The 461,373-nt window shown below is 29.9% G+C and carries 441 protein-coding genes, 3 tRNA genes, 3 pseudogenes, 2 CRISPR repeat arrays, 2 riboswitches and 8 other annotated features (1 of these 459 cut by a window edge); of the genes and pseudogenes, 75 read left to right on the top strand and 372 right to left on the bottom strand.

Annotated elements, in window-relative coordinates:
- Positions 1-280 precede the first annotated feature (280 nt).
- Positions 281-1,894, top strand: coding sequence for a hypothetical protein (locus BN1865_RS07415; protein WP_050636607.1), 1,614 nt, complete (start codon positions 281-283; stop codon positions 1,892-1,894).
- Positions 1,895-1,897: 3 nt separating this feature from the next.
- On the opposite strand, the gene BN1865_RS07410 is transcribed toward BN1865_RS07415, so the two are convergent.
- Genes BN1865_RS07410 through BN1865_RS07395 form a run of 4 tightly spaced genes read right to left on the bottom strand, consistent with a single transcriptional unit; the run spans position 1,898 to position 7,004 of the window.
- Positions 1,898-3,169 (bottom strand): HAMP domain-containing sensor histidine kinase, encoded by a 1,272-nt coding sequence (locus BN1865_RS07410; protein WP_050636606.1) that lies wholly within the window; start codon positions 3,167-3,169, stop codon positions 1,898-1,900.
- Positions 3,156-3,836 (bottom strand): response regulator transcription factor, encoded by a 681-nt coding sequence (locus tag BN1865_RS07405; RefSeq protein ID WP_050636605.1) that lies wholly within the window; start codon positions 3,834-3,836, stop codon positions 3,156-3,158. The genes BN1865_RS07410 and BN1865_RS07405 overlap by 14 nt, the downstream gene beginning before the upstream one ends.
- A 3-nt stretch (positions 3,837-3,839) precedes the next feature.
- Positions 3,840-4,610, bottom strand: a complete 771-nt coding sequence (locus BN1865_RS07400) for an ABC transporter ATP-binding protein (protein WP_050636604.1) — start codon at positions 4,608-4,610, stop codon at positions 3,840-3,842.
- A gap of 12 nt (positions 4,611-4,622) precedes the next feature.
- Positions 4,623-7,004: an ABC transporter permease gene (locus BN1865_RS07395; RefSeq protein ID WP_050636603.1), complete on the bottom strand. Its 2,382-nt coding sequence runs from the start codon at positions 7,002-7,004 to the stop codon at positions 4,623-4,625.
- A 273-nt stretch (positions 7,005-7,277) separates the two neighbouring features.
- Here BN1865_RS07395 and BN1865_RS07390 point away from each other — a divergent pair, with 273 nt between their 5' ends.
- Entirely contained in the window at positions 7,278-7,898 is a 621-nt protein-coding gene (locus BN1865_RS07390) for a C39 family peptidase (protein WP_050636602.1), read from the top strand.
- 222 nt (positions 7,899-8,120) lie between these two features.
- On the opposite strand, the gene BN1865_RS07385 is transcribed toward BN1865_RS07390, so the two are convergent.
- Genes BN1865_RS07385 through BN1865_RS07375 form a run of 3 tightly spaced genes read right to left on the bottom strand, consistent with a single transcriptional unit; the run spans position 8,121 to position 10,831 of the window.
- A complete protein-coding gene (locus tag BN1865_RS07385) occupies positions 8,121-8,936 on the bottom strand; it encodes a Cof-type HAD-IIB family hydrolase (RefSeq protein ID WP_050636601.1) in 816 nt (271 codons plus the stop codon).
- 12 nt (positions 8,937-8,948) lie between these two features.
- Positions 8,949-9,839 carry a PHP domain-containing protein gene (locus BN1865_RS07380; RefSeq protein WP_050636600.1) on the bottom strand — a complete coding sequence of 297 codons (891 nt, stop codon included), beginning with the start codon at positions 9,837-9,839 and terminating at the stop codon, positions 8,949-8,951.
- Positions 9,840-9,853: 14 nt separating this feature from the next.
- The gene (locus BN1865_RS07375; RefSeq protein WP_050636599.1) at positions 9,854-10,831 is read right to left on the bottom strand and encodes an ROK family transcriptional regulator; all 978 of its coding nucleotides are present in this window, start codon (positions 10,829-10,831) and stop codon (positions 9,854-9,856) included.
- A gap of 252 nt (positions 10,832-11,083) precedes the next feature.
- On the opposite strand from BN1865_RS07375, the gene BN1865_RS07370 reads away from it, so the two are divergent.
- The 4 genes from BN1865_RS07370 (at position 11,084) to BN1865_RS07355 (ending at position 13,986) form a co-directional block, all read left to right on the top strand.
- The gene (locus tag BN1865_RS07370) at positions 11,084-11,614 is read left to right on the top strand and encodes a helix-turn-helix domain-containing protein (protein ID WP_050636598.1); all 531 of its coding nucleotides are present in this window, start codon (positions 11,084-11,086) and stop codon (positions 11,612-11,614) included.
- A 253-nt stretch (positions 11,615-11,867) separates the two neighbouring features.
- Positions 11,868-12,275, top strand: a complete 408-nt coding sequence (locus BN1865_RS07365) for a VOC family protein (RefSeq protein ID WP_050636597.1) — start codon at positions 11,868-11,870, stop codon at positions 12,273-12,275.
- 52 nt (positions 12,276-12,327) lie between these two features.
- Positions 12,328-12,879 carry a DUF5131 family protein gene (locus BN1865_RS07360; protein WP_232780350.1) on the top strand — a complete coding sequence of 184 codons (552 nt, stop codon included), beginning with the start codon at positions 12,328-12,330 and terminating at the stop codon, positions 12,877-12,879.
- Positions 12,880-13,080: 201 nt separating this feature from the next.
- Entirely contained in the window at positions 13,081-13,986 is a 906-nt protein-coding gene (locus tag BN1865_RS07355; protein WP_050636596.1) for a hypothetical protein, read from the top strand.
- A gap of 77 nt (positions 13,987-14,063) precedes the next feature.
- Here BN1865_RS07355 and BN1865_RS07350 read toward each other — a convergent pair whose 3' ends face one another.
- From BN1865_RS07350 to BN1865_RS07315, 8 genes are all read right to left on the bottom strand, one after another.
- Complete coding sequence (locus BN1865_RS07350) at positions 14,064-14,555, bottom strand: GyrI-like domain-containing protein (protein WP_050636595.1); 492 nt, start codon at positions 14,553-14,555, stop codon at positions 14,064-14,066.
- Between the two features lie 151 nt (positions 14,556-14,706).
- A complete protein-coding gene (locus BN1865_RS07345) occupies positions 14,707-16,959 on the bottom strand; it encodes an ATP-binding cassette domain-containing protein (protein ID WP_050636767.1) in 2,253 nt (750 codons plus the stop codon).
- A gap of 131 nt (positions 16,960-17,090) precedes the next feature.
- Positions 17,091-17,966, bottom strand: a complete 876-nt coding sequence (locus BN1865_RS07340; RefSeq protein ID WP_050636594.1) for an AraC family transcriptional regulator — start codon at positions 17,964-17,966, stop codon at positions 17,091-17,093.
- An 18-nt stretch (positions 17,967-17,984) separates the two neighbouring features.
- Positions 17,985-19,097 (bottom strand): C45 family autoproteolytic acyltransferase/hydolase, encoded by a 1,113-nt coding sequence (locus BN1865_RS07335; protein ID WP_050636593.1) that lies wholly within the window; start codon positions 19,095-19,097, stop codon positions 17,985-17,987.
- A gap of 625 nt (positions 19,098-19,722) precedes the next feature.
- Positions 19,723-20,715, bottom strand: coding sequence for a Fic family protein (locus BN1865_RS18720; protein ID WP_050636592.1), 993 nt, complete (start codon positions 20,713-20,715; stop codon positions 19,723-19,725).
- A gap of 337 nt (positions 20,716-21,052) precedes the next feature.
- Positions 21,053-21,544 (bottom strand): cysteine hydrolase family protein, encoded by a 492-nt coding sequence (locus BN1865_RS07325; RefSeq protein ID WP_050636591.1) that lies wholly within the window; start codon positions 21,542-21,544, stop codon positions 21,053-21,055.
- Positions 21,545-21,812: 268 nt separating this feature from the next.
- Positions 21,813-22,715, bottom strand: coding sequence for a helix-turn-helix transcriptional regulator (locus tag BN1865_RS07320; protein ID WP_050636590.1), 903 nt, complete (start codon positions 22,713-22,715; stop codon positions 21,813-21,815).
- 507 nt (positions 22,716-23,222) lie between these two features.
- Positions 23,223-24,218, bottom strand: a complete 996-nt coding sequence (locus BN1865_RS07315) for a hypothetical protein (protein WP_050636589.1) — start codon at positions 24,216-24,218, stop codon at positions 23,223-23,225.
- A gap of 242 nt (positions 24,219-24,460) precedes the next feature.
- On the opposite strand from BN1865_RS07315, the gene BN1865_RS19095 reads away from it, so the two are divergent.
- Complete coding sequence (locus BN1865_RS19095) at positions 24,461-24,778, top strand: helix-turn-helix domain-containing protein (protein WP_082189926.1); 318 nt, start codon at positions 24,461-24,463, stop codon at positions 24,776-24,778.
- Positions 24,739-25,177: pseudogene (locus BN1865_RS07310) on the top strand (transposase); the annotation flags it as partial. The gene BN1865_RS19095 and the pseudogene BN1865_RS07310, both read left to right, overlap by 40 nt.
- Before the next feature lie 88 nt (positions 25,178-25,265).
- On the opposite strand, the gene guaA (BN1865_RS07305) reads toward BN1865_RS07310, so the two are convergent.
- From guaA (BN1865_RS07305) to BN1865_RS07295, 3 genes are all read right to left on the bottom strand, one after another.
- Positions 25,266-26,567 (bottom strand): glutamine-hydrolyzing GMP synthase, encoded by a 1,302-nt coding sequence (guaA, locus tag BN1865_RS07305; protein ID WP_050636588.1) that lies wholly within the window; start codon positions 26,565-26,567, stop codon positions 25,266-25,268.
- A 12-nt stretch (positions 26,568-26,579) separates the two neighbouring features.
- Entirely contained in the window at positions 26,580-27,770 is a 1,191-nt protein-coding gene (locus BN1865_RS07300; protein ID WP_050636587.1) for a coenzyme F420-0:L-glutamate ligase, read from the bottom strand.
- A 190-nt stretch (positions 27,771-27,960) separates the two neighbouring features.
- On the bottom strand, positions 27,961-28,524 hold the full coding sequence (locus BN1865_RS07295) for a YdeI/OmpD-associated family protein (RefSeq protein ID WP_050636586.1): 564 nt from the start codon (positions 28,522-28,524) through the stop codon (positions 27,961-27,963).
- Positions 28,525-28,686: 162 nt separating this feature from the next.
- On the opposite strand from BN1865_RS07295, the gene BN1865_RS07290 reads away from it, so the two are divergent.
- Positions 28,687-29,319, top strand: a complete 633-nt coding sequence (locus BN1865_RS07290; RefSeq protein ID WP_050636585.1) for a DUF3298 and DUF4163 domain-containing protein — start codon at positions 28,687-28,689, stop codon at positions 29,317-29,319.
- Positions 29,320-29,403: 84 nt separating this feature from the next.
- Here BN1865_RS07290 and BN1865_RS07285 read toward each other — a convergent pair whose 3' ends face one another.
- The 7 genes from BN1865_RS07285 to BN1865_RS07255 form a co-directional block, all read right to left on the bottom strand.
- The gene (locus tag BN1865_RS07285) at positions 29,404-30,384 is read right to left on the bottom strand and encodes a diaminopimelate dehydrogenase (RefSeq protein WP_050636584.1); all 981 of its coding nucleotides are present in this window, start codon (positions 30,382-30,384) and stop codon (positions 29,404-29,406) included.
- A gap of 135 nt (positions 30,385-30,519) precedes the next feature.
- The gene (locus tag BN1865_RS07280; protein WP_050636583.1) at positions 30,520-30,954 is read right to left on the bottom strand and encodes a DUF6773 family protein; all 435 of its coding nucleotides are present in this window, start codon (positions 30,952-30,954) and stop codon (positions 30,520-30,522) included.
- On the bottom strand, positions 30,954-31,154 hold the full coding sequence (locus BN1865_RS07275; protein WP_050636582.1) for a helix-turn-helix transcriptional regulator: 201 nt from the start codon (positions 31,152-31,154) through the stop codon (positions 30,954-30,956). The genes BN1865_RS07280 and BN1865_RS07275 overlap by 1 nt, the downstream gene beginning before the upstream one ends.
- 193 nt (positions 31,155-31,347) lie before the next feature.
- Complete coding sequence (locus tag BN1865_RS07270; RefSeq protein WP_050636581.1) at positions 31,348-32,049, bottom strand: ABC transporter permease; 702 nt, start codon at positions 32,047-32,049, stop codon at positions 31,348-31,350.
- Positions 32,050-32,895 (bottom strand): ABC transporter ATP-binding protein, encoded by an 846-nt coding sequence (locus BN1865_RS07265; protein WP_050636580.1) that lies wholly within the window; start codon positions 32,893-32,895, stop codon positions 32,050-32,052.
- On the bottom strand, positions 32,882-33,367 hold the full coding sequence (locus BN1865_RS07260) for a hypothetical protein (RefSeq protein WP_050636579.1): 486 nt from the start codon (positions 33,365-33,367) through the stop codon (positions 32,882-32,884). The genes BN1865_RS07265 and BN1865_RS07260 overlap by 14 nt, the downstream gene beginning before the upstream one ends.
- Positions 33,351-33,794, bottom strand: coding sequence for a LytTR family DNA-binding domain-containing protein (locus BN1865_RS07255; protein ID WP_050636578.1), 444 nt, complete (start codon positions 33,792-33,794; stop codon positions 33,351-33,353). The genes BN1865_RS07260 and BN1865_RS07255 overlap by 17 nt, the downstream gene beginning before the upstream one ends.
- A 159-nt stretch (positions 33,795-33,953) precedes the next feature.
- Between BN1865_RS07255 and BN1865_RS07250 the strand changes: the two genes are divergently transcribed.
- Positions 33,954-34,259, top strand: a complete 306-nt coding sequence (locus BN1865_RS07250) for a hypothetical protein (protein WP_050636577.1) — start codon at positions 33,954-33,956, stop codon at positions 34,257-34,259.
- Between the two features lie 43 nt (positions 34,260-34,302).
- Here BN1865_RS07250 and BN1865_RS07245 read toward each other — a convergent pair whose 3' ends face one another.
- The 4 genes from BN1865_RS07245 to tig all read right to left on the bottom strand — a co-directional run bounded on the left by BN1865_RS07245 (position 34,303) and on the right by tig (position 39,242).
- A complete protein-coding gene (locus tag BN1865_RS07245; protein ID WP_050636576.1) occupies positions 34,303-35,061 on the bottom strand; it encodes a MurR/RpiR family transcriptional regulator in 759 nt (252 codons plus the stop codon).
- Positions 35,062-35,143: 82 nt separating this feature from the next.
- Positions 35,144-36,628, bottom strand: a complete 1,485-nt coding sequence (locus BN1865_RS07240; RefSeq protein WP_050636575.1) for a glycoside hydrolase family 1 protein — start codon at positions 36,626-36,628, stop codon at positions 35,144-35,146.
- A gap of 3 nt (positions 36,629-36,631) precedes the next feature.
- Positions 36,632-37,945 (bottom strand): PTS sugar transporter subunit IIC, encoded by a 1,314-nt coding sequence (locus BN1865_RS07235; RefSeq protein WP_050636574.1) that lies wholly within the window; start codon positions 37,943-37,945, stop codon positions 36,632-36,634.
- A 346-nt stretch (positions 37,946-38,291) separates the two neighbouring features.
- The gene (gene tig / locus BN1865_RS07230; RefSeq protein WP_050636573.1) at positions 38,292-39,242 is read right to left on the bottom strand and encodes a trigger factor; all 951 of its coding nucleotides are present in this window, start codon (positions 39,240-39,242) and stop codon (positions 38,292-38,294) included.
- Between the two features lie 251 nt (positions 39,243-39,493).
- Between tig and rsmH (BN1865_RS07225) the strand changes: the two genes are divergently transcribed.
- A complete protein-coding gene (rsmH, locus tag BN1865_RS07225; RefSeq protein ID WP_050636572.1) occupies positions 39,494-40,534 on the top strand; it encodes a 16S rRNA (cytosine(1402)-N(4))-methyltransferase RsmH in 1,041 nt (346 codons plus the stop codon).
- A 156-nt stretch (positions 40,535-40,690) separates the two neighbouring features.
- A CRISPR array of direct repeats spans positions 40,691-41,112; the repeat unit is 30 nt; unit sequence ATTTCAAAACATCATATGTTGGTATTAAAC.
- 175 nt (positions 41,113-41,287) lie between these two features.
- On the opposite strand, the gene cas2 is transcribed toward rsmH (BN1865_RS07225), so the two are convergent.
- The 22 genes and pseudogenes from cas2 to BN1865_RS19080 all read right to left on the bottom strand — a co-directional run bounded on the left by cas2 (position 41,288) and on the right by BN1865_RS19080 (position 62,470).
- Positions 41,288-41,575, bottom strand: coding sequence for a CRISPR-associated endonuclease Cas2 (gene cas2, locus BN1865_RS07220; protein ID WP_050636571.1), 288 nt, complete (start codon positions 41,573-41,575; stop codon positions 41,288-41,290).
- Positions 41,575-42,576, bottom strand: a complete 1,002-nt coding sequence (gene cas1b, locus BN1865_RS07215; RefSeq protein ID WP_050636570.1) for a type I-B CRISPR-associated endonuclease Cas1b — start codon at positions 42,574-42,576, stop codon at positions 41,575-41,577. The genes cas2 and cas1b overlap by 1 nt, the downstream gene beginning before the upstream one ends.
- Before the next feature lie 10 nt (positions 42,577-42,586).
- Positions 42,587-43,078, bottom strand: a complete 492-nt coding sequence (locus tag BN1865_RS07210) for a CRISPR-associated protein Cas4 (protein WP_050636569.1) — start codon at positions 43,076-43,078, stop codon at positions 42,587-42,589.
- A 17-nt stretch (positions 43,079-43,095) separates the two neighbouring features.
- Positions 43,096-45,630 (bottom strand): CRISPR-associated helicase/endonuclease Cas3, encoded by a 2,535-nt coding sequence (locus BN1865_RS07205; RefSeq protein WP_050636568.1) that lies wholly within the window; start codon positions 45,628-45,630, stop codon positions 43,096-43,098.
- Positions 45,614-46,318: a type I-B CRISPR-associated protein Cas5b gene (gene cas5b, locus BN1865_RS07200; RefSeq protein WP_050636567.1), complete on the bottom strand. Its 705-nt coding sequence runs from the start codon at positions 46,316-46,318 to the stop codon at positions 45,614-45,616. Before cas5b ends, BN1865_RS07205 begins: the two co-directional genes overlap by 17 nt.
- 3 nt (positions 46,319-46,321) lie before the next feature.
- Positions 46,322-47,251 (bottom strand): type I CRISPR-associated protein Cas7, encoded by a 930-nt coding sequence (locus tag BN1865_RS07195; RefSeq protein WP_050636566.1) that lies wholly within the window; start codon positions 47,249-47,251, stop codon positions 46,322-46,324.
- Positions 47,244-49,031: a hypothetical protein gene (locus BN1865_RS07190; protein ID WP_050636565.1), complete on the bottom strand. Its 1,788-nt coding sequence runs from the start codon at positions 49,029-49,031 to the stop codon at positions 47,244-47,246. Before BN1865_RS07190 ends, BN1865_RS07195 begins: the two co-directional genes overlap by 8 nt.
- Positions 49,032-49,045: 14 nt before the next feature.
- A complete protein-coding gene (gene cas6, locus BN1865_RS07185) occupies positions 49,046-49,741 on the bottom strand; it encodes a CRISPR-associated endoribonuclease Cas6 (protein WP_050636564.1) in 696 nt (231 codons plus the stop codon).
- Positions 49,742-50,007: 266 nt separating this feature from the next.
- A CRISPR array of direct repeats spans positions 50,008-50,947; the repeat unit is 30 nt; unit sequence ATTTCAAAACATTATATGTTGATATTAAAC.
- Between the two features lie 260 nt (positions 50,948-51,207).
- A complete protein-coding gene (locus tag BN1865_RS07180) occupies positions 51,208-51,558 on the bottom strand; it encodes a hypothetical protein (RefSeq protein WP_198527251.1) in 351 nt (116 codons plus the stop codon).
- A 203-nt stretch (positions 51,559-51,761) separates the two neighbouring features.
- Positions 51,762-51,899, bottom strand: a complete 138-nt coding sequence (locus tag BN1865_RS19090) for a DUF3990 domain-containing protein (protein WP_198527250.1) — start codon at positions 51,897-51,899, stop codon at positions 51,762-51,764.
- A 1,625-nt stretch (positions 51,900-53,524) separates the two neighbouring features.
- Complete coding sequence (locus BN1865_RS07175) at positions 53,525-54,334, bottom strand: DNA adenine methylase (RefSeq protein WP_050636562.1); 810 nt, start codon at positions 54,332-54,334, stop codon at positions 53,525-53,527.
- A 138-nt stretch (positions 54,335-54,472) separates the two neighbouring features.
- A complete protein-coding gene (locus BN1865_RS07170) occupies positions 54,473-55,432 on the bottom strand; it encodes a DUF6339 family protein (protein ID WP_050636561.1) in 960 nt (319 codons plus the stop codon).
- Positions 55,425-56,360 carry a hypothetical protein gene (locus tag BN1865_RS07165; RefSeq protein WP_050636560.1) on the bottom strand — a complete coding sequence of 312 codons (936 nt, stop codon included), beginning with the start codon at positions 56,358-56,360 and terminating at the stop codon, positions 55,425-55,427. Before BN1865_RS07165 ends, BN1865_RS07170 begins: the two co-directional genes overlap by 8 nt.
- A complete protein-coding gene (locus BN1865_RS07160) occupies positions 56,347-58,278 on the bottom strand; it encodes a hypothetical protein (RefSeq protein WP_050636559.1) in 1,932 nt (643 codons plus the stop codon). The genes BN1865_RS07165 and BN1865_RS07160 overlap by 14 nt, the downstream gene beginning before the upstream one ends.
- 18 nt (positions 58,279-58,296) lie before the next feature.
- Entirely contained in the window at positions 58,297-58,521 is a 225-nt protein-coding gene (locus tag BN1865_RS07155; RefSeq protein WP_050636558.1) for a hypothetical protein, read from the bottom strand.
- 122 nt (positions 58,522-58,643) lie between these two features.
- Positions 58,644-58,871, bottom strand: coding sequence for a hypothetical protein (locus BN1865_RS07150; RefSeq protein ID WP_157844104.1), 228 nt, complete (start codon positions 58,869-58,871; stop codon positions 58,644-58,646).
- Positions 58,872-58,949: 78 nt separating this feature from the next.
- Positions 58,950-59,114, bottom strand: a complete 165-nt coding sequence (locus BN1865_RS18365; protein WP_157844103.1) for a hypothetical protein — start codon at positions 59,112-59,114, stop codon at positions 58,950-58,952.
- 160 nt (positions 59,115-59,274) lie between these two features.
- Positions 59,275-59,556 carry a hypothetical protein gene (locus BN1865_RS07145; protein WP_050636556.1) on the bottom strand — a complete coding sequence of 94 codons (282 nt, stop codon included), beginning with the start codon at positions 59,554-59,556 and terminating at the stop codon, positions 59,275-59,277.
- Between the two features lie 957 nt (positions 59,557-60,513).
- A complete protein-coding gene (locus BN1865_RS07140) occupies positions 60,514-61,287 on the bottom strand; it encodes an IS3 family transposase (protein ID WP_255351757.1) in 774 nt (257 codons plus the stop codon).
- A gap of 233 nt (positions 61,288-61,520) precedes the next feature.
- Positions 61,521-61,649, bottom strand: coding sequence for a hypothetical protein (locus BN1865_RS18935; protein ID WP_255351753.1), 129 nt, complete (start codon positions 61,647-61,649; stop codon positions 61,521-61,523).
- Positions 61,650-61,724: 75 nt separating this feature from the next.
- Positions 61,725-61,871 (bottom strand): annotated as a pseudogene (locus BN1865_RS19085) (transposase); the annotation flags it as partial.
- Between the two features lie 485 nt (positions 61,872-62,356).
- A complete protein-coding gene (locus tag BN1865_RS19080) occupies positions 62,357-62,470 on the bottom strand; it encodes a DUF4062 domain-containing protein (protein ID WP_082189935.1) in 114 nt (37 codons plus the stop codon).
- A 646-nt stretch (positions 62,471-63,116) separates the two neighbouring features.
- Here BN1865_RS19080 and BN1865_RS07130 point away from each other — a divergent pair.
- On the top strand, positions 63,117-64,376 hold the full coding sequence (locus BN1865_RS07130) for a methionine gamma-lyase family protein (protein ID WP_050636555.1): 1,260 nt from the start codon (positions 63,117-63,119) through the stop codon (positions 64,374-64,376).
- On the opposite strand, the gene BN1865_RS07125 is transcribed toward BN1865_RS07130, so the two are convergent.
- The 14 genes from BN1865_RS07125 to BN1865_RS07065 all read right to left on the bottom strand — a co-directional run bounded on the left by BN1865_RS07125 (position 64,373) and on the right by BN1865_RS07065 (position 85,569).
- Positions 64,373-65,119: an SDR family NAD(P)-dependent oxidoreductase gene (locus BN1865_RS07125; protein ID WP_050636554.1), complete on the bottom strand. Its 747-nt coding sequence runs from the start codon at positions 65,117-65,119 to the stop codon at positions 64,373-64,375. The genes BN1865_RS07130 and BN1865_RS07125 overlap by 4 nt on opposite strands.
- A gap of 18 nt (positions 65,120-65,137) precedes the next feature.
- Positions 65,138-65,695, bottom strand: a complete 558-nt coding sequence (gene efp, locus BN1865_RS07120; protein WP_050636553.1) for an elongation factor P — start codon at positions 65,693-65,695, stop codon at positions 65,138-65,140.
- A gap of 74 nt (positions 65,696-65,769) precedes the next feature.
- Positions 65,770-66,996, bottom strand: a complete 1,227-nt coding sequence (pnuC, locus tag BN1865_RS07115; protein ID WP_050636552.1) for a nicotinamide riboside transporter PnuC — start codon at positions 66,994-66,996, stop codon at positions 65,770-65,772.
- Positions 66,997-68,404: 1,408 nt separating this feature from the next.
- Positions 68,405-70,351: a UvrD-helicase domain-containing protein gene (locus tag BN1865_RS07110; protein WP_050636551.1), complete on the bottom strand. Its 1,947-nt coding sequence runs from the start codon at positions 70,349-70,351 to the stop codon at positions 68,405-68,407.
- Positions 70,336-72,483, bottom strand: a complete 2,148-nt coding sequence (locus BN1865_RS07105) for an AAA family ATPase (RefSeq protein WP_050636550.1) — start codon at positions 72,481-72,483, stop codon at positions 70,336-70,338. Before BN1865_RS07105 ends, BN1865_RS07110 begins: the two co-directional genes overlap by 16 nt.
- Before the next feature lie 133 nt (positions 72,484-72,616).
- Positions 72,617-73,057, bottom strand: a complete 441-nt coding sequence (locus BN1865_RS07100; RefSeq protein ID WP_050636549.1) for a type I restriction enzyme endonuclease domain-containing protein — start codon at positions 73,055-73,057, stop codon at positions 72,617-72,619.
- 25 nt (positions 73,058-73,082) lie between these two features.
- Positions 73,083-73,295, bottom strand: coding sequence for a hypothetical protein (locus tag BN1865_RS07095; RefSeq protein WP_050636548.1), 213 nt, complete (start codon positions 73,293-73,295; stop codon positions 73,083-73,085).
- A gap of 339 nt (positions 73,296-73,634) precedes the next feature.
- Positions 73,635-73,724: a TnpV protein gene (locus tag BN1865_RS18715; protein WP_232780357.1), complete on the bottom strand. Its 90-nt coding sequence runs from the start codon at positions 73,722-73,724 to the stop codon at positions 73,635-73,637.
- A gap of 85 nt (positions 73,725-73,809) precedes the next feature.
- Entirely contained in the window at positions 73,810-75,576 is a 1,767-nt protein-coding gene (locus tag BN1865_RS07090) for a hypothetical protein (RefSeq protein WP_157844102.1), read from the bottom strand.
- A gap of 155 nt (positions 75,577-75,731) precedes the next feature.
- Entirely contained in the window at positions 75,732-79,292 is a 3,561-nt protein-coding gene (locus BN1865_RS07085) for a hypothetical protein (RefSeq protein ID WP_050636546.1), read from the bottom strand.
- Between the two features lie 390 nt (positions 79,293-79,682).
- On the bottom strand, positions 79,683-80,000 hold the full coding sequence (locus tag BN1865_RS07080; protein ID WP_050636545.1) for a hypothetical protein: 318 nt from the start codon (positions 79,998-80,000) through the stop codon (positions 79,683-79,685).
- 193 nt (positions 80,001-80,193) lie between these two features.
- Positions 80,194-83,664 carry an SIR2 family protein gene (locus tag BN1865_RS07075; RefSeq protein WP_050636544.1) on the bottom strand — a complete coding sequence of 1,157 codons (3,471 nt, stop codon included), beginning with the start codon at positions 83,662-83,664 and terminating at the stop codon, positions 80,194-80,196.
- A gap of 548 nt (positions 83,665-84,212) precedes the next feature.
- Entirely contained in the window at positions 84,213-84,578 is a 366-nt protein-coding gene (locus BN1865_RS07070; RefSeq protein WP_050636543.1) for a helix-turn-helix domain-containing protein, read from the bottom strand.
- A 217-nt stretch (positions 84,579-84,795) separates the two neighbouring features.
- Positions 84,796-85,569, bottom strand: coding sequence for a hypothetical protein (locus BN1865_RS07065; RefSeq protein ID WP_050636542.1), 774 nt, complete (start codon positions 85,567-85,569; stop codon positions 84,796-84,798).
- 309 nt (positions 85,570-85,878) lie between these two features.
- Here BN1865_RS07065 and BN1865_RS07060 point away from each other — a divergent pair, with 309 nt between their 5' ends.
- Complete coding sequence (locus tag BN1865_RS07060) at positions 85,879-86,088, top strand: helix-turn-helix domain-containing protein (RefSeq protein WP_050636541.1); 210 nt, start codon at positions 85,879-85,881, stop codon at positions 86,086-86,088.
- A 141-nt stretch (positions 86,089-86,229) separates the two neighbouring features.
- On the opposite strand, the gene BN1865_RS07055 is transcribed toward BN1865_RS07060, so the two are convergent.
- The 10 genes from BN1865_RS07055 to BN1865_RS07005 form a co-directional block, all read right to left on the bottom strand.
- Positions 86,230-86,616: a hypothetical protein gene (locus BN1865_RS07055; RefSeq protein WP_050636540.1), complete on the bottom strand. Its 387-nt coding sequence runs from the start codon at positions 86,614-86,616 to the stop codon at positions 86,230-86,232.
- 92 nt (positions 86,617-86,708) lie between these two features.
- The gene (locus BN1865_RS07050) at positions 86,709-87,677 is read right to left on the bottom strand and encodes a caspase family protein (protein WP_050636539.1); all 969 of its coding nucleotides are present in this window, start codon (positions 87,675-87,677) and stop codon (positions 86,709-86,711) included.
- Entirely contained in the window at positions 87,674-88,246 is a 573-nt protein-coding gene (locus BN1865_RS07045) for a restriction endonuclease (protein WP_050636538.1), read from the bottom strand. Before BN1865_RS07045 ends, BN1865_RS07050 begins: the two co-directional genes overlap by 4 nt.
- Before the next feature lie 156 nt (positions 88,247-88,402).
- Positions 88,403-88,765, bottom strand: a complete 363-nt coding sequence (locus tag BN1865_RS07040) for a TnpV protein (RefSeq protein ID WP_050636537.1) — start codon at positions 88,763-88,765, stop codon at positions 88,403-88,405.
- Entirely contained in the window at positions 88,752-90,038 is a 1,287-nt protein-coding gene (locus BN1865_RS07035) for a relaxase/mobilization nuclease domain-containing protein (RefSeq protein WP_050636536.1), read from the bottom strand. Before BN1865_RS07035 ends, BN1865_RS07040 begins: the two co-directional genes overlap by 14 nt.
- Positions 90,038-90,355 carry a plasmid mobilization protein gene (locus BN1865_RS07030; RefSeq protein ID WP_050636535.1) on the bottom strand — a complete coding sequence of 106 codons (318 nt, stop codon included), beginning with the start codon at positions 90,353-90,355 and terminating at the stop codon, positions 90,038-90,040. Before BN1865_RS07030 ends, BN1865_RS07035 begins: the two co-directional genes overlap by 1 nt.
- Positions 90,356-90,532: 177 nt before the next feature.
- The gene (locus BN1865_RS07020) at positions 90,533-91,534 is read right to left on the bottom strand and encodes an AAA family ATPase (protein ID WP_157844101.1); all 1,002 of its coding nucleotides are present in this window, start codon (positions 91,532-91,534) and stop codon (positions 90,533-90,535) included.
- Positions 91,535-91,646: 112 nt separating this feature from the next.
- On the bottom strand, positions 91,647-92,012 hold the full coding sequence (locus BN1865_RS07015; protein ID WP_050636532.1) for a plasmid mobilization protein: 366 nt from the start codon (positions 92,010-92,012) through the stop codon (positions 91,647-91,649).
- The gene (locus BN1865_RS07010) at positions 91,993-93,087 is read right to left on the bottom strand and encodes a site-specific integrase (RefSeq protein WP_050636531.1); all 1,095 of its coding nucleotides are present in this window, start codon (positions 93,085-93,087) and stop codon (positions 91,993-91,995) included. Before BN1865_RS07010 ends, BN1865_RS07015 begins: the two co-directional genes overlap by 20 nt.
- Positions 93,074-93,277 (bottom strand): hypothetical protein, encoded by a 204-nt coding sequence (locus BN1865_RS07005; protein ID WP_050636530.1) that lies wholly within the window; start codon positions 93,275-93,277, stop codon positions 93,074-93,076. The genes BN1865_RS07010 and BN1865_RS07005 overlap by 14 nt, the downstream gene beginning before the upstream one ends.
- A gap of 188 nt (positions 93,278-93,465) precedes the next feature.
- Between BN1865_RS07005 and BN1865_RS07000 the strand changes: the two genes are divergently transcribed.
- Positions 93,466-94,041, top strand: coding sequence for a helix-turn-helix domain-containing protein (locus BN1865_RS07000; protein WP_050636529.1), 576 nt, complete (start codon positions 93,466-93,468; stop codon positions 94,039-94,041).
- A gap of 183 nt (positions 94,042-94,224) precedes the next feature.
- On the opposite strand, the gene guaA (BN1865_RS06995) is transcribed toward BN1865_RS07000, so the two are convergent.
- Entirely contained in the window at positions 94,225-95,769 is a 1,545-nt protein-coding gene (gene guaA, locus BN1865_RS06995; RefSeq protein WP_050636528.1) for a glutamine-hydrolyzing GMP synthase, read from the bottom strand.
- A gap of 13 nt (positions 95,770-95,782) precedes the next feature.
- Positions 95,783-97,051, bottom strand: coding sequence for an adenylosuccinate synthase (locus BN1865_RS06990; RefSeq protein ID WP_050636527.1), 1,269 nt, complete (start codon positions 97,049-97,051; stop codon positions 95,783-95,785).
- A 149-nt stretch (positions 97,052-97,200) separates the two neighbouring features.
- Here BN1865_RS06990 and BN1865_RS06985 point away from each other — a divergent pair, with 149 nt between their 5' ends.
- Positions 97,201-98,070, top strand: coding sequence for a LysR family transcriptional regulator (locus BN1865_RS06985; protein WP_050636526.1), 870 nt, complete (start codon positions 97,201-97,203; stop codon positions 98,068-98,070).
- Between the two features lie 433 nt (positions 98,071-98,503).
- On the opposite strand, the gene BN1865_RS06980 is transcribed toward BN1865_RS06985, so the two are convergent.
- The 7 genes from BN1865_RS06980 to BN1865_RS06950 form a co-directional block, all read right to left on the bottom strand.
- Positions 98,504-98,710, bottom strand: a complete 207-nt coding sequence (locus tag BN1865_RS06980; RefSeq protein WP_050636525.1) for a hypothetical protein — start codon at positions 98,708-98,710, stop codon at positions 98,504-98,506.
- Between the two features lie 151 nt (positions 98,711-98,861).
- Positions 98,862-99,911, bottom strand: a complete 1,050-nt coding sequence (locus BN1865_RS06975; protein ID WP_050636524.1) for a molybdopterin-binding protein — start codon at positions 99,909-99,911, stop codon at positions 98,862-98,864.
- A gap of 168 nt (positions 99,912-100,079) precedes the next feature.
- Positions 100,080-100,919: a DUF368 domain-containing protein gene (locus tag BN1865_RS06970; RefSeq protein WP_050636523.1), complete on the bottom strand. Its 840-nt coding sequence runs from the start codon at positions 100,917-100,919 to the stop codon at positions 100,080-100,082.
- Positions 100,920-100,982: 63 nt separating this feature from the next.
- Positions 100,983-101,414 (bottom strand): MG284/MPN403 family protein, encoded by a 432-nt coding sequence (locus BN1865_RS06965; protein WP_050636522.1) that lies wholly within the window; start codon positions 101,412-101,414, stop codon positions 100,983-100,985.
- Positions 101,415-101,465: 51 nt separating this feature from the next.
- Positions 101,466-102,203, bottom strand: coding sequence for a tyrosine-protein phosphatase (locus tag BN1865_RS06960; protein WP_050636521.1), 738 nt, complete (start codon positions 102,201-102,203; stop codon positions 101,466-101,468).
- A 12-nt stretch (positions 102,204-102,215) separates the two neighbouring features.
- Entirely contained in the window at positions 102,216-102,857 is a 642-nt protein-coding gene (locus tag BN1865_RS06955) for a TIGR04100 family radical SAM protein (protein ID WP_050636520.1), read from the bottom strand.
- Positions 102,854-103,693 carry a pyridoxamine kinase gene (locus tag BN1865_RS06950; RefSeq protein WP_050636519.1) on the bottom strand — a complete coding sequence of 280 codons (840 nt, stop codon included), beginning with the start codon at positions 103,691-103,693 and terminating at the stop codon, positions 102,854-102,856. Before BN1865_RS06950 ends, BN1865_RS06955 begins: the two co-directional genes overlap by 4 nt.
- Positions 103,694-103,778: 85 nt before the next feature.
- Between BN1865_RS06950 and BN1865_RS06945 the strand changes: the two genes are divergently transcribed.
- A complete protein-coding gene (locus BN1865_RS06945) occupies positions 103,779-104,399 on the top strand; it encodes a pentapeptide repeat-containing protein (RefSeq protein ID WP_050636518.1) in 621 nt (206 codons plus the stop codon).
- A gap of 63 nt (positions 104,400-104,462) precedes the next feature.
- Here the strand turns inward: BN1865_RS06945 and proS are convergent, their stop codons facing one another.
- From proS to BN1865_RS06925, 4 genes are all read right to left on the bottom strand, one after another.
- Positions 104,463-105,902, bottom strand: coding sequence for a proline--tRNA ligase (proS, locus tag BN1865_RS06940; protein WP_050636517.1), 1,440 nt, complete (start codon positions 105,900-105,902; stop codon positions 104,463-104,465).
- Positions 105,903-105,996: 94 nt separating this feature from the next.
- Positions 105,997-109,071: an AAA family ATPase gene (locus BN1865_RS06935; protein WP_050636516.1), complete on the bottom strand. Its 3,075-nt coding sequence runs from the start codon at positions 109,069-109,071 to the stop codon at positions 105,997-105,999.
- Complete coding sequence (locus BN1865_RS06930) at positions 109,058-110,185, bottom strand: exonuclease SbcCD subunit D (protein WP_050636515.1); 1,128 nt, start codon at positions 110,183-110,185, stop codon at positions 109,058-109,060. The genes BN1865_RS06935 and BN1865_RS06930 overlap by 14 nt, the downstream gene beginning before the upstream one ends.
- A 100-nt stretch (positions 110,186-110,285) precedes the next feature.
- Positions 110,286-110,678 carry a GNAT family N-acetyltransferase gene (locus tag BN1865_RS06925; protein WP_050636514.1) on the bottom strand — a complete coding sequence of 131 codons (393 nt, stop codon included), beginning with the start codon at positions 110,676-110,678 and terminating at the stop codon, positions 110,286-110,288.
- 239 nt (positions 110,679-110,917) lie between these two features.
- Here BN1865_RS06925 and BN1865_RS06920 point away from each other — a divergent pair, with 239 nt between their 5' ends.
- Positions 110,918-112,243, top strand: coding sequence for a hemolysin family protein (locus tag BN1865_RS06920; protein ID WP_050636513.1), 1,326 nt, complete (start codon positions 110,918-110,920; stop codon positions 112,241-112,243).
- A 16-nt stretch (positions 112,244-112,259) separates the two neighbouring features.
- Here the strand turns inward: BN1865_RS06920 and BN1865_RS06915 are convergent, their stop codons facing one another.
- Positions 112,260-112,685 (bottom strand): hypothetical protein, encoded by a 426-nt coding sequence (locus tag BN1865_RS06915; RefSeq protein WP_232780348.1) that lies wholly within the window; start codon positions 112,683-112,685, stop codon positions 112,260-112,262.
- Positions 112,686-112,868: 183 nt separating this feature from the next.
- On the opposite strand from BN1865_RS06915, the gene BN1865_RS06910 reads away from it, so the two are divergent.
- Positions 112,869-113,579, top strand: a complete 711-nt coding sequence (locus BN1865_RS06910) for a LytR/AlgR family response regulator transcription factor (RefSeq protein ID WP_050636511.1) — start codon at positions 112,869-112,871, stop codon at positions 113,577-113,579.
- A gap of 691 nt (positions 113,580-114,270) precedes the next feature.
- Positions 114,271-114,879, top strand: a complete 609-nt coding sequence (locus tag BN1865_RS18360) for a GHKL domain-containing protein (protein ID WP_050636510.1) — start codon at positions 114,271-114,273, stop codon at positions 114,877-114,879.
- 14 nt (positions 114,880-114,893) lie between these two features.
- Here the strand turns inward: BN1865_RS18360 and BN1865_RS06900 are convergent, their stop codons facing one another.
- Positions 114,894-115,607 carry a LytR/AlgR family response regulator transcription factor gene (locus tag BN1865_RS06900; RefSeq protein WP_050636509.1) on the bottom strand — a complete coding sequence of 238 codons (714 nt, stop codon included), beginning with the start codon at positions 115,605-115,607 and terminating at the stop codon, positions 114,894-114,896.
- A gap of 13 nt (positions 115,608-115,620) precedes the next feature.
- Entirely contained in the window at positions 115,621-116,355 is a 735-nt protein-coding gene (locus BN1865_RS06895; RefSeq protein WP_232780347.1) for a LytR/AlgR family response regulator transcription factor, read from the bottom strand.
- Between the two features lie 220 nt (positions 116,356-116,575).
- Between BN1865_RS06895 and BN1865_RS06890 the strand changes: the two genes are divergently transcribed.
- Positions 116,576-116,833, top strand: a complete 258-nt coding sequence (locus BN1865_RS06890; protein WP_050636507.1) for a helix-turn-helix domain-containing protein — start codon at positions 116,576-116,578, stop codon at positions 116,831-116,833.
- Positions 116,834-117,419: 586 nt separating this feature from the next.
- On the opposite strand, the gene BN1865_RS06885 is transcribed toward BN1865_RS06890, so the two are convergent.
- Positions 117,420-118,319, bottom strand: coding sequence for a nucleotidyltransferase family protein (locus tag BN1865_RS06885; protein WP_082189921.1), 900 nt, complete (start codon positions 118,317-118,319; stop codon positions 117,420-117,422).
- A 122-nt stretch (positions 118,320-118,441) separates the two neighbouring features.
- A complete protein-coding gene (locus BN1865_RS06880; RefSeq protein WP_050636505.1) occupies positions 118,442-119,881 on the bottom strand; it encodes an LCP family glycopolymer transferase in 1,440 nt (479 codons plus the stop codon).
- Between the two features lie 2,167 nt (positions 119,882-122,048).
- Between BN1865_RS06880 and BN1865_RS18355 the strand changes: the two genes are divergently transcribed.
- Together BN1865_RS18355 and BN1865_RS19075 are read left to right on the top strand one after the other, a co-directional pair.
- Positions 122,049-122,279: a hypothetical protein gene (locus tag BN1865_RS18355; RefSeq protein WP_157844100.1), complete on the top strand. Its 231-nt coding sequence runs from the start codon at positions 122,049-122,051 to the stop codon at positions 122,277-122,279.
- Positions 122,280-122,282: 3 nt separating this feature from the next.
- On the top strand, positions 122,283-122,510 hold the full coding sequence (locus BN1865_RS19075) for a transposase (protein WP_445082206.1): 228 nt from the start codon (positions 122,283-122,285) through the stop codon (positions 122,508-122,510).
- A 373-nt stretch (positions 122,511-122,883) separates the two neighbouring features.
- Here the strand turns inward: BN1865_RS19075 and BN1865_RS06875 are convergent, their stop codons facing one another.
- Together BN1865_RS06875 and BN1865_RS06870 are read right to left on the bottom strand one after the other, a co-directional pair.
- The gene (locus tag BN1865_RS06875) at positions 122,884-124,344 is read right to left on the bottom strand and encodes an LCP family protein (protein ID WP_050636504.1); all 1,461 of its coding nucleotides are present in this window, start codon (positions 124,342-124,344) and stop codon (positions 122,884-122,886) included.
- A 340-nt stretch (positions 124,345-124,684) separates the two neighbouring features.
- Positions 124,685-125,851, bottom strand: coding sequence for a sugar transferase (locus BN1865_RS06870; RefSeq protein WP_157844098.1), 1,167 nt, complete (start codon positions 125,849-125,851; stop codon positions 124,685-124,687).
- 1,117 nt (positions 125,852-126,968) lie between these two features.
- Here BN1865_RS06870 and BN1865_RS06865 point away from each other — a divergent pair.
- Positions 126,969-127,523, top strand: coding sequence for an acyltransferase (locus BN1865_RS06865; protein ID WP_050636502.1), 555 nt, complete (start codon positions 126,969-126,971; stop codon positions 127,521-127,523).
- Positions 127,524-128,458: 935 nt separating this feature from the next.
- Here BN1865_RS06865 and BN1865_RS06860 read toward each other — a convergent pair.
- From BN1865_RS06860 to BN1865_RS06795, 15 genes are all read right to left on the bottom strand, one after another.
- A complete protein-coding gene (locus BN1865_RS06860) occupies positions 128,459-129,568 on the bottom strand; it encodes a DegT/DnrJ/EryC1/StrS family aminotransferase (RefSeq protein WP_050636501.1) in 1,110 nt (369 codons plus the stop codon).
- Positions 129,569-130,172: 604 nt separating this feature from the next.
- Complete coding sequence (locus tag BN1865_RS06855) at positions 130,173-131,615, bottom strand: lipopolysaccharide biosynthesis protein (protein WP_050636500.1); 1,443 nt, start codon at positions 131,613-131,615, stop codon at positions 130,173-130,175.
- Entirely contained in the window at positions 131,602-132,558 is a 957-nt protein-coding gene (locus BN1865_RS06850) for a glycosyltransferase (protein WP_050636499.1), read from the bottom strand. The genes BN1865_RS06855 and BN1865_RS06850 overlap by 14 nt, the downstream gene beginning before the upstream one ends.
- A gap of 32 nt (positions 132,559-132,590) precedes the next feature.
- The gene (locus BN1865_RS06845; protein ID WP_050636498.1) at positions 132,591-133,544 is read right to left on the bottom strand and encodes a glycosyltransferase family 2 protein; all 954 of its coding nucleotides are present in this window, start codon (positions 133,542-133,544) and stop codon (positions 132,591-132,593) included.
- The gene (locus tag BN1865_RS06840; protein ID WP_050636497.1) at positions 133,537-134,979 is read right to left on the bottom strand and encodes an O-antigen ligase family protein; all 1,443 of its coding nucleotides are present in this window, start codon (positions 134,977-134,979) and stop codon (positions 133,537-133,539) included. The genes BN1865_RS06845 and BN1865_RS06840 overlap by 8 nt, the downstream gene beginning before the upstream one ends.
- A gap of 3 nt (positions 134,980-134,982) precedes the next feature.
- Positions 134,983-136,038 (bottom strand): glycosyltransferase family 2 protein, encoded by a 1,056-nt coding sequence (locus BN1865_RS06835; RefSeq protein WP_050636496.1) that lies wholly within the window; start codon positions 136,036-136,038, stop codon positions 134,983-134,985.
- A complete protein-coding gene (locus BN1865_RS06830) occupies positions 136,035-136,859 on the bottom strand; it encodes a glycosyltransferase (protein WP_050636495.1) in 825 nt (274 codons plus the stop codon). The genes BN1865_RS06835 and BN1865_RS06830 overlap by 4 nt, the downstream gene beginning before the upstream one ends.
- Positions 136,860-136,890: 31 nt before the next feature.
- Positions 136,891-137,811, bottom strand: a complete 921-nt coding sequence (locus BN1865_RS06825) for a glycosyltransferase (protein WP_050636494.1) — start codon at positions 137,809-137,811, stop codon at positions 136,891-136,893.
- Positions 137,812-139,159: 1,348 nt separating this feature from the next.
- A complete protein-coding gene (locus tag BN1865_RS06820; RefSeq protein ID WP_198527260.1) occupies positions 139,160-140,089 on the bottom strand; it encodes a tyrosine-type recombinase/integrase in 930 nt (309 codons plus the stop codon).
- 69 nt (positions 140,090-140,158) lie between these two features.
- The gene (locus tag BN1865_RS06815; RefSeq protein WP_050636493.1) at positions 140,159-141,142 is read right to left on the bottom strand and encodes a tyrosine-type recombinase/integrase; all 984 of its coding nucleotides are present in this window, start codon (positions 141,140-141,142) and stop codon (positions 140,159-140,161) included.
- Complete coding sequence (locus BN1865_RS18590; protein ID WP_198527249.1) at positions 141,120-141,749, bottom strand: site-specific integrase; 630 nt, start codon at positions 141,747-141,749, stop codon at positions 141,120-141,122. The genes BN1865_RS06815 and BN1865_RS18590 overlap by 23 nt, the downstream gene beginning before the upstream one ends.
- Positions 141,750-141,814: 65 nt before the next feature.
- Positions 141,815-142,111: a hypothetical protein gene (locus tag BN1865_RS18585; RefSeq protein WP_198527248.1), complete on the bottom strand. Its 297-nt coding sequence runs from the start codon at positions 142,109-142,111 to the stop codon at positions 141,815-141,817.
- Between the two features lie 499 nt (positions 142,112-142,610).
- Positions 142,611-143,570: an IS3 family transposase gene (locus BN1865_RS06805; protein WP_304438552.1), complete on the bottom strand. Its 960-nt coding sequence runs from the start codon at positions 143,568-143,570 to the stop codon at positions 142,611-142,613.
- Between the two features lie 2 nt (positions 143,571-143,572).
- Positions 143,573-144,289: a helix-turn-helix domain-containing protein gene (locus BN1865_RS06800; protein WP_050636491.1), complete on the bottom strand. Its 717-nt coding sequence runs from the start codon at positions 144,287-144,289 to the stop codon at positions 143,573-143,575.
- Between the two features lie 427 nt (positions 144,290-144,716).
- Positions 144,717-145,742: an acyltransferase family protein gene (locus BN1865_RS06795; RefSeq protein ID WP_050636490.1), complete on the bottom strand. Its 1,026-nt coding sequence runs from the start codon at positions 145,740-145,742 to the stop codon at positions 144,717-144,719.
- Positions 145,743-146,108: 366 nt separating this feature from the next.
- On the opposite strand from BN1865_RS06795, the gene BN1865_RS06790 reads away from it, so the two are divergent.
- Positions 146,109-146,432 carry an IS110 family transposase gene (locus BN1865_RS06790; RefSeq protein ID WP_050636489.1) on the top strand — a complete coding sequence of 108 codons (324 nt, stop codon included), beginning with the start codon at positions 146,109-146,111 and terminating at the stop codon, positions 146,430-146,432.
- A 305-nt stretch (positions 146,433-146,737) separates the two neighbouring features.
- Here BN1865_RS06790 and rfbD read toward each other — a convergent pair whose 3' ends face one another.
- The 25 genes from rfbD to BN1865_RS06670 form a co-directional block, all read right to left on the bottom strand.
- Positions 146,738-147,577 (bottom strand): dTDP-4-dehydrorhamnose reductase, encoded by an 840-nt coding sequence (gene rfbD / locus BN1865_RS06785; protein ID WP_050636488.1) that lies wholly within the window; start codon positions 147,575-147,577, stop codon positions 146,738-146,740.
- A gap of 36 nt (positions 147,578-147,613) precedes the next feature.
- Complete coding sequence (gene rfbB, locus BN1865_RS06780; protein ID WP_050636487.1) at positions 147,614-148,642, bottom strand: dTDP-glucose 4,6-dehydratase; 1,029 nt, start codon at positions 148,640-148,642, stop codon at positions 147,614-147,616.
- A 3-nt stretch (positions 148,643-148,645) separates the two neighbouring features.
- Complete coding sequence (rfbC, locus tag BN1865_RS06775; RefSeq protein ID WP_050636486.1) at positions 148,646-149,218, bottom strand: dTDP-4-dehydrorhamnose 3,5-epimerase; 573 nt, start codon at positions 149,216-149,218, stop codon at positions 148,646-148,648.
- Positions 149,218-150,096 (bottom strand): glucose-1-phosphate thymidylyltransferase RfbA, encoded by an 879-nt coding sequence (gene rfbA, locus BN1865_RS06770; RefSeq protein ID WP_050636485.1) that lies wholly within the window; start codon positions 150,094-150,096, stop codon positions 149,218-149,220. Before rfbA ends, rfbC begins: the two co-directional genes overlap by 1 nt.
- Before the next feature lie 70 nt (positions 150,097-150,166).
- Positions 150,167-154,969, bottom strand: coding sequence for a GBS Bsp-like repeat-containing protein (locus tag BN1865_RS06765; protein ID WP_050636484.1), 4,803 nt, complete (start codon positions 154,967-154,969; stop codon positions 150,167-150,169).
- Positions 154,970-155,191: 222 nt separating this feature from the next.
- A complete protein-coding gene (locus BN1865_RS19070) occupies positions 155,192-155,413 on the bottom strand; it encodes a LytTR family transcriptional regulator DNA-binding domain-containing protein (RefSeq protein WP_082189918.1) in 222 nt (73 codons plus the stop codon).
- A 3-nt stretch (positions 155,414-155,416) separates the two neighbouring features.
- A complete protein-coding gene (locus BN1865_RS06760) occupies positions 155,417-155,743 on the bottom strand; it encodes a response regulator (protein ID WP_050636483.1) in 327 nt (108 codons plus the stop codon).
- Between the two features lie 14 nt (positions 155,744-155,757).
- Positions 155,758-156,600: a GHKL domain-containing protein gene (locus BN1865_RS06755; protein ID WP_157844096.1), complete on the bottom strand. Its 843-nt coding sequence runs from the start codon at positions 156,598-156,600 to the stop codon at positions 155,758-155,760.
- 543 nt (positions 156,601-157,143) lie between these two features.
- Positions 157,144-158,310 (bottom strand): MerR family transcriptional regulator, encoded by a 1,167-nt coding sequence (locus BN1865_RS06750; RefSeq protein ID WP_050636481.1) that lies wholly within the window; start codon positions 158,308-158,310, stop codon positions 157,144-157,146.
- Positions 158,311-158,385: 75 nt separating this feature from the next.
- On the bottom strand, positions 158,386-158,919 hold the full coding sequence (locus BN1865_RS06745; RefSeq protein WP_050636480.1) for a VanZ family protein: 534 nt from the start codon (positions 158,917-158,919) through the stop codon (positions 158,386-158,388).
- A 181-nt stretch (positions 158,920-159,100) separates the two neighbouring features.
- Complete coding sequence (locus BN1865_RS06740) at positions 159,101-160,525, bottom strand: LCP family glycopolymer transferase (protein WP_050636479.1); 1,425 nt, start codon at positions 160,523-160,525, stop codon at positions 159,101-159,103.
- Between the two features lie 153 nt (positions 160,526-160,678).
- Entirely contained in the window at positions 160,679-161,572 is an 894-nt protein-coding gene (locus BN1865_RS06735) for an Rpn family recombination-promoting nuclease/putative transposase (protein ID WP_050636478.1), read from the bottom strand.
- 149 nt (positions 161,573-161,721) lie between these two features.
- Complete coding sequence (locus BN1865_RS06730) at positions 161,722-162,807, bottom strand: GDP-mannose 4,6-dehydratase (RefSeq protein ID WP_050636477.1); 1,086 nt, start codon at positions 162,805-162,807, stop codon at positions 161,722-161,724.
- A gap of 5 nt (positions 162,808-162,812) precedes the next feature.
- Positions 162,813-164,045 (bottom strand): nucleotide sugar dehydrogenase, encoded by a 1,233-nt coding sequence (locus BN1865_RS06725; RefSeq protein WP_050636476.1) that lies wholly within the window; start codon positions 164,043-164,045, stop codon positions 162,813-162,815.
- Positions 164,046-164,314: 269 nt separating this feature from the next.
- Entirely contained in the window at positions 164,315-164,602 is a 288-nt protein-coding gene (locus BN1865_RS18580) for an LbetaH domain-containing protein (RefSeq protein ID WP_198527247.1), read from the bottom strand.
- 187 nt (positions 164,603-164,789) lie between these two features.
- Positions 164,790-166,334, bottom strand: a complete 1,545-nt coding sequence (gene murJ, locus BN1865_RS06715) for a murein biosynthesis integral membrane protein MurJ (protein WP_050636474.1) — start codon at positions 166,332-166,334, stop codon at positions 164,790-164,792.
- Entirely contained in the window at positions 166,331-167,632 is a 1,302-nt protein-coding gene (locus BN1865_RS06710; RefSeq protein WP_050636473.1) for an O-antigen polymerase, read from the bottom strand. The genes murJ and BN1865_RS06710 overlap by 4 nt, the downstream gene beginning before the upstream one ends.
- A gap of 12 nt (positions 167,633-167,644) precedes the next feature.
- Positions 167,645-168,328: an AAA family ATPase gene (locus BN1865_RS06705; protein ID WP_050636472.1), complete on the bottom strand. Its 684-nt coding sequence runs from the start codon at positions 168,326-168,328 to the stop codon at positions 167,645-167,647.
- 24 nt (positions 168,329-168,352) lie between these two features.
- Positions 168,353-169,819, bottom strand: coding sequence for a nucleoside/nucleotide kinase family protein (locus BN1865_RS06700; protein WP_050636471.1), 1,467 nt, complete (start codon positions 169,817-169,819; stop codon positions 168,353-168,355).
- Between the two features lie 10 nt (positions 169,820-169,829).
- The gene (locus BN1865_RS06695) at positions 169,830-170,930 is read right to left on the bottom strand and encodes a glycosyltransferase family 4 protein (protein WP_050636470.1); all 1,101 of its coding nucleotides are present in this window, start codon (positions 170,928-170,930) and stop codon (positions 169,830-169,832) included.
- Positions 170,927-172,015: a glycosyltransferase family 4 protein gene (locus tag BN1865_RS06690; RefSeq protein ID WP_050636469.1), complete on the bottom strand. Its 1,089-nt coding sequence runs from the start codon at positions 172,013-172,015 to the stop codon at positions 170,927-170,929. The genes BN1865_RS06695 and BN1865_RS06690 overlap by 4 nt, the downstream gene beginning before the upstream one ends.
- Positions 172,016-172,024: 9 nt before the next feature.
- Entirely contained in the window at positions 172,025-172,717 is a 693-nt protein-coding gene (locus tag BN1865_RS06685) for a sugar transferase (protein WP_050636468.1), read from the bottom strand.
- The gene (locus BN1865_RS06680) at positions 172,708-173,916 is read right to left on the bottom strand and encodes a DegT/DnrJ/EryC1/StrS family aminotransferase (RefSeq protein WP_050636467.1); all 1,209 of its coding nucleotides are present in this window, start codon (positions 173,914-173,916) and stop codon (positions 172,708-172,710) included. The genes BN1865_RS06685 and BN1865_RS06680 overlap by 10 nt, the downstream gene beginning before the upstream one ends.
- A 78-nt stretch (positions 173,917-173,994) precedes the next feature.
- The gene (gene loaP, locus BN1865_RS06675) at positions 173,995-174,519 is read right to left on the bottom strand and encodes an antiterminator LoaP (RefSeq protein ID WP_050636765.1); all 525 of its coding nucleotides are present in this window, start codon (positions 174,517-174,519) and stop codon (positions 173,995-173,997) included.
- Positions 174,520-174,651: 132 nt separating this feature from the next.
- Positions 174,652-176,565 carry a polysaccharide biosynthesis protein gene (locus BN1865_RS06670; protein WP_050636466.1) on the bottom strand — a complete coding sequence of 638 codons (1,914 nt, stop codon included), beginning with the start codon at positions 176,563-176,565 and terminating at the stop codon, positions 174,652-174,654.
- Positions 176,566-176,813: 248 nt separating this feature from the next.
- Between BN1865_RS06670 and BN1865_RS06665 the strand changes: the two genes are divergently transcribed.
- From BN1865_RS06665 to BN1865_RS06650, 4 genes are read left to right on the top strand one after another with little or no spacing between them, the layout of a single operon-like run.
- Positions 176,814-177,506: a YveK family protein gene (locus BN1865_RS06665; RefSeq protein WP_050636465.1), complete on the top strand. Its 693-nt coding sequence runs from the start codon at positions 176,814-176,816 to the stop codon at positions 177,504-177,506.
- Positions 177,507-177,510: 4 nt separating this feature from the next.
- Entirely contained in the window at positions 177,511-178,293 is a 783-nt protein-coding gene (locus BN1865_RS06660; protein WP_050636464.1) for a tyrosine-protein phosphatase, read from the top strand.
- Positions 178,294-178,296: 3 nt separating this feature from the next.
- Positions 178,297-179,013, top strand: coding sequence for a CpsD/CapB family tyrosine-protein kinase (locus BN1865_RS06655; protein ID WP_050636463.1), 717 nt, complete (start codon positions 178,297-178,299; stop codon positions 179,011-179,013).
- Between the two features lies 1 nt (position 179,014).
- Entirely contained in the window at positions 179,015-180,016 is a 1,002-nt protein-coding gene (locus tag BN1865_RS06650) for a hypothetical protein (RefSeq protein ID WP_050636462.1), read from the top strand.
- A gap of 65 nt (positions 180,017-180,081) precedes the next feature.
- Here BN1865_RS06650 and BN1865_RS06645 read toward each other — a convergent pair whose 3' ends face one another.
- The 11 genes from BN1865_RS06645 to BN1865_RS06595 form a co-directional block, all read right to left on the bottom strand.
- The gene (locus BN1865_RS06645; RefSeq protein ID WP_050636461.1) at positions 180,082-180,294 is read right to left on the bottom strand and encodes a helix-turn-helix domain-containing protein; all 213 of its coding nucleotides are present in this window, start codon (positions 180,292-180,294) and stop codon (positions 180,082-180,084) included.
- Between the two features lie 90 nt (positions 180,295-180,384).
- Positions 180,385-180,873: a LytTR family DNA-binding domain-containing protein gene (locus tag BN1865_RS06640; RefSeq protein ID WP_050636460.1), complete on the bottom strand. Its 489-nt coding sequence runs from the start codon at positions 180,871-180,873 to the stop codon at positions 180,385-180,387.
- 194 nt (positions 180,874-181,067) lie between these two features.
- Positions 181,068-184,277: a DEAD/DEAH box helicase gene (locus BN1865_RS06635; protein ID WP_050636459.1), complete on the bottom strand. Its 3,210-nt coding sequence runs from the start codon at positions 184,275-184,277 to the stop codon at positions 181,068-181,070.
- Positions 184,278-184,366: 89 nt separating this feature from the next.
- Positions 184,367-186,286: a penicillin-binding transpeptidase domain-containing protein gene (locus BN1865_RS06630; protein WP_050636458.1), complete on the bottom strand. Its 1,920-nt coding sequence runs from the start codon at positions 186,284-186,286 to the stop codon at positions 184,367-184,369.
- 67 nt (positions 186,287-186,353) lie between these two features.
- Complete coding sequence (locus BN1865_RS06625) at positions 186,354-188,510, bottom strand: penicillin-binding protein (RefSeq protein ID WP_050636457.1); 2,157 nt, start codon at positions 188,508-188,510, stop codon at positions 186,354-186,356.
- On the bottom strand, positions 188,510-188,812 hold the full coding sequence (locus BN1865_RS06620) for a hypothetical protein (RefSeq protein WP_050636456.1): 303 nt from the start codon (positions 188,810-188,812) through the stop codon (positions 188,510-188,512). Before BN1865_RS06620 ends, BN1865_RS06625 begins: the two co-directional genes overlap by 1 nt.
- On the bottom strand, positions 188,799-189,746 hold the full coding sequence (gene rsmH, locus BN1865_RS06615; RefSeq protein ID WP_050636455.1) for a 16S rRNA (cytosine(1402)-N(4))-methyltransferase RsmH: 948 nt from the start codon (positions 189,744-189,746) through the stop codon (positions 188,799-188,801). The genes BN1865_RS06620 and rsmH (BN1865_RS06615) overlap by 14 nt, the downstream gene beginning before the upstream one ends.
- An 11-nt stretch (positions 189,747-189,757) precedes the next feature.
- Positions 189,758-190,189 carry a division/cell wall cluster transcriptional repressor MraZ gene (gene mraZ / locus BN1865_RS06610; protein ID WP_050636454.1) on the bottom strand — a complete coding sequence of 144 codons (432 nt, stop codon included), beginning with the start codon at positions 190,187-190,189 and terminating at the stop codon, positions 189,758-189,760.
- Between the two features lie 172 nt (positions 190,190-190,361).
- On the bottom strand, positions 190,362-191,492 hold the full coding sequence (locus tag BN1865_RS06605; RefSeq protein WP_050636453.1) for a transglutaminase domain-containing protein: 1,131 nt from the start codon (positions 191,490-191,492) through the stop codon (positions 190,362-190,364).
- 291 nt (positions 191,493-191,783) lie between these two features.
- Positions 191,784-191,951, bottom strand: coding sequence for a 50S ribosomal protein L32 (gene rpmF, locus BN1865_RS06600; protein WP_008790438.1), 168 nt, complete (start codon positions 191,949-191,951; stop codon positions 191,784-191,786).
- 12 nt (positions 191,952-191,963) lie between these two features.
- The gene (locus tag BN1865_RS06595; RefSeq protein WP_232780346.1) at positions 191,964-192,485 is read right to left on the bottom strand and encodes a YceD family protein; all 522 of its coding nucleotides are present in this window, start codon (positions 192,483-192,485) and stop codon (positions 191,964-191,966) included.
- A gap of 146 nt (positions 192,486-192,631) precedes the next feature.
- Between BN1865_RS06595 and BN1865_RS06590 the strand changes: the two genes are divergently transcribed.
- From BN1865_RS06590 to BN1865_RS06580, 3 genes are all read left to right on the top strand, one after another.
- Positions 192,632-193,792: a nucleotidyltransferase gene (locus tag BN1865_RS06590; RefSeq protein WP_050636451.1), complete on the top strand. Its 1,161-nt coding sequence runs from the start codon at positions 192,632-192,634 to the stop codon at positions 193,790-193,792.
- A gap of 75 nt (positions 193,793-193,867) precedes the next feature.
- The gene (locus tag BN1865_RS06585) at positions 193,868-194,620 is read left to right on the top strand and encodes a threonine/serine exporter family protein (RefSeq protein ID WP_050636450.1); all 753 of its coding nucleotides are present in this window, start codon (positions 193,868-193,870) and stop codon (positions 194,618-194,620) included.
- Position 194,621: 1 nt separating this feature from the next.
- Positions 194,622-195,077: a threonine/serine exporter family protein gene (locus BN1865_RS06580; protein ID WP_050636449.1), complete on the top strand. Its 456-nt coding sequence runs from the start codon at positions 194,622-194,624 to the stop codon at positions 195,075-195,077.
- 23 nt (positions 195,078-195,100) lie between these two features.
- On the opposite strand, the gene BN1865_RS06575 is transcribed toward BN1865_RS06580, so the two are convergent.
- The 6 genes from BN1865_RS06575 to BN1865_RS06550 form a co-directional block, all read right to left on the bottom strand.
- Positions 195,101-196,519: an immunoglobulin-like domain-containing protein gene (locus tag BN1865_RS06575; protein WP_082189915.1), complete on the bottom strand. Its 1,419-nt coding sequence runs from the start codon at positions 196,517-196,519 to the stop codon at positions 195,101-195,103.
- 49 nt (positions 196,520-196,568) lie between these two features.
- Entirely contained in the window at positions 196,569-198,959 is a 2,391-nt protein-coding gene (gene pheT, locus BN1865_RS06570) for a phenylalanine--tRNA ligase subunit beta (protein ID WP_050636447.1), read from the bottom strand.
- 3 nt (positions 198,960-198,962) lie between these two features.
- Positions 198,963-199,997 (bottom strand): phenylalanine--tRNA ligase subunit alpha, encoded by a 1,035-nt coding sequence (gene pheS / locus BN1865_RS06565; RefSeq protein WP_050636446.1) that lies wholly within the window; start codon positions 199,995-199,997, stop codon positions 198,963-198,965.
- 32 nt (positions 199,998-200,029) lie between these two features.
- Positions 200,030-200,233: a binding site (T-box leader), on the bottom strand.
- 43 nt (positions 200,234-200,276) lie between these two features.
- A complete protein-coding gene (locus tag BN1865_RS06560; protein ID WP_050636445.1) occupies positions 200,277-201,167 on the bottom strand; it encodes a DUF4299 family protein in 891 nt (296 codons plus the stop codon).
- 18 nt (positions 201,168-201,185) lie between these two features.
- Complete coding sequence (locus BN1865_RS06555; RefSeq protein WP_050636444.1) at positions 201,186-201,911, bottom strand: TrmH family RNA methyltransferase; 726 nt, start codon at positions 201,909-201,911, stop codon at positions 201,186-201,188.
- The gene (locus BN1865_RS06550; RefSeq protein WP_050636443.1) at positions 201,908-202,573 is read right to left on the bottom strand and encodes a M48 family metallopeptidase; all 666 of its coding nucleotides are present in this window, start codon (positions 202,571-202,573) and stop codon (positions 201,908-201,910) included. Before BN1865_RS06550 ends, BN1865_RS06555 begins: the two co-directional genes overlap by 4 nt.
- Before the next feature lie 59 nt (positions 202,574-202,632).
- Here BN1865_RS06550 and sspI point away from each other — a divergent pair, with 59 nt between their 5' ends.
- Positions 202,633-202,830 carry a small acid-soluble spore protein SspI gene (sspI, locus tag BN1865_RS06545; RefSeq protein WP_232780345.1) on the top strand — a complete coding sequence of 66 codons (198 nt, stop codon included), beginning with the start codon at positions 202,633-202,635 and terminating at the stop codon, positions 202,828-202,830.
- Here sspI and BN1865_RS06540 read toward each other — a convergent pair.
- The 14 genes from BN1865_RS06540 to BN1865_RS06475 form a co-directional block, all read right to left on the bottom strand.
- Positions 202,825-203,280 (bottom strand): hypothetical protein, encoded by a 456-nt coding sequence (locus tag BN1865_RS06540; RefSeq protein ID WP_050636442.1) that lies wholly within the window; start codon positions 203,278-203,280, stop codon positions 202,825-202,827. The genes sspI and BN1865_RS06540 overlap by 6 nt on opposite strands.
- On the bottom strand, positions 203,281-204,135 hold the full coding sequence (locus tag BN1865_RS06535; RefSeq protein WP_050636441.1) for a hypothetical protein: 855 nt from the start codon (positions 204,133-204,135) through the stop codon (positions 203,281-203,283).
- 64 nt (positions 204,136-204,199) lie between these two features.
- Positions 204,200-205,393: a S1C family serine protease gene (locus BN1865_RS06530; RefSeq protein ID WP_232780344.1), complete on the bottom strand. Its 1,194-nt coding sequence runs from the start codon at positions 205,391-205,393 to the stop codon at positions 204,200-204,202.
- Between the two features lie 112 nt (positions 205,394-205,505).
- Positions 205,506-206,348, bottom strand: coding sequence for a patatin-like phospholipase family protein (locus BN1865_RS06525; protein ID WP_050636439.1), 843 nt, complete (start codon positions 206,346-206,348; stop codon positions 205,506-205,508).
- The gene (locus tag BN1865_RS06520; RefSeq protein WP_050636438.1) at positions 206,348-207,418 is read right to left on the bottom strand and encodes a M42 family metallopeptidase; all 1,071 of its coding nucleotides are present in this window, start codon (positions 207,416-207,418) and stop codon (positions 206,348-206,350) included. Before BN1865_RS06520 ends, BN1865_RS06525 begins: the two co-directional genes overlap by 1 nt.
- 128 nt (positions 207,419-207,546) lie before the next feature.
- Positions 207,547-208,317, bottom strand: coding sequence for an ABC transporter ATP-binding protein (locus tag BN1865_RS06515; protein WP_050636437.1), 771 nt, complete (start codon positions 208,315-208,317; stop codon positions 207,547-207,549).
- Positions 208,310-209,611, bottom strand: coding sequence for an FtsX-like permease family protein (locus tag BN1865_RS06510; protein ID WP_050636436.1), 1,302 nt, complete (start codon positions 209,609-209,611; stop codon positions 208,310-208,312). The genes BN1865_RS06515 and BN1865_RS06510 overlap by 8 nt, the downstream gene beginning before the upstream one ends.
- 18 nt (positions 209,612-209,629) lie before the next feature.
- Positions 209,630-210,043, bottom strand: a complete 414-nt coding sequence (locus BN1865_RS06505) for a MarR family winged helix-turn-helix transcriptional regulator (protein ID WP_050636435.1) — start codon at positions 210,041-210,043, stop codon at positions 209,630-209,632.
- A gap of 120 nt (positions 210,044-210,163) precedes the next feature.
- Positions 210,164-210,523, bottom strand: coding sequence for a 50S ribosomal protein L20 (gene rplT, locus BN1865_RS06500; RefSeq protein ID WP_050636434.1), 360 nt, complete (start codon positions 210,521-210,523; stop codon positions 210,164-210,166).
- Between the two features lie 19 nt (positions 210,524-210,542).
- Positions 210,543-210,737 (bottom strand): 50S ribosomal protein L35, encoded by a 195-nt coding sequence (gene rpmI, locus BN1865_RS06495; protein WP_028043954.1) that lies wholly within the window; start codon positions 210,735-210,737, stop codon positions 210,543-210,545.
- A 16-nt stretch (positions 210,738-210,753) separates the two neighbouring features.
- Entirely contained in the window at positions 210,754-211,296 is a 543-nt protein-coding gene (gene infC / locus BN1865_RS06490) for a translation initiation factor IF-3 (RefSeq protein WP_082189914.1), read from the bottom strand.
- Between the two features lie 16 nt (positions 211,297-211,312).
- Positions 211,313-211,434: a sequence feature (ribosomal protein L20 leader region), on the bottom strand.
- 44 nt (positions 211,435-211,478) lie between these two features.
- On the bottom strand, positions 211,479-212,321 hold the full coding sequence (locus BN1865_RS06485; protein WP_050636432.1) for an RluA family pseudouridine synthase: 843 nt from the start codon (positions 212,319-212,321) through the stop codon (positions 211,479-211,481).
- A gap of 55 nt (positions 212,322-212,376) precedes the next feature.
- Positions 212,377-214,332: a P-type ATPase actuator domain-containing protein gene (locus BN1865_RS06480; protein WP_445082205.1), complete on the bottom strand. Its 1,956-nt coding sequence runs from the start codon at positions 214,330-214,332 to the stop codon at positions 212,377-212,379.
- A 57-nt stretch (positions 214,333-214,389) separates the two neighbouring features.
- The gene (locus tag BN1865_RS06475) at positions 214,390-214,623 is read right to left on the bottom strand and encodes a hypothetical protein (protein WP_050636431.1); all 234 of its coding nucleotides are present in this window, start codon (positions 214,621-214,623) and stop codon (positions 214,390-214,392) included.
- Between the two features lie 237 nt (positions 214,624-214,860).
- On the opposite strand from BN1865_RS06475, the gene BN1865_RS17925 reads away from it, so the two are divergent.
- Positions 214,861-216,303: an ISL3 family transposase gene (locus tag BN1865_RS17925; RefSeq protein ID WP_050636206.1), complete on the top strand. Its 1,443-nt coding sequence runs from the start codon at positions 214,861-214,863 to the stop codon at positions 216,301-216,303.
- Positions 216,304-216,350: 47 nt separating this feature from the next.
- Here BN1865_RS17925 and BN1865_RS06460 read toward each other — a convergent pair whose 3' ends face one another.
- The gene (locus tag BN1865_RS06460) at positions 216,351-217,940 is read right to left on the bottom strand and encodes a peptide chain release factor 3 (RefSeq protein ID WP_050636430.1); all 1,590 of its coding nucleotides are present in this window, start codon (positions 217,938-217,940) and stop codon (positions 216,351-216,353) included.
- A 63-nt stretch (positions 217,941-218,003) separates the two neighbouring features.
- On the bottom strand, positions 218,004-219,221 hold the full coding sequence (locus BN1865_RS06455) for an aminopeptidase (protein ID WP_050636429.1): 1,218 nt from the start codon (positions 219,219-219,221) through the stop codon (positions 218,004-218,006).
- 218 nt (positions 219,222-219,439) lie between these two features.
- Here BN1865_RS06455 and BN1865_RS06450 point away from each other — a divergent pair, with 218 nt between their 5' ends.
- Positions 219,440-219,643 (top strand): cold-shock protein, encoded by a 204-nt coding sequence (locus BN1865_RS06450; RefSeq protein WP_050636428.1) that lies wholly within the window; start codon positions 219,440-219,442, stop codon positions 219,641-219,643.
- Positions 219,644-219,705: 62 nt separating this feature from the next.
- On the opposite strand, the gene BN1865_RS06445 is transcribed toward BN1865_RS06450, so the two are convergent.
- The 8 genes from BN1865_RS06445 to BN1865_RS06415 all read right to left on the bottom strand — a co-directional run bounded on the left by BN1865_RS06445 (position 219,706) and on the right by BN1865_RS06415 (position 227,074).
- Complete coding sequence (locus BN1865_RS06445; RefSeq protein WP_050636427.1) at positions 219,706-220,080, bottom strand: YbaN family protein; 375 nt, start codon at positions 220,078-220,080, stop codon at positions 219,706-219,708.
- A 99-nt stretch (positions 220,081-220,179) separates the two neighbouring features.
- Positions 220,180-220,476, bottom strand: a complete 297-nt coding sequence (locus tag BN1865_RS06440; RefSeq protein ID WP_050636426.1) for a nitrous oxide-stimulated promoter family protein — start codon at positions 220,474-220,476, stop codon at positions 220,180-220,182.
- Positions 220,476-222,137, bottom strand: a complete 1,662-nt coding sequence (locus BN1865_RS06435) for an amino acid ABC transporter ATP-binding/permease protein (RefSeq protein WP_050636425.1) — start codon at positions 222,135-222,137, stop codon at positions 220,476-220,478. Before BN1865_RS06435 ends, BN1865_RS06440 begins: the two co-directional genes overlap by 1 nt.
- Entirely contained in the window at positions 222,134-223,852 is a 1,719-nt protein-coding gene (locus BN1865_RS06430; protein ID WP_050636424.1) for an ABC transporter ATP-binding protein/permease, read from the bottom strand. The genes BN1865_RS06435 and BN1865_RS06430 overlap by 4 nt, the downstream gene beginning before the upstream one ends.
- A gap of 270 nt (positions 223,853-224,122) precedes the next feature.
- Entirely contained in the window at positions 224,123-224,287 is a 165-nt protein-coding gene (locus BN1865_RS18345) for a hypothetical protein (RefSeq protein WP_157844095.1), read from the bottom strand.
- 297 nt (positions 224,288-224,584) lie between these two features.
- Positions 224,585-225,478: a hypothetical protein gene (locus BN1865_RS06425; RefSeq protein WP_050636423.1), complete on the bottom strand. Its 894-nt coding sequence runs from the start codon at positions 225,476-225,478 to the stop codon at positions 224,585-224,587.
- Between the two features lie 286 nt (positions 225,479-225,764).
- Positions 225,765-226,346, bottom strand: a complete 582-nt coding sequence (gene scpB / locus BN1865_RS06420) for an SMC-Scp complex subunit ScpB (protein WP_050636422.1) — start codon at positions 226,344-226,346, stop codon at positions 225,765-225,767.
- Positions 226,346-227,074 (bottom strand): segregation/condensation protein A, encoded by a 729-nt coding sequence (locus tag BN1865_RS06415; protein WP_050636421.1) that lies wholly within the window; start codon positions 227,072-227,074, stop codon positions 226,346-226,348. The genes scpB and BN1865_RS06415 overlap by 1 nt, the downstream gene beginning before the upstream one ends.
- 107 nt (positions 227,075-227,181) lie before the next feature.
- On the opposite strand from BN1865_RS06415, the gene BN1865_RS06410 reads away from it, so the two are divergent.
- A complete protein-coding gene (locus tag BN1865_RS06410; protein WP_050636420.1) occupies positions 227,182-227,727 on the top strand; it encodes a beta-class carbonic anhydrase in 546 nt (181 codons plus the stop codon).
- Between the two features lie 71 nt (positions 227,728-227,798).
- Here BN1865_RS06410 and BN1865_RS06405 read toward each other — a convergent pair whose 3' ends face one another.
- From BN1865_RS06405 to BN1865_RS06330, 16 genes are all read right to left on the bottom strand, one after another.
- Positions 227,799-229,067: an L-cysteine desulfidase family protein gene (locus BN1865_RS06405; protein ID WP_050636419.1), complete on the bottom strand. Its 1,269-nt coding sequence runs from the start codon at positions 229,065-229,067 to the stop codon at positions 227,799-227,801.
- 135 nt (positions 229,068-229,202) lie between these two features.
- On the bottom strand, positions 229,203-230,477 hold the full coding sequence (locus BN1865_RS06400; protein WP_050636418.1) for a spore germination protein: 1,275 nt from the start codon (positions 230,475-230,477) through the stop codon (positions 229,203-229,205).
- Complete coding sequence (spoVAE, locus tag BN1865_RS06395; protein ID WP_050636417.1) at positions 230,474-230,824, bottom strand: stage V sporulation protein AE; 351 nt, start codon at positions 230,822-230,824, stop codon at positions 230,474-230,476. Before spoVAE ends, BN1865_RS06400 begins: the two co-directional genes overlap by 4 nt.
- On the bottom strand, positions 230,821-231,828 hold the full coding sequence (spoVAD, locus tag BN1865_RS06390; RefSeq protein WP_050636416.1) for a stage V sporulation protein AD: 1,008 nt from the start codon (positions 231,826-231,828) through the stop codon (positions 230,821-230,823). Before spoVAD ends, spoVAE begins: the two co-directional genes overlap by 4 nt.
- Positions 231,806-232,249: a stage V sporulation protein AC gene (gene spoVAC, locus BN1865_RS06385; protein ID WP_050636415.1), complete on the bottom strand. Its 444-nt coding sequence runs from the start codon at positions 232,247-232,249 to the stop codon at positions 231,806-231,808. The genes spoVAD and spoVAC overlap by 23 nt, the downstream gene beginning before the upstream one ends.
- A gap of 283 nt (positions 232,250-232,532) precedes the next feature.
- A complete protein-coding gene (locus tag BN1865_RS06380; protein WP_050636414.1) occupies positions 232,533-233,351 on the bottom strand; it encodes a folate family ECF transporter S component in 819 nt (272 codons plus the stop codon).
- A 239-nt stretch (positions 233,352-233,590) separates the two neighbouring features.
- Positions 233,591-234,982 (bottom strand): D-2-hydroxyacid dehydrogenase, encoded by a 1,392-nt coding sequence (locus tag BN1865_RS06375; protein WP_082189933.1) that lies wholly within the window; start codon positions 234,980-234,982, stop codon positions 233,591-233,593.
- Positions 234,969-236,435: a metallophosphoesterase family protein gene (locus tag BN1865_RS06370; protein ID WP_050636413.1), complete on the bottom strand. Its 1,467-nt coding sequence runs from the start codon at positions 236,433-236,435 to the stop codon at positions 234,969-234,971. Before BN1865_RS06370 ends, BN1865_RS06375 begins: the two co-directional genes overlap by 14 nt.
- 99 nt (positions 236,436-236,534) lie before the next feature.
- Positions 236,535-237,920, bottom strand: coding sequence for an asparagine--tRNA ligase (gene asnS, locus BN1865_RS06365; RefSeq protein ID WP_050636412.1), 1,386 nt, complete (start codon positions 237,918-237,920; stop codon positions 236,535-236,537).
- 39 nt (positions 237,921-237,959) lie between these two features.
- Positions 237,960-238,171 (bottom strand) — a binding site (T-box leader).
- Positions 238,172-238,218: 47 nt separating this feature from the next.
- Positions 238,219-238,866: a redox-sensing transcriptional repressor Rex gene (locus BN1865_RS06360; protein WP_050636411.1), complete on the bottom strand. Its 648-nt coding sequence runs from the start codon at positions 238,864-238,866 to the stop codon at positions 238,219-238,221.
- Entirely contained in the window at positions 238,853-239,866 is a 1,014-nt protein-coding gene (gene tsaD / locus BN1865_RS06355; protein ID WP_050636410.1) for a tRNA (adenosine(37)-N6)-threonylcarbamoyltransferase complex transferase subunit TsaD, read from the bottom strand. The genes BN1865_RS06360 and tsaD overlap by 14 nt, the downstream gene beginning before the upstream one ends.
- Positions 239,863-240,312, bottom strand: coding sequence for a ribosomal protein S18-alanine N-acetyltransferase (rimI, locus tag BN1865_RS06350; RefSeq protein ID WP_050636409.1), 450 nt, complete (start codon positions 240,310-240,312; stop codon positions 239,863-239,865). The genes tsaD and rimI overlap by 4 nt, the downstream gene beginning before the upstream one ends.
- The gene (gene tsaB / locus BN1865_RS06345; RefSeq protein WP_050636408.1) at positions 240,303-240,908 is read right to left on the bottom strand and encodes a tRNA (adenosine(37)-N6)-threonylcarbamoyltransferase complex dimerization subunit type 1 TsaB; all 606 of its coding nucleotides are present in this window, start codon (positions 240,906-240,908) and stop codon (positions 240,303-240,305) included. The genes rimI and tsaB overlap by 10 nt, the downstream gene beginning before the upstream one ends.
- The gene (tsaE, locus tag BN1865_RS06340; protein ID WP_050636407.1) at positions 240,905-241,348 is read right to left on the bottom strand and encodes a tRNA (adenosine(37)-N6)-threonylcarbamoyltransferase complex ATPase subunit type 1 TsaE; all 444 of its coding nucleotides are present in this window, start codon (positions 241,346-241,348) and stop codon (positions 240,905-240,907) included. The genes tsaB and tsaE overlap by 4 nt, the downstream gene beginning before the upstream one ends.
- Positions 241,349-241,360: 12 nt before the next feature.
- Positions 241,361-241,897 carry a DUF402 domain-containing protein gene (locus tag BN1865_RS06335; RefSeq protein ID WP_050636406.1) on the bottom strand — a complete coding sequence of 179 codons (537 nt, stop codon included), beginning with the start codon at positions 241,895-241,897 and terminating at the stop codon, positions 241,361-241,363.
- 248 nt (positions 241,898-242,145) lie between these two features.
- Positions 242,146-242,697 (bottom strand): energy-coupled thiamine transporter ThiT, encoded by a 552-nt coding sequence (locus tag BN1865_RS06330; RefSeq protein WP_050636405.1) that lies wholly within the window; start codon positions 242,695-242,697, stop codon positions 242,146-242,148.
- A 70-nt stretch (positions 242,698-242,767) separates the two neighbouring features.
- Positions 242,768-242,867, bottom strand: a riboswitch (TPP riboswitch).
- 193 nt (positions 242,868-243,060) lie between these two features.
- On the opposite strand from BN1865_RS06330, the gene BN1865_RS06325 reads away from it, so the two are divergent.
- A complete protein-coding gene (locus BN1865_RS06325) occupies positions 243,061-244,251 on the top strand; it encodes an acetate/propionate family kinase (RefSeq protein ID WP_050636404.1) in 1,191 nt (396 codons plus the stop codon).
- Positions 244,252-244,297: 46 nt separating this feature from the next.
- On the opposite strand, the gene BN1865_RS06320 is transcribed toward BN1865_RS06325, so the two are convergent.
- The 4 genes from BN1865_RS06320 to BN1865_RS06305 all read right to left on the bottom strand — a co-directional run bounded on the left by BN1865_RS06320 (position 244,298) and on the right by BN1865_RS06305 (position 249,573).
- On the bottom strand, positions 244,298-247,906 hold the full coding sequence (locus BN1865_RS06320) for a SpaA isopeptide-forming pilin-related protein (protein WP_050636762.1): 3,609 nt from the start codon (positions 247,904-247,906) through the stop codon (positions 244,298-244,300).
- 85 nt (positions 247,907-247,991) lie between these two features.
- On the bottom strand, positions 247,992-248,309 hold the full coding sequence (locus BN1865_RS06315; RefSeq protein ID WP_050636403.1) for an AzlD domain-containing protein: 318 nt from the start codon (positions 248,307-248,309) through the stop codon (positions 247,992-247,994).
- Entirely contained in the window at positions 248,302-249,006 is a 705-nt protein-coding gene (locus BN1865_RS06310; RefSeq protein WP_050636402.1) for an AzlC family ABC transporter permease, read from the bottom strand. Before BN1865_RS06310 ends, BN1865_RS06315 begins: the two co-directional genes overlap by 8 nt.
- Before the next feature lie 45 nt (positions 249,007-249,051).
- Positions 249,052-249,573 carry a hypothetical protein gene (locus BN1865_RS06305; RefSeq protein ID WP_050636401.1) on the bottom strand — a complete coding sequence of 174 codons (522 nt, stop codon included), beginning with the start codon at positions 249,571-249,573 and terminating at the stop codon, positions 249,052-249,054.
- A 381-nt stretch (positions 249,574-249,954) separates the two neighbouring features.
- Here BN1865_RS06305 and glmS point away from each other — a divergent pair, with 381 nt between their 5' ends.
- Positions 249,955-251,757: a glutamine--fructose-6-phosphate transaminase (isomerizing) gene (gene glmS / locus BN1865_RS06300; protein ID WP_050636400.1), complete on the top strand. Its 1,803-nt coding sequence runs from the start codon at positions 249,955-249,957 to the stop codon at positions 251,755-251,757.
- 112 nt (positions 251,758-251,869) lie between these two features.
- Here glmS and BN1865_RS06295 read toward each other — a convergent pair whose 3' ends face one another.
- From BN1865_RS06295 to BN1865_RS06240, 13 genes are all read right to left on the bottom strand, one after another.
- The gene (locus BN1865_RS06295) at positions 251,870-252,292 is read right to left on the bottom strand and encodes a phage tail protein (protein ID WP_050636399.1); all 423 of its coding nucleotides are present in this window, start codon (positions 252,290-252,292) and stop codon (positions 251,870-251,872) included.
- 15 nt (positions 252,293-252,307) lie between these two features.
- Positions 252,308-254,017 carry a phage tail sheath family protein gene (locus BN1865_RS06290; protein WP_050636398.1) on the bottom strand — a complete coding sequence of 570 codons (1,710 nt, stop codon included), beginning with the start codon at positions 254,015-254,017 and terminating at the stop codon, positions 252,308-252,310.
- A gap of 32 nt (positions 254,018-254,049) precedes the next feature.
- A complete protein-coding gene (locus tag BN1865_RS06285) occupies positions 254,050-254,802 on the bottom strand; it encodes a MurR/RpiR family transcriptional regulator (RefSeq protein ID WP_050636397.1) in 753 nt (250 codons plus the stop codon).
- Between the two features lie 159 nt (positions 254,803-254,961).
- Positions 254,962-255,789 (bottom strand): rhamnulose-1-phosphate aldolase, encoded by an 828-nt coding sequence (rhaD, locus tag BN1865_RS06280; protein WP_050636396.1) that lies wholly within the window; start codon positions 255,787-255,789, stop codon positions 254,962-254,964.
- Between the two features lie 4 nt (positions 255,790-255,793).
- A complete protein-coding gene (locus BN1865_RS06275; protein ID WP_050636395.1) occupies positions 255,794-257,041 on the bottom strand; it encodes an L-rhamnose isomerase in 1,248 nt (415 codons plus the stop codon).
- On the bottom strand, positions 257,004-258,416 hold the full coding sequence (locus tag BN1865_RS06270) for a rhamnulokinase (RefSeq protein WP_050636394.1): 1,413 nt from the start codon (positions 258,414-258,416) through the stop codon (positions 257,004-257,006). Before BN1865_RS06270 ends, BN1865_RS06275 begins: the two co-directional genes overlap by 38 nt.
- A gap of 155 nt (positions 258,417-258,571) precedes the next feature.
- Positions 258,572-258,844, bottom strand: a complete 273-nt coding sequence (locus tag BN1865_RS18340) for a hypothetical protein (protein ID WP_157844094.1) — start codon at positions 258,842-258,844, stop codon at positions 258,572-258,574.
- Positions 258,845-258,906: 62 nt separating this feature from the next.
- Positions 258,907-260,250, bottom strand: coding sequence for an MATE family efflux transporter (locus tag BN1865_RS06265; RefSeq protein ID WP_050636393.1), 1,344 nt, complete (start codon positions 260,248-260,250; stop codon positions 258,907-258,909).
- 168 nt (positions 260,251-260,418) lie between these two features.
- Positions 260,419-260,670 (bottom strand): hypothetical protein, encoded by a 252-nt coding sequence (locus tag BN1865_RS06260; protein ID WP_050636392.1) that lies wholly within the window; start codon positions 260,668-260,670, stop codon positions 260,419-260,421.
- Between the two features lie 69 nt (positions 260,671-260,739).
- Positions 260,740-261,738, bottom strand: coding sequence for an Rpn family recombination-promoting nuclease/putative transposase (locus tag BN1865_RS06255; protein ID WP_050636391.1), 999 nt, complete (start codon positions 261,736-261,738; stop codon positions 260,740-260,742).
- 158 nt (positions 261,739-261,896) lie between these two features.
- Positions 261,897-262,868 carry an AraC family transcriptional regulator gene (locus tag BN1865_RS06250; protein WP_050636390.1) on the bottom strand — a complete coding sequence of 324 codons (972 nt, stop codon included), beginning with the start codon at positions 262,866-262,868 and terminating at the stop codon, positions 261,897-261,899.
- Between the two features lie 30 nt (positions 262,869-262,898).
- Complete coding sequence (locus BN1865_RS06245) at positions 262,899-265,145, bottom strand: family 78 glycoside hydrolase catalytic domain (RefSeq protein ID WP_198527245.1); 2,247 nt, start codon at positions 265,143-265,145, stop codon at positions 262,899-262,901.
- A 40-nt stretch (positions 265,146-265,185) separates the two neighbouring features.
- Positions 265,186-266,529 (bottom strand): PTS sugar transporter subunit IIC, encoded by a 1,344-nt coding sequence (locus tag BN1865_RS06240; protein ID WP_050636389.1) that lies wholly within the window; start codon positions 266,527-266,529, stop codon positions 265,186-265,188.
- A gap of 170 nt (positions 266,530-266,699) precedes the next feature.
- Between BN1865_RS06240 and BN1865_RS06235 the strand changes: the two genes are divergently transcribed.
- The 7 genes from BN1865_RS06235 (at position 266,700) to BN1865_RS06205 (ending at position 274,646) form a co-directional block, all read left to right on the top strand.
- Positions 266,700-267,686, top strand: a complete 987-nt coding sequence (locus BN1865_RS06235) for an AraC family transcriptional regulator (protein WP_050636388.1) — start codon at positions 266,700-266,702, stop codon at positions 267,684-267,686.
- A gap of 82 nt (positions 267,687-267,768) precedes the next feature.
- Positions 267,769-269,016, top strand: coding sequence for a hypothetical protein (locus BN1865_RS06230; RefSeq protein ID WP_050636387.1), 1,248 nt, complete (start codon positions 267,769-267,771; stop codon positions 269,014-269,016).
- 82 nt (positions 269,017-269,098) lie between these two features.
- Complete coding sequence (locus BN1865_RS06225) at positions 269,099-270,697, top strand: potassium/proton antiporter (RefSeq protein ID WP_082189913.1); 1,599 nt, start codon at positions 269,099-269,101, stop codon at positions 270,695-270,697.
- A 42-nt stretch (positions 270,698-270,739) separates the two neighbouring features.
- On the top strand, positions 270,740-271,528 hold the full coding sequence (locus BN1865_RS06220) for a ZIP family metal transporter (protein WP_050636386.1): 789 nt from the start codon (positions 270,740-270,742) through the stop codon (positions 271,526-271,528).
- 145 nt (positions 271,529-271,673) lie between these two features.
- Positions 271,674-271,895: a binding site (T-box leader), on the top strand.
- A 44-nt stretch (positions 271,896-271,939) separates the two neighbouring features.
- Positions 271,940-272,923, top strand: coding sequence for an ABC transporter substrate-binding protein (locus tag BN1865_RS06215; protein WP_050636385.1), 984 nt, complete (start codon positions 271,940-271,942; stop codon positions 272,921-272,923).
- 9 nt (positions 272,924-272,932) lie between these two features.
- On the top strand, positions 272,933-273,859 hold the full coding sequence (locus BN1865_RS06210) for an ABC transporter permease (protein WP_082189912.1): 927 nt from the start codon (positions 272,933-272,935) through the stop codon (positions 273,857-273,859).
- Positions 273,852-274,646 carry an ABC transporter ATP-binding protein gene (locus BN1865_RS06205; RefSeq protein ID WP_050636384.1) on the top strand — a complete coding sequence of 265 codons (795 nt, stop codon included), beginning with the start codon at positions 273,852-273,854 and terminating at the stop codon, positions 274,644-274,646. The genes BN1865_RS06210 and BN1865_RS06205 overlap by 8 nt, the downstream gene beginning before the upstream one ends.
- An 11-nt stretch (positions 274,647-274,657) precedes the next feature.
- Here BN1865_RS06205 and BN1865_RS06200 read toward each other — a convergent pair whose 3' ends face one another.
- Positions 274,658-275,290, bottom strand: coding sequence for a DUF421 domain-containing protein (locus tag BN1865_RS06200; protein WP_050636383.1), 633 nt, complete (start codon positions 275,288-275,290; stop codon positions 274,658-274,660).
- Positions 275,291-275,330: 40 nt separating this feature from the next.
- Here BN1865_RS06200 and BN1865_RS06195 point away from each other — a divergent pair, with 40 nt between their 5' ends.
- Entirely contained in the window at positions 275,331-275,684 is a 354-nt protein-coding gene (locus BN1865_RS06195) for a DUF3792 family protein (protein WP_050636382.1), read from the top strand.
- Between the two features lie 11 nt (positions 275,685-275,695).
- On the opposite strand, the gene BN1865_RS06190 is transcribed toward BN1865_RS06195, so the two are convergent.
- The 18 genes from BN1865_RS06190 to mnmA form a co-directional block, all read right to left on the bottom strand.
- On the bottom strand, positions 275,696-276,358 hold the full coding sequence (locus BN1865_RS06190) for a YoaK family protein (RefSeq protein WP_050636381.1): 663 nt from the start codon (positions 276,356-276,358) through the stop codon (positions 275,696-275,698).
- Positions 276,359-276,402: 44 nt separating this feature from the next.
- Positions 276,403-276,888: a transcription elongation factor GreA gene (greA, locus tag BN1865_RS06185; protein ID WP_050636380.1), complete on the bottom strand. Its 486-nt coding sequence runs from the start codon at positions 276,886-276,888 to the stop codon at positions 276,403-276,405.
- Between the two features lie 72 nt (positions 276,889-276,960).
- Complete coding sequence (udk, locus tag BN1865_RS06180) at positions 276,961-277,584, bottom strand: uridine kinase (RefSeq protein WP_050636379.1); 624 nt, start codon at positions 277,582-277,584, stop codon at positions 276,961-276,963.
- A complete protein-coding gene (locus BN1865_RS06175) occupies positions 277,581-278,828 on the bottom strand; it encodes a peptidase U32 family protein (protein ID WP_050636378.1) in 1,248 nt (415 codons plus the stop codon). Before BN1865_RS06175 ends, udk begins: the two co-directional genes overlap by 4 nt.
- Positions 278,803-279,735 (bottom strand): peptidase U32 family protein, encoded by a 933-nt coding sequence (locus BN1865_RS06170; RefSeq protein ID WP_050636377.1) that lies wholly within the window; start codon positions 279,733-279,735, stop codon positions 278,803-278,805. The genes BN1865_RS06175 and BN1865_RS06170 overlap by 26 nt, the downstream gene beginning before the upstream one ends.
- The gene (locus BN1865_RS06165; protein WP_050636376.1) at positions 279,732-280,340 is read right to left on the bottom strand and encodes an O-methyltransferase; all 609 of its coding nucleotides are present in this window, start codon (positions 280,338-280,340) and stop codon (positions 279,732-279,734) included. Before BN1865_RS06165 ends, BN1865_RS06170 begins: the two co-directional genes overlap by 4 nt.
- Entirely contained in the window at positions 280,328-281,407 is a 1,080-nt protein-coding gene (gene mltG / locus BN1865_RS06160; protein ID WP_050636375.1) for an endolytic transglycosylase MltG, read from the bottom strand. The genes BN1865_RS06165 and mltG overlap by 13 nt, the downstream gene beginning before the upstream one ends.
- Before the next feature lie 143 nt (positions 281,408-281,550).
- Positions 281,551-282,636 carry a lactonase family protein gene (locus tag BN1865_RS06155; RefSeq protein WP_050636374.1) on the bottom strand — a complete coding sequence of 362 codons (1,086 nt, stop codon included), beginning with the start codon at positions 282,634-282,636 and terminating at the stop codon, positions 281,551-281,553.
- Between the two features lie 79 nt (positions 282,637-282,715).
- Complete coding sequence (locus BN1865_RS06150; protein WP_050636373.1) at positions 282,716-283,111, bottom strand: DUF1292 domain-containing protein; 396 nt, start codon at positions 283,109-283,111, stop codon at positions 282,716-282,718.
- Position 283,112: 1 nt separating this feature from the next.
- Positions 283,113-283,535 (bottom strand): Holliday junction resolvase RuvX, encoded by a 423-nt coding sequence (gene ruvX / locus BN1865_RS06145; protein ID WP_050636372.1) that lies wholly within the window; start codon positions 283,533-283,535, stop codon positions 283,113-283,115.
- Positions 283,535-283,792 (bottom strand): IreB family regulatory phosphoprotein, encoded by a 258-nt coding sequence (locus tag BN1865_RS06140; protein ID WP_028044021.1) that lies wholly within the window; start codon positions 283,790-283,792, stop codon positions 283,535-283,537. Before BN1865_RS06140 ends, ruvX begins: the two co-directional genes overlap by 1 nt.
- A 66-nt stretch (positions 283,793-283,858) precedes the next feature.
- Positions 283,859-286,468, bottom strand: coding sequence for an alanine--tRNA ligase (alaS, locus tag BN1865_RS06135; RefSeq protein ID WP_050636371.1), 2,610 nt, complete (start codon positions 286,466-286,468; stop codon positions 283,859-283,861).
- Between the two features lie 37 nt (positions 286,469-286,505).
- Positions 286,506-286,703, bottom strand: a binding site (T-box leader).
- Positions 286,704-286,765: 62 nt separating this feature from the next.
- Entirely contained in the window at positions 286,766-287,719 is a 954-nt protein-coding gene (locus BN1865_RS06130) for a Na/Pi cotransporter family protein (protein WP_050636370.1), read from the bottom strand.
- A gap of 97 nt (positions 287,720-287,816) precedes the next feature.
- On the bottom strand, positions 287,817-288,683 hold the full coding sequence (locus BN1865_RS06125; protein ID WP_232780342.1) for an AI-2E family transporter: 867 nt from the start codon (positions 288,681-288,683) through the stop codon (positions 287,817-287,819).
- Positions 288,684-288,718: 35 nt separating this feature from the next.
- Complete coding sequence (locus BN1865_RS18930; RefSeq protein ID WP_255351752.1) at positions 288,719-288,847, bottom strand: hypothetical protein; 129 nt, start codon at positions 288,845-288,847, stop codon at positions 288,719-288,721.
- A gap of 51 nt (positions 288,848-288,898) precedes the next feature.
- Positions 288,899-289,036, bottom strand: coding sequence for a hypothetical protein (locus BN1865_RS18335; RefSeq protein WP_155849107.1), 138 nt, complete (start codon positions 289,034-289,036; stop codon positions 288,899-288,901).
- A gap of 39 nt (positions 289,037-289,075) precedes the next feature.
- Positions 289,076-291,271, bottom strand: coding sequence for an SF1B family DNA helicase RecD2 (gene recD2 / locus BN1865_RS06120; protein WP_050636369.1), 2,196 nt, complete (start codon positions 291,269-291,271; stop codon positions 289,076-289,078).
- The gene (mnmA, locus tag BN1865_RS06115) at positions 291,271-292,404 is read right to left on the bottom strand and encodes a tRNA 2-thiouridine(34) synthase MnmA (protein ID WP_050636368.1); all 1,134 of its coding nucleotides are present in this window, start codon (positions 292,402-292,404) and stop codon (positions 291,271-291,273) included. The genes recD2 and mnmA overlap by 1 nt, the downstream gene beginning before the upstream one ends.
- Before the next feature lie 132 nt (positions 292,405-292,536).
- Between mnmA and BN1865_RS06110 the strand changes: the two genes are divergently transcribed.
- A complete protein-coding gene (locus BN1865_RS06110) occupies positions 292,537-293,013 on the top strand; it encodes a hypothetical protein (RefSeq protein ID WP_050636367.1) in 477 nt (158 codons plus the stop codon).
- A gap of 69 nt (positions 293,014-293,082) precedes the next feature.
- On the opposite strand, the gene BN1865_RS06105 is transcribed toward BN1865_RS06110, so the two are convergent.
- Positions 293,083-294,003, bottom strand: coding sequence for an ROK family protein (locus BN1865_RS06105; RefSeq protein ID WP_050636366.1), 921 nt, complete (start codon positions 294,001-294,003; stop codon positions 293,083-293,085).
- Between the two features lie 60 nt (positions 294,004-294,063).
- A complete protein-coding gene (locus BN1865_RS06100) occupies positions 294,064-295,038 on the bottom strand; it encodes an RluA family pseudouridine synthase (RefSeq protein ID WP_050636365.1) in 975 nt (324 codons plus the stop codon).
- 235 nt (positions 295,039-295,273) lie between these two features.
- Here BN1865_RS06100 and BN1865_RS06095 point away from each other — a divergent pair, with 235 nt between their 5' ends.
- Complete coding sequence (locus tag BN1865_RS06095; protein WP_050636364.1) at positions 295,274-295,801, top strand: NUDIX hydrolase; 528 nt, start codon at positions 295,274-295,276, stop codon at positions 295,799-295,801.
- A 61-nt stretch (positions 295,802-295,862) separates the two neighbouring features.
- Here the strand turns inward: BN1865_RS06095 and BN1865_RS06090 are convergent.
- The 3 genes from BN1865_RS06090 to BN1865_RS06080 all read right to left on the bottom strand — a co-directional run bounded on the left by BN1865_RS06090 (position 295,863) and on the right by BN1865_RS06080 (position 297,472).
- Positions 295,863-295,939 (bottom strand) — tRNA-Asp (locus tag BN1865_RS06090).
- A 27-nt stretch (positions 295,940-295,966) separates the two neighbouring features.
- A tRNA-Ser gene (locus tag BN1865_RS06085) sits at positions 295,967-296,057 on the bottom strand.
- An 89-nt stretch (positions 296,058-296,146) separates the two neighbouring features.
- On the bottom strand, positions 296,147-297,472 hold the full coding sequence (locus tag BN1865_RS06080; protein WP_050636363.1) for a 6-phospho-beta-glucosidase: 1,326 nt from the start codon (positions 297,470-297,472) through the stop codon (positions 296,147-296,149).
- 139 nt (positions 297,473-297,611) lie between these two features.
- Here BN1865_RS06080 and BN1865_RS06075 point away from each other — a divergent pair, with 139 nt between their 5' ends.
- Positions 297,612-298,973, top strand: coding sequence for an aminotransferase-like domain-containing protein (locus tag BN1865_RS06075; protein WP_050636362.1), 1,362 nt, complete (start codon positions 297,612-297,614; stop codon positions 298,971-298,973).
- 82 nt (positions 298,974-299,055) lie between these two features.
- Here the strand turns inward: BN1865_RS06075 and BN1865_RS06070 are convergent.
- A tRNA-Lys gene (locus tag BN1865_RS06070) sits at positions 299,056-299,131 on the bottom strand.
- Between the two features lie 107 nt (positions 299,132-299,238).
- On the opposite strand from BN1865_RS06070, the gene BN1865_RS06065 reads away from it, so the two are divergent.
- A complete protein-coding gene (locus BN1865_RS06065) occupies positions 299,239-300,810 on the top strand; it encodes an HAD family hydrolase (protein WP_050636361.1) in 1,572 nt (523 codons plus the stop codon).
- On the top strand, positions 300,791-301,312 hold the full coding sequence (locus tag BN1865_RS06060) for a phosphatase PAP2 family protein (RefSeq protein ID WP_050636360.1): 522 nt from the start codon (positions 300,791-300,793) through the stop codon (positions 301,310-301,312). The genes BN1865_RS06065 and BN1865_RS06060 overlap by 20 nt, the downstream gene beginning before the upstream one ends.
- 210 nt (positions 301,313-301,522) lie before the next feature.
- On the opposite strand, the gene BN1865_RS18330 is transcribed toward BN1865_RS06060, so the two are convergent.
- Complete coding sequence (locus tag BN1865_RS18330) at positions 301,523-301,756, bottom strand: hypothetical protein (RefSeq protein WP_157844080.1); 234 nt, start codon at positions 301,754-301,756, stop codon at positions 301,523-301,525.
- 269 nt (positions 301,757-302,025) lie between these two features.
- Here BN1865_RS18330 and BN1865_RS06055 point away from each other — a divergent pair, with 269 nt between their 5' ends.
- Together BN1865_RS06055 and BN1865_RS18325 are read left to right on the top strand one after the other, a co-directional pair.
- Complete coding sequence (locus BN1865_RS06055; protein WP_232780323.1) at positions 302,026-303,477, top strand: ISL3 family transposase; 1,452 nt, start codon at positions 302,026-302,028, stop codon at positions 303,475-303,477.
- 2 nt (positions 303,478-303,479) lie between these two features.
- On the top strand, positions 303,480-303,647 hold the full coding sequence (locus BN1865_RS18325; RefSeq protein ID WP_157844079.1) for a hypothetical protein: 168 nt from the start codon (positions 303,480-303,482) through the stop codon (positions 303,645-303,647).
- A gap of 124 nt (positions 303,648-303,771) precedes the next feature.
- Here BN1865_RS18325 and BN1865_RS06050 read toward each other — a convergent pair whose 3' ends face one another.
- The 22 genes from BN1865_RS06050 to BN1865_RS05950 all read right to left on the bottom strand — a co-directional run bounded on the left by BN1865_RS06050 (position 303,772) and on the right by BN1865_RS05950 (position 328,783).
- Positions 303,772-304,497: a CPBP family intramembrane glutamic endopeptidase gene (locus tag BN1865_RS06050; protein WP_050636359.1), complete on the bottom strand. Its 726-nt coding sequence runs from the start codon at positions 304,495-304,497 to the stop codon at positions 303,772-303,774.
- Entirely contained in the window at positions 304,490-305,374 is an 885-nt protein-coding gene (locus tag BN1865_RS06045; RefSeq protein WP_050636358.1) for a DUF975 family protein, read from the bottom strand. Before BN1865_RS06045 ends, BN1865_RS06050 begins: the two co-directional genes overlap by 8 nt.
- A gap of 38 nt (positions 305,375-305,412) precedes the next feature.
- Positions 305,413-305,745 carry a type II toxin-antitoxin system PemK/MazF family toxin gene (locus tag BN1865_RS06040; RefSeq protein ID WP_050636357.1) on the bottom strand — a complete coding sequence of 111 codons (333 nt, stop codon included), beginning with the start codon at positions 305,743-305,745 and terminating at the stop codon, positions 305,413-305,415.
- Between the two features lie 68 nt (positions 305,746-305,813).
- A complete protein-coding gene (locus tag BN1865_RS06035; protein ID WP_050636356.1) occupies positions 305,814-307,103 on the bottom strand; it encodes a cadherin-like beta sandwich domain-containing protein in 1,290 nt (429 codons plus the stop codon).
- A gap of 12 nt (positions 307,104-307,115) precedes the next feature.
- Positions 307,116-308,366 (bottom strand): dockerin type I domain-containing protein, encoded by a 1,251-nt coding sequence (locus tag BN1865_RS06030; RefSeq protein WP_050636355.1) that lies wholly within the window; start codon positions 308,364-308,366, stop codon positions 307,116-307,118.
- Complete coding sequence (locus BN1865_RS06025; protein WP_050636354.1) at positions 308,350-309,453, bottom strand: CDP-glycerol glycerophosphotransferase family protein; 1,104 nt, start codon at positions 309,451-309,453, stop codon at positions 308,350-308,352. The genes BN1865_RS06030 and BN1865_RS06025 overlap by 17 nt, the downstream gene beginning before the upstream one ends.
- 89 nt (positions 309,454-309,542) lie before the next feature.
- Positions 309,543-310,742, bottom strand: a complete 1,200-nt coding sequence (locus BN1865_RS06020) for a CDP-glycerol glycerophosphotransferase family protein (RefSeq protein ID WP_050636353.1) — start codon at positions 310,740-310,742, stop codon at positions 309,543-309,545.
- A gap of 55 nt (positions 310,743-310,797) precedes the next feature.
- On the bottom strand, positions 310,798-313,518 hold the full coding sequence (locus BN1865_RS06015) for a YfhO family protein (RefSeq protein ID WP_050636352.1): 2,721 nt from the start codon (positions 313,516-313,518) through the stop codon (positions 310,798-310,800).
- Positions 313,499-314,458, bottom strand: a complete 960-nt coding sequence (locus BN1865_RS06010) for a glycosyltransferase family 2 protein (RefSeq protein ID WP_050636351.1) — start codon at positions 314,456-314,458, stop codon at positions 313,499-313,501. The genes BN1865_RS06015 and BN1865_RS06010 overlap by 20 nt, the downstream gene beginning before the upstream one ends.
- Positions 314,459-314,481: 23 nt before the next feature.
- Complete coding sequence (locus BN1865_RS06005) at positions 314,482-314,898, bottom strand: GtrA family protein (RefSeq protein ID WP_050636350.1); 417 nt, start codon at positions 314,896-314,898, stop codon at positions 314,482-314,484.
- 45 nt (positions 314,899-314,943) lie between these two features.
- A complete protein-coding gene (locus BN1865_RS06000; protein WP_050636349.1) occupies positions 314,944-316,464 on the bottom strand; it encodes an Ig-like domain-containing protein in 1,521 nt (506 codons plus the stop codon).
- Positions 316,465-316,559: 95 nt separating this feature from the next.
- Complete coding sequence (locus BN1865_RS05995; RefSeq protein WP_050636348.1) at positions 316,560-317,573, bottom strand: acyltransferase family protein; 1,014 nt, start codon at positions 317,571-317,573, stop codon at positions 316,560-316,562.
- Positions 317,570-319,183 carry a hypothetical protein gene (locus BN1865_RS05990; RefSeq protein ID WP_050636347.1) on the bottom strand — a complete coding sequence of 538 codons (1,614 nt, stop codon included), beginning with the start codon at positions 319,181-319,183 and terminating at the stop codon, positions 317,570-317,572. Before BN1865_RS05990 ends, BN1865_RS05995 begins: the two co-directional genes overlap by 4 nt.
- A gap of 47 nt (positions 319,184-319,230) precedes the next feature.
- Positions 319,231-322,614 (bottom strand): bifunctional glycosyltransferase/CDP-glycerol:glycerophosphate glycerophosphotransferase, encoded by a 3,384-nt coding sequence (locus tag BN1865_RS05985; protein ID WP_198527244.1) that lies wholly within the window; start codon positions 322,612-322,614, stop codon positions 319,231-319,233.
- A 48-nt stretch (positions 322,615-322,662) separates the two neighbouring features.
- Positions 322,663-323,052 (bottom strand): glycerol-3-phosphate cytidylyltransferase, encoded by a 390-nt coding sequence (gene tagD, locus BN1865_RS05980; RefSeq protein WP_050636345.1) that lies wholly within the window; start codon positions 323,050-323,052, stop codon positions 322,663-322,665.
- Positions 323,053-323,067: 15 nt separating this feature from the next.
- On the bottom strand, positions 323,068-323,883 hold the full coding sequence (locus tag BN1865_RS05975) for an ABC transporter ATP-binding protein (protein ID WP_050636344.1): 816 nt from the start codon (positions 323,881-323,883) through the stop codon (positions 323,068-323,070).
- A gap of 10 nt (positions 323,884-323,893) precedes the next feature.
- Positions 323,894-324,700: an ABC transporter permease gene (locus BN1865_RS05970; protein ID WP_050636343.1), complete on the bottom strand. Its 807-nt coding sequence runs from the start codon at positions 324,698-324,700 to the stop codon at positions 323,894-323,896.
- A gap of 117 nt (positions 324,701-324,817) precedes the next feature.
- A complete protein-coding gene (gene pyrE / locus BN1865_RS05965; RefSeq protein WP_050636342.1) occupies positions 324,818-325,450 on the bottom strand; it encodes an orotate phosphoribosyltransferase in 633 nt (210 codons plus the stop codon).
- 4 nt (positions 325,451-325,454) lie between these two features.
- Complete coding sequence (gene pyrF, locus BN1865_RS05960) at positions 325,455-326,165, bottom strand: orotidine-5'-phosphate decarboxylase (protein WP_050636341.1); 711 nt, start codon at positions 326,163-326,165, stop codon at positions 325,455-325,457.
- Between the two features lie 82 nt (positions 326,166-326,247).
- On the bottom strand, positions 326,248-326,409 hold the full coding sequence (locus BN1865_RS17920; protein WP_255351756.1) for a GtrA family protein: 162 nt from the start codon (positions 326,407-326,409) through the stop codon (positions 326,248-326,250).
- A 142-nt stretch (positions 326,410-326,551) separates the two neighbouring features.
- Positions 326,552-327,526, bottom strand: a complete 975-nt coding sequence (locus tag BN1865_RS05955; RefSeq protein ID WP_050636340.1) for a glycosyltransferase family 2 protein — start codon at positions 327,524-327,526, stop codon at positions 326,552-326,554.
- A 237-nt stretch (positions 327,527-327,763) separates the two neighbouring features.
- A complete protein-coding gene (locus tag BN1865_RS05950; RefSeq protein ID WP_050636339.1) occupies positions 327,764-328,783 on the bottom strand; it encodes an SGNH/GDSL hydrolase family protein in 1,020 nt (339 codons plus the stop codon).
- Positions 328,784-328,920: 137 nt separating this feature from the next.
- On the opposite strand from BN1865_RS05950, the gene BN1865_RS05945 reads away from it, so the two are divergent.
- On the top strand, positions 328,921-330,510 hold the full coding sequence (locus tag BN1865_RS05945) for a putative polysaccharide biosynthesis protein (protein ID WP_050636338.1): 1,590 nt from the start codon (positions 328,921-328,923) through the stop codon (positions 330,508-330,510).
- Positions 330,511-330,548: 38 nt separating this feature from the next.
- On the top strand, positions 330,549-331,232 hold the full coding sequence (locus tag BN1865_RS05940; RefSeq protein WP_050636337.1) for a dihydrofolate reductase family protein: 684 nt from the start codon (positions 330,549-330,551) through the stop codon (positions 331,230-331,232).
- A gap of 135 nt (positions 331,233-331,367) precedes the next feature.
- On the opposite strand, the gene BN1865_RS05935 is transcribed toward BN1865_RS05940, so the two are convergent.
- Genes BN1865_RS05935 through BN1865_RS05925 form a run of 3 tightly spaced genes read right to left on the bottom strand, consistent with a single transcriptional unit; the run spans position 331,368 to position 333,112 of the window.
- A complete protein-coding gene (locus tag BN1865_RS05935) occupies positions 331,368-332,300 on the bottom strand; it encodes a magnesium transporter CorA family protein (RefSeq protein WP_050636336.1) in 933 nt (310 codons plus the stop codon).
- A gap of 36 nt (positions 332,301-332,336) precedes the next feature.
- Positions 332,337-332,558 carry an acyl carrier protein gene (locus BN1865_RS05930; protein WP_050636335.1) on the bottom strand — a complete coding sequence of 74 codons (222 nt, stop codon included), beginning with the start codon at positions 332,556-332,558 and terminating at the stop codon, positions 332,337-332,339.
- A 53-nt stretch (positions 332,559-332,611) separates the two neighbouring features.
- Positions 332,612-333,112 carry a DMP19 family protein gene (locus tag BN1865_RS05925; RefSeq protein ID WP_050636334.1) on the bottom strand — a complete coding sequence of 167 codons (501 nt, stop codon included), beginning with the start codon at positions 333,110-333,112 and terminating at the stop codon, positions 332,612-332,614.
- 347 nt (positions 333,113-333,459) lie between these two features.
- Here BN1865_RS05925 and BN1865_RS05920 point away from each other — a divergent pair, with 347 nt between their 5' ends.
- Both BN1865_RS05920 and BN1865_RS05915 read left to right on the top strand, forming a co-directional pair.
- Entirely contained in the window at positions 333,460-335,016 is a 1,557-nt protein-coding gene (locus BN1865_RS05920) for an MBOAT family O-acyltransferase (protein WP_232780341.1), read from the top strand.
- A 9-nt stretch (positions 335,017-335,025) separates the two neighbouring features.
- Positions 335,026-336,090, top strand: a complete 1,065-nt coding sequence (locus BN1865_RS05915) for a hypothetical protein (RefSeq protein ID WP_050636333.1) — start codon at positions 335,026-335,028, stop codon at positions 336,088-336,090.
- Positions 336,091-336,243: 153 nt separating this feature from the next.
- Here BN1865_RS05915 and BN1865_RS05910 read toward each other — a convergent pair whose 3' ends face one another.
- On the bottom strand, positions 336,244-337,011 hold the full coding sequence (locus BN1865_RS05910; protein ID WP_050636332.1) for a GNAT family N-acetyltransferase: 768 nt from the start codon (positions 337,009-337,011) through the stop codon (positions 336,244-336,246).
- Between the two features lie 138 nt (positions 337,012-337,149).
- On the opposite strand from BN1865_RS05910, the gene BN1865_RS05905 reads away from it, so the two are divergent.
- Positions 337,150-338,115 carry a biotin--[acetyl-CoA-carboxylase] ligase gene (locus tag BN1865_RS05905; RefSeq protein ID WP_050636331.1) on the top strand — a complete coding sequence of 322 codons (966 nt, stop codon included), beginning with the start codon at positions 337,150-337,152 and terminating at the stop codon, positions 338,113-338,115.
- Here BN1865_RS05905 and fabZ read toward each other — a convergent pair.
- The 16 genes from fabZ to BN1865_RS05825 all read right to left on the bottom strand — a co-directional run bounded on the left by fabZ (position 338,093) and on the right by BN1865_RS05825 (position 351,767).
- Positions 338,093-338,524, bottom strand: a complete 432-nt coding sequence (gene fabZ / locus BN1865_RS05900) for a 3-hydroxyacyl-ACP dehydratase FabZ (RefSeq protein ID WP_050636330.1) — start codon at positions 338,522-338,524, stop codon at positions 338,093-338,095. The genes BN1865_RS05905 and fabZ overlap by 23 nt on opposite strands.
- 2 nt (positions 338,525-338,526) lie before the next feature.
- On the bottom strand, positions 338,527-339,768 hold the full coding sequence (fabF, locus tag BN1865_RS05895) for a beta-ketoacyl-ACP synthase II (RefSeq protein WP_445082204.1): 1,242 nt from the start codon (positions 339,766-339,768) through the stop codon (positions 338,527-338,529).
- Between the two features lie 11 nt (positions 339,769-339,779).
- On the bottom strand, positions 339,780-340,514 hold the full coding sequence (gene fabG / locus BN1865_RS05890; protein ID WP_050636328.1) for a 3-oxoacyl-[acyl-carrier-protein] reductase: 735 nt from the start codon (positions 340,512-340,514) through the stop codon (positions 339,780-339,782).
- Complete coding sequence (fabD, locus tag BN1865_RS05885) at positions 340,507-341,421, bottom strand: ACP S-malonyltransferase (RefSeq protein ID WP_050636327.1); 915 nt, start codon at positions 341,419-341,421, stop codon at positions 340,507-340,509. The genes fabG and fabD overlap by 8 nt, the downstream gene beginning before the upstream one ends.
- On the bottom strand, positions 341,418-342,482 hold the full coding sequence (locus BN1865_RS05880) for an NAD(P)H-dependent flavin oxidoreductase (RefSeq protein WP_050636326.1): 1,065 nt from the start codon (positions 342,480-342,482) through the stop codon (positions 341,418-341,420). Before BN1865_RS05880 ends, fabD begins: the two co-directional genes overlap by 4 nt.
- Complete coding sequence (gene fabK, locus BN1865_RS05875; RefSeq protein WP_050636757.1) at positions 342,479-343,423, bottom strand: enoyl-[acyl-carrier-protein] reductase FabK; 945 nt, start codon at positions 343,421-343,423, stop codon at positions 342,479-342,481. Before fabK ends, BN1865_RS05880 begins: the two co-directional genes overlap by 4 nt.
- Complete coding sequence (locus BN1865_RS05870; protein WP_050636325.1) at positions 343,410-344,399, bottom strand: beta-ketoacyl-ACP synthase III; 990 nt, start codon at positions 344,397-344,399, stop codon at positions 343,410-343,412. The genes fabK and BN1865_RS05870 overlap by 14 nt, the downstream gene beginning before the upstream one ends.
- Before the next feature lie 2 nt (positions 344,400-344,401).
- A complete protein-coding gene (locus BN1865_RS05865) occupies positions 344,402-345,319 on the bottom strand; it encodes an acetyl-CoA carboxylase carboxyltransferase subunit alpha (RefSeq protein WP_050636324.1) in 918 nt (305 codons plus the stop codon).
- Positions 345,316-346,185, bottom strand: a complete 870-nt coding sequence (gene accD, locus BN1865_RS05860) for an acetyl-CoA carboxylase, carboxyltransferase subunit beta (RefSeq protein WP_050636323.1) — start codon at positions 346,183-346,185, stop codon at positions 345,316-345,318. The genes BN1865_RS05865 and accD overlap by 4 nt, the downstream gene beginning before the upstream one ends.
- Positions 346,169-347,536: an acetyl-CoA carboxylase biotin carboxylase subunit gene (gene accC, locus BN1865_RS05855; RefSeq protein WP_050636322.1), complete on the bottom strand. Its 1,368-nt coding sequence runs from the start codon at positions 347,534-347,536 to the stop codon at positions 346,169-346,171. The genes accD and accC overlap by 17 nt, the downstream gene beginning before the upstream one ends.
- A gap of 9 nt (positions 347,537-347,545) precedes the next feature.
- Positions 347,546-347,956 (bottom strand): acetyl-CoA carboxylase biotin carboxyl carrier protein, encoded by a 411-nt coding sequence (locus BN1865_RS05850; protein WP_050636321.1) that lies wholly within the window; start codon positions 347,954-347,956, stop codon positions 347,546-347,548.
- 42 nt (positions 347,957-347,998) lie between these two features.
- Entirely contained in the window at positions 347,999-348,223 is a 225-nt protein-coding gene (locus BN1865_RS05845) for an acyl carrier protein (protein WP_050636320.1), read from the bottom strand.
- A 435-nt stretch (positions 348,224-348,658) separates the two neighbouring features.
- Entirely contained in the window at positions 348,659-349,204 is a 546-nt protein-coding gene (locus BN1865_RS05840; RefSeq protein WP_050636319.1) for a biotin transporter BioY, read from the bottom strand.
- A gap of 218 nt (positions 349,205-349,422) precedes the next feature.
- Positions 349,423-350,268 carry an aldo/keto reductase gene (locus tag BN1865_RS05835; protein ID WP_050636318.1) on the bottom strand — a complete coding sequence of 282 codons (846 nt, stop codon included), beginning with the start codon at positions 350,266-350,268 and terminating at the stop codon, positions 349,423-349,425.
- Between the two features lie 147 nt (positions 350,269-350,415).
- A complete protein-coding gene (locus tag BN1865_RS05830; RefSeq protein WP_050636317.1) occupies positions 350,416-350,997 on the bottom strand; it encodes a histidine phosphatase family protein in 582 nt (193 codons plus the stop codon).
- Entirely contained in the window at positions 350,994-351,767 is a 774-nt protein-coding gene (locus tag BN1865_RS05825) for an EFR1 family ferrodoxin (RefSeq protein WP_050636316.1), read from the bottom strand. Before BN1865_RS05825 ends, BN1865_RS05830 begins: the two co-directional genes overlap by 4 nt.
- A gap of 105 nt (positions 351,768-351,872) precedes the next feature.
- On the opposite strand from BN1865_RS05825, the gene BN1865_RS05820 reads away from it, so the two are divergent.
- Positions 351,873-352,715: a LysR family transcriptional regulator gene (locus tag BN1865_RS05820; protein WP_050636315.1), complete on the top strand. Its 843-nt coding sequence runs from the start codon at positions 351,873-351,875 to the stop codon at positions 352,713-352,715.
- A gap of 70 nt (positions 352,716-352,785) precedes the next feature.
- Here the strand turns inward: BN1865_RS05820 and BN1865_RS05815 are convergent, their stop codons facing one another.
- The 3 genes from BN1865_RS05815 to BN1865_RS05805 are packed head-to-tail and all read right to left on the bottom strand — an operon-like array spanning position 352,786 to position 357,252.
- On the bottom strand, positions 352,786-354,612 hold the full coding sequence (locus BN1865_RS05815; protein ID WP_050636314.1) for an ABC transporter ATP-binding protein: 1,827 nt from the start codon (positions 354,610-354,612) through the stop codon (positions 352,786-352,788).
- A complete protein-coding gene (locus BN1865_RS05810) occupies positions 354,605-356,827 on the bottom strand; it encodes an ABC transporter ATP-binding protein (protein WP_050636313.1) in 2,223 nt (740 codons plus the stop codon). Before BN1865_RS05810 ends, BN1865_RS05815 begins: the two co-directional genes overlap by 8 nt.
- Entirely contained in the window at positions 356,821-357,252 is a 432-nt protein-coding gene (locus tag BN1865_RS05805; RefSeq protein WP_050636312.1) for a MarR family winged helix-turn-helix transcriptional regulator, read from the bottom strand. The genes BN1865_RS05810 and BN1865_RS05805 overlap by 7 nt, the downstream gene beginning before the upstream one ends.
- Positions 357,253-357,428: 176 nt before the next feature.
- Here BN1865_RS05805 and BN1865_RS05800 point away from each other — a divergent pair, with 176 nt between their 5' ends.
- Positions 357,429-358,073: a helix-turn-helix transcriptional regulator gene (locus BN1865_RS05800; RefSeq protein WP_050636311.1), complete on the top strand. Its 645-nt coding sequence runs from the start codon at positions 357,429-357,431 to the stop codon at positions 358,071-358,073.
- Between the two features lie 13 nt (positions 358,074-358,086).
- On the opposite strand, the gene BN1865_RS05795 is transcribed toward BN1865_RS05800, so the two are convergent.
- The 26 genes from BN1865_RS05795 to BN1865_RS05670 all read right to left on the bottom strand — a co-directional run bounded on the left by BN1865_RS05795 (position 358,087) and on the right by BN1865_RS05670 (position 387,294).
- Positions 358,087-359,328, bottom strand: coding sequence for a glutamate-5-semialdehyde dehydrogenase (locus tag BN1865_RS05795; RefSeq protein ID WP_050636310.1), 1,242 nt, complete (start codon positions 359,326-359,328; stop codon positions 358,087-358,089).
- The gene (gene proB / locus BN1865_RS05790) at positions 359,321-360,454 is read right to left on the bottom strand and encodes a glutamate 5-kinase (RefSeq protein WP_050636309.1); all 1,134 of its coding nucleotides are present in this window, start codon (positions 360,452-360,454) and stop codon (positions 359,321-359,323) included. The genes BN1865_RS05795 and proB overlap by 8 nt, the downstream gene beginning before the upstream one ends.
- Positions 360,432-361,271 (bottom strand): hypothetical protein, encoded by an 840-nt coding sequence (locus BN1865_RS05785; RefSeq protein WP_050636308.1) that lies wholly within the window; start codon positions 361,269-361,271, stop codon positions 360,432-360,434. The genes proB and BN1865_RS05785 overlap by 23 nt, the downstream gene beginning before the upstream one ends.
- A 101-nt stretch (positions 361,272-361,372) precedes the next feature.
- Entirely contained in the window at positions 361,373-362,188 is an 816-nt protein-coding gene (locus BN1865_RS05780; protein ID WP_050636307.1) for an MBL fold metallo-hydrolase, read from the bottom strand.
- An 8-nt stretch (positions 362,189-362,196) separates the two neighbouring features.
- Complete coding sequence (locus tag BN1865_RS05775; protein WP_050636306.1) at positions 362,197-363,585, bottom strand: PTS transporter subunit EIIC; 1,389 nt, start codon at positions 363,583-363,585, stop codon at positions 362,197-362,199.
- Positions 363,586-363,695: 110 nt separating this feature from the next.
- A complete protein-coding gene (licT, locus tag BN1865_RS05770; protein WP_050636305.1) occupies positions 363,696-364,523 on the bottom strand; it encodes a BglG family transcription antiterminator LicT in 828 nt (275 codons plus the stop codon).
- An 8-nt stretch (positions 364,524-364,531) separates the two neighbouring features.
- On the bottom strand, positions 364,532-364,978 hold the full coding sequence (locus BN1865_RS05765; protein WP_050636304.1) for a PTS sugar transporter subunit IIA: 447 nt from the start codon (positions 364,976-364,978) through the stop codon (positions 364,532-364,534).
- Positions 364,979-365,139: 161 nt separating this feature from the next.
- The gene (locus BN1865_RS05760) at positions 365,140-366,933 is read right to left on the bottom strand and encodes an ABC transporter ATP-binding protein (protein ID WP_050636303.1); all 1,794 of its coding nucleotides are present in this window, start codon (positions 366,931-366,933) and stop codon (positions 365,140-365,142) included.
- Positions 366,926-368,659: an ABC transporter ATP-binding protein gene (locus BN1865_RS05755; protein ID WP_050636302.1), complete on the bottom strand. Its 1,734-nt coding sequence runs from the start codon at positions 368,657-368,659 to the stop codon at positions 366,926-366,928. The genes BN1865_RS05760 and BN1865_RS05755 overlap by 8 nt, the downstream gene beginning before the upstream one ends.
- A gap of 102 nt (positions 368,660-368,761) precedes the next feature.
- Positions 368,762-370,495, bottom strand: a complete 1,734-nt coding sequence (gene thrS / locus BN1865_RS05750; protein ID WP_050636301.1) for a threonine--tRNA ligase — start codon at positions 370,493-370,495, stop codon at positions 368,762-368,764.
- Positions 370,496-370,551: 56 nt separating this feature from the next.
- The gene (locus tag BN1865_RS05745) at positions 370,552-370,731 is read right to left on the bottom strand and encodes a hypothetical protein (protein WP_050636300.1); all 180 of its coding nucleotides are present in this window, start codon (positions 370,729-370,731) and stop codon (positions 370,552-370,554) included.
- 34 nt (positions 370,732-370,765) lie between these two features.
- Positions 370,766-370,961, bottom strand: a binding site (T-box leader).
- 2 nt (positions 370,962-370,963) lie between these two features.
- Complete coding sequence (locus tag BN1865_RS05740) at positions 370,964-371,242, bottom strand: hypothetical protein (RefSeq protein WP_050636299.1); 279 nt, start codon at positions 371,240-371,242, stop codon at positions 370,964-370,966.
- Between the two features lie 49 nt (positions 371,243-371,291).
- On the bottom strand, positions 371,292-371,555 hold the full coding sequence (locus tag BN1865_RS05735) for a hypothetical protein (protein WP_050636298.1): 264 nt from the start codon (positions 371,553-371,555) through the stop codon (positions 371,292-371,294).
- A gap of 147 nt (positions 371,556-371,702) precedes the next feature.
- Positions 371,703-373,127 carry a pyruvate kinase gene (gene pyk / locus BN1865_RS05730; protein WP_050636297.1) on the bottom strand — a complete coding sequence of 475 codons (1,425 nt, stop codon included), beginning with the start codon at positions 373,125-373,127 and terminating at the stop codon, positions 371,703-371,705.
- 34 nt (positions 373,128-373,161) lie between these two features.
- Positions 373,162-374,121: a 6-phosphofructokinase gene (gene pfkA, locus BN1865_RS05725; protein WP_050636296.1), complete on the bottom strand. Its 960-nt coding sequence runs from the start codon at positions 374,119-374,121 to the stop codon at positions 373,162-373,164.
- Positions 374,122-374,200: 79 nt separating this feature from the next.
- Positions 374,201-375,109 (bottom strand): ATP-binding protein, encoded by a 909-nt coding sequence (locus BN1865_RS05720; protein WP_050636295.1) that lies wholly within the window; start codon positions 375,107-375,109, stop codon positions 374,201-374,203.
- Positions 375,106-376,329, bottom strand: coding sequence for a DnaD domain protein (locus tag BN1865_RS05715; RefSeq protein ID WP_232780340.1), 1,224 nt, complete (start codon positions 376,327-376,329; stop codon positions 375,106-375,108). The genes BN1865_RS05720 and BN1865_RS05715 overlap by 4 nt, the downstream gene beginning before the upstream one ends.
- Positions 376,322-376,918 (bottom strand): dephospho-CoA kinase, encoded by a 597-nt coding sequence (gene coaE / locus BN1865_RS05710; RefSeq protein WP_050636293.1) that lies wholly within the window; start codon positions 376,916-376,918, stop codon positions 376,322-376,324. Before coaE ends, BN1865_RS05715 begins: the two co-directional genes overlap by 8 nt.
- Positions 376,911-377,864: a Gfo/Idh/MocA family protein gene (locus BN1865_RS05705; protein WP_050636292.1), complete on the bottom strand. Its 954-nt coding sequence runs from the start codon at positions 377,862-377,864 to the stop codon at positions 376,911-376,913. The genes coaE and BN1865_RS05705 overlap by 8 nt, the downstream gene beginning before the upstream one ends.
- A gap of 1 nt (position 377,865) precedes the next feature.
- The gene (mutM, locus tag BN1865_RS05700) at positions 377,866-378,678 is read right to left on the bottom strand and encodes a DNA-formamidopyrimidine glycosylase (protein ID WP_050636291.1); all 813 of its coding nucleotides are present in this window, start codon (positions 378,676-378,678) and stop codon (positions 377,866-377,868) included.
- A gap of 8 nt (positions 378,679-378,686) precedes the next feature.
- Complete coding sequence (polA, locus tag BN1865_RS05695) at positions 378,687-381,296, bottom strand: DNA polymerase I (protein WP_050636290.1); 2,610 nt, start codon at positions 381,294-381,296, stop codon at positions 378,687-378,689.
- 2 nt (positions 381,297-381,298) lie between these two features.
- On the bottom strand, positions 381,299-384,355 hold the full coding sequence (gene dnaE, locus BN1865_RS05690; RefSeq protein WP_050636289.1) for a DNA polymerase III subunit alpha: 3,057 nt from the start codon (positions 384,353-384,355) through the stop codon (positions 381,299-381,301).
- A gap of 149 nt (positions 384,356-384,504) precedes the next feature.
- Positions 384,505-384,810 (bottom strand): hypothetical protein, encoded by a 306-nt coding sequence (locus BN1865_RS05685; protein WP_232780339.1) that lies wholly within the window; start codon positions 384,808-384,810, stop codon positions 384,505-384,507.
- Between the two features lie 90 nt (positions 384,811-384,900).
- On the bottom strand, positions 384,901-385,143 hold the full coding sequence (locus tag BN1865_RS05680) for a TIGR03905 family TSCPD domain-containing protein (RefSeq protein WP_050636287.1): 243 nt from the start codon (positions 385,141-385,143) through the stop codon (positions 384,901-384,903).
- 11 nt (positions 385,144-385,154) lie between these two features.
- Entirely contained in the window at positions 385,155-386,249 is a 1,095-nt protein-coding gene (locus tag BN1865_RS05675; protein ID WP_232780338.1) for an FAD:protein FMN transferase, read from the bottom strand.
- A gap of 106 nt (positions 386,250-386,355) precedes the next feature.
- Entirely contained in the window at positions 386,356-387,294 is a 939-nt protein-coding gene (locus BN1865_RS05670; protein ID WP_050636286.1) for a hypothetical protein, read from the bottom strand.
- A 305-nt stretch (positions 387,295-387,599) separates the two neighbouring features.
- Between BN1865_RS05670 and BN1865_RS05665 the strand changes: the two genes are divergently transcribed.
- Positions 387,600-389,354, top strand: a complete 1,755-nt coding sequence (locus BN1865_RS05665; RefSeq protein WP_050636285.1) for a glycoside hydrolase family 2 protein — start codon at positions 387,600-387,602, stop codon at positions 389,352-389,354.
- A 32-nt stretch (positions 389,355-389,386) separates the two neighbouring features.
- Here BN1865_RS05665 and BN1865_RS05660 read toward each other — a convergent pair whose 3' ends face one another.
- Both BN1865_RS05660 and BN1865_RS05655 read right to left on the bottom strand, forming a co-directional pair.
- On the bottom strand, positions 389,387-390,616 hold the full coding sequence (locus BN1865_RS05660; RefSeq protein ID WP_050636284.1) for an ABC transporter permease: 1,230 nt from the start codon (positions 390,614-390,616) through the stop codon (positions 389,387-389,389).
- Positions 390,613-391,530: an ABC transporter ATP-binding protein gene (locus BN1865_RS05655; RefSeq protein ID WP_050636283.1), complete on the bottom strand. Its 918-nt coding sequence runs from the start codon at positions 391,528-391,530 to the stop codon at positions 390,613-390,615. The genes BN1865_RS05660 and BN1865_RS05655 overlap by 4 nt, the downstream gene beginning before the upstream one ends.
- Positions 391,531-391,679: 149 nt before the next feature.
- Here BN1865_RS05655 and BN1865_RS05650 point away from each other — a divergent pair, with 149 nt between their 5' ends.
- Positions 391,680-391,895, top strand: a complete 216-nt coding sequence (locus BN1865_RS05650; RefSeq protein ID WP_050636282.1) for a helix-turn-helix transcriptional regulator — start codon at positions 391,680-391,682, stop codon at positions 391,893-391,895.
- On the top strand, positions 391,896-392,789 hold the full coding sequence (locus BN1865_RS05645) for a PH domain-containing protein (protein ID WP_050636281.1): 894 nt from the start codon (positions 391,896-391,898) through the stop codon (positions 392,787-392,789).
- A gap of 54 nt (positions 392,790-392,843) precedes the next feature.
- Here the strand turns inward: BN1865_RS05645 and BN1865_RS05640 are convergent, their stop codons facing one another.
- The 23 genes from BN1865_RS05640 to BN1865_RS05530 all read right to left on the bottom strand — a co-directional run bounded on the left by BN1865_RS05640 (position 392,844) and on the right by BN1865_RS05530 (position 415,192).
- Positions 392,844-394,046, bottom strand: coding sequence for an MFS transporter (locus BN1865_RS05640; protein WP_050636280.1), 1,203 nt, complete (start codon positions 394,044-394,046; stop codon positions 392,844-392,846).
- A gap of 120 nt (positions 394,047-394,166) precedes the next feature.
- Positions 394,167-394,892, bottom strand: a complete 726-nt coding sequence (locus tag BN1865_RS05635; protein ID WP_050636279.1) for a lysophospholipid acyltransferase family protein — start codon at positions 394,890-394,892, stop codon at positions 394,167-394,169.
- Positions 394,889-395,365, bottom strand: a complete 477-nt coding sequence (locus BN1865_RS05630; protein ID WP_050636278.1) for a dihydrofolate reductase — start codon at positions 395,363-395,365, stop codon at positions 394,889-394,891. The genes BN1865_RS05635 and BN1865_RS05630 overlap by 4 nt, the downstream gene beginning before the upstream one ends.
- The gene (thyA, locus tag BN1865_RS05625) at positions 395,365-396,252 is read right to left on the bottom strand and encodes a thymidylate synthase (RefSeq protein WP_050636277.1); all 888 of its coding nucleotides are present in this window, start codon (positions 396,250-396,252) and stop codon (positions 395,365-395,367) included. The genes BN1865_RS05630 and thyA overlap by 1 nt, the downstream gene beginning before the upstream one ends.
- Positions 396,253-396,367: 115 nt before the next feature.
- Complete coding sequence (locus BN1865_RS05620) at positions 396,368-397,036, bottom strand: response regulator (protein ID WP_232780337.1); 669 nt, start codon at positions 397,034-397,036, stop codon at positions 396,368-396,370.
- Positions 397,037-397,081: 45 nt separating this feature from the next.
- Complete coding sequence (locus BN1865_RS05615) at positions 397,082-397,969, bottom strand: ROK family protein (protein ID WP_050636275.1); 888 nt, start codon at positions 397,967-397,969, stop codon at positions 397,082-397,084.
- Positions 397,970-398,036: 67 nt separating this feature from the next.
- On the bottom strand, positions 398,037-398,564 hold the full coding sequence (locus tag BN1865_RS05610) for a GNAT family N-acetyltransferase (RefSeq protein ID WP_050636274.1): 528 nt from the start codon (positions 398,562-398,564) through the stop codon (positions 398,037-398,039).
- A gap of 176 nt (positions 398,565-398,740) precedes the next feature.
- Positions 398,741-399,229, bottom strand: a complete 489-nt coding sequence (locus BN1865_RS05605) for a shikimate kinase (RefSeq protein WP_050636273.1) — start codon at positions 399,227-399,229, stop codon at positions 398,741-398,743.
- A gap of 8 nt (positions 399,230-399,237) precedes the next feature.
- Positions 399,238-400,359 (bottom strand): prephenate dehydratase, encoded by a 1,122-nt coding sequence (pheA, locus tag BN1865_RS05600; protein WP_050636272.1) that lies wholly within the window; start codon positions 400,357-400,359, stop codon positions 399,238-399,240.
- Positions 400,356-401,432, bottom strand: coding sequence for a chorismate synthase (aroC, locus tag BN1865_RS05595; protein WP_050636271.1), 1,077 nt, complete (start codon positions 401,430-401,432; stop codon positions 400,356-400,358). Before aroC ends, pheA begins: the two co-directional genes overlap by 4 nt.
- Entirely contained in the window at positions 401,410-402,687 is a 1,278-nt protein-coding gene (aroA, locus tag BN1865_RS05590; RefSeq protein ID WP_050636270.1) for a 3-phosphoshikimate 1-carboxyvinyltransferase, read from the bottom strand. The genes aroC and aroA overlap by 23 nt, the downstream gene beginning before the upstream one ends.
- Position 402,688: 1 nt before the next feature.
- The gene (aroB, locus tag BN1865_RS05585; protein WP_050636269.1) at positions 402,689-403,747 is read right to left on the bottom strand and encodes a 3-dehydroquinate synthase; all 1,059 of its coding nucleotides are present in this window, start codon (positions 403,745-403,747) and stop codon (positions 402,689-402,691) included.
- A 10-nt stretch (positions 403,748-403,757) separates the two neighbouring features.
- Positions 403,758-404,774 (bottom strand): 3-deoxy-7-phosphoheptulonate synthase, encoded by a 1,017-nt coding sequence (gene aroF, locus BN1865_RS05580; protein ID WP_050636755.1) that lies wholly within the window; start codon positions 404,772-404,774, stop codon positions 403,758-403,760.
- A 54-nt stretch (positions 404,775-404,828) separates the two neighbouring features.
- Positions 404,829-405,079, bottom strand: a binding site (T-box leader).
- Positions 405,080-405,203: 124 nt separating this feature from the next.
- A complete protein-coding gene (locus tag BN1865_RS05575) occupies positions 405,204-406,028 on the bottom strand; it encodes an MBL fold metallo-hydrolase (protein ID WP_050636268.1) in 825 nt (274 codons plus the stop codon).
- Positions 406,015-406,326 carry a DUF1330 domain-containing protein gene (locus BN1865_RS05570; protein WP_050636267.1) on the bottom strand — a complete coding sequence of 104 codons (312 nt, stop codon included), beginning with the start codon at positions 406,324-406,326 and terminating at the stop codon, positions 406,015-406,017. The genes BN1865_RS05575 and BN1865_RS05570 overlap by 14 nt, the downstream gene beginning before the upstream one ends.
- 64 nt (positions 406,327-406,390) lie before the next feature.
- Positions 406,391-406,966 (bottom strand): TetR/AcrR family transcriptional regulator, encoded by a 576-nt coding sequence (locus tag BN1865_RS05565; RefSeq protein ID WP_050636266.1) that lies wholly within the window; start codon positions 406,964-406,966, stop codon positions 406,391-406,393.
- A 135-nt stretch (positions 406,967-407,101) separates the two neighbouring features.
- Positions 407,102-407,566, bottom strand: coding sequence for a hypothetical protein (locus BN1865_RS05560; protein ID WP_050636265.1), 465 nt, complete (start codon positions 407,564-407,566; stop codon positions 407,102-407,104).
- 35 nt (positions 407,567-407,601) lie between these two features.
- Complete coding sequence (gene aroF / locus BN1865_RS05555) at positions 407,602-408,618, bottom strand: 3-deoxy-7-phosphoheptulonate synthase (RefSeq protein WP_050636264.1); 1,017 nt, start codon at positions 408,616-408,618, stop codon at positions 407,602-407,604.
- A gap of 40 nt (positions 408,619-408,658) precedes the next feature.
- Positions 408,659-408,892 (bottom strand) — a binding site (T-box leader).
- Between the two features lie 82 nt (positions 408,893-408,974).
- Positions 408,975-410,489: an LCP family protein gene (locus BN1865_RS05550; protein WP_232780336.1), complete on the bottom strand. Its 1,515-nt coding sequence runs from the start codon at positions 410,487-410,489 to the stop codon at positions 408,975-408,977.
- 400 nt (positions 410,490-410,889) lie between these two features.
- On the bottom strand, positions 410,890-412,341 hold the full coding sequence (locus tag BN1865_RS05545) for an IS200/IS605 family accessory protein TnpB-related protein (protein ID WP_050636263.1): 1,452 nt from the start codon (positions 412,339-412,341) through the stop codon (positions 410,890-410,892).
- Between the two features lie 282 nt (positions 412,342-412,623).
- Complete coding sequence (locus BN1865_RS05540; RefSeq protein ID WP_050636262.1) at positions 412,624-413,946, bottom strand: NCS2 family permease; 1,323 nt, start codon at positions 413,944-413,946, stop codon at positions 412,624-412,626.
- Between the two features lie 126 nt (positions 413,947-414,072).
- Complete coding sequence (locus tag BN1865_RS05535) at positions 414,073-414,531, bottom strand: pyridoxamine 5'-phosphate oxidase family protein (protein WP_050636261.1); 459 nt, start codon at positions 414,529-414,531, stop codon at positions 414,073-414,075.
- Between the two features lie 13 nt (positions 414,532-414,544).
- Positions 414,545-415,192 carry an ECF transporter S component gene (locus tag BN1865_RS05530; RefSeq protein ID WP_050636260.1) on the bottom strand — a complete coding sequence of 216 codons (648 nt, stop codon included), beginning with the start codon at positions 415,190-415,192 and terminating at the stop codon, positions 414,545-414,547.
- Between the two features lie 64 nt (positions 415,193-415,256).
- A riboswitch (FMN riboswitch) is annotated at positions 415,257-415,374 on the bottom strand.
- A gap of 117 nt (positions 415,375-415,491) precedes the next feature.
- On the opposite strand from BN1865_RS05530, the gene BN1865_RS05525 reads away from it, so the two are divergent.
- Both BN1865_RS05525 and BN1865_RS05520 read left to right on the top strand, forming a co-directional pair.
- On the top strand, positions 415,492-415,995 hold the full coding sequence (locus tag BN1865_RS05525) for a DNA-deoxyinosine glycosylase (protein WP_050636259.1): 504 nt from the start codon (positions 415,492-415,494) through the stop codon (positions 415,993-415,995).
- A gap of 40 nt (positions 415,996-416,035) precedes the next feature.
- Complete coding sequence (locus BN1865_RS05520) at positions 416,036-416,740, top strand: hypothetical protein (protein ID WP_050636258.1); 705 nt, start codon at positions 416,036-416,038, stop codon at positions 416,738-416,740.
- Here BN1865_RS05520 and BN1865_RS05515 read toward each other — a convergent pair.
- The 4 genes from BN1865_RS05515 to BN1865_RS05500 all read right to left on the bottom strand — a co-directional run bounded on the left by BN1865_RS05515 (position 416,730) and on the right by BN1865_RS05500 (position 420,288).
- Positions 416,730-417,095 (bottom strand): hypothetical protein, encoded by a 366-nt coding sequence (locus BN1865_RS05515; protein ID WP_050636257.1) that lies wholly within the window; start codon positions 417,093-417,095, stop codon positions 416,730-416,732. The genes BN1865_RS05520 and BN1865_RS05515 overlap by 11 nt on opposite strands.
- A gap of 43 nt (positions 417,096-417,138) precedes the next feature.
- Positions 417,139-418,740, bottom strand: a complete 1,602-nt coding sequence (locus tag BN1865_RS05510; RefSeq protein ID WP_050636256.1) for an FAD-dependent oxidoreductase — start codon at positions 418,738-418,740, stop codon at positions 417,139-417,141.
- Positions 418,740-419,303: an alkyl hydroperoxide reductase subunit C gene (gene ahpC, locus BN1865_RS05505; protein WP_050636255.1), complete on the bottom strand. Its 564-nt coding sequence runs from the start codon at positions 419,301-419,303 to the stop codon at positions 418,740-418,742. The genes BN1865_RS05510 and ahpC overlap by 1 nt, the downstream gene beginning before the upstream one ends.
- A 139-nt stretch (positions 419,304-419,442) precedes the next feature.
- On the bottom strand, positions 419,443-420,288 hold the full coding sequence (locus BN1865_RS05500) for a YitT family protein (protein WP_050636254.1): 846 nt from the start codon (positions 420,286-420,288) through the stop codon (positions 419,443-419,445).
- A gap of 86 nt (positions 420,289-420,374) precedes the next feature.
- Between BN1865_RS05500 and BN1865_RS05495 the strand changes: the two genes are divergently transcribed.
- Complete coding sequence (locus tag BN1865_RS05495) at positions 420,375-421,019, top strand: Crp/Fnr family transcriptional regulator (RefSeq protein ID WP_050636253.1); 645 nt, start codon at positions 420,375-420,377, stop codon at positions 421,017-421,019.
- Positions 421,020-421,022: 3 nt separating this feature from the next.
- Here the strand turns inward: BN1865_RS05495 and BN1865_RS05490 are convergent, their stop codons facing one another.
- From BN1865_RS05490 to BN1865_RS05475, 4 genes are all read right to left on the bottom strand, one after another.
- The gene (locus BN1865_RS05490; RefSeq protein WP_050636252.1) at positions 421,023-421,274 is read right to left on the bottom strand and encodes a hypothetical protein; all 252 of its coding nucleotides are present in this window, start codon (positions 421,272-421,274) and stop codon (positions 421,023-421,025) included.
- A 242-nt stretch (positions 421,275-421,516) separates the two neighbouring features.
- A complete protein-coding gene (locus BN1865_RS05485; protein ID WP_050636251.1) occupies positions 421,517-424,387 on the bottom strand; it encodes an EAL domain-containing protein in 2,871 nt (956 codons plus the stop codon).
- Between the two features lie 447 nt (positions 424,388-424,834).
- Positions 424,835-426,433, bottom strand: coding sequence for an ABC1 kinase family protein (locus tag BN1865_RS05480; RefSeq protein ID WP_050636250.1), 1,599 nt, complete (start codon positions 426,431-426,433; stop codon positions 424,835-424,837).
- On the bottom strand, positions 426,423-426,716 hold the full coding sequence (locus BN1865_RS05475; protein ID WP_050636249.1) for an aspartyl beta-hydroxylase: 294 nt from the start codon (positions 426,714-426,716) through the stop codon (positions 426,423-426,425). The genes BN1865_RS05480 and BN1865_RS05475 overlap by 11 nt, the downstream gene beginning before the upstream one ends.
- A gap of 156 nt (positions 426,717-426,872) precedes the next feature.
- On the opposite strand from BN1865_RS05475, the gene BN1865_RS05470 reads away from it, so the two are divergent.
- The 3 genes from BN1865_RS05470 to BN1865_RS05460 all read left to right on the top strand — a co-directional run bounded on the left by BN1865_RS05470 (position 426,873) and on the right by BN1865_RS05460 (position 427,928).
- Complete coding sequence (locus BN1865_RS05470; protein ID WP_050636248.1) at positions 426,873-427,370, top strand: L-2-amino-thiazoline-4-carboxylic acid hydrolase; 498 nt, start codon at positions 426,873-426,875, stop codon at positions 427,368-427,370.
- Positions 427,371-427,478: 108 nt separating this feature from the next.
- Positions 427,479-427,652, top strand: a complete 174-nt coding sequence (locus tag BN1865_RS18575) for a hypothetical protein (protein WP_198527242.1) — start codon at positions 427,479-427,481, stop codon at positions 427,650-427,652.
- A 24-nt stretch (positions 427,653-427,676) separates the two neighbouring features.
- Positions 427,677-427,928, top strand: a complete 252-nt coding sequence (locus BN1865_RS05460; RefSeq protein WP_050636246.1) for a spore coat protein — start codon at positions 427,677-427,679, stop codon at positions 427,926-427,928.
- Between the two features lie 33 nt (positions 427,929-427,961).
- On the opposite strand, the gene BN1865_RS05455 is transcribed toward BN1865_RS05460, so the two are convergent.
- The 5 genes from BN1865_RS05455 to BN1865_RS05435 all read right to left on the bottom strand — a co-directional run bounded on the left by BN1865_RS05455 (position 427,962) and on the right by BN1865_RS05435 (position 431,188).
- Positions 427,962-428,252: a hypothetical protein gene (locus tag BN1865_RS05455; RefSeq protein WP_050636245.1), complete on the bottom strand. Its 291-nt coding sequence runs from the start codon at positions 428,250-428,252 to the stop codon at positions 427,962-427,964.
- Positions 428,253-428,282: 30 nt separating this feature from the next.
- Positions 428,283-429,449, bottom strand: coding sequence for a MalY/PatB family protein (locus BN1865_RS05450; RefSeq protein WP_050636244.1), 1,167 nt, complete (start codon positions 429,447-429,449; stop codon positions 428,283-428,285).
- A gap of 10 nt (positions 429,450-429,459) precedes the next feature.
- Positions 429,460-430,344: a DUF3737 family protein gene (locus BN1865_RS05445; protein ID WP_050636243.1), complete on the bottom strand. Its 885-nt coding sequence runs from the start codon at positions 430,342-430,344 to the stop codon at positions 429,460-429,462.
- 63 nt (positions 430,345-430,407) lie between these two features.
- Positions 430,408-430,956, bottom strand: a complete 549-nt coding sequence (locus BN1865_RS05440; RefSeq protein ID WP_050636242.1) for a flavodoxin family protein — start codon at positions 430,954-430,956, stop codon at positions 430,408-430,410.
- A complete protein-coding gene (locus BN1865_RS05435) occupies positions 430,946-431,188 on the bottom strand; it encodes a hypothetical protein (protein ID WP_050636241.1) in 243 nt (80 codons plus the stop codon). Before BN1865_RS05435 ends, BN1865_RS05440 begins: the two co-directional genes overlap by 11 nt.
- 127 nt (positions 431,189-431,315) lie before the next feature.
- Here BN1865_RS05435 and BN1865_RS05430 point away from each other — a divergent pair, with 127 nt between their 5' ends.
- Entirely contained in the window at positions 431,316-432,203 is an 888-nt protein-coding gene (locus BN1865_RS05430; protein ID WP_050636240.1) for a LysR family transcriptional regulator, read from the top strand.
- A gap of 38 nt (positions 432,204-432,241) precedes the next feature.
- On the opposite strand, the gene BN1865_RS05425 is transcribed toward BN1865_RS05430, so the two are convergent.
- The 13 genes from BN1865_RS05425 to BN1865_RS05370 form a co-directional block, all read right to left on the bottom strand.
- Positions 432,242-432,664, bottom strand: a complete 423-nt coding sequence (locus tag BN1865_RS05425) for a VOC family protein (RefSeq protein WP_050636239.1) — start codon at positions 432,662-432,664, stop codon at positions 432,242-432,244.
- A 21-nt stretch (positions 432,665-432,685) separates the two neighbouring features.
- Complete coding sequence (locus BN1865_RS05420) at positions 432,686-433,336, bottom strand: CatA-like O-acetyltransferase (protein WP_050636238.1); 651 nt, start codon at positions 433,334-433,336, stop codon at positions 432,686-432,688.
- A 196-nt stretch (positions 433,337-433,532) separates the two neighbouring features.
- Entirely contained in the window at positions 433,533-433,793 is a 261-nt protein-coding gene (locus BN1865_RS05415; protein ID WP_232780335.1) for a VOC family protein, read from the bottom strand.
- A gap of 124 nt (positions 433,794-433,917) precedes the next feature.
- Positions 433,918-434,265: a hypothetical protein gene (locus tag BN1865_RS05410; RefSeq protein ID WP_050636237.1), complete on the bottom strand. Its 348-nt coding sequence runs from the start codon at positions 434,263-434,265 to the stop codon at positions 433,918-433,920.
- 776 nt (positions 434,266-435,041) lie between these two features.
- Positions 435,042-435,830: a phosphonoacetaldehyde hydrolase gene (gene phnX / locus BN1865_RS05405; protein ID WP_050636236.1), complete on the bottom strand. Its 789-nt coding sequence runs from the start codon at positions 435,828-435,830 to the stop codon at positions 435,042-435,044.
- Positions 435,831-436,922 (bottom strand): 2-aminoethylphosphonate--pyruvate transaminase, encoded by a 1,092-nt coding sequence (locus tag BN1865_RS05400; protein WP_050636235.1) that lies wholly within the window; start codon positions 436,920-436,922, stop codon positions 435,831-435,833.
- A gap of 10 nt (positions 436,923-436,932) precedes the next feature.
- Positions 436,933-437,916, bottom strand: coding sequence for an extracellular solute-binding protein (locus BN1865_RS05395; protein ID WP_050636234.1), 984 nt, complete (start codon positions 437,914-437,916; stop codon positions 436,933-436,935).
- Complete coding sequence (locus BN1865_RS05390; protein WP_050636233.1) at positions 437,906-439,537, bottom strand: ABC transporter permease subunit; 1,632 nt, start codon at positions 439,535-439,537, stop codon at positions 437,906-437,908. The genes BN1865_RS05395 and BN1865_RS05390 overlap by 11 nt, the downstream gene beginning before the upstream one ends.
- Positions 439,538-439,539: 2 nt before the next feature.
- The gene (locus BN1865_RS05385; protein ID WP_050636232.1) at positions 439,540-440,301 is read right to left on the bottom strand and encodes an ABC transporter ATP-binding protein; all 762 of its coding nucleotides are present in this window, start codon (positions 440,299-440,301) and stop codon (positions 439,540-439,542) included.
- 271 nt (positions 440,302-440,572) lie between these two features.
- Positions 440,573-440,839: a hypothetical protein gene (locus BN1865_RS05380; RefSeq protein ID WP_157844093.1), complete on the bottom strand. Its 267-nt coding sequence runs from the start codon at positions 440,837-440,839 to the stop codon at positions 440,573-440,575.
- Positions 440,840-440,855: 16 nt separating this feature from the next.
- Entirely contained in the window at positions 440,856-441,053 is a 198-nt protein-coding gene (locus tag BN1865_RS18320) for a hypothetical protein (RefSeq protein WP_157844092.1), read from the bottom strand.
- A gap of 470 nt (positions 441,054-441,523) precedes the next feature.
- Positions 441,524-441,727: a hypothetical protein gene (locus BN1865_RS05375; RefSeq protein ID WP_050636230.1), complete on the bottom strand. Its 204-nt coding sequence runs from the start codon at positions 441,725-441,727 to the stop codon at positions 441,524-441,526.
- Positions 441,728-442,040: 313 nt separating this feature from the next.
- Positions 442,041-442,373 carry a winged helix-turn-helix transcriptional regulator gene (locus BN1865_RS05370; protein ID WP_050636229.1) on the bottom strand — a complete coding sequence of 111 codons (333 nt, stop codon included), beginning with the start codon at positions 442,371-442,373 and terminating at the stop codon, positions 442,041-442,043.
- Between the two features lie 126 nt (positions 442,374-442,499).
- On the opposite strand from BN1865_RS05370, the gene BN1865_RS05365 reads away from it, so the two are divergent.
- Positions 442,500-443,066 carry a flavin reductase family protein gene (locus tag BN1865_RS05365; protein WP_050636228.1) on the top strand — a complete coding sequence of 189 codons (567 nt, stop codon included), beginning with the start codon at positions 442,500-442,502 and terminating at the stop codon, positions 443,064-443,066.
- A gap of 76 nt (positions 443,067-443,142) precedes the next feature.
- Here BN1865_RS05365 and BN1865_RS05360 read toward each other — a convergent pair whose 3' ends face one another.
- From BN1865_RS05360 to BN1865_RS05325, 8 genes are all read right to left on the bottom strand, one after another.
- Entirely contained in the window at positions 443,143-443,487 is a 345-nt protein-coding gene (locus BN1865_RS05360; protein WP_050636227.1) for a hypothetical protein, read from the bottom strand.
- An 89-nt stretch (positions 443,488-443,576) separates the two neighbouring features.
- Positions 443,577-444,032: a hypothetical protein gene (locus tag BN1865_RS05355; protein ID WP_050636226.1), complete on the bottom strand. Its 456-nt coding sequence runs from the start codon at positions 444,030-444,032 to the stop codon at positions 443,577-443,579.
- A gap of 26 nt (positions 444,033-444,058) precedes the next feature.
- Complete coding sequence (locus BN1865_RS05350) at positions 444,059-444,325, bottom strand: hypothetical protein (protein ID WP_232780334.1); 267 nt, start codon at positions 444,323-444,325, stop codon at positions 444,059-444,061.
- Between the two features lie 15 nt (positions 444,326-444,340).
- Positions 444,341-444,700 (bottom strand): hypothetical protein, encoded by a 360-nt coding sequence (locus BN1865_RS18315; protein WP_198527241.1) that lies wholly within the window; start codon positions 444,698-444,700, stop codon positions 444,341-444,343.
- An 896-nt stretch (positions 444,701-445,596) separates the two neighbouring features.
- The gene (locus BN1865_RS18570; RefSeq protein ID WP_082189908.1) at positions 445,597-446,316 is read right to left on the bottom strand and encodes a DUF1905 domain-containing protein; all 720 of its coding nucleotides are present in this window, start codon (positions 446,314-446,316) and stop codon (positions 445,597-445,599) included.
- Between the two features lie 252 nt (positions 446,317-446,568).
- Positions 446,569-446,715 (bottom strand): hypothetical protein, encoded by a 147-nt coding sequence (locus BN1865_RS18310; RefSeq protein WP_157844090.1) that lies wholly within the window; start codon positions 446,713-446,715, stop codon positions 446,569-446,571.
- Positions 446,716-447,380: 665 nt separating this feature from the next.
- Positions 447,381-447,830 carry a hypothetical protein gene (locus BN1865_RS05330; protein ID WP_050636224.1) on the bottom strand — a complete coding sequence of 150 codons (450 nt, stop codon included), beginning with the start codon at positions 447,828-447,830 and terminating at the stop codon, positions 447,381-447,383.
- 142 nt (positions 447,831-447,972) lie between these two features.
- Complete coding sequence (locus BN1865_RS05325; RefSeq protein WP_050636223.1) at positions 447,973-449,070, bottom strand: AraC family transcriptional regulator; 1,098 nt, start codon at positions 449,068-449,070, stop codon at positions 447,973-447,975.
- Positions 449,071-449,195: 125 nt separating this feature from the next.
- Between BN1865_RS05325 and BN1865_RS05320 the strand changes: the two genes are divergently transcribed.
- From BN1865_RS05320 to BN1865_RS05305, 4 genes are read left to right on the top strand one after another with little or no spacing between them, the layout of a single operon-like run.
- A complete protein-coding gene (locus BN1865_RS05320; protein WP_050636222.1) occupies positions 449,196-450,614 on the top strand; it encodes a 6-phospho-beta-glucosidase in 1,419 nt (472 codons plus the stop codon).
- Between the two features lie 3 nt (positions 450,615-450,617).
- Positions 450,618-451,370, top strand: coding sequence for a ChbG/HpnK family deacetylase (locus tag BN1865_RS05315; protein ID WP_050636221.1), 753 nt, complete (start codon positions 450,618-450,620; stop codon positions 451,368-451,370).
- Between the two features lie 3 nt (positions 451,371-451,373).
- Positions 451,374-452,627 carry a PTS sugar transporter subunit IIC gene (locus BN1865_RS05310; RefSeq protein WP_050636220.1) on the top strand — a complete coding sequence of 418 codons (1,254 nt, stop codon included), beginning with the start codon at positions 451,374-451,376 and terminating at the stop codon, positions 452,625-452,627.
- Between the two features lie 3 nt (positions 452,628-452,630).
- Positions 452,631-453,893: a glycoside hydrolase family 1 protein gene (locus BN1865_RS05305; RefSeq protein ID WP_050636219.1), complete on the top strand. Its 1,263-nt coding sequence runs from the start codon at positions 452,631-452,633 to the stop codon at positions 453,891-453,893.
- A gap of 149 nt (positions 453,894-454,042) precedes the next feature.
- Here BN1865_RS05305 and BN1865_RS05300 read toward each other — a convergent pair whose 3' ends face one another.
- Positions 454,043-454,438 carry a pyridoxamine 5'-phosphate oxidase family protein gene (locus tag BN1865_RS05300; protein WP_050636218.1) on the bottom strand — a complete coding sequence of 132 codons (396 nt, stop codon included), beginning with the start codon at positions 454,436-454,438 and terminating at the stop codon, positions 454,043-454,045.
- A gap of 124 nt (positions 454,439-454,562) precedes the next feature.
- Between BN1865_RS05300 and BN1865_RS05295 the strand changes: the two genes are divergently transcribed.
- A complete protein-coding gene (locus BN1865_RS05295) occupies positions 454,563-454,901 on the top strand; it encodes a winged helix-turn-helix transcriptional regulator (protein ID WP_050636217.1) in 339 nt (112 codons plus the stop codon).
- A gap of 111 nt (positions 454,902-455,012) precedes the next feature.
- Here the strand turns inward: BN1865_RS05295 and BN1865_RS05290 are convergent.
- The 6 genes and pseudogenes from BN1865_RS05290 to BN1865_RS05265 all read right to left on the bottom strand — a co-directional run.
- A pseudogene (locus BN1865_RS05290) lies at positions 455,013-455,615 on the bottom strand (DUF1349 domain-containing protein).
- 289 nt (positions 455,616-455,904) lie between these two features.
- Positions 455,905-456,705, bottom strand: coding sequence for a hypothetical protein (locus BN1865_RS05285; RefSeq protein WP_050636216.1), 801 nt, complete (start codon positions 456,703-456,705; stop codon positions 455,905-455,907).
- 304 nt (positions 456,706-457,009) lie between these two features.
- Positions 457,010-458,005, bottom strand: a complete 996-nt coding sequence (locus BN1865_RS05280; protein ID WP_050636215.1) for a DUF6625 family protein — start codon at positions 458,003-458,005, stop codon at positions 457,010-457,012.
- A 17-nt stretch (positions 458,006-458,022) separates the two neighbouring features.
- A complete protein-coding gene (gene wzx, locus BN1865_RS05275; protein WP_050636214.1) occupies positions 458,023-459,453 on the bottom strand; it encodes an O-unit flippase-like protein in 1,431 nt (476 codons plus the stop codon).
- Position 459,454: 1 nt separating this feature from the next.
- Positions 459,455-460,732, bottom strand: coding sequence for an O-antigen polymerase (locus BN1865_RS05270; RefSeq protein ID WP_050636213.1), 1,278 nt, complete (start codon positions 460,730-460,732; stop codon positions 459,455-459,457).
- 38 nt (positions 460,733-460,770) lie between these two features.
- Positions 460,771-461,373 carry the 3' portion of a glycosyltransferase family 4 protein gene (locus BN1865_RS05265; protein WP_050636212.1) on the bottom strand. 468 nt of this gene lie beyond the right edge of the window, so only the last 603 of its 1,071 coding nucleotides appear in the window; the start codon falls outside the window, past its right edge; its stop codon occupies positions 460,771-460,773.

The following is a 461,373-nucleotide window of genomic DNA, read 5'->3' as shown; positions in this document are numbered from 1 at the left end:
TCTTTATTTATATATTATTTGTTAAGTTAATAATATTTCTAATAATTAGATATAATAAATTTATATTTAGATTGGAAAATAGAGCTTATATAAAATGATTTTTAACATTTATAAATGTCTATGAAACTTATAAATAAGAATTTTCATACTAAAAAGAGACTATTCATGCAAACAAAGAGTTAAATTAATATTGAATTTTATAATTATTATATTTCACACTTTAAAAAGAAGATGTTATTCAATAACTATTTTGATATAATCTATTAGGAGGGAATTTAAAATGAACGATAAATTTTCTAATTATTTCAACCAGAATAATAAAATGAAGAAGAATATAATTTGTATTTTATGTGGTATAATAATGTTTCTTAGTGGAACATTTATTTTTAATAGAATTTATTCTCCAAAAGAAATAGAAACTTTATTTATGACATATTCATATTTATCAATTGTAAGTTATTTTGGTATTCTATTAATAGTTTTCTCGCTAAATCTCAAATTAATTCAATCAAAAATATTTTTTACGATAATTTGTATATTAATATTTATTACTGTAGTTTATAGTAATACACCTATGATGCAGTTATTATTTGCTATTTGCACAGTGATGGCGATTGTTTTTACAATTATATTAAAGAAAGGTTTTTTAATATTTGTATTAGCATGCATTTATACTTTAATGGCCTTAATAGTAACTATAAATCTATTTAATAGTACATTATTTAATGTACTATTAAATAATAATTTGTACATAGTTTTATATATAAACATTGTTCTTTTTATGGCAATATACTATTTAACTGGTGTGCAAGCATGTGATAAAATTAGTAAATATTTTTTTAGTTTAGATACAATATCAATGGAAAAAAAGATAGATAAAAATGATTTAAAAAATTATGTATATTTTCTTTATTTCTTACTATATTTTAGTTATTATGTATATATTTTTTGGACAAATGCATCTCTATCAGAAGAAAATTCAATACTAATTAACGCTTTATTAATAACCATTATTGCCATGTATCAAATAGAGTGGAATAACATATATAACGATATAAAAGATGGGTGCACCAATGTAAAAAGACTAACTAGAAATCAGACTATCATACAACACAAGAAAACGCCAAGTCTATATGAATTTAAACAAAACTATTTACTTACTAAATATTTTTTAATCATTATTATATCCCTCATTATTCTTTCTTTTATTTGTGCTTTTTTAGAACTTAAAAATCAAATTATAATGTCGATTTTTTTAAGTATAGCCAGTGGACTATTAACTGGTTTGATTATTTTAATTTATCAAATTTATAGTAATAAGAAAAAAGAAAATATGAAAAAATTATATAATTCAATATTAAATTTAAAAGAAATTTATCAAAAAAAATTAGATATATCTGACTATATAAATTTTGATATCCTTGAATATGATATGATTGAAAGAACTGAGTTGTACTATTGCCTTCCTAAAGCACCAGATATAATGTTATATGACTGTAACAATATTCTAAAAAAAAGTAAAAATGACTTAGAATTTTTAAAATCATATATCAATAATATATACAATTTAAAAATAGATTTAACTGATTTAGAAAACAAAATAAATAAAGCAATTAAAGCCTTAGAATATTATAGGATAGTTGATAATTATTATCCTATAATAGAAGATATTGATGAATTTGGACATCAAGTTCTTTCTGAAACTCAGTATACTAAAAGCGAGTTATATTATAAGGAGAAAAAAATAACAGACAAAATATTTGACAAATATCTAAGTCAAAAGTGGTTAAATCTGTTAAATGAAATATATGATGAGAGTTATAAAATTAATGCCTTAATAAAGTTACAAAAAGAACAGATAAAAGAATATTATAACAACACAAAACTATTTTAAATCCTATCTTAAAACCATGATAAATGCCATTCCATCTTCACACTTTTCAGCAAAAATAGCACCATCCATCTTTTGCATTAATTCTTTACAAATATATAACCCAAGTCCACTCCCTTTTATTCCTTGAGCATTTGAACCTCTAAAGAAACTTTCAAAAATATGATTAAATTCATTATCAGTAACGGTTGAACCAGAACTAAACAAGCGAATCAATTGACAATAATCTTCTTCGTAAAAAGATATTTCAATGCGACCTCCATCACCATACTTAAAAGCATTTTCAAATAGATTTTCTAAGACTTCTTGACATCTTTCAATATCACCTTTTAACAGACGATTTTCAAAATCACCAATCTTTAAATCAATATGTCTGAGTGCACATTGTTCAGCATACACATGAATCACTTTGTATAAAAGATCTTGAAGATAAAATTCAGAATTATGAACAGGTAAATCAAGAATGTCTTCTCGAGAAGATTGAATAATTTCTTCAACGTATTTTTCTATTTCATGACTCTTTTCACCTATTTGATGCATAGCGTTTCTTTTATCTTGTTCCTGAGTATAAATATCTTCTTCCAATGCTTTACTGTAAAGTTTTATAAGATTCAAAGGAGTCTTAATATCATGAGAAAGTGATAATAACATTGTCTTTTGTTCTTTCATAAGTTCAATCTGTCTTTGTCGAGAAGTGTCAAGCGAATCTTTTAACTGTCCCATTCCCCACATAAATTTTCCTAGATATCGGCTCTTTTCTTCTTTGACAGGACCTTTTAAATGCCCTTTAGCAAGTTGAACTGGTAATTCACTTAAACGTTGAAATGGCTCAACGACTTTTTTCTTCATATATATCAAAATAATCATAATAAAGATTTCTAAAACCAATAAACATATCTCTGAAAGCACAAATATATTTTGCACATTAAAACCTGGTATTTGATAGATAAACTTGATATATCCCTTTAAATCGTTATTGATATAAAAAGGTTGGATGTAAATGTTATTGGTATTGTCTTCTTGAAAAAAACTTTTGATAGTTTCCTGATTATGAACTTCTTTACTTAAAAAATCAAGTTTCCAAATTGTCTCGTATTCTGCAAGATTTATCTTATCAATTGATTCATCATTTTCTAGTTTTGTCAAAATACGATTTGCCTCTACACGATAAGAATGATCCTTTTGGTTTTCAGCATGAAAAAGAAAGCTCGCTAAACCAGCAGCAACCAAAAGATAAAGCAAAATTGAACAAAGAATGATACGATTATACTTCTTCATAACGATACCCTATACCCCAAACCGTTTGAATACGCTTGGGATGACGTGAATCTTCTTCAATTTTAGAACGTAACATTTTGATATGCACTGTCAAAGTTTGATTCTCACTCTCACTATGCATACCCCATATTTGGTTAAAAAGATAATCTTTATGCAATGTCTTTCCAGTATTTTCTATAAACAACATCAATAACTCATACTCTTTCACATTTAAATCAAGCAATTTATTTTTAAGAAAAACTTTATGCGCAGCGGCATCTATACAAAGAGAACCTGAACGAACGATGGAATCTTTTGTTTTCTCTTTTGCATGTCTTGAAAGGATAGCACGTATTTTTGCACATAAAATATCTGGATCAATTGGTTTTTCCATATAATCATCTGCCCCTAATTCAAAGCCCATTAATTTATCTGATTTCGCTGATTTCGCACTCATCATCAAAATTGGAACATCACTTGTTTGACGTACAGATTGACATAATGCATATCCATCTTGACCAGGCAACATAATATCTAAAACAATCACTTGAGGATGATGTGATTTCAACCAAACAAAGGCCTTTTCAGAGGATAATGCATGATAGTAGGAAAAGCCTTCCTTACGTAGAAAGGCTTGGATTAATTCTGCTAATTCTTGATTGTCTTCGACAAGTAAAATGTCTTTCATGTTTTACCACCCCAACTTAATTAACCAGTCATTGAGTTTTCTTTCTCTTGTACGCATATCATCAGTGACTTGATACTTTCCTAAAGAGATTTCATCTCTAATGTCTCCATCTTCAATATATAATACTCGCTCACACTGTGAAGCCACTTTCATATCATGGGTTACAAGCATAATACTTGTTCCTTCAGCATTAATATTTGTTAATTCACGCATCACATCAATTGAATTTTGTTTATTTAAAGCACCTGTTGGTTCATCAGCAAAGATAATTTTAGGTTGATTGATTAAACTTCTACAAATACAAGCACGTTGTAATTGACCACCAGAGACTTCGGTAACCGCATTATCCGCAACATCACTGATACCTAGTTTTTGCATTAACATTTTCGCACGCTCTTTGATTTCATGACGTGAAGATGTCTTATGATCATGAGACGCCTGATATGCTGGTAATATAATATTATCATAAACTGATAAATTTTTCAGCATATACATTTGCTGGAAAACAAATCCCATCTCTTGTAAACGCAAATCACTCATTTCATTGGCTTTTAAGTTGGTTAATTCTTTCCCAAAGAAATCGACTTTACCTGCACTTGCTTCATCCATTCCGCTCACTGTATATAATAATGTGGTTTTTCCAGAGCCTGATGGCCCCATGACCGCCACCATTTCACCACTTTTAATTTCTAAATTGACATTTCTTAAAACATTATTTTGACGTTTATTCACGATATATGTTTTACATAAGTTTGAAACTTTTAAACTTTCCATTCTGATTCTCTCCTATTCTAAATTATTCATTTCACGAATATTTATTTTTTTAACTCCAAAGGTTGCGATTGCAGTTGCAACCATAATACCAATCAATAAGATACCAGGATAAATCAAATAAGCTTGTAATGGATTCACTTGAATCGCAACATCGGCACCCATAATCGCAAAGATTGGCTTTAGTAAATACTGATTACTGATTAATGACAATGGAATAGATATAATCATTGAAACAAAAGCAACAAAGATCATACGCATCAACTGCCAATGACGAATTGTTGCTTGTCTAAAGCCAACACTTTTCATCATTGCAATCTCACCTTTTTCACGTGTGATAAACAATTTTTCCATCAATAATGTTATTAACATAATCACCGCACACAAAAGACCTGTCATTGGTAATAAGAATTGCGATAACATATCTTGAATACCACCAACATTTTGATTAACCATGTCTTGAACTGTACGCCATTCATAATTTGGAAATTCTGTTTGCATCATTTTGGCAACTTCACTTTGTGACTTATCTATATCAAGATCAACCATAATGGCCCAATAGTCAAACATCATTTCTTTTTCGCAATTCACTAATGGATTTAAACGAGCACTTTTCCCTAACTGCATATAGTCACTATATGCTCCTGTAATCACAAAATCTTTCTTTTCGCCATTAATTGTCGCACTCACATAGTCTCCAATAACCCATGAATTTTCTTTCATAATTGTTTGAGAAAAAGCAATTTCATTTTCCAGCATCGGTGCTTTTCCTTCACTATATTCAGCATATGAGCGTTCTTTTCCCAAAACCTGAATAGACATAATATTGTTTTTCGTTGTTGAATCCTTTGTTTCATAACTGATAAAGTAAATAGGTAAAGCTGTCATTTGAGCTTCATACCCTTTCTCTTTCATCTCATGTTGAAGTCTTTTGACACCTTCCATTAATGTTTTAGAATTATTATATTTTTCTGATTCTCCTTCTTCTATTTTACGAACACAGACTGATGTGTCAGGATCAAGTTGAAACTTCCTAACCATTTCAGAACTATTCATTGTATTAATTGTATTTAAAGGAATCGTAATTAAAATAAAACTGATACAGAAAGTAATAATTAAGACAATATAGCGTGTTACATGACTTGTGATATCATTCAAACCAAGATAGAGTGAAACTGGTAAATGAGAAAAACGTGATAAACTTATCCCTCTTCCATTATGGAATCGTTCGCCCGTATAACCTCCACGTATAGCTGTAATTGCTGAAACTTTATTTAGCTTTCTTGTACACAAATAACAAAATGCCAACACTAACCCAATAATAAATAAAGCACATAAGATATTGATACCAATATTCAATTCACTGCTTGCCATAATCATATTTTTATTAACACTCTCAATCATCATTTGACTGACAGGGACACTGATAAAAGCCCCTATTGTTGATCCCACAATAACAATTGCTAGATATTTAACCAAATATATTTTCTTAATCGCATAATTTCGTAAACCAATCGCCTTTAATATGCCTATTTCCTGATATTGTTCTTCTAATGAGAAGACAAGTGTAAATCTTAATACAAGTAAAGCAATTAAAATCAAACATACACCAATTAAGATAAGCAATCCTGCCATAATCATATCAAAAGAATAAACCAGTTTATACGTATCAATCGTAATCGTATTCATAATCCCTTGAAAACCTTCATTATTCATTTGATCAGCAATCTTTGAACCTAAATCAGAATTGATATAATATAGCCCAAGCTGAGATGAGACTTTTTCATAATCATTATAGTCTTCTTGACTTAACATAAATCGAATCATGCCAACCATATCACTACCATAAGCAGCATCTTTAACAATGGCTTTTATCATTAATTCTTTTTCAATACCATTTTGATGAATAATCAAATAATCACCAACTTGTAAATTGGTTTTATCTTGAATATTGACAGAAATTGCAATTTCTCCTTTTTGAAGATGAATATTTTTTCCCTCTGTATCAAACACCTTACAATAATCAACATTATCTGTTGATAGGAATAGACTCGCACCTTTATTATCAAAAGCAGAAGTTTTTCCATCTTTTTTCATAGTAACTGATTTATCTGATATTTCAAGAATCTTATTATATTGATAATCATCAATATCTCCTTTATCCTTTTTTTGATCTAGCCAATCATTAATCTTATGAATATCCTCTTTTGAATTCATAATGATATTAACATCTGGCACATGAGCATAATCCATATAATAATCAACTGCTGAACTGATGACCATAATATTATTGATACTGCTTGCTAAAAAAACTGTTGATAATGTGATAAAGAGAAATAGGATCATATTGACACCTTTTCTTTTCATCATATCTTTTTTGAGTATTTGTAATAACATAATCTCTCTCCTTTATCCAACTTCATTATAAAGAATCAATTATTAAAAAATCCTTAAATTAAAATCTTTTTAAAAGTTTATTTCAATTCATTATAACTGTAATTAATAAATTAAAAAATATTTTTATATACTTGTTTCTATTTATTAAAAATATCCTGTTGGTTTATTGCTCATTTATACTATCTATATTATGTTATTGCTGCTTATTCTAAATAACATATCTTTAAATGATTTATGTTATAATAATGATGAAAATAATATGGAGGATATTCTATGAAGAAAAGAATAGCAATTCTAGGTACTATTATTATATTTATTGTTTCTATTTGTTTACTTCTTTTACCAAAGACACATTCTGAGAACTCATCTCAAATATCAAACTATCCAGACTCATATATGATAAAGACAGACAATTATTTTGATTATCAACCTGGTTTAGAATGTGCAGCTTTTTCATCTGCATACCTTTTGCGTTACTACGGCCAGGAAGCAGAAGGATTAAAACTATTTGAAACTTTTCCTGGTAAACTCTCGAGTGGTGGAGTCCGACCAGCTGGTGTGACTGAATTCTTTAAAAGTCAAGGGTATCAAGCAGAATATGTTGTAAATGGTACGATTGATGGTCTTAAATCTGAAATTGCCAAAGGTGCACCAGTGATTGTTTTTATCCATGTCGAAGAACCTTATGATAATCCTCATGCTACGCATTATGTTCCTATTGTCGGTTATGATAAAGATTATTTCTATTTTGCTGAAAGTCTCGATTATTTAGCAAATTGTAAAGATCAATCAGGTTTAATATATAACCGTAAAACTGAAATAACAAAGTTTAAGAAACTTTGGAATCATATTGATAGTATCTGGGATTTTCCTTATTTTATAATTACACCGTAAAAATATCTTTTTATAAAAGTGATATTCATCTTACTTTTGATGATGAGTGTTAATGATTTAGAAATCAAAAAACATCCTAATGATATTGATCTTATTCATGAATATAAAAAGTAAGATGAAATTTTTTTAATTATCCAATTTATATGTTACTTATGTTAACACAATTAGTACAATAAAAAAGACTTATAAGTTTTCAATCTCATAAGTCAAATTTAATATTGATTAGTCTTGAAACATCTGCTCTTTATTGATAAGCCAATCAATAGCCTCTAAAACACCACCATCATTATTTGATGAAATCGTATACTTAGAAACAGCTTTGACTGAGTCTTTAGCATTAGCCATTGCAAAACTATATGTTGCATGTTCTAGCATCTCTATATCATTTCCGCTATCTCCAAAAGCCATAACATCTTCATCAGCAATATTCCACTTTTCCATTAACAGTTGAATACCATGCGCTTTATTAATTCCTGGGATAATCAAATCAATTCCAAAATGACCACAATCCACAGGTGTCATAATATGTCCAATTTTTTCTTTTAATTCATTTAAAATCATTTCAAAATTATCCTCATTACAACTCAAGAAAACTTTAAAAATAGAATCATTTAAATCTTTAAAATGAGCTACACGTTTCATTCTTGGATAATAGAAATTTAAACGATGAAAATAATCGTCATCTACTGACTCATTGATATATGCACTGTTTTTCCCACAAACAATTTTCTTGATTTCAGGATATTGTTCAATTGCATCTAGAACTTGTTCTAATTCTCCTGCTTTTAATTGAGCTACAAAGATATCTTCATCTTGATCAACGATATAACCCCCATTTTCAGCAATAAAAGTGATTTCTTTTTGAATTTCTGGAAAGAAAGAACGAAGCTGATAATATTGATTTCCACTTGCAACAACAAAATGTATATCATTTTCTTTCATATATGCATATTGTTGCATAAACTTTTCTTTATTATACTGGTTGTCACTTGTTAAGAAAGTTCCATCCATATCTACTGCAATGACTTTAACACTCATATTCTTGTCTCCTTATAATAAACCATTTTGTTTGAGTTGTTCTTCAATCAAAGACTGATCAATTGAACATTGTGACCCACCTAAGTGAATAGATGGCTTTGTTTTCCCATGATAATCACTCCCACAAGTCACTAAAAGATTATATTCTTTGCTTTTGTTATAGAAGTATTCAATTGCTTCTAGACTATGATAACTGCTAAATGCTTCCACTCCATCAAGCCCGATTTTCACCATTTCATCAAACAATTCATATTTATCTTTTAAGTTATTACCGGGATGAGCCAAAACAGCTTTTCCACCAAATTTATGAATCAGATCAATTGTTTCTTGAAGCGTTGGAAAAACAATTTCAGTATAACAAGGCTTTCCTTGAGCATAGAAATCCCAATAGAAATTAACAAATGGATTATCACTTCTTTCTCCACCTTCTCGATATGGTTTTAACAACTCATGGTCTTTATATTCTTCTTTTGCTAAAAGGACTTCTCCAAACATTTCTCCTGTCCAAACACCATTATCACTCACTGCATCTAAATCTTCTTTCTTTAAATCAAACCCTAAAGCATTTGTTAATTCTAATTTTTGATTTGAGCAACTTAATTCTTGTTTAAGAACATTTTCTTCTAATGCTTTGATCTCTTCTTGATGATAATCCATACCATATCCTACAACATGTAAATTAACACCTTGAAATGTACAATCAATTTCTACGGCTGGAATGCACTTGATACCTAATTCTTGACAACATTTAATTTCTTCATCAATGGCTTTTACACTATTGTGATCAGCAATAGCCATAATCTTAATTCCTGCTTCTACACATTGATGAACCAACTCTGATGGTGTAAACTGTCCATCATCTGAATATTTTGAATGCATGTGTAAATCGATATAATTTTTCATTTTCTTCTCTCCTTTTATTTTCTTTGATATCTTGAACTTTCTATACATAAAGATGATAATCCTTCAAAAACATAACTCTCCATTTCATTGATAAACTGAAACTCTGGAAGATGCTGAATAGGAATACATTTTTGAATAGCCTCTAAAAAAGCAGTCTTTTCTACACAAGGTGTATAGAGAATTAATAACGAAGGATTGATAATTGCAATAATACTTGCAACTTGTTTCACAAGTAATGATAATGGTTCATTTTTTAATAACTTTTCCTGTTCCTCTAATGTTCCATTAGGTAAATAAGCCAGTTCACCAGCAAAATGTGTTGCTCCATAGAGAATTGAATTATTGATATATAACCCACAGCCACTATGATGGTTATCAGGCTGATAAACAAAAGCGATTGACTGACTTTCTATAACATGGGTATGAATGTACCCAAGCATAACTGTATTGACATCATTTTCAATTCTTGTATGAATCCCACAAACTGATTCTATATGTTTTTGTAATTCTACACCATCAAGTGATTCTATATCAGATTTCTCAATTTTTCCATTGGCGACAATTGCTGGCAAAGACATTCCAAGATATTGAATATGATGCTTTTCATTAATCTCCTGAATCAAGTGTGTCAACATATTCAGATCTAAAGTATCAAACTGATATTTCAGTCTTTCTATGATGACAAAGTCTAAATCTACAATTTGACATTCAACATGGATCATTTGATTTTGTACTCTTAAATCAATAAGACCAAATGACATAAATGAACCACAGATTTTATATTGCTTTGCTTTTCTGCCACCCGTTGATTCACAATCTTCAACTCTCACAATAAATTGATTTTCTAAAAGTTCTTTAAGAATATTGGTAATTGTTGCATGTGACAGATGTGTTTCTTCAGCAATTTGATTTTTGGTAGCATATTTGTTTTCAATAAAATAATCTTTTACTTTTTGAATACTAATATTTTTTAATCCTTTTGACTTATACATAGTTCACCACCTTTCATCAACACTTGACGAATCTTTATATACATAGTATACATTGTTTATAAAAGAATGCATATATAATTTCATAAAATGAAAAAGATTATGATTTCATCTTCAGCATATTGAAGTATATATGATAAAAGGATAACAATGTCCCACTACAACTTCAAGTTGCGTCAATGCAATTTCAAGTTGGTAGATAGATTGTCTCTTTTCAGTTATAATGAGATATGAAAAAGGATGGAGGAATGAAATATGGCATTCGCAGATAATTTAAAAGAGATGAGAAAGAAAAAAGGTCTTTCTCAAGAAGAACTGGCTGATTTATTAAATGTAAGTCGTCAGGCAGTTTCTAAGTGGGAACAAGGTATTGGCTATCCAGAAGTAGAAAAATTATTAGTTTTATCAAGTCAATTGAATATTTCTTTGGACAGCTTAATGGCAGATGAGATTATCAATAATAGTCAGCATCAAGAGAATGATTGTTCAGGTAGGATTTTAATTTCTTCTTATGATGGAAAGTCTATTGTCAATTGTTATAAAATATTATCTTCACATATGTTTAAAACCAAAGACAATGAACCTAAATATGCTTTATTTGGTGTTGATGGCAATTCATTTTGGGGTGAACATACGACAGTTTTAGGCTGGTATGATAATGAAGAGAATATCAAAAAAGAAATCCAAGACATCATGACTGCTATGAAAAAAGGTGAGAGTTCATATGAACTCAAATATGCAGTGAAAACCAAAAGACGTTTATGGAAAATAAAGATAGATGAATAGTGATTTTATAGAAACATTCAGTTGATGGCATGATATATAATTGGATAATCATCGCTTTCATATTGTTTAATATCAACATATGATGTTTTGAAATCAGTTTGATTTTATGCGAATATGTTGCTTCTACTTTCTGATATTAGGATAAAGGTTGGTAATTGTATTTTAGAATAATATGTCCAATTTTTACAATAAATCAAAGAATTGATTACGTTATAATATTTCTATAAGCTAAAAAGAAAGAGAGATTATAGAGATGAAATTTAATGAAACAACTGTTCGTATTCTAGTTAGAAAAAATTATGGTGAGTGTTATGATTTTTATACTGAGAAAATGGGTTTGATACCTGTTTGGGGCGATAGAAATGGACCTTATACTTCATTTGCAGTGAGTCCTGATACACCACCATGTTTTGCTATATTTTTAGGTGATGCCATGCCGATGTTTCAAGGTTATCAGCAACCAGATGGTGATAGACCTACAGACACTCTTGTGGCAGTGATTCCATCACATGATTTAGATGGAGATTATTTGCGTTTAAAAGAAGCGGGTGTTCCATTTATAGGTGAACCTCAATATATTGAAGATTGGGGTATGCGTTGTACTTATTTTAGAGATCCTGAGGGGAATTTATTTGAATTAAATGATGCATCAGGAGTATAGTCAATTATCCTTATCATCATGAAAATGCAATTAATCAAAAAGGAGGCTATCTATGAATTGGGAACCATGGAGTGGATGTCATCAAATCAGTGATGGATGTACAAATTGTTATTACTATGGACCGCATGCTAAGCGTTATGGTCAAAATACTATAACAAAGACAGATAAATTTGATTGGCCTATAAGAATGAATGCAAAAGGTGAATATAATATTAAGGGAAATAAGATTCTTGCAACATGTTTTGCAACTGACTTTTTTCTTCCTGAAGCAGATGAATGGCGTAAAGAAGTTTGGCAAATCATTAAACAAAGACAAGATATAGAATTTTTAATTTTAACAAAAAGAATTGATCGTTTTCTTGTCTCACTGCCATCAGATTGGGGTGAAGGATATGATAATGTCAATATTGGATGTACTGTTGAAAATCAGGAAATTGCTGATTATAGACTGCCATTGTTTTTATCTTATCCTATAAAAAGACGTTTTATTGCCTGTGCACCACTTTTAGAAGCCATTGATTTAATACCCTATCTTGAAGGTGTAGAACATGTGACAGTTGGTGGTGAAACAGCAAAAGAAGCACGCATTTGTGATTATGATTGAATTCTTGATATTCGTGAACAATGTATCCAAGCAAATGTAACTTTTTGGTTTAAGAACACTGGTTCACTTTTTAAACAAAATGATATAATCAAAAAAATCAATCCATTTCAACAAACAACTGTTGCAAAAGAATTTGGTATCAATATTCTAAATGGAAAAAGATTATTTTAATGCTATAATGAATCAATGGAGGTTATAAACATGTACTATGAAAAAGCAAGAGATTTTATTTATAAAAATGCAAGACCTATTGATATAGCAAGATGGAAATATTTATTTGAAAATGGCTCAAAAGAAGCGGTTTTAGAAGCGTTGTCTACATATCAAAATGAGGATGGTGGGTTTGCTCATGCATTAGAACCTGATTGCTGGAATCCTCATTCTGCACCAGTTCAAACATGGGTAGCTACAGAAATCATTAAAGAAATTCAGTTAGAGGATAAAAATCACCCTATTGTTTTAGGCATTCTTAAATATCTGTCATCTGGGAAAGATTTTAATGGACATACTTGGGCTAATACTGTTGTGAGTAACAATGACTATCCTCATGCTCCATGGTGGGATTATGACTCGCAGCAAGAGCTTTCATATAATCCAACTGCATGTCTTATTGGATTTATTCTTAAATATGCAAATGAAGACAGTCAGATTTATATCTTGGCTTGCCAATTAGCTCAAGAAGCATTCAGTTATTTTAAAGACCATTTCCCATTAGAATCTATGCACACTGTTTCATGTTTCGTAGAATTATATGAATATCTGCAAGAGTGTCAACTTACTGAACTTTTAGACATGAAAGAATTGAAAACATTATTAACACAACAAATTCAACATATTATCACTTATGATACTTCAAAATGGGCAATTGAATATGTCTGTAAACCATCCCTATTTATAAGTTCTCAAACAAGTGATTTCTATGAATATAATCAAAAGATATGTCAGTTTGAATGTGAGTTTATTTTAGATACTCAAGAAGCTGATGGAACTTGGGCAATTACATGGTCATGGGATGATTATCCTGAACAATGGGCTATCACTAAGAACTGGTGGAAATCAGATTGGATAATTAAATATATGAAATTCTTAAAAGCGTTTTATCAATAAATTTCAATTGACAATAAGTATATATCTTGAGGTATATACTTTTATTTTGTCAAAAAAACTAACCCTTAAGTTAGTTCTTATTTCAATATATTATCAATGTTTTTATCTTGTACTGGTATCCATATTTCAATAACTGAATCATTTCTGTTCCAATGAAAACGATAATCATATTTTTCAAAGTGGATAAAATCATTTTTGATAGGTATATACTGACTTTCAGGCAGTATCTTTTCATATATTTTACCATATGTTTGATAAATTTGATTCATAGGACCAATATGTTCAACGATCATATATTGATGTGATTGTATGCGTCTTGATACAAATCCATGAGGAATATATGACGTTTGTGGAATTGCACAAAAATAGTATAATCTTCCTTGTCGTCTTTCCATTAATGCATACTTGATCCAATGCCCAGATTGTGACAAATGAAATGTCTTTAAATTTGTATTAAATCGTCTCCAAAATGAGGTGCTTATTTGTATGTTTTGTCTTTGTGAATTTGTCAATTCTATCTCTTGACCAATGATTAAAAACTCATCCAATGTTTGTATTCTATAATTCATTATTCTACTCACTTTCTTAAACTTCATCATGATTGCTTACTTAATATATCTTATGAGATTATAACACAATTCACTCTCCTATTTTCAAATGAATATTCAAACATATGGATTTTTACTAAATAACTTATGATTGATGATATAAATGAGTACTTTATTGCAAAGATCTTCTAAGATATTTAGCAGTGATTGTTTGAGCAGTTTCAACCATTTCCTGTGGTGTTCCAGTGAAAACGACTTCTCCCCCTGCTGTTCCTCCATCTGGTCCTACATCAATAATATAATCTGCTAATTTCATAACATCAAGATTATGTTCAATCACAATGACTGTATTTCCTTGAACAACAAATTGATCTAAAAGTTTCATAATATTTTTAACGTCAGAAGCATGTAATCCTGTGGTTGGTTCATCTAACAAGTAAATATTTCCTTTTTGATTAAGATGTTTAGCTAACTTGATTCTTTGCAGTTCACCTCCAGAAAGCGTTGAAAGAGGTTGACCAAGAGAGAGATAAGATAATCCAACTTCCATCATGGCATTGATTTTCTTTGCAATCTTTTGATGTTCCAAGAAGAATTCTGCTGCTTCTTCGACTGTCATCTTTAAAATTTCCATAATATTTTTTCCATGATATTGGTATGACAAAGCTTCCTCACTATAACGATTTCCGTTGCATGCTTCACAAGTTGTTGTGACTGGATCCATATAAACAAGTTCAACAGTGATTTTACCTTTTCCTTTACACACTGGGCATGCTCCTTTACTATTAAACGAAAAGAGCGAAGCTGATACTTGATTCTCTTGTGCCATGAGTTTTCTAATATCATCAAAAAAGCCCATGAAAGAAACAGGTGTTGAACGATTGGTTGCTGTGACTGAAGATTGATCAACAATGATAACACGTTCTTCATATTCCTTAGCAAACACATTTCTAAACAGACTGGATTTACCAGAACCAGCAACGCCTGTTACAACACATAATACATTTTCAGGAATATCTACAGATACATTTTTAAGATTATGCAATTGAGCATTGCGGATAGGGAGATATGAGTGTACAGGTCTTGGATTTTCTTTAATACCGATATGTTCACGCATAGCATTTCCTGTTAATGTATTTGATTCTAAAAGTTGATGATAACTTCCCTGATATAAGATTTCTCCACCGTATCGACCAGCATGAGGTCCAACATCAATAATTTCATCTGCGATAGAAATCACATCTTTATCATGTTCTACAACCAGAACAGTATTTCCTTTGTTTCTTAAACTTTGCAGAAGTTTTGTCATGCGATATACATCACGTGGATGCATTCCAGTGCTAGGTTCATCAAATATATAAATAAGACCAGTTAATGAACTACCCATATATCTTACTAATTTTAATCGTTGTGCTTCACCACCTGAAAGGGTTGTTGTCTCACGATTAAGGCTTAAATAAGGTAATCCAATATCAATCATTCTTGTCAATGTTGCAATTAATGTTTGGATAATTGTTTCAGCACGTGGATCTGTTATATCTTTTAAAACATCTCGCAGTTTGGTAAATTCCATATCACACATATCCATGATATGATAACCTTGAATTTGACATGTAAGTGATAAGGAATTCAAACGTTTCCCATGACAATCTGGACATTCATATTCTTTGACAATTCTTTTTAATTTTAAGAGTGTTGTGTCACTAGAATGTGATAAATCTCTTTTGATTAATAAACGATTGAAATGATTATAGATTCCTTCTATCTTTTTATTTACACGCTCACCGTTTTTTTCATAAGAACCATAAAGGAGTAAGTTTTTTTCCTGTTGAGTATAATCTTTCCATTTTTTATCAAGATCAAATAAACCACTTTCAGCATATTGTTTCCAATACCAATTTCCAACATGATAAGCGGGTAAATCTAACATGTCTTCATTTAAACTCTTTTCTAAGTCAATGACTTCATTAATATCAATATCTAATACTTTTCCGATTCCCGAACATGTTGGACACATGCCATTAGGATTGTTAAATGAAAAATGTGATGCACTTCCTACATGTGGGACGCCAATACGTGAAAAAAGCAAACGTAGTGCAGAATACATATCACTAATTGTTCCAACAGTTGAACGTGCATTTCCACCTAAACGTGCCTGATCGATAATCACTGATGGAGATAAGTTATCAATCAACTCAACTTTTGGTTTTCTATATTTTGGTAATCTTCCTCGAATAAATGCTGTATATGTTTCATTCATTTGTCGCTGACTTTCTGCTGCGATTGTATCAAAAACGATACTTGATTTTCCTGATCCTGAGACCCCTGTAAAAACAACAATTTTCTCTTTAGGTATTTTTAAAGATACATTTTTTAAGTTGTTTTGAGTTAATCCTTGAATTGTTATGTAATCTTTATGAGACATAAAAAAACTCCTCTCTTTATTCATAATATTTTTGATACCAGTCTGTATCATATTCATCATAAACCTTCCTGTTAGGGAAGAGTCAAGGAGTCATTTTATCTTTTTTTATTATAACAATATTTATTACATATTTATCGAATAGGAATATATATGTCCATTTCAGATTCAGGATGATGATATCCTAAGAACCGTTCATCTTGCAGTTCAAACGTTTCTCTAAAATCAATTTCTTCTTTCGTAGTGAGAAGCCATGTTCCCCAAATATAGTCAATTGTTTGGGAGAGTGTTTCTAAGCTTCCATGATGTGTAAAAACAGCATACTTTCCTCCTGGTATTACTTTTCTTACAAAAGGAGGTTTTACATTATCAAAGAATTCAACTTCTATACCAACGACTTCATAACATTTCATATCTTCATTAGCGATATAATGGATATCTTCCTGATAAGACTCATAAATGCCAAATTGACGGTGATGTGAAGGTAAACTCGGAAACTCCTTTTTCATAATAGCTAACTTTTCCCATAATTCTTTAATTCTTTCAGGTTTTAATTCTGTCTCTTCTCGTAATCCCATGACTTTTATTTCTGGTATTTCTACAATTCGAGGATGAACTGTTACATGATTGAGTAAGTGATTCATGAAATAATGATTTAAACATTCTTTACTTGATACAAAAGTATGTATGCGATTTTTACGATAGTTAAGAGGACTGACTTTATATGCAAATTTAAAAGCACGGCTAAATGCTTCAGCAGATTCAAAGTTATTTTCCATTGCAATATCAATGATTTTGTTATCTGTATAGAGCAGTTGATGGGCAGCATTTGCTAAACGACGTTTCTTAATATAGTTACCAACACTTTCACCAATAATAGCATTGAACTGTCTATTTAAGTGAAAGTAAGAATAACCGACAAAGTGAGCAACGTCTTCTACTTTTATGTCTTCTTGTAAATGATTTTCAATATAAAGAATAGCTTGTTCTAATGCTTTTTGATAATTCATTGTTTTTATTTTTCCTCTCTATCGTGATTGCCAATCAAACAATCCTTTTTCTATCTGATCAAATTCAATTTGAATCTCCTTGGTACCAGAAGGAATAGGCTGAAAAATATTATATATATTCCAAGTGTTTTCTGCTCGTCCTCCCCAACATATTTCAATAGTCCCATTACGTGGAGAGATAATCATACTTTTGGTTGTTCCAAAACTTTCAGCATAATTATGAAAACAAAGACCTTGAGGATATTTTGTGAGTAACATATCTTTTAATTGAGATTTTGTGATATGTGTCTTATCCCCTAATTCGTTTTTTATATACTGATATCGTCCTATACTGTGCGAAAAAGCTTGTTTTTCTAAATGCACAAATTCTGGTAATACTGTATGATTTGTTGCATGTAGCATTTGTTCATGACTTCCAGAATCAATTTGGCGAAAAGCAATATGTCCATTCATCGTTTGGACAAGTGCTCCATGATCTGTTTTATCTAATAAAATCATATTCATATTAAAGACAATAGGCATATCTTTTAAATAAGCCAATGCTTCTTCAACATTTTTACAATTTTCTAAAAGTGCTCGTACAACAATCCAGTACTGTAATCCATTAAACTGAGGTTTTTGCATATGTGGCAAATTGGCAACTGGTAAACCACATGAACTGATTGTCACTGCAAGTCCATGTTCATTAAAGCCATCATCACGTCCAAATTGTAACATAGATGTCCCTATATGTGTATACTTCCCTTCAACTTCAGTTCTCATCAGACAAAAATCTTCTAATTCATTAGAGAATTCATAGTTACGTGCAAGTATGGGTTGATTTTCATCAGTCTTATGTGAAAGGAGTGCAATGTGACTGCAATGTGGGACATAACATGTCATATTATAGAAAAATAAAGATTCTAATTTCACTCCTAATGCCATAGCAAATCCTTGTAATTCTTCAGTAAGACCTGGACACCATTGATCCAGTAAATCATTGGTCTCTTTCATCTGCTTCCTATCGACAGTTGTTTTGACTACATATTTTGCTTTTAAATGTTCATTATCAGCAACCATCTTTCCTAATTGATAACCAATTTCATAGTGACTTCCACTTAAATTTAATGTACGTGTTTGTATTGTTAACATCATTCCATCCTCCCATTGTTTTATAAATTTGTATGTCATTACTAAAAACTACAATATCTGCATAATTGCCTACTTTCAATTCTTCACGTTTCTCTTCACCAATACTTTGTGCTAGATTCTAATTTGTTAAATTCATTGCTTCATTTAAAGTTAAATCAAAATGTTTATATACATTTTTAACACATTAGTTTAAATCAACATGGCTTCCAGCTAAAGTTCTATCTTCTCATCTAGCTTGATAATCTTTGACATAGGCAGTTCCCATTGATAAATTATGAACATCATCATATAAACCTTCTGTTTGTACAAAATCAGTAATGAGAACGATTTTCTTTTTCAATAATATTTGAGTAGCAAGATAAGAAATATGTATTCTGTCTCAAATTAATTCAGCATATACATGATGATTTAGCATAATAGCACCAGTAACTCTAACTTGGCTGTATGTTAATGAAGTCATTGTGCATTGTAGAGTTTTCATTCACTTTGTATTTCCTTTCTTTTAGGTCTTTGCTGTATTCATCTTATCAAATGAGAGAAAGTTCTTCATGATATTTTCTGCTATTTCATAGAAAAAAAGTTCTTAAAAATATTCCTCTTTAAGAACAATTTGAAAATATAAAACTTATTTTTTAATATATCTCTGGTTTTTACTATTTGGTTTATCTGGAATTGTTCGTATAACCATTTCCAATTTCAGTGCAGGGTCAAGATAGTTTTTACGAAAAGTCTCTCTAGATTTAATACCTAATAATTTCATAAGTGCAATTGTACTGTATGGTACTCCAAAATCCATAACATCAAGTAACTTTTTTGTATATTCAGATAATATATCATCTGGTTTACGAATCTGAATAATAATTTCATCTAAGATTATATTAATTTGTTTTAACATAAATTCAATGAATAGATTGGACTGACCATTTACATGACACTCTGCAATAACTTTATAATATTCACTTTGAAATTTCTCAATTTGACTCTCAATTGGTATATATTCAAATAGTGAATTCCATTGAGCTAAAATAGCTGTATGCCATAATCTCGCTGTTCTTCCATTTCCGTCTGAAAAAGGATGAATAAATACAAATTCATAGTGAAACACTGCACTCATAATCAGAGGATGAACTTTCTTTTTATTTTTTTTCATCCATGAAAATAAATCTGTCATAAGTCCTGGGACAAGATGAGGTGGTGGTGCTACAAAAATGCATTCATCTCCATTAAATACTCCTTCTTCTCCATGTCGAAATTCACCAGCTTTTTCTTCTAAGAATTTTTCCATTATCCCATGAATTCTTTTCAAATCTTTTAAACTGAATGGATCTAACTTTCGTATCATATTATAAGCTTCGTATGCATTTTTTACTTCCTGAATTTCTCGCTTTGCCCCAAAAACAATTCTACCATCAATAACATCTTTTACTTCACCTATTGATAATGAATTTGCTTCTATTTTTAAGGATGAATGGATTGACTTAATTCGGTTGTTTCTTCTTAAATGTGGCTTTGCATCTAAATTATGATATACATCAATTTTACCCATTTTTTCAGATATAGAAGAAACTAAGTTTAGCATATCTTCTGTTATTGAATAGGGTGGTTTATATTCTTTCATCTTTTGACCTCAACTTGCTTATTATCTTACTTATTATGTTACCATATTTATCTAGAAATATACACATTATTTTATATAACTTTCATTTATAGTTTTTGTGATAATATCTCTATTGAATCTATTAAAAAATAGAAAAACTTAATATTTAACTTTGATTATTTCATCATCTTCAAAACTATATAGATACTAATTAGAATCAATGATAGCATCTATTGTGTTATTCTTATTATGGAAATTTACTAAGTATATAATTTTTGGTATCAATGACTTTAAACCATTTTAATGTATACAAATTAATATTTATATTCTAAACCTTTCCTTTCAGAATTACATCAAATTATAAATTTATCAAATCATTTAAACTCATAAGTTTACATCCTTTACTTTCATAATAGTGAAGCATTTCATTAATCTTCTTTTTATCATAACTTGTAATACAATCAGATAAGACGTTCACTTTATAATCTGCCTTACGTAAATTATAAGTCGTTGATTTCACACAAGCAACAGCATCTGCTCCTGTAATATAAAATTCACATATTTGATTTTTAGTTATAAATCCTTTAAACTCCTCACTCGTTAATGCATTTCCTTTAGATTTTATAAAAATATTATCTGATACTATTTTTAAATCAGAAACCAATTCAGATCCAAATGTATTAGGTTTAAAAGTTCTTGTTCCTGCTGATAAATTATAATGTCTTATGTAAACAACATGAATATTATTTTTAACTGCCCAATCTATTGATTTATTAATATTATCAATAATTTCCTTATAATTCTTTGTGATATCATTTTGAATATCTATGACTACTAATGCTTTTTCCATTGCATGCTCTCTCTTTCTTATAAATAGATATTATCAGCACACCATTATGAATGTGTTGACTTTGTCAATAATCAACATATTTAATACTTTAATGCTTTTTTAACTCTGATATCTCTATTTTCACAAAACAATGGAAAATTGATAAATTTTTCAATCCCTACTTTCTTTCCTATACTTTATTTTTACTTAAATAGTCCATTTATTAATAAAAGCATTTTACATTAAATATGTTAAAACTATCATATCATTTATAACTTGCAACAGCGTGTCATGTTCTATATTTTTCTTGGATTTTCTTAGCTCTTTCAGATATAATATTACGAACACTTTGTGGGGAAATGACTTCTACGTTATCACCACAAGAAAGAATATAACTAAATAACAGTTCATTATTGGGCATAAGTGTTTCCACTAATAAACTTCCGTCTTGATTTTTAGTGACTTCATCATCAAACTTCTCGTAAACCTGAACTGACATACTTTTATCAAATAAAAGTGTAACTTGAATCATTTCCATTTCAAATTTTTCTGTTCTTATAAAAATCTCATTTGGTATATTACGTATAAATTCATCATCTGTCATCTCTAAATCGCGAATACGGATTAACTTGAAAAAACGATAGTCATTTCGTATAGAACAATATCCATACAAATACCAATCATAAGACTTGAAAACAAGTTTAAGCGGTTCAACCACACGCTTAATACATTCTCCTTTCCCATTATAATATTGAAATGATACTTTTTTATTTTTAAAGATTGCACTTTGTAATATATGAAAAACTTCTTTTCTTGCACCACTTTTTGTCCAACTTGAAAAATCAAATTCAAACCAATTTGTATTTTGTTTTTGAAACACACTACTAAGTTTTGCTAAAAGAGCATCTGTATCCCCTTCTTCTATAATTCTGATTCCTTGTAAAGCCATCAAGATTTGTTTCTGTTCTTCTTCACTTAGAATAGATTTATTAAGTACAAAATTTTCTTGAATAAATATTCCACCACCTTTGCCTTGTGCAGCATATACTGGTATTCCTGCTAAACTTAATATATCAATGTCTCTATAAATAGTTCTCACGGATACCTCAAAATGTTCAGCCAATTCTGGTGCAGTCATATGACCTTTTTGTAGCAAAAGATAAATCATTTGAAAATATCTATTATCTTTCATAAAATTTCACCTCTTATTCATTACACTCAACTTAGTATTGATATTCATATTTCAATTGTGCTTTCTTAAGTTTAAAAAATAATATTAATATGCTCTGTTTATATTCAAATTTTCCATTAATCAGTATCCCAAAAAAATATTTATAACTTTCATTACTCATAGACATGACAAAATATTAGATATGTTGATATTAAATTCAGTTTGCTTGAAGTAGGTACTGTGAATTTGCTGGGATTTCAAAACATCATATGTTGATATTAAATCGAGACTAAGTTTCATAGAACAATTAGGGTCTTGAAATTTCAAAACATCATATTGTAATTTAGATGACTATAAGCATATGGAAAAGTATTAAGCAATTCTTTAGATTTTATTGATAAACTAAAAAATTAGTATATTAAAACATAATGAGTAAGTAAAAACAAAAAATCCACAACCTTATATAAATATCTTCAATCTTAACTGTATAATTTACACTCATTTTAATAACCATTATTTAAAACAAAACTATTCTTGACTTCTAATAAACACATACATTTTAGCACCATCAAAAGAAAAATTGTTATTTTCAATATTTTGGAAATTATCTATTCTATGATAATCAGTTTTATCCAAAGTACTATAAATTTTATTATAAAGGTCTACTTGATCAAGAACTTTTAAATTCTCTAAAAGTTGTAAAATTGTTGATTTATTTAATAATGTTCCAATATGAAACTTTATAAGATTATCTCCAAATTGTTGTAAGTTATATGCATATAAACAATCTTTATATGTTGGACTCTTATAATATCGGTAATTACCTTTAATTGGTGTTCCTTTGGCAACATTTTTATCTGAATATTTAACAATCTTTGAACTTACCTTTTTATATCTCGTCCCCGCAGAATTCAATTTTCTTGTCAATTTCATATTAGTATATGATAGTAAATCAGCAGGGCAATAATACATATCATAAGATGATTTACATTTATAAAAAACTCCATATGAGGATACTGACTCTATATCTGCATTATATAAAATATCATTAACTGTCCACTTCCCAACCATTTTATCTTTACATTTAACCTTAAAAATTGGGCGTCCTTTTAATAAAGCAAATTGATCAACATCTACATGAAATTTCCCAAGATGAGGATCGAATGCTTTTTGAAATTTATTCTGCATATATGTTATTTTAATACCTTTTTTTGAATATATAATAAAAGCTAAATCAGATAATTCACATTGAAAGTTTATTGATGATGGACTGACATTAAGAATTTCTGAAGTTCTACCCGCTACTGTAAAGATTCCAGTCATACGTTTTCTAAGTATACCTTTACTTGAATTTTCATAAATAATTTGTCCTTCATCTTTATGAAGAATAGTAATATCATATAATGTGGAATATTTTTTCAAATTCACAAAACAGTGTTTTAAAGCATAGAATAATCCAACTTCATCTGATACGCCTTTACTCATATCTTTAAATTCATCACTTAAATCTTTACCAAATCCCATTTTTAACACCTCACAAGTTTTTGTTTATTAATAATAATTATATCATTCATATAACAATAAATATATACAAATAATACTCACATGAATATTTAATACTACAACTCAATTGAAAAACTAAATTCCACCCCTAAGCTGATTTGAGTGGAATTTAATTCTTCAAATATTTATATGGATTTTAATCCTACAAAGCTTTATCATATTATTGGATATCCTTTGTTTGTTATCTTTGGAGCGTGAAATCTATGAAAAACAAACATTTAAACCAGCATGATAGAATTATCATTGAAAACAGCTTAAACATTAACCTTTCCTTTAAGGCTATTGCCCTAAAAGTCGATAAGGACTGTACTACCATATCCAAAGAAATTCGTCATAATATGGTTCTGCGTGATATTTCCTGTTACGGTCGTATCTTCAACAACTGCATCCATCGTGGTACCTGTCAAAAAAATTTGTCTGTGATTCCTGCAAACTCAAAAAGCCTAAGCTATGCAGATCATGCAAATTCTGCAGAAATGACTGTGATAATAATACTATGTTCGATTCTCTTGTCATTTTAGAAATGCTTGATAACTATGAAATCTATCAGAATCTATTGAAACTTATACATGAAAAACATAATGACTACAAAAAAGAATTAAACAGATGGCTTGATTATATCTTTGATACTCAAAATAGTTATTATCAGATAACTGCTAAAAACTTTAGAAAGAGATGGTTTATTCCTCTTTTATGTTCATTATCCTATACAACCATATACAAAAAAAGAAACAAATCATATAGAACGAGCTTTAATAATGGATTCATTGAAGGAATGAATAATAAAATCAAACTTGTCAAAAGGAATCCATATGGTTTTTAGATATTTCTACAATTTAAGAAAACGCATATTTTTACATCTTGGATATAGTTATACTTTTACTTATAAAGACAAAAAAGGAATCCCTATTTTTCAATAGTTATTCCTCTACCCTCCACTCTTGACACGGAACTACAACATACATCATTACGTCTTGTTTTTTTGTGAATTTTTAGTAAATTTATATACTATTCCCATTCAATTGTCGCACATGGTTTAGGTGACATGTCATAACATACACGATTGACATTAGGCACTTCAGCCAAAATACGATTAGTAATCTTCATTAAGATAGGCCAATCAATTTGTTCAACAGTTGCAGTCATTGCATCCACAGTATTAACTGCACGAATAATAACTGGATAATCATAACTACGGGCATTATTTTTTACACCAACTGATTTAAAATCAGGGACAACTGTGAAATATTGCCATACTTTTTTATCTAAACCTGCTTTCGCAAATTCATCTCTTAAAATAGCATCACTTTCTCTTACTGCTTCTAAACGATCCCTTGTGATTGCACCTAAGCAACGTACACCAAGTCCTGGACCTGGGAATGGTTGTCTATAAACCATTTCATATGGTAAACCAAGTTCAACACCACAAGCACGAACTTCATCTTTGAATAATTGGAATAAAGGTTCAACCAATTCAAATTGTAAATCTTCTGGTAGTCCACCAACATTGTGATGTGATTTTACCATCTTAGCAGTCTTTGTTCCAGATTCAATGATATCAGGATAGATAGTTCCTTGAGCTAAGAACTCAATACCATCTAATTTTCTCGCTTCTTCTTCAAAAACACGAATAAATTCAGCACCAATAATCTTACGTTTTTGTTCAGGATCATCAACATTTTCTAACTTTGTTAAGAAACGTTCTGTTGCATCAACATATACCAAGTTTGCATCTAATTGATTTTGGAAAACTTCCACAACATCTTCAGATTCACCCTTACGCATTAAACCATGATTCACATGTACACAATATAATTGTTTACCAATTGCTTTCACTAATAAAGCAGCAACAACTGATGAATCAACTCCACCTGATAAAGCAAGTAAAACTTTTTTATCACCAACTTGATTTCTAATAATCTCAACTTGATCATTAATAAAGTTTTTCATATTCCAATTCTTTTGAGCATGGCATTCATTGAAAACAAAATCAGATAAAATATCTTTTAACTCATCTTCATTAGCAGGATATGTTCTATTATCGACTTGAGCCAACTTATGTTCAAATGCAAGAATTGGATATCCAGCAGTATATAATTCACTAACCACATCAATTTCTTGTCCATCAATAACATTATTTGGACCACCATTAATAATAACACCTTTTACATTTGCTAAAGCATTTAATTCATCAACAGTGATATCATGTGGTTTAATTTCACTATAAACACCTAAATCTCTAATACAACGTGCAACTGTTGTATTTTCGTGACTACCTAAATCTAAAATGACAATCATATCTTGTTTCATTTCTTCTTCTCCTTAATCTGTGAAATTATCAAAATAACCTTGAACCAATACAATTGGCGTTCCTTTATCACCAGAACCACTTGTCAAATCACATAATGAACCAATCAAATCAGTTAATTGTCTTGGTGTTGTTCCTTGAGAGGCCATATTTCCAACCAAATTATCTTCTTTTTCTTTAATACTCTTTGCAATAGCATCTCTTAATTCTTTACCACTTAAATCCTTAAAATCATTATCAGCTAAATATTTTAATTTTAATTCATTAGGTGTTCCAATTAATCCTTTTGTATAAGCAGGTGAAACAACAGGATCAGCTAATTCCCAAATCTTTCCTTGAGGATCTTTAAAAGCCCCGTCACCATAGACCATAACTTCAACATGTTTATCCGTTAATTGTAAAATTTCTTTTTGAATATTTTCAACCAAGTCCTGACATTCTCTTGGGAATAATTTAATCTTATCTTCAGTAGATTTATTAGAACCTAATAAACCATATTTTTCATTATATCCACTTCCATTAACAGATGCAGTTAAGATATCATCTAAACCACATACAGCTTTTGCTCCTGCTTCTTTTAATAGACGTTTTGTTCTTGCACGTGTATGTATATCACAAGTTAAGACACAATCAGTATATTTGACAATTTCTTGTGCACGATTAGCAAAAATAATTTCTACTTCTGCACCGGCTTCAGTAATAATATCTGAATAATATTGTACATAGTCAACACCTGTAAATTCATGTTTGTTTTCGCCAAACAATTCACGATATTTCTCTAATGTTAAAACATCACTATAAGGATTGATTCCAGCATCATCTAATTGATCATAAGTTAATAATGCATTTCCTACTTCATCGCTAGGATAACTTAACATCAATACAACTTTTTTAGCCCCCATAGCAATTCCTTTTAAGCAAATCGCAAAACGGTTACGTGACATAATTGGGAAAATAACCCCTATTGTTTCTCCACCTAATTTTGCTTTCACATCATCAGCAATATCTTGAATTGATGCATAATTTCCTTGTGCTCTTGCAACAATTGATTCTGTTAAAGAAATAACATCTTGATCTCTTAAACCAAAACCTTCACTATATGCTGCTTCCATAACACTGTCTACAACAATTTTACATAAGTCGTCTCCTTCTCTAATGATTGGACAACGAATTCCTCTTGAAATAGTTCCTACTCTTCTATCCATATAAGTACCTTCCTGACTTTCATATTAATATACAGTGCTATTATAATATAATTCACCCCATTACGCTATTATTTTTTATCATAATCACCAGAATTTGTCTATAAATCGACAATTTTTCATTTTCAAATTGCTTCATATAAAAAAAGAAGTTCATAAAAATATCAACTCCTTCTTTTGAAATCATTCTCTTTTACATAGGTTTTAAGTTCTTTTCTAAACGTTCTAGCATCCAAGTTAAACGCTTAGCACGACCAGCATCAGTTTTTGCATCAAAGTATGCTCTTGTATAAGTCTTTTGAACAGATAAAGACATGTTTAAAAAATTGGTATATGCCAATTGACTTTTCTTAAGTAATTCTACGACTTCATTTATTTGTTTTTCTGTAACAGCTGATGGTCTTGTTGCAAGATTCCACTGACCATTTTTCTTTGCTTCCTCAATTTTTATTCTTCCAAAATCAGTCATGATTCCTTTTTGTTCTAAACTCTCAGCAAGTTCCTTATTTTTTAAAGACCACTTGCTGTGAGGTTGACGTGCTGCAAAATATTTTTTATAAGAATCATCATCAATTTTCTTCATTAATCCATCAATCCAGCCATAACAGAGGGCTTCTTCCAAAGCCTCACTAGCTTTTAATGTTTGTTGTTCTTTGGTTTTAAAAAACAATAACCATACCCCTTCATGTGATTGGCAATTCTGAGATAACCACTTTCTAAAATCTTCACGTGTTTGAAAATATAATGGTTTACTCATAGTTTATCCTCCAAATGATGATTGGTAATAAAATTATATCATACTTATGATTTCACTCAAATCAATTTCATCATTGTTTATAAACAATTTATCTCATATTCAAATGATAATCATGCTATATTGAAGACCTTTATCATATGTATATGTATTGGAGGGATTAATATGGATGGATTAACTTGTATGAAACGATTTGAAATTCATGAAGATTATTATTATGCAGGAATTAAGGTGGTATCATGTTCTCTTTTTTATCCTCAATTGACTGGACATAATCCGGCACTAGATACTCTTAATAATCAATATTATTTACAAGCAATCAAGAAAAAAGACTATTGTACGCATGTCTTATACCCTAATGCAGTTCAAGCTTTTTTACAAGGTTCAAAAGCATTTCCTTATGAGATGATAGTGACAATAACATTGACATTGCAAACAAATGAAATTTTAAGTTTTTATCAACAGGAATATCTATATACAGGCGGTGCTAATGGTCAAACAACAAGAATTGGTCAAACAATCAATACATTCACTGGTCAAATCAAACATTTATGTGACTTTCTGATGGATAAAAAGAATTGTGAAACTTGTGTTAAAAATAACATCATTAAACAAATAAAAACAAGTGATGATCCAAGTCTCTATTTTGATAATTATCCTAGTTTGATTGAAGAGACTTTTCACCCACAGAACTTTTATTTAACAAGTGAAGGAGTCGTTGTTTTCTTTGCCTTATATGATATTGCCCCACATTCTACAGGCATCCCAACATTTCTTATACCTTACTCACAATGTTAAAGCAATGAAAATGAATATGTTTGTTCATAAAGAAAAGGATCTCTAAAACAAAGATCCTCTTTTTTCATAATCATTCTTCATTCATTATAATAACTTTTTACGTAATTCTTCGCCAGATTCAACATGCAAATAAGCAGGTGCAATATCAAAGACTGTCTTGCAGCCACATTGTCCTTCTTGATGCAGGTGATAAGCAGCTCTTGCATAAGCAACCAACACACTAGATGTAAATTCTGGATTTGAATCTAATGTTAATTTATATTCAATAACATGTTTGTTTTCATAATCAAATCCTGTTGTTCCACTTCTTAAAACAACACCACCATGAGGAATTCCTTGATGATCTCTCATTAATTCTTCTTCACTAATAAAATGAACTGTTGTGTCATAATCAGCAAAATAGTTTGGCATTGTTTTAATAGTTTCTTCAATGACTTTTAAATCTGCCCCTTCTTCTGCCACAACAAAACATTCACGTGTATGTTTTTCTCGTGTTGTTAAAGTTGGATTTTCACCATTACGAACACTTTCCAATGCTGCATCGACAGGAATGGTATATTGTCTTGCATCTTTAACACCTTCAATTCTTCTTATCGCATCAGAATGTCCTTGACTAACACCTTTTCCCCAGAATGTATAATCGTTACCATGTGGTAAAATCGCTTGTCCATATAAACGATTTAATGAAAATAAACCTGGATCCCAACCAACAGAAATAATACTAATATGTTTTCCTTTTTCACTTGACTGATTGACATTTGAAAAATGTTCAGGGATTTTCGCATGGGTATCAAAACTATCTACAACATTAAAATATTGAGCTAATTCCACTGTTTGTTTAGGTAAATCATTTGCACTTCCACCACATAATACAAGAACATCAATCTCCCCTTGCATATCATAAAGTTTTTCCATATCATAAACTGGCACATCTGTATGTGTCTTGACTGTTTCAGGATTTCTTCTTGTAAAAACACCTGCTAGTTCCATATCTTGACTATGGTGAACTGCACATTCCACACCACGTCCAAGGTTACCATAACCTACAATTCCAATTTTAATCATACTTTCACTCCTCACATATGTGCATATTCTACCACTTTTTAACAAAAAAATCACCTATAAAAAGAATGTAATGATTATCTTTTTATACATATCCAAATAAAAACACCAAGACTTATTCTTGATGTTTTTAAAATATTATTCTTTTTCTTCATCCTTCTTTATTTTTTCACCTAACATAAATGAAACACTATAAGCCACAATTGCACCAAACAAACCACATCCCAAATCAACCATAATTGTAAACAGATCAAATGCTTCACCTCGAAATGCTTGGATAAATAATAACAAACATACAACTGCACCAAAAACAATAATAGCAGTTTTTATATACTCCTTTTGGCTCGGTTTTGCTTTCGGACTCCAAATTCCTTTTTTAGCACAACCTACAGTCATACTTACTGCTAAAATCATAAATAATAACCATTCATAAATAAAACTTTCTGATGGTTTTCCCAAAATGAGTTGAATTAAAATCATAGCAAGTAAGCCCCAAAAAGCCATCCAAAAACCATAGTGTTCAATCACATACATATCATGTTCTTGTCTTTCATCAATTATTTGTTTTTTCATTACCTTTCCTCCTCCCAAAACAAATCATTTAGTGTTACATCCAATGCTTTACATATAGCAATACATAATTGAATACTTGGATTATAATCACCTTTTTCAATAAGATTAATTGTCTGACGTGAAACACCTATGAACTCTGCTAACTCTTTCTGACTTAAATCTTTACTCACACGAGCAGATTTCATTTTAAGATTTTTCATATCCTACCTCCACCTATATAGTATAATAAAAATGTCATTATGTCAAATATATATTACTTTTTAGACATTTTCTTATATAGCAATAAATCAACTTATCATCAAAACATAATCAAACTGGCATGCTTGTATTGACTTTTGAAATATGTTTAAGCAAAAACTAACTAAAAAAAGTAGCCTTATGAAGACTACTCAATCATGATAAAAATTTTCTTTTTTGAAATAAATAGATATAAATAACAAGTAATACAAATAAATTAACAAGAATAATTAAAATGGCCTGAAATGGAAAATTTGTTAATGGGAGTTGTGTTAATAATTCATTAATTTGCTGTGTATAAAGAAATCCACACCATTTTTTAATGCTTTCATTAAACATCGACAACATTGGTACAAATGAGCAGATAAGCATGGCTGGTACAGACAATGAACTCGCTGCCATCTGATTTTTAGAAATCATACCAATAACACTTCCAATAAAAATAGAAATGACCATTCCTAAACTACAAATTGCAACAAAATAAATAAGTTGCATGCCTTGATACCCACCAACAAATCCCATGATAAGTAAGCCAATAATACAACAAACAATCACATAAATACTAATACCTAAGATATATTCAATAGGCTTAACATTAGACATAATCAACATACTTAAACTACCCGTTTCTTTTTCTTCACTCATAATACTAGATAAAACAATAATTGGTGTCATACCAACATACATACTGGCAAAAAGAATGACAAAATATTCTGCTGGAACCATATTATTGTTAACAGAACTTGTCAATACAACTGCAATTACAGGGAACATTACAAATTGAATCAAAACACTTTTATTTTTAAAAGTTTCTTTTAATTGTTTGACAAGTATTGCTGCTATGATGTGTAAACTCATTTAATCCAACTCCTTTCCTGTTAAAGCTATAAAGACATTGCCAAGCGTTGGTTCAGAAGAATGAATAGACTGAATATTTTCTGACTGAAATAATTGATAAATTCGCTCAGCATCCTTTTTATTATTATTAAAAATATATTTTTGATGATCTTTTGTTGTAATTGTTACTTTATTTAAATCATTATGCTTTTCACAAATTGCTGTAGGTGTATCACATTCAATGATTTTCCCTTCATTTAATAAAGCAACACGATGACATAATTTCGCTGCTTCTTCCATATTATGAGTTGTTAAAAAAATGGCTGTCCCTCGATCTCTTAATTCTAATAATAAAGTATGAATTTTCAATGTTGTTGCTGGATCTAATCCAGAAGTTGGTTCATCTAAAAAAAGAATTTGCGGCTCATGCATGATAGCACGGGCTAATACTAATCGCTGCTTCATCCCTTTTGACAATTGATTAACTGCTTTTTTTCTATCATCATAAAGTTGAACTTGTTTTAAAACAGATTCAATTTTCTGGCTATCTAACTGATAAATCGAGGCATACAACTGTAAATTGTCATAACAGCTTAATCGATCATATAACCCATCTTTATCTAAAACCAATCCAATTTGCGTATAATCTTCTTTCGCTAATTTTAATGAATCCTTTCCTAAAATAAAAGTATGTCCACTATCTGGAATATATTGTCCTATTAGAATTTGAATCAATGTTGTTTTACCCGCACCAGATGGCCCAAGTAACCCAAAAATCTCTCCTTTTTCAATATCAATACAAATATCATTTAAGACTTGTTTTTGATGAAATGTTTTATGAACATTTTCAATTTTAATGGCGTTCATCTAATTGTCCTCTTTTCTTAAAATCTTTTAATAATTCCTGATATTCTCGGTTTTTTCTTCTTGTTGTATAAACACTAATTGAGACTGCAGTTGTAAAACAAATCCCAAAAGTCACAAAAAATCCAATCCAAGCTTCTAAATTTGAAAATGGGAACCAATTAAAAACATAAATATAAACAATAGTTATTAAAATAACAATAATTAAACGTAATATAATTTTATAAAGCAATAACATCTTTTTCATAAATTGAGGATAATCAAAAACCGTATTAATAATTCCAATAATGAAACTTAAAGAAAAGACTTCAAACAGTGTTGAATAACGAATACTCCCTTCTTGAAAAAGCGATGATATAGGAGTAAGTTGTTCACCCATAATACTCCCTATAATACAAATAAACATAATGCATACAAGAAATGAAATTGCTGTTTTCTTCATAAGTCCAACAATTGTATTAATCACTGTTTCCATATGTTTCTCCTTTCAATTTTTTCTTAAACTCTTTTGAGTATGTTCTTGAAACTAAAATTTGATCACCATTATCTAAGTAAACCATAATTCGCGAACCAATATCTGCTTTTAAACTTTCAATATGATTCATATTAAAAATAGTAGATTTATTGGCTCTGACAAAATAATGATTTAATTTTTCTTCAAGCTGATACAACCATAATGATGATTCATAACAATCATCATAAGTATAAATGAATGTTTGTTTATCAATTAAATCAATATAATAAATAGAATCAATGTCTAATAAATATTGCTTACCACGCTTATAACCAACAATTTTTGTACCTATATTATTCAGTAATGATATAATCTTTTGTTTTTCATTGCCATCATCAAATTGAATGATGATTGATAAATCATGGGGGTTCGTATCTTTAAATTCCATCTCTATACACTCCTTATTTGCATTATAATCATAATCACATTTAAAATCCACAAAAGAAAACTCACTTACATGAAATATCAACTAAGTGACATCTTAAGAAATCTATTTTTTATTTTCATATGTTTATGTTATAATAAATCAAGTGAGGTGGATAATTTTATGTTAGCTAGATTACATGTTATTTTAGCAAGTGAAGATGAAGCAGATTATCAAAAAGTTAGAGATGAATTGTATAATATTAATTCCGATTTTTCAATTTCTCCTAGTCGTGAATACATGGGATTAAAAGGTCATAGTGAATTTTATATCACTTGTGACTTACAAAAGAATCAAGTTCAACCTTTGCTTGACCAATTGAATAATGATTGGGATGGTGAGATTGATGATTGCATATGTTATGGTTTTAATACCAAGATGTTTGATTCGCTTGTCTATTATTTAGGGTTTACACTATTTGATGAATAAGAAAACGTATATACACATAATTTACAAATATGTATATATACGTTTATTTTTTTGCCTTTGAAATCATTTGCATACTTGCAATAAGAATATCAACAATATATCGAATGGCAAACTTATTATATCTTAAATCATATGAAGGAACGATAAGTCGATTTTTAGAAAAAGGCATTCTAGCATTACAAGTGATTAGCCATGTTTTGACATCAGCTTTTAAAAGACGAGAAATAATTCTTTTATTGAGTTGAAATATTGTGCCATTGGTACTTAAAATTAATAAAAGATGTCCTTTTTCAAAGCGGTATTCTTTCATAAAATCAGCATCACAAATAATAACTGGAATATACAAAGCACTTAATTCAACTTGAATGACATTACAAAGAGAGCGATTATCACCTTGTGCATAGAGATAAACCTTTTGACTACAAAAAATATCATTAATAAGACGATTGAGATCGGAATAATTTATCGTTTCTCCAACATGAATAATTGCATGTGAAATACCATCAGCAAACTGCTTTGCATTTTGTGGCAAATCATATTCTTGATGAAAGAAGATAGGTTTATCTCGATATGATTGACTATAATCAATACAAGCATCTTTAAATTCTATATATGAATGGAAGCCAAGATGTTTTGCACATTTTGATATTTGACCTTTAGATGTATAACAATTTTGTGCGACTTCATCAATTGTCATATGAGCAACTTCATTCATATGAGATTTAATATAGTAACAAAAGACGTACATTGTTGTATGGGTATCAACACTATTAAGCACTTCATTTAATTTATCAATAATCATATTGCTATCCTCTCCCTCTTTTCATTTATTATACAGGAAAAACTCTTGTAGATATACACAAGAGTTTTCATTATCTGTTTTTTTAATCTAAATCTTCTCCTTGAGATGCAATGACTTTTTGATACCAATAAAATGAATCTTTTTTATAGCGTTGCATTGTTCCATGTCCATAATCATCACAATCAACATAAATATAACCATAGCGCTTTGTACGTTCAGAAGTGCCGGCACTGACAATATCAATACATCCCCATGATGTATATCCAATGACCGGAATTCCCTCTTCGATACATAATTTCATTTGCTGAATATGTTCTCTAAGATATTGAATACGATAATCATCATGGATTTTTTTATCTGTTGTAAGTGTATCATATGTTCCTAATCCATTTTCTGAAATAATAATTGGTTTTTGATAACGGTCCCATATCTCATTAATTGCTATTCTTAATCCTATTGGATCTATTTGAAATCCCCAATCAGTCACTTGTAAATTTTTGTTTCTTACCTTTCTCGGATGGAATTCATCAATAACTTCACTTTCTGGGATAAAAGCAACTAAAGAATCTTCATTTTTTGGATTTGCACTTGTACATAATGAGTAGTAATAACTAAACGAATTAAAATCAACAGTATTTTCTTTGATGATTTTTAGATCATTTTCTTCTATATGAATCTGGATTTGATTCTTTTTTAAGTATGCATAAAAATATGTTGGATATTTTCCTTTTGACAAAACATCTAGGAAGAAATAATTAATACGATTAGCCGTTTGTGCAGCAATGATATCTTCAGGTGCATTTGATTTTGGATAATATAATGATAAGCCTAACATTGATCCCATTTGAAATTGAGGATTGATTTGCTTTGCAAGTTGTGTTGTTAAAGCACTCGCTATAAACTGATGGTGTAAAGCTTGAAAGATTGTTTGAAGTTCATTATTTGATTTTTCAACGAAAATCCCACCACCAGTATAAGGGAGATGTAGTGACATATTAATTTCATTAAATGGAATCCAATATTTAACCTTTTTTTGATAACGTTTAAAAACAGTCTTAGCATAGTTAACAAAGAAATCGATACATTTCCTATTCTCCCAGCCATTATATTCTAGTGAAAGATGTAAAGGCATTTCATAATGGGATAATGTAACTAATGGTTCTATACCGTATTTTAAACATTCATCAAAAACATCATCATAAAATTTTAGTCCTTCTTCGTTAGGTTCTAGATCATCACCATGGGGAAAGATTCTTGGCCAGCTAATGGACATTCTAAAACATTTAAATCCCATTTCTGCCATTAAAGCAATATCTTCTTTGAAGTGATGATAAAAATCAACTCCCCATCTTTTAGGATAATATTCATCATCATGCTGGTGATGAATAATTTCAAGTGCTTCTTCATATGTGACTGTTTCAGTATTTCGACCTTGACTCACTTCTCTGGGTACAAACTTAACCATATCAGCAGTACTCCAACCTTTCCCGCCTTCATTATATGCACCTTCTAATTGATTAGCAGCAGTGGCTCCACCCCATAAAAAATCTTTTGGAAATTGACTCATACATTATTCTCCTTCATAACTTTCAACATTTTGTTTATTTGCCATTTTAACAAATGGAAGATAAATGAGTACACATATTACAAAAACAATACAAACTGATACTGCAGTTTCCCAAGAACCTGACGCAGATAAAAAGGCTTTAATAGGCTGTGGTGTTGTCCATCCTACATCCAATGTACCTGGTAAAACAAATCCTGTAGAAATCATTAATGCTCCTAATCCCATTGATACAATCGGACTGAGAATAAATGGAATAACAAGAATTGGATTTAAGACAATTGGTAAGCCAAAGATAATTGGTTCATTAATACAGAATAATCCTGGAATGAGTCCGATTTTTGCTGTCTTAGTATAATCATCTCGTTTCCAATCTTTTTTTCTAGATAAAATGAGAATGGCAACAATTAATGCTAGGGTATTCCCTGTTCCTCCAATACATCCATAATTTTCAAACAATGCAAACCATGTATACGGATATGGTGAACCAGCAGTTGTACCTGCAGTTGCTGCATAAGATATATTTGCAATATTCATAGATGCATAGAGTGTTAAATAAATAGGTGAAACTGTAAATGTTCCATGAATTCCTACTGACCATAAAATCATTGCCATGAGAATCAGTAATAACGGTGTAAATGGTGTTGCTCCTAATGATTGAATTGGTGCCTGTAATAATGAATATATGAGAGCATTTAATCCTAATGGTTCAATAAATGATACACAATATGATAAAACAGATGCTAAAATAATGAGAATTGCCGAAGGAACAGCTACCATAAACGATTTTGCAACTTCTGGTGGAACTTGTTCTGGCATTTTGATTTGTAATTGATCAACCTTAACCAATCGAGCAAATCCATACCCAATTAACAAGCCAACAATAATTGCAACAAATATACCATTAGCTCCTAAATAAGAATCTGTTAACATTCCTTCTACCTTCGGCGGATATAAAACAAAGAATGCTGCCAAAGCTGTCAAACCTGCCTTTAAGCCATCTTCATGATATTGATTAGCCATATTTCGAGCAATTAAGAAAACAATAAAGACAGCCATTAAATTAATAGTGCCATTCCCAACAGGTGAAAGAATAGCTTGAAAATCATCTAAGTGAGGAATAATCTTCACTAAAAATTGACCAATAAATCCTGTTGAACTCAGTAAGACAACATTAATACAAACAACTATCGATCCTACAAATGTAAGTGGAAAGATTTGTATAAAGGCATCACGAATAGCAATCAATCCTTTGATACTGTTGAGTTTTGTTGCAAAAGGCATAAAATACTTTTCAAAAAAACGATTCAAACCTTGCATATCTATTTCCTCCTATAATTTTGATTTGAAAAGAGTTTATATTGACATGTCATTATTGTATTTATTTTATTTCTTATCATAAGAGTGATCAGTTCTTATAAAATGTATTTCCCCTCTCTTTTCACCTTTATTATAGAAAAAAGAGAGATTGAAAGCAAAAAAGTTTCCAATAATGGAAACCCTTACATTTATGGCTGCATCTATTTTATCATTGTTAATAAGTCATAAGATAAATGATAGATTTCAAATATTGTATGATATTATCTAATATATTTTCCTTTAAAGAAAACCTTTTTTAAAAGAAAAAGACTCACTTCCTTAGAAATGAATCTTTCGTTATATATATTTAATTGCTAATTTGAGCACTTTGAATAACCAGTTGACTTGCTTTCATACGGTTGTAATCACGTTTTAAATCATCAGGTTGAATTCTTGCTAAAACATCTTCCTTAGTCATTTGATTTTGTTGAGCTATCATTTCAATTTGTTGATCAACTTCTTCATCAGTTGTTGTTAAATTTTCAACTGTTACAATTTCATCAATAATAGCTTCAAAAATAGCTTGTTGTTTAGCTGATGGTTCTAATTGTTGGCGTAAGGCTTCTTCATTAGCACCTGTCATTTGTAAATATTGTTCTAATTGCATACCTTGTTGAGCTAACTCCATACGGATATGTTGGATATGTTGTTCCATTGCTCTTTGAATATCTTCATCACTCACTTCTACTTCACTATCTTGAATCAATTTATCAAAAATAGCATTTTCTACATCAGTTCTATATTTTTGATCATGTTGTGATTGTAATTGAACTTTCATTTGATTTTGTAAATCTTCAACTGTTTGCATATCTGGTACATTTAAAGATGCAACAAACTCATCATTTAATTCAGATTCTTGTTTATTTTCTACTTTATGTAATTTCACTTTGAAGACAACATCAGCACCAGCTAAATCTTCCATACCATAATCCTCTGGGAATGTAAGATTTAAATCTTTTGTTTCACCTTTTTTCATTCCAATCATTTGTTCTTCAAATCCTGGTATAAATTGACCTGAACCAATTTCTAATTGATGTCCTTCTGCTTTACCACCTTCAAAAGCAACACCATCTTTGAATCCTTCAAAATCAATTGTTGTCATATCTCCATGAGCAACTTCTCCATCTTTTTCTACAAAAGTTGGATTTTGTGCAACCATTGCTTCAATTTGTTGATTAACTTCTTCATCAGTCGCAATATGTTTTTCTACTTTTACTTCAATTCCTTTGTATTGACCTAATTTATTAACTTTTCCCATACCTATTTCCTTTCAATTTGAGATGTGCCCATTGTAACACAAATGATATATAGAAATCAAATTTGTTTCATATATAAACAAATTATTTATATCATCAGATTGAAAATGGTTGGACCCAATTTAATGAAACAAAATATATCCTACATTATAATTGTATTATGAATAAACTTTAAAATGACTATAGACATATGAGATTCTAAAATGATAATATATCTCTTGTAATTATAACAAATAAAGAGAGGCATACTATTATGGAACCTAAACACAAAAGAAGAGTAAGATATAGTGGAACACATCCAAAAAAATTTAATGAGAAATATAAAGAATTAAACCCTGATTTATATCCTGAAACAATTGAAAAAGTTATAAAAAAAGGGAGTACACCTGTCGGTATGCATTTATCTATCATGGTTAATGAGATTTTGGAATTTTTAGATATAAAAGAAGGTCAAATTGGATTGGATTGTACTTTAGGATATGGAGGACATACTTTAAAGATACTTGAATGTTTGAATCATACTGGTCATATGTATGCTTTAGATATAGATCCAATAGAAAGCGTTAAAACAAAAGAAAGACTTTTTAATAAAGGATACGGTGAAGATGTTCTTACAATCAAACAATGCAACTTTAAAGATATAGATTATGTATCAAGAGAAGTGGGTTTATTTGATTTTGTGTTAGCTGATCTGGGCGTCTCTTCTATGCAAATAGATAATCCCGTAAGAGGATTTTCTTATAAAAAAGAAGGTCCATTAGATTTAAGATTGAATCCTCAAAAAGGTATTCCCGCATCACAAAGATTACAGGAATTATCAAGAGACCAATTAGAACAACTTTTTATTGAAAATTCAGATGAACCTTATGCAAAAGAAATAGCAAAAAATATTGACTCTTTCTTAAAATCTGGTCATCCAATTCAAACAACGACTGACTTATATAAAATTATAGAAAAAAGTCTTTCTTTTATTTCTATAAACGACAGAAAAGAAGCTGTCAAAAAATCTGCTGCAAGAGTTTTTCAAGCATTACGTATTGATGTTAATAATGAATTTGATGTCCTTATCGAATTTATGGAAAAACTTCCTTCTATTCTTAAACCAGGTGGAAGAGTCGCAATACTTACTTTTCATTCTGGTGAAGATAGAATTGTTAAAAAAGCTTTCAAAGAAATGAAAAATCTTGGTATTTATAGTGATGTTGCTAGAAATGTTATAAGACCTAGCAAAGAAGAATGTCATATTAATAGTCGTGCGAAATCGACAAAAATGAGATGGGCAATAAAGGCATAAAAAATATTAAGTAGATAAAACCATAAAGTATTTTATAGAGTAATTTCAAATAGCAATAAAATATGAGAATTCAAAGCTATTGTGTTTATCAATAGAATTTGTATTCTCTCTTTATTATTCTACGAATCAGGTTAATAACTTTTTAAAATTAAACTTGATTCAAAGCATCATATGTTGGTATTAAACGTGGAAAAGTACAGGAAGAAGAAATCGTCAAAGGAAATTTCAAAACATCATATGTTGGTATTAAACATGTTGGACTCATACAATAATCAGAAATTTAATTTATTTCAAAACATCATATGTTGGTATTAAACCTTATATATACCAATTGAAGAAATAGACTCAACTGGATTTCAAAACATCATATGTTGGTATTAAACCTTGTTAAACCTAATATTTACAAATTATTACAAAATTTCAAAACATCATATGTTGGTATTAAACTTATCTTCCTTGAATTTATGATTATAAAAATATGCTATTTCAAAACATCATATGTTGGTATTAAACGCAGCGGCATCAAACGAAGAACTTGGGCTGACCAGATTTCAAAACATCATATGTTGGTATTAAACCTAGATAAATCAATAACTTTACAATTAACACAAATCAAATAACACCGATATAATCAGCGCTTTTCAGATATTTTACCAGGTAAAAATGGCTATCACGTCAGCAACCACTAAAAAACTAAATTTATTTGATATATTCAGCGCTTTTTCAATTATAAAACTAATTTCGCCTGGTAAATTATATGATTAATTCATCACTCTCACTCTTTTTATTTCCTAAAATTTCTTCATCAAAGACATTTTCATTAAATGTTTTTATAATACATATAAAATCTTCATCCTTATCAATAACATTGTTCAGTTCAGTTTTTAAAGAAATCAAATTTGATGGAGTAATATCACCTCTAAAGACAGAATATTGAAAATGTGATAAATATTTTTTACATATTTTAAAGACCTTCTGTACACGTTTTTCTCCAATATCATAAAATACTATTGCATAATTATAATTATACTTTTTCTTCATTATTGACCTTCTTTCAATGAAAAGAATTCAAAATCTCTATCTTCTAATAAGTATTTAATTAATTTATAACAATCCATTTTAATAGCAGTTTTATAAGTCATTTTACGATTTAGTTTCTTATTTACAAAAGTTTTATCTAATCTTTCTTCAAAAGCCTGAATAAATATTTGTCTTCCTGACTCATTAAGAATACAATAATTAACTTTCTTTTCAAAATGATCTTTTACTCTTAACTTTTTATTATTAACTAGATCAAATATTGTTTTAAAAACAATAATAGGTTTAAACATTTCGCTGATATCTAAGCTTAATGAAAATCTACTTTCACTTGGTTCATGAAGATAACTAATTGTTTGATTCAAATGTGTCTGATATATAACAGAAATACACTTTGTATACAATAAAGAATTTCCAAATGAAATAAGAGCATTAATTGGATTATCTGGTGGTCTTCTTACACGCTTATTAAGCATGAAATCATCAGGTAAAATAAATTGGAAAGTTGAATAGAATCGTTGCCATAACTCTCCTTCTAATAGCATAATGGATTGAATATCTGTTTGTTCAAACAATAATTTCTTAAAGTCTTTACGAATCCAATCTATAGTTTGTTTCACCTCCTTGACATCATGTTTATAATAATGATATAAAACTTCATCAATATTGACAGCAATAGCCTTTACAATTTTCTGTGCAATAATAATTCTTTTTTCTGAATGATAAGATTCAACTTCTTTAACCAATAATCTTCCACTGTTATACTGTTCTCTTGGATAAAACGTTCCAGAATAAAATCCGTAATAATTGAAAAAATGAATCACTATATTTTTACTAGAAAGATAATCAAGTAGCTTTGTATTTATTGAAATCTCATTCATACAATAAATTTCTTTGATGTTTTCTATTGGCAAATAAACATTCTTCTGATTTTTTCTAAAACATAACGAATTATCTTTACGACTCAATTCACCCATACTTGTAATATACTTTGTTGATCCCATTTTCTTTCTCCTAGATATAACAATATTCGTAATAAGCACATTTTTTACAATGTTTCTTTTCTACGACATCAGGAACTTGTTCACTCTCTAACAAACTTTCAATTTCATTCATTTTTATGAACAATTCTTTTTCTAATTGAGCATTTAATTCAATAATTACAGTTTTCTTTTCTTTATTTTTCTGAACAAATTCCAACTTACCTTTTCTTTCTATTCCCTTTTCTTTGAGTTTATATAGATAAAAAATTAATTGCCAACGACTTGCTTCTACATCTGCATCACTTTTTTTAGTTTCTGTAAGATATTCTTTTGTCAACTTATCCAATCTAATATTCTCAATAGCAATTTCAGCATTCTCATCATTTAAATACTTACTTTCATGCAATGCTTTTCCTATTTTGACATCTTCACTATTATTCTCTAAATTAAGCCTATGAGCATGTAAATAACATTGTCTTGGACAGTGAATATAATAATTCATTAATGTTCCATTCACCTTCATATTCAGACTTCCTTTCATTAAATAAAAGCATAATTTAATTTCCCTATTTTATCCCTATCTAACTTTCCATCAATAAAAAATTCACTTGCATCTTCAATACAACGTAATTCACCAATAATATCATTATAATGAAGATCAACATTGTTCTTTAATCGATATGTGAAATAATTTAATTGACTTCTAATTTCAATCAATTTCACTTGTTTCTCAGAATAATCCATTTCACAATTAAATAATAAATCTTTGTAACGATTCCAAACATCCCAACCATCTAGAATTTCACCATCTTCTAATTCTAGTTTTCTACATAAAACAACATCTATAGACCAATAATTATCGTCAATCAATTTCATTCTTTCAGATATCAGTGGGAAATTTAACTTATACACAAATTCATTAAAAAAACAATCAAGTCCATTTTCATCAGTACTTTCATTTCTATTATTCTTCATAGTTTTCATAACTCTATGATAATATTGAGGAAAATCTTTATGTGAAAGAATCATTCTCATCTCATCACTTTTTAAAGTCAGAGATTCACTATTTCTGAAATCTTCACGATAAAGCAACTTATAGGAATCTAAATCAAAAAAATAGACATCACCACTATTATTACAAGAGCGATTAATTCGTCCAAGAAATTGCTCTTCACTATCAAGTAATGAAATATTTTTATATCCGATATCCATATCAATATCAACACCTGCTTCAATAACTTGCGTTGCAACAAGAATAAGACCAGATGTTTTACCTAATTTAATCGGTTTTAAAATTTTTTCACGTTCTATAAGAGAATCATCTCCTGTTAAGCATTTTACATCCACAGTGATATCCTTAGATTCTAATAACATTTTATAGAACTTATATGCTGTCTCTTTTAATATAAATTCAACTAATATTTTCTTATCCTTATTTTGATGGCTTAATATATGATTTTTTAGTTTTTCTAAGTCTATTTTTTCATCTAATAATTCATAATGAAGCTTTACTCTATTTTTAAATAAAGTATGCTGATAATATAATTGGCAATTAGGTAATAAGTGTTTTATAACATGACTTTGTCCAGATAATTCTTCTAAATTGGGAAGTGTAGCAGACATAATAATAATTTTCATATCCATTAAATCTGCACATGCTTTTAACATAATAATCATCTCTGACCAGATTTTATTTTTATAACTCTGTATTTCATCTAATACAATCACTGATTCAGACAATTGATGAAATCCAATAACATCTTCTTTTTGAAATCCAAAAAGCAAGTTAAAAAAACTGACATGTGTCGATAAAATGAAAGGATAATTTAAAAACTGTCTATCCAACAATAATTTTTGATAGAAATCTGATGAATCATCAATATCCAAACATTGGATATTACTTTGAGGAAGTGGTGTCAATGAATTCACAACAACAATTTGATTCTGATATTTTTTATCAGGAAAAAGTTTCTTCAATTCTTGTCTGTTTTGTTCTACAAGTGTATTGAAAGGGTAAATATAGAACATTTTCCTTCTACCTTCCATTAGATGAAAACTAAGATTAACTGCTGTGTTGCTTTTACCACTACCAGTAGGTGCCTCTAAAAAATATATAGATGCATCTAAATTATCCAATAAACTTTTTTCTGCATCTAAAAACAATTCACTTCTTAAATGATTCATCTCTGTAATATCATCTAAATGTTTAATTGTTCCTTGATAATCTTTTTTTTCATATTCTCTTATTGATTTCATTAAATTACAATTATCATACTCTTTTTGAAAGTCTTGAATAGAGAGCACATCCCCTATAATGTTATAATCATATCCATTCATAAACTCACTCGTTGCATAGTAATCACTTGCGACTAAAAGTGAATAAGATAAACGATAGTAGAAATAATGCACAGCTGATTCTTCAAAAGAATATTTTGGTTGATCATCATAAAGATGATTTGCCAGTAATAAAAGCTTTCTTTCATTTATATACTTTAGCCCACTATAACCATTTAACGGATTTGATAATAAGTTCTTAATGAAATATTGTGTTTGTTTATCTTTTAAACGTTGTTTAAACTGTAATAAATTTTCTAAGTGGCTATGATGTCTAGCAATAATATATGCATGTTCAAAAATAATTCTTTCCATTATATATTTATCATTCTGTACTAATTGACTATTCAATGATAGTTTATCAAGAAAATAATCCAAATAAATAATAGCTGAAAAAAATGAATGCTCTGACTTTGTCAATCCGCTATATGCTTTACCAACACGATTATGCATCTTTATTCTTTGAAATTCAGGATTGATTTTTCCAAAATCATGAAAAGATACAAGTTGAATCATTAATTCTTTTAAAAAGTCAAAACTTGCATTCTCATTTTGAAAATGCAAATTTTGCTGAAATCTTTGAATAATTTTTTCTACATTTTTTTCATCATATAGTTTTTGAAAATAATTTTGACATTTCTCAATATGCTCTTTTAATAATTCTTTTTTATCATCATGAGTATGTGCATAGAATAGGGAATGTTCATCGATAATTTCATTATAATCAATAAAATGTAACATTTTCTTCTCCATCAGAAAATATAGGAACATGACTATTTTTGACTACAGCATCAGTTAATAACATTTTTTCTAGCTGATAATGATTTGTACTTTCTTTTAAACTCATTGGCAAGTATTCTTCATATTTAAACATTGCTGTTCGCCAATTATATTCTATCATTGAAGCCAAAGATAAACTATGTATCTGTATGTCTTTTAAATCTTGTTCATGAAGGTCAACTAATTTTGCATCTTCTATAATCGCAAGATGATCATTTTTACCAAGATATGGTGTATAAATACATTGCTTATTCAAAATCATTTCTGCTAAGTTTTGACTCTCTTCATTATTTATTTGAACATAGATATGCCATTCTGGATTTTCTAACCATTGTTCTTTCACAACAAGGTTACCCCCTTGTTCTTGAGATGCATATCCTACAGAATTATTAAAATATTGTATTTTGCGATAAAAGTGTCCATTTTCCTTACTTGGAACTATTGAAATAGAGAGATCTTTTAGTTTATTGTAGTATTGAGGATAAGTATCGAATTCACTTTCATAACCTTGATAACCAAGTATAGCTCCAAAAAGTCCTAACAAGGCTGGTTTATGTATATTGCCATATGTAAAATAGTAATAAGTATTTACTTCTGGATTTTTAAAGAAAGCTGTTTTCCCTTTTAAAGTAAATTTCAAAGCTTTCATAAATTATACCTCTTTTCTAGTCACAATATTAAAATATTTAACTCCTTCAAGATCACAATTTATGACTGTTGTTACGGGATTATAATAAACTTCTATTGTTTGAATTTGAGATTCTACTCCACTCAAGATTTCTTTTAAGTTTATATTGATAATATTTTGCTTATCACCTTTTTCAAAATCAATATATTCTGTTAAATTTGGTAAATAAAGATGACTATCAGTTTCTACAAATAATCCAAATTCATTATCACAGCCTTCTTTTGAATTTGTTGCAAAAGCAGTCGCTGAAACAAGTGATGTTTCTTTGAACTTCAAATAATCATCATCAGTATAACCATCTGTGACTTTTAATCTTGCAAATTCATTATAGGCGTCTGGATTGACAACAAATGGATAAAAATAATGAGCTTCATCACTAACAATTTTTGTTCCTAAAGTTGAGTTCTTTGCCTCCATATCATTAGCATCGCGGAAAGGAGAAAGAATCTGTTGTTCTAGAGGTTCTGTATCGCTATATTTATTAAATCCTTGTCCGAATTGCACAGCACCTGGTATAGAAATATTCATTCCGGCTTCAGCAAAGGTAGCACCAAAATTTTTAACATCGATGGCACTAAATAAATTTTTCAAAACTTCTGAAGCATCTTTACAATCTTTTAAATTATTAACATTAAATAAATACTCGTATCTTTCTTTTAAACTAAGGGGAGATAAATATGTCTCTCCATTTTTATCTGATAAAAGTTGCATTGATTTAATATAAAGGACTTTTTCACCCTGATTTTCCCACATTTTTTTCATAGGATATTTGAAAGCTTTATCACTACCATAAGTATCTCCATTACTTGTACTTTTTGGATATCCTGTAAAATCAGCATTCCAATTTGCCATAATAGAACTGACTCCTAAAACTCCATATACTCTTTTATTCATTATTATCTTCCTCCTTGTTCTTTTCATAAACTAACATTGCAGCACAAAAACCAGCTAAAATATATTCAGTATATATTTTGTGTGGCTTATACATCATAATATGATCTACCAATTGTTGCACTCTACTACTCTTAAAAGGATAAATTGAATAACTATATTTCTTATATGCATTCTCTACCTTTTTTTTCACTAAAGCAGCATTCTTTGCGTTTAAAAACGTATTAATATATGCAGCTGACTTGTTATTAGATTTATTGAGTGATAAGAAATATTCAGCAATCTGTCCCACTGCATAAGAAAATTCTTCGTCACTATCAAATGTCCATTCTTCATCTTTTCCTGAATTTATGTGTTGTCTAAGTTTTTCTCGTATATCTTCCATATTTTCGCCTATTCTCCTCTCATCTTTAAAATATGATAATAAAGACCATCTTAAATTAAATTGTCTTTGTGCTTTAAAAGTTTCGTCATTAATAATGGCATTTCTAATAAGTTGCATTGAGAGCTTATCTACTGATGATTTGACTAAGTTATCTTTGCTTTCATAAAACCAAGCAGATAAAACACCACGATTTTCTAATAAACAACTTTTTAATACTGCATCATCGATTTGCATATCCTCTATTCTGCTATAAAAATTAAACTGTAATCTTCCTTCAAAAAATACACTATCAATCAAATGGCGAATCTGCCATAAATTATCTATCATAGTATCATAAGGAAGTGTAGATTTGTCTATATCTTTTTGTGATATACCTATATAATTTTTAAGAATAAACGGTTCATTTAAAGTCTTTGAATAATTTGTTATACTATCTGCATGAACGATTTCAACTTCATTTTTTTCTTTACGACATCTCAAATAATATCCACTCAATATATCATCAGGTTCTTCTAAATCCGTATAGGCTTTTATATCTTCATTACCTTCAAAATTATTAATATAAAAATTATACTTACCTTTAGATACTTCACCTAATAAATAATCAAAGAATTGTGATTGGAGTAATGCTTTCTGTTGATTCAATAAATAAGGGACTTTAACCTTACGCGTTTTATTTTCTAAATAAGGTTTTTTGGAATTCATTCCCATATTATTATTTGGTAATCCTAAAATAACCCCATCATCGTTATAGTTATAATCGTTGCTATTGTATAAATTAGGAAGTAAATAACGTTCACTTTCTTGTTTATAATAAGCAATTGTTTTATCTCTATCTGTAAAAATAAAAAATACTTTGACATAGTTTTTCTTAGTCATATCAATGTCTTCAAAGATATCATGATTAAAAACATAATTTTCTATCTTATCAATTAAATCAATATCTACTTGTCTAAGTTTCTCTTCTATGTTCTTGTATAGTTCTCTTGATTTGGCTTTTTTTTCATACTTCACAATAGGATTTCTAAGTATATTAAAAAAGTTTTTCATGACTTCAGGAGTGAGTTTATCATTGATAATACTTTCTTTTTTTACAGCAATAGTGAGATAGTTATTTGTATGTATAATCTTTTTAGAATCAATTGGCTTATTCATTTCTAAAAGTTTACTGTAATAATCTAGTTCTTGAATAAATAAATAATCTTCATCTGTACTGCCAACAATCTCTTTAGATTTTTTATCAAAATAAATATCTAAAGTTTTTGTGATTTTCCAATCATCATTATCTCCTATTTCAATCAATCTATATGTTCCATCTTTTAATGTATGTGAATCAATAATGATTCTACCATTATTTCTCAATTTTTTTTCAAAGACTTCTACTGCCTCTTGTAGCATATCTTCACCCCTTTCTATAAATATTTAAAATTAACAAATCCAAATCCTCTACTGTTATTCTCTAACAAACCAACGCCTAATGCTAAATAAGCCAACTCTTGTGCTTGATGATTTTGAGCAACTTCCAAAACTATTTTATCACCTAATAAATTAATATTTTTATAAGGCATTTTCACTGGAACTTTATTTTTAAACTCTATCAGATCATATAATGGCAAACTCTCATCTACATCTTTACCAGTAAAGAATTTATATTTTTTGATTAAATTTTCTTTTAATCTTTTTTCAAACTCTTCTAATGTCATATGACCTCTCCAATACCCAAGACCAGGACTCTTTAAAATAATTGGTGTTATAGAATATATTCTTTGGATATCTCTTTTGGGGATTATTTTAATTTCTCCTCCTACACCTTGTATTTCTTTTGTTTCATGAAAAGATAATTTTCCTATTATGTAATTAACTATTTTTTCTTCAATCATACGAATTCGCATAGTATATACTCTATTCTTCTTGTATATCCCCGTTTCTTCAATTGGATATAATAAATCATGGACATATCCTTTATATTGTGTACTTGTATGATATGATAAAAATTCATTATTCTCAGTTAATACACTATCAATAAAATAGCTTGTTTTTTCAGCAAGCTGACAGTATTCTAAATCTTCCTTTAATTTTATTTTTACCTTATATTCATATACTTTCATCATCACTCCTCATTTCTTTAAACCTTTTTTTACTCTGTCTAAATTATATCATATTTTTCAACCCACCTAAATCTTTTTTAAGTGTTCATCAAAAATATATATTTAACATATCACCAATGTGAATCACCTCCTTTCTGATTTAATATTTTTTAACTACATTTCTAAATATTATTAAATAATCACTTATACAACGAACTATATTATTTCAAAACATTATGTTGATATTAAAATAAAGAGATTATTGATAAAATTTATGCTAGTGGCATATTTCAAAACATTATATGTTGATATTAAACAGTTAAATCTTCTTGTAATCGTTACGTTGACTATTATTTCAAAACATTATATGTTGATATTAAACAGAATTAATAAAAATTATAAATTGGTATTTCAAAACATTATATGTTGATATTAAACAGGCATCTAACACAACCTTAACAACATTGTCTACGTCATTTCAAAACATTATATGTTGATATTAAACCTTAGCTAGTGGAGAATATGTTTCAAAAGCTAAGTAATTTCAAAACATTATATGTTGATATTAAACAAAATTATAGTAATGGTGAGTTCGGCGTTCTTTATCATTTCAAAACATTATATGTTGATATTAAACCTAATACTGTTCCTGCAGCTACTTTCAGCTTTCCAGATTTCAAAACATTATATGTTGATATTAAACCTTTTATTGGAGCAATTAAAATATGATGAAGAATTAATTTCAAAACATTATATGTTGATATTAAACATGCTGATTGCAGGCATGAGTTTATCAATGTCATTCATTTCAAAACATTATATGTTGATATTAAACCATTGGTTTTCTTCATGCGTTCCTTTGTCATTTTCAATTTCAAAACATTATATGTTGATATTAAACATATTCGGGTATTGAAGGTAAAAAAACATATACAATATTTCAAAACATTATATGTTGATATTAAACGTCTTCAGAAAGATTCATTCCTCTGGTATACAGGTATTTCAAAACATTATATGTTGATATTAAACAAATATTATCAGATTTATGACACTTACAATAAATTATTTCAAAACATTATATGTTGATATTAAACTGTTACGCTCATTTTAGATATTACACCTAATTTTAATTTCAAAACATTATATGTTGATATTAAACATGATGGAATTTTTCCTTGATCAACATATTTTTTGATTTCAAAACATTATATGTTGATATTAAACCCTAGAAAAAACGTACTATCTCAAAATACAAACATATAAATTATCTTAATAAATTCAATGTTTTCCCACTTTTTTACCAAGTGTCTTTGCTAATTGCTAAATAGGCAATAAAATTTAAAATTATATTGATATAATCAACGCTTTTTTTATTTATATAAAATCATCACCTGGTAAAATAAAATATCAAATAAGCGTTTTAATATTTTAAATAACAAAAATCAGCATTCTTCAGGATATTTCTATAAAGTTAATTTTTCATGTTAACTAATTGACACTAAAGAATTTCTCCTGCAAGATAACATTGATATATATTCTCTTGATTGATAATAAAAATCAGAATTATAATTTGAAATAACATCACTAATCCATGAATTATAAACTTCTATCAAAATACCAATAATATCATTTCCATCAATATCTTCAATCAATCTTTCGTATACCTCTCCGATTGTCCAATAATCAAGAACTTTGTATTTTGATTGAGAAATATTATCATAATCTCCCATATCAATTTGACACAATAAGATAAACTCTTCCGCAACCTTCTCTATTGGTTCACAATGTAAAACATCAGCATGATTATATATTCTTTTAAGAGTTTCCTTTTTCATACAAGTAAAAATTTCTGATCTTTTTCTTTTCTGTACTCTTCCAATATATTTGATAAGGCTGCAAACATAAAAAAGTTGAATGTTATTTTTCATCTGTAACCACGTACCCTTCTTTAAACTTTAATGTTTTTAAAGCACTAATCGTATGAAAACTTATTTGATGAGTAGGATTTATATTATATACATATTCGTTTATATAACCCTTACCTATTCGCAGCCCATCTTTTTGCTTGTTTTACGTAAGAAGTGCAGTAGAATCCAAAATAAAAACCTTTATTATATTTTGTAATTCTTATCTCAGGGTATTCAACTATTTGCTTACTTCTATGATATAAAATCATTTCATTATTATTTGTCGTATATTACTCCTTTAAACTTCAATTGTTTTCTTAGTTATATTTAATTACTGATTAAATATATTTTTTTATACCAGTATACAAAAAAAGATTCTACAATTTTCAAGCTAATCCCAAACTTAAATTTATCTCGTACATTTAGTTAGGAAAACTTGTTTCCTTATTAAAAAAGCAATTAGTACTTGCCTTATCTTCATCCGAAGGACTATCAATTTATCTTTGCATTCCATAATAATGCTATCAAACATCTTCCTTACACACTGATGTAATTTCTGTAAAATAATTTTCTCTTTATCTTTCATAAAGATAGATTTTACTCTATATAAGTTTTAACAATATTAAATTTTATGCTTTCAAATATTTTTGATTATTAGAACTAATTTTCACCCTTTTCTCCTGCATTTCCAATAAATAATCATCAATACATCATCATGTTACTATTAATTTTCATTTCACTTTATTACAATATAATCTATATTTCAAAACATCATATGTTGATATTAAATTATACAAAAACATTTAATAAGGACTACATAAAAACCAAGTTTCAAAATTTTTTACTTACTTTCTACATCTTACACCTAACTATTTATATAAGTCAATATAATTTCAAATACATTCTATTGGTAGATATTATCAAAATTTATAAGTTATTCATGACTATTATACTAAAAATTCTTAATTTGAATGTGGACAAAAAATCATTATTAAAACAACAAATATGAAAAAAAATATAACTCTTAGATATAATCTTTTAATAACTTCAGAAACAACTATACATAAAAAATAATCAGTAATGTTTATTATAATCTATGACCTATTGAATACTCATTTAAAATTATAAAACCAAAATTAGAAATATGAGTTATTTTTTTGGAAACAGAAATTGTGAAAAAATTTTTTTAATTTTCTATCCAACAATAATATTAAGATTAAGATATTAACTTAAAATTCAAAGTATTAATCAATGAAATATCTTCATTCAAACTTTATGAATCTATGGGCGTGTATAACATTGTCAAAGAAAGACATAACAAATAAATTAATATTATCTTATTATTAAATATAATATAAATATTGATGAATTAAGTTAATTACTCTCACTTTCGTTTCTTCGATTTATTCCGATCTACTTAATTATTATTACAATATATTCTATTGACATTAATTTTCAATAATGATATCATATGTATTAAATACAAATGACAAACTAAACTAAGGAGAATTTATTATGAATAAATTAACAAAATTAAAAATTAATCACTTAAAAACATTCTTAAAGATTTATGGATTATTTTCAAGAAAGGACTGATGTCTACGCCATTAAATATTATCAAAAAACAAATGTTTTCAGTGCTCAATAAAATGTGAAAATAAGTATGATAAAAAAATATGTCAACTCATAAAGGTTAAATTCCCACTATTCCAAACAACTAAATAAATCAAAATGTTTTTGAGTCCGCTATACAATTATTTAAATAACCTTCTATTTTTAAAATACTTATCAATACTTTAAATTCTTTCTAATGCATTTATCTATAGATACAACAAATTGTAACAATAAATCCATTCATTAGTTTCGTTATTATGAAATTAGTTGATTATTAAAATCAATAATTAGTTACAATAATTTCATTTTCTTTTTTTCTCTCTTTTCTAAAACCTATCATTCTAGTAACGGTTACAACATCAATATTATATTCCTTATATAAATTTTTAATAAAGTCTTTATCACTATTAGTTAACATACATTTTACTCCTCTTTGCGTTAAAATTCTATATACATTAGCCAATCGCCTATGATCATCTTCACTAAAGCCTCCAGCTTGATAAGTATCAAATGTATCATAGTATGGACTATCAATAAAAACAAAGTCCCCTTCTTTAGCCATTAAACAAACTTGTTCAAAATCGCCTTGAAAAATTCGAGCTTTCTTTAATTGTTTTGAACATTCAATCAAATTATCTTTTACATATAAAGTGACGAACTCCTTTTTGCCTGAAGGTATATTAAATAAACCTTTCTTATTTTCTCTATACATCCCATTAAATCCCGCTTTATTTAAATATATCATCATTGCCGCATCTTCGTAATTAAGTTCTACGGAAAAACGACGTTTATTAAATAAATCTCTAATTGAATAATAATACTCATCATGATCAGAGACCAAATTATGCTCACTTTGTATTTTATCAAGTTCCTTAATTACTAGATCAAGATTGTTTTTAACTTGATTATAGCAGTTTATTAATTCTACATTCATATCATTAATTATAGCATGTGATGGACATAATTTAAAAAAAACTGCGCCCCCACCAAAAAATGGTTCAATATAATTATTATATTCATCAGGAAGTCTATTTTCAATTTCTTTAAACAATTGTTTTTTCCCTCCTGCCCATTTTAATAATGTATTCAAAACACAATCAACTCCAATCTTAACTAAGGTTACATTATAAAGGTAACTTGAGTAAATTGAAACAAAAAACTGATAAAAATATCAGTTTTTTTATAATTTAGATATTTAGAACTTATTATAATTGATTTATATCAACATTTAATTCCTTAATCTTGAAAACAACTTTCTTTTTTTTGGTTTAGATAATTCCTTTATTATTTTATTACAAATATTCAATTGTTCTTGACTATCCTCATAATTTTCTAACGATTGAAATATATCTGTTGCTTTTTGTAGATTACTTAACGTCCTTTTTTCCATAAAGTTTAATGCTTTAATGTATTTTCTTTTATTTTCATCTTCTATAAGAATATCAAGTCTTTCACAATATTTCTTATATACAAATTCCTGTATTTCTTGTTCACTCATTGCATCTATTAATTTTACACTTCCAAGTTTAGAAATATCTTTGACCAATTCCTTATAAATTGATCTTACTTCTCTTTCTTCTCCATATTTATCTACAACCGCCTTCTCTGCTTTCAAAATGCCTAACATAATATGTTTTTGACTAGAAATTGCCCTCCATGAATAGACTCTAAATCTTTCAGGAAATTTAATAACAAATTTACTTAATTCATAAGGATCTGCTAAAGTTTCATCCACAGTCATTGCAACTCTAAAATAACATCTAGATAAAACCCCAAAAAATATACCTCGCCTATTTCCTCCACTAAATAACCAGTGATCTTTAAACACAGAAGATTCAGCATCTTTAATAGGCATTAGTATTTGACAAGTTTTATATGTTTTATCAAACATTAGCCATAACCAAAATCTCTCATCTGCCAAAACATAGTTAGGTAAATGTTTTAAAGATTCATATAATTTGATTGAGTTTTTTATATCTGTTTCTTTATCATTTTCATCATTTGGAATTTCCAAATCGAAATCTTCAATCTTATATTTTTTTGTTACGTAAGTATCATTAACAGTTTCATTATTTATCCAATCAGAATCATCTGGATTATCAATAATCTTTTGGGTAGTACTTCTGATATTTGCTCTCAATGTTTCTAGAGTGTCATCTGCCATAAATTTTATATTTATTTCACTCATTATTGTCACCTCTATCTCCTTTTAACATAAGCATACTAAAATCTTCCATCCCTTTTAAAGAAGCATTATTTAAAACTAATTGAGCTAATTTCAAAGGTGAATAATCTTTAAAATCATCTAAAGAGAGCTTTGTTTTTGTTTCTCTTTCATACGCCAAACAGATTGAACTAAACCATTTTTTATTATCTATAATATCCGAAATATCAGTGTAACTTTCATTTAATTTTGTTTCAACTTGAATTTCAAACAAGCAACTTATCAATACAGGTATAAGCAACATAGAAAAAAACTCATTATTATACATAGATTGCATTTTTAAACTTTCATAATTTCTAAAATGCTTATATGGCAAATATATTTTAATCCTCTCTGACGAATTTTCATAATCCATTATATCACTTTTTTCATCTTTTCTTATAATCATAAAAATTGATGATACCTTATTATCGTCTTTTTCATTCACAGAAACCTTAAATTTAAATCCATCATCTGCAGCCATAATCGAATATTTTTCAATGTCAATTTTATAGTCCTTATAATCATCTTCAAATCCCTGACTATAATATCCTTCAATATTTTCGTTAGCATATATATATGAAGAAACATAAACATCTCCTTTTAATAAATGAATCGGAACAGTGATATCAGTTGGTTTATCTGTAAGCTCAAACATTTCTCTATATACAGATGCCGAAGCTTCTACAATTAAACAGGCTTTTATTTTACCTTCTTCATACAATTTAATTAATTCTTTATCTTCAAGATAAAAATGAATATCTTTAAAAACAATACTGTTTTTTGTTCTATACACATCAAAATTATCCACAAAAGTATTTTTCAATTCATATTTAGAACTGTTTTTAAAATCTGATGCATATTCAAAATTATTTAATATTGGATATGGAAAAACTCTACTACCTATACGCATTTAAATTCACCTCACCCGCAAACATTTCATCTATTTCAACTACATAAGAAATCTTGTATTTTTTACCTTTCTTTATTTCAAAATGTTTAATAATACCATTTTCTACCGTACAATCTTGACCATTTATTTTTGCACTTATAATATTAAGATGATATTTATCTCCTGATTCACCAACTTGTTTAATTTCTAATTCACAATCTATTTCATTATGAGTTGATTCAAAAATTATATCATATTTCCCAGATTTACTGTCTAAGGCAATATTTCTATATCTCATTCCACTTAATAAAACTTTTTTCAATAGTGATTCATCTCCATCTTCTGCTCTATAACCACTTTCATTTGGTTCATGATCTGAATTAGGATTTGGATTTGGAGGAGTCTCTGTATCATGAGGTTCAGTATAATCTCCATCATTTTCTAAATCAATTTCAGCTTTATCAAATATATTGCTTTCTGCTTCTTCTCCTATTTTGTCAGATTTAGGTTGTGTAATATTGACTTTTCTCACTGGTGAAACATCCATTGTTTCAGATGTTATTATCATTTTGTTATTCACTCCTTTGTCTTCAAACGATGGAAGAAAATCACCTGCTCCCTCTACATCTGTTTGTTCTCCAACATTAGAACTCAAAACTTTCTGTATGAACTCACGAATAAATCCATCCATTGTTTTCATCATGGCTTTGGTTATTCTTTTTTCTTCAGGATAGTTATTCAATCTTTTTATAAACCATCCTGTGTGTTGAGGATTTTCTATTTCTCTTAATCGTTGATTAATTTCATTATCTCCAATAACAATCATTGCTGAATAAGGCAAATATGAATAACCAGTATCATACATTATTTTCATATATGGATATCTAACTTTTATACATTGCTTACTTGCATCTTTCTCATTATTTGAATTATATTGCTTAACAAAAACTTTAAACGTTCCTTGTTCTATCTCAAACTCTTTCACACTAACACCTGTTTGTTCATCACCGACATATAATTCATATTGAGATTTTATACTTTTTTTAAGTTTCAAATTAATCACATCTAAAATATCTGTCGAATAAATAATATTAGAAATTGTATTTTTATTTATTACTATATCATCTACCACGACATTCAATTTTTCTTCTAAAATTGCAATCATAAAACTATCCAAAATTTCACAAGTTATTATTTCTTTCCAATCATCACTATTGTTGTATCCTATAATAAATAAATCTGTACCATATTGATGTTCACTTCTCTTGAAAGTAGGATCAAGCATAAATTCTTCATGAATTGGTGCGTTCACATCACCCATTCCATAATATCCAATACCCTGAGTCAATAATCTTGGATTATCCTTCTTATAAGGAGCAGACCTCAACTTGCTAATTCCAATACCTCCTGTTTCACCATCAATAGTTTTCGTAGAATAGAACACAGTATTTGTCAAACTAGCCTCAAAAGATGCAAACTTCCCAATACCTTTTGAGCCACCAGCAGAACCATTTTTATCACTTGTTCCTGATCCCTTAGTCAAATTATAAAATGGTTTATCTATCTCATCATTAGCAACTCCCAAAAGACCAGTAGTATTAAAATCACTGATTCTCAAGCAAGTAATTTCTTCCTGCATTATACAATCAAGCATACTTTTCAATTGTTTTTCTTCAGGTTGTTTACCCTTTCTAAATTCATAACAATTAGTAATTTGTTCAGTAAGTTCATCAACCCCAAAAATATTTTGTCTATTTATTATAAAAGTTTTAAATTCGACAAGAGCCGGCTTACCTTCTAATCGTGCATCAATTGAATTTTGGCAAATTTCCCTTGCCAAAGAAGCGTCTGGATTATCTTTAAAAGTTTCAACTCCACCTTCATTTAAACCTACACCTTGCCCATAACCATTATGATGAAATCTCCAAGCTACATTCATTTTTATTCCTCCTAATTATCACAATCTAAATTTTTTCTTTTTTGGCTTTACTTCTTTAATAAACTTTGCTTTTTGTTTTTTCAATTCTTCTTCTAAGGTATTAAAAATCATATTTACTTGTTCTTCTGAATAACTATAATTAGATTTATTGGATAAATTCCCCAACAAGTTCATCATATCAATTATTTTATTAGTACGATTTTCAGCAAGTCTTTTGAAATTCTCTGATTTTTTTTCTTTCATAAACCTTCCACACCTTTCACAACAATTATATTATATAGTACAATATTTGTCAAATATTGTACTATATAATATTTTTAGGTTTTAAACTGTATTTTGATTCTATTGTCAACTTCCACTCAAAATTATACATCTATACGAAAACCCCACTGCCAATCATCTAATAACAGTGGTGTTACATTGTTTGTAAATTCTAAATAATCTTTCTCATTTATATCTAATTGTTTTAATATTTTCTTCTGCTTATTTGTCAACTTATATCTTATATGATATTTATGATCAGATAATTTTATGATTTCTAATCTTTCATATTCTTTTAGTGTCTTTAATGCAATATATTCTTTTCGATTCATTAAATATACTGGTTTTAATGATTTATGTATTTCATTTCTTATTGTCAAAGCTATAAACGATACAAATCCTTTACTTTCCTAATATTCATCTGAATGTATTCTAAACACATCATTTCCTAAATATAACTTTTCCATCCTAAATACTTTTTCTACCGTATCTCTATCTCGATATATTTCTAATGCTTTATTTGCTGCCATTTCTGTTGTAGTAATAATTGTAAAGAATCCCACCCTATCTATCAATTTCTTTATTTATTTTTCTTTCATAATTCATAAAATAGTCATTATTATCAAATTTCAGTTTATAAATTTTTTATATGGAGCTACATCTTCCTGCCTTTTTATTATCTAATTCTTTTTTCTTCTAACTGCTGATTCATCTTTTCAAATCTTTAATTAATGACTAGTTTTTTTGTACTGATATCATTATAATAAACATGAATATACTACTCACGATCTGTATTAAACAGTTATTTATAATTGTCTTTTTATATAATTCATATTCGCTCAAATAATAATATCCATCTTTCAATATGGGTATACACTCTTTAATCGCTTCTCTAATAAATACTGTATTGCCCTTTGGCATCAGAAGATAGTCATAATCATTTCCTTCAAAACATTTAATAATATTAATTGAAAAATATCCCCCTATCCAATATAAAATTAATAACTTTATATCCATTCCTCATAGTTCGCTCAACCATTTTTTAACATTCAGCATTACCAATGATACTCCCAGATAAAACTCATAAAATAATAGAACCTTATCAGTTTGGTAATAACCTACAGATAAATTCATTTGTGATAAATCCGAATTATCCTTTGTATGACCATATTTAGTTAAAGTCAGCGTTTCTGAACCAGTGTTTATATTAGGGAAATCATAATCTATATAAATACTCTCACTATTATCTATCGTTACCTATGATTTAATAAATAAATCCATTTATGATACTGTTAGGCTTTCAACATTTTATCGATACTACTATTAGTAAAATTTACCCCATTAAACAAAGAATGATTAAAGCCGTAATCCTTAAAATAATACATTATGTCATTCTCACTCATAATCATATAAGTTGCATATCCAGAATTTTATGAGTCTTGTCAGAGAATATCGATTCAAGAGCTTCATATAAGCATAAAGCACAAATATTTTTTCTAAAAATTTTTTGATTATATTGATGATTATAAAATATTTGAAATGTTAACAAATCCTGTGAATTACCATAATAATCTGTATAATTCTCTTAACCTATCACAACTTTCTAAAACATTAGAAAATGAATTATTTACACTTTTGGATTCGTTTTAAAATCATTTTTATATTATTTATTAATTTTATTATAAGTAATTCTAAAGTATAAAAACCAATGCTTTTTGAACCGCCCTGTCTAGTAGACAGTCTAAATAATTAAAATTGTTGTTGATGGAGTTGTCGAACAGACAACTTCATTTTTCTTTATGCAGCTGATGTTGTGCTGCTTATGTAATGTTCTAATTTATATTTTTTTATTCTGTTATTTTCAGGTATTGGATATTGATTTAGTGTTTGTAAAGATAATGCTTCTCTTCTGACTTCATAGGGTGTCTTAACTCCAAATCTTCTCTAATATCTTTCATACATGTAATAGTCAATCTAGTCATCTATAGCCTTAATAAGTTCTTCTTTTGTATTGTAATGTTTTCCGTAATGATACATCTCACATTTCATGATTCTCCAGAATCTTTCCATTGGTTCATTATCTATGCAGCAGTGAATTCTTGACATGCTTTGTATCATTCCATGTGCCTTAATCATATTTATAAAAACTGAACTTGTATATTGAAAACCGCCATCACTGTGGAATAAAGGCTGTGGATTGTCTTTAACTGTCTTATCAAATGTGTTGAAGACATGTGTGTTATTATTGCGATCACCAACTTCATAGTTGACAACTGTTCTGTCATAAAACTCAATAAAGGCACTTAGATATAACTTATATTCATTATGTGGTCCATATTTGAATTCCGTGACATCCGTCACCCATTTTTCATTTGGCCTAGATGCATTGAAATCTCTTTTGAGATTATTCCTGGCTGTGTTGTTGTATTTTCTGACTATGCAGCTTCTTCGTTCAGGACGAATAATACTATGAATACCTAATATTCTCATAATCTTATAGATACGTTTATCACTGTAATTCTTATTATAATCTCTATTGATTCTGTCAGCCATCATACGGCAGCCTAGTAATCCGTTATATTTTTTATGATATTCTCTGATACATTCAGCTATTTCTTCATTTTCTTTATCTACTGCACTTTTTTCATGTTGTAGCCATTTATAGTAGTTTGCGCGTTTTACACCTAGTATTCTGCACATAAGTGATATATTTAGTGTGTTCTCTTTATCTGTCGCTTCTTCGCTAATTGTTTTGATTGTTTCATATTCTGCTTCTTGTTTGCTTGTTCGATAGACCTCCTCCTTTCGATCTCGTCCAACCTTTTTAGAAGTCTAAGCTTCAGTTGTGCCATTCCAAGTTCATGTTCCTTCTGTTTAAGCTGACGCTTTAATAATGTCACTTCATCAACTTCTTCATCCGTTTTATGTCGTCCACGTTTGTCGCCTAGACCTTCTTCTCCTTTTTCCTTGTAATTCTTAACCTAGTTAAAGACATTAGCGTAAGTTGTTTCGAATACCTTAGCTGTTGTCTTATAATCCATATCATGTTCAAGACAGTACTTTACAATTTCAATACGTTCTCCCTTATTGACTTTTCCGCTTTTAGCCATATAGATATTTTCTCCTCCATGAATATAATATTTTAGTTCTATATGACTATTATACAATTTTTTATGTCGATGTATTCAATGCATTTTCACCAAATGCCTGATATTTTTTATCCAATTGCTCACAACATTCTTTTTTATACTTATCTTTTTGGCTAAAGAAATAGTTGATTCTTCACCATTTAAATATCTTTTTACAATGCTTAATTTCAGTTCTTTTGAATATTTACTTTTTTCTTCCCAATATAAAAACCTCCTGTATCAGCGCTTAATTATTTACGCTGTCTACTTGGAGGGCATCATATCATTTATCAACGTTTTTTCTTTCTGTTATTCAAACTCCATGAACTCATATAATTTTGCTAATCTATTTAAATTAGTATTTATCATATCTATTAAACTATTTTTTATAATATTCTTGTTATTTTTAATGTAATAAGGTCATTCTAAGATCATAACATTTAAAACTTCAATAAAATAATTATATTAAATAATTCATTGTAGTTTTATTTTCTAACTAATAACGTATTCTCATTTATTTTCAATTTTTTCAAATAAGTGATTATATCGTTTTTAATAAATCTAGTCCTATAATATTTTCTGTCAACCACTCTATATGTTTCTAATAGTCCTTAAGATATATATTTAGGATTATCTCTTTCGAAGTATTTACTAATTTTGGAATCATCTATATTATTCAAATAAAAATCTTACAATACAATTGATATAATCGGTTTATTTATAGTTACAGCATAATCATATTCCATTTCAATATAACTAATTTCTGTTTGATTATTTATCGTTCCATATCTACCGCCTAAAATTAATAAATATCAGAATTATTAATCTATTCTTTTACAAATTCTATTGTTCTTCGCTGTTTGCTGCAAATAATTCCATGCCAACTGGAATATTGATTGACTCCAAAATACTTTTTAAAGGAACTTGTCTTTCCTCTTTTTAATCATCATAAGTTGAGGATATAAAAATTTGCAACTTTTTATCCAATTTATATTCATCTTTCTTTTGTACCTTTATTCCCATAATTAGTATATTTTTTCCAGTAAAATAGATTAAATTTTTAACACTTTACCTTAAAAATTTCTTGTGGTGTTCCAAAATTCACTAAGCCGTATATATGGTGCAAATCATCTTAGCAATATTAATTATGTACAAAACATTAATGACAACTGCTATTTTCTTAAAAGTATATTCATTTTATAATAACGATAATGAAGTTAAATTTTCAATCTAGTTGTGTCAAACTTTTGATAAATCATCTTACAATCATGGTACCAAGAATAATTTAACAAGAAAATGATTTAATATCACACATTTTAATTCTTAGTCATTGATTTATACTGATGTTTTTTATTTCCTTAATATATTTATATTTCTTCAATAGATATCAATACAAACAATCAAAAAATGTGTATAATAAACAATGTATTATGAATAGGAGGTTTTTTTATGATACTTGAACAAATAAATCCAGATCTACTTACTTTAGCTAAAGAATCTGATACAGTTTTACATGATATATACGAAAAGATTGACTCTATTTGTCTAACAAATTCTAATCGAATCTTATCCGCTTTCATTGAAAATAAAGTTTCTTACTCAGATTTTAGTGATATTAATGGTTATGGAAACTATGATGAAGGAAGAAATAAAATTGAAAAGATCTTTGCAACTGTCCTTGGCTGTAAGGATGCATTAGTACGACCTCAAATCATGAGTGGAACAAATGCTTTATACCTAACTCTTTCAGCATTATTAAAAAATGGTGATACAATGATTTCATTATCTGGTGCTCCTTACGATTCACTTCAAGAAATGATTGGGATAAGCGGAGATTCAACTCAGTCGCTAAAAGCTGCTGGAGTTAAGTATGAACAAATTGAATTAATTAATGATGATTTTGATGATCAAGTGATTGTTCAACGCTTAAAAGAAAAAAATGTTAAATTAGTTGAAATTCAAAGATCTAGAGGTTATTCGCATCGTAAATCGTTATCGATAGCAAAGATTGAACGAATCATTAAAAAGATTCGTGAAGTCAATGATGAAGTCATTATTATGGTAGATAATTGTTATGGCGAATTGGTAGAAGCCAAAGAACCAGGGCATGTTGGTGCTGATATTGTTGTTGGATCTTTAATGAAGAATCTCGGTGGTGGGATTGCACCAACTGGCGGATATGTAGCCGGTAATCAGGACTTAGTTTATATGGTTGCTGAAAGATTAACAGCTCCAGGAATCGGAAAAGATTTAGGGGCTAATTTCAATTTAAACAATGCTTTTTTTAAAGGAATCTTTATAGCTCCTAATGCTGTAAAAAACGCATTAAAGACAGCAATATTTACAGCTTATATGTTGGAAAAACTAGAATATTCAAACGTATCTCCCCACTATGATGAACCACGAACTGACATTATTCAAACATTAGAACTTAAATCTAAGGAGAATTTAGTAAGCTTTACTCAAGGCATTCAACAAACCAGTCCAATTGATTCATTTGTCCATGTTTTACCGGCTCCAATGCCAGGATATCCTTTTGATGAAGTTATGGCTGCTGGCAGCTTTACTCAAGGCAGCACAATCGAATTAAGTGCTGATGCGCCAGTTATTGAACCATATACCTTATACATGCAAGGTGGTTTAACCTTTGAGTATGGAAAATTATCTATTTTATTAGCATTATCAAACATGAAAGGGAAGTTGGATTAGCAACTTCCTTTTTGTCCACCATCAATTCGAATGACGGTATTATTAATAAAATCAGCTTCTTTGCTTACTAAAAACTTCACTAAATAAGCGACTTCTTGAGGATCACCATAGCGATTGACCATGATTTTTTCAACTTCGTCTTTTAAAAATTGCTCATCATAACCATCCAATTCATTTTCCGTCCCAATGAAACCTGGAGCAATGCAATTGACATTAACAAAAGGTGCAAATTCAAAGGCTAGATTATGTGTCATAGAAATCAATGCTGCTTTAGATGCATCATAATCAATACACATCGGATAATAGGTATTGATGCCATTGGTCGAAGCGATATTAATGATTCTTCCATATTCTTGATCAATCATATGACGATAAACACGTTTACTGCAATTAAATGCTCCTACTACATTGATATCTAATGTTTTTCTGAATTCTTCAGCATTTTTTAAATGAAATAAATTTGATAAATCTATGGCCGCGTTATTGATCAAAATATCAACACCACCAAGTTCTGATTCAATCAAAGATACCATTTCATCTACTTGTTCTTCCTTAGAAACATCTCCTGCAATAGCCAAGCAACGTACTCCATAATGATCAATAATTATATTTTTTAATTCCTCAGCTTCTTTTTGAGATGTTAAATAATTAATGACAATATCATATCCTTGTTTTGCTAGTTCTAAAGCAATTGCTTTACCAATTCCTTTCGCTCCCCCTGTAATCAATACAATTTTATTCATCATTTTAAAAAGAGCTTATTAAGCTCTTCCCGCATACTTTCCATCAGTTGTAAACACAACGATTTTTTCTCCAGTATCAATAAACTGAGGAACTCGTAATGTTAACCCTGTATCAGTAACTGCATCTTTTGTTTGGTTAGATGGTGCACCTTTGATGGCAGGATCCGTTTCAACCACTGTTAATTCTACTTTTTCAGGAACAGATACTGATAACAATAACTCATCAAAGAACATTAATGAAACAATTGAACCTTCAATAATATAATATTTATTGTCCCCTACTTGATCCTCTGCTAATTCATATGTTTCATATGTTTCTAGATCCATAAAATAAAAAGTAGAATCTGCTTTATATGAATATTGCGCATCTTTTCTTGAAATATTTGCTGCTTCAAACTTAGTTGAAGCATTAAAGTTTCTTTCTTGAATTGATCCAGTTTTTAAGTTTCTCATCTTTGTTTTTAAGATGGCTGCTCCTTTACCTGGTTTTACATGTTGAAAATCCATAACTTGACAAGGATCACCATCAACAATCAAAGTTAATCCTGTTTTAAAATCACCTGCTAATATAGCCATATTTTCACTCCTCATCTTGCACATATTAATACATACTTTATTCTATCAATTTTAACATCATTCCACAAGACACATTACGATATTTGTGCTTGTTTTTTTGTTGTATGTTCCTTAATATACCTACTCCACTTGATATAACCATATGTTGTATTCGTAAAATAGCCTAATTTTAGAACTAATAAAACATATTGTCCTGAAATAATATTGATAATGGCTTCAAGAAAGGCACAAATATACCATGCAATCCACTGTTCTTGCAACCTAAAGAAAATAAATAAACCATTGGCAATGCCTACTGCCGAGGCACAAGCATCAATATAGATAATGAATGTTTCCAATAATTCATTATTGTAGAAATCTGTAGCAATATTTAAACCACTAATAAGATATCCAATGACAAATGTCCAAACAATGATTCCAATAATCACTAAAACTTCCTGGTAACCTTTTAGTTTTCTGACTACTGTTAATTCATCTTCTTCATCATCTTTATGTTTTGACCAATTGATATAACTCATAATATCAATTGGCAGCCAGAAAAACAATGTCGTTGCCATTGTAGCAAATCGATACATTAGTACTATACATGTAACAATTTCAACAATTTCAACTAGTATTGAAACAAGGAAATTATATCGTGATTGTTTAGAAATCAATAATTCACAAAGAATATTTAAGAATGTATCCAATAAATAAAGTAACATAATGATAATTCCATTTACCCCATTAGCACTTTCTTCTGGGAAAACTACGGAAAAAATTGTTGCTAGAACCATGATTGAAATAAACCATGATTTTTCATATGTCGTAAATTGTTTCGCAAATAACATCATGATTAAAATGGATAACATCAAGATTGAAGAAGCTATCCCAAAGTTAAATAATGGTGCTAATTCATTAGCTCTTACTTGCTTGTAGGAATACTGTACTTCCTGATTGTTTATATTTTGGTGATCAAAATATAATTTTGTCCCGTTTTTTGTTTCGTATTCATATGCTGTGATTGTCTTATCTTCTAATTTAACATAGTCTTCATATGAATAAGATACAACTAGTTTTTTATCACCATTTATATAGGTAACATCACAGATTGTGTTATCTTCACTATAGTCTTCTAAATCATTATCTCTTGTCATTTGAATACTTTGTATAAACTGCGCATTTTCAACGTTAGTATTTATATCAAACAAACCATAGCCAATTGATATAATTGAAGCAATACATAATCCAATTGAAAATATGACTTCTATCATTCTTAACCTTTTTTTAGGTTCCATGTTTCCTTTAAAAAATTTAATCATATCAAACCTTCTTCCCTATATATTTACATTTTTATTGCTTTTACATTATAATACATTTTTATAAATATGAAATAACTTTTTTATAAATGGCAAGTACAAAATGATATAGTATATTAAAAAAGCCCTTTTTTGTACTCCATCATCCCAGAGCATGAATATGTCATTATTATTCCTAAAATCTGTAAGCAAAACGCCCATAAAACGACTATTTATAAGGATTTAAACCCAGTTTTTAATTATTCAAATTCGCTTAACACTTTATTTTTGCTACCTATACAGGTTAGTTTTTTAAATAATCATTACTTCATATTGTTGTATTTTATGCAATCTTTTCTTTTGACAAAAAAATATCAATGCTGTTTTGCAATCTCTCCATGTCAAATAACCATCCAACCAATGTATAGCTTCTGTTATTTCTTTTTGTCCATCTCACATTTTACATTTCGCAACAAATGCAGTAAGGTTTTCACACTCTATCAAGATATCTGTTTTATTATTATTTCGAAAACCTTCTCCTATTGCGTCACTTTGGTATATTGTACTATGCTTAGCCAAAAAAATATTTCGAAGATCTTCTTCGTGTATTTCCTTATATGAAGATAACGTTTTTTCGTAAGTGCTCCAACTTGTTTTATTACATTCAAAATACCTTCACAATCTGTGTCGGAAAGGCAGTAATAATCTTACTAATTATAACTATAAGATACTGATGTAATCATTCATTTTCTTAATGGACACATGCGTTGCTGAGAATTCATTACTTGTTATAGGTATTTCAAACATAGATGTAATCGTACAAAATGATTTAACTTTTTTTCTTTAAGGACAATAATAATCGGATTCTTAAAAAAACATTAAAATTATTAACATCCCTATCACAATATGAAATTTTGCTCTTAATATTGTCGATATCTCGATTTAAACTATTGAGTACTATTTCTTTTGAATTTTCCACTTCATTTCTCTTAATGTTTTATCTATTGTAATAATAATTTCCGTATTACTAAGTTCCATTTCTTGATAATTACTCGACGAAAAGATAGAAACTTGATATTTAAATAGAGATTCATCTCCAGAATATGGAAAATAAAATTTAAATAGCATTCCATCTACTTTAATTGTGTTATCCCCATATGAATCTCTAAAAGAATAATCTACGTATCGTGTTATTTTACTTTACTTAATTGTTCTTTTTAACACATTTTCATCAACAATTATGATAGGAACTATATAATGTTCCTGAAAAAGATTTTCTGCCAAAATCTCTATATCATTGGCAAGGATCTAATTATCTGTAATATATCTTGTATTCTTTTATTATAACCATCTAATATCATTCCTAGCCTATTATCCTTAAAAGGTTTCATTTGTAAATATTATCCTCTTTCTTGTCACTTTTAAAAATTTCTTATTCTACACTAAATCCACAGTTTTCTAATTTAACACGAAGTTTATCTTCAAATTCTGAAACATCTGTTTTATTTATCACTATGATAAGGTTTCTTCTTGCACGAGAACAACCTACATAGAATAATCTATATGCACAAAGTGGTCCTAATACTGTCCCCTCTTTTAAACAATTTTTCACATTAGTAACATTCTTTCTACCATTATACTTATCCATTTTTTCTTTAAGTAGATAATTATAATAAGGATTAGTGCTGTTTGCTAATATAAACGACTGCAAGAAATCATCTATAATATTTGCTACAGAAGTATAATTGACTGCCTTTAATTCTGAGCATTTCATTCCAATCCCCACCTCAATCATATGTATCAATTTGCTATAAGAATAATAAAAAGCATCAAACTTAGATAATGTAACATCTATATTGCTCCAAAGTTCAAAAAACTTTGACATATGTACAGGTAGATTTCCATTTTTACTATTTTCTGCAACAAATACAACGGTATCATGGCTTTCACCCTTTACACCATGCTGAGTAGATATTTTTGGATTGTTTAAATAATTTGTAAGTAATTCTATTTCCTGAACTCTTACATCCTTTACAAACTGATAATCTGAATCTTCAACAATAGCAAAATATATCTCTTCTCTAATAAACTCATCCTGACAACATATTTCCAAAAACTGATTAATTGTCATTTCTGCATTATTATATGCACTAGTAATTATCTCTATTTGAGTTTTTAGTTTTTTCTTATCCGAATGCACTTTAATTACAAATTTTTCAGAATTTAAATAAATGTGCTGTTTGCGAACAATTCTAAGAACTTCACCATAATATCCCTGATTATAGTATCTAACTAATTGATCTGTAATAAATAAAAATGTAAGCAATACATCATTAATTCTTGCATCATCTTTTGTTAATACATCAACAGCAGAATATTTTCTTCCATATCGATACTTTTCCATATTATCATAAGCGTCATACAATTTTTCAACTCCAATATTTTGAAATTTAGATTTGTTAGATAAATACAATATCAACGCATCTCCAAATTGTTTTCTAAACTCTAGAACACTTTTCTCTGGATCTGAGGAAAACAGCACCTTAGGTAAAAATGCCATAACATCATCACTATTTTTTTCATACGGATTTTGTTTCAAAAACTCATCATTATAGATTGCATTCAAAATAGAGACTATCTTAGGAGTGGTTCTATAGTTTGTAGAAAGATTTATAGATTTATTAAGTCTTTTAAATTCTTCTTCAAATTCACCGTTATAATTCCTATATATTTGTTGCATCTTGTCACCAAGTAAATATAACTTAGACTTTTTACCTGCAACAGATGTATAAAAAATATGGAGAACATCTGATGCCGTATCTTGATATTCGTCAATAAATATCATTTGATACTTATCAACTATTTTCTTTTTTATTACTGGAAATCTATCAACAGCCAATCTTGTGAAAGATATCAAGTCATCATGACCTAAAGTTCCTCTATACAAAGATGTAAATGGTGCCTCACTATAAGAAATATATTCAATATTTGAACGAATTGTTTCTAAGTCAATGCTACCATATTTTTCTTTATATCTTTCATTACTTTCTTCCCAATTGCTATTTTGTATAATATTTTCTATTTGCTCTGCAATCTTATCACTATAAATTTCCCAGTAGAGATCAATAATTGCTGAATGAGCAAAAAAACTACTGATAAAATCATTAATAAAACTATGAATTGTGCCAAAGTATACTCTTTTTCTATCCAAATCTCTCCCTAATTCTTCTGCTGCACGATTGGTATATGTAATACACAAAACATTATCATAAGGATTTTGTAAAAGATACTGCTCAACTTGTTGTCTAATCCATGTTGTTTTACCACTTCCAGCAGGAGCATTTACAAGAAAAATATTATCTACTACTTCATCAACCATGTTAAACCCCCATCAATATATTCCGGTATCATCGTTTCTACATAACCATTCATTATTACAGAATACATAAAATCTATCTTATTTTGCGATGTTGAATTTAAAACATCACGTATTGATACAATATCGTTATCTGAAACGGACTTCGTATTTTTCTTACTTGGAATAGAAAATTTGAGTTTTGAATTCTTTCTTTTCTTCTTCCACTCTTTTTTCTTAAATGTATTACTTACATCTATAGAAAAATATTTATTAAGCAACGCTTCTTCCAGTGTTCTAGCATACCCATCTTTATCTGTCTGAAAACATATATAAATAAGATTATCAATTATATTACCTTTCTTTTCTTTCCAATCATACAGATTTTTTGCAGTAGGAGATTCTGTCGGATGATAAATAGAATAGAAATGTTTTAATGTATCATTTGTTGATTCAGAATTACAAATATTCGTTATAATAATTTCTTCTTTTCCATAATCTATATCAGTAATGATTAAAGATTTTATTCCTAATATTCTAATCAATTTCTCATAATTTTTTGCATATGCACCACCAACTTGTATAAACGCAACATATTGCTGACCTAATTTTTTAAATTTATCTAATGTCATTAATTTTCGAATAAACAATCTTTCGGTATCTCCTTCATAAAAAATTGCTTTATCAGCAAATACTATTTCTGAATAACCGATTTCAAAGAACCAGTCAAAGAAATCAGCTAATTCATTGTCTGATAACTCTTCTGATTCTTTTAGTTCACTCAGAAGCAAGGACAAATCATATAAATTACTTTTAAAATCTTCTGCATGGCGTATAACACGTAAATGAGAAATGCCCGTAACACGAACCATCTCATTGGAATGAGTTGTAATCAATCCCTGCATTTTTGATTGATAATAATCCAACAAGTATTTAATAAAGACTTGTTGCATCTGAGGATGCATATGGGATTCCGGTTCCTCCAAGAAAAACATATTAACTTTAAGAGGATCAACATTTTTTTCATATTCCTTCAATTGGAGATGAATATAAATCATATTGCTATATCCTAGTCCCTGAGATGATTCACCTAAATAATATCCATCCACATTATAAGTGGCAGTAGTAATCCTCTGAAGCAAATCACTAATATCCTCCTCAGTAACTTGCATATCTAACATAAGTTCACCAGATTTTCCACCATTTGTCTTCTCTAAAGCAACAATTGTATCTTTTAGAGATTTTAGTGATGTATCTCGTACTGTTTTATCGATTTCTTTTTCTTGAATCGGTTTAAGTAATTCATCAGGAAGTCTTTCAACCAATTCATTCCAACTGTCATCAAGCTTTGCCATTTTTATCATCTGCTTACTAAGCATATGAGAATGATCTGATTCATCATCATCTAATGGCCTACTTGCTTTAATAAAACAAAAATAAAATAACTGCCTAAATTCTTTCAGTTCATCAAATTTACAATTACTGCTATAATCTCTATTACAATAATATCCAACTGCTATTGTTGACTGGACATAAAGACCGGCAATCAATTGTTTCAAATAACGTTCCTTTACCACAATATTGCTCGTAGCTTTTTCATCAAATGGATCTGTAAGAGCATTCTTATCTTCTTCGATTTCATCAAATCTACGCTTTATTTTGACAAAATCATTTATTATTGCTCGAACAAACTTTGAACGATTTATTTCATAATTGTACTGAAAATAGAAATCATGCTTTGTTTCATCCAAATCCATGATATAGTCTGCAAATAATTTAATATCATCTATCTCTGGATTATATGATACATGAATTTTAATATGGGTTGTTTTCATCAAGTGTGGTTGAATAGATTCATCTTTTGAAATAATAGTATCTACAAGTTTTCCATCTACCTCTGCTATAGTTTTTCCATCTATAAAGAAATCATGAAATATGGGATATGCCCAATCCACCCATTCTTGTATATTTTTTGCAGGAATATCCGAAACATTATATTCAAGTTTCTCACTCACAAATATATTTTTCATCAAATTAACCAATGATGTTTTCCCACTATTGTTGGCTCCTGCCAAAATAGTGACCCCTTTATCAAAAATTAATTTTGCTTTTTCAAACTGTCTATAGTTTTCAATTGTAATACTTTCTAATTTCATTATACTAACTCCTTTATACTATATCTTTCTATCAATAAAATTTATAAAAGTACCTGCTTACATAAGAAAATTAATATTAGTATTCAATAATAAGTAATTTATAATTTCATCTTTATTCATCGTAAGATTCTTTCTATGCATATTTAATCCATCCATATCTTTGAATCCCCATATCAATAAAGTAATTCAATAACAAGTCAATCTTAGCATTAAAAGATTCTTTACCATAACACCTAGCTAAATCATCATTTAAAGCAACTTCAATAGTGTGCCTTACTTTTGGTTGCTCATCTTTATAGCAATCAACTACAAGCAATTTTAATCTCTTATTTATAATTGTTGTATATAGATGTTTTGCTGCTAATTTAACTTGTTGTTCTTTTTTTATGTTAATTTTTTTACCACGAATCAGCAAATCATACAATTCAAGTTCTTCTGTTAAAACTTTAAATACAAATCTTTCAGATTCTTGTTTTAATTCTTCCATCAATTGAATCAATTGCTTATAATAATCTTTATTTTCAATGCCTCCTGCATTATATCTATCAATAATGTCCTTATCGCGTTCTGACATTTGATTCTTGTACAATTTTCATTAATCATTTGCTGAAGAGTATTTCGATAAAGTCTTTCATATCATCAATTTCAATTGCTTTATACGGAGACCTTCTAATTTCTTGACACAGTTGATCAAAATCCATCTTTGATAAGTCAATTACTTTTGTACCTTTAATAGCATAATTATATCGCTTCTCATTCTCCTTAACCATGAATTGATTTGCCATAACACTACCATCTAACACTTGCTGCATTCTTCTACAAGCTCTATCAATTTTTTTATCATCAATTATTGGTACTATATCAAGATTTCGGACAACTTAAATGTAAGAATTTAAGTTAGTGTTTTCTAACATGTAATTGTCTTCATATTTGTTTGGACTCTGATAGTTACAGTGTAAATCTATTCTTACTGTATTGTAGAACCCTTCCAAGTTTTCAAATACTAATTTATACTACATATCAAATTATATAGTATATTATTCATTTGTTGAACTCGTTTTAGTTGATTTTCTTCTTTCAATTCTCAGTTATATTTCTTCTCTTCTTATGATCATCAATGAGTTTGTCATATAATTAATTAGCGTCAACATTTATATTTTGTAAAGTTCATTTATCGTATTAATAATTAACATATTAGTATAGATAATTTTATGATGCTCTTTGAGAAAATTCAATCTCATTCTTCTAAATTTTGTTAAATTCAATGATTTTATGGTAAACGTCAAATAGCAATTTTTATTCTATATTCCTTATATAATTAAACATTTATCGTTGCATACTAGAATACTCTCTTAAATATTTAAACACAAAAGGAATAGCAGTTAGCTGATTCACTCTTACAAAATCCACACATAACATACGGCTATAAACTTCAAAATCTGACGGGCTACAATTCACCAGTTTTTTAATTTGATTCGTTGTACTCATATTATTTCTAAAATCTTTTTCGCTGATTTTTCCCACTGTATAATACATATTTTTATACTCTTGTTTGTAATTTATATATATGTGTCCACCCATATAAGTAACTACAACATCTGGTTTCTCTAATTCCGCATCCACTCTTTTTCCTGTTTGCTCATATATGAACTGATACACCTTTCTTTTTATATAAGGTTTTTTTCTATCAGATGGAAAAATTTTTTTTATTTGATCTCGATCTATTTCTTTTTCAGGCAACTGCTTTAAATTATTTAATAAATCCTTAATCTTATTAGTAAATATGTTCAATAATTCTCCTTCATAGCAATCCCTGTTATTTTTTTCAAAAGACTCTATCATTCTAATTAACTCTGATTTATCTATAAAATCAAATTGGCTACATTCATATAAGCGATTTTCGATAATCTTAAAATCTGGTAATGGATGATATTTTAAATTTTCCTCTATTTTCAAAAATGTATGATCAGATGTTTCTATTGCATAAAAATCTTTTCTATTATTTTTACTTAATTCATCAGGTATTTCATGTGCATTGATACGTTGATACTCAGGACTATGATCTTTGAATTGAAGCAAGTAAAATTGATCATTTTCTTTCATATAATATTTCCACTCTTCTTGTATAAATGCATTTTCAATTGTTGCTAAATGAAATGTTTTGTGTATAATTTCATATTTTATCAAACCCTCAAAAAGAATTTTTTGACCTATATTACTGCGTTTTTTATTCTTTATAGTGAAATCATTATATTCTAGTGTCAATTCTTCCAAAGTAATATGTTGTATCGCAAAATTAATTGAAGCAATATGATCATCTTGTAATTTATTATTTTTATAATAATCGCTATTGTGAATGATTCTGATATTTATTTTATTTTTATCTAATCCTTGCCCTACAGAGATGTCATTTTCATTTATATTCTTCTTATCAAACGCATGCATCATCAAATATATCAGTTGATCGGTACATTGTTTATCTTCACACAGATTAACAATATGAAAACCTATATGACTCAATAAGGCTAGCATGTTTTTGTGAATCCCTTTAGGCTTCTCCCACCTTATGACATTGTATTCTTCCTTTAAACTATCAATTACAAGAATGTCATTTAAATATGTTTCAATCAATTTTATGACTTGCGAAAAGAGATATACTTTTGTATTCTGGTATTTTCCAATATTCTCAACATTAATGAATCTAATCCTATTTTTGTGATTTCTATCGCCTTTCTTTATATACAAAGCATCATAGGCATCTAAAGGATCCTCACATAAATCATTACCCTTTGCATAATACACCTGATACTGAACTTCATCTACTTGCGTATACGTTACAACTGATTGTTGCAAGATGCCTTGATAGAACCTGTATTCCAAATATACTCTTTTATTTTTCGTATTTTTTACCCATTGTAAAAAGTGTCCTGATATATTAAAAATTGCATCATTTTTATATTTAGTAAGAGAATTTAATAAAAGATTCAACTTCACATCTTGATAGATCTTATTATCTTTGCATATTTCGAGTTCCTTAGGAAGATCATGAAATTGTTGCAAATCAATTTCATCTTTATGAAACAATAAATACATACATTTTCCACTATAATTATATACAGATAACAGTTCAGCACTAAGTTCACGAGGAATTATCTTTGATCTTTTTGGCAAATATTTTATTTCTGAATCATTTCTTACAGTGATTTTGAATACATCATATTTTAATTCAAAATCTTTGATATTGAACTTTATCTTATTGGTATTAATGAACATTTTATAATCTCCTCTTTTATTATACATAGTGCTTCCTCGTTATAAACTTTTTTATTTACATCATAAAGCCAAGGAATTATTATAATTTTTACATTTATCGCATTTTCTTCATGAATTTCCATACGCTGATATCCTTCGTATAATATGTTGATGACAAATACTGTAAGATAACCTGATTTCTCTGCTTTACGTTTGATCCATGGCAATTGTTTATAGGAATCTTTCCTAAAGCCTTTATACCAATTTTTAAAATCAAAACTTATGTTATCTCCATAGCAGAAATCAAAACATTCAAAGAATTCAATATCTTCTATCTCTTGTATATCAATTTGATACTGCTCTAATATAAATCTTCCTGCTACTTCACCTAAAGCCCCCTTATATATACGCTGAAACAAATGTGTACACATCACGTATTTGCCAAGTTCAAAATCGATTGCATATTGACGTTCAGCATGAGCAAAATAGCTTTGTAATCCAGGAATTTGCATCATTCTCTGTAACCTTGCAGATTTTGCAGAAACAGAGTAGCGATATTCACACATATCATTTCCATATTTAGTCCAATAATATCCATCATAACTATACTCGTTGATCTCTTCATTAAATTCAATATAATGGTCCTTGATAATCTGTGAATTATCAGTATTGCTTGTAGGATATCTTAATACAAACTCTCTTAGTTCTTTCCATTCCTTTACACTTTCTAAAGTCCACTTACGGTAAATATACGAGTTGATTTTATAACCCGTACTCTTTTCTATTCTATTTGCTTCATTAGATGATTTCACAAAACTAGCAAAATCTATATCAAAACGCATACATGCTTGCTTTGAGAATTCCAAAAATTCAATATTTAAATTCATTTCTTTTTGGTGTCTTACCGTTTTCCATACCAATTTCGCATTATCAAAACATGATAAAATTAAGATTTTTGATCCTTTTGTTTTTGTTCTACAAATCCGTCCTATTGCTTGAATGAGATATTTCAAATGGCCATAGGTAATATCTAAAATATCTTCTTGCTGAAAGATTACTTTATCTGATATTCCCATATAAGTAATCCTAAACGCCTTCTTGATATAGTCTAACACTTTGTCTTTTTTTAAACCGCCTACTGTATTCAAATATTCTAAAGCATATATTACTTGCATGAAATTATGGTATGTATTATTCTCACTCGTCAAAAAAGGAAAGATATTGCTAGGTTTTGATAAATATAGTCCATCAAAATCTTTTTCAATGATTTTTTGTTGATCTAATTTTAGATTATCATAATATTTCAAATTATCTTTTGTAACTTTATACTTTAAATTAACTCCAGTACCTAAAGTGTGGTACGTTGTTACAATAAATACCTTCTCTCCTTTCTCTAATGATGGGATTACTTCGGGGTCATACCTTTTATTAAATTCTTCGCTATCCAAAAAATAATATTTTATAGAAGGACTATACTTCTTTATCATTAAATCTAGCACTTTTATGCATGCTGTTTTAAATATCTCATGTTTATTTACTGAAAAGTTAACAAAATGAATAAAAGATTGAACTTTGGCTTCATTGCAAAATCGATCAAAAGAACGATACAAATCAGCAGCATCTTTCAGCCTATATGACTCATTTTGATCTACCATATTATCATGTGAACTATAAAGATCATTATTTCCGAAAATGTCGATTAATGTTTCTTTTAAATAAATTTTCTCATCTTTGCTACATTTAAATTTTCTATCAATATCAAAATCAATTACAATTTCAGATTTTTCATATGCATTTGACAAGAAATATTGATAGTTTTCCATAATCCTATTGTGCTCTTCCTTTGAACAAAAAGAAACTCGACTACCCAAAACTTTTTGGAAATAAGTTAGATCATAATTTGTTAATATAGAAGGTATGGTCGCAGTTGCTGAAACTCCAATCAGTTTATAATTCACGCAAAGATTAACAATCATTTTCTCTGGAACCATATCATAACTGTAAGAATAAACTTTAGATTCCAGATTATGTTGATCAAATGAATCTATAACTTCCATATAAGAGAAACCATTTTTATAAAAATCATATTTTTTCCTTCGTTTATCATTATCAAACTTTTCGATACTTCTCTGTACATCATTTTCTATTTCTACTTGATGAACCTCGAATTTATCCCTTGCTTTTCGGCTTCTAATACCTTGCATAATTTTCGCTGTAAGGAATCTCTCATTTTCTTCACTTAAATTTAAAATTTCAATCATTCCATTACAAGCTGAAGAAAAATCCATTTTTTCATCATTGATAGTTTTATTGGCATTAAAGAAATTCATATATTTCTCAATTACTTTGGTATATGAAAATATAAAATTTGCTATTGTCTTATTTACTTTTTGATATAAATAGTTCAGACTTTCATGAGATTTGAGAAACAAATCTTTTTCGCTGCTCCGTGTATAAGAAATCGAATTGATAATGTTAACTTTTTTATCATCAATATCCTCAACATAATAAATCAGTTGTCTAGCATCATTAGCATTTGTAATAGTATGAGCATCACTGTCACTAAAAATAAAATTATGTTTACTTTCGATATTCCTTGTTTTAAATGTATTATCTAGAATATGCTTTGTTTCCTTATCCAGTTTTTCAAAGTCATGCTGAATTTTCTCAACTTCATTTTTTATTTCATCTAATAAATTCAATTGATTATATCCCTCTTTAGGTTTAGCTACATGAAAATATTTAGGTATGTTCCATTTCGATAATTCATCATAAAGTCTTCTAAACAGACGAAAACATTCCGTTTTATAATTATTTGCATTTTCATCTATAATCAAATCCATTAATATGCGTTTTGAAGCATCAAATTCATCAAAAAAAATTATTGCATTTTCATATCGCTTACTAGACAATTCATATGCCTTTTCATATAGAGGATCAATTGGGTAATAAAATTTTTGCACTGTCATCAATATGATATTTTTATCATCAATATCAATTACTGGGTATAGAGAACGAATCCATTCTTGAGTTTGAACAAATTCTTTTCGTTTTTTCTTTGTTTTTGCACAATTTTCATAGATATATCCCTTTATTGCTTCCCTGAATTTTCTTTCTTGTTCATGAAATATTTTACAATAATACTTCTCTTGATTGACTGATATTGGTTTATCATTCAATATTGATAGTGTAATAGACAAGTCTTCAATGATTTCTTTATTTTTAACTAAAAATCCAGATAGTTGAATATCATCTTTGTTACTGATAATATCTTTGTAATGTGATTTAAAGTTTTCAAGTATTGAATTCAGCCTAAGTATTTGAAGTTTTATTTTTTCTTTTTCATTGTCATCTAAATCTCTAGTCAACTCTTCTTGATCTGGAATCTGATTATGTAAATTAGCTATGAAAAAAATTTTCTTTTTCTGATAATTATCCTGAATATATTTCACTATCTGATATGTCTTTCCTGATCCTGTGGGTGCATCAAAGATAAACATTGATATATTTTCATCATCTATTCTTTTCTTTATGATAGATTGAAAAACTTGTTCCATGATCATATCCCCCTTATGTTATAATTTTCACTCTATATTATAATAACAAACAAACTATGAAAACGCTACCACAAAAGATAATTTGTGTAATAAAACAAATAATCTACTGCGTAAAAATACAATTAAAAAGAGTGCTCTTTTCAGAGCACTCACAAATTACATATTACTATTCAAACTCAACATGATGAGTTCTGTTTTGAACTTGTTTTAGTTCAATTTACAATAAATATACTAAAGATAAAGTTCAATATTACTTATTTTCTACTCTTTTGACAAATAAAGTGTATCAAAATTGTATCACTTTTTCAAGAGTTGTGTATCATTTTTATATCAAAAGCAACTACTCCCCTACCATTATTATTCTGCATAATTAGGAATTTATCTATTTATTTACTTATATTTCTTATTAATATCAAAATCCAAAATAATACCACAGTGATTAGTAAAGGCTAAAGTTCTAAAATCGGTTCTGATTTCTTTCAAATTTAAAGATTCTTTCTTTGCCAACACATAATCAATATGTCTATTTCCAACAAACGTTCTAATCTTAAAATGTTCTTTACTATCAGCTTTTATTTTTCTTCCAGAAAAATCTATATAATATGCTTTTCCTTGATTTATACCTTCTTGCCATAGATTAATGTAATCATTAAAACTGTTATCTATTACAAAATTAAACATATTCATATTAAGTGTTAATAATAGCATTTATCTCCCTCACAAATTTCAATTTATCTTTTACTTTATAATATTATTATCACACTTTGTATAATTCTCCACAATGTGTTTTACGCAGCAGAATTTTTATAAGCTAGTAAAAGAATTTAACAAAGAATAAACCTCTTAAAAATAATTCAATAGTAGTTATTTCTTTATAAGAATATCCTTTATTTGAACTTAATTAATTACATGTTAAAGTAATATGTCGCAATAATAAAGCCTCATTCAATTTAGTTTTTAGTCTTTCATCAGTACAATTAATTTTTTCTACTACTTCTTGAATTGTAAATTCAATCCTTTCAATGTGTGCTCCAGAATTAAGAATATAAATTAATAATTTAGCAACTTCGTCTGGATACTTATATACCAATTCAGAATTCTTTAAACGATAAAAAAATGAAGTGCTGATCTTATTAAATTTTACTCCCGACTCGATAATTGCAACAGCATCAGAAAAAATATTTTTTAACTTAAAACACCAATTTAACATTTCTGTATTTTCCACATATTCCAATGGTTTTGGAATGTTTTGCACTCTATTTTTCCAATACTCTTTTAGCCATGAATTCCAGAGAGCATTTCTCTCTTCTTCATTCAATCTAACTAAACAATCTCTAATAGTATTAATAAAAAGTAATTTATCTGATGTTTCAGCAACATCAAAAAATTTTGGAATAAATATTTCAAGTGGATTTTCTACAACATAAACAAGCAGTAATGTAAAGTGTGACACCAAAACTTTTCTTCCATGTCCTTCTAATTCATTTATTCCTGAAATCGCTTCAAGATAATTTTGCTGAAGATCAATTCCTAATTCATTATAAAGTTGACTAGAAAAATAAGCAATCCCCTCCCAAGATATTAAAAAATCATTTTTATCAGAAGTAGTTAAATATGGAATAATAAGTTTTTTGCACCAATCTTTGTTACGATAATAAAAGAAACGTACATTTCCTATCAATATACATAATATTTGATCATGATATGGTAATTCTTCAGTTAATAATTTTTCAAAAAAGTTAAAATACTTTTTTTCATTTGATGAATCTTCTTCAAAAGATAACATCTTTATTAGAAATGTTATAATTACGCCAACCGAACAATTTAAACATTTAGTCATTACATCAGATTCGCAATTTATTTTCTTTTCTCCTAATTCATAAACTTTCAAAGAAAAACAAAATAATTGATTTGATATTTGATTAAACACTAGTTGTATTTCCTTTTTCTTTAGCAAATCATCAAGATACCAACCAAGACTCAAATCATTAAATTTTATTAATTCATCATTCTCGAAAAATAATTTAATCAACGTCATATGTTGTTCAACTGTATAATCTGATTCTGAAATTTTTGATATTATTTTATTCCAAATTGGATGGTCACTTTCAAAACTTTCTTTGATATATTTAAGTATTTCAAGTGCCCATTCATAATCTTCTTTTAAACAATTTCCAAAAGCATTATACAAACCCGCTTTAGTAATACCAGCAAACTTATCTTCTACAAAACATTTCAATAAAGTGACTAATTCTTCTTTTCCCATCTCTTTTATTTCTAATTCTGATTTAGGACTTTTATCAGCGTCCCAACTAATTGTTGGACCTGTCGTAATCAACTCAGGATGTTTACGGTCTTTAAAATAAGGATACTCATGCAATATACTTTCATTTATTTTATCAATTTCAGAATCATTAATATTATTCTTTCTAAACCATGCACACCAATTAAACTTTTTATAAGCAATATTTTTTAAATTTTCTTCAGTTGCCTCAAATTTAGTATCTCCTTTTTTGATTTCATCTAATAGTTGTTCTTTCATATCACTAGATAAATCATAAAAAATTGCTGCTACTAATAGAAAAACTTGCTCTTTACTGTACAATGTATACATACCTATATGCTCAAAAATCAATTTGCATTTTTCATCATTTGAGTATAATGGATTTACTCTTAATAATTTTATTCCCAAATTGTTTAATAAAAATGAATTAGACTTAAGACATTCAGCAATATAAGCTTTCACAAAAGTTTTGTTATCTATATTATTAATAACTTTACAAACTTTATCGCAAAAGCAAAATAAAACTTTCTCCAAATCCGTATAATAATGTTTGCGTTCCAATGAAAAAAATATTCCATTTAATGGATCAATGTCATCACTTGCCATTCTTAGCAATTGATATTGATTATATATTGAATTTATTTTATCTTTAACAAAAAGTAAAAAATCTATAGGAAATTTTTCAATCAATTGCATCCCAACTGTGTCAAAAGCAATATCAATGTAACTAGACGACCCTAAAAATCTACATTCATAAACAACTTCATCATTTGGACTAAATGACTTATACATTAACTCCATATTAAAATCAAACATTTTTTTGAACAATAAAAACGAAATCTGATAAATTTCTTTTATATAAGAAGTTTCTAATAATCTAAATAATGTAAATCCGTCATGAATTTTATTAATAAGTAATACAGTATATTCACAATAATTTTGATCTGAAATTTCAATTTTATCATTGTCTAAATAATTGATTATTTTATTAACTAACTTGCTGTTTATGTTATTGTTATTTTTCAATATTGCTCTTTTAATTACATTATCATTATTTCCAATAAATTCACTAACAAACCAATCTAGCCATAGCTCATCAACTTCATTCAAAGAGGAATTCTCATTAAAAAATGAATCAAAAACGCCTCTTTGATCAAGCCATTCATACCATTTTTCACCATGAATACTTTTTGTAAGAATAAATGTTTTATTCTCATCATGTAAACAATATTCAATTTCGCTCTCTAATGAAATATCTTGAGGTGGAATTAATTCAAATTGCTTAATAGTATTTTGCCAATCCAGTAACCCTCTTTGATTAATTTCTCCCAAATGATTAACAATTTGATACAAGATATCATATTTATCTTTTCCATAACAAATTGATTGAATTCCAAGTAATTCAAATTCTTTTGATTCAGAACCAATCATGATAAAACGTTTATAATTACCATAAGAAGTGAGTGCCCTTGTCAAATATTTAACAATAGTATCTTCATAACTATATCCAATAAAAAGAATATTATATGACTCAAATAATTTAATAAGAAATCTTGATACATATCCATCAGTAATATAAGCTTTACCGAAATCCTCATCTGTAAGTATCATTGATTGTGGTTCATTAACATTGCCATGAATATGCACAATTCCCTTAAACTCATTGCCTAGTGGTAATGCTGGAGCATTATATGTATTAACAGTAGTTATTTTTTTCGATTCTAACACTTGTTCAAACATTGTATCATAATTTGTTGTAACAATTTTAATGCTCTCTGGATCTCTAAATAAGTTAATAATATGTTTATGTAAATCGTTATATTCTAGCTCATTTTTTGATAATAGTTCGGCTGTTCGTTGATGAACATCTATTTTTTTATGCTTCAGCATACCTAAAAATTTTTCACATGGTTCATTTCCATCGTAATGTTCACCAGTTCCAGACTCGATAAATTTAACTAGCTCATAAAAACTTGGCAAATTGGTGGGGGCTCCCATAGAAACGCCCGCACCAACAAACACAACTAAACTATTATCTTCAATTGCTTTTTGTAAATCCTTAGATACACTCACACCATTAATAATCATCTTATATTATCTCCTTTTGAACTAAAATTCTAATTATAATATAGCATAAATAATTCAATGAATTCTGCTGAATACTTAAAATTCCTATTAAATTTAATTTTTTTAGAATGATTCTAAAAGTTGTACTCAAAGATATCATCAAATACTAAAAAAGTACCTATTTAAGTGCACTTTTAACATTTAACTTCTATTCAAACTCTTTATGTCAATTATTACATTGACCTTTATTTAGTTCAAATAATTATTTTTTTAATGTAATAAAAATTCAATTTTCTATCATTTATACTCTTTTGATAAAAATAGTGTATCATAAATGTATCAATACCTCAAGTTTCATGTATCATCCTTATTTAATCAATATCAGTTTAAATTTATAAATAAGCAACCTAACTTATAAAATCATTTCCACTTCAATTAGTCGCTTATATAATCTACAAAGATTACTATTTTATAAAAAATTTACAATGATATAATTGGATATCATTTATCGAATTACTCTTAACAAAATTATCAATAAATTGAATATAAAAATATTATTTACTTAAATTTTAATTTTCTAATAATCTCTTTCTAATATCAATTTCTTGTCTTAATGATTCTTTAGTCGCTAAGATAATATTCATGATTATTCTCATTTCATAATCATCACAATCCGAAAATAATTTGTTTGCTTCCTCTTTAAACACATATCCTGACTTGACAACATTATCACACAAGAAATAATCTACTGATGTATCTAATGCATTTGCAATAGCAATTAATGTTGGTAAACTTGGCTTAGTTCTACCTGTCTCTATATTACTCATATGTCTTGATGAAATACTACTTAATTCAGCAGTTTCTTCCTGACTAATCCCCTTACGAATTCTTGCTATTTTAATTCTTTTACCTATTGCCTTATAATCAACGATCATATATATATTCTCCTCTACTTTGTTGAATATATTTTATATGAAAACAAAGCAATTGAGAACGAATTACAAAATGTTTTCCTTTATATAAATAGAATAAACATTATAAAATATACATAATCAATTATATAAATAGAAAACACTAATTATTTCAATGATTGTGCCAATATAATCTATAATATCTTGAAAACAATTCATAAACATATGGTTAATTTAGTCCTCAGAAACAATTGCTGAAAACTTTTCTAATTACTGGATAGCTATACCCCTTTTCCTCATCTTGCTTTTCTAGTTTCAATGCATCTGAAATCTTTAACATTAATTTTTGATCTTTGAATATAGTCATTTTATCAAACTCTAACAAAAGATATAGATAATGTAATGGTAAACTTAATTTAGCTAGATCAATAGATTTTAAGTACCCATATATTTCTTTAGGAGATTTACATCTATGTAGGTAATTCATATCTACATATTCATCAAATGACAAAGTAATTGGATTATTATTCAAACTCATATTATCAATTATATTTTTGACCACTCCATCCATAAGTTTCTTAGAAAAATGATATATCATTTCTTCTAAATTATTTGTATAATACCACTTTTTATTTTCATCATCAAAATTTTCAATTGGTGTATCTCTTGAAAAATGATATTTAAATAAGTGTGTATCATCACCAATAGAAAAAGCAATATTATAAAAAGATATAAAATCTTCAAATAATTCTAGTGGTGATACTTGTTCATATGTTAACCCTAATATTGCATATTCTGACTCAGTATATTTTTCAGGTAAATCATTACCTAATATATCATCTTTTGTAATTTGAATATCTTCTATATTTTTATTAATGAAGTCTATTCTCTCTTTTAATCTTTTTTCCAATAAAGGTTCAGCAAGTTGCTCTAATGCTTCAGCGCAAATTAACCTAGTAACTGAATATGCAATATCTCTGTTTTTAATATATTCCTCCAATTCTAAGACTTTCAAAAATGTTGATACTCTATACTCTAATTCAACTATACTAAATGTACTACTTCATGAAATATAATCTTGAGCATCTGGTTTTGTTTTTAGTTTCTCAACATACTGATTTAGCTTATTAAGAATACTTTTATAATACTTTTCATCAGCATATAATTCTTTCTTTTTCATTTATTTTAGCTATGCAATACACATAACTATCCTCCCTTCTCATAATACAGTCATTTACTATGTCTGATTAAAGACATATCTACAATCTAATTTTACTGTAATAATAAAGAAAAGACAAGAATTATATTACAGGAGAGTATCAATATGATTATTTACGATCGTTTATGGAAGTATTTAAAAAGCAAGAACATTTCCCAAAATTCTTTAATAAGAGAATATGGAATTAGCACATCACAGTTACATCGTCTAAGAAAAAATCAAGTTGTATATACATCTACATTAGATAGATTGTGCAATATTTTAGAATGTGATTTATTTGATATTGTAGAATATATTCCAGACAATAGAAAATAAACTATTTTAACTATATTCATTTTTCTTTTTGTCGTTCTAAAATATCAAAAAAAGAAGAAATCAATTACTTAAATTCATAAGTGATTGATTTCTTCTTTCTTTTTTTACTTAATTATTGTCCATTATAGAGTACAAATTCTTTTATCCTATTGCGTTTTCTATACTATCTTTTCTACATGCAACAACTTTAATATCATTATCAGCCCAAAAAGATGCTACACTAGTTGTTGTTCCAGTGTCCACTGCTATAATCTTTTTTCCTTTACTTGTTGCATATTTAATTTCTTTAAGTCCCATGCTACCTACTGTAACTGCTGCTGGACGTGCTGGGGCAAGAATCACACTAGCACTATCAATCTTTCCTTTTATCGCATCAGTCACTTCTTTTTTCGTTCCAACTAAAGGATCAGAACTTTCAACCGAACGATCAGATACATCATATTTCGATCTGTCTAATACAGCACTAATCTTTTCATAATCCTCCTTGTAGTCCCAACGATGACTTATGAATACATTCTTTTTTTCCATATTTATACCTCTTCCTTTTTAAATTTTTTATGTTTAAATAGCTATAATTTGTATGCATATCATATATAGCAATATAACATCATAAATATCTTTTAAATATTACCTTTATGTACTAGATTCCAATAATGCTGTCCTTGAGCTGTTAATTTACATGATTTATGATTTATTGCTGCATAATACATGTGATCAGCATTTACTGGTATTACTAAATTTAACTTCACATATTTTTGCAAAATAGAAAATATTTTTTCATGTTCCAAATTTACATCCTTAATATCAGCTTCATGTTTATCATGTTCATACGTGGGATCCAATTCATATTCATTATATGGTGTTTTAAAAAATTCCGTAATGCGACGCAACTCATCAATTGCAATTGGTGGATTATTTTTTCTAAGTGAAACAAACTGCTTTATATTTGCCTTAAACACAGGTCGTTGTTCCCATCCTCCCAAAGAACTATCTATATAAGAATAAATACTACCAGGAGAAACCTCGCCAAGCAGATTCATTGCTCCACCATATAATGCCTCAATCAACAATGATGTAAAAACACCATGCCCATTTTCTTCTGACGAATACTGATTTTCATCACATGCTGCTAAAATAGTTGTTCCATTATGTAGCACCGAATAATTTTGCATTTCTTTCAAATTTGCAACTCGCCCACTAAAACAACTATCAAGTATTACAATTTTGTTATGTGCAGGTGAGTCGGATACTATCCCCATAAGATCGTTTAATGATAATCCTTGATCCTCTCTTTCCACTTCACTAGTGCATAGATATCCACCAAGTGCATCATAAGAACCATGCCCAGCATAATAAAAAACAGCTACTTCAGATTCATCTCTAAAAAGATTTTGAACTGCATCTTTCAAATCCTCTCTAGTAATATAAGATGCTTCACTTGTTGCACATAGAAGCTTTGTAGAAAAATTTAGTGTTCCATCACCATTCCTTTCTAATGCTGCTTTCACCCCATTCGCATCATTAACACATCCATGTAAATCGTTGATTTTCTTATAGTTATCAATTCCAACACATAATGCCTTTCTCATTTAATCCTCCTTATATCTTCAATTAAAAAATTTCTTATCCCTAATTCTGTATCATTTAAATACAAACATTTTACATTATATTCATCTCCTATTTGCATTACCCCTATATAAGAATTTGCTTTTTCCCCTCGCTCAGTAAATTTACTACTCATTTGTGTGATACGTGATCGTGTTACATATATACTATCAGTATTAGTTAACTGTATTAGAGCAATCCCGTGTTTTGTTGCATATTGTACTGCCCCACTTTGGAAATTAGATGATGACACCAATATGCCCTTATTTGCTCCGCAAGCACGTATTTTATCATAAAGTACTGCAACTTTTTCTCTAGATATACTACTTTTATAATGCTTGCATTCTACTAATGTTTTATAATTAATACCCATGAGTTCAAATTCTATATATCCATCAATTTGATATTTTCCATCATCAACCTTAATAATTTTATTATGCTGAAAGATACAGTTTTCAATATTTTGTAACTGTTCAGTTAATATACGCAATGATTGCTTTTCAAATTCAATAGGAGTCATTTTAAGAATAGATTCTTTACAAGGCACAAACATTCTTTCATCTCCTTATCTTTTTTTATTATACCACTATTTTCTAATATTTCCATTACAAACATTATCAAGTTCTAAATTAGATTTTTTATCAAAGAATATAACACATTATTCATATTAACAATTTATTTTAATTTAGTAAAAATTTTTTATCATGCATTAGAAATCACAAGGATAAATAATACTTTTTAATATGATTTCCAATACACAATTTTCAATATTATTCATTTCACGAATCCATTCTAATTGATTTTTTTCTTTCAGTTCTTCAGTAATATTTCTTTTCTTCTTATAATCATCAATCAGTTTGTCATATAATTGATTTGCCTCATCATCTATACTTTGTAAATGTTTATTTAACGTATTACTAGTTAACATATTAGTATAAATGATTTTATGATGTTCTTTAAGAAAATTCAATCTTATTCTACCGAATCTTGTTAAATTTAATTGCTTTACAGGTTCTACCTTTAAAATGGGATATAATAATCCATCAACTTCAATATATTCAATTTCTTTCATGATTTCTTACCCTCTTTCTTTCAACTGATTCTATAAATCTTGATATATTTAATAATCTATCTTCAATTTTTTGACACAATGCTAAATTTTTTCTAAGTTTAGATATTTGTGGTGTCAACTCTTTAGCCTTTTCTTTAAGTTCATTTTCCATAGATATATCATTATATCTTCGTATATCATTTCGATACTTGGTTCGTTGTTTTTCTAATAAATTTATTCGTGCTTGCAAATCATTCATATAAATATTAAGTTCATCAATTGTGCTTATATTATGAGTACATAAAATAATAGTTTGCTGGGATAGTTCATCTAGTTTCTTCACTGCCTCTCTTAATTCTTTTGTATATTCAGGACTTAAATGGGTTCGATTATCTCTAGGAATAATTTTTAAGACGTATTGATAATGAAGAAACAATCTTTGTAATCCAGTTAATTTTCGTTGCTTATACTTTATAAAATAAGGCTCGATATTAAAATTATATCTTGAATAACATGACCTATTTATCTCCTTAGATTTGTTGAGATCTAATATACGTTCAAACACTTTTTCCTTTTCATACTCATGACCTAATGATTTTAATCGAACAAATCTTTGATGCATTGGATGTTTCAACGAAATATTTTTTTCACTAATTTTAATTTCATATCCTTGTAATTCTAGTTCTCTATAAAATTGTCTATCAGTGTAACTTACATTGATTGCACTATCAACATCTTCACGTATCATTTCTCTTAATGTTTTAGCTTGAAAATACTGTTGTCTTGACCTTCCTATATTTTTCTTTTCTTCAACAATTGATAATCCATGTTGTAAACATAACTCATCAGATATTTTTCTCATGTTATAAATATCTTTATACGTATTACAATAACGTTTGCCATCTTTAAAAGAAGTCGAATTAACCAAAAAGTGATTATGAATATTATCAGTATCTAAATGAGTGGATACAATAACTTCAAATCGATCACCCCATATTTTTTGAGCAAGTAACACACCTAACTGATGTGCTAAATCTGCATCAATTTCATCTTCCTCAAAAGATTGGTAACCATGAAATGCAAGGATTTCACTTTCATCATGATAATGTTTCTTTGTATTTTCCATGCTTTCTTTTGGATTGTCAAAAGAACAATTCATATAAGTCACATATCTTTTCTCCATCGTTTTATCTTCATTTATCACATATTGCATAACTGTTTTTAATGGATTGGATACATAATTGACTAAATGATCTAATCGGCTTTTGACTGACCACATTCCAGTTGTTGCCATCAACTTACACCTCTTACTGCTAATTCAGTTGAAGATATAAGCGATTTTAATTGTGCTAACACTAATAGAGTTTCTTGCTCTATTAGAGGCTGATAATAAGATAATTTGACTAACTGATTTAAATTATTACCAATTGAATTAAATTCATTAATAAGTTTTTGATAATCAATACTTGGCTGTTCTTTAGGAACACTATCTAATAAAACAGTTCTTATATATTTTTCTCGGCTGGTATATCCTGCCTTAGAAACATAACTATTTAATGACGATAATTCATCATTGGTAAAACGAATCTTGATTTCTTTGTTACGTTTCATAATTGTGTCACTCTCCTCTCGTTGGGTCTTAGGGGAACCCTAAAATTTATATTTTGCCCCCAAAATACGTTGCTTGCTAATACAGTAATCATTATATTTTGTTCTTTTATCGTTTTAAGAAAAGTGACAGTGTGACGGTTATTACTCTTAAAAGCAAACAGTGTCACACCGTCACTATCAATCATCACTATCTCCCATATACTTCAAAGACATTTTTCTTGCTTTTCCTGCTCTTTGTAACTTTTTTTCATAAACTATAAAACTTTCCTTCAACACATCTTTATTACTATTTAATAAATGATATAATTGAGTTCCTGTTAATTGAATTCCTAGTAGTGATGCTAATTCTTGATGAGAGCCAATGTACTTCTTTTTAGCAACAATATAATGAATAACCCTAATTAAGTTTTCATTAATTCTCTCATCCACTGTTACATCTTCAGCAATTGAAAAGGACAACGTTTCATCTTGAATAAGAAATAAACATTCATCTGGGATATCTTTACCTGTTATATGAAGTTCCTTGATTTTGTTTATCACATCCCTTTTAAACATAACCAAAATGCTATCTGCAGCAGCAGTTACCCCTCTTGAGCCATAAATACTATCAAATGGATTATTGAAATCTATTTTCTTTTTAACATGAGTGACCAATAAAATACAGATATTATATTTAAGTGCTAACTCATGAATGGCTGTCACTTCTTCATATTCGATATCATATTCTACTTTAGGCCTATTTCTTATCTTTGCAAAAGTATCAATAACAACTAATCTTAAATCTTCATTTTTTTCTTTATATTCTTTAATCACTTTTTCTAAATCGAACATTCTGTTATATGCACGCTCAAATAAAAAATCTAAATTATCTGTTATTTGTATATTAAATCTTTTTATCCGCTTTTGAAAAGCAGGTTGACCATCTTCTAAAGCAATGTAAAGAACATGACCTATACTTACCTTTTTACCAATGAAATCATTCCCACTTGAAACAGACAAGGCTAGTTGTAAAGCAAAGAATGTTTTTCCAGTTTTTTGTGGTGCCCCAAACAAACTAACACCCACCGGAAAAAGATTCTCTACAATAGGATTATTTTTTGTAAATGATTTCTCCATCAAAGCAATAGCATTGACTTCTTTATTAATAGTGTTATTAGATGATGTAATTTCTGCCATCATATCACTTTCCATCCTCTTTTTACTTTAGAAAATATTTTTATGACTTTTATTCTTCTACAAAAAGAGATAAAATAAAGTTTGACATAGAATAGATTGAATGATTTTAATAGGTTCATTTCTCAGGTGCTCCTTTATTATTCGATTTAATCTGTGTCTTTTTATTTTCCTTCAGTGCAATAATAATAGATAACATATTCTCCAGTATAATAATTTCATCCAAAGTTAATTCGTTTAAAGCTGATATTTCTTTAAATCTTCTTATAAACACATTTAATTGATTTTTTAAATTCTTATAAACATACGGATTTCCAAGTACAAGAATATCTTTATCATTACAACAAGCAATTAAATAATCTTGTTTGTTCAGTCCAGACATTTTAACCTTTGCATTTAAAACTTCATTTTCTTCATCAGATACTCTAAATGCGATAACTTTATTACGAAAACGATTTTGTTGATCAAGATTCTTTTTCGACATTCGTACTCTCCTCTCTTTCTAAATCTAATCTATTAGCAATTTCTTTACTTTTAGTTGGAAACAGATGGGCATAACGATAAGTAATATCAATGCTTTCATGTCCAACACGGTCAGCAATAGCTAATGGCGTAAAACCCATTTCAATAAGCAAGGATACATGAGAATGTCTTAAATCATGAATACGAATTCTTTTGATTTTTGCCTCTTTACAACCACGATCCATTTCATGATGTAACCATGATTTAGTAATTGGAAAAATACGGTCATTTTTTCTGATTTTATATAACCGATTAATATAATCCTCTAACTCCTCAGATAGAAAGTGTGGCATTTGAATGACTCGATTACTTTTAATTGTTTTTGGATTCGTGATAACATCTTTTCCATTAAGTCTTTGATAGGATTTATTTACTCTTAAAGTTTCTTTTTCAAAATCAAAATCTGCTGGTGTTAATGCTAGCATTTCCCCCAAACGTAAACCGCACCAATATAAAATTTCAAATGCTTGATAAATACCATCTTTATCCATCATAACTTCAGAAAACTTTAAATATTCTTCCTTAACCCAAAAGTGCATTTCTTTATATTGTTCCTTGCCCATGTTACCAGCATTCCTAGCAGGATTACTTGGTAAACCATATCTTTTACAAGCATGATTAAAAATGGCACTTAATTGGTTATGAATAGTTTTTAAATAGACTGGTGAATATGGCTTTTGATTTACATCACGATAAGCAAGCAGTTCATTTTGCCATTGTGTTATATCTGAAACACTGATCTCATTCATTTTAAGATTTTTAAAATAAGGGAGAATTTTATCATTAATCAAACAAACTTTCGTTATCATTGTATTTTCTTTAATACGGTTTCTTAAATCATTTAAATAAATTTCTAAAAATGATTCAAAAGTCATATCTAAATCCTTTGCATCTTTTAATCTCTCTGTTGCTAGAAATCTTTCGGCATCCTTCTTTGTCCTAAAGCCTCTTTTAACTGTCCTTTTCCTTTCGCCAGTCCAACATTTCTTAAAGTAGCTCGCATACCATGTTCCATTTTTATCCTTATACGCTGGCATCTTGTTTTACCTTAACTCCATACACTCTTTCTTGGAAATATTCTCTACTTACTTTTCCTCGAATTGTAACAAAGCCCTTTGCTTCAAGTTCAGAATTTAATCGTTTAATAAGCTTATATGCGTAAGCCATAGACATTCCTGTCGTTTCAACAATTTCTTCTGGTGTAATAAATAATTTCGTCTCTTTCATATTCCTCCTTTCCATTGACCTTTATTCAGGTCAATTGCACATTGATTGTAACATCAATTTTATACGAAATCAATATTTTGACCTAATTTTAGTTCATTTTATTTTATTTTTTTATTATTTCTGTTATACTAGATTTGTGGCTATTGTTGATCAGCCCTATAATTTTTACATAAAGGAGGCATAATTATATGTCATTTGGATCTAATTTAAGAACAATTCGTAAATATAGAAAGATTGACCAAAGCGAGTTAGGCGAACAAATCGGTCTTTCAAAGAAATCTGCCTATTCTACTATTTCTCAATATGAAAGAGAAATGAAGAAACCAAGAAATAAAGAAACAATAAATAAACTTGCTGATAAATTACATACTACATCATTCATGCTAGAAGATACCGATTTGTATAGCAGTGAAAAAGTTATATATACTCTATTTTGGTTAGCACAATTTTATGGTTTAGACATTGATGAGTTAGATGGTCAAATAATTTTACGCTTTAATCAAAACAAGCATGGCATTATTAAAAATGATGTTTTGATTGATCAGCTTTCTGACTGGTTAGAAATGGCTAAAAAAGAACGTGCTGGAGTTATTTCAACTGCAAACTACACTGAATGGATGTTAAACTATCCAATTCAAAAGCCTTCATTTATTTCTAAAGAATTAGATGAATATTTTGATCAATTAAATACTGAATTTAATAATGATGAACTCGAAAAAGCTTATTACGAATGTTTAAAAAAGAAATATGAATCTTACAAATAGCAGGAATTTAAAATTCCTGTGTTTTTTTATTACACCTCCTATCCATTGTAGATTTCTCATAAGTAAACTCCCAAACGAAAAATAATAGTAAACCTAATATTACAGGTGTATCAAAAGTGTATCATTCCGACTTTCAAAAGCAAAAAAAGCCCGATTCAATCGAACTTTTTCACATTTAATATACTATTCAAACTCTATTGTCCCTGGCGGTTTAGATGTAATATCATAGAATACTCTATTCACACCACGAACCTCATTAATAATACGAGACATCACTTTATTTAAAACTTGATAAGGAATTTCGGCAGATTCAGCAGTCATAAAATCAATTGTATTCACTGCACGTAAGACAACTGCATAATCATAAGTTCTCTCATCACCCATAACACCAACTGAGCGCATATTTGTAAGAGCTGCAAAATATTGTCCAATTGAACGATCAAGTCCAGCTTTTGCAATTTCTTCACGATATATGAAATCAGCATCTTGAACAATTTTCACTTTTTCTTCAGTCACTTCACCAATAATACGAATACCAAGCCCTGGTCCTGGGAAAGGTTGTCTAAAGACTAGATATTCAGGAATCCCCAATTCTAAACCAACCTTACGTACTTCATCTTTAAATAAATCTCTTAGAGGTTCAATGATTTCTTTAAAGTCCACACAATCAGGTAATCCCCCTACATTATGATGTGACTTAATGACGGCAGATTCACCACCTAAGCCACTTTCTACAATATCAGGATAAATTGTCCCTTGAACCAAGAAATCAACTGCACCGATCTTTTGAGCTTCTTCTTCAAAGACACGAATAAACTCTTCACCAATAATTTTTCTTTTCGCTTCTGGTTCTTCAATACCTTTTAACTTATCATAATATCTTTGTTGTGCATTGACTCTAATAAAATTCAAATCATAATTGCCATCAGGTCCAAAAACTTTCTCTACTTCATCACCTTCATTTTTACGAAGTAACCCATGATCAACAAAAACACAAGTCAATTGATTCCCAATAGCCTTTGATAATAAAACTGCAGCAACTGATGAATCAACCCCACCTGATAAAGCACATAAAACTTTACCATTTCCAACTTTTTCTTTAATGGCTTTGATTTGTTCCTCAACAAAAGAATCCATACGCCAATCACCAGCACATCCGCAAACATTTAAAACAAAGTTTGATAACATCTTTGTTCCTTCTTTTGTATGTAAAACTTCAGGATGGAATTGAATTGCATATAAATTTTGTTTTATATTCTCACAAGCAGCAACTGGACAATCAGGAGTTGTTGCCGTAATTTCAAAACCTGGTGCTGTTTGAGAAATATAATCAAAATGACTCATCCAGCAAATGCTTTCTTTTTCAACATTGCTAAAAAGTGGAGAATTGTTGTTAACTGTTAAATTTGATTTTCCATATTCTCTCACCTCAGCACGTTCAACTTTTCCACCTAAAACATGCTGCATCAATTGTGCCCCATAACATAATCCTAAAACTGGAATCCCTAATTCAAACAATTCTTTTGAATATGTAGGTGAATTTTCTTCATAACAGCTATTTGGTCCACCTGTTAAGATAATCCCTTTTGGATTCATTTCTTTAATCTTTTCAATATCAACTTTATATGAATAAATTTCACAATAAACATTACATTCACGTACTCTACGAGCAACTAACTGATTGTATTGTCCACCGAAATCTAAAACAATGACTAATTCTCTTTTCACGCTTTCCCTCCTCTTAAATCACTTCTTTTAATATAATTGTTTGTTCTCTATCAGGTCCAACTGAAAACATTACAATTGGACAATGAACCAATTCACTGATTCGCTTTAAATAATTTTGACAATTCATTGGTAATTCTTCAAAAGATGTGACTTTTGTAATATCTTCATGCCATCCAGGCATTTCTTCATAAATAGGTTCAACTTTATCCAAATCCTGAATAACTGCTGGTAATGCATGAATCACTTCACCATTGAGCTTGTAAGCTGTACATAATTTCAATGTTTCAATTCCTGTTAAAACATCCAATAACATAAGAGATAACCCTGTTAATCCACTTATTCTTCTTGACTGATTCACAACCACTGCGTCAAACCATCCAATACGACGTGGACGTTTCGTCACAGTTCCATACTCATGCCCAACTTCACGAATACGATTACCAATTTCATCATCAATTTCAGTTGGAAATGCTCCAGAACCCACACGTGTTGTATAAGCCTTCACAATCCCAACAACTTCGTTAATATGAACCGGACCGATTCCTGCTCCTTCACACACACCATTGGCACCAGGATGCGAACTTGTGACATATGGATATGTTCCATAATCAATGTCTAACATTGTTCCTTGTGCACCTTCAAACAAAACCTTTTTTCCTTGTCTCAAATACTCATCCAACAATAAACCAGTATCAGTGATCATTGGTTTTATTATTTTAGCATATTCTTTATATTCTTGGAATATATCTTCAACACAAAAATCTAATTCTGGATATTCTCTTAATTTTAAAGGCAAAACTTCCTCTAATCTTGCTTTAAACAAATCTTCGTTAATCAATTCACCCATACGAATACCAATACGTGCATATTTATCAACGTAAGTAGGACCAATTCCTTTTTTTGTTGTTCCGATGTTCTTATCACCACGTAATGTTTCCTGCATTGCATCAATTTCTAAATGATAAGGTAAAATTACATGAGCACGATCACTAATCTTGATACCATCAGTACAAATACCAGCATCGTTTAAATATTTCATTTCTTCAAGTAATGCCTTGGGATTAATAACCATTCCATTTCCTAATATGACATTTCCAGATGTAAAAATACCTGAAGGAATTAATCTTAAAGCAAACTTCTGACCATTAAATTCAATTGTATGACCAGCATTATTTCCCCCTTGATAACGGACAACAACATCAGCCTTTTGAGCAAGGTAATCAGTAATCTTCCCTTTCCCTTCATCACCCCATTGACTTCCTACAACAACAATTCCAGACATAAATATCTTCCTTTCTTTATTTCCTAATCTTAAACAGATTTATTCAATCTTTTGAGTCAATTCATTGACGAATCAACAGCATTATTATATGATACTTTTATCTATTAGTAAAATTAATATTTAACAAATATGATATAAGGAGAACTAATATGAATATTAAACTTGAACAATACAAAATTTTTAATGAAGCTGCCTCAACCTTATCCTTTTCTTTAGCCGCTAGAAATCTATTTATATCACAATCTGCCGTTTCTCAAGCTATCCATGCTTTAGAGAAAGAACTCAATACCCAGCTCTTTATCAGACAATCCAAAGGAGTCATTCTCACTAAAGAAGGTGCTCTTCTTTATCAGCAGATATCGCATGCTCTTTCATTAATTACCAGTGCTGAAAATCAAATTGTAAACCAGCATGAACTGACAAAAGGTGAATTAACAATTGGAGCAGGTGATACATTAAGCCAAAATTATATTATGCCCTACCTTGTTAAGTTTAATCAGCTTTATCCTCATGTCACTATTAAAATGGTCAATCGAACAAGTTTAGAAATTATCAATTTATTAAAAACAGGTCAAATAGAAATAGGATTTATTAACATGCCTTTACATGACGAAGCTATTACCATCCAAGAGTGTCTTCAGGTTCATGACATCTTTGTATCCAAAGAAAAAGATAATAAAATATATAACTTACATGAACTCTCACAAGAATCATTAATTTTACTTGAAAGATCTTCAAACTCTAGACAATTTGTCGATTACCACTTTGCGAGCCATGGCATTCTTTTAAAAGCCAGTATTGAATTAGGTTCACACGATCTTTTATTAGATGCAGCTAAAAACAATTTAGGTAAAGCATGTGTTATCAAAGAATTTTCATTATCTGATTTAAACAATCATCTTATCCACGAAATTCAACTTAGCCATCCAATCCCCAAAAGAAGTATTGGTTATGCCTACCTAACCAGAAAAACATTAACACCTGCATCTTTAAAGTTTATTGAACTTATTGAAAACTAATTCATTTATGAGTATAAGAAAAGAGCGAAACCCCTAATTTCGCTCTTTTCTTATACCGATAATCAATAGAGCTGCTGTTCTCTATATTTTTACTGGACTGCTGCCTCCAATAAAAGATTACCTTTGTGAGTATAACTTATATGAATACTTTTGTCTGCTGATATGTATGTCGGAAATATTATGATATGACATACATCTTATCCCTTAGGACAATTCCCATTATAAATAAAGTCATAAAATTCGCAAGAGAAAAATATAAATTCCGTTGTTTTTATCACTGTTTTTCATCTTTTTATCATTTGTAAACTCTTACATAGTAAAAAGATAGGAATACTTTTTAAAAGTACCATATTTATTCATTCTTAAATATATCTTGCTTTTCATTTATCAAAATATATTTTATATTAATAGATAAAAAAAGAAGCCGTAGCTTCTAAAGTGCATAAACATTTGAATTTTCGCAAAATCTATGCAAAGGATCTTGATTTAAAATTTTCATTAAATCTTCTTGTGAATTACCATCTTGTAATGTCACAATTGTCCCATTATAGTCTTTTTCTACATTCTTAACTAAAGAATCAAGACTAACTAAGAGATCTTTCACTAAATCATAGTGACAATTATCAATTTTAAATTTCACTTCATATCCCCCGATTCTGTACTACAAAAAGTACATTGTTATTATATACAGAAATCGTAAAAATACAATTTATTTTCTCATTTCACATAATATTTTGATTATTTTCAACAAAAATATTATGTGAAACCGCTTCATTTGTCAAATATGTCATTTATTGATTTGTCATTAAATATTTATAAAATTGAGCTATAAATCTTGCTTCCACTTTTCCATAAGAATAGTCGGCTTTCACAAACGTAGGAACTTCAAACACAAAATCATTGAAATGGAAAATAACCACTTCACCCAATGGATTTTGTTTTGTCTCAACAATTATATTTACTTTTGGATGATCTGATAAATAAGGTTTTAAAAAATCGTCTTTCAATAGAAAATGACCTTTATATTGAATTGAAATAGGAACCATATGTTTTAATAATGCCTCTTTTAAATCTTTTTCAAAAATAATAAAAGGTTTAATTCTTTTTTCAATCTCTAATCGTATATCTTTCATCAAAGCATCAGCACTTTTTTGATCAGATGCTTTGACAGCTAATCTCACTCTAACCGTTTCCTCGCCAGCATATAAAGCTATTGAAACGTCTTGCTGACCACTAATCAAATCATGTAATATCTCATCGAGCTTACTTTCACCAATAAACATTGTTAAATATTCATATGTATAAATTGTTTCTTGTTTATACTGTAAAAGATAAGGAATAAGTGAATGTTCTACAACATAACTGATTTCCTTAGGTGGTCCAGGTAAGTTTATAATCATCTTTTGACCTTTATGCATGACACAACCATTTGCAGTTCCCATATCATTTTCTAATATATAAGCATCTTGAGGATAAAACGCTTGTTTAAAATTATTATCAGGAATCTGTTCAACGCCTGTACAATATTGACATTTACGTAAAACCTTTTGTGCCTCAACTTCATTATAAACCATTTCTAAGCCTAAATATTGAGCTGATAATTCTTTTGTTAAATCATCTGTTGTTGGTCCCAAACCACCTGTTGTCATTACGCAATCAGCACCTCTTTCAAAGGCTAATTTTAAACAATCATATAAGCGCTCAGGATTATCACCTACAACAGTTTGAAAATAAACATTAAAACCTAAATCTTTGCATACCTTCTGTAATAAAGTCGCATTTGTATTGACAATCTCTCCTAATAATAATTCTGTTCCTACATTGATAATTTCTACATTCATATTAAAACCTCCAAAATGAATAATCATTTGTATTTATTCTATACCTATTCTTATCATTTGTGAAATAAAACATACTTTTTATATCCAAAGCCAATAAAGATTAGCTAATGTTCCTAATAAAAATTATGTCCTCAAATTTGAATAGATATACAAAAAGTAGCATTTCTGCTACTGTAATTTACCAAGTCCTAAAACAATAACCCCACCTAAACCAAGAGCTATTATAGAAGTGACAATCATCATCAAATCATAACTTGCATCAAAAGGAATCAAAACAAGAGATGAAGCAATAATTAATCCAAGAATAAAACTTAAAAAACCAGCTTTATAACGTTTAATAAAATAGTCACATACTTTTGCACTCAAAATAATACCAATAATAACGCCAATACCAATAAAACAAAGTGGAATCAAAACATTAAGTTGAAAAGATGTTACATTGGCTAAGTATGATTTAAACAAATAATATTGACCAATAATTAATAATACCATTGACCCACTCACACCAGGCATCAACATTGTTGCACCACCAATAATACCAACAACAATCATTGTCAAACATAACATCATATCAACAGATGGAAAAGCTGGATTGACATTCACTGTCCCTTCACCCGGATTTAAGAATTCTAAGCCAAAAATAATCCCTAAACCACAAATTAATGGAATTATTTTTATTTTTTCACCTTTCATTTCTCCCTTTAAAAACAAAGGAATACTAAAAGCAATAAGCCCAATAAACCAATACATTGTTTGTGTTGGATAGTGATCAAATAAAAATTCTAGAACCTTTGCAAATCCAACCAATCCAATAGCTGCACCTAATAATACTTGAAATAAAAATAATATATCTTCCTTACGATGATCATTTTCTTTTTGAAATACTCCTGAAATAGCTTCCATTGTATGATTAAAAATTCCTAGAATAACCATCATAGTTCCACCACTGACACCAGGAATAACATTCGCTATCCCTACAGCGATTCCACCAATTAAATTCTTTATCATGAATTTTCTCCTTTTTATCAAGATATTGGTATTATACATAATTTCATTTCGCTTGACAACTACTCATTTGACTAATTTTACTAATTCTTTTTCGCTCCAAAATGCACTAATGCACTCAAGAAATTCATCTAATGCACGATGCTTAATTCGATAATAACTTGCTCTTGAAAAATAAGGCATCCACCATGAAGCATCATAAAAATTCAAATATTCATTTTCAATAAAAGAATATGCCTCTCTTGAAAGATGGGTATGTATCTGGTTCACAATTCCCACAAAATTTTCTAACTCCTGTTTTCTTTCTAACTGCTGAATAAATTTAGAATCTGCTTTTTGATAAATTGTTGATGAATCTTTAATCCTAAACATATCTACCTGTGGATAATAGTTATAATGCTGGTTCAGATAAAGAATATCCAACTGTGCCCTTTGATAGCTTTTATAAATTTTTCTTGCAATACGATCTTTTTGTTTTAATGTTAATGTTTTCTCCATAAAAAAATACCTCCTACTTCTATATACACAAATAAAAGGCATTTTTCTTTTTTAAATTGTAAAATTTTCAATTAATTGTTCAATTTCATCATTTTGAAGCCCTATTTTTAATAAATACTCCTTTGCACTCCCATAATGTTCTCTTAAATAATCAAGAACTTCCATCATATAACGAGGTGAAGATTTTAAATATTGCTTGGCTTCTTCATTTTCCATCATTGCATTTAAGCTTTCATTAATTTCAATATTATTTTCATAAGATTCACTATAATCCTTTACAATATCATATTCATGACAGCCAATTAAATCTAACAATAAAGCTGCCGTCATACCTGTTCTATCTTTTCCAGCTGAACAGTGAAATAAAATACAGTCATAAGGATACTTCAAAAAAATATCAAAAATGTCTTTAAACTTATCTTTCATTCCTTCTAACATATAAATATAAACACCACCTAAGTCTTTATATTGTTTCACCTCATCTGGAACGATAGATGCAGTTGAAGAATCAAATAAATTAACTTCATAAAAATCAATATCTGGATCATTTTGAAAAGGATTTTCCTGATGTTCTTTTTCAAAATCACTTCTTAAATCAATCACAACTTTCACACCATAATCTTTTAAAGTTTTTAAATCCTTTAAAGAAGCATTGGCTGGAGAGGAAGCACGAATATATTTATGAGCTTTACTATAGGCTCCAAATTGTGTTTCATAACCTCCTAAATCTCTCGTATTTACCATCTTCTCTAATGGAATCAAGCGTTCTTCTCTTGTCATATATAACATTTGACATCCTCCTTATTCTTCAAATGGACGAACTCGTAAAGTCACACCCAATTCATCACATAGCGACTGACATTGAGCGATTTTTTCTGAGCCAATAATATCAACGACTGTCAAAACCACATGTGGAACATATTGTTTAGATAAAACTGTAAAATCTAACATTGCCTGAAAAGATTCAATTCCAAAACGACTACGTGTAAGTTCATAATATTCCTTAGCATCAGGGGCATTCAAACTGATAGAAATCGTATCAATACGTCCTTTCAACTCTGGTGTTATATCTCTTTTATGAATCAAATTCGCTAAACCGTTTGTATTAATACGAATAGGTAAATCTCGGCGATAAAGTTTTAAGATGCCAGCAATCTGTACAACATCATCGACTCTTTCTAAAGGTTCGCCAAAGCCACAGAAAATAACTTCAGCGAAATCATCTAAATCATATTTTTGAAATTCTTGAATCACTTCATCAACTGATGGTTCACGCTCTAACCATAATGAATTTGATTCCAGCATTTCTTTTGTTTGTCTTAAACAAAACGTGCAGGCACATGGGCAACGATTCGTTAAATTCACATAAACATGAACATCTTTCAACGTCTCTAAATGAGCTATATCAATATAGCTGTTTTCGTATAATGTATATAATATCATGATTCATCCACTCCTAATTCCCATAAATATTCCTCAAAACATAACCCATAATAATGAGGCACTTGCATTTTCTCACAATAAGCAATGCACTTTGAAGCAAATTCAGTTGCCTTTTTAACACTCTCATAAAAATGATAACCATTCAAATAACATCCAGCAATAACTGCTGAAATCACATCACCGGTACCACAACGATCTTGTCCAATCCGATCTACCATCACAATTTGATAATCTTCATCCTGATTGTAAATAAAATTCAAGATCTGTTTGTCGTTGAAAGGAATCCCTGTCACAACAATATGTTTTGGTCCTTGTTTCGCAAGTGTTTCACACATTTGGTTCAATTCATCAAATGATGGCAAATGATCAGGATATGGCTGATCAACTAAAGTCACTAATTCTGTTAAATTAGGGGTCATGAGATCAGCATATTGAACCAATTCTTTCATCTTATGACACATCTGTGGTGTATATGTTGCATAGAGCTTACCATGATCTCCCATGACTGGGTCAACCAAAACAAAAGCATTTTCTTTTTTAAAATACCTAATAAAGTCAATCACAATATCAACTTGTTCTTGTGAACCTAAAAAACCTGTCGCAATCGCATCAAATTCTAAATTTAAATCTTTATAAGTTTGAATATAATCGCTCATTCTTGGCGTATAATCATCAAAATAATAAACCGGAAATTGAGTATGTGTAGAAAGAATAGCAGTAGGAATAGGAACTGCCTGAATCTTCATAGCTGAAACAATAGGTGCCATTGAAGCAATCGAACATCTCCCAAAACCAGTTATATCATTAATTAACGCAATACGTTTTTGTCTTTTCATTATGTCACCTCATTTTTATATATTTTAGCATAAAAAAGATTAAAAGAGAATGAATTTATGTTATGATAAGTGCGAGGTGAAAGCAATGAAAAAACCCGATATTTCATTTATCGAAAAAACATTTTTAAAAGATGAAATTAATAATGAAACCATCCAATTTAAACATTTTGAAAATGAATATATTTTTGATTCTCATCAATCGCATCACGAAATCAAAAATTGTCTCTTTGAAGGTATAACAATGGAAGAATGTAAAGAGGAAGATTCCTATTTTTTAGATGTTGTCTTTCAAAATTGCGATTTATCAAATATGTTATTTTATGCCTGTCTTTTTCGACGTGTGCAATTTATCAATTGTAAACTCATGGGAACCGATTTTTCAGAATCAATGTTTGATCAAGTCTATTTTAAAGAATGTTCATGTCGATTTGCTAATTTAGCATTTATGAAGAATAAAGAAACCCATTATCAGCAATGTGATTTTACACAAGCAAGTATTATTGAAACAAATCTTAAAAAATCAACATTTCAAGAATGTACATTCCACCAATGTGAACTTCAACATGCCCCGCTTTATCAGATTGATTTATCTTCATGCGACCTTAATAACATCATAACAACACCCCAAGATATTCAAGGAGCTATTATTGATTCTTATCAGGCAGCTTCTCTTATTCATCTTTTAAAAGTTAAGATCAAGGAATAATTCCAAGAACTTTTATATAAAGTTCTTTTTTCATGAAAAAAGTATGTATCCGTTAGATACATACTAATAAGCTTTTGCAAAATAAACAATATGTTTTGCTTTTTGACCACAAATTGGGCATACACCATCAACATGAGCTTCTGTATCAATACAGCGTGATGTTGCCGCAGTTTCTTCTTTAATCTTCACTTCACACGCTTCATCACCACACCAAGGTAATTTTACATAGCCACCTTTAGTATTCAAAACATCTTTAAACTCTTCAAATGTTTGAACAGATGTAATATGTTCATTTCTAAATGTTAATGCTTTTTGATACATTTCTTCATGAATATCATCTAATAATTTTGTTAAAGTTTCTGCTAGATTTTCATCAATAGACAATGTTATTTTCTCACCATTAATACGTTTCGCAACAACACATTGTCCATTTGCTAAATCTCTTGGACCTATTTCTAAACGAAGTGGAACTCCACGCATTTCTGCTTCAGAAAATTTCCATCCTGGTGATTTATCTGTAGCATCGACTTTCACTCTTAATCCAGAATCTTTCAGCTGTTTTTCTAATTCATAAGCTTTATCTAAAATCCCTTCTTTTTGTTGCTGAATAGGGATAATCATCACCTGTGTTGGCGCAACTCTTGGTGGTAAAACCAAACCGTTATCATCACCATGAACCATGATAATAGCCCCTAATAATCTCGTAGAAACACCCCAAGATGTCTGATATACATATTTTTGCTTGTTATCTTTATCCAAGAATTGAATGCCAAAGGCTTTTGCAAAACCATCACCAAAATAATGTGATGTCCCTGACTGTAATGCTTTTCCATCATGCATTAAAGCTTCAATTGTATAAGTTTCTTCAGCTCCAGCAAACTTTTCTCTTTCTGTTTTACGACCAGTCACCATTGGAATGGCTAATAAATCTTTAGCAGTATTTTCATAAATACCAAGCATTCTCATAGTTTCTTCTTTTGCTTCTTCTTTTGTTGCATGAATTGTATGTCCCTCTTGCCATAAGAATTCTGATCCTCTTAAAAATGGACGTGTTGTTTTTTCCCAACGGACAACACTGCACCATTGGTTATATAACTTAGGTAAATCTCTATAAGAATTCACAATTTTAGCATAATGTTCACAAAATAATGTTTCAGATGTTGGACGTATAACTAAATGTTCTTCAAGTTCATCCAATCCACCTTTAGTAACGACTGCACATTCAGGTGCAAATCCTTCCACATGGTCTGCTTCTTTTTGCAATAATGATTCAGGGATCAACATCGGCATATAAACATTTTCATGTCCTGTTTCTTTAAATTTCTGATCCATATATGCTTGAATCATTTCCCATAAAGCATATCCATATGGTCGATAGATAATGAATCCTTTGACACTAGAATAATCCATCAGTTCGGCTTTACGACATACATCTGTATACCATTGTGCAAAATCTTCATCTCTTGATGTAATTGCATCATTTTTTACTTTATTATTTGCCATCTATATACCCCTTTTCTCCATATTTACTTTACTATTATACAAGATTTATAACAAAATGCAATCATGTAAATTGATATTCTTATCTTGAAATGACTTATTCCTTTTCAATATGTAAATGGCTTCCATTCATCCCTTTATCCACAACAATTTGCGTATGGATTCTTTCTTTGAGTTCATCAACATGCGAAATAATCCCAATCACTTTATTATCATTTTGTAAATCCAATAAAACAGATAATGCCTGATCAATGGATTCGCTATCCAATGTTCCAAAACCTTCATCAATAAATAATGTATTTAATTCAATACCACCTGCATAAGTTTGAATCATAGACGATAAACCTAATGCCAATGATAAAGCCGCCTTAAAAGATTCCCCTCCAGATAATGTTTGAATATCACGCATCATTCCTGTCTCATAGTCTAAAACACTTAAATCCAAACCTTGTTGTTTAGCTCCTTTAATTGATTCTTTACGATAAAGAGCAAATCTTCCCTGACTCATTTTTAATAACTCAATATTGGCATATTCCAAAATATGTTCAAAATAAGTAGCCAGTACATATCTTTCAAATGACATACGTTGTCCATTTTTTCCTGATGTCATATCTGATAAATCCTGATACATAATATAGTTTTCAAATATACTTTGATTTTTTAAATAATCTTTTTGCAAAGTTTCTAAAATATTCTGATTCTGCTGATAAGTATGATAACATTCATTATACTGCTTAAAATTTTGATCACGAATGGTTTCTAATACTTGCAGTTGTTCTCGTTCAACTGTCAAATCAGACATTTGATATCCACTCGTCTGTTTTTTTAGACTTGCAAGCTGAGATTTTAATGTTCTTTGTTTAATCATAAAGTCCTGATAAACTTGTTCTTTTTGTGATAATTGATGAATCATTTGCGCATATTTTTGATATTCATCTAAAGATACAAAATGTTCGTTTATAAACTGTTGAAACTGCTGTTGTAAAACTTGGAAATTTTGCATAAGTGTCGCTTTTTGTTTCTCTATTTCTTCTTTTTGATGATTCAATAATGAAATTTCCTTTTGGCATTGATGATAAGTTTCCTCAATATTTTGAATATAACGTTCCTGCTTTTTAAGTTCTAATAAATTATCATTTAACTGCCTTTGAATATCTGTTGATTCATCAAAATGATATTGAGATTCAAATTCTTGCAGTTTTGAATTATAAATGGCTATTTGTCTTTCATAAATATTCAGTTGATCAGACATCACTTTTAACTCTTCAGTTTGTTGATTAGATAAGATATTATCTTGTTCTAATGATTTTTTAATTCGTTTTAAATAAACAACTTCATCATATTGCTTCTGATAAGTTTTCTCCTGATCTTTGATAATATGAATAACATCAGATAATAAACGAATAAAAACCTCTTTAGACAATTCCTCTTCAATATGTAATTGTTTTTTAAGAATATCTATTTGTGTTTTAAGAGTATGAATTTGTTGATTTTGAGCTAAAACTTCCTGATAAGATTCTTCTTTTTGCTGCTTTTTTTGTTCAACTTCTAAACTTAATGCTTCTAATTCATTGGCCGACAACACTTGGCTTGATAATGTCGCTAAATGAGGATGATGTAATGAACCACAGACAGGACAAGGTTCATTATCTTTCAATGTCATAGCCAAAATCCCTGCCTGCTGACATTTAAAATTTTCATCTTCTAATTGATAACGTTGCAATGTTTTTTGATAGAGTGCATCTATTTTCTTATATTGATTGGATAAATCATAGTGATGATCTTGTAATTCAGTTAAAGTATCATAAAGCTGACTTAATTCATGAATTGCCACACGCTTTTCATTAACTTCTTTTACAATGCGTTCTTTTTGTTGTAAATCGAGTTGTAATTCAGCTAAATGATTCACATTTTCTTGATCTCTTTCCATGCGTTTGACAAGTTTATCGTGGGATTGTTGATATTGTTGATATTCACGCTTCAATTTTTCAATGTTCTGGTCACAGGAATGATGTTGCTTTTGAATTTGTAAATATTCTTTTTGTTTTTGAATTGCTTGTTTGTTTTTTTCTATCTCTATTAATAAATTGTCTTTATTTTCTTTTTGTTGTGGTAATAATTGATATTCTTTTTCAATTTGCTGAAAAAGTAATGATGTTTCCTTTCGTTTTTGAATAAGTTGATCATATTGTTCTTGGACTTGTTTTAAATCTATAGTTGTTTGATGATGTTGATAAATGAATGATTGATTTTGTTCAATAATTTTTATTTTATCAATGTCTTTTTTTAAATCATTAATTGTTTCTTCTTGTAAGTTTAATTGATCATCTTCTTTTTGAAGTCTTTGATATTCTAATAAATCCTGATTATGTTTTTCTTTTTGATAATAATCTTTTGAAAATACATCATAGTTATATTTGGATTTTTCATACTGTTCTTTTAACTGCAGTGAATCTTGATAAATATGATTATTTTCTTGTGAAGCTTCTTCAAGATATGATGGATGAAAAGTTTTACTATGTTGCTTCATAAATTCAGTAGGCAAAGATAAAAGTTGAAATCGTGAGAAAAGTTGCTGACTTGATAAAAGATATTGATCTTTATTTTTTTTAGCTTCTTCTTTTAATAGATTTTCAAACTGTACTAAAGGCTCACTATGAAAAATATGTCTTAACACATGTTCTCTTTCTTCGCTACTTGCATATATAAGTTTACTAAATTCACCTTGAGCTATCATGACAATCTGTTTAAATTGTTGAACATTAACTCCTAGTAATTGATTGATTTTTTGATTGACTTCTTTTACACCTTCAATTGTTGTCTGATCATAAGTTAAATAGGCATTTGCCATTTTGGCTGTTTTGTATCCTGGTCTTGTATAAGTCGGTGAACGTTTAATGGTATATCGTTTTCTATGGAGTTCAAAGGTCATTTCTACATATGTTTCGTCTTTGACATCGGCAAAATCACTGCGAAAATAGGATTGATTTCTAGTGCTACCACTTGCAACACCATATAAAGCAAACGTCATTGCATCAAAAATAGTTGTTTTTCCAGCACCTGTAGGTCCACTAATAAGATATAAACCATGGTCTATAAATTCATCAAATTGAATAGTTGTTTTCTCTTTATAAGTCATAAAAGCATTCATGGTTAAACTAATAATTTTCATTTTCTTCGCCTACTTTCTCCAATAAATCATTAACAATTTTCATTTGTTCATCATCTAATTCTATATTTTTAACATCGTAATAGAATTTTTGAAAGAGTGATTTGGTATCCATTTTTTCAATAGTTTGAATGGTTTGAAATGATTGCTTTGTTTGTTGATTGAAAAGATATGTATATGTAATTTGTAAAAGATGTGGATATAGAACTCTTAACTGATCAATAGCATGAGGAATCAGTTTTTGATCTTCTAATTCAAATGCCAGATAATCTTCTTTATGAGAAATAAACTGTGGATCCATGAATTGAGCAAATGTCCCAGTATATTTTTGCAATGTCTGTGATGGATGAAGATGATGTAAACGAACAGACATATCTTCTGTATCAACTACTACAAATGATTTATCCTGTTTGACTTCATCAAAAGAATAGCGCATTAAAGAGCCACTATAACGTAATGTTTCTCTAGATACTTTTTGAGGTGCATGAAGATGTCCTAATGCTACATAATCAAAATCATCAAATAAAGATGCATCAATAATTTCACTTCCACCGACACTTAAAGGAATCTCTGATTCACTTGTTATACTTGCATGTCCAACAAATTGATGAGTAACCAATATATTCGTATAATCTTTATCAATCTTTTGATGTGATAAATATAAAGATAAAGCTTCCTGATAATTATAAATTTCATCTACCTGGTAAAGATTTTTCACTTGTGATGGTTTAACAAATGGTAATAAATAAAATCTCGTCTGTCCTTTTTCCACAAATTCCATTTGTTCTTTAAGGTATGTTTCAATATGTAATCCACGTTGAGATAAAATAGAACTGGCAAAATGCATACGATCACTACTATCATGATTTCCACTAATCATCAAAACCTCAATATGATAATTTAATAATGCTTGGCTTAAAAACTCATCAAGCAAATTCACAGCTTCTTGACTAGGAATAAAACGATCATAAATATCTCCTGCAATAACCAACACCCTTATATCTTCACAATCCATAAATTCTAGCAATTCAAACAATAACTCTCTTTGGACATGCAATAAAGAATACTGATGAAGAACTTTTCCAAGATGTAAATCGGCAATATGTACAAACTTCATAAATAACCTCCTGATTTTTCTACTATTCAAATTATATCGAAAATCAATCCATGAAACAATCTTTCTAAAGAAAGAAAAAAGAAAATGTTGGACAACATTTTCACTGCCATAAGTAAATCATTTTCTCTATTTCATCTGATTGATAAAATTTTCTTAAATGTTGGGGAATTGCCTTTGTTTCAATATACTGACATCCTAATTTCTTAATAATTTTTTGGGATATAAAATGATGAGGATCACATGTTATGATAAGATGATCAAAATGTATCATTTCTTTTAACAATAAACATCCCTGATAAGCATAATTGTGTCCTCGAAATTCTTCAAATACTGTATAACCAATATGACCATCATAATAATGTTCTTCATCACTACCTACCCGTAATACTATTCTCCCAACTTCCTGGCTATCAACAATCATGCTATAAAGATAATATGGCGTAAAACCCTTAGGCAAATTTTCATGAACATACTCTAATAATTTTAATTCCATTAATCTCATTCCTTTTTTACTATTTTAACATATTTATCAAAATATTGACAGTTTTTCAAAATATGATAAAATAGGTATCATAAAAGGGAGTAGTTAGCATCATTTTGATGTTATATAGTCGTCACCACGCTGTCAAGCCGGTTTATATATTCAATAACGAGACTTTTATTACAAGTGTGATACTGGTCTTTTTTTGTATCACAAAATGAAATAGAGCCAAAAATAAGGAGAGTGATGATATGGACTCTATACCCTCGCAATTATTATTACAGTTTATCTTGATTTTAGTGAACGCATTTTTTGCTGCAACAGAAATTGCTGTTTTATCATTGAATGCAACACAGTTAGAAAAAAAGGCTGAAGAAGGAGAAAAGACTGCAAAAAGGTTATTGCAATTAACGCAAGAACCTGCTGGTTTCTTATCAACGATTCAAATTGGTATTACTTTAGCTGGTTTTTTAGGAAGTGCCTTTGCAGCTGATAACTTTTCTGAATATTTAGTGAATTGGATTTATCATGATTTAGGTATGACTACATTGTCATTAAATACTTTAGATACTTTATCAGTTATTTTAATAACATTGATTTTGTCATATTTCACATTGGTTTTAGGTGAATTAGTTCCTAAAAGAATTGCTATGCAAAAACCATATGAAGTTTCAAAATTTTCATGCGGTGTTGTTTTGGTTGTTGCTAAAGTTGTCAATCCTGTTGTCAAGTTTTTATCTTTTTCAACAAATGGGATATTAAAAATTCTTCATTTAAAAACAGATGCCCAAGAAGATTCAGTAACTGAGGAAGAAATTCTAATGATGATTGAGTTAGGTGAAAAAAGAGGTGTCTTAGATCAGGATGAAAGTGAATGGCTTCAAAATATTTTTGATTTTGATGATACTTCTATCCGTGAAATTATGACACACTCAGTAGATGTGATTTCTATTGCTTTAGATGCTTCTGATGATGAGATCGTCAATACAATTAAGAAAACAGGTCTATCCAGATTCCCAGTATATGAAGAAAACGATGAAAACATTATAGGTATTCTTCATGTAAGAGATTACCTCTTAAATTTACAGACAAAAGAAAAAGATTTCAAATCGCTTTTAACACCCGCATACTTTATCCCTGATTCAATGACTGCTGATGATTTATTTGATGATATGCAAAAAAAGAATATCCATTTTGCTATTGCTATTGATGAATTTGGAGCAATGAGTGGAATTATTACTTTAGAAGATCTTGTAGAAGAAATTGTTGGGAATATCTACGATGAACACGATGCTTATGAGCAACCTTCTATTCAGTCTTTAAATCACTATCAATGGAAAGTCACAGGAAATGTTTTAATTGAAGATTTAGCTGAAGCAGTTAATGTTGATCTTCCTACAGATGAAGACTATGATACTGTTGGTGGATATATTTATAGTCACCTTCGTTCAATACCAAAAGATGGAACAACGAAAACTATTCATACTGACCAATTAACATTTCAAATAACAAAAATTCAAAACAGACGTATTAAAGAAGTCATTGTTACTAAAAATGAAAGCAAGCCTCAAGATTAGAGACTTGCTTATTTTTTTATTTAAGATTATCTGCACTAAATTTTAATGTGACATCGCAAGAATTGCTTGGCTCTAAACTATGTGATGTAACTCCAGTAAAATAGACTGTTCCCTTTGAACAACCGTATTCAGTTGACAATTGTGCAGAATTCAATGGAATACCAATTAACATTGATTTTACAGATTTAGATGAATTTATAAGTTCTGCATAATTTCCTAAAGCAGCATCACCTTTTGTTTTCTTAAATGTAGCAAATGAACCAGTTGTCACCTTTTTGCTTCCATAGTATGTATCAAAACTTTCATCTCCCCAATTAGGTATATCCTTATGTGTAACTGTTTGGTATGCACTACCATTTGTATACACATATGCTGCAGCAGTAGAAATAGTTCCACATAAGACTAATAAACTCATTCCCAAAACAGCCATTTTCTTTTTCATTCTCATTATTAATCACCCCCTTCCCTATAATAATTTACCAAGAATTCAAAAAAATATGTCGAATAGGTAAAAAAATGCATGAATTGGGATAAAAAATGCACACACATACAATATAATATGTTATACAATAGAAATGCAGTATAACTAATATGTACTGTAGGCGATATATGGGAGGATGATATTATGAAAATCGCGGTTTGTGACGATGAAGAATTTTTCGTCAATGATATTTTAGAAAGGATAAATCAGTTTGGAATTGAAGATATAGTACCTAACAAATTTGATGGATATACTGATGCACAAGATTTACTAGACAATTTTGAATTGATTCAATATGATCTTATATTTTTGGATATTGAATTAAAGAATCATAATGGAATGGATATTGCAAGAGAACTCAAAAGTATTAATTCTGAATGTATTATTGTATTTGTAAGTTCTTATAAGAAATATATGCATGAATCATATTGGGTTGGTGCATCACAATATTTAAATAAACCAATCAATGGTACATTATTTAATCAAGAATTAAAAAGATTAGTCAATTTATATAAAAGTCTTAATAGAAGTGTCTATTTTAATACTTCTCTTGGAACAAAACTTATAAAGACTGACAGTATTATTTATTTAGAAACAAGTTACAGTACATATAAACTATATACAACTGTTGGTTCTTATTATGGAAATAGTAAAGCAATTATGCATACAAAAAAAGAATTACTTGATTTTCACTTTTTCCAATTAAATAGAAGTATTATTATTAACTTTAAACATGTAGATACTTTTAAAAGTGATAGTATTAGAATGATTAATAAAGATGAATTGAGTATTACGAAAAGAAAAAGAAAAGAATTTAAAGAAAGATTTTTTGATTACATAGATAAGGAGTTTTAATATGAATTTACTAATAAATTTCACAATTGGCATTATATTATCAATCATTGATTTATATTTAATACATTACTATATAAACAATCTATTTCCTGAAAATATAAAGAATTTTAAAAGTATTTCTTCAATATTTTTAACATACTTTTTTACATTTATCTTACTTTTATTATCAAACTATACATTTAAACCTTACATCATTAAAATAGTATTATATATTTTTTCTATATTACTTATATCAAATTATAAATTTAAAAATCATTTTAAGTACATTTGCATTCTAATACTATTTAAAGTTTCCATTCATATTATAATTATGTTTTTCTTTTCATGGTTATTTGACATATCGGTCCCAATATTTTACTTTCATTTTTCTATTCCTTATAGTACATTAGTATTAATTATAGAAAGATATGTTCTATTTATTACAATTTCTATTTATTCTAGAAAAACAATATTAGAAAATTTCAACATAATAAAAATAGCAAGTATAATTCTTTATATCTATTTTAGCATTACTATAGTTATCAACAATAAGTCTCTATTCTACTTCCCAAATATTGGGAGAACATTTCTATTTATAGTAATTGTTAGTATTGCTTCATTAATATTATTTGATAGATATCAAGTCAAACATGAAATAATAGAACGTGAACAAGCAATTACAACTCAAAATATTTTGAAAGAGAAAGAGTATTTGAATAAGTATAATGATTCCATTGATGAAATCAGGACAATGAGACGTGATATGCATAATACACTTCATATAATTCATGGTTATCTTGAAGCTGAACAAACTTCTGAAGCAACTGAATATGTATGCCATTTACTTGGAATTATGAATAATTCTTCAGCGCTGGTACATGTTGGTATACCTTGTATAGATAGTGTTTTTGATGACAAATTAAAGATGATGAATAAGAAGAATATAAAATATACTGAGTATATTGCACATGTAAATATTGGTTGTATTGAAAGAAATAGTTTAGCCATTTTAATTGGTTTAGCTTTAGATAATGCTATTGAAGCTGCTGAAAAAGTAGAAGATAATAGATTTATCAAAGTTGAAATGAAGAATAGTCAACAATACTTAATTTTACGTATTACAAATTCTATTATTCTAGGAAGTCGTCCTAATTTTTGTAAAACGAGTAAATTAACTGATTCAATGAATCATGGTTTTGGTGTCAAAGAAATTAAGCATATCGCTAGTCAATATAATGGTGATGTCAAATATAAAACGAATGATGATAATGTAATATTAAAAGTGATTTTGAATATCTCAGAAAAAGAAGACCAATCATAATTGATTAGTCTTCTTTATTGTTTATCCAAGAATTTATAAAAAGCTTGTTTAAATTCTTTATATTTCTTTCTAGAAATTTTTAAAACTTCATCATTGGACATTGTTACAACTGAATTATCAATTGATCTAATATGAGCAAGATTCACTGTAAAACTTCTTTGAATTTGAAAGAAATGATATTCTAATAATTCTTCTCGATAACTTAATATTGGTTTCAATGAACCATAGTAAACACCTTTTGTTGTATATAGTTTATATCTTTTATAAAATGTTTCTAAAAAGATAATATCATGGACATTAATAACTGTATTTCCTACACTTGTAGGAAATACAAATGTTTTTTGATAAAATTGATATTTCTTTACTGCACGTTTTAATTCGTTTGTAAATAGTTTATCTTTCAGTGGCTTCTTCATATATTGAAATGCATTAACTATGTATGATTGATTAAAATAACTCATATGACTTGTTACAAAAATAATCATACAGTTAGGTTTAATATCATGAATCTTTTTAGCAAGATTAACTCCATTTACATCATTAAGTTCAATATCAAGATATATTAAATCATATCTTTTTATTTGAAATGATTCTAATAAATCTATACCATTTTGAAAAGTATCTACATATAGTGATACCTCATCTTGATATATATTTTCTAAATTATGAATACGTGAAGATATGTCTTTTAAATAGTATTCTTCATCGTCACAAATTGCAATCTTCATATTTTTTACCTTCCTATTTCTTTTTCTTATTTATATATCTTAGAAATTCATCATATAATAAATGATTTTTTATCAGTGATGTTCGACTCGTTGGAAAAACTTCTCTTGTTTTTAAAATAACATTTCTATCTGTTAAAAAGTCTATACATTTCATATTTACAAGAACACTTTGGTTGACTTGCATAAACCATCTTGATTTAAGTGCTGGTCTAAGTTTATATCTGTTTTTGACATGTGTCATAAAATGTTCATCATAAATAGTTACTATTTCTAAATCATTATAATATGTTTCGAAATATTTAATTTCATCGACTGTAAATATGCGTTTTCGTCCTATTTCTCTAATTGGAACAACAAATTTAATATTTTGTTCTAAATACCAATCCATCAAGTATTCAAATACATCTTTAAATTTATCAGTACTAATTGGTTTAAGAAGATATTCTCTAGCTCTAACTTGAAATGCTTCAGTAACTCTTCTATATTGATCACTGATAAAGACAACTTGACATGCTGGATTCACTTTTTTCAATCTCTGTGCTGCTTCGATTCCCTTTCCATTCTCTATTTTCATTTCAATAAATGCAAACTGATATGAATGTTTTTCTACACTATCTATGAATTCGTCTATACTTGCATATGCGTAGACTTGTAATTCGATTTCTTTTTCATGAAAACATTCAATAATCTTTTTTTGAATTAAATTGAGATAATCCCTTTGATCATCACAAACCGCTATGTTCATCATAAAACCTCCCCTTCTTTTATGAACTAACGCATTATTTATTGTATCGAATTATTCTCTCCGCGTCATTACACTTTTCTCCCATTTTAGGGTATTTTTAGAATTTTTGTTAAATTTTGTCATTATTTCTGCAAAAGAGAATTATAAATTCATTTGCAAAATGCAAGAAAATTCCCTAATGCAAATAAGATTAGTGTATAATATTCACCAAGGTGGTGAAATTATGAGTATTGGAGAAAGATTAAGAATATTGAGAGTTGAAGCTGGATTATCACAGAAACAAGTTGCTGAAACATTGAAAATGTCTAAACCCATTGTTTCACAATATGAATCTAATCAAAGAACTCCTTCTTTAGGAAAACTTATTCGCTTTTCACGTTTCTATAATGCATCTTTAGACTATATTTGTGAAAATGTTGATGAAAAGAATGCATATTTTGGTGATATCAAATCTTTAATGGAAAAGACAAAAGACAAATAGCGACATAAAAAGTTGTAACAATACATGTTGCAACTTTTTATGTCATATTTTTTTGACGAATCCGTCATGAATTCATGATAATATTGCTTGTTTTGTGAGTAATGGTTCCATTTTGTCTAAATACATATTATAATTGACTTGTCTTTAAAGATATGACCCATATATCAACAAATACACTCTTAAATAAAGAAAATGAACTCAAAAAAATAAAAAATACGAAAGGGATTTTTCTCATCAGCAAACATGTTGGTATATGGAAGATATATTTCTTGTTGTGACTTAGCCTAAATGGACCTGGCTTCTTATAGCAAGGAATATATGACAGATTAAATCGATTTAAAAATCTTGTCGCAGGATAAGAAAAAGCTAAATGTATGCTAGATGCATCGTTTAGCTTTTTCGCTTAAATAAAAGAGGAAGAAGTCATATAGACTTCTTCCTCTTTGTTAGCATTACAAACCACTCAATGATATTATCAAAACTTATTTTTCAATAAATTTTGTAATATGAGTTTATCATATTTTTTAATAAATGAAAATAGATTTTATTGAATTTATCATGTTTTTAATGATAATAAACACTTTATTTATAATTGTTTTGGATATACTCCTTTTTCTACTAATAATTGAATGTTATCTTTTACAAAATCTTTATCTTCTTTATAGGTTACACCAAACCATTCATCATGTGATTTTAAGACTTCTACAGAAACTTTTCCTTGATGAAGTAAATCACCTATAATTGTTGGTAAAAGATATTCTGCTTTTAAATTTGAAGCATCTAAAGCATTTAAGAACTCATCAAATTCTGTTTCTAAAATTTCAAAGAACTCTGGATATAGTCCCCACATATTCATAGAAACAACTGAATCTAAATCAATTTCTTGTTCCCCTACAACTGCTTTTCCATTTTTCTTTTCAATATTATGTGTTTCTACAATATCAACTAGTTTTTGATGAGCATCAACCTGGCAGACACCTCTTGTCACACCACCATTATCACTTAAAGTATTCTTTAAAACAAAACCAACCATACAAATTGGTAAAATACTGCTTGGATGTACTTCTGTTAAATACTTATAAGCTTCTATGTAAGCTTCTTTTCCATAGTAATCATCAGCATTAATAACTAAAAATGGTTCATCAATTAAATCTTTACAAGCTAAAATAGCTTGTCCAGTTCCCCATGGTTTTGTACGTTCTTGGAATCTTTCTTTATATTGATCAGGAATATTGTCTAATTCTTGATAAGCATATTCAACGTGAATTTTCTTTTTCATACGTTGTCCTATAATTTCATCAAAATCTTTTTCTAAATCTTTTCTAATGACAAATACAACCTTATTAAAACCTGCTTCAATAGCATCATGAATACTATAATCCATAATAATTTCTCCGCTTGGTCCAACTGGTTCTAATTGTTTGATTCCTCCACCAAATCGGCTTCCGATACCTGCTGCCATGACGACTAGCGTTACATTTTTCAATTTATTCAACTCCTTTATAATATGTGAATATTATATCAAATAGACTGATAGACAACAATGAAATGAAAATAAATTATCATTAAGAAAAAATAATCAGTCCCTTTGTTTTAAAGTTATCCATTTTATTGAATAGACTTTCCATCTAATACACTTTGAATAGCTGCCTTATTCTCTTTTACACTTGTTTCATTAGGCAACATATAATAAAGTTTTCTACCTGGTATATAGGCTCCCCCTGTTAACATTGCACCTGTTCCTATTAATTGTTTTGTTGTAAATGTCCAAGAAGCCATATCATTAAGTTGCATTTGAATAAGGCTCGTGATCTCAGAAGATTGCATATTGGTTTCAAAACATCCTTCAATAGAATTTAAAACTCCTGTATAATTTGTAAGAATTGCAGGTGACATCATTTTCTTTAACATTCCTGTTAAAACTCTTTGTTGATTAGCAACACGTCCATTATCGCCACCAGTAACTGTATAACGTGCTCTCGCAAAATAAAGCGCCTGATCACCATTTAATTGATTCATTCCTTTAAAATAATGATATTGACCTATAGAAAAATCTTCAATAGATTCAACTTCAATACCTCCTAGGGCATCTACCATTTGAATCAATGATGTAAAATTAACTCTTGCATAATAATTAATATCAATACCCATAAATTTTTCTACTGTTTTCACAGTATTTTCTATTCCAGCTAATCCAGAATGTGTTAATTTATCCTTTTTACCTTTATTATCTAAAGTCACATAATAATCTCTAGGAATACTTGTCATTAAAATTTGTTTTGTTTTTGGGTTAATTGTAACAATCATATTCACATCACTTCGAGAAATTGTTGAAACTTTACCAAACGTATCAATTCCACTAATATATATAACAAATGGTTTTGATACAACATCAACATCTTTAGAAAAATCTTCTAATTTTTTATCAATAGAATAAGACCATACAACTCTTGTATCTTCATTAAAATTTTCATAATCTGTTTCTAACATTGTTAGATAAGCAACATTTACAAAAATAGCATCACATTGATTATCATATAAATCTTTTGCTAGTTGGTGAAAATCATTAACCTCTAATGATTCAAAAGAATTATTTTCTTCCTTTAAAGCTGATAATGCTTTTGTAAAATATTGTATATCTTCTTGCATATTCATAGCTATTTTCTGTTGAGTTAAATCTTTAACATCTTTTATTTTACTTTCTTTCTTTACAATCACAGAGTATGTATAAGTATCCTTATCAGCTCCAGAAATACTATTGAGAGTTGAATCTCCTTTAGCAATATAAAAAGACCCAATTAACAAAAGTACGCTTATAACAACGCTTATGACCTTTGAAACAATTGTTTTGGTTGAATCACTTTGATCATTTTTCATTAAAAAGAATAATCCTATATCTAATAAACAGATAATAGCGATAAGAATGCATGCATACAACATTGGTAATGCACCTAACTTCAATAAAAAGAATATAAACATAAAACTTGCTATAATCTGTAATCCCAAAATAATTGGCATTCTGGTTATTTTTTGAATAATATTTTTCATTTCTACATTTTCCCCTTTTTCTAAGATAAATGTATATTAACATAAAAATATGTATAAGTTGTATCATTTTTGTAAAAGGATAATATTTTCTTTCTATATATTTTTTGATCAAAAAAATATCATTTATTTTAAACAAAAAAATCATAAATTTAAATTATAATGTAGCTATATTTCATTTTCTACATTTGAATGAGATTTGCCTTTTTATACTATTAAATTTTTAGGACTATACTATTTTTTGACACTCTCTCCCTCAAATATCGTCTCCTATAAATAAATTTTTTCTTGTGATGATAGTTTTATAGGATCATTATAACTTTGAAAGAAGAAAATAAACTCATGAAATATAATATTCTAAATTTTATTAGTATCATAATAAAATTTAGAATATTAATATTACAAAATATACTGATTTAATTATTTACCATACTATCACTAAAACGTCTAATTTCTTTACAAAAAAAGTATCAAAACCACGCCAGATTTTAATTATATAATTTAAATAAAAGTGTAAATTTTCCATTTCTATATTTTTAATTTTAAAAATGTGCATAATATTAACCATTCTTTACAATTTAAGCATCCAATTCAAATAAAAGTAGATTATTTTTATGTACAATATTAATTTTATTAAAACTATTCTTGAAATTCTACAAATTAATGATTCTTTTCATAGCTTTATGCATTTTACTTTTCACTATTTTAATTTCTGTATCTCAAAAAAAGATATTATATACATCAATCTTAGATAAGTCTTTCTTCCAATCCTCACTGCTAGTTTCCATTGATTGTCATGAATCCAAAGATACCAAAAGTATTAAACTTTTCCTTTTGCTTCTTTAAAGTTATTTTAGTTGTCAACTATCACATATTTACCTGTTATCATTGTCATCAATACTTTAAGAAAGATATATCTTTTCAATTCAATAATAGAAAAATTACTGTTCTTAATGTTCAAAGTGCTCTATTTGAATTTAAAAGAAACCATTCTGTGGTTTCTATCTCCAGAACACACACTCTTAAGATTCGTATTATATTTTGCATCTTTAAACAAAGTATTCATATATCCCATAGAACCTACTTCCTTCTCACAGTTAGTTTAATTGATGAATTCAAAGCAAACAATAACAGAGAAACATACGCCTTTCATATCGTCAATCCTACCAAGGAGAAAACTCATGATACTATTGAAGATAGACACTCCTCTCTCTAAGAGACTCTTTTCTTAGAGTTCACTGCAATCAAAGAAAAAAGTCAAAATGATAATTATGAATTTGTCTAGAACTTTCAGTCAATTATATATACATTGCTCTCCAATACAATGATTATTGCTGACTAATTTTGCATAGCAAAATTAGTCAGCACGAGTATGATTCAGTCTAGATTAGATATATGTACTTCCTTAAATCATAAATTCTTGAGTGAGTCAATTAAGAGAAATCTTCATCTTTTTGATAAGTATAAAAATTTCTAGACAATCAAAAGATCTGGTTTGATGATCATCTCAAGAAAACTTTATTTATTAGAATTACATAGATCACATATTTAAGCAGAAAGAATCAGACAAATTCTATAGAAACTAAAAATATATCAGGAATTACTTGAGATATTTCATAAGTTAATTACTAATTATAAATCACTTTTTCAACTAATGTCTGAACATATATCTGATACAAATAATTTCTATCATATAACTATGGTCAAAAACATAATAAAAAAGTTATACCAATATTGAAATCACTGAAATTCCAAGTTACACATATAAGAAAGAAACACAAATATTAAGTAAACTTTAACAGAAATTATATAGAAATCATGAATAATGTCAATAAGTGTGTAAAAAAATACATATGGCTATAAATACTTTAACAATTCAAAAAAACATTTCTACACTTAGGATGTAAATATAAACCTAAGTTTAAAGAACAAAAAAGGAATAGCTATTACAACGACTATTCAAATAATTTACAGGTCTAAAGTTTAGAGAGGGAAGAGTTTAGGAAAATAATTGCGCAAAATTTATATAAAGAAACAACAACTAAAATAATCTAGTTACTGTCTCTTTTTTAGTTCGTTTATCATAGATATTGTCTAAACACTATGAAAGGAACTATATGAATAATGATATCATGAAATTTTTAAATATTGAAGATAAAGATATAATCATATGCTTAAAGCCTATTTAAACACCTATAACTATGGAAAAATGTTTTTTCAATTGGATGACAATCTTATGACTATTCGACGTTTAAAAGAACAATATATAGAATTCAATGAAACAAAAGAAAAAGATTTGAACAAAATTGCTGGCATTTTAAATGCTCTGATCATTTTCTATTCTCATTCATCACTGGTTATGTTTAGAGATTTTTCTGGCTTATTAAAAAAGTATAAATAGGAAATCGTCAACTCCTTTATTTATATCATTGATAACAATGGTAAAGAAAGAAGACTATCTAATGGACCGATGGAAGGATATAATAGAACACCTAAAGATTTTAAGAGAAATTCCAGAGGATTAAGCAATTTTGAATACGCACGCAGCAGACTGATCCGGGCTAATAGACCTAATGAGCCTATTCTGTCTACTCCAAAATCAAAACAGGAAGTTTATAAATACAAAAAATAATGATAAAAAGTATCTAGACCATATAAAAGGAACAGCTGCCAAAAAAAGTCACAACTGTTCCTTTATGCTCGTTTAATTTTTTAGGTTCCCCCCTAAAGTTGTCCCCTAAATAATTTGGAAATCCTCCCAAATTATTTGGTTACCCATTACAACACTCTAGCCATTCACTATCCTCCACTTCTGACATAGATTTCAAAAATACAAACAAATTATTTTCTACTTTATTGGGTAGTTGAAATTTATGAAATACCAAGTTATTTTAGATTATTGAATAATTTTTTATTCTTGAATTCATGAATATATTATAACTCAAAATTTAGTTTTCACTAAGTTTATTTTGGATTATCTTTTCAACTTATTACCTTTATATCAGTTATTCTATTGGTTGTCCTTTTAGTATACTTTGAATAGCAGCTTTATTTTCAACAACACTTGAGTCATTTGGAATCATATAATACAAATTATTATTTGGCATATATGCTCCACCAGTCATTACTTTACCACTACCTGATAATTGTTTTTGAGCAATTTCCCAAGAAGCCATATCACTAATTTGCATTTGTAATAAACTAGTAATATCGCTTGACTTCATATTTGTTTCAAATGATCCATTTATAGAGTTTAATATACTAGAATAATTGGTAATAATAGTAGGCGACATCATCTTTTTAATCATAGCCGTCAAAACAAGTTGTTGATGAAATACACGTTCATTATCCCCGTCTGCAAATGCATGACGCTCTCTAGAAAATACTAAAGCCTTATCACCATTCAAATGATTAATACCCTTTTTAAATGTACTTCCATCAAATGCCGTGAAAGCTCTATCACTTTCGACATCTATTCCTCCTAATGCATCTACCATTTTTATTAAAGATGTAAAATTAACTCTTGCATAATAATTAATTTCAACATTCATAAAATTTTCTACAGTCTTAACTGTATTTTCAATACCACCTAATCCTGAATGTGTTAATTTATCTTTTTTTCCTTTATTAGCCAAAGTTACATAGTAATCTCTTGGAATACTTGTCATTAAAATCTGTTTTGTTGTAGGATTAACAGTTACAAGCATATTAACATCTGTTCTAGAAACAGTCGATACTTTCCCATATGTATCTATACCACTAATATAAACGATAAATGGATCTTTCGTTACAGAAACCTCCTTAGAAATATCCTGAGTTTTTTCGATAATTTCATATGTCCATATGATATCTATATCATTTTCAAAATTTTCATGATTGGCCTCTAAAACAGCAAAATAAGCTTCATTAACATAAATTGCACTTGTTTTCTTTGAATATAAATCTGTAGCCATCGTCTCATATTCATTAACTTCTTTAGTTTTAATTGATGATTCTTCTTTTTGAAGAGCAGTTACTGCTTCTTTCATTTTATCTGCTTCACCTGTCATATTTACTTCAACTGTTTTATCTTTTAGATCAGATAATTTTTTATAATTACTATCCTTTAATGTAATAACAGAAATACGAGTAGTTTGCTCATTTGCACCTGTAATTGTTCCTAACGTTGAATCTCCCTTAGCAATATACAAAGAAGCAATTAGTAAAAAAAGACTTACTAACAAACTTATAACTTTTCCAATAATTACCCGAATTTTTGCTTGTTCTTTTACTTTTGATGGTCTCATTAATAAAAATGTTCCTAAACATACCAGCAAAAGCAAAACAATCAAAATAATCATATATAACATTGGTAGAACCCCCAACTTGAGTATGAATCCTATAAGGACTAATGATACTAGTAATTGGATTCCCAATATAACTTTCCATTGTGTTATTTTTTGAATGATATTTTTTTTCTTTGACATAAAATTCCTCTTTTCTTTAAATCTTATATATATTAGCATATTGATGTGTACTTTTCAAGACTACGTAATGACGAAAAGCTCTTAACATATTGATTTAATCAGAATTTAATATTTTATTTATAAAATAATAAATACTTGTAATCCATAAAAAAAATAAGATATGCGATTAAGTTTGAAAAGTTAAGAAATAGAATAATATACGCTTAATGATGACATTACAATAAAGATAAAACAAAAGAAAGCACGACCAAATTTCATGCTTCCAATTTCAGTTCATATTTTACAACTTATAACTTGTTTACTACAAGTTATTTTAGATTATCTAACAATATTAATTTTATTAAATTGCTGTTTTCTTTCCTTCCTCTATACCCTCTGTACTACTTTTCATAAATAAGATTTTGATTGTGTAAATAATTAATTTCAAATCCATATACAAAGAATAATCGTTAATATACATTAAATCCAACTTTAATTTATCTTTAGGTGTTGTATTATATTTCCCAAACACTTGGGCATAACCAGTTAATCCAGCTTTAACTTTTAGTCTTAATTTAAACTCTGGAAATTCATTATAATATTCATCGGCAATCTCAGGCCTTTCAGGTCGTGGTCCAACAATTGACATATCGCCCTTTAAAATATTAATAATTTGAGGAAGTTCATCAAAACGAATTGCTCGTATAATTTTTCCGATTGGAGTAATTCGGTTGTCATTTTCGGTTGACAGTTGTGCACCTTTTTGCTCGGCATTAACAATCATACTTCTGAACTTATAAACTTGAAATACCTCTCCATCTATCGTTAACCTATCTTGCTTGTATATAATCGGTCCTCTATCATATAATTTAATACATAAAGCCGTGATTAACATAAAAGGTGACACTATAATAGCAACTGGGATAATAATTAATAAATCCATAACCCTTTTTACTATTTTTTGTCCAAGTGACAAACCCCAATGATTAGCAACTAAGAGAGGCGTGTCCATTAAATATAAGTTATGTGTACCTCTACGAATAATTTCAGGAATTTCAGGAATAATAAATAGACTTTTTTCTTCTTCGAAGCAATAAACTGTGATTAAATCCCTTAAATCTTTTCTTACTTCATAAAGCATTATTGAATCATAGACAGTACTTAATTCAATAATTTCTTTTGAAGTCAGCGAATCAGATATCATTCTTGTAATAAAATACCTATTTTTACGTGAAATAATTTTTTTTGATACCTCTGTAGGATCATGTCCAAATATTAAAAGTATCTGATGATGTTCAAATATTAAAAAATAAAGTTTATTTCCAACAACACCCCAAAGTATTGTGAATAAAGTCTGAATTATTTGTAATAAAAACATATAAATGAAAATTTTAAAATCTAAATTAATTATAAAAATCAAGCCATATGTTAAACAATTACAAAGTAATGTTGCTAAACTTACTGAATAAACTATCTCAGATACTTTATAAGTTCCTAACTTATAACCTTCATATAGATGAATAATCATATGTAATAAAACTGTATAAAAAACAGAAATTAGCAATATATACTTAATGTTTAAATAATATAAACATAAGATATTACAGCCCACAATGAATATTAGAATAAAACAAACATATGTATTAAATAATAAATATTTTAACCACTTCACATTATCTACTCCCCAACTCACTTCAATAATATTAACATAACAATAATGAATTAACAACAAATAACTACATATTTTTTAAATAACTGGAAAACTTTCTCATGAGATGATCTGAAATTTACATAGAACTTAAAAAAATTCTCGTCATTATAGAAATTATCTGATAAAATAAGATTAACAAAAGAAGAAATTAACTTTCAAAATTGTGAAAAAAGGGACATATTATTAACTTTATAGTTCCTACCAGTCAGAATATTTTATAAACGATTTCTTTCAGCAGAACACGTAGTTAAGCTTGAACTTATATCTGATATACTTTTTGAGGAGGTGAATTTTTTTGATATATGAACTGACAAGCATGGGTTTTAAAAATTGATAATCCGTTTAGTGTCCCTATCATCATTTTTTATCTTTTAGTATTGACTACAACATTCGATATAGGTTATATTGCGATATAATACTTTTCGAGTGATTTTATGTATACATTGTAGTAGCAGTTGTTTTGGAGATTCACTTCTCTACATCTAATTAACTAGTTGTTGGAAAAATAACAACCTTTAGCGAATATATAGTCAGTGTAGCAAATATATACAGTAATGATGCGTTTATGTACGTCAACGCCACAGAATTTGGAATAAATAACTTACATAAATAAAAAACTCCTTTCAAATAAAATAGAGAAGAAGATACAGTGACTAGACATCTGACACTAAAGAGAAAACCGAAGTCAATGATTAATATACAGCCTCGAGGGCTATTCGTGTATGCTTGAAAAAGATATCCATGCACTGGTTAAAATACTGTTTTGAACTGAATAAGTTACAGAAATCTACAATTCACCTCACCTTGCTTTCTAGTATGACTCTTCTTCAGTTAAACAATAAAATAAACAGCCTAAGGAATCAAGGTTATTCATTATAGTATGTGATATGTGCCTTGAACCCAAGCCGTAGGCGGAAAGGAATGTAAAATTAGAATGAATAGTTTTTATTCAGTTGAAGAATTAAAAGAATTAGGATTAAAATCATTTGGAAAAAATGTTCTTATTAGTAAAAAAGCAAGCATCTATAACTCAAAAGAAATTGAAATAGGCAATAATGTAAGAATAGATGATTTTTGTATATTGAGTGGTAAAATAAAATTGGCAAATAATATACATATAGCTGCTTATTCAAGCCTTTTTGCTGGTAATGTTGGTATAGAATTAGAATCATTTTCCTGTATTTCATCTAGATGTGTAATTTATTCAATATCTGATGATTATTCTGGTAACTATCTTACAAATCCAACTGTACCTAATTGTTATAGAAATGTTATTGAAGAACCTGTATTGTTAAAAAAACATGTTCTTATTGGCACTGGTTCAACTGTTTTACCAGGTGTTACTATTGGCGAAGGAACATCAATAGGTGCTATGACATTAGTAAATAAAAGTTTAGACAGTTGGGGGATTTATATTGGCATACCTGCAAAGAAAATCAAAGATAGATCACAAAAACTATTAAAATTAGAAGAAAAAATAAATTATTAGAACTTACTCATGAAAAGTATCGCTCTTAACCCCATGATTATGGGCGATTTTATTTATTCTGGGGTAAACGGCATCTTTTAATTTTCGCTGACATTTTCGTTTCTTCCTTTAATTCTTATTTGGGGTCATCTTTGTGATGATCCTTTTCTATACATAAAAATTCCTTTCGTGATATGATTTGACTGCTTATTTCAATCTATCAAGAAAGGAGTAATATCATGTACAATGATATCATTAATATTTTAAATCTTAATCACTCTGATGTACAATCTTGTACTTTAAAAAAGAAAATAATTGTGTTACTTATTATATTACACTTATAAGAAAGGATATTATCTGTCCTTACTGTCTTCAAAACTTCATATCAAGGATTATCGCAATGTCAAACTCAGTCATCAGGTTATTCGAGGTATAAAAAATCACTTTCATCTTCTTTAGACAAACTACAAATCATAAAAAGACAAGGAAGAAAACGTAGAAAATAAAATAGTAAAACAATAACTAAACAAGATTAAATAAGCCAAATAAGAAGGTAGAAATCAGTGAATCTTCATCACTTTATTCTACCTTTATTTAATACTTAAACCCCCAGTGATTTAAAGCCTATTTAGATTTGATCCCAGAATAAATTAAAGTATCTGATTATGAGCGATACTTTTCTGACTATACATTTTCTAGGGAGGTCTAAAACTCCAAATCTTTTTAAATTCCAATTTCATGGACCACATAAAAATTCAGAGACTTAATTTTTTGGTAAAACACCACACTTTACTTTAAAGCGAAAGTTCATTCACCACATAGAAATTTAATACAACATTAAATTTTACCTATAATTATTTAAATCATCTTTTGAATCTACGTAAAATAGTTTTTATAATTTCTGAAATTTACGTATTAATCAATTTTCAAAATCTATATTTATTGTCTAAATATATTTATTTTTGACATTTCTTTATAGCATTACAAACTATATCAATATTATCAAATGATAGATCTGCATATAATGGCAATGTTAAAACTCTTTTAGAAATATATACAGCAATAGGTGTTTGATTAGTATCAAACTGACCATGAAAACAATCAAAGGAATTAGTTAAAGGATAAAAGTATTTCCTAGAAAAAATATTTTGAGTTTTTAAATAATTATATACTTCATTTCGTGTGCTTCCAAATATCTTATCATCAATAACAATAGGAAAATATGCATAATTTGCTTGAACATGATCTTGTGGTTGTAAAATTGTAATCCCCAAAACATCACCTAAATTTTTTTTATATCTATTTATCACTTTTTTTCTTTTTTCTATTTCAGCATGGACATGTCTTAAATTGCAGATCCCCATTGCAGCCTGAAATTCATTCATTTTTGCATTTGCACCTATAGAATCAACCACTTCCTCATCTCTAATACCAAAATTTTTCAACCTATTAACTCTTTTACCAAATTCAGGATTTTTAAAACATAATGCCCCACCTTCTATAGTGTTGAAAACTTTTGTGGCATGAAAACTGAACATTGAAACATCACCATATTCTGCTATTCCTTTCCCTTTATATTTTACACCAAAAGCATGAGCAGCATCATATATAACTTTCAAATCATATTTTTTTGCTATTCTATCAATCTCTTCTACATTACAAACATTTCCATATACATGCACAGGAATAATGGCAGATGTCTTATCTGTAATTAATGACTCTATTTTTGTAACATCAATTGTATAATCTTCCGCATTAATATCACAAAAAACTGGCGTTAATCCATTTCTTACAATTGCATGTGTCGTTGAAGCAAATGTAAACGGCGTCGTAATAACCTCTCCTGTTAAATTCATAGCCTGTATAGCTAATTCTAATGCCATATGACCATTCGAAAATAGTGAAACATTTTCAACATTTAAATACTCTTTTAGAGTATTTTCTAATATGCAATGTTTCTCTCCCATATTTGTTAGCCAATGGGTTTCCCACAGATCACTTATTTCATCAATATATTCATCAAAATCTGGCATAGATGATCGTGTCACAAGTATCTTTTCTTTCATAATTTTATTAATTTCCTCCTTCATATTCTATTAATTTCATTTTTTCAAAATCCAAAGCATAATACTTAGATAAATATCTCCTATCTATAGACGAATTACTATGCATTTAATATATAAAACACTCTAAACTGTTAGTCTTAATAACAATTTTAAACTTATTGTGCTTCAACTCATCTAAAACTCTCATTGCTTACTGTTGTAGAACATTACAATTCTTTTATTTGTGGGTATAACATCATTTTAATTTGGTATATAAAAGCATCTTACAGAACATTTGATAATAAACTTTTCTCTTATTTATCTCTTCTAATTAAATAATTAAAAAGAATTTAATAATTTTTTCATCCTTATCATAAAAGTCTACACCTTTAAACTTTTAGTTCTTTATACAAACTTTTCAAGATATATAATTTATATATTAGAGCAGAATATTTATTAATGCATATTAATACTAAATTATCCTAATTTTAATAACAAAACAACTTGTAATTATTAAATGAATTATAGATAATAAATTACCACATGTGTCAATCATCATCAATTAGGCATGTATTATACTTTAAACATCAAAATAAAATATGGGTATATTTATCCAAATTTCACTCTATTTCCTAACTTTTATGATATTAATTAAATAATCAAAACTTTTATTCTTAACTATAACAGATAATATTAAATAGATAACGAATCCTATAAAAGCATCTAACGCACATCTAGCTATGATGGATATACCAAAACCAGAAATTATATTATCAAACAAAAAAACAATAATTCCCATAATTACAGATATAACGAATGCTGAAAAAATATCTTTAAACTGATCTAAAATATTATATCGTAATAATTTAACATTAGGATAAGCATTTATAAATGTACTTATTACTCCAGTGACAATTTTCATAAAAACCATTACTATAACACCAAAAGGAATACTCACAATAAGAGTAATAATGCCAATAATTTTTTTAATTATTTCAAGTTTTAAAAATATATCACTACGTCCCAAAGCATTAATTGCTTGTAGATTAGCTGTATGTATAGGCCATAACATATAAGAAAAACAAAGTAACCTTAAAAGAGGAACACATGCTAACCACTTTTCAGTTAAAATTAATAGAACTAATGGTTCAGCACAAGCCGCCATTCCAATCATTAGAGGAAAGATAATATAAGAACTTAATGACATTGATTTTCTAACCATAGCTCGCACTTCATCTATACTATCTTGTTTTTCTGATAACGCTGGTAATATTACACTTTGAATTGATCCATTCACATTACTTACAATTAAATTTGGAAATTGATCAGCTCTATTATAATAACCTAATTGTGATGCGCTATATACTTTTCCAATTATTAAATTATACAAATTGTTATATAATACATCAATCAATGAAGACACCAACAACTTAGAACCAAATCCAAACAATTTCTTAATTCTTAAAATATTAAACTTGAACTCCAAATGCCAATCTACTTCAAAATACAAAACTAATGAGGTTACAATTTGGCTTGACAACTGTTGAAAAACAATGGACCAAACTCCAAAATTATTATAAGCCATTATAATTCCAATAAATCCAGATATAACCATACCTATAAGACTACTAAAAAATAACATTCTAAATTTAAACTCACGACTTATTTTTGCTATTTGAATAGAGTTATATGCTCCAAAGAACAAGGTTAATCCTAAAATTCTTAGTACCTCTTTTAAAATAGGCATTGAATAAAAAGAAGCAATCACTGGCGAACTCACAAATAAAACAGCATAGCACAAAGACGCAATGATAATACTCATCCAAAAAACTGAAGAATAGTCTTCTATTTGAACATCTGACTGTTGTATTAATGATGTATTAAATCCAGTTTGAACAAAAACATTTGAAATTGTAATAAAAACAGTGATTAACGCAATGACTCCATAATCTGATGGTCCAAGTAATCTTGCTAAAAAAATTTGAATAACAAATTGAATTCCAACTGTTCCAAAACGTTCTAAAAATTTCCAAATTAACGAATTAACAATTTTATTACTGCCTTGCATATTTTTTTATCCTCCTATAAAATGATGGATATCGGCAACGAATTTGGGTTTTTATACGTTCTAAAAATCGAAGGTTTTTATAAACTGTAAGATAGGGTTCTGTCATTAAAGATTTTATATCTCCCAAATAATCATATATATCATACTGCTGTTTAACTTTCATTTTAGAAAAAAGTTTATCATACTCATAATTATATAATTGATTAAAATTATCAAACATTTTTATTAAATCTTTTAATAAATTAATTGATGAAGTAGTGTCCTTATATAGAGAATCAGTCATAGATCCAATGCTATTAATCCTATAACTTCCCATCACTTTATTCATATAATAACAATATCCCTTTTCAGCCAAAAATATTTGTAATGGATAATCACATATAGGACACATATAATATGCTTTCGGCAAATTTAATGCATCGGATTTTCTAAAAAACAAAGATAAAGTTGGAAGATAATTACCTCCTTTCTCTACTATATCTGTAAACTTAATTTCTGTATCCGAATCAGAGCAAAAGTATTTTTTTAAAAACTTACCATTTTGATCTACATAATTAACTGCATGAACACATAAAGAACAATTTGGATGTTTTTCCATATAATCATACTGCAATTGTATTTTATTATTATCATCCCAAAAATCATCACCTTCACATAATGCAATGTATTTTCCTTTAGCCTGTGAAATTAAGATAGGGATAAACTTCTTACCTTGAGAATATTGATTCTCATTTTGTAAAATTAATTTCACATTTTTATTCTCACTTTGAAATTTTTTTAGAATGTCCTGAGTTCCATCTGATGAGCAATCATCATGTATTATTACTTCAATTTTCAGAGAAGTATCTTTCATTTGCATACTAAATCCATCTAATGTTTGCTGAATATATTTACATTGGTTATATGTTGCACAACATATTGAAACATCAAATTCATAATTCATTCTTCTACCTCCACAGAATATTTTAATATTATTTATACTTTATATCTATATGAATAAAGTATGTCACCTATAAAAACACGTAGCCCACCATATCTATATTTGTATATTTTATTATAATATGTAATATGGAACAGAAGATATATAACAGATAAATATGATTCATTTTTCATGAATAAAAGTCGTTTTTTTTCAAATTTAATTTGCTTTTTTATCCTCTTCATATAGTTAATGTCTATATCCTGATTCAACAAGAATTGGTAAGCTTTAATTGCTTCCTCTATTCCATAAATTCTTTTATAAACACTTGAAGATAATTTCTTTTTTTTATTAGAAATAGAAACATTTCCTTCATGAATACGATATGACATTAATTTTCTTTCAATAATAATAGCTTTACCACCTAACAATGCCTCAATACATATTAACCAATCATGCCCTAACTGATTACTTAATTCTAATGTTGGCATTCCTGTTAGTATCTTCTTTTTAAAACAGATACTACATCCTCTTATAGGAGAAGCCCCTATAAAATCATTTATAGAAATATTTTTGAAAGAATTAGTGTCTTTGTTTGAATAATTAGGGATTTTTTCATTAATAAAATTATTTTGCGAATCTATTAAAAAATAGTTATGTGAAACCAAATTAATTGTATCATCATTGGCAAAACAATTTACTATTGTTTTAACCTTATCCTCTAGCCAAATATCATCTTGATCTGCTATAAATATATAGTCTCCTTTACATAAATTTACTGCCTTAAAAAAATTTTTTGAAAAACCAAGATTTTCTTGATTTTTAATAACTCTCCAATTATAAAGTGTATTATTTTCTATAAAATCGCTTATCAATGATACTGTTGAATCAGTCGAGCAATCATCACAAATAATAACTTCATCAACACTTACAGATTGATTCAAAATAGAACTTAGTTGTTGAATAATAAACCTTTCGCCATTATAAGTGGCCATTGCTACACTAATCATTAATGTTTTCCCCCTTATAATTAAATGATGTAAAACAAAATAAAAGTAAGTATAGCAAAATAGACATTGTATTTATACAAAATAAATATGGATTTGTTTGAACACTTAAAAATATGCAAACAAAGATACTTAATAACAATGATAAAGTCACAAAATTTTTTGAATACTTCTTTATACACATGAATAAATAGAAAAAAATCAACATAGCCCAAGCAATAATTCCAATAATTCCTGTTTTCATTAATAATGCAAAAGATGTTACTTCAAATTGGTAATCATTTGGTATTGTGGTTCTAGTATATCCCTCTACAAATCCACCATATCCAAAGCCGAATATTGGTTTTTCCTTCCATCTATTAGTCAATTTAGTAATTTGCTCAACCCTTAACTCATTAGAAACAACTGTTCCCTCTGCATCTTGTTCCTTATTATAATTATTATTTGAATTGTTATCTATTTTTATTTCTGTATCTGAATCTATAACATTTTTTTCAATTTCAGTTTGATTATCTTTATCAGATAAAAAAAACATATTTTCAAATCGTCCAAAGATACCACCATCAAATATTTGATTAATAAGTAGAACTGAAACAAAACAAATTATAAAATTTTTACACACAAAAGCAATTCCCTTTTTTCTATGAAAAAAGATATATTGTATTAATAAAATAAAAATAATTAAACATAGAGAGGCAATAACACCTAACCATAAAGATTTTAGATAGGTTGTACACATTCCAAAAATAAGAATAAATAAAGAAAATATTCTATAAGCTTCCCATTTCATTCCTTTACTAAATGGAACTATAGTAAATAATAATATTCCTACTCCTAACAAGAGCATATTGGATTGAACAATTCTTATCATTCCATATCCTTCTAAAACGGGTTGTATATTAAAACATTTAAGTTCATATAAGAAATTTAGAAACGCAGTATAAAAACCAGGTTGTACATTTTCAAATATCCACATTATAGAAAACCACATTCCTAAAACAACTACTGAATTAATGAATATATTTTTATAATCCAATAAATTTATTTCTTTCATTCTAACTAAAATTGAAAATGGAAAATATAGAAATATCATCATCATCATTCCTGCATCGTCAATTGAATTGCTTAGTGGAATATGATGCAAAATAGGTAACACTATTAAATCAATTAAGTAAACAAGACAAAAAATCAATACTACTAAATCAATTTTTTTTACAAATTGATTTATATATAAAACGCAATGTTTAATTCCTCCCCCACTTTCCATTTGAACCTTTATCATAAGTAACACTATCGAAACTACTAGCATCCATAGTAATACAAGTGGATACTTTATTTTTATTCCAATTCCAGAAGACTGAAAAACATTTTGAAGCACAAATAATATAATGGAATACTTTAAAATCTTTCTAACATATTTTAATAAATCTACTTTCACAATTTACCCCTTTCTTATATTGAACTTAACAAAACTCATTATCTTTATAGCCAATACACACAAGAATACATTTTGTGTATGCAAAGGAAATATTAATATCTTTTGCTTAAAACTCATAAACGACATTTTTTTATTAAAAAAATGCTGAAAATCTTTAGTTGAAAAATTGCTTTTAATATTTTCTTTCAATGTATTTAAATTACAATTTTTATTTATATCCATTAAAAATGAATATAAATATTTCCCATACCAATAACTACATTGATTATACAAATAATCTTTGTTTTTTAATATATCATTTTTTCTATCAATACTATTTTCCATCGTATAACAACGCTTTATCAAAAAAGAAAGTTTTTTTTCATTAAAACTATTTGTGATAGTCTTAATATTTTGTCTTGAAATATAGTGATAAAATGATTTAGAAATCAACTTAATTTTAGAAATATGTGGCAAAAGCTGAAAATTAAACTCTATGTCCTCATAAAGTTCTTTATCAGGAAATAAAATATTTGATGATTTTAAAAACTTTGTCTTATACAATTTGTTCCAGCTTGTATCGGACAGAAAATTGTACTTTAATCTAAAATAAAGATCATAAATTTGTGAAGGGTCTTGTATAACAGCATCGACTAATGGTTTGCATTCCGTAGTTCTTATCAATTTATGACTTCCGTTATAGATATCTCGATAGTAACCAAATAAGCATATATCTGGTTCATCGTGGATATAATTACATAATGTATTCAATGTATCAACTTCAAGATAATCATCTGAATCTAAAAAAAGCGTATACTTTCCTTGGATATGTTTCATACCTTCATTTCTTGCAGAAGATAATCCTCCATTCACCTTATTTACTACGGTCACATTACAATATCTATCATGATATTCCTGACAAATACATAATGACCTATCTGTCGAACCATCATTAACCAATATAACTTCATAATCTTTAAAAGTTTGTTGGAAAACACTATCCAATGAAGTTGTTAAAAATTTTTCTACATTATATACAGGTATAACTATTGAAATTAAATATTTATAATCACCTTTCATTTTGCACTCTCCCCATTTATTTTATAATTTTTACCATCAATTAAAGCCTTGTATATAGTTTTTATGGTGACCAATCTATTATCTTCAAAAATTATCTTTATAAGAATCCATTTTACAATATAATAAATTTCATTTTTTATTTTAACACATTTATATTTCTTTTTCATAAAAATTATAGAATTTCTTAGATAATAATAAGTTCTCATGGGCGAATGATTATATGTATTAATTTTGATTCCAAAGATATATTTTATTTTCAAATTTCCTAACTGATGATCCAAAGGGTATCCATAAAGAGAAAGAATATCAAAACCATTATCAATTAATTTTGCACAAAAATCAAAATCAACGTAATCAATAAAAAATTCAGAATCAAATCCGCCTACTTTTTGCCATGCATTAATATTTGTTATACTTCCTGATGTTATACAGCGTTTAATTTTGGTGATTCCTTTTTCACCTTTTTCAGATGAAGGAGAAATTATTCCCACATTATTTATATCTAAATACTGAAAAGAATTTTTTAAAAATTGTACGTCCAAAATAGAATCCTGATCCATTGTAACACACCACTGATATCCATTTATTCGTGCGGTTTCTAAAACAGTATTTAATGCATAAGCAATACCTTTATTTTCATTAAAAATATCTATTACTACTTTTTTGTAAAATCTACAATTATTTACAATGTCAACACTATTTTTTGAATTATTATCTATAATAAAAATCTTGTCAACATCCTTATCTAAAACTTCAATATTTTGTTGAAGTCTTGCTAAATTTGGATTAAATGTAACAATACAAGCGCAAATATTTTCCAAATTAATTCCTCCTAATTATAAACTATATTTACTAATTCTTAAAACCACCAAGCAAATACAATAATTTAAATAAAAAATTTTCAAATTTTTTTTGTCGATAAAATTTGGTAGTAAAAACATTCTTTAATCTCAAAAAAAAGTTTTTCTGATTCAAAAAATTTTCTAAATATTTTCTTTGAGAAAAAGTTAATTCATCTCTATAAAACGAATAAAAATAACTAATTTGAAGAGCAATTTTCTTATTATCATTTTTTAAAAGTCTTTTTATACGTTCTTTTATCCATCCTAAGTATCCCTTACCATAACCTATGCTATTAGATTTATGTTGCCTATAAAACGTATATGGAGTATTATCAAAAATAATTTTCCCCTTCAAAGAAGCAATCATAGTAATCCAATAGTCATGAGCATAAATTTTATCACAATCAAAATCTTTTCTTACTTCCTCTACCATTTTTTTTGTCATTACTTGTGTATGTCCAGGAATAATATTTTGAACAATACAATTATAAAAATTAAGTCCTCTTAAATTTTTTTGGGTAACACCAAATGGTTTCATATCATCATACACTAAATTAGAAGTTGATCCAAATAAAATAATATCATTTTTTTGTCTTTTTTTACGTATTTGATTAACCGCATTTTGTAACTTGTTAGATTGCCAAATATCGTCTTGATCACTCAAAGCATAAAAATCAAAATCACCACTATTCATAATTAGTGAAAAAAAACTTTTTATATAACCAACATTTGACCCTTCATAAAAAATAACATTATCATTTTTTATGAGATACTCATTTATGATTTTTTTTGTACTATCAGTTGAGCCATCATCTCGAATAATTAAAGTTAAATCACAATCAATTAATTGATTTAAAATACTTTCAATTTGTTTTGATATATATTTTTCACCATTATAAGATGATAATAGAACAACTATTTTTTCAGACATATAAAATCTTCCTCCAAAAGCCAATTTGGCAAATCAACTATATTATAGCATAATATTAATAAATAGGTAAATAAAAAACATAAATTGTTTTTTTATGTTACTAATTGTCGATAAAAATTCTATCAAGAACTCAACTTAAAATAAATTTACTATTTATTGAATTGAACATTTTTCATTTATTTTTAAAATCATTTTTTGCACAAACATAAATGTTAATTAGCATTTTTTCTTATTAGACATCTCATATATTTTCTATACTTCATATGACAATTACTAAAATGCATGACTTTGTTATTTTACTAAAATAAAGTTTTAATCAATTAAGTAAATAACATTCAAAATTAATATGAATTTTTAAAAAATCAAGAAATAAAAATAATTACTTATTATAAAGAATTAGAAAAAATAAGAACACATATAAAAGTACAAAGGAAATTCATAGTTGAATAGAAAGATAAAATAGAGAAAAAAATCAAAATAATTTGTTCCACTCATAATCCATATTCACATACAAAAACAACAGAACAGATTAATTTTCAATATTCAAACATCTAACAAAGCAGTAAGAGGTTTGAATATTGAAAAAAGCTTTATAGAATACATAAAATTATATCAAGAAATATTGTGCCTAATAAGTTCTACAATATAATAAATGAAAATCTATCAACGGAACTTCGGAAAGAATAAAATAAACCAAGAAGCATAAGGTAGAAAGTATTTGGAGTTATCATGCAAGACGAAGTTCACAAAATTTATAAGAAGAGAAGTGAAAATGTAAGAATAGAATTTCTAATTATGTGTATGATATATAATTTAAAGAAATATCATCTGTATTAACTAAGAAAAACAAAAAAATATGATGTCCAATTATAAAAGTTATACACATACAAAATGACAAAAAAAGAAATATAATACCTAGATGAAAAGTATATAAAATCAAGAAAAAATAGAGATTCCAAGAAAAAATTAAAGAGAATCAAATTGAATAAGGATTAAGAATTAGAATCTTTCGCCCCTTTCACAACAAACACCGTGCGTAGGGTTACATGACATTTCATAAGTTTATAGAACTATAATATTCTAGCCCTCTTATATATCCCCCCCAACTTTTCAATCTTTCGTTGATTAGCATTCTAATGATTATGAAGCTATTGACTATATGCCAGTAACTTTTTCTTGTATTTGCTCATTCCCATGCTTTCTATTTCCTTATCAAATTCATTAAGATAGATATTTGAAAGTAATGGACTTAATGGTCTTCCTTATGTGGAGTTAGTTATTATGCCGAGTTAAATTCAAAAAGTCTTTATTTTAAATGATTTTCTATTTATTTTCTCGGCATAATATTTTACTTGAATGTATTTAAAAAATCTAATAGATCCTGATTTTTTGTCCAGTCCGGCTTGCTTTCTTCATCTTTTATGATTTGAGGCGCTAATTTATTTATTGCTTTTTCTTTTAATCGTGTATCAGCTTTTGCATATATCATTGTAGTCGTAATATTTTCATGTCCTAGAAAATCTCTTATATAAATGATTGGAATTCCTGTTGCCACCATATGCATACTTTTACTATATCTAAACATATGAGGAGTTACTTTTTTAGGAAATGTGGAATCTCTTTTCAAAATAGAAGCTGTATATTTGTCTATGATATATTTAACGCCATCTCGAGAAAGCTGATGCATATCCTTGTTAAGGAATAAATAACGGTCATTCATTTTTGTATCAGTCTGAAATGTATTAATATAAATATTAAGAAGCTGCTTCATATCACTAGAAATAGGTATTATTCTTGTTTTATTTCCTTTTCCACTTAATTTAACAGTTGGATGATTTTCAAGAAATATATCTTTTACTTTTAAATCGCATATTTCTTGGACACGTGCACCTGTATCGTACAATAAACATAATAGGGTTTTATGCTTTAGTCCACTTAATCTGTTGACATCAGGTTCATTTATTAATGCCCTCATTTGAGTTTCATCTAAATATCCTATTTCTTTTATAACTGTCTTTTTTGATTTTATATGCATAACTTCCTGTAAACTAAACATATTTTCAATAGAATCAATTTGACAGTAATTGGCGAAACTTTTTAGAACTGCCAGCCTTTGATTCGCAGTTGAACTACTGCATCCAGTGGCTCTTAAATATTCTAAAAATTCAATAATAATCTTTCTAGTAAAATCTTTCATTGTAAATTGATTAATGTTAATTTCTTGTTCATTTATTAGAAATCTCACAAAGAGTTTTAATGTATCTTTATAACTTAGAATAGTATTTTTTGAATAATTACGATGATGAGGGAGAAATTCTGTTAAAAAGAATTAACATATTGAGAAAAATCAGTAGAATTCTTTCTCATTTGGAATCACCACCTTAATCATTTCTGAGTATGCTTCCTCTAGTTTCCCTGTTAGAGTTGGAAAAAGTGATTGTGTAAGTTTTAAGTAATAAGCTGTTTCATCAAATCTTTCATGTCCAAGCATAGTTTTCATATATGGTAGATAGTTAAGCAAATCTTTTCCCTCTTCCAACCACATTTTTAATAAATTAATACAATAGGTATGCCTGAAATCGTGGACTCTTGGACCATTTCCAGTATGCGAAATACCTGCTTTTTCTAGGTATCGTCTAAAATTACGGTAAACCGTATGAAGCTTCATTGGTACACCAGGAGTTATCATAAAAAAGTATTCATCTTCTTCTGATTCTTTGTGTATCATATTCTTTAATTCAATACATTTTTGAATTAATGCTGGGTGAACTGGTACGATTCTGGCTTTATTGTTTTTTCCGCTTCGGACGATTAGATAGCCTTTATGCAAGTGAAAATCTCTAATTTTTAGAAGTCTTAATTCAGATACTCTCAACCCACTGGTATATAGAATTCTAAAAAATATTGGCATAACCAAATGTCTGTATGGTGATACAGATGGAACACTTCTGCTTTGGTCTACTGCTTCAAAGAATCGTTTTAATTCATCATCTGTATAAATATGTGCATCATATTTGGGGATTTTTCTTACTAAGCCTTCAGGTGGAATATAAGCTTTAATTCCAATATCATTTAGATATGTACAGAATACTCTTAAATTCGATATTCTTCTTGCCTGGTTATTGGCAGTTTCATAAGATGTTTTTCTACACCATTTATCTGCTGTATCACGTGTGATTTCTTTTTCTGTAATTTTGTTTTCATCAAAAAACTTGTCTAATCGAAGAAAAGCTGAACTTTCTGAGAGATACGTAAATCCTTGTACTTGTTTTAAATTGATCAAATCCTGAAATTCTTTTTTAAATACACTATTGAATTTTAATTGTTTCATCATCAAATGTTAGAGGCAATATGCACTCTTTCAGCTTATTAATATCCGTTTTTAAATATATTGCAGTAATGTCAGGATTTGAATGACCAAGGATTTCTGTAATAATTGGCAGTTGTGTTCCGGCTTCCAGTAATAAAGAAGCTGCCGCGTGTCGCATGGAATGAAAACCAGAGTGTCTGTTTTTAGTAGCCGGTATTCCTGCTTTATTCATGTATCGTTTAATAATATCACTTAAGTGATTTCCTTCAGAAAAGGAATCAAAGGGTGGCATATGCTTAATAAATACATATGAAGTATCATAAAAAGCAGGTCTGCCATTCTTGATATAATCTATAACTGCCCAACCAACTTCATTAGGCAAAGGCAAAGTTAAAAGTTTTTTAGTCTTGTGTTGAACGAAGGAAATCTTTCTGTTTTCCCAGTCAAAATTATCAAATTTTAAATTTTTAATATCACTGCTTCTTATCCCTAGTATACAAGCTAAAAGAATCATTGCATAATCACGTTTTCCTAGAGGACTGTTTCGATCAATGGCTTTTAATAAATTGGTAAGTTCTTCAGCTGACCAGACAGATGGTATTGATCTTGTTTTTGAAATAGCTGGCATGTGAATTTTAGATGCCAAATCAACAGAAAGTTGATTCTTTAGGTGAAGATATCTCAAAAAATACCTTAATCCACAAATATTCTGTTCAACTGTTTTAAAACTGTAATTAGAAAAAGTTTTGATAAAATCATTGCAGATAGATAAATCACAGAAATATCGATTATTTGTCTTTGTGATAGATAATCTAAGAACACCATGGACATATGTGAATAATGTTTTACTGTGCTGTGTGATAAACCAGTACTTTCTAAATAGATTAAAAATTCATCGTAAATAGTCGCTTTTTCATCTGATAATTGAATTGTATTTTTAGAAGCTGTATATCGGCGTGTTAACCCTCCATGTAGCTGATCATCTGACAAAAAATGAATGACTCTAAGAAGCTCCCTTTGTTGAGAAATAGTTCCATCAATATATTACAAATCTATTGGTGTTCCTCGTATGTGATATCTCTTTCTCTGATATTGGATCCTCCACCAATCTTTTAATATAAATAGGTATAAAATTAATGTATTCTTGTGTATTCATTTTTCATCTCCTCCTTCTTGTTTGAATATATAATAATTTCATCAATTTTTTATGAGAAGTTAAAAAGACAATAATCCTTAAAATATAAGACTTTATTGTCTAACTTCTCATAAAATTAATCTTCTTATAATATTCAGTAAATAAAAAATCACTTCCATCTTCTTTAGACAAACTACAAATCATAAAAAGACAAGGAAGAAAACGTGGAAAATATAAAAAGAAAATAAAATAATAAAACAATAACTAAACGAGATTGAATAAGCCAAATAAAAAGGTAGAAATCAGTAAATGATCTAGTCCCTGTCAAGTGGACACACAAAATAAATAAAATTTTTATCCCAATTGGCATGTTGCTGATTGGGTTTTTAATTGTACTAGTGACTCTTTATACTTTGCAATTCTTGAATTGAATGGTATTGGATATTGTTTTGGTTCTTCTCTATTCATTGCTTCCTTTCTTACTTCCATTGGTGCTTTTGATTGATATCGTTCCTGATACCTTTCATAATTGTAAAATTGTATATATTTTTCTATTGCTTCTATTAGACTATCTTTATCATAAATCTCATACATTTGATACATTTCTGTCTTGATTATTCCCCATAATCCTTCCGTTGGTCCATTATCTATACAACTCGCTACTCTTGACATCGATTGAATCATTTCCTCATTTTTCAATTGATGTTGAAATGCTTGACTTGTGTATTGAAATCCTCTATCCGAATGCATTAGGGGATGTGCATTAGGATTTGCTTCTATCGCCTTATTTAAAGTATCTAATACAAGCGCATTGTCATTTCTATTATTGATGATCCATGATACAATTGAACGATCATATGGAGCAAGGAATGCACTTAAATAGATCTTTTCATGTGAATGTGGAACTTTAAATTCTGTGACACCTGTTGTCCATTTTTCATTAGGCTTTGTTGCTTCAAATTCATGATGTAGTATATTTTCTGCTTTCTGATCTGCTTTATTCGCAATTGTACATCCTTTTCTTCTCCTTCTTATACTTGAATGAATTCCCAATATCTTCATGATTCTACGAATACGTTTATGATTATAGTTCTTATTGTAATGACGATTGATAAACATGCGCATTCTTCTTACGCCTAGAATACCACCATATCTTTGATGATATTCCATGATAATTTCAGATAATGCTTGATTCTCCTGTTCATTAGCTGGAATAGGGCGATTTAACCATTTATAGTATGCTGAACGTTGAACAGACAACACCTTACACATCCATTGGATACTATACTTCTTTGTTTCATGAAGCTCCTTAATGGCTAAGTATTTCGCTTCGTTTTTCGTTTTGGCGAAAATCGCATCCTTTCGATTTCCTGTACTTTTTTTAGTACTTCATTCTCCATTTCTTTTTCTTTAAGCTGACGTTCAAGCATTTTGACTTTATGCTGCAATATTTCTGTTTCACTTAACTGTTCTTCATCTTTACGTTTTCCTCTTTTATCAATAAGTCCTTCTTCACCATATTTTTCATATTTTTTAACCCATTGATAAACCTGTGTATAAGAAACATTGAATTTATGTGCTGTTCCCTTATAGTTCTTATCATTTGTTAAACAATCGTTGACAATTTCAATACGTTCCTCATAAGTTGTTTTTCTACTGTAATCTTTCATATAAATCTCCCACTTAGGATTGTAATCCTTAAGTTCTTCAAGGTTATTATACTTCTTTATCCAACTCATTACAGTAGAATCTGAATGAACATTATATTTATTTGCGATCACTTCAATTGAACCTTCTCCAGTCAGATAAGCTTCTACAACTTCTTGTTTAAACTCTTTGGTATACTTTGAATTGTGAGGCTTAGAATCAAAAACTCCAGGGCCATAAGACCTATACTTATTTACCCATTTATAAATAATACTTTCTTCTACACCAAATTCATCTGCTAGATTCCTTATGCTTTGGTTACCTTGTAAATATTGTTCACATACATATACTTTTTCTTCTGTTGATAATTTAGGTTTTCTTCCCATAGAAAAATCCCACCTTCATAGCTACATGTTTGTTTTTTCGTGTGTCTACTTTAGTGGGATCATATCAGAAATCTTCATCACTTTATTCTACCTTTATTTGATACTTAACCCCCCAGTGATTTAAAGCCTATTTAGACTTGACCCCAGAATAAATTTGAGTATCGTAATTTTTTAGAAAAAAGCAAAAAACTTGGAGGGCAAATAAAAAATGGGCAGGGAAACCATTGCATATCAACGCTTTAGAGTTTCCAAAAGTCCACTACAAAACATGGCGGGAGATATAATCCCCCCAAAAAAAATGTGTTTTATGACCCATAAATTGTTTACCATAAGTTATTTTGGATTACTAGAGAACCTAACTCATGTTAAGTTTCCCTCATGATTATTAAAAACATCAGTAATTTAGCAATTAACATTTTAAGTAAAACTACTTTTTATTTAAAAATTTATTTTCAAAATACAAATACACACTACTATTAAGTATGGAATTATTTATTATATATAAAATTTTTGCATAGATTAAAATTAATCCTATCGTAAAAAATAGTAAAATCAGAACATTCAACGCATTTGAAGGATTTCTAAAATTTAAAACTTGTAAAATAACAAGATGTTGTAACAAAAAAATCGCATAAGAAATTTTACTTATTTCTTCAAATAATTTTTTTAAACAATTAAATTTCATAACATATTTACCCAAATGAAATAAAACGATAAAAAGAGAAAATCCCATTAAATGTGATGCAAAATTCGATCCTAAATTTAAATAAAAAAAACATATAATTATAGTGATTCCTATGGCTAAAAGTAGTATATATAGATTCTCTAAGAAAAATTTTGTATATTTAATAAAAAGCATTCCTACTGAGAAACTAAAGAGGCAAGAAATAATATTCCTAAAATCTCCTATGATAAAAAAACTTGTATTTAATACCCATAAATATGATAAAAAAAGAACTAGTAATGTAATTTTATCACTTTTATTAAATAAACGCACAAAAATGGGATAAATAATATAAAGAATTATAATTGCACCTAAAAACCATTCACCTAAAATATAATAATTTTCATAACGATAAAGAAAATATCCATCAATTCCTAATAAAGATAAGATTAGACTTGTCGGTTTTCCTCTATAAAATACATTTCCAAAAGAAAAAATATTTTGTAAAAAGAAATAAGCAAATGCTATATAAAACATTGGATATAATGACTTCCATCTCCTATAATAATAATCTTTTAATGAAGTTACATTACTATAACTGTAGTAAAGCATTCCGCCAGAAAGCATAAAAAATATCGTAACAAACACATCTCCCCAATCACCATTTACAAAAGAATAAAATGGTAAAAATCTTGTATTATTTAAATGACATGAAAAATGATAAACAATTACCCCTAGTGCGCATATTACCCTAATAAAATCAATTGCTAGAATTTTTTTTAATCTCATATGTTTATCTCCTCATATAATAGTATTTGTAAAGATTAATTCTTTACAGTTTAGCCGTTTGAATGGGACTAGTCCCATTCAAAAAATTCTTTCCGTTTTATCCCTCTTGCGTTATTATTTATTTAGAAATAATATGATGGTCACTTCCTTTTCTCCTTGTTCATGCATTGCGTGATTTCATAGTTCTTTTAAAGCCTGTTTGCCCATGTTATATCTTAATTTCTTACTCAGACGTTGTTCCGCCTTCTTTCAGTAGCACTTGTGTTTGAAGGATGAGTTCTCATTACGAGGTTGTCTTATGATATAACCAGGTGGGATAAAATCATTGTCTTATTTCTTGATCCCAATCGAAAGGAGGTGGTATCTATGACTATTACTTCTACCTTATATCTTGGTATTGATGTTAGTCTTGATACTAACCAAGTTTGTGCTATGAATTTCAATCAGGATGTCTATTTTAATCTCTCCTTTAAGAATACTTTAGATGGTTCTCTTGAGATGATTAATAAAATTATTTCCACTGCTCACTTGAATCATTTATCTCATGTTCTCATTTGTATGGAATCCACTTCTCTTTATTTCTTTCATATTGCGAATGCCCTTTTCATGAATGAAGAATTAGGACAACTTCACTGTAAGGTTTACTGTGTTAATCCCAAAATGATTAAAAACTATAAAATCCTACATTGATAGACCTAAGAATGATCCCAGTGATGCCTGGCTTATTGACGACTACATTTGCGTTGGTCGATGTAAGAAACTTCATGAGTGGTGTGGTGCTACATATGTCGCTCTTCAGCGCCTGACAAGATATCGTTTCCATCTTGCCAAAAATCTTTCAAAAGAGAAAAACTATTGTCTTAACAATATCTATCTTAAGTTCTCTCAGTTAAAAAAGAAACAGGACAGCAGCGACAAGGAAAATCCATTCTCTAATATTTTTAGTGCCACTTCCACTTCACTGCTTTTCTAGTTTAAACTTTATATAATTTTTATTATTTTAAAAAAATTATATATCTTCTCAACGCATCTTGCCATGTAGGCAATCTTTTAAATCCATGTTTATCTAATTCTGTCTTATTCATACGACTATTAGATGGTCTTTTCGCTTTTGCTGGAAAAGCATTAGAATCAACAGGATTCACTTTTACATCCATCTCTGCTTGTTTAAATATCTCACATGCAAATTCATACCATGAACATATTCCTTCGTTTGTTGCATGATATGTACCATATTCTTCAGTTAGAATCATGTCTACACATAACTTAGCTAAATCGTAAGTATACGTTGGTGACCCAATCTGATCATTGACTACTGATACCTCGCCTCTTTCTTTACCAAGACGTAACATTGTTTTAATAAAATTATTACCATTTAAACCAAATACCCATGAAATACGAATAATAAAATGTTTAGGAAGTTTTTCAACAATCAATTCACCTTCATATTTTGTCTGTCCATAAATATTTAATGGTTCTCTATGATCATATTCATTCCATGGTTCTTCTCCTAAACCATTAAAAACATAATCTGTAGAAAAATACATCATAGGAATATTTAACTCCTTACATACCTTTGCTATATTATCAGTTCCATCTCTATTGACTTTTCTACATAACTCAACTTCATCTTCTGCCTTGTCTACTGCTGTCCATGCTGCACAATGGATAACTGCATCGACTTTTGCTTCTTTAATAACATAATTAACTTGTTGAGCATTTGTAATATCCATTTCCTCAATATCTACGCCAATTGCTTCTATCTGCCTTTTTTGACATTCATTTACAATATCATAACCTAATTGTCCTTTAACTCCAGTTACAAGTACTTTCATCTTCTAATCCTCTCTAATGAAAGAGTATAACATGTGTTATACTCTTCCCTTTTCTTTATACATTTTCTCAAAATAATTCTGGTATTCTCCTGAAAGAATGTTTTGCCACCATTCTTTATTATCTAAATACCATTGAATTGTTTGTTGAATTCCTGTATCAAAATTATATTTTGGTTTCCACCCTAATTCTGTTTCTAATTTATGTGGATCAATCGCATATCTTCTATCATGTCCTTTACGATCTTCAACAAATTTAATAAGTGATTCTGGTTTATTTAATGCTTTTAGAATTGTTTGAACAACTTCTAAATTTGTACGTTCATTATGCCCACCAACATTATAAACTTCTCCAACTTTACCATTTCTAACGATTAAATCAATGGCTACACAATGATCATAAACATGTAACCAATCTCTTACATTATCCCCTTTACCATATACTGGTAATGATTCATCTGCTAAAGCTCTTGAAATCATTAATGGAATTAATTTTTCAGGGAAATGGTAAGGTCCATAGTTATTAGAGCATCTGCTAATTGTGACTGGTAAGCCATAAGTACGATGATAAGCCAAAACAAATAAATCAGCTGAAGCTTTTGAAGAACTATATGGACTTGATGTATGTAATGGTGTTTCTTCTGTAAAGAATAAATCTGGTCTATCTAATGGTAAATCACCATAAACTTCATCAGTAGACACTTGATGATATCTTGTAATCCCATATTGATTACAAGCATCTAATAAAGTTGTTGTTCCCATGACATTTGTTCTCACAAAACTTTCAGGGTCTTCAATACTTCTATCAACATGTGATTCAGCAGCAAAATTAACAACAACATCAAATTTTTCTTTTTCAAACAAATCAAAGATAAACTTTCTATCAGCAATATCACCTTTTACAAACTTATAATTAGGTTTTCCTTCAACTGGTTGACATGTTTCTAAATTTCCAGCATAAGTTAACAAATCTAAATTCACAATCATATCTTCAGGATATTTATTCACCATATAATGAACAAAATTCCCACCAATAAATCCTGCACCACCTGTTACTAAAATCTTCATTGATTATTCTCCTCCATATACAAACTGATTATCTGATTCTTCTAAAGTAGGTCCTGTCATATCTTTTTCACTTAAAACAGGTTCAATACCGTTTAACAATCCACCCCAGTCAACATTAACTGTTGGATCATCATAACGCATTCCACCTTCAGATTCTTTATTATAAACATTATCCACTTTATATCTAAACTCTACATCATCTGTTAAAGTTAAAAATCCATGAGCAAAGCCTTGTGGAATAAAAAACTGTCTGTGATTTTCTGCACTCAATTCTACTGAAACCCATTCTCCATAAGTTGGGCTTCCTTTTCTGATATCTACAGCCACATCAATCACTTTCCCTTTTGTACAAGAAACAAGTTTAGATTGTGCATATGGCGGATTTTGCCAATGTAATCCTCTTAATGTTCCTTTTTGTGCACTAAATGACATATTATCTTGAACAAAATCAACTGTTATACCTAATTTTTCATATTTTGGTTTTGAATATGTTTCACAGAAATATCCTCTATGATCTCCATTGACATCAATATCAATAATCAATACACCTGGTATCTTTGTTTCAGTTACTTTCATTAATCAATATACTTCCCTTCTAAAACATCTTTTAAATACTTCCCATATTGGTTTTTCTTATATAACTCGCAAGCTTGTAAAAGTTCATCTTTTGAAATCCACTTATTATCATAAGCGATTTCCTCTAAACATGCAATCTTTCGATTAGAATGTGTTTCAACTGTTTTCACAAAATTCGTTGCATCTACTAAAGATTCATGTGTTCCTGTATCCAACCAAGTAAACCCTTGTCCTAATAGAGTCACTTCTAAATCACCATTTTCTAAATAAATACGATTTAAATCAGTAATCTCTAATTCACCTCTATCACTTGGTTGAATACTTTTTGCGTACTCTACCACTTTATTATCATAAAAATATAGTCCTGTCACTGCATAATTTGATTTAGGCTTTTCAGGTTTTTCTTCTATTGAAATTGCTTTACCTTCCTCATTGAACTCAACAACTCCAAATCTTTCAGGATCATCTACATAATACCCAAAAACAGTTGCGCCTTTTTCTTTTTTCGCTGCATCTCTTAAACGCTTTGTTAAACCATGTCCATGGAAAATATTATCACCTAAGATCATAGCACAACTATCTCCATCAATAAACTCTTCACCTAAAATAAAAGCCTGTGCCAATCCATCAGGTGATGGTTGAACTTTATATTGTAAATTGATTCCAAATTGATGTCCATCTTTCAATAATTCTTGAAATCTTGGTGTATCATCAGGCGTAGAAATAATTAAAATATCCTGAATACCAGCATTCATTAAAATACTCAATGGATAATAAATCATTGGTTTGTCATAAATTGGTAACAATTGCTTACTTGTGACCTGTGTTAAGGGGTATAAACGTGTCCCACTTCCACCTGCTAAAATAATTCCTTTCATAATAACATCCTCCAAATATTGTCTATATCCAAAGAATAAACCATGACGTAACGTCATGGTCAATATTTTTTTATTCAAACATTACATTCACATCAACATTTCCTTGATAACCATAAATTGATCCCTTTGAACTATACTGCCACATTTTGAAAGAATCATCAGGTCTCCAATCACTTCTAGGTAATCCGTTGTTCAATCCATAATTAGCAATCCATTTTGCATAATTATTCAATGATGAATCGTATTTTAAATAATTTTTCCAGTAATTTAAATTTGCATATACTCCAGGAGTATATCCTGCTCGTTTAAATGCTTCACAATATACTTTAGCAATAGCAACTTGGTCACGATCATTGCCACCTTCTTCAATGTCCGCATATACCGGTAATGTAGGTTTTGCACCAGCAGATTTAATTAAAGATAGAGCTAATTCTGCTTGGTGTGCAGCTTGAGATGTATTTTTAGCTGTATTATAATGATAAATCCCATATGGTACACCTAACCGATTTAATGCAGCAATATTCCTAGCAAACTTTTCATCTTGCCATTTTCCATTAGACTCTGTAGTTTCGTCACCATGACTCACTCTTAATATAACAGCATCTATTGAATTTTTCTTCATTACTGTATCCCAATCAATGTTCCCTTGCCATTTTGATATATCAATAACAAAGTATTTTCCCCCTTCAACTAATTTACCATCTTTATCAAACAAATACTTGCGTCCATTTTGTTGCATCCATCCTGGTGCAGAATTTGGCATTTCTAAAACTTGATAAATGCTCGTAGCAGTAAAATTTCCAGCTAAATCATATGCATAGATATGTGTAATATATTTACCATAATTATATCCATGATCCTTAATATTAACTCGATAACTTGCAACACCATTGATAACTTTTGATTCACCCCATTTTAAATCATCTTGTCCATTGTTTTCTGTCCAAGTAGGAAATTTGACAACATTCATACCATAATCATCTGTTACATAACAATTTACAGTATACCCCGATGAAGTAACATTTGTAATTGTTATACTACTTATTTCAGGTGCTGCATTCTCTACAACCACATTTCCAAAATTGATTGCTGTCTCTTTACCTGCTTTATCATATGCATAGATATGTGTAATATATTCTCCCGTTTCATATTTATGGTCCTTCATATCTATTGTACATGTTGCTATGTTTCCACTGACTGTTCCCTTATGCCAGATTAGATCATCCTGTCCATTATTCTTTGTCCACGTTGGAAACAGAACTCTATCAAGTCCATAGTCGTCTGTGACTTTCGCTGTGACTGTATACTTTCCTGCACTCTTTGTCACCTTGACATCACTGATCACTGGTGCTGCATTCTCTACAACCACATTTCCAAAATTGATTGCTGTCTCTTTACCTGCTTTATCATATGCATAGATATGTGTAATATATTCTCCCGTTTCATATTTATGGTCCTTCATATCTATTGTACATGTTGCTATGTTTCCACTGACTGTTCCCTTATGCCAGATTAGATCATCCTGTCCATTATTCTTTGTCCACGTTGGAAACAGAACTCTATCAAGTCCATAGTCGTCTGTGACTTTCGCTGTGACTGTATACTTTCCTGCACTCTTTGTCACCTTGACATCACTGATCACTGGTGCTGCATTCTCTACAACCACATTTCCAAAATTGATTGCTGTCTCTTTACCTGCTTTATCATATGCATAGATATGTGTAATATATTCTCCCGTTTCATATTTATGGTCCTTCATATCTATTGTGCATGTTGCTATGTTTCCACTGACTGTTCCCTTATGCCAGATTAGATCATCCTGTCCATTATTCTTTGTCCACGTTGGAAACAGAACTCTATCAAGTCCATAGTCATCTGTCACTTTCGCTGTGACTGTATACTTTCCTGCACTCTTTGTCACCTTGACATCACTGATCACTGGTGGTTCATTTGGTTTAACACTCACACCATAATTAAACGTAACAGTCTTTTGATTATATGTAATGGTTGCTGTTTTTGTGCCAGAGGTCGAAGTATCTAATCCTGTAACCTTATATTCATTGGATGTAAGAACTTTCTTAGTTCCATTATCATAATTAGCAGTCACTTCTAACCCTGATAAATTGATTGTATCACCAACATAATATGTTAACTTTGTAGGTTGTTTCGTTACTGTAAGTGAGGACAGTGTCACTGCCTTGACAGTATAACTAAATGTAACAGACTTTTGATTATACGTAATGGTTGCTATCTTTGTACCAGTGGTCGAAGTATCTAATCCTGTAACCTTATATTCATTAGAATTAAGAACTTTCTTAGTTCCATTATCATAATTAGCAGTCACTTCTAAGCCTGATAAATTGATTGTATCGCCAACATAATATGTTAACTTTGTTGGTTGTTTTGTTATCGTAAGAGAAGTTATATTTAAAGATTTAGCACTTACTGTGTAGTTAAAATTATTTGTTTTTCCACCAAAACTAATTGTTGCAGTTCTTGAACCAATTGTTGATGTATCAAAACCTGTAATTTGATAATCATCACTTGTTAATACTTTAGAATTTTTAACATAATTAGCTGTGACTTTTAATCCATTTGTACTTACATTTTCTCCTTGTATATAACTGATCTTAGTTGGAGGAGTAATTGTTAATGATAACAATTCATTACTAATCTTCTTTGATTTTACTCTAATTTGCTTTTGTGATGATTCAACATATGCCAAATATAAATAATTATCTGAAGAAGATAAATTCAAACTACTACTTGCATTATCTACATCTATTCCTTCTTTTATATATGAATCATTATCATAATCATATTGAAAAACTTCCGTTTTTCCATTATCTGTATTTGGAGTAACAAGAACATAAAGATGGCCTTGTGCTAATGCTAATTTTGGAGAAAAGCTATTGATTGATGAAGCTTTACCAATTTTCCATCTTGTCCCATCATAGATAGCCATTCTGGTCTGTGAATCACCTAAAGAAACATAAAGTTTATCTCCCAATGAAAGCATATCATATGTATTTGAAGATAATAATGAATTAGATATATTTGTGAAAGAACTATCATTATTATAATGATAAATTTCAATAATATTACCTGATGCATTTCTTATTGATACATATATTTGATTATTCATTTCACAGACTTCAGGTTGTCCTCCAAATCCATTAAAATATGTCCCCAACACTTTAAACTGTTTAGCCTCAAGTATTCCTAAATTAGCTTTCCCTGATGTAGTATAAGCAATATAAATCTTTCCATTTATACTTGAACATTGAAAAGAACCATCAGTGCCATTAATAGTTGTTATGATATCCCACGCATCTGATGTCTGATCATATTTTCTTACAATTAGTTGAGTTGATGCACTTGTATGAAGCGTATACGCAAAATAAACATCATTCCCACTCATAAATAATTGAACATCTGAACTACTTTGAACTTTAAATGTATCTCCAAATTTTTTCCATTCATTTCCATTATATTGATATGATGAATACTGATTATCTGTATATGTCATCAAATATTGCATATTATTATTTGAAGTCATTGCACAATTTTTTTCATTATAAATACTTCCACTGTCATTAAATTGTGTATTGTTCCACGTATCAAACAAAGAATTTTCAGGAATAGAAACCTGACAAGACATTTGATTTCCTTGAAAACTTGATACTTCACTAATCACAATACCAGAATTGGATCCATCTGAAAAAGTTAAAGCACCATCAGATAAAGTCTTACTTAAATCTGCCTGACCTATAGAAGTCCTTTGTGACTCCTGAGAAAGTGAAGCATTTAAAACACACACACTTTCTTTTTGAGTATATCCATTTTGTCCTTCTTGAGGTCTAAAAACATAAATTCCTGTTTTCCCATATTTATTACTTAAGCCAGTAACTGTTGTATCTACTCGATAAACAATAATACCTGATTCTCCTACTTTAGAATCAATAGTATCATTACTAATAGAATCTGTTTTCTTTCTCAACTCAATCACAAACAATTCATTATCATTAAGTGGAGATTTTAATATATAAGCTTGATTCCCATCTTTATTATCTTGCGTATCTAATGTTAATTTTTGACTTTTTGTAATTGTATCAATTGATAACCATTGAGAAAAATGCATTCTTTCATAGGCTAGAGGATAACTTACATATTGAGAAACAGAAGCCATAATATCCCATGATCCAACTGGATGATTAACGCCATTGTTTGTATAAAGATCAGGATAACCCAAAGTATGTAAAAACTCATGAGCAACTAATCCAGAACGCTCATTACCACTTTCCATTAGTCTACTTGTATTCAACATATTATAATGAGAAACTTTTTTATTCGTCCATGTTAAAAGACCCGCATATGTTGTACTATGAGGAGAAAGTGTCCCTTCACTATCTCGACCACGTAAAACAATAGTTAAATTATCAATATATCCATCATTATCATAATCTATAACTTGATTTGAAATAGAGGGTGTATTTTTAATAATTTCATCTATAATGACTGAATCTAAATCCTTATTCATAATATCATTTTCACTCATTGATAATTGATAAGCATCTATTGTTGTTCCATTATCTTGTGGAAAAATATTTTTAACTTGAAATTGATTATATGAAATTGTTTTTATATAATTTGTAAATGATCTTCCATTTGTCCCATTATAAATATCCATAATTGTTTTTCTATTATCTGTATTAGCAAAAAAATCATCTTTATCATCTACAAATTGTGCAAATAAAACCACATTAGCAAACTCCTGTGAATTACGATTTGTTGATTTTGCTTCAACATTTACTGAATTCATTGTTATTAATGAAACAATCATTGCTACAATTATCACTATTTTTTTTAACATATATTATACCTCCCACATCATATCCCTTGTTATCTACCCATATTATATATATTTTTCTACCCAAACACAATAAAACTATAATTAAAATAATATTGATTTTTTAATCAAGTAAAAATTCAAGTCACTAAAATAATATCATCAATTTAAAAAGTAGAGCGAAATATCTCTCTACATATAAAAATTCATTCTTCAATTCAACCACTATTGAAAGCATTTAAACCTTCATTTAAGAATACTATTTATTTCTCTAAACTTTTTACTAACATTTTTATAATTTCTTTGACTAACTGGAATTTTAAAATTTGTGTCTTTTATATAAGCTAAGTTTTTATCAACTCTATAACAATAGTTCATATTAATAACATATGATTTATGTGTTCTCATAAGAGAAGTATACGATTCTTTAAATACTGTATTATAACTTCTCCAAATCTCATAATTCATTCCTTATTTACAATGAATAATTGTATGATGGCTTAATGTTTCTATATACAAAATATCATTTATAGAAATATGATAAGCACTTCCATTATATTCAATAAAAATAGATTGTGATTTATATTCTAAATAGTCTTGTAAATGATCAAGTGTTTCTATAATCTCTTCATTCAATCGAGATTTTATTATAAAATCAAAAATTTGTAAATGAACAGTTTGAAATATATAATCATCATAATTTGATATAAGAATTATAGGTATTTTAAAATCCTTTGTTTTTAATATCTCTGCAAATCTTGTATCATCTTCTATACATATAAATCTTAAACATCTCATAATATTGCTCCATGTTAATCAATTCTATAAAAGATGCACATATGCGTAAAATAGCCATCTTTAATTTCAATAATATCCTGTCCTCGATATTTATGGACAACATCAGCAATATTTTTTAATCCAAATCCATGTTTATGATGATCTTTTTTATGCGTTTTCAATTCTTTTTCACTATTTTTTAAATGTGTCTGATTTTTAACTTCAAAAATAACACGTTCCTCATGAAACTCAATAGATAATTCAATTATTTTACTACCTATCAATTTTGTTTCCTCAATAGCATTATCTAATAAATTTCCTAATAAAATACTATAATCTATATCACTGATAAAATTAACAATTTTTCCTACAATCAAACATTCTATTTCAATTCCTAGACTTTTTGCATATACTTTTTTATCATTTAATAAATAATTTAATATTGAATGATCTACATAAATCAAATCACATGTTTTCTGTTTTTCTAAATCATCAATATATGTTTGTGCTTCTTGAAAATAATTATCTTTCACCATATTTCTTAATACATTCAAGTGATGCTTATAATCATGTTGGAGTTTGTTGTACTCTTTTGTTTTTTCATGGATTAAATCCATGTATTTTATGTTATATTCTTCTGCTTCTAATTTTAATGACTGTTCTATCATTTTTTCATAATACTTAGAATGAGAATTTGTCAAATATCCTGCTAAATAAAGTATAACAATAGAGGCTATTGTTAAATAACAGCACATTTCCCAAGATAAGTAATGATATATAAATTCATAAAAAACATAACAAATTGTACTAAACACCAATGTTAGATAAGCTACTAATATGAAAATAGATTTTTTAGATAATGTCATTCTTATTTTCATAAAATATACCAATCCAAAATATTCCATACTCAAAAAAAGTATACTAAGACAAGCCATAAAAAAAAGAACCTTATAATTTTCTACTGCACTATTTAAGTTTATACGAAAAAAGAATGATGCAATCATCATTATAAAACATTTACTCAATATTAGATTCAAAAAATTCATGCCTACACATATCACATTGTGTCTTACACTTGATTTATTAATGCATGATGCGTATACAAATAATGTAATCATCAGAAAAGACATCTGTATTATTTGATTTATTTGAAAATATGTTAAAATACATACTTCTAATGTAAGAATAATTGTCAAAATAAAAAGTGACTTTCGATTCACTTTATGAAAACAAAAATATTGAAAAATTCCACTCAAAAAATAATTTTCAAATATAATTACTAAATTCATTAATAACTCTAACATTTCATCAATCACCATATATATTTTTTTATTATTATATCATTAATACATACATTTGTCGTTAAAAAAAATAATCCACAGACTATCTATAAATCATAACAGCAAATATAAAAAGAATGTTTATTTTTGACAAATAAACATTCCAGCATCTTTAGTAATTTTCATTTCCTTTTGAACTTTTCGATCCATGTAATTTTTAAAAGAATGATAATCTTTTAAAATATACTCACTCTGATTTCCATGACATGACAATATATAATTGATAATATCATCAGGATTTTTTACTAATAAATAATCATCATGATGACGAAGTTCAATCTGATTGAAACATTCTTTTAAAATATCTGCACCATTTTCTAAACCAAATACATCATAGAGTTTAATATTAGATAATGTAATCTTAGGATTATACTCTTTAACTAAATCAGTGATCTCTTTCATATGCCTACTTCCATATGTACTGCAATAGAAGATTCCCCCTGTTTTTAACACCCGATAAACTTCCCGAATAACAATATGAATATCTTGCACATAAAATAAAACATGGTTGGCTATAACTATATCAAAAGTGTTATCTTCATAAGGTATATGATGGCAATCAAAACATTGATAATCAATATTTTCCAATCCTTTTAAATTATTTTTTGCATCATCTAACATCCCTTGTGAAACATCAGATAAGATAAGATTAATAGAAGGAATTTGATATCTATTTCTTTGCCATAATTCTCCATTTCCACATCCAATTTCTAGTACTTTCATATCTGATTTTAAACGATACTCTGAAAACATCCATTGAAACCAATGAATTGGATTAACTGAATATTTTTCATGAAGTTTAATGCGTATATCAATATTGGCTGAATTCTTATACTGTTCAATCAAATCTTTTTCCATTGTATTGAATTGAATGTTTTCTAATATTTTTTTCCAGTCAACTGCTTGTGAATTATTAATAAATAATTCTGTCTGTTCTAATGACTCTTTGATGTTTTGTAAGTGTTCTATTTTTTGATCAATCATTTTCTTTTGTAAGATTAAAGATTCTTGAAGTGTTAAATAACTATCATTAACAGTCATTGAAAAAATATCATCTAACGAAAATCCCAAATATTTTAAAGAAAGAATTTTTTGTAACTTAATAAAATCTTTATCAGTATACAAACGATATCCATTATCCGCTATTAAAGATGGTTTTAATAAGCCTATCTTATCATAATATCTAATAGTTCTAATCGAAAGATTTGCCATTTTAGCAAATTCTCCAGTTTTATAATATTGATTCATATAGCACCTACTCCCAATAACTTTATTATATATAAAACCAGCTCAATTTGACAGCCATTTTTGTATGAAAGGAGCTTATTTTGCATAAGCTCCTTGAATTAATCCTTTATGTTTTTGATATTTTGTCATTATTGTATAGAGAATACAATATAAGACTAATGCTACTATAATTCCTAATAATGCCCCTGAAGTATCAATCAAGCAATCAGTAAAGCTCGCTCCTCTTCCATCCACAAACATTTGATGAAATTCATCACTTAATGCATATAAGAAACAGAATAAGGCTGATATAAACATACGTAAAGACATTTTTATATTAAATGTAAATAAGACTACCATAACATTAATACTCAATACAAAGTAGATACTCATATGAGCAAGTTTACGAAAGAAAAGTTCTATTAAAGCATAATGTTCTGGAGTAATAGAAATTGTTAAATCTTTACCAGTAAAATGATAAACTGCTTTATTGAATATTTGTACACACATATCACTTAATTCATGTGATGATGTTCCTGTATCCATTGAAAATCTAAAAATAACTATCATCCATATAAGAGTTGTAAGTATTGCTATAATTCTTAAACGAAATTTTATTTTTGGATTCATTTTTATCGCCTCCATTTGATAGCATTATAAACTTATCAACAGAAAATCACAAGAAATGAATTCTTAATTTTTTCTTAATATTTATCCAACCCATTCAATACCAAGAAAAAGACAAAACAAAGATACATACTATGTATATTTATTTTGTCTTATAAGTTCATTATTTTATATAGTTTCAAATCTATTTTCCATTTAAAACATTATCAATTCTTTCTTTAACAGCTTTTATCTCTCCATCATTAGGGTAAAAATAGTATAAATAATTAGAATTCACTTCATCATTATGCCATTTATATTCACCTTCAATAGAATGATTTTCCATTGTTTGTAATTTTGGTAATAAGTCTAAAACTATTTGATAAGCTTTTACAAAATCTTCTTTTGGAAGATTTGTTGTAAAATTATTTTCAAGTGAATCAATAACACTCATAGCATGATTATATGTTGGTTCTTGAGCAAACTTCGTAAAGATTCCTTTAATTAATTCCATTTGCTGATAACCACGAGATCTTTCATTTAATGGTAACATTTTACGTGCTCTAGCAAACATTAATGCTTTTGGACCATCTACATCATTATATCCTTTCACAAAGTTATAACCACCTGCATTATATGTATAATGACTATAAACCTTTACACCACCTAATGCATCTACTAAATCAGTTAAACCAGTAAAATTAATTTTCGCATAATAGTTGATTTCAACATCTAATGCTTTTTCAATACTAGCAATTGAGGATTGAATACCTCCCCACCAACCACTGTATGATAATTTACTGCTTGCATCTTTACAAGGAATATAAACAAATAAATCTCTAGGAATAACTTGCATATTGACTTGTTTTGTATTCGGATTCACTGTTAATAAGATATTAACATCGCCTCTTCCTACAGAATTAATATTGTCTCCTGATGATAAATCAGCACCTTGGAAATAGATTGTAAATGGCTCTTTAGCAATATTAACACTTTTTGCTTTGACACTATCAAAAGGATAATCTTTAGATAAAATAACTTTAATCTGATCTGAATAATTTTCATCAACTGATGATAAATCACTTTTACTTAGATTTGTTAATACTAATAAATCAACTTTTTGATTTTTTAAATCATTATATGCTGTTTCCATACTCTTGTATGGAATTTCTTTTTGAACTGTTTTATTATTCTCTTTAAGAATTTCAGATGAACGTGTATATGCAGTATCATCTTCTTGCAAATAAGCCATTGTTAATTTATTAAATGCATCATCACGTGTGATTTTAGAATCCTTTAAAGCAACAATTTGAACAGTTTCTACTTCATTTGTCTCTGTTACCTTCCCAGTAAAAGTTGTCACTTTATTAACTGCAAACACTCCAACAATTAAGCAAGCACAAACAATCACTTCTAATACAAGACTTACTTTAGGAACCTTAAAATGACTCAACCATAATAATCCCATTAAAATCAAGAAAACAACAATAGCAATAATCATTATATTTGTTGGTATATAAATAAATAATTGCACAAAACAATATATTCCCAATATAACAATAATACCTAACAAAGCTAATGTAATTTTTGCCCATATAGAACTTTTTAAATAATCAATATATTTATTCATCAAACCCCTCACTTTCTAAACATACATACTTTATCATATTTAAAGAAAATATACAAATAAATCCAAATTCCAATTATTTTCATCCCTTTAAAAATCAATACAACCTTTAAAAGGATTATAGTCTACTTATACAATAGGCTATAATCCTTTTTCTTAATCTTTCATATACAGCTTGATTAAACTTTCATAAGGTACATTATCATTAACCAAAGCTAGTATCTGTATGAATTCTTGTTCATTACATTGACTTAGCCATTTCTCAGCATCTTCACCATATTTCATCTTAATAAGCGTATTTAGTAAATTAACCATACCATATCTCTTCCCTTTTTCTTCACCTTCTTGTCTTGTTTCATTAAGCTCCATCGCATGAAAGAACTCCTTTTCTCTTTCTTCCAGCAACTCTCTAATTAATGCTCCATCTGCCTTAAACATTTCATAGCTTCTTTCCATATATTGAATCATCCCTTCCTTTTCTTCATATTCAATGTTTTCTACTGTATTGTTTGCCATAAGATAGATCACTGCTTCAAACTCGCTTAGTTTCCTTTGTCTCGCTATTTTGTTTATCGCTTTAAGATTCACATAGTAGATATGTATCACACAGTCTCTCATCTGCTTTCCATCCTCATATCTCAGGGTTCCATGATTAATCAGATGAACATTATCTTCATTGATGAAGATAATCAGATAGAACTCCTTGAGCTTTCCATAATCCTTTTCTCCATCTGCCAGCTGTATCACAATGCTCTTACATGCATAATACTGAAACCTTTTGCTGAGAAAGGAATTCAATATTGTATTCTGCATCTCCATATCTACCTGATAGCCATCCTTAGTGATTAAGGTATCCATGATGATTCTCTTGTCAGTCTTGGATAAGGTTGTCAGTTCGGTATTGCTGATTCTTGCATCCGTCATATCCAGATGAGTGATATTCTCTATCAGAAACTTTCTGAATATAAAGGCATCCTGATGCTCACTGCCACAGTAGTATTTAAAAAACAGGTCTTCCTTATAATCAAGTGCTAATTTAACTGCTTCCATTATTTACCCTCCTATTATATATACGCAAAAAAAGGAGGAATTTCTTTTTATAATGGAAACATTTTACAACTTTATTATATAATTGCATAAAGCAATCGTCAAACATAAAGAAAAAGTACCTCGAAAGGTACTTGAAATGAATCATTATCTTATTTATAAAATTCCTTATACCATCTGGCAAAGTTTCTTAATCCCTCTCTCAGACTTGTATCTGGTTTGAATCCAAAGTCTTTTTCTAATGGTAAGGTATCTGCATATGTCACTGGTACATCTCCCGGCTGCATGGCTACCAGTTCCTTATGGCTTTCAAAGTCATATTCCTTTGGCAGTACTCCTGCACTGATCAGCTCCTGCTGCAGGATATCTACAAACTCCAGCAGATTCTCTGGATGGCTGTTCCCTATATTGTATACCTTATATGGTGGTATTGGCAGTCCATCCTCTCCATTTATTTTCACTGGTGCTACCTGCATCACTCTCTTCACTCCCTCTACTATATCATCTATATAGGTGAAGTCTCTTCGACAGTTTCCATAGTTGAAGATCTGGATTGTCTCATTGTTTCTTAGCTTGTTTGTAAACCCAAAGTAGGCCATATCCGGTCTCCCTGCCGGTCCATACACTGTAAAGAATCTCAGTCCTGTTGATGGAATATTGTATAGCTTGCTGTAGGCATGTGCCATCAGTTCATTTGATTTCTTTGTGGCTGCATATAAACTTACTGGATTATCTACTTTATCTTCTGTACTATATGGTACCTTTTTATTGGAACCATAGACACTTGATGATGATGCATAGACAAGATGTTGAACACCTTCTTTACCATCATCATATGAATGACGACATGCTTCAAGTATGTTATAGAAACCTATCATATTGCTTTCTATATATGCATCAGGATTCGTTATCGAATATCTCACTCCTGCCTGTGCTGCCAGATTGACAATCACTGATGGCTTATATTTATTAAATATTTCATCTATGATACCTTTGTTTGCTATTGAATCCCTAATAAAAACAAATGTCCCAGTTACTTTCCTGAGGCATTCATTGATCTGCTGCAGTCTATATTCCTTTAATGAAACATCATAATAATCATTCATATTATCAATACCAACAATATTTATGTCATTAATACTATTCAGTAATTCTAATACAAGATTGCTTCCTATAAACCCAGCAACTCCTGTAATAAATACAGTCTTACCTTCTAAATTAATATTCTTATCCAACATACCCCTTAATCCCTTCTAAACAGATCTCTTGTATAAACCTTATATTCTACATCATCCAAACAATCATCATAACGATTAGCAAGTATACTATTAGACAATTCTTTGAACTTATCTAAATCATTGACAATCCTGCTTCCAAAGAAGGTTGTTCCATTCTCCAGCGTTGGCTCATAGATGATCACTTCTGCTCCCTTCGCCTTGATACGTTTCATCACTCCCTGTATTGATGACTGTCTGAAGTTATCTGAATTTGATTTCATTGTCAGTCTATACACTCCTATGACGACATGCTTCTCTCTGTCCTCTTCATACTGGCTTGACGCTGTATAATATCCAGCAGTCTCCAGCACTCTTTCTGCAATGAAGTCCTTTCTTGTTCTGTTTGATTCCACTATTGCCTCTATCAGATTCTGTGGCACATCATCATAATTCGCCAGCAGCTGCTTTGTATCCTTTGGCAGACAGTATCCTCCATATCCGAATGATGGATTGTTGTAATGACTCCCTATTCTTGGGTCAAGACATACTCCGTTGATGATTTCCTGAGTATTCAGTCCTTTCATCTCTGCATAGGTATCAAGCTCATTGAAGTATGAGACTCTTAATGCCAGATATGTATTAGCAAACAGCTTCACTGCCTCTGCTTCAGTGAATCCCATAATCAGTGTATCTACATTCTCTTTGACTGCTCCTTCCTGAAGAAGTGATGCAAAGGCATTGGCTCTTTCTACAAGATACTCTTTGTTCATATCCGTTCCTACAATGATTCTTGATGGATAGAGGTTATCATACAGTGCCTTTGATTCTCTCAGAAACTCAGGACTGAAGATGATTCTATCTGTATTGTATTTCTTTCTGACACTTTCAGTATATCCTACTGGTATTGTGCTCTTGATGACCATAATGGCACTTGAATTGACTTCCATTACTGTTTCAATGACATTCTCCACTGCACTGGTATCAAAGAAATTCTTCTTTGAGTCATAGTTAGTAGGAGCTGCAATGACTACAAACTCAGCATCTTCATATGCTCTCTTTGCATCTAATGTAGCCACCAGATCTAATTTTTTTGTACTTAAAAAGTCTTCAATTTCCTTATCATGAATTGGAGACTTTTTACTGTTAATCATATTGACTTTTTCTTCTATAATATCCACAGCCATCACTGAATGATGCTGTGAGAGCAATGTAGCGATGCTTAACCCTACATAACCTGTTCCTGCAACTGCTATTTTCATCTATTTATTTCCCTCCCAATATTATTTCTAATTTCTCTTATTATCATTTTTGTTTCATAATTTAATACTTTCTCTATCTGAAAAAATATTATAGATTTTATTTATACTTATGTTTTCTATCAACAATTATCTAATAATTTGTTGATTTAATATTTTACTTATATGTTTTGTGATATCTATTGATAAATTAAGAAGCATTTTTGTAATAAACTGTTCTAATAATCAGATTTTTTAACATTACTATTAATTAATGAATATGATTATTTTCTTTAATTGTTAATCGAATTAATTTCAATCTGTTTAACTTCATTTAAACAATAAACAATGGATGGATTCAATATATCTTTTATAACAACTGCATTTGCACCTATTTTACAATAATCACATACATTACATGAGATAATTTTTGCTCCAGTTCCTAGAAAACAATTATTACCAATAGTAATATTTTGATTCTTTTTAGCTTCATTTATACCTATTGTAACCTGATGTAAAATAGTGCAATTATCTCCAATTTTTGCCTTAGATGAAATAACAACACCTGTTCCTTTATGCAATAATCTTATATTTTTGCCTAATTCCGCTTTGTAGGAAATCTGTACGTCAACATTTAAAAATATCATTATTATATATTCAATAATTATTACAATTTTTAGTAAGATATTATGTTTGTTCATATATAATGAATGTTTAATTCGATAAAACAGTAAAATAATTGATGAAATGGTTGAATTTAATTTCCAATCATTTTTTATTAAATTGAATAAAATCATTGTTCTCTCCCCTCAAAAAGCAAATAAAAGTTTTTATTAAATTAGATTTCATTATAATCATTAAAAATAAATATAGGATAAATGCTATAATAATTGATATACACAAACTAACTATACTATTCCATGAAGACATATAATAGAACAATATTCTTGATAGTAAAACAGAAAAAAGAGAAGCAAAACTAATTTTAATAATTTCTTTATCAAAATGGATAAGTTTAATTTTTAAACATACATTTAAAAATTTTAACGCAATAAAAAAAGTTATCATACTTGAAATAGATGTAGCTAATGCTAGACCAAATACCCCCAAAAAATTTACAACAATTAAATCCAATAATAAAGTCATAATACAAGAGAACATACTAATTTTCATAGTAATATTTGCTTTTCCATGACAATATAATATATCATTTATAGTGGTTATTAATGCAGTAAAAATCAAACCTATTGAATATCCCGCCAATATTAATCCAGTTGTGTATATAGCTTTACCTTGAAAAGCACCTCTAGCAAAAAGAACATTAACTATTTCATAATTAAAAACAATACATCCAAATGAAACAGGTATTATAAAAAAACAGATAATATTTATAACTATATTTATTAAGCTAGATAAATTTTTATAATTTTGTTCAGCAATCAATCCAGCTATTGTTGGATAAACAGCTGTATTAATGGCTTGTGAAAATAAACCAGAAATTAAAGTACTTACTTTAACACCATAATTTAAACACGCAATTGAACCAGCTGATAATCCTGAGGCAACTATTTTATCAATTAAAGAATGTATTTGTGTAAAACTAGCTGTTAATAATGCTGAAGGAAGTCTTTTAAAAAAAATAAAGATATCCTTATCTTTAAATTTAATATTTGGTTTAAATTTATAATTCCAATTCACAAAAGGCAATTCAATAATAAACCTTAAAAAAGAACCCACAATCAAAGATAAACCTAAAACATATAAACCATACTTTCTATAAAGAAAAATTGAAGCAATTATGGTTGGAATTTGTACAACAATTTCTCTTATTTGACTTCCAAAAAATTTATTTCTTGATTGCAACATTGCTCCATAAATTGTAGAAACGCATAAAAATAAATACATTGGTGAAGTAAATCTAAGAAAAGTTGTAACCTTACTTTGACTGACTTTATCAAAACCCGGAACCACAAATATAGTAACATATTTACTAAACACAATTAAAAGTATAACAAAAACAATAGAAATTATTATAAATAAAGTAATAATTTTATCTGAATATTGATTAGCATCATTTTCTTTTTTCAAAACAAGTTTCTTTTTATATTCAGGTAAAAAAATTTTCCAAACCCCTATGCTTATCATAGGATAAATAATTTGCTGTATACCTATAATTGTATAATAAATATCTGCTTCACTACTACTTCCTAGACTATATGCTAAAGTTGTTTCCGAAATAAATGATACTATTTTTGCTAAAAATATCATTAAAGACACAATAAGAGTACCTTTAAAAATTTTACTTATATTCATTGCTTTCTCCTTTTTGAAAACCTAAATAAAATTAATGTTGGTAAAATTTCAAACCAATACATTGTTTTCCATAATGAATATGATTCTGACCTAAAAAGTTGATAAATTGAACCTAATAAAATAAGAAAAATTATTAGTTTCAATTCTGAATCAATATTAGATAATTTTTTAAATAAAATACCATATAATGTGTAAATAAATATATTTCCAAAAACTCCAAAATTTAGGTATGCTTCTATAACACCTGAAAATCCCCTTCCTCCTCCTCTAGAATATATATTAGGTTCATAAATCTTTAAATACCACCTAGAAAGTGGTTCAGTATGAGTTATAGGAACAATCAAATTATATACTGTATCAATATATGATTTTCCATATAAGTAAGAATAATCAGATAATAAAATATTATCTGATATACTGTACCATGTATTAAATTCACTATCAAAAGATACATTTATATTTTCCTTGCTTATATTTTTATTTTCTTTGAGATTCCATACTAAACTTTTCCATGCACCAAACAATACAAAAACACAAATGGCTGAAATAATAACTTGTTTAGTTTTTATTAATTTAAAATAATAAAGGATATATATAGTAGGTAAAATAAAAGAAAAAATTTCAGCTCTTGAAACAGATACATAACAATTAAAAATATTAATCATCAAACTTATAATAAATAAATATAAAAATTTTTTATTCTTATTATTAATATAAAAATAAAGTGAACACATTTGGACAATAGAAAAAAAACTTTTATAAAAAGTTAGTGAACTGTAATTCCCAATTAATAAAGATTGTTGGCTTCTATTAGCATGAAAAAAAACAAATAATCCTATTTTAATAAAAATAACATAATATTCAATAAATAAAGCAACCAAAAACATCATTACTAGACCATATAATATCCTTTTTTCATTGACAGAAGAAATTTTGATATATGATTTTTTATATGGAATTAAAAAATAACCAATATTAAAAAATAACATAGATAGGTTCGAAAGTAAAAATGCTTTAATAATTGAATCTGTGATTATATAAACATTTTGAAGATTTTCCAATAAATAATAATTTGTATATAGTAATCCAAATACATTGAATAAAATACCTATAGTAATTATTTTCTTATTTTGTACATAATCAAGAAAAATAAAACTACCAAACACATAGAATGATATACTAACTAACAATATATTTACAGTTTTAAAAAAAATTAATAACACAATTGATATTAGTGTTATTATTAAATAATACAAAAATAACAAATAGATATATTTTTTATTGAATACTAACTCCATTCTCAACCTCCTCTATAATTTACTTATACAAAATTCTAATAATATTTTTATTTCATTCTCTGCTAACTGAAATGAATTATCAATACTACAATATTCAATATTTTTTTGAATTTTTTTAAATTGCTGGTCAATGTGCTCTAATTGCTCTTTAATTTTAATTGGATCATTAATTTTATCCAATCTAGATTTACCATCTTCTCTATTTTGTATTCTTTGAATACATATATCTTTATCTATTTCAACATATATAAATATAGATTGTTCTTTTACCAACTGAGGAAGACAATTTAATAATTCAATTACATCAGAATCTGGTTGACAATACGAAGCTGAAACAAGCGCTTGGATAATACCTTCATCTAAAACAATTAAATCCTTTTGATTATAAAATGATAATGTATATAATACATTTATTAACTGTTTAAATAATGTGATACCGTTATTCATTTTTATTATTTTATATATTAAAAATCTAAGTTGTATATTAAAAATCAAAAGTGCTTTTAATGAAAATATAATTTTAATAAAATATCTATTAAAACTATTAAGTTCTTTGTCTATTGTTCTTTTTGGTGCAACTACTATAATATTATTAGCTTTTAAATTTTCCACTAATTTATTAGAAATAGTACTTTTCCCACTACCAGGGAAGCCAAATAATTCTATAACTTTTACATTTGTTTTTCTATTGATCATTCTTCTAATTTCCTTGTTTTATTCCTAGATATAATCCCATATACATGACATCACTTCTTTTTTTGTTTCTAACATTTCTTTTGAAGTATCTATTATTATTTCATTCGTATTAAAATTCATCTGTTTTATAGCATTAGTTTTATTTTCAATTTCTTTTCTTGTCATTTCTGGTTTTCTTTGTATTGCTAATTCAACAGGAACTACCAATTTCACTAATAATTCAGGTGGATTCTTGTAAAATTCTTGATAGATAGTTAATTCCCATAAGGCAATTTTTTTCATAATACCTTCTTTTTTTAAATATCTGCTCAGTAAAGGTCCATCACTAAAATTTGAAAATTCTGTTTGAGGGTATCTATCAACTAGAACTAACATTCCATTATTTCTAGCTTTATTAATCTTCCTATATTTCTTTTTCTTCTCATATGCAAGTGTTATTGCCCAAATTATTCTCGATAAATGATAAAGATTTCGTTTTAAAATTTTTTTACGCTTTCCATTTGTTTGATCGTCTATAGAAGTACCTACTCCTTTTCCCCCTATCTTTTTAGCTATTAATTTCATTGGCTTCCTTATCAACATGCTTCTTCCATCACCACTACCTAAATACTCACAATATACATCTATTTTTTTACTAAATTCCTTTTTTATATTTTTTAATGTTGTAGATTTACCAGCACCATCGCATCCTAACAATACAACTACCACACCTCCTTTTGGAGATATTCTTCTAGTTGGAGTGACTGAATTCAACCCTAAACGTCTTTGAATCCCACCATAAAACCAAAATATTTCTCTTTTACTTCTTGTAAAATAAGAAGACTTTCTTGTATATCCTGTGAAATTTTTTAAATTTTTTCTCAAAGATTTTTGTAATTTGAAAAATTGTCTATATCGTTTTATATCTGTAACTAAAATTTTTTTTATCTCTCTAACAGTCTTCTCATCAAGATATAATTTTGATTTATTTATAACATCTTTATTGGATGTTTTTTCTCTTAGCCATTTTATTTCACATATATCATCACTACATATCTTTCTATTAAAATCTCTCCAACGCAATTTTAGTGAAATTCTTATTAAAAGAAGTAAGAATTCATCTGATGGATTTGAGCAATATATTTTATTATCATACAGTTCTTTTCTTTCAAGAATATCTTTGTCCCAGGGAAATGTATAACCTTTGAGATGTTTTTCACCTAAACTCAATCGATAATGCAAATGTAAATGCCAGATTTTTCCTGTTTTATAATCTAATCCTATATAATCCTCTATAGAATTATACTGCATAAGTGGTGTTGCTCTAAATCTTTTTAATCCTGATTCTGCCAATACCTTTTCGAGTAATATTCGCTGATTTGATGAAAATAATATATCTAAATCTGTATCTCCTTCTAAAGCTTCATCAATATGTTCATTACTTTTCCAATGACAATATTGTATATCATATTTTTCAAAATTATTTAACATTTTCTTAATTGATTCTAGCATAGATCCTCCATCATTTTTTAATTAATTTTAAATATAATTTATTATATTCTTCATGCATGACTTTAAGTGAAAAATATTTTAGCGCTATTTGTTTATTTTGCTGACCTCTTTTTAACATTTCTTGTTTAGTTAATGATAAATACATATTTATTTTATTTATCCATAAAATTTCATCATTTAAAGGTAGGAGATCATTATTGTCTTGACCATTAAATATTTCTTGATGTGGTAAAATATCCGATAAAATAACTGGTAATCCTACATACATTGCCTCTAATACACTTATTGGCAATCCTTCAATTTTAGAAGTAGAAATAAATAGATCAGCCTGCTTCAATAATAAAAAAACATCTTTTCTTGGTATCAATCCAGTTATAATAATTTTATCTTGTAATCCTAGATCTAAAATCATTTTTTGTACTTGATAATTATCATTCTCTGAACCAACAAGTACTACTTTACATTTATTTAATTTAGGAAATATTTTCACTAATAATTGTTGATTTTTTAGCGGTATAATTCTACCAACATTAACAATTAAAGGTATTTCATTTGCTTGTTTTTCTCCTAAATTCAAAACTATATTATCAATTCTTTCTGTATCAACTCCATTTTGAATAACATATATTTTTTCTTTCTTGATTTTTTTTATAATATTAGAATAATAATAATATGAAGAATTACTCACACAAATTGTTACATTTGATAACAATGCACATAACATACTAGATAACTTATATTTTATGCTCCTCATTTGGAATGTGCTGTGTACTGTAAAAACTATTTTTAACTTTCTCCTTATCCTAAATGTTGCTTTATAAAAAAGGATAGCAGATCTTAATTGATGCAGATGAACAATAATATTATATTGATATTGAGCTAAAATATCATTCATAACTTTATTCATATATTTAGTATTTCTATTTACATATATACATTCAATATTACTAGGTATTTGTACTGTACTCTCTCCTTCTTTATCACATATAATAATAATTTGTTTTGATGATTGATAATGTTCTTGCCTATAAATGACAAATTCATTTAGAGGCATGCTAGTCTCTGATATGCTATCTAACACAGTTATCAAAATATAATTTTCTGATTTCATAATATATTTTCCCTAATCATATCCATGTAAATTTTAATTACTTTTTTTCTTTCAAAATTATCTACTACATACTTTCTAGCTAGTACACCCATTTCCTTTTGCTGAAAATAAGTCTTAGATAAAAAAAACTGAATTTTATTAATTAAATCATTTGAATCCATTTTTTTAAAAATAAATCCTGTTACATTATCTTCAACAATTTCTTTACAGCCACTTCTATTTGTTGTTATAACAGGCCTTCCACAAGATGCCGCTTCTAATAGTACATTAGACATTCCTTCTGGATAATAAGATGGATGAATAGTACAACAACTGATTTTATGAAACTTCCTTACATCATTCACTAATCCATGATATTGAATAATCCCTTCATCTTCTAATAATTTAAGTTTAGATTTATAATCCTCCTCACAGAATCCTAAAATATGAAAAAAAGTGTTTGGATATCTTTTTTTTATAAATTTAGCAGCTTCTAAATATTGATCGATTCCTTTTTCTTTCATTACTCTTGCTATATATAAAAAATGTTTTTCATTACCAGTTGGATATTCTAAATAATTAAATTCAGCAGTATTAACTCCCGATCCAGGTATTAAACATAATTTGTTAGAATAAATATTTTTTTCCATAAAAAAATCTCTATTTTCTTCATTTTGTACAAAAATCGTATTTGCTTTTCTTAACCCTAGCTTATGCATTATAATTGCTAATTTTTGAAGTAATCCTGGATTTTCTAACGCTGTTCCTAATCCTGTAATATTTGCAAGATATGGAATCCCATACTTAGCACAACAATATCCACCATATACATTAGGTTTAATACTATATGTCAATACAATATCTGGTTTATAATTCAATAAAATTCTTTTATAATTTCTTAATAATTTTATATCGTTTAAAATATTTGTTCCTCTTCTATCAATTTGAATATCTGTATATTTACATCCCATTCTCTTAAATTTATCAACATTAGGACCATATGGATAGCAAATATTTACTTCATATTCTTTTATTAATTCTTCTATAACTTCTTTACGAGTATTATAAAAATCATCAAAATTAGCTAATACCAATACCTTCTTCAAAAATTCCACCTACACTCTCACAACAGTGTTTATCATTACACTGATTTCCTTTATAAAATAAAAAGAAGTCATTGCCTCTAGATTGTATTTCATCTTTAGTGGCAATACTTCATTGATATATACTTCATTTGTCTCTCTTCCCTGACTTACATATCTCTCAATAATCTCATCTTCGTCCTTAAACTCTATGCTGGCTAGTGAAGTTACTCCTGCTGGCAATAATAATGTCGCATACATTTCATTTGTATACTGCTCTACATATTTCCTGACTTCCGGTCTTGTCCCAACAAAGCTCATATCACCTAGAAAGACATTGAAAAGTTGTGGTATCTCATCTATCCTATACTTCCTTATCTTTTCACCCACACCTGTAATCCTCGAATCATTTTTTGATGTCACAAGATTGCCTATCTGATCAGCATTGCTTACCATTGTTCTAAACTTATATATTCTAAAGACTCTTCCATACTGCGTCACTCTTTCCTGTCTATAGAATACTGGTCCTTTTGAATCCGCTTTAATCCATATAGAAAATAAGAGAATCAATGGTGACAGGAGAATAATCAGTATGAAAGAAACCACAATATCAAATAATCGTTTTAATACTAATTGCGCTTTCTTTCTCCTGAGACTTTCATAGTATGGTCTGACCTCTTCAGTCTGCATATATTCAGGTAATTCATCCCATGGCTTTAGAAGCATGAAAGAATCTCCTTAAAGTTCTGGATAATATACTCTACATCCTCATTGCTTAGATGTGTATGAAGTGGCAATGTAATCTCATTCTTATACATGTCATAGGCATTTGGATAGTCCTTAATATCAAATCCAAGATTCTTATATGCTGTTAATAATGGCAATGGCTTGTAATGTACATTACATGCTATGCCTTTCTCTGCCATCTTCTCTATAATATGATTTCTCTGTTCTGGATTTAATCCTGGAATTCTTGTAAGATACAGGTGTCCACTTGATTGATGATCATCGCTATAATGATTGAGTACCTCTATACCCAATGGCTTAAATGCCACATCATATTGAGATATAATCTCTTTTCTTCGTCTTAATAGTTCTGGATATCTCTCAAACTGTGCCAATCCTATGCCTGCCATAATATCTGTCATATTACATTTATAGGATGGTGACATGATATCGTATTCCCATGCTCCTAGCTTTGTCTTATTAAGCGCATCCTTTGTTTGACCATGCAATGATAACAGCTGATACTGATGATATATCCATTCATTATCAATATCAGGTATATCTCTCCAAACAACTGCTCCGCCTTCTGCAGTTGTTAGGTTCTTTACTGCGTGGAAACTAAAAGAAGTGAAGTCTGCGACCTCACCACACATCTTTCTATTTCTTTCTGCTCCAAATGCATGAGCTGCATCTGCCATCACAATAATTCTTCCAAATACTTTCTGAAGCTGATTTGATGGATGAAACAAGTCTTTCCTTGCTTCAACAACTTCAAATATTCTATCATAATCACACATGATACCAGCCAAATCAACGGGAATGATAACCTTTGTCCTATCCGTTATCTTATCTGCCAGCTGATCATAATCCATTTCATAGGAACCCTTGCTGACATCAACCAAAACAGGCGTTGCCCCAACATGACAGATAACACTGCAAGATGCAGTATATGTATAGGCAGATGTAATGACTTCATCACCAGGGCCAACACCTAACAGTCTTAAAGTCATTTCCATGCAGGCAGTTGCACTATTGAGACATACTGCTTGAGATGTATGACAGAACTGAGCAATTTCCTTTTCGAATTCCTTGACTTTAGGACCAGTTGTAATCCATCCTGATTTTAAAGTTCCTATAACTTCATTTATCTCATTATCACCCATATCAGGTGGTGAAAATGGGATACAAATTTTATTCATGACAATTCCCCCTTTAAATCTTTATTTTTATATATAAAAAAAGCCATAGCTTTCACTATGAACTTTCAATATAACTCATCAAGTTTTACTAATAATTTCAAGTCCAACCTGAACAGTTGTCACTTGTCCAAACAAAGAAACATCTACATAAGCGACTCGCTTATGCCTATCAATCTTTACAATATTTCCTTCTTGCCCCATCAAAGGTCCATGAGTAATACGTATCATATCTCCTTCAATATAACCACTAGAAATTTCAACAACATGTTCATTACCACCAAACCTTGTCAAAAACATCGCTTCTTCTTTATATATGGGATAAATGTTTTTTCCATCATTACCTAACAACTTTGTTAAATCTGGAATTTTCTTCAACTCATTAAATAAAGCATCAATATGATCAGTAATCATAAAGACATAGCCTTTAAAAAGAATCTCTTCAACATTATACCATTGACCTCTTATTTTCCTCATTCTTCTACATCTAGGAATAAAGCATTCATTTAAAGCATGCTGATCAACAATGATCTCACAAGCTCTTACAATTTTATCTTCTCTACCGCATTTTACTTGTACGGCATACCAATTGTCATACACGTTCATTCCTCCATTTGGATATGCTTCGCCCATCGAAATATAAATCCAGGCATACTTCGACTCAGTTTGATTATAACAAATTGCTTGAGCAACGCGACCACGCGACGATTACTCAAGGTCAATTCTTTTTCATTTTTACTAAACAAGTACTGATTCTTCAGCTTGTTCTTTTACTTTTCTTTTCACACCTTGTTTTTCTTTTTCATAATGATATGTTGGAACAAGATGTTTCACTGCACTTCTCATATCACTTGCTTCATCATACGCTATTTGATACAAATCATCAAGTTCTTTTAAAAATTGATCTGTATTAATATCAATAGGTTGTCCTATATGAATCAGCTTATTAGGAGTTGTGCGTAATCCTTCTTCTTTCATTAACATCTCTTCATAAAGTTTTTCTCCAGGTCTTAATCCTGTAAACTCTATTTTAATATCAACATCTGGTTCATAACCAGAAAGCTTTATTAAATTTCTAGCCATATCAACAATTTTTACAGGCTCACCCATATCTAAAATAAAGATTTCGCCACCTTTAGCATACGCTCCAGCTTGTAAAACAAGTGAAACTGCTTCAGGGATTGTCATAAAATATCTAATAATATCTGGATGGGTTACAGTGACTGGTCCCCCATTTTGAATCTGCTTTTTAAAAAGTGGAATAACTGATCCATTAGATCCTAATACATTTCCAAATCTGACTGCAACATATTCAGTCTTTGATAATTTATCATAGGTTTGAACAACCATTTCACAAAGACGCTTAGATGCTCCCATAATATTTGTTGGATTGACTGCTTTATCAGTCGAAATCAAAATAAATTTCTTAACTGAATAACGATCACATGCTCTAACCACATTTAATGTTCCAAATACATTATTCTTAATAGCTTCATGTGGTGCATCTTCCATCAAAGGAACATGCTTGTGAGCCGCAGCATGATAGACAATATCTGGATGGAACTGAGCAAACAATTCATTCACCTTATTACTATCTCTAACTGAAGCAATCATGACTTCCAAATCCAGCTTAGGGTATTTTCGCTTTAATTCTAATTGAATATCATAAGCATTATTTTCATAGATATCTACAATAATTAATTGTCTTGGTCCTCTTTCTGCAATTTGTCTACACAACTCACTACCAATAGAACCGCCACCACCAGTTACCATGATAACTCTATCTCTTACATAAGACATAATTTCATCTAGATTCACACGAATTGGATCTCTCCCAAGTAAATCCTGAATCTCTACATCTTTTAATTTATTTAAGATAATTTCACCTGAAATAAATTGATACATACCTGGTAATTTCTTCAATTTACATTTTGTTTCCTTACAAATATTAAGAATTTCAGAAACTTGCTTATCATCAATTGATGGTAATGCTACAAAAATCTCATCTATTTTATATTTTTGAACATTTTCAATAATAGAATAACGATTTCCTACAACTGGAACACCATGAATAGATCTTGACATTTTATTAGGATCATCATCAATAAAACAAATAATTTCTCTATTCAATCGAGAAGACACTAATATTTCTCTTAAAATCTTTTCACCAGCCGAACCAGCTCCAATGACCATAACACGTGACTTAGGTGTATCACTTCGCCCAAACCAATGATGACGACTGGCATATAACCTTAAGAAACGATAACCAAATCGAGTTCCCCCAGTAATCATTGTCACAATCATAAAATAAATAAAGTATGTACTTTCAGGGGGATTAAATCCACTCAATTCACAAATCAGTATATTGACAATTGTACTAGAAGCAGTTGCAATAACAATATTCATCAATTCAGTGATAGACGCAAATTGCCATAAACTTGAATAAAGTTTCATAACAGCAAATAAGCCAAGACTGACAGCAAGCAATACCATTGCTAGTGGTAACGACCCCTGGATAAATCTTGACTCAATTGGTCCATTAAAGTAGAGGGCTAGTGCACCGTAGAAAGCAACAACAACACTGATAGCATCAATTAACACTAAAATGAATCTTCTCATAAAAAGTTGCCTTCTATCTTTAATACTGTTCATTTTTAGACCCCCCCCCCTCGAATTTTTTCATTTTTTTACTCCCTTTCCTAATAACTCATCTAAAATTTTAGAGATATTTCTGCTAAAATAGAGGATAAACCTTGATTTTTTTCCCTCTTTAAAGCATAATACACTAAGAAATACATTTTTATCATGCATATCATAACTTGTTTTTATACAAAATTCAAGTCGATATGACTAATTTATGATATTTCTAACAGATTTATAAATACATTAAGGAGGTCCATATGACTGATAACGAAATAGTACAAAATGAAGAAGAAATTGAGATTAATTTAGGTGAATTGTTTCAATTACTCAAATCAAGATATAAATTAATTATCATTTCTATTTTAGTTTGCGCCATCATTGCGGGGGTTATCACAATATTCTTTATAAGCAAAAAATACGAATCAACAGCACGTATTTATCCAAAACCTGAAGTCACTGAAGGAGTTGTTGATTACACACAAATTAATGCCAACAATTTAATGGTTAATAACTATGTTGAATTATTAAAAGGAAATAATATTCAGACACAAGTTGCAGAAAAGTTAGATTTAACACAACCTCAAGTGAATAGTTTTGTAACCATTTCTAATGAAACAAATACCCAAATTATTTCTATTACTGCTAAAACAAATGATCCTGAATTAAGTAAGAAAATTGTTGATCAAATGGTTGCTGTATTCAAAAAAGAAGCAAAAGAAACATTAAATATCAATAATATTACAACTGTTGATCAAGCCGTACTTGCTGAAGCACCTGTTTCTCCAAGTTTAAAAATGAATTTAGCAATTGGTGCTTTATTAGGTGCTTTTCTAAGTGTTGGCTATCTATTCATTAGATTCATGTTAGATACTCATGTTCACAACAAAGAAGAAGCTGAAAAATATTTAGGCATTCCTTGTTTAGGTTCTATTCCATATTTTGAGGATTAGTATTATGCAGTTTATTGATATTCATGGACATTATGCATGGGATATAGATGATGGTATGCCAACTCAAGAAGATGCCATTAAAGCTCTTCATGTAGCCAAACAAAACAATATTACAACTATTGTTGCAACACCACATGTCATCCCAGGTTCTCATACCTTAGAAGATATAAAACATATCAAAGATCGTATAAACGAACTCAAAGAACTTGCTTTAAAAAACAATATAACAGTTTATCAAGGTTGTGAATTGTTTTTAAATCATGATTGTATCCAGGCTCTTCAAAATGATTTATTTATTCCTTTTGAAGGTACATCATATTTATTAGCTGAATTTGATGTCAGAAAAGAATTAGGAAGTCATGATGAAGTAGAAGATTATCTTTATGAAATTGAAGTGCGTGGTTTGACGCCTATTGTTGCTCATGTAGAAAGATATTTTAAAGATGAAGTCGATATTGAAAGAGTTCAGGATTTTATTGAGAGTGGTTATGTTATTCAAGTCAATACATCAAGCTTATTGGGTGTTCATGGAAAGACCGTTAAAAATAATGCTTATCGATTGATTGATGAGGGATTGGTGCATGTCATTGCGACAGATACACATCGCTGTGAAGGGCACCGTATTCCACGTATGCAAGAGGCATATGATGTTTTATCAAAACAATATGATTATCATATCCTGAAAACATTAATGTTTGATAATCCTTTACATATTCTTCAAAATGAAGCCGTTGAAGATATTGAAGTTAAAAAATCTTTTTTCAAAAAATTATTTACAAGGAGATAAGAAATGGTACAAAAGAAACATAGATCAAGAAAAACATTAAATATTCTTGATAAATCCAAAAAGCATAATCAATTTGATTATACTGAAATATTTAGACATATTCGAACAAATATTGAATTCTCAACAGTTGGAAAAGAAATAAAATCAATTTCCATCACATCAACACAACCTGGTGAAGCAAAAACAACAACATCTATGAACTTAGCTTTTATTTTTGCAACAAAATATCAAAGAGTTTTACTTGTTGACTGCGATTTAAGAAAGACAATGTTACATAGATATATGAAGATGTCAAACCAGCAAGGTTTAACAGATGCATTGATTGAGTTTGGAAAAACACACCGTTACAATCCAGATTTTATTCAAAAGAAAAGTGATCCAAGTTTTTTAGGAACATTATCAATTCTTACTGGTGGTGTCCATGTTCCTAATCCTTCAGAAATACTTGGTTCAGATGTTTTTAAAGAGTATATGGATGTTTTAAAACAAAACTTTGACTTTATTATCGTTGACTGTGCGCCTGTAGGAACAATATCAGATGCAATTCCTGTTGGTAATGCAGTAGATGGAACACTTTTTGTTATTTCTGCCCAAGATACAAATCGTAAAGATGCCGCTAACTGTGTAAATCTGTTACAAAGAAATAATGTAAATGTACTTGGTAGTGTGCTAACAAAATCTGATAGCGGATCTGGAAGCTACTCTTATTACTACTATTAATATGAAAAAAATATCTTTTCCACTTATTGTTGTCCTACTGCTTTGTATTATTTTTACCATGATAGGATATGACACACTTACACTGCGAAAAGAAAGTCAAAAATACCAAGAACTCCAGCAACAAAATAATTCATCACAAACAACTTCAACGGTGTCCAATCATTCACCTATTATTTATTGTATTGGTGATAGTTTAACACTGGGATCACAATCAGCTTCTTATCCAACTGCCTTATCATCTTTAACAGGGTTTTCTGTTAATAAATTTGGTGGGGCACAAGATCAAAGTATTGATATATCTATAAGAATGGGTAAAACAAAAGTTTATGTCAACAATATCACCATTCCTAGTGATACAACTCCTGTTAATATCTCACTTTATGATAAAGATCAAGATAAAGTTGATGCATTAAAAGGAACAGGAAATAACTTTACAACTGTTGAAATCAGTGGAATAACAGGAAAACTGAAATACAATAGTGAAAAGAAAACGCATACCTTTACAAGAGATCAAAAGGGAACTGAAAAGAAAATTACGAAGTTAACACAAATTAAAGCGGAATTCCCAACTTTTGATAGTAATAGTATCGCTATCATTTTTACAGGAACATATGATCCTCAATCTGAAAATGGTATTTTTAGAACAATTACATATCAAAGAGCTATCATTGATCAATTAAAAACAAAAAAATATATTGTTGTTTCACTGACATCTAAAAGAAAATTTGATATTGTTGATTCAATGAATACAGTTCTTAAAGAAGAACATAAAGAACACTTCCTTGATTTTAGAAAATATTTATTAAAAAGCGGTCTTAAAGATGCGAATATAACACCATCTACACAAGATAAAAAAGATTTAGAAACAAATCTTATTCCATCTAGTCTTTTAAAAGAAGATAAATTAAATGGAAATTCTAAATTTAATCAGCTATTAGCTAACCAGATTGTTCAAAAAATGATAGATTTAAAATATATTACTGAAAAAGATTTACAATCATAATCGCTACTTAAAATAGCGATTTTTTTTGTAGTAAGAAAAAAGATTCACTATTGCTTAGTGAACCTTTAACTATGATTATCATCAACAACTTCAACAATATCTTCAATGCGACATTCTAATTTCTCACAAAGATCAGCTAAAGTTGTTAATCTTATATCTAAATCATGTCTTAACTTATGGACCAAACTATTACGTACACCCATTTTATTAATGAGAACATATTGGTTTAGTCCTTTTTGTTTTAACGTTTTCCAAAATGGTGCATAACTTATCTTCATAAAAAATTCCTCCCTTTATATTACTATAAAAGGAATTAAAAATATTCATATTGTCTTTATCGAGACAATATGAAGAATAAGCTCTTCTTATCATTTTTGAATAGCATTTATTTCCTCATAAGCTATAAAATTTCTATCAGTAATCATTTTTTCAAAACCATCTTTATAATGACGACTAGAAATCAGAATATCACCATTATCTAATATGATTTTACGACGACTCCCCCTTTGTTTACAATAACTTTTCACATGTCTTACATTAACAAGTGTTCGCACATTAATCTGATAAAATCCAGACGGTTGAAAAATTTCTCTTAATTTAGCCATAGTAATACAACGCAAACGAAAAACTTCTTTTTCAGTATATGCAAATATTTTATGATCAACAACCTCAAAATAATATACACCTAATAACGGAATAGGATATTTATTCCGATAATCATCATAAACTTCTATTTCACCTAAACTTTCTGTAAATTGACTGACCAGTAATTTCGCTAATTTTGTATTTTTGGGATGAGTAATCAATTTCAATTCATAATGACTCATCCTTGAATCTTCACAATAAGTAATTTTCATATTTTTTCCTCCTTAGATATACGAAATTTACCTTTTTTTCAATATTTTTCAATATCTTGGAGTTATTCTTCTCCTAAAAAGATGAATACATTGAATATTTGTCCTTTATTCTACACGATTCGACAAATAATGACTTTATAATATCCTATTTTTACCAAAATGACCCTCATTTTTGCACATAAAAAGATCTCATATTATGAGATCTCAAATAAAGCCTTCATATCATCAATACTCATGTGAGTAATTGTTCCATTGTTTCCTTCTACAAAAGTATCAGCTAAATTTTTCTTTTGTTTTTGTAATTCCATAATTTTTTCCTCAATACTGTTTTTCATAATCAATGAAAAAACCTGTACTGATTCTTTTTGTCCAATGCGATGTGCTCTATCTGTTGCCTGATTTTTGGCTGACATATTCCACCATGGATCAAAATGAATAACTGCCTGTGCACTCGTTAAATTCAATCCAGAGCCACCTGCTTTTAAAGAAATCAAGAAAAGTGTTGTCTCATCTTTTTGGAAAGCATCAACCATTGCTTTACGTTTTTCTTTTGGTACACGACCATCTAACAAATAATATGAAATATGTTCTTTTTGGCACTGTTCTTCAATTAAATGCAAGACACTTGTAAATGATGAAAATAAAAGTATTTTTTTATGATTTTCTGCTAGTGAATGAATCAATTCCATACATCCCTTCATTTTAGATGAAGGTTCTTCAATTGTTTCATATAATAAACGTGAATCTTGACAAAGTTGTCTTAATCTTGTTAACATTGCTAAAATATCAATTCGCCCTAACTGATTCATATCTAACTTTTCCTGTAATGATTTATTAACGCGAACCAGATTAGCTAAATAAAGTTTTTCCTCTTCTTCATTAAATCTTAAATACAAGGTCTGTTCAATCTTATCAGGTAATTCTTTTAAGACATCTTTTTTATTTCTTCTTAATACAAAAGGAGCAATCATTTCTTTTAATTTTGCCTGCTTATCTTCATCATGCTCTTTTACAATTGGTCTTTCAAAATTATCTAAGAAATAAGCATAATGATATAAATAATGTGGCATTAAAAAATCAAAAATTGACCATAATTCAGCTAATGAATTTTCTATAGGTGTTCCGGTTAAAGCAAAACGTTGTTTAGACTTCAAACGTTTTACACACATAGCATTTCTTGTTTTAGGATTTTTAATATACTGTGCTTCATCAATAACAACACTATGAAATTCCAGATTTTCATATAATTCTATATCTCTTCTTAAGTAATCATATGAGGTGATAATCACATCATAATTTTTGATTTGCTCGATTTTATCAACACGTTCTACCTTTGAACCATAAATGCATAAAACCCGAAGATGAGAAGAAAACTTTTCAATTTCATCCTGCCAATTCAGCAATAAACTCGCAGGTGTGACAACTAAGTGGACACCTTTTGCTTTCATACTCTCCAAATAAACAATCATTTGAAGAGTCTTTCCTAACCCCATATCATCAGCTAAAATTCCACCAAAGCCATAATGTTCCATTAATCGTAACCATTGATAGCCCTCAACCTGATATTCTCTTAAAATCGTCTGATAAGCTTTGGGAACTATAAAATCATGATTCTTTTCAAATAAATCTTGACTCCATTTTTCAAATTCCTGACTACGCGAATAATCAATCAAAGAATCTTCATGAATAATATGATCAAGTTCAAACAAACGATATGCTGGAATTTCTACTTCACCACTGATAATATCCTGACTTTTCAATTGTAAAGAAGATGTCAATTCATCCAATTCTTTAAACTCTTTATTCTCTAAAGAAACAATTCTCCCATTCTTCAATTTATAAAATTTACGTTTTTTCTTATATGCTTTTAAAATATCCATTAATTCATCTTTTTGAACATCAACACTCTCAATATTCATTGAAAGTAGCCCATTGCTCATATGAACACCCACTTGTATCTTCATAGGCTGAACTTGTGAAAAGCCTTGCAGGGCATCTGTTACATAAACTTGACAATAACTAGACAGATATGGTAAGCCCTCTTTCATAAAATGATAAGCAAACTCATGATCATATTGTAAATATATCAGATGATCATCGATATCTTCAATATATGGTCTTAAATAATCTTCAATTAAATCAGCTTCTTTAGACTTATGATGATTATCTTCATCAAAGCCATAAGCAATACCATCATCATAAATATATTCAAGCTGAATACAAATCTGATCATCTTTCGTCATATCACCATATAAATTAATTAAATTCTCCTGACGATAATCATCAAATAGATGTGTCTTTAAATCAATATCATCCATCAAATCAACCAAAATATATTTATAAAAATCCATTAAAGACTCTTTTGGTATATATAGTCCACCGCGTGTCTCTAAAAGTTTCTGAATAAAAACCATCATTTTTTCTGGTTGATGGAATTGATAACGATATAATATATCATTTTGTAAAGTATATATGTACAAAGATGTCATCATTGCCTGATCAAATTCCTGATAATCTTTAAAATCAAGAACATAACTATTTTCCTGTTCGCTTATTTCTAAAGGAATTTGATATTTTTTAAAATCAAAAGCAATATCACAACAAGAAGATGGCAATTCACTCATCAACTGAAATAATTCATCAATATCATCATCACTCACAATTAAAGACCTTATAATTCCTTTTTGTAAGAGTTGATTCTTTAAAAAGCATTTTTTCACAAATGTTAATATTTCTAAAGAATCATCATCAAATGCATCTTCACTATGAATAAATTCAAAATTCTTTCCATATTTTAAATTTTCATGATGACCAATTGCATTTAAAAATGTTTCCATATTCTTAACAACATAACTTTGCTGTTCATTATAAACTTTCAAAGACAAAGTCAAACTATTATTTTTTCTTTGAATAAAAGCTTTGAGTCGATATTGTTTAGATGATAATGGAATAAGTGATTCACGTACAAGCTGATCTTTATATAAGGAAATCAAATCAATTGATTCTTGTTGTTTTTTAGATAAAATACGTTCTTTTCTTTGACGTTCTATTTCTTTTAGTTTTAAAGTTTTACTTTCTTCATGATTCATTTCATAAAAGTATGGAAAAGAAGTTATTGTTAATGTACGAAGAAAAAAAAGAATTGCTGATATATGTCGACAATCTCCACGCATGGCACATGAACATGTGGCATGGATAATCTGTCCATCCTGAGAAATTTTAAGTGATACAATGAATCTTTCATTTTGTTGTGAAAGTCTTGCATTCACGCGATAACAACCATTATTTTCATCTAATGATATTGTCATTCTTTCTAACTGGGAACGAATATCCATCATTCTGCCAAAGCGAAATTCTTTTTCATTATTTACAATTCTTCTTATTTCACGCTCTTGTATATGCATTCATATCCCCTCCTATCAATTGTTTTATTATATCATAAATAAAACAATATGTTGAGTAAAAAACAAAAAGATAAGGAGAATCCTTATCTTTAGCGAATACTATTTTGATCACCTAACATGATTTTCACTTTTTGTCCTTCTTCAATTGTATCACCTACACGTGGCAACTGATCAATAACATAGTCACCACTTCCTAAAAATTCAAAACCATATTGATCATTTTTTACTTCTTTCTTTGTTTTTCCAATATAGTTTTCAACTTCAAATGTTTTCACATCTGTCCAAACGTATGCTTTTTCACGTTGCTGTGTCACTTTCTTTACATTTAATGCTGGTAAAACATCCATTAATATCTTTCTTGCGATTGGGGCAGCTGTCGTTCCACCATACTGTACGCATTTCTTAGGATTATCCATAGCAATATATAAAACAAGTTGAGGATCATCAATTGGAGCAACACCTAAGAAGGAAAGAATATAACCATTTCCCGCATATGTTCCATTGATTGCTCTTTGAGCCGTCCCAGTTTTACCTCCTATGCGATAACCATCAATATAGGCATTTTTACCTCCTCCATCAGTAACAACCCCCTCAAGCGCATCTCTGACCTTTACAGAAGTTTCCTGACGAATAACCTGACGTATTTTTTGTGGCTGATTTTCAACAATGACTTCATGTGTTTTTGAATTATATATTTTATTAACAATATAAGGTTTATAGAGAATACCACCATTAACACAAGCACAAACTGCTCTAACCAATTGAATCGGTGTAATCGAAATTCCTTGTCCAAATGCAACAGTGGCTTGTTCAACCTCATTGAAGTTTTCATATGAAAACATAATCCCAGAAGATTCCCCAGTTAAATCAACCCCAGTTTTCTCTGTTAATCCAAAATCCTTAACATACTGATAAAGCTTTTCCTTTCCTAATCTTCTTCCAATTTCAACAAATCCAGGATTGGAAGAGTTTTGTAAAACCTCACGAAAAGTCTGTAAGCCATGTCCACCCTTTTTCCATGATTTAATTCTCGCTCCTTTAACAATTTCATATCCTTTATCATAATAAGTATCCTTATCCATATCAAAAAGATTTTCATTTAAAGCACTACTAAAAGTCAGAATTTTAAATGTAGATCCAGGTTCGTATGATTTCCAAATAGGTAAATTACGATTATAAATCTCACTATCAGCATTTTTATAATCATTAGGATCAAAATCCGGTTTTGAACACATAGCTAAAATCTTGCCATTTCGTGGATCCATAGCCAAGCATAAGATAGAATCCGGATCATATGTTGAATAGGCATTATTTAATTCTCGTTCCACAACATCTTGTACTCGACTATCAATCGTTAATTCAATATCCATCCCTTTTGTAGGATAAATATAATCAGCTGGATAGATATTCAGATTTTGACTTTTCGCATTCATATAATAATTAATACTTCCATTTACGCCAGATAAATATTGATCATATTTTAATTCCAAGCCAATTAATCCCTGATTATCTATCCCAACAAATCCCAATGTTTGAGCCAAATAATTTTTATGTGGATAATAACGCAAAGTATCCTGAACAAGATAAACACCTGGTAATTTTAATTTATCAATTTGATAAGCCTTATTTTCAGTTAACTGTCTTCCTTCTGGCTGAATTCTTTCAACCGAAACCTTCTTCTTCACTTTTTCTAATATCTTTTCCTGCGAACAACCTAATATTTGTGAAAGCTTATATGCAGTATCAACAGCATCCTTCACCTGACTTGGTACAATAATTAAGGAAGATGTTGTTAAATTATCTACCAAAACTTTTTGTTGACTATCATATATTTTTCCCCTAGCTGCTTCTAATGGGAATCCTCTCTGCCATGATTCTGTTGCTTTTAAAGACAACTCCTGATAGGCATAAAATTGGCTATAAGCCAATCTGATGACAATTGCAGCAACAATGATTGTCATAACAATATTAACCCATTTTATTTTCTTAGCCATCAACGTATAGATCATTTGCATCACCACTCTATCTTATGAAACAAATAACGAGAATATGAAAAGAACCTCATCATATGAGGTTCTATTTCGCATATACTTTCACTTTTTGACCATCTTTTAGCTTTGTTCCTTTATCAACACTCTGCTTATAGATCATACCAATACCATCAAATTCAATATCAATATTAGCCATTGATGCAAAAGCTTCTGCTTCCTTACGCGACCATCCATCCATAGATGGCATTGTAATATTCGTGTCATTGGTTTGTAAAAAGACTCGTGATTTTGAAGAAACTTCTGTTTTTGCTTTCGGATATTGTTCTAAAACAGTATCTCCATCACCAATTGTTAATGGAATTAATTGATGTTGTGACAAAGTCTTTTTAGCAAAGTCAGTACTTTGATTTGTATAAGAATCTAATACGAATGTAGATGTTTCAACTTCTTTTACAGATTGTTCATTTAATTTATTCAAAGCCGCACGTGTTACAGCCTTAATTAACGCTGATGAATTTGCATTCCCACTGACTTTTCCCTGATACCAATAAGCAATAACAATTTCCGGGTCATCATAAGGGGCCAATCCTACAAAACTATGTGTATAATAATTATCTGTACGATATTTCCCATCTTTAGCAACCTGTCCAGTTCCTGTCTTCCCGATTAAACGGATATCATCCATATGGAAAGTATAACCGGTACTTCCCTTAATATTGATAACACCACTTAATAAATCTAACATTTGTTTAACTGCTTTACTTGAATATATCTGTTTAGAATATTGAGATTTTGCTTCATAAATTGTTTTTTTCGTTTCACTATTCACAATTTTATCAATCAAATAGGGTTCAACCGTTTTCCCATCATTAGCAAAGGCACTATAACCACGAATCAACTGCAAGGCTGTCATTGTTGAACCCTGACCAAATCCAGTTGTAAGAAATTCAAGATCTCTGTTTCCTGAGCGTTTATATCCACCAACACCAGCAGTGCTCGTTAAACCATCAATATCACTTTCTTGAAAGAAACCTAAATCATCATAATCCTGTTTAAGTGTTTCTTGATTTGATATTTTAGAAATCATATTACATATAGCTGTATTACTAGAATAATAAAAACCTTTTTCGTAGCTAATAGAACCCCAGCCTTTCCCATAATTATGGTCTTTAATATCAGCAACTGTTTTTCCATTAACCTTATAATAGTAATGACCAGAAGGATATGTTGCTTTTAAATTCAATCGTTCATCTGTTAAAGCATTAGCATAAACGAACGCTTTGAATACTGATCCAACTTCTACTGGTTCATTTAAAAATAAATCCACATAATTTTCAATATCTCTTTTATTAGGATCAAATGATGGATAATTACTTACTGCTAAAATTCTTCCTGTTTTGGCTTCCATCACAACACAAGTTGCTTTATCTGATTTTTGAGCAGTTGTAAACTTCTTCATTTGTAAATCTAACTCTGTTTGAATATCTGTATCAATTGTTAAATAAATATCATTTCCCGAAACTGGTGCTGTTTCACTAATCACACCATTTGGTAAGATATAATTATTATTATCTGCTAGATATATCTTTTGTCCATTAGTTCCACTTAATTCTTCATTATAAATTTTTTCAATCCCCATCTGCCCAATAATAGACTTTGTTGATTTTCCATTAATTTGTTCTGTCAATGCCTGAGCATAACCAATTTCATAAGAAGCAAAATCACCATAACGATAATTTCTTGTTGTGAGTTCTTCAAACTCTAATCCAGGTAGATTCAAAGCATCAATCTTATCTTTTACTAATGAAGAAAGATTATTTCCATAACTTCCAAATTCTACCTGATATGTGTCTTTACTTAAACGTTCTAATAACTTATCTTCATCCATTCCAATAATAGGTGCAAGTTTTTTTGCTGTTTCTTCCTTATTTTCAACATATGCTGGCTTTTTATCAGCAGTTAAACGTTTTGATAAAATTGCTATTAATTTATACTTTTTCACATCACTTGCTATCACTTCATTATCACTTGAATAAATTGTTCCACGTTTAGCATAAAGTGTTTCAACCTTTTGACGACCACCACGTTCATCAGCATAATTCCTAATATCATTCCCACTAACTAAATGTTTCCCTGTCACTCCCAAATAGACAACATTCAGCACTAATGAAACAACAATAACCATCATGATGCAGACAACAATCTTAGCACTTTGGTTATTGTTTTTTTTCTTAACAGCCATTATTCTCTAGGTACTCCTACAATAGCGGCAGTTGATTTATTTGGTTCATATGTATATCCCTTTTTCTTAGCAATCGCTTCAATACGAGGTAAAGCAGCAAGTTCTAATTGTTTAATATCTAATCCATCAATATCTGATTCTATTGTTGCTATTTCTTTTTCTAGATTTTGACAATTAATATTTAATGTTGATTCATAAGAATTCAATGCAACAATACCAACAACAAATATAAAAAAACTAAAAATCAATAAACGTCTAGAAAATCTAACAAATCTTGTTTCTTTTTTCTTACTTCTCTTCATCCTCATATATCCTTTCTATAATCCTCAATTTTGCCGAATGAGAACGATGATTAGCTGCTAATTCATCCTCACTTGCGACAATTGGTTTACGTGTAATTTTTTCAAATCTTGGTTTTAAATAGTCTGGTACAATAGGCATTCCCATTGGCAAATCAGGCTGTTTTGTCACTTCATGAAAAGTATATTTACAAATTTTATCTTCTAATGAGTGAAATGTAATAACAGCAATACGCCCATGAACCTTTAAAATATCTAAAGCATCATCCAATGCGCTTTCAAAAACACTGAGCTCATCATTAACAGCAATTCTTAATGCCTGAAAAGTTCTTTTTGCCGGATGTCCACCTTTTCTTCTAGCTGGTGCAGGAATTGCTTCCTTAATAATATCTACCAGTTCAAAAGTTGTTTCAATCGGTTTTTCCTCACGATGTCTTTCTATAGCTCTTGCGATTTGCTTGGCAAATTTCTCATCAGCATATTTATATAAAATTTTAACCAGTTCATGATACTCATATGTATTCACCAACTCATATGCCGAAAATGATTGCCCCTGATCCATACGCATATCTAATTTTGCATCATAGTTATAACTAAAGCCACGTTCTCCATCATCAAATTGTGGTGATGAAACGCCTAAATCAAAGACAATTCCATCTACATGATAGACACCTAACTTGGCTAATTCACTCTTTAAATAACGAAAATTCGAGTAGATAATTGTAAAATGGTCAGAAATTTGACTTAATCTTGCCTGTGCTGCTTCAATAGCTTTCTGATCTTGATCAAAACAATAAAGATGCCCTGTCGTTAAACGCTTCAAGATTTCCTGACTATGACCACCACCACCAAGTGTACAATCTACATAAATTCCATCTTCTTTAATATTCAATCCATCTATTGTCTCTTCCAATAAAACACTCACATGATGAAACATATCTTTCTCCTTTATAGTTCATAGTCATCTATTTCTTCAGCAATATCATCAAAACTATCTTTATTGTCACTATAGAACTCATCCCATGCCTGATTATTCCAAATCTCAACATGATCGCCAACACCAACAATAACACATTCTTTTTCTAATTGACCTTCCTGTCTTAAAACAAGTGGTATATTAATACGTCCTAATTTATCGAATTCACATTCACTTGCTCTTGAAGTTACCAAACGTATAAAAACACGTGTTTTTTTCTTTTTTTGGGGTAATGACTGAAGTTCCTGGTAATAACTTTCCCAGCCTTCTTGAGTATACAAAGCAAGGCAGCCATCGTTTCCGCGTGTAACAAAAACGCTTTCACCGCATTGACTTCTCATCTTTGCAGGAATGCTTAAACGTCCTTTTGCATCTATATTGTGTCTAAACTCCCCAAAGAACATATCAAAATCACCCACTTTGTAACATTTTCATACATTTCTTAACACTTCATACCACCATTATATAACATTTCATACACCTTGTATAGAGAAATCACACTTCATTTTTTTATTTTTTGCACAAAAAAAGTAGCAGATAACTGCTACTTTTCAATCTTTTTCCAATTTTAAACAATTAATAATATAATTCAATCACTCTTAACTCATCAATACAATAATAAAGTGACTGATCACTCCAACATCCATTTTTTGTTAATAAACGATAACCCAAATAAGATGATTCTAAGTTCTTTTTCACACGATTATATACTGCTTGATTGGCACACTTAATTTCAGCTATTCTTGTTTTATTTTTTAATCCTAATTGAATCGCATGTGAAATAATATTTTCATCATAACTCTTCATATAAGAATCAACACTTTCAAAATACAAATCATCATCTGACGATGTTTTTTCATATGCTCCATCTGGCTGATAGATTTTTAACATATCCGTACTATTCATCAAAAAATATCCATAACATGTATGTTCCATATCTTCATCATCAGCATCGCCCCAGGTTGGATCACTATAATAATAATCACCATTCACTTCTAACATATTCCATGCATGACCATCATAGCCTGGCTTATCTTCTGTTTCTATAATTGTATCACCTGTAATATATGCACATGGAATATTGACCTGATGCAATAAATATTGATATGCTCGTGCATAGCCAGCACAAACACTTTGCTGATCTAAAAGAGCACTGGTCATTTTTTGATCCAATTCTGAGTGTTCCTTATACTCTACAGTTTCAACAATATAATCATAAAGAACTTTTGCTTTGTCAACATCATCATTTTGTTGACTCGCTGTTTTGAGTACTTCTTTTGTTTTTTCAGCAACTGCACGATTTGTTGTTTTCACTTTGTCCTGTTTCATATCAAATTTAGGTATAAACATAAATTGTTTTCCATCAATATATTGATATTCAGAATTCACATAATAGATTTCAGGATGATCATCTAAAACATTTTGAAAGATTTTAGAAACTTTTTCTACCTTTTTTTCTTCTAAAGGTATAGATGTTTTAAAATCAACAAATGCATAATACAATCTTCGATATGTGTCTTGATCTTTTTCATTCAATTTTGAATAAAAATAATGTGAATGCTGATCTTGTTGAAACACTTTCAAAACTTCATCATTATTGATTTTTATTTCACGATTTTCTATAAAACGATAACCAAAATATCCAACAATAAAACAGATCATCAAAAACAATATAATACCTTTTGTATGACTTCGTTTTGTTCTCATAATTCCCCTCACCTTCTTATATCATAACAAACCATTCTTAAAAAATAAAGCAATTTAAATGAGAAAACCATGGTTTATCTATAAGATATGATCTTAAACAGATATTCTCTTCATAAGAAATGAAATCATCAATACATATGACATATATAACGATTTTATCCCTCAATAATAATTAAAAAATGGCTAACAATGACAATATTGTTTAACCATCTTTTTATTATTTTCAATAACTATCAATTTATGATGATAAAAAGTCTATAAAATAAAAAAATGCCTATTGAAGGCAGATTTTTATAACACTTTTTGTCCGTTGTAAGTTCCGCAATGTTTGCATACTCTATGAGATAATTTGTATTCTCCACATTCAGGGCAAACAACTACAGCTGGTACTGTTAACTTATCATGTGTTCTTCTTTTGTTTCTTCTTGTTTTTGAAACTCTTCTTTGTGGTACTGCCATAGGTACACCTCCTTATTCTTTATCCTTAAAATAATCTTTAAGTTTTGCTAAGCGAGGATCAATATAATCCTCATCCTCATGTTCCTCTTCTTCATTTAATACTTTCCAACCATTGCCTTCGGTTTTCAATGTTGCACCATCTTTAACGACGCGCATCGGAACATCCAACATGATTTCCTGAAAAATCACTGGTGTTAAATCCACTGTATCTCTTTTCACTTCAATGACGTCTTCGTCATCTTGCGGTTTATAGAAAGCAAAAGTAACAGAAGATTCAATTTCAAAAGGATAATCCACATCTTCTAACGATACGGCACATGGTAGAATCATTTGACCTTTGACTTTAAAATCAACGTATAAGTGACGATTTTTCATGTCTAGACGTCCTCGTCCAGTCACATTCACATCCTTCAAACCATTGATTTGAGATAAGTTGTGGAACATCTCAGATGGAAAGTATAGTGTTTCTTCAAAATCAAAACGACCATCTTTCTGTTTCACAATCCATTGTAAATTCCACTTCAAAAAAATCACCCTTTACACCGCATAGCCAATTATATATAAAACTCTTAAATATGTCAATCAAATTTTACCATATTTCAGCGAATATTTCATTCTTTTTGTCTTGAAACTACCCTTATTGACAAAACTATGATAAACTATCAAAAAGAGGTGGAGAAATGAAAGTATTAGGTATCATTGTTGAATACAATCCGTTTCATAACGGACATCGTTATCATATAAAAAAAGCTCAGGAAATAACACAATGTGATTATACAATTGCTGTTATGTCTTCTTCTTTTGTTCAAAGAGGAGAACCAGCTATTATTGATAAATGGACACGTAGTCATTTAGCTATCGAATTTGGCGTTGATTTAGTAATTGAATTACCATTTGTATATGCATGTCAGAGTGCTGATTATTTTGCTAGAGGAGCGATTGATTTATTACATGCGATTGGTGTCACTGATATCTGTTTTGGAAGCGAAGATGGGCGTATTGAAACATTTATTGATATTGCTAAGGCTATCTTTGACAATCAGACTCAATATGATAACCTTGTTAAAAAAGCAATGAAAGAAGGCATGCGCTATCCTGATGCCTGTAATCAGTCCCTTAAACAAATCATGGGTATGGAAGTCAAAACACCTAATGATCTTTTGGGTTTAAGTTATGTCAAAGAAATTATCGCTCATCATTATCCTATTATTCCTCATTGCTTTCCACGTACAAATGATTACCATAGTCACAATCTAGGTGAAATTGCCAGTGCAACAGCTATTCGTCAAGCCATTTATCAGCAGTTTGATTTTCAGAATTCTTTACCCCATCCTGAACTTTACCAATATGAACATTACCATCTTGATGATTTTTATCCATATTTGCAATATCGTTTACTGACTATCAGTAAAAAAGATTTACAACATATTCATCTTGTTGATGAAGGTTTAGAAAATGTTTTAATAGCACAAATCCAAAAATGTCATTCTATGTCTGAGTTCCTTGATGCCTTATTATCTAAGCGCTATACTAAACCAAGAATTCAACGAATGCTGATTCATATACTCATGAATAATACCAAAAAAAGTATTCAAGAAGCTATGTCTATTGACTATCTTAGAGTTTTGGCAATGAATAACCAAGGTCGTCAATATTTATCGCTCATCAAAAAGAACTGCCCTTATACAATCGTCACCAATATTTCACGCTATCAGCATCCTGCTTTAGATATAGAAGTCAAAGCAACAAAACTGTTATCTTTGCTAAGTCATGATCAAGAAAATTTTATAAAAAAAGAATATTCACACATTCCTTATATTCAAAAAGGCGAATCATTTTAGAATTTCATTTTCTTACAAAGAGGGCTAGGCAGACCTCTTATTTTATGGTATAAATGAGTATTGTGAGGTGTAAGCATGAACGATATAGAAACTTTAGAACTGATTAATGAGATAGGTTATTTATTATTAAAACATGGTGCAGAAATATACCGTGTTGAAGAATCTTTACAACGTATGTGTGAAGGATTAGGTTTTCAAAATGTCGAAGTTTTTGCTATTCCAACCTATTTTACATTATCACTGACACTACATGATGGGACTCCCTACCACTCATCTAAACGCTCTCGTACCAATCGAACGCATTTAGATCATCTCTATGAATTAAATAATTTAGTCCGTAAAATCAGCAATCAGGAGTTAGATGCTTCTGATATTCGTCAAAAGATTAATGAAATCAAATCTCAAAAGCTTAATTTTCAATTGATTTTAATTGGTTATATTGTTTCTGCTGCTATGTTTTGTCTTTTCTTTGGTGGTGGCTTTAATGAAATGATTGTGTCAGCATTTATTGGCTTTGTTTTATACTTTTTCATTTACTTAATGGAAATGTTAAATATGAATGGAATTGTTCGAACAATTCTCTCTAGCATGGTCTTATCAACGATTGCCATTATTGCTTTGAAAATGAATTTAATAGCTGACCAACAATCTGTTATAACAGGAACATTAATGTTATTGGTGCCTGGAATTGCGATCACAAATAGTTTGAGAGATATTATTGGTGGTGATTTTGTATCAGGACTTTCCCGTATGATTGAAGCTATCTTAATTGCAGCAAGTATCGCCATTGGTGTTGGTATTATGATGATGTTACTGAAAGGAGCATAGTATGCAAGAATTCATTCAATGCTTATCAGCATTTGTAGGTTGTTTAGGTTTTACATTTATTTTTAGAATTCATAAAAATATCAAATTTGCTTTTATTGGCTCTTTGATTGGAACTTTAGGATGGGTTATTTATTTAGCAACTCAATTTTTGCATAATACATTTTTACAAAGCTTTATTGCTATGCTTTGTGTTTCTCTGCTCGCTGAAATGATGGCTCGTATTTATAAGGCACCTGCAACAATTTTTATTATTGTCGGTTGTTTCCCACTCGTTCCTGGAAGTGGCATTTATTACACTATGCTTTATGCTGTTCAAGGATTAAATGATCTATTCATGGAAAGTTTTCTATCAACTTTAGGCATTGGTATCTCCATTGCCCTTGCCATATTAATATCATCAACTGCTTTTCAAGTTTATAAGCGAATCAAAATGAAAGATTTTGTAAATGTTGAGTAAAAAAAGATTGCAACTGTGCAATCTTATTTTATTATTGTTAAAGCTTGACTTCCCATACTCTGATAAGCTTTTTCAAAAGCTTTACGAGAATATTGTCTGACTCCCTGTAATGGATCATGCATGAAAACATAGTTTTCATTATAACCAACCAATAATAATGAATGTTCAGCTATTGGAAAAGAAATAACTTTGTCTGTATATTCTCCATCCAATGTTTTCACATACCACTTTTTTATTGATGAATATTTAGCATCAGTCATACTAGCAGTTGCCCAAACTTGAACAGGACAATCCATTGCAACATAAGCAAGTAACTCATCAACTGAAGAACCTGTTAAGTTAACAACTTTTTGCTGACCATTTTGTTTTTTTACAATTTTTTCTATCACACTAACCATTGGCTGACAATAGATACCATATCCTTCTCTACTCATACTTCCAGTAAAAGCAACTTGTGGATCAGCACCATAAAGTCTACCATTCTTATTTTCTAAAGCAATTGTTGGAACTTGATTCACCATTGATTTCATTGAAATATCAAAGCCATGATATTGAAGGAGCATTGTAGATGATGCTGATTCACATCCATTATAATAACCAGGATTTTGTAAAATCATTGGAATCCCATTTATTTTATGCTCTTTATTTGCAACAACAACTCGTCGCTCAACTTCTGCTTTATTTCCTGTCTGATCTACCACTTCATAAGTCAATGGATAAATCCCAGCTTTTTGAGTATTAACATTTCCATTCACTTTCAATAAGGATGTACAATCACCATCTAAATTATCAATGGCTTTCACATTTTTCAATGGATCAAAGGTTTCCCCTAAAAGGACAAGTTCATTTGAATAAGTAATATCTGGCGCTGTTTTATCAACCACTTGAACTTCTAAAATTTCATGGGCTTTATTTTGAGATGAATCTATGGCTTCAACCTCAATTGTATATTTTCCTATTTTTTGTGTATCCACATCAGAACGAATGATCTTCACCTGACATGACTCCTGCGAATTATCAGTGACTTGAATCCATTTATTGACCTCAAATGTCATATCTTGATAAGCAATTTCCTTTTCACATGTTATAACAGGTGCTTGTGTGTCTTGAACATTTAACACAAAAGGATATGTCTTATCACGGTAAACAACAGATGCCTGATATTGACCAATAGCGGGAGATTGTTTTTCTTCATTTAAATATTCCATATTTTCAAAATGAACTTTTGCCTCTTTTGAAATCTGATTCTTTTCAAAAGGGAGATAAAATAACAAATCTAAGTACTCAACAGCTTCAAATGTTAAACTTTCACCAACTTCTAAATCAATTTTTCCATTATGAATAATATTCATATGACTTCTTTGATAATAACAATAAATCAATCCTACCAAAACAACAATACTAGCCATCGTTAAATAGCCTCTCTTGCTTATTTTCCTCATTTCTTAATCCTCTTCCTCTTATATTCAAAAAGGGACAATGTCCCTTTTATTATGCACGTAAATGAGCATTATATTCTTTTGCCACAACTGCAAGAATATTTTCCATAACACCATTAATTGTTTCATCATCTAAAGTCTTAGTATTATCTTGGAATGTTAAAGCAATTGCAACTGACTTTTTCCCTTCCTCAATATGTTCACCAACATAAACATCAAAAATTTCTGTTTTAGAAATCAATCGTTTACTTGCCTTTTGAATAGAACGTACAACATCATATGTTGGAATATCTTCATCCATTACCAAAGCAATATCTCTTGTCACTGATGGATATTGTGGAATCGGTGTAAATTTGAGTGCTCTTGTTTTTAAATTCAATAATACTGATAGATTTAATTCAGCGACAAATGTATCTTTTACATCATATTTTTTCGCCATACGTGGATGAATTTCTCCTATGACCCCAACGATTTCTTTACCCATTTTAATATAGCCGCTTCTTCCTGGATGGAAATAAGAATTATCTTCTTCAACACGTTCTAAGACATATCTAGATTCCTCAATACACAATTTCTTAAAGATTGTTTCAACAAATCCTTTAACCAAATAGAAATCAGCTTTTTGGTTCACTTGTAACCAAGATACATTTTGATACATACCTGAGCAAGCAATAGTTAAAGTCTGAATTTCTGTATCTTTTGAATATGTATTTGATAGTTCATAAATACAAACATCTTTATGGGCATGTGAATTATTATAATTAATAGCCTGCAACAATGAAGGAATGACAGATTTTCTTGTAACACTTCTTTCTTCACCCAAAGGCATCATTAATTCAATAGTATCAGATGAATGGAATAAATTAAAATCATTAACAAAATGAGGTGATGTTAAAGTATATGTGACAACTTCATGTAATCCTAAATCAGCTAATAAATGTCTAATATATTTTGTCTTATCTTGAACTGGATTCAATGCCCCTTTTGTCATTTCCATATATGGAAGAGTACTAGGAATATAATCATATCCATACATTCTGGCAACTTCTTCAATTAAATCAGCATCCATTGTCATATCGTTACGATATGTTGGTACACTCACACGGAAGTTTTCTCCTTCTAACTGATACGTAAAATGTAATCTTGTAAAAATATCAGCAATTGTTTCAGTACTAATTGATGTTCCAAGTAAACCATTAACTCTTGAAGTTGTTAATGAAATGACTTTCTCTTGTGGTGTATAAGGTGTTGTCACACTCTTATAGATTTCCTTAGCATCAGCTAAATCTTTCAATAAAGATGCACAACGATTTAAAACACGCTCTGTATTGGCTGTATCAATAGCCCCTTTAATATAATGTTGAGATGCATCAGTTAATAAATTCATACGACGTGCTGTATTTCTCAATGTAGGTCCATCAAAAGTGGCAGCCTCAATCACAATATTAACTGTATTCTCATCAATCTTCGTATCATTGGCTCCCATGACACCAGCCACGCAACCAATTCCATCATCAGTTGAGACAATAATATCTTCAGGTAAAATATCATATTCCTGTTCATCCAATAATGTGGCTTTTTGATGAAATCCAGTTTTAATCACAAAACCTTTTGTTTTTAATTTATCATAATCATACATATGAATTGGCTGTCCAGTTTCAATCATAACAAAGTTAGATATATCAACAATATTATTAATAGGTTTCACACCACTTGCTAATAATGCTGTTCTTAACCATTCAGGTGATTCTTTGGTCTTTACACCTTTAACCAACTTTGCCCCAAAGAAAGGACACAGATCAGTTTCAACACTCACTTGAATCTTGCTTTCTAATTCATCCATCAAAACAATTTCAGGTAATTTCACTTCACGATTTAATAAAGCCCCTACTTCATATGCCAATGAAATCATAGCCATACAGTCAGAACGATTAGGTGTTAAACCAATTTCTAAGATTGTATCATCATATCCCATGTATTTTAAAGCATCTTCACCAATTGGTGCATCATCATCCAAAACATGAATGCCAGCTTTATCCTCTTCTTTTAAAAGACGCTGTTCGATTCCTAACTCAGCAATAGAACAAATCATTCCATTAGAATCAACTCCGCGCACTTGACTTTCCTTAATTTTAAAACCTTCTCCCAAATCGCATCCAGGCAATGCCACAATAACCTTTTGACCTGCTTCCACATTAGGAGCCCCACAAACGATTTGTGTAACTTGACCAGGTTTCACTTCCACTTGACAAACATTCAAATGATCAGAATCTGGGTGTGCTGTTTTTGTTTGAACATAACCAACAACAAGCTTATCACCTCTTGCAAAAACATGCATTCCTTCAACTTCATGTCCAATTGATGTTAACTTTGCAGCCACTTCATCTGCTGAAAAATCATCAACTTTTACATATTGATTTAATAATTTTAAACTTGCTTCCATACACTAATCCTTTCTTGTAAACTGATTTAAGAATCTTAAATCACCACTATAGAAATTTCTAATATTATCAATACCATATTTTAACATTGCAACACGTTCTAATCCTATCCCAAAAGCAAAACCTTGATAAACTTCTGGATCAAAACCACACATCTCTAGAACTTTAGGATTAACCATTCCAGCTCCTAAGATTTCAATCCAACCTGTATATTTACACATTGGGCACCCTTTCCCTTCACAATTGTGACAAGAAATATCAACTTCTACACTTGGTTCTGTAAATGGGAAATAAGAAGGTCTTAAACGAATTTCTCGTTTTTCTCCAAACATCTTTTTTGCAAACAATTCCAATGTTCCTTTTAAATCAGCCATCGTAATATTTTTATCAATAACCAACCCTTCACATTGACTAAATTGATGAGAATGCGTTGCATCATCATCATCTCTACGATAAGTCTTACCTGGACAAATAATCTTAATTGGACCTTGACCATTCGCCTCTAACATCGTACGGGCCTGAACAGGAGATGTATGTGTCCTCATTAAAGTATTTTCATCAATATATAATGTATCCTGCATATCTCTTGCTGGATGTCCTTTTGGTAAATTCATTAACTCAAAATTAAAATGATCACTTTCTACTTCTGGACCTTCAGCAACAGAATAACCCATTCCAATAAATAAGTCTTCTAATTCTTCTCTCACCATTGATAAAGGATGAACACTGCCAAGTGGTAAAGCATAACTTGGTAATGTAATATCTATTCTTTCATGTTTTAATTTTTCATTCATTTCAGCTTCTTCTAAAACCTGTTTTTTCTCTTCAATAGCAGCAGTCAAATCTTGTTTCACTTTATTAGAAACTTGTCCAAACGCTGCTCTTTCTTCTTTTGTCATATCTTTCATTGACTTCATAGCAGCTTGCATTGGTCCCTTTTTTCCTAAATAGAAGACTCTTAAATCATTTAAATCTTTTAAAGATTGACAATCATTGATTTTTCCAAGTGCTTCTTCTTGAATCTTTAATAGTTCGTCCATAATATCCTCCTTCAAAATAAAAAATCGTTCCATCTAGGAACGATTATAATCGCGGTACCATCCTAATTCATAACAAGTCATTGTTATGCACTTCATTCACAGTAACGTTGTGTTGACGGCGATGATTAGTCGCACTCCAAGGTGAATTCAATAAATGCATTGCAAGAAAACTTTCAGCTTTTGTTTTCCTCTCTTTTACAAATTCTTTATCTACTTGTCCTCTTCATCGTGTTTACTTTTCATATTATAGCCAAAAATCAGCATAAAAACAAGTCTTTTTTATAACAGTGAAGAATCCGCATGATATTTTAAATAAATTGACTCTATTTCTTCTTCACTTAAAGCTTCAAAGAAAATATGTTCACTATCAAACTCATGAAGTTCATGATGAGAAATTTCATGAATAAAGTCATCAAATGGAATATCTCCTAACATTTTATTGTTTTGAATAGAAACCAATGCAACCACATAACGATCAGCTTCAATACTTTCTCCTGTCTGAAAATTAATACAAGACATGGGAACCATTGGTTTTAATGGAAACACTGTATCCACAGTTGCAGTGACTGTATAAACACCTAAAATATTCTTTTGAGGATCCTGATACATATGGGCATTTGCATAATACAAATCACGTTGCTGATTCTGATGCAAATCCTTAGCAAAAGCCTTTAAAGATTTATCTTCAAGCCAATAGTGAACGTCTTGAGAGCGGAAATAGTAAGGCCACATAGTACAAAAGAAATTTCCATTTTCATGTTCAGTTAAAAAGCTTTTTAAAGTTTCATAATTAAATTCTTTTATCTCTGATTTCAATTTTTCAATATCTGACAGTTTTCTTTCAGTCCCATCCTGTACAAATGTAGATGCTTTCCATAATCGACAAAGATGTTGAATCAAACAATATAAATCATCAATTTCTTCATTTGTCGTTGGCAAAAGCATATGTAAACTCACCTGCGAAGTTTCCTCTTCATGCCAAACAACGCTTATTCCTCTTGCTATATGATCTGGATGATAAATAATGATTTCATTTTCACTTCTTTCATCAGGAACAAGAACATAATTTTGATCGTATCGTCCATAGCCAAATTGCTCCATTAAAATATCTTGAAGCTTTAATTTCTTTTTAAAAATTCCCTTTTGATAAATCGTTATATCAACACTCATGATTGCTATCTCCTTTGACTATTCATTTCTAAAATGATACATAGTAATAGCTGCTGCTACACCCACATTTAATGACTCAACTGATTGAATAGGAATATAAACAAGCTGATCACATAAATCTAAAATATTCTGAGAAACTCCTTGTCCTTCATTTCCCATTACAAAAGCCATCTTTTTTTCATTTGAATATGTATCAATGCTTTTCGCATTCAACAAACATGTTCCATAAACCAAAACATTTTGTTTCTTCAGACATTCAATAGCATCTTTCAAATCCATTATGCAAACATTCATCTGAAAAAGGGCTCCTTGAGTTGCCCGTATCACTTTATCATTATATAAATCCACACAATCTAGTGACATAATGATTTGGTCATATCCAAAAGCTAATGCTGAACGTAAAATTGTCCCAACATTTCCAGGGTCTTGAACTCTATCCAACAATAAATATCTTGTTCCGTCTTGCAATATTTTTGAAGTATTGTTTTTTTGACAAACTGCCATAATTGGTTGAGGTGATTTTGTAAAAGCCAGTTTACTCATTACAGATTCAGATACATAAAGTGTATCTTCAGCAAAATCATCATCTAAAGTTGTAACGAGAGTTTGAATACAGCCATTCTTTCTAGCTTCTTCAACCAAATGAAATCCTTCTACTAAAAACAAATTCATTTCATCACGATACTTCTTTTGTTTGAGTTTCATCAATTCTTTTATTTTTTCATTTTGTAAAGATGTAATCATACATGTTTCTCCTTTAACCTTTTGATACGTTGTTTATAATCTGGCATTCTCTTTTCAATTTCCTGATAAAACTGTGATGAATGATTTGCCTGTAAAAAATGAGTGAGTTCATGAACAATCACATAATCTATCAAATCTTTCTCTAAATGTACTAAGGACAAATTAAAAGAAATTCTATTTTGTTGATAATAACAACTGCCCCAACGCCCTTTATATTTCTTAATTTCAATATGAGGCATATCCAAATCAAAATCATATGCCAAATATGCAATCACTTTTTCTTCAATATAATCCAATAAAACTTGTTTTAAATATTTTTCAACACACTGTTCAATTTGCCTATGATAAACATAAAGAGATTGACCATGTTTCTCACATTGCCATTTTCCTACATCTCTGCTCACTAAAACATAACGGCAAGCAAAAATATCAACATAACCCTGATCACAATAACATGCATAAGATTCATAATTCTGTATGAGTGGAATTAGCTTTTCTTGATATTGACGTAAATTATCTTCAATCAATGCACGTGGTGTATAATAAGGTGCACTCACGACAATTCTTCCCTCTTTAACACGCATGCGAAGTGATGTCATACGTTTATAGATGACATCATAATGATAAACCTCTTGTCCAAGTTGAATTTCGTAACTTTTCATAAAACTTCTGTATAAACTCCTTTTGATTATCCCATATTATATAAGAAAGGATGATAGATATGCAAATGCGTGAAGCGCTCTTAAATAATTTAAAAGGTTTTTCAGCCTCTCAACTACAACAAACAATAGATGATGGCATTGCTTCTAAAGAAGAAACAATTCTCGTTGGTTTAGGTGTATTATTTGAACGATATTACAATTCATTAGATTCAAATTCTAAACAACAATTTCTCCAAAATATTTCTCATTTATTATAGACCAGTCTCTGGTCTTTTTTTCACTTTACCAATAAGTTTATGAATCCAAGAAAACAATTCTGGCGTTCTTTTCCACATTTCCTTAATCATTCTTAAACTGATTAAGATAAATAAAATACAAAGATTATATTGAAATAAATCCAGAATTGGTGCAAAGAAAATACAAACACATAAAATCCATAAACCAATACAAGGTAAAAAAGTCACCTTTTCTTCATAGATATCATATACAATTTTAGAAATTTCAAAAACAATATAATCAAATACCCACAACAACAAAAAATAAAGAGTTGTATAAATATCAAACACAAACAATCTTTGTAATGCTTCAGAAAATGGACAATGATAAAAATTCATTAAAGATATCATAAAAGACACAAAGGCTGTCATCAATGTCGCAAAAGCATTTCTTAACATATAAATCGTCACAATATCCTTTTTATTTTTCATCTACTCCACCGCCTTAATTGCACCTTTTAAATTCAATACAAAAGTATACCCCTGACTCTGTGATTCACTTTCCATAAGCGTCACCACACAACGTAATTCTCTATCTAACAATGAGCCCTTATCATCAAAAAAAGCAACTGATTTATTTTTTCCATCTAAAATATCCTGTGTTTTTCCCTTCACATATGCAAAACGTTCATAATCATTAAGATTATCACTATTGCCATTTTCTTTTAAATATAAATAATCAATAATCACATATGGATATTGTTGGGAAATATGCTGATTAGTTGATATAAAATCACCTGTTTTCAGCCATGAGCTGGTTGCATAAATATTTTGTAAAGCATATTTTTTATTCGCACCATTATAAACAACAATATCTTGTTTTTGCATTGTTATGGTTTGTTCATACACTTTTTGATGATCACGTTCAACAACAACCTCACATTGTGCTGTAGATATCTTATCTGTCAAAAGGGATTCATTTGTTTTTTCAACATCCATAAATAAAACTTCATTGTCACTTTTGACATCAAAATGATGAGTTAATCGTTTTTCCTGTTGATCATACTGGATAACAAAATCAATAGTCACTTGATCATTCTCTAATAAAAAGCGATCTTTTAATGCTACAATTCTTGCTCCACCATATTTTTCTTCACCATGATCTTTAGAAAATTCATAGCCACCTATCGATAAATCCTCATTACCACCTGCAAAACAATATTGATAGTCACTTGTAGTTACATATGTATGAAATACAAAATTATCATACCAAAAAAAGAGTGTCATAACGAACATACTCAGCAATACCATAGAAAGGATTAATTGTCTTTTTATCTCTTTATTCATATCATCACCTTTTCACATTATATATTTTTTACACAAAAAAGGAAAGAGCTTTCGTCTTTCCTTATTATGAAGAACCTAATTTAACATTAACTGTTGATGTCGAACCACCATGATTAATTGTCAATTTCACAGTATCACCAGGATTTTTAGAATAAAGTTTTGTCAAGAAATCTTTGTATGATTCTATCTCTTCACCATCAAATTTTGTAATAACATCACCAACTTCAATACCTGCACTACTTGCTGCTGAACCACTTTGTACACTTGCAACATAAATTCCTTTATTTAAATTTGTTTGAATACGATACATATACAATTCATAAGATGAATAACCATCTAATGATAATCCAGAAATACCTAATGTAGGTCGATTGACTTTACCAGTTGAAATAATTTCTTCAACTAATTTCACTGCATCATTAATTGGTAAGGCAAATCCCATACCTTCTACTTCTTCTGAAGAATATTTCATTGAAGTAATACCAACCAATTCACCAACAGCATTGACAAGAGCACCACCACTATTTCCAGGATTAATAGCTGCATCTGTCTGAATAACATTCATATCCCAGTCTTCTTTACCATCACCATTTAAATCAACAGAAACAGTACGTTTAGCAGCAGAAACAATACCTTGTGTAACTGTTCCAGCATATTCAATTCCTAAAGGACTTCCTACAGCCATAACTGTTTCACCAGGATCTAACAAATCAGAATCCCCTGTTTTAAAAGCAGTAACATCAAAGTTAACATTCATTTTTAAAACAGCAATATCACCATATTGATCACTACCAACTAACTCAGCCTTTACAGACTCACCATTTGAATAGATAACTTCAATAGATTGTGCAGAATCAATAACATGATGATTCGTAATAACATAAACAGTTTTACCATTAACCTTATAAATAACACCACTACCACTACCAGATAATTTATTATTCTGATAAACAGCAACTCCAACAGTTGATTCCTTTGCCTTTTTAATGACATCTGTTAAATCTGTTTTCACATCATAATTAATTGTTTGAACCTTATTGTTAGATGTTGACCCATTTGAAGAAGATGTTCCTAACACCTTATACATCAAGAAACCATTACATCCTAAAGAAACAACCAATAAAACAATGATAACCACTTTAAAGATAAGATTTCCATTGATCTTTTTCTTCGTATGACCTGGCTTATTTTCATCAGATTGATAAGCATTTATATGTTCATTAAACTCTTCATTTTCTTCAAAAGCTTTTTTATCCATATCTTCCATTTTACAATCTTCCTTTCTCTATGTATTGTTTTTACATTTACTATCATAAAACATAATTGACAAAACATTATTTTAAAAGTGTGTGAAAATGTCAAAAAAATATCTATAAAAGCAATTTTTTTATACTTTCCATATTTTCCATAGCAAGTTGATAACCAAATTGATAAATACGATCAATCTTATCTAAATCCTTTTCAAAAGAATCAATCTGAACTTCCTCAGTAGGTCTTAAAATAATAGCCTTACCTTCCTGCTCTAACTGTTCACAGTAAGCCAATGTTTCATTATATAATTCATGCCTTGTTAAAAGCGGTTTAACCAGATGTGGGTATCTTTTCTTTAAACGACGACTTGCCAAAACATTTGCTCGCGATAATTTTTTACGATAACCTTTTGGCCTTGTCAAAACAATCAGCATTTTCTCATGACCATCTGCCATAGCCTTTCTAACTGGTATAGGATCACAAATCCCACCATCATAATAACCTTTTCCATTAAGATGAATAATTGGAAATGCAAAAGGAATGGCACATGTTGCTTTTAACATTGTACATTGCTGATCTAATTTTTTACCATCCAAATACTCACATTGACCAGTTTCTACATTTGTGACACCAACTTTAATTTCTATTGGATTTTTTAAAAACGTCTCCCAGTCAAAAGGATAGAGATCATTAGGAATGGTTTCATAAGCAAATTTCAATCCAAACAGACTTTTATCACTTATATAATTACGAAGTCCAACATAACGCTTATCGTGTCGATGATTCATAAGAATATCATAATTACGTCGTGTTTGTTTTGAAGCATATGAAAAACCATCAGTAATCCCTGCTGAAACACCAATAACATAGGGAAACTCTACACCTGTATCAAGCAATGCATCCATGACCCCACTTGAGAAGATGGGACGAAATGTTCCACCTTCTAAAATGAGTGCACCCATTATCTTTTATCCTCAACCATTGCAACATATAAATCTTGATTCAGTGCACGGATAAATTCCACTAATAATTGAACTGTCGCATCAAAATCATCACAATTAATAATTGTATGATGAGAATGCATATAACGTGATGGAATAGAGAGGGTGATATTCATAACACCCGCTTCTACTTTACTTAATTCGCCTGAATCTGTTCCACCAGCCGCAATCATATCTAACTGATAAGCAATTTGATGCTTTTCACAAATATTCTCCAATGCTTTTAATAGCCCACTATGTGCTATGACACTTCCATCCATAACACTTAAGGCCACGCCACTGCCTAAACGAACATCACCTTTTTCACCAGGTAAATCTTGTGAGAATGTGACATCAATCGCAAGCGCAATATCTGGTTTAATCATCTGACCAACTGTTTTGGCTCCACGTAAACCAACTTCTTCCTGAACAGTTCCAGCACCATATAACGTTGGATAAATACTTTCATTTTTTAATTGACGCAAAACTTCAATAATCACTGCAACTCCAATACGATCATCCCATGCTTTTGACATCAAACATTTTTCATTTCCCATGACTGTAAATTCTGATACAGGTGTTATGGGATCACCTTTATGAATCCCTAAATCTAAAGCTTCCTGCTTACTTAAAACACCAATATCTAAGAAGGAATCCTTAGGATCAACAACTTTATTTCTTTCTTCCAATGATTTACCATGAGGTGGGACTGAACCAAAAACACCTTTGATTTCACGACCATCACGTGTTGTGATACACATAAGTGAAGATGGTAAATTCTGTCCCATCCATCCACCAACTGGCTGAACTTTGATAAATCCACCTTCATCAATATCTTTAACGATAAAACCAATTTCATCGACATGCCCAGTTAATAAGACTTTTAAATCACTTTCACCTTTTTTGACACCAACTAAACTTCCTAATTGATCATATTGTATTTCATCAACACAATCCTCAATATATGATTTCATCAGACGTGTTACCTGTTTTTCATAACCTGAAATCCCATTCACTAAACTGATCTTTTTTAACATTTCTAAATCTGCCATATTAATTACCTCCTAGTGATATATTATATAACTATTTTCTATCTTAGACAAATAATTTCAACTGAATATGAACCAAACAAAGTATGCACATATTTTATCAAAAATAAACAAAAAACAGGCATAGCCTGTTAATCAACGAATAGTTTTTGAGATTCAACTGAATTCACATCAACAATCTTATAAAAATAATCCTTTTGTGATAAATCACCGCGTTCAATCGTTTCAGCAATTTCACCATCTTTAATATAAAGAAGTTTTTGAGAATAACTCGCAATCATTGAATCATGAGTCACCATCAAGATAGAGACACCTTCTTGATCATTCAAATTTTTAAATAATTCTAATAATTCATGAGAATTTTGACTATCTAAATTTCCAGTTGGCTCATCTGCAACAATTAATTTAGGATTTGTCACTAATGCTCTTGCGATAGCGGCACGTTGTCTTTGTCCACCTGAACATTCATGAGGATATTTATCTAACAATTGATGAACATTTAATTTTTGTGCTACTTGATGTACACGTTCATTAATGTCTTTGATATTTTTATTTGCTAAAGATAATGGTACAGCAATATTTTCAAAAATCGTTAATGAATCAAGCAGATTAAACTCCTGAAAAATGAATCCTAAATTTTCATAGCGAAAACGACCAACCTCATTTTCTCCCATCGTTCTGACTTCTTTCCCATTAATATAAACTCGACCTTTGGTAGGTACATCAATGGTTGAAAGATTATTGATAAATGTTGATTTTCCTGAGCCTGATGGTCCCATAACACAAATAAAATCACCTTCATACATTTTTAATGAAACATCTAACAATGCAGTCACTGGATTTTTGGTTTCTACACCATATATTTTTGTGACATGATCCGCAACTAAAATTTCTTTATTCATAATGAACCCCTTCCTTTAAAACCAATAAAACAGAATTTTTATATGATATATATGTTAATATACCGGCTAATAATGCTGGTAATATCTGAGCCAAAAAAACCGTTATGAAGAATGATAATGTAATTCCCTGATGTAAAAAAGCACGTATTAATGTAATACCAATATAGAATAAAGGTAATCCAATTAAAATCACATAAAATGAAATAACTTCTTTTTTGATAATCGATAATAATTGTCGATAAGTATAACCTAATTTATATAAGTTATAATAAAACATATGTCTTGTTGTGGCTTCCATTGTATATTTATAAAGAATACTAGCCAGCAAGAGTAAAATTACAACGATAAAACCAATAATAGCGGTTATCATTTCACGTGGATTCTCCTGCTGTGAAATCATAATAGCAATCATAACACTACTTGATATTGCATAGATTTCAATCAGTAAAACTGCACGTCGCAAGGAAGCATAAAGATTAGAAAGGGCAATTAACCACAATTTATCTGCAATCAGACGTCGTTCTTTGATTTTTTTAAAGAGCGCTGGGAAACAATATTTTAACATACCTCCAATCCCTAAAGTTCCAATACAGCAGGGAAAAAGTGCTGATGTTGCATCATAAGGAACACTGATAAGAAGAACGAGACCCAAAATATAAACCAGCCAATACATAGCTGATGGTAGTTGAATAATTCGTTCATCTTTTACTTGTGCACTATGTTCTTGCGATAACATATATTGAATATCTTTTCGATAAACAAACCCTGATGCATAAATTAATTGTGCACCAATAATTGCACATATACAAATCAAAGTATCACTGATAGCATTGAATGGAACATATAAAAAAGGTGCCTGATAACTTAAATATTGATAGATACACTGATTCACACCTATCGACATCACAAAGCCAATCCCAATTCCAAGTGGAAAAGCAATCAATGTCATGATAAAATTTTGATAAAACAAATACATGGTTGTATCTAAAAAACTTGCACCTGACATTGTCATAATAGCAATTTCTTTTGTTTTTCTAGATATATAAAAATTATTTGCAAAGATAATCATAAAGGCACAAAAAATAATAATGATAAAAGATAATGTTGAAGAAAATGGAATATCTAAACCAGACAATGAATGATTGGCTGATACATGTTCCATTAAATAAACATTATCAATAATATTAAAAAAAAGAAAAGTAACAGCAATCGTCAAACATAACGTGAGTGTATAGACAAAACTCTTTTTATATTCCTTTTTTAACATTTTTAAAGAAAACTTTAAAGTCCCCACATTTTTTCCTCCCTCATATTAAAAAATCTCTTCTAAAGATAATAAACACTGTTTAAAAGTTTCACTGTTCTCACCCAAACCATCTGCTATTTGCGTTTCTACCTGATCAATAAGACTTTGCGTTTGTGTTAAAATCTCCTGACCATATTGACTCAAACAAAAAGCTGTCTGTCTACGATCATTTGATGAGATAGATGCGATTAAAAGATTATTTCTCACCATTCTTGATGTCAACCCAACAGCAGTAGGATGCGAAACACCTAAAAACTGACAAATATCTTTTCCTATGACTTCATCATCTTGTTGACTGATATAACGAAGAATAGAAAATTGCTGAAAAGTCAAATGATAAGCATTCAATTCATGATTGATATATGTCACTATAGCACTTGACATTTTATAAATCAAAACACTGATATCCTGTTCATTCATTTTATATCTCCCTATTATATGTAGCATGCTACATATAATTATAAACAACTCTCTAAAAATGTCAACAGAAAGCGATTACATAATAAAATATAAAAAAACTACACTCATGTGCAGTTTTCATTATTTTGCTAATGCTTTTTTAGCTGAATCAACAATTGCAGTAAATCCTTTTGGATCAGCAATTGCAATTTCAGATAACATTTTTCTGTTAATTTCAACATTTGCTAATTTTAAACCATGCATTAATTGAGAATAAGAAATATCATTCATTCTTGCAGCAGCATTAATACGTGCAATCCATAATTTTCTCATTTCACGTTTTAAGTTTCTTCTATCTCTATATGCATATTCTAATGAGTTCATGACTTGTTCATTAGCTGTTTTATATAATGTATGCTTAGAACCAAAATATCCTTTAGCTAATTTTAAGATTTTCTTTCTTCTACGTCTAGTTGTATATCCACCTTTAACTCTTGCCATATGTTTTTCCTCCTATTTATTACCCTTGTAATCTAGATTTAATTCTCTTCATATCTGAAGGGTGTACTAAAGTTGCTTTTGCTAAGTGTTTCTTTTGTTTATGAGTCTTGTTATGAGATAAATGTGAAACATACGCATGACTACGTTTCAATTTCCCTGAACCTGTTCTTTTTAAACGTTTTTTTAGACCACTGTGAGATTTCATTTTTGGCATAATTTTGTCCTCCTGTTTATTTCTTCTTTGGTGCTAATATAGCAATCAATGTTCGTCCTTCCATTTTTGCTGGCTTTTCAACAATACAATAGTCAGCACATTCAGCAACGAAATCTTCTAGTATTTTTTGACCAATATCAATATGAGCTAATTGTCTTCCTCTAAAACGTACAGCTACTTTTACTTTATCTCCTGCCTCTAACATTTTAATTGTTCTTTTGAGTTTTACGTTCTTATCATGAACATCAATCGTTGGAGATAATTGCGTTTCTTTTAAAGAGACAACTTTAGAATTTTTCTTCATTTCTTTTTGTTTCTTTTGTTGTTCAAAACGATATTTCCCATAGTCCATAATACGACATACTGGAGTTGCAGCTTTCGGAGCCACACAAACCAAGTCTAAATTTGCATCAGAAGCAGTATGCAAAGCTTGATTACGTGACAGAACGCCTAATTGATCACCGTTTTGATCAATAACTAAAACTTCTTTAAAACGAATTTTTTCATTCACCAAGTCATCATTTGTTTGTTGGTTGTTATACTTGCTAATAATAGCCACCTCCTATAAATTTTGTAGTACAAATAAAAAGTGAGTACATAAAGCACCCACATATTGACATTAAGATATGATATCTTAGTGACGTTAGCCTAGCGTTACTGACACTCAGGCGAGAAGTAGGCACTTCTTCTTTCCACTACTTTTCATTTACTGATACATCATAACGAATTAAATCGTTTCTGTCAACCTTTTTTGAAGAGTTTTTGAAAAGAATCTGGTGTTTGAGAGGTAAATCGCATCTCTTTGTGAGTTAATGGATGAATAAACATCAATTCATGAGCATGCAATCCCAATCTTCTAATTGGATTGGTTTTCGCTCCATACTTATCATCTCCAATAATTGGATGATGTAATGATGAAAGATGTACACGAATTTGATTTTTGCGACCCGTATCTAAATAGATTTCTAACATACTATAACGTTTATTTGTTTGAATCTGTTTATAATGAGTAATCGCTTTTTTCCCCTGGTCTTTTGTTGAAATATAGACAGTCTGAGTTTTTGATTCCGCTAAATAATTTTCAATTGTTCCTTTTGGCTTTTTCATCATGCCTTCAACAATAGCAATATATCCTCTTATCTTGACATAATGATTCCAATCATGAGTTAAGAGTTCATATAATTTTTTACTTTTTACAAACATTAATATTCCTGATGTATATTGATCCAAACGATGAACTAAATAAATATTTTCTTTTTTCTTTTTTAAATATTGCTTTACTATAAAGTAAGCTGTTTTTTGAGATTCTCCAGATGTTTGTTCACTTAATAAACCACATGGTTTTTCAATAACAATCAATTCTTTATCTTCATAGATAATTGGAAACGGTAATTTGTCCTCTTTTTTTGCACTAATCTCAACAGTTTGTCCTACTTGTAAATGATATGCATAATAAGTTTCAATATGCCCATCTACATAAACATTTTCAAATTTCAGCAAACGTTTAATATCATTTCTTTTTCTCTGGGTTTTCACTAATAAAAAATCCATTAATAACATTTCTTCATCAACATGATATTTCATTTTGTATTTCCTTTCCCTATTGTTTCAAGACTTCCAAAAAAAGAGTAGAACAAGTCTACTCTAAAATATGTGTAGCACTCACCATGACAAAGGCACTGACTAAAAACTCAGCCAGAACAACACCCCAAAGTGGTAAAGCTGTAAAAGAAATAACCAAAATCAATATAGCTAACTTCATAGATAAAGTTAAAATATGATTTGCTACAGCAATTGTACGCATATTTCTTGCAATGATGAATGTTTCATAAACCCGATTTAATTGTGAATCGATCAAAACAACATCACTATTTTCAACCACTTTAGAATCTGCTAGACCACCACGTGATATCCCAACAAAACTCTTTTGTAAAAGTGCAATATCTTTAAAACTATCACCAATATAGACAATTGGTCCAATCAATGTATCCATTTTTTCTAATTTTTCTTCAACAGTCAAATCATTATAAATTGTATATTGATCATTTTCTAAAGCCACAGGTCCATCATTAAAAATAACCAATGTTCTTCCCATATGTGATAATTTCTTAAACAATTCTAATTCTTCTTCACTTACTTCAACACCATCAAAACGATCATAAACAATCGTTTGAGCAGCATTAATAGAATCTAATCCTAAAGATGATTCCACAATAATACCATTTTGAAAAGCTTTTGCAAATCCTGCTAACATTCCTAATGATGTAGATTGATCACTAGATAAAGCTCCAGATAACAATAACAAGATAGCTCCTACATGAATATATTGTCCATAATCTTTAAAATTAACAATTGGTAAAATAATACCTAATCCAAGCCCTAAGATAACCATTAATGGTGTATAAAATTTTGATAAAGTTTTTGTATATTTTTCTATCTTTGACTCATATGCCGGTGCAACACTTGCAATATTCATCAATTCAATATAATTAGAACTTTCATAAGTTTCGCTCACTTTAACATAAATTGGATTTTGACCAGCATTCACATCACCACTATGAACTTCACTTCCTCTTTTCACTTTTACAAGTTCATAAGTACTAGTATTAGAATAAGTATTTAATTCAGAAGGCCCTTTGGTCACTTTTCCAGGAATAGGAACAGTTTCACCAGGTTTAATAACAAGAATATCTCCAACTTCTATTTCATACAAAGACACTGTTTCCTCATGATCATCTACCACTCTTGTGCCAGTTTCAGGCATTTCAACAGCACGATCTATTTTTTCTAATGAGTGCTCTAAGAATTTATTAAGCAGTGGTGTTGTCGCTTCATACAAAACTACAGCTAAGCATGTTTCAAAATAAGCACCTGAAACAACACCCATAAGCATTGCACACAATGCCAAAACATCTTCTGTTAAGATATGTTTTTGTTTTATATCTTTAAAGGCTTTTCTTAATAATTGTTCAGCCAATAATAACATCGTTGCTAACCATAAAAAAGGTGTTAACTGACTATGATCTTTTGAAGTAATCAAAGCCAATGCAATCACAACAAGAAAAATACCAACACGAATATAAGTTTGAATATATTTCTGATTAAAAACATCTTGTGAACGAATTGGTTTTCGATGTTCAATCATATCTATAGAAGGATTAATTTTAAAGAGTTCTTTACGTACCAAGCTTAAAACATCACGTTGTGAAGAAATAAGGGTTAACAGTTTATTTTGTGAATCATAATAAACATCATGGTATCTTTGATCATCTTCAAGATTTTTTACCAATACTTCAATATCATCTTCAGTCATAAGGTTTCTAAACATAAAGTAATGTTTTACTTCCTTTTTTTGAGCAAAATCATATTGACGTTTTGTACCATCAATAACCTCTTTAATCACCAATTCTTTATTAATCCCATGAATAAGGCGTAATAAGGCATCAATATCAATACAGTTAAAAGTAATACTGCCTTTATTTATTTTAATATGTGAGACTTGTTCTCTAGAATTGAGTTCAAGACTTAATTTATTCAAATCTTCAACCGTCTGAATATTTGATATTTCAAATGTTTTTTTCGACAAATTTATCACCCTTTCTCAAGACATCATAACATATTTTTTTCAAAAAACAAACCCATCTTCAAAATTCTAATCATGTTGTGTATGAATAATGAGCTTAAAATGTTCCTTAAATTCTACCTCACTACAGCTTAATGAAAACTCTTCTCCATATATTTTATAATAATTAACCTCCATGTCACTTGTCCTAATCATACAAGGATAAACTTTCTTAAATGCAAAGATAACCATTTCTTCTTTTCCAATAATCATTGTCATTTCTTTAATACAGCGACAATAACAACGTTTTCCTTCATTAGCCACAAGCGACACCTCCTTTTCATTATTCTATCACTTTTTTTTATCCCAAAAAAGCAAGATGTCACTTTTCACATCATTAACTTTTTCACAAGCAAAAAAGACCTTCCTAAACGGGCTCTATAATTTAACTGGAGGATTTAAATAAATCTTTCAGTTTTATTTTTTATATAAAAATAGACATAACTATAACCTTACTGTAAAATTTATGTGCTAACTAAAATTCTTTGGAGGTTATATATTATGTCCACTTCTGATTATATCAATCTTATTCTTGAAATTCTACAAATTAATCATTTTTCTCATCTTTTTATTCCTGCTCCCTTTGATGATTCTTCTTCATGTCTTAAAAAAGTTCCTGATTCTAACGGTGTTCTCACTTTATTCATCCATCTTAAATCTCAAGTCTCTCCTCTTGTCTGTCCTCACTGCGGTTCATATAATCATCACATATCTAAAGGAACAAGATCTATCAATCTTAAGCATTTCTCCTTTGGCTCTCTCCCTGTCGTTCTTGTGGTTTCCTATCACAGATATATTTGTCATGACTGTTCTTCCTATTTCGTTGAAGATATTCCTTTTCAGTTTTACAATAGAAAGGCTACTATTCCTAATGTTCAGTCCGCTCTTTTTGAATTGAATGAAAATCATTCTATGGCTTCCATCTCCAGAATGCATGGCCTTGGTAAAAATACTATGTATCGCATCTTCAGTGAAAATATCCATATTCCTGATAGATTCTATCATCTTTCCTCTGTTATCTCTATTGATGAATTTAAGGCTACCAGCGATAAGGGAACTTATGCTTTTAATATAGTCAATCCTATCACTGGTAAAACTCTTGATATTATCGAAGATAGAAAAGCTTCCTTCCTGAAAAACTATTTCCTTAGGTTTCCCTTCTCTGAAAGAAAGAAGGTTAAGTTTATCATTATGGATCTTTCTGGTCCTTTTTACTGTATTATGCATTCTCTTTTCCCTCATGCCCAGATTATATGTGACAGGTTTCATTACGTCAGACTTGCTGGTCAGAATTTTATCCAGTCAAGACTCGATGCCTGTTCTTCTCTTCACTATCAGCCATTAGCTAAATCTATCAAAAGACAGCTTCGATTATTCTATAAATTCAGAAAAGATCTGGATAATGAAAAGACATGGTATGATTTTCATCTGAAAAGATACTTTACCTGTGCTTCCTATATTGATTATCTTTATGATCTTAGTGAAAGAAGAAATGATAAAGACTGTGATGATAATACTATGTTCGATTCTCTTGTCATTTTAGAAATGCTTGATAACTATGAAATTTATCAGAATCTATTGAAACTTATACATGAAAAACATAATGACTACAAAAAAGAATTAAACAGATGGCTTGATTATATCTTTGATACTCAAAATAGTTATTATCAGATAACTGCTAAAAACTTTAGAAAGAGATGGTTTATTCCTCTTTTATGTTCATTATCCTATACAACCATATACAAAAGAAGAAACAGATCATATAGAACGAGCTTTAATAATGGATTCATTGAAGGAATGAATAATAAAATCAAACTTGTCAAAAGGAATGCATATGGTTTCAGATATTTCTACAATTTAAGAAAACGCATATTTTTACATCTTGGATATAGTTATACTTTTACTTATAAAGACAGAAAAAAAGGAATCCCTATTTTTCAATAGTTATTCCTTTATCCTCCACTCTTGACACAGAGCCCCTAAACGAAGATCTAATTTTGTGAAAACTCTGTTAATTGTAAATCTGGATTTTTGTCAGTTGCCCAACGCACACCCCACTCATTTGAAAACAATAATAAGTATTGTCCTTTTAAATCCTGAACTTTCTTTGTATCTGAAGATAAATTCAATGATTTCAAATCAATATCCTTATTTTGAATCCAACGAATATGCTGATATGCTAATGGTGTATTGACAATATCAACATTATATTCATTTTTTAAGCGATATGATAAAACTTCAAATTGTAAAACACCAACAACGCCTACAATAATCTCTTCCATACCACCGCCTAATTCAGTAAATATCTGAATTGCACCTTCTTGAGCAATCTGTTCCACACCCTTCACAAATTGCTTACGTTTCATTGTATCCGTATTTCTAATCATAGCAAAGTGTTCAGGCGCAAATGTTGGTATCCCTTCAAAAGCAAACTTTTTCTTAGGCATACACAATGTATCACCAATTGAGAAAATTCCTGGATCAAAAACACCAATAATATCACCAGAAAAAGCCTCTTCAACTTCTTCACGGTTTTCAGCCATAATCTGTTTAGACTGATTTAATTTAATCTTTTTATTCCCTTGATAATGGAAAACTTCCATACCTTTTGTAAACTTTCCTGAACAAATACGCATAAATGCCATTCTATCACGGTGTGCCTTATTCATATTGGCTTGAATCTTAAAAACAAAAGCACTAAACTCTTCTGATAAAGGATCAATTTCACCAATATTACTTTGACGAGGTAATGGTGATGTTGTCATATCTAAAAAGTGTTTTAAGAAAGGTTCTACCCCAAAATTTGTTAAAGCGGAACCAAAGCAAACAGGTGATAATTCGCCTTTTTGTACACGTTCTAAATCAAATTCAGCAGCTGCTCCATCCAATAATTCAATATCATCTTGTAATTGTTGATATAATCTTTCACCTAATGCTTCACTTAATGTCTCATCATGTGCTGAGCAGACTTCAACATCAACCTCTTTTTTACCACCTTGAACAGGCATAAAGCGAATGACTTCCTCATTATGACGTTCATATACACCCTTAAACTCTTTTCCACAGCCAATTGGCCAATTGACTGCACAAGTTTCAACACCTAATTCACGTTCAATTTCTTCCATTAATTCATAAGGATCTTTTGCTTCTCTATCCATTTTATTAATAAAGGTAAAAATCGGAATATGGCGCATTGCACAAACCTTAAATAATTTTCTTGTCTGATCTTCGACACCCTTTGAACCATCAATAACCATCACAGCACTATCTGCTGCCATTAATGTACGATAAGTATCTTCCGAGAAATCCTGATGGCCTGGTGTATCCAAAATATTAATACAAAAACCATCATAATTAAATTGCAAAACCGAAGAGGTTACAGAAATTCCTCTTTGTTTTTCTATTTCCATCCAGTCACTTACAGCATGTTTAGACTGTCTTTTCCCTTTAACCATTCCCGCTTCTTGAATCGCTCCTCCATAAAGAAGGAATTTTTCTGTTAAAGTTGTTTTCCCAGCATCTGGATGGGAAATAATTGCAAAAGTTCTACGTTTCTTAACTTCTTCAATAAATTCTGACATGATATTCCCTCCTTATGTCGCTCTAATTTTACATATTAATGAAAATCATACGATTTGTCAATTTTAAAATACAAAGTTTCCATCTTTAAAGATAACAAATTGTTCATTATTCTCTAAAACAGCCACAATTGATAAGTCCTTTGTCCCAATCATAAAATCTACATGTGTTAATGAATCATTAATACCTTTTTCAAACAATTCTTTCTTAGACATTTTCAAGCCATCAACCATACACTCACCAAAACCTTTTCCAATAGCCAAATGGCAGGCAGCATTTTCATCAAATAAAGTATTATAAAATAAAATGCCCATATTTCTAATAGGAGAATCATAAGGTACCAATGCAACTTCTCCTAAATAATGACTACCTTCATCAGTTTCAATAATACTTTGCAAAACATCATAACCAACTTCTGCTGTATAATCTACAATTCGACCATTTTGAAATGTTATAGAGAAACGATCAATTAAATGACCATTATAATTTAATGGCATTGAACTATAAACAATTCCATTGACTTGATCTTTATTTGGTGATGTAAAAATTTCTTCTGTTGGCATATTTGGAAAAGAATAAATGCCATCTGTCGTATAACTTCCTCCACCCGCAAATAAATAATTCTGATTCATTCCAATAGTTAAATCTGTTCCTAAACCATTTGTATAATGTAAAGATTTTATTTTCTTTTCATTTAATACTTGAATACGTTTTTCAAAAGAACGACGATGTTCATTCCATGCTTCTATTGGATCTTTTTGATCACAGCGTGTCACTTTAAAAATAGCTTGCCATAGTGCCCTAACTGCTTCTGTATCACTCATATCAGGAAAAACCTTATTCGCCCAGCCAACACTTGGTGCACCTACAATACACCAACGGTCAATCCCTAAATCAAGATGATCATAAAATGTAAGACAAGCTTTATGTATTGCAGCACTCCATGTTTGAATCTTACGTGGATCAATCCCTTTCATTGCTTCTGGATCACTCGATGTAATCGTGACAATAGCAGCATGTCTTAAGGCATACTGATTTCTTAATTCCACTAAATATTGAGGAATATTTTCAAAATGTTCCTGAGGACAATTTTCATATCGTAATCGTGAAATTTTTTCATCTGTATAATGAACAATTACATCTTTTGCCCCAATTTGGTAAGCTGCTTTTGCAATTGCACGTACAAGATCGAAGCACTCAATTGAGGAATCAATAACCAATTCTTGACCTTTTTGTAAATTAACTCCTTGTTTGACAATTAATTCTGCATATTTTTCTAACATTTGACATCCACCTTTTCTTTCATTTATTAAAATGATACCCAAAACTCAACCAAAGTCAACAATAACTTGTATGATTTTAAGGACTATGATATAATAGTTTCAGCAAAGGAACATAGCACGCAGTTTTAAAAAGGTATTAGTATTTCTTCAAAGATTTAGTAGTTGTTTTAAAAATGAGGTACTGGTTTTTTGCAAATTATTGAAGGAGGTACTTCATAGTGAGTACAGGTAAAGTAAAATGGTTTAAATCTGATAAAGGATATGGTTTCATCACTGCTGATGATGGTAAAGATGTATTTGTACATTTTTCTGCAATCAACTCTGATGGTTTCAAAACTTTAGAAGAAGGACAAAACGTTGAATTCGACATCGTTGAAGGAGATAGAGGTCCTCAAGCTGCTAACGTAACAGTTATCGGTTAAACCATAAACAATTTCGATATTGAAATTGTGAAAATCAGTGTAGTTTACCTACACTGATTTTTTTATATGCTGCGCTGAGATGAAATTGTTTTGATTTTAAAGATAAAATAATAATATTTAACAAGATACAAACAAACAATAAATATTCTTAAATAAAGATTTTGTGATAAAAAGAGTGGGAAAGCAAGCATGAAAGAAGCAAAAGTTAAAATACAAATTTTTGTTTTTAATGTCATGGCTCTATTTTGTACAAATGAATCTAAATGATTTTGATAAATTTTTGTGGATAAAAACCAATCGTTCACTCTTTTTGAACTTCTTGCAAAACAAAAAGCAGCAGCAAGTAAAAATGGGGTTGTTGGAAGCACTGGCAAAACAACACCAACTGCTCCTAAAAGAAAACTGATCATACCTAATACCATATATATATATTTCATATTCATTCTCCTTATGAATGTCACACCTCATGATCAACATGAGGTGTCCATTTATCTTTCATTTTTTATTGAAATGACTTTCTCCAAAAACATTTCCTTTCATATACTCTTTCGACAAATCACATGTTTTATACTATAAATCGGATGATACAAAATCATTCTGGGACCACTATAACGCATCACTTTCTTGATTTTTTTAAGCATAGTTTTTTCATAACAGTGAATAGGGCAATGACTACAGAAAGTTTTGTTTTTTATTCTTGGACATTTTTGAATTCGTAATGATGCATAATCAATGAGTTCTTTCATATCTATATCCTGATGATGACGACAATACAAACGAATCATTAAAGTGACAATTTCTATTTCTTTTTGACGCTTTTTTTCAATCTCCATTAACTCACTCTTCCTTGATTCATTTCAATCACTTGATCTGTAATTTTCATAGTTGATTCACGATGAGATACCAAAATAATTGTTTTATCTTTTTGAGCTTGCAATGCCTTTAAGATAAATGCTTCATTTAAAACATCTAAATTGCTTGTTGGTTCATCTAGTAAAATACATGGAGCATCACTTAAAAAGGCACGAGCCAAACCAATTCTTTGTCTTTCCCCACCCGATAACGATGAACCTAATTCAGCAACTGTTGTTTGATATCCTTGTGGAAGAGACATAATAAAATCATGAATACTCGCTTTTTGACATGCCAATTGGACATCCTCATCACTAGCATGAAGATTTGCAATTTTAATATTATTCAAAATAGAATCATGGAATAACACAGTTTCTTGTGTGACATAGGCAAACATTTGACGCATATCTTTCGTATTAATCATTTTTAAAGATTGATTATCAATTCTAATCACACCTTCTGTTGGGTCATAAAAACGCATCAATAATTTCAAAAGCGTTGATTTGCCGCTACCACTCTTCCCAACAATTCCAATTTTATGATATTTTGGAAAATGAAGATTTAAATCTTTTAAAATCATTTCATCATCATATGCAAATGATAAGTTTTCAACAGAGATATCATCAAAAGAAGTTGCTGTTTGATGATTGACTTCATGGATTAATTCTTCTTCATCTAGCAATGCAATCACACGACGTCCACTACTTAAAGTTGACAAGAGGTTATTGGCCAAGTTTGATAGAGCCATCACTGGACCAAAACTTGAAATCATTAATACTGTAGACATAATCACACTATAGATGCTGACTGCATCATTTTGATATAAAAGATACATACTGACAAACATGATGATTGCTGATAATGAAATTAATATTTGTGAAGCTGCAATCTGATAAGATTCAATAGATTTCATTTGTTTTTGAAGTTTTTCAATATCCTCATTTTGTTTTAACATCTTTTGCATGCGTAATGCTCCAATACCATATTGTAAAATTGTTGAAAGTCCTCTAAAACTTTCTAAAATATAACTACTCATCTGACCAATTTGATCACGGTTTTTTTGTCCCAACTCTTTTCCTTTATCAAATACGTAGAAAGGAATCACAATAGCCATAGTTAAATAAGCAAGCAAAGCAATCACCATAGCAACAATGTGCATATGAGCAAAAAATTTAAGTAAAATCAAGGAAGTCACAACTGCAATAAAAACAGGTGAAATCGTATGAGCATAAAAAACCTCTAAGAGTTCTATATCATTGGTAATAAGGGAAATCAAATTGCCTTTATCCTGTCCATCTAATTTTGCTGGAGCTAATCTTCTTAACGACGTATAAACATGATCACGAATAATCGCCAATAGTTTAAAGGCAATATAATGATTAGAAGCTTGTTCACCATAATGCAATACACCACGCATAACTGCCATAGCAAGCAAAATAATCAAAATAAAGTCAAGAGGCAAATGGGGATACATTCCTGTTACTTGTAAAAGTGCCATTGTAGAAAGTACTGGTATGCCAATTGCACATAGAAAGCCAAGGACTCCCATAACAATGGCAAAGCACATAGGAAGTGCTAATGGTTTCACCAGTTTCATCATGCGCCAAACGACTTGAAAATTATTCATTTCTTTTTTCTTCATTGATATACCTCCAATGCTTTTTGCTGATTCAATAATTGATAATAGAGTCCCTTTTGTTTTCCTAACTCATGATGTGTTCCTTTTTCTATCAGTTGACCATCTTTCATAACTAAGATTTCATCACATCGCTCGACTGTACTTAAACGATGGGTAATCATAATGATTGTTTTTGTCTGTGATAACTTTTCAATAACAGATAATATATTTTCTTCACTTTCAACATCAATATTACTTGTTGCTTCATCAAAAATATACATATCACTATCTGCCAACAAAGCACGTGCTAAATTTAAACGCTGTTTTTGTCCTCCAGATAAATTACTTCCAGCCTCTAAAAGTGTTGTATCTAAACCATTTTGTTGTAAAAAGTATTCATCTAAGCATACTTGTTTGAGGACTGAGAAAATCTCATCATCCTGATAACGGTGATAAAAATCAATATTTTCTCTTAATGTTCCTTTAAAAATCATTGGTTCATGAGTAATATAAGTGACTCTCTTAGCAAAATCATTATCTTTGATATCATATCTTTGATAATCTTGTATTTTTAATACACCTTGATAATTTTGATGATAACCCATAATTAATTTAGCAATTGTACTTTTTCCAGAACCACTTTCTCCTACAATTCCAATAAATTGATTTGGTTTTATTTCAAAAGAAATATCTTGTAATATTGGGCGTTTTGAATCATATTGAAAAGATAAATTTTGAATCATAATACTCAAATCATTAGCATGCAGATGATGTTCTCCATGATGCTTATTTTCAATATCTAAGACCTTAAAAATCTTATCACTTGCAGCCATTCCATTCATAGCAATATGAAAGAAAGACCCCAATTGACGTAAAGGAATAAAAAATTCAAATGACAACAAAATAATCAATAAAGTTCCAAATAACCCAACTAGTTGATTCATATAATGATGAATAGCTAAATAACTCCCTAGTCCAGCACCACCATAAGCAACAATATCCATAATACTAATACTGTTTAATTGCATGATTAAAACACGCATTGTCACTTTTCTGAAGTTTTCTGCTTCTTCATTCATTTGTTGTTGTTTATATCCATCACTCTGATATATTTTAAGAGTTGTTAAGCCTTGTAGATTTTCTAAAAAACTATCTCCTAAAGTTGTATAACTCTTCCAATATTTTGATAATAACTTTTTAGCAAATTTCTGTACGCAAACAATGGAAATAGGAATAATTGGAACGCAAATAAATAACACCAAAGCACTTAGAAAATCATAACCAGAAATCACAACAAACAATGTTACTGGAGCTAAGACACTATAAAAGAGTTGTGGTAAGTATAAAGCAAAATAAGTTTCTAATTGATTAATACCTTCAACTGATAATTGCACTAATTCACTTGTCGATACATAATCCTGATAATGAATTCCTATATTTATGACTTTTTCAAAAAGTCTTTGACGTAAATTCTCTTTAACTAAGCGAGCTCCCTGATAAGCATAAAGAGTTGCCTTTTTTAAAACAAATGCTCTTATTACAAATAAGATTGCTGCTATTAAAAAAGCATAAATAAAATAAATCACTTTGAACTTTGCTGTTAATAATTCAACAAACATAAAGCATAGTCCCATTGTAAATATGATATTCATAAGTAATGCTATCCAAAGACATAAAACTTGTTTCATGACAAAAGGTTTGGTAGCAGGTATTTCTTTGATCAATCTTTTATCAAACATGCAATTTCCTCCTCATTAAAGTTAGTCACAACTAACTCACGAGTTAGATGTTAGCACAGACTAACTTTTATGTCAAACAAATTTTATGTCAACTTCTATTTAAAATTGTACATCTACACTAAAACACCGTTATTATTTTGATAATAGCAGTGTGATTTAAAAATTTTTTTACCACCCTAGTTGATCATTGTCTACGAAATGCCCGAAAACAGTGATAATCTTTTCATATCAACATGTTTAAAAAAGATTGTGAAAGGTTTATCAGATATATTAATGTTTAACAGTGCCATTCCAACCTTCATTAACATACATTTTAGAATCACATTCAAAACAGAATACATCAATAAGTTTGTATTCAATAAAAGCCATTTTAGTATTTCCTTCAACAGTCAATCCAGCAATAATGATATTATCATCTTTAAAATCAAATAGCATTTTGATATGATTGAAGATGGTTTAAAACCCTCCTTTCGAGATGAGAATATGATTAATGTTGGCACTATTATTATAAATTAATTTGAAAGAAAAGGAGTAACGATTAATTCGATTCTTACTCAATATTGAGTAAATAAAAACAAAGAAGTCTTAAAATCATTGAATTCATCAATGAAATTAAAACTTCCTTTTTTATTTATACCCTAAAGCAAGAAAGAACCCACTAATTCATCATTACTCTTTTTTAACTAGATAGAATTTGATTATATTCCTTATACAATATATAACCCTTTTCTTTTAATCCATCATATACTGTTCAACTAAACTATCATAAGGTACATTATCATTAACCAAAGTTAGTATCTGTATGAATTCTTGTTCATTACATTGGCTTAGCCATTTCTCAGCATCTTCATGATATTTCATCTTAATAAGTGTATTTAGTAAATTAACCATGCCATATCTCTTCCCTTTTTCTTCACCTTCTTGTCTTGTTTCATTAAGCTCCATCGCATGAAAGAACTCCTTTTCTCTTTCCTCCAGCAACTCTCTAATTAACGCTCCATCTGCTTTAAACATTTCATAGCTTCTTTCCATATATTGGACCATCCCTTCCTTTTCTTCATATTCAATGTTTTCTACTGTATTGTTTGCCATAAGATAGATCACTGCCTCAAACTCGCTTAGTTTCCTTTGTCCTGCTATTTTGTTTATCGCTTTGAGATTCACATAGTAGATATGTATCACACAGTCTCTCATCTGCTTTCCATCCTCATATCTCAGGGTTCCATGATTGATGAGATGAACATTATCTTCATTGATAAAGATAATCAGATAGAACTCCTTAAGCTTACCATAGTCTTTTTCTCCATCTGCCAGCTGTATCACAATGCTCTTACATGCATAGTACTGAAACCTTTTGCTGAGAAAGGAATTCAATATTGTATTCTGCATCTCCATATCTACCTGATAGCCATCCTTTGTGATTAAGGTATCCATGATGATTCTCTTGTCAGTCTTGGACAGAGTTGTCAGTTCGGTATTGCTGATTCTTGCATCCGTCATATCCAGATGAGTGATATTCTCTATCAGGAACTTTCTGAATCTAAAGGCATCCAGATGCTCACTGCCACAGTAGTACTTAAAAAACAGGTCTTCCTTATAATCAAGTGCTAATTTATCTGCTTCCATTATTTACCCTCCTATTATATATATACGCAAAAAAAGGAGGAATTTCTTTTTATAATGGAAACATTTTACAACTTTATTATATAATTGCATAAAGCAATTGTCAAACATTACATTACCTTCTATTTAAAATGACACATCGATACTAAAACATCACTGTTATTTTGATAATAGTGGTGTGATTCAGATCATAATCATAATGATGGCTTAGTTATTTTTTTATTCTTCAATGCTTTCAGCAAATATATTAACTGACACATCCAGATTTTTATCAGATAAAAAAGATAATCTAATGATTATCTTCAACGTCTTCAGTATATTTTGTATTAAAAATATCTTCTTGATCAAAATCTTCTTTGATTTCTTTTAATTCAGGTAATTCATCTAAAGTCGTTAATGAAAATGCATCCATAAACTCATCAGTAACGCCATATAAAATAGGTTTACCTGGTGTTTCTTCTCGTCCTACTTCTTTAATCAGTGCCTTGGCAACCAATTTTCGAATCATTGCATCACAACCAACACCACGTATCTCTTCAATACGTACACGTGTCACAGGCTGATTATAAGCAATAATAGCTAATGTTTCTAATGCTGCATTAGAAAGACTATTCTCATTTTGTTCAACCATACGCTGATAATATTCATGATGTTTTGAAAGTGTAGCAAATTTGAAAACACCTCCAAAATTAACAAGTTCAAATCCTTTGATTGACCTTTCATTAACTATTTGAATTAATTCATCGATATATTGTGTGGCTTCTTTTTTAGTAAGCTGTAATACTGATGAAATCTGTTTAATGGTCAGTCCTTCATCACCAGATAAAAAAAGCATACCTTCAAGAACACTTAATATTTCATCATGTTCCATTAATGATTCTCCTTTAAATATATTTTCTCAAAATTTCCTTCTTGTTCAATAATTAATTCATTTGTATTAACCAATACAAGCACAGATAAAAATGTCACAACAAAAAATACTTTTGTCGGTTCTTCAAACAAATCTTCAAAATCAATTCTTTGATTTTTATGACATTTAAAATATTGTCTAATTTGATCACTACGTTCTTCAATCGAAATTTCTACACGTGCAATTCTTGATTCCAAAGGTGTCATTAAAGCTTTTCTTTGAAACATTTTTTGCATTGCCCGAATCAAATCATAGACTTCTAAATTATCAGGAATCATTTCACTTGTATCTACAACATAATCATCCATTAATGCTGGTGCTTTCGTATGTAATGTTTGACGATGTTCATAAGATTCCCTAAATTCCTCTAAGATATCTTTATACTTTTTATATTCAATGAGTCGTCTGATTAATTGTTCACGAGGATCTTCTTGATAATCATCATCAAGTTCAACTTTTTCATTAGGTAAAAGCATTTTGCTTTTCATCTCAATAAGCTGTGCAGCCATCACAAGATATTCAGACATTGTCTCTAATTGATCTGGTGACATTTGATCAATATAAGCTAAATACTGATCAGTAATTGTTGAAACTTCTAATGTTTCAAGATCCATTTGTTTATCTTTAATAAGATGTAGCAATAAATCTAATGGTCCCTGAAAATCATCAAGAACAACTTCATAACTCATATAATCACACTCCTGTTGGTTATTATAGCATAATTATTCATAAATTTCTTTATTTATTTTTATTGTCTATTTGGATATGCTATAATCTCAAAAAAAGGAGTAAAAAAATGATTAATGAAATTTTAGAATATAACCGTCAATTTGTAAAAGAAAAAAAGTATCAGCCTTATTTAACAAGTAAATATCCTGATCGTAAATTAGCAATTATCACATGCATGGATACCAGATTGATAGAATTGCTGCCAGCAGCATTAGGAATAAAAAATGGAGATGCAAAAATTATTAAAAATGCTGGTGGAATGATTGTTCATCCTTTTGGAAGTGCAGTGAGAAGCTTATTAATTGCTATATATGAATTAGGAGTAGAAGATATTATGGTAATTGGACATACAGATTGTGGTGTTCAGCATATAGATGTTGAGAATATGTTATTAAAGATGAAAAATCAGGGTATTCATGATGAAGTCATACAAAATCTTCAGTACTGTGGTATTGATTTTGAAAAATGGTTAGGTGGATTTGATGATGTAAAAACATCTGTTAAAGAAAGTGTGGATATTCTAAAAAAGCATCCCCTTATTCCCTCTCATATTGCAATTCATGGTTTTATCATGGATTCATGTACTGGAGCATTAACAGATATTAATAAATAAACATGGAGAATTTCTTGTGAGAGATCCTCCATGTTTTCTATATAATAAAATCATCATTTTTATATCAATGATTAATCACACATCATTTTAATAATTTCTTTATCTGTTTCCTTCATACCTTCACGTGACAAACGTCCAATATTGCGAATCGTATTTTCAACTCCTTTTGAAACAATACCATCGCCACCTTTAAACTGATATCCATTCTTATACATATAGTATCCTAAAATACCAGCATCAACACTCTCAGCAATTTTAGCTGCACATGATGGTTTTGCTCCATCACATACAATTCCTGAATTAATTGCTAAAGCATTAACCAGCGTATGAGCAATCGTTGTATAATCGCCACCTTTTAAATAAGCAATACCACATCCTGCTCCAACTCCCGCACTGACAGCCCCACAATAAGCTGACAATCTGCCAATTCCTGTTTTTTGATGAATTGTACATAAATTAGAAATAATTAATGCACGATATAACTTTTCTTGAGACATTTTTTCTTCTAATGCATAAATGATGACAGGAAGCGATGCTGTCATCCCCTGATTTCCACTTCCAGAGTTAATAATAACCGGCATTTCACAGCCACTCATTCTGGCATCACTACCAGCGGCAGCATAAGCCTTAGCTTTTATTTTGACATCATCACCGTAAGTTTTAAGCAATATACTTCCAATATTGGCACCCCAGTCATTTTCAATTCCTTCCTTAGCAATCGCTAAATTACAATCAATTTGTCTTTGTAAAACGGTTTGGACATCTGCCAAATCAACCGTTGTTGCAAATTCATAAATATCCTTAACATTTAATAAACTGCGATCAGTTAACGAAGAATCAGTTGATGCAACAACCCCTGATTGATAAAGAATATCTTCATCTTTTTCAATATAAACAATATTGGTATGATAGCCAGCAATACGTACTTTTGCCTGATGTTCTAAGCCATGAATGCATACACAAATATCCAGCGCACAATCACTTTCAATAGGATGAACTTTCATCGGAACTGTTTCTAAAAAGTGTTTCATCTCAACTTTTTGAAGTGCAGTCACCTCTGAAATCACTTCTAATATCTTACTGCTTTGTCCTGCTACAATTCCTGCTGCAACACTAGCTTCAATTCCTTTTAATCCATCAGTATTAGGGACAATAACACTCTTAACATTTTTAACGATATTCCCACTTACATAAATATCAACTGATTGGACTTTATCATCAAGTGTATCAAAACACTTGCTTGCACAATATGCCAACGCAATTGGTTCTGTACAGCCCATTGCTGGAACTAATTCTTCTTTTAAAATTTGAATATAAGTTTGATAAATATGATTTTGCATAATAATGTCCTTCCTTTCATCACTCTATTTTAGCACGCTTGTTCATAAGAAGAAAGATATCATATCATAAAAAGCTATTTTTATTTTTCAAATGATAAGATAAAATGAGAAATCACTATAAATTTCAGTGATTTCTCATTTTCCTTGTTTAGGCTTTCTAATCAAAAATTGGATTAATCCTTTGATATCAAGTGGAAATAAAGGATACAAATAAGACATTTCAAAAGGTTTAAGTTTTGCCAAATAAATCCATAAACAAAGATTAAAAATAACAAAACCATATATATTCAATAACATAATACTGACAATCATCATAACTTTAATATATTTATTCGTCAATGATAATTCATAATTAGGCGTCGCAAATCCTCCAATCGCACCAACCGCACAAAAAAGAAGAATCTCTTCTGAGAAAAAACCTAAGTCTATAGCAAATTGTCCCAATAATAAAGCCGCAATAAGACCCATTGCATTAGATATGGATTCAGGTGTATGAATGGTTGCTATTCTTAACAATTCAATTGATAATTCAACTAACAATATTTGAACAAAGAAAGTCCAATCCCATGATAAAAACGAAACTGATAATGACCAAATAGGAACCAAATAAATTGATAATAAAACAGCACTTAAACGAATGAGACGAATAAATGTTCCTATCAATGGTGTTTGACGATGTTCTTCAACATGTTCAAGAATTTCAAAAATTGTTGTTGGTAACATCAGTACTGATGATGATGTATCACAAACAATAGCAATATAGCCATGTTGAATATGTGTCGCAACAATATCCGGTCTTTCACTATAACGGACTAACGGAAAGGGATTATAACCTTGATCCAATAACAATTCTTCTAATGCTCGATCGCTCATAATTAATTCTTGAGCATGCACTTCCTGAATACGATCTAAAACTTGTTTTAAAACTTTTTGATCAACTTTATCTTCTAAATAAGCCACCGCTATATCAATTGGATTTTTAGTTCCAATCGTTTCCTTATGAAAACAAAGTTCAACAGACTTAATACGTCTACGTAATAAACCTGTATTATTCAAAATAGATTCATTAAAGCCATCTTTGGCTCCACGAACACTTTTTTCTGTTTCTGGTTCTTCAATAGAACGATTTGGATAATTTTTTGTATCCATTATATAAGTTGTTTCTCCATCAAAAAGAGCACAATTTCCACACATTAATGCATATTGAATATTTGTAATATCATTCGTATTAACGATTTCAACATCTCCCATATTTAAACAATTCTCTAAATCTTTTCCCTGATTATTTTCAATACCTTCCACCAAACGAGAAATCAACGTATCATTAGAAAGACTTGCTAAAAAATATAGATAAATCAGTCTCCCTCTAAAATTAAGAACACGTTGTTTTAAATCATAGGAATCGTTCATGATTTAGGTTTAAAGATAATGGCAACCAAGAATCCAAAGAGAATAGCAGCAGTTATCCCTGCAGCTGTTAAATCAAACATTCCCATAGCAATCCCAAAGATGCCATATTGTTTGGTTGCTGCCATTGCACCATGCATTAAAGAATGTCCAAAACTGGTAATCGGTATCAATGCTCCTGCATGAAAGATTTCGATAAGTTTATCATAAATATGGAATAAATCTAAAAATGAGCCAATCACAACAAATAAGCTGGTGATATGTCCTGGTGTTAACTTGCTATTGTCATAAATCATTTGTGCCAGAAAACATACCAATCCACTAAATAAAAAAGCCATTATATAATTCATTCTACTACCTCCAGACTGATGGCATGTGCAACACAGGGAATTGTATCCTTTTGAGCACTCATCATCGGTGATAATAGTGCTCCAGTTGCCACAATTAAAACACGTTTATACTTTTTTTCTTTTAACATCGGATAAAGATATCCCATCGTTACAAGTCCGCTACAAGCACAGCCACTGCCACCTTGAAAAACTTCCTGATGTGCAACATCATACAACATACATCCACAATCATTATAATGAACAACATCAATCTTATGACGCTGCATCATTTCTTTTAAAATCTTATGTCCATATGTTGATAAGTCTCCTGTAACAACCAAATCATAATCCTGAAAACTTCTTTTTAAATCCTGAAAATGTGAAGTTATCGTATCAAATGCAGCTGGTGCCATAGCTCTTCCCATATCGTTAGGATCATCTTGTGAATAATCAATCACTTTCCCTAATGTTAAAGCTTCAACACGGACATCAGTTGGTTGATTGGTTAATAATGTTGAAATTGCTCCTGTCGCTGTAAAAGTTGTTGTCTCCTTCTTTTGAGCACCATATTCAACTGGATAGCGATACTGTCTTTCTGCTGTTGCATTATGACTAGATACCATTGCTACGGCTTTTTCAATAAAACCACCTTCAATTAACAAAGATGACATGGCCATAGACAAACAAAAACTTGAACATGCACCATAAATACCCACAAATGGTTTAGGAATCTCACGGGCTAAATAATTAACCGTTGTAATTTGGTTTAAGAGATCTCCACCCATATATAAATCAATATCTTTATACTTCAGCTTTTCTCTTTTCAAACAGATATCCAATGCATCACGTAGCATTTTTCGTTCTGCTTTTTCAAAAGAATCTTCACCACAATGATAATCACCAAATCCTTTATCAAAATATGTTCCAAGTGGTCCCTGATATTCTAATGGTCCACAAGTTGTTCCAGTAGAAGCAATATAAACATTCTCTAATTTTACTGAATTACCCAAAAAGCGTGATGACATAACGAATCACTCCTAACAATGAGGCACTCACAATACCGTAGGTAATGACAGTTCCTCCTAATTTAAACATATTGCTTCCTATTCCCATAACCAATCCTTCACTCTTACTGTCAAGAGCGCTCGAAGTCATACTATTTGCAAATCCAGTAATGGGAATAAAAGTGCCCGCTCCAGCACGCTTGGCAATATTATCATACAATCCTAAGCCTGTTAATAAACACGCTACAAAGACGAGTGTAATAATCATCATAGGGCTCGCATCTTTTTCACTCACGTGCATTGTATTCATAAAAAATTCCAAAACACCCTGCGCAATTGCACCCATGACACCACCATATAAAAATGCATTGAATCCATTTTTAACTTTATGACCATTGGGTTTCAATTCTTCTGCCAATTGATCATATTCTTTTCTATCCATAAATTTCACCTCTTACATAGTGTTTACAAATTTTAATTTTTCAAACATCATTTTATTCACTTAAAATTCGCGTATTTTCTTACTCTGTTTTTCATATAATAAAAAGGAAAGGAGTTTATGATGAAAAAAATTAAAAATTGGGTGAAAGATTTTATTTATCGTTATTTTGAAGTTGTTGAAATTGATGAAGATGGTCATAAAAAAACTATTAATCACAAATAAAACACCAAGAGATAACAAATATCTTGGTGTTTTATTTCACTTATATATCAATTCATAAAACTTATTTTCGCTCTAAACGAACAAGCATTCTTTTCATGAATTTAATCAATGTATATCCAATAAAAATTTCTATTGGTAAAACAGCACATTCTTTAATGACTCGAATGCATAAAGAAATAACAAACGGTATCTTATACATCATATCTAGCCATAAAGGTGTTAAACAAAGTGTAACTACCAATTCAACCAAAACAACACATAATATCCAGGTAGAAAACTCTTTGGCTTCTTGATCATGGATTTGTTTTTTTAATAACATAATCAAAATAATAAAGATAGCTGTTAATGCTAAACAAATAGAAATCAAAGTTATTTTTTCTTGTGATGTCATCAGATGAACAGTTTGAGAAATTGTGATTTCATTTAAAGTATATATATAACAAGATGCTCCTATTCCTAAAACAAGAATAAGTCCAATAACAACATACTGTACAACTTTCTGACTAACATTTTGTAAATGCTCTCTGACAAGTGAGGGAATAACACTAACAAGAATTGTTCCTAATGTAAATCCTAAAAAAGGAAATCCGGTAGGCACTAAAATCAATCCTATCACATCACTGCACAATCCCACTAAAAAAGCATAGCTTGGCGATAAGAAAAAGCCAGCAATCATCAAGGGAATATACTCAAAACCAATTTTAAAGCTCTCAGCTCCAAAAAGTGGTATCATGATAGCTAACCTTTTACAAATAGCTGTCAAAATAACAAAAATAGCTGCAATAACTAATTTCATTACATTTCCCTTTTCAAAAGGATAAAACTTGAATACATAAATCCCTAACGCAATAATAATACTTCCTAAAATAATTTGTTCCATAACACAATGCTACTTATAACAAATGTTTCCTGCTTCGTCCTCGTTTCTAGTCCACAGGCGTTAATTCCGATCAAAAGACCGTACATTCTTTGCTACTAATGTAGACTCCTCCTTCTTTTTGATATAGCATATATGATAATATTATTGTATACAAAATACAACTCTTTTCATCATAAAACAGAAGATTTCTTTTTTGAAATCTTCTGTAACCGTAAACATTGTTTTCATGTATATACTATCTATCCATTTACAATATTTCTATCTTCACCTTTTATAAAAGCCACAATATTTTTATAAACTTCATCTACACATCTTTGTCTTGCTTCCACTGATCCCCAAGCAATATGAGGAGTTAAAATGACTTTATCCATATCTTGAATAGAATAGATAATATCATCCTCTAATAAAGGTTCATGTTCAAAAACATCTAAACCAACACCAGCTAAATGTCCTTCATTTAAAACCTTAACAAGGGCTTTTTCTTCAACAATACCACCACGCCCAACATTAATTAAATAAGCATCCTTTTTCATTTTTCTTAATGCTTCCTCATTAAATAAATATTTTGTCTGAAGATTAAAAGGGGCATGAATCGTAATAATATCTGATGTTTTTAATAATGTTTCAAAATCAACTTGTTGATAATCAGATGTTGTATTTCTTCCACTTGTTGAATAATATTGCACTTTGGCACCCATTGCCGTCGCAATCAAGGCCACTTTTCGACCAATATCACCTAAACCAACAATTCCCCAAGTCATTGATGAAATATCGTGAAAAACATCATCAAAATAACTAAAACGACCACTCATTGCATATTCTTTTGATTTCACATAACTATCATATTTCGCATTTTTTTCAACCAGATGAAGCAACAACGCTAATGTATGCTGTGCCACTGTATCTGTTGAATATCCTTTGACATTAGCGACTTTGATATGATGTTCACGACAATAATCTAAATCAACATTATTTGTCCCCGTTGCAAATAAACAAATTAATTTCAATTGCGTTAAACCCGATAAGACATCTGCATTCATTTGATTTTTATTCGTAATCACAATATCTGCATCTAAAATACGTTCTCTGATTTCTTCTTGTTTTGTCTCTTCATACATTGTTACGTGCCCTAATGTTTCAATCTGTGATAAATCTATATCTTTACCAACAGAAGCACTTTGTAATACGACAATTTTTAATTCTTCCTGATGTAATAATTGCATAATATCATCCTTTCTTATTGTCTGTAACATATAACCCAAATGAATAGCTTCATTTAAATCAAGAATATTAGTATCCAAGGCCATTCCACACATAGTCTGATTGACAATCTGAAAATTCAATATTTTTTGTAACATAGCAATTCCCAATGCTTTAGAAGTCATTTCTTTCTTCTCTTCTATACTTGCTAAAATATGTTCTTTAAAATCAGCTTCTTTTTGTGAACACGCTTGTATACATGATTCAATCGTTTCATGATTTAGAATCTCCGCTCTTAAAGTATCATTATATAATAAAGGTAACACAACATCATATAATTCCATTGGAACAGGTTTTTGATATCCTTTTGTAAAATTATAGATCAGAGCAATTCCTAAATTTTCATCTTTCATTTTATCAACAATCTTCATTTTCATCATCCTTCCTAAATAAATAAACCTCTACACGCTGTCTTTCTGCTTTCGCTTTATCATCATAGAAAATCATACATGTCTTCATTTTCTTTTCTAATGTATTATATTTCACAACATTATAAGATATATAACGACTTTGACTTTCTTTTAATCCCCCAGTCGCACTTCCCGCACCAATATAATAACGCTCCTGTTGATTTCTAAAAAAAGGCAAATGCTTATGACCATGAAATATATATTGTATATGTCTTTGCTTTATCCAATCAATTAGTAAGGGTGCATCAGCCAAAACTTTAGAGGTTTCTACAATTCGATTAATAAATGTTTTTTCATGCCATTTTGTTTTAATAAATTGAGCTTTAGAAATAGGATAAACATGATGATGAAGCATTAAGATCATTGTATAATCCTCAATATGATCAATAGCCTCTAACTCATCATCAATTTCATTGAGTTGCCTTTGACCAACTTTTCCTCTTGCCAAATTTCCTTCACTGGTTGTATCCATTTTAATCAATATGAGTTTTTCTTTTTCTAAAACCTTTATACTCTCACCCAACAAATAAGCAATCACTTTACTCTTTTGATTACGTGCCATATTAAAACCATGAACAATCACATCATGATTTCCTAATATAAATGTTACATTTGCCTTATAACGTTTTTTTAAATTATTCATAAAATCATTAGCCAAATACATATTTTTACGATTAGGAGATTCCATCAAATCACCTGTAATCAATATCTTTAATTGTTCATGAGAATGCAATAAAGGTACAATAGCATCTAGAGAATTATATAATTGTATTAACCCTCTCTGACGTTTATTCTTACCTAAATGCAAATCACTTAATTGAATAAAATATGAATCATTTTGATAATCATTATATGTATCAAAAAGATCATCTCCCAAATCAATATGCTTTAATAAAGTTTCCCAATCCTGTTTATGATGAATAGGTGTAAAAACTTGATTATCTTGATTAAAAATAAGCACTCCTGGCCATAAATCCGCATGATTCATAGCACAGAAAAACGCTGGAAACGGATCAAAAAAAGATAAATCCTTACGTTGAAATGCTTCTTTTACACTATAGATATAGATATCTTTATACTGTTTTTCATTGATATCTAAACAAGAATCTTCTAAAAAACCAGGCAAATAAAGAATATGTGTAGCATCATGATATTGCATAGATAATTCTTTTAACATAGTTGAAAAAGGAATGTGTAATATATGATCAATATCTTCTGCTTTTGTACGTTTTGAAAATAATTGAAAATCCTCTTTTGTCAACTGATCTAATAAAAAACAAGGAATTGAGCGATTCCTAAGCCATTGACAAAATTGTTTTGTGTACTCATATGAAGACATAAGATCTCTCATATAAGCTGATTCATTTTGATAAATGATATTAAAAAAAGTATTTATGAAATCAATGTCTTTCACTATGTTTTCACCTCGAAACTATTATACTACAAAAAAACAAGATTGAATATATCTATCATAATGGAATTTTGAAAACAAAGAAAAAGAGCATGACTGCTCTTAAAATTTTAAATTTCTAGGCGTTCTTGGGAAAGGTTCCACATCTCTGATATTCTGCATACCAGTTAAATACATTAAGAAGCGATCAAATCCTAACCCAAATCCAGCATGTTTACAGCCACCATATCTTCTTAAATCCATATACCACTGTAATCCATCCTTAGCCATTTCTTTTTCATCCATCATTTTTTCTAAGACATCATATCTCTCTTCACGTTGACTACCACCTACTAATTCACCAATTCCAGGAACTAATAAATCACAAGCTGCAACTGTTTTACCATCATCATTTAAACGCATATAGAAAGCTTTAATTTCTTTAGGGTAATCGGTTAAGAAAACAGGTCCACCAATGACTTTTTCACAGATATAGCGTTCATGTTCACTATTTAAATCCATTCCCCATTCAACTTTATTTTCAAATTTAACATCAGCTTTTTCTAAAATTTCAATTGCTTTTGTATAAGTCATGCGTTGGAAATCACTGTTTTTAACATCAGTAATACGACGAATACAATCTTTATCAATCATTTGTTCAAAGAATTTCATTTCTTCTGGAGCATTGTCTAAAACATAATCAATACAGTATTTAACCATATCTTCAATTAAATCCATATCATCCTCTAAATCAGCAAAAGCAATTTCAGGTTCAATCATCCAAAATTCACTAGCATGACGTGAAGTATTTGAATTTTCAGCACGAAATGCTGGACCAAAAGTATAAACATCTCTAAATGCCATACAGAAAGCTTCAACATGCAATTGACCAGTAACTGTTAAGAAAGCTTCTTTACCAAAGAAATCTTTATCAAAATCTGTGTTATCAATTGTTGTTGCTCTAAACATTTCTCCAGCCCCTTCACCATCATTACCAGTAATAATTGGTGTATGAACATAGACAAATCCTTGTGATTGAAAGAATTCATGGATTGCCATTGATAAAACACTTCGCAATCTAAAAATAGCATAAAAAGTATTTGCACGTGGTCTCAAATGGGGAATTTCACGCATATATTCAAAAGAATGTCTTTTCTTTTGAAGTGGAAAATCATCATCACAAGCACCTTCTACAACAACCTGTGTTGCTTCAATTTCAAATGGCTGTTTCGCATCAGGTGTTAACTTAAACTTTCCTAATACACGAATTGCACTTCCTGTACTAATATGTTTCACTTCATCATAATTAGTTAATGCCTCAGCTAAATAAACAACCTGACAATTTCTAAAATATGTCCCATCATTTAAAGCTAAAAATCCTACTTTTCCATTATCTCTATTTGTACGTACCCAGCCATCTAATTCAACATATTCAAGACTTTCTGTCTCAAATTCTGCACCAGACATAACCATCTCATAGAGTTCTCTTACAGTCATAAATTCAAACATTCTTATTCCTCCTTCTCCAATAAAAAAAGCCATTCCTATCAAAGGAACGACTGATATCGCGGTACCATCCTTATTCATAATCAAAGATTATGCACTCTTAGACTCTAACGCAGTCTTACGGGATAGTCTACTTTATTTTCTCCTACCCAGTTCATTGAGTGTTCCATATTTTAGATATTTCTCTTGCTTACACCATCCAAGAGTCGCTTTCAAATATCATTAAAAATACGTTCTCAAATCATTACTTGTAACATTATTATTAACACTTTTTCTTTATTATTTCAATACTTTTCTTATCTTATTCATCATTTGCATGCATTTTTAAGACCAATTCCTGAATTGCAACGACAACATCAACAGTTTGCACGGCAACATCACTATGTACTGTAAAATGTGTATGTGTAAAATCAACAATTCCCTTGACTCCTAATGCCATCAAACGATCGACTGTTTCTTGAACATGATCACTAATAGCCAAAATAGCAATTTTACAGCCTTGTGGAAAAGTATCTTCTAAATCATCAATATGTAAAAGCTTTACACCAAAACGCTCTCCCACTTTATTTTGATCTTGATCATAACCACAAACAATTTTACCAACTGTATACTGCCAACGATTATACTTTAAAATTGCACTTCCTAAATTTCCAACACCAATTAGAATAATGGGTTCATCTAAACCTAATCCAAGAACATTATTTAAAATATTAATAATATCTTTTGTATCGTAACCAATTCCTCTTTTACCTAAAGATTCTTTACTTGTTAAAAAACCAAAATCCCTACGAATAGTTGTATCAAGAATACCTGTTGCTTCAGCCAATTCACTTGATAAAAAATTGTCTTTTCCTTCATGTTGCATATTTCTCAATGCTTTTAAATAAATAGGAAAACGAGACATTGTTGCTTTAGAAATTTTTTGATGCTTTTTTTCAATATGACTCATCAACACTTTCCTCCTCTAAATCATATGATGGCTTGACACTCAAGTCAAGTGCTGAAAACTTTTGATGCTCATACATAATCCGAGCTGCTGAGGCAATCATTGCGGCATTATCAGTACAATAGGCCATTGGTGGAAATAAGACTTTAATCGGACTTTCATCCATTAATTTTTTTCTCAATCCTCGATTGGCACTAACTCCGCCAGCAACAATAATTTCTTTGACCTGATAATCTTTTGCCGCTTTTATTGTTTTAGACACCATAACATCCAAAGCAACTTCCTGAAATGAACATGCTAAATCAACAGGAACAATATCTTCACCACGCTGTGAAGCATTATGACACAAATTAATCACTGCTGATTTTAAACCACTAAAAGAAAAATTATAGGATTCATCATTTAATGGCAATGGCAAAGGATAACGATGTTTTCCTTCAAGCGCCATCTTATCGATCACTGGCCCACCAGGATATGGCAAATGAAGAACACGCCCAACTTTGTCATAAGCCTCGCCTATTGCATCATCTAAAGTTTGTCCAATCACCTCAAAAGAAAACTCATGTTTCATATAAACCAGTTCACTATGGCCTCCACTAACGACTAAACAAAGGCAAGGATAAGCAATATCCTCTACTAATTCATTCGCATAAATATGTCCAGCAATATGGTGTACTCCTATCAATGGCTTATGATAAGCCAAAGCTAAAGTCTTTGCCGCCTGCATCCCAACATGCAAAGAGCCCACAAGTCCTGGACCTTTCGTTACTGCAATAGCATCAATATCATGCATATCAACATTTGCCTCATTCAAAGCCGTTTTTAAAACTGTTGATACACATTCCACATGCATACGACTCGCAATTTCAGGTACGACTCCACCAAATAAACGATGGGTATCAATTTGTGATGCAACAACATTACATAAAAGTTCCCGTTTATCTTTTAATATTGCTATTGACATTTCATCACAGCTTGACTCTATCGCAAGAATTAAACTCATTTTTGTCCCTCCAATCCTTTAACCATTAAATAGGCATCTTCATGATTATCCTGATAATAACCTTTACGAATAGCTTTTGTTTCAAAACCTAAACTTTCATATAATGAAATTGCTTTTTGATTAGATATTCTAACCTCTAAACTCATTGTTTCACAACCTTGCTGTGATGCTAAAGCAATCATTTCCTGCATAAGAATACGTCCTAAACCCTGATGCTGATATTTTGGCACAATCCCAATGGTTGTAATTTGTGATTGTTCATACATCAGCCACACACCAACATAACCAACAATTTCATTATCAATTTCCAAAACATAATTAAATGAAAATTGATTTTCTAATATTTCATACATAAAATCTGAGCGACTCCATGCTGAAGTAAACAAAAGCTGTTCTAATTCAACAATTTGATCCAAATCATCCAAATCCATTGCTCTTATAAGCATATTTTCTTAGCCTCTACATCTTTTAAATAATAAGGCACCAATGCATCCACATTTTCCACTGGCTCTATCATTTTTGACAAATCATACATATTTTGAGCTAAATTAACAGTTGTCATAGGATAATGAACAACTTCACTTTGCCCAACCACACAATAATATGGATAATTTTCTATAAAGTGTGAAAAATCATCAATTGGCATTAATTGTTCAGACGTTATAGCCTGACCTTGATCATATACACATACAAACACTTTTTGACTTCTCGCATCAATAACTGATACACATTTTTGCAGACCTGCATAGGCAGCCAATGATGAAACAACTTTTATTTTTACAGGAGCGACAACGCTCAATGTCTTTGCAATCGTCATAGCGACTCTTACCCCTGTATAAGATCCAGGTCCACGTGTTATAATCATTTCTTCAACATCCAATAATTCCAAATGATGTTTTTCTAGTAATGATGCTAAATAAGGAATGGCATTTTCAGATTGCCTTTTTGAACCCATCTCCTGTTTCACTTCTAAACACTGATCATCTTGATACAAAGCAACCATTAAATATTGATTTGATGTATCCATTATTAAACGAATCATATTGCCAACTCCTTTATGAGATTTTCATATTTTAAGCCACATGCTTTCAAAAAGAAAGAACGTGTTTCATCATCATTTTTAACAATTTTAATCTCTAATCTTTCTGTAGGAATAATATCTTGAATATAAATCGGCCATTCAATCACACAAACCCCTTCATCTTCAAACATTTCCTCAAATCCCAATTCTTCATTTTGTCCTTCTAAACGATAGGCATCAAAATGATATAATGGAAGACGGCCCTGATAAACTTTCACAATTGTAAAAGTTGGTGAATTAATGACCTTGGAAATTCCTAATCCTTTACCAATTCCTTTTGTAAAAGTTGTCTTTCCAGCCCCCAATTCTCCTTCTAATGTCAATACTGCTCCAGGAAACAAAAGATTCGCCAATCTTTCTCCAAAATCAATCATATCCTGTTCACTATGAAACGTTATCATGCCCTTTCCTCCTTACTTTTTTGATATATACTGCTGATAAACACCATACCAATGTTCAGCAAAACCTGGTCTAAATGGTCCAGACATATTCATCGCCATCTCTATGAGAATATCTAACTGCTGATTTAATATTTGATCTAATTTTTCGCCATAATGCATTTGTGCTTTATGTTGACGATATTCTTCTTCATCCAATATTTTATATTTATAATCAGGGAAAACTTTTAAATCCAAATCATAATCTATGTACTTTAAGGCATCACCATCAAACAATGTTGGAGATGCAATATTACAATAAAAATGAACACCATTTTTACGAATCATACAAATAACATTATACCACTGATTCTTAGGAAAATAACAGATAGCTGGCTCTCTTGTATACCATCTTCGACCATCTGATTCTGTCACTAAAGTCCGATTATTAATGACAATATAATGCTGACTTGTTTCTTCTAAAACAAATCCCTTTTTCCAGCAGCGATGAATACTCCCATCATGCTTATAACAATGAATAAGCACATCATGTCCTACTAATGCTTTATTCATAAACATACCTCTTTCTATAACATAGTTATTATACACAAAATCATATCATTTTGAAAGGTTTATTATTCGAAAACAAAAGAGAAACCTATTTCCTCTTAACCTTTTATAAAATGATAAATGTCATCTATTATAGGCTTATTTGAACAAAATATCTGCCTAATGAGAATTTAAATAATCCCCAATCTCTCTTCAATTTCAATTATCAGGCTAGAATAGCACTTAAAAACTGAGCATCGTCTGCTCAGTTTTTAACGAAATACATTTTTTAATCGAGAATATAAGATAGGAACAACTATCATACATAATATTAAAGTTGTGACATTATAAGGCAAGTTGTAAATAGAAGAATAAATCATTGGATTCATTCCTTCAGGTGCATATTCAGCAAACAAAAATGCCCCACTTGCAAAATGACACAAATATTTTAAAAACATTGCAACAATAATTCCCCAATAAATAGGAACCTCTTTAAAATGAGTGGACTTTATCAAAGGAGCGATACCACAAACAGCTAAAGGTAAGACATAGTCTAACAAAACTGACCATGGACCCCAATAACTTGCAATTGCTAAAACAAATTGCAAAATAGCAACGCCAATTCCACAAATAACGCCATAACCAGCCCCTAGTAAATAAGCACATAAAAAGATTGCAATAACATCTATAGAAATAAATGCACCACCTTGAGGCATCTCAGGAATAATCTTGTTAACATATCCTAAGATAATTGTAATAGCCATAAACATAGCTAATTGAACCATTGTTTTGACATTCAAGTCAACTTTAAATAATTTTTTCATTTTCTCCTCCACATTTTATATTGGAGCCATACAAATAAAAAAGCTTTCTCACACATGCGCAAGAAAGCAAAAATAACGTTATTTGCACTCTCTACGCTGGCATTACCCAGTTCAGATGATAAGGGATGAGGCTAAAACCTCTCTCAGCAAAAGCACCCCTGGCTCAACGACTATTATAATCCTTTTTCTATAAATTTCAAGATTTTCTATCAATTGATAAAGATAGTCATTTTTTTCATCCTTAAAATAATAGATATATTCATCAAAATGATATATCGATATGTTATATTTTTCACGTATTTTTTCCTAGTTTTTTTTATTTTTAATGCTATAATAAAGGAGAATTAAGGGAGGACGAAATAAATGTCAAAAGTTATTGCTGTGAACGCTGGTAGTTCATCATTAAAATTTCAATTATTTGAAATGGATAATGAAGATGTTATTACTTCTGGAGTGATTGAAAGAATTGGTATGGAAGATGCTATTTTCACAATTAAATATAATGGTGAAAAAGATGTCCGTACTTTAGCGATTCCAACACATAAAGAAGCTGTTCATTTGTTATTAGATACATTAATGGAAAAACAAATTGTTTCTTCATTAGATGAAATTAAGGGTGTTGGTCATCGTGTCGTTCAAGGTGGATCTTATTTTAAAGAATCAGCTATTATTGATGATGATGTTGTCAATAAAATTGATGAATTAAAATCATTAGCACCATTACATAATCCTGCACATTTAACAGGATATTATGCTTTTAAAGAAGCGATTCCAACTGCTGGTGCAGTAGCTGTATTCGATACTGCTTTTCATCAGACATTAGAACCTAAATGTTATATTTATCCAATTCCATATAAATTCTATACTGAAAACAAAGTTAGAAAATATGGTGCTCATGGGACATCACATTTTTATGTTTCTCAAAGAGTTATTGATAAGTTAGGGCATCCTGAACATTCTAAAATTATTGTTGCTCATCTTGGTGCTGGTGGTTCTTTAACAGCTGTTAAAGATGGAAAATCTATTAATACATCAATGGGATTTACACCATTAGCAGGAATTATGATGGGAACACGTAGTGGAGACCTAGATCCTTCAATCATCGATTATCTTATTGAACAAGTTGGTATGGATATGAAAGATGTTATTCATATGTTAAATAAAGAATCTGGATTATTAGGTGTGTCAGGTGTTTCTAGTGATTTTAGAGATGTTATGAATGCGGCTAATGAAGGAAATGAAAGAGCAAAACTTGCTATGGATATTTTCTTTAGAAGAGTTATTGCATATATTGGACGTTATTTTATAGCTTTAGGTGGTTGTGATGCGATTGCTTTCACTGCTGGTATTGGAGAAAATTCTGCATTTGCAAGAAAAGAAATTCTTTCATTAGTTAGTGAAGCATTAGGTATTGTGATTGATGATGATGCAAACGAAAATGGTGAAGGTGAACGTTTAATTACGAAACCAGAATCTAAAATTAAAGTTTATGTTATCCCAACAAATGAAGAATTAGTCATTGCAAGAGATACAAAACGTTTATTAAACTTATAATCAAAAGTCCTACAGACAAATAACTGTAGGACTTTTTGGTTATTCTTTATTTATCACGTTGTCTTTTCTTTACAATCTGTAAACAGATAAATGAACCAATAATAATAACAATATAAGGCATGATAATCGTCAAATCCTGTGTAACGACTGGTTCATCACCTAAAACAGTAATTGGCATTTTCTCATTTATAAAACGAATACTTTGCTCATCTTCTTGATCTTGAATAGTAAATTCTTGATCTTTTGCAATGGTATAACCTATAGGAGCTACTGTTTCATGCAAAATATAAAGACGATCAACGACTAAACCTTCAATAACATGTCCCTCCTGAGTACTATCCCATTCATCAATAATCTTTTTTGTTTGTGAATCAATAATTTGTAAATGTGCCCCTTCAATATGTTCCAAACTGACTGAATCCACTTTATGAACAACAGTCTTTGTTTTTTGATTATAGAAATCATATGTATGTTGTATCACCTTTTCCTGTGATTGAGTATACTTGGCATCAACATAATAATGAACTGGTTTTGAAATATACCCATCTGGTTGTCTTGTTTCTTTAATAAGATAAAGAGAATGAGGATCACCAACAATTTCGGTTGATTCTTCAATTGGCATAGTTGCATATTCAGGCGTTAAATCCAATGGCAGATCACTATTAAAGAGAACTTTACCTGTTTGTGATGATATCACTTTTTCTAATACTGTTCCTGCTTTCACAATTACTTCACCATTCACATTATAAATATCTCGATTAGCAATTAATGAAAACTCTGCTCCAAAAACCATTTCATTTGTCTTAGCATCTTTTTTAGCAACTTCAATTTGGACTTTCTGTCGTTCATTTTGAATCGCTTGATGTTGATAGATAATTGCTGTTTCTTGATTGTCGTATGTTAATGAAAAAGCTTTTCTTTCAGTATCTAAAACATAGCCATATGGTGCTTCTACTTCTAAACATTCATATTCTCCTAAAGGAAGTTCTTTAGAAGTGATTCGACCTTTTTCTTTTGTAACTAAAGTCTCAACAAGTTCTCCTTTTTGATATAGAACCTTGCCATTATGACTAGGATCCATAATATCCTCTTTTGCATAAATTTCAAATTTTGCATTTGCTAATCCCTGTTGCTCATAAATAAATTTTCCATCACGATAATCAGTTAATACTTCTCCTGTTTTTTCAATTGTGACACGTCCTTTGACAGCTTTATCACCCATTTTTACCACTGTAATAGGAGTCAGCTTATCATCAGCAATATCATAATGATCTTGAGAAATTTGGAAAACAACTGGTGTTGGATTGATGACATAACCCTCTGGTGCTTTCACTTCTTCTAATTGATAATTTCCGGCTTTTAACTTCGTATTTAAAGTTACACTTCCATCATCATGTGTTGTCCATTGATTAACAACAATATTTGGGAAAGCACTCCAATCAATATAAGAAACATATTCATTTGTATCTAAATTCTTGAGTTTAAATGTTGTTCCAGCAAGTTGAATTATCTCTCCTGAATTTTGATCAACCTTAATCACCTTTAATAATGATTCAAAAGGAACATTATTCACAGTAACCTTTTTCAAACGATATCCTACTTCATATAAAGATGAATCCTTTTCTACAGAAACAAGAAAATCACTCGCTCCATAATACCCTTGAGGTGTCTTTGTTTCTTTCACACGATATGTTCCATATGGCAACAGTGATGTAGTTAAATAACCATTTGCATCTGTTGTCCCAACAAAATAGCGTTTAGCTTTTTCAAATCCAACCTGCTCATACTCACTATTTAAAACAAATGTAAATTCTGCCCCTGGTAAGCCTTTGACAACACCATTACTTCCTTCTTTCGTTCCTTCCTTAAAGATTTGAATACGTTGACTCGCAATTTTATTCACTCCAGAAGCCAGCACATGAACCTGAGGTGTATTCATTCCAGCATAGAGAACATCAACATCTATTTCCTCTGGATTTAAAACTAATGATTGATTTGTTTTCAGTTCTTTTAAGTAATAATGACCTAATGGTAACTGATCCCATTTGATAACGCCTTTATCATCAGTTACCTTCTGAGAAACAAGTTGATCTTTTGTATAATAAGTCACTGTTTTCGCAGTATTTTGAATTGTTTCTCGTGCATATAATCCATATTCAATTTGAGATAAAAAAACGTCACCTAAGTGACCATCCGTTATTTGACTATCTATTTTCTTTTGAAATTGAATCGATCCTGTTGCTTCTAAATTAATCATCGTAGAGGATGCACTCACAACTGAAGTTGTTTGATCGACATATTTAAGTGAAACTTTCAAACGTTCTTGATTCAATAAATAACCATCCGGTGCCTTTGTTTCTATAATATAATAATTTCCTAAAGGTAACTGTTTAGAAGTAGCAAGTCCCAATTCATCAGAAACTACATGATCTACGATTGTTCCATCTTTCAATAAAAGTTTTCCACCAGCTGAATAAATATCACCATCACTGACAATATCAAATTCTGCATTTTTAATCTTATCTTGATGGTCATTTGTTTTGGTAATCTTAATTTCACCTGTTGGTTCTTTATCTGTCACAGTTTGCGAAACAGTATCTCCTGCTTGAAGAGTAATCGTGTAAATCGTATCATCTTTTAAAAAGCCATCGGGTGCATTGACTTCTTGTAAATAATAAATTCCTGTTGTTAAATCATTGACAGTGATTCGCCCATTCTTAACTGTTATTTGCTGATCATAATCTGCTTGATTCCACAATCTAAAAACGGCCCCATCAATAAGCTGTTGATAAACATCTGTCTTAGTAATTTCTAAAGAAGCTAATTGTAACCATTCAACTGACATGGAAGTTGTCTGATGAGGTTGAGTGATATATTCACCTCGACCAACATTTTGTAAACTAGATGAACTGGCAGTAGAAACAATTGGTAAGAAATCATATGAACTGGTTTTTTCGCCAGAAAAAAAGACATCAAGTTTTTCATTTAATGGTGCTTCTAAATGAAATTTTGTCTGTCCTTTAATCGTCACATTTCCACCTTTTTGACGTTGATTATGTGTTTCATCAACATAAGTCATTTGATCTGGTAATGAAAGTGTAACACCAAATAGTGAACTTTCACTTTGTAACGTCATTGTTTTTGTTCTTTGAATTTGACCTTCTCGATAAGCCTGAACATGCTCATCTGAAAAACGAACAGAAAAGTCAGGAACTGTTAAATTCTTAATATAATCCATAAAATCTGCAATCGTTTTTGGTGATGAATTATCACCATAGTAATAATAACTTAAAGCCAGTGATGTCACAACAATACCATGACTTTCACTCTTAAATCCACTCCATTGTTTTGGCCCTTTCCAACCATAATAAAGGACTTTTTGAATATCTGTGTTTTCATAAATTTTTGATGTAACTTTTGTGCCAGTAGCCGGTGTTGTTTTGGGATGCTGCAAACAAAATGCCTGCTGACCTCCCACACTAAAATTACCAACTATAGTGTTTCCATATGTTGTTTTTCCATTATAAACAATACTTTCATTCTTTGGATAAGTCGAAGCTGGCTGACTACTTTCTGCATGAATCTGTGATACATGTGTCAAAACTGTTGACACAATAACAAATAAAACCATAATGACATTTAAAATTTTCTTCATTGTTTTTTCCCCTTTCTTTGTCATTAATTAATAATATACAGGCATCACCTCCTTTCAAAATAGGGTATAAAAAAAGGAACCAGATTCATCCGATTCCTAAGGATATTATCCCAATGACTAAACTAGTCAGCATTGCCATAGACGCCACAAAGATAAGTCCTTTATCTAAATATGCATAATAAATTCCTACCAAACATCCTCCTATGGCACTATAAATATTGCCAGTCGCATAGAAGATACTTGGAAATGTTAATGCTGATAACACAGCATAAGGAACATAAAACAATAACGAGCGAATAAAAGTTGATTTGATCTCTTTTCTAAAAAAAGTTAATGGTAACATTCTTGGTATATATGTAAATACTGCCATAATCAAAACACTTATTAATATATATTTATTCATCTCTACATTCCTCCTTCAATGGATAGCGCCACGCTCCATAAACAGCACCAGTCATTGTCGCAAGAATTAATTTCAAACCACTCGACATATCGTCAAAGAAAGACACATAATAGAAGATAATTGAAACAAAAGCACTTATCATAACCACTTCTAAAATAGCTCTTGATTTTCCTGAAGCTGGAATAATAATGGCTAAAAACATTCCATATAACGCAATCCCCATAGCACTCTGCAATACTGGCGGTAATACATTCATTAAAGTTTCCCCCACTAAAGTTCCACTTGTCCATCCAATAATTGGCAGCAAAATAAATCCAAGCATAAAACGAAAAGTCAATGTTTCCTGCTGAATTGAAGCAATCCCAAATGTTTCATCAGTAATACCAAAAGAAATAATCATTCTTTGTAATGTATTCATATTTTGATCAATCTTCTGACTTAATGATAAAGACATTAAAAAATATCTTGCATTAATCATCAATAATGTTGCTGCAATTTCAAGATAAGATGCATTGGCTAAGATTAATGATATTCCAGCAAATTGTCCTGACGAAGTCAAATTTGTCAATGATATCAAAGTTGCTAATCCAAGTGGTAATCCACTTGATGCAACCAGTACCCCAAAAGAAAAAGCAACTGGGAAATATCCCAGAGCTATTGGCATACCTTTTTTACATCCACCTATAAACTCATTCATACTCATTCCCCCACATATATAAACATTATCATACATGAAAGAAGTTTACTTATCAAACAAATTTTTTTCTACAAATTCTAATATTTCTTCTTTTGGTGTTAAAACAGTATAAAATGCTTTTCTTAAATCTAATCGTTGCAAATCAATAGAACGAATATCACTTAGTTGAATGCGGCAATGCGTTATATGTGCGTCAGTTTTTATTTTAATGTCCTTTTCAAACAAAGGATTAGGTGGTGTTGAATCTTCTTTAATTGATGTACAGGGAATCACTAACATCTTATAGCCCATATCTTTTAAAACATAGCACCAGTGTCCATCCATCAGTTCTTTAGGAAAGCCTCTTCCTATATTGAAATAAGCCAGTTGATGAATACGTGGGCGTTTATGTACATGATAATATGTTTGATTACAGTCACCATCTTTCACAAGATGGCAATAAAAATATTCTAGCTGATTGGTTTGATGCAACAATGCATAACTATATTTTTCAACATCATAGATACCAGATTCTTCAAGTTTTTGTAATGATTTATTAATTTCCATTAAATTACTCTGAATACTCATAATAACCCTCCTACTATATATATACGCATATTTTTCTCATTTTTCTTTTTTTTAATCAAACTTTTTTAAAAAAGTTTGATTTATCTTCACACAAGCATTTTTAATAACATATATTAATATATCTTCTATTTTTAAAATATGAAAAAAATAGAAGTCAGTTTCATGTATAATGGTAATCGTTATTGAAGAAGGAAATAAAAAAAAGAAGCGCCAGGACTCTTTATGAGTTGACGAGGACCAGATTTATCGAAAGATTCGGCGGATGATCTGGAGGTATGATGCTACCTAAACGATGAGCAAAAATAATGAGTAATCATTAAACAAATATCATCAGGCATAACTTCATTCAATAATAAATAATTTAAATGGAGGAATGTTTTTATGTGTGGAATTACAGCGTATTGCGGTAATGGTTTTGCTTTACCCTTTTTAATGCAGGGACTCTCTAAACTCGAATATCGTGGATATGATAGTGCAGGAGTGACAACCATTGAAAAAGGTGCTTTACAAACGGTTAAATGTAAAGGGAGATTAAAAAATCTTGAAGATAAACTTCAAGATTACAAATTAGAAGGGCATGTTGGGATTGGTCATACAAGATGGGCAACTCACGGAATCCCTTCAAATCTCAATTCTCATCCTCATAGCAATGATGATGAAACGATTTCTTTAGTACACAATGGAATTATTGAAAATTATCGTGAATTAAAAGATGAGCTTATTGCAAAAGGATATCATTTTCAATCTGAGACTGATAGTGAAGTGGTAGTTCAATTATTAGACTATTATTATGATGGAGATTTATTTGAAGCGACAAAAAAAGTTCTCAAAAAAATTGAAGGGAGTTATGCTTTATGTATTGTTTCTGTTTTTGAGCCCGAAAAAATTATTGTTGCGAAAAAAGATAGTCCTTTAATTATTGGAAAAGCTGATGGGGCTTATGTTGCAGCAAGTGATATTCCAGCTTTACTTGCATATACAAAAGATGTTTATTTTTTAGATGATTTAGAAATGGCTATTTTACAAAAAGACAAAATTCATTTTTATACTCATGATGGAAAAGAAATAAATAAAGAACTTGTCACTATTCCCTATGATTTAGAAGCTGCTCAAAAAGATGGTTATGATACTTTTATGTTAAAAGAAATTTATGAACAGCCACATGTTATTCAGGAAACATTAAGAGGAAGAATTGCTGATCAGAAAATCATTCTTGATGAACTTCAAGGGATTGATTTTCATCAATATAATAGAGTCTATTTTGTAGCTTGTGGTACAGCCTACCATGCATCATTATGTGGCTCACAAGTTTTAGAACGTTCAACAAAAATTCCTGTCATAGCAACTGTTGCTAGTGAATTTAGATACAGTGATCCTTTGATTGATGAACATACACTTGCTATATTTGTCTCACAATCTGGTGAAACGGCAGATACCTTAGCAGCCTTACGTCTTGCTAAAGAACATCATGCCACAACAATTGCTATTGCTAATGTTTTAGGAAGTACAATTTCCAGAGATGCTGATTATGTTTTGTATACTTGTGCTGGACCTGAAATTGCTGTTGCTTCAACCAAAGCCTATACAACACAATTGGTCTTATTAATTTTATTAGCCTATTATGTTGCACAACAGTTAGGGAAAGATGTTGATTTCAAAACAATTCAACAATTAAATCAAATCCCTCAATATGTTGAAAATATTTTAAATGATCATCAGCTCTTTGAACAATATGCTAAAATGTTAGAAACATTACATGATGCTTATTTTATTGGCCGAGGCTTAGATTATGCGAGTGTTTTAGAAGGGGCATTAAAATTAAAAGAAGTTTCTTATGTTCATGCTGATGCTTATGTTGCAGGTGAATTAAAACATGGACCTATTGCTTTAATTGAAGAAGGATCTGTTGTCATTGCGGTTGCAACTCAACCTCATATTGCTGCTAAAACCATTAGTAATATTCAAGAAACAATCGCAAGAGGAGCACGTGTGATTTTAATAACGACTCATGGTGAAGAAGTCAAAAATGTTGAAAACACATACTATTTACCAGATGTAACTCCAACATTGCAAGCTATTTTAGTAGCCATTCCATTACAATTGCTTGCTTATTATACAGCTTGCATTAAAGGATGCGACGTTGATAAGCCTCGTAACTTAGCAAAATCAGTAACTGTCGAATAATAATTTAAGGCACTCCAGTGTATGGAGTGCCTTTATTTGATTATGGAATCTATAAAAAGTTAGCTATCTTAAATATAAAAATTTTTAACAATTTATAAAGAAATAGAGATTATTATCTTATACAAACAATACCTTCATGTGCCAGTTCCATATTTTCAATCGCAATTTCATTACTTGTTGCATTAACATCTGTTAGTGTATATTTAACTGGCCACGCATTAATCACTTCCCACTTTGCAGCCATGCCATGGGAATCATCACAAAGTTGAACTGTGATTGTTTTTCTCTCACATGTATCCTCACCAGCACTTTGTAACCAAGTGAAGAATTCAGTCGCTGTAATAACTCCCCATTTCAAAGTGACATTACCATATTTAACAAGTCCTGGTTGTTTGAGAACAGGGTGTATACCTTCACGATACTCAATAGGATCGATTGCAATATCCAAAGCACTGATTTCAGAGAATCCTGCCATTTCTTTTGAATCAATGAAAATAATATAATTGTATTTTTTGTATGGATATACATATGCCATTTTCTATTTTCTCCTTTAACTTGCATCTTGTATTTTTTGAGTAATTCTAAAGATAATAAATTCTGCTGGTCTGACTGGTGCAACCCCAATAACACAAATCAAACGTCCATTTGAAATATCATCTTGTGTCATTGTTGTTCTTCCAACATTAACAAAGAATGCTTCATCAGCTGATGACCCAGCTAATGCACCATCACGCCACAAAGTTGTTAAGAAAACATGGATTGTTCCAGAAACACGTGACCATAAATTTTCATCGTTAGGTTCAAAAACTGCCCAACTAGTATTGGCTTTAATAGACTCTTCTATATAAATGAATAATCTACGCACATTGACATATTTCCAATTGCTATCACTTGAACATGTTCTTGCACCCCAAACACGGATTCCCATACCTGGTAAAGAGCGAATCAAATTCACTCCTTTAGGGTTTAATTTTCCTTGATCAGCTTCATTATAATTCACAGATAACCCTATTACATTTCTAACAACTTCATTTGCAGGAGCTTTCCATACTCCACGTGTATTATCAACTCTTGCATAAATTCCTGCCATTGCTCCACTTGGTGGTGTATATGAATTTTTCTTTAATAATGGATCAAAAGCAAGTAACCATGGATGATATATAGCAGCATAAGTTGTATTATACTGGTCACGATGCCACAATAATTGATCAATAGTTGTCGCATTAAATGGAGCATCTAAGATTGCAAAACGACTTCCTGTCATTTCACAATGCGTAATTAAAGCACTCTGTATAGCTTCACTTGTAATTCCTGGTACAGCCATTATACTGACATCATTCATTTCAATAAATGCCTGAATTCCTGAACGTTGTGAGGGACCATTATCTTTTCCAATATACATATCCGCATAATCGACTGACGGCATAATGGTTGTACCACCAGTCAAAAGATAAGGTTGCAGTTCAGTTGTATATTTTGTATAGAACACTTCATAATCCACTTTTTTATCAGTTGTTTCTATAAGACTAACTTGAATAAAATCTGATTTTTCTAAAGCATTAACAACAAATGAAGGTGAAGACGGATTCAATGAACAATTTTCATAAACTTCTTCAAAATTTTCATATATCACATGTATATCCATGACAACACTTTGCAAAAAAGCATGAGGATGTGTTTCATCTTTAAAATAATTACCTTCTAAAGATTTATTCAACTCTAAAATATTATCAAAAACATTGATAACTGTATAAAGTTTTTCATTAAATTCAATCACATCACCAGGATAAAAACCATAAGATGACTTTACTACATACTGATTCTTTTTTTCTTCATCCTCGTTAGCCTTTCGAGTTACAAAAGTTTTTGCCTGATAAGTTTTACGAATTTGAACTTTAATCGCATTGCCCCAATTTCCTGAACTTGTTGCTGTGAATCTCAATACATTTTCAATATCAACCGTTGCACTCATTTGATTGTCTGAAGCAACTCTCATTATATAGCAGCGACTTCCGCCATTTGCAAAAAATTGTTCAACTGCATAACTTAAGAAACGATGTTCCCCATATTCTTCACCTAGATAACCACCAAACTTTTTATGAAAATCTGTAACATTAGTGACTAATCTTGGTTTTCCTCTTGTTGGTCCACGAACAGCCATGCCTATAAAACCAGCAGCACTAGTTCCTACACCTTCCATTGCTTTGACTCCTGAATCAAACTCTTCAACATAAACTCCTGGTGCCAGATATTCTGCCATCACATTCACTCCTTTTACATACATCAATCCAATTATTGATAATATTTTTGATAATAACGTACTCTGATTAAATCTAAAACCATTAAGACCTGATAAGCAAATTCAATTCCATTAAACTTTCCAAGAACATGAACAACATAATCAGCACATACATCCTCAAAATGAATATATTTAATATTTTGTGTCATTAAAACGACATATGCTTCACAAAGATTTTGACTCACCATTCTTTTTGCATTATATTCCATTGTTCTTCCTGTTGATGTCATAAAAAAGACGATATCATCTTCTTTAAATTGGAATGTTTTATCAAAATGATGATATTCAACGACCTCTTTTCCAAGAGTAATCATATCTGTTTGAAAATCAACTGCTAAACTACTTGGAAACAATGCTCCTACAATGACAATTCTTCCTTCGTGGAAAATCAATTCACATAAATCATCAATTAATTTTAAAAACTCTTCCTTTGTTGATTGAACATTCAAATGATCTAAAAATTGATTTGCATTAGCACCTATCATTCTTGCATGAATTTGTTCCATTCTTAATTGATGGTCAATTAATAACTTTTGTTTAAACTCATCAAAACTATGAAATCCTAAATGATGAAAAAAATCAGCGACCTCATCTTCAGTAAAGCCACCTTCACTTAAAAAACGTGACAATGGATACTGGCAAATATGTGTATAATGTTTCACAACAAAATTACCAATCCGATACATATGATCATCATTTAAACAACCATTAAGATATTTAAGTATTCTTGAAATAATTATTTCCATAATGTTTACCCTTCCTTTGTTATTATTATAAACCATTTCTCATCTTTTGCATAAAACTTTCAATCTCTTTATCTTCTTTAATTTATATAAAAACAAAAAAAGTATGATATTGCATACTTTTTCATTGAATTTTAAGGGAGGTTAAAATTCTACAAATATTTATTTTTCATATAAAAATTTTTCTGGTAAAGATACATGAAATTCTTTTGCTAAATGGCAAAATTGAGCAGGTGTAATTGTTTGTAATTTATGAGGTGTCATTGATAACATTTTCACCAATATCTCTGCTGACTTTTCTACAGTATGAGCAAGACCAAATGTTGCATCAAAATCTATACCCGAACAAAATATACCATGATGAGCCCAAATGGCAACATCATAATTGTGCATTTTCTCACTTGTTGCGACTGCAATATCTTTTCCACCTGGGACCATCCATGGAACAACACCTACACCTGATGGAAATACGACTGGACATTCCGTTGCCATTTCCCATAACTCTCTTGTAAAGATTTCATCTTTAAGTGGCAAAACAAATGTTAAAGCAATGACATTTGTTGTATGACAATGATAAATCACTCGATGTAAATTGTTCGTTGTCATTTTCTTAACAGCATGATTCATCAAATGTGTTGGGAGTTCGCTAGTTGGAACTGCTCCATTGATAAGCCCCCAGACGACACGATATTGTGTCCCTGTTGCATCAATTTCAACAATCCCTATATTCGCTTCAGGATTCAATTCCACATTTCTAAAATATTTTCCGGAACCTGTGACTAAAAAATATTCATTTGCAAGATTCAAAACTTCTGTTCCTATATCTGTCCAGGCACGTTGATATGAAAATGCTGATTGTATACTTTGGACCTCTTGCTCTTTCATACGATAAGATAAATTTCCACCATTACGTTCATGCCAGCCTTGCATAAAACCATCACTACACATTCTCATAAAGCCTTTTATAAATTCTTGTTCTAATATATTCATTTGATTATCCTCGCTTTGTTAAGACTTCTATTTCATATTTTTTAACTTCATCATACCAGCTTTCTCTGACTGGAACTTGATTGATTTCACAATAATAATCCCAAATATCATTGAATGGATATGTTTTCAATTCTTCATTGATAACTATGATTTGTGTAAAATCACCTTGATCTTGAGCGTTCTTTAACATCTCATGAGGTTGAAGCAAAGCATATAGCATCGCTTTTTGTATATTTCTCATACCGACACACCAAGCTGCAATACGATTAATACTTGCATCAAAGAAATCTAAACCTACTAAAACTCTCTCCATCGCATCATTTCTGACAATTTCCTTTGCAATTTCTTTTGTTTCATCATCAAATAAGACAACATGGTCACTATCCCAGCGTACTGGTCTTGTCACATGCAATGCAACTTTATCATAAAACAAGAGCATTGCTGATAATTTATCTGAAACAACTTCCGTTGGATGGTAATGACCATTATCCATTAATGGTAAAATATTTCTTGTCTTAGCATAATTCATTGTAAATTCACTTGACCCTACTGTATATGATTCCATTCCAATCCCAAAGACTTTTGATTCTAAACAGACAAGAACTTTTTCTTTATCATAATGAATAGAAAGAATTTGATCTAATGATTCCATAAATCTTTTTCTTGGTAACAATCGATCGCCTGGGATATCTTTTAAACCATCAGGAATCCATATATTCATTAAGCATGGTGTTCCTAACTCATCAGCAAAATATTCACCAATACGAAGACATGCCTGACAATGTTGAATCCAAAAATCTCTGATGTCTTTATTAGGTGAAGAAAGTGTTAACCCTTCAGCCAAAGGATGAGAAAAAAGTGTTGGATTAAAATCCAATCCCAAATGCCTTGCTTTTGCAAATTCAACCCACTTGCTAAAATGACGTGGTTCAATCGCATTTCTATCTACCTTTTCACCGTCTTCAAAAATCGCATATGAAGCATGTAAGTTGATTCTCTTTGTTCCTGGAACTAATTTTAACACTTCATCAATATCATTCATTAACTCCTGATAATTTCTTGCTTTTCCTGGATAATTTCCAGTTGTCTGAATACCTCCTGATAAAGCTCCTGCCCCATCGAATCCGACAACATCGTCACCTTGCCAACAATGCATAGAAATAGGAAACGTTTGTAACTTCTTCAGTGCTTCTTCAACATCGACTCCTAATTTTTTATAAATTGTTTTTGCTTCTTGATATCTTTGATTCATATAATTCTCCTTTATATTCTTTCATTTCAAATGATTCTTTAATCAGCTCTCGACCTGCTCTTAAATCTTTAACAACTTTTTGTTGAATCAACTGAGCCAAAATATTTCCCAATGCCGTTGCTTCAATAGGTCCAACAATGACCTTCTTTCTCGTCACTTTCGCAATCATTTCATTCAATAATTGATTTTGACACCCTCCACCAATAATATTAATAGTTGAATAAGTTTGATGAGTTATACTTTCTAATTCCTCAATTGCTTTTTTATAACAATGAGCCAATGAATGATAAACACAATATGCGATTTCTCCTGCTGTTTGTGGTGGTGTTTCATTTCTTTCCTCAAAATATTGCTTAATTTCTAAAATCATACTCGCTGGTTTTAAAAATCTTTCATCATTGACATCAAAAATCCCCTCAAATTGTTCTTGTCTTGCTAGCTCTACTAACTCTGCAAAACTATACTTACGCCCAAAATTTCTTGAAACTTCCTGAATAATCCATAAACCCATAATATTTTTCAAAAAGCGATAGCGATGGTGATAGCCTCCTTCATTTGTAAAGTTTGCTTTCATTGATTCTAATGTCACAATTGGTTTTGTTGTTTCTATTCCTAGTAATGACCATGTTCCCGAACTTAAAATAACGCTATTTTCTTCAATTGCAGCCATATAAGCACTGCCAGTATCATGGGTTGCAGGAACAATCACTTCTATATCAGTTCCAATGATTTTTTGCATATCAAGGGAAAGTGAACCAAGTGAAGTTCCAGGCATAACCATTGTTTGAAAAATCTTCTCATCAGTTTGACAAAAGTCCAATAGTTCCTTTGATAGTGTATCGGTTTGAATATCCAAAAGCTGAGTTGTTGACATATTGGTATACTCATTCACCTTTTTGCCTGTCAACAAATAATTCAAATAATCAGGTACCATTAAAAAATCAACTGCTCTTGTCTTTCTCACCGTATCATCACTTGCCAATTGATAAATCGTATTGAATTTTTGATACTGAATCCCTGTTTTCATATACAACTTCTGAAATTGATCCGGTTGAATGAAATCATCAACTCGTTGATCTCTATAAGCATAAACTTCATCAATACGTTGTCCATTGTTATCTAGTAATACATAATCTACTGCCCATGTATCAATTCCTAATGTCACAGGTATCTTATCTTGTTTCACACATTCTTTAATACCTGCTACAACTTCTTTCAATAAATAATCTATATTCCAATAGTAATGATTATTTTTCAGTTCAACATAATTTTGAAATCGATAGATTTCTTCTAAACATATTTGATTATTTTGGATTGAACATAAAATATGTCTACCACTAGATGCACCAATATCAATTGCTAAATAATATTTCATCTTGCCACCTCTTTTCTACAATTCAATCATACAAAAAAACAACCCAAGTTTTAATGTCCTGAGTTGTTTTCTCTATTGTCCTATTTTGCACTCAATTTAATCTTCACCTTTTTTACCATCATCAGTTCACTGATTTCTAAATCTATTCCTATGCTTTAGATGTATTCCAATATTTCTACTAGAACACATAAAATACATATAGAAAAAGAGTATCTTGCATCTCTACACTCAATCACATTAACTCTTTGAAAATGACCTTCTATAGACTGATAGAACTTAATTTCAACACAACCAACCATAGAAAGTCTTATGCAGTTACGATCTGTACGAATACATTCATTATTGTTCTTGGTTGTATATCTGCTATAATATTCTTTCTTCTTGAACATAGAAAGTCCTTTTGTAAAATCAATAAAGAGTTTCATCATACTGATTATTGATTCTTTAAAGAATACAAACAAAGACACCAACTACAATAAAATATTTTTATCTATACATCTATTGTTTCATGACCATTTGGTAATTGACGAGTATAACGAATCATTAGCATAATCGCATAAATAGCAACAATGAATTCTGTTATTGGCATTGTTAACCAGAGATAATTTGCTTGAATAAGTGGTAACATATAAATCAGTATGCCACTGATAATCATCCCTCTTGATACAGAAACAATGAATGAAGATTTTGGTTTTAATAAAGCTTGAAAATAATAAGTAGAAAAGATATTGAATGGCAACAAGAGAAAAGATAAGGCATAGCATCTAATAATAGTTGGTGCTATCTTTAAAATTTCTTTTGTTGGATGCATAAAAATATAAATATATATATTCGGTACTAACAATGATAATAATGTCCAAAAGAGACTAAAAAACATAACTGAATAAAGTGCATATTTTAATGTTTCTTTAATACGATGACCTAATTTGGCTCCATAGTTAACAGATATAATCGGTTGTGATGCTTGTCCAACACTATAAGCACAACACTGCACAAAAGTACTCACATTGACAATAATTCCATAGACTGATAGTGCATTTGTTCCTAAATATTTCATTATCTGACGATTAAATAAAATCGTTAAAATTCCCATTGCAATATCAATAAAGAATGTTGAAAAGCCTGTAATTACAACTCTATTGAACTGATAAAATATCTTGGTTGGTTTCATCAAAGACAATGAATTTCGAGTTGATAAAAAATGTGTTAACATGACAAGACAAGAAATCACTGAACCCATTGCAGTGGCTAAACCACCACCATAAATACCCATATCAAACACAAATATAAAAATGTAATCACCAATCATATTAAATATTCCACCAGATAGAACACCAATTGTTGCTAATGTTGGATTTTTATCATTTCGTAAAAAGGCAGCTAACATCTGAACAAATAAAAAACTTGGAATGACAAACTTAATCGGAATAAGATAAGTTTCTGCTAGCGATAAAAGTTGACCTTGGGCTCCAAAAAACATCAATAACTCTCTATCAAAAAAGACAATTACAATCCACATGATAGCAGCCAGAAAAAGAGAACCCATAACTGCAACAGTAAAATATTCATTTTCATTCTCTAATTTTTTATCTGCTTTTCCTTTAAGTGTACTTAAAATAACAGAACCGCCAATCCCCATAAGAAGCCCTAAGCTATATATAATATTCCATATTGGTGCAACAACAGCTAAAGCAGCAGTTCCCTCTGGTCCTTGATATTGTCCCACCATAGCCATATCTACAATAGAATAAACAGAAGTCATTAAAGCACTTCCAAAGGCTGCAGTCAAATACTTAAAATAAAGTGAACGAATCTTGCCACTTGTAAAATTCATATTCTCTTCCTCCTTCACAAAAAAAGCCGAACAAGAAACAGATATTCCAATCTGTCGCCTTGTCCAGCTTATCATTTCTTATTGAATGACTTGCCCTCCGAGCAAAAATTATTATATCAAAATCATCTTTAATGTCAATATAGAATCACTAATAACATATTTATTTTTTTATAAGCTCACAAGTACGTTTACGAGCTCTTTTTCATTTTGTATTTCAAAAATATGTTTTAATAATTCTTTTAACTGTTGCTCATTAATGCTTTGTAATTTAAATATTGTCTCTTGTGATAAATACTTCAATTTATATTGAAGTATTTCAATGAATAACTCTACTTGACCTTCAATACGTCCTTCCATACGTCCCTCTATTTTTCCTTGACGAATATTGTCTTCTTTAAACTTTCTGATTGATTCACACATACTGATTTCTCCTAGTAATTGAATTTCAATATTTTTTAATCATTTCTCATCACAAAAATCTCTATTTGGTTAACTTACAAGTATTTGTGTAACTTCTTTCTCATCTTGAATCTCAAAAATATGTTTTGATAACTCTTTTAGCTGTTGTTCACTACTGTTTTGCAATTTGAATATTGTTTCTTGTGATAAATACTTCAATTTATATTGAAGTATTTCAATGAGCAACTCTACTTGACCTTCGATGCGTCCTTCTATATGGCCTTCGATGCGTCCTTCCATACGTCCCTCTATTTTTCCTTGACGAATGTTGTCTTCCTTAAACTTTCTGATTGACTCACACATATTGATTTCCTCCTGTGATTGAATTTGTATCATTTCAAATAATTCCTCATCATCCGAAAATAATGCTAATAAACTGGCAACAATTTTACTGACAATCATTCCCTTTAACATTTCTATATTTCCGTTAAACCGATAAATAATCTGTAATCCTCGTATCAAATTGAGATTATCATAATGATGAAACATGTGATAATCTAAATCTGTTACACAAACAATAGGAACCATAGGATAATTCATAAATGACTCCAGTGATGATGGTGGCTGTAAGGCTAACTCATTAAATGTCCTGGCTCCTTTCCATGGCTTTGATCCAAAATAAAGCACTAAAGTCATAATATGTAATAATTTTTTTCTTGACTTAGATTGAGACTGTTGATAATAATATTGATTTAAACAAGTATAACTGTCATACTCTCTAATACGATATAACATTCTTCGATCTACATGACTCTGATTTTCAATAGCGATTAAACCCATTTTTCCATCAATATTGACTTTTTTAATAATATCACGATTTCGATTAATACCTATGACACCTATCTGATGGGTTTCAACATATGTTGATGTATCACTGTCATAATCCTCAAGCATCGTAGGTTCCAATATTTCTTGCCCATTAAAAAGAATAACATTAATAAAATCTGCAAATCTATAAGGATCATGAAAGTAAACTTTTAATAAAGCATCCTGACGTTTCATTTTCTTCTTTTTTTTCGTTCTATGCATCGATATACCTCCTTTTTATAGTTGAGATAAAGCGATGATTTTCAGATATATTTTAGCATAAACGTTTATATATTTGCAATAAGCACATTATTTAATTATTCCTCCTACTATATATATACGCAAAAAATTTTCATTTTTCTTTTATAAAAGAAAAAAATCTAAATTTCTCTAGATTTTTCTCTATACATTAAAGGAGTCATTTTATATTTCTTTTTAAACAATCTATAAAAATAAGATATATTTTCATACCCAACTTCTTGAATTACTTCTTCCATAGATAATTGCGTAGTCTTTAATAACTTTTCTGCTACTTTTAATTTCTCTTGCTGTAAAAGTTTGGTAAATGTTTGACCTGTTTGATTTTTTATGACTTTACAGATTTTATAATTAGGTTGATGAATCTTTTGCGATAAATCATAAAGACTTCCTGTTTGATAATTTGTCACTATATATTTCAAGATTGTGCTGCTTAATATTTTTTCATAACTATCACCAGTATAACTTTCTATCTTCTCAGGATGATTCATCAATTCAGTTAAAAGGAGTCCAACCAAAAGTTTAAGTTCAATGTCATTATAAAGTTGAGGTTCATAAAGATTCATAATAATTGATTCAATAGCATCTTTAACTTTTTGATGATCTTGAACCTTAAAAACAAGGTATTCTCCGTCATTATCATACGAATATAAAGCATCAAAAATAAACCTTGAAACAACATTTTCATTTTCAATCATTGTTGATAAAAAGGATAAAAATTCTGGTCTGATAATAAAGTTAAAAATGATATCATTTTCATCACAATAATCTATTGCATGTTCAATATTTTGATTTAATAAAAGAAGTTCCCCAGTTCTTATTGTTATGTCTTGTTGATTGATATGGTGTGTCATCTGGCCACTATAAACATACATCAATTCAATATAATTATGACGATGAGTTGGATATTGACAAAATCTAGCATGCTTCCTCACAGAAAACATTTGATCTTTTTTTAAAAGCTGATGATAATCAATAACATGAGAAGTCTCATCAGAAAAGATACTTTTATCAATATTATCTATACCCTGCAAAGAATCCATTTCTTCCTGGGTAAAACATACCAATTGTTCAAGGATATGAATAGGTATCATCTTGCTCCTCCATTAAAATAAAATTAAAAATTATTCCTGTATATAAATCATCACTTGATTATCATTACCAACTTTTTGATAATCCTGATGAAGTATAATTTCATATTGGATATGCTCAGGCACATTTATTGTCCAAATGATTTCATGATTTTTTCTTTGCCATGATGACTGGATCATTCCCTGTTTGGTTTGAATCGAACATTCAACATGCTGAACCTTTTTTGAAAAATAAGGTGAAAGTCTGATTTTATGAAAACCGACTGCTTCTTCATCAATTTGAATTCCTGCCAACCCTTGGTAATACCACTGTTGATAACTTGCAAACATCGCATGATTTAATGACAGCTGTTCTCCAACAAATAATTCTGCCAAAGCTTTATTTCCTGTTTTTAACATTGCTAAAAAACCAACATCACTCTCTTGTAACAGCCAATTTTCGATAACTTCATTATAACCATAGCGATTCAAAACTTCATATGTCAAAGCCATTCCAAAAATCCCTGAATTAAAAATTCCTCGATCACTCTCTATTTTTTGAACAAACTTCTGACATAAAAGTTCAGGTGATGCGAGTTTTAACGCAATTGCAAAAGCAAATCCTGTCTGGCTTCCTTCCCCAAATGTACCATCTTCATTTTGAAACTGATGAATAATCTTAGATTCAATCTCATCATATCTTTTTTGATATTGAGATATATCTTGATGAAGAATACGACCAATGATGATGTTATATTTCAAGAAAAGTAAAACTGTACAATAGCCTAAAAATAATTTATCTGGTGTTGGTTTTCTAAATTGACCAGCAATTAACAGACTTCCATGATCTCCCAAACAACAATGAACTAACTTCTCTAAATCATAGTTCAAAAGATATTTCATTTGTTTTTGTAAATAAGGATATTCCTCTTCAAGGACCCTTCGATCACCATAGTACTGGTAGTGTTTATAGGTTAAATAAGGATAAACCAATTGCCATAAAATAGGTCCTTCTCCTTCACCAGTCCCATTTGATTGGATTCCCATATAAGGTGCAGTTTCTGGAATACCGCCATTTTCTGTTTGTTCAAAGCGAAAATCTTTAATAATTTTTTTATAGAATTCTTCTAAATCAAAGATATAGAGATGAGAAGTTGCTAAAGCGACCATATCACCACCATATCCCAGTCTTTCACGGGCACAATCTTCAAAGGTACTATGAACATTATTTAATTTTGTACGCATGGCTGCTTCATACAATTCATTGAAAATAGGATTGTCTGTCTTTATCTTTCCAATTTGCTGTAAATCGGTATGAACATAAGTTGCTGACAAACTGAGAATATCCTCTTTTTTCAACCCTTGGATAAGGACATATCGAAAAGAATGATATGTGAATGTATTGGTATACACATTTTCGCCTTGACAAGCAATGATTTCATCTTTTTGAATTCCCATAGTTGGCGCTCCTGCTCCACCAGGAATGACCATATCTTGAATACGTTCACCAACACTTCCAGCCAAACATGTATGATAATCCATCTGGCCATCTTGAAAATTCTCACTGTATTGCAACACAACATGTTGATGAGCTTCAGCTTGAAATGTGAGATTGATAAAGCCAGAAATCATTTCACCAAAATCAACAATTAAGCCCTTATCACTCAAAATGTAATGTTGGAAAGTTACAGTTTGCATTCTTTTGATGGGCGGAATTGTATTTCGCTCCATATGTCTTTTTGTTTCATCAATACAAACATTCTCAATTTGAGAAGTATATGGACGAAAATCAACTTTTTCACCTAGATATAAATTATTAAATAAAAATTGTCCTTCTTTCATAAACCACGAAGCATCACTAGAAAGAATCACGCGATCATTTTGAATCAAATCACATAGCACTCTAGGTTCCCCTATTTCTTTAAGTTTTTCTCTTAAATTGTATTTTCCAAACAATCTTAAAGGTGCTGGATTATACATCCCATTCCCTAGTTCTATTTGAATCTCATTTTGACCAACTTTTAAATAAGAAGTGACATCATAGACATCATAATAAACACATTTTTGAAACTGTGTCCAAACAAGGTTCAATTCATCTTCTGTTATTCTTTGTCCATTGATATAGACAATTGAATATCCAAGTGTTGCAATATATAAATAAGTTGTTTCTAAATGCTCAATAGAAAATTGTTTAAAAACAATAGTATTTCTATGATCTTGATAATATAATGCATCATTTTCTCCATAATCTTGATCATGCCCCTTTATCCAGTGACCAAGAAATTGATAATTATCTTTCATAATTTCATCTCTTTCATAAGAAAAATACGATAAAAGAAGTTTATTCAACTTCTTTTACTGTTTCTCCATTTTGGTTTTGAACTTCTAATTCAGCTTCTTCTTTAACCAATTGATTATCTGCAACTCTGACAAATGGTAACCATATCAGAACGACTGCAACCAAACATACAATCTGTAAAAGAGAACCTGCAAGACTTCCTGTTGTTAAATATCCACTAATGATAATCGGTGTTGTCCATGGGACCTGAGCTAAACCTGTACAAACAGGAACCAGTTTTAAAGCAAAAGCAACATAAGAAATCACAATTGACGCAACATTGCTTAAAATAAAGGGAATAAAATAGATAACATTCATCATTAATGGAATTCCAAATAATGTAGGTTCACCGACGTTGAAAATATAAGGAACCCCTGCAATTTTCTTCATTTCTTTATAACGTTTACTTTTTGCAATCATGACAATAGAAACAATCGATCCAATAATTCCAATACTTGCAAAACTATCCCAGAAACTTTGACAGATGATATTTGTAGGAACGCCACCAGCCATAGAAACTGTTTTATTGGCATCTTGTAAAACCTGGAAGATTGGAGTCATCACGCCATTCACAATAGAATCACCATGAATCCCAAAGAACCATAATAATTGTGAGAACATCTTAACAATAATAACACCAGGTAAAGAACCTCCAACTGCCTGCAATGGCATACCTAGAACATGGTTAAAAATAGCTAAAGCACTGCCTCCACTAAAAGCATCAATCACTAATCTTAGAATCCAGAAAATCGTAATCACAACAAATGAAGGAATAATTGATTCAAATGGAGCTGATACAGCAGGTGGAACAGCTGCAGGCATTTTAATTTTAATTCCTTTATTATCAATAAACTGATAAACTTTTGCAGTCACAATAGAAATTAAAATTGATAAGAAAATTGTCTGTGCTCCTAAATAAGTCACATCAATAAATTTAAGGCTTGTTTTCGGATCAATAACGTGTGTTCCAAAAGGAATAAGTAAGACAAATGCGACAACAGCTGTCAGTGATACTTGCATGCCATTGATCTTTAATTTATCTGCTAAAGATCTAGAAATTGCCAGCAGTACTAACAAACCTCCAATCCCTAAACTTGCATCATTCACCAAAGCCAATTTCCCCTGCCAAACAGCAGTTTCTAAACCAGTTATATTGGTAATAAAATCAGTAAATGCTGGTACTGGGAAAAAAGCAATAATCAAGAATATAGAAGCAATAAAAGCAAATGGCATATATGCTAACATTCCATCTTTAATTGCATTGATATAAATATTTCCACTTAATTTCACTGATACTTTTCCTAATACATTTGAAAGAGTATCAAAAAACGAGTTTTTCTTTTCCATAAAAAGTATTTCCCCTTTCTTTTTTATACTTTTAATCGTAATAGAATTGGCCTTTTCATAAATTACAATTTCATTATAAAGTCTGATAACCGCTTTCACAATGTCATATTTTGATTTAATGACTATCAAAATTCGACTTTTAATGTATAATAAAAAAAGAGGTGATATTTATGAACTATAAAGAATTAGATATTTTGTTAAAAAGTGCTATGAGTTATTCATATTCAACTGATGAAAGTCTTTATAAACATTTTGAACAAAAATTTGAGAAAGTTCCTTTTCAAAATGACTTTCTATTTGTTTTTCACCATGATCGAGAATTTAAAAATAAAAATCATATGATTTCACTTCATCAAAGAATGCATGGAAAAGTTCCAAATCATATTTTTCATTATATTGTGATGACATATGTCTATTCAGGAACGCTCACAATGACTGTTGAAGATAATACTGTTACACTATCACAAGGTGATATGATTATCTTTGATAAACATGTGCCTCATAGTGTAGAAGCAACAGGTGAGAATGATTTAGGTATTAATATTATTTTAAATGAAAATTATTTCTCTAAAAAATTTATCAATCACTTACCCAATGAGCAATTCACTTCGCAATTTATGATTGAACTTATGAATAATCAGCGTACTCATAATCACTATCTTCATTTTTATACAAAGAAAGATCATCTTGTGCATAACTGTATTCAAAATATTTTGTGTGAACATTATGATTCTCAGATGTGCTCAGATGATATCATTGATAACTATATTATGATTCTGATTACGCATCTGGTTAGAAAATTTCAATACAATACGAATCTTTCTGTGCAATTATTTAAGAATCAGCAGCTTTTATCAGAGATCATTCATTACATTCAGCTTCATTATCAGGATGGTAACCTCACTACAATGTGTCATCAATTTGGCTATGATCCTTCATATACCAGCAAACTTATTAAGCAGTTTTCTGGCAAAACATTTAAACAGCTTGTCAATGAAGAACGTATGAAAAAAACAATGATTTTGCTACAAAACAAAGAATTACCTATCTATGAAATTGCGCAAGAAGTTGGCATTAACAATTTGACAGCATTTTATAAAAGATTTCAGGAATATAGCGGTTATACACCTCAGGAATACCGAAATAAAATAGAATAAAGACTTCAGTATTTTCAAAACTTTCATTTTTTCTTCACAATAAGTCTTGAACTTGATATAATAATACTCGAGGTGATGAATCGTGGAAAAACGTGAACCAAAAGATTTAACAAATTATGAACGACGTTTTGAAGAAGATCCTAGCTCGTTTAATGATTTTCAAGCTATGGATTATGTAAGAGAATTAAAAAATCAAGGACGTACTGACGAGGCAATTGAAGTTGGTAAAACATTCTTGCAGGTTGGTGAAGGATTAACTGGGTATATTAATCAATATTGTTATGCTCTTTATAATAAATTCATTAATGTTGATGAAGAACAAATGAAAGCAAAAGAAGATTTATTTTTTGGTATTGTAGAAGAAATTGCTTCTTTATGTAAGCAAGAAAAATATTCTCCTTTAGAAGCAACAATTAACAAAGCAATCAAATATGTAATGAATCAGACACCTGTCAATTATAAGAAATTGTCTGATTTACTAGATCATTTAGATGTGCAAACATTAAGCATTGATCCATTTGTTAATAATGCTGGTAAAGAATATGAATCAAAGAAAGAAAAATGGTATCGTTTAAAAGTAAGATGTGCTTTTGAACTTGGTGATTATAAACAATGTATTGAATATGCAAATATGGCATTTACACAACCAATTAAATGGCATTATAACAATTTAAATTGGGTTAAGTATTATCGTGCATCTTCGCTAGTTAAACTTGAAAGATACGAAGAAGCTGAAAATGAATTCTTATCACTAGGAAATAGAATTCCTAATGTTGATGCATTTGAAGTTTTATTTGATTTATATATGAATACTGGTAAAGAAAAAGAAGCATATACTAATTTAATTTATAAATTCTTTACATCTGGATATGATAAAAAGCAATTACCACTTTATGAAAAGATTTTAACAATGGTTAAACAAAAACAAAATAGTGAAGTCACTGCACTTGCTAATGCTTTTGTCTTTAAATTAAAAGAAGAATCACAAATTGATACAACTGATAATGAAATTGCTGAAGAATATAAAGATTTTGATAGTAGTACATTATATGATCGTTTATATAATCAATTAATGGAACATTTAGATGTTTATATTGAGCGTTTTGAAGGTAAAGTTGTTTACTATAACAATGATAAACAATTTGGAAGTATTTATCAGGAAGATGATGATAATCTTTTCTTTAGACAATCAGATTATATTTATGATGAAGTTGTTGAAAAAAGAGATGTTGTTGAATATAGTATTATGAAAACTTTTGATGTTAAGAAACAACGTCCAACAACAAAAGCTATTCTATTAAAAACATTATATGAAGATATCAATTATTAAGCCATGAAAACATGGCTTTTTTCATTGTTAGATTTTTTAACAAAAGTGATTGTGTTATAATTCTTATAAGGTAGGTGATGTCATGAATTCAATTTTATTAATTGGAGCTATTGTTATTATAATATGTATGTTATGTAGTCAACTTTCAAATAAATTTGGTATTCCAGTCTTATTTTTCTTTATTTTATTAGGAATGATTTTTGGAAGTGATGGTTTATTTAAAATTCCTTTTGAAGATTTCCACTTTGCTGAAAATTTATGCAGTATTGCATTAATATTTATTATTTTTTATGGTGGTTTTACAACCAATTGGAAACAAGCAAAGAAAGTTGCTCCTGTTTCTATTATCTTGTCCTCTTTGGGAGTTATATTAACTGCTATAATAACAGGATTATTCTGTTATTATGTATTACATTTTGAATGGTTAGAAAGTTTATTAATTGGTTCTGTTTTATCTTCAACAGATGCAGCAAGTGTATTTTCTATTTTACGTAGTAAACAGTTAAATCTCAAATATAAGAGTGCATCTTTACTAGAATTAGAAAGTGGGAGTAATGACCCTTGGGCTTATACTTTAACAGTTATTATTTTATCTTTAATGTCGCAAAATATAAGTATTCAAGATATTTTCTTCATTGCTTTTTCTCAAATAGTATTTGGATTGATTTTTGGTGCTGTTATAGCTTATATCTCAGTCAAGATATTTGATCATTTTCAGTCTGAATTATCTGGAATGTCCACTCTCATTATGGTTGCTATTGTTATTCTTTCTTATGCTCTGCCATCTTATTTTAATGGTAATGGCTATATAAGTGCTTATATCGTTGGAATTGTATTAGGAAATATTAAAATTGAAGATAAGAAAGGACTTGTGCATTTTTTTGATGGTATTGTAGAACTCTTTCAAATGTTTCTTTTTTTCCTTTTAGGTCTCCTCGCTTTCCCTTCTCAAATTCCTTCACTGCTAGGTGATGCTCTTTGGATCGCCCTATTTATTACTTTTTTAGCAAGACCTGCTGTTGTCTGGTTAATTATGAAAATCTATCATAGACCGTTTCAGCAGATTCTGCTTGTTAGTTTTGCTGGTTTAAGAGGAGCCACATCTATTGTTTTTGCAATTATGGTAACCGTTTCTTCAGCCTATACCAAAAATGATATTTTCCATATTGTATTTTGTATTGTTCTTTTGTCTATTGCAATTCAAGGAACACTTCTGCCCTATCTTGCAAAATACCTTTTTATGATTGATGAAAAAGATAATGTATTAAAAACTTTTACAGATTATAGTGAAGAAACAAATATACAATTTATTAATTTGAAGATGACAGAAAATCATCCTTGGATTCATATGTCTATTAAAGATATTGTTTTACCACCACAAACCCGTATTGTTATGATTAAACGTCATAATATAAAAATGATTCCAAAAGGTGACAGATGCATAGAAAAAGATGATGAATTGATTTTAAGTGCATTTGAATCACAAACTGATGATGATATGATATTGACTGAAATGCGCATTGATGAAAGCAATGATTGGTTAAATTGTTATTTAAAAGATTTAGAACTACACCATGCTTTGATTATTTTAATCAAACGACAAGGCCAAACATTGATTCCTACTGGCGATGTACAATTATTAGATCAAGATATTATTGTTATGGCTCATAGTAAAAAGTAACACCCACACCTCTTTGTGCATAATGTATAAAGAGGTGAAAATATGTTATCATTACTCGAAGAAATGCCAGTGCTTATCTTTATTGGTGCAATTGTTTTTAACTGGTTATCAACTTTTTTAGGAGCTAGCCTTGTTTATGTCACAGACAAAGAAAACAAACATCTTGTCTCCATCGCTCTAGGTAGCAGTGCGGGAATTATGATTGCTGCTTCTTTTTTTTCATTGATTCTTCCTGCTATGGATCTTCTAGAGGGATTAAGTAAATGGTATTTACTCATAATTCCAGCAGGTTTTTTCTGTGGAGTTCTTTTCTTAACACTATGTGATAAATTACTTCCGCATGAACATATGATGTCGCATGAACGTGAAGGTGTCAAAGCAAAATTATCACAAAATCAATTATTAATGTTAGCAATGACTTTGCATAATATTCCTGAAGGATTAGCTGTTGGTGTGGCTTTTGCATGTGCTCAACATGATATCATACCAGCATTAATTTTATCCATTGGTATCGGTATTCAAAATTTTCCTGAAGGAACTGCTATTTCCTTACCTATGCATCAATATGGCAAAAGTAAATTCATTGCTATGATGTATGGTCAATTTTCTGGAATTGTTGAAATTCCAGCAGCTATTATTGGTTATATTTTTGCAACAGCAATTAATAATATTCTCCCCTTTGCACTCTCTTTTGCAGCCGGTGCAATGTTATTTGTTTGTGTTGAAGATATGATTCCTGAAGCATCGTGTAAAAATCAAATTGATATTGGTGCTATTTCATGCATGATTGGTTTTCTCATTATGATGATCTTAGATATTATGTTGTCGTAAATGATCTTTTTTATTATTGTTTTATGATTTTTAGAAATATGGTATTTATATTTGTGTTTTTCACTTATCTATATATAAAATAATAAAGGTTTGTATTGACAAACAAATTTCATTCCTTTAAGATAAGAGATATACATTTATAAAAACAAAAACATTGATGTGACATAGTAGAAATTCTTGAGACATAAGAGATATGATGGCTGGTGCAAATCATACGATAAAGAGTTTTGAATTCACCACGGAGTTGTTATTCTGATAAGGAGTAACCGGAGTCATAACGTTATTTATGAAAAGTTTTCAACTTACGAAGGTTATATTTGTGAAAATATAACAAACTGAGGTGGTACCGCGATCACTCGCCCTCTACTAGGCGAGTGTTTTTTGTTTTTATAAGAATGGGGAGGAAAAATGATGAAAAAATTAGCTGTATGTATGCTTGCTTTAGGATTAATGCTGACTGGATGTGGCAGCAATGATGCCGGTGAAAGCAAAGCCAAAGATTTATCTGAAGTCAAAATTGGTGCTATTCAATTAGCACAACATCCTGCATTGGATAAAGCATATGAGGGATTTCAAGAAACATTAAAAGAGGCTGGAATCAGTAAAGATCAAATTGATTATCAAAATGCGAGTGGAGAACCATCTAACTGCCAAACAATTACTGAAAAATTTGCTAATGATAATGTTGATCTTATTTACGCAATTGCGACTGATGCTCTGCAGGCAGCAGCCAATAAGACAACAACAATTCCAATTATTGGTGCAGCAGTGACAAACTTTGAAGAAGCTGGGGTTGTAAAATCAAACGAAAAACCTGAAACAAATGTTACTGGTGCAAGTGATATGAATCCAGTTAAAGAACAAATGGAATTATTAAAGAAATTAGTTCCTAATGTTAAAAAAGTAGCAATTTTCTATTGTAGCGATGAAGCCAATTCAGTTTATCAAGGAAACATTGCAAAAGATGCTGCAACAAAAAATGGTTTAGAACCTACAATTGTGACTGTTCCAAATGATTCAAGTGCAATTCAACAAGTGGCTGAATCTATGATTGGAAAATATGATGCTGTTTATATTCCAACTGATAATTTATTAGCATCAAATATGGCAACTGTTGCTCAAATTACAAATGCCAATCATTTACCTTGTATTGTTGGTGAAGAAAGTATGTGTTCTAATGGTGGTTTAGCAACATTGAGTCTAGATTATTATACTGTTGGTGTCAATGCTGCAAAACAAGCTTTAGCTATCTTAAAAGGTGAAGCCAAACCTGAAGAAACACCAATTTCATTCATTGAAGCAAAAGATTGTAAATATTTTATCAATAAAAAAGTTGCAACTCAATTAGGAATAACAATTCCAACTGATTTAGATGCAACAATTATTGGAGAATAGGTGTATATAATGGGATTATTATTATCATTACAAGGTGCAATAGGGCAAGGAATTCTTTGGGGAATCATGGCCCTTGGTATCTATTTAACATTTCGTGTTTTAGATATTGCTGATTTATCTGTAGATGGAAGTTTTGCAACTGGTGGAGCCGTTTGTGCTGTTTCTATTATTAATGGAATTCATCCAGTTATTGCTATTCTTTTAGCAACTTTGTCAGGTTTTGCAGCTGGCTTTATTACTGGTTTTTTGCACACTAAATGTAAAATGCCAGCTATCCTAGCTGGGATATTAACTCAGTTAGCCCTCTATTCTATCAATTTAAGAATTATGGGAAAGAGTAATATTCCACTTTTACAATCTTCAACTTTATTTAAAGATTTTGCTAATTTTGTGAATATGACACCAAACTGGATTACAATTATTATTGGTCTCATTTGTAGTATACTGGTTATTATTGGAATTTACTGGTTCTTAGGAACTGAATTTGGTTCTTGTTTAAGAGCAACTGGTAATAATGAAAATATGGTAAGAGCTAATGGTGTGAATACTGATACAACAAAACTCTTTGGTTTGATGTTAAGTAATGGATTGGTTGCTATGAGTGGTGCATTAGTAACGCAACAGCAAAGTGTTGCCGATGTAAAAATGGGTGTTGGTGCGATTGTTATTGGACTTGCTTCGATTGTTATTGGGGAAGTTGTTTTTGGTAAAAAAGCTGGTTTTAAATTAAGATTGGTTTCTATTATTGTTGGTTCTATTATTTATCGTATTATTGTTGCCTTAGTTTTACAAATGGGATTAAATACAGATGATTTAAAACTGCTCACTGCACTTATTGTTGCTATTGCCTTAACAGTCCCTGTTATCCTTGAAAAGAGAAAACGAGTAGCAATGTATAAGAAACTCACAGGAAAGGAATTCCAAGATCATGCTTAAGTTAGAAAAAGTATCAAAATCCTTTAATGTTGGGACACCTAATGAAAAATGTGTTCTTAAAAAGATTAATTTAGAACTTGATGAGGGTGACTTTGTCACTGTTATTGGTGGTAATGGTGCAGGAAAAAGTACAATGCTGAATATGATTGCTGGCGTTTATCCAGTCGATTGTGGAATTATTACTTTGGATGGAAAAAACATTTCATTGGCACCAGAATATGAACGTGCAAAAATGATTGGGCGTGTTTTCCAAGATCCTATGATGGGAACTGCAGGTGACATGCAAATTATCGAAAATTTAGCAATGGCTGCACGTCGTGGTAGAAATCGTACTTTACGCTGGGGTGTGACAAAAGAAGAAAAAAGTGAATATTATGAAGCTGTAAAAATGTTAGGTTTAGGTCTTGAGGAACGCTTAACAAGTAAGGTCGGACTCCTTTCTGGTGGTCAGCGTCAGGCATTGACTTTATTGATGGCAACATTGCATAAGCCTAAATTACTCTTATTAGATGAACATACAGCTGCATTAGATCCAGCTACGAGTGCTAAAGTTTTAAATTTAACAGCAAAAATTGTAGATGAACAAAATTTAACAGCATTAATGGTCACTCATAACATGAAAGATGCCATTGATATTGGTAATCGTTTAATTATGATGTATGATGGTCATATTATTTATGATGTTAAAGGTGAAGAAAAGAAAAAATTAACAGTTAATGACTTACTCAAGAAATTTGAAGAAGCCATTGGTGAAGAATTTGTTAATGATAGAATGCTTTTAGGCTAGAATAATCTAGCCTATTTTTTTATAAAAAATAATCTTTCCTTTTCTAAAACACAATAAAATATATCACGATAATCTTTCACGCCATGCTGATGTAATTGTTTCTTTAACCATGCTTCATCTCTATTCATTGTCTGTAAAATCTCATAATTAATTTCTCCATCATTAATAAGTGATTCAGGCATATCCACCTGACTCTTCTGACTTTCAATAACTGATAATTGACCATCAGTTTCTAAAACTGCAAATTCTACTTCCGATAAAGAGCCTATTCCCTGCTCTCTTAAATGATGACAAAGATCATCGACTGAATAATTCAATGCACGCATTTTTTCCTGATTTAACTTGCCTTGATAAACAATAAAAGTAGGATGCCCTTCTAACACCTTTTTGACAGGTTTAAACTTCATAGAGACATATGAACACAATTTATCTAATAAAATAATCACAAGTGCTGCTAAAGCCCCATGTAAAAAATTCACATTATCATCACCAATAGATAATGTCATAAGTTCACTAATCAACAAAAAAACAATTAAATCAGAAATGCTTAATTTTCCCATTTCCTTTTTTCCAAGATATCTTAGTAAAATAATCAAATAAAAATATGTGCCAACACATTCAATAAATATTTCTACATATTTCATAAAATAGACTCCTTTTCATATAATATACAAGGAGGAAACTATGAAAAAAACAATACGTACTTATATCAATACCTTATTATTATTTCTCATTCCCTTTGTAGTGATTTCACTTATTCTTGCCATTTTATCATATTTCATGCAAACAAATTCATTTGTTGTCAATATGATTATTCAAGTGATTTCTTATTTATTGTTAATTGTTTCAGCGCTTTATTTTACTTCACAAATATCTGAAAAAAGATTATCTCATTGTTTATGTTTTACGCTTATTTATTTTTTAATAAGTTTACTTATTCATTTAGGTAATATTCATTATTTGCATCTCTTTATGAAATCATTATTATTTATTTTTATTGGTATTTTTAAAGAAATACGAACTCGTAAAATTGCATAAAAAAACAGGTTTTAACCAACCTGTTCAACAAACATAAAAATCGTAATCAGAATTAAAAAAAGCATCGATATCAAAATAGCTTGTATATTCAATATATTGATAAAGATAACACCTAAACTTGCTCCAATAATAAAGAATAAAATAATAATGTAATAGTCAAGACTCCTTTGTAGAGTCTTTTTATCTTTTGTATGAAAATAGAGATATAAATTTTCAGTTGCACTTCTTAAATTACCTGTACACATTGTAGAAGCATATGGCATACCGTGAAATTTTCTAAAACTTTCGACTTGTAATGAGCATACAAAAGAAATCATGATATTACATAACATATTATATTCTTGTGGTAAAAAAGCGACAATGAGCAAGACAAACCATTCTATACATAATATGATTTGTCGCCAATGGACTTTTGTATTTTCTAAGAAATGACGTTTAATCATCTCAGCCACAATTACACCTATTAGAAAAGCCAATATAGGTAAAAGATAATAGAGTGCCTGAATATAATTTTGTTTAATGAGTTTGATTCCAAATAAAACCATATTCCCTGTTTGGGCATTGGCAAAAACTTCACCACGACATAAATAGGTATATGCATCCAAAAAGCCCCCAACAATAGCTAGCATAATACCAATACGAATGGTATCAGACATCTGTCTTTTTTCATTCATTTTTCATTTCCCCCTAAAAATAAAAAGATGATGTTGCCATCATCTTAAGAAATATATTCAATCTTTAATATCTTGACTTCATAAGGTTCAGCAACCCCAACAGATACGATTTCATTAACTCCATGTTCCAAAATAGCTTTGGCAAGTGGAGATTCATTTGAAATTTTACCATTGAGAGGATCTGTTTCAAATGTACCAACAATTGTATAAGATTCTGGTTCTGGATTCTCTTCTGATAAATCTAAGATTGTCACTGTTGCTCCTGGTTTGGCAACTGTGATATCTAATTGTGATTCATCAATAATTTGCACATGTAATAACATTTGATCAATTTCTTTGATTCTTGATTCAATATGTGCTTGTTTATCTCTGGCAGAATCGTAATCAGCATTTTCAGATAAGTCACCTTGTGAACGGGCTAATTGCAATTCCTCAATAACCTTAGGTCTTTCAATATTAATTAAATGTTCTCTTTCTTGCTTTAATGTTTCAACACCACTTTGGGTTAATAACACTGCATCATGATCCATAATATTCACCTCGCGAACTATACTATATCATAAAAATAATCAAATTACTAGCATTAATCCATGATTTTATTTCTAATCAACAATACTTTTTATTTTTGTAATTAATAAATCAACAGCCACACGATTACTTCCACCCTCTGGAATAATAATATGAGCATATTTTTTAGAAGGTTCGATAAACTGTTCATGCATGGGTCTTACTGTATTCATATACTGATTACAAACAGACTCAACACTTCTTCCACGTTCCTCCGTGTCTCTTCTTAAACGTCTAATAAAACGAATATCGCTATCTGTGTCTACATAAACAAGTATATCACATAGCTCTCTAATCCGTTCTTCAGCTAAAACAAAGATCCCCTCAAGAATAATCACATCTCTTCCTTCAATTGTTTCTGTAATGTGACTACGATTATGTTGTGTATAATCGTATGTTGGTTTATGTATTGTTTCTTTGTTTTTTAATTTCTTTAAATGATCTACTAATAAATCTGTATCAAAAGCCAAAGGATGATCATAATTTGTTTGAGTTCTTTCTTCATATGTTAAATCACTCTGATCTTTATAATAATCATCCTGTTTCAATATTTTCACTTTGTGATTTCCTTTAAAAGCATCATATAATTGTTGTGCAATTGATGTTTTTCCTGATGCACTTCCCCCAGCAATTCCAATAATAATGGCTTGTTCTTTCATCGTATAACCTTCCTTCCCATATCATTTGGTAAGATTTCTTCATCAATTTGGACATATAAGACTTCCATTGGATGATTTGCTACCTCTATACTTTCTTTATCTTCATTATAAAGTTTTTCTACAGTAAAGAAAAGATTAGGATGATGTGGTGAAAAAATTTCTATTTTATCGCCTACTTTAAAATAATTACGTTGTTCAATTTTTGCCAAATGCTCCTGTTTATCATATTCTAAAACACGCATGACAAATTCTTGGGTAGGATGCTCATCTCGCATATAAAACAACTGTTCCTCTTGACTTGGATGATCATAGAAAAAACCTTGACATAAAGCACGATTGGCTGCTTTAAGTAATTCATCACGATAACTTTCATTTTGTTGAAAATGATCGGGATCTTCACAATAAGCATCAATAAGCTTACGATAAGTTGAAACAACTGTTGCAATATAATGTAAAGATTTCATTCTCCCTTCAATCTTAAAAGAATCAACACCCAATTCAATCAATTCTCCAATATGATCAATCAAAGACATATCTTTACTCGACATGCTAAAAGGCATATCATCTTCATGATTAACAAGTTCACCATTTTGGTACAAATCATAGTACCAGCGACAAGATTGTGAACAGCCTCCACGATTCGCATCACGACGGCTTAAATAATTTGATAACATACATCTACCAGAATAATGGATACACATTGCACCATGTATAAAATACTCTATATCAACAGGTGCATATTCCATAATTGTCTTTAAATCCTCATAAGTGACCTCACGCCCTAAAACAACACGATCCATTCCCATATTCTGATAAAACTCAATTGCTTTTAAATTAAGCGTCGATAACTGAGTGGAAACATGAACTTCTAAATTTAAGTTCATTTCCTTAGCAATTGTCATAATATAGGGATCAGCAACAATAATAGCCGTTACACCAATTTGATCAAGTGTTCTTAAATATTCCTGAATGCCTTGTAAGTTATCCTGATGTAAGATAATATTACATGTCACATGAATATGTGCCCCATACTTTTTAGCAAACGCAACACCTGCTGCAATATCTTCAATTGAAAAATTAGAAGCCTGTGAACGAAGTGAAAATTCTTTACCACCTACAAATACCGCATCAGCTCCGTACATAATAGCAACCTTAAGTTTTTCTAAATTTCCAGCAGGAGCAAGTAATTCTGGTTTTTTTATAATTTTTCTTTTTCCGTTAACGATTTGACTCACGTTTCTCATTATCCATCTTCCTCATATCTTCTAATTTATAAACAGTCTGATCAAATAAAAAGCCACGATCCAATGGTGTATTTAAATGATACAATAAATTCATATATTCTTTTACATCTCGATTATATGTTCCTTTTTCATAACTCTTCAAAGCATCACTATATAAAGAGGCAATCTCAATAGCTTCGTTTTCACTCATCATCAGTGTTTCAATATAAAGATAATCAAAATCATGAATATGATTGAATAAATCTAAAGTATATAATCGACTATCAGAAAAGATATGTGTCCCTTTACGATCTTCAAAAATTCTAAACAAATATTGTGAATCCTTTGCTTTTAATGATAAATGATTTTGCCCATGAACTTCAAATTGGAGCGATGATGCTTCCTGATAATTTGTTAATAATGCTCGCTTACTGGCAGCAATATATTCAACGCCATGAGCATGTAACATAAGTGGCATCTTCACTTCTTTTAAAATCGTCAGTTGTTCTTCTAAAGGAATCACACGTGATAAAAAAGCACTTGTCACACCTTGTTTTTCTAATACATTTAAAGTATTTGCATTTGTATTCAATGTCTCAGGAGCATACATCATATCAAATGAATAATGCTTTTCTTTAACCATTTGTAAAACACCAAAATCTTGAAATACTAAACCATGAATAGATAGTAAAGACAAGTTTTCTAAATAGTTTTGTAAACTCTCAATTTCATGCTGATCGTATAATGCATTAACAGCAACATAAAACTGACACTTTGGATATTGCTTTGTCAATTCTGCAATTTCTTCAAGTGCAAAATGATAGGGACAATGAAAAGAATGTTCCCCACCCAATATAAAAATATCAATTCCCATATCTATATAATCATATAATCTCTGTTTTTCATTAAGTGATAATACTATTTTCATTTATTTTCCTTTCTTTTAATCACACAAATGCCATCACCAACAGCATAGTAATTCACATCAAAATCCTCATGATTAAAAATCCAATCTTTAAATCTTTTAATTTTCTTAACCAATTGTTTTGTATTTCTATTTTTAATATGGTCAATATCAAAAATCATACCATGAAAATCTAAATTATCAACAATAATGATTCCTTTTTCTTTTACAAAAGGAACATACTTCTCAAAGAACTTTTGATATTGCGCTTTCGCTGCATCTATAAATAAACAATCATAAGGCTGATTTTTTAATAAATCAGTATCTAATATCAAAGCATCTTCATGATATAAATTAATTTGTGAAGAAAGTTCGCGTTTTTCAATATTTTCAAGAGCTTCCTGATAACGTTCATTATCAATTTCAATACTATCAACTTTTAAACCTTCAACATGGGTTACCATCATCATTGCCGAATAGCCAATCGCAGCTCCTATTTCTAGACACGTTGTTGCATGAATCTCATTCAATTGTGCAATCAAAAAGAGGATTCCCTCTTTTTGCATAACTGGAATATGTCTTTTGAGTGCATCCTGTTCTAATTCTTCTAAATTCATTATTCTAGCCATAATCCTGCATCCTTTGCTTTTTGAACTTCTTTCATATGTTCCTCATATGTTTTAGTATAAACCACTTTGCTCTTTGTTTTATCTTGAGGATCTTTCATTGCAAAGAAAAATAGATAATCATGATGTTTATATTCAATGCATGCTTTCATTGTTGATTCAGGAATTGTACTAATAGGTCCAACAGGCAACCCAGTATATTTATATGTATTGTATTTTGAATCAATTTGAAGATGAGCTGTTGAAACATTAACACCAGTTCTTTGCCATGCATAATTAACTGTAATATCACTTTGTAAAAGTCTACCTTGATCAAGACGGTTTTTAAATACACCCGCTATCATAGGACGATCTGTCTCATCAGTTCCAGATTCTCTTTCTACAACTGAAGCAAATGATAAAAATTGATGTGGTGTCCATCCTAACTTCTGGATATCATCTTTGTAAACAGATAATTTCTTGTCCATCATATCCAAAGCCAGTTTTGTAACACTTTCTAAAGTTGGATTTTCTTCTGTAATATAATATGTTTCAGGATATAAGTATCCTTCTAAAGGATACATAATCTCTTTATTAAGAATGCTCTCGTCAATAAACCAATAATTTTTAATTAAAGATTTTAAATAATCTTGTTTTCCCCATTGTTTGATAATATCATCTTTTGATAAATCTAAAATTTCCCCAAAAGATTTAGCAACTTCTGGAATTGTATTTCCTTCCTTAATTGTTAATTTTGATTTTAAAATATATTCAAAATCTGGATCTTCTATGATTGAAAAAATCTTTGATAAGGACATATTCTTATTCAAAATATATGTATTCGCCTGTAAATTATCAAAATGATTCAATTTCAAAAATATTTTTCCACACATTTTATTATTAACAAGTCCTGCCTGATCTAATGTATCTAACATCTGTGTTGCTGATGAACCAGATTCTATTTTCACGATTACTTCTTCACTCTTTGAAGAAACAGCTGAAATACCACTGTTATAAAAAAAGAAGCTTCCTAATAACGCAACTGCTATTATGATTCCAATAACAATAAAAATGATTTTTTTATTCTTCATAAAACATCCTCCATCTTTATTATTATAAGTGATTTTACAACAATTATCAATAAAACATCTTTTTTTACAATAATTGCATTCAAAACAATCATTAATTTATCAAAAAAGATGACCTTTATTTCCTAGTCATCTTATAAGTTGCATTATTTTTTATCGTATACTCGTCCTTCAATCAAACAAACAGGTTCACCAACCGGATAATTAAAATGTGTTTCAAAAAGAACACCTTTAGACTCTTCACGTTTTAATTCATAAGTTTCTAAAGTTCCACCTTTTTGTGAAGCAACAATCAGCCAACGATCATCAACCATAATCATAGCTCTTGGATTCTCATCTGTATCTACAAATTCAATGTATTCCAATTTTCCTGTTTCCTGATTCACTTCAAAGACACCAACAGAATCATGTCCACGATTAGAAGCAAATAAATAATCACCAGATTGTGATAAAACAATATCTCCAGCTAAACTTTCTTTAGCAAATTCATCTTTTGGATATGTATCTACTTCCTGTACAAAAGTAAACTGAGCATTATCATATCGATAAACACAGACTGTATTAGAAAGTTCATTAAGAACATAAGCAAATTGTCCATTTGGCGAAAAAACAATTTTCTTTGGTCCAGAACCTGGTTTCATTTTGAATGTATTTTCTTCATCTCTTGTCAATTTTCCTTTTTCACCAATAGTATAAACAACAATTTCATCTGTTCCCAAATCACAGACAACCATTCTTTGATGATCAGGTGTTTCATCAATAAAATGAGGATGTGGTTCACTCTGACGTTTTGGATCAATACTATGACCCTCATGTTTAATACATTGTGTGACCTTAACAATTTTTTGTTTAAGAATAGGAATTGTCACAACTTCACCATTATAATAATCTACAGCATAAGCAAAAGTTCTATCCTCATTCACATAAGAATCCATATATGTTTTTCCTTGATAATAAACTTTACCAGCTAATCCAAATTGTAAATCCATTGTTGCATATTGCCATAATCCACCATCTGTATTACGTCCAGTATTGTTTTTATAACATACATAAATAAAACGTTCACGTTTAAAAATAGCTGTTGGATTTGTCATAGATTTATAAAATTTCTTTTTAATTAATTCACCATTATCAATATCCAAATGAAATACATACATTCCTCTTGTCAAATGATTTCCATAACTTCCTACAAATATTGGTTTTACATGTCTTGTTGGAAAAAATAACCCCATCTTTAAAATCCTCCTTAATACTTTTTATATTATTTCATATTTATATGAATTTTGTATAAACAAAGAAAGGTAACTCTCGTTACCCTTTGTTACGACAACAACATTCATGATCTTCATCATCATGACCTTCACCATGACAACACTCATGATCTTCACTATCATGACCTTCACCATGACAGCATTCATGATCTGCATCACCATTATGACAACATGTATGTTCTGTTTCCTCTTCTTCATCTTCAGCTAGAAAACTATTAAAGACTTCTTCAATCATTTCCCATTCCTCAGGTGTTTCAACTGGATATAAACGTCCCTCATCATCATAAATTGATGAATAAACTTGAGGTTCTTCAATTGTTGCATCATAATATAAAACATATTTTTTCTCAGTTTCATCACTTTCAAAAGTAAATAAAACATCAAATTCTAATTCATTACCATTATCATCAATAACTTGTATTTTATTTGCGTCCATATTATCTCCTTTGACCATCTAAATAACCCTGTAAAATTTGTATAGCTGCCATTTTATCAATGACTTGCTTTCTTTTTTTTCTTGACACATCAGCAAAAATCAACTGGTTTTCAGCAATGACAGTTGTTAATCTCTCATCAACCAAAATAACTTCTACATCCATCATTTTCTCAAGTCGTTCTTTAAAATCAATAGAGATTTGTGCACGCTCGCCCAAATCTCCATTCATATGTTTAGGAAGCCCAAGAACAATAGTATGAATGTTATTTTGTTGAACAATTTCTTTCACATGATAAGCCGCACTTTTATAATGATTTTCTTTAAAGTGATATGTCTCGACTCCATGAGCAATCATTCCCAAAGCGTCACTCATAGCAATTCCACATGTTCTTGATCCTAAATCTAATCCCAATATTTTTTCCACTATTTAGACTCCAAGTAAAACTTAACAAGTTCCTCAATAATTTCATCACGATCAATCTGCTGAATAATTGAACGTGCCCCCTTATGACTTGAAATATAAGCAGGGTCATTAGAAATCAAATATCCAGCTATTTGATGGACTGCATTATATCCTCTTTCATCCAAGGCTTGAGAAACTGTCATTAAATTTGCATGAATGACTTCTCTTTTAATCTCTTCTGAATTAAATAGACGTGTTTGAGTAAAATCTTTTGCCATAGCACATACCTCCTGTCTATATAATCCATATTACACCATATTGCTCAAAATTGCTAGTAAAAGTGCTTAGAAACATTGTTTTATTTGCTCAATAGCTAATTCTATTTTGTCTAATGCACTACATCCTCCTTGGGCAAAGTCAGGCTTTCCGCCACCTCTACCACCAGTCACTTCATTGATCATTTTGATATAGTTACCAGCTTTATGTCCATTCTTGACCATAGAAGGTGTTAATCCGACAAAATAAGATACTTTACCTTCATATTCACTAACTAAAATAATCATTCCATTTTGCAGTTGATCACGCAATTCAAATGTGATTTGTTTAGCAGTTGCATTATCTTTATTTTCACTGACATATAAGAATTGTACACCATTTATCTCTTCTATATTCTTTGTTTTTTCTTTTGCTTCAATACTATTGAGTTTATCTAAGTATTGATCACGTTCTTTTTTCAAAAGTGCTGTCTCTTCAATAAAATGTGTTACTTTTTCTACCAATTCAGCTTTATTTTTAATTTTCAATAAATCACTGATTGTTTGCAGCGTTTCTTCATTTTTCTTTAAAGCCAAATAAGCATTTTGAGCAGTCACAGCCTCAATACGTCTCACCCCAGAACCAACGCTTTCTTCACTTTCAATCTTAAACAAACCAATTTGAGCACTATTAGAAACATGACATCCACCACATAATTCTTTTGAATAATCACCAACACTGACAACTCTCACTTCATCACCATATTTTTCATCAAAAAGTGCCATTGCTCCTGAATTCATTGCTTCTTCTTTACTCATTAACTCAATTGTTACATTTAATCCATTAAAAATTTGTTCATTCACTTGATCTTCTACTTGACGAATTTCTTGATCTGTCATCTTTTGAGGATGGGTAAAGTCAAAACGTAATCTTTGTGCATCAACATATGAACCTGCTTGTGAGACATGGTCACCTAATACATTTTTTAATGCTTTTTGTAATAAGTGTGTAGCAGTATGATTATTTTGAATAGAAGCACGTTTTTGTATATCTACATATAATGTCAACTGATCTCCCACTTTGACACTTCCCTTAGATACTTTAATGACATGTAAATGTTGAAGATGAGGTGCTTTACTAACATAAGTCACAGCTAGTGCTGTTGTATCATTTGACATTGTTCCTACATCAGCACACTGTCCTCCCATTTCAGCATAGAATGTTGTCTGATCTAAAATAATTTCACCTTGAGATGTAATTTCTTCACATTTGACACCATCTATAAATGTAGCAGTAACAGTTGCCTGAATTGGTGTAGGATCATAATAAAATGTACTTGGTGTTTCAAAAGCCATTAAATCAGGTTTTTGTGAAGACATTGATTCAACATCACCACGAGCATTTCTTGCACGCTCCTGTTGTGCTTTCATCTCTTTTTTAAATCCTTCTTCATCCACACTAAAGCCAGATTCTTCAGCAATTTCAACTGTCAATTCTAATGGGAAACCATATGTATCATATAATTTAAAAGCATCTTTGCCAGCTAATTGCTTTGTTTGAGATTTTTCTAACATCTGATTTAATAATTTTTCACCATTTGATAATGTTTTATGGAAAGCTTCTTCTTCTTTTTTGACTAAACCACTCACATAATCTGCTTTTACTGGTAAATAATCATAAAAGTCTTTCATTATTTGGGCAACAACATAAACAAGTTCATACATAAAAGAGTGATTGATTCCTATTTTCTTACCATAGCGCACAGCTCTTCTTAAAATACGTCTTAAAACATATCCACGTCCAGCATTATCAAACAATGCCCCATCACTTAATGCAAAAGTGACAGTACGAATATGATCAGCAATAACACGATAGGCCATTTTATTATCTTCATATTTAACTTGGGCCATTTCTTCAGTCGCATGGATAATTGGTAAGAAGAAATCAGTATCAAAATTCGTTTCACCGCCTTGAATAATGCTGACTAATCTTTCTAAGCCCATTCCTGTATCGATATTCTTTTGTGGTAATTCTTTATATTCTTTTCGATCAATTGCTGGGTTACAATCATATTGTGAAAAAACAACATTCCAAACTTCAATATAACGATCATTTTCTAATTCTTCAAAAAATAACTTTTCACCTAAACCATCAGGATCATATTTTTCACCACGATCATAAAAAATTTCAGAATCCGGTCCTCCAGGACCTTCTCCAATCTCCCAAAAATTCCCGTCTGTTTTTAAAATATGACTCGGATCCACATGACACACTTCTGTCCAAATGCGATAAGCTTCTTCATCATCAGTATAAACAGTGATATAAAGTTTATCTTTATCAAATCCTATCCATTCTTCACTCGTTAAAAATTCCCATGCAAAAGGAATAGCTTCCTCTTTAAAATAATCACCAATTGAAAAATTCCCTAACATTTCAAAAAAAGTATGATGTCTAGCTGTTTTTCCAACATTCTCAATATCATTCGTACGAATTGATTTTTGAGCATTCACAATACGATGACAAGCAGGTGTTTCACTACCATCAAAATATTTCTTTAATGCAGCAACACCAGCATTAATCCAAAGTAATGTAGGATCATTGTGGGGAATTAATGATGCGCCAGGTTCTACCATATGTCCTTTTGACTTAAAATAATCTAAAAACATTTGTCTTACTTGATTTCCAGTTAACTGTTTCATAAATATCCTCCTTTACAAAATAAAAAAGTCATTCCTTGCAAGGAACGACTATATCGCGGTACCATCCTTATTCATAATCAAATGACTATGCTCTCTAAGTCGATAACGCTGACTATGCGTTGATGTTTTCATCACTCTCCAAAGTAGCTTTCTTTATATTTCCTTGGAAATTTCCACCAACCATTTCCTCTCTATCAAGAAAAACATAAATACTCTTCTTTTTCAACGATTTGACTCATGTATTATAACCAATTTATTTGAAAAAATCAACATAAAAGATAAATCATCAAATACTTATCAATATTTTTTGATAGGTTTATCTGGACATAATTTATAAATCAGTTTTAAAATCAAACGATCAATTCCTATAAAAATAACAACTGTCACAACATTGAACAAAGTATGCATATTTGCAATTTGACGCATTGGCTCACAGGGTGTCCAACTGGCAACAAATGAAATGATTGGAGTCACAAGACAAATAGTCATAAAGAAAGATGTTCCCATAACATTAAATAATAGATGAAACAATGCCAATCGTTTGGCATTACGATTTCCTGATAAAGAAGCTAAAAAAGCAGTCATACAGGTTCCAATATCAAATCCCATTAAAAAATAGACTGCCTGTGAAAAAGGGACAAGACCTTGCATAGCAAGGGTTTGTAATATACCAATAGAAGCTGATGAACTTTGAATAATAGCAGTTAAAATCGTTCCAGCAAACACTGCCAACAGAGGATTTGATAAAGCCATCATAAAATGTAAAAAAGTAACTGATGTTTGCAAAGGGATCATTGATTGCGCCATAATATTCAATCCCATAAATAACATTCCAATTCCAGTTATAATTTCACCATAACGCTGTATTGTTTGCTGTGTAAAAAAAACAATCATCACAACCCCAACAATAGCAAGAACAGGTGCGATAGTTCCTAATTTTAAAGCTATCATCTGACCAGTTATAGTTGTGCCAATATTTGCTCCCATGACAACCCAAATAGCTCTTTTAAGGCTCATGAGTTTCGCATTGACAAAGCCAATCAGCATCACTGTCATAGCCGATGAACTTTGCATAACACAAGTTAATAACATGCCTATCATAATAGCTTTTATCTTATGATTTGTTAATTTTTCTAAAATCGTTTCCAATTGACCACCAGCCAATTCTTCTAATCCTTCTGACATCATATTCATTCCATATAAAAACAATGCCAGACCACCAAATAAGCCAAGAATATCTTCTGTTTTCATAATCCACCTCTTCTCCTTCTATTATAAGAAAGCAAAACAAAAGAAATGGTAAAAACAAGCAAAAAACAGGATTTTCATCCTGTCATCTTGTCTTATTTTATTCTTTATAAACGATTTGTTTGACTTTTGAAAAAACATTGAGATTTTTTAGCAATTCTAATATCAGAATACTATATGATAGTAATAATGGTGAAAAAATCATCCCTACGATGCCAAAAAGATCACCAAAAAAAGTTAAAGCAATAAATAGTGGGATAGGATGCAATCGAATACATTTAGAAAACAAATAGGGCTGAAGATACGATGATTCAATATATTGTAATACAACAACTGCAATAAAAGCAGCATAGCCTAGTTGAGGATGAATAAAATATTCATAAATGACTACAGGTATTCCCCCAATATAGGGACCAATATAGGGAATTAAATTTGTAATAGATAGAAATATTGCTATCCAGATAGCTATTTTTTCATCAATAAAAAAGAAAGGAATTAAACACATTATGAAGAAGAAAACAAAATCTAAAAGCATTGATTTAATAAATTGATAGGTAATTAATTTTAATCGTTTTAAAGTTTGCATACAATGTCCTTGTTTTTCAAAAGGCAGATAAATAATGATCTTTTCAATGAGATGTAAATTATCATAAGACAGATAAAAAGAAATACCCATAGCTAATAAAATATTTGTTACCCAATAGAATAGAGATTGTGTCCAATCATTTAGTATTTCAATTAAATAATCAATCACTTGATATTGTTCTAAAAATTGAATAATGGTAGAAAAAATAGGATTTAATTTCATTGATCCATTACAAAACTGATTATAAAATCTTAAACATTGGTTCAAAATATAAGGAGCAACAAAATAACATCCAATGATAAAAAAGAGAGATAATGATAAATAGATATGAACAACAACAACTTTTCTACTTAATCTTTCATTACTAAAATAATTAATCATTGGATCTAATAAAAAATGAAAAAATAAAGCAATAATTAAAGGAAAAAAAGATTAAAAATATAACATAACAAATTACCAATTTGAAACAAAGTAAAAACATAGTACAACAAAATAGCACAAATACTCAATATGATTAAGTTTTTAGCAAGATCAACTTTACTCATTAGACAACCTCCCAGATAAGAAAAGGACTGCACATCAGTCCTTTGTACTTCTTAAAGTTGTTCTTTAATAGCCTTTTTTGCTTTATGAACTGTATGTTCAATATCATCAGCACAAGGCATATCACTCATCATAATCATTGCGGCAGCAACAATTCCTGCTGAGAAAAAAGCAACTGCTAATTTAGACATCGTGTCTCACTCCTTCAAAAGTACATTCTTAGTATGTCCTTAATCCATGAAATCATACGGAGAAATTGACTCTGTCTCACACATTTTCTCAGTTAATGTTGTTCTTCTTTTTTCATCATGATTATTTGCAATCCCATATTGAAAAAAGTGGTGATTTCCTAAGATAAACAATGATTGTTTTGCTCTTGTTAATCCTGTATAAATCAAATTTTTTCTTAACATAATATAATAATCTTTTAAAACAGGCATAATCACAATTTTAAACTCATTTCCTTGTGATTTATGAATACTCATACAATAAGCATGTGTTATCGTATAAAAATCATTGGCTGTATATTCAACATATGTTCCATCAAAATCAACAATCAATGTATCAGTGAGATATTCAAAATTATCTTTATAACAAATTTCTACCAGAACACCAATATCACCATTAAAAACATTATCTTCAATACGATTTTTTAATTGTAATACTTTATCACCCTCACGATAAATTCTTTTGCCTACACGCAATTCATTTTTAAAGCCATCGCTAGGATTCAATAAATCCTGTAAACAATCATTTATTGCATCAATACCCGCAACTCCATTATACATGGGTGCTAAGACTTGAATATCATTTGCATCGTAGCCTTCTTCCATTGCTTTAGAAACAAGAATTTTGACATATTGGACAACATCATAAGAAGCACATGTCTGAAAATGAATATCTTTATATTGAAAGAAAAGATTCTCATCATATTCATCATTACGAATACTATGTGCCAATTGGATAATTCCACTTTCTTGTGATTGTCGATAAATATGATCAAGACGAACTGTTGGAATCTTATTGCACTCCAATAAATCTTTTAAGACGTGACCTGGTGCAACTGAAGGAAGCTGCTGATCATCTCCAATTAATAAGATTTTATTCACTCTTCGAGATGCTGATAATAAATTTGAAAATAATAATGAATCTACCATTGAAAATTCATCTATTACTAATAAATCAACGTCTAATGGATTTTGTGCATTAACAGCAAATGTATTGGTATGTAAATCCCATTTCAAAAGACGATGAATGGTACTTGCTTCTAAGCCAGTCACTTCACTTAAACGTTTAGATGCCCTTCCAGTAGGTGCTACTAAAGCAATTCTTTGATCCGGATTTAACTGAGCATACAATTTGATAATGGCTTCTACAATGGTTGTTTTTCCAGTACCAGGACCACCTGTTAAAATCATAGCTGATTGCTGTAAAAATAAATGAATCGCATCTTTTTGTAAATTATCATAAGTAATAGATAATGTTTTTTCTAATGATAAAAGTGACTGATTGATTTCTTCTTCGTCATAGTCATTCAAAGGCGCATCTAGCCATCTTTGAAATGTTTGAGATATAATCATTTCACTTTCATAAAGATCACTCGGATAATATTTTTCAATATTCTGAATAATCTTTTCTTCTTCTATGAGTTCACTAAGATATTCATCAAATTGTTCATAAGATATATTAGGAATAAAACGATGAAATCGTTTATACATAATATCATATTCATGATAAGTACTTCCATCTTGGAAGCATGCTTCTTTTAAGGCATAAAGAATAGCCGCCTTTATACGATGTTCATCTAAAGGATCAACACCTATTTTCAAAGCCAAATCATCAGCTGTTTTAAAACCAATCCCATCAATATCATCAATGAGCTGGTAAGGATTGTTTTGGAGAATATCTAATGTATGTTCCTGATAAACCGCTTGAATCAATGCCAAATGCTTAGTACTAATTCCATGCCCCATAAAGAAAGATAAAACTTCCTGATCAAAATCCTGTGAAGATAAGACTTCGGCAATTGTTTCTCTTTTCTTTTCATTCATTCCACGCACTTGATCTAAAACATGCTTATCTTCTTTAATTTTATTCAAAGCATCTTTGCCCAATACTTCAACAATAGCCGTTGCCTGTTTTTCTCCTACTCCCTTAAATAAAGGACTAGATAAATAGCGAATGATTTCACTTTCATCATCCGCTAATATAATTTCATAAGACTGGATTTGAAATTGTTTTCCATATTTAGGATGGATTATATAATCTCCCTGGAAATGATACTTATCTTGTGGATTAACATAACTCATATATCCAGTTGCTAGAATCGGTTTATCTTCCTGTTCACTATCAATAACACAAACAATAAATTTTGTTTCCTCACTATAGAAACGAACTTGCTTAATAATTCCTGTATATTCTAGCATTATAAGTATGTAATCTCCTCATTATTTTTATAAACCTTTTCAATTGTTCCTCCACCTAAACAAATATCACCTTGATAAAAGACTGCAGCCTGTCCAGGTGTAACAGCTTTAATTGGATTCTTAAAAGTCACATAAACAGTTGTTTCATCAACAAAACGAATCGTTACATCATTATCTTTTTGACGATATCTGAATTTAGCACTACAAGCTAACTCACCTTCTGGCTTCATACTTGAAATCCAATTCACATCAGTAATCAGTGCACCTTCACTCATAAGCCAATCATTTTGATCACCTTGACATACATATAGGATATTTTGTCCATACTCTTTTCCAACAACAAACCATGCATCACCAGGACCACCAATATTTAAACCTTTTCTTTGACCAATTGTGTAATACATAATCCCTTGATGAACACCAACGACTTTTTTTGTTTGAATATCAACCATTTGTCCTGATTTTGCAGGAATATAATTTTTTAAGAATTCTCTAAAATCCCTTTCACCAATGAAACAAATACCTGTACTATCTTTTTTATGAGCAACTGGCAATTGTAAATCTTCAGCAATTTTTCGCACTTCTGGCTTTGTTAATTCACCAATTGGAAATAAAGATGCTTTTAATTGTGATTGATTTAATTGACATAAAAAATATGTCTGGTCTTTATTATTATCGATTCCTCTCAACATGATTGAATCTTGTGTTCCATGATGTTCTACACGAGCATAATGTCCCGTTGCAATATAATCGGCATCAATAGATTTTGCATAATCTAAAAAAGCTTTAAACTTTATATGTTTATTACAAAGGATATCAGGATTTGGTGTTCTGCCTTTGGCATACTCTTCTAAAAAGTAAGTAAAAACATGATCCCAATATTCTTTAATGAAATCAACGCGACGAATTTCAATTCCTAAATGCTCAGCTACCTTTTTGGCATCATTATAATCTTCTTCCTGAGGGCAAATATCATTATCATTCGTTGGATTTCCTAATATATCATTATTAAGCGAAGAATCCCAGTTACGCATAAAGACTCCAATAACCTCATATCCCTGCTCTTTTAATAAGTAAGCAGCAACCGCACTATCAACACCACCGCTTAAACCTAAGACAACTCTTTCTTTCATAAACACCCTCCTTATTGCCTCTTTATTCTATCACTTTCCTATCGTATTATAAAGGGAAAATTCGACACTCTTTAAAAATATTTACACTTCATTTTGAAATCATGTATAATAATAAAAACGAGGTAAAATACAATGATATATCCAATTAATGAAACAAAAAACATCTTAATGAAAATGACCCAAGATAAAATGGATGCTTATGCTCTAGTCAATGCTTTTTATTTCTTTTTAGATATTGATATAGAATGTGACAGCTGTGATTTTCTTGTTGAAGCCCATCCAGGACATAAATATAATCCCCTTACAAATGAATATGGTGAAGAAAAACTGGTCTTATCTTTAACAAGACAATTCAAACTGGATTATGAATCTGAATATCATCAGACATCATTAAATATTTATTTTGAAATGACTCCTTATTTTGATAAATACCGTTTTAAAGAGAGTGGCATAACCTGGACCTTAATAAAGATAGCATTTAATCTTAATAAAAATTCAATTTGGGCAACAAATGATAAAAAGAAAAAACAAATCTATTATTTAATAGAAGATGTTTTAGAACATGGAAAATACGAATCTTATGATATCAATTATGAATATACTGACTAAGAAGAATCTGATTCTTCTTTTTTTATGTTAAAAAAGAGAAGACACAAGTTCTTCTCTTTCGTTCAATCATTATTTTAATTTAGACATTGGTAACATCGCAGCACCAATTGCTCCACAATCTTCCAATTCTGTTTCTAACAATGGTATGTATCCTCTCATACCTACATGGATTTTTGCATTGAATTGTTCAACTAACTTATCATAGAAATAACGTTTAGATTTCATAACCCCACCACCAACAATAAAGCAGTGTGGATCCACAGTATGAGCAATATTTGCAAACATTGTTGCAAGTTCACTAATACATTCATCAACAATTCCCTGAGCTTTTACATCACCTTCATCAGCTAATCTAAATACATCACCTGCATGAGCAACTTTATCATCACCTAGAATTTCTTTTCCTTTACGTGTGATAGCTGTTCCACTTGCTTCACCTTCAACAGCTCCTGGATTTAAATTTCCAAACTTATAACCATTGTTCTTTACAATAATATTACCAATTTCCCCAGCATGTCCTCTTCCACCTGAAACAAGTTGACCATTAACAATAAATGCTCCTCCAATTCCAGTTGAGATTGTTACATAATAACAAGTTGTTTTTCCCTTACCTGCTCCTAGTAAAGCTTCTGCAAGTCCAGCAACATTTGCATCATTATCAATAAAGACAGGCAAATTAAAGCGACTTGATAACTTCTCACAAATAGGATAATTTTCAAATCCTGGTAAATTTGTTGCCATAATCATAACACCATGTTCTGTATCAACAGGGCCTGGTACACCAATTCCAATTCCCTGGACATTTTCCAATCCTCCACAAATTGAGCAATCTAAACTTTCAATTTGTCTCATAATTTTAGAACAAACATAGTCTGGTCCTTTTTCTCTTTCTGTAGCGTCTTTCACTTCACTATATGATTTTCCATTTTCATCAACTAAAAGAGTACGAACATTTGTCCCACCTAAATCAATTCCAATATAGTATTTCATCTCTGTTCTCCTTCCCATTATTTAAATCTATTATACAATAAATATGTTCATTTTCATAGGTCATTTTTTACCAAAGATTTCATTTTTAATTTTTAGCAGATTTTGAGGCAATGGACATGTCACAACAAAATCCTGTAAATATTTCAAACAACCAATAGGTTTAACAAATTGAATCTGGTATGCATGTAAAAACTGATAATTTAAATGATATTGTTTTTTTATTTTTTTATTTAATTCAAAATCACCATACTTACTATCACCTATAATAGGATGTCCTAAACTTGCTAAATGAATACGAATTTGATGTGTACGTCCAGTAACCAATTTGACTTTTAGTAAAGAATAATCTTGATTAGCTTCTTTATTTTCAACAATTGTATGCATCATTAATGCTCCTGGGGTCTCTTTATGAACGACTCTTGATAATGATTGATCACTTTCTTTTTTCATATAACCAATTAAATCATCTGAAGGCATATAACCTTTACAAATCGTTAAATAACTCTTTTCAATACAATGACGCTTTTTAATCATTTCATTTAAATCTTGTAAAGCACGCATCGTCTTTCCAAAAATGACAATTCCACTGGTATTGCGATCAAGGCGATGAACTGGAGCTGGAGTAAATCCCAAAGATGCTTCAGGATCATATTCACCTTGTTTATAAAGATAAGTTAATACCTGATGTGATAATGTATTTAAATCTTCATTAATATCTTCATGTACCAATAATCCTGCAGGTTTTCCCACAATTAAAATATTTTCATCTTCATACAATACAGAAAATTCAATCTTTAAATCATAAATTGTCTGAGGTTGAGTATATTCCTTGAATTTATCATCATATAAAAATAATTCAACAATATCACCTTTTTGAAGAATATAATTCTCTTTAACTCTTACACCATTCACCTTAATATCTTTTTTTCTTAACATTTTATAAATCAATTGTGTAGGTGCCTGGCACAATAATTTCTTTAAATATTTATCAATTCTCTGATTTGCATGATTGTCATCTATTTCTATTTTTTTCATTTTATCACCGTCTCCTATTATACAGAATTTCTCCCAAAAAATACACAAAAATCATTTGAAAGCCTTTACAACTTTAAAATATTTGGTATAATGATATTGTTAAGTGATGTTCACTTAATCATACCCCCCTATTATCACCCTAACGTGTAAATAATAGAGAGAATGAGAAAGTATGCTCCCCCGCGTACTTTCTTTTCTTTTTGTGGTATAATAATTAACAAAAGGAGAAATGATAATGGAAAAAGAATTAAATCGAACTGTTATTTTTGATGGAAAAATCATGCAAGTTACAAAAGAAGAAGTTGAATTAGAAGATGGACATCATGCTTTTCGTGAAGTTGTTTATCATCATGGTGGTGTCTGCATTTTAGCAGTTAAAAATCATCAGATTCTGCTTGTTCAGCAATTTAGATATCCCAATCGTATTCAAACATTAGAAATTCCAGCTGGAAAACTTGAAAAAGACGAAGATACCAAAGCCTGTGCTTTTCGTGAACTAGAAGAAGAAACAAATCATCGTGCCCAAGAAATGAAATTTATAATGAAAGTTTTACCATCTCCAGGCTATACGAGTGAATGGCTTTATTTGTATGAAGCTATTGATTTCAAAGAAGTTGATGACTCACTCGAATGTGATGATGATGAATTTATTGATGTCATAAAAATGGATATCAACGAAGCCTATAAAAAAGTTTTAAATGGTGAAATCGTCGATGCTAAGACTGTCATCGCTATTATGTATGCATACACAAAAGATCTATAAGCAAATATAGATTTTTTGTGTAAAAAAAAGTTATCCAAACGGATAACTTGATTTTATATATTGGCGGTCTGGACGGGACTCGAACCCGCGACCTCCGCCGTGACAGGGCGGCATTCTAACCAACTGAACTACCAGACCAATATATAATTGCCAAGGGCAATACGATGGCGGAGACAGAGGGATTTGAACCCTCGCGCCAGTTTCCCGACCTACACCCTTAGCAGGGGCGCCTCTTCAGCCTCTTGAGTATGTCTCCATCAGTTGCCTAAATATAATAGCATATCTCTTTTTAAATTTCAATAGGAATTTAAAAAAAATCATATCCCCTTTTATTGGGGATATGGTTTATTTAAAAAATTGTGGTAAATAATCTTTATGTGCTTCTAAAAGTTCATCAAATACAATATTATTTTCTGTATCACTTGGACAAAGAGGATTAAAGTTCATTGCTGTAATTGCTAAATCACGATCACCTTTAATTGCTGCTTCCACAACCATTTGTTCAAATGATTTCATCATTTGAATATAGCCATTAATAGCAAAACGACAATCTCCAGTAGCAAGTGGAATAGGTCCATCACTTGTGATACGACATGCAACTTCTACTGCACTATCTTGTGGTAAATTAGAAATTGCGCCATTATTTCTAACATCAACATATTGTATATCACCTTTATTAGTATAAATGGATTCAATTAAATTACATGCTGCATCAGAATATTTTGCTCCACCACGTTGTTCTAATTGTTTTGGTTTGATTTCTAATTCTTCATCAGCATATAACTCAAACAATTCTTTTTCAACTTGACTCACTACTTCACCACGAACACGTCCTTCATCAAACTCTTTTAATTCATCTTGTAATTGTTCTTTCGTAAAGAAATAGTAATTATGATATGGACAAGGAATCGCATGTAAACCTCTAATAAAAGATGGAGAATATGGTAATGATACAAAGTTTTTCATAGCAATCGTATCTTCAGCCGAAATATTTGCATATTTTTCAACGATTTCATCCATAACTGAATGACCATCTAAAAAAACATTTGTAGCGAAAATAAAATGATTAACACCTTGTAATTCTAAAGTTACACGACTTTCATCTACTCCTAGAATTTTTGCAATACCTGCCACCATATTTACAGGAACATTGCATAGTCCAATAACCTTTTTAAAATGAGTATGTTTAAGTACCGCTTCAGTCACAATACCTGCAGGATTTGTAAAATTAATTAGCCATGCATCTGGACATAATTCTTCCATATCTCTAACAATATCTAAAATAACAGGAATAGTACGAAAAGCTTTAAACATTCCACCAGCTCCATTTGTTTCTTGACCGATCATTCCATGACTTAATGGAATTCGCTCATCAGCGACACGTGCAGGTAAACGTCCAATTCTCATTTGTGTTGTTACAAAATCAGCATCCTTTAATGCTTCTCTTCGATCATAGCTTAAAATAACCTTCATTGGTAATCCAGCTTTTTTGACCATTCTTTGAGCAAGGGCCCCTACTGTTTCTAATTTTTCTTTCCCTTCTTCAATATCTACTAACCATAATTCTTTAACAGGAAGCTGGGCATATCTTTTAATAAATCCTTCCACCAATTCTGGAGTATAACTACTCCCACCACCAATTGTTACTATTTTTACTGCTTCTTTTTTCATGATGACACCTCTTTCTTTATTTTATATTGACAAGATGATTATAAATTATTCTCGCATTCAAACAACTGCTTCAATTTAAAACTATACCGGTACAGTTCCAAAGGTGTATGTGGTATAATAGAAAAAAAGAGGTATGAATATGAAAAAATATGAACAACTTGCAAAACACATTGAACAACAAATATTATCTCATCATTATCATCAGGGTGAAAAACTGCCATCTATCACTCAGTTGTCAAAAGAACATCATTGCAGCAAAGCAACTGTTATCAAATGTTATGAAAAACTTATAGAACAACATCTCATTTATGTAAAGTCACAAAGTGGTTATTATGTGGCTGACGGTTTCTTAAAAACGGCTTCTTCACATGAACGTTTTACTTTAGATACTGGTAATCCTATTGTTTCAGCCACATCATTAATAGATGCAAAACATTGCTTATCCATTGCTATTGAACAATATTCTGAATCATCCTTAAATATTTCATTACAAGGTGTTGAATCATTACGTCATATTTTACCAGATTTTTTATCTTCTCTAGGTATTTACGCACAAGAAGATTCAATATATCTTATTCAGGGAGTTACTCAGATGTTATCGTTTCTCTCTTCACTAGAATTTGATAATCATCATCAATATATTCTTATTGAAGAACCCACTTATAGTTATTATGTACAATTTTTAAAGTCTATGAACATACCTGTTTTAACAATTCAAAGAGATGAAAATGGAATTAATTTAAAAGAATTACAGCAATTATTTTCCAAATATGATATTAAATTTTTTTATACAGTACCACGAAATCACAATCCCCTTGGAACAACCTTAAACACATACACACGTCAAAAAATTGCTGAACTTGCTTTAAAATATAATGTTTATATCATTGAAGATGATTATTTTGCACATTGTTCATATTCACCACGTTATCTTCCTATCAGTTATTACATGGAAGGACAAAATTGTATATATCTAACAAGTTTTTCTAAAATCATCCCCTACATACGTATTGGCATTTGTGTAATTCCAACTCATTTCAAAACTCTATTTGAAAAACTGATTCATCAGTCTTATTATTATTCATATCAATTACCATCATTGATTTCACAAGCAACCCTAGAGTCATATTTAAGAAGTTCGCTCTATCAAAAACAAATCAAAATATTGCAAGATCAATTAAGCAAAGACTATCAGATTATAGAAAAAATCACCCAGCAGTGGGATTCTCAAATTGCCTATCCTCTTTATGATCAATCAGGTTATTACTTAAGCCTCAAAATAAATCAAACCATCCAATTAGATATTCTTCAAACAAATTTACTTGCTCAAAACATTAAAATTGCTAGAAATGAAAGATGCTTCTATCATCAAGAAAACTTCAATCACACTCTACGTTTAAGTCTGGCAAGAATTCATCCACATGATTTAGAAGAAGCATTAAATCTTATTTATCAAACCCTTCTTCAATATCTTATTAAAAACTCTGCTTATAATGATTAGACTAATAACAATTTTCAAATAAAAAAACCCTTCATTAAAGATAAGGGTTTTAAGAGATTATAGAATCTCATTCATATTTAATTGGTCTCCCCTCACGGGCTCGAACCGTGGACCCTCTGATTAAGAGTCAGATGCTCTGCCAACTGAGCTAAGGAGAGTTCATCAACGGATATATAATACACTAAAACTTATCAAAAATCAAGATATTTTAAATGGAATATTATAAGAAAATTTGCTATAATGGAAAAGACAAGGTGGTGGGAGCATGTATATACAGTCTATCAATCAGACAAAGGTTGTGATTATACCATTGGATGGAACAATTTTTGACTTAAATAGATATCGATATAATTATTATCATCACATGTGTGAAAAACAACAAAAGACATTATCAATAAATACATTCTATCTACATCTTTCTAATATGTATGATATGTATAAAGAACTTCCATTGAGCCAACAATTAGATGTAGGACCACTTAATGCTAGAATTGAAAGAGAGATGTTTCAATATTTAAGTTATAAAGGCATTGAGCCAAAAGAAGGATTTTTAGAACTATTAGAATATTTACATCAAAAACATATTCCAATTGCTGTAATGTCTACTCATCGTACTAAAGATGCTGTTCAATATTTGAAGATGTGCCATCTTTATCATAAAGTTCATTTCATTATTGGTAGTGATACGTCAAGTATGCCTCTACCTTCTACTCAAATGTTAGAGACCATTAGAGACCACTTTCAGGTGCAAAATGATGAAACATTAGTTATTTCATCATTTATGGCTTTAAACGAAGCTGCTAATCAATTAAAAATGAACGTTATATATTGTGAAGATTTAATTCCGGCAGGTAGTCCTGAAAAACAATCATCTTATAAAACTGTTCATAATCTTTTTGAAGTTTTAAATACTTTATTATTTGATCGTTATGAAGAGATTGAGATGTATTCACCTATCTTAGGAATGAATGGTCGAATGAATAAAGATGAATTGACAGATGTTAAAAATAAATTAAAAAAAACATATCAAGATGATGAACAAATTATCCATTTAATTGATAAAACATATGCTTATTATATCTCTCAGCTACAAGAGCAAACAATTAAAGACGGTAGTGTTCTCATGCAAAAAACTGGAGCTAAAAAGAGATTCCATTTTGATGATGATATGTCTTCAAATATAACTGAACATGATATTTCTCAAATAGCCAAAGAAGAAGCATCTCAGCCTCTTGAAGAATCAACAGAGGTCGTTCAAGAAACTGAACCAACATCATTGCATATTAATCCTTTAGATAAACAGGAAGAGGAAGAGTTAACTGCTCTTTTACAACAAATTAATCATAAAAAAGATAATGCTGCCCCCGTAAAAAGTGTAATGGATATGGGTGAAATTGAAAGTATTATTGAAGATTACCAAGAGGATGAGAATATAGAAAATGATGAAGAGCAAGGATCAATGATTCTTAATTTTGGTTTTAATACAATTTATACTTTTGCAATATCTTTTCTATTTTTATTTATTGGATTAATTATTTATATTGCATTTATTCATCAATTTGATGATAATCAAGGTCCATTTCTTATTTTAAATACCTTTTTTGGGTATTATTATCATATCATTGAAACAGTTTTTCGTTTTATATTAGATGGACTTCACTCTTTATTGTCTTTTATTCCATCTTATCTTCAATATTCAGTAGATAATGGAATGTTTTCTACTGATGGTATTATTTTATTAAATATTTTTATATTCCAAAGTCTTATAATCGGAATCATAAAGATAATCATATATTTTATGAAAAGAGGTCATAAAAATGAAAGCGTTCGTGAATAAAATGAAAAGAATTGATATTCGCTTTGCTTTTTTTATGACTCAATTTTATGATCATTCTCTTTTAAATGAAATGATGAAATTCATTAGCTCTTGTGGAGATTTTGGCATGAGTTGGTTAATTGTTATCTTAATTAGTAATATGATAGAGAAAACAAGATCAATGTCTATTCATATGCTGATTGCTTTAATTGCTGCCACGCTTATTGGTCAGGTGACAATTAAAACACTTGTTAGAAGAAAAAGACCATGTCATACATATCCAGATGTTCCACTCTTGATTCCTACACCTAGTGATTTATCTTTTCCATCTGGCCATACGACATCTTCTTTTGCTTGTAGTACTGTTATGTTATTCTTTAATCCATTACTTGGTATTATTGGTTATATTTATGCAACTTTAACAGCAATTTCAAGATTATACTTATTTGTTCATTATTTAAGTGATGTTCTTTGTGGGATTATTTTAGGAATTAGCATTGGAATTGGTGTTTGTTTATTTTAAAAGGTTGAGTAATTAAATATCTCTGGGGTTTTTACTGGCACTCAAATTTATTGGGGTGCCTTTTCTTTTTATATTGTTTCTTCTTTTCATTTCTATGGGGTTCTTTCTCTTTATATTTTCTCTAAATCATTATATGATTATTTTATAAAATTTACAGAAAGAAAATGGATAAACAATCGCCCCGACCAAAGTTTGATTATTTATCCTGTCCTATTGAAGAACACTATGATAATAATTCAAACTCACAAAAAAATCAAGCCTTTCAATCAGTTTGTTTATGACAGATTGATTAGAAGCATCAACTTCAATAAAATTGAGTGCTCCAGTTGTCATTCCCACAGCTGGACTTTTCATGCCTACTATGATCGTCATACTGATTTCTTCAATAGAGATATTGTTATCAGAATACTGAGAGTTCAATGCACTGATTGCGGTGTGACTCATGCAGTTCTTATTCAGGAAATGATTCCCTATTCAATTGCCGATTTCTCTGTTATCTGTTCATCTGTCAATTATTCTCAGTTCACTTATTCCTCTCATCGCTTTTTTCTCATCCATAAATATCACGATATCCCCCTTAGATACATAACCTTATGCTGGATGAACCGCAGAAATCATCCTTGTCTTTTCTATTTTCCCACATGACTTTTGTATGCCTTTCCCTTTTTCTATGTTACTTTTGTCTTAGAAACAAGATGAAAGGAGATTTTTATATGAAGGCTATCGATGCACCACCTCTTTTGGAAGATGGTGAACTGCTCAATACTACCATTATGCCTATTATTTCCGAAAATGATATTCTCAAGTTCTTCAATCTTGAAAAAGATGATATTCAGGAATTCAGAATCACCCATCAGTCAGATGGAATTTACATCTGCATCAGACTGAATGTCAAATATCATCAGTGTCCTGTATGTGGTCAGATGACTGATAAAATTAAGGATTATTCTCAAAAAAAGATTATTCATTCCGTTCTTAATTATTCCCAGTGCTTTATCATATACGAAGCCAGAAGATATCGCTGTCCTCACTGTCACAAAACATTCTTTGAACACAATCCCTTTGTATTTGGAAGTTCCAGAATCTCTGTAGCGACTGTATCCAATATCCTCAGAGATCTTAAGCTTCCCAATGAAACATTCACATCTGTTGCCAGGCGTTATCATGTTTCAGTAACCTCCGTCATCAATATCTTTGATGATCATGTCCGTATTTCCAGGAGACCTCTTCCTGCATGTCTGGGTATTGATGAGGTTTATGCATTCAAGACTTATAAAAGCAAATTTGTCTGTGTGCTGGTTGACTGTACTGACCAGAAGATTGTTGATGTCCTGCCAACACGTAAAAAGGATGACCTGATCAGCTACTTTATGCTTATTCCCAGAGAAGAGCGTGAAAAGGTGCTGTACTGTTCGTTTGACATGTGGGAAACCTACAGGATTGTTGCCAGACACGTCTTTCCCAATGCAAGCTGCTGTATCGACAAGTTTCATGTTGTTCAGGAACTGGGGCGAAGAATGGATAAAGTCAGAATATCAGCTCAGAAAAAGTACATGACACAGATCAGGGAACTTCAACAAAAAAAGAAGAATATCGGCCTTACAAAAGAAGAGGAATATATATACGAGGAAGCATCCAGACACTACTATGTGCTTAAAAAATTTAACTGGATGTTCATCTCAACTGACAACAGAATATTTGATCCCAATGAGGAAAAGAGATACAACAGAAGACTGGAAGGATACTACAACTATTATGATCTGTTTGATTATATGGTGAAGTATGACAGAGAACTTGATATCGCCTATGACCTTAAGGACAGTGTTACCCGTTTCTACAGACAGTGTCATTATGAAGACGCAAAGAAAAAACTGGAAGAAATCATTATCGACTTCAGGTGCTGTCCTATAGAAGAGATGAGCCAGTTCGCCAACACTCTGACAAGATGGAAGCAGGAAATCATCAATTCCTTTATGATTGTAGACAGGGAGAAAAACAGAAAGATGAATACTGCGATTGTAGAGAACCGCAATAAAAGCATCAAGCTGATCAAACATGCATCAAATGGATACCTGAACTGGGAACGTTTCAGAAACAAAATCTTATTTTCACTTAACAGTGATACAACCTATTATCTCAATATTATAAAAAAGGAGGACAAATAATAATGATAAAGACATACAAGCTTATTCTGGAGGACGATGAGAATAGGATTCTTGAAGAAGATGAAGTTCTGGAAGAAATACTGGAAGACATAAGTAATATGTATAGAAGAATCATGATAATATCTTCAAAAGTAGATAAGATTTTAGAAAAATCCAATGAACGATTCTAATTAAAAAAGTCTATACAAAAAAGTGGGGTCAGTTAAGCCCCACTTTATTTGATAGATGAGATTCACGAAATCCCAAGTTATTTTAGATTACCAAAAGGTTCACTACTCTATGTAGCGAACCTTTTTAAAATAAAATCATTAACATGGAAATAAGATTATTTGTAGCATGTGTTAAGATAGGTACATAAATGTTATTCTTTTTCTCATACAAATAACTTAAAACAAGACCCATAAAGAAATATGAGAATATTTGTACCCACTCAAATAAATTTCCAGAAAGCACAGACATCATAATATGAACAAATCCAAAAATAAATCCTGATAACAAATGAGCAACAATTGGATGAAGTTCATATGTCCAACTAAATACGATCCCTCTAAAAACCATCTCTTCTAAAATAGGAGCAAAAATAACAGTTGTTACAAACATTAGTAAAGGATGTGCTAATGTTAATGTTTGAATAAGACTCTGATTCTCGCTAGATGCTCCGCCACCTAACATTAATGTAATCAAACCACCAATAATTCCAACAACATAAATAAGTACAGTCCCAATCAGCAATCCATATATAAGATTGTTTTTTAAATCTATTTTAAAATCTTTCCACTGTTGAATCATTGTATCCTTTAAAACCCAGCCTACAAGACATGCACTGAATAAATCTACTCCAAAATTCAGATAAGTATTCATTGAATTATAATCTATATTCCATGAAAAAGTCACAATAAGAAACTTAAGAACAGCACTTCCAATTAAAGACGCACAAAACATATATAATGGTAAAATAACGAGCATAAACATCCATTTAGACTGTGTTGATAATTTTCTTGTAAAATTGTTATTAAACATGTGATTCTTCTCCATTATATTGGTATTTATTTTCATAACGATGATACGCTAACTCTTCAAAGAAAATTGCCTGAGATAAGTAATATTGTGGCAAATATGTGTAAATTCCTAAAAACCCTGATGCAATTAAAGCAATTATTGATCCTAGCATAGGAATAAATGATAATAATTCTGCAATGATTGATTCGACAATGGCAATAACAATAATCCAAGCAAAGAAAGATAATTGTAATTTAATTAAATCCCAGATATGATCTTTCATCATTTGAAATGACTCTTTAATAGCATCCATTGTTGTTATATTGTACTGTTCAAGTAAGTATGGAACAGCAAATAAAAATGTTGAAACAACAACTGCTAAAATAATGATAATAAAAAACATCAGAAGTACAACAAAAATAATTGATGGTGAATATGCCACAATATAGCTTAAAATTGTATAAGCAGATGCACCATTAAATGCAGCACTAGAAATCAGACTGTCTATTCCAGAAAAAGCTGTTCCAAAAAATAATGTAACTACAAATACAAGAATAAAGATAGCTACAGCAAGGACTGCCCATATAACAACTGATGTTAACAGGTATGTAGGAAACAGTTCTTTAAATCTTCTAAAACCAACAAAAGCATCATCGTCATTTAATGCTTGTGCATTATTTCTTACCATTTTAAGTGAACTCACAATATAGCCATGGTGAAATGTTAAGAAAAGAATATTGATTGCTATTGATATAAATCTTGCTAATACATTGGCAGTGCCACTAAATAATGATGGAATTAATCCAACCAACATTAAAATAGTTAAAATCCTTATAAATTCAGGTTTATTTGTCATTAAAACTTCATTCGCTCTATTTTTAATACTTGAAATATTCATAATATCACTCCTTAATGCTATTTATTATAGCATATCTCTTATCTGATGTCTAAACTTGTTTTAATGGCCTGATTGACTCTTTCCATAATACTATAAGATAGACTCCCTAGTTTCTCATCAATTCTTTTTTTATCAATTGTTCTAATTTGTTCTAACAATATGACAGATTTTTTTTCTAAAAAATCTGGTTCAATAATCACATGGGTAGGTAAGTCATTTTTAGTCATACGTGATGAGATAGGTGCTACAATCACTGTTGTAGAATATTTATTTCCTTTATTGTTCTGCAATATCAATACAGGTCTATAACCACCTTGTTCGCTGCCTACAACAGGAGATAAGTCAGCATAATATATTTCTCCCCTATTCATAGTTTTCCTCCTATACTTTTTAATAAAGCATATGCAAGAAAACTCCTAAATATGATAAATAGTCAATCTTACGATTGACTATTCTTTCTCTCCTTTATATAAATAATACCTAAAATGACTAATCCTAAAGCAAGTACACCTGTTGTCACGATAAAAATATTAAAAGTATCTTGAGTTTTTGTAAATTCCGTATACTTTTGTAATTGATCTTCAGTTGTTTCATAATTATAGAAACATTTCTCACCATTTTCGTTCATTAAATAGACTTGTACATAATTTTTCATTGCTTGATCATTATATACCCACCCATCTAACTCTAATTCTTTTAAAGTCACCTTTTGAAAAGTCATTCCATCTCTTTTTTGTAAATCCTTATCAATAGGAATAATAATGAAATTACGTTCATCTATTTGAACTCTTTTAAATTCATATAAAGGTTTTCCATCTTCAATAACATAAAAAGCTTTACGATTTTCTTCATCTACTAAATAGCAAATTGTTAAATTCAACTTATCACTTGTCCATGCATCAACATCTTGATTCTCTATTTTAATAGTTCCTTTTTGAAAACTTGAAGGTGCTTCAACTCCTGATAAGTTTCTGACAACTCCTAAACGACTCTCATCAAGTGTTAAATAAACAAGTGGTTTTTCATCAACATTGACATCTATTGTATAATTACGTGTACTCCCATTTTCTGCTATACATTTGATAACGAATGTATTCTTTCCAATTTTTAAATCTTTATCTCCCGTTCCACTTACTTTCGCTTTAGAATCTTTGGCTTTAGCATTAATTGTTATTTTTGTTTTATCACCTTCTAAATTAACAGTATATTTGGTTGTATTAGCACTAAATTCAGGTGATAAACTTCCTTCACTGACTGTCAATGAAGATAAAGCATTTTCTTTTGAACGATTGTCTTCCTTTGACACTGTACTTTGTGAAGTTTGATTGCTAGAATTTGTATTCGTATTATTTGAATTTGATGAAGCCGCATTAACTTTGACTGTTACATTTTTTGAATAATTTACATCATCTGAATTACCACTATATGCGGCATAGACTCCACTTATTTTAACAGTGCACACTCCAACACTACTTGGTGTCACAGTAAATGTCACTGATGTATTGTCCGCATCCGCTGCTCCACCTTTCACAGAACCATTACTGCAACTTGCATGAATGGTTGCATAACAATCGCTTGCTGTGACTGTTACCTTAAATGATGAACCTATTGTAATACTAGATTGACTAGCACTTACGCTCACTCCCGCTGCATGTATGGGATTCACTGATAATCCTAATGATAAACAGAAAATTATTCCTGCAAATACTATTTGTTTTAATTTTTTCATATTGTCCCCCTATTATTGAATCTGATATGTTCCTAAAATATGACGTCTTATCAAGACATAATCAGACGGTGTTACTTTTCCATCTCCATTGATATCAGCTGTTATACGTCCATTTCCAGTTAAAGTCAATGTTCCTAATATTTGTCTTCTTGCCATAACATAATCCGATGGGGTAATCTTCCCATCTCCATTGATATCTCCTGTTACAAAAGCATGATATACAGAATTTTTATACTTAATATCAATATGTTGACCATCGCATTCCAAAACGATATTTCCATGATCTTTTGTAGTATAAATATCACTCATTGACAAATCATTTTTTACTTTATTGGTTGGAATGGTAACAGAAGTATTGGTTGTCCCACATTGTACAATACTGATAACAGGATTCACTTTCAAAAAGAATTCATAGTTGCCAGAATGACTAGAAACACTAAAATCATTATTTGTATGACCATGATGAGGCACTTTCAATACATCAATATTACTAATAGCATTAGGATTATTTTTCATAAGCTGCTGTTGTGCTGCCACTTGGATATCTCCAGTCAATAAAAAGGAACGTTTCCCATAGTCTACGCGAATAACTAATGATCCATTGTTATCAGCATCACCATTTCCACTTATTGTTGAATAATCTGTAGATTGATCACTTAAAAAAGTAACTTTTGCACTTCCTAATTGAAAAACTTCATTTCGTTGTGGAACTTGTAAAACAGCTCTAACTTTACCTGATGAAGCATTATCAGCAGCTAATTTTTTAAAATAACGATAATAACGTGTTGTATAATCACGGCCATTATAATAAATATGGTCATATGTATACTTATTAATTACTTGCAATAATCCACCTAGATGATCAAAATGTGGATGCGATGATATAACATAATTTATGTTTTTCACACCTAGTGAATCTAAATAACGACTGACATCGCTATTATTGTTTTGAGTTAACAATAACCTTAATTGACTCATAAAATCAGGTGAATTTTCATCAATATTATTTAAAGAATCGTTATGAAGCAAGTGTTCTAAATCACTTCGAGTCGTTTCATCATCCATCCGATCTGATTGACTAAGATATCCTCCATCAATAAGCATATTTTCTCCATCACACTCTAGATAAATCGCATCACCACTTCCTACATCAATATAATGAACTTTTAATCCACTTGTAGCAAAAGTATTTTCTACTCCTGCCATACAAACTAAAGAAAATGTTGTTAATAAACATAACAGTACTTTAATTTTCTGTTTCATGAATAATCCCCCTTAAAAAATCAATAACCCTCTGTGTACTCAAACCATCTTGATAATTAAAAAACACATTCTTAATCTCTTTCATATGTTTAACTTCACATAAACTATTTTTAATAGCATTAACAATTTCATCTTCATTTTGACACATTGGACATTGAAAATCATTTAAATCAACAAAAACACCTAACGATTTGCTATAATCATCTAAGTCAGGAACAAAGAATAATAAATTTTTTTCTAAAATCATATAATCAAAAACAATTGACGAATAGTCAGAAATAAGATAATCACTTATACTAAATAAAGCGTGTGTATCTTCATGATTCATATTAATGATTCGCTGATCATCAGCAAGCTGATAATTTCCCATTAATGGATGAAATTTATAAAGCAAGACATAATCATCTGGTAATTGTTTTATGATACTCAATGCATCAAATGGAACGGCTGTAAATCCTTTATAAATATTTCCTCTAAAAGTAGGAGCATAAAGAATAACTTTTTTATTTTGTAGTTCAGGATATTTTTGATATAATTCTTTTTTTCTATCATCAAGCCATTGGTGATCAAATAATTCATCAGTTCTTGGTAATCCAATTGGTAAAACATGTGAGCGAGGTACACTAAATGCCTGACTATATGCATCTTGCCAATAAGCAGAAGTTGCTAAAACATAATCATAATTAGCAATAGGATATTCTCTTTCAATAGCATTTCCAAATTTTTTAATTGCACCACATGCATGCCAAACTTGAAGAACTATTACGCCTTTTCTTTTAAAATGTGAAACAACATAGTTATTATCATGTAATAAAACGATTTTTGATGTATTAATGAGATAAAGTTGTTTCATACAATTGATAAAATAAAGAAATTGTCCCCATAAATCTTTATGATACTTAATCAAACACAAATGAACATCAAATTCTTTCAAGTCCAATTGATTATAAATGAATTCAAAATCAGAAGTTAATTGTTCTGATTCTAATGAAATAAATGTTACTTTATTCTTTTTTATTTTAAACATTGAAATAATCAATGATTCAATTGTTAATATTATATTTAATATCATTTTTTGAATTCCCATAGTATTCTCCTTGTGTAACTCTTTCTATTCTAACACTTTTTTTATGACAAGAAAATAGAAAAAAGTTCTATATTTTCAATAGAACTCAATTAAAGAACATCTTTAAAAACAATATCAATCACTTTCTGTGCACAATTACCTGTTTGTTCTGAATTAAAACGTTCATTAAATACTTTCAAATATGAATAATCATAAATCTGATTTTTAACATCCATTAACATTTGCTTTTCATCATCATAAATCTTTCCAGGCAACTCTTTATAAATATCCAGATAAAAACCTCTTAATTCACCCTTATACTCTTCAATATCATACATATAGAAATAGATAGGTCTATTTAAGACTGCATAATCAAAAAACACACTAGAATAATCTGTAATCAAAATATCACTTAACACATATAACTCATTAATTTCAGCATCTGCTGAGATAGAATAAAGAAATCCATCTAAAGTATGATCATTTTCATATTTATTAATAATTAAATAATGTGGTTTAAAAACAACAATATAATCATCACCTAAAATATCTTTCCATTTTTGAAAATCAGCTTTTAAATCAAATGTATAACCCGCTGCGACATAAGAATTATCTCTCCACGTAGGTGCATATAAAACAACTTTTTTATCTAATGGTAAATGAAATTTTTGTTTTAAAGCCTTTATATCCTCTGGAGTGGCATTCGTAATAAAATCATTTCTTGGATATCCTGTTTCAATTAATCGTTCACGATTAATTTGAAATGATGTCTGAAAAACTTCAGTACAGAATTTATTTGGTGAAATCATATAATTATATCTTTCTACATCAATATCATAAGATTCACACATTTTATCAAATGATACACCTGATCTATAAAAAGTCGCATTTTCAGGTGCAATAATATCGTGAGCTAAACGTTTTAAAGGTGTCCCATGCCATGTTTGTAAATATACCTGTTTAGGTTTCTTACATATGTATGTAGGCATTTTGCAATTAATAATCCAATATTTTGCTTTAGACATATAATAGAAATAAGAAAAACTAAAATATTCTTTCACTTCTGCTCCTGGAATTTTTATATTTTTTTCTTTATGATTTTTAATAAACCATATGAATCTATAATCTTTAAATCGTGAATCTTTTCTCATTTGTTCATAAATAGCTCTTGGATTATCAGAATAACCTCTACCATGAAAAGAGATAAATATCACAATTTTATCATCTACTGACACCAAATTATATGTTGATTTATATATTATTCTAATAATTTTTCCACTTAACTTTTTTATAAAACGTAATATAAACATTTTTATTCACCTCGCCTATTGATTATGCCATTATCTTTACAAAAGAGCAAGATTTTTAACACTTTATATCATTAATTTTCTGTTTTGTCTTTTTCTTTTCATAATAACATACACTTATAAATAGAATAACACCACTGCAACTTATCATTGCTCCTATTTTAATGAATGGCGTTGTATAAATCAATTGGATGTCATGGTTTCCTTTGGTTAGAGGCGTACCCATATACATTGTATTAGCTCGATACAATTTTTCTTTTTGACCATCAACATACAATTGCCACCCTTCACTATAAGGAATAGATAGACATAAAAATTTATCTTTGTCTAATGAAATCTTTCCTGAAACTTTGTTGGTATCCATTTGAACATTTTCAAGAACATTTTCAGTTCGATTTTTTATCTGCTCATTAAATCTATTCATAACTAAATGTGAAACTGACATTTCCTTACAAGTATATGAACCTTTTTGAGTAAATTCTATTTCGATTTGCTTTCTTTTATTTTCTGAGTAACCTAAGTTAACTAGAAAATCATCTGTTCCATTATAATATGTATTATATTCATTTTTTAATAATATTGTATTCCTTACTTGATCTGATTTTAATTTGATCTTTGCCTCAGTTATATATTCACCTTTTTTATTCTTAGAAGCTTTATAAGCTAAATTTTTGTATGATAGATATAATTCACTATTTTCAACACCCTCGAACTGAATTATCATTTTGGCATTTTTATCAAGAACATCAAATCCATTTTCATTCCAACGTATACCGCTTTGTGAAACAATGGTATATGGAGTATTTTGATCCATTAGTGTTGGAGTCAAATTTTCTAAACTTAACTTTTCTTCAACATGAACAGCATCTAATAATAATTGTTGACGTTGTAATGCTGTAGCATTTTTATAATCATCTTCAGATACCTGCTTATCATATGTATATCCTAATGGTAAAGATAATTCTGTTTTAAAAATATCATATTTATCAGATTCAAATACTTTTTGATTATATCCATAAGGACGATAAGCATTCTGTTTTTTTTCAGCAATAAAATATTTAACCGACGCCAAAGCATCGAGGTAAGCTCGATAATTTAAACCTGTGTAAATTGAACTTAATGCATTAAGATTATTCATTTCACCAAAATAATCCGTTATATATCCACTTCCTAAACTGTAAAAGAATGAAATAGAATGTTCATTTTGTTGTAAAGCAGAATTAACTAAATAAGTTTTACCAGTATTTGTTTCATCATATCTATAAAATGTTTGATCATTTATAGCTTTTAATTGTTCAGCACGTGTATGATAAATTTGAGAATAACCATCTTTAAATTCAACAAATTCTTTAACATAATTTAATTGTTGAGGAAAATATTTAAAAAATGCATTTAATGATGTATTCATCACTAGTAAAATAACCATAGAAATAACAAAAAATGAATTCTTTTTCAAAAATTTTGTATTGTAAAAAAACATAACAATATATATAAAAAACATTATAAAACTTGATAAATAAAAATTATAAGTACGTGTTTCTTTAAATCTATAAGCCAATATAAAATAAATGATACATAATCCAGCTAAAACAATGAGTTCCTTTTTATTTAATTTTTTTAAATCATTAAACATCCAACAAGTTATCAATGCAATAATAAAAGAATAACCAAATTGCCAACGATTACTAACATATGAAAAACCATTAAAAATATAACCACCAATTGGTAAACAGATAACTATTGTTAAAATAATAAATCCAACTTTTAAAGCTATATTTTTTCTTTTTATAAATAAAACAAAAATAGATATTAATGAAAGAGATGTATAAGCACATATAGTCCAATATCCACCAAAATTATATGAATTAAAATTAAGAAAAGAAGACAAATAATATGAAATGCTGTATAATCCATCAAAAGCAATTTTGTACTCACTTCTTGAAGTACTTAAAAAGAATGATATCACAGGTAGTAAAATAATAGCTGATATAGCAATTCCAATAATAACATTGAAAATAAATTTACCTAAAAAATAAAAAATATGTCTTAGATGATTATCTTGATACAAACTAAAGTATCGGATAATTGCATATATAAAAACCAATAAACAAAGCATATAAAAAAAATAAAAATTGCTAATAGCAGAAAGAGCTATCATGCATATAAAAAGTTTTGAAGATTGATATTTTAAAATCTTTTCAGTTCCTAAAAGCAAAAGTGGTAAATAAATCATTGGATTAATAAAATAAGGATGTCTAACACCTGCAAAAATAATATAGCCACAAAAGATATATGAAAGTGCTCCAATCATAATTGACTTTTTATCTTTATTCATATTAAAGCAAAAATATGAAAAAGATAAACCAGCCAAGTATAAACGTAATACAACTAAAAATATATATAAGTATTCAGTATATTTGGGCATAATAAATATTGATAATAAATTTAATGGATCACCAATAACATAATAATGCATTGTAGCAAGAATATCAGCTCCATACCCCATGCTAAAATCCCACATCGGAATACTAAAATGATGATTAACAAATATTTCATGAAAGAGTGAACGAAGATAATTTCCAAAATACATTAATGTGTTATAATGTTGCACTAACCCATCTTTTGTTTCTCCCTGCCAAATAAATGACTTCTTTGTTAATATAAATGACATATAAAACAAAGTCACAGAAAACATAAAAACAAGTGTAAAGCATATAACATAAATCATAAAAGGATGTTCATTTTTACATATTTTCCATTTATTTATTAATGATGTCATGCGATGTTTTCTCCTTTTTAATATGTTCCTTTACAATATAAACAGGGCGATGCTTACTTTCAGTATATGATTTTGCAAGATATTGTCCTAAAATTCCAATAAATAACAATTGTACTCCCGCAGATAAAAGAATAAGAGTCGCTAAAGTTGGAAATCCAGCAACTGGATCACCCCACACCAACGTTTTAATAACTATCACAAAAATAAGGATAAAAGCAACAAAACACAGAATTACTCCAAGTATGGAAGCAATAACAAGAGGAGTTGTTGAAAAAGCAATTATGCCATCAAGTGCATAAGCAAATAATTTCCAGAATGACCATTTAGATTCCCCACTTGCTCGATCTTCCACAGTATATGGCATATAATAAGTATTAAATCCCACCCATGAAAATATTCCTTTCGAAAAACGACACCTTTCTGGTAATGAAATAATTGCATCTACTACATTTCTTCTTAATGTTCTAAAATCACTAGCAGATCTCACTATTTCAATTTCTGTCATTTTATTGATAAGATTATAAAAACAATCCTTGAAAAAAGTTAGTATTTTTCCCTCTTTACGTATATCCTGATAAGCAGCAACACAGTCACAATCTGGATTTTCTTCTAAATACGTCAACATCTGAATAATGTATTTAGGATTTTGTTGCAAATCAGCATCAATTATAGAAACAAATTCTCCTTGACTAGCTTCAAGTCCTGCTAATAATGCTGCTTCCTTCCCAAAATTACGAGAAAAATGAATAATATGTATATGCTCATTATCTCTTGAAAAAAGTTTCTTTAATTCGCTTAAAGTTTTATCCTTACTACCATCATTAATAAATATAATTTCATAATCAAAATATATATCTTTAAAAATTTGAACCAACGCTTCATAAAAAGGATAAATATTATTCTCCTCATTATAACATGGTACAATAACAGATAATTTCATAATCCATTCCCCCTTATCACTTATTAATTTTTAAATACTAAGAATTTACTTATAACATAATTAGATATTAAAACAATAACTTGTGTTTCTAATTTTCCAATCAATTCGTCCTGTCCAATAATATTTACAAGTAGGAAAACACCTCCAACTTCAATAACCATTGTCAACAAACGAGCCCCAATAAATTTACTAGCTTCTGAAATCAATTGTTGAATTGTTTCACATTTTGATTGAAAAACAAAAATTTTATTTGTTATATATGCGAAGATAATTGAAGTCACAACAGAAACAAAATTACTTAATGTTACATCTATATTTAAAAACTTACACATAACTGTAAAGACAATAAGATTAACAAGTGTTGTGCATCCACCAACAATAATATAACGAATGACTTCCGTATTCATATTTGTTAAAAATGCTTTTATCTTTGAAAACATAATATATACCCTTTCTTTTTATAATAATTACTCATCAAATACATATTAACATGCTTTTGTCCATTCTTCATACGGAATCATTTGTTCCCAAAATTTGTGAATAGCTCCAATTTGTGAAGTAAAAGCTTCAACCATCTGCATCTTCTTATTTAAAATATCACCCTGATACGTAGGTTTTAATCCTTTTGGCATCTTCGGATTATTATAAAATTTTCCATCGTTACTATAAAACTTTCCAAAATAATATAATTTGCTATACATTCCATTTTTAATAGTTGCTTCTTTAACCATTTGATTAGTCATTTTATGATGAATATGTCCATATTCTCCCTTAGGACTATGAGTAACAATTTCTTTCCAATTTTTATACTTTAAAAGTTTATTAACATCCTGTTTTATTCCTTTTAAAACCATGCTCCAATCATCCTTAACATTTTTCTTTTTCAAATCAGGATAATTTAAAATAATATACTTTGTCTGGCTTATAGTCATCGCATCTGCCAATTCCTTTACTCGCTGAGCATTATATCCATTCGTTAAAACAACTACAAACCAATTTCCTTCCAATAAATGTCCACCACCCCAAAGTGTTTCATCATCAGGATGAGCAACAATCATAAGTTTCTGGCAATCATTAATACCAGAATTCTGTAATAAAGTCTGATTAATAAACCCACTATCACACTTAACAATCAATTTCAATTTCTTTTCTTTTTTACTAACTTCATCCTTATAAGAAACTGTAACATACCCTGGTCTTTTTGTAGTTACTATTCCATCTGGGGAAATACTTGCAACATTATTATCATTTGATGAAAATTGATAATGTGATGCACTATTATCACTCATATTTGAGATTTCTCTAAACTGAAAGATGCTGCCTGTTTCTTCTTTTAATTCACTATCAGCTTTAAAATCTACAATTTTGGATGGAATTGGTTTTTCAACAACATTCAATTTAATCTCTTTATGAATATCAGTATTCTTGACTTTTACTGTCAATATTGTCTGACCAATTGACTTGGTCTGAACCAATCCCGTTTCATCTACTGTAGCAACTTCTGGATGAGATGACGATATTTCAAGTTGCGTCTGTGTTGTATCTTTTGGTTTAAATAAAACATTCAGCTTAAATTCTGTTTGACTATAGATATCATATTTAGGAATGCCTGTAATCTCTATGCTATTTAACTTTTTTTCGTGATGTACTTCCACAGTACATTTTACTTTTTTATCTGAATCTTTAACTTGTAAAGACAATTGAGCAGTTCCAACAGCTATTGCTTTAAATTCGCCATTATTATCAATAACAATAACCTTATCATTATCTGATGAACATCTTAAATCTTGCAAAAAATTATCATTTGATATGTGAAAAGCAAGCTTCCCACTATCATGCTCATATAAATCTAGTTTTTCATAATCTAAGGTCAAAGATAAATTCTTTAACTCTATAGTTCGTTTTATAAATTTATATCCTTGAAAAGCAATAATCATCACAACAATTGAAAGTACTGCTATTATTAAAAATGATTTTTGTTTTAATTTTAATCTTCTCTTTGCCATTGTCATATATCTCCAATTCTCTATGTCAAAGTATAACGAAAAGATTTGTAATTCCTGTGAACATATAAGAAGAATAGATAAAAGTATACTGGCATTTATGCTTGTGTTTTTTTAGATTTACCAATTACAAAAGGAAAAAATCTTTTAATAATTTCTGAAACAAATGCTGATCCAAAACAAATAATAAGTAAACAAATCATTGTTTGAATAATTTCTAAAGAAAAAATTTCTATCTTTGTCTCATTCAATATATTCACAATAAGCATTGCAATTGGAACAAATATTGGTCTATGAAAAGCATAGAAAACTAAACTATTTTTTCCTATATATTTTAATACTTTTTGTTTTTCAAATACTTTCGATATAATTAGAGCACTCCAAATTCCAGTAAAAGCAGTCAAAAGATAGAAAAGTGGATTTCCAATATTTTGGTAAAATAAGTCTTGTCTTCCATGATATGCAAAATTAAGATAACCAAAAATAGTAAGTATTGGTATCAAAATAAATAAATATTTACAATGTAAATATTTTAAAATACTTTCTTTATAATTTTTCATTAAAAAACCACACCCCACAAAAAATGTTGCCATTGAAACAGTATCTAATGCCCAAATCCAACCAGGATGATAGATTTTTGAAATTAAAACAGCTACACAAAAGAAGATAAATAACTTAACAATCATATAACAACCATGATTTAATCGATAACAAATAAACAATAGCAGTTGCGCAAAGAATAAACTGACTATAAACCATAATGTTAGATAATAAGGAGTATCTTTAGCACAAATAAAGATTCCTGCCAAATTTCGTAAAGCACTATCTGTTATTTGCAAAGGAAACTGTCTTACACCATATATCCATAACCATGTAAAAAATGAAAGAAAAAAATAAGGCAATATAATTTTTTTGATTTTATCTAAAATAAATAATTTATATGAAGAAAATTTATCTAAGTTCAAAACAAACCCAGATAGTAAAAAAAATAGTGGTATATGAAATGTATATAAACTATTCACAATGATTTTTGGAGTTACTGATAGATGTCCTAAAATAACGAGAATTGTTGCAATCCCTTTTGCAGTATCTATGTAATCAATGCGTTTCATACATCTTTCACCTTAACTTTCATAACTGACAAATGACCAACATTATCAACTATTTCATATTCAATTTCAATATTCTTATGTTCAACATACCATTGCTTAATTAATTCTAATTTATCTGTTTCAGGTCTCATCATTAAATAGACATTATCATACTTATCAAGATTACCAATAAAATTTTCTGGTTCATTTATATTGAATTTTTTCATCTGAGAATAATATCGTTTCGAAAAAGTATCCCAATTTCCTAAAGTCATGATATTTTGATTAAATAATTGATGATCAATAACCAATGAATTTATTTGATACTGAGATTCAACCATCGCACTAACTCCCTCAAATACAAATAATTGATTAGAGTGATTGTGTACATATTGATAACTTTTACTTTCTTGATATGTAGGCACAGGTTTAAACCATTGTTTATCCTTAATTCCATAAAAAAGCAATAATACAGGAAAAACACCTATGAAAAAATGTGTATATTTAAAATGCCATCTTTGACCATCATACCACTCTTTAAAATTATACAACAACAATATCACACCTAAGATAATAATTGGAACAAAAACTCTGTCCACAATTCTTACACGCACAATTAATGCACACATATCTGCTAATGTAAATAAAATAATACCAAACCCTAGATAGTTTTTATGCCTATATATAATTAATAAACATACAGAAAAGCCTAAATACAGCATATAGATTGGTTGGTTAATAAAATTAATAATAATTCTCATGGGATTCAATTCATATGTATCACTTAAACTTCTTAATGAAGTTAAATTCTTCAAAGTTGTATTACCAAATGTATCTAAATCAGTAAATATCCAAGCATTAAGACAATTCAAATCATTTTCACTAATATGTTTTCGTTCTAAAAAAGAAGCATATTTCTCATAATCAATAGACTCGTAATCTCTAATTTGTGTACTTAAATCATTCCATTCAAGATAACTTTGTGTAATTGAATCATTTTTTAAAATAAGAATATTTGAAATATTGACAATCCCAAATATTATTAAACTTATAGCAAAATATATTTTTATTGATTTTAATCTTTTCCAATTATATATAATATATGGAATAAAAATAATTAGCAAACTTAAAAAAACATCTTTTCTAATAGATATTCCCATAAACAAAAATAAGCAACCCAAACATTTAAAATAAGATGAATTTTTTTCAAAAAGGAAAATCAAACCAACAAAGCAAACAAGGTATGCTATAACTGTATAAGTAAAATAATTCAATAAAATTAATTGAGCAAATAATAACAATACAAAACTTAATAAAGAATGATATTTTTTATAAAAAAGATATTGCAATGCACTAAATGAAACTGTCAAAAAGAAGTGCATACTTATTAAATAAATATTTAATTGTGTAAAGATACTTTTAAATAAGTATAGTAAATATGTAAATCCGACACTTAAATAAGGTAAAATGATAAATTGATTTTCTCCACTACCCCATATGCCTTCAGTAATGTAATCAATAAAAATATCATCGACAATTCCATAACGAATACCTATAATTAAAATAAAGCAAAGAGTCATTACAATCGGAGCAAAAAAGATGATTATTTTCTTTATTCTTTGACTAGACATACTTATATTCCTCCATATGTAAATAAGTATCCTGAATATCAGGATACTTATTCTTTAAATACAATATCAAATATTTTTTGAGAAGCGTTTCCTGTTTCATACTCATTAAATTTATTTCTAAAATTTTGTAAAGCAGAATCATATTTTACGCTCACCTCTTTAACATTGATTATAGCTTCCTTAACATCTGCATAACTTTCTAATAATGGACCAGGTGCCTCAGATTCAAAATCAAAATTAAAACCTCTCAAATAGTCTCTATACTCTTTTAAATCATATGTAAAGAAGAAAATTGGTCTATTTAATATTGTATAATCAAACATAACTGATGAATAATCAGTTATAACAATATCAGAAACTAGATAAAGTTCCTCAACGCTACTATAAGTTGAAAAATTATATACAAAATCATTAATCATATTCTTATGAAAACCAGGATAGGCAAATGGATGTATTCTTAAAATCAAAATATATTCATCACCAAAAGCCTTTTTCATATCCTCTAAATCCAAATGCATTTCAAAATAATTTCTTTTACGCCATGTTGGAGCATACATAATGACTTTCTTATTTTCAGGTATTCCCATTTTTCTTTTTAATTGTTGAATATCATTTGGATTATTTTTTTCAAACAAAATATCATTTCGTGGATATCCAGTTCTTAAAAATTCTTTATGAAACGCATAACAACTTGCAGTTATTTCTGAAGCTTTTTCACTTTGGACAACTAAATAATTCCAGCGTGAACGACGACGTAAAAAATTCTCACGTAATATAGGATCATCCAATTCTCCTGGAACATCCAATCCTAATGTTTTTAATGGGGTACCATGCATTGTTTGAATTTCAATTTGACCATTTCGCTTCTCATATTCATCATGGAAATTAACATTATTCACAAAATATTTTCCAACTGCTAAATAATAATAATATTTTAAGCCTTTTCTTCTAACTCTTTTAGCATTTCCTAAAACCGGAATATATTTATCATTCAATAACCAAACACATTCAAATTCTGGATGATTCTTATCAATATACTCATATAAATATCGAGGATTACAATGATATTTTTCACCCCACCATCCTTCAAAAATAATACATTTTTTCTTAATTGGCAGTTTTCTCAAAACTGGATATACATATTTTTTAATAAGTCTCCTTTTACGAGGCGAATTTTCATACTTTTTCCAAAAATGTTTTACTTCCATCGATAACTGATTATCAATAATCTGAAATTTTATTTCTCTTTCATTCTCTTTAATAACATTTTTATAAACTTCTGTAGGGAAATAGAGAGCATATATAGAACTAGGTGTATCTTCTAAATAAAATAAATAATTTCCCAGCGCGATATTTTGAATTGCTTCAGGATTATGAAAATCAATGATATATTGAATTGTTATATAATCACTGTGAGTTTCCATTTTATAAGCATCAAAAGTTGTCTTATAATTATACTTTGTATTTTCAAGAACTAGTTTCAAATTCTGTATCATTTTTGGTAGATACACTTCAAATTGTACACTAGCCCCATTAATTTTAAATTTTGAAACATAGACTTGAGACGCATGCACTGAAATACGTAGATAACCATTTTTATCATTTTCAATAAAATAAATATGATTGTCTTTTTGAAAACTTATTGGTTTTAATTTTGAATGAACATGATGAGAAGAGAATTTATGATATGCATATATATAATTTGTTCCTATTGGCACATCCTTTAATGGAAAAACCGGGTGAGAATCTTTTACTGAAAATACCAACTTCTTATCATCACCTATATAATATTGATCAGACGATTCAGGAAATTGAATTACTCCATCATTAACCTCCAAATTATCTACAAAAGTTATATCTTTTGAACAAATAATTTGAAAATTACCATCATTGATTAAATGTGTTCTTACCAGCATATTATTCACATAATGTGATTGAATTAAATTACTACTGTATTCATCAGCTTTTCCTAAGAAAAATTCTTTATGTATAAATGTGTGACCATACTCTATTAAAATCAAAGTATTTCCATCTAACATATTTAATATTTGTGGATTAGTTAAATCAATTGTAATACGATAAGCACAATTATCATAATTATATTTGGTTACCTTTAAAGGTTTACGATTAAAACGATAACCTCTCTTACTTGTCAAATAATGAGATGGTTTTTTTTCTATTTTGATTTCAACTTTTTCATTTTTATCTCGACTATATAAAAAAGCCTTAACACTAAACTCATCTTGTTTCTTAAGTCTTGCTATATAAAACAAACAATCTACAAGTAATTCACTATTAATAAAATTAACTTTTTGAACTGCCTGAATCATTGGATAAAATTCCAATTCCTTTGTCATATTTTTTAAAGAAGAAGGAATATCCTTCATTGGAAAGTCCCCAATATATCCATTAGCTGTTTTTTTAATAGATAGTGATTTAAATGTTGTTTTTTGATAATCTAATAATTTTAATAATTGCGCCACATTATTTTGATGAATATAATAATATTTCATTTTATCAATTGCTCTTAATAACTCAAAAGCTTTAGGATCAATATTATCTAAATAACGATTAATTTCTTTTAAAGCAATTTTTCGGTATTCTTCACTTGCATCAACAAATTGATTAATATAAAGCTTTAAATCAACATCAAGCCATTTATAATCTTTCATTAATAACGCAGTTGGATCTGTGACATTATTTTCATAAAAATTATTAACCATATCCATTATTTTAATACGATCAGTAAAATTCTTAATGTCAGTTCTATTTTGTGTTATTGATTTACTCACACCATCACGCGTACGCCATAAATAACAAACATCCGTGATAACTCCTACCGAATTTGCTTTAAAATGAGCTGGAATAGTTACAGGGATATCTTCATAGAGTATTTTTTCAGGAAACTGAAAATGATTTTCCTGATAAAAAGAAGTTTTAAACAATTTATTCCAAGATGTTGTATCATAAACAAGATTTGGATTATCTAATATATGGGTATGCTCATAATCATCATCAAAAACCTTTTTATGCAATGGAGAATCAAATACAGATGTAGAATTGAATCTCTTTACATTTCCTATAATTATATCGTTGTTTGTCTTTACAGCCAAATTATACATTTTTTCATATGCATCTTCAGGAACAATATCATCGGAATCAAGAAAAATCAGATAATCTCCTTTAACATAAGGAATAGCATAATTACGTGCATTACCTAATCCTCCATTTTCTTTATAAAAATAATGGAAATGAGCATTATCACGTTCATACCTTTTTGCAATATCTGCAGAATGATCTAATGACCCATCATCAATCATCAAAACTTCAATATCTTTGAGAGTCTGTTTCTTCAAAGACAATAAACACTCATCTAGATATTCTTCAACATTATAAATTGGAACAACAACTGAAACCTTAATGTTACTCATAATCATTTTCCTTCCTCATATATTGACATTTTCAGTATACAAAAAAATTTATTTCAATTTCAAATCCTTTTTTATTTTTGTAGTACTTATTCCATCTGTTCTTGGAAGATAAACGACCTCACAATACTCATTTAGATAATCAAACTTACCTTCCCAATCACTTCCCATAACAAAAATATCAATGTTATGCTCCTTAATATCATTAATTTTTTGTTCCCATGAATTTTCAGGGATCACTTCATCAACATACTTTATAGCCTCAACTATGGCCATTCTTTCAGAATCAGGAATTGCACATTTCTTTCCTTTAATAGCATTAAATGCATCACTAGAAACAGCAACAACTAAATAATCACCAAGTTCTTTAGCACGTTTTAATATATTCAAATGACCAATATGAAACAAATCAAATGTTCCATAGGTAATAACTCTCTTCATTATATGCCCTCCTTTCTAACCAAATATTCTAGAAAAAAATCCTTTGTTAGCTTTAGAATTCAAAATAATTCTTTTTTCAAATTTATCATCACGTTCTTTTTTCTTTCCAGCATTATCTAATGAATTATAATAATCCACATATTCAGCATAATGATCACAAACCTCATCAATAGTGCCATATTCTTTAAGCATTCCACCTTCAATCCACATAGCTGTATCACAAAAATCTCTAACTTGAGGTAATGAATGCGAAATAAATACGATGGTTTTACCTTCATTCTTTAATTCTTTCATCTTATTTATACATTTTTGTGCAAATCCTTTATCTCCAACAGATAATGCCTCATCAACAATTAAAATATCAGGATTCAAACATAAATTAATAGAGAAACCCAAACGTGACTTCATACCACTTGAATATTTTTTTACTGGTTGATACAGAAAATCACCAATTTCAGCAAATTCAATAACACCTTCTGTAATTTCTTTAATTCTTTTTTTTGTTAGTCCCAATAAAGCACCTTTAAGTTCAATATTCTCTAATCCAGTTAATTGCTGATTCAACCCTGTATTAATGGCAATTAATGCCTGTTCACCATTAACAATCATTTCTCCTTCATCTACTTCGCTAATACCAGCTAAAATAATAGACATTGTTGATTTCCCAGAACCATTTGTTCCTAAAATACCAACAACCTCACCTTTAGGAATTTGAAAACTGATATTCTTTAAAGCATAAAATCGTTTATTACTAGAATGTTTTTTATCTTTAGATTTCAAACTATATATTTTTGAAACATTTTTGAATTCAATAGCATATTGTTTTTCCATAATATCACCTCTAAATCATATCAATAAATTTGTGTTTGAATTTATACATCATACAACTACCAAACGCAAATAAAACAAAAGTAATTACCCAAAAGGCTATCATAGAATTGTGATATGCCCATAATCCCTTATGAAAGAAAAAACAATCTCGATATCCTTGAACCACATAATAAATAGGATTCATTTTTAAAATCAATTGAGCAAAATGTGGTAATTTCGTTGGAATCGACCATAAAATTGGTGTCAAATATAATAGTAATCGCATACAAGCCAAAACAAGTTTTCTTGTATCACGTGCTAACATATTTAAAACAGATGTTGTCATTGATAATGATATTGAGAAAATAGCTGCGCAAAACATATAATAAATAAGTCCAATCCAATGAATACTTGGGTAGTATCCACCAAAAATAAAAAGAACAAATACAATTAGCATCAAGCAGACGTGATTAAACAATTCCTTTAAAATAACAGTGGCTGGTAGAATACTGACTGGAAATTTCATTTTTGTAATCACGTTTACTTTTGAAAAAATTGCATTACAACCGTTTGTAATACAAGGAGAAATGAAAAACCAGACAACCATACCACCCAACATCCAATATATATAAGGAATATGACTTACTGCCTTTTTTTCTAAGATAATTCCAAAAACAAACCAATAAGTTAATACTTGAATAATAGGGTTAGCAAAATTCCAGAACATTCCTAATTTTGAATCACGCATATCTGCAATTAATTCATATTTTGAAATAGAATAAATCCTAAATAAATTTGTAAAATTTTCATGTAAGACATATTTAATACTCTTAAACATAAATAACCTCCTTAAAATAGACAGGTCTATAGCCTCTATTGTTATACACGAAAAAGGGAATAATTGCAACTTAATTCTTATAAATTCCCTTTTTTGTCCATTCTTCTTATATACAATCTATTTATTCATCCATGATTCATCACTAGGATCTTTTTTCCAAGCTTTTAATTTTTCTAAATCACCCTTTTGTATATAATTGTTCTCCACTGCCACTTCAACAAGTGTCTCATAATTTGTCAATGTATAAAAAGAACAATCTTTAGCCTCAAAATTTATAGTTGCTTTAGGTAAGCCATATGTAAATATAGCAACCATTCCAATAACTTCACATCCAGCTTCTCTTAAAGCATCGACACACTCAAGAGAAGAACCACCTGTAGAAATCAAATCTTCTACAACAACAACTTTCATTCCTGGTTTTACTAAACCTTCAATTCGATTATTTCTACCATGAGATTTAGCTCCACCACGAACATATCCCATAGGCAAATCTAAAATATCAGCTGCTAATGCTGCATGAGCAATCCCAGCAGTTGCTGTTCCCATCAAGCATTCGCATTCAGGATAATTTTGTTTAATTAATGTAGCTAAACCTTCCTCAATATCTTTTCTTACTTTTGGATATGATAATGTTAAACGATTATCACAGTAAATAGGTGACTTAATACCTGAAGCCCAAGTAAAAGGCTCATTTGGTCTTAAAAATACTGCCTCAATATCTAATAAATCTTTTGCAATTTTTCTTTCCATCTTCTTATTCTCCTTGAAATTGTCTATAAACTTCGTGATATGTCTCAACTGGATTTTCCGCTCTTGTAATTGTTCTTCCAACAACAATATAACTTGATGTCATTTCTTTTGCCATCGCTGGTGTCGTTACACGTTTTTGATCATTGACACTATCACTTGCTAATCTTATACCAGGTGTCACAGTTAAGAAATCATCACCTAACTGTTCATGAATATTTTTTGACTCTAATGGCGAACAAACAACACCATCTAATCCAGCTGCTTTTGCATTTTGAGCCCATTTTAAAACAACATCATCTAATGCTTCATGAATTAATAATTCGTTATCTAGCACTTCCTGATCCAATGATGTTAAGCAAGTAACAGCAATGCATAATGGTCTTTTTCCATTGACTGCACCTTCATTTAATCCTTCAATTGCTGCTTTCATCATTGCAATACTTCCAGACGCATGAACATTAACCATATCAACATCCAATTTAGCCAGTTGTTTCATAGCACTTTTAACAGTATTAGGAATATCATGTAGTTTTAAATCTAAGAAAATCTGATGACCTCTCTTTTTAATAGCCTTAATCATTTCAATTCCTTCACCATAAAAAAGTTCCATTCCAACTTTTACATAAAGTTTCTCATTTTCAAACTGATCCAAAAAGTTTTCTACTTCTGCCTTTGTTTGAAAATCTAAAGCAATACAAATTCGACTTTCGCTCATAGTAACCCTCCAAGATACATTTTTCATCATTATATCATATATTCATAATAAGAATAAATAAAATCATATATTTTCATGTTATTTATTTAAAAATCATCAATTTACTAGCCACATAATTAGCAACAATCACTATTACATTAGACACACATTTCATAATCAAGCCATTAAACCCTAATATATCAACACTTATATACATAATCACTATATCCAAAACACCAGTTGCTAATCGACATCCAAAAAAGATGTCATTTCTTTCATTAAACTATATATAATTTTCAAACACATATTTTCTATTTACAAGACAAATAAATATACACCAATATTAATAATAATTCATCATTATATAAAAACAACTTTATACTTCATTAATATTCCAATTATCATATTTATTTGATGCTATTTTTATGACACTCATCTGTTGTTCTATCACTTATAATATAACGTGGCCTCTGTTTTGTTTCCATGTAAATTTTTCCAACATATTCGCCAATTACACCTAATGAAATTAATTGAATGCCACCAATAAAACATACAATAATTAATGTACTCGCCCAACCAGGTGTTACACTGCTATGGAAATAAGATATGAAGGCATAAATAATCATAGCAAAACTAAATAGTGAGATAAAGATTCCTGTAATTGTTATTATTCTAATAGGCTTAATACTTAAACTTGTAATTCCATCAAATGCAAGTGAAAGCATTTTAGATAATGGATAATGACTTTCTCCTGCTATACGTTCATGTCTTTCATAATAGACAGATGTACTTTTAAAACCTACCAATGGAATCATTCCTCTTAAAAAAATATTCACTTCTTTAAAATTACTAAACTCCTGTAAGACTTTTGAAGAAATTAATCTATAATCTGCATGATTAAAGACAACTTCAGCACCCATCCAGTTTAATAACTTATAGAACCCCTCAGCAGTTGCTCTTTTAAAAAAAGTATCTGTTTCTCTTTTACTGCGTACACCATAGACAATTTCAGCACCTGATAAATACTCATCTATCATCCTATTCATTGCATTAATATCATCCTGTCCATCACAGTCTATTGATATTGTAATATCGCAAAAATCTTTCGACTCCATCAAACCGGCTAAAACAGCATTTTGATGTCCTCTATTCCTACTTTGACATATGCCTATATAATGCTCATTTTGTGATGCCAAATCACAAATAATCTGCCATGTTTTATCCTTACTCCCATCATTTATAAACATAATTTTACTTTCAGAATGAATTTTATTTTGTTCAATAAGTTCATTGATTTTATTTAAAAATAAAGGTGCTGTTATAGGTAAAACATCTTCTTCATTGTAACAAGGTATAATTAGATATAAAATAGGTATCTCCATAACAAACTCTCCCTGATTTCTACGATTTGTCACATTATACTCTAATCTTACTTAAAATTCAAATAACTCTTTTTTAAACCCTCAAAAAAATGACTAAATAAAAATTTATTAAAAATTATCAAAATATAAATAAATTTAGTTACAGTATTAAAAGCATTGTTTTTATATTATTCTATTAAACAAAAAAGGCGTCTGACAAAGTCAGTTTAAAAAACTAATTCTGTGTCAGCAACCTCTTTATTTTTTTGGAGTTTTCTTTTTAAATGTCTTATAATCAATATTCCATTGATTATAATCACTATTATGTTGATGATTTTTAAACCCAAAATGTTTTTGAATATAATTCCCTATATATTTCGTCATTTTTTTAGCTCCAGAATAATTCAAATGATTTCCACCATCTCGTGAATCTGTATTCCAGTCAAACGCTGTTTCATATTCTTGGGTATTAAAATCTAAAAATGGTATATCATTCTTAACTGCAAAGTCGTTAACCGTATTCGATTTCACATAATTCCATGATGTCTCTGAAGGATAACATATAAAAAGGATTTGACAATGATTTTCTTTCGCTAAATCAATAATTTTTGGAAGATATTCTTTTGTATATGACGGAAAATCTTGCCTGGCATCATTTTTACTCATATATGAAAAGCCTTTTTTATTAGCAACTACTGTCGTTTGATAGTAGTATCCTTTCAGTATTTCCATGCGTTCCTGAAAGTTTTTATCAGCAGTATATGATTCATTTTTAATTTCATTCCAACGCTTACTTTTCATAAATAAAGGATAACTGTATTTCATTGCAATATAACTATAACTTTCATCATCACTCTTTTCACGATTATCAAAAAAAGCATCTGTTTCTAAAATCAATAATTTAGGTTTTTGAACTGTTAAAGCTTCTTTTAACATATAATATGACAATTTCATATTTTGTTTTGGAGCAGCGGCTACAAAAGATGTATATCCTTGTTCATTCCATAATTGAAGAGGATTAAAAGCACTATATAAATCACTGTTTCCAATGGCAAGAATATCAATATTATTAGCATCTTCTTTTTCAATTGGCGTTATATCATTTTCCTTATTTTCTATATTGCCATTTTCTACTGATTGCTTTGTATTTGATTTATTATCATTAGAAAAAATCATACTACCTATGATAAAAGCGACAGCCAGAAAACATGAACATCCTGCAATCATTAGCAATCTTTTTTTAACACTGACTTTTAATTTTAATTTACGTTTACTCATATACATACCTCTTCACTATTTCCCATGTATTGTAACAGAAAAATGTGTAAAATCTATGAAAATTAGTAGAAATTAAAAGATTTTTGATTTTATATAAATTAATGTTATAATAAACACTATAGAAAGTGAGGTCTCCTATGAATCATTCTCGTTCAATAGTAAAACAAGCATCTATTTTAGCGATTGCTGGGATTTTGGTAAGAATCATTGGTGTTCTTTATCGAAGTCCTTTAACTTCATTAATCACGACTGAAGGAATTGGCTATTATTCAACAGCCTATAATATCTATGCACTTATATTACTTATATCATCTTATAGCATTCCTACAGCTATATCAAAATTAATTTCTGAAAAACTTATTTTAAATCAGTATAATAATGCTCAAAAAATATTACGCTGTTCTTTTATATACATATGTGCAATTGGCGGAGGAGCTGCTATTGTTGCATTTTTTATTGCTCCCTTTATTGTACCTGAAAATGCAGTTGCTGCTTTAAGAGTCCTTTGCCCAACAATTTTCCTTTCAGGATTACTAGGTGTATTTAGAGGTTATTTCCAAGCACATCAAACAACATTATACACATCCGTTTCACAAATCATTGAACAAGTTTTCAATGCCATTGTTTCAGTTGGTGCTGCTTATCTATTTATCCAACCTTATTTAAGTGTTGGTGGTAGTCAATTAGCAAGCGTAGGGGCTGCTGGAAGTGCCTTAGGAACTGGTGCTGGAGTACTGATTGGTTTAATTTATATGGGACTGATGTATTTTAGACGTAAAGATAATCTCATTGTTAAAGATGAACCAGATAATCATGAAGATTCATATAAAAGTATATTTAAAATGATTTTAAATATTGTCACACCTATCATTTTCGCAACATGCATCTATAATTTAGTCACAACAATTGATATGTATATTTTCTATTTTGCTATGGGAACTGGTAAAGAAGCTATTACAATGTTTGGTGTATATTCTGGTGAATATATTGTTTTACAAAACGTTCCAGTCGCTTTAGCTTCCGCAATGTCAACAGCATCTATCCCTGCTATTTCTTCTTCTTGGGCAATTAAGAATTATCGTCAAACCAAAGAACATATCCGTTCTGGTATTCGTGTAACAATGATGGTCTTAATACCATCAGCAGTTGGAATGACCGTTTTGGCTTTCCCTATTATGGGTATCTTATTTCCTCAAGAAGATACTATTCAATTAGCAACTATGTTATTAGCTGTTGGGAGTCCAGGTGTTGTCTTTTTTGGATTATCAACACTTACAAATGGAATTCTTCAGGCCATTGGTGAAGTGAATGCTCCTTTAAAAAATGCAGCCATCGCTTTGATATGGCATTGTATTATAACTGTCTTATTATTATTTTTTACACCACTTGGACTTTATTCTTTAGTTATTGCCAATTGTTTTTATGGCTTACAGGTCTGTTTTTTAAACCAAAAATCATTACGTAAAAAAACACACTATAGACAAGAAATCAGACGTACCTATGTCCTTCCATTGGTCGCCGCATTGATTATGGGGATTGTTGCTGGTGGATGTTATTATGGATTATTTGCCCTTACAAAAAAAGTATTTATCCCACTTATCATATCTGTAATTGTTGGTGTGATTACTTATTTTGTTATTATTCTTTACATGTATGCTGAACATCCTAAAGATCTTCAAGCCATTCCTTACTTAAATAGAGTTGTTTATAAAATGAAGAAACGTTAATGAATTTCTAAAATCAGTCAATGAGAGGAAAAAAAGATATGAACGAAAGACCAATAACAACATTATTTATGCTCATGTCAGTTGATGGGAAAATTAGTACAGGTCGCTCAGATGATCTAGATGTAGATTCTGATTTTCCTAGAATAATCGGTGTTAAAGAAGGACTTCATCAATATTACGAATTAGAACAAACGACTGATCTATGGTCATTAAACTCAGGAAGAGTTCAAGCAAAGATTGGTGTTAATGAAAAAGCATTGCCTCATAAAACGCCTGTTTCATTTGTTATAATTGATAATCATCATTTAACAAAGCATGGTATAGAATATATGTGTGCACTATCTAAAGAGTTTGTACTTGTGACAAGCAATCCTCAACATCCTGCATTTCAAATTAATGAAAACAATTTACATATTATCCAACAAAAAAAGCTCAATCTCAAAGAAATGCTCTTTATTTTAAAACAGGACTATGGTTGTGAACGGATAACTATTCAAACAGGCGGAACTCTTAATGAACTATTTCTTAGAGAAAAGCTTTTTGATTATGTTGATATTGTTGTTGCTCCTATTCTTATTGGTGGTAAAGAGACTTCAACACTTATTGATGGATATTCCTTAACTTCTACAGATGAATTGGATAAATTAGGTGTTTTACACCTTGAAAAATGTCAACCTCTTGATAATTCATATATTCGCCTCACATATAAAGTCATTAACTAATGTGATATGAGTCATTACTTTTTAAAATTGAGATTAAAAAAATAAAAACATGGTGATGTTTCTGATTAGATAACATCACCTTTTTCTTTATATTTTTACATATACAATAAAATACATTATTTATTTTTGAACTTTTTAAAAGAATTTCTTTTTCTTAAATAAAATAACCAATCCAATCACCAGCAATACACTAATACCAATTACAATTGGATAACCATATTGACTTTCCAGTTCAGGCATATTTTTAAAATTCATACCATACCACCCAGCAATTAAAGTTAATGGCATAAATATCGTTGTCACAATGGTGAAGAATTGCATTGTTTTATTTAATTTATAGTCTAATTTAGACTGGTGAGCCTCGCTAGCCTGATTCAAAAGTTCTCTTAATATTTGAACATTATCTGACAAACGTTCAATACGTCTAGTGAAAATCTCAAAATAACGCATATCATCATCCTCAAAAATATGATGATGATTCATTTGTAACTCTTCACCAATAATAACAAGATTATCATAATAATTTCTTAATAATAAAAGTTCCTTACTCATTTGTCTTAATTTATTAGTAAAATAAAGTGACTCTTCTTCACTATCATGACTTTCTAATTCTTCAATTTCCTCTTGAAGTTCTTCAATATATTGATAATCCTTAGAAATCAGTTCACTTAAAAAATAATAAACAAGTCGAGTAATGGAAACCCCTCTTTCTAAAACATAATCGCTAGATGACTGGAAAACTTCCTTAATATGTCCATCTTCATCATCAATAACAACAACTAGAAATAAATTCTTAAAAATGAAAAAAGATAAAGAATCTTTTTTGATAAAGACATCTCTAGCATTAATAAGATTAATCAATCCATAATAATAATCAGTATGTGGAATAATAATATTTTGATCTAAAGAAGATGTTTCTTCACAATGTAATAAAGCTCTTTTAGTGATATGAAAATGATGATAATTTTCTTTTAATTCATCTAGTGTCATCATGGCTATATACATATGATTATTTTGAATATCTTCAATATTGACTTCTATTTTTTTATCATCTACTTGATAAATCATTTTCTCACTCCTAAACAAAAATAGAGGATATTTCCCCTATTTTTTTGAATCTATTAAATCCAATAAATCTTGAACAGTAGAAATTTTAAGTAATTCTTCATCTTGAAATTCCACACCAATTTCTTCTTCTAATTCAAATACTAAATCCACTAAATCCAAAGAATCAATCCCTAATTCTTTAAAAGAAGATTCTTTAGTTAATTCTTTTCCTTTTAATTTACTACTTAGTCTATCTTTAATCTTGTCAAAATAATCCATTATTATTCACCTCTTATCCATATTATAACTATTTTTTTCACAAATAACAACATTTACATGAATGCTTCTTTATTTGTCAAAACATATTTCAAATTCAAAGATGATAAATCATCCACGCATTCATAAAATTGATGATCAAGTTCATCCAGAAACCATGATACCTCTGAATAATCAAGACTCTCTAGTTCTTCAATTCTTGCATCACAGTCCTCAGGAACAATTCCCTCTTTAAAAATACTATTTGCTTTATCTAATATCAAAGCTGTATTCATGGCTTTAATCTCCACTAATGCTTCAACTGTTTCATTTGCAAAATTACCTGCACTATTTTCATAGTATTGATGAATACCACCATTATTCATATTTAATTCAAATGTTTGACAGAGATAAAAAACTCTTTCAATACCATTGAGTTCATTAATCAAATCACCATTCTCACACTTTTGGCAAATAATATTATATAAATCAGTAACAATATTTTCAGTATTTTGACGTGCAATGATTTTACTTGCTTGTAATGTGACGTTATCTAACACATCTTCATATGTTGCCATTTTATCTTCCCCCATTTCTTATTACTATTTTACACTTTCTTATTCCAAATGTATAGTTTATCTTTAACCTACTACTCCAAAGAATAATGTACATTATAATACATATTTATTATTCTTTTGATACTGTATAAGAAAAATGATATAATCAACAATATATTTTATCTATTTGTATATTTATACATGAAATAATGACTTTGTAAAGTATTATATGTTACTAATCATATATATTTAAATTTAACAATGGAGGATTTTATGAAAAAAATATTATATTCAATTAAAAAATATATGTATCTAAGTAATGAAATATATATAGAAAAAAATAAAACAATAAGGAGAATTATTCTATTATGATATCATTTGTATCCTTTGCATATATAGCATTTTTAATCGTTACTGCTTTATTATATTACCTTTTACCTAAAAAAATAAGATGGATAATTTTATTAATTGCAAGCTATATATACTATTTTATAGCATCACATGAATTAATTTTATTTCTTTTACTAACAACTGTTATTATATATGTAGTAGGTTATATACTCAATCGACTAAATTTATCAATAAAATCTATTTCAAAAAATATAGATAAAGATTTAAGAAAAGCCAAAAAACAAAAAATAAAAAACAAAAAACGTTATGTTGTGATAACTGGAATTATTCTTACTATCAGCAGTCTGTTATTCTTGAAATATTTTAGTTTCTTTGCTGGTAATTTTAATGCATTAGGAGATTTATTGCATTTACCTATTGATATACCTTTAAAAAAATTCATTCTACCATTGGGTATATCTTATTATACGCTTATGGCCATTAGTTATATAGTTGATATCTATCGTGGTAAATATCCAGCTTGTAGCCACATTGGTAAACTTGCTTTGTATTTATCATTCTTCCCCCAAATGTTAGAAGGTCCTATTTCTCGTTATGACGAAACTGCAGATAGGCTTTTTCGAGGAAATCGTTTTCAACTTGAAAATGTACGTTTTGCTGCTTATCTCATTTTATGGGGTGTCTTCAAAAAAATGGTCATTGCTGATCGTGCCGCTGTTTTTGTGAATGCGATTTTTGGAACTGATCATGGTGGCATTGCAGTGATATTAGCCATTGTTCTTTATACTCTACAAATTTATGCTGAATTTTCTGGAGCTATTGACATTGTTCGTGGAAGTGCATATTTATTTGGAGTATACTTGCCCCAAAATTTTCAACGTCCTTTCTTTTCAAAAAGTATAGCTGAATTTTGGAGAAGATGGCACATAACTTTAGGTTCATGGTTAAAAGACTATGTTTTTTATTCTGTATCACTTTCTAAAATGTGTGTAAATCTCAATAAATTTGTAAAAAAACATTTTAAAGGTCATTTAGGAAAATTCATTTTAACTGCATTCCCATTATTTTTTGTTTGGTTCTTTAATGGTTTTTGGCATGGTGCTACTTGGAAATATATATTTTATGGTTTATATTACTATGTCATTATGATGGCTGCTAAATTTGTTGAGCCTTGGATTATGAACCTTACAAAAAAATTCAATAAAAAATCATGGTATAATATATTTCAAATACTACGTACAACATTTCTTGTTATGATTGGTATGTTAATATTCAGAGCAAATACGCTTGGTGATGCATGGAAAATGATACTCAATATATTCCATCAACCATCTGGTGATATATTGTCATATGGACTTTTAAATATTGATTTCTATATACTCATTTTGACAACAATGATACTATTGATAACAAGCTTCATACAAGAAAAAGGATATCACCTCAAAACAATTTTAGAACACAAACCAGTTATTTTACGTTATACAATCATACTATTTATTATTGCTATGATTATTGTCTTTGGCATGTATGGAGAAGGATACAATGCTAGCGACTTCATTTATGGTGGATTTTAGGAGGAGCTTATGAAAAAAACAATGAAAGGAATTATTGCTTTTATATGCTTTATTATTGCATTAGCAATTATGATTAATGGATTATCAAAAATCTTTATACCTAAATGGAAAGAAAATGATTCTATGCAAACATATATGATGCGTGGCTTTTATGATGAAAAAAAAGATTCTATAAAAGTTTTAAATGTTGGTGATAGTGATGTCTACCGTGGTGTCTCTCCTAACATTATTTGGAATACTGCAAAAATACCTTCTTATACATTGTCTTCTAGTTCGCAACGTATGTGGCAATCATATTATTTAATAAAACACGCTCTTAATTATCAATCTCCAGAAGTTATCTTTTTAGAAGTCAATGCTTGTCGCTATGATTCTGGTCGTGAAATTGCTATGATGCATCAGTTCTTTGACAATATGTTACTCGACCAAGTCAAATGGGAAGCATTACAAGATGAAGTCTTTGAATTTACACCAAGTCAAAAATTAAACTTTCTATTCCCAATTCTAGAATTTCATTCTCGTTATAGTGAACTTACCAAAGAGGATTTCACACTTGGTCTTGGAAATTTACATTATGCTGAAAAAGGATTTGCTATGAAAACAGAAATTCAGCCTTATAAAGGTTCAATGACATATATGAAAAAGAAAAAAGACAAGAATTTTCATATAAGTGTGAAAACGAAAAAATATCTTGATATGATTGTTAAATTATGTAAAGAAAGAAATATTCGTCTTGTTTTATTTAAAACACCGGAGCCAACAAATTGGCGATTAGAACATCATGAAGCAGTAAATGAGTATGCTAAAACTCATCATTTAGACTTCCTTGATTACAATATAGGTAAACAGCTGAGTTTATTTGATATGGAAAAAGATACTATGGATAAAGGAACACATTTAAATGTTTATGGCGCTGAAAAATTATCAAAATCTTTAGCTGAATATTTACAAAACATTCTAAAAATAGAGCCTGAAACAAATCAAGAGACTATTCAGATTTTCGATAAAGATTATAAGATCTTTTTAAAAGATAAAAAAAGATATGAAGCCTTAACATCTGAAAAAGAATCATAGCATCTATAAAAAGATTCCTCTAAAATGAGGAATCTTTTTATATTCAGTAACATTTATTTATAGTTATCTTTATTAGTATGAATCATTTGAAATGAATACTTACATTAATTCGTTCATCTGAAAATATTCATTCTCATTTAAAGTAAGCATTCATCATTCAGATTTGGATTGTATAATTTCATATACTGGATACATTTTATCAAAATGATAACCTAATTTTTTAGCAAGAGCTAACGATATTTGATTGTGTGCATCCCAACTTGGATATAAATTCTTATCTAAACATTCTAAAATAAGTTTTGCTCCACAGATTGTTGCCAATCCCTGATGACGATAATCTTTATGAGTGTCAATTTCAATTTCAATTCCATCTTGATAATATATGTATGAAGAAGCTCCAGCAACAATTTCTCCATGACAAAGAATAACAACACCTAAACCATGTTTCAGATAATCTTCATAGCTAGCAAATTGTGAACATAAATCATGAAATGGTTGATAAGAAGATGAAAGTATTTGCTCATATAAATTGACATCTATCTTCTTTAACTGATAAGATGACTCTAATTGTTGAACAATATCTTCCAAATAGTTCTTATCAAATATATTCTTTTCTTTTAACAAAGCATATCTTTCTTGTCGGATAGCTTGCTTTCCATAAACTTCTTCAATTAAATTTGACCATTCTTCAGTTTGTGGGACAGCAATACAAAAATCTCTATGAATATTTTGAATGAGTTCCACATCTGGTATTCCTGCATAGAAAATAAAATCAGCAATAATAATTTGTGCAGATTTTGGATTCTCATTATGATCCACATAACACTCTCCCATACAACCCTGTAAATAAGAATAAATAAATGATTCTTGCCAACCCTCAAACAACCCAGCAACTTTCTTAGAATCCTGACACAATTCCATATATTACCCCACCTTTACTATAACTTATTATACACTATTTACAAATGTATCTCCACTTCAACATCTTCATCGCTTCTCACTCAATATGTTTTTATAATTGTTCTTTGAAACAAAAGAATTATTCGCTATAATAGAAATATGGAAAATCAAATATTAAAAATACTAACTGAATATCAAAATCAATATATTTCTGGACAAGAAATCAGTGAAAAACTACATGTCTCACGTATGACAATATCTACTTATATGAAAAGATTAAAAGAGAAAGGCTATGAAATTCAAACATCTACAAAAAAAGGATATTGTTTAACATCTAATAATGACATTATTTTTATTGATGAAATCAAAAATCAAATTCATCCTTTTTATCAAAATATTGAATATTTTGATGAAATTGATTCTACAAACCAACATATGAAACCTCATGATTATCAACAGGGAGATATCATTATTGCTGATTATCAAACAAATGGGAAAGGCAGAAATGGAAGATCTTTTTATTCACCAAAACAAAAAGGAATTTATCTCTCTTTCATGCTCAAACCAAATCTATCTCTTTATGATTCTTTAAAAATTACTGCTTGTTGTGCTGTTGCAGCAATCAAAGCGATTCAAAAAAACTATCCATTATCACCACAGATCAAATGGGTCAATGATATTATGATCAATGATTTAAAGGTTGCAGGTATCCTCTGTGAAGCAACATTAGAGATGAATACTGCACAGATAGAAACAATGGTGGTAGGTATTGGTATTAATATTCATCACTATCCAATGCCTGCTCATTTACAAAAGATTGCAGGATGTGTTGAGGATTTCTGTGAAAATCAAGTCAAACGACAAAAAATCATCATAGATTTTTTAAATTTCTTCTATGATGATTATACAAATCTATCCAGTTTATCTTTTCTAGATGATTATCGTCGTTATTCATATGTCCTACATCAAAATATCACTGTCTACGAAAATAATACATCTTATCCTGCTTATGTCTCATCTATAAATGATGATGCAAGTTTAACCATTCTGGTGAATGGTCAAGAAAAGATTTTACAATCTGGTGAAGTCAGTATTCGTAAAACTAATCACCAACAGCACACATGATTTCACCAACAACAGCAACTTGATCTTCAACTTTAGCTTCAATGGCGGCAAAATAAATTCCGCCTTTTTCTTTTGTCAAAGTCACTTTCATGGTTAAAACATCACCAGGAATCACTTGCTTTTTAAATCTGGCTTTATTAATTCCAGCAAAATATCCAATCTTTCCTTTATTTTCTTCTTTAGAAAGAAGTAAAACACAACCTGTTTGAGCAAGTGCTTCAATAATTAAGACACCAGGCATCACATGTTTATCTGGAAAATGTCCCAAGAACTGCATTTCATTAGCAGTGACACATTTTCTCCCAATAATTGTTTTTCCATCTTCACTTATACTTTCAATACAATCAACCAATAAGAAAGGATAACGATGAGGAATGATTTTTTGAATATCATTTGAATTATATAACATGATTAATCCTCCCACTTCTTAAATATCAATGAAGCATTATGTCCACCAAATCCTAAAGAATTATTCATTGCATAATGAATATCTTTTTTTCTGCTCTCATTAGCAACAATATCTAAATCACATTCTTCATCCTGATTTTGATAATGAATCGTTGCAGGAATATAACCCTCTTCAAGAGCTTTTAAACAAATGACTGATTCTAATGCCCCACTTGCTCCTAACAAATGTCCTGTATACGATTTTGTTGAAGACATTGCTAATTGATATGCATATTGTTGAAAAGCATATTTTACAGCTGCTGTCTCTGTTTTATCATTTAAAGGTGTACTTGTTCCATGGGCGTTAATATAATCAATATCTGATGGCTGAAGATGAGCATCAGCTAATGCATTTTTCATTGCTTTTCCACCACCACTACCATCAGAGAGTGGAGCTGTAATATGATACGCATCGCAAGTTGCTCCATAGCCAACAATTTCACCATAAATCTTTGCCCCACGAGACAATGCATGTTCTAAATCTTCTAAAACCAATACCGCGGCTCCTTCACCCATGACAAAGCCACTTCTGTCTTTATCAAAAGGAATCGATGCATGATCTTTGTCAGTTCCAGTGTGTAAAGCTTTCATAGCCGCAAATCCAGCAACTGATAATGGTGTAATAGAGGCTTCACTACCTCCAGCAACCATAATATCCTCATAGCCATCTCTAATTTTATGAAAAGCTTCCCCTATCGCATTTGTTCCAGCAGCACAAGCAGTAACAACTGATGAGACATGTCCATTTGCGCCTAAATCAATTGCTACACTTCCTGCTGCTAAATTAATTAAAGTCATTGGTATAAAGTAAGGTGAAACTTTTGATGGACCACGATTTAATAAAGATTGTTCTGCTTTTTCAATAGATTCAACACCACCAATACCTGAACCAATTATCACTCCTAAACGATCCTTATTAATTTGTTCTAAATTTAAATTAGCATCTTCAATGGCCTGTTTTGTAACAATTCTTGCAAATTGGGTAAAACGATCATTGAATTTCAATTCTCGTTTTGTAAAATATTGTTCCATATCTAAACCTTTGACTTCACCAGCTAATTTTACTTTATAATCACTCGTATCAAAATGCGTAATTTCATCAATTCCACAAACTTGATTCTGAATCCCATTCCAAGTTTCTTCCACTGTATTTCCAATTGGAGACAAGGCTCCCATACCAGTAATGACAACTCTCTTTTTCATCATTCTTCCTCCCTCTACATGACCATTCCGCCATCAACATTAATGACTTGACCTGTCACATATTTTGCCTGATCGCTTGCTAAAAAATAAGCCATATTTGCAACATCTTGAGCTTCTCCTAAAGTATTTAAAGGAATTGCCTGTAAAATATTTTCTTTTGTCTTATCATCTAAAATATCTGTCATATCTGTAGCAATAAAACCAGGAGCAATTGCATTGACACGAATATGACGTGGAGCCAATTCTTTTGCAACAGATTTTGTTAAACCAATAATCCCAGCTTTACTCGCTGCATAATTTGCTTGCCCAGCATTGCCGATTTCACCAATGACACTTGCCATATTAATAATCACGCCAGCACGTTGTTTCATCATAATACGTGTAACTGCTTTAATCGCATGAAAAGTGCCTTTCAGATTGACATCAATGACATCCATAAATGTATCAGAATTCATTTTTAATAACAGTTGATCCTTTGTAATCCCTGAATTATTTACTAATACATCAATCTGACCATAATTATCAATAGCCGTCTTCATCAAACGTTCCATATCTTCATAACAAGAAACATCACCTTGACAAAGTAATGCATCAACTCCTAATGCCATACATTCCAATCTCACCTGATTGGCTTTTTCTTCACTTCCACGATAATTAATAACAATATTGTATCCTTCTGTAGCAAATTTCAAAGCAATTGCTTTCCCAATTCCTCGACTTGCACCAGTAATCACTGCAACTTTATTCATCTTTTAATGCTCCTAACATTTTATTTAAACTTTCAACATTATCCACACTATAAACAGGGATTGGTTTATCTGTTTTTTTAACAAACGAACTTAATGCTTTACCTGGTCCAATTTCAACAAAGACATCAACCCCTTGTTCAATCATATATTGTAATGACTGATAGAAATAAACACTTGATTTGATTTGTTTTGTTAATATATCAGTCAAATCACCATCTTCTTCTTTACCAGATATATTATAAACAACTGGTAACTCAGGTTTTTGAATAGAATATTTTTCTAATTCAGCTTTTAATTTTAATGATGCTTCCTCTAATAAAGGTGAATGAAATGCTCCTGATACATTTAAAGGAATCACACGTTTTGCTCCAGCAGCTTTTAATTTTTCACTCGCTAAAGCAACAGCTTCTTTTTTCCCTGTAATTGCAATTTGTCCAGGACAATTATAATTGGCAATTGTCACATCCGCAATCTCTTCAATGACTTCTTGAATCTTATGAGCATCCATAGCAAGAACAGCAGCCATTGACGTTGTTCCTGCAGGTAAAGCTTCACTCATTAATTGACCTCTCGTACGAACAATGTGAATGGCATCATGAATTGAAAAAGCATTTGCATAAGCCAACGCAGAATATTCTCCTAAAGACAATCCAGCCACATAATCAGGCTTAATTCCATGTGCTTCAACGACTTTTGCAATGGCAAGAGATGTTGTTAAAATACATGGTTGTGCATAAGCTGTTTCATTTAAAATATCAGCTGGTCCCTCAAAACAAATTTTCTTCACATCAATATCGATATCTGCTTGATCATATACATCCTTAGCAACTTGAAAGTTTTCATAGAACTCTTGCCCCATTCCTACATACTGAGCACCTTGACCAGCAAAAATAAATCCTATCTTCATTGATTTTCCTCCATTTCTTCCATATACTCCTTAATTAATTCATCCACATGTTTCATACCTGTTATTTTAGCTGCCTGTGTTCCAACAAAAACCAGACCATTATTGACATTACCTTTCACACTTTGAATCAATGCTTCACTAATACAATAAGGTGTATCTTCTGGCGTACAAGGAATCATACAATGCAAACAATTTTGCATATGAATATTTCCTCTTTCTCTTGTTTTTTTCACAAATTCATTAACAATTGCTCGTCCTGGAAATCCTGTTGGACTTTTAACAATTTCAATATCTTCAGCTTTGGCATTAATCACCATATCTTTAAATTCAGTAGCCGCATCGCATTCATATGTGGCAATAAATGGAGTTGCAATTTGAACACCACTTGCGCCCAATTTCATAAACTCTGCGATTTTTTTACCCGAATCAATTCCACCAGCCACAAAAACAGGAATTGTTTTTTGAAATTTTTCTTGAAAAGGTTGTAATTCTTTTTTGACATCAGCTAATATATCTGCTAATTTTTGACAAGTTCCAGCCAATAAGTCTTCTTTTTTAAAACCTAAATGTCCACCAGCTTCACTACCTTCAACCACTACAAAATCAGGTGTATATTGATAACGTTTATCCCATACTTTTGCAATCAGTCTGGCAGCTTTTCCACTTGAAACAATCGGAGCTAAAAGTGTTTTCCCTTTCGCTATTCTAGGTAAATCAAGAGGTAATCCAGCACCTGAAATAATAGCATCACAACCACCTTCTATCGAAGCCTTAACCATTTCTTCATAGCCTTGTCCAGCCACCATAATATTAACGCCAATTAATCCATGTCCATCAGCAATTTCCTTTGCTTTTTTAATATGATATTTGATAGCTTCACAATTGGTTGCGATAGGATTTTTTCTAAAACCCTCAAACTGATACCCTGGATGTGCAGCACTGATCACACCCATTCCTCCACACTTAGCAACATGTCCAGCAAGTGAAGATAAAGAAACACCGACTCCCATACCGCCTTGAATTAAAGGTATATCTAAATATTTATCTTGGATTTGAATCATGATAATTCCTCCATGATGTGATTGAACTGAGAATAAACATCTTTTAAAGAACTCATCAAATCATCAAGAATCTGTTGCATTGGTTGTTTCTTTTGAATCATACCAGCAATTTGTCCCATCATGACAGAACCCGTTTTCATATCACCATCTTGAACAGCTTTTCTTAAACCACCAAGTGTTAATTTTTCAAGTTCTTCTCGACTTTCAAATTGTCCTTCTAACTTTAAGTATTCTCGTGCCATTTGATTTTTCAAAATACGGACTGGTGTATTTACGCTTTTTCCAGTAACAACTGTATCTGTATCACGTGCTTTAATGACTGCATCTTTGTAGTTCTCATGAATTGGACATTCATCAGCAACTAATAAACATGTTCCAACCTGAACACCACATGCACCTAATGCAAAAGCAGCCATCATTCCACGCCCGTCTCCAATTCCACCAGCTGCAATAACAGGAATATTCACTGCATCAACAACTTGAGGAAGTAAAGCCATCGTTGTCATTTCACCAACATGTCCGCCTGATTCACCGCCTTCGACAATCAAAGCATCGGCTCCTGCTCTTTCCATACGTTTTGCTAATCCCACACTTGGTACAACAGGGAAAACTTTAATGCCAGCCTCTTTAAACTGAGTCATATATGCACCTGGATTCCCAGCCCCAGTCGTTACAACCAAAACGCCTTCTTCACAAATCACATCCACAATTTCTTTGGCATATGGATTCATCAACATAACATTGACACCAAATGGCTTATTCGTTAATTGTTTACATTTTTGGATTTCTTCACGTGTTTGCTCAGGGTTCATTGAACCAGTTGCAATAATACCTAGTCCTCCACAATTTGATACACAGGCTGCAAACTGAGCTGTTGCTATATTTGCCATTGCCCCTTGAATAATGGGATATTTTATATTTAATAATTTATTTAACACAATCTTCTCCTCCTCTTTTATCAATCAATGTTGCTCCATATGTCAAACCAGAACCAAAGCCAACCAAAATAATTCGTTTTTGTTCATCAATAAGTCCCTGTTCAAAAGCTTGAGCATAAGCAATTGGAATACTTGCTGCTGAAGTATTTCCAAATTCCTGTAAATTCATATAGAACTTTGAAAGATCAACTTTCATTCTTTTGGCAACATGATTAATAATGCGATAGTTGGCTTGATGAGGAATAATCAAGTCAATATCTTCAATCGTTAAATGTGCTTGATTTAAAACATTTTCAATAGATTCTTTTAAAACACGAACAGCAAATCTAAAAACATCATTTCCCTGCATTGTTAAAAATTGTTCAACTGGTGCCAGATTTTGTAAATCCTTTATTAAATTTAACCCCTCAGCTTTTAAAACCCCTAATAAATCGCCTTCACTATTTGCATAATGATATAAATTCCTTGTTCCTGCTGTTAAAATCATCGCACCTGCTCCATCCCCAAAAAGAACACATGTTCCTCGATCATTCCAGTTAATCATCTTACTTAATGTTTCACTACCAATAATTAATATATTTTTATAACGATTCAATAAATCACTTGCTAATTGAAAAGCATATAAAAACCCACTGCATGCTGCATTGATATCAAAAGCAAATACAGGAAGATCATTTAAACCCAATTTTGCCTGAACAATACAAGCAGTTGATGGTGTTAAACAATCAGGTGTCATTGTTGCAACAATAATTGCCTGAATATCAGTTTTTTCTATTTTAGCATTCTCAATAGCCTGCACTGCTGCTCTTAAGGCAAGATCACTGGTATTTTCATCAATTGTAACATAGCGTGATGTGATACCTGTTCTTTGGACAATCCATTCATGACTTGTTTCTACTCGTTTTTCTAAATCATAATTCGTGATTTTTTGTTGTGCTTTGGCAAGTCCACATCCTAAAATTTTTACTGTATTATTCATCCTCAATGACTTCCCATCTTACGAAATTTTTCATAACGTTTTTCTAACATATCTTTTTCTTTTGTTGTTTTAAGAGTCTCAAGTGTTTCATAGAGATAACGATCTAAATCATGTAATACAAGTTTTAAATCATTTTGCATTCCACCTGTAGGTTCCTTAATCAAATAATCCACAATCCCTTTTTCATAAAGATCATAAGATGTTAATTTCATAACTTCTGCAGCTTCTTGAACACGAGAATCATCTTTCCATAAAATACTTGCAAAACCTTCAGGTGATAAAACTGAATAAACAGCATTTTCTAACATACAAATACGATCAGCAACACTTAATGCTAATGCTCCGCCACTTCCTCCTTCAGATAAAACAACACAAATGACTGGTGTTTTTAAATCTGAAAAAGTATATAAGCATTCAGCAATAGCTTGTGCTTGTCCACGTTCTTCAGCTTCAATACCAGGATATGCCCCTGCTGTATCAACAAAAGTAATAATTGGACGATGAAATTTTTCTGCTTGTTTGGCAAGTCGTAAGGCTTTACGATATCCTTCAGGATTACACATACCAAAATGTCGATCTAAGTTTTCCTGTAAAGTTTTCCCTTTTGCCTGAGCTATTATGGTTACTGGCATTTCGTGAAAATAACCAATTCCACTGATAATAGCATGATCATCACCATAACAGCGATCACCATGTAATTCATAAAAATGATCAAATAATTCATTGATAAAATCAATTGCTTTTGGACGATTCGGATGTCTTGCAAGACAAACGCGATCCCAAGCTGTTAAATGATCATAAGTAGTTTTCACTAATTCATCTATTTCTGTTGATAATTGATCATATTCATCACCAGCTTCTAACAAAGTACGTTTTGCCTGTAATTCTTTTATTTTTCTTTCATTATCTATGAGGCTCATAATATTCCTCCATGTAAACTTAATAAGTCTGAGAGAACATTTTTCAAATCTTTACGTTCTACAATCATATCAATAAAACCCTTATCTAATAAAAATTCTGCGGTTTGAAATCCAACAGGCAATTCCTGCTTAATTGTATCTTGTATAACACGTTTACCAGCAAATCCAATTAAAGCTTGTGGTTCAGAAATAATAATATCCCCTAACATGGCAAAACTCGCACTGACACCACCTGTTGTTGGATGGGTTAATAATGTGATATATAATCCTCCCTGATTAGAGAATTTTTTTAATGCTGCACTGATTTTAGCCATTTGCATTAAAGAATCAATGCCTTCCTGCATTCTTGCTCCACCACTGGTACAGCTAATGATCAAAGGTAATTTTTTACGCATAGCTAACTCTACACCCTTACATATTTTTTCACCAACAACTTTTCCCATACTTCCCATCATAAAATGAGAATCCATCACACATAAAACAACACGTTGCTGATTTATCTTTCCAATTCCACAAATCACCGCTTCATTCATACCAGTTGTCATTTTCGCTTTTTTTAATTTTTGATCATATTCTGGAAAATGCTCCTGATTCGTTGAAGTCTCCTTTTCAAAATACTCACGCCAAGTTCCCTCATCAATTAGATTTCTTATTCTCTGACGTGCACTGATTTTCATATGATGACCGCACTTTGGACATACATAATTATTTTCTACAAATGAGAAATAAGGGATAGATTCATGACAAGCATCACATTGCTTAAAAATATTGTCTGGTATTTCTTTTTTAGGTTTAGGTTTATGTCTTTTTAACCAAGAAGAAAACTCTTTTAATTCTTGATTTCTTTTTTTAAACAATTGATCCATTATTTTTCAACTCCTTTATGAAACTTTCACAGAAGCCTGTATCATATTGACCATCAATGAATTCTTTAGAATGTAAAACATAATAATGAAATTTTGTATTGGTAGATATACCATCTATAATGACTTCACTTAATGCAGCACGCATTTTTTTAATACATTCTAAACGTGTTGGCGCAAAAGTAATTAATTTTAAAATCATTGAATCATAATAAGGTGATATTTCAAAGCCACTATACATGGCACTATCAACACGTACACCTCTTCCTCCTGGCAAATGCATAAATGTTATTTTTCCAGGTGTTGGTGCAAAATCTCTATTCATATCCTCAGCATTAATACGACATTCTAAGGCATATCCATTTTGATGAATATCTGATTGGCAATAAGGTAATTTTAATCCTTCAGCTATTTTTAACTGTAATTTCACTAAATCAATTCCACAAATCATTTCTGTAATAGGATGTTCAACCTGAATTCTTGTGTTCATTTCCATAAAATAATAATGACCATGTTTATCCAATAAAAATTCAATTGTTCCCAAACTATCATAGCCAACATGACGACATGCTTTTAATGCATCAGCAAAAAGTTTTTCTCGAACATCTTTTTTTAAAATATGACATGGTGCCTCTTCAATCATTTTTTGATGACGTCTTTGAAACGAACAATCACGTTCATATAAATGAATTACATGACCATGCTGATCTCCAACAACTTGTACTTCAATATGTTTTGGATTTTCAATAAACTTTTCTAAATAAACATCATCATCACCAAAGCAAGCTTTCGCTTCTGATTTTGCATTTAAATATTGTGTTTCAAATTCTTCTTCACTAGTAATCACTCGCATACCACGACCGCCACCACCATTACTTGCTTTAATCATGACAGGATATCCTATTTCCTTGGCAATATTTTGACCATGTTCTACAGACTCTACAATTTCTTTAGAACCAGGAATAACAGGCACACCAGCTTCTTTCATTAATTTTCTAGCTTGTGCTTTATTTCCTAACATATCAATAATATCAGGTGATGGTCCAACCCAGATAAGTCCACATTGAATAACCAATCTAGCAAATTGACTATTTTCACTTAAAAAGCCAAATCCTGGATGAATAGCATCACAGCCTGTATTACAAGCCGCCTGAATAATTGCATTCATATTTAAATAAGAATCATTTGCTAAGGGTCCACCTATACATACAGCTTCATCAGCTAATTGTACATGTAATGATAATTTATCAGCCGTTGAATAAACAGCAACACTCTGAATTCCCATTTCTTTACATGTTCGCATAATTCTGACTGCAATTTCACCACGATTTGCTATTAATAACTTTTCAATCATGATATCACCCTACCCTATCATCATTAAAACTTGATCATATTCAACTGTTTCACCATCAGCCACTTCAATTGATAATACATTTCCACTAGCAGTTGCTTTGATTTCATTCATAACCTTCATTGCTTCAATAATACAAATTGTATCGCCAACATTGACATGATCCCCAACTTTCACAAAGGGTTCTTGATCAACACCACTTGCTTGATAATATGTTCCGACCAAAGGACTCTTTATTGGTGTTCCAGTTGATTTTTCTTCTACTTCATTGACTTCTTTTTCAAGAATAGGTTTTCTGATCACTTCAACTGGTTCTGTTTCTTTTTCTAATGTGATATGCAAATCCCCATCTGTTAAATCCATTTTAGAGATTTGACTTTCTTCAAACATTTTCATAATTGATTTAATTTTTTCAGTATCCATAAGTTTCCTCCTTAGAAAAATAAGCTAAGATATCTTAGCTTATTATTGTTTAGATTCAATTAATTTAACAATATCTGCAACAGTAACTAAAGCAGCTAATTCTTCATCAGAAATCTCAACATCAAATTCAGTTTCTAAATCTAAAGATAATTCAACAGCAGCTAATGAATCAATTCCTAAATCATCTTTTAGATTTGATTCTAACTTGATTTCTTCTCCATCAATATTTAAAGATTCTACTAATGCATCCTTTACTTGTTCAAACATATATATTTCCTCCTATATTTTATTTACTTAAAACTTTTTAATTTCTTACTTCAAATTTTTGAAGTAATGTCAGTATATACCTGTTTTTTCCATTTGTAAATACTTTTTACGAAATTTATTTAAAAAATTTTATATATATTTTTTTAAGTATTCTATTATTCAGTTATTAAAACAGGTTTGATTTCATTTATAATATAGTATTGATTACTATATTATGCGTTCATTATAAACTTATTATATGATTTGTCAACAAAAAAATAGATGCTATTAAACATTAAATTCAGCATCATTGTCACCAATTCTATAATCATATCAATATCTTTTTCATAATACGTTATAATGAAAGAATTGATCTTTTATGTGCTCATATCCATTATAGATAGGTTCCATTATTCAAATGATTGATAAAAATGAGTTTTTAAAAACACAACCATTTTATGGTTGTGTCGATGACATAGTATAGTGTGGTACTAAATATTCAATTCTTTTATAAATAACAACACTTACAAAAACAGACAACAAATCTCCTGGTAAATAGACGAGACATAAACTCATAAAAATCCAACTTAATGAAAAAATTTGTCCATAATAAACGTATTGAATAAATACAAAATATAACATTCCAATGATATAAATCATAACTAGCCCAATACAACTTCTTGAAATAAGAGACATATGATTTGTATTTTGATATCTTCCTACAAACCAGCTACTTACAATAAATCCAATTAAATAACCAAATGATGGAATCAAAACATATGATATACCTCCACCACTTGTAAATACAGGTAACCCAATTAATCCCATACATACATATAGCAAAACACTATATACGGCTTTTTGTCTTAAAATAAGCGATGCCAATATAACAAACAATGTTTGTAATGTTATTGGAACAATCGAGATTGGAACTTTAATAAATGCTCCTACTCCAATTAAAATAGCAAACAATGCACATAAACACATTTCTTTTATTTTCATTTCTTATTACACTCCTTATGGCTTATAATCATACATGAACAAAATATAATTGTAAAGTGTTTTTTATTATAGTCTTTACAATAGATGGCGTATAAAGCATTTTAATATTTACAAATAATCTATGTAATTGAACTATGGCATCATTAATAATAAATGAGAGACACAATCTGTCTCTCACAATTCATTATTTAAAGAGTTCATTATCGTAATTCTATGAATTATCTCACTAATTGAGCTAATCTTTCTACTGATGATGCCTCTTGATGATTAAAAAACGAACTTTCTTTTCTATCAATACTTTCAATTTTTATCATATCCTCTGCTGATAATTCAAAATCAAAGATATTGATATTTTCTAACATTCGCTCTTTTCTCACTGTCTTAGCGAGTGGAATAATTCCTCTTTGAACTAACCATCTTAATATCACTTGCCCAATGCTCTTGTTGTATTTATCACCAATTTCTTTTAATTGTGGATTTGTAAATATATTATTTTTCCCCTCAGCAAAAGGTGCCCATGCTTCCACTTGTACATGATATTTTTGATTTACTTTTTGAGCATCAATCTGCTGATGAAAAGGATTAACTTCAATTTGATTAATTGCTGGCGGTACTTCATTAAATAATGTCAAATCAACTAATCTATCAGGATAAAAATTGCTGACCCCAATTGCTTTTATTTTTCCTTCTTTATAAAGATCTATCATCGCTCTATATGTTCCATAATAATCATTGAGTGGTTGATGAATTAATACTAAATCTAGATAATCTAATTGCATTTTTTGAAGAGACTCCGCAATAGAAGCACGAGCTTTTTCATATCCGGCATTTGTAATCCAAACCTTTGTCGTAATAAAAAGTTCTGCTCTAGGAACAGTTGTTTTAGCAATGGCTTTACCTACTGCTTCTTCATTTCCATAAGATTGAGCTGTATCTATAAGTCTATATCCAGCCTCAATAGCATCCAAAACAACTTTTATACACTCATCTTCATCTTGAATCTGAAAAACTCCAAATCCTACACAAGGCATTTTTATACTGTTATTCAATTGTACATATTCCATTTTCAATTCCTCCTTATTTTTCTAAACTTACTGTATACACTTCATTGATTAAATGATAAGTTCACAACATATGATTTTTCAATAATTTCTTGTAAAGCATAGTATATATGTATTAAAATGAATTATCTTTTTTGAATATCTATTCTTCTACTCAGTTATATTATGGTTATATAATTCAACCAAAGTAAAAACCCCATTAATATATTCAAACTTTAAAATACAACAATTATAAAACCTTTCTTTTTTAATGATTTTTGTATACTCTTCCCACGCTCTATAAAATTGGGCACAGGCTGCTCCATGTGAGACAGCTAAAACAATTTCATGATCATCTTTATTCATAATTTCAGTTAAAGTCTTGACCATTCTTTCTCTTAATTCTATTTCACTTTCTCCACCAAATTGTTGGAAGAAATCTCCATATGGTAATTTTGGATTTAAACATTCATCTTTACCTTCAAATACACCAAAGTTCCATTCTTTTAATCCTTTGACTCTTGTATAAGGCATTTGGTAATCAGTGACAATCTCTAAAGTATCACATGCTCTTTCTGAAGTTGATGAGTAAGCATGATCAAAAATGATATGATTTGTTTTAAAATACTCACTTGCAACTTGGGCCTGTTTGATTCCCAAATCTGTCAATGGTGAATCACACCATCCTTGAATTTTATGTTGTAAATTAAACAATGTCTGTCCATGGCGCATGAGATATAATACTTTTTTCATAACTCTTTTTCTCCTTGATCATTTGATTTGACAATATCTTTTAATGTAATACCAAAATGACGATATCTAGCTTTAGGATTTTTATCAGTCACTAAATCAATTGCCTGAAATGGACAATGATGAACACATGCCAAACAAAAATCACAAACTTTATTTTTTCTTTTGGCTTTGCCATCTATAACTTTAATATTACCAATTGGACAAACCTGTTTGCATATTTGACATCCTACACATCTATTACTCATTATGATTGACTCACCATTATTCATTTCTGGATGTTCATGAAATCTTTGAGAAACCATTTTATAAGCAGCTATTCCTTCTTTTGTTGGTGATGGAATAAAATGTACTCTCTTTTGAATATTTTCAATAGCAATTTTGATTTGTTCATCTTCTTTTTTATCCATAGCTATTTGTTCTTCCATATCAAACGCTGGTAAATAATTATCTACCATTTTTATTGTTTGAATATAGTTCATATCAATACCATTACTATAACAATAATTATAACTCCATATTCCTGCAACACTATCCCTATTTCCATAAGTCAATATCATATAAAAATAATTTGCTTCAAACTTTGCACTTCCAATAAATCTTCTGACCGTTTTGGGTAATTCTCCTGCATAGATAGGTGCCACAATTCCAATGATGTCATCTTTATACTCTAACTTTGCTTTTTTTAATTCCTGTGGAATACTTTTTGGATTCTCTTCCATCATTTTTGCAACATATAAGCAGTTTCCTGTTGCTGTATAATAAAATAACATTGTCATCCCTCCTTTTCACCTTTATTTTAAGGAATATTCTTTAAAATGTACAATATGAATATAGAAATATGCTATAATGAAATAGAATAGTGAAAGGAGAAATTTATGATAGAATTTGAACAACTCATCCATCTCATTGCATTTGATAGATATAAAACATTATCTTTAGCTGCTAAAGAATTACATATTTCTCAGCCTGTTTTAACACGCTCAATGCAAAAACTAGAAGAAACATTAGACATAACATTGTTTGAACGAACAAAAAATAGAATCAGTTTAAATGAAACAGGATTACTTGCCGTTGAGCTTTTTAAAAGAATTATTAGTGATACGAAGAACATGAAAATTCAACTAAAAGAATTTAATAGAAAACAACATACTATCTCTATTGGTACATGCGCTCCTGCCCCACAAACCTATCTTAATCAAAAGGTATCAAGATTTTATCTTGATAAAACAGTATCTAGTGAAATTAGAGATATAAATATCCTTATAGATGGTCTCAAAGATCATACATATACGTTTATCGTTACGCCTTATGAAATCGAAGATGAGGATATTGAATGTATAATGTTTATGGAAGAACAACTTTATTTCTCACTTCCATATGAACATCCTTTAGTCCATAAAAAATCCATTTCTTTAAAAGAAATGGATGGAGAAAAAATATTACTTATGTCTAATATAGGCTTTTGGAATCAAGTACCAAAAAAAATGCCAAACACAAAATTTTTGATTCAAGAAGATAGAAGTATTTTTTATGATCTCATTGAATTATCATCTTTACCATCTTTCACCTCAGATTTTACAATGAAATATGATGGTATTCCTCCAAATAGAGTCGTTATACCTATTACTGATAGTGAAGCTCATGCTACGTTTTATTGTTGTTATTTAAAAGATAAAGAAGCCCAGTTCAAAGGATTCCTTTATACCCTCAATCAGTAGAAAAAATCATGGTCTATTTGTTATATCCAAATAGACCATGACCTTTTTTTAAATACATGTTGATATTTTTTTAATCTTCACTGCTTGATTCAAACTGAGATTGATACAAGTCAGCATAGAATCCACCTTTAGCAAGTAATGATTCATGATTACCAAGTTCTACAATATCGCCATCTTTCATAACAATAATTGTATTGGCATCTTTGATTGTTGATAAACGATGCGCAATAATGAAACTTGTACGTCCTTCCATTAATTTATCCATTCCTTTTTGAATCAGAACTTCAGTTCTTGTATCTACTGAAGATGTGGCTTCATCAAGAATTAAAATCTTTGGATCAGCTAAGAAAGCTCTCGCAATTGTTAATAACTGTTTTTGACCTTGAGAAATATTACTTGATTCTTCATTAATAATTGTATCATAACCATCTTCTAAAGTATTGATAAAATGGTCTGCATATGCAAGTTCACAAGCTTTTTTCATTTCTTCATCAGTTGCATCTAATTTACCATATTTTAAGTTTTCTCTGATTGTTCCACCAAATAACCATGTATCTTGTAAAACCATACCAAATAAACTTCTCAAATCACTTCTTGTATAATCTCTAATATCATGTCCATCAATCATAATACTTCCACTATTGAGTTCATAGAATCTCATCAATAGTTTCACAATTGTTGTTTTTCCAGCACCAGTTGGTCCAACAATTGCTACTGTTTGACCAGCATGAACATGCATTGAGAAATCATGAATAATTGTTTTATCAGGATTATAACCGAAATTGACACTATCAAATGTAACGCCACCTTCGATAGATTCCATTTGTTCATGGGTAATTACTGGTGTTTCTTTTTCTAATTCTTCTTCATCTAAAAACTCAAAGACACGTTCAGCAGCTGCAGCAGTTGACTGTAACTGATTCATAATTTGTGCAAACTGAGTAATTGGCTGATTAAAAGAACGAACATATTGAATGAAGGCTTGAATATCACCAATTGAAATTGTTCCACCTGTTGCTAAGAATCCACCTAATAAACATACACCAACATAACCAATATTTCCAACGAAAGTTGTTAATGGTTGCATTAAACCAGAAAAGAATTGAGATTTCCATGCTGATTCATAGAGTTCATCATTATAAACTTCAAATTTTTCAACAGAAGATGCTTCTCCATTAAAAGCTTTAACAATCTGATGAGCTCCATACATTTCTTCAATGTGACCATTAACATTTCCTAAACTTTGTTGTTGTCTAAAGAAATATTTTTGCGTTCTTTTCATAATTAATGACATCAATAACATTGACACTGGCAATACACATAATGCCATCAATGTCATGGGAACACTAATTGTCAACATCATAATGAAAATACCAATAACTTGCACTGCTGATGTGACAATCTGTGCCATACTTTGATTCAATGACTGCGCAATTAAATCAACATCATTTGTTACACGTGATAAAGTATCTCCACTTGAATGTTTATCAAAATAACTTAATGGTAAACGATCCATCTTTGTCGATATCGCTTTTCTAAAATCATAAGCCACTCTTTGCGAAATACCTGATGTGATAAACTGTTGTATAAAATTCAAAAATGCACTAAATAAATAAATACATGCTAAGAAAATAAGAATTTGTGAGATAGCTGTAAAATCTATTCCACCTGTATGATTAACTTTCGCTAATATACCTTCTCCTAATTTATCTGTTGCTTTGGCTAAAATCTTTGGTCCAAAAATACTAAATACAGTTGACCCTGATGCAAAAATCAATACAAGTAATAATTTTACATAATAAGGTTTTAAATAAGTAAATAATCTTTTGATAGTTCCCTTGAAGTCTTTAGCTTTTTCGGTTGCATGGGCTCCATGCCCCATTGGTCCTCTAGGCATTTGCTAATTCCTCCTTTGAAAGTTGAGAATAGGCAATTTCCTGATAAACCTGACAGTTTTCCATCAATTCTTTATGTGTACCTTTTCCCACTATTTTTCCTTTATCTAAAACAATAATCTGATCAGCATCCATAATTGATGCTATTCTTTGTCCAACAATTAAAACCGTATTCTTTGTTTTTTCTGTTAATTTATTTAATTCTTTTCTTAAAACAGCATCCGTTTTAAAATCCAATGCTGAGAAACTATCATCAAAAATTAAAATTTCTGGATTCTTAGCAATAGCTCTGGCAATTGCTAAACGTTGTTTCTGTCCACCAGAAACATTTGTTCCCCCTTGAGAGATAGATTCATCTAAACCTTTTGGTTTATCATCAACAAATTCTTTTGCCTGAGCAATACGAATCACTTCATCTAATTCTTCATCAGTTGCATCATGTGCTCCATATTGAAGATTAGAACGAATTGTACCAGAGAAAAGAACACCTTTTTGAGGAACAATCCCTATACGTTCTCTTAAATCATGTTGCTTCACATTTCTGACATCAACACCATCAATCATAATATAACCTTCACTGACATCATAAAAACGTGGAATTAAATTAATTAAAGTCGACTTACCAGAACCAGTCGATCCAATAAAAGCCGTTGTCTTTCCAGGTTCAGCAGTAAAGTTAATATCACTTAAAACAGCCTCATGTGCACCAGGATATTTAAAAGTTACACCTTTAAATTCAACAAGACCTTTTTTACTTGTCTGGAATGCTTGAACATCATCAGGATCTTTGATTGATAAATCAGTTGATAAAACTTCATAAACTCTGCCAGCTGCAACACTTGCACGAGGAATCATGATAAAGATCATGGCAATAAATAAGAATGACATAATAATATGCATTGTATATTGAATAAAGGCCATCATATCACCAATAGCAATATTTCCTAAATCTAATTGTTGAGCGCCTACCCATACAACTAAAACAGTCGCAATATTCATAATAAACATCATAATTGGCATTAATACACCCATAGCACGATTGACAAATAAATTGACCTTTGTCAAATCATTATTGGCTTTATCAAAACGTTCTTCACTATGCTTTTCATTTCCAAAAGCACGAATAACCAACACACCACTTAAATTTTCACGCATTGTTAAATTTAATCTATCAATTAAAGATTGGATAATCTTGAATTTAGGCATAACAACTTTAATCAATATAAAGATAACAACTGAAATCACAACTAAAATCATTAAAATAATCCAAGTCATTGATGTTGAATGAGTAATTGCTTTATAAAGTGCGCCTAATCCCATCATTGGTGCAAATAAGACTATTCTTAATAACATAATCATCAACATTTGAACTTGAGTAATATCATTTGTTGTACGAGTAATTAATGAAGCAGTTGAGAATTTATCAAATTCATTATTAGAAAAACTTTCTACTTTTTCAAAAACTGCTTTTCTTAAATTTCTAGCCACACCTGCACCTACACGTGAAGATAAGAAAGCGGCTAACATTGCTGCTAAAGATCCTAACAATGCAATTCCCAACATCTTTAATCCAGAGATTAAAATATATTGTGTCTGCATGCTGTCAACATCCCCGCCTAAAGCTTTATATTCTGCTTTGACACCATTTCCACCAGCAATTAACATTGTTGATTCACCCATCGCATCTAATTGTGAATCAATTTGCTGTGTCATCTTTTTCTTAGTATTGGCATCCATCATTGAGAAAACTTGATAAATATCCATATTTGCAGGTAAGTTCCCAAATTTTTCCTGATACTCTTTGGAATTTTTATCCATTGAATCAATAGATGTAACCATCAACATTGGTTTAATCAATGAACTTTCTAACTGTTTTGTTTCATCACGAGATAAATCTTTTAAAACATAAGCATCTTTTAATTTTGGAAATTCATCTTTGATGTCACTTTTTAAATCTTCTTGTTTTGTAAAAGAATAACTTGATTCAATAACACTCTTTTGATCATCATCAGCAAAAATCAAAAGATGTTGAAATGTTTCTTTACTAAACACATCAGCTACAGGACTATCAAATCCACCTGCCTGAATACCATTTGTAACAATCTGACTCATATAATCTGGCAAAGCAAGTTCTGATTGAGATTGTATAAAAACACATCCAATACAAAGTAAAATTGGTAACCAGAATTTATAAGCAAATTTACGCAACTTTAACATTCAATTTCCTCCTTTATATTATTTTGAATTTTATGAATAACATTTAAGACAGCCTCATAATCCTCATTTGTAATACCTTTACAAATGATTTCCTGATAATGATGGATTGCACTATCCATATCATCCATAAGTTTTTCCCCCTTAGGCGATAAAACAATTGAGTAAACTCTTTTATCATTTCTATCAACTTCTCTTTCAACCAACCCCGATTCAACCAAACGTTTAATGCGTACTGAAAGAGTTGCCTCAGTAATATGGAGATGATTCGCAATTTCTTTTTGATTCATCTTTTCATTTCTAATGAGATATAATAGCTTTCCCTGATCAGGTGTCATATCGCCACAATACATTATCATTAACTTATGATGTAATTTTCCAACTTTTTTCAGTTCCTCCATAATTATACTCAATTTATCATATTTCATGCTTTTTCACCTCTCATTACTTAGTGCACTAACTATTATAGTTAGTCGACTAACTATTGTCAATCAAAATTATCAAAAGAAAACGATTTTCTCAATATTTGAGAATTATTCTTTAAATCTGGGAGTCCATTATGCATTTTCTATGTTACAATATTTATAGAAAGCGAGGGCGAATTATGAACGATATATTTTCTAAAAAGTGTATACAATTACGCAAAAAGTATCACATGACACAACAAGAATTAGCAGATCAATTAAATGTTTCCAACAAAACAGTCTCCAGATGGGAAACCAATGAAAGTTATCCTGATATTGAAATCTTAACTCAAATTGCAGAAATATTTCATGTTTCTATTGATTACCTCTTAAAAGATCATGATGATTTCAAGGAACTTGATAAATTTGATATTATTTCTTATTTTCCATGGATTATAGCCTTGTTAGCAATCTTAACCTACTATATTTTTATGAATTTATCAATTCCTGTCGTTTTTAGTTTTATTATCTATTATTTCATCATGCGTTTTTCTTATCAGTTTTTAAAGCAATATACTGATAAAAAGAATGGATCAACCTTAGTTAAACTCAATACAATTGCTCATTTCTTTGTTGTTCAATCAATCACTTCTCAAATCTTATTGATTCTTATGGTGATGAGTTTAACAAATTCTGTATTTCTTGCTGGAGATTATAATTTTGAGTTTACTGATTCATCACAAATGATGACACCTATTGTTATAAGTTATATCATTGCAGCAATATGTGCATTTATCCATTATATATCTCATCAAAATGAAGATTATTGCCAAAAAAAAGACTGAATTCAGTCTTTTTTTATTCCCTAGTTTGTCCCTGACCATAAATCTTATATTGGAATGATGTCATTTCAATTAAAGCCAATGGTCCTCTGGCATGTAATTTTTGAGTACTGATACCAAGTTCTGCTCCAAATCCAAATTCTCCACCATCGCTAAAACGAGTAGAAGCATTATGATAAACACATGCCGAATCTAAAGAATTCATAAATAGATTTGCACTATCTTGGTTTTCCGTAATAATCGCTTCAGAATGCTTTGTTGAATACTGATAAATATGATTAATTGCCTCTTCAATTGAATCAACAACTTTTATAGCAACAATATAATCATCATATTCAGTCGCATAATCTTCATCAGTTGCTAATGGACAAGTTATTATCTTTTGAGTCATTTGATCGCCACGAATTTCAACGCGTCCATCAAAAGCTTCAACCATCGCTGGTAAATAGATTGCTGCAATATCTTTATGCACAAGAATGGTTTCTATAGCATTGCAAACTGATGGTCTTTGAATCTTGGCATTAACACTAATATCAATAGCCTTTTTTAAATCAGCATCTTTATCAATATATAAATGACAGTTTCCAGCTCCGGTTTCAATAACTGGAACAGTTGCATTTTGAACAACATGTTGAATCAAACCTTTACCACCCCTTGGAACAACAACATCAACATAATCATTAGCCGTTATGAGTTGTGTCACAATAAAGCGCTCATTTTTTTGAACTAGCTGAATACTATTGTCTGGTAAAAGCCCCTTAACAGCGTCTTGCATAATTGTTGTTAAAATCTGATTAGAATGAAAAGCTTCTTTTCCACCTTTTAAAACACAAACATTACTTGATTTTATACATAAACAGGCAATATCTACAGTGACATTTGGACGTGATTCGTAAATAATACCAAAAACACCAATAGGAACACGAACCTGCTTAATGAGCAATCCATTCGGACGATGAATTTCACGAATAACATCACCAACTGGATCTGATAACGTCACTAATTTTAAAACATCCTGTGCTATTGACGAAATACGTTCTTCATTGAGTAATAGACGATCAATCATGGCATCACTCATATGATTTTCTTTGGCTTTGGTAAGATCTTTTTGATTCGCCTGAATAATTTCAGGTATATGCGTCAATAAGGCTTGTGATATTTTCTCTAATGCTATATTCTTTGTTTTTGTTCCGATATTCATCATAGCACGACTTGCATTTTTAGCCAATTGTAATTGTTTTAATAAAGTCTCATCCATTATTTTCCCCTCCTAAAATAACCATATTATTGGCATGAACAACAACATCATAATCTTTATAATTTAATATTGATTCAATATCACTGCTATTATGCCCCATAATTAATTTAATTTCTTCACTCGAATAATTGCTAATCCCCTTAGCAATCATTTCATTATTTTGATCAACAATATCAATAACCTGCCCCATTAAAAAATGACCATCGACATGACAAATACCACTTGGTAATAAACTTTTACGCTCAAAAACAGCTTTTTTAGCACCATCATCAATCATTAATTGCCCTTTAGAATGTGTTCGATAAGCAATCCAATGTAATTTAGCATTTAGATTCTTACCACTTTTCCCATTAAACCATGTACCCTCTTGAGTGTCATCAAATATATGCAATAAACTATTTTCTTTACTGCCATTAACAATAACAAGATGTCTTCCATAATCATTCACAATCTTTGCAGCTCGAATTTTTGTCATCATTCCACCTGTTCCAAATTGAGATGATGAACCTCCTGCCATGTCTTCAATATTTTTATCTACATGATTGACAAATTTTAAGAGTTTGGCATCTGGATTGTGATGTGGATTGCTCGTATAAAGACCATCTATATCACTCACCAAAACCAGTAAATCGGCATCAACAACAGGAACTAACAAAGCAGCTAATGTATCATTATCTCCAACCTTAATTTCCTCTACTGCCAAGGCATCATTCTCATTGACAATTGGAATCACGCCATAATCCATCAAAGCATGCATTGTATTTGATAAATTCATTAAGCGTTTGCGATCATCAAAATCACCATGATTAAGTAAAACTTGAGCACATTTTAAATCAAAAAGCTGGAATATTTCTTCATATATCTGCATTAATTGGGCTTGTCCAATCGCAGCCAAAGCTTGTTTTTCAGGAATTGTCTGAGGCTTAGCTGATAACTGCAAAGATCCCATTCCTGCGGCAATGGCACCAGAAGATACCAAAACAATTGAATATCCATCTTTTATTAATTTTGAAATTTGTAATATTAAATATAAAATTTTTTCTTTATCAATTTCACCTTTTTGATTACATAAAGAAGATGAACCCACTTTAACAATAACCCTTTTAATTCCCTCTATTTCTCTCATCATGATCCCCTCTTATTTCCTGATAAAATAAATATTTAGCAATTTCAAAACGTCCTTTAAATATTTCAATATATAAAAACAATGATGTCACCATACAAAACAAAGTCAATATTTCATTTAACGAACCAATTACCAACATACATAAACCTGTTATCATCCAATAAATAACATGCCTAATAAAATAACTTACATATAACATCAAAAAATCAATCATATGTCCCCTCATTAAACGAATAGAATAAGAAATACACTCACTCCATGAAAACTCTTCTAATTCCATCACATAAGGAACCGGTGTAAATAAAGCAGTTAAAAACAAATAAACGAAGATACATACTATAATATTCAAAATGAGTAGACTATTGCTCATTAAAACATGAATTTCTTCAAAATTTGGTACAAAAAATTCTGTTTGGATCAAGGTATTCCCTAATGATGATATCCATTCTAAAGAAAACTCTGGTATTAATGAATGAACAGATAACAAAATCGGTAAAGCACAAAGAAGAGTTATAAACAAAATAATAGCTTTTCTCATTAAATATGCAGGAGCAACTCTTGGAAACTCAATAATGCCAATCATTGATTGATGATAATCAATTAATGGATGTTCATCATCCACTAACTTCATTGCGCATTTCACATATCCATGTGCGATAGGACATAAAAACAAAGAGACAAAGAAAGAAAACAGACCACTTCTTAAATACTGTGCCAGCAACCCCACGTAGCCAACATAAAAGAATTCTGGTATAATCTGTTTCCGATATTTCATATAAATCCCATCTGCTTTGTTTTTAATTCCCCTGATACTCATAATATACCCTCTCTTGTTTTTTCTATTATACACAACTTTTATATAAAAGTAAAAGAATTATCAAGAAAGGGTTATGACTTCATTCATCATAACCCTCTTATCTATTGAACTTTATCAATTGAATATAAAATATTACCTTCTTGCCCATCAGCTCTGTTATGACCTGAAGCATCTAATTGATGACAGGCAAATAATTCTATGCCATGGAAAACAGTTGGTACATGATCATCTTTCCCTGCTAAAATCAAATCACAGCAAGCAATCACATTATCTAATAATGCTTTTTCAGATACAAATGTCCCATGATTACGATAAACGTAATCATAATCATCTTCAAAAGTCTTTAAATATATCAAACTTTTTCGATATTCAGATACACATGATGAATATTCATCAAACAATAAAACGCCAACGCCACATGCATCTCCAAAAATCACAGTTCTCTCTTCTAAAATAAGGGGACACATCATACCTAGAGTATGTCCTTTCACCAGAATCATTTGAATCGTGATGTCACCAAGATCAAAAGTATCCTGATTGGTAATATCTTGAATATCTCCCTGATATGTCAAAACAAAATCATCCTCGTCTATTGGCACATCACTATGTTGCTTAGTATCAGTAATACGAAAAGCCATATCACCATGTTTTTGAAAAACAGGTAAATCTGCATGATTCATATAAACCTCTTCAAACAAACCAGCTCCACCCATATGATCAAGATGGCCATGAGTTAAAATGACAAATATAGGAAGAGTTGTTATTTGAGCAACATATTCTCGTAAATTACCAATCCCATTACAAGTATCTAATAAGCAGGCTTTTTGACTCCCAATAACCAAATAACAACACACACCCGTAATATCAGTAATGCGATATAAATGTTCAGATAACTTTTCATGTGTAAAATATTTCATAAATTCACCTACGCTAAACTTTCATCTAATTTCATAAACCACATCACAACAAAACCAATAACAACACTTGCAACAAGTGAAATAGCTAAAATAATATAATTTGAGTTAGGTCCGCCTAAAAATGCAGTTAATCCATAAATACCATTAGATGGTGTACATACATATGCTTTTAAACCTAATAACCCAGTTACTACACCAGCAATAAATCCAGAAGCAATGCCAGCATATAGTGGTGTCTTATAAGGAATATTTAAACCATATAACATAGGTTCCCCTACACCACCAAATAACCATGTAATAAAATAACCAAAAGTTAATGATTTTTTCTTTTTATCTTTAAATTTCCATAAACAGCAAAGTGTCACACCTGCACCAGCCCAGCTACAAGCTAAAATAGCTGGCATAATAAAAGCATCATAACCAATCATTGGGAAAGTCATAAACAAGAATGCCATTAAAACATTATGCATACCTGTCAAAACTAATAATGAGAAAGTGGCTCCAACAATACCAACCGCAAGTGGTCCAGCAATATCATATAAACCGATAATTCCCTGACAGATATATTGTCCTAAAAAAGCACCTAATGGGCCAAATAAACATAATTCTAAAGGTAACATAATAAACAATGTTCCTAATGGAATACCAAAGACTTTTAAGACATCTGGTGTATACTTTTTAAAGAAACGTTCTACATAAGATGCAATCCAGATTGTTAATATAATTGGAATAATAGATGATGTATAATTCTGTACTGATGCTGGAATTCCATAAACATCAAACTTTGTTCCATCTGTTGCCATCTGAATTAATGTTGGATGAATCAGAATGGCTCCTAAAAACATTCCCATCAATTCATTCATTCCAAATTTTTTAGCTGCTGTATATCCTACATAAATAGGAATAAAGTATAATCCCGCATCTCCTACAAAAGTAAATAAAACATATAAACTATCACTTTCTGTTAAAACTCCTAATAATTGTGGACCCAAAACTGCAACAATTGCTTTAGCAATCCCCATACACAATAAGACTGGAATCATTGGTGTCATACAACCAGCCAATGTTCCCATCACTTCATTAATATAATACTTCCAATCTTTTTTCACAGGTTCACTGACTTTTTCATCAACCTTAATATCACTCTGTTTGACTGGTAAAAGTTGCATTACTTCATCATATAAATCTGTGACTGTTGGACCAATAATCAATTGTAACTGCCCACCTTTATAGACAACTCCCATGACTTCATCCATTGCTTTTAATTCATCTTGATTGGCTTTTTCAATATCATTTAAAATCAATCTTAATCTTGTCATACAGTGTGTAACAGATTTAATATTTTCTCCTCCACCCACTTTTGACAAAATCGCTACTGCTAATTCTTTATGACTCATCTTTTTTCTCCTCCACTTTAATATAGTTATTAAAATAAAGGTCTAGCCAGCCGTACTGTCACTATCCAGTTTAAGATACTGCCCACCTCCTTTCTATTCATCAATACTTATTAATCTGTTAATTTAATAACATGAACTAATAAATATAAGATTTCTCCTTCCAATGGTTCCTCATATTTCATAGATACATATTCTAAAATGTGCATAACACATTGATATTGTTTAGGGTATTCTTTTTTTAATGTATTCAATAATGTTTGACTTTTCTCTGATTTCATATGTTGTTTGTTCATTATTCTTTCAAAGAAAACTCTCAAATGCATAATAAAACGTGTATATTCCAATCCATCTTTATCAATTGTTAAAGCAAAATCACTTTCTACAATATCATAGATATCATCAATCATTCCTGTTAGTTCAATAACATCTCTAAAATTAGCATTAATTTGTGCATTAACAATATGTAATGCAATAAAACTGGCCTCATCATCATCTAACTTCACATCAAAAGTTTTTCTAATCATCTCAACAACCAACAATCCTGCCTGATATTCTTGTCGATATAATCTTTTCACATCCCAAAGCAATGTATTGTCAAAAACAATTCCCATTTGAATTCTTTCTAATAAATTAAAAATATGATCTGTTAAAGTTACATAAATCTTATCACTTAATTCTTTATCAACATGCTGTTTAATGACATCAATCATCGCTTCACAGGCGGTGATACAATCATCAGGAATATTCACTAGAATTTCCTGATAACGTCGATTTGTATCTTGATTATCAATGACAAATATTTTATCAATCTTCTTTTCATCAATGCTGTCACCATTTTTCTTTTGGAAAGCAATTCCTTTTCCCTTCACAATAATTTCTTCATTGTTCTTATCTAAACTCATAACAGCATTGTTATTGAGTACCCTCTTAATTATCATATCATCACCTATTCTATTTCTAGTAATACATCATGAACAGCGATTTCATCTTGCGTTGTCTTAATCATCTTCTGATATTGTGATGTATTTGTCAAAATAACCATAATATCCGGCTCATATCCTGCTTGTATCACCTTATTGAGATCAAATTGAATTAATAAATCACCACATTTGACTTTATCACCTTGTTTAACAAATGCCACAAAACCATCCCCATTCATTTCTACAGTATCAATTCCAATATGAATAAGAATTTCAATCCCTAAAGTTGTCTTTATCCCAATTGCATGATGAGTTGGAAATAACATTGTCACTTCTCCATCAGCTGGAGCATAAACGCATCCATCACAAGACATAATCGCTATACCATCACCCATCATTTTTTGTGAAAAAGCTTCATCACTCACTTCTTCAATATTTTTTGTACGCCCATTTGCAACACTATACAATTTCATAAATTTCCTCCTTCATGTAAAAAGACCTGATTGCATAATTAAAAATAATTATGTAATCAGGTCTTGCTTAACTTAATAATTACAATACTGAACTACTGGATATAAAATAGCATATTTTGACAAAATTGTAAAGGCTTTCTTATACAATTTTACAAACTTCTTTATTTTTCTTCTAACACATCATCTTGAAATTGTGCATTATAAAGTTTTTGATAAAATCCCTGTTGTGCTATTAACTGTTCGTGGGTTCCCTTTTCTATTAAATAACCATCTTTAATCACAAGAATTAAATCCGCATTACGAATTGTAGACAAACGATGAGCAATCACAAAACTTGTACGTCCCTGCATCACTTTTTGCATTGCATCCTGTAACATATGCTCTAAACGTGTATCAACCGATGAAGTGGCTTCGTCTAAAATCATAATTGGTGGATTTTTCAAAATTGCACGAGCAATTGTTAATAACTGTTTTTCACCCTGCGATATATTATTTGCCTCTTCATTGACAATCATATCATAGCCTTCTGGCAATGTTCGAATAAAGTGATCAACATTCGCTTGTTTAGCAGCCTCAATCACTTCATCACGACGGGCATCTATCCGTCCATAACGAATATTATCATAAATCGTTCCATGAAATAACCATGTATCTTGTAAAACCATACCAAAAATAGAACGAAGTTTCTCTCTTGGCATGTCTTTAATATCTACTCCATCTATCCGAATACTACCAGAAGTTGGATCATAAAATCGCATCAGTAAACTAATTAATGTTGTTTTTCCTGAACCTGTTGGGCCTACAACAGCAACCATTTGACCACTTTTAATATCGACATCTAAATCATGGAGAACTTCTTTATCATGGTAACCAAAACAAACATGATCTAATTCAACATGGCCAATCACACTCTCAAGTTCATGTACTTTTTCTATTGGCGGTTCTTCTTTTTCATTCAAAACCTCAAAAATACGATGGGTTGCAGCAAATGCTGACTGAATCTGCGAAGATAAATTACTGACTTGAGATATAGGGTCATTGACTTGCCAAATATATCTCACAAAAGCTTGTAGTTCACCAATCAATAATTGACCTTGAATAGCATAAAGACTCCCTACAAAACCAATTGTTCCTATAATAATATAGGTTACCAAAGAAATACAAGGTGAGATAATGGATGACATGAACTGAGCTTTAAAAGCATGATGACAAAGATTATCATTAATCTTTTTAAATTGATGAATTGACTGCTGTTGTTTATTAAACAACAATATTTCATTATATCCTGTATACATTTCTGTAATTGCGCCATTGAGTTCACCTAAAGCATCTTGTTGAGCCTGAAATTGTCGTTGTGAACGTTTCACAATGAATCGTGTAATCAGCAAAGCTGATGGAATAATGAATAAAACAATACATGTCATAACAACGTTGATATTAAACATCATGACAATTGCTAATGTTAGCATCAAAACACCTCGGATAAGTTCTGTTAGTGTTTGTTGTAAGGCATTTGATAATGTATCAACATCATTTGTAATACGACTTAAAATATCACCAAATTGATGAGTATCAAAATAACTGACAGGTAATTGACGAATTTTATCTTGAAGAGCATTACGTAAATCATGCATTGCACTTTGAATAGAATTTGTAAGTGTAATTGTTGTGATGGATTGAGACAAGGTTTTTAATAAATACAAACCAATCAAAACACCAATAATTTGAATGACTTTATCAAATTCAACTGTAGCTTGTGGGACATGATTAGCAATATCAGTCGCATTTTTCATTAGCAAAGAAGTAATCATTCCTTCTACCATAGGAGAAACAGACAATGCAAAACATGTCACTACAACCATAAACATAGCTAAAAAGAAGCCCCATTTGTAAGGTGAAATAAATGGTGAGAGTTGTTGAATAGAGGTCTTAAAAGTTTGCCATTTCTTATTCATAACGCAATTCCTCCTCACTTAACTGTGATAAAGCAATCTCATGATAAATTGAACATGTCTTTAAGAGTTCTTGATGTGTTCCTTGACCAATAATGCGCCCCTCATCTAACACAATAATACGATCAGCATCCATAATTGTTGAAATTCGTTGAGCAACAATCAGTACAATTGAATGTTTTGTTTCTTGTTTAAGGGCAAATCTCAGTGCAGCATCTGTTTTAAAATCTAATGCTGAAAAAGAATCATCAAAAATATAGATTTCTGGCTTTTTAATGATTGCTCGGGCAATACTTAAACGCTGACGCTGTCCACCAGAAACGTTTGTTGCACTTTCAGTAATCATTTCATCAAAACCTTGTGGTTTTTCCATAATGAAATCATAACTTTGTGCAACAGTAGCTGCATGTTTTAATTCATCTAATGATGCATCAGATTTCCCATATCTTAAATTATCTGCAATTGTTCCAGTAAATAACATCGCTTTTTGGGGAATAAAACCTATTTTATTCCTTAATGCTTCCATTGAATAATCTTGAATATCCATACCATCAATCATAATTTTTCCAACTGTAATATCATAAAAACGGGGAATCAAGTTAATCAATGTACTTTTACCAGAACCTGTACTTCCTATAAAAGCAACAGTTTCTCCCTCTTTTGCCTGAAAGGAAATATCTTTTAAGACGGGAATTTCACTATCCGGATAAGCAAATGTTACATGTTCAAAAGAGATTGAATGTTGGCTCACCTCAGGCACATCTAAGCAATCGACATCCTGAATATGACTTTTGGTTGTTAAAACTTCCTGAATACGCTTAGCTGAAACGGCTGCACGTGGATACATGACAAACACACTACAAAAAAGCATCATAGAAAACATAGCATGGAATAAATAATCCTGAAAAGCCACAAGTTTTCCAACTTGCAAAGAACCAGTATTAATCATTTGACTGGCAACAAAAAAGATCAGTAAAGTTGCTATATTCATTAATAAATAAAAGACGGGTTGCGTTAATGTCATTAATTTAAATATGTTTTTTGTATACTTTGTAAAGACATCATTAGTTTCATTAAAACGTTGTTGTTCATATTGATCATTACCAAAGGCACGAATCACTTTTAAACCAGATAAATTTTCACGAGATATACGATTCAATTGGTCTAATGAAGTTTGTTGTTTTTGAGACATTGGTTCAGAAACCTTAGCAACAATAATGACTCCAATAACAACTATTGGTAATGTTGCAGCAATAATGAGAGATAGTTCTAAAGATGTCTTTAATGTCATAACAAAGCTAATAACGACCATAACAGGTGTTAATAAAGCTGTTCTTAATATAACATTAATAAACATTTGGATTTGAAAAGCATCATTATTCGTACGTGTAATTAAAGATGAAATGCCAAAACGATTAAATTCATAAGGAGAAAAAGTTTGTACTTTTGTAAAAATATCATTACGAATATCTTTTGTAATTGATGTAGATATTTTCGCACAACAATATCCTAATAAAATCGTTCCAGCAACACCTAATAATGAAATAAAAATGGCAAAAAACCACATAGAATATAAATAGTTTTGATTTTGGGTTGAAACTCCATAATCAATCATATTGGCAATAATTGTTGGCAGACCTAATTCAACCAAAGCAAAACCAAAAACAGATATCATATTCAATATAAGTAACTTTTTATATCTTTTTAAATAATGTAATATCAGTTTCATATAGGTCTCCTTTCTTTTGACATATTCTCATGTTACACTATAGGGTAACACGATAGTCAATACTTTTTCATCATATTTGAAAAGGTCCAAACGGACCTTTTCTTATCTTGTTTTGTCTGCAATTTGTTTTAAAACCATTGCCACAAATTCATCAAGTGAAACAGTTGTTTGTTTTTGTTCCCCGTATTGACGATAAGTCACTGTTCTTTCATCTCTTTCCTTATCTCCTAATACTAACTGATAAGGAATCTTTTTCATCTGTGCTTCACGAATACGATAACCTAATTTTTCTTCACGATCATCTAACTCTACACGTATTCCTTTAGCTTCTAATAATTGATAAACTTCCTTAGAATACTCTAAATGATATTCATTTTTAACTGGAATCACTTTTACTTGAGTTGGTGCTAACCATAATGGGAAAGCTCCAGCAAAATGTTCAATCAAAATACCAATAAATCTTTCAATAGATCCAAAGATAACTCTATGTAACATAACCGGTCTCACTTTTTCACCATTATGATCTACATAAGTTAAATCAAATCTTTCAGGTAAATTCATATCTAACTGAATTGTTCCACATTGCCAAACTCTTCCTAAAGAATCTTTCACATGGAAATCTAATTTTGGACCATAGAAAGCACCATCTCCAGGATTAATTTTGTAATCCTTACCAGCAGCCTTACATGCAGCTGCTAAAGCAGCCTCACTCTTATCCCATATTTCAATTTCACCAATATATTTTTCTTCTGGTCTTGTAGATAATTCAATTTCATATGGTAATCCCAAGTTTGTATAAACACGATCAATAAATGCAATCAATCTTACAACTTCACTTTCAATCTGATCTGGTGTCATAAAGATATGAGCATCATCTTGAGTAAAAGTACGAACTCTAAATAAGCCATTTAAAGCTCCACTAGCTTCATGTCTATGAACCTGACCAAGTTCTCCCATTCGAAGTGGTAAGTCTTTATATGAATGTAAACCGTTCTTATAGACTAACATACTACCAGGACAATTCATTGGTTTAATTGCAAATTCACGATCATCAACATAACTTGTATACATATTTTCTTTATAATTATACCAATGTCCTGAAACTTCCCATAATTCTTTAGACATCATGATTGGTGTTTTAATAAATTCATAGCCTTCTTTAGCATGTTCTTCATACCAGTATTGTTCTAGTGTATTTCTTAATAACATTCCATGTGGTAAGAAAAAAGGCATTCCAGGAGCATATTCACTCATCATAAATAAATCTAATTCTCTTCCTAATTTTTTATGATCTCTTTTCTTTGCTTCTTCTAAGAAATCTAAATGTTCCTGTAACTCTTCTGGTGTTGGGAAACAAACACCATAAATTCTTTGTAATACTTTGTTGTTCTTATCACCTTTCCAATAAGCACCAGAATGTTTTAATAACTTAAAATTCTTACATTGTTTTACAGTTTCAACATGTGGTCCTCGACATAAATCTACAAAATCTCCTTGACGATAACAAGTAATCTGACCATCTTCTAACCCACCAATCAAATCAATTTTATAAGGATCATCCTGAAACATTTCTAAAGCTTCTGCTTTAGAAATTTCAACTCTCACAATACGTTTACCATCCTTACAAATCTTTTTCATTTCTTTTTCAATCTTTGGTAAATCCTCATCAGTAATCACTTGATCACCTAAATCAATATCATAATAAAATCCTTCACTTACCACAGGTCCAACCCAAAATTTAGCCTCTGGATATAAATGTTTGACTGCTTGTGCCATCACATGGGCACAAGAATGATTCAAAGTATTTAAAACATCTTCATTTTTAAAATCTCTCATCTTTCTTTCCTCCAATTTCATCTTTATTTCTATTTTTCAATGGTTTTCTTTTGATGTTATATACTCATCTTATAACAGGTGACAAAACCTGTCCATATTATCCATTGTTGCTTCATTTTTATGAGATAATCATAAGAATCATGATAAATATGACTATTTGTTTTACAAAAGAGTGTTGTCAGTGTAATTTTTAAATCAGTATGCTGTTTTTCTTTTATCATTTGTTCACACACCATGACTTCCTCCTTTCATAAAAAAAAGAGATTTCATCCAAAGGACGAAATCTCGTGGTACCACCTTTATTCATTATCTTACGATAACCTCTAAGTCTTAACGCGACAACACGACATTCTCTTTCGAGTGTAGCTATTAGGGAGTATTTCTATATATCCTGGAAAACTTTCACCAGCCGTTTTCTCTCTTAACAAGATGCTTATAGAAACATATCCTAAATCATTGCTTGTAGCATTATTTTACATCATTATCCGATTTTGTCAAGTCATCTGCGTTTTTCTCACGTGCATTTTCATAATACTCTATAATTTCTGCAAAACCATAAATAATAAGTGCAAATAGAAAAGACATAAAACATGACCACAGCATCATAATCATTGATTCAACACCCATCAATTCGCCTGTATTTAAATAAGATGTACTAATCGCAATATGATATGCCTCTCTGCCTATATTTCCAATCAAGAAAATATATGCACATACCTTCAAAATTTTTGATATTTTATTTAACATATATCTCCTCCATTAATATGACAATAACATAAAATATAATGAAAATGTTTTAATTTTCTAATTTAGAAACAACTTCTTTATGATTCAAAATTTCAAAACGTTCAATAACTTTACTTATCGCATAGATCAATAAAGATACAATAAAATACATAATGATACTATTAATAATTCCCAAAACTGTTTCCATAAGTAAATCACTTGGACTTCCTAGTTCAATAAATCGATTTATCTCACGTACACACGTTCTCAATAAATTGACAATAAAGAAGACATAAGCTGATATTTTAATTTTATAGGATGTATGATTAAACATAACTTCACCTCAAAAATAGAATACCATAAAAATGTGTAAAAGTTATGAAAAAATCAGATTTTTTTCGTTTTTAATTTCACAAAGTCATATTATCAATATATTTACATATGTAAGTATATTTTTTTAAAGAAAAAGTAGGAATAAATCCTACTTTACATTGACTAATTGTAAATAACTTGTTGTTCCTTTAATACCTGGTGTTCCTCCAGTTACTAAAATTGTTTCACCAGCATTAATACCATTTTCTTTAGCAATAACTTCTGCTAAATTTAATAAACCTTCAGTTGTTTCCATTTGTTTACAAGAAACAGCTTTAACACCCCAGTTTAATGCTAATTTTCTTAATGTATCATCAATTGGTGTTGCCGCAATAATTGGGCATTCTGGTCTATATCTTGACATTTTCTTAGCAGTAAATCCTGATTCAGTGAAAGCAACAATTGCAGCAACGTTGAATTTTGTTGCAATTTCAGCAACTGACATACAAATAGCCTCTGATGCATCATCAGTTGCAGTTCTGACTGCTTTTCTATGTAATGAAGCATAATCTAAAGTTGATTCAGTCTTTAAAGCAATCTTGTTCATAACCATAACTGCTTCTTCAGGATATTTCCCTTGTGCAGATTCACCAGATAACATAATTGCATCAGTACCATCATAAATAGCATTTGCAACGTCACTAACTTCAGCACGAGTTGGTCTAGGATTTTCTTGCATAGATTCTAACATTTGAGTTGCAGTAATAACAACTTTTCCAGCTTCTTTACATTTTGTAATTAATTGTTTTTGGATTAATGGTACATCTTCAGCAGGAACTTCAACACCTAAGTCTCCACGAGCAACCATGATTCCATCAGCAACTTTTATAATATCATCCATTTTTTCAACACCTTCGCTGTTTTCAATTTTAGCGATGATTTGAATTTCAGGTTTTCCATTTTCAACAAGAATTTTCTTAATGTCTAAAACATCCTGTGGACGACGAACGAATGATGCTGCAATAAAATCAACATTTTCTTTACATCCAAATTCAATATCAGCTCTATCTTTTTCAGATACGAACTCAAATCCTAATTCAATACCTGGTACATTAATACCACGTTTATTTTTTACTTTACCATCATTTGCACAAACACAAACAATATCAGTTCCTTCCACATGATCAACTAATAATTCAACTTGACCATCATTAACCAAAATAAATCCACCAGGTTTAACATCTTTATATAAATCTTTATAAGTAATAGTAAAACGGTCTGATGTCCCAACGATGTCTTCTACACAAATTGTAGAAACTTGTCCTTTTTTAAATTCAGTTACGCCACCTTCGAAATCCCCAGTACGAATTTCAGGTCCTTTCGTATCTAAAAGAATTGCACAATGAGTTCCAAGTTCAGCATTTACATCACGCATAGTTTGCATTTTTGCTCCATGTTCTTCATAATCACCATGAGAAAAATTACAACGCATCACGTTCATTCCAGCTAAAACTAATTTCTTTAACATCTTTGGACTTTCAGATGCAGGTCCGATTGTACAAACAATCTTCGTCTTTTTCATTTTTTCTTTCATACTTTACTTTATCTCCTATACCCTCATATTTATATTAACGAAGTTTTAATACATCTTCGTAAATACCTTGATTGACTTTACGTTTATGACCTAAGACTTCTTCAATAGGTAAACCTACAATTTCACCTCTTACATCACTGACACATAATCCACCTTTTCCTTCTTCAAGCAATTCAACAGCTTTAATACCCATACGTGTAGCTAAAACACGATCTCTTGCAGTTGGACTTCCACCTCTTTGCATATGTCCTAAAACATTAGCACGTGTTTCAAATCCAGTCGCTTCTTCAATACGTTTTGCAAGTTCATGAACATCTGTAATATGTTCAGTAATAACAACCAAAGCATGTTTTTTATCTGAAGCTTTTGAACGTTTTAAAGTTTCAATAATCTCTTCTTGATTAAATCCACTTTCACTTGTTACAATCATTTCAGCTCCACAAGAAAGACCAGCATGAACGGCTAAATCTCCACATCTTCTTCCCATAACTTCAAGAATTGTACATCTTTGATGAGAACTTGAAGTATCTCTTAATTTATCTAAAGCATCTACAATTGTATTTAATGCAGTATCAAATCCAATTGTAAATTCTGTATCAGGAATATCATTATCAATTGTTCCAGGAATACCAATACAATTAATTCCCATTTCTGTTAATTTTAATGCACCATTATAACTTCCATCGCCACCAATAACAACCAAAGCTTCCATTCCTACTTTTTTCATTTGTTCAATGGCTTCAAGTCTCACAGCAGGATCTTTAAACTCTGGAAAACGAGCTGATTTTAAGAAAGTCCCACCAATATTAATAATATTACGTGTACTATGACTATCAAATTCCATAAAATCTCCATCATGCAATCCTTTATAGCCTAATCTTACACCATAAACTTTGATTCCTTTATTTAAACAAGTTCTTGTTACAGCACGAATCGCTGCATTCATTCCAGGAGCATCTCCACCTGAAGTTAGCACTCCAATACATTTCACCATAATTCTTCTCCTCTCACTTCATAGCAATTTGATTTTATCATAAAACATTGATATATTCTACACTTTTGTTATCATTCTATTACTTCAAATTGCCTCCGTCAAGCATTATTTCAATGCTTAGCGCTTTCAATTTTGAAATAATTGTATTTGCACGAATTTCATCACCTTTTTTTATAGTATAGACCTTTTTAAGATCTTTATAACCATACATACTGGTAAAGAATGTAGGTAATTGATTTAATAAACGATAAGATAAGATCGTTAATAAAATTTCATCTCTTGACCATGCTGTTACATTTTCTTCACCAATGCCATCTAATAATAAATAGTCCACTTTCATTAGTCTCTCCATAGCATATTCATTATCACCTGTAGAAAAACTTGCTTTTAAATCAATAAGATATGTAGGGAAATGAATAAATCCTATCTCTTTTCCCTTTTTAGCTAATGAATTCATTAAACCAGCTAAAAGTGTTGTTTTCCCTGTTCCCATTTCACCATGTAAAAATAAGCCCTGACTTGCTGGTTCTTGAATATATTTAAGAATATGAGCTAAAGCCACTTGGGTATTTGGTGATAAATGCTGAACATTTTCAACAATTTTCAATTTTGTTAAATCAGTTAATAATAAATGCTCATTCATATTTGTCACAACAAATTTCTCTAAAAGTAAACGTTTCTCTTCTAAAGTTTTACCATATAAACAACTTTCTAACTCAATAAGAATTTCACCATCACGATAAACAAGATTCTTTTTCATCCCCTTATTTTCTTTAGGACAGTTTTCTAAAGAGCGACAATGTAAACATGTTTGATAATCATCATGAAAATCTAAAAACTCAACCCAATAATCATCCATCACCGATGTATCAAGATGATTTTTCTTAAGAAACTCCTGTATATCCTGTTCTTTTGATAATGCATAAACACTTTCTTGTTTCATATGTCCAATATCAAAGTTACCCATCATATCTCCTACTCTTTTCATAACTGTCCCTCCTTCAACTGACTTAATAAATTCATTAATTCATCAGATTGTTCTTCTTTTATTTCAACTGCTTTCACTTCAACCTTTTCTTCTTCATCACTTTTATCCATCAATTCTCGATAAGCTTCCATAGCTGTATGAATATTCTTACGTGCCCATGAAGCACCAATGGCTTCACAATAACGTTTAGATAAACGATTTTGATTTTTTCCTAAAACATATTCAATTAAAACATTAACAACTGAAGGCTGTAATCCCAATTGTACCATCAACATTTCAACAATCATTAAATCATGGAAAACCGGTTCTTTTCCACCTTGTTTATCTTTCAACAATTCATATGGTGTTAAACTATCCAAATACTGCATATGTAATACAAGTGGTGACTGTTCTCCTGTTGTATGATATTGTAATGGCTGTTTATGATAAACTTCCTTTAACTGATCACGATTATCCATTTCATAATACTTTTTGATATTGACTTTAAAAAGATCCCTTTGAAAACCATTTGACTGCATAGAATCCTTAACCAACCCCGCCAGGCTTAAAGCATCAACTGAATAGACAATAGCCAATTGTACTATATATTCAATATCATCGTTTGATAATTTAGAACGATTGATTTGATAATCTGCTAAGCTTTTATATAAAAGTTCTAAATCATATGTTGTTTCAATTTGTTGTATAGATTTTTCTTTTAAATCTTCATTATACTTTAATAGACGTCCTTTTTGATGTAAATGACGAATTGTAAAAACATCTTGAAATTTAGCTGTAACATCTTCATAATCTTCAAGATTTTCTAAAGAAATCTTGAAATATTGAAGCGTTTTTTGAAAATCTTCTTCTGACATAGAATCAGTGAATAATGAAGTTAAAATCTGATTTTTAAAAAAGGCTTTTAAAGAAAGTGGTGATTGTAATTGATATACATATTGAGTATAGTGTTCATCATGTTTAATATATGTTTTTAAAAGACCAATCGCCTCTAGAGAACGAAAATTCTTTTCCATTTCTATAAGACTCATTGAGATAAATGAAACAAGTCGTGATAATGATGATGGTGCCACCATCTTTTGCATTCTTTTTCCTTCAACCACAAGCATCATATATAAACTTATAGCTGGTGCTCCCACAAGTGGCTGATATAAATAATAGAGAATATCGTTTTGAACATCATCTAAGGGATAATGAAGCTCAACTCTATATAAATCACTCATATATAGTTTCATCTTTTAACACCTCTAATACACTTTCTATGTTTTGATATAAGTCTTCATAATGAAGACGATTATCAATAATATAATCAGCCATTGTTTTTTTCTTTTCAATAGAGATTTGTTGATTCATAAGCAACAAAGCTTCTGATTCACCAATATGATTTCTTTTCATTAAACGTTCCATTTGCGTCTTTTCATCAACATAAACCACAACCACTTTATCACACATTGCTTCTAAATGAACTTCATAAAGTAAAGGAATATCCAAAAAAATCAATTTTCCCTGATATTCATCAATTGCTTTTTGCATTGTTTCAATAACATAAGGATGAATAATATCTTCTAATTGTTGTTTCTTATGAGAATCATGAAAAACAATATGTCCTAACTGTTGACGATTAATCGTTCCATCCTCATTTAGACAATCAAATTTCTTAATCACCTGTTCATAACAACTTGTTCCCTGACAAAGTGCCTGATGTGAAATCTGATCAGCATCAATAACCTGATATCCATGAGTTAATAAGTAATTTGTCACTGTACTCTTTCCAACGGCTATAGAACCAGTTATGCCTATAACTCTAGTCATGATTCATAGACTCCTTAATTTTTTCCATAATAGCCATACAATTTAAAGAATCTTGAAATGTCATTTTTGGACTTTCAATAAGATGATTTTTAAGACAATCGTGAACTTCTTCTATTTCAGTGAAAAAGTCATCATAAATATAAGACTTATGAATAGTACGTGTAGAATCATTCACAATAATTGCTGCTGATTCTGGTCGATAAAATGGTGTCGCCTGAATCTTTCCTAAAGTTCCATAAATTGTCATTTGTTTATCTTTTTGACGATCCATTGCCATTTCTAACAATGCTGTTTGTCCACTTTCAAAAGTTAATTCCACCCAGTCATAAGCATCAACACCAAATTTTTTCTCCCATTTTGTTTCAATAGATTGGAGTGGTGAATGAATATAGTCAAGAATAGTCGCAAGGTTATATGTACCTACATCATACAATATTCCACCTTGCTGTAAGTCAAATAAATAATGTCCTTCACGATAATCCACATCATAACAAAAACTTGTTTCCACCCTTAACACATCACCAATTTCACCAGACTCAATGACCTTTTTTATTTCTGCAACTAAAGGGACAAATCTTGTTTTCATGGCTTCTAAAAAGAAGGTCTGATTTTGCTTAGCCAACTGGCATAAATGAGCTGTTTGCTGATAGGAAAGAGTCGCTGGCTTTTCACATAAAACTGCTTTGTGTTTTTCTAAAGCTGCCTTTGCCCATTGATAATGATCAGCATGACGCGTTGCGATATAAACAGCATCAATACACTCATCATCCAATAATTTTTCATATGAATCATACATATGAATACCTGGATATTGTTGATGAAAACTCTCACGCTTTGAAGGTGTTAGTGATGCCACAGCATACAAATGTCCTTGCGAACTGTTTGCTAAACTATTAATAAATCTCATTGCAATATTTCCTAATCCTATAATTCCCCAACGAATCATATCAGTACCTCCTTTTTTGACAAACTGGACAATAATATGTTCCTCTTTGATTTAACATTATTTTTTTAATGGCTCCTTGACAACATGGACATACTTTTTGTCCATGAGCATTGAGTTGAACTTGAAACAATCCATGAATACCATTAGCATCAAAAGAATGAATTGTTGTTCCACCTTGAGCAATTGCTCGTTTTAAAACATCTATAGAAACTTGTCTTAGTTCATCAACTCTTTTTTTAGATAATCGTGATGCTTTTGTACGTGGATCAATTTTCATTAAGAAACAGATTTCATTGGCATAAATGTTTCCAATCCCACACATAATGGATTGATCTAAAAGGGCTGACTTAATGGGTAAAGATGTTTTATGGAGTAAAGCATATAATTCCTCACTGCTTATATCAAATGGTTCTTTCCCTAATTTATTGAGAGGCAGTTGCTCACGATACAAATAGCGATCAACAAGTTCCAACCTTCCAAATTTACGTGTATCTATATAACGTAAATCTCGTCCATCATGAAGATGGAAAACAACATGTGTGTGTTTATCAACAGGTGTTTGGCTATCAACAATATGATACTTTCCTTCCATTCTTAAATGCGATACAAATGCATCTTCATCTAATAAGAAAATCAAATATTTTCCAACACGATCAATCTCTCTTAATGTTTGATGTGTTAAGCGTGATATAAATTCTTGTGTATCACCATTTATAATCTTATCATAATAGACATCAATACCTTCAATATTTTCATTTAAGATAAATTGTCGTAAAGTTTGTCTGACTGTTTCTACTTCTGGTAATTCTGGCATTTTCTCACCTACTTAAAATCATACCAATTGGATGCATAAGCACCATCAACTTTTAAGGGAACATCCATTTGGAAAGCTTCAACCATGGCTGATTTAATTAATTTCATCATTTCATCTAATTCATCTTTATAAACATCAAAAATCAATTCATCGTGAACTTGTAAAATCATCTCAGATTTTAAATGTTTATCCTTCATTAATTGATCCACTTTAATCATCGCAAGTTTTAAAATATCAGCACCACTTCCTTGAATCGGTGAATTCATCGCAAAACGCCTTGCCTGTTCACGAATCATAAAGTTTTTATCATTGATGGTTGGAATATATCTTTTACGATTTAAAACTGTTGATACATATCCTGTTTTCTTGCAGTCTTCAACAATTTGATCCATATATACTTTAATCTCTGGATATTCTTCAAAATATCTGCGAATAAATTCTTTCGCTTCTTTTAAAGAGACTCCGATCTGTTGAGATAACTTAAATTCTCCCATTCCATAAATGATTCCAAAATTAACTGCCTTCGCTTGTCTACGCATATTCGCAGTCACTTCTTCATCTTTCACTTTAAAGACCAAAGCAGCTGTATGGGTATGGATATCCTTATTTTGATTGAATGCTTCAATCAATGAACGCACACCTGCTAAATGAGCCAAAATACGCAATTCAATTTGGGAATAATCAAATGTGACCAAATAATCATGGCTTGGTATAAAAGCTTTACGAATCAATTTTCCTTCCTCTTGTCGAACTGGAATATTTTGTAAGTTTGGTTCTACTGAAGATAATCTCCCTGTTTGTGTCAGTGCCTGATTATAAATGGTATGTATTTTCCCATCTGGAAACACTTGTTCCTGTAATCCTTTGACATATGTTGATGAAAGTTTTGTTAACATACGATATTTTTGAATTAATGGCACAATCGGATGAAGTCCTTCAATCTTTTCTAAAATATCTTGAGAAGTTGAATAACCTGTTTTTGTCTTTTTGCCATTAGGTAAACCTAATCTTTCAAATAAGACTTCTCCTAATTGTTTAGGAGATGCAATATTAAACTCCATATCTGCTAACATATAGATATCTTCTTCAATTTGTTTAATCTGTTGATCAAAATCTACTTCCATTTCTTTTAAGACCTGTATATCTACCTTTGCTCCTACATATTCCATATCAGCCAATATATAAGTCACTGGCAATTCTAAATTTTGATAAAGATCATATTGCTGTTCATCTTTTAGTTTTTGAATTGCTTGATCTTTGAGTTCATAAATAGCTTTGGCTTTTGAAACCGTGTGTCTAGCCAATACATCAGTATCAGGTATATGTTTTTTAGCAAGTTTTCCAAACACTTCTTCTTCATATTGAACACTCTCATAATCATAATAATCACAAATATATTTCATTTCATCTTTTAGACTAGGATTTAAAATATATGAAGCCAATTGTAAATCAAAATCCATTCCTTTTAATTCAATGCCATTCCATCTTGCTGATAAAATTTGAGCCTTTATGTTATAACTATATTTACTATAGTTTTCATTCTTTAAATAATCTAAAAAATCCTGATCTTTTAAAGCATCTTCAAATGAAATATAAAATGCTTGATCTTTGTTATACAAAGCATAACCTAAAACAATAGATTTATGATAATTCTGATCATAAATTGCCCCTAACAAACTACTATCTTGAGTAATTGGTGGCATCTTTGTGACAACTTCATAATGAAATTCAGTTTGTTTTGGTGATTTTGATTCCATAGACATCTTTTTGAGTAATGAATTCATATCATACTTTTGATAAAATTCTTTTAACTGTTCAAAATCATAACCAGTATAATGGCAATCATCAAGTGTAACATCTAATGGAATATCGCTTAAGATAGTAGCAATTTCTTTAGATTGAATACCAAGTTCAATATTCGCTCTAATCTTTTCACCCATTTTTCCTTTAATCTCTGCACAATGTTCTTTTAAATTCTCAATTGTTTGATATTCATGCAATAATTTTAAAGCTGTTTTTTCACCTACTCCAGGAATTCCAGGAATATTATCAGCACTATCACCCATTAATCCTAACAAATCTCTCATTTGATCAGGCTGTAACTCATATTTTTCATAAAATGTTTCTGGTGTAATCACATCATCACTTTTGGTTTTCGTATTACGCTTATAGACATGAACATGTTCATCTACCAATTGCATCATATCTTTATCACCTGTCATAATGTTCACTTGATAACCTTGCTGGGATGCTTTTTTGGCTAATGTCCCAATAATATCATCACCCTCATATCCTTCCAGTTCACAAAATGGGATATTATGTGCAGTTAAAAATTCTCTAGCAATTTCAAACTGACATTTTAATTCTTCAGGTGTTTCTTTTCTTGTTCCTTTATATTCTTCTAATAAATCACTTCTAAATGTTTTTCCTTTTGCATCAAAAGCAACCATAATCCCTTTAGGATTCTTCTTAATGACATTTTCTAAGCGATTGGCAAATCCAAAGACTGCATTGGTTGGAATCCCATCTTTATTCACCATTAAATTTCCCATTGCTGCAGTTGCATAATACGAACTAAACAACCAATAATTTCCATCTATTAACACTAATTCTTCCATATCTATTCTATCACTCTTGCCTTATCTACAATGAAAGATAATTTATCTTTCATATCAACTCTTCCATTGATAAGACAAATGTTTCCTTTCTTTAACATCATACCTATATTTTTATATCGTGATGCAAATACAACACCATCTACACTTCCTGTTTCATCAAATCCTTCGATGAAACACATTTCATCACCTTTACGATCGGTAATATTCTTCACTCTTTGTAATTGAACAACAATATTGACATGCTGGTCAATATATTCATATAAAGAAGAGACATTAACGTATGCGACTTGTAACTTCTCTTTCATTAGTTCAATTGGATGCATTGATAAATAAATACCCAAAACAGCTTTTTCTCTTGCTAATTTTTCTTCCTGAGTATCTTTATAAACTGTTAAAACAGGTTTTTCATCAATTCCCAAACTATTCTTTAAACTTCCATAATCTCTAATACTATCTAAATTTTTATGAATCATTTGTCGTGACATACCAAATTCATCAAGCGCTCCAGCATCAATTAATGATTCTAACATTTTTTTAGAAACTTTTGATTCATCCATTCTTATCACAAAATCAAAGATATCTTGAAACAATCCATTTTTTCTTTCTTCAACAATTGCTTTATAGCCTGCATAACCAACATTTTTAATAGCCAATAATGAATAACGAATATGACCATCCTCAACCATAAAGCGCGCCTGTGAATAATTCACAGAAGGCGGTAAAATATCAACATGATATGTTTTACACTCTTGAATACAATGTAATTTGGTTGTTTCACTTGAAAGCTCATTAGATAAAATAGAAGCAAAGAAATAAAGTGGATAATTTGCTTTTAAATAAGCTAACTGATAAGCAACATAGCCATAAGCCACACTATGAGCTTTCCCAAATCCATAATTCGCAAATTTTTCAATTAATTCAAAAACTTCATTAGCTTTTTCTATTTGATATCCCTTTTCAAGACAGCCATTTAAAAATTCTTCTTTCATAGATTGCATCAGTGCAGTCTCTTTTTTAGATACTGCCTTTCGCAGGATATCTGCTTTTCCTAATGAAAAGCCTGCCATCATTTGAGCAACTTGCATAATTTGTTCCTGATATATCATAATGCCATATGTTGATTTTAAAACAGGCTCTAATTCTTTTAATGGATATGTCACTTTCTCATTATGACCACGACGCTTTAGATAGAGTGGAATATTTTCCATTGGTCCTGGTCTAAATAAAGCAATAGCAGCAACAATATCATCAAAACAATAGGGTTTCATTTTTCTAAGCAAATTACGCATTCCTTGAGACTCTAATTGAAAAACACCAAATGTATCTGCTTTTGAAATCAGTTCATAAGTTTTCTGATCATCTAAAGGTATTTGATTTAACATAACTGTTTCACCAGTATCACGTTGAATATCCTTACAAATATAATCAATCATTGTTAAATTCTTTAAACCAAGAAAATCCATTTTTAATAAACCCACATCTTCAATATAATCCTTAGAATATTGTGACATCAATGTTGATGTTGGTCCTTTGACTAATGGAATCACATCACGTAATGGTTGTTTTGATAAAATCACACCAGCTGCATGTGTTGAAATATTACGAGGTAAATGTTCGATAACACTTGTTGCTCCTATAATTTTCTTTAAGATCGGTTCCTGATTAATCATTGATTGAAATTGTGCTGATGTTTGATACATGGTTGTAATGGTCTTTTTATTCTTCGGCCCCGTCGGTATCATTTTTGCAATAATTTCTAAACGCGCCAAAGGAAGCCCCATGACTTTACCCATATCTTTAATCGCAACACGTGGTCCATATGTATTAAACGTAACAATTTGTGCAACATGTTCCTGTCCATATTTTTCAACCACATACTGAACAACTTCATCACGACGATCGTCTTGAAAATCAACATCAATATCTGGCATAGAAACACGTTCCGGATTTAAAAAACGTTCAAACAGCAAATCATATTTGAGTGGATCAACATTGGTAATCCCCAAAACATAAGCCACCAAACTTCCGGCAGCACTTCCTCTTCCTGCCCCTACTTGAATTTTATTCACTTTAGCAAAACGAACATAATCCCACACAATCAAGAAATAATCATCAAATCCCATTTCATGAATCACTTGCAGTTCATATTTCAACCTTTCAATATACTGATGAGGAATATTCTGATGAGAAAATCTTTTTTGAATGCCCATTTTACATAAACCTCGCAGGTATTCATAAGCATTTCCATTGTGTGGTACAGGATAAGCTGGCAAGTGTTTATCATGCATTGGAATTGTGGCACGACAAGTTGTCAAAACACGTCTTGTTTCTTCAATAATCTCTGGCGAAAAAAGTTCTTGCATTTCACTTTCTGTTTTTAAATACTTTTCTTGCGTTAATGGTTCATATTTTGCTTCTAATGTAACACCATGAATAGATGCCTGCATCAAATCAACTGCTAAAGCATCCTGTTTTTTAAGATAACTGACTTCATTTGAACAGACAATTTTAATTTGTACATACTTAGCAAGTGAAATCATTCTTTCATTAAATGTCTGCTGTAATTTTAATCGATGATTTTGAATCATAACATAATAATGATCCTGAAAAAGAGACTGAAATTTTTTTAAATATTTGACCGCTTCATCTTCCATTTCTTTCACAATCAATCTTTCTACAATTCCCTCAGGACAACCAGAAAGAATATAAAGATGATCTTTATATAAAGATAAGTTCTCAAGCGAAATACATTTTTCTTCATGCAGGTTAATATCACAGCATACCTTGACCAAATCAAAATATCCAATATCATCAATAGCTAAAAGAATAAATGGATAAATTTCATTTTCAATCATTACACTTGCTTCCATTCCAAAAATAGGTTTAATGTCATTTTTTAAGCAAGCTTCACTAAATTCTAATACACCAAACATATTATTTTTATCAGTCAGTGCTAAGGCATCCATATGTTTGGCACTGGCATCATGAATTAAATCTTTAATCAAAATAGTACTATTTTGAAAACTATAAGAACTATAAATCTGTAAATGTCCAAACATACGATTTCCTCCTTTATTTTATATATTATACCAAAATTTAACTCTATAAGATACTATGAAAGATATTTTATTCATGATTCTAGTATACCTAACTATCACTTATTTTAGCTTGATTGAATCAATAAATCCATTGGAAATAATTGTTATGATTACAATATACAATGAAAAGAAAACAAAATAAGCATAATCGCAATATAAAGGCATAACACAACATAAATCAACTGCATCAAATAAACAACCTCTATACTCATAATCCATAACCTATATAAGTATAAACCAATCAAATAAAAATGATATTGTAATTGAATCACTTTAAACCATCGCTGATTTAATATAATGACAATACTTATCAATACCGCTATCAAATGAAAAGGGATTATCCATTTATAACAAACCAATTGTAAAATCATACATAATGCACATAATAACTGCATTTTCTTTATTCTTTGTATCATCATATTCTTCACCTATTCTATGATATGATGAAAATACAAAAATAGACAATATTACAAAAAGTTTATCACCCAAAAGAAAAAGTGAGTATTTTACTCACATTCCTTTAATGCCTTTGCTAATTGATCAGGACAAGACGTCGGCTTCATTCCACAACGAATTCCTTCTAATCTTGCAACCACTTCATCCAAATCCATACCTTCAACTAATTTAGCAACACCTTGAGTATTGCCTGAACATCCACCAATAAATTTAACACTTCTTACTTTTCTTTGATCATCAATTTCAAAATCAATACGTGAAGCACATGTCCCTTTTGTTTTATAACTATACATTCCTCATCCTCCTATTTCAATCTGTCTTTATCAATCACATAAAGTTTATCATTGTCTTTAAGACCACTAGATAATCTTATTTTCCCATCATCCAATAACCAAATAGCTTCCACGCCATCCAATGAGTTCACTAATTTTAAACCATCTTCATATTCCATTAAGAAAACTGCAGAACTTAGAAAATCAGCCAATCCACTATCCTCAGTGATAATACTTACACTTCTAAAATGAACTGCTGGATAAAGTGTATCTGGATCAATTAAATGATGATACTTCACACCATGAATATCCTTATAAAATCTCTGATAATCACCACTTGTGACAATCGATTCACCCTGAACAACCAAAACAGCTTCATTATCAATATCTTCATCATCAGCTTTATGACTAAAATTACCATCCTTAGGAGATTCAATTCCTACACAAAACTGTTTTTGACACTCATCAAGATAAAATTCTCCCTCTTTTAATATTTTTCTTTCACCATGACTCGCAACATTACCACCACCACTTAAAAGGAAATTATCAACACCCATTTCAATCAAATCCTGTTTAATCAATTCAATTGCATATCCTTTCGCAGTTGCTCCTACATCAAGAGAAACATTAGCATCATCAATATACACCGTTTGATTTTTTTTATCAATCTTAATGCTCTCTATACTCGTATGCTTATTGGCTTTCTCTAATTCAGCTTTTGTAGGAACTTCTCCAACACCATCATGGCTTTCTGCCTTTTCTCGATACTGATGCCATATATCAATAACGCTTCCAAAAGCAATATTCACTTTATTAGAGATTGTACGATTTCTCTCTATACTGATTTCTAACAAATCAATTAAAGGTTGATCAACTTTAATAGCTTTCTTCCCAGCAAACTCATTGATTGTTCTAATATTATTAAGATCTTCATAAGAATTGTATTTATCAAACAAATGATCATAATAGTTAAGATCTTTTTCAATCAACTCACACTGCTTATTAAAATCATCTTCACTTAAAACATATGACATATACGTTGTAATTGTATCAAAAGGTCCAGTAAACCTCTTTGTCATATATTCATAATTTTCTTTTTTCTGACAACCACTTAAAATCACTATCATCACGACTAATAAAACACATATATTTTTCTTCAATTTCATCACCGTTTTTTATTATACCAATAAATAAAAAAAACTGCGATATATTTTCGCAGTTTTTCCATATTTTTTATTGTAAGTTAGCTCCAGCTTCAGCATAAGCAGCTAAGAAATCATCAATTGTGATTGTACATCCAGCAGCTAAATCAGTTCCTTCTTTAGCAGCTTTTCCACCATGATAATCCATAGTATCTACTTTTGCAACTTCATCTAAAGTTTTATCTTTAGCAAAGTTTTCAAATGCAACAGCTTGTTCGTTCCATTCTTTTTTGATTGGAGAAGCTTCTTTCATAGCATATTTATCTTTTAATTCAGCTTTTGTATCAGTAACCACTGTTCCGTCATCTTTTTTGTAGATTTGAGCAACATCTAAATTACTATATACGATTTTACCAGCATCATCAGTAGCAACTAAAGCTACAGTTGTATTCAATTGTTTCTTTTCAGCATCATTTGACATTACATCACCGATACCAACTTTTGCAGCATTAACTTCTTTAGCATTTGTATTTGCTTTAGCAACAGCAGCTAAGAAATCATCAATTGTGATTGTACATCCAGCAGCTAAGTCAGTTCCTTCTTTAGCAGCTTTTCCGCCATGGAAATCCATAGTATCTACTTTTGCAACTTCATCAGGAGTTTTTCCTTTAGCCCATTCTTCAAAAGCTTTGGCTTGTTCATCCCATTCTTTTTTGATTGGAGATGCATCTTTCATTTTATAGTCAGCACCACGTTCTTTTTTCGTTTTGTCTAATTCACCTTCACCACCAGGTGTAGATTGTGCAACATCAACATCAATATAGTTGATTTTTCCAGCACTATCTAATCCTAATGCAACCATAGTTGTGTTAACTTGACCTTCATCATTTAAACTACTTACAATCCCTAAACCAACTTTTGCATATTTAGCAGCAGTGCTTCCTCCAGCAGTGTCATCTTTTTTACCACATCCAACTAGAACAGTTGCAACTAATGCAGATGCAGCTAATACTTTTACTAATTTGTTCATAAAATTCTCCTTCCCATATATCTTTTTTGAACTACCTACATTATATCTTGAAAGCGTTTATATAGCAAGATATTTTCACGTGATTATACGTATTTTTTCACACATTTTTGCTATCTTTAACAAGGTTTGTGATTTTTTTCACTGAATTTATCAACATTTTTTATTTTCTTTAAATATTTCTTTTTTTGTTTTCTATTTTAGAAAATTTTTTCATTTTTTAATAAAAAAAGATTTTTAAAATGATTAAACATTAACTTTATCTATGACACATTGTATAATGAAAGTAGAAAGCAAAGGTGACGATTATGCAATTATTAAATGCTATCAAAACAGTTCGATTATTTCAGGAAAAAGAAAATTTAATTTCTCTTTGGACAAGATGGGGAAAATCGCTTGATAAAAAGCATATATTACAAGAATATCCAAGACCACAAATGAAAAGAGACAATTATCAAATGTTAAATGGTTTATGGGATTATTGCTTTAGCAAAACAACTGCTTTTCCTGATGCTTTTGAAGGAAAAATTCTTGTTCCTTTTTCACCTGAGAGTCAGCTATCACAAGTACAAAGGCAATTACAGCCTGATGAATACCTTTGGTATCAGACATCACTTAACGTATCACCTTCTTGCAATAAACGTTGTTTATTACATTTTGGAGCAGTTGATCAGATTGCTGATGTTTATATTAATCAATTATTAATAGAACATCATGTTGGAGGATATTTGCCTTTTACGATTGATATTACTGATGCCTTAAAAGAAAAAGATAATCTTTTAACAGTCTGTGTTCAAGATTTATCTGATACATCATATCACAGCAAAGGAAAACAACGTTTAAACCGTGGTGGAATGTATTATACTGCACAAAGTGGTATATGGCAAAGTGTCTGGTTAGAATGGGTTCCACAAAATTATATTCAGGACGTAAAAATTATTCCTGATTATGATCATGATCAAATTAAGGTTTCCATAATATGGAGTGATATTGCACCTTCAAATATTCAAATGATAGTCTCTCATCAAAATCCTGTATCTTTCATAGAGCCTCATGATTGTTATATATTACCAATAGAAAATAAACAATCATGGAGTCCTGATCATCCCTACCTTTATTCTTTGCAGATAAAAACAGAGCATGATGAAGTTGAATGTTATTTTGCAATGCGTATATATACAATTGAAAAGGATCAAAATAATATTCCGAGAGTTTGTTTGAATCATCAGCCAATTTTTATGAATGGTGTACTTGATCAAGGTTATTGGCCTGATGGTCTTTACACAGCACCAGCTGATGAAGCCCTTATCTATGATATTCAAACGATGAAAGATTTAGGATTTAATATGATTCGTAAGCATATTAAAATCGAACCATCACGCTGGTATTATCATTGTGATCGTTTAGGAATGATTGTTTGGCAGGATATGGTTAATGGTGGTGATCCTTATCATACTTGGTTTATTACTTGGATGCCTTCTGTATTGAGTTGGACAAAGAAACATATTTCTGATAAACATAGTTATTTGTTATCAAGGAAAAATCAAAAAGGAAAAGATGAATGGATTTTAGAATGTCAAAAAACAATTGAACATTTATCACATTTTCCTTGTATTAGTACATGGGTATTATTTAATGAAGCTTGGGGACAATTTCAAACCAAAGAATTAACCCAATATATTCGTCAGTTGGATGAAACGCGTTTTATAGATTCTGCAAGTGGCTGGTTTGACCAACATTGTGGAGACTTTAGGAGTGAGCATCATTATTTTGATAAACCTCAAATTATCCCAGATAAACGTGCTTTTGTAATTTCTGAATATGGTGGCTATGCCTGTCCAGTTGCGAGTCATATGAGTGTATCAAAAGTCTATGGCTATGGGGCTTATGAAAATCTTGAAGATTTTAGCAAAGCTTATCATGAACTTTTTAAGCAAACAATTGCACCACTTATTAAACAAGGGTTATGTGGAGCTGTCTATACACAAGTAAGTGATATTGAAGAAGAAGTCAATGGATTATTAACTTATGATCGAGAAATATGTAAATTGATTTCTAAATAAATGACATAAAAAAACACATCGTTTGATGTGTTTTAATCTTTTTGTTTGATCATTTTCATGATATTGCTTAACTTCATTGAATTACCATAAGACAAAGTCCCTCGACGATATAGTTTTGCTCCTACAAACCCTATAGCAATTGTCGTTAATACTAAAATCACAAAAGAAATGATAATTTCAATTATTGAAACGGAACCAAGTGCAACATTAATAAACATACACATCCATGAAGTCAATGGTACATAACTAGCAACTGTTGCTAAGACACTATCAGGCTGTCCCATTGATATAAAGCTTATAAAGAACACTGCAATAATCAATAATTGGATAGGCATTGTTGCACCATTAACCTCTTCAACCTTAGAGCATAATGCACCAATGGCTCCAAATAGAAAACTAAATAACAAGTAACCAAATACACCAAATAATCCAAATGTGATTAAAACAATCACTGGAATATTCAAGAATGGATCTAAAACATGATTCCATACATCAGCATTCACCTGATAGGCCAGTAAACAAGAACCCAATATAAATACAGTTTGAATTACACCTGCAATTGCTCCTGCAATCACTTTTCCAAAAATCATTGCATAAGGTGAACAACTTGTTACCAAAATTTCAATAGCACGATTGCTTTTTTCACTTGCAACACTGATACCAATTTGATTTCCATACAATAAGATCATCATATATAAAATGAAAATAAGGACATATGTATAGAAATAATTATTCATTCCATCTGTACCTAATACATTTGTTTCAAAAACTGCTGGTGTCTGATAGATTTGATCTATTTTTGAAGCATCATAATTTAAATGATTCAGTTCATTTAACTGATAGACCTTTTGAAGCACTGATTGAAAACGCATTGCTGTTTCATCATTCAATGATGAATTCTTTACATAATATACAAACTCTAAAGGTGATTTGATTTGAATGCCAGCATCAGCACTACCATCTTCGACTTTATTTTTGATAACTGATAAATCACTTTCAAAGGTAATATGATATTGTGTAAATGCCTGTGTAATGAGATCAGAATCTTTAACTATTCCCTTTTCATCATAAATCATCATCACTTTATCCTTTTCTTGATTTGTGACTTCCTGATTATCGCTTTTTTTAGAATTATCAAAAAAACGCGGCATTGAAAGAAGAATAAAAGCTGCCAAAGCAATCAAGACAATAGAAAGAATAAAAGATTTTTTCTTCATCATTGTTTCTAATTCAAAGCGTACAACAAGTAAAAACTGTCTCATAACTCATCACCTGCCTTTGCCACAAAAATATCTGTTAATGAAGCTTCATAAACCTGGAAAACATCTAAATCAACATCATGCTGTAATAATGCCATTAAAACATCTTTTTTACTTACATTTTCTAATAATTCAACAATAAACTTTTCATCTTGTCGTTCATAAATGTTTAATAGATGCTGGCATTGATTCAACAATAACTGTTCAAAATCTTGCCAAGTCAAATTGGCAGCTACCAAAACAAGACGATTCTTTCCAAAATCTTTTTTTATTTTTTTCAGATTCCCTTCTAAAACAACATGACCATGATGCAAAATAACAATATCTTCACAAAATTCCTCGACATAGTTCATCTGATGAGATGAAAAAATAACTAACTTTCCTGCTTGAATTTCTTCTTGAACAACTTCTTGAAGAATTTGTGAATTAACTGGATCAAGTCCTGAAAATGGTTCATCTAAAATAATGATATCAGGATCACACATAAGCGTTTGGGCTAATTGTACTTTTTGCTGATTCCCTTTACTTAAGGTGTCTAACACACGATTTTCATATTCAGCAATCCCTAATCTTTTCAGCCATTTTTTAAGATTCACTTTTGCCTGCGTGCGACTACATCCACGTAACATTGCCAAATAAATCAATTGTTCAGCGACTTTTTTCTTTGGATATAATCCTCTTTCCTCAGGCAAATAACCAATATTGTATGCAGTTGCACAAAATGGCTGATTATCTATTAGAATTTCCCCAACATTTGCTTTAAAAACATCCATCAAAATACGAATTGTGGTAGATTTTCCAGCACCATTTCGTCCTAATAACCCAAGTGCCTTACCACTAGAAATAGAAAATGAAATACCATGCAGAACCTCATTTCCATCAAAACTTTTATGTAAGTTATTGACTTTTAATTCCATCATTATCCCTCCTTTGGATATCATCATTATAGTATGACTTCTTTATAAATGCAATATATATTTTGCATTTGTAAATTATATCTTTCATTCATCCTTGATTTTTCTATAAAAAAAACTATAATAATAATGAAAGGAACTAGGTGAGTGCTATGAAAAACTTAAAAATGAAAATGGCACGGATGGAATTAGGAATGTCACAAGAGGAACTTGGCAAGAAAGTCGGTGCGACAAGACAAACAATTGGATTAATTGAAGCAGGTCGTTATAATCCTTCTATTAATCTTTGTATTCATATATGCATTGCTCTTCATAAACATCTTGATGATTTATTCTGGGATGATTCCTATGATAAGGAGGAACTCTAAATGAAACATAGTTTATTGAAAGATATTATTGGTTATGCCAAAACAAAAGGACGTGCACCTTTAGATGAACGTCAGATGAATACATTAAAAGACCTTTATATAGAATTAGCAAAATCTACCCTTTTGGGATGTATGGTTTTCATTATCTTATATGGCTATATGGATTTTAGAAATATGGAATGCCAAATTAGCTTTTTAAGTTTATCAAGCAGTTATCTTGGTGCATTGACTTATTATTATTTGATTCGTTTTTGTTATCAGCAAGTGATTGGTATTGATGCTAATTTTGAAATTTTAGTTGTCCCAGCATTATTTTTTACACCTAATTTAATTTTGAATACAATCCATATTATTGGAGATTTTCTTCAGGTCAACTCATTTTTTTATATTATAACAGCTTTATTGTGGCCAGTTTATCTGCTTCTCATTTATTTAGGAGCCAATCGTATTTATCAAAAAGGACAAATTATGCAAGAACAGCAATTAGAAAATGGGGAAATTCGCTTTCGTTCACGTAAACAGGTTGTCAATTATATTATCATAACAATTATTATTTTAGCACTTTTTCCAATATCATATGATTTATTATTTCAATTAGGTTTATTAGCATCAACAGTATTTATCCTTTATTTGTTATGGTATTATGGTTTTCATACACCTCAAAATGAATATATCTTAGATGAATCAGGTTTGCATTACTATAAAGCATTGTGGAATCGTCAAGGTGGTCATATTGCTTATCAGGATATTGAATCTGTTGAACAAAGAGATACTTTTAATATTGGCTATGCTAAAGATAAAGTACTGATTCATTGTAAAGATGGCAAAAAAATTATGTTATTTCCAGAAAATGCATATCAGTTTTGTATTGAAATTGAAAACAATCTTTATTAGATAATTCTCTCTAAATAAAAAAGACTAATCACGAATCATTAGTCTTTTTATTTTCTATTCCTCAGCAATTTCTTCTTTTTGATCGACATCCTCAACGCTAAAAAACATAAAGACTGTACCAATCACAGAAATAATAGCTCCAATTAATAAAACTTTAGATACCCCTAATGCATCCAATAAAACACCACCAGCAAGACTGGCAAAAACACTCGCAAGTGTCATTGCTCCTGTTACTAATGCTTGTCCTTTATTCATGTCATGAGCATCTACTAATTGTCTAACATAATATACAGAAGCTGGAATAAAGACGGCATATGCTAACATTTGCATAACTTGAGCAATATAAATCATCATCATATTGACTGCAAAATAAGTCAATACATGCTTAACACTAAAGAATACAGCTGAGATAATCATCATACGACGACATCCCACTTTCTTTTGCAACTTTGTAAATAATGCCATTGTTGGTAGTTCTAATAATGCTGCTAAGAATATAGCATTTCCCATATCAGCACTATTTCCATTGATATGATTAACAACCTGAATAAAGAAATTATTAATGATTGAATGGTCAAAAAACAAGAAAACTGTTGCAACAAGTAAAAACATAAATGTTTTATATTTCTTAATAAATTGTCCCATAGATAATTGATCATGTTCTTCTTGTTTTTCTTCATGAACAATTTCATCTTTACCACCTGGTAAATAGAAAGTATAAACAAATAATAAAGCACATAGTGATAATCCTACATAGAAATAAGGAAGCAGTTCAGGACTAAAAATTGCAACAACATTCCCTAAAATAAGTGACATAACAGCATAAGCAACAGATCCAATTCCTCTTGCCAAACCAAAATTAATATGAATTCCATTTTTTTCAAAAGCAAATGTTAATGAATTAATAAATGGTTGTAATACTAACATCAAAGTAAACACTGTAATTGTTAAAACAACCATAACTATTGATGCCCCTGATATAAAACTTAATATAAGTGACAAAACAATAATTGCAACCAAAATAATTGAAATCAGCATTCTTAATGATAACTTTGTTGTCTTATCCATATAAGAAGCAATGGCTGGTTGTCCAAAAACAGCCAATATATTAGATATTGATAAAACAATTCCAATTGTTGTATTACCAAATCCTCTATCTAACAAAAATACAGATGCATAACCAATCATAGCACAGCAAATCATCCAATAAAAACCATGAATGCAGGCATAGCGAATATCTAAAGACTTACTTTCCATTTCTTTTCCTCCCTCTCATCATAAAAATCTTTCGTCAACTTTTGACGAATCTTTAATAAAAGTATACAACGTTCTTAATTATTTCATTAAAAATTTCAAAAATTGAAAAAGAAAAGAGTTCTATGATGAAAATTTCATTTCATTTTCTTCAATACATTTTGCAATACGTGCTTGCACATCGTGAGCAATTTCTGTACTATTCATATCTTTATAATCATCATAATATAATGGCTCTAAATAATGAATTTGTGCATCTACAGGTGCAATTGTATTATTATCAAACACCTTATAACAATCAATCAATGCAACAGGAACAATTGGCTTTTTCGCATCAATAACTGTTTTAAAAGTTCCACCTTTAAACTCAAGCATTTGATTTTGTTTTCTACATCTTGTTCCTTCAGGAAAAATAACATAATTTCTACCAGCACTCATTTCACGTGTTGCTTTTTTAATAATTTTCATTGATGATCTTAAATTTTGACGATCCATTGCTTCAAATTGTAACATTTTTAAAACTTTTCCTAAGACAAAGACATTCATTAATTCTTCTTTAACAATAGCTTTAAAAGGTTTATCATGTGTTTCAAACAAAATTAATGCATCAAATAATCCTTGATGATTAGGTGCTATTAAATAACCTTGTTCAACTGGTAATTTTTCAACCCCATAACAATGAATTTTGACTCTTGATTTTGAATTGATTTTACGGATCATCTTTTGTCCAAAATCAAATCTTTCTTCAAAAGATGTCTCTTCTAAATGTTTATTATAATAACGAATCTTTAATAACCAACCTGGAATACGGTATAATAATCTTATAATTAAAAATAAAATTCTTTTCATTTTGTACCTCTTTGATAGATTTGAAGTTCAAATGTTTCAAATGGTCTTGTTTCTTTTAATTCAAATCCATATTCATCAAAATCAGGAAAATATGTTTCTCCAATATGTGTTCCAGGAATTCTTGATATTAATAATTGATCTGCTAATGGTAATGATTGTTTATAAATAGATGCTCCTCCAGATATAAATAAATCTTCACCTTTGTCTTTATATTCTTGAATCACTTCTTCTAAAGATGTTCTTACTTCTACTCTGTCATCATCAAATGGTTCAAAACAAACAACAATCGTTTTACGATTTGGTAGTGGTCTACCAATCGCCTGATATGTTGTATATCCCATTAAAATGGTTTTATGAATCGTTGTGTCTTTAAAATGTTTTAAATCTTCTTTATTATTCCAAGGCATTCCATTTGATGAATCTTTTTTACCAATTAATTGTTCATCATCCATAGCCACTATAATACTTATCATTAAACACTCACCTTCCCTACTAATTTCCCATAACTTTGATAATTTTCTATCTGAATATCTTCTATCTTAAAATCAAAAATAGATTTCACTTCAGGATTTAATTTCAATTGACATAGTGGTAATGGAACACGAGAAATCTGTTCCTTTACAACATCAAAATGATCCTTATAAATATGTGCATCGCCAATAGTATGTACAAACTCTTTAGCCTCATATCCACAAACTTGTGCTAACATAGCTGTAAATAATGCATATGAAGCAATATTAAAAGGAACCCCTAAAAACGTATCAGCACTTCTTTGATAAAGCTGACATGAGAGATATTTTTGATCGTGAGAAACATAAAACTGCAAAAAAGCATGACAAGGTGGTAAAGCCATTTTGTCAACTTCAGCTGGATTCCAGGCACAAATAATATGTCTTCTCGAAAATGGATTATGAGTTAATGAATCAACTAATTTTGCAACCTGATCAATTCCTTCATTATTAAAATTACGCCACTGTCTACCATAAACCGGTCCTAATTCTCCATATTGAATAACAAATGGATCATTTTCAGGTAAAGCTTTTATCTTTGCAACAAACTCATCTAAAGATTCACCCTGATAATCTTTTGAAGCTTTAAAAATTTCATAAGGCCATTCATTCCATATTTTTACATTTCTATCTACTAAATATTTAATATTTGTATTTCCTTGAATAAACCATAAGAGTTCTTCAGCTATTGGTCTTAAAAACATCTTTTTTGTTGTCATCAAAGGAAAACCTTCTCTTAAATCATAACGTGTCTGATAGCCAAAAACACTGCGTGTTCCTGTTCCTGTACGATCATCACGATCCTCACCATGATCTAAAATATACTGACACATTTCTAAATACTGTTTCATTCCATTCACCTCCCGTTTATTATATAGGATTCACTCATAAAAGTCATTAAATAAAGTCAATAATCAAACAAATGCTTTTGTTCTTAAACAAAAAAAAGAACTGAGTAAGTCCTTTTTAATCATCATTTTGAGAACACTGAATACGGTAACGTTCCATCATTTCCTTAAAAATTTCTCCATTTGTTGGTGGTGTATATGTGATGGCATTAGCTCCAGCACGAATCGCTTCTTTAATGGTTTCTTCATTTGGTCCACCTGTTGCAATAATTGGAAAATCTTTATCAATTTCTCTTAATGCTTTAATAATATCAACTGTTTTCTTACCACCAGAAACATTGACAATACTTGCTCCTGAATGAAGCATTCGTTCTTCTAAAGGTTCATCTAAGGAAACAATAGTTAAAACAATCGGAATATCCACAATTTCAGCTAATTCCTGAACAAATCTTGTTTTCGTAGGAGCATTTAATACAACTGCTGATGCCCCATTTAATTCAGCATCCAAAGCAATATTATTAACTCTTGGTCCAGCTGTTGTTCCACCACCTACACCTGCAAAAACAGGCTTTTGTGCAACTTCAATGATTGATTTGGTAATCTGCATTGTTGGCGTAAATGGATAAACTGCAATAACTGCATCTGCATTACAATTGGCAATCACAGCAACATCAGTAGAGAATACAAGTGATTTCACTCTTTTTCCATTGATATTGATTCCTGACACATCATAAATACATTCTGGAACTTTGACAATATGTCTTAATTTTGATTGTACTATAGGCATTTGTTTTGCCACATTCATCACCTCTTTCTTTATTTTATACTCTTTCTATGAATTCACTGTTAAGAAATGATATAATGCTCCTAATAAATTTGCATCATTATGATACTGACATGTCAAGACGACAGGTCTAATTTTGGCATGTGTAAAATGAGCGAAAATCACATCTAATCTTTGATTCACTTCATCTAACAAATCATCTCTTACACTGATTCCACCACCAATAATAATCTTTTCTGGATCATAAGCATATTGAAGATTATAAATCCCATTTGCTAATACATAATAAAATTTATCAACAGCTTTTTCATAATCACTATCTTCATGATAGTGATCAAATATTTCTCTACCATCAAGTGTAGAAACATCGACACCTTTTGCTTTTGCTACGGCACGGACAACTGCAACTGTTGAACCAACATGAGACCATGTTTCCATTTCTTTTGTTTCAAAATTAAAATCAGCAATCATATATCCAAATTCTCCACCATGTAAGTGTTGACCTTTATGGATACGTTTGTTTTTAACAACAGCACCACCAATACCTGTTCCACTGACAATAAAACAGCAGTCATTGACATCACTTGCAGCACCCTTCCAAACTTCTGCCAATGCAGCACAATTGGCATCATTTTCCAATTCAACATCTACACCCAAACGGGTTTGTAAATCATTTTTGATATTTGGACCATGAATATAATCAAGAGCACTAGATCCGCCAATAATCCCCTTCTCACTATCAACAGCCCCTGGCATACTTAAAGCCAAGCCCCTGATTCCTTTGTACTCATGGAATGTCTCTTCTATTAATTGATAAAAAGCTTCCAGTGTTTTTGGTGTTTTCTTTGAATCTGATTTAAGAATATCACCATTTTCTGTTAATAAACCAATTTTTAATGCTGTACCACCTACATCTATTGCTAAATAATTTCCCATGTTTTCTCACCTCATATATCCATTATAAAGAAAAACTTCTTAGAAAAAAAGAGAATATGAACTTTTTTTAATTCTCTTCTCTATGAATCCAATATCTTTGTATAATTCTTCCATCTAATATGATTTCATTTTCTAAAATACCACCATTTTTCATAATTGTCTTAGCAGAAGCAATATTCTCTTGATTACATGTCACCAAAACATCTCTTATTTTCCATTCATCACATTTTTGTAATCCTAATGATAATATTTCTGTGGCATAGCCTTGACGTCTTTGACTTGGGCGAACACTATAACCAATATGTCCACCACACTGCATCAAATACTCATTTAAGCGATGGCGGATATCAATAAATCCTATCAGTTGACCAGTTAATTTTTCAATAGCTAACAATGTTGATGAAGGAACAAATCCTTCATGGACAGTTATTTCACTTTCATTCTCCTGAATATTTTTTAACCATTCATCAAAATCATCAGTCAATTGTAATCCAGCTGTGCCATCCATATTATCTCCTGATTCTATAAATTCTTGTTTATATTCAAGGATTTGTTGCTGATAACTTATTTCTATAGGAACTAATTTCACTCTCATAAAAATTTTCTCCTTTTTATTCAGTTTACAAAATATGACACAAAAAGTCCACATCTTTGTGTTATTATATAAACAGATGATAAGAGACCTCAGAAATTATCATCTACAATTCAATCCTTTTCCTCTATATCAAAGGAACATAGGTGCAAGATCAATGATCTTGCACCTATTTGTTTTTAATCAATCATTTGAATAATATGATCGACAACAGATTCCAATGAATTATTATTGAGAATGTGAAAATCACATGCCTGAAGATACAATTCATGTCTTTCATGATAAAGATCATAAAGTTTCTCTGGTCCATCTTTTAATAATGGACGGGTAGAAATTTCAACATCATTTAAAATAGCTTCAACTGGACGATCAATATAAATAATCATCCCATTTTCTCTTAATGCCTCAATATTCTTAGAATTTTTAATAACCCCTCCGCCTGTTGATATAATATAACCTTCTAGTTGACCAACTTCTTGACAACAGATTGTTTCTCTTTCCCTAAAATAATCTTCAGAAATCTCAAACATTTGAGGAATCGTCATTTGATATTTATCAACTAAGTATTCATCAATATCTATAAGAGGTCTTAAAAGTTTTTTTGCAAGAAGAGTTGAGATTGTTGTTTTTCCACAACCCATCATTCCAATCAATACAATATTTTTCATAGATTCTCCTACTTTTTCGCATAATTTCCAAGCACTCTTAAAGTAATGGTATGAGTTTTCATATCCTCTAATGCCAAAATAATATTTTCATTTTCTAAATTTCCTTCAATATCCACATAGAAAAAATATTCCCATGGTGTTGCTTTTAAAGGTCTTGATTCAATTCTTAACATATTGATATGATGATCATTAATGACTTTCATCACCTGATAAAGTGATCCCACTTCATGTTTTAAAGTCAATACAATACTCACATGAGAAGCATCTTTTGATGTTTCTAAATGTTTTCCAAAAATAATGAAACGTGTTGCATTTGTCTTTAAATTTTGAATATTTTCTTGTAAGATTTCTAAGCCATAAAGTTTAGCTGCTTTATCAGAAGCAATGGCTGCTTTTGTTTTATCTTGTTCATTAGCCACATATTGGGCAGCTAAAGATGTATTTGCAAACTCTCTTTGATGAATCCAAGGGTGTTCAGATAAAAACTGACGACTCTGTAATAAGCCCTGAGGATGTGAATAAACTTCTTTTAAGTCAGCTAAAGAACTGCCTGGAATTCCTAATAAATGTTGAGATATAGAAAGACTCTGTTCACCAACAATAAAGAATCCATAATCTCTAATGGCATCATAGTTATCATTAATAGCACCAGTTGAAGAATTTTCTAAAGGCACAACACCATAATCAATTTCATCATTCTTCAATGCTTCAAAAACCTCATCAAAATGTTCATAATTTTTTCTTTTGGTTTCACTACCAAAATAAGTATCTAATGCCTCTTCAGAAAAAGCCCCAGTCACGCCTGGATAACCGACTACAATATTTTCACGACGGGCTGGTAAAAGTTCATAAACATTTTGAGGTGGAATAAATGAAGCCTGATAGGACTTTGAAATATTCATCATATCTTGAATAAATGTTTTGGCATAACCTTTCAGTTCGTCATTGCAAATGCGATTCGTATTTTTTTCAATCACTTGTAATTCTCGCTCAGATTGAAATATTTCCATATCATGTGCTAATTTATATGTAATAACATCTTTTGCAACATTCATTCTCTTTTCAAATAAAGCAATCATTTGCTGATCAATTTCATCAATTTCCTGACGACATGTTTCTAAATCTTTCATATATCTTTTATCATATCCAAAATACCTAATGCAGCCATTGATTCAACAACGACAACTGCTCTAGGTACAATACATGGATCATGCCTTCCTGTAATTTCTAATTCTGTATTTTCTTTTGTTTTGACATTAATCGTTTGCTGAACTTGAGAAATGGATGGTGTCGGCTTTATACCTACTTTAAAAATAATAGGCATACCATTACTGATTCCACCTGTGATGCCACCATTATGATTGGTCTTTGTTTTCACTTTCTCATCTGCATAGTAATAACAATCATTGGCTTCATGTCCATATAACTCTGTGATTTTTTCACCCAATCCAAAACTCACGCTTTTGACTGCTGGTATACTAAATAACAAAGGTGATAAATGTGACTCAATGGAATCAAAGAATGGATTTCCCAAACCTGCTGGAACATTTAAAATCGCACATTCAATCATCCCACCAACAGAATCCTGGTGCATTCTTGCTTCCTCAATTGTTGCCTGCATTTTTTCAAAAACATCAGGATTTAAAGTTGGATACTGTTGCTGTAACATATTTTCAATATCCTGTGAAGAAATATCAACGCCAAAAGAGTCATCATAAACATCTTTAATACTTTGAATATGGGCACCAATCACAATCCCTTTTTGTTTTAAGATTTGTTTGGCAACACTGCCTGCAAAAACAATTGGTGCTGTGATTCTGCCAGAAAAATGCCCTCCACCTCTGACATCGTTAAAACCTTTATACTTGATATAAGCAGGATAATCACTATGTCCAGGACGCATGCATTCTTGCAATAAAGAATAATCTTTAGAGTGTTGATCACTATTATAAATCATTGCACATAATGGTGCTCCTGTGGTGACATTATTCATCAATCCACTCATAATATGAACTTCATCTTTTTCTTTTCGCGGTGTTGACATGATGTTTTGTCCTGGTGCACGACGTTTCATCTGATGTTTGATATCAGCCATATCTAATGGAATACCAGCTGGTAAATTCCCCATAACAATACCAATAGCCTGTCCATGACTTTCACCAAAAATAGATAATTCAATATTAGTCCCCCACGTTGAACTCATCATATACACCTCCTAACATCGTAAAATGTTCCCAAAAACAAGGATAAGATTTTTGCACACAATCCTTATCATCAATTTCAACTTTTTCTTGACAAACAGTTGAAGCAATGGCTTCCATCATTGCCATACGATGATCATTATACGAAGACACTTGGCCCCCACGAAGTGTTTTCACCCCTTCAATAACCATTGCATCAGCTTCTTCTTTAGCCTTGCCACCTAACTGATTAATAACTTCAACAGTTGCTGATAAACGATCACATTCTTTAATACGCAAACGTCCAACATTTTCTATACGTGTTACACCTTCACTCAATGCACATGCTAAAGCAATGACAGGAATGATATCTGGACATTGTGAGCCATCAATAGTTGTGGCCTTAAGATGCCCTGGATACATGTGATATCCATCATCCTGAAGCATTAATTGACATCCCATTCGCTCTAAAATATCAATCGCCTCTTTATCTCCTTGCTGGCTTGATAAATTCAACCCTTTTAAAACAACATCATTGCCTAAAGCACCAGCCACTAAATAAAAGGCTGCTTGAGAAAAATCTGCTTCTACATCATAATCACATGGCTGATATGTTTGTCCACCCGGAATCACCAATTCCTGATAGTTATGATTTTCAATATGCACACCATATTGTTCTAACATTTGCAATGTTAAATCAATATAACCCTTAGACTCTAATGGTGAGCTAATCACAATTTTGGAATCATCATCTAGTAATGGCAATGCAAACAATAAACCACTAATAAATTGTGACGAAACATTCCCAGGTATTTCAAATTCACCAGCTTTGAGTTGTCCCTTAATATATAAATCTAAAACATCTTCCTGATATAAATAACCAATATTTTGTTCATCAAATATTTTATAATAAACATCCAATGGGCGTTTCCCCAAACGTCCCTGTCCTATAAAATGAACATTTGCTTCACAAACAATAGAAATAGGAATCATAAATCTTAAAGTCGAACCTGATTCATGACAATCAATATCACACATATTTCTTATAAAAGTAGTTGTTCCATCTATTTCTAAATAATCATCATATTGAAAAATCATTGTTCCTAATGCTTTCATTGCTGAAATGGTTGCTTCAATATCTTTAGAGTATTCAATATGACGAATGACGCTTTTCCCTCTCGCAAGTGATGCACAAATAATCGCACGATGAGCCATACTTTTTGAAGGAGGAACATCCACACTTCCTTTTAATTTTTTAGGTGTTATTGTTATTGCCATTTTAAACCTCCTCCACTTCATCGATAAAAGTTAAATCACTTGGATAAATATAGGATTGTCCTATTTCATGCAAGAGAACATAAGACAATTTTTTATTGATATTTTTTTTATCAACAGCCATAGCCTGTTTTAAATCTGCTGTTTTTAAATGAGAAACATGTGGCAATTGATAAGTCTTTAAGACATCACAGATTTGACTAGCAGTTCCTGGCTTTGTTAATCCTTTCATTTCAGCAATCTGTGTTAGTTGAACCATGCCAATACTAATAGCTTCACCATGTGAATATTTTTCATAATGGTAATATTGTTCAATCGCATGACCTAAAGTATGTCCAAAATTCAATGCCAGACGATCTCCAAAATCAAATAAATCTTTTTCAACAACATCTCTTTTTAAATCAACACAACGATAAATAATCTCATCAATATCCTGATATAATTCTTCAAATGATGAATAAGTTGCCAGTTGCTTAAATAGTTCTGCATCAAAGATACAGCCATATTTAATCACTTCACCCATGCCATCACTAATAAATCTTTTATCTAAGGTCTTTAGTGTTTTTGGATCAATCAAAACAAGACTGGGATGTTTAAAAGCACCAACTAAATTTTTACCAGCCGGTAAATCAACCGCAACCTTTCCACCAACACTCGAATCAACTTGAGCCAATAGGGAAGTAGGAATTTGGACAAACTTCACACCACGCAAGAAAGTACTTGCAACAAAGCCTGCCAAATCACCTATCACACCTCCACCTAAGGCAATGATTAAATCAGTACGTGTTAATTGAAATGAAAGCAATTCATTATAAAGTTCAGGTAAAATATCAAATCTTTTTGACTGTTCACCATGACGAACAACAATATGAGAAACTTCATATTCTTTTTTTAATTGGGTTTCTATTTTTTCTCCATAATATGAGAACACTTGATCATCAGAAATAATCATAATCTTATTGCCTTGAAAAACAGGTTTGATATAACTTAAAACCTCATCTAATAATCCTTGTTGTATATATATAGGATAACTGTCTTTTCCTAAATTCACTTTCATTTCCATAATTTCACTCCTAAACTTCTTTACCTACTATTTTACCTATTTCTTTGATTTGTTCAATCAATTGTGTATATTTTTCTGGTTTTAATGATTGAGGTCCATCACATAAGGCTGTCTCTGGACTATTATGCACTTCTATCATTAAACCATCACATCCTGCTGCCACGGCTGCCTTTGCCATTGGTTCTACTAACCACCATTTCCCTCCGGCATGTGATGGGTCTATAATGATTGGTAAATGTGTTAATTTCTTAATCACTGGGATAGCCTGTAAATCCAATGTGTTTCTTGTATATGTTTCAAATGTTCTGACACCTCTTTCACATAGGATGACATTTGGATTTCCACTTGCCATGATATATTCAGCACTCATGATCCATTCTTCAAATGTTGCACTTAGCCCTCTCTTTAACAGGATTGGTTTTGTACATCTTCTTCCAACTTCTTTTAATAAGTCAAAGTTTTGCATGTTTCTTGCACCAATTTGAACAAGGTCTACTTTTTCATTGAATTCATCTATATATTCAGCACTCATCAATTCTGAAACAATAGGAAGTCCTGTTACTTCTTTAGCAGCCACTAAAATATCTAACCCTTCTGTTCCCATTCCCTGGAAAGCATATGGTGATGTTCTTGGCTTAAATGCCCCACCTCTTAACATATTGGCTCCTGCCGCTTTAGCAGCCTTTGCAATTTCAATGACCTGTTCCTTTGATTCAACTGAACAAGGACCAGCAATCAATGCCAAATGATCTCCACCAACTTTCACACCAGCGACATCAACGATAGAATCATCTGGATGGAATGCACGGTTGGCTAATTTATAAGGCTCACTGACATGCATAACTCTTTCGACAACTGATGAAACTTCAATTTGTTTAGGATCTACTTTTGTTGTATCTCCAATCACACCACAAATTGTCACATCTTCCCCCACAACAATATGTGTTGTTAATCCTTTTGCCTCAACGACTGAAGCCACCTTTTTTACATCTTCTTCACTTGTTTTTGGTTTGAATACAATAATCATAATCTTTTTCTCCTTTTCTTTTTCCCCTACTGTATAAATAAAAAATCTCTCATCCATAAGGACGAGAGATACATCTTTCGTGTTACCACCTTAGTTTGCTTATATATCACTATATAAAGCCTTATCAAGTACGCCTAACCTTTAGGTTCATACTCTCATGCTATAACGGGCATTCCCGGACTAAGCCTACTTTGTTCAGCCGTCTACTCCAAGATGAATTCAATTAAATTCCCTCACTCTTTTTCACCAACCAAGAGTTCTCTACGCAAGTTCAATAATCTACTCTTTCTTTTCACTGTATTTATATCAGTAGTTTTGTTGTTAGTATTTTATGCGATATCTTCTCATTTGTCAATGACTTTTATCTAAAATATAAATATTTTCATTATTTTTCCATATATTCGAAAAATAAATTATGATTTCCCTGTTCTAAATATGACAAAGTATTGTTTTCTTAAATAACGGATTTTGTGTAAAAGATTCCATTTTCATTTGATAACAAACAAGTTCAAATAATCGATCATGACTAAGCAATGGATAATGATTCATGATCTTTTGAACACATTCGTCAATAGATTGAATCAGATGAATAGCTTGTCTTATTTTTTCTTGACCAACTTCCTGTGGATATACAGTATCCCATGCAGGACAATAATAGTCTATAGAAGGGATTGTAAGGAACTGATTTAATGTTTCTAAGCTTTGATAAACATTGGTATAGATAGGAATATCTCCAATCACAGCAATAGCATCACCAGTGAATAATATATGATGATTGACTAAAAACGAAAGTGAACCATGAGAATGACCAGGTGTTAACAAAATACGCATAGATAACTTTTCTTCCAATTTAATTTCCATTTCCTTTTCAATAACAAAATCAACATCAACAGAATTTTGTAAAAGGCTATAGAAATTTGGAATAGGTCTATCTTTAAATTGTTTATCAATATTCTCTATCCACTCCTTTTCAGCTTGACTTGCATAAATTGGACAGCCACTTTGCTTTTGAATCGCATAAGCACTCCCCATATGGTCAGGATGTGCATGGGTTAAAAAAATACCATGAACATCTTCTATTTGATAGCCTATTTGATGAAGATAATCTTCAATTTTCTTTTCTGAGCCATGTACACCTGTATCAATAAGATAACAATGTTCACCTGTCAAAATATAAACATAAACATATCTTTCTATTTGTGGTGTCACATGAAAATTTATTTTTATTTGATGAAGACCTTCACATATTTTCATTTTCTATTCCTCCTACAATCATCGCATGACTTTCAACATTTAATTCTCTTTTATGACTGATTTTTAAATATTCTGGTGAATGAAAACATTCATCACATAATTTACGATGAGGAAAACGAATAACAATGACTCTCTCTGGTTTCCACTCATGACTTAACGATATGACATTTTCAGTCCTCACAAGATATTCACCTTTATAACTTTCTACAATTGGTTTCACAGTTTGAATATATTCGTCATATCCTTTTCTTTTTTGCTCATCTGAGCAAAACACCTGAACAATAAAATAACAACTCATTTTTCTCTCCTTCTACACAAGTGTTCACTTGCATTTTTTACTAAAAAGAAATGACACAAAAGTGTCATACCTTTTGAATCCCCTTGACAAAAACTTTCACACTCTTTTGAATATATTCATCTGCACAAAGTGTTGTGAGATGATCTTCAAAAGATGCTTTCAAGAATACAAAACCAAAATTCATTGATAAAAAACTGATTGCTAATGCTTCCATATCTTGTTGAATGATTTGATTTAATTCCTGCATATTTTTAAAATATTGTATCAGCACATCTTTAAAAACTTGCGGAACTTGCATAATCCACTCAGCTGTATCTTGAAACAATTCTGGACTTCTGAGTCCAATAGAAACTTTAACAAATTGTGGTGTGACTTTTTCCATATAAACAGATGAAAAATGGAGAAGGTCATTGTATAAATCACCAGTGATTGGATAAAAGTCATCAGATGTAAGATGAGGATGCCAATTGGCTTGCATAGCACTTAAGACAATCTCTTTTTTACTTCCAAATTTTCTAAATAGTGTACTCTCATTCACATGGGCATACTCAGCAATTTCTTTTGTTGTCATGGACGCATATCCTTTCTCCATAACAAGTTTCATAGTTGCATCTATAATTTTTTGTTTTGTTTTATCCATAACCTCTCCTTTGCAAGTGTTTACTTGCATTTATTTTAATCTCTATTTCATTTTTTGTCAATAAAAAGTGCTCATATTCCTATCAGCACTTTTTATTCATTCACTTTATCATTTTTTAATTATTAACCATATACTTTATACACGGTTTTCTAAAACATAAAGACGATGTTCCATTGGAAAATAAACAACATAAAGAGTATCAAATCCATCATTTTTCTTGATTTCAATGAAATAATAGTCTTGAACAAATGGTGGCATAGGAACATCCGTTCCATCAGGAATCCAACAATCCCACAATTCTTGAAATTTGTCTGCTATTTCATTATTTTGTTTTTTTTGAAAAGACATCATATCTAAAATTTCATCATCCTCAAAATGAGCAATAAAATACTCTAACCCATCTGATGCAAATACGATAGGTGATTGTCGTTGATATTCTATTTCCATTTTTTCAGGTAATTGAAGGTTCCATCCATTAATTATTGATTGAGGATTAGCAGTTAATGAATCCTCATCTTTCCTTTGAGATTCCTGATATATCAAAGCAATTCCTAACAAGATTAAAACAACTAAACACCCAAGACCAATTTTCTTTTTCATATTCTTCTCCATTAATATTTTTCAGTTATATAACTTTAAACTTCTTTACCTACTATTTTACCTATTTCTTTGATTTGTTCAATCAATTGTGTATATTTTTCTGGTTTTAATGATTGGGGTCCATCACATAAGGCTGTCTCTGGACTGTTATGCACCTCTATCATTAAACCATCACATCCTGCTGCCACTGCTGCCTTTGCCATTGGTTCTACTAACCACCATTTCCCTCCGGCATGTGATGGATCAATTATGATTGGTAAATGTGTTAATTTCTTAATCACTGGAATAGCCTGTAAATCCAATGTATTTCTTGTATATGTTTCAAATGTTCTGACACCTCTTTCACATAGGATGACATTTGGATTTCCACTTGCCATGATATATTCAGCACTCATGATCCATTCTTCAAATGTTGCACTTAGCCCTCTCTTTAACAGGATTGGTTTTGTACATCTTCTTCCAACTTCTTTTAATAAGTCAAAGTTTTGCATGTTTCTTGCACCAATTTGAACAAGGTCTACTTTTTCATTGAATTCATCTATATATTCAGCACTCATCAATTCTGAAACAATAGGAAGTCCTGTTACTTCTTTAGCAGCCACTAAAATATCTAACCCTTCTGTTCCCATTCCCTGGAAAGCATATGGTGATGTTCTTGGCTTAAATGCCCCACCTCTTAACATATTGGCTCCTGCCGCTTTAGCAGCCTTTGCAATTTCAATCACCTGTTCCTTTGATTCAACTGAACAAGGACCAGCAATCAATGCCAAATGATCTCCACCAACTTTTACACCAGCGACATCAACGATTGAATCATCTGGATGGAATGCACGGTTGGCTAATTTATAAGGCTCACTGACATGCATAACTTTTTCTACAGCTTCATCAACTTCAATTTGTTTAGGATCAACTTTTGTGACATCCCCAACAAGTCCAACAATCGTTGTTTCTTCACCCTGAGACACATGCGCACTCAAGCCAAACTTTTCTACCTTTGTCACCACTCTTTTTAAATCTTCATCAGTTGCTTTTGGTTTAAATACAATAATCATTTTTATTTCCTCCTCTTATATACAAAAAATCTCTCATCCACATAAGGACGAGAGAGACCATCGCGTTACCACCTTAATTCGTTACTATCTCACAATAGCAACCTCTTCGAGTACCAACATACTCTAACACAATAACGGGTGTATCCGTGCCAACCTACTTTATTCAGCCGCCTACTCCAAGATGTATTCAATGATAACCCAATGTTCTTTTTCACCACCCAAGAACTCTCTACAATTGTTTATATCATTTACTCTTTCTTTTCTTTGTATTTATCCATATTCTATATAATATTATGAATGATGTCAAGAATTTAGAACAAAAAAGCTCATTACCGTTAAGTAACAAGCTTATCAAACTATTCATCTTTTACTTTAATAATTTCACCATTCATCACTGATTGTATATACTGTTTTGCCTGATCTATTGATGTTTGATCAGGAATTGTAATAAACATTCCATTTGGATTCACTTTAGTAACATCTCCCACAGTTGCTAAAGTCTTTGTACGTTGTGAAGGATCACCATCTAAATGATATGATTGAACATCCCATGATGACATATCATCAACTTGCATATTAATCAAAGATTTAATTTCCTGAGAAGTCATATTTGTTTCAAAACTATCTTTTAATGATTCAAAAACACCATCCATTTTAGTAATAATCGTTGCTGAAGTACACTTCTTCAAAATTGCTTTTAACATTAACATCTGATTTTTACCACGAATTGTATCACCTTCAACAAATGCCTTTCTTTCTCTTACAAAAGATAAAGCTTGTTTTGCATTAAAATGATTTTCACCAGGCTTAATTGTATATTTTCCTTTTTTTGTAACAAAGACACCATCATCTCTGCCAACTACTCTATATTTAGGCACATTAACTGTAATACCACCTAAAGCATCAACAACATTCATAAATGATGTAAAGTTAAATTTTGCATAATAGTTAAACTTAATTCCCATAAAGTTTTCTATTGTTTGGATAGTACATTGCATACCACCTTTAGCACTATGCGTCAATTTATCCTTACCACTCACACCATCCATTCCTACAATATCTACAAAGTAATCACGTGGAATACTTGTTAAAAAGACTTGTTTTGTAACAGGGTTAATTGTTGCAATCATATTCACATCAGATAATGCAAATGTCCCAATTGGTCCTTCTTTATCTGTTCCACTAATTAATATATGAAATGGTTCTTTTGTAACTTTCGCACTATTCGCTGAAACACTTGGAATCTTAATATCTATTTTTTTAATAATCTTAATTTTTTCATTAAAACCTTTTTCAATATCATCAAAAGATTCAAGATCAACCGCTTTGACAATCATTGCAGAAATTTGATTTTTTTCTAATGCACTAATAACATTTGCATATGTAGTTAATTGAGTCACATCAATATTACCAATTTCATCTTCTATGATTGTTTCACATTTATTGACATTAATAGCATCCATAGCTGTATTGCCACCAAAAGGTTTTCCTTTTAAATCCTTTAAAGATTCAAATGCTGAACTTTTCAATACAACAACATCCATCTCAACAGTTTGATCTCCACCACCTGTAATTGCAGCTAAAAGATCTGATCCTTTCATGCCTGATAATCCACCAAACACTAAAGCAACTGCTAATATAATATTAACAAGTTTTAAAAATGTAACTCTCACTGGATGTCGATCATGTTTATCTTTTTCACCAAAATATAAAGATACAACAAAAATCAATAGAACAATCATTAATGGTATGTAATATTTTAATGGTAAAATCTGTAATTCAAACATAACAAACCCAAAAAATATTGTTGCCACAAGAGATAAAATAAATAATAATCTTCTTGAAAGTATTTTTTTCATAAATGTTTTCATATTGTCCTCTTTTCTTACATAATATCAATAATACTTTTATTATACACACTCAATGCATAATTACAAATATAATTTTTCTATTTGTCATTTCATAACATTTGTTATTATATGCTAAAGTTATGTATAACTTGTGAAATTTTTGTATCCAACTTGCAAGAAAGGGAATTATTTTCAATAATTCCACCTGACTTATAGTCAGGCTCCAGATTGTTTCTTGCCATCTGGATATAACTATATCTCATTTCCTCCTGTCTATCGGATAACGCATTGTCTGTAAGTACGACGAGAATCTGTTCTATAGTTCTTTTGTTTTAACAGCCAGTCCATTTCGTTCACTATGACCATGTATTCTTTCTCTGATTCATATCATAACCATAATGATGAACTGGTTATTTTTTTATTATGCAGCTAGCTGACTGTAGTTCCTCCACCTTGTGAGTTGTGGCTCGTTGATTTGCTGATACTGTTTTAATGGCAGTCTTTCACTGTATCCCATTCCTCTTCTGGCTATCACATATGATGCTGCCTTATGTATGCTGATTCCTTTCTGTCTGGCATATTTCAACTTTCCTATGATACTTGTATACGCCGGATTCACTTCATTGATTCCTATCCTTTCTCTGTATGAGCGACTGTAAAGCTTTTCAATGATCTTTCGATATGAGAATTCACTTAGCATTCTCTGATACTGCTTATTCTGATTGTACAGTTCAAAGTCCTTTTTCTTCTTTTCAAAGTTAAGTTCCTCTATGATCAGTGGCTTACCAACTTCTCTGCAGTACCCGATAATCTGTTTCACTGTGTTTTCTATGATCCATTTTCTTTGACTTGATGTCTTACTGCTGAGATCAAATAGAATATCACGGCAGTATATCAGATTCCCGTGTCTGTCTATCTCGCTTAATGATATCCTGTCATTATTGATATCTATTCCAACTGTTCCTTCTGTGATTTCAAACAGGCATTCCTCATACTTCACATCAAGTTCTATTGCTGCACTGATAATGAAGTAATCACCTTTATCCATGAGTGTATAGCACACTGCCTTTCCCTTTGTGGCATGCTTCAGATTCAGTACTCTTATCAGTTCTTCCCTGCGATAGGGAAAATCAAGTGAAAACGTATGCTTTCTCTGATGGGTATCGATATATGTCATTGTCTTCTTTTCATGATCATACTTGAACAGATTGTTGCAGTATCTGCCCTGACTTCTTCCGGTTATCTTCATATACCTGTTTTTATGAAAACGAATCTGCTTCATCCTCTTTTCAAGCTTTTCTATCTTATGCTCCATTCTTGTCTTTCGGTACTTGAGCATCCTGATGCGATGACGTGTTGCTTTCATCAGCTTATTGAGATGCTGAACTTCAAATATATAGAGAAGCATATACTGATTTCTATAGTAGCAGTGAAGAGGATCACGACTGCACCACTTCATATCCCTGCATCTGTAGACAGGCGGAAGTACTTCACCATGTGCAATCGCTTTAGAAAGCGCTATAAGAGTAGACTTGGTCATTCTATACTGTTTAAGAAACTTTGTTTCCTGATCTATCTTCTTTTCAGTCTTTCTTAGTTTCTTCTTTTTCATTGATATCGACTTATGATGCCATGTTTTCTGTGACTTCAGTATTCCTTTAGCCTCACTGATAGCACTTAAAGGGAAGTAGTCATTGGTATGATAGATATCCTTCAGATATCTGGAGTTGATGCTATTGTTATTATAGAGTTCTCTATATGACTTATGAAGCATGGACTGATAGAGTGATATATCATTTTGAATAGCGAATGCAGTATCATAGGATAATTCATGATAATAGACTCTGGTAGATGAAATCGTTATCTTAGGCATAGTTATCTCCTTTCATGAAAGAAAAGAGGACAAAACAAAGATACATCAGACATGTATATTCATTTTATCCTCGAAGACTTCCGTACTCATATTATAGCACAGAGCAACTTATCATTCAATGCTTTCAGCAAATATATTGACTGACGCATCCAAATTCTTAATAGATTATGGAAAGTAAATAATAAAGAATGCAACGATATTTCGATGTATAGTTCAATTACTTTCCATAATATTTTACTTTCTATAAATTAGATAAAAAAAAGAAGCCGAAGCTTCTCAATCTTATTTTGGTAAGAATACTAAGAAAACAACAAAACATAAAACCAATACCCAAACAATTGGTTTGACCTCTTTAGCCTTACCAACACCAACCATAGTTAAAGCATATGTAATAAATCCAATCGCAATCCCATCAGAAATAGAATATGCTAAAATCATAAAGATAACTGTCATGAATCCACTTGCCGCATAAACAATATTATCCCAATCAATTCCTTTTAATTGTTGAGCCATTAAAATCCCTACAACAACTAATGCTGGAGCAGTCACTGCACTTGTTACACATGATAAGAGTGGTGAGAAGAATACTGATAAAAGAAATAAAATTCCTGTTGTGATAGCTGTTAAACCTGTTCTTCCACCCACTTCAACACCTGATGTTGATTCAACAAAAGATGTCACAGTAGAAGTCCCCATTGTTGCTCCAAAAACAGTTCCAATTGAATCAGCTAATAAAGCTTTATCAACATTTTCCAATTCACCATTTTCATCAATTAAATTTGCACGATTAGTAACAGCTACTAAAGTTCCAGCAGTATCAAAGAAATCGACAAATAATAATGAGAAAATCGCAACTAGACAGCTTGGATGAGCCAATAATTCTTCCATTCCAGAAGCAAAAGCTCCAATTAAACTAAAATCAAAATCAACAGACACAATACCGCTTGGTAATTGTGGCATTCCTTTAATTCCACATAATCCAGCCACAACACCAGCAACTGCAGTGATCAATAAACCATAGAAAACTGCTGCAGGTACTTTTTTAGCTAATAAAACAATTGTAATTAGAATCCCAAAGACTGCCAAAATAACAGCTGGATCTTTTAAATTTCCTAATGCAACTGCTGTTGCTTCACTAGCAACAATAATACCAGCATTCTTTAATCCAATAAAAGCAATAAAGAATCCAATCCCAGCACCAATCGCCAATTTTAATTGAGCAGGAATTGCATTAATAATCATTTTTCTAAGTCCAGTAATTGAAATGATTAAGAAAATAATACCAGATACAAAGACACATGCCAATGCTCCCTGATAACTTAATCCCATACTAAAACAAATAGTATATGTAAATAAAGCATTGACTCCCATTCCAGCTGATAATGCAACAGGATAGTTAGCTAACAATCCCATAACGATTGTTGCGACAGCACTACTGATTGCTGTTGCTAAGAATACACCCTGTACGCTCATTCCTGTTTCACCTAACATTTGTGGATTAACAGCTAAGATATAAGCCATTGCTAAGAAAGTTGTCACACCTGCAAGAATTTCTGTCTTAACAGTTGTTCCTTTTTCTTTTAACTTAAAGATTTTTTCTAACATAAATAGCCTCCCTCTTTTTTAAAAAACATTGAAATTGTACATTGTTTTTTTCTATTTGACAAGAAAAAACGGATATTCAACGGACATTTTTGATAAAAAAGAAAAAATCTTAGAATTCCTAAGATTTTAATCATCATATTTTTTATATTCAACTTCCTGTTTATCAAAATCAATAAAAATTTGATAAGCCTTATTTTTTTCATCTGTATCCCAAATTTCAACAAACGAAGGTTTCACTTCAACTAAAATTTCAGTATCTTCATGACTATAAGCATTATAACTGCCCCATAAATACTTTTGATAGAGTTTTTCAAATTGACGACCAGGTTCTTCTGTAACCAAACCTTTTATCGTTGCTATACCTTCTACCTGAATACCACTAAAACATAAAGCCACACGTGGATTTTCATATAACTGTTTTGTTTTTCTAAAATTCTTGTCAGTCTTAAAATAAATAGCATCATCATAAATTAAACAACTTACATTTCTAACCATAACATGATCATCAACGCCTGATGCTAAAGCCATAATTTTTGAGGGTGCTAATTTTTCAAATAAAAATGTGACTGCTTCTTTAAATTCCATATTCGTTTCCTCCTTATATTAAGCCTTGAATAGCTAACACAACACAAATAATTGAAATTGTAATAAATAAACCAATAATAATTAATCCAGAACCTTTAGAATGTTGCCCTTGCCCTTCAACCAAATGGGTTTTTCTCAGAATCGTCACAACACTCTTATATAACAATAAAGTTATCCCAGCATTTAAACTAGCTTTTAAAATATTAAATAAGACAATTCCAGGTAACCACATTGTCACAACAGCTTCACGTGGCATATTGTAATAAATTGGCGTAATAATATAATTCCAAATTGTCATACAAATTGTCATGACAACAATCCCACTGACAAGTCCAATAATCGCCCCTTTTTTACTGCGATTCTTTTTATAGATGGCAGCGGCTACACATGCAAATGCACAAGTTGAAATAATATTCATCATAACATCAATAATTGTACCACCTTTAAAAATAATTTCTAATACAGCACAAATCGCACTTACCAAAAAAGCAGCAAAAGGACCATAAATAAATCCCCCAATGACAATCACAATATCTTTTGGATCATAGGTGAGCCAGGGAACGGCTGGAACAAGTGGGAAAAAAGCTAATAAGCTCAAAATAATTGCCAAAGCTGATAAGATTCCCAAAGTTGTCATTTCTTTTACATTCATGTTTTTCATAATCTGTCTCCTTCTTTCTTAAAACAAAAATAACCTATACAAAAAATGTCTAGGTGTGCACAGAAAATGTCTTTTCTCATCCGGACTATACCGTCGGTTCTGGAATCACACCAGATCAACCACAAAAGTGGGTCATGGACTTTACCATCGGTAGGGACTTACACCCTGCCACAAAGACTCTATTCAATTTTGAAAGATGGGTCAATGATTCACATCATCTGCATTATTATCATATACCTTTTTTATTGTTTTGTAAATTGATATAATAGAAATAATAGAAAAAAGAAAGGTTGATTAATTTGAAACAATATCATAATATTCCACCTGTTTATAACCGTGATTCACAAATTCTAATTTTAGGTTCTTTTCCTTCTGTCAAATCAAGAGAAGGTGCGTTTTTTTATCATCATCCACAAAATCGTTTTTGGAAAGTTTTATCAGCTCTTTTCCATGAGCCACCTTTAATCACTATTGATGAAAAGAAACAATTTTTATTGAAACACCATATTGCCTTGTGGGATGTTATTGAAAGTTGTGAAATTAAAGGCTCAAGTGATAGTTCTATTGATAATGTTGTTATTAATGATCTTCAAAAAGTTCTTGAATCATCATCTATTCAATATATTTATACAAATGGCAAGAAAGCACATAGCTTATATCAAAAATATTGTTTATCAATGACTCATATTGAAGATATATGTTTGCCTTCATCGTCACCAGCCAATGCCACATATACATTAGAAAAACTGATTGATTCTTGGCAAATCATTTTACAAAATTCTACACATATCGATTTATCTTGAGTTCATATTCACATGTTAGTATGCCGAGGGAGGTTTTGTTATGAAATCATCAATTAAGGAAAAAAAGCCTTATTACTTAATTATTGCTAGAAAAGTTATTTTCTGGTTAGTGACTATTATGTTAGGAATAGCAGTTCTATTATTATTTACACGTAAAGATGCAAATAAAGGAAGAATTATCTTTACAATGGTACAATTAATAGGTATGTTGTTTGTCTTACGAATTCCACAATTTATTAAAAATAAATATCATTTTCAAATTCCAAATATGTTAGACTTTATTCTTATTGCATTTGCTTTTAGTGGATTAATATTAGGAGATGTTTTTAATTTTTATGGAAGATTTCCTTATTGGGATTCTATTTTGCATACATTCTCTGGAATTGTCATTGCCTATGTAGGATTTATTGTCATTGAATTTTTAGATAAAGAATATACAATTCCATTATCTGTATCACCATTATTTATGAGTCTTATTGTTGTAAGTGTGGCTTTAGCCATTGGTGCTGTGTGGGAAATTGGTGAATATACTGTTGATGATATATTTCATACCAATAATCAGCAATATATGAAATCGACACGTGCAACCTTATATGATGAGGAAGATATTCCTTTAGAGGGACATGAAGCTTTAAATGATACAATGAAGGATCTTATGCTTGATTTGGCTGGAGCAATTGTTGTTGCATCTATTGAATATAAAAAAATTGAAAGTAAACAAAAGAAGGCACTGCTTAAAAAGTAGTGTCTTCATCATTTCTAGGCATTGGTCCTCCAGGTGGAAATGGCGGTCTTGGCCCTGGTCCTGGCATTGGTGGTCCAGGTGGAAACGGTGGTCTTGGTCCTGGTCCTGGCATTGGTGGTCCAGGTGGAAACGGTGGTCTTGGTCCTGGCCCTGGCATTGGTGGTCCAGGTGGAAACGGCGGTCTTGGTCCTGGTCCTGGCATTGGTGGTCCAGGTGGAAATGGTGGCCTTGGTCCTGGTCCTGGCATTGGTGGCCTTGGTGGAAATATAAGCCACCAAAACCATGGTGGTATAAAAAAGCCTTGTCTTTCCATATATGGATCACTTATTTCATAATCATATTGATATTCATCCATGAATTTCACCTCAAGATATATTATGTTATAAATAAAAGACTGCCTAGGCAGTCTTAATAATTTCAATCATTTCTTCTATATTCTTTTTCCCAAATACAACTTTTTTCTCATCAATAACCATACACGGTACACTCATAATATGATATTGTTCTTTAAATTCTGGATGATGTGATAAATCATAGATTGATGTATGAATATTCTTATTTTCCAGTGAGATGCGTTGTGCTGATTGCACAACTTCTGGACACATAGTACATGATAAGGATACAAAAATCTGTAGTTGATGTGATGATAAATCTTGAATCTGCCCAAGAATATCTTCTTTTAAAGGTTGACCATCACTAGCTGCATTATATACAGCTAAAACAAATGAATTGAATTCATGACCACCAGGAACCAAGTGATAACAAACACCTACTGGTTTTTTGTTTTCATCACATATTTGGATAAATGGGGATTGTTGTGTATCTTGTAAATCCATATGAATATGTGGACTTAATGATGAAAACTCTTCTATAAAATTTTTGAGTTCTAATGAAAAATCATCTTGATTAAGGATTCCAACTAGATAAATATCTTTTGTGAGTTTATCTAATATAGGTTTGAGTTGACTACGAATATCAGCACTAATAAATTGTTGATCATTTTGAGAAACTTCAACTTTTGCCTGTTTATGATTCTGATAAGCTTTTGTTTCTATATGATATGCTGATTTTACTTGTGGGATATACTTTTCTAATGATGTTGCTGCAATAGCACCATCACTAACAGCTGTTACAACTTGGCGTAATTCTTTTTCACAAATATCTCCAGCACCATAAACACCATCTCTATTGGTTTTTTGATGACGATCAGTTAACAGATAACCTTGACTATTTAAATCTAATTGATCTTTAAATAATTGATTTGCTGGGACATAACCAGCAAATACGAAAATTCCAAATTGCTGATTTGCTTTGACATCATAGCGCCATGTTGTTTTATCTTTATTGTTTCTAAAAACAGCATATTCTAATTGTTCATGTCCACCCGCTTCAATAATTTCTGTTTCAAAAACAATATCTATTTGTGGATGCGCACGAACTTCATCAGCAATTGTTTTTGCACATGTAAAATCTTCCTCACGAACAATCATTGTGACTTTTGTAGCATATTGTGTTAAGAAAATGGCTTCTTCACATGCAGCAAAGCCACCACCAATGACAAACAACTCACAGCCATCAAAAAACTCACCATCACATGTTGCACAATAAGCAATGCCATGTCCTTGAAATTCTTTTTCACCAGGAAATCCTAATCGACGTGGATGAGCACCTGTAGCTAGCACAACACCAATAGCCTGTAATTGTCCTTGATTGGTTGTGATTGTCTTGATATGACCTTGTAAATCCATTGCTTCAACTTCTGCAATTTGAAATGAGGCCCCAAAATTTTCTGCCTGTTTACGCATATTGGTTGTTAAACTATGGCCAGAGGCTTCTAAAACCCCTGGATAATTCACAACTTCTGATGTAATTGTAATTTGTCCACCTATTTGTTCTTTTTCCAGGACAAGAACACTATATTTTGCTCTTGCAAGATAAATAGCGGCAGAGAGTCCCGCAGGACCTCCACCGACTATAATAGCATCATAAATTTGACTCATTAAATCATTCCTACTAAATCTAAAGATGGTTTTAATGTTTCTTCTCCTGGTTTCCATTTTGCTGGACAAACTTCATCACCATGCTCATATACAAATTGTGATGCTTGCACACGTCTTAATAATTCATCAGCATTACGACCAACATTTCCTGCAATCACTTCATAAGCCACAATATTTCCTTCTGGATTCACAATAAATGTTCCTCTTTCAGCAAGACCATCAGCTTCAATATAAACCTCAAAATCTTTTGCTAAAGTTGCAGTTGGATCTGCTAACATTGGATATTGTATTTTTTGAATTGTTTTTGATGCATCATGCCATGCTTTATGCACGAAATGTGTATCACATGATACTGAATAAATTTCACAATTTATATTTTTAAATTCTTCATACTTATTTGCTAAATCCTCTAATTCAGTTGGACAAACAAATGTAAAATCTGCTGGATAAAAGAAGAATACACTCCATTTTCCTAAAACATCTTCTTTACTAACTTCTTTAAATTCTCCACCTACATAAGACTGTACTTTAAATTCATTGATTTCTTTTCCGATTAATGACATAATATTCTACCTCCATATATATTTTTTACTTATCTCATTATTTTATACACATAATTATGTGTTTTAAGTTAGCTTTTGCTAACTGTATGTAGTTTATCATGTCAAAATAAAAAGTGCAAATCATATGCACTTCATTTTTTTATTTTTTTTCTAATGTAAATCCTTTACCCCCAACTTCATCAACATGTGAAACAATCATAAAAGCAAGAGGATCAATCGTATTAATTTTTTCTTTAATAGCAGGTAATTTACGATATGGCAATACTGATAAAACAAGTTTAGAATTTTCACTCGTATATCCTTTTTCACTTGCTAATAAAGTGACACCTGCATCATGATCATGTAAAATCATATTTTTAATATCTTCATAATGATCACTCATCACAACCAACTGCATTAAGCTTGTTCCAGAAGTTAATGTCTTATTAAGCATAATAGATGTTAACATAACTGTCACAATACCATAAATAACATGTGTTGAATCATTAAATGAAATTTGTAAAACCAGAACAGATAAATCAATACAATTTAAAACAATATGTACTGGTAATCCAAATTTTTTATTTAATAAAATAGCTAAAATATCAACCCCACCAGTTGATGCATTCGCTTTTAAAATCAAACCAATACCAACCCCAATTAATACTCCTGCAATAATGCATGCTAAGAAAGGATCATTTAAATAATGGTGAAAAAAACTTTGAGTTTCAAAAAATTCTAATACCAGAGGAAATAAAAATGTTGAAATCAATGTTGTCATCGCAAAGACTTTTCCTAAGCATATTAAACCTATTAGAAACAAAACTACATTAATTATTCCAACACACATAGAAATAGAGAATCCCAAATAATGATTCAATACAATTCCTATACCAGATACCCCACCTGCAATAATATTATTTTCCAATAATAGTGTACTTAAAGCAAAAGCAATCAAAATATTTCCTACAACAATATAAACAGCATTTAATAATTTTTGTTTCATAATCCTCACCTCGTTGCAAACTTTATCATATCTTCTTCTCAAGAATTGTAACCTATGTTACAATTAAACAAGAAAGTGGTGAATTTATGAAAATAAAACAAGAATTATTTCATTTTTTTGAATCAGCTGGCATCAAAGTTCAATATCATTCTCAAGATATCATTTATATGCAAGAAGATGATGCCAATAATCTTTATTTAATTACCAAAGGAAGAGTCAGGGTTTATGTCATCAGTGCAAATGGAGATGAAACAACTTTAGAGATTTTAGGAAAAGGAAGAATCTTTGGTGAATCATCTTTTTTACAAAATTCTTCACGCCCTACAACAGTGACTGCCATTACAGAAGTTGAATTGATTTCATGCCATCTTGATGATTTATATCCCTATCTTAATGAATCTAAAGAGTTAACTGTCTCTTTATTGCAGATGATGTCTCAGACCTGTGACTATTTATCATCACTCATCAAAAAAGCATATACCTATAATCGTTATGAAAAAGTTGCTTCATTCTTACTTGAACAAATTAATTCAAATCCTCTAGATAAAGATATATTTAATAATACATTAACATATACACATGAAGAAATCGCCTCTCTTGTTGGACTCTCTAGAGTGACAACAACCAAAGTCCTTAATGAATTCGCACATAAAAAATATATTATCAATGAATATAAAAAAATAATCGTTCTTAATGAAAAAGCATTATCTCTTCTATTACAGAAAAAATAATGCTTATTTTTTAAAATGATTCAAAATCGCTTGTTTGACTTCTTCTCCACTTGTAAAAGTATCATGATTGCCAAATAAATAATGATATAATTCATTCCATTGCTTTGTAGAATAATCATCTACAGATATGTTGCTAATGACCTTTGTTATTTCATCATATTGCTGAAAATCTACGATAGCACGTAAATCAGATATATATTGACAGTTATCTAATTGATCAATTATATCTTCAAATATATCATTATTTAACATCATATCTGTTTCTCCTTTACCATTTGAAGTTCGCTAAAGTAAACATTAAAAAACTTGTGTTTATATGGAAAAAAGTGTAAAATACACATGTAGATATATTAAAAATGAGTTTATTAAGCCAGTTTTCAATAGTTTACTTTAACAAACCTTTCTATGATGTAATAAGTGCTTAAAACTCTATCATTATTTTCATAACAAGTCAAAAGAGTATTCAAATAACAATTGAATACTCTTTTATAATATATTTATCTTTTTTGATAAAGTTTAATAAAATCATCCTCTATTAATGGCTTTGAAAAATAATAACCTTGTATATAACGAACTTGTATATGTTTTAAAAATGAAACTTGTTGTGCTGTTTCTACCCCTTCTACAATCACTGGTAGATTGAGTGAAGATGTTAAATTGACAACTCCCTCAATTACGGCCTGACTTCGTTTTGTTTCTTCAGTATCTCCTAAAAATGCCATATCCAATTTAATGATGTCTACAGGTGCATCTTTTAACATATTCAATGATGAATAACCACTTCTAAAATCATCCATTAAAATAATAAAACCATGTTTTTGTAAGTCTCTTGCTACTAAATAAATAAATTCACTATCTTCTGAATAAATGGATTCAGTAATTTCTAACTGGAGATTACGTGGTTCTAAATCATATTTTTGTATTAATTCTGTAAGCATAGAAACAAAATGAGGACGATAAAAATTAAGACGTGAGACATTCACTGATAAAGCCATATCTATTCCTAATTTTTTTAATCTTTGTAAAAACTGACATGTTTTTTCCCAAACATAATAATCTAAATGGATAATATAACCATTATTTTCAATGACTGGAATAAATTCATTAGGAGCAATAAATCCTTTTGTAGGATGTTTCCATCTAACAAGGGCTTCACCACCAATAATTCTTTCCCTTTGAATATCATACTTAGGTTGAACCATAATAAACAATTGCTCATGTAAGATAGCATCTTGAATATCATTAACAATTTCCTGCTCTTGTAATATTTGCAAACGTTTTTTATCATCATAAATACCTATTTTCTGAAAATAATTATCACGTACATCCTGTGATGCCAAAGCTGCCCTATCACACATTAAATTAACTGGTATTGTACGATCAATAATAGGATAAAGCCCATATCGTAATGATACATCTATTTCAATTGCATAATCTTTTAATAAATCTGTTTGACTGATTTCATCACAGTATAGACTTGGAGCAAAGATAAAGAATTTATCTGCATTAAAATGACATGTGATAATATCTGAAGATAACTGATTAAGCAAATGGAGCTGCTGACCAATATAGGCTAATAATTCATCACCTGTTTCCATTCCATATAATTCATTAACAATCTTAAAACGGTTGACATCAATATACATAATAAAGAAATCCTGATTATTTGTCTCTAAAATATTTTTCACTTTATCAAAGAAAACTTCAGAATTATATAATCCTGTCAATGCATCAATCTCAATCTTTTCTCTTAATATATCTGATTCTTTTTTATGAATCAAATATTGAGTATGACGTTTATTTAAAATATAAATCATACCACTAATTAAAACAAATATAATCATGACAAAAATAATGACATAACGATACATATACATTGTATCCCATAATGAATATTGATAACGATAACCAATAGTATGTCCATAAATCATTTTATCTTTTTCAACTTTGCTAAAACTATCAATAGATTTATTAATAATACTTGCAAGTTGTTCATCAATTTGATTATGAGCAGTAATACAAAAAGAAACAGGTTCTAATGAAATACTATGAACACTTAACTTATTTTCATATTCTGGCTTTTGAATTAAATAATTCATTGTATAAGCATTATAAATAGCAAAATCAGCTTTTCCTTGTGAGACATCATCAAGACATTCTTCTATTGATGTATAATAATGAATTTGGGCTTGAGGATAATCTCTTAATAATTCTTGTCCTAATGCTTCAAAAGGAAATGTTAATGCAATTGTTGATTGATTAAAGTCTTCTATGTAAGTATTCTTATGCGAGACAATTACTTGATCGACATCTAATATCGATTGAGAAGACCAATATTTACCTGATATAATATCTTTTGTATCTTTGAGTGCACCACAAAATAAGCCTTGTTGATTCTTAACAAAAGATTCACTTTCTTTATCAGAAGATACAAAATGATAAGTAAAGTTTAATCCTGTTTTTTCGGAAATTTTATCCATCATTTCAATAAGGATTCCAGCTTGTTGATGATTTTCATTCACATATGAATATGGATACAAATTATCAAATAATCCTATAGAGATTGTTTTTTGTTTTTGGATATATTCTATTTCCTCTCGTGTTAAAAGAGGCTGAGTAGAATAGGCACACTGACTATAATATTGATTGTAGAGTTCCATTTCAAAATAAGGTGTGTTGTCATGAATCTGATGTAATGCATGATTCATTTTATCTAATAATTGATGATTACCTTTTTGTACAGTGATATAAAAAGGCTGAGGATCAAATTTTGCAACGACTTTCACTTGATCATGTAATGGTAAACTTCCTACAGCAATCATATCAACTTCTTTATTATTTAATGCTGCAAAAACGTCTTCTTCATTAGCATAATATTTTTCTTGATATTGAAAGTGATTTTCTTTTGCATATTTTTGTAGACTTTGATTTTGATAACTATCGTTTAATAGACCAATCACTTTATTATTCATTGCACTATAGTCATTAAAATAAATTGGGGTATCTAACTGTGTATAAATGATTGTATATTCATTACCAATTGGTAAGTCAGAATAATCAAAATATTGCTCCCTTTCTGCTGTATATTGGGCATTACATAAAATGTCAATATCTCCATTTTTTAATTTTTCTAGACAATTTTCCCAAGTATCAAAAACATAACGATATTCCCACTGTGTATATTTAGAAATTTCATTTAAATAGTCTACAGCATATCCACTGTATACTCCCGTTTTACTCTTTTCAATAAACCCTTTATAATCTATAAAACCTACCTTAATTGTCTCTAATGCATATATTTTTTGTGGAAAACAGCAAAAAATGAGCAACAAAACCACAATAATCAATTTAGATAATCTTTCTCTCATTCCTCATGCTCCTTCGTACGATTGTTTTTATTATACCACCATGATGAAAAACTCACAAGTTCTCATCATAACTGATACATAGAAGTTGTAATATGAGCTCATCTGCAAGAAAAGGACAAAATCAATTTGTCCAATGTTTTAAGAAGTCAATATTTCTATGTATGTAAAACACTCTTTTTCAGGAATATCAAAAAAATTTAATGCTTCTTTAAATGTTTCATCATTTTTAATCATATTCATTATTCCTTTTGTCTCTCCTTCAACCAATACTTCTCTCTATTAAAAAATCCCTATACCTATACGCAAAAATTTAACTTTTTTATTTATTAACGAAAAAAACGAGCAGATGTGTAAGGATTCCACATCTGCTCAAGCGGTTTGTAATGCCCATCATTGAAATGGGCAAATATACTATATAACAAATTTTATGTAATGTCACGCTTTTTTTTATTTTTTATGTCTTTTTTCTTTCAGAACTGTCAATAACAGCCAAATACCTAAGCCAACTGCTGTCATATAACCAATAAATCCTAACGCAGGAATACCAAAAACTTTGGGAGTCATTTGGGTTGTACACAAAAGACTACTTGCCATCAATAATCCCGCACTCACAATACCAACAACCAATTTATTAACCATATGATTAATAGTTGTTAATGGAACACTAGAATCCATAATATCTAGATTAATTTTTAGTCGACCCTTCATCATCATTCTGATCACTTCTGAAAGATGGATAGGAATATCTAAAGCATTTTGAGTTGATTCATAAATCTTATGGGCAGAATTGGTTAATTCTTTTTTTAGATCAAATTGATTTGCCATATGACTTGCAACATGATTGGCAGCAATTTCTATAATACTAATATGCGGATCTATCAACATAACAGTACTTTCAATTGTTACGAGTCCTCGTGCTAACATACTCACACCTTTTGGCATAGAAATACGATGACGATGTGCAATCGTAAAAATTTCCTGTACAACATCTCCTAAATTAATATCCGTTAAATCCATGCTCACATAGTGAGACATAAAAGTTTCTATGTGATCATAAAACAAGGTATAGTCAATACGATCATCGTGTTCTCCTAATGTCAAAATCACATCAACTAATTTCTGGGTATCATTCTCGCCAATTGCTAAAACAGCATTTTTCATCAAATCCTTTTCCGCATGTCCTAAAATACCCATCATTCCAAAATCAATCCAAACAATTTTTCCATCTCTAATACGCAAATTACCAGGATGAGGATCAGCATGAAAAAAGCCATCATCAACGATTTGTTTTATATAATTTTCAGCTAATTTAGCAGCAATTTCTTGAGTATCATAACCATTTTTTGTTAATTGATGCAAATCATCAATTTCATAACCAGCAATATACTCCATGACCAGTACTTTACTTGTACTGTATTCTGTTTCAATAACAGGTGAGCCAATATAGACTATATTTTCATTAAGATGGCAAAAACGTCTGGCAAATTCAGCCTCATTTAAAAAATCCATCTCTTCTTTAGCCGTATGCCAAAATTCATCTAATACAATATTTAAATCAACAACACTACCTAATACTTCATTCAATCGCAATAATTTGATTGCACGACGAACCAAAGAAATATCTCTTTCCATCATTTCATAGATATGTGGTCTTTGGACTTTCACAACAATATCACGACCATCTTTTAAAGTTGCCTTATGCACTTGAGCAATTGATGCACTACCTAAAGGTTCTTCCTCAAAGTGTGCAAAAATCTTTTCTAATTCTGTCCCATATTCTTCTTCAATGACAGTTCTCACAGTTTGCATAGTCATTGGTGCAACATTATCTCTTAATTTAACCAATTCCTGACAATAACGTTGTGAAAACATATCCTGTCTAGAAGCCATAATTTGTCCAATCTTGACAAATGTAGGTCCTAAGTCTTCTAATATCATCCGAAACTTAACAGGATCAATTCCTTTTGCTAAATGATGTTTTCTTAAAATAGTGACAATCTGAGCTAAACGACGCTTACTACTTAATGTTTGATGTTTATTCTTCATTCTCTTGTCTTTGTAATTCTTCAATCTTAGCCTTCAATAACTCTAAATCCTGAGAATTGAGTTTTTCTAAATCCTGACTCACTTTTTGGGCATTGACTGGTTCTCTTAATTTTTCTGCAACTGTATGTTTTAATTCTTCATTTAAAACTTTTCCCTGTTCCACTGTTAGTTCACCTTTTTTAACTAACTGTTCTACCACTTCCTTAGATTTTTCAGCTGTTACAGCCACTGCTCCTAATCCAGCTAACAAAACCTTTTTTAAATCTTCACTTAAATTATTCATAAAACTTCATCTCCTTCTTTAATTCTATTTTACCACTTTTTTATCCTAAAAGTAAAATAACCTTATTCATAATATTTTTATTAAACTCTTTTCTTTATATTTATTCATATCATTATAAAAAATGCTATAATAATAAAAAAGAAAGGATGTTAACCAATGTCAATTATTCATAATGAACCTCAAATTAAAAATCCTATTATAACTGCTGTTCGTGGTCAGTTAGAACAAAGAGCGAGTTGGCTTTATCTTCTTTGTGATGAAGCTCAAAAAAAGGGTGTCGACCCAATGGAAATTGGACCTTCAGCTATTCGTCGTTGTGGTTTATCACAGGGTGAAGAACTCATCAAAAAAGGACAAACAAAAAGTCTTAAAGGATTACAAAAAACACTCTTTACCAAACCAGCTCAATGGGTTTTTGAAATGAAAATTCAAAACTGTAGTGATGATCAATTAGAAATTCATTTTCATTATTGCCCTTTAGTAAAAGCATGGCAAAAAGCTGGCTGCAGTGATGAAGAAATTGCAATGTATTGTGATATTGCAATGTGTGGAGATCGTGGTATAGGTGAAGCTTATGGCTGTCAGTTAGATTTACAAAAAACAATTGCTAAAGGTGATGACATTTGTCATTTACGTTATTATCGAAAAAAATAAACTTAAAAAAAAGAATGCCCAGCATTCTTTTTTTGTCAATATTTAGGAATTAAAAAGTCTATGTATGTTTATGATAAAGTTGTGAAAACTGAATATGGAGGTGAAATCATGAGTCCCAAAGAATTGCTTTATATTGAAGATGCATTAGGTCACGAAAAATTTATGAAAACACAATGTTTAGAGGTTGCTTCTAAAATTCAGGATAATGAATTAAAAAACTATGTGACACAACTTGTAAATGAACACGAACAATTATTTCAACAATTTTTAAATCTCTTATAACAAAAAAGAAAGGAATGTTTATATATGGATGATAAATGTTTAATGGAAAGTCTATTAATGACAATCAAAGGTGTCTCAGATTTGTATTTACATGGAACAATTGAATCAAATACAGATAATGTTCATAATGCTTTTGATAAAGCCCTTTGTGATACTTTAACAATGCAAAATGAAATTTACAAAAAGATGGCTGCTAAAGGCTGGTATCCAACTGAACAGGCTGAACCACAAAAAATCATGCAGACTAAACAAAAATTTGCTTCACAGATGTCATAATTGTAAAAACAGTTCAATTCATTTGAACTGTTTTTACATAAGAAATTCATATTGTTGATGTTTTAATAATTCTAAAGATATATAGAGATTTAAATAATTCATTTCAGATTCTTTAAAATTAAAATTCTGATACTGAATAAATCCATCAAAAGTCATGTCATTTTGATAAAAATATTGAAATAAAATGTTCTGACAATGAACATGATAATTATTCATCAGATTCTTTATTTCATCTAAATCTTCTAATCGCTCTTTTAAATCATTAATATATATTTTTAACTGGTACCACTGTATCATTTTCTTTATATCAGAAATGGCATACATTAATGATTCCCCCTTTGTTTAAATGAAAATTTATTGATCCAAATATGCCAATATACCTGTTTGGAGTCTTGTTAAACCATCTTTTAAACGAGAAACTGGACAAGCAACGTTCATGCGCATAAAACATTTTCCATTTTCACCATATTCATATCCATCAGATAAATATAAACCTGTCTTTCTTCTGATGAATTCAACAAGTTCTACACTATCATTACTAATGCCAGAACAATCTATCCATAACAGATATGTAGCTTGTGATGGAATAACATGTAATTGTGGTAAATAATCCCAAATAAATTGAATAGCTATTTGTTTATTGTTATGGATATAAACTTTTAATTCATCTAACCATGGTTTGCCTTTTTGAAATGCAGCGATTGAGGCAGTAACTGCAAAACTATTAGGCTCAGCTACTTCATCTGTATTGATTCCACGATTGACTTTTTGATACAAAATAGGATTCGCAGCAACAATACAAGCTGTTTGTAAACCAGCTAAATTAAAAGCTTTTGTTGGTGCTATGCAAGTGATACTATTCATTAAATTTGTTTGAGAAACACTAGCAAAAGGAACGTATTCATGATTTGGACTTGTGATATCACAATGAATTTCATCAGATAAAACAATCACATGATGTTTCGCACATAATTCACCAATTCGTTGAAGTGTCTTATGATCCCATATTTTCCCAATTGGATTATGAGGATTACATAAAATCATTAAAGTGGTTTGTGGCATGGCCAATTTTACTTCTAAGTCATGGAAATCAATATGATACTCATTACCATCATAGATCAAATCACTAGATAAAACATGTCTTCCATTATTAACAATAGAATTATAAAAAATATTATAGACAGGTGATTGAATTAAGACATTTTCTCCTACTGTTGTAATTTTTCTAACAATTGATGAAATAGCAGGAACAACACCTGTACAAAACATCATCCATTCTTTTTTCATTTCATAATGATGATAAGATGACCACCAGTTTTGAATACTTTCAAAATATTCATCCGGGACTATATTATAACCAAAGATGCCATGATTTACCCTTTGATGCAAAGCATCAATAATTTCTGGTGCTGTTTCAAAATCCATATCAGCAACCCACATAGGTAACTCATCTGATTCTACATCCCACTTTAATGAATGAGTATTGTAGCGATTGGTTAGTTTTGAAAAATGATAGCTCATATTCATTCTCCTAACTACAGACACATTCTGTTAAAACTTCTTTTGTTATTGTAGGCTGTTCAACAATAACATCCACTTTTGACGGATCAATCTTTTTTTCATCTAAAATCAATTCACCAATACTTTGAACTTGAATTGTACCAGATACAGGATTCATAATACTATCCACATGTGAAACAATATGAGCATCAACATGTGAACAATATTCAAATGCCAAAGTTGTATTGATAAGTTTACAGTTCACCATTTTTAGATTCTCGATATAACATAATCCCTGTAAACTTTCAATTGTACAGTTGATAAATGTGATATTTTTTGTATTCCATGCCAAATATTCTCCAATAATAATTGAATCATAAACAATGACATTTTCACAATTCCAAAAAGCATCTTTAGATATTAATTTTGAATCATGAATTTCTATATTCTTACATCCATCAAAACAATAGTTTCCTGTTAAATTCAATCCACTTATGACAATATTCTCACTATTCATTGCAAAATAATCACCTCTTGCTGTAACGTTTTTTAAAGTGATATTTTGACAATTCCAAAATGATTCTAAAGCAATTGGCATATCAACATTGTTTAAATGAATGTCACTTGCTCTACGAAATGTTTTAGGTGCTTCTATAATACTGTCACTGATTTCAATATGATTTGTATACCAAATTCCAGAACGTGCTGTTTCTAATAAAGTTGAATTCATCACTTTGATATTTTGACAATACCATAAAGGATATTTCCATCTAAAGATACTCTGTTCAATATCGATATGATGACTTTCTTTTAGTGGTGATTCTCCATCAGCAAAGACACAATCCTCGATTTTTAAATCAGCACTTTGAAATAATGCTCTTTCTCCTGTTAAAAATTGTTGTTTTATATTTTTCATTTTATTCCCTTTCTTTACCTTTCATTCAATGATTATTGCTTTGTATATCAAATATATTTTGATTTATTCAATACTTTTCCCCATTAAATAAGCTTGTTTTAAAATATGTGTATCTTTTTTGACATCACCATATTGGTCTAAACCTAAACCCTTAACGACACCTTTTAATGAAGCTTTTTCAAAACATTTTATCCAACCATTTAATCCCAGTATGGCTCCATCCATTGCTGTTTCATCATCATCAGCTGAAGTTGCTAATAAATAGATATCTCTAAATTGATACTGACTGACAAATAATGGATTGCTGCGATCAAGTAAAGTTTTCATTTGTCCACTCATTTCATAAAAATAAATAGGTGTTACAAAAACAATGACATCTGAATTTTTCATTTTCTCAATAATGAAAGAAGCATCATCTTTTAAAACACATGGTTTCCCTTTTTGGCAAGCAAGACATCCTTGACAAAAATGGAAATCATAGTCTCTTAAAGAAATCTTTTCTACTTCATGTTGTTTTTCTAAGGCTCCTTTTTGAAAAGCATCTGCTAATGTATCTGAATTGCCATTCAAACGAAAACTACTTGAAATGATAAGAATCTTTTTATTTTTCATAAGTGCATTCCCCCTTTTTTAACTGATAAATTAAATAATCTAAACAATCTATTTTCTTTTGGACATTGTGTACTTCATTTATGAGAGTACAACGATGACATTTTAAAAATGATAATTGTTTTTGAATATCTTGACTTTCTAAATACTGTATAAACTTTTGAATTTGCATATGATCACAACCTGCATCTTGTAAGTTTCTGACAATTGCTTCATTTGACAATGGATTATCCACTCATTATCGCCTCCTGAAAAACATTATAAAACCTCCTTTTAGTATTATCAAATACCTATATCAAATAGGATTCCATACTTGATAAGCATAGCTATGAAATGTATAATAATAAAAAGGGGTGAAATTTATGGAATTTCGAGTTTTACAATATTTTTTAGCTATTGCTCGTGAAGAAACAATTTCTGGTGCAGCCGAACATTTACATATGACTCAACCAACCCTTTCTCGACAAATGAAAGAGTTAGAGGATGAATTAGGGAAACAGTTATTTATCCGTGGAAATCGGAAAATCACACTCACAGAAGATGGTATGTTCTTGCGAAATAGAGCTGAAGAAATTGTTAATCTGGTAGAAAAAACAGAAAGTGATATTATGCGTTCAGATATATCGATAAGTGGAGATGTCTATATTGGCGGTGGCGAGACAAAGGGCATGAGACTGATTGCTAAAGTTATTCAAAAATGTCAACAAGAATACCCTGATATCAAATTTCATTTATATAGTGGTAATGCTCAAGATGTTGCTGATCGTATTGAAAAAGGACTATTAGACTTTGGAATATTTGTAGAACCGGCTGACGTTTCAAAATATGATTTTTTGAAATTACCTGATAAGGATATCTGGGGATTACTTATGCGTAAAGATAGCCCTTTAGCTTCTTTAAAGACCATCACAGCTGATCATTTAAAAAACATTCCGTTAATTTGTTCACATCAAAAATTAGTCAGAAATGAAATTTCTGGTTGGATGAATAGTGATTTTAATCAATTAAATATTGTTGCTACATATAATTTAATTTATAATGCTTCTTTAGTTGTTGAGGAAGGAAATATTTATGCTTTAACATTAGATAAACTCATTAATACAACTGGTGAAAGCCCACTATGTTTTCGTCCATTAGAACCTCAATTAGAAGTTGGTTTAACTTTAGCATGGAAAAAATATCAAATTTTTTCACGTGCAGCAGAACAATTTTTAAAAACATTAAGAAGAGAACTAGAAAAAGATGCATAATAAAAGCTCCATTTCAATATGGAGCAAAATACATCTTTTTATTTTATTCTCTTATAAATAGGATGATTTTTATTAAATTGAACCAAATCCCATAAATTTCCATACAAATCTTTGAAAACAGCAACAATCCCATAATCAGTTTCTTTAGGTTTTCTGACTATTTCAATATTTTGATCAACGATATCCTGATAGTCTCTCCAAAAATCATCAGTTCCTAAAAACAGAAAAACTCTTCCTCCAGCTTGATTACCAATAAAATTGTTTTGTATCGGTTTCGATGCTTTTGCAAGTAATAATGTTGTTCCTTGACTACCTGGCGGTGAAACAATGACCCATCTTTTATCTTGTTCAGGTTGGTATGTATCTTCAACTAAAGTAAAGTGTAACTTTTGTGTGTAAAATTCAATTGCTTCGTCATAGTCTCTGACAACTAAGGCAATGTGAACAATAGCTTGTTTCATAGATACTCTCCTATTTATATTTTATGATTCTTTATTAAACTTTTTTAAACAGTCTTCAACATCTGTAAAAAATCTGCAAAGATGATATCCATCAGCCACTGCATGATGAATATTTAAAGATAATGGCATAATGATTCTTCCATCTTCATTTTCTTTATACTTTCCCCAAGTAATAACAGGTGCTATATATGTACCTGAATCAAAAATATGCATATCAAAACTTTGATAATGTATCCATGGCAAACAAGATACATCAAATGTGTTTAAAGGAATATTTTTTTGATCAAACCATCGATAATTCTGATATTTTTCCATATCTTTTATAAACTGTTGATAAAATTCTTGAAAGTTAGAATTGTATTCAATAACCAATTTTACAAACTTTTCATCTTCTTGATGAAAATGTGTGTAATATGGTGAAATATAATCCCATATTCCAACTTCTCCTTTTTCATTATATCCCATTCGTAATTCTTCGCGACTATTAACTGCTGAACTTATAATCCATATCATTGATGGATAAAATTTGTATTGTTTATTATGAATGACTTGTAAAAATTCTGTAATATCAATGTTAACACTCATACTCATAACACAACGCAAATCACTTATAAAGTGTTGAAAGAGTTCTGCTCTATCCCATGTATTGAAATCTAATTTTGTAAATTTCATTTTCTGCCTCCTAAAATTTTGTCTTTTGTTTTAAGAGGCTTTATTGAGTCCAAGTTTCATTTTCATCTTCCTTTCTAAAACTATGTTATATGTTTCTATTAGTGTAACACTTCTATTTATATTATTAATTATCTGATAATTACTTATTTTTCTCTACGCAAAACCATATTATTTCTTTAAACGAACCAATTAAAATTTATCTAATTGGAGTCGTTATTTCAATATGATTACTTTCCGTATCAACAATTTCTACTACCCAATTCTTACCAATTTGACTCAGAGGGAAACAAATTTCTAATCCACTTATCTTATTTTTGAGAATATCAATAGTTTCTACCTCAATACTTGGAAGACAATTGCTTCCAAATGTATGAATTTCATTCATCTTTTCATAAGCAAATAAACCTAAACGAAATCCATTGATATCAAAAACACTATAAATATCATTTTTTATCATCACTTTCTTTTCAAAAAAAATTTTCATAAAAATGTATTGCTCGCTCCATATCTTTTACACATAAATATAATGAGCGAATATGACAATTCATATACAAACCCTCCTATGAATTTAATTTTATCAGTTATACTACATTCTCGCCTAAAATTATTTTAGGCATTGTTGTTAAACATCTATTCCAACGTTTGTAGAATTTCTCTATGCCCAGTTTGGATACTCTCGCATGGGCCTCTTCATTTTCCAATACCCAATATAAAACATAAGTAACTTTTCCTACATTTCTTGTAAGTCGAACAGGCAACTCACCTTCTTTAACTGCAGCAAAATCCTTTTGCCTATGCGTTCGCTTTATATAGTGTACTTCAATAACACCTTCTTGTTTTAGATAAAATTCAGCAACTTCTTTCATCAATTCTTCGATTTCTTCCAACTTATTTAATTTTGCTTCATATATACATATCTCATTAAACATAAAACCCCTCCACAAGTTTTTATTTATTTAATTATATCACTTGTATGAAAGTAAATATAGATAATATGTTATTTCAAAAAAAACTATAGTTTTTATTATCTTAGATATAAATTTCTGTATTTTAAAGAATCTATACTGAATAAATATGGCACTTTAATTTATTCTGGGGTAAACGGCATCCTTTAATTTTCGTTTCTTCCTTTAATTCTTATTTGGGATCATTTTTGTGATGATCCTTTTCTATACATAAAAATTCCTTTCGTGATATGATTTGACTGCTTATTTCAATCTATCAAGAAAGGAGTAATATCATATATAATGATATCATTAATATTTTAAATCTTAATCACTCTAATGTACAGTCTTGTATTTTAAAAAAGAAAATAATTGTGTTACTTATTATATTACACTTATAAGAAAGGATATTATCTGTCCTTACTGTCTTCAAAACTTCATATCAAGGATTATCGCAATGTCAAACTCAGTCATCAGGTTATTCGAGGTATAAAAAATCACTTTCATCTTCTTTAGACAAACTACAAATCATAAAAAGACAAGGAAGAAAACGTGGAAAATAAAATAATAAAACAATAACTAAACAAGATTAAATAAACCAAATAAAAAGGTAGAAATCAGTGAATCTTCATCACTTTATTCTACCTTTATTTAATACTTAAACTCCCAGTGATTTAAAACCTATTTAGACTTGACCCCAGAATAAATTAAAGTATCAAGAAAAACCAATCTATATTTTAAAATATAAATTGGTTAATTTATTATTTTTCGTTCTCTATCTTTTCAATCAGTGAAGGCAATTCACTTAAATTCATAATAACAGCATTTGCTCCATAAGAAAGATAAGTTTCCCTTACATTATCTATAGCATGATGCTTTGTGTTGATATCAAGCGATAAATATTCTTCTTCATTATAACCAAGTAAAGAACTTCCTTCGATAACACCAACTGTATAAACACCTGCATGAACACCTTCTTGAATATCAGAAACTGTATCTCCAACTTTTATAACAGCATGGACATCTGTAATTTGAAGTGTCATCATATTCTTAAAAATCATATAAGGGTATGGTCTTCCAAAACTATTTGTAGAATCTGGTGAATACCAGCAGTCAGGTTGATAGCCTTGTGCTTGCGCACTTTTTAATACAGGTTCCATCATCATATCAGTATAACCAGTAGTTGAACCAATTTTTAATCCCATTTGTCTTAATTTATGAACAGTTTCAATAACATACGGTTTAACCTTAGTATGCTGTGTAATTCCTTTCATTAGTGCCTTTTCAAAAATATTATAAATATTTTGAATATCTTCTTCATTAAAATCTCTTTGATAAACACTATGAAATTCTTGATTCAATTTTCCCATATTTAACATTGTTTTGATATGATCAATTTTGAGCATTCCCATTGGTCTTCTGATTTCGTCAAACGTTGGATGTAACCCATAACTTTCAAAGGCATCTTGAAATGCCTGTACAGGTGCAAAGCACCCATAATCCACTGTTGTCCCAGCCCAATCGAAAATAACTGCTTCAATTTTTTTCATTTATACTTCCTCCAAATAATCAGCAATAATATCACATAATTTCAATATATCCTCTTCATAAATTTCACCAATATTACCAATTCTAAATGTATCAGCAGTAGTTAATTTACCAGGATAAATCGCATATCCTCTTTCTTTAATATAATGATACATATCGCCAAAAGCAAAATGTTTATCTTTAGGATAGTAAAACGTTGTAATAATTGGACCTTGATATTCCAAGTCAACATAACTTTCCATTCCCATTCCAGCCATTTTTTGAATGAGCAAACGATTATTATCATAGTAACGTTTTGACCTTGCTGCAATTCCACCTTCTTCTAGCATCTCATCAAGTGCTTTGGCAAATGCCAAGACAACATGAGTTGGTGAAGTAAAACGCCACTTTCCATCTTTATCCATGGTTTTCCACTGATCATATAAATCAAGTGATAAGCTTCTTGCTTTCCCTTGACTTTCAATAAGTCGTTTTTTATTGGCAATAATAAATGAAAATCCTGGTACTCCTTGAATACATTTGTTAGCACTACTAATTATAAAATCAATTCCTAATTGACCAACTTCTATGTCGACACCACCAAAACTACTCATTGCATCAACAATGAAGACCTTATTTCTTTCCTTGACAACTTTTGCAACTGAATCAATATCATTTAAAATACCTGAAGTCGTTTCACTGTGTACCATAGCTACATGTGTTATCGATGCATCCCTATCTAATTCCTTTGCTATCATTTGTGCATCTGGATTTTCATTTTCAGCGAATTCAATAACAGTATATTGAATTCTTGCATGTTCACATATCTCTCTCATTCTTTGTCCATATGCCCCATTAGCAATGATAAGCAGTTTATCATTATCGCCAATAACACTTGTTAAGACAGATTCAACTCCAAATGTACCACTCCCTTGCATGAAAACAACAGTATAATCTGTATCATTAACATGTGCTAATTCTAATAATTGTTTTCTTATTTTTAAAGTAATTTTTTTATAATCTTCATCCCATGTACAATGGTCAAACAACATCTCCTGTTTGACCGTTTCTGAAGTTGTTAAGGGACCTGGTGTTAATAATTTATATGTTTTCATAATTGACCTCTTATTTACATTCTTCTGATAAATTTTGATGTTTTTTTAATAAATCGACTGTTAGTTTTTCTGAGAATACTTTTGGATATGTTGATTGATTGGCTGAATTCGCTGTTTCACCTTCATATAATGGATTTGGATATGTTTTTAACAACTCTTCTCTGCCATTTTCAATAATACATTTTGCCATCTCCATTGCTTTCTTTTGATTATCACTTGATTTTTTATTCACTATAGCAACAGATTCAGTTAAACTGAAATTTCCTTCAGTTGGATCTACAAAATCAATTGGTAATCCTGATGCTTTATCTTGAACTGCTTGATGTCTTAAACCAAAACCAATCGCAACTTCTCCTGCTCTTGCCTTTTTAAGTGGAGCTGAACCTGATGATTCAATATGGGCACCTGCATTTTGATAAATACCTTTTAAAACTTCTTTTGCACCATCATCACCATATTCACTCACCAATGCCTGTATCAATAACCATGCAGTTGATGAAGAAGTAATATCTGTAACAGAAATCATATCTTTGTATTCTGGTTTTGCTAAATCTTTTAAACTTGTTGGCATTGCTAAATTGTTAGCTTTTAATTCTTCTGTATTGACAATAATAGCTCCTTCTTGTGAAGTTATAGGTGCATAGAATGAAGGAAACTTCTCTGTCGTTTTGACATCAAAATCCAAATCAACAAACATTTTATTTTGATCTTGAGCACTATCTAAGTAAAATGAACTCATAGTTACCAAATCTGCTTCAATATTTGTTCCTTCTGCTAATAATTTTCCACCAAGTTCTGAAGTTGCAAATGTTTGAAAGATATATTGATCTTTATATCCATTATTATCTAATGCATTTTTCATTGCTGCTACTGCTTCATCATCTGCATTAGAATAAATAACAACTTGACTTGATGTAGGTGAACTACATCCTGCCAATAATGTTGTACATAATAATGTTGTTGCTAATAAACCTTTTATTGTTTTATTTCTCATTTTGTTTTCTCCCTTTTTTATATGTTAAATAATAAAATATTCCTTTTGCTATTAAGTTAATCATAAGTATAAATATAGATAATACGAAAATTTCATTAAATTTTGCAAAATGTTGTAATTCCTTGATTTTGGTAGTCATAACCATTGTTCTGGCACCAGCAATAAAAATAACTGCACTTACAGTCACCATTGCATTAATAAAATAATAACTAAAAACTTCTAGAAGAGATGATAATGCATTTGGAGTTACTACTCTGACAATTGTTTTTATCCAACTATCTCCCATTAGTTTAGCAGTTGTTTCATAACCTGCATTCATTTTTATTAATGAGTTTTTCATCATCAAATAAGGTGATGAAAAGAAATGGACTATATTACATATAATGATAATGACAAATGTATTTTGAATAGGTGTTCCTGAAAAAATAAGCAGATAGGCAATTCCAAGAACCATTCCTGGAATGGTATTGGTAATCATTGCAATGACTTCTATTGCTTTTTTGAGTTTGCTATTAAGATGACTCCTTGCAACTGTCAAGGCACTTCCATAAACAACAAATGTACCAAACAAGGCTGTACAAATTGCGACTATCAGAGAATTCTGTACAACTCCAAACAAAGCCGGATCATGAATAACAGATATAATATTTTCAAAGGTTAAAGAAATATGGTATGGCCATTCTTTAATAAATGGAATCAGGAATATAACTGCAAAGATTGCTAAAATAATAATATTGATAAGAGTCGTTAAAATTCCCCATAATAGATCTCTCAGCTTATTATCCTTTAATTCAATTTGTGAAATTTTAGTATAACGAATGTGATAACGATCTAACCAATGCAATAATGCAATACTTAAGATTGAAGGAATCAGCATAACCATTGCAACAACAGCACCATTAGCAAAATTTGGTAAACTTCCTAGCATTTGATTATACAATACTCCCGCAACAACTTCATATTTCCCACCTACTGATGCAGGAATTCCAAAATCAGTAAAACTTAAGAAAAATGCTTGTATAAAGGCTGCTGCTAAAGTTGGCAGCATAGGCCTTAAAAGTGTCACAAGAAATGTTTTCATGGAATTGTCTTCCATCAGTTTTGAAACAATAATAAACTTCTTATCTATATATTCCATTGCATTATGAATAAGCATAAACGCAATTGGTAGTGTATAAATCACATAGCCTAATAAAAGACCTGCAAAACCATATATCTCAAATAATTGAGAACCAAACACTTTTGTCCATAAACCTTGTTTTCCAAATGAATATATAATCGCAAATCCATAAGTAATGGTTGGTAATAACATTGGTAACATAGTGATATTTTTCATTCCTTTTTTAAGGAATGAAGGTATTTTTGTATAATTGATTGTATATGCAATCATAAATGCAAAAAGTGTTGTAACAAGTGCACTTATTCCTGAAACAAGAAAACTATTTCTTAATGCATTGACAAAGCCATTTTGGGTAAAGACATTGACATAATGCGTTATTGAAAAGCTCCCTTGACTCTGAAAAGATTGAAATAATAAAGAACCAAGTGGAACAATTAAAAAGATAGCAAATAATATAGTTACAAAAATATAAATAACTTTTATTTCTAAACTCTTTTTCATTGTTATACCATTCGTTCTTGTAAAGGACTAAACAAAGCAAAGATATTTCTTCGTTTGATTTCTAATTGATTAAGAATAAAATCTTGAACAAAATCACAACTTGGTTGATTGATAATATCTTCTGGTCTTCCATACTGTGATATTTGTCCTTCATTAATAATTAAGACTCTATCTGATAATGTAAGAGCTTCTTCTGGATCATGAGTCACAATAATTGTTGTGAGATTATATTCTTTTGCAATCATTTTAATTCTTTCTTTAATTGATTCTTTAATAACTCCATCTAAAGCACTTAATGGTTCATCCAATAAAAGAATCTTAGGCTTCATAACAAGTGTTCTTGCTAAAGCGACTCTTTGTTTTTGTCCTCCAGATAATTGATCTATCTTTTTTTCTAAATGTTTTTCAAGACCTAATAGATGAATTAATTCATTCACTTCTTCTAATGAAGAAATATGTGGTTTATTTTTTAAACCGTATGTGATATTTTCGTAAGCATTAAGATTAGGAAATAATGCATAATCTTGAAAGACAATATTAAATCCACGTTCTTCCATAGGAACATTTGTTAAATCTTGATCATTAAAGATTATTTTTCCTTCATCGACTTCAGTAATACCAAGAATCAAATTTAACAATGTTGTTTTTCCGCTACCAGATGGTCCTAATATAGAAACAATTTCACCATTAGGAATATCTAGAGAAACATCATTTAAAATATTAACGCCGTCAAATGATTTATGAATATGTTCTATTTTTAACATGTTTTTCCTCCTTTTCATGTTCACATGCATTATACACATTCTTTACTTCTCTTATCTATGCACTTTTGTTTAAGAGTTTGTTAAGGGAAAGTAAAAAAGTTTATGTTTTTCAATAATACGACATATAAAAAATAGAAATCTCCTCTATCAAAGTTTGATTTCTATTTTCTCTTATAAACACTATTATTCATTGTACTGATTTCTTTGACTGATTAACTACTTTTTCTTTTCTTGAACAGATAGATCATACCTCCCACTGCAGTCAGAAAAGCTACCAGTGAGATAATTGCATACATCTGATTACTCCCCTGTTTTCTCCTGTCAGTCCTTCCACCCAGCCTGACAGATTCCTGTCACTGACTGGTCTGTCTGTGATGATCTGGTCCACACCATATTTCAGCAGAACTTCTGCATATCCCTCTTTATCTGCCTTTATCTTTGGCTCCTGAAGCACCAGCTTTTCTTCTCTGTATTCATACAGATACAGTTCCCTGCCCTTCCAGCTCTCTGGTCCCCTGACTCCAATATGTATCTTCATATCGATGGTATCCTTTTCACACTGCAGAATCCATAATATATCTTTCCCTGCAGTTTTCTGAATCTTTGCCAGATGACCGCATTCGCTTAAGTCCATTGTTATATTCTTTGATCTGTTTTCCTATATCCACTGTATCTTTTGAAAATCCATCCTCCTCCAATCTTTTAATATAAATAGGTATAAAATTAATATATCTTGTGTATTCATTTTTCATCTCCTCCTTCTTGTTTGAATATATAATAATTTCATCAATTTTTTATGAGAAGTTAAAAAGACAATAATCCTTAAAATATAAGACTTTATTGTCTAACTTCTCATAAAATTAATCTTCTTATAATATTCAGTAAATAAAAAATCACTTCCATCTTCTTTAGACAAACTACAAATCATAAAAAGACAAGGAAGAAAACGTGGAAAATAAAATAATAAAACAATAACTAAACAAGATTAAATAAGCCAAATAAAAAGGTAGAAATCAGTGAAATCTTCATCACTTTATTCTACCTTTATTTGATACTTAAACCCCCAGTGATTTAAAGCCTATTTAGACTTGACCCCAGAATAAATTAAAGTATCGTAAATATTTCAATACATATTCTATATATACCAAATATTTTTAATGTAAACAACTTTATACATACACAATAACAAATACAACTTAAATACTGATTAACTATATTTTATTTAATTCTTATTGTTCATTTCATTTTCTATGAGATAATTTGCAATTTCAAATGCTTTGACTCGCCTTTTTGCTAATGTGATTTGTGACTTATATCTTTCTACATTTTCTTTTGATTCAAATGTTTTGATCGTTTCTTCTAACTTATGTAATATTGAATCGATTTGCCTTTTGGCTTCTATTAAATCATCTTTTTGAAATTCCATGTTTACCTCCCTAAATTTTTATTTCATTAAATCTATTAACCGACATGACTTCATATTTGCCATTCTTATCAATAGAAATAAGAGTCTCTTCTATTTCGCCATAATAATATTAAACTTGATTGCTTCCATTCCGATATAATTCATATACATCCCTGTATTCTTATAATGGCAGATGAAAAAACACCATATATAGAATTGTATATCTTTTTTTGTGATAAAGAATTAATTTGTTTTTATAACATATCTTCGTTTATTCAATCAAAATTATTATCTGTACCTAAAAGTATTTTTCTAAGAAATTATAACTTTCATATTATTCTTTATTGTTTTCACCCCAAATACATAGTTGATCTAATACAGTAACTAAAGATTTCCCTTTTTCACTTAGTCTATACTCAACCTTTGGTGGAATTTGAGGATATTCTTTTCTTATAATGAGTTTATCTGATTCAAGTTCTTTTAAATTATTGCTAAGGGTTTTATCAGTTATATTTTTTAGATATCGTTTTAACTGATTAAACCTTACAACTTCAAACTCCATTAAACAGTAAAGAATAACCATTTTATGCTTTCCAGATATGAGTGATAATGTATAACTGAATCCAGTATCTTCAAAATTAGCATTCTCAATATATGTTTTTATCATTTTTATACTTTCCTTTTTGATAGTACCTATCATAAAAGATGGTACTTGTTTTCTTTCTATGACTTGTTATAATTCTATATAAGAACATAAATTCTGTCAACTTAAATAAGAAAAGAGGTTATGATAATGAGAAAGAAACTCAAAATAACAGAAGGTATTTTCCCTATGCCAGTTTTAATGATTGCAACTTATAACGAAGATGGGAGTGTTAATGTCATGAATGCAGCATGGGGCACTATGCAAGAAAGAGGACATGTTGTATTAAATTTAAGTGAAACACACAAGACAGTAAAAAACATCAAGGCAAGAGGTGCTTTTACAATCAGTATTGCTGATTCAGCTCATGTTATTGAAGCAGACTATTTCGGTGTTGAATCTGGTAATAGGATTACTAACAAATTTGAAAATAGCGGTTTAACTGCAACTCAATCTGAAATTGTAGATGCACCTATTATTAATGAATTTCCACTTTGCTTAGAATGTGAATTCATTGAGTATCAAAATGGAGAATATGGGTGTGGTGTTATCGGTAAAGTTGTAGGTGTAACAGCAGATGAAAGTGTTATGATAGACGATCAAATTGATATGTCCTTAGTCAATGCCATTGCTTTTGATCCCTATACACGTGGCTACTATAAAGTGGGTGAAAGAGTAGGTGAAGCATTTCATGATGGTTTACAACTCAAAAAATAATATTGATATGGTATAAGGTTTCTCATTTCTGAGAAACCTTATTTATTTTAAACGTTATTTTCATATTGGATTTTTATTATTCTATATCATCTATATATATATTTATCATTTCAACTTTTTCATGATAAATGATTATATCATTATTGTTTCTTGAAATAAGAATTTCATTTATTGGCTTTCCATAACTTATCCATTTGTTAGCTATTGTTTTTAAAAATGTCTCTAATCTTTCTTTTTCTAAAATATTAACATTTAAATCGATATCAACATCAATGCTATACATATCCTTTATTTTCCAATAGGGTTCTAATTTAATTTTATTTGTTCTTTTGAAATAGGTATTAAGGGGAGATAAAATATCTTCAACGATTTTCATTGACTCATCTTCTGTATCAGCATTGATAAACATTTTTATAAACATTTTATTAAAAGCCTCCTCAAATTGTTTGAATAGATCTTAATCAGTAGATTTGTATAAAAATTAAATAAAATATGAAAAACAAGAATGAGTTATTTCTGTCTTTCCCAAATATCTATAAGATAGTTATATTCATCCCGAGAATCAGAACCACAATCAATGATGCGACTTAAGTCTATTTCTGCAAGTAAAAAACCTTTGGTATTTTTATGAGACTTCCATAAAGATGATATTGCATCATACAAATCTATCATTTTGATTTTACACCATAATTGATTACATAAAAAGAAATATTCTTCTTGTTTTAATTCCATAATATCAATAAGCCATTGATAAATTTCTTCTTCTGAACAATCATATGATATTTGACTATATGGTTCTTCATTATAGTCATATCTAGAACAATATGCCAAATACAATTCATTAAGTTCTTGATTCTCATTATTCTCATAAATTTTCAATACATCAATACCAGATAATTGCTTAAGCATATTTTTTGTAGATTGTATAGCAATTTTATGTGCTAATAAACCCTCCTGTTGACTCATAATGTACTCACTCCAATTCTTATTGATTATATGACCTTTAACACGATTTCAACAGCAATAGTTAGAATACAGATTCCTAAAATTATAATCATCATGGTAACTGATCCAATAAATACAAAATGACTGAATATAATCAATAATCCACATATAAGAGATGCTACTCCTTCTATTTGACAATGTCGCTTAATATTTTTTACACCACTATACTTTTTTATAAATGGTATTCTTCCTTTTATTATTGTATACAAACCCAAAATAATGAATATTCCACTTATAACAAATGTCATTTCCATAATTTTAATCTCCTTTTATCCAAATGTAATGATTATAAAATTTGAGAAACTATTTATTTCAATATAAATAGTACCTTCTATTTCCAAATTAATTCTATAATAATTATCATAAAAATACTCATAACTAGCAATATTACCTACAATCTGAGATATCAACAACATTTGCTCATCCAAAGTCTCTTTTCTATCCACCAAATATCTAAAACTATCTATTGATCTTCCGACATGACCAGTTTTATAAGGCAAATCTAAAGACTTTTCAAAATTCTTTCTTCCTTGGGGTTTTGATATAGCAGAATATTCATTTGTTTTCAATACAACTACATTAAAGTAACTTGTTGCCATATTAAAATATTCTATATTTTTAAAATTCATATAACAAATAACTGTCAATAGAATATGAAGTCCAATGAATATAGTTATAATTATTTTTCTATAGAAATAAATAAAATCAAAAAAATCTTCTAACAAAAATATTAAACATAAAATACACAAAAACAAACTAGAAGTTGATAAATATTGTAAAGCAAAAGAATTAATAACTACCAATAATAATAAAACTATTAAAACTATCGACTTATATTTTTTTATCAAATTTTTCAGATTTTTTCCTCCTTTGTAATCTTATCATATATAATCAACGACAAAATCTGCTTTGCTTCTCTTTAATATAATTTTATCATTGATTAATTCCTTAATTCAATCAAATAAAGCATAATTTAAAAAATGTGAAATATTAAAATACTATAACATATGTATATTCAGTACAAGGAATAATAAACGCAAGCCTATATATAGCATAAAGTAAACTTTATCCACTGCCTAATTAAAAACAAAATCAATTTCATGATTAAATTTCTTCCTTTATTTTTAATTATGACTAGATGCTTTGTTCAAATCTGAAGCATAGGCTATCACAAAAACACTCATTAATAATAATGCTAAAAATAATTGACTTATTTTCATAGGATACCACCATTTCTTAATCCCTTACCATCATAACACAAATTATGTTAATCCAAAGCTGAGTTTCTATAGCTTATATGATATTATTCTTAATTTACTTGATAAAATTTATGTTTCTTTAATATTGTGTGAAAAATATCTTTTTATACATCATCAAATATAAACTTATCATTAGCAAAAAGAAAAGGACATATTGATATGTCCAAGTCACTAAAATGGGATAGAGTCACAATGTTCTCCATGTTAAAAGATACAAGTATTTGTATTGATTTTGTTAGCATTAACATCTCCAACTTTTTAGTTTCTTATATAATTGGCTTAATTGTTAAATGAACTGTATCTCCGATACTTTTTCTCATTAGCTTTTGAATATCCTTACGAACACCGATTATATAACAAACAGAACCATCATCACTTTTTACACCCATATTGACGACACTTCCATCATATGGTACGCCGTTGAACTCGACATGAACTTTGAGTCTACCTTTACCAAATTCTTTTTTTATATCTATCGGAACTCTTACAAATGCCCCACCCTTATCAGGAACAGGTTCAATTACAGCATCAAATTCATAGAGAAAAGACTTGTTTTCTGTACTTTTTATATCATTCTCTATAATAACTTTATAACACCTCTTTGCTATTTCTTGAATCAAATCCAATGGCATAGAATCTCTATAAGGGATTTGAATTGTACCTTTGTTATATTTTAACCCTTTGGCATCAAGCTTTTTTGAAAAATGTGCCACAGCCTCAGTACCAATATGAAGCACAATATGTTTCTTTTGACCTGCAAAATGGATAATATTTTGCTCTTTCCAATACGTTGGTATACCCCTCACTATTTTTTCCTGAGCCTCAGGTATTGATTCTTGTATTGCCTTTCGCACTGACAACAACTGCTTTGCTACATCCGTATCAAATGACTGGATATATTCATCTATTGTCTTGGGACTATCATCACAATAATGCTGTTGGTTCTGTTCACTAAATTCTCTATTACACTTTGAACATTTCCACATCCATCATACCTCCATATCTTTAATCACCAATATTCTAAATATCTGCCTTTATTTATATTAGTTCTCTATTTATCAGAAATATCTCCGCTATAAATACTTGAATCAACTTTAGAAATAAGTAACAAAAATCACATTCGACATCACCATCACAAGAAAGAGCAGAAAAATGTTCCAAAATACCTTGATCATCATACTTAAGGTTATTGTATATATAGTTTATACAATAACCTATTTTCTAAACCTCCTGAATGTTTATATCTGCATATTCATTCTTAACTTTTTTGGACCACGTATTTCTACTTTTCCTTCAAGTCTAAACAACAAGCCATAGATAGTAGGATTTGTTGATACCGTAGTCAGTAATCTAAACAATTCTATATCATAGGCAAATGTTGTCACATCTTTATCAAATCAATCATCATTTTCATTAGAGAGTTATCATAGTGAAAGTTAACCTCCACCGGCTCACCACCATATATAGAAAATCCTTGTTTAATATATTCAGCAACTAATAATAATCTTTAAACTATATTAGACTAAAAAGACTTATTACATATACGTCATCCTTATTTTTAAGAATTTTCTTTTTTAGTTCAGTATATTAGCTAATTTTTTATAATTTTTGATTACTTTATTAATAGTATCAACAATATTATATATTTGCTCATTATCAGGTTTTACACATTCAGCAGAATAACTATTATACATTAATCTATGTATTTATTCCTCATTAGTCAATGAATATATCTTGTCAATATGCTCACTGGACTTCTTAGAAGTTATGGACTTTGATGGTTCAATAGCATCAATGAAGATTATAAATTCTGCAAACTCACATTTTCTATGGTCATCAAAATGATTTGTCGTCTAGAGCGAGCAGTTACAGTGCAGCAACAGCCTTTATAATAGTATGATATATTGAAATACATTACGCTTTTTCTAATATTTCTATCAACTGATTTGTAGTAAAAGATATTCTTACAAAACCTTTAGTAAATATGTTATTATTGGTTTTATTTCCATAATGGATTGGTTAATCTTGATTTAATTTATATCAAACAAACTTATTTATCATCAATTATATTTGCATTTAATGCAAATCCACAATCAAAATTTTTATCAATATTATCAACTTTTCCATCTTTAGTAGTAGCTGTTCCAGAATATTTTAGAGTTGTTTCATTATCTTTGATTTCTATATCTAGTTTAATATCAGATGTTTCATAATTTTCTCTTATATATACACAAAAGAATTCATGCTGCATAATAATATGATTAGTTTTCAAGTCTATAGATGCAGCAGGGTTAGCAATTCCAGTTGGCAAAATACTTATATGTGGAGCTTCAATTTTAATGCCTTCTTTTCCTGTAGGACCATCGCTAATTTTAATCATCACTTCAGGATGATATGAACACCAAAAATAGTATCCTCCAATACTACAAACCATGAATATAATAATACCAAATATGACTAAATTGATTTTCTTTATTTTAAATTCTATATAGTTTTTCATTTAAGACCATCCTTTCTTATTCTCTAAAATGACCAACTTAATTGATTAAACGTATAACCTAACTACTCTATATGTTAATTTTGATTCCACTATTTATTAGTATAACAGTTACTAAAAATATCAAATAATTTTCGTTGTTTCCTCAACATCTACGATTTTTCTTACGATATTCACTAGGTGAACATCGGTTCATTTTTTTAAATGTTCGGGAAAAATGATCAACATTATGATATCCAACAATATCACTGATTTCATTAATCGGTAATATTGTTTCACTCAACAATGATTTCGCATGATCTATTTTAAATTGAGATATGATTGTTGTAAAATTCATTCCTAGATACTTAATAAATAATGTACTTAAATAAGATTCATTATAATGAAATTTGGTTGCTAACTCCTTCATTGAAACAGTCTGATAATTTTTCTGTACATACTCTACGATTTCAAAGAATAAATCATTTTTCTTGTTTTGAAAAATTTTATATGAATGAACAAGCTTAAAATTTCTAAGTATTGTAATAAATAAAAGATGAGTATGTTCAATGACTGCCTGATTAGAATAAGAATCTTTATAATTTGTTTCAATGTAAATATTTTGAATGATTTCTCGCATATCATTTGTATTTTCTGATTGAAACAAAAGATAGTTTGATAATCCTTTAGAATCATGAAGCACATTTCTAATAAAAATAGATATCAAATCATATTTTGTAAATGCATCAAAAAACAATTGTTCAAAACTACTGTTGCGAATATATATTGTCATAACAACACTCTCATCATCTTCAGTATAAATACGATATTTTGAATGGGGTGCCATAATACAGATTTCACCTTTTGATAATAGTTTGACTTCTTCTTCAAAAATCAGACAAGCCTTCCCACTATAAACATAATGAATATCAAAACAATCATGGGGATGAATGACTTGTTCTTTATATGTCAAATGCTTAATTGCAAATACATCTAAATCACTAGGTATTAGACGTGAATCAGTATACATATGATTTGTACAATTATAATAATTAATATCAATTTGGGTATGAGCAATACAATTTAAAAATTCTTCCTCACTTAGATTCATTCTTTTTTTTAAAACATTCTTTTGAGTTGTATACATTTTCTTTGAAATAGCTTTTTGAAGAGCTTCATGAAATGAACAAGGTTCCCCTGTTTTTTTGATATGTGAAGCCATTAAATTATGAATATCTTGATATGCCACATAACGATCAATCATTATTTCACATCCTTTCAAATCTAAGAAAATGTCGGATTTATATAAAGATTATAACATTCATTTTATTATTAATAAAGACTATAATGATGTCAAGCTAGCTGAAAAAATTACAAAAGGAGGAAATTATGAAAAAGGATTTCTTATGGGGTGGTGCTACTGCAGCCAATCAATGTGAAGGAGCATTCTTAGAGGGTCATAAAGGATTAAGTATTATGGATGTGATGACAAATGGCTCAAAAATACATGAAAGATTAATAACTGACGGAATAAAAGAAGAATACTATTATCCTAATCATGATGGCAATAAATTTTATGAACATTATCAAGAAGATATTGCCCTTATGGCAGAAATGGGATTTAAATGTTATCGAATGTCAATTGCATGGACTAGAATATTTCCTAATGGAGATGAAGAAAAGCCTAATGAAGAAGGTTTGAAATTTTATGATAAGGTGTTTGCAGAACTCAGAAAATATCATATTCAACCAATCGTCACCTTATCTCACTATGAAATGCCTCTTTATTTAGTTAATGAATATGGTTCATGGCGTAATCGAAAAGTAATTGATTTCTTTATTAAATATGCTTATACCGTTATGGAAAGATATAAAAATGATGTATCATACTGGATTACTTTTAATGAAATTAATGCGATTGAATTTATGCCTTACTTTCCAGCTGGATTAATCATCAAAGAAGATGAAAATCGTGATCAGGTCATTTATCAGGCAGCTCATCATATGTTAGTTGCAAGTGCAAAAGTTGTCCAATTAGCACATCAAATCAATCCTCAAAATAAGGTTGGATGTATGGCTTTATTTGGTGTGAATTATCCAAGAACTTGTCATCCTAATGATGTTTTAAAAGCAGAATTGGCAAATCAGGATTTTTTGGGAATTCCTGATGTTCAAATTCTAGGATATTATTCTGATTATCAACTTAAACAATATGAAAAGAAAAACATTTGTTTAATCATGGAAAAAGAGGATGAAGATATTTTAAGAAATGGAACAGTTGATTTTTGTTCATTTTCATATTATATGTCAATGGTTCAAGGTGAAAAAAGAGAAGGAGAAAATCATGTGAAAGGAAATATGGTTGCTGGATTAGAAAATCCTTATCTTCCTACCAATGAATGGGGTTGGCAAATTGATCCAGTTGGTTTAAGAATTACACTTAATTATTTGTATCAAAAATATCGCATTCCTTTATTCATAGTAGAAAATGGTTTAGGAGCTCAAGATCAATTAACGGATGATGGACATATTCATGATAATTATCGCATTGATTATCTGAAAGCACATCTTATTGAAATGAAAAAAGCAATTGAAGAAGATGGTATTCCTTTAATTGGTTATACAATGTGGGGTTGTATTGATCTTGTTAGTGCTGGAAGTGGCGAAATGACAAAAAGATATGGTCTTGTCTATGTAGATAAAGATGATTTAGGAAAAGGAACATATCAAAGATATCGAAAATATTCTTTTTACTGGTATCAAAAAGTTATCGAAACAAATGGAGATATTTTAGATAAGGAGGATTAGAAGATGAGATTAATTATTCGTGCAGATGATTTAGGTATGAGTGATGGGGTCAATTGTGGAATATATAAAGCCGTCAAAGATGGTCTCGTTTCAAGTGTTGGCTTAATGCCTAATATGCCTGAAGCCAAAAATGGTTATATGAAAATCAAAGATAAACATCTATGCATTGGGCAACATACCAATATTTGCTTAGGAAAACCTCTAACAAACCCAAAACTTATTCCTTCATTGGTTCAAGCTAATGGCGAATTCTGCTCAAGCCAAGAAATACGCGCAAGAGGAGAAGATAGAATTGTTATTGAAGAGGCTGAAATTGAAATCGAAGCACAATTACAAAGATTTATCGAAATCACTGGTCAAAAACCTGACTACTTTGAAGGCCATGCAGTAGCATCTCCTCATTTCTTTCAAGCATTAGAAAACATTGCACATAAATATAACTTATTTTATGTGAACCCAGTTGATAAAAAATGGGCTCAAGAATTTCAAATAGAATGTGCAGACTTCTATCATCTTAATCGTCATCATGAGTATAATGTGAAACGTTATATTCTAGAAGATGAAGCAAATATATTAAATAAAAAATGTGCTGTTTTAGTATTTCATCCAGGATATTTGGATCAATATGTTCTAGAGCATTCAACATTTACAACATTGAGAGTCCAAGAAACAGCATTTCTTTGTTCAGATGAATTTAAAAATTATATTAATGAAAAGAAAATCACTATTGTTGATTTTATAAATTATAAGGAGTAGAAAATGGAAAATAGTCAATTTATTCAAAAGCTTTCTATTATTGGAGAAAAGCTTGGTAACAATATTTATTTACAAGCAATATCACGTGGTGTTATGGGAATTTTACCAATTATTATCGTTGGTTCATTTGCCAGTTTATTTATGGGATTACCTGTTGCACCATGGCAATCTTTTATTCAACAGACAGGTTTAACAAGTGCTTTAGGGGCAGTTGTTGCAGGAACAACCAATCTTTTAGGTTTGTATATGACTTTTAGTATTTGTAAGTCTTTGGCTGAGAATCTTAAAATCAAAAATAAAATCACACCAATTTTAGCATTAGTTGTTTATGTTATACTTCTTCCTACTACAGTAGCAAACGACACAGCTTTTCTAAGTTTTGATTTTTTAGGCACAAAGGGAATGATTGTTGGAATTTTAATTTCAATTATTGTTTGTCATTGTTATCAATTTATTACCAATAGAAATATAACTATTAAAATGCCTGAAGGGACACCTACTTATGTATCTGATTCTTTCGTTGCTTTAATTCCTGCTTTCTTTATTGCTATTATTGCAATGGCTTTAAGAATGATGATTACTTTTACACCATATGGTGACATCTTTAATTGCGTTTATTCAATCTTGCAAATTCCTCTTACAGCTTTAATTGGTGGTAGTTTATTAGCAAATATGTTATTTACTTTCTTAACTCAAATCAATTGGTCTCTTGGAGTACATCCTGGATATCTTACAGGTATGACTGCTCCTGTATTATTTGCTTTAGATGGAATGAATCAAGCACTTTATGCTCAAGGAAAAGAAGTTCCTAATATTATTGGTATGGCTTTTTCTTATATCACAACAACAGCAGTCTTTTATCCTGCGATTGCCATTGCTATTTTACTTTTTGCTAAGTCTCAAAGATTAAAAACAGTTGGTAAGGTTGCAGTTGCTCCAGCATTCTTTGGAATTAGTGAACCATTAGTTTTTGGTTTACCAATTGTTTATAACCCTATGATTCTTATTCCTTGGTTGTTTGTTCCTATCTTAAACTTTGGTATTGGATATATGCTTACCTCTGTTCATCTTGTTGCAAAATGTGCAGGTGTAACAGTCTTTAATATCCCAATGATTTTTACTGGTATTATGAATGGAAGCATAAGTATTGCAATTATGGAAATTGCTTTATTTGTCTTAGATATTCTTTTATTTATGCCATTTATTAAAATTATTGATAAAAACTATATCAAAGAAGAAATGAAAATCGAGGAATAAAAAATGATAGATTTATATGAATATCCAGATATTGATTTTCCAAATGGATTCAAGTGGGGAGCTACAACGGCTGGTCAACAAATTGAAGGAAATAATCAATCGTTTCATGATGAAGAAAGTCTTGCTCCACAATTTGGCTATGGTGGAATGCCTTATGTGATGGCTGGAAAAGCTTGTAATAGCTATGAGATGTATGAAGATGATATTCAATTATTAAAAGACATGAATTTAAATATTTATCGTATGTCTATTGAATGGTGCCGTATTGAACCCAATGAAGGAGAATTTAATCAGGAGGCTATTGAACACTATTTTAAGCAACTATCTCGATTAAAAGAAGAAGGTATTGAAGTCGTTTTAACTCTTCATCATGTTTCTCATCCAGTATGGTTTCACAACAAAGGCGCATTTAAAACGACTGATAATATGGATGCATTTATAAGATATGTAGAACATGTTGTTCCTATCTATAAAGATCTTGTTGATTACTGGATTGTTATTAATGAAATGAATATATGTTTTGAATATGATATTGAAGAAAGAATTAATCTTCTTCAATATCATGCCAAAGGTTATCATACAATCAAAAAATATACAGATAAACCAGTAAGTTCTACCCTATCTTATTCTTTTAAGGTTCCTTATAGAGGCAACTATGATACACCAGATAGAATAATGGCTGAATATATTGATTATCAAGAAAATGAATTTTTTATCCATGCTATAAAAACTGGGGAAATTGTCATGCCTTTCTATGATGCCATTTATATGCCAGAATTAAAAGATACATGTGACTTTTGGGCATTAAATACTTATGTAAGACAATTCATTAATAGTCGAAAAGCTATGTTTCGTTTTGACAATCGAACAGCAACACACTTTAAAGCTCTTGATATTCCCTATTTCACAGAAGAAATCAATCCTGATATTATGCTTGAAATGTTAATGCGTTTTCATGATAAACCAATTCTCATTACAGAAAATGGAATAGCTACACAAAATGATCAAAGGCGAATTGAGTATATTGCTGCAATGTTACAAGCCATGAAACAAGGGATTGATTTAGGTGCACATGTTATTGGTTATATGCATTGGTCTTTGATGGATAATTGGGAATGGGGAATTTATGAGCCAACATTTGGCTTAGCTTCTGTAGATAAAGAAACTTTTAAAAGAACAATTAAGCCTAGTGGCTACTTCTATGGTGAAATTAGTAAAAATAATGCTTTAACACAACATATGATTCAAAAATATTATAAGAAATAAATATATTTTTATCTCCCTAAAAATAGAATCATCATCTATTAAAGTATTGAAAATTTCAAATGATAGCACAAAAACGAAACACTTTTTAACTTCACAGTAAAATATAAAGACAGTGATATTATTATCACTACCTTTTGCAAATATAGTAATTAAAATTCAATAACTTTGGGCTCTGTAGTAAAAGAATAAATAGTTGCTATAGCATGTTCAAAATAGAATACTGTCATGAGATTATCATCAACTGTATACATACTTTTCAGCGATGCTTCATTTGCATTCATCATAGATACACGGGCTTCTCGACGTAAATCTTCTTTCACTTCACCCTCAACACGAATCCATGTCCCTTTATTCATACCACAAATCTCAACTTTTTTATTTTTTATCATCTGGTGATACACTTTCTTTTGATTGTTGGTAACAAAGTAAAGTTTACCATCATAGTCACAAACAGCACCAAACGGACGGACATGTGGCTGACCGTCTTCCTCAGTAGCAAGATAAAATGTACCACAAGATTTCAAATACTCTAAAACTTCATTCATTGTCAAATCTCCTTTCAAAATTATGGGTTGTTATTCCCTCTATTTACAGGTATAATTATAATACATAAGAACAATAGTACAAGTACGATATTTAATGATACTGGTATCAGAAAGGAACGTAAGAATGGAAAAAAAGGAGTTATTTGGGCGTTGCCCATATGTCACAGCACAAAAAGTTTTAACAGGTAAGTGGTCTATGTATATTTTATATCTTTTATCTAATGGTGCTATACGATTTAATGAATTGCAAAGACGAATGCCAGAAGAAATGACACATACAACTTTATCTCGACAATTAAAAAAACTTGAGGAAGAGGGATTGATTATACGAACTGAATACCAGCAAATTCCTCCTAAAGTTGAATATAGTATGAGTGAAATAGGAGAAAAATTTAAAGATGTATTATCTGAACTCGAAGTATGGGGAAATGAATATATTGAATATTTGAAAAATAAGAAATAATATTTATTTAATCTCAGTATTTTCTAAAGAAATCATCTTATAAAAAACACCTATAGAGAACGCAGTATAATAAAAATACGGCATTCACTATAGGTATTTTTTATAGATTAACTATTTGTCAGGTTGTTGTCCATCATGTGCTTTCCACATACATTCTGTAATTTCCATATTTGAGAAAATAGCCTTGAATGATGAATCTTCTGGAGAACAAGCATAAATACCAAACTTTATATTTTCATTTCCTTTATGCATATGACAAATTCTCATTTGTTTATATACAACTCCATCTTCAGAACATTCTATACAATAATCATCTTCTCTTCGACTAAATCGATACCACATTGACTTTATACTTGCATCAATTTCTGTAGTAGCCCAATCAGAATATCCATCATTTGTAACTACACTGCCCAAATGTTGAAAATCTTCATTTTCATATTCTATAGAAGCTTTCAGTCAATTTTCACTATCTAAATACATTACAATCCCACATTGGTCAAACCTATGATGACTATCATCAAATTCTGTTTTAACTACAAAACTAAAGAACTTTTTGTCACTTTCCATTTGAAATACTGGTGCATTATCGTTTTGAAAATGATAATATGTTTTCTGCCATAAATCAGTATGTGGTTTTGTAGTCATCTCTACCCCACAATTGACAATTTTATAATCAAGTGGATCTCTCGTCCACTTAAACTTACTTATATCCATAATTATTCCCCTCTATAAATTCTATTTGATAAGGATATTATACATTTATTTGAAAAAACCAACAACAAGATTATTGTCATAGCCAAAAATTTTGTATTTTTTCTATTAGTATTAATCTAACTCAATAGTCATTAAATAGAAAAAGTTAATCATTAATGAAAGTAGTACTATACTTCTTTCTCTTTTAAATCTTTATTCAAATATATATTAGAATTGTAATTTCACATAACTATTTAATAAAAAAAGTACTAAGTTATTTTTAACCTAGTACCTTTATAAATATATTAAATTATAATACAGTTTTACTAATTAAATATTTCTCAGATAACATTTTACCATCTTTCATTTTAATAACTTGATTTTCATGACAATTGAATATTGGATCATATTTTTCAAAATACAATCTTTGTAGTGCAATAACTACTATATGAATCATTTTTTCATAATCATTAAATTCATCATAGCCCTCAAATTCTATATCTTTAATAGAAACTTTATATTCAAATAAATAAAATTGACTATTTTCAATAAAATTATCAATAATAGCATCATCATCTATATCATATTCATATATATATCCAAAAAATTCAGGACCACCTAATGCAATATTATAATAATCAATATCTTCAATATGAGTTCCAAATGCATAGCCACTAAATGAATAATCAGCAAAACGGTAGCCAAATCTATCCAATAGATATTTGTTATCTATAATGTTAACCTCTTTAGTGTTAACATACATATTTATATGTTGATTATATTTAAATGTCAAATCATATGTTTTTAAGTAATCGGATAATGATGTTTTTTTCGTTAACACATCAATCAAGCTGTAACCATTATTATCATTATCTCCATATAATCGTCTTGATAAATGAATAAATAATATCTGATCTATATCTTTTGTAAGATATTCTTTAACGTAGGATTGAAAATAATCATACTGATCATCCAATATCATAATTCGTTTATTTTCCTGTACCTTGTTACAGCAATCTTCAAGTAAATCATCTAATTCTTTAAGATTGATATTTAATACCTCACATATAGATTTCTCCATTGTTTCTTTTGTTGCTGTATTGATATACATGTATTCACCTCCTAATAAATTTTAATAATCATTGAATTTAATCTCTTCTAAATAAATCTCTAGTGTAGACTTTTCATTTTATATTGTTCAAACAGTACTGCAATAAACATAAATCATTTCAAGAATTTAATACCACACCAAAACATACTTTAGATAAATCATAATTTAATCAAATTTTCAGTTCTAAATTTTGATATAGTTTATTGTACTTAAAACATACCAATTCATACATTCAATAAAATCCCGATTACTTTTATATATTATTCAATATTCTTCTATTTTTTCAAAGCATATAACATTTTATTTACCTAGGTACAACAATCTCTTTTTTCCATCGAATATATTTGTTTTTTAATGATCCTAATAAAAGATTTTTAAAACGTATTTTAATTTGTTTTATGCTGCTATTTTGTTCTGCTTTTATAGATTCATTTACATAGATGATGTAATTACTATTTATTTTTTCTTTTTCATAGTTAATAAATGCATTTGGAATTATCAACATATCTTTACAATCAGAATTTTTATATTCATTTATTAACATTTTCCTTTTTTGCAAATGTATATAAATGTACTCTTTTTTTGTGATTTCTTTATTTTCATCAACATAATACCCATATAATTTCCCATTATTCCATGAAAATATATGAGGAAGATGCCCACTGTTTACATCCCAACATCTTTGAAAACCAGGAACATCTACTCTCATATCTGCAAAATCAATATTATTATATGTTTTTATATTAGATGCAATAGCAATCTTAGTCATTCCTAATTGCTCATCAAAATGAGTAGGATAACGTGTTCTATAAGCTTCCTTAAAACTATAAGCTTCTTTAGCAAGAATGACTCTCCATAAATTATTCATTTTTTTATTATTTTTGTATAATGTTAAATGTCCTAATTGATATATTTTTTCGTACAGATTTAAAACTTCACTTGTAATTTTTGAACTTAAATTTCCGAATATCAAATCTGAATCACAATGTCCCCACCAATCATAATTCTTTAAATAATCAGAAAAAATCAGACCATACATTGGCTTATAATCACATAATTTATATGGTCTATTTAAAATAATTTTAAAATCAAAAAATTTCTGTACCTTATTGACAATGTCTTTGAATTCACAAATATGCCATTTTATATTTTCAGAACAAGTATACACATTTGTATTATCTGTAAAAATTAAAAAATCAAAATCTTTATTCATCTCAGCAGATTTGATCCATAACTGAAAATAATTGGGTAATTTACCAAAATATGGTAAAATTATTGCAACTTTAAATTTATTATCCATTTTTTCTCCTTCCTAAGTTATTCATTACCTTTTGATATAAAAATCACATTTAAATATTCTCTACATACCATTACAAAACATTTTATTTTACTTAAAAAGTCTAATTTTAATTCTCTATCAACCACTATTGGCCAGTACCAAGCATTAAAAATTAGCTGACTTATTAATTGGGCTATCACGAGGCCAAATATTCCTAAATTATAAAATTTTAATAAAATTAACGATAAACAAAGACAAAATATAGAAGAAAAGACAAATGATTTAGTATAATATAATCTATTTGTCCCTGCTAAATACCATGAATAACAATCTCTATATTTTAAGATGAATTGATAAAAAGCAATCTCAAATAAAACTACAATATCCACTATTGCATTTGGTCGAACATATTGCAATATTGGTATGACAACTATGACTATTCCTGTTATTCCTAAAAAGAATAACAGAATATATATAGTCATCGAAAATGAAAGATATTTCCTAATATAATCAAAATTCCTATGAGTATATGCTTCTTGAAAAGATGGTTGATATGAGGCAAATAATGCAGTAGATATTTGACCAACTGCCGAAGTTAATTGAACAGCCAAACTATACTTTCCAACTTCTGTAAGAGTCAAGAAAGAAGCACATAGTAATGTTGTCGCTTGATTACTTATATAGTTAGATAAAGATACAACACCTTCTTTCCATGCATTGTGCCATACAATTGTAAATGTATTATATATTTCCTTTTTTGTAGGATTAGGTTCGTTTTGCATTTTCTCACCTATATTTGAGTACTGATAAAATATCCTTTTACATGTAAACCTAAAGATTAATCCACTAATAATATAAGCTATAGATGCACTAATAATTCCTAAACCACAATATAATAATATAACAGTCATTACCATTTGTACTATCTTTGTAAAGGTCCTGATTTTATTAACAGCACCAATTTTACCAATTCCTCGTAAAAAGGAATCAAAATATCCATATAAAAGATTAAAAAATATTCCCAATGCATATAAAATCCAAGCAACTAAAATTATTATATTATTATTTAAATAAGAACTAATTGATAAAATATATATGCTTCCAAACAGTGCAAGCATCATAAATGCAACAGATGAAATAATCGAATATATAATTTGGCAAGTTTTTATAACTTGTTTCATTAGCTTATAGTTTGTTTTGCTGTTTTTTTCAGAAATAACCACATCCTCTTTTTTTAATTCGTTGACACCACTCCAACAATATGCAACATTACGAGAAAAGATAGAATTAAATCCAAAATCAAATAAATTTGATATAGCACCTAGACTAATAAAAACATTCCAAAGTCCATACATATCTGTATCTAGAAAAGCTATAAGAAATGGAATTAAAATAAAGTTTGAACCCAAAGAAACTATTATTCCTATATAATTCCAAATCACATCTGATTTAGTAACTTGTATTTTCATATCAACACCTTGCTTTCATTTTATATTTTTTTCCAAATAGCCAGACATATATTATTGCCATCATAAATGGTACAACTGAAAATAAATCTGTAATCATAAACATTACAAGTGATTCTAATATAAAAACATATAAAAGATAATATTTTAGATTACTATATTTCAAAAGTTTATGATATATTAAATTACATATAAAACCATACATACAACTAAATGACATAACTCCTATAATGCCAAAATCAACATAGAAAAACAAAAAACCTGTGGTACAAAAATTATAGAGATTTCCTCCATCATTAATATATATTAATTCTGTTTGAATCACCTCTAAGAAATTCATCGCTTCTTTTATTACTGTTAATGAGTTATTCATTATTAGACTATAAAATTTATCTAACAAATTAAAAATACCGTATAAAGTTGCCGCACCATAAGTTCCAAATTTATGTAACTGTATATACTTAATTTTTTCACTCATGTTGATTGTACTCCCAGTAATATAGCGGTACATTGATTTAAAAAAGTCATAATCATTATTTACACTTGCTGAACGCACATTTGAAATTATAGCTATAAAAAACACCACTATAATTGAAAAAAAAACTATTTTTTTTAAATTTTTATTACTTCTTATACTTCGTTTATTTAATAGAAAGCATATTAAGATATTCATAGCAAAATAAACAAATGGTAATCTCGCACCATTAGAAAAAAAATAAATTACAGTTGCTATTAAAGTCAATATAAGTAATAATGATTGTCTGTTTACAAAAAATTCATAGCATGCTATTGGCATTAAAATGAAAAGAACAGGTATAGAAAAATATGTATATAATAATGACCAAAAATGTGACTGTGACATAATCGTGTCCAAATCCATGTACCTCAATGAATATAGATTATTACCTTGCAATAAATATCTAATAGAATTTGATGCATACATAATTTCAAATATTATTGCTATTATTATTAAAATTATGAACCTATTATAATACTTTGATATACCCTGAAAAATATTATCAAACCTTATATATTCATTCTTTCTTATCTTGACTTTAAATAACGCTTTATATAAAACTCCACCTAAACAAAAAAATATAATACCAATTATTATAATTGTTATTGCCTCATCACTTGGTGAATATAGATCATATAATCCTAAATTTGTTAATAATAATAAAAGAAAAAAAGAGAATGTGAATATACATTCTGGATTAAAAATACTTTTTTTAAAATAAAAAATAGATAAAAAAAAGCACAAAAGAATTCCTATAATTAACATAATTACCCCCTATATACCAATTATAAACTTTCTTGATATTACCTAATTACTTCTTTAATTAGTTCCGCAAACAGTTGCTTTGATTTATCAAGTTTATAATTATTGATTAATTCTTTTGAGTTCTTTGTTAATTGCCTTCTTAAATTGTCATTTTCAATGGCAATAACAATATTTTTTAACATTGCTTCCTCATCTTTAGGCTCAGACAATAAACAGTTAAATCCATTCTTTGCATATTCTTCTACTCCTAAACAGTTAGTTGAAATTAAGCAACATCCACAAAACAAACTTTCTAATCCTGTTAACCCATATCCTTCAACAGAGCTTGTACACAAAAAAAATGTATTTCTATTATATATTTGAACAACTTCTTTTTCAGATGCTTTTTCAATATAATTTATCCAACTGGGGAGAAATTCTGGTCTTGGAATACTTCCAAATAAATCTGCATTTAATTCTGGATATTTTTCTTTAAGCGTTTTTAATATTTTCAAACCCATTTTACTGTTTTTTCTTTCATTGGTATGATATAACATTGCAACTGATAACTTAGGTCTTTCATCAATAGGTGTCATAATTTTAAACTTTGAATCATCCACTCCATTGGGAATATAAATAGCATCAGTTTTAGAATTTTCTTC

This window comes from Candidatus Stoquefichus sp. SB1 (assembly GCF_001244545.1).
In the GTDB taxonomy this organism is placed as follows: domain Bacteria; phylum Bacillota_I; class Bacilli_A; order Erysipelotrichales; family Coprobacillaceae; genus Stoquefichus.
The sequence above is the reverse complement of the archived record's forward strand: the minus strand, read 5'-3'. Positions and strand labels throughout refer to the sequence as shown.

Bases quoted from the DNA above. Each gene is read 5' to 3' on its own strand.
- efp (WP_050636553.1), bottom strand. From the start codon at position 65,695: ATGGCTATATTAGCAGGTGATTTTAAAACAGGATTAACTTTGATTGTT.
- BN1865_RS06745 (WP_050636480.1), bottom strand. From the start codon at position 158,919: ATGAATCCAAAAATAAAATTTCGTTTAAGAATTATAGCAATACTTACA.
- BN1865_RS06815 (WP_050636493.1), bottom strand. From the start codon at position 141,142: ATGAAACAATTAAAATTCAATAGTGTATTTAAAAAAGAATTTCAGGAT.
- BN1865_RS05270 (WP_050636213.1), bottom strand. From the start codon at position 460,732: ATGTTAATTATAGGAATTCTTTTGTGCTTTTTTTTATCTATTTTTTAT.
- BN1865_RS06665 (WP_050636465.1), top strand. From the start codon at position 176,814: ATGACTGATAACGAAATAGTACAAAATGAAGAAGAAATTGAGATTAAT.
- BN1865_RS07080 (WP_050636545.1), bottom strand. From the start codon at position 80,000: ATGCTATTATTAACACTTAATATGAATATGTTTAATTTTGTAATAGAT.
- mutM (WP_050636291.1), bottom strand. From the start codon at position 378,678: ATGCCAGAATTACCAGAAGTAGAAACAGTCAGACAAACTTTACGACAA.
- BN1865_RS06000 (WP_050636349.1), bottom strand. From the start codon at position 316,464: ATGGCAAAGAGAAGATTAAAATTAAAACAAAAATCATTTTTAATAATA.
- BN1865_RS06375 (WP_082189933.1), bottom strand. From the start codon at position 234,982: ATGAAGATTGTTGATAAAATGAAAGATGAAAATTTAGGAATTGCTCTG.
- glmS (WP_050636400.1), top strand. From the start codon at position 249,955: ATGTGTGGAATTACAGCGTATTGCGGTAATGGTTTTGCTTTACCCTTT.
- BN1865_RS06790 (WP_050636489.1), top strand. From the start codon at position 146,109: ATGACTATTACTTCTACCTTATATCTTGGTATTGATGTTAGTCTTGAT.
- BN1865_RS06575 (WP_082189915.1), bottom strand. From the start codon at position 196,519: ATGAGGAAAATAAGCAAGAGAGGCTATTTAACGATGGCTAGTATTGTT.
- BN1865_RS05440 (WP_050636242.1), bottom strand. From the start codon at position 430,956: ATGAAAAATAAAAAGATTCTTATCATTTCAAGTAGTTTTCGTTTGAAT.
- BN1865_RS06310 (WP_050636402.1), bottom strand. From the start codon at position 249,006: ATGAATGAGTTTATAGGTGGATGTAAAAAAGGTATGCCAATAGCTCTG.
- BN1865_RS05800 (WP_050636311.1), top strand. From the start codon at position 357,429: ATGAACGATATATTTTCTAAAAAGTGTATACAATTACGCAAAAAGTAT.
- sspI (WP_232780345.1), top strand. From the start codon at position 202,633: ATGCAAATGCGTGAAGCGCTCTTAAATAATTTAAAAGGTTTTTCAGCC.
- ahpC (WP_050636255.1), bottom strand. From the start codon at position 419,303: ATGTCATTAATCGGAAAAGAAATCAATGAATTTAAAGTACAGTCTTAT.
- BN1865_RS06735 (WP_050636478.1), bottom strand. From the start codon at position 161,572: ATGGAAGCAGTTAAATTAGCACTTGATTATAAGGAAGACCTGTTTTTT.
- BN1865_RS05560 (WP_050636265.1), bottom strand. From the start codon at position 407,566: ATGAAAAAGAAAATTGGTCTTGGGTGTTTAGTTGTTTTAATCTTGTTA.
- BN1865_RS06730 (WP_050636477.1), bottom strand. From the start codon at position 162,807: ATGTTGGATAAGAATATTAATTTAGAAGGTAAGACTGTATTTATTACA.
- BN1865_RS05760 (WP_050636303.1), bottom strand. From the start codon at position 366,933: ATGAATAAGAAATGGCAAACTTTTAAGACCTCTATTCAACAACTCTCA.
- BN1865_RS06655 (WP_050636463.1), top strand. From the start codon at position 178,297: ATGGTACAAAAGAAACATAGATCAAGAAAAACATTAAATATTCTTGAT.
- BN1865_RS05830 (WP_050636317.1), bottom strand. From the start codon at position 350,997: ATGAAAAAAGTATTATATCTCATGCGCCATGGACAGACATTGTTTAAT.
- pheA (WP_050636272.1), bottom strand. From the start codon at position 400,359: ATGAAAGATTTAGAAACATGTCGTCAGGAAATTGATGAAATTGATCAG.
- BN1865_RS06645 (WP_050636461.1), bottom strand. From the start codon at position 180,294: ATGAAGATAAGTTATGCACCATTTTGGAAAACGTTAAAACAAAAAGGA.
- BN1865_RS06535 (WP_050636441.1), bottom strand. From the start codon at position 204,135: ATGAATAAAGAGATAAAAAGACAATTAATCCTTTCTATGGTATTGCTG.
- BN1865_RS06850 (WP_050636499.1), bottom strand. From the start codon at position 132,558: ATGAATTATGAATTTGATGTTTCAATATGTTGTGCAACATATAACCAA.
- BN1865_RS07155 (WP_050636558.1), bottom strand. From the start codon at position 58,521: ATGAAAGAAAAAAAATCAGAGAATTTCAAAAGACTTGCTGAAAATCGT.
- thrS (WP_050636301.1), bottom strand. From the start codon at position 370,495: ATGAGAGATTTTAAAAATGAAGATGTTTTAAATACTTTGAATCATTCT.
- BN1865_RS05470 (WP_050636248.1), top strand. From the start codon at position 426,873: ATGTCAATTATTCATAATGAACCTCAAATTAAAAATCCTATTATAACT.
- BN1865_RS06640 (WP_050636460.1), bottom strand. From the start codon at position 180,873: ATGAAAATTACTTATTGTGAAGATTCAAGGATGAGTCATTATGAATTG.
- BN1865_RS05425 (WP_050636239.1), bottom strand. From the start codon at position 432,664: ATGAAACAAGCTATTGTTCACATTGCCTTAGTTGTCAGAGACTATGAC.
- BN1865_RS05330 (WP_050636224.1), bottom strand. From the start codon at position 447,830: ATGAAAAACTATATAGAATTTAAAATAAAGAAAATCAATTTAGTCATA.
- BN1865_RS06835 (WP_050636496.1), bottom strand. From the start codon at position 136,038: ATGAAAGGTGATTATAAATATTTAATTTCAATAGTTATACCTGTATAT.
- BN1865_RS05995 (WP_050636348.1), bottom strand. From the start codon at position 317,573: ATGAAACGCATTGATTACATAGATACTGCAAAAGGGATTGCAACAATT.
- BN1865_RS05935 (WP_050636336.1), bottom strand. From the start codon at position 332,300: ATGATTTATCAAGTAGATGATAAAAAAATAGAAGTCAATATTGAAGAT.
- BN1865_RS06305 (WP_050636401.1), bottom strand. From the start codon at position 249,573: ATGAGTATTCAGAGTAATTTAATGGAAATTAATAAATCATTACAAAAA.
- BN1865_RS05810 (WP_050636313.1), bottom strand. From the start codon at position 356,827: ATGTTAAAGTTGCGTAAATTTGCTTATAAATTCTGGTTACCAATTTTA.
- BN1865_RS06275 (WP_050636395.1), bottom strand. From the start codon at position 257,041: ATGAATCAAAGATATCAAGAAGCAAAAACAATTTATAAAAAATTAGGA.
- BN1865_RS05685 (WP_232780339.1), bottom strand. From the start codon at position 384,810: ATGATACAAAGAATAAAGAAAATGCAGTTATTATGTGCATTATGTATG.
- BN1865_RS05305 (WP_050636219.1), top strand. From the start codon at position 452,631: ATGATAGATTTATATGAATATCCAGATATTGATTTTCCAAATGGATTC.
- BN1865_RS05755 (WP_050636302.1), bottom strand. From the start codon at position 368,659: ATGAAACTGATATTACATTATTTAAAAAGATATAAAAAGTTACTTATA.
- BN1865_RS06760 (WP_050636483.1), bottom strand. From the start codon at position 155,743: ATGAGATGTTTAAGATTTATATGTATAGAAGATGATACAAGATTTGCA.
- BN1865_RS06555 (WP_050636444.1), bottom strand. From the start codon at position 201,911: ATGATTACATCTTTACAAAATGAAAAAATAAAAGAATTGATGAAACTC.
- BN1865_RS06295 (WP_050636399.1), bottom strand. From the start codon at position 252,292: ATGGCATATGTATATCCATACAAAAAATACAATTATATTATTTTCATT.
- BN1865_RS06900 (WP_050636509.1), bottom strand. From the start codon at position 115,607: ATGAAGATTGCAATTTGTGACGATGAAGAATACTATTTAAAAGACATA.
- BN1865_RS07285 (WP_050636584.1), bottom strand. From the start codon at position 30,384: ATGATTAAAATTGGAATTGTAGGTTATGGTAACCTTGGACGTGGTGTG.
- BN1865_RS06755 (WP_157844096.1), bottom strand. From the start codon at position 156,600: ATGAAAATAAGAATGACATTATCTAAAAAATCTATTTTCATATTAGTA.
- BN1865_RS07400 (WP_050636604.1), bottom strand. From the start codon at position 4,610: ATGGAAAGTTTAAAAGTTTCAAACTTATGTAAAACATATATCGTGAAT.
- BN1865_RS18320 (WP_157844092.1), bottom strand. From the start codon at position 441,053: ATGAAAAATGAATACACAAGATATATTAATTTTATACCTATTTATATT.
- BN1865_RS05990 (WP_050636347.1), bottom strand. From the start codon at position 319,183: ATGTCTAGTCAAAGAATAAAGAAAATAATCATCTTTTTTGCTCCGATT.
- cas1b (WP_050636570.1), bottom strand. From the start codon at position 42,576: ATGGGATCAACAAAGTATATTACAAGTATGGGTGAATTGAGTCGTAAA.
- BN1865_RS06750 (WP_050636481.1), bottom strand. From the start codon at position 158,310: ATGAATCAATATTATAAAACTGGAGAATTTGCTAAAATGGCAAATCTT.
- rhaD (WP_050636396.1), bottom strand. From the start codon at position 255,789: ATGAATATATTAGAACAAGAATTTATAAAAGGCTTTATGAGAATGTGT.
- BN1865_RS05445 (WP_050636243.1), bottom strand. From the start codon at position 430,344: ATGAAAAATATAAAACAACAATTTTTAACAGGAGAAAGAGCATTATTT.
- BN1865_RS06125 (WP_232780342.1), bottom strand. From the start codon at position 288,683: ATGATTAATTATTTTAGTAATGAAAGATTAAGTAGAAAAGTTGTTGTT.
- BN1865_RS07335 (WP_050636593.1), bottom strand. From the start codon at position 19,097: ATGTTAACAATACAAACACGTACATTAAATTTAAGTGGAAGTCACTAT.
- BN1865_RS05295 (WP_050636217.1), top strand. From the start codon at position 454,563: ATGGAAAAAAAGGAGTTATTTGGGCGTTGCCCATATGTCACAGCACAA.
- loaP (WP_050636765.1), bottom strand. From the start codon at position 174,519: ATGAACGTGTATGACAATTGGTATGCCGTACAAGTAAAATGCGGTAGA.
- BN1865_RS06030 (WP_050636355.1), bottom strand. From the start codon at position 308,366: ATGAAACAGAAAATTAAAGTACTGTTATGTTTATTAACAACATTTTCT.
- tsaE (WP_050636407.1), bottom strand. From the start codon at position 241,348: ATGATAACGTTTCATAGTGAACAGGATATGATTGATTTTGGAGAAAGA.
- BN1865_RS06585 (WP_050636450.1), top strand. From the start codon at position 193,868: ATGAACGATATAGAAACTTTAGAACTGATTAATGAGATAGGTTATTTA.
- BN1865_RS18590 (WP_198527249.1), bottom strand. From the start codon at position 141,749: ATGCCAGCTATTTCAAAAACAAGATCAATACCATCTGTCTGGTCAGCT.
- BN1865_RS05785 (WP_050636308.1), bottom strand. From the start codon at position 361,271: ATGAGTATCAGGGGAATTAAAAACAAAGCAGATGGGATTTATATGAAA.
- BN1865_RS05315 (WP_050636221.1), top strand. From the start codon at position 450,618: ATGAGATTAATTATTCGTGCAGATGATTTAGGTATGAGTGATGGGGTC.
- BN1865_RS06910 (WP_050636511.1), top strand. From the start codon at position 112,869: ATGAAAATCGCGGTTTGTGACGATGAAGAATTTTTCGTCAATGATATT.
- BN1865_RS06220 (WP_050636386.1), top strand. From the start codon at position 270,740: ATGTTATCATTACTCGAAGAAATGCCAGTGCTTATCTTTATTGGTGCA.
- BN1865_RS05530 (WP_050636260.1), bottom strand. From the start codon at position 415,192: ATGAAAAACATGAATGTAAAAGAAATGACAACTTTGGGAATCTTATCA.
- fabD (WP_050636327.1), bottom strand. From the start codon at position 341,421: ATGAAGATAGGATTTATTTTTGCTGGTCAAGGTGCTCAGTATGTAGGA.
- BN1865_RS05780 (WP_050636307.1), bottom strand. From the start codon at position 362,188: ATGAAATATTTTACACATGAAAAGTTATCTGAACATTTATATCGCATT.
- BN1865_RS06095 (WP_050636364.1), top strand. From the start codon at position 295,274: ATGGAAAAAGAATTAAATCGAACTGTTATTTTTGATGGAAAAATCATG.
- BN1865_RS05385 (WP_050636232.1), bottom strand. From the start codon at position 440,301: ATGTTAAAAATAGAACATATTCATAAATCATTTGACGGCGTTAATATT.
- spoVAD (WP_050636416.1), bottom strand. From the start codon at position 231,828: ATGTCATCACGCTTTTTGGGTAATTCAGTAAAATTAGAGAATGTTTAT.
- BN1865_RS06950 (WP_050636519.1), bottom strand. From the start codon at position 103,693: ATGAAAAGACAAAAACGTATTGCGTTAATTAATGATATAACTGGTTTT.
- BN1865_RS06270 (WP_050636394.1), bottom strand. From the start codon at position 258,416: ATGAAATATTATTTAGCAATTGATATTGGTGCATCTAGTGGTAGACAT.
- BN1865_RS06290 (WP_050636398.1), bottom strand. From the start codon at position 254,017: ATGGCAGAATATCTGGCACCAGGAGTTTATGTTGAAGAGTTTGATTCA.
- BN1865_RS07030 (WP_050636535.1), bottom strand. From the start codon at position 90,355: ATGAAACGTAACAAAGAAATCAAGATTCGTTTTACCAATGATGAATTA.
- BN1865_RS07100 (WP_050636549.1), bottom strand. From the start codon at position 73,057: ATGTCAGAACGCGATAAGGACATTATTGATAGATATAATGCAGGAGGC.
- BN1865_RS06150 (WP_050636373.1), bottom strand. From the start codon at position 283,111: ATGGACGCAAATAAAATACAAGTTATTGATGATAATGGTAATGAATTA.
- BN1865_RS05450 (WP_050636244.1), bottom strand. From the start codon at position 429,449: ATGAGCTATCATTTTTCAAAACTAACCAATCGCTACAATACTCATTCA.
- BN1865_RS06825 (WP_050636494.1), bottom strand. From the start codon at position 137,811: ATGTCTGAAAAAATAGTTGTTCTATTATCATCTTATAATGGTGAAAAA.
- BN1865_RS06710 (WP_050636473.1), bottom strand. From the start codon at position 167,632: ATGGAGTTAGTATTCAATAAAAAATATATCTATTTGTTATTTTTGTAT.
- BN1865_RS07180 (WP_198527251.1), bottom strand. From the start codon at position 51,558: ATGAAAAAGGAAACTCTTAAAAGAATATATAATCATGCTGATGTTTTA.
- BN1865_RS05575 (WP_050636268.1), bottom strand. From the start codon at position 406,028: ATGAAAATATGTGAAGGTCTTCATCAAATAAAAATAAATTTTCATGTG.
- BN1865_RS18720 (WP_050636592.1), bottom strand. From the start codon at position 20,715: ATGAAAGAATATAAACCACCCTATTCAATAACAGAAGATATGCTAAAC.
- fabF (WP_445082204.1), bottom strand. From the start codon at position 339,768: ATGATGAAAAAGAGAGTTGTCATTACTGGTATGGGAGCCTTGTCTCCA.
- BN1865_RS06540 (WP_050636442.1), bottom strand. From the start codon at position 203,280: ATGAAAAATAAAAAGGATATTGTGACGATTTATATGTTAAGAAATGCT.
- BN1865_RS07380 (WP_050636600.1), bottom strand. From the start codon at position 9,839: ATGAAAAATTATATCGATTTACACATGCATTCAAAATATTCAGATGAT.
- thyA (WP_050636277.1), bottom strand. From the start codon at position 396,252: ATGAAACAGTATTTAGAAATGTGTCAGTATATTTTAGATCATGGTGAG.
- aroF (WP_050636264.1), bottom strand. From the start codon at position 408,618: ATGATTATTGTATTTAAACCAAAAGCAACTGATGAAGATTTAAAAAGA.
- BN1865_RS05615 (WP_050636275.1), bottom strand. From the start codon at position 397,969: ATGGGAAATTATTTAGCAATAGATGTAGGTGGTACAGCATTAAAAATT.
- guaA (WP_050636588.1), bottom strand. From the start codon at position 26,567: ATGAAACAAGATATGATTGTCATTTTAGATTTAGGTAGTCACGAAAAT.
- BN1865_RS06625 (WP_050636457.1), bottom strand. From the start codon at position 188,510: ATGGCTGTTAAGAAAAAAAACAATAACCAAAGTGCTAAGATTGTTGTC.
- BN1865_RS06685 (WP_050636468.1), bottom strand. From the start codon at position 172,717: ATGCTTCTAAAGCCATGGGATGAATTACCTGAATATATGCAGACTGAA.
- BN1865_RS05475 (WP_050636249.1), bottom strand. From the start codon at position 426,716: ATGAATAATTTAAGTGAAGATTTAAAAAAGGTTTTGTTAGCTGGATTA.
- BN1865_RS06255 (WP_050636391.1), bottom strand. From the start codon at position 261,738: ATGCATAGAACGAAAAAAAAGAAGAAAATGAAACGTCAGGATGCTTTA.
- tsaB (WP_050636408.1), bottom strand. From the start codon at position 240,908: ATGATTCGTTTAATAATGGATACATCAAATCAATATTTAATGGTTGCT.
- BN1865_RS07275 (WP_050636582.1), bottom strand. From the start codon at position 31,154: ATGAAAAATCTTAAAATGAAATCTGCTCGTGTGAGTAAAGATTTAAGT.
- BN1865_RS07015 (WP_050636532.1), bottom strand. From the start codon at position 92,012: ATGTCGAAAAAGAATCTTGATCAACAAAATCGTTTTCGTAATAAAGTT.
- BN1865_RS06795 (WP_050636490.1), bottom strand. From the start codon at position 145,742: ATGAGATTAAAAAAAATTCTAGCAATTGATTTTATTAGGGTAATATGC.
- BN1865_RS06800 (WP_050636491.1), bottom strand. From the start codon at position 144,289: ATGGGAAGAAAACCTAAATTATCAACAGAAGAAAAAGTATATGTATGT.
- mltG (WP_050636375.1), bottom strand. From the start codon at position 281,407: ATGAAGAATAAAAAAATCATTTTTATTGTTATTGGAATCATAATAGCA.
- BN1865_RS07255 (WP_050636578.1), bottom strand. From the start codon at position 33,794: ATGGAATTTAAAGATACGAACCCCCATGATTTATCAATCATCATTCAA.
- BN1865_RS07145 (WP_050636556.1), bottom strand. From the start codon at position 59,556: ATGGATATAAAGTTATTAATTTTATATTGGATAGGGGGATATTTTTCA.
- BN1865_RS06890 (WP_050636507.1), top strand. From the start codon at position 116,576: ATGAGTATTGGAGAAAGATTAAGAATATTGAGAGTTGAAGCTGGATTA.
- BN1865_RS06705 (WP_050636472.1), bottom strand. From the start codon at position 168,328: ATGATCAATAGAAAAACAAATGTAAAAGTTATAGAATTATTTGGCTTC.
- BN1865_RS06695 (WP_050636470.1), bottom strand. From the start codon at position 170,930: ATGAAATCAGAAAATTATATTTTGATAACTGTGTTAGATAGCATATCA.
- wzx (WP_050636214.1), bottom strand. From the start codon at position 459,453: ATGAAAATACAAGTTACTAAATCAGATGTGATTTGGAATTATATAGGA.
- BN1865_RS07125 (WP_050636554.1), bottom strand. From the start codon at position 65,119: ATGAATAAAATTGTATTGATTACAGGGGGAGCGAAAGGAATTGGTAAA.
- BN1865_RS05650 (WP_050636282.1), top strand. From the start codon at position 391,680: ATGAAAAACTTAAAAATGAAAATGGCACGGATGGAATTAGGAATGTCA.
- BN1865_RS05945 (WP_050636338.1), top strand. From the start codon at position 328,921: ATGAATCATTCTCGTTCAATAGTAAAACAAGCATCTATTTTAGCGATT.
- BN1865_RS05485 (WP_050636251.1), bottom strand. From the start codon at position 424,387: ATGAGAGAAAGATTATCTAAATTGATTATTGTGGTTTTGTTGCTCATT.
- BN1865_RS07345 (WP_050636767.1), bottom strand. From the start codon at position 16,959: ATGTCTCATAAAGATTACATAACAATTCAAGGATTAACTCAAAACAAC.
- BN1865_RS07315 (WP_050636589.1), bottom strand. From the start codon at position 24,218: ATGGGATTTGGTAAAGATTTAAGTGATGAATTTAAAGATATGAGTAAA.
- BN1865_RS07150 (WP_157844104.1), bottom strand. From the start codon at position 58,871: ATGAATCGAAAAGAATATATTGCATTAAAGACACTAAAAGAATATGAA.
- BN1865_RS07210 (WP_050636569.1), bottom strand. From the start codon at position 43,078: ATGAAGGTGAATGGAACATTAATGAATTATTATATTCACTGTCCAAGA.
- BN1865_RS18570 (WP_082189908.1), bottom strand. From the start codon at position 446,316: ATGTGGAAATGTTCAAAGTGTAATAGAGAATTTAGTGAACAGAACCAA.
- BN1865_RS06260 (WP_050636392.1), bottom strand. From the start codon at position 260,670: ATGTGTGAATCAATCAGAAAGTTTAAAGAAGACAATATTCGTCAAGGA.
- BN1865_RS06215 (WP_050636385.1), top strand. From the start codon at position 271,940: ATGAAAAAATTAGCTGTATGTATGCTTGCTTTAGGATTAATGCTGACT.
- BN1865_RS06880 (WP_050636505.1), bottom strand. From the start codon at position 119,881: ATGAAAAATATTATTCAAAAAATAACCAGAATGCCAATTATTTTGGGA.
- BN1865_RS07290 (WP_050636585.1), top strand. From the start codon at position 28,687: ATGGATGGATTAACTTGTATGAAACGATTTGAAATTCATGAAGATTAT.
- BN1865_RS06425 (WP_050636423.1), bottom strand. From the start codon at position 225,478: ATGGAAGCAGATAAATTAGCACTTGATTATAAGGAAGACCTGTTTTTT.
- BN1865_RS05670 (WP_050636286.1), bottom strand. From the start codon at position 387,294: ATGAACAAATTAGTAAAAGTATTAGCTGCATCTGCATTAGTTGCAACT.
- BN1865_RS05765 (WP_050636304.1), bottom strand. From the start codon at position 364,978: ATGAAATTGTATAGTGTTGCAAATGGGCGTACAAAAAATATTGAAGAA.
- BN1865_RS05805 (WP_050636312.1), bottom strand. From the start codon at position 357,252: ATGAAATATGATAAATTGAGTATAATTATGGAGGAACTGAAAAAAGTT.
- BN1865_RS06670 (WP_050636466.1), bottom strand. From the start codon at position 176,565: ATGAACAGTATTAAAGATAGAAGGCAACTTTTTATGAGAAGATTCATT.
- coaE (WP_050636293.1), bottom strand. From the start codon at position 376,918: ATGACTAGAGTTATAGGCATAACTGGTTCTATAGCCGTTGGAAAGAGT.
- BN1865_RS07010 (WP_050636531.1), bottom strand. From the start codon at position 93,087: ATGCCAGCGTATAAGGATAAAAATGGAACATGGTATGCGAGCTACTTT.
- BN1865_RS06195 (WP_050636382.1), top strand. From the start codon at position 275,331: ATGAAAAAAACAATACGTACTTATATCAATACCTTATTATTATTTCTC.
- BN1865_RS07405 (WP_050636605.1), bottom strand. From the start codon at position 3,836: ATGAAAGACATTTTACTTGTCGAAGACAATCAAGAATTAGCAGAATTA.
- mnmA (WP_050636368.1), bottom strand. From the start codon at position 292,404: ATGAAAGAAAGAGTTGTCTTAGGTTTAAGCGGTGGTGTTGATAGTGCG.
- BN1865_RS05720 (WP_050636295.1), bottom strand. From the start codon at position 375,109: ATGAAAAGAGTAGGAGATATGATGGGTAACTTTGATATTGGACATATG.
- udk (WP_050636379.1), bottom strand. From the start codon at position 277,584: ATGAAAGAACAAGCCATTATTATTGGAATTGCTGGGGGAAGTGCATCA.
- BN1865_RS05775 (WP_050636306.1), bottom strand. From the start codon at position 363,585: ATGAGTCATAAAGAATTAGCAGTAGCGATTTTGTCAAAAGTGGGTGGA.
- BN1865_RS06935 (WP_050636516.1), bottom strand. From the start codon at position 109,071: ATGAAAATTATTAGTTTAACCATGAATGCTTTTATGACTTATAAAGAG.
- accD (WP_050636323.1), bottom strand. From the start codon at position 346,185: ATGGATCAATTGTTTAAAAAAAGAAATCAAGAATTAAAAGAGTTTTCT.
- BN1865_RS06515 (WP_050636437.1), bottom strand. From the start codon at position 208,317: ATGAATAAAGAAATTTTAGTTGCGGATCATGTCACAAAAATATATGGT.
- BN1865_RS07385 (WP_050636601.1), bottom strand. From the start codon at position 8,936: ATGAGTGTTAAAGTCATTGCAGTAGATATGGATGGAACTTTCTTAACA.
- BN1865_RS06265 (WP_050636393.1), bottom strand. From the start codon at position 260,250: ATGAATTTTACAAGTGGCAAGATTCGTTCACTTTATTTTAAGTATTTG.
- BN1865_RS07280 (WP_050636583.1), bottom strand. From the start codon at position 30,954: ATGAAAAAACAAATAATTGATGAAAGACAAGAACATGATATGTATGTG.
- BN1865_RS07055 (WP_050636540.1), bottom strand. From the start codon at position 86,616: ATGGAAAAAAAGAATGTATTCATAAGTCATCGTTGGGACTACAAGGAG.
- BN1865_RS07295 (WP_050636586.1), bottom strand. From the start codon at position 28,524: ATGAGTAAACCATTATATTTTCAAACACGTGAAGATTTTAGAAAGTGG.
- BN1865_RS06330 (WP_050636405.1), bottom strand. From the start codon at position 242,697: ATGAAAAAATTATTTAAAGTTGACTTGAATGTCAAAACAATGGTTCAA.
- BN1865_RS06205 (WP_050636384.1), top strand. From the start codon at position 273,852: ATGCTTAAGTTAGAAAAAGTATCAAAATCCTTTAATGTTGGGACACCT.
- BN1865_RS07320 (WP_050636590.1), bottom strand. From the start codon at position 22,715: ATGAAAGATAATAGATATTTTCAAATGATTTATCTTTTGCTACAAAAA.
- pheT (WP_050636447.1), bottom strand. From the start codon at position 198,959: ATGGAAGCAAGTTTAAAATTATTAAATCAATATGTAAAAGTTGATGAT.
- BN1865_RS06445 (WP_050636427.1), bottom strand. From the start codon at position 220,080: ATGAAATATATATATATGGTATTAGGTATGATCAGTTTTCTTTTAGGA.
- BN1865_RS06040 (WP_050636357.1), bottom strand. From the start codon at position 305,745: ATGAATAGGGGAGAAATATATTATGCTGACTTATCTCCTGTTGTAGGC.
- BN1865_RS06400 (WP_050636418.1), bottom strand. From the start codon at position 230,477: ATGAACGATTCCTATGATTTAAAACAACGTGTTCTTAATTTTAGAGGG.
- BN1865_RS05845 (WP_050636320.1), bottom strand. From the start codon at position 348,223: ATGTTTGAACAAGTAAAGGATGCATTAGTAGAATCTTTAAATATTGAT.
- BN1865_RS05545 (WP_050636263.1), bottom strand. From the start codon at position 412,341: ATGCCTAAGATAACGATTTCATCTACCAGAGTCTATTATCATGAATTA.
- aroA (WP_050636270.1), bottom strand. From the start codon at position 402,687: ATGGCAATAACAATAACACCTAAAAAATTAAAAGGAAGTGTGGATGTT.
- BN1865_RS05815 (WP_050636314.1), bottom strand. From the start codon at position 354,612: ATGCCTAGAGGACCAATGGGGCATGGAGCCCATGCAACCGAAAAAGCT.
- BN1865_RS05350 (WP_232780334.1), bottom strand. From the start codon at position 444,325: ATGGAAATGACATTTGTTATAAGTGGAATATTCATTATTTTGGGTTTG.
- BN1865_RS07000 (WP_050636529.1), top strand. From the start codon at position 93,466: ATGTCATTTGGATCTAATTTAAGAACAATTCGTAAATATAGAAAGATT.
- BN1865_RS06045 (WP_050636358.1), bottom strand. From the start codon at position 305,374: ATGAATATTTCAAGTATTAAAAATAGAGCGAATGAAGTTTTAATGACA.
- BN1865_RS06630 (WP_050636458.1), bottom strand. From the start codon at position 186,286: ATGATCTATACGTTGATGGCTAAGAAAATAAAATGGGTTAATATTGTT.
- BN1865_RS06700 (WP_050636471.1), bottom strand. From the start codon at position 169,819: ATGCTAGAATCAATTAAGAAAATGTTAAATAATTTTGAAAAATATGAT.
- BN1865_RS06945 (WP_050636518.1), top strand. From the start codon at position 103,779: ATGAAAAAACCCGATATTTCATTTATCGAAAAAACATTTTTAAAAGAT.
- BN1865_RS07240 (WP_050636575.1), bottom strand. From the start codon at position 36,628: ATGAGTCAATTTCCAAAAGATTTTTTATGGGGTGGAGCCACTGCTGCT.
- recD2 (WP_050636369.1), bottom strand. From the start codon at position 291,271: ATGCTAGAATATACAGGAATTATTAAGCAAGTTCGTTTCTATAGTGAG.
- spoVAE (WP_050636417.1), bottom strand. From the start codon at position 230,824: ATGAATTATATAATGGCTTTTTTATTTAGTGGATTGGTATGTTTTCTG.
- BN1865_RS06245 (WP_198527245.1), bottom strand. From the start codon at position 265,145: ATGAAAGATAATTATCAATTTCTTGGTCACTGGATAAAGGGGCATGAT.
- pyrE (WP_050636342.1), bottom strand. From the start codon at position 325,450: ATGGAAAGAAAAATTGCAAAAGATTTATTAGATATTGAGGCAGTATTT.
- BN1865_RS07205 (WP_050636568.1), bottom strand. From the start codon at position 45,630: ATGTTACATTTTATTGATTATAATGAAATTATCGATGAACATTCCCTA.
- BN1865_RS06020 (WP_050636353.1), bottom strand. From the start codon at position 310,742: ATGTTTATATTACGTTTTATAAAAAAGTTAAGTGGAAAAATTATTAGA.
- BN1865_RS06460 (WP_050636430.1), bottom strand. From the start codon at position 217,940: ATGTCAGAATTTATTGAAGAAGTTAAGAAACGTAGAACTTTTGCAATT.
- BN1865_RS05540 (WP_050636262.1), bottom strand. From the start codon at position 413,946: ATGTTAGAAAAAATCTTTAAGTTAAAAGAAAAAGGAACAACTGTTAAG.
- BN1865_RS07045 (WP_050636538.1), bottom strand. From the start codon at position 88,246: ATGTTTGTGCCTTGTAAAGAATCTATTCTTAAAATGACTCCTATTGAA.
- rpmI (WP_028043954.1), bottom strand. From the start codon at position 210,737: ATGCCAAAAATGAAATCTCACAGTGGTCTAAAAAAACGTTTAAAAAGA.
- BN1865_RS05905 (WP_050636331.1), top strand. From the start codon at position 337,150: ATGGAAAATCAAATATTAAAAATACTAACTGAATATCAAAATCAATAT.
- pyrF (WP_050636341.1), bottom strand. From the start codon at position 326,165: ATGAGCGAAAGTCGAATTTGTATTGCTTTAGATTTTCAAACAAAGGCA.
- BN1865_RS06855 (WP_050636500.1), bottom strand. From the start codon at position 131,615: ATGCAAGGCAGTAATAAAATTGTTAATTCGTTAATTTGGAAATTTTTA.
- BN1865_RS05285 (WP_050636216.1), bottom strand. From the start codon at position 456,705: ATGTATATCAATACAGCAACAAAAGAAACAATGGAGAAATCTATATGT.
- BN1865_RS05515 (WP_050636257.1), bottom strand. From the start codon at position 417,095: ATGGATGAATATCAATATGATTATGAAATAAGTGATCCATATATGGAA.
- BN1865_RS06105 (WP_050636366.1), bottom strand. From the start codon at position 294,003: ATGAAATACTATATTGGAATTGATTTAGGTGGGACAAATGTTCGTACT.
- BN1865_RS18340 (WP_157844094.1), bottom strand. From the start codon at position 258,844: ATGATGAAACTCTTTATTGATTTTACAAAAGGACTTTCTATGTTCAAG.
- BN1865_RS06865 (WP_050636502.1), top strand. From the start codon at position 126,969: ATGAATAGTTTTTATTCAGTTGAAGAATTAAAAGAATTAGGATTAAAA.
- BN1865_RS06100 (WP_050636365.1), bottom strand. From the start codon at position 295,038: ATGAAAAAAATAGAAATAGATGACAATCATGCAAATCAGAGAATTGAT.
- BN1865_RS05455 (WP_050636245.1), bottom strand. From the start codon at position 428,252: ATGTATGCCATTTCTGATATAAAGAAAATGATACAGTGGTACCAGTTA.
- BN1865_RS06975 (WP_050636524.1), bottom strand. From the start codon at position 99,911: ATGAATGTAGAAATTATCAATGTAGGAACAGAATTATTATTAGGAGAG.
- BN1865_RS19090 (WP_198527250.1), bottom strand. From the start codon at position 51,899: ATGATTTTATATCATAGAAGTAAGCAAATAGTTGAATACCCTGAGATA.
- pnuC (WP_050636552.1), bottom strand. From the start codon at position 66,996: ATGATTAAATTTTTTAAAGGAAACATGGAACCTAAAAAAAGGTTAAGA.
- BN1865_RS06505 (WP_050636435.1), bottom strand. From the start codon at position 210,043: ATGAATGAACAGGATATCAGTGTTTTGATTTATAAAATGTCAAGTGCT.
- rfbA (WP_050636485.1), bottom strand. From the start codon at position 150,096: ATGAAAGGAATTATTTTAGCAGGTGGAAGTGGGACACGTTTATACCCC.
- BN1865_RS18315 (WP_198527241.1), bottom strand. From the start codon at position 444,700: ATGAATTTTAAAAATATAGAATATTTTAATATGGCAACAAGTTACTTT.
- BN1865_RS06455 (WP_050636429.1), bottom strand. From the start codon at position 219,221: ATGTTAGAAAAATATGCAGAATTAATTGTCAAACAAGGAGTTAATTTA.
- BN1865_RS07390 (WP_050636602.1), top strand. From the start codon at position 7,278: ATGAAGAAAAGAATAGCAATTCTAGGTACTATTATTATATTTATTGTT.
- cas5b (WP_050636567.1), bottom strand. From the start codon at position 46,318: ATGAAAGCTTTGAAATTTACTTTAAAAGGGAAAACAGCTTTCTTTAAA.
- alaS (WP_050636371.1), bottom strand. From the start codon at position 286,468: ATGAAACAGTTAACTGGAAATCAAGTAAGACAAATGTTTTTAGATTAT.
- BN1865_RS05955 (WP_050636340.1), bottom strand. From the start codon at position 327,526: ATGGAGATACCTATTTTATATCTAATTATACCTTGTTACAATGAAGAA.
- BN1865_RS07265 (WP_050636580.1), bottom strand. From the start codon at position 32,895: ATGAACGCCATTAAAATTGAAAATGTTCATAAAACATTTCATCAAAAA.
- BN1865_RS05640 (WP_050636280.1), bottom strand. From the start codon at position 394,046: ATGGAAAGTAAGTCTTTAGATATTCGCTATGCCTGCATTCATGGTTTT.
- BN1865_RS06440 (WP_050636426.1), bottom strand. From the start codon at position 220,476: ATGGAGATTGAAAAAAAGCGTCAAAAAGAAATAGAAATTGTCACTTTA.
- accC (WP_050636322.1), bottom strand. From the start codon at position 347,536: ATGATTGAAAAGTTATTAATAGCAAATCGTGGTGAAATTGCAGTCAGA.
- licT (WP_050636305.1), bottom strand. From the start codon at position 364,523: ATGATAATTAAGAGGGTACTCAATAACAATGCTGTTATGAGTTTAGAT.
- BN1865_RS06550 (WP_050636443.1), bottom strand. From the start codon at position 202,573: ATGAAAAGTTACGAAATTCAACTTGGACAAGAGGTTTATCATTATGAT.
- BN1865_RS05495 (WP_050636253.1), top strand. From the start codon at position 420,375: ATGAAAATAAAACAAGAATTATTTCATTTTTTTGAATCAGCTGGCATC.
- BN1865_RS05325 (WP_050636223.1), bottom strand. From the start codon at position 449,070: ATGATTGATCGTTATGTGGCATATCAAGATATTCATAATTTAATGGCT.
- BN1865_RS06965 (WP_050636522.1), bottom strand. From the start codon at position 101,414: ATGGAGAAAACATTAACATTAAAACAAAAAGATCGTATTGCAAGAAAA.
- BN1865_RS19095 (WP_082189926.1), top strand. From the start codon at position 24,461: ATGAAAAACAAACATTTAAACCAGCATGATAGAATTATCATTGAAAAC.
- BN1865_RS05420 (WP_050636238.1), bottom strand. From the start codon at position 433,336: ATGAAATTTACAAAATTAGATTTCAATACATGGGATAGAGCAGAACTC.
- BN1865_RS06140 (WP_028044021.1), bottom strand. From the start codon at position 283,792: ATGGCAAAAGATTTTACTCAAACACGTCTATTTAATTCAGAAGAGATT.
- BN1865_RS05355 (WP_050636226.1), bottom strand. From the start codon at position 444,032: ATGAGTCAACAGGAGGGTTTATTAGCACATAAAATTGCTATACAATCT.
- BN1865_RS07235 (WP_050636574.1), bottom strand. From the start codon at position 37,945: ATGCAAGGTTTGAATCGTTTTTTTGAAAAGTATTTTATGCCTTTTGCA.
- BN1865_RS05880 (WP_050636326.1), bottom strand. From the start codon at position 342,482: ATGATTCAAATCCAAGATAAATATTTAGATATACCTTTAATTCAAGGC.
- BN1865_RS05675 (WP_232780338.1), bottom strand. From the start codon at position 386,249: ATGATAGTGATTTTAAGTGGTTGTCAGAAAAAAGAAAATTATGAATAT.
- BN1865_RS06130 (WP_050636370.1), bottom strand. From the start codon at position 287,719: ATGAAAACAGAAGATATTCTTGGCTTATTTGGTGGTCTGGCATTGTTT.
- cas6 (WP_050636564.1), bottom strand. From the start codon at position 49,741: ATGAAAGTATATGAATATAAGGTAAAAATAAAATTAAAGGAAGATTTA.
- BN1865_RS07355 (WP_050636596.1), top strand. From the start codon at position 13,081: ATGTACTATGAAAAAGCAAGAGATTTTATTTATAAAAATGCAAGACCT.
- BN1865_RS06605 (WP_050636453.1), bottom strand. From the start codon at position 191,492: ATGAGAACAAAACGAAGTCATACAAAAGGTATTATATTGTTTTTGATG.
- BN1865_RS06635 (WP_050636459.1), bottom strand. From the start codon at position 184,277: ATGCATATACAAGAGCGTGAAATAAGAAGAATTGTAAATAATGAAAAA.
- BN1865_RS06990 (WP_050636527.1), bottom strand. From the start codon at position 97,051: ATGTCTGGAATTGTTGTTGTAGGAAGTCAATGGGGTGATGAAGGGAAA.
- BN1865_RS18575 (WP_198527242.1), top strand. From the start codon at position 427,479: ATGAGTCCCAAAGAATTGCTTTATATTGAAGATGCATTAGGTCACGAA.
- BN1865_RS06035 (WP_050636356.1), bottom strand. From the start codon at position 307,103: ATGAAAAAATTAAAACAAATAGTATTTGCAGGAATAATTTTCTGTTTA.
- phnX (WP_050636236.1), bottom strand. From the start codon at position 435,830: ATGAAAAAAATTGAAGCAGTTATTTTCGATTGGGCTGGGACAACAGTG.
- BN1865_RS07270 (WP_050636581.1), bottom strand. From the start codon at position 32,049: ATGAGTTTACACATCATAGCAGCAATACTTGTCAAACAATTAAAAGAA.
- BN1865_RS07090 (WP_157844102.1), bottom strand. From the start codon at position 75,576: ATGTATTTATTGTTTCATAAAGATGAAATTGATTTGCAACAATTTCAT.
- BN1865_RS18715 (WP_232780357.1), bottom strand. From the start codon at position 73,724: ATGAGATTGAATTTTCTCAAAGAGCATCATAAAATTATCTATACTAAT.
- BN1865_RS06055 (WP_232780323.1), top strand. From the start codon at position 302,026: ATGAAGGCTATCGATGCACCACCTCTTTTGGAAGATGGTGAACTGCTC.
- BN1865_RS05870 (WP_050636325.1), bottom strand. From the start codon at position 344,399: ATGAATAATACAGTAAAAATTTTAGGATGTGGACTTGCCAAAGCACAA.
- BN1865_RS06970 (WP_050636523.1), bottom strand. From the start codon at position 100,919: ATGATAAAGAATTTAATTGGTGGAATCGCTGTAGGGATAGCGAATGTT.
- BN1865_RS07195 (WP_050636566.1), bottom strand. From the start codon at position 47,251: ATGAATAAAAGAGTATATGGAGTTTTAGGAGTCAGTTCTATTATGGCA.
- BN1865_RS07170 (WP_050636561.1), bottom strand. From the start codon at position 55,432: ATGAGTGAAATAAATATAAAATTTATGGCAGATGACACTCTAGAAACA.
- BN1865_RS07260 (WP_050636579.1), bottom strand. From the start codon at position 33,367: ATGGAAACAGTGATTAATACAATTGTTGGACTTATGAAGAAAACAGCA.
- BN1865_RS06225 (WP_082189913.1), top strand. From the start codon at position 269,099: ATGAATTCAATTTTATTAATTGGAGCTATTGTTATTATAATATGTATG.
- mraZ (WP_050636454.1), bottom strand. From the start codon at position 190,189: ATGTTCTTTGGGGAGTTTAGACACAATATAGATGCAAAAGGACGTTTA.
- BN1865_RS06320 (WP_050636762.1), bottom strand. From the start codon at position 247,906: ATGAAGAAAATTTTAAATGTCATTATGGTTTTATTTGTTATTGTGTCA.
- BN1865_RS05680 (WP_050636287.1), bottom strand. From the start codon at position 385,143: ATGTATAGTTATAAAACAAAAGGGACATGTGCTTCACGTATTGATTTT.
- BN1865_RS05300 (WP_050636218.1), bottom strand. From the start codon at position 454,438: ATGAATGAAGTTTTAGAGTATTTGAAATCTTGTGGTACATTTTATCTT.
- BN1865_RS05550 (WP_232780336.1), bottom strand. From the start codon at position 410,489: ATGAAAACATTTATGAAAAAAATACTTTCAAGAAGATTATTATTTATT.
- rsmH (WP_050636455.1), bottom strand. From the start codon at position 189,746: ATGTTTCATCATGTGAGTGTTTTATTGGAAGAGACAATAGATGGATTG.
- BN1865_RS05565 (WP_050636266.1), bottom strand. From the start codon at position 406,966: ATGGATAAAACAAAACAAAAAATTATAGATGCAACTATGAAACTTGTT.
- BN1865_RS05410 (WP_050636237.1), bottom strand. From the start codon at position 434,265: ATGTTTAATGAGATATGTATATATGAAGCAAAATTAAATAAGTTGGAA.
- BN1865_RS06620 (WP_050636456.1), bottom strand. From the start codon at position 188,812: ATGAAGAGAAGTAAGAAAAAAGAAACAAGATTTGTTAGATTTTCTAGA.
- BN1865_RS06165 (WP_050636376.1), bottom strand. From the start codon at position 280,340: ATGGCTAGAATAATGAATTTAGAAGAATTAGAACAGGATGCACTCAAA.
- BN1865_RS06960 (WP_050636521.1), bottom strand. From the start codon at position 102,203: ATGTTATATATGACAAGAGAAGAACGCTTGATTCCATTAGAGAAGATG.
- BN1865_RS06080 (WP_050636363.1), bottom strand. From the start codon at position 297,472: ATGAAAAAAGAAGCAGTAAAAATAGTAACAATTGGTGGTGGGAGTAGT.
- BN1865_RS07005 (WP_050636530.1), bottom strand. From the start codon at position 93,277: ATGAAAGAGACGAAATTATTTATTACACCAGAAGAAATTGTTGAAACG.
- BN1865_RS05380 (WP_157844093.1), bottom strand. From the start codon at position 440,839: ATGAAGATACATATTGGAGTCAGGGGACCAGAGAGCTGGAAGGGCAGG.
- BN1865_RS06895 (WP_232780347.1), bottom strand. From the start codon at position 116,355: ATGATGAACATAGCGGTTTGTGATGATCAAAGGGATTATCTCAATTTA.
- BN1865_RS05395 (WP_050636234.1), bottom strand. From the start codon at position 437,916: ATGAGAAATAAAACAATAAAAGGTTTATTAGCAACAACATTATTATGT.
- BN1865_RS05400 (WP_050636235.1), bottom strand. From the start codon at position 436,922: ATGAAAACATATAAATTATTAACACCAGGTCCCTTAACAACTTCAGAA.
- BN1865_RS06435 (WP_050636425.1), bottom strand. From the start codon at position 222,137: ATGAAGAAAAAAGAAATGAATAATTTTCAAGTCGTTTGGCGCATGATG.
- rplT (WP_050636434.1), bottom strand. From the start codon at position 210,523: ATGGCAAGAGTTAAAGGTGGATATACAACTAGACGTAGAAGAAAGAAA.
- BN1865_RS07250 (WP_050636577.1), top strand. From the start codon at position 33,954: ATGTTAGCTAGATTACATGTTATTTTAGCAAGTGAAGATGAAGCAGAT.
- BN1865_RS07190 (WP_050636565.1), bottom strand. From the start codon at position 49,031: ATGCTACAAGAGGCAGTAGAAGTCTTTGAAAAAAAATTGAGAAATAAT.
- BN1865_RS06025 (WP_050636354.1), bottom strand. From the start codon at position 309,453: ATGGGAATTCAAAAAATGATATTAAATATAATATTAACAATTGAATCA.
- BN1865_RS06740 (WP_050636479.1), bottom strand. From the start codon at position 160,525: ATGAATAAATATATTGATTATTTAAAAAGTTCTATATGGGCAAAAATT.
- pheS (WP_050636446.1), bottom strand. From the start codon at position 199,997: ATGGACGAACTATTAAAGATTCAAGAAGAAGCACTTGGAAAAATCAAT.
- BN1865_RS05430 (WP_050636240.1), top strand. From the start codon at position 431,316: ATGGAATTTCGAGTTTTACAATATTTTTTAGCTATTGCTCGTGAAGAA.
- BN1865_RS06415 (WP_050636421.1), bottom strand. From the start codon at position 227,074: ATGAGTTATGAAGTTGTTCTTGATGATTTTCAGGGACCATTAGATTTA.
- rfbB (WP_050636487.1), bottom strand. From the start codon at position 148,642: ATGAAGATTTTAGTAACAGGTGGTGCAGGATTTATTGGTGGGAATTTT.
- BN1865_RS05605 (WP_050636273.1), bottom strand. From the start codon at position 399,229: ATGAAAAATATTGTATTGATTGGAATGATGGGTTGTGGAAAAACAACA.
- BN1865_RS05740 (WP_050636299.1), bottom strand. From the start codon at position 371,242: ATGTTAAATAAAATATCAAAAATTTTGAAGGTATGTGCATATATTTTC.
- BN1865_RS07085 (WP_050636546.1), bottom strand. From the start codon at position 79,292: ATGGAACAAGTTTTTCAATCTATCATAAAGAAAAGAATAGATGATGAA.
- BN1865_RS05610 (WP_050636274.1), bottom strand. From the start codon at position 398,564: ATGAGAGTGAAATTAGTTCCTATAGAAATAAGTTATCAGCAACAAATC.
- BN1865_RS07365 (WP_050636597.1), top strand. From the start codon at position 11,868: ATGAAATTTAATGAAACAACTGTTCGTATTCTAGTTAGAAAAAATTAT.
- BN1865_RS05535 (WP_050636261.1), bottom strand. From the start codon at position 414,531: ATGGAATTTAAAGAAGCAGTCACATTTTTATTTGAAAAATTAGCACCC.
- BN1865_RS05825 (WP_050636316.1), bottom strand. From the start codon at position 351,767: ATGTTATTTTATTATACAGCAACAGGAAACTGCTTATATGTTGCAAAA.
- BN1865_RS06870 (WP_157844098.1), bottom strand. From the start codon at position 125,851: ATGATTATTCATCTATATGAAGGTTATAAGTTAGGAACTTATAAAGTA.
- BN1865_RS05645 (WP_050636281.1), top strand. From the start codon at position 391,896: ATGAAACATAGTTTATTGAAAGATATTATTGGTTATGCCAAAACAAAA.
- BN1865_RS05415 (WP_232780335.1), bottom strand. From the start codon at position 433,793: ATGATAAAAAATGATATTTATAGTGTTTTTGATATCAATGGATTTCGT.
- BN1865_RS05480 (WP_050636250.1), bottom strand. From the start codon at position 426,433: ATGAAGAATAAACATCAAACATTAAGTAGTAAGCGTCGTTTAGCTCAG.
- BN1865_RS05930 (WP_050636335.1), bottom strand. From the start codon at position 332,558: ATGGATTATTTTGACAAGATTAAAGATAGACTAAGTAGTAAATTAAAA.
- BN1865_RS06765 (WP_050636484.1), bottom strand. From the start codon at position 154,969: ATGTTAAAAAAAATAGTGATAATTGTAGCAATGATTGTTTCATTAATA.
- BN1865_RS06240 (WP_050636389.1), bottom strand. From the start codon at position 266,529: ATGGAAAAGAAAAACTCGTTTTTTGATACTCTTTCAAATGTATTAGGA.
- BN1865_RS07350 (WP_050636595.1), bottom strand. From the start codon at position 14,555: ATGAATTATAGAATACAAACATTGGATGAGTTTTTAATCATTGGTCAA.
- BN1865_RS05655 (WP_050636283.1), bottom strand. From the start codon at position 391,530: ATGGAATTAAAAGTCAATAACTTACATAAAAGTTTTGATGGAAATGAG.
- BN1865_RS06210 (WP_082189912.1), top strand. From the start codon at position 272,933: ATGGGATTATTATTATCATTACAAGGTGCAATAGGGCAAGGAATTCTT.
- rsmH (WP_050636572.1), top strand. From the start codon at position 39,494: ATGGAACCTAAACACAAAAGAAGAGTAAGATATAGTGGAACACATCCA.
- BN1865_RS06430 (WP_050636424.1), bottom strand. From the start codon at position 223,852: ATGTTTGATAAAAGATTGATCAAAGAAATACCTGCTACCAAACCTTTT.
- scpB (WP_050636422.1), bottom strand. From the start codon at position 226,346: ATGGAACATGATGAAATATTAAGTGTTCTTGAAGGTATGCTTTTTTTA.
- greA (WP_050636380.1), bottom strand. From the start codon at position 276,888: ATGGATCATGATGCAGTGTTATTAACCCAAAGTGGTGTTGAAACATTA.
- asnS (WP_050636412.1), bottom strand. From the start codon at position 237,920: ATGTTTGAATTTATGACTGTAAGAGAACTCTATGAGATGGTTATGTCT.
- BN1865_RS06590 (WP_050636451.1), top strand. From the start codon at position 192,632: ATGAAAGTATTAGGTATCATTGTTGAATACAATCCGTTTCATAACGGA.
- BN1865_RS06285 (WP_050636397.1), bottom strand. From the start codon at position 254,802: ATGGAAATAATTATTTCAAGAATACTTAAATATCTTAATGGTTGTTTA.
- BN1865_RS06560 (WP_050636445.1), bottom strand. From the start codon at position 201,167: ATGAGTGTTGATATAACGATTTATCAAAAGGGAATTTTTAAAAAGAAA.
- BN1865_RS06930 (WP_050636515.1), bottom strand. From the start codon at position 110,185: ATGAAGTTTGTACATATTGCCGATTTACATCTTGGAAAAGTTCTTCAT.
- BN1865_RS06410 (WP_050636420.1), top strand. From the start codon at position 227,182: ATGATTAATGAAATTTTAGAATATAACCGTCAATTTGTAAAAGAAAAA.
- BN1865_RS05820 (WP_050636315.1), top strand. From the start codon at position 351,873: ATGATAGAATTTGAACAACTCATCCATCTCATTGCATTTGATAGATAT.
- BN1865_RS18325 (WP_157844079.1), top strand. From the start codon at position 303,480: ATGATAAAGACATACAAGCTTATTCTGGAGGACGATGAGAATAGGATT.
- BN1865_RS06190 (WP_050636381.1), bottom strand. From the start codon at position 276,358: ATGAATGAAAAAAGACAGATGTCTGATACCATTCGTATTGGTATTATG.
- BN1865_RS06335 (WP_050636406.1), bottom strand. From the start codon at position 241,897: ATGAATAAAGCATTAGTAGGACATGATGTGCTTATTCATTGTTATAAG.
- polA (WP_050636290.1), bottom strand. From the start codon at position 381,296: ATGGAAGAATTAGTGTTAATAGATGGAAATTATTGGTTGTTTAGTTCG.
- BN1865_RS19070 (WP_082189918.1), bottom strand. From the start codon at position 155,413: ATGAATTATGAGATTTGGAGAAGTTATAATACAGTATTTAAAGAATCG.
- BN1865_RS06520 (WP_050636438.1), bottom strand. From the start codon at position 207,418: ATGGCAGATTTAGAAATGTTAAAAAAGATCAGTTTAGTGAATGGGATT.
- BN1865_RS06325 (WP_050636404.1), top strand. From the start codon at position 243,061: ATGTCAAAAGTTATTGCTGTGAACGCTGGTAGTTCATCATTAAAATTT.
- aroB (WP_050636269.1), bottom strand. From the start codon at position 403,747: ATGGAAATGAAAGTGAATTTAGGAAAAGACAGTTATCCTATATATATA.
- BN1865_RS06660 (WP_050636464.1), top strand. From the start codon at position 177,511: ATGCAGTTTATTGATATTCATGGACATTATGCATGGGATATAGATGAT.
- rimI (WP_050636409.1), bottom strand. From the start codon at position 240,312: ATGCTTATAAGAGCAATGGATTTGGATGATTTGGATCAAATTGTTGAA.
- BN1865_RS05705 (WP_050636292.1), bottom strand. From the start codon at position 377,864: ATGATTCGTTGGGGAATTATAGGATTAGGAAATATTGCAATGAGATTT.
- BN1865_RS17925 (WP_050636206.1), top strand. From the start codon at position 214,861: ATGTCCACTTCTGATTATATCAATCTTATTCTTGAAATTCTACAAATT.
- tig (WP_050636573.1), bottom strand. From the start codon at position 39,242: ATGGGAAAAGTTAATAAATTAGGTCAATACAAAGGAATTGAAGTAAAA.
- aroF (WP_050636755.1), bottom strand. From the start codon at position 404,774: ATGATTATTGTATTCAAACCAAAAACAAGTGAAGAAGATGTAAAAAAG.
- BN1865_RS05975 (WP_050636344.1), bottom strand. From the start codon at position 323,883: ATGGAAAAACAATATGCTATTGAATTCAAAAATGTTTCAAAAATATAT.
- BN1865_RS07395 (WP_050636603.1), bottom strand. From the start codon at position 7,004: ATGTTATTACAAATACTCAAAAAAGATATGATGAAAAGAAAAGGTGTC.
- fabG (WP_050636328.1), bottom strand. From the start codon at position 340,514: ATGAATAAAGTTGCAGTGATTACTGGTGCAAGTCGAGGAATTGGGAAA.
- BN1865_RS05865 (WP_050636324.1), bottom strand. From the start codon at position 345,319: ATGAGCCTCATAGATAATGAAAGAAAAATAAAAGAATTACAGGCAAAA.
- BN1865_RS05310 (WP_050636220.1), top strand. From the start codon at position 451,374: ATGGAAAATAGTCAATTTATTCAAAAGCTTTCTATTATTGGAGAAAAG.
- BN1865_RS06845 (WP_050636498.1), bottom strand. From the start codon at position 133,544: ATGATTAGTGTAGCAATGGCCACTTATAATGGCGAAAGGTTTATTATT.
- pyk (WP_050636297.1), bottom strand. From the start codon at position 373,127: ATGAAAGAAAAAATGAAAAAGACGAAGATTGTTTGTACAATCGGACCT.
- BN1865_RS06250 (WP_050636390.1), bottom strand. From the start codon at position 262,868: ATGATACCTATTCATATCCTTGAACAATTGGTATGTTTTACCCAGGAA.
- BN1865_RS06860 (WP_050636501.1), bottom strand. From the start codon at position 129,568: ATGAAAGAAAAGATACTTGTGACACGATCATCTATGCCAGATTTTGAT.
- BN1865_RS05950 (WP_050636339.1), bottom strand. From the start codon at position 328,783: ATGAGTAAACGTAAATTAAAATTAAAAGTCAGTGTTAAAAAAAGATTG.
- BN1865_RS07300 (WP_050636587.1), bottom strand. From the start codon at position 27,770: ATGGATAGAAGAGTAGGAACTATTTCAAGAGGAATTCGTTGTCCAATC.
- BN1865_RS06875 (WP_050636504.1), bottom strand. From the start codon at position 124,344: ATGTCAAAGAAAAAAAATATCATTCAAAAAATAACACAATGGAAAGTT.
- BN1865_RS05280 (WP_050636215.1), bottom strand. From the start codon at position 458,005: ATGGATAATAAATTTAAAGTTGCAATAATTTTACCATATTTTGGTAAA.
- BN1865_RS05390 (WP_050636233.1), bottom strand. From the start codon at position 439,537: ATGAAAAAGAGTTTAGAAATAAAAGTTATTTATATTTTTGTAACTATA.
- BN1865_RS07165 (WP_050636560.1), bottom strand. From the start codon at position 56,360: ATGCGTATAGGTAGTAGAGTTTTTCCATATCCAATATTAAATAATTTT.
- BN1865_RS06680 (WP_050636467.1), bottom strand. From the start codon at position 173,916: ATGAATAAAATTTGTATCCCATTTTCACCACCTGATATGGGTGATAAT.
- BN1865_RS05940 (WP_050636337.1), top strand. From the start codon at position 330,549: ATGAACGAAAGACCAATAACAACATTATTTATGCTCATGTCAGTTGAT.
- BN1865_RS06015 (WP_050636352.1), bottom strand. From the start codon at position 313,518: ATGACATCATTAATAAATAAATGGAAAATATGTAAAAATGAACATCCT.
- murJ (WP_050636474.1), bottom strand. From the start codon at position 166,334: ATGAATATAAGTAAAATTTTTAAAGGTACTCTTATTGTGTCTTTAATG.
- spoVAC (WP_050636415.1), bottom strand. From the start codon at position 232,249: ATGGATAGAAAAGAATATGATCAATTGGCAGAAGAATTGAAACCCAAT.
- BN1865_RS07040 (WP_050636537.1), bottom strand. From the start codon at position 88,765: ATGAAAGAAATTGAATATATTGAAGTTGATGGATTATTATATCCCATT.
- BN1865_RS07370 (WP_050636598.1), top strand. From the start codon at position 11,084: ATGGCATTCGCAGATAATTTAAAAGAGATGAGAAAGAAAAAAGGTCTT.
- BN1865_RS07360 (WP_232780350.1), top strand. From the start codon at position 12,328: ATGAATTGGGAACCATGGAGTGGATGTCATCAAATCAGTGATGGATGT.
- BN1865_RS05630 (WP_050636278.1), bottom strand. From the start codon at position 395,365: ATGATAAGTATTATAGTGGCTATGGATGATGAACAATTAATTGGTAAA.
- BN1865_RS06360 (WP_050636411.1), bottom strand. From the start codon at position 238,866: ATGAGTCATATTGAAAAAAAGCATCAAAAAATTTCTAAAGCAACAATG.
- BN1865_RS06530 (WP_232780344.1), bottom strand. From the start codon at position 205,393: ATGGATAAAAAAGCTTTTGAAGAAAATGAAGAGTTTAATGAACATATA.
- BN1865_RS07075 (WP_050636544.1), bottom strand. From the start codon at position 83,664: ATGATTATTAATGGTGTGAGTGTATCTAAGGATTTACAAAAAGCAATT.
- BN1865_RS05320 (WP_050636222.1), top strand. From the start codon at position 449,196: ATGAAAAAGGATTTCTTATGGGGTGGTGCTACTGCAGCCAATCAATGT.
- BN1865_RS06405 (WP_050636419.1), bottom strand. From the start codon at position 229,067: ATGCAAAATCATATTTATCAAACTTATATTCAAATTTTAAAAGAAGAA.
- BN1865_RS05850 (WP_050636321.1), bottom strand. From the start codon at position 347,956: ATGGATACTGAAAAAATTAAATCAATTATGAAAATGTTTGAAGAAAGT.
- BN1865_RS06725 (WP_050636476.1), bottom strand. From the start codon at position 164,045: ATGAAAATAGCAGTTGCAGGAACAGGTTATGTAGGGTTAAGCATCGCT.
- BN1865_RS06925 (WP_050636514.1), bottom strand. From the start codon at position 110,678: ATGGAATTAAAATTATTAGAGTATGTTCATGAAAATTTGCCTAAGGGT.
- proB (WP_050636309.1), bottom strand. From the start codon at position 360,454: ATGAGAGAAATAGAGGGAATTAAAAGGGTTATTGTTAAAGTGGGTTCA.
- BN1865_RS07070 (WP_050636543.1), bottom strand. From the start codon at position 84,578: ATGATCGTTGATTATAAGGCAATAGGTAAAAGAATTAAAATAGCAAGA.
- BN1865_RS05910 (WP_050636332.1), bottom strand. From the start codon at position 337,011: ATGGAATTGTGTCAGGATTCTAAGAAAGTTGCTGGGTTGTTTGAGGGT.
- BN1865_RS05835 (WP_050636318.1), bottom strand. From the start codon at position 350,268: ATGGAATATGTACAATTGAATAACAGTATAAAAATGCCTTGTGTAGGA.
- BN1865_RS05795 (WP_050636310.1), bottom strand. From the start codon at position 359,328: ATGGATGAGACTTTATTAAAACAATTACAATTGGCTAAAAATGCAAGT.
- tsaD (WP_050636410.1), bottom strand. From the start codon at position 239,866: ATGAGTTTAATTCTTGCGATAGAGTCAAGCTGTGATGAAATGTCAATA.
- BN1865_RS05715 (WP_232780340.1), bottom strand. From the start codon at position 376,329: ATGAGTGATTTATATAGAGTTGAGCTTCATTATCCCTTAGATGATGTT.
- BN1865_RS05970 (WP_050636343.1), bottom strand. From the start codon at position 324,700: ATGTTTAAGAGTATTAAATATGTCTTACATGAAAATTTTACAAATTTA.
- BN1865_RS07410 (WP_050636606.1), bottom strand. From the start codon at position 3,169: ATGAAGAAGTATAATCGTATCATTCTTTGTTCAATTTTGCTTTATCTT.
- BN1865_RS06485 (WP_050636432.1), bottom strand. From the start codon at position 212,321: ATGAAATATCATGTTGATGAAGAAATGTTATTAATGGATTTTTTATTA.
- BN1865_RS07245 (WP_050636576.1), bottom strand. From the start codon at position 35,061: ATGATTATTGATAAATTAAATGAAGTGCTTAATAGTGTTGATACCCAT.
- BN1865_RS06175 (WP_050636378.1), bottom strand. From the start codon at position 278,828: ATGAGAAACGTGAGTCAAATCGTTAACGGAAAAAGAAAAATTATAAAA.
- BN1865_RS07325 (WP_050636591.1), bottom strand. From the start codon at position 21,544: ATGGAAAAAGCATTAGTAGTCATAGATATTCAAAATGATATCACAAAG.
- aroC (WP_050636271.1), bottom strand. From the start codon at position 401,432: ATGAGTTCAACGTGGGGGACTAATATTGAATTATCTATTTTTGGTGAA.
- BN1865_RS18355 (WP_157844100.1), top strand. From the start codon at position 122,049: ATGCTTAAAGCCTATTTAAACACCTATAACTATGGAAAAATGTTTTTT.
- BN1865_RS06380 (WP_050636414.1), bottom strand. From the start codon at position 233,351: ATGGAACAAATTATTTTAGGAAGTATTATTATTGCGTTAGGGATTTAT.
- BN1865_RS05920 (WP_232780341.1), top strand. From the start codon at position 333,460: ATGATATCATTTGTATCCTTTGCATATATAGCATTTTTAATCGTTACT.
- BN1865_RS18330 (WP_157844080.1), bottom strand. From the start codon at position 301,756: ATGAGTCACACCGCAATCAGTGCATTGAACTCTCAGTATTCTGATAAC.
- BN1865_RS07050 (WP_050636539.1), bottom strand. From the start codon at position 87,677: ATGAGAAAGGCATTATGTGTTGGAATTGATAACTATAAGAAAATCAAC.
- BN1865_RS06985 (WP_050636526.1), top strand. From the start codon at position 97,201: ATGAATATTAAACTTGAACAATACAAAATTTTTAATGAAGCTGCCTCA.
- BN1865_RS07160 (WP_050636559.1), bottom strand. From the start codon at position 58,278: ATGAATGTAGCTTGGAGATTTCATCATAATGGTTATGGGCAAGGTGTA.
- BN1865_RS05370 (WP_050636229.1), bottom strand. From the start codon at position 442,373: ATGATAAAAACATATATTGAGAATGCTAATTTTGAAGATACTGGATTC.
- BN1865_RS07060 (WP_050636541.1), top strand. From the start codon at position 85,879: ATGATTATTTACGATCGTTTATGGAAGTATTTAAAAAGCAAGAACATT.
- BN1865_RS06200 (WP_050636383.1), bottom strand. From the start codon at position 275,290: ATGAAATATGTAGAAATATTTATTGAATGTGTTGGCACATATTTTTAT.
- rpmF (WP_008790438.1), bottom strand. From the start codon at position 191,951: ATGGCAGTACCACAAAGAAGAGTTTCAAAAACAAGAAGAAACAAAAGA.
- dnaE (WP_050636289.1), bottom strand. From the start codon at position 384,355: ATGTTTGGACATTTACAGATTTATAGTTCTTATAGTTTTCAAAATAGT.
- BN1865_RS06170 (WP_050636377.1), bottom strand. From the start codon at position 279,735: ATGAAAATAGTATTATCACTTAATGAAAAACAGAGATTATATGATTAT.
- BN1865_RS18335 (WP_155849107.1), bottom strand. From the start codon at position 289,036: ATGTCTAAATTAGCAGTTGCTTTTTTCTCAGCAGGAATTGTTGCTGCC.
- BN1865_RS05840 (WP_050636319.1), bottom strand. From the start codon at position 349,204: ATGAAAATAAAAGAAATGTGTTTATGTGCATTGTTTGCTATTTTAATT.
- BN1865_RS06315 (WP_050636403.1), bottom strand. From the start codon at position 248,309: ATGAATAAATATATATTAATAAGTGTTTTGATTATGGCAGTATTTACA.
- BN1865_RS06010 (WP_050636351.1), bottom strand. From the start codon at position 314,458: ATGAAATTATCTGTTATTGTACCATGTTATAATGAGGAGAATAATATT.
- BN1865_RS07020 (WP_157844101.1), bottom strand. From the start codon at position 91,534: ATGATGGCAGAAATTACATCATCTAATAACACTATTAATAAAGAAGTC.
- BN1865_RS07095 (WP_050636548.1), bottom strand. From the start codon at position 73,295: ATGCAGCAAGTGTTAGATGGTAGTGTTATGGCAAATCAATTCATGGTT.
- BN1865_RS05915 (WP_050636333.1), top strand. From the start codon at position 335,026: ATGAAAAAAACAATGAAAGGAATTATTGCTTTTATATGCTTTATTATT.
- BN1865_RS05665 (WP_050636285.1), top strand. From the start codon at position 387,600: ATGCAATTATTAAATGCTATCAAAACAGTTCGATTATTTCAGGAAAAA.
- fabZ (WP_050636330.1), bottom strand. From the start codon at position 338,524: ATGTTATATAATTCAAATGATATTCAAAAAATCATTCCTCATCGTTAT.
- BN1865_RS07035 (WP_050636536.1), bottom strand. From the start codon at position 90,038: ATGGCAACAACTGGAATGTGGTCAGTCAAAAGCCGATTAGATCATTTA.
- BN1865_RS05510 (WP_050636256.1), bottom strand. From the start codon at position 418,740: ATGAGTCAAATTTATGATGCTATTATAGTCGGTGGAGGTCCTGCGGGA.
- BN1865_RS06075 (WP_050636362.1), top strand. From the start codon at position 297,612: ATGAAAAAATATGAACAACTTGCAAAACACATTGAACAACAAATATTA.
- BN1865_RS06110 (WP_050636367.1), top strand. From the start codon at position 292,537: ATGATATATCCAATTAATGAAACAAAAAACATCTTAATGAAAATGACC.
- rfbD (WP_050636488.1), bottom strand. From the start codon at position 147,577: ATGAAAGTACTTGTAACTGGAGTTAAAGGACAATTAGGTTATGATATT.
- proS (WP_050636517.1), bottom strand. From the start codon at position 105,902: ATGGCAAATAATAAAGTAAAAAATGATGCAATTACATCAAGAGATGAA.
- BN1865_RS05660 (WP_050636284.1), bottom strand. From the start codon at position 390,616: ATGAGACAGTTTTTACTTGTTGTACGCTTTGAATTAGAAACAATGATG.
- BN1865_RS06155 (WP_050636374.1), bottom strand. From the start codon at position 282,636: ATGGGGTTATTTTTTCCAACAAGACATGTAAAACCAATATTTGTAGGA.
- BN1865_RS05635 (WP_050636279.1), bottom strand. From the start codon at position 394,892: ATGAAAAGAATTTTATTTTTAATTATAAGATTATTATACCGTATTCCA.
- BN1865_RS07130 (WP_050636555.1), top strand. From the start codon at position 63,117: ATGATACTTGAACAAATAAATCCAGATCTACTTACTTTAGCTAAAGAA.
- BN1865_RS07415 (WP_050636607.1), top strand. From the start codon at position 281: ATGAACGATAAATTTTCTAATTATTTCAACCAGAATAATAAAATGAAG.
- BN1865_RS05460 (WP_050636246.1), top strand. From the start codon at position 427,677: ATGGATGATAAATGTTTAATGGAAAGTCTATTAATGACAATCAAAGGT.
- BN1865_RS07105 (WP_050636550.1), bottom strand. From the start codon at position 72,483: ATGAAATTAGAAAGTATTACAATTGAAAACTATAGACAGTTTGAAAAA.
- BN1865_RS05925 (WP_050636334.1), bottom strand. From the start codon at position 333,112: ATGGCAACATATGAAGATGTGTTAGATAACGTCACATTACAAGCAAGT.
- BN1865_RS05375 (WP_050636230.1), bottom strand. From the start codon at position 441,727: ATGGAATTTCAAAAAGATGATTTAATAGAAGCCAAAAGGCAAATCGAT.
- BN1865_RS06005 (WP_050636350.1), bottom strand. From the start codon at position 314,898: ATGTTTTCAAAGATAAAAGCATTTTTAACAAATATGAATACGGAAGTC.
- BN1865_RS05500 (WP_050636254.1), bottom strand. From the start codon at position 420,288: ATGAAACAAAAATTATTAAATGCTGTTTATATTGTTGTAGGAAATATT.
- BN1865_RS18930 (WP_255351752.1), bottom strand. From the start codon at position 288,847: ATGAGTAAAGTTGATCTTGCTAAAAACTTAATCATATTGAGTATTTGT.
- BN1865_RS18935 (WP_255351753.1), bottom strand. From the start codon at position 61,649: ATGGCTAAAAGCGGAAAAGTCAATAAGGGAGAACGTATTGAAATTGTA.
- BN1865_RS05520 (WP_050636258.1), top strand. From the start codon at position 416,036: ATGAAATCATCAATTAAGGAAAAAAAGCCTTATTACTTAATTATTGCT.
- BN1865_RS07110 (WP_050636551.1), bottom strand. From the start codon at position 70,351: ATGGTTGATGAAGTAGTAGATAATATTTTTCTTGTAAATGCTCCTGCT.
- cas2 (WP_050636571.1), bottom strand. From the start codon at position 41,575: ATGAAGAAAAAGTATAATTATAATTATGCAATAGTATTTTATGATATT.
- BN1865_RS06955 (WP_050636520.1), bottom strand. From the start codon at position 102,857: ATGATATTATATACATTATACGAAAACAGCTATATTGATATAGCTCAT.
- BN1865_RS05490 (WP_050636252.1), bottom strand. From the start codon at position 421,274: ATGATGTTAAATAATGATATATTTGAAGATATAATTGATCAATTAGAT.
- tagD (WP_050636345.1), bottom strand. From the start codon at position 323,052: ATGAAGAGAGTTATTACCTATGGAACATTTGATTTGTTTCATATTGGT.
- BN1865_RS05570 (WP_050636267.1), bottom strand. From the start codon at position 406,326: ATGAGTTGTTATTTTATTGTTCAGGTGTTTTGCTCAGATGAGCAAAAA.
- BN1865_RS06915 (WP_232780348.1), bottom strand. From the start codon at position 112,685: ATGAAAAAGAAAATGGCTGTTTTGGGAATGAGTTTATTAGTCTTATGT.
- BN1865_RS07340 (WP_050636594.1), bottom strand. From the start codon at position 17,966: ATGAATTATCAAAAAGCATTAGAACAAGCTATTCTTTATATTGAAAAT.
- BN1865_RS05620 (WP_232780337.1), bottom strand. From the start codon at position 397,036: ATGCCTATAGTACAATCAAAATTAAGACATATTGTCAAAGTTCCAGAA.
- rfbC (WP_050636486.1), bottom strand. From the start codon at position 149,218: ATGAAAGTAACTGAAACAAAGATACCAGGTGTATTGATTATTGATATT.
- BN1865_RS06235 (WP_050636388.1), top strand. From the start codon at position 266,700: ATGAACTATAAAGAATTAGATATTTTGTTAAAAAGTGCTATGAGTTAT.
- BN1865_RS07375 (WP_050636599.1), bottom strand. From the start codon at position 10,831: ATGTATAAGTCAAAAGGATTAAAAAATATTAGTATTCAAAAAGTAAAA.
- BN1865_RS05735 (WP_050636298.1), bottom strand. From the start codon at position 371,555: ATGTTTAATCATACATCCTATAAAATTAAAATATCAGCTTATGTCTTC.
- BN1865_RS06580 (WP_050636449.1), top strand. From the start codon at position 194,622: ATGCAAGAATTCATTCAATGCTTATCAGCATTTGTAGGTTGTTTAGGT.
- BN1865_RS06525 (WP_050636439.1), bottom strand. From the start codon at position 206,348: ATGGGTGCACTCATTTTAGAAGGTGGAACATTTCGTCCCATCTTCTCA.
- BN1865_RS05365 (WP_050636228.1), top strand. From the start codon at position 442,500: ATGAGAAAGAAACTCAAAATAACAGAAGGTATTTTCCCTATGCCAGTT.
- BN1865_RS06920 (WP_050636513.1), top strand. From the start codon at position 110,918: ATGGACTCTATACCCTCGCAATTATTATTACAGTTTATCTTGATTTTA.
- BN1865_RS05745 (WP_050636300.1), bottom strand. From the start codon at position 370,731: ATGGTGTGTGAACAAATGATAAAAGAAAAACAGCATACTGATTTAAAA.
- BN1865_RS05360 (WP_050636227.1), bottom strand. From the start codon at position 443,487: ATGTTTATAAAAATGTTTATCAATGCTGATACAGAAGATGAGTCAATG.
- BN1865_RS06650 (WP_050636462.1), top strand. From the start codon at position 179,015: ATGAAAAAAATATCTTTTCCACTTATTGTTGTCCTACTGCTTTGTATT.
- BN1865_RS06060 (WP_050636360.1), top strand. From the start codon at position 300,791: ATGAAAGCGTTCGTGAATAAAATGAAAAGAATTGATATTCGCTTTGCT.
- BN1865_RS05985 (WP_198527244.1), bottom strand. From the start codon at position 322,614: ATGAGTAACATTAAGGTTTCAGTTGTTGTTCCAATTTATAATGTTGAA.
- BN1865_RS06065 (WP_050636361.1), top strand. From the start codon at position 299,239: ATGTATATACAGTCTATCAATCAGACAAAGGTTGTGATTATACCATTG.
- BN1865_RS06050 (WP_050636359.1), bottom strand. From the start codon at position 304,497: ATGTTTAATAACAATTTTACAAGAAAATTATCAACACAGTCTAAATGG.
- BN1865_RS18345 (WP_157844095.1), bottom strand. From the start codon at position 224,287: ATGCTATTTGATTTTAAAGATGATAATATCATTATTGCTGGATTGACT.
- pfkA (WP_050636296.1), bottom strand. From the start codon at position 374,121: ATGGTGAAATGTATTGGAGTGCTAACTTCAGGTGGAGATGCTCCTGGA.